Genomic DNA, 459910 nt, shown 5'->3' with positions numbered 1-459910 from the left:
TGCCCGCATCGAGCGGTGGCGGCTCATAGGTTTCCAGCATCGCCTTCCATTTGCGGTTGGCACGCTGGACGATGTCTTGGCTCCCCTCCTCGCTCCATTGCTCGAAGGAATTGTTGTCCGAGAGCGGGAAGTCGTAGAAGGCGGTTTCATAGTTGCGCATGGTATGGGCGCTGCCGAGGAAATGCTTGCCCGGCCCGACCTCGTGAAAGCCGTCGAGGGCGAAGGCGTTGTCGTCGACCGGCATGCCTTGCGCAAAAGTGTGGAAGGCACCGAGTTGGTCCGCGTCGATCACGAATTTCTCATAGGACATCGCCAGGGCGCCTTCGGCCCAGCCGGCCGCATGCAGGATGAAATGGGCACCGGCCAGAAAGGCCGGCCACATCGAATTGGCGCTCTCATAAGCGGCCTGGGCGTCGGGGATCTTGGAGGCGCACAGATTGCCGCCGCAGCGCAGTGGCACGCCGAGCCGGCGCGCCAGCGCGCCGATGCCGAGATAGCCGAGCGCCGGCTCCGGGGTGCCGAAAGTGGGAGCTCCGGATTTCAGCGACATCGAGGACAGGAAATTGCCGAGGATGGCCGGCGCTCCCGGCCGTTCGAGCTGGGTGAGCGCCACGCACATCATGGCCTCGGCAAAGCACTGCGCCAGCGCCCCCGCCGTGGTCACCGGCCCCATGGCTCCCCCGAGGATGAAGGGCACGCACACGGCCGCCTGATTGGCCCTGGCATAGGTGCGGATGACGCGGGATGCCTCGCCGTCCAGCACCAAAGGTGAATTGGTGTTGACGTTGCCGAGGATGACGCAATTGGCGTCGACGAACTCGGCCCCGAACAGCACCCGGCACATCTCGATGGAATCGGCGGCTCGCGGCGCCGTGGTCACCGACCCCATGAACGCTTTGTCCGACAGGGTCATATGCGCCAGCACCATGTCGAAATGCCGCTTGTTGACGGGCACGTCGACCGGCTCGCAAACCGTGCCGCCGGAATGGTGCAGCCAGGGCGTCAGATAGGCCAGCCGCACGAAATTGCCAAAATCCTCCAGCGTGCCGTAGCGCCGGCCGCGATCGGCATCGGAAACGAAGGGCGAGCCATAGGCCGGCGAGAACACCGTATTGGGCCCACCGATCACCACCGAACGCTCGGGATTGCGGGCGTGCTGGACGAAACTCGCCGGGCAGCTCGCCTGGATGATCGAACGGATCAGGCCGCGCGGCGGGCGGATGCGCCAGCCATCGGTGTCGGCACCGGCCAGGCGGAAGAGGTCGACGGCTTCCTGGTCGCCGCGGATCTCGAAGCCGATCTCCTCGAGGATGCGGTCGGCATGCTCCTCGATGCGGACGAGGGCTTCCTCCGACAGGATCTCATAGGGCGGAATCCGGCGCGTGATATAGGCGGGTGCCGCCGGCCCGCTGCGCACCCCGCGCCGTCCCGAACGGGACCGCCTCGTCTCGGCCGCTACTTCCGCCCCCATCGTGCCACTCCTGAGTTGGACAGAGTGATGCTAGCTGGACGAAAATGTCTCAAAGACTGAAACCGGACATTCCCTGTTCTGCAGGCGACAGTTTCTGGCCGTTCAGTGCACGGGGGAGATGATGGTGACGGAATGATCAAGCGAAAGCCGCCGGATGGCGAGTTCCGCCGCCATGACATTGTCGAGCCCGGTCAAGGTCGTTTCGGCCTCGTCGCCCTTCGCCTCATGGCGGATTTCCAGCGTGCCGAAGCCGCGTTCGATGCTCTTGCGCTCGACGCCCAGAATGGCTCTGCCGGAAAGGACTTCCTCGATGCCGCTGCGGATGGAGATCAGCACCAGGCGCCGATCCGTGATCAGCACCACCCGATCCTTGGCGCGCCGGTAGGCGGCCCAGGGCGCGCAGGTGAGGTAAAGCCCGAACAGGAAGGCCGGCACGGCGAGGAGGCTGAACAGGGCCGGCAGGATCAGCGAGCCGCCACTGTGGACAGCCTGCCAGACGGCCACGAGGCAGGCCCAGGCGATCGGCAGGCTGAGAACCGCGAGAAGGACGCCGGCGCCGAGGGTCGGCAAAGCGTTGCGCGCGGCCTCGCGCGGATCCGGCGCAGTGACGTAGACGATCGGCTCGGCGGGCGCCAAAGCCTTCACCGTCGCGCGTCGCGCCGCCTCGCTCAGCGTCAACAAGCCAGACATGGTTCCTTCCGGTCCAATTCACTGTCACCCAATTTGCTTGTCACTTGCGCCGTCTAGCCATAAAAGACCGGGCAACAGGGCCTTATCTCACACGGTTTGAACACAATGGACAAGTTCGTCACGCTCACGGGCGTCGCTGCGCCGCTGGAAATCATGAACGTAGACACGGACATGATCATCCCCAAGCAATATCTCAAGACCATCAAGCGCACGGGCCTCGGCGCGGGACTGTTTTCCGAGATGCGCTTCAACGATGACGGCAGCGAAAATCCGGATTTCGTGTTGAACAAGCCCGCCTATCGCCAGGCCAAGATCCTGGTCGCCGGCGACAATTTCGGCTGCGGTTCCTCGCGTGAGCATGCCCCCTGGGCGCTGCTCGATTTCGGCATACGCTGTGTGATCTCCACCTCCTTCGCCGACATTTTCTACAACAACTGCTTCAATAACGGCATCCTGCCGATCGTCGTCTCCGAGTCCGATCTCGAAAAATTGTTCGACGATGCCCGGCGCGGCGCCAATGCCACGCTGACGGTGGATCTCGAAGCCCAAGAAATCCACGGCCCGGATGGCGGCAGCGTCAAGTTCGACATCGACCCGGCCCGCAAGAACAAGCTACTCAAGGGCCTCGACGACATCGGCGAGACCATGGAGAAGACCCCCTCGATCGCCACCTTCGAGCAGAAGACGGCGGCGTCGCGCCCCTGGATCTGACCTCGCGGCCCTGAAGCCTGTCTCCGCCCCTTCGCGCCCCCCGCGGCGGCGCTGTTCAATTGGGAAAGGACGACACCGAACGAGGCCCGGCAATCTCTTCTCGAAACCGGGAGGGACTGCCGGGCTTTCTCTTGAAAGCGCAAGATGTCTGAAGGTCGGCCGCTTGCGGGCCTCCACAACGCCGTCGGCTTTGCTCGGGGGCTCAGGGCGGGAATGAGGGCTGCATTTCAGCCGCCGCAACCGGGCGGCTGCGCACCTTCATGCACTTGCCATGCCTGGTTGCAAAGCACGCCTGAGACTTGCTTCGATATCGCCAACTCTTGCGCATTACCAGGGGTGACGTTGGGAAATGACCGCTGGAGCATGATTTGCGCCAGCCTTACTGTGCCGAATAATGAAGAATTAACGATGATCAGCTTGTAGTAGGCGCGCGATTCGCATGCTCATTCTGATTCCCGGTTTGGAAGGTCCGTGATGCCCCAATTGTCCCGCCGCCTGTTCATGCTCGGCGCACCGCTCCTTCTCGCCGGCTGCGCCTCTTCGAAGCGCCTGTCAGCCGACTCGATCTTCGACGGCTGGGGCGGCAGCGATTATGACTATGGCGAAATCTATGCGGGCTTCGAGGACAACGGCAATCCGGTCCCGGCGATCGATCTGCGGCGGATCGATTCAGCCTTCCTGCGCCGGGAAGTCTCGGACCCGACCGGCGAGGCGCCGGGTACCGTGGTCGTCGACCCGGCCAATCACTATCTCTACCACGTGCATGAAGGCGGCAACGCTACGCGCTATGGCGTGGGCGTCGGCCGCGAGGGCTTCGCCTGGAACGGCCGCGCGACGATCAAGCGCAAGGCGGTATGGCCGCGCTGGACGCCGCCCTCCGACATGGTGAAGCGCGACAGCGAAGCGGCCAAATGGGCCGGCGGTATGCCCGGCGGACCGGGGAACCCCTTGGGCGCACGGGCTTTGTACCTGTTCCAGGGCGATCGCGATACGCTCTACCGCCTGCACGGCACCATCGACCCCTCCTCGATCGGCAAGTCGATGTCGTCGGGCTGCATCCGTCTGCTCAACCAGGACATCATCCACCTCTACAACAACACCCCCGTCGGCTCCCGCGTGGTGGTGCTGGGCAGCGGCGGCGATGGATATGCCGACGACCAGGAAGCGGCGATGTAATATTGGCGCCTTGCGAACGGAGTGAAGCCGTCCAGCATTGCGCCGAATATATCGATTGCCGGGCCGCTTTGGCGTCCTCGTAACGACGTCCTCGCCAGTCAAACCTATCGCTGACTGACATTACAGCTTCCACGTGACGAAATTTTCATGCGCAACCCTCTTGCGCATGGACCATCGCAGACCCGATTTTCAGGCCATGACGAACGGGTTCCTTCCGATGCATTACGCGCGCACCGCCCTGCTCCTCGCCGGCATGACGGCCCTGTTCATGGTGATCGGGCTCATGCTGGGCGGCAAGGGCGGCATGATGATCGCCCTTCTGGTGGCCGTGGGCACCAACCTGTTCGCCTATTGGCGCTCGGGCGACATGGTGCTGTCGATGTATGGAGCCCGCGAGGTCAGTCCCGCCAGCGAGCCGGGGCTCTACAAGCTCACGGCCGGGCTTGCCCGCAATGCCGGCCTGCCGATGCCCAAGCTCTATCTGATCGACGATCCGCAGCCCAATGCCTTCGCCACCGGGCGCGATCCCGCCAATGCAGCCGTTGCCATCAATACCGGCCTGCTGCAGTCGCTGTCGCGCGACGAGGTCGCGGGCGTGATCGCCCATGAGCTTGCACATATCAAGCATCGCGACACGCTGCTGATGACCGTTACGGCCACGCTGGCCGGCGCCATTTCGATGGTGGCCAATTTCGGCATGTTCTTTTCCGGCAATCGCGAGCGCAATTCGCTCGGCCCAATCGGCAGCATCCTGCTCGCCGTGCTGGCGCCGCTGGCTGCCATGGTGGTGCAGATGGCGATCTCGCGCTCACGCGAATATGAGGCCGACCGCCTGGGCGCCGAGATCAGCGGCAACCCGCTGGCACTCGCCTCGGGCCTGGCGCGCATCCAGAATGCCGCCCATGCCATTCCCAACGAGCAGGCCGAGGCCCATCCCGCCACGGCGCACATGTTCATCATCAATCCGCTGTCGGGACGGCCGATGGACAATCTGTTCTCGACCCATCCCGACACCCAGAACCGCATCGCCGCGCTGGAAGAACAGGCCCGGCGCATGGGCGCGGGACGACAACCGCCCCGTCAGGGCGGTTTCGTCGAGGGCGTCAATCTCGACGACCTCGGCCCTCGCGGCCCGCAAAGCCCGAAAGGCCCGGAGAATCCGAAAGGCCCGTGGGGCTGAGCCGACGTACCAGGAAGCATTGAAAATGCCTCATGGATCCGTCCCGCGGTTTTCGCCGGATCCTTGATCCGGTGCCGGAAATCGCGGGGTGTTCAAGTCTCGGATGCATCGGCATCGTCGAGCCTCGGTATCACTGGATCTTGGCGTAGCTCTCGGCAAAGCCCGTAAGCGGCAACTGCACGCTGACATCGTTGCGCTGCAGGTTCTGGAAGGTCGTCTTGAGCTGCTTGCCCGTCTTCATCCGGGCCAGCAGCCCGGCATCGAGCGGCGTGCCGACATAGCAGCCCGCGCCGTCGCAGGTCTGCAGGGGATAGCTCACCGGCTGGCCGTCATCGACCTGCAGCTTGAGGCCGGCTGGCAGATAAAGCCCGAGCGGCAGGCGCACCAGCACCACGGGAGCGCGGGTGTCGCTGGGAACGCGTACCGAGAAGCCGACCACGAGTTGGCCGGTATTGTTCATCACCGCATTCTCCTCGACCACGCAGTCGAGCGGCCCCTGCCGGGCGTCCGCGGTGCAGCGCGTCACCCAGCCGGGTGCCGCGGGAGCCGGTGCCGTGGAAGGCGCCGCAGCTGCCGCCTTGGGCGCCTCGGGGGCGGCAGGCTTCTTGGCCTGCGCCTGTGCGCTGCCCGCCAAGAGGCAGGCCAGCCCCGCAGCCACCGTCATTTCAACCACACGATGCATCGTCGCCTACCCGTCCTTCGATCTTACCAGCTGTAGCGAAGCCCGCCCGACCCGGTAAGATCGTGCGAGGATTTGGAGAAATTGCCGCTGAACTTGCCGTAAACCGACAGGCCCGAGGCCGAGACCAGGTTCACGCCCGCTTCCACCAGGGCTGAATCCCGCGGCGCCGAAGCGCCGTAGACCACGAAATTATAGCCGGGCGCTGCGGTGAAGCCAGCCTCGACCGAACGCCGGTTCGCGAACTCATGCACCCATGAGGCGCGCAGGAAGGGTTCGAGATAGGTCGTCTCGCCGAAATAGAAGCGGGTATCGATCTGCGCGCCCAGGAAGGATGGGAACGAGTTGATGGTCCGCCCGGCATAATTGAGGGCGAGCCCGCCATTGGTGCCCTGGGCGTGCTCGGTCGAGCCGTCCAGATGCAGGGAAGAGAACTGCAGCGCCGCGAACGGCGTGACGTTCACGCCGGAGAAATTGGCCTTGTAGCCTCCCTCCAGACGCCCGCTGATGGCGCGGCCATCGAAGCTGTTACCGAGCGCGTCATAGGCACCCGCCACCGGATTGACCGGGGCATCCGTGCCCTGGATCATAGCGTAGCGCTGGATGGTGGCGTGCATCACATCGAAGCCGAGCAAGCCGTTGGCGTAGAAATTGCCGTATTTGGCCGCCCCGTACAGCGCGAAATGGCCGGCATCCACCTTGCCGGTGGTGGCGCGCTGCTCCACCCCGAAGCTCGAATGGCCCCCGCCGACCGACAGGCCGATCAGATAGTTGGGATCGAGCTGGTAATCGATGCCCGCCGCTAGGCCCTGGTTGTGGGTCTTCAGATTGCCCGAGCCGACGGCGGTGTTGCCGTCGAAGGAGGAACTGCCGCCATAACCGGTGACCCAGGCACGCCACAGTCGGGTGTCGCAGAAGGAAGCACCCTTCTCGGTCTTGCCGCCGACATCGGCGCTGCAGCCGCCGACGGTCTTGCCGGTGAGATCGACCGCATTGGCGTTGCGCCAGAAATCGGCCTGCTGCATCACAGAGCGCATGAAGGCCCCGCTGTCGGAGAACAGCGTCTGCTGCACGCCGGCCGTGCCTTCGCCGTCGATGGAGTCGTAGGTCTTCTGCAGGGAGGCCAGGTCCGGCTGGAAGAAGATGGCAGCCGCCAGCGGCACGAATTTGGGCGAAGTCTGGTCGGTCTGGATCGCATTGATCGCATTGCCGACGGCATGCCCGTTCCTCGTCAGGCCATCTGCCGAGAAGTCGATCTTGGTGCGCAGGATCGCATCGTAATCGGTGAAGATCAGGCTGTACTTCGCCACCGCCGTGGGGATGGCGTCGATGGTCATGCCGTTGTCGCTGACACCCTTTTCGGTATGCACGATGACATGGTCGCTGGTGCCCGGCGTCGCCTTGCCGGGATTGAGGAGGTTGATCGAGACCTTGCCGGCGAGATCGGCCGCACCCGAGACTTTCACCAGATCGGTGAAGCCGGGATTGCTCAGATCCGGCACGGCCGCCACCAGCGTTGTCGCCGACGACGACGTCGTGCTCCAATTGGCGTTCCGGTCGAGATCGAAGTCCAGCATATAGGTGCCATCGGCCTTCTGGGAGAAATAGCCGGTCTCGTTGGTGGTGAAGACCCGGTTGATGCCGCCGATGGCCATGAAGCCGGAATTGCTGAACAGATGCGCCGCGGTATCGCCGAGCTGGATGGTGTCGCCGGTGACGAACCAGGCGCCGTTCTTGTTGTCGAAACTGTTGAGGCCGGCGCCGAGCTTGACCGAGCCGGTGACCAGGTTGGTGTTGGTCACCGCCTCGTTGCCGGCCGTGCCATAGATGGCGAGGCCATCGATCCAACCGGTCCCGATCAGCTTCCTGTCCTTGTCGAGGGCAAGACCGACGGTCTTGCCGAGGTCGGCGATCAGGCCGGCATTGCTCAGCGTATTGGTCGCGCCGTCGAGGAAGCCGACGCCGGCGCCCATGCCGGTGCCGCCGATGATGGTGCTGTCGGCATTGACGGTGATGGCGATGTTGCCATTGGTCTTGCCCGCGCTCTGGGCCAGGATGGCGAAGGAACCGGAGCCTGCCGTCGTGATGTCCCCGGTCTGGTTGATGGTGACATCGCCCGCCTTGCCGTCGCCGCCAGCGGAGCCGGCAAAGCCGATGCCGACGCTCTTGCCGTCGAGCAGATTGGTCACCACGCCCTGCGCGGTTTCCGGCAAGGCATCGATGAAGGGCTTGGGCACCGTGAGGCCGCCCAGCGAATTGACCACACCGCCGCCACCGCCGATCGACTGGGCGAAGATGCCGTGTGCATTGGTGCCATTGGTCGCGATCAGTTCGGCCGTGTTGGTGACGCTGACGTCACCGCCATTCCCGCCGCCGCCGGCATCCGCGCCCCAGGCGCCGAGCCCGGTCGCAGCGGCAGCATAGCCGCCGCCACCGCCAACCGACTGGGCGAAGATGGCCGTGGAATTCTGGCCGAAGGTCAGCAGCGAACCGGCATTGGTGACCTTGACCGTGCCGCCATCGCTGCCGGCCGCCGCGCCGCGCTCGAAGGAGACGAGGCCGTAGGTTTCGCCGGACGAACCACCGCCACCGCCGACTGATTGGGCCATGATGGCATTGGACTGGTCACCGGTGGTGATGATGCTGACGGTGATCGGCTTGACACTGGGGTCATTGGAAAGCTTGACCTGCTTGCCGCCCGCGGCATTGCTGACGGTCACGTCGCCACCCTTGCCGCCGGCGCCTGACTTGCCGCCGATCGCCACCGCACCGAGGCCGCCGCCGCCGATGCCGCCGCCGCCGCCGACCGACTGGGCGAACAGGCCGTTGGAGAAGTCTCCCTTGGTCTGCACGAAGCCGGCATTGGCGATGCCGACGCTGCCACCATCGCCCGAGGCGCCACCGCTGCCGCCGACCTGCACGAGATTGACGCTGCCGACGAGGCTGCCGATGCCCTGCTTGTCATAGAGGAAGCCGCCACCGGTGCCACCGCCGCCACCAACCGATTGGGCGGTGACGCCATTGGACTCACGGCCCTCCGTGAAGATCTCGCCGGCATTGGCGACCGCAACCGTGCCGCCATTGCCCGCGGCGCCGCCGGCACCGCCGATGGCGAGAGCGCTGAGGGAGCCGCCACCGCCCGTGCCACCGCCGCCACCGACCGACTGGGCAGTGATGCCAGTGGAGAACAGGCCCTTGGTGCCGAGATAGGCGTAATTGTTGACCGTGACGGCACCGCCATTGCCGGCCGCCCCACCATCGCCGCCGATATCGATCAGGCCGGAGCCCGCGCCGCCCTGGCCGCCGCCGCCGCCGATCGACTGGGCGAAGATGGCGCCGGAGGAGATGATGCCGTTGGCCTGGATGGCGCCGACACTGACGTCACCCGACTTGCCGTTGGTCACCGTGACGATGCCGCCATCACCGGCCGAGCCACTGTCGACGCCGAGGAGATTGGCGAGCGCACCGCCGCCGAGGCCGATCGTGCCGGTCAGGCCAGCGACGGCATTGCCGCTGTTGCCGCCACCACCACCAACCGACTGGGCGAAGATGCCCCAGGAATAGATACCCTGGGTCAGGATCTGCCCCTGATTGTCGATCGAGACCGTATTGCCATTGCCGGCCGAGCCGCCATAGCCGCCGACGGCGACCACGTAGTTCTTGGCGATGCCGACGGCACCGAAGGGCATGGCCGCGAGCGTGGCGTAATTGTAGGGACTAGGCACCACGTCCTGCAGGCCGATGATGGCGCTGCCGCCCTGGCCGCCGCCGCCGCCGATCGATTGGGCGAAGATACCGCTGGAGGCATCGCCCTTGGTGACGATCACGCCGTCATTGCCGACGGTGACCGTGCCGGCATCGTTGCCAGTGCCGCCGAAGCCGCCCACCGTCGCCTGGAAGGAGAAGTTGTTCTTAGTCTCCTCTGGCGCCGTGCAGACGACCGGCAGGGTGCAGGCCTTGGTCAGGAGCAGGGCCAGAGAATTGGCCTGGCCGCCATTACCGCCACCGCCGCCGATCGACTGGGCCTGGATGCCATGTGAACCATTGCCATCCGTCTGGATCGAGCCGGATTGGTCGACGGTGACATTGCCGGCGGTATTGCCGTCGCCGCCGAGGCCGCCCACGGAGAAGCTGACATTGATCGTGCGGCCCTGGCTGGCGCCGCCGACGCCGAGCACCCCCGAGAGGCTCGAGCCGCCATTACCGCCGCCGCCACCGATCGACTGGGCGAGGATGCCTTGCGCCGCATCGCCCTGCGTCTGCAGATTGCCGTTGCTGGTGACCTTGACATCGCTGCCGGTACCGCCGCTGCCGCCCTTGCCGCCGACGGCCGCCCCGAAGTTCAGATTGGTGTTTTCGCCGCCGACGCCGAACACGGCCGAGCCCGCAAGCCCGCCATTGCCGCCACCGCCGCCGATCGACTGGGCGAGAATCGCCTGCGAGCCGATGCCCTTAGTGCCGATATCGCCGACATTGCCGATGGTGACGAGGCCAGCACCGGTGCCGGCACCACCAAAGCCGCCCAGCGAGGCGCTGATATTCTTGGAGCTCGTGCCGCCGAAGGCGCCGGTGATCGACATGCCGCCATTGCCGCCGCCGCCGCCGATCGACTGGCCGGCCAGGCCGATCGAATAATCGCCCGCCGTGGTGATCATACCGTTGCGCGTAACGCTGACATTGCCGCCCGTGCCAGCCGCGCCCCCGAAACCACCCACGCTCAGGGCAACATCGACGGCATTCTGGCTGACACCGACCGCACCGGCAAAGCTCATGCCGCCATTGCCGCCGCCACCACCGATCGACTGGGCCAGCACGCCATAGGCATGGTCGCCGAGGGTGGTGATCAGGCCCTTGGAGTCGATGTTGACGGCACCGGCATTGCCGGCAGCGCCGCCAAAGCCGCCGAGCGAAGCGGAAACGCCGGCTTGCGTACTGCCGGAAGCGCCGCCAGTGATGGTCGCCGCGCCACTGAAGCCGCCATCGCCACCACCACCGCCGATCGATTGCGCCAGGACACCGTTGGAGCCGTCACCCTTGGTCAGGATATTGTCGACGCTGGTGACATTGACCGTGCCGGCATGGTTGCCGGTGCCGCCGAAGCCGCCGACGGAGAGGCCGAAGCCGGCGGTCGCGCCCTGGCTGAAGGTCAGCGACAGCGCACCGGAGAAGCCGCCCGAACCGCCGCCGCCGCCGATCGACTGGGCATAGATGGCATTGGAACCATCTCCATCCGTCTCGATGGTGGCGCTGTTGTCGGTCGGCAGGACCTTGCCGATGTTCGACTTGATGGTGACGTCGCCGCCGGTGCTGCCCGAACCGCCGCCGCCACCGACGCTGACCGAGGCACTCCCTCCCGTGCCGGTGCTGACATTCAGGTTGCCGGCGACCGAAAAGCCGCCATTGCCGCCACCGCCACCGATCGACTGGGCCGCAAGGCCGTGGGCGAGAGCCCCCTTGGTGTAAATCAGACCGGTGCTGTCGACCTCGGCCGACCCGGCCTTGGCGCCATCGCCACCGAAGCCGCCGACGGAAACCGCCAGGCTGACATTCTGCTCGCCGACGCCGATGGCACCCGCGACGCTGGCACCGCCATTGCCGCCATTGCCGCCGATCGACTGGGCCAGGATGGCCGTCGAGCCAGCCCCGAGCGTTGCGATATTGCCGATATTGCTGGCCTTGGCGTTGCCGGCCGTGGCACCGCCGCCGCCGAAACCGCCCACCGAAACGCCCAGGGCAACGCCCTCGCCGATGGTCGCGCTGAGGCTGCCGGCAAAACCACCATTGCCGCCGCCGCCCCCGATCGATTGCGCCAGGAGGCCGAGCGACAGGTCACCCTTGGTCTGCATATTGCCGGTATGGCTGACATTGACGCTGCCGGCCTTGCCGCCATCGCCGCCGAAACCGCCGATACTGGCATTCAGGCTGCCGCCCTGCCCGATCTGCAGCGAACCGGCAACCGAGAAGCCACCATTGCCGCCGCTACCACCGATCGACTGGCCGACCACGCCACTGGACAGGATGCCATCGGTCGAGACATCACCGTTGACGGTGACTTCGACCGCATCGGCCTTGGCGCCGTCGCCCCCCGAACCACCGACGCTGGCGCCCAAAGCGACGCCATTGCCGATATTGGCCGAGAGCGTGCCGGCAAAGCCGCCATTGCCGCCGCCGCCGCCGATCGATTGGGCCAGCACACCGGTCGACTGATCGCCTTCGGTCGCGACAGCGCCGGTCTGCAAGACCGTGACCTTGCCGGCCGTACCGCCATTGCCACCGGCGCCGCCGACTGCAACCGCGATGCTCGCGCCGCCCTCGGGCGACACCGTGATGGCGCCCGCGGCGGCAAAGCCGCCATTACCGCCACCGCCACCCAGCGATTGCGCCAGGATGCCGGTGGACGAGGTGCCGAAGGTTGCCACGATGCCCTTGTTGGTCACGCCGACATCGCCTGCCGTCGCGCCGCTGCCGGCAGAACCGCCGACAGCCACGGCCGCGCTGCCACCGCCTTCGGGCGCGAGGGCGATGCTGCCGGACACCGCAAAGCCGCCATTGCCGCCACCGCCACCGATCGATTGGGCCGCGATGCCGGCAGAGAAATTGCCGAATGTGACGATGTCGCCCGTGCTGCCGACGGTAACCGCACCGGCCGTGTTGCCGGAACCGCCCTTGCCGCCGACGGAGGCCGAGAGGGAAACGACGCCCGAACCGGACACGCCGATGCCGAAGCCGCCATTGCCGCCGCCGCCGCCGATCGACTGCGCTGTGATGCCAGCCGAGAGATCGCCGAGCGTGGTGATGTTGCTGGCCTGCTGCGTGCCGTTCTGGACGTTCACCGTGCCGGCCGTACCGCCATCGCCACCGCTGCCGCCGAGCGACAGGGATAGGGCGCCGGCGCCACCGAGAGCCAGCGAGCCGCTGAAGCCGCCATTGCCGCCGCCACCGCCGATCGACTGGGCCAGAATGCCGCCGCCATTGGCGGTGGTAGCCTTGTAGCTGCCGTCGGAGACGCTGCCCGTACCGGCCCCGTTGACGATCTCGCCATTGCTGGTGACGTTGACCGCGGACGCAGTGCCGCCGCTGCCCCCGTTGCGGCCGACGGCGACCGACAGGCCGGCCGATCCGCCCAGGGTCGCAGCGATGCTGGAGCCGCCATTGCCGCCGCCACCGCCGATCGACTGGGCAAGCACACCGGCGGCATTGGTGCCGGTAACCTGGACCGCGCCCTGGTTGGTCAGGCTGACGCCGCCGCCATTGCCGCCATTGCCACCGGTGCCCCCCACGGCAACACCGATGGAAACGCTGGTCGACAGCGAGGCGGAACCCGAGAAACCACCATTGCCGCCGCCGCCGCCGATCGACTGGGCGACGAGGCCGTTGGAAGCCTCGCCCTTGGTGAGGATCGGGCCGGTGCTCTTTACCGTCACGAGGGAGGCATCGGCACCCGCGCCACCGCTACCGCCGATGGCAACGGAAGCAGCCCCGACGCCGCCGACATTGAAGGAACCGGAGAGCCCGAAACCGCCATTGCCACCACCACCGCCGATCGACTGCGCCAGCACGGCGTCGGAACGATCGCCCTCGGTCTGGATCGCGCCATTGCTGGTGACGGAAACCGTGCCGGCATTGTTGCCGGCGCCACCCTTGCCGCCCAGCGACACCGCCGCCGAACCGGAGACGCCGACCAGGGGAACGCTGCCGCTCAAGGTAGCGGCAAAGCCGCCATTACCGCCGCCACCGCCGATCGATTGCGCCAGGATGCCGGCCGAATTGTCGCCCTTGGTCAGGATGTTGTGGTTCTGGTCGACCAGGACGGAAGCGCCGCTGCCGCCGCTGCCACCGCCACCGCCGAGGGAAATTCCGGCGGAAACGCCGCCCGAAAGCGCGAGCGCGCCGGCAAAGCCGCCATTGCCACCGCCGCCGCCGATCGACTGCGCCAGGATGCCGGCCGAATTGTCACCGTCGGTCTCGAGCGTGGCCGTATTGCCCGTCGCGCCCGCCGGCTTATAGGCCTTGACCGTTACGGCGCCGCCATTGCCGCCACCGCCTGCCGTCCCGCCGAGGCCGACATTGACATTGCCGGCGACCGAGAGCTGGCCAGCCACCGTGGAGCCGCCATTGCCGCCGCCGCCGCCCACCGACTGGGCCAGGATGGCCGCCGAATTGTCCTCCTTGGTCAGGAGGTTGCCGGTCGAGGTCACCGATACGGTATCGCCATGCCCCGCTTGCGCACCGCTGCCGCCGAGGCTCACCGACGCACCGACCCCGCTGATCCCCGCGCCGACGGCCAGGCCGCCATTGCCGCCACCGCCGCCGATCGACTGGGCCAGGATGGCGGAAGAGTTCTTGCCGCCGGTTGCGATGTCACCGTTGCTGTCGACGGTGACGCTCTTGCCCGATCCGCCCTTCTCGCCGCTGCCGCCGAGACCGACATTGGCACTGGCAAGGCCGAGGCCAGCCGCAACCGTCACGCCGCCATTGCCGCCGCCGCCGCCCACCGACTGGGCCAGGATGCCACTGGCATTGTCGCCTGCCGTCGTAATCACGGAGAGGTTGGAGACATTGACCGTGCCGGCATCGCCGCCCTTGCCGCCACCGCCGCCGAGCGCGATCGAAGCCTGGACGAGCCCTGCGGAACCAGCCACCGCCAGGCCGCCATTGCCGCCACCGCCACCCACCGATTGGGCGAAGACGCCGGTCGAGCCACTGCCATGCGTCTGGATGCTGCCCTTGGTGTCGACCTGGACATTGCCGGCGCCACCGCCGTCGCCGCCGCTGCCGCCTAACGCAACACTGGCGCTGATCAGCCCGCCATTGGCGCTGATGCCGAAGCCGCCATTGCCGCCGCCGCCGCCCACCGACTGGGCAAAGATACCGGCCGAGCGGTCACCCCAGGTGATGATCGAGGCGCTGCTGGCCTGAGAGGGATCGGCATTGTCACGAAGGACGCTGACATTCGCGCCCGTACCGCCGACACCGCCCTTGCCACCCAAAGCCACCGTGATGCCGGTACCGACGGCCAGGGCATTGCCGCCATTGCCGCCGCCACCACCGACGGACTGGGCAAAAATGGCGGCCGAATCGGTGACAAGGCTCGAATTGTTCTTGGCATTCACGCCCGTTTCGATGAGGCCGGCGCTGGTGACCGTGACGGTACCGCCATTGCCGCCCGAGCCACCCTGGCCGCCCACGGTGAAGAGGCCGCCTGAGGAGCCGCCATTGCCGCCGCCACCACCGACCGATTGCGCGAAAATGCCCTGCGAGAAGGACTGGTAGGTCGTGATCGACCCGCCGGCCGCATTGGTGACGTTGACCGATCCGGCATTGCTGGTGGTCGAGCCCTTGCCGCCGATCGCCACGAGACCGCCGGAGGAACCGCCGTCACCGCCGCCGCCGCCGATCGACTGAGCGAAGATGCCGGTGGAATTGAAGCCCTTGGTGGTGATGCTGCCGCCATTGACCGCGGTGACATTGCCGCCGGCTCCGCCGGCTGCGCCGTCAGCCCCGAGCACGACGAGGCCGCCGCCGCCGGAGCCCGAACCGCCGCCGCCGCCGATCGATTGGGCGAGGATGCCGAAAGAGTGGGTGCCGCTGGTGGTGACATCACCGAAATTGCGTGCATCGACGGTGCCGGCGTCGCCTCCCGTGCCACCCTGGCCACCAATGGCGCCGAGACCACCGGCACTGCCGCTGCTGCCGCCGCTGCCGCCGATGGATTGGGCGAGCAAGCCATGGGAATTGGCACCGTGGGTGACGATGGTCAGGCCTTCCAGCGCCGTGACCGAGGCCGAGCCGCCGCGACCCGCGCCCGATGCATCGCCGCTGGAGGCGACGATGCCGCCGGCGCTGCCGCCAGCACCGCCCCTGCCACCCTGGCTGATAGCCCCCAGACCGCCGGAATTATCGCCATAGGTGGTGATCGTGCCTTCGCCCGCGGTCACGCTCGCCGCGCCCGCGGCGCCGCCCTTGCCGCCCTCGCCGCCGCTGCCGACCACCGTATAGGAGCCGCCGCCATGGCCGCCGCTACCACCGATGGACTGCGCCATCACGCCATAGCCATTGGTGACGGTGATATTGCCCTTGCTGGTCACGGTGGCGCTGCCACCGGCGCCACCGCTGCCGCCGCGCGCGCCGCCGCCACCGAGATAATAGTCACCGCCATCGCCGCCGTCACCGCCCCGGCTGATGGCGATCACCCCAGGCTGTCCCGAGGTCGTCAGCGTCTGGCCCGTGCCGGCATAGTTGAGATTGAGACCGCCGCCCGTGAGGCTGCCGCCACTGGCGCCCGGCTTGATGGTCATCGTGCCGGCATCGCCATTGGTGCCGAGCGAGATGGTGATGGAACCATCGGCATCGTTGGGGGTGATGGCGGCGGGAATATCGACGGAGGTTGTATCGTAACCGCCACCGCTCTTGGGTGTCTGAGTCTGTTTCGTATAGACGTTGCCCGATCCAGCCTTCGGCGTCAGCGTGATGATGGAACCGTCGCTGTAATTTATGACGGCGACGCCCGTGGTCTGGTTGAAACTCTGGCCGGTGACGGTCGGCGCACTGCCGCCGCCCGAACCGCCGCCGCCACCCGATGCCGGCGGCACGAACAGCGCGCCGTCATGGCCGTTGCCGCCATCCCCGCCATTCTGCTGCAGGCGGACCTGCCCGTTCACGGGCCCGCTCAAGGTGTTGACGTTGAGGGTGGTCGGGCCCGCATTCACCTGCACACCCCCGGATAGGTCTCCGGCACAGGTCTGCGTCGAACCACTGGTGGAGCAAGCCGCGAGAGCAGGCGTCGCCGCGCCGATGGCCGCCAGAGAAACGCCTAGCAGGCTGGACTTGAGTGCCCATATCCATCTCGGCGACGCCCCGTGCAAGATCTTGCCCTGCTCGGCAACGCAACTCAGGTCACGACGATAACGCGTCATTCGAAATCCCCACCCACTCAGACATCGGCAGGGATCTACGGCATGCTGATACCGCCTGGCCGCGACGCAGGACGTCGATGCCGGCTGGTGGTTCCAACAAGTTGAGATAACGAACCCCGCCGCGGGGATACTGCCTCCGCCCCCTCACCAGACCCGGCACATCTTACCCCCCGGTAAGGCCGAATCGGCTTAGGCGCGGATTTTTGGTCCCCGCGGACAAAAACTAACCCAACAATCTTTTCCATTCTATACGGCGAATGTCGTATTTTTAGGTTTTTACTTCACATTTCACGCTCAAGTCACGACTATATAAAATTAATCTCTACAATGTATAGATATATACTTACACAGATGGAGGGCCTCTATAAAGTTTTAATATTTAAATTACCTATACATAAATTGAAACAGATTAAAAATAATATGCGAGCAATATGCAACATAAACTAAAGTTAAAACGTATCATTTACTTTGTTTTTTAATTCAAACTAATCAAAAAGCCGATAATGCCGCAAGTATCTGACGCTCATCTCGGCAAACGCACTGAGGGGTATTTTATTACTCCGCGCGACGCTGTACCGAGGCGGCATTCACCCGATCTCAGGCGAGCGTCCTGACCCAATAGGCCACCGCCGGATCCTCGGGCCAGGTCGATGCAAGCGCCTGGAACAAACCTCTGGCCTCTGCCGGTTCGGAGGCCATCCGGTCATAGGCAGCCATATAGGCTTGACGTCGCTCGGATGTCGCGTCATCGGGCCAAGGGCTGAAGATCGCCGTCTGCGCCGCGCGGCCGCGTAGCACGACATTGCCGAGAGGCCGCAGCCGCTCCGGCTCGCCGATGGCCGCCGCCGCACGTGCGCCGAGGCAGACCGTGGTGCCGAACTGCTTGTTGAGGGCTTCCAGCCGCGCCGCCGAGTTCACCGCATCGCCATGGGCGGTGTAATCGAGATGGCCGAGACCACCGACATCGCCCACGATCACCGGCCCGGTATCGAGCCCGATACGGGTGCGCCCGAAGCCGAGGCGCTTGGCATCCTCGCGCTGGCGGAATTCGGTGGTGAAGCGGCCGATCTCGATGGCGCAGTCGAGCGCCGCCCTGGCATGCCCTTCCACATTGAGCGGCGCGTTGAACAGCCCGTGCACGGCATCGCCGACGATCTTGTCGACCATGCCGCCATGGCGGATGACGATGGCACAGACCCCATCAAAATAGGCATCGAGGGCGCCCACCAACGTACGCGGCTCGGCGTTCTCGGACATGGTGGTGAAGCCTTCAATGTCCGAAAACAGGGCCGTGACCTCGCGCAGTTCACCCTCGATCTTCAACTCTTCCGGGGCCGCGGTAAGCCGGCGAACGATCTCGGGCGAGAGGTAGCGCCCGAACTTGCGCTCGATCGCCCCGCGCAGCTTACGGGTATGGGCGAACATCACCACCAGGGCCGAATTGGCGGCGGCGATCGCCGGGATCAGCGGGCCGGCCGGATCGATCAACAGGCGCGTGCTGGCAAACAGGCCGGCACCGAAGCCGATCCAGCTCAGCATCAGCACCGCCAGCACCGAGCTTGCGGCCAAGGGGCCGAGCCACAACGCAGCCGCCAGGGCCACGAGGCCGATGGCGGAGGCGGCGAGCGGCTCGATCAGCCGCGGATTGTGGATGCGCTGCGGGATATCGCCCGACCGCAGGCCCTCGATCGCCTCGGCCTGGACCTGCACGGTCGGTGTCAATGGACCCACCGCAGTGGGAAGAAGTGCGCCCGCCTCCGGAGCGCTGGCACCGATCAGCACGACGCGCCCGGCAAAGCGTTCGGCCGGCACCTTGTCATCAAGCACATCGGCAGCCGAAACGGTCCGCGCGCGCCAATTCGAGGGAGCGGTGAGATGAAGCCGCACGGCAGCCCCCTCACGCAACGGAATGTGCGTGTCTCCCACCGATGCGGAAGTGCCGTCGGGATCGAGCAGGAAGGCGGATGCGTGCTGCGCGCTCCGGAAGACCTCCATGGCAAAACCCGCATAGATCTCGCTACCACCTCGCACGAATACCGGCACATGGCGCACTTTCGTGCCGGTCACAGGCGCGAGGGACAAGGCGCCGATTGCGACGGCTCCATCCACGAGCGCGGTGGATGGCGCAACGACGCCGGCGGCCTTCTGCGACAGGTCCTGCTGCGGCGCCGGAATGATCGGAGGCGGAAAAGGCAGGGCATCCTTGCCGGCCTCGTCAGGCAGCAGGCCAAGAACGACATCTGAACGGGCGATCGCTTCGGCGAGTTGCTTGTTCTCATCGGGCAGGCTGTCGGCCACCGTCGCCAGTTCCGTCCGGCCGGTCGATTTGGCGTAGACCCTCAGCATCGGCCCCGGCGAACGCCGGTCCGGGCCATCCAGCAGGATATCGACGCCGATGACCTGCGCTTGGGCGTCCTGCAATTTGGTGACCAGATCCGTCAGCCCCCCTCCTCGCCGCCAGGGCCAGGCTCCTTTGGCGGCGAGGCTGGGCCTGTCGATGTCAACAACCACGACGCCATCTGCCACCCGCTTGGGCGGGATCACGCTCTCGATGAAGTCGAAGGCTTCTTCGCGCAGGGAGTTGGCGGCCCCGCCGGGATTGTAGACAAGAAAGCAGAGACCGAGGATGAAGGCCGCCAGGCCTGTGGCAATCGCAGGCTTGAAGGCCGGATCAGCCACGCGCACCATCCAGGCCGGCGCCGCCATGCGCCTCCCCGGGCGCCGTCTCGGCCTGAGCCAGTTGGGTGAGCGCGACAACGTGGCAATGCACGATGGCACCGCGCCGCTCGATCGCACCGCGCTCCTCGAAAGCTGCGAGCAGCCGGTTGACCTTGGGACGGCTGGCGCCGACGAAGCTGGCGATGGCACTTTGCGAGATCGTCAGCGGCGCACTGCGGGCACCATCGGCGCGGGTGCGCCCATACCGCTTGACATGCCAGAGCAGGAAGCGCGCCAGGCGGGCCTCGAGCGGATAGAGTGCGATCGATTCGAGCTGATCGGTGGTGTCGCGCAGCCGGGCGCACAACACCTGCAAAATCGGCATCTGCAGCGCCGGACGCGTGGCCAGCAGCCGCACGAAAGAAGCCTGCGCGATGAAGCCTGCCACCACCGGTCCGACCGCGGTGGCGTCAGCCGTGCGCCGGCCGCTGTCCAGCACCGCGATCTCGCCGATCACGTCGCCGGGCGCCGCTTCACGCAGGATCAGCTCGCGTCCCTCGACCGAAACGATGGAAAGCCGGATGGTGCCCTGCAGCACGATCAGCATGCCCTCGCCCGGCGCCCCCCGCGAGAAGATCGATTCGCCGTCGCGAAAACGCTGTTCGACGGCGAGATTTGCGACCGCGTCGATGTCCTCCGGGCTGGCGCCGGCAAACAGGTCAAGGCGGGAAATAGCGTTACGGAGCGGGACGGACATTGACGCAACTATTCCGATCTGGGGCATAAATATGGCGGGTATAATGGCGATGTCGAGCCCGCTCGGCAAATCTGGTTGCTCGGCGTTCTCATAATACCGCCACGACTTCCATAATATCAGCTGGACTTCAACCGTAATGTCCTGATGACAGGCTCGGCAATCTTTGTCACTTTGCCGGCATGTCCGCTTCCGCCACCGCCTCCTCTTCCCTGTCGCGCCTGCTCCTGCGGGCGGGAGGCCGGCTGGCGGACATCATCCTGCCGCCGCGCTGCCTGAGCTGCCGGGAGACCACCGCCAGCCACGCCAATCTGTGCGTGGCCTGCTGGCAGCAATTGTCCCTGATCGAACGCCCTTATTGCGAGAGACTCGGCATTCCCTTCGTCTATGATCACGGCGAGGGCATGGTTTCGGCTCAGGCGATCGCCGACCCGCCCGCCTATGGCCGGGCCAGGGCCGCGGCCCGCTATGATGGCGCCGCCATCGAGCTGGTGCACCGGCTCAAATATGGCGACCGCGTCGAGATCGCGCCTTTCATGGGCCGGCTGATGGTCCAGGCCGGGCAGGATGTGCTCGCCGGCGCCGACATGCTGGTGCCGATACCGCTGCATCGCCTGCGCCTGTGGCGCCGGCGCTTCAACCAGGCCGCCTTGCTGGCGCGCGAGATCAGCACCCGCAGCAGCGTGGCCTATGAGCCCCTGCTGCTCGGCCGTTCCAGGCGCACGGCCCATCAGGTCGGCCTCAGCCGCAAGGAACGGGCCCGCAACGTGCAGGGTGCCTTCACGGTCTCGCCGGGCGCCCGGCCGGCGATAAAGGGCAAGCGCATCGTGCTGATCGACGATGTGCTCACCTCGGGCGCCACGGGCGAGGCGGCGGCGCGCACCTTGCTGCGGGCCGGCGCTGCCACTGTCGACATGCTGGTGTTCGCCCGGGTGGCGACGCCGATCGAGTAACCGAACGGGACTACCTGTCTTGAATCCGATACCGCAATCGCCCCCTCTCGCCTGGCCCGACAGCCGCGAGACCCTGCAGAGTTCCCTGCTCGAAGCCGGCCTCGCTCCAGCGAGTATCGCCCGGCTCGCCGAACAGGCCCGGCCGGCGCTGGTGCTGGAGACCACGCCTTGCGACGAAAGCCAGATTCCGCTCGGCGCCAGCAAGATCGGCGGTCTGCCCGACCTGCCTGACGGCATGGCCTGGCCAGAACGCCCGCCCTATGGCGATGCTGTCGAACGTGCCCAGATCCATCTCACCGAGGCCGATCGTCTGGCCAGCGAGGCCACGCGGCCGGGCTCGTCGCTGACGGCCGAGCACGCCCGCGAGGCCAGTCGCGAGCAGAGCGATCTTGCAGCGGCGGTCACATCGGCCTTTCCCCTGGCTTTCATCGCCCAGCTCGATCTGGCTTCCCTGTCGCTGACCCCCGGTTTTCCCGCGGCACTGCCACATCATGGTCGCCTGCTGCTGTTCTGCGACTATTGGGCGAAGCCGAAATCCTATGACCCCCATGCCGCGGCCGGGCTGCGCCTGATCTGGGACAAGACACCGCTCGAGCGTCTGGAGCGCAAGGCCGAATCCGCCGCCCTGGCGGCTCTGGCGCAGGAGCGATGGAGCAGCCGCTTCAAGCCGGCCGCCGTGGCGGCGCGCCCGGTCGTCACCGCCATCCCGCCGAGCGACAAGGGTTTCGACGCCTTCCCACATGGCGAGGAGGCTTCGACTTTCTGGGACGAGGACAGCGAGGAGATCCGCTACGAGACCTGGCTCGGCCGCTATGGCATGCCGGATAGCAGGGAGGGCGCCAATCACCAGCTCGGCGGCTGGCCGCGCCCCCTGCAGAACGGCATGCAGGCCCAGGCCCAACTGGCCTCGCACGGTATTTTCTGCGGCACGGGCGAAGCCTTTGCCAGCGCCGAGGCTCGCAGGCTGCTGCGCGCGGCGGATCGCTGGCGCCTACTGCTGCAGATCGGCCGGGACGATGCCCTCGGCCTGCTGCCCTCAGGCACACTCTACATCCTCATGCGCGAAAACGACATGCGCATACGCGCCTTCGACCGGGCCTGGATGGTGTTCCAGAAGCAATAAGCAGGAACACAGCCATGCAGGCCGCCGCGCCCCTGCTTGTCGGCCTGCCGCAACTGCTTATAATGCCGATTGATTTTGGCTCCGTGCCTTCCCATCTGTGGGCGAGGTTGTTTGTGGATGGAATGAAGGCAATGCCGCCCGTCGTCGTGTATTCGAAATCCTGGTGTCCCTATTGCAAGGCGGCCAAGGCCCTGCTCACCCGCAGGGGCATTCCCTTCGAGGAGATCGACGTTGACGGCAAGCCTGAACTGCAGGAAGCCATGAGCCTGCGCGCCAATGGGCGCCGTACCGTGCCCCAGATCTTCATCGGGGAGACCCATGTCGGCGGCAGCGACGATCTTCATGATCTCGAAGCAGCCGGTGGCCTCGACAAACTTATCGCCGCCTGAGAGCACCAGAGCAAAGCGCGTTCACGACTGAACGCTTGTATGCTCTAACTCTTTGTTTCGACGCATCTTTGCGATTCTTGGTGATTCCGCCAAATCGCAAAACACTATGGGGAGACGGATCCATGCGTTTCAAAGCCGCCGTTCTGCAGATGCGCTCGGGCTTGGTGCCATCGGACAATGTCGCAACCGTCGCCGTCGCCGCCCGCGAGGCCAAGGCCGCCGGAGCCGAATATCTGCAGACACCCGAGATGACCACCGTGGTCAACCGCGACCGGGCGGCCATGATGGCCGCCATCGGCGACGAGCAGAGCAATCCCGAGCTCGACGCCTTTCGTGCGATCGCACGCGATAACGGCCTGCATCTCCATATCGGCTCCATGGCCGTGCGTGTCGGCGACAAGGCTGCCAACCGCGCCTTCGTCATCGATCCCAAGGGCGAAGTGCTCGCCTCCTACGACAAGATCCATCTGTTCGACGTCGATCTTGCCGGCGGCGAATCCTGGCGTGAATCCAATGCCTATGTCGGTGGCGATCATGCGGTTACGGTCGACCTACCCTTCGCGCGGCTGGGCCTGGGCATCTGCTACGACGTCCGCTTTCCCCAGCTCTTCCGCGCCTATGGCGATGCCAGCGCCGACGTGATCAGCGCACCGGCCTGCTTCACCAAGCAGACGGGCGAAGCCCATTGGCATGTGCTGCAGCGCGCCCGCGCCATCGAAAACGGCGCGTGGATGATCTCCGCCGCCCAGGTCGGCCATCATGACGACGGCCGCGACACCTATGGCCATTCCGTCATCATCGATCCCTGGGGACGCGTGGTCGCCGATGCCGGCGACACGCTCGGGCTTGTTTATGGCGAGATCGACGTGCACGCCGTGGCGGCGACGCGCGGCAAGATCCCCAATCTCAAGAATGCGCGCTCCTTCACGGTGAAGACGGAACCGGCGCTGAGGGCTGCAGAGTGATTCGTTTTTCGCTCGTCTGCGACCAGGGTCACGAGTTCGAAAGCTGGTTTCGCGACAGTGCCGCCTATGACGACCAGGCCGAGCACGGACTGCTGAGCTGTGCCCATTGCGCCTCCACCAAGGTCGGCAAGGCCATTATGGCACCGCAGGTGGCCCGCAAGGACCGCGAAAGCGGGAACCCCGACACCAAAATTCGCGAAAACCTGCCGGCCTTGCCACAGCCGGTGGCTCTGACCTCTCCGGAGGAACAGGCTTTGCGTGCCAAGGTGCGCGAATTGCATGCCATGCTGACGGCGAAATCCGACTATGTCGGCGACAAGTTCGCCGCCGAAGCGCGCAAGATGCATGACGGCGAGAGCGAGCATCGCACCATCCATGGCGAGGCGACCGGCGAAGATGTCCGCAGCCTGCTCGAGGATGGCATCGACATCCTGCCTCTGCCCATGCTGCCGGACGATCGGAACTAGACGCGGATCGCAGCACCGGACCGCTCCCAATCAAGCACGGCAAGCCTTCTCCACACAGTGGGGAAGGCAGGTAGCGCCTCAATCATCGTGGGTCCGGCGTTCCTTGGGTCCGCCGCCCAATCCCGCCTTCCCTATCCGCCCGCTCGGCCCTACAGTCTCCCCAACGAAAAGGGAGGTCGATTGCGCATCCTGCTGGTCGAGGACGCCGAGGATCTGGGCGATGCCATGGTGGCGAGGCTGCGTAGCTCCGGCCATGCCGTGGAATGGCTGCGCGACGGCACGCTCGCCTCCGAGCGCCTGCGCGAGGAAACCTTCGACGCGGTGGTGCTCGACGTGATGCTGCCGGGCCGCGATGGCTTCGCCATCCTGTCCGATCTGCGCCGGGCCGGCCACGGCACCCCGGTGCTGGTGGTCACCGCCCGCTCGGAGGTCGACGACAAGATCAGCCTGCTCGACCTCGGCGCCGACGACTATCTGGTCAAACCCTTCGATCTGCGCGAATTCGAGGCGAGGCTCCGTGCGGTGATGCGGCGGCCGGGCGGCATGCGCGCGAGCACCATCGAGGTCGAGGCCCTGACGATCGACCTCGCGGCGCGCACGGTCGCGATCCAGGGCAAGCCCATCGATTGCGGGCGACGCGAATTCCGCCTGCTCGAAATTCTCGTCGCCAAGCTCGGCCAGGTGGCGCCGAAGGAACGGCTGATGGACCAGGTGTTCAGCCTGGACGACGAGGTCACGGTCAACGCCCTGGAACTGCTGGTCTCGCGGCTACGCCGCAAGCTGCAGGGTGCCGGCATCGAGATCGTGACGATGCGCGGCGCGGGTTATATGGCGCGGCGGCATGACGGTCCCTGATCCCGTCACGCCCGTGACCGTCGCATCCGCACCCGTCTCCCTGGCGACCACCGCGCGCGCAACCGCCTCGATCCGCCGCCGCGTGCTGGCCGCGGCCCTGCTGGTGCTCGCCATCGCCGCGCTCGCCTTCATCGTCTTCATCCATTCGTATGCCCGCCGTGCCGCCGACCAGGCCTATGACCGCCTCCTCACCGCCTCCGCGCTCACCATCGCCGGCGCCGTGCTGGTCGAGGAAGGCCGTGTCACCGTCGAACTGCCTTATGCGGCCCTCGCCATGCTCGGCTCGGGGGGCGACCGCATCTATTACCAGGTCGAGGCTCCCGATGGTGCCCTGGTCACCGGCTATGGCGATCTCGCCGAGGAATTGCCGGCCGTGCGCTCGGCTGAAACCGCCTTCGCCGATTCGCGCTATCACGGCGAACCCGTGCGCGTCGCCAGCATCGGCCGCCTGATCTCGGCCAGCAGCGCCGCCGGCTGGGTGACCATCCGGGTCGCCGAAACCCGCGGGGCACGTACCGCTCTCGCCTCGGAAATCGTCTCGCGGGCGGCGCTGCCGCTGATCGGCATCCTCGTGCTCGCCTTGGCCCTGGTCTGGTTCGGCGTGCAGCGGGCCTTCGCCCCGCTCACCACGGTGGAGGCGGCGCTGCGCGATCGCGCGCCGCAGGATCTTTCCCCTCTCACCGTGCCGGTACCGATAGAAGTCAGCCAACTCGTCGCCGCCCTCAACGATTTCATGCGCCGCCTCGCCAGCGTGATGAACGCGCTGTCGGGCGTGGTCGCCGACGCCGCCCATCAGGTGCGCACCCCCCTCGCCTCCCTGCGCGCCCAGGCCGAAGTGGCGCTGGACGAAAGCGACTACCAGGCCCTGCACGAGCGTGTGTCCAAGATCCATCGCAACGCCGTGCATGCCAGCGAGCTCGTCAGCCAACTCCTGATGGAGGCGACGCTGACCCACCGGCTCGAAAGCCGCGAATCCGCCCTCATCCCCATCGCCGACATCGTCGAGGACGTCGCACGCCGCTTCGATCCGGACGAGACCGGGCGGCTCACCTTGACCGTCGCGCCCGCCCTGGCCGGTGCCCGTCTCATGGGCGACCGCCTCGCCTTGCAGGAAATGCTGCGCAACCTCGCCGGCAATGCCCTGCTCTATGCCCCTGATAGCGTGGTGGAGATCGTGGCTGATACGGCGCCGGGCGAACGCTTGCTCATCATGGTCCGCGACCACGGCCCGGGCATTCCCGATACCGAGAAGGACATCGTGCTCCAGCGCTTTCAGCGAGGGAAGAGCGGTGCCGGCACCGTGGGCTCGGGGCTCGGTCTGCCGATCGCCCGCACCGTGGTGCAGGCCCATGGCGGCAGCCTGTCATTGCACGACCGGCCCGGCGGCGGGCTGGAGGTCCGTCTCGAATTGCCGCTGGTGCCGGTACAGGCGAGAGGGCGCGCCGTCCTCAGACGCGGCATGGCGGCGCTCGCTCTGGCCCTCGGCATCGCCATCGGCAGCGGCTGGAACGACACGGCCCAGGCCGCGGCCAAGCTCTATCCGGCGCCGGTGCCCGGCGGGCCAACACTCTCGATCCTCGGCACCACCGACACGCCGCAGTTCGAATTGCTGATCCACGACTTCCAGGAACTGCGCCCCGACGTCAGCGTGCGCTATGAGGAGACCGACACGCTGCCGCTCTATCAGCGCACCCTGGAGAGCCGGCTGGATATCGATGTCGATCTATTGGTTTCCTCGGCGGCCGATTTGCAGGTCAAGCTCGCCAATGACGGCCACGCCCTTGCCCATGCCTCGCCCTTGCTGCCGGCCCTACCGGCCTGGGCCAGTTGGCGTTCCGAAATCTTCGGCTTCACCTTCGAGCCAATCGTCATCGTCTACAACCGCACCCAGGTGCCCGACGGCCAGGCTCCGCACTCCCATCTGGCTCTCACCGAGCTCCTGGAGAAGGAGACAGAGCGCTTCCGCGGCAAGGTCGCGACCTACGACATCGGCCAGAGCGGGGTCGGCCATCTGCTGGCGGCGCAGGATGCCCAGATCTCCTCGAATTTCTGGCGCCTGACCCGCGCGCTCGGCCGGGCCGATGTCAAGCTCTCCGGCTCCAGCCCGGCCATCCTCGAGGGTATCGCCTCGGGTTCCCTGGCGCTGGGCTACAATGTGCTGGGCTCCTACGCCTACGCACGCCAGCGCTTCGACAAGCGCATCGGCATCATCATTCCCGACGATTACGCCCTCATCCTCACCCGGGTGATGCTGGTGCCGCGCTGGGCCAACCAGCCCGATCTCGGCCGTGCCTTCATCGACTATGTCCTCTCCCCCCGAGGCCAGGCGGTGGTGGCCGGCCAGGCCGCCCTCGGCTCGATCGTGCCCGGCACGCCGGGCGGCTGGACGGCGGAACGCATCAGCGCCGCCTCGCGCGGCGTGCTGCAGCCGATCACGCTCGGCCCGGCCCTGCTGGTGGCGCTCGATCAGGAGCGCAAGGCCCGTTTCCTGGCGACCTGGCGCCAACTCGTCACCGACGGCTCGCGCTGACAGGTCGCTGACAGGAATAGTTGCTATCGTCTCTGCAACCGGACCTTGCAAGGCCCGGAGCGAGACGTGGGACCAGGGGGGACGGCTGCTCATCGAGCGGCCCGTGGGCATATATCCATTCCTCCTTTCCTACCGACACGATCATGACAAGGCGGCTGGCCCGCCAAAGCGTTCTGCGATTTGCCGCCGTGCTTCAAATCGCAAAGACGCGTCGGAAAAAAGCGTTGGAGCAAACAAGCGTTCAGCCATGAACGCGCTTGCTCAAGGAGGAAATGATGAAGAAACTCTTGCTTGCCTGCGCCACCGCGGGCGCCCTGGCTTTTTCCAGCCTCACAGCTCTTGCCCAGACGGCGGGCTATGAGATCATGGCTCCGGCAGCGCCGGGCGGCGGCTGGGACCAGACCGCCCGCACCATGCAGATAGCGCTGCGCACCGAAAAGATCGCCCGCAACGTGCAGGTCAACAATGTCGCCGGCGCCGGCGGCACCATCGGCCTGTCCCAGTTCGTCAACCAGTCCAAGGGCAGCCCCTCCGCACTGATCGTCGGCGGCTACGTCATGGTCGGCGCCATCCTGACCAACAATTCCGCCGTCAGCCTCGCCGACGTCACGCCGATCGCCCGCCTCACCGGCGAGAGCGAAGCCATCGTCGTGCCGGCCTCCTCGCCGATCAAGACGCTGGGTGACCTGGTCGAGGCCCTGAAGAAGGATCCCGGCGCGGTATCCTGGGCCGGCGGCTCGGCCGGCGGCACCGACCACATCACTGCGGGCCTGTTCGCCAAGGCCGTGGGCGTCGATCCCTCCAAGATCAATTATGTCGCCTTCGCCGGCGGCGGCGAAGCCGTCGCGGCCGTGCTCAGCGAGCAGGTGACGGCCGGCATTTCAGGATATGGCGAGTTCGAAAGCCAGATCAAGGGCGGTGCGCTGCGCCTCCTCGCCGTCTCCGGCACCAAGCGCATCGACGGCGTCGATGCCCCCACCTTCAAGGAAGCCGGCGTCGACGTTGCCCTGGAGAATTGGCGCATGGTCGCGGCCGCCCCCGGCATCACGCCCGAGCAGAAGGCCGCCATCACGGCCGATATCGAGAAGATGGTGAAGTCGAAGACCTGGCAGGACACGCTCAAGACCCGCGGCTGGACCGACACCTATCTGTCCGGTGATGCCTTCGACGCCGCGCTGAAGAGCGACATCGCCGCCACCGGCACGGTGCTCAAAGACATCGGCCTGGTCAAATGAGCAGCGCCGGGGGCAAGACGGAGCGCGGGCGTCCGCCCGGCTCCACCGTCGCCGGGCTGGTGATCGCAGCCAGCCTGGTGATATCAGCCGTCGTCATCGGCACGGACGCGGCCATGCTCAACACCAAGGTCGCCAGCGACCCGCTCGGGCCGGCTGCCTTCCCCTACGCCGTCGCGGCGGGATTGCTCGTCCTCGCCGTCGCCACGCTGGTATCGGCCCTGCGCGGCAAGACGCCGGCGCCGGAAGAAAGCCAGGATTTCACGGCGGTCGCCTGGGTGATTGCCGGCCTGCTGGCGCAGATCCTGCTGATCGCGGTCAGTGCCGGCTTCTCGCTGGCCAGCGGTCTGTTGTTCGGGCTGGCCGCCCGCGGCTTCGGCAAGCCGCTCTGGCTGGCCTGCCTGGTCGGCGTGGTGCTGTCCTTCCTGACCTGGCTGGCTTTCTCGCAACTCCTGCAATTGTCACTGCCGCAGGGACCGCTGGAACACGCCGTCTCCGCGCTCCTGAGCAATTGATTCCAGGATCGGCCTCCCGGAGCAAAGCCCGTTTCAACGCGTAGGCGCCATAGCTCCACCTCTCATTGTTCCGGAATTCTTGTTGTTTCGACGTGGCTTTGCGGTTCCCGGCGATCTCGCCGGCTCGCACGACACTTCAGGCTAGGACCCTTCGATGCAGACATTCGGTCATCTGGTCGACGGATTGGCGGTCGCCCTGCAACCGTTCAACCTCATCTGCGCCTTCATCGGCGTCACGCTGGGCACGCTGATCGGCGTGCTGCCCGGCATCGGCCCGGCGCTGACTATCGCCCTGCTGCTGCCAGTGACCTTCCAGCTCGACCCTTCGGGCACCGGCGCGCTCATCATGTTCGCCGGCATCTACTATGGCGGCATGTATGGCGGCTCGACCACCTCGATCCTGCTCAACACGCCGGGCGAGAGCTCCTCGATGGTCACCGCCGTCGAAGGCAACAAGATGGCCAAGGCCGGGCGGGGTGGCCCCGCTCTGGCGACGGCTGCCATCGGCTCCTTCGTCGCCGGCCTGCTGGCGACGCTGGCCTTGGCCTTCATCGCGCCCTGGGTGGTCAAGTTCGCCCTGGCCTTCAAGTTCATCGACAAATTCGCCCTGATGGTGCTCGCTTTCGTCACGGTGTCGGCGGCGTTCGGCAATTCGGCGCTCAGGGGCCTGACCTCGCTGTTCATCGGCCTCGTCATCGGCCTGATCGGCAAGGATATCGTCAGCGGCCAGAACGGGCGCCTGACCATGGGCCTTGCCGATCTGCGCGGCGGCGTCGAGGTCACCATCCTCGCCGTCGCCCTGTTCGCCATCGGCGAGGCGCTGGCGGTGGCGGCCACCCACCAACTCAGCACCGGCACGGTCGAGGCGATCAAAGGCTCGCTCTGGATGAGCAAAGAGGACTGGCGGCGTTCCTGGAAGCCCTGGCTGCGCGGCACCTTGTTCGGCTTTCCGATCGGAGCGATGCCGGCGGGCGGCGCGGAGATCGGCACCTTCCTCTCCTATGCCGCCGAGAAGCGCCTGGCGGAAAAGCCCGAGGAGTTCGGCCATGGCGCCATCGAGGGTGTCGCTGGACCGGAGGCTGCCAACAACGCCTCGGCCGCGGGCACGCTGGTGCCGTTGCTGACGCTCGGCCTGCCGACCTCGGCGACCGCCGCCGTCATGCTCGCCGGCTTCCAACAATTCGGCCTGCAGCCGGGAGCCCAGCTCTTCACTTCCAATCCGGAGCTGGTCTGGGGTCTGATCGCCAGCCTGCTGGTCGCCAATTTCATGCTGCTGGCGCTGAACCTGCCGCTGGTCGGCCTGTGGGTGAAGCTGCTGTCCATCCCGCGCCCCTGGCTCTATGCCGGCATCCTGCTGTTCGCCACGCTCGGCACGCTGGCGTCCAATCCCTCGCCGGCCCAGCTTGCCATGCTGCTCGCCTTCGGCCTGATGGGCTACGGCCTCAGGCTCTACGACTATCCGATCGCGCCCGTGGTGGTGGGGCTGATCCTCGGGCCGCTGGCCGAAGAACAGCTTCGCAAGGCGCTCCAGCTTCATCAGGGTTTCTTCAGTTCGGCACCGGCAGTGATCCTCTTCGGCATCGCGGCCCTCGCTTTGGTCGTTCCCGCCTATATGCGTTGGCGCGGACGCGGCAAGGTCCTCACCCAGCTCGCCGCTTCCGAGGATTGAAATCACGTTCCGGCAGCCATGCCGGAACGTTACTTTTCTTTCATCTCGACTTGCAGTACACCACCCGCACCAGGCCGGGCCCCTCTGGCAGTTCCCAATGCGTTGAGTTCTGGGAACTGTGATGTCGGACTGGAGCAAACAGAGCGGTCCCGGCGCGTCGGCGTCCCCCTAGCGCCCCAGGCTTCCCTCCTGGCTCGAATCGGCACCGCTCTCCCGCACCGGAACGAGAGAGCCCTCCTCCATGCCTGATATTTTTGCCATCCTGTCGGAAGCCGTTTCGGTCTCCTCCATGGTTGCCCTCGGCCAGGTCATCCTGATCGACCTGGTCCTGGCCGGCGACAACGCAATCGTCATCGGCCTAGCCGCCGCCGGCCTTCCCAAGGAACAGCGCACCCGCGCCATCCTGATCGGCATCGCCGCCGCCACCGTGCTGCGCGTGTTCTTTGCCGCCATCACGACCCAGCTTCTCGCCATCGTCGGCCTGCTTCTCGCCGGCGGCATCCTGCTCCTGTGGGTGTGCTGGAAAATGTGGCGCGAACTGCGCACCAGCCACAGCGAGGAGGCTGCCGCCCAGCATGCCCTCGACGGTGAGAACGGCAATGGCGAGACCAATGGCACCCCACGCAAGAGCTTCGCCCAGGCTGCATGGCAGATCGTGATCGCCGACGTCTCGATGTCGCTCGACAACGTGCTGGCCGTTGCCGGCGCGGCGCGCGACCATCTGTGGGTGCTGATCTTCGGCCTGATCGTCTCGATCGCGCTGATGGGCATTGCCGCCAGCCTGATCGCCCGCCTGCTCCATCGTTATCGCTGGATCGCCTATATCGGCCTGATCGCCATCCTCTACGTCGCCGGCGACATGATCTATCGCGGCGTCCAGGAAGTCTGGCCCAAAGTTGCACCCCTGATGCAATAAGACTGGCAAGCACGAACGATCTACGATCGGACGCCAAAGGCCGGCAGCAATGCCGGCTTTTTGTGGCCAATCACGCCCTGGAACCTGGGCGATGATGAGCGCCCCTCATCAGGAAATCAGGCTCCAACCCTCAATTCCCATTCCCGGTTGAGTGTTGGAGCTACTTTCATATCCTATTGAAATATAAAGGATATTGAGAAAAATATCAAAATTGATCTCGGCCTTGAACCGTTTGCGTCCCCATTTCTTCTGAGGTACGTTCCCGAAAGATCGGGACAGGTAGAACCATGGCGCGGGCAACGGTGCACGATCTGGCAAGTGCGGCAGGCGTGAGCCTCGCTACCATCGACCGCGTGCTCAATCGCCGCGGCGGCGTACGGCCGGCGACGATCGAGAAGGTCGAGCAAGCCATGGCCCGGCTAAACTATCGCCGCGACATGGCGGCGGCCATGCTGGCCAAGCAGCAGGAATATCGCTTCGTCTTTCTCGTTCCCGTCGGCGTAAACACCTTCATGCGCAACCTGGCAAACGAGGCCACGCGCTTGTCCGAACTCAACGCCGCCGATCGCATCAACATCCGCATCATCGAGATCCCGCCCTTCGACGATGGCAAGCTCGCCGAAATCCTCAACGGGCTCGACAGCGCCGATACCTCTGGCGTGGCCGTGGTGGCCACCGAAAACGCCCAGGTGCGCCAGGCCATCGACCGCCTGGCCGAGCGCGGCATTCCGGTGGTGACGCTGGTGTCCGACGTGCCGGCCTCGCGTCGCTCCCACTTCGTCGGCATCGACAACAGCGCAGCCGGGCGCACCGCCGGCTCCCTGATGGGCCGTTTCCTGCGCGGCCGCTCGGGACGGATCGCCGTGCTTGCCGGCTCGATGCTGCTGCGCGACCATGTCGAGCGCCATTTCGGCTTCGAGCGCGTGCTGCGCACCGAATATCCCGATCTCGTCACCCTGCCGGTTATCGAAGGCCTCGACAATGGCGCCATCGTCGAGGAGGTGCTCGGCGCCCTGCTCGACCGCCATCCCGACGTCATCGGCCTTTACAGCCTCGGCGGCGGCAATCGCGGTGTGATCGCAGCCTTGAACAAGCGCCATGCCGGCGCTCGCATCTGCGTGATCGCCCATGAACTGACGACCCATTGCCGCGAGGCCCTGATCGACGGCACTTTCGACGCCATCCTCAACCAGGACCCCGGCCATGAAGCGCGCAGCGCCATGCGCGTGCTGCGCGCCCTCACCGACGGCCAGCCCATCGACCAAGGCCAGGAGCGCATCCGCATCGACATCTATCTCAGGGACAACCTGCCCTGAGGCCCGTCACGCCGCTCGCGAAAACACCATCATGAAGTTGACGTCGGTGTCGCGGCTGAGCCGCCATTCGTCCAGCAGCGGATTGTAGATCACGCCGCAGCGGTCGAGTTCGGCCAGACCTTCCGGCGTCACCGCGTCCTCGATCTCCGCCGGCGTGACAAACTTGTTCCAGTCATGCGTGCCACGCGGCACCCAGCCCAGCACCTTCTCCGCTGCGACGATGGCCAGCGCATAGGCCTTCATGGTGCGATTGAGAGTGGCGATGAAGAGGAGGCCTCCGGGCTTCACCAGGCCTGCGCATGTCTTCAGGAAGGCGGTGGGGTCGGTGACATGCTCGACGATCTCCATCGCCAATACCACGTCGAAGCGCTCACCGGCCGCTTCGAGATCCTCCGCCGCCAGGATGCGATAATCGATGGCGAGGCCCGATCGCTCGGCATGGACCCTGGCCATCTCGACATTGGTCGTGGCCATGTCGACGCCGACGACCTCGCCCCCGAGCTTGGCCAGCGGCTCGCTGAGCAGGCCGGCACCGCAGCCGATATCGGCGAGCTTGAGGCCCTCCAGACCGTCCAGGGCGACGGCGGAACGGCCGAAATGCCCGGCGATCTGATCCCGCACATAGCGCAGGCGCACCGGATTCAATCGGTGCAGCGCCCGCATGGTACCGCGCGGATTCCACCAATCGGCCGCCATCGCCTCGAAACGTTCGATCTCCTTGGGATCGACCGAAGAACCCGTGCCTGTTGCGCTCATTGCCTGTTTCCCGGAGTAAAGCGCGTTTGGACGGAAACGCTCGTTTGCTCCAGCTCCTTGTTTCCAAGCCAATCCAATGGATCGGCTAGAGCGTCCTGCGATTCCTACCGATTCCGTCAATTCGCAAGAGGCCGTTATCGCGATGGTGCGGAAACACCTAAATCGAGGCTCCGCGCCTGCCTCTGTGGCCCCGATCTGCCCCTAAGGCAACCTCATTAACAATGCGCCGTTCTCTTTCTCGATATTGTCATCGCAATTTGGCAATTTCCGTCGTGCCTGGACTTTGAGCGGCCTTAATTTCAGCTATGGTCACCAAGGCCGCATCGACCGGGCAAAGCCGGCCTTCCCAGGACGAGGATTTCTCGTCCTGGGAAGGCCGGCACGGTGTTCGGCTGATGTGGAATTTCCGAGCCCGTCGACGGGCGGGTTCGGAAATTCCACAGAGCGCCGCAAGCAAGCGGCGTAGCAAGAAGGGATGAACGAGATGGCGTGGCGCGATGATGAAGCCCGGGCGGCCCTGATCCACAAGGCAGCAAGGAGCCTTCAGCCAGGCAAGACACCCCCCACTTTCGCCGAGGTGCTCTTCGGCCGAACCACCCTCGAAGATCTCGCCACGCATGACGCCGCCTCGCTCGCCTTCCTGGCCGAGCAGGCCTGGGACCATGTGCAGCGCCGCACGCCCGGCCAAGCCGATATCCGCGTCGTCAATCCCGACATGCCCGACGGCCGCGAAATCTCGGTCATCGAGATCCTCAACGACAACATGCCCTTCTTGTTCGATTCCACCATGGCCGAGCTTTCGGAACGGGGAATCGAGGCACAATTGGTTGCCCATCCCATCATCGCGCTGGAGCGCGATGCCCAGGGCAAGCTCCTGCAGTTCTTCGGCGACGCCCTGCCGGAGGGCAGCAAGGGCGTGCGCGAGAGTCTCATCCACATCCATATCGCCCGCATCGATTCGGATGCCGACCGGCAGAACCTGATCGACGGACTGACGCTGGTGTTCAACGACGTCGGGGCCTGCGTGAGAGACTGGCGCGCCATGCGTGACCGGGTGGAGCAGGCGATCGAATCCTTCCGCACCAACCCGCCGCCTCTGCCGGTCGACGAGATCGCCGAGGCAAACCAGCTCCTGCAATGGATCTGCTCCGACAACTTCACCTTCCTGGGCCTGCGCGAATACCGTTTCTCCACCGACAGCGACGCTTCCGACGAGGTCAGCGAGGGCGAAGGCCTCGGCATCCTCAGGGACCCCGAGGTCAAGATCCTGCGCCGCGGCACCGAACTGGTGGTGATGACGCCGGAAATCCGCGAATTCATGCGCGAGCCGACGATCCTGATCGTCACCAAGGCGAATGTGAACAGCCGCGTCCACCGCCGCGTGCGCATGGACTATATCGGCGTCAAGCTCTACACGCCGGACGGACGGGTCGAGGGCGAATTGCGTGTCGTCGGCCTGTTCACCTCGGCGGCCTATACGCGCTCCGTGCGCCAGATCCCCTATGTCCGCCACAAGGTCGCCCAGGTGCTGCAGCGCGCCGGGCTCGACCCGCAAAGCCACTCGGGCAAGGCAATCCTGCATATCCTCGAGGAATATCCGCGCGACGAGCTCGTTCAGGTCGATTCCGAGACGCTCTACAATTTCGCCATGGAGATCCTGCTGCTCTATGAGCGCCCGCGCCTGCGCGCGCTGGTGAGGGCCGACAAATTCGACCGCTTCGTCTCCATCCTCGTTTTCATTCCGCGCGAGAAATACGACACCGACGTGCGCATCGGCATCGGCAATTATCTGGCCAACGCCTATAAGGGCCGCCTTTCCGCGTCCTATGCCGCCTTCCCTGAAGGTCCGTTGGCACGCGTGCACTACATCATCGGCCGCTACGAGGGCGACACGCCCCTCATCGAACGCTCGGCGCTGGAAGCCGGTATCAATGCCATCGCTACCAATTGGGGAGACAAGCTCAAAGCGGCCCTGACCGGCACCACAGACGGCATGCGCGCCCGCTTGCTCGGCAACCGCTATGCCAATGCCTTCACCGGCGGCTATCCCGAGACATTCTCCACCGCCCAGGCGATCGCCGATATCGGCGTGATCGAGAAACTGACGCCCGCCCGTCCCGTGGCGATCCTGGTCTATCGCCTGGAGGAGGACGACACGCCCACGCGCTGCGGCCTCAAGGTCTTCTCGCAGGGCGCGCCAATGTCGCTGTCCTATCGCGTGCCAGTGATCGAGAATCACGGCCTGCGCGTGGTCGACGAGCGTACCTACGAGATCACGCCATCAGCCAAGCCGGCCCCGGCTCCGGTCTGGCTCCACGACATGACGGTGGAGACCAATGACGGCGAGCCGATCCCTCCCGGCATCGACTTCCAGCACCGCCTCGAGGCCTCGATCATGGCGGTGGTCGGCGACTACGCCGAATCCGACGGCTACAACGCCCTGATCCTGCGTACATCGCTGGGCTGGCGCGAGATCTCCGCCATCCGGGCCCTGTCGCGCTATCTGCGCCAGATCCGCGCGCCCTTCAGCCAGGACTATATGTGGGAGACGGCGCGCAAGAACCCGCGGATCACCGCCAGCATCGTCGCCCTGTTCCGCGCTCGCCACGACCCGCGGCTGACGGCCACCGATGCCGAACGCGCCGCACACGAAACCGAGATCGTCGGCGAAATCGAGGAGCAACTGCAGTCTGTCTCCTCGCTCGACGAGGATCGCATCCTGCGTCGCTTCACCAATCTGGTGCAGGCGATCATGCGCACCAATCTCTGGCAGGTCGGCCCTGACGGCCAGCCCCGGCCGGTGATCAGCTTCAAGTTCGAATGCCGCAAGGTCGAGGGCCTGCCCGCTCCCAGGCCCCTTTACGAGATCTTCGTTTATTCGCCGCGGGTGGAGGGCATCCATCTGCGTTTCGGCAAGGTTGCGCGCGGCGGCCTGCGCTGGTCGGACCGCCCCCAGGATTTCCGCACCGAGATCCTCGGGCTGGTCAAGGCACAGCAGGTCAAGAATGCGGTGATCGTGCCTGTCGGCGCCAAGGGCGGCTTCGTGCCCAAGCGCCTGCCGCCGGCGGCCAATCGCGATGCCTGGCTGGCCGAGGGCACGGAAGCCTACCGCATCTTCATCCGCTCGCTGCTCGAACTCACCGACAATCTGGACGGCGACAATATCGTGCCGCCCGACAACACCGTGCGCCATGACGGCGACGACCCCTATCTGGTGGTCGCGGCCGACAAGGGCACCGCCACCTTCTCGGACACGGCCAACGCCATCTCCATCGAGAAGCACCATTGGCTGGGCGACGCCTTCGCTTCGGGCGGCAGCCAGGGCTATGACCACAAGAAGATGGGCATCACCGCCCGCGGCGCCTGGGAGGCCGTGAAGCGGCATTTCCGCGAGCTCGGCACCGATATCCAGGTGGAGCCCTTCACGGCCGTCGGCGTCGGCGACATGTCGGGCGACGTCTTCGGCAACGGCATGCTGCTGTCGCCAGCCACCAAGGTGGTCGCCGCCTTCGACCATCGCGACATCTTCATCGATCCCTCGCCCGATCCGGTCGCCAGCCATGCCGAGCGGCTTCGCATGTTCAATCTGCCGCGCTCGAGCTGGCAGGATTACGACAAGTCGCTGATCTCCAAGGGCGGCGGCGTGTTCTCGCGTTCGCTCAAGGCCATCCCGCTTTCCGCCGAAATGCGCGCTCTGCTGGATCTCGACAAGGCCGAGGCGACGCCCACCGAGGTGATGACGGCGATCCTCAAGGCCCGCGCCGACCTGCTCTGGTTCGGCGGCATCGGCACCTATATCCGCGCTGCCAGCGAGACCGACGACCAGGTCGGCGATCGCGCCAACGATCCCATCCGCATCACCGGCGCCGATGTCAGGGCTCGGGTGATCGGCGAGGGCGCCAATCTTGGCGCCACCCAGCGCGGCCGCATCGAGGCGGCACAGAAGGGCATCAAGCTCAACACCGACGCGATCGACAATTCCGCCGGCGTGAACACCTCGGACGTCGAGGTGAACATCAAGATCGCCCTGGCCCGGCCCGAGCGCGACCAGCGCCTGACGCAGGCCGATCGCAACATCCTGCTCGCTGCCATGACCGACGAGGTCGGCACGCTGGTGCTGCGCAACAACTATCTGCAGACGCTCACGCTTTCGCTCTCCGAACGCAAGGGCGTGACCGAGACCGGCTTCCTCACCCGCCTGATGCAGTCGCTCGAACAGCGCGGCCTGCTCGACCGCGCGGTGGAATTCCTGCCCGACGACGTCGCCATCGCCGAGCGCACCCGCCGCGGCCAGGCGCTGACGCGGCCGGAGCTCGCCGTGCTGCTCGCCTATGCCAAGCTGACGCTCTATGACGACCTGCTCGCCACCAGCGTGCCTGATGACCCCTATCTCGCCCGCGAACTGACGGTCTATTTCCCGCCCGAGATACAGAACAAGTTCCCCGACGCCGTCGAAAACCATCGGCTGCGGCGGGAGATCATCGCCACCAATCTCGCCAATGGCATCATCAATCGCGGCGGTCCCGCCAGCGTGGTGCGTCTGAGCGACGAGACCGATGCCGACGTCACCGCCATCGCCATGGCCTTCGCCGCCGTGGATGAATCCTATGGCCTGCGCTATCTCTACGATGCCATCGATGCCCTGGATAACCGTATCGACGGGCAGCTCCAGCTCAGCCTCTACGCCTTCCTGCAGGATCTCCTGCTCTCGCGCGTGGTGTGGTTCGTGCGCAACGTCGATTTCACGCCGGGGCTGGAAGCCGTAATCGCTCGTTTCGGCGCCGGTGTCTACGAGATCGCCGTCGGGCTCGACAGCTCCCTGCCCGAAGCAATGCAGGCTGCCCGCGTCAAGCGCGCCCGCGAATTGGTCGAGGGCGGCGTGCCCGAGGACCTCGCAGGCCGGATGGCCAATCTCGATCCCCTGGTCTCGGCGCCCGACATCGTCCTGGTGGCGGGCCGCACCGGCCGGGCCATCGGCGAAACCGCAGCCACCTTCTATGCGGCGGAGGCCAATTTCCAGCTCGACCGCATCGTCGCAGCCGCGCGCGCCGTGCCCGCCAACGATTATTTCGAGCGCCTGGCCATCGACCGGGCGATCGAACAGATCGCGGCGGCCGAGCGGCGCCTGGTCGCCGACATGCTGGCGACCGGCCAGTCCGGCCAGGCGGCCACGCAGGCCTGGCTTGAGGCCCATCCGGAAGCTGCACGCATCCGCAAATCGGTGGAAGAAATCGCGGCTGGTGGCCTGACCCTGGCCAAGCTCACCGTGGCCGCCAATATGCTGGGCGATCTCGTCAGGGAGTGACGAAGGCACGGTTTGAGAGCCAGTTGGCACTTGGATATTGCCGACTGCTCTCCACCGAGTTCAGTTCGGGCCTTCCTAGAGCAGCAGGATCACGGAGGTGTTTTTCGGCGCCTCGAGCCTGACGGTCAGCCGGCGCGGTAGAGGGCAACCGTGGCATGTACGCCGCGTGCGACGTGCCGGCTGATATCCTCCAGGTGGCGGCATAGACATGGCCAGACCCGCGCAGAGCCTATTGGAGGACGATGCCGTTTCTGCCCGATCCGGGTTTCGTCTACCGGATCTCGGTCGGCTTGGCTTTCGAGCCGATATCCCTCGGCCCGTCCGCAGCGTCCGGGTAACGCGCGGCGGATGCTTGGATTTGTTTAGGATTCCGCCAAGCGCGGCGCAATGTCATGGCGCCTCAAGACAAACAACGCCAACGCCACCAACGCCACGCAGCCATGAACCCAATAGGCTAAACCATAGCCGCCCAAATCGGTGAGCCAACCGGCAACGACGTTGCTAAGCGAAGCCCCGATGCCCTGCACGGTCATGACGGCAGCAAGACCGACATTGAAGCGGCCGGTACCAGAGAGAATGCGTTCTGCGGCGATGGGCGTGGCAATACCGATCAGGCCGGCCCCCACGCCGTCGAGAAACTGTACGGGAAAGACGAAAGCAAAGGATGGGAAAGTTCCCGCAATCGCACCGCGGACCGGCAAGGCTGCTAAGGCAACGATGAATACGGTGGCCAAGCCGAACCGTCTAATCAGCCAGGGTGCCATCAACGCCATGCCGATCATCGATAGTTGGGAAACACCCGTCGTGATTGCGGTGGTCCTGAAGGGTGTGCCGAGTTGAATGGAGAAAGCCTGGGCAATCAGGCGGCTGATGGGTGCGTTCCCAAAATGAAAGATCATCAACACCAGGCTGAGCAAGATCAGGCCCTTGCTGCTGGCCAGCACTGAAAATCCGGAAGGTGCCTCCGATCCCTCGTGATGCGCCAGCCCGCGCGCGACCTGATGGTCGATCAGCTTCGGATCGATGGCCAGGGTCGCGGCAATCGTGGCAAAGGCGGCAAACAGCATGAGCCCGATGACGCCTTGGAGGCCGAACAGAAGCGTTCCCGCATAAATCGCCGCCAGGGAGGCAACGTTCCCCGTGTGGTTCCAGAACTCGTTTCGGGACACCTGACGGGGAAATCGTTCTTCCCCGACAAGCCCAAGCGTCAGGCCCATGAGCGCGGGGCCAATGATCGCGCCGACGACGGCCGTCGCGGATTGTCCCCCGAAGACCGAAAAGCCATTGGGGGTGGCCAGCGTCCATAGAGCCATCATCGTCACGAGGATAACGGGCAGGATGATCAATGTACGCTTGTAGGCCGATGCATCGACAAGCGCACCGAACAGAGGCGTTGTCATCATTCCCAACACGCCGCCGATCGTCGCGATCACACCGAGCGTGAATGGCTCCCACCCGCGCGTTGCGAGAAATCCGTCGAGAAAGGGCCCCAAGCCATCGCGAGCATCGGCGAGGAAAAAGTTCAAGATCGACAGGGCAATGAGGGAGTGACGAAACTCGGAGGAGGGAGTGGACGTCACGGCGGCTCCTGGAATCAAGTCTTTCAACAACGCGCCGTACAGAGAGCCAGGCGAGGAGACGAGGGGATTGCGCCAGCCCACCTCGTGCTTGGCAAATATAGGATCGGAGAGGCATGCGAAATGCAATTGCTTTCGAACCCGCCTCGAGATGAGGCGCCGCGTTTCGAAGAACGGATATCCCTTCCGTCTCTTTCCTGCCTCACCGACGCGTTCCCTCATCGCGCCAGGTGATGCAGCACGATGCCGCTGGTGGTGGCGACATTGAGGGAGTCGAAGCCACCCCTCATCTCGATGCGGATGGTTCGCAGCCGGCTGAGAACACGTTCGGGCAGGCCCGGCCCTTCCGCGCCGAACAGCACGGCCTGCCGCCCGGCGGGCTCGATGTCAGCGAGGCGCTCCCTGCCGGCGGGGCTGGTGGCCAGCACCTCGAAGCCAGCCGCCAGCAGGGCGTTGCAGAGATCACCGATATCACCCGCCTGGGCGAAGGGCGTGAGCAGCGCCGCACCGGCCGAAACCCGGATGGCCTTGCGATAGAGCGGGTCGCAGGAGGCACCGTCGATCAGCACGCCATCGAGACCGAAAGCAGCGGCATTGCGGAAGATGCCGCCCATGTTGTCATGATTGGCGATGGCGGAAAGACCGACGAACAGGGCCGTCTCCGGCGCCGAAGACAGCAGCGTGTCGACCGCGAGCCCCTCGCCCCTCAATCCTATCGCCAGGATGCCGCGATGCATGGGAAAGCCGGCAATGCTGTCGAGAACAGCACGTGAGGCGATGTAGACGGGGATCCCCGCCGCCACCTGCGCAAGAAGGCCGGCCAGCGGCTCGGCTCGATTCTCCGCGATCAGGATGGATTCGATGGCAAAGCGTCCCAGGGTAAGCGCGGTGTGCAGCACCACTTCACCCTCGATGACGAAACGCCCGCCCCGGCCCTTGAGGTCGCGCTCGCGAATGTCGCGATAGGCCTCGATGCGGGAATCGGAGGGATCGTCGATGGCAAGAAGCATAGGCTGGCATCCGAAGAAACAGTATGGCTGGGACCGGACGGGACGTCCGCCGTCCCAGCCATGGCGTCTTATCCGGATAGACGCATGCGACTGATGAAAAGCAAGGTCGAATGTCCTACATAGCGGGCATGACCACGCCTCTCCTGTTCGACCCCCACGCGCTGGCCCTGCATCGACGCCGCGCCGCGACCGCCCCGGCCGACTTCCTGCTGCGCCATGTCGCCGACGATATGGCCGATCGCCTCGCCGTGGTGCTCAGGCCGTTCGAACAGGCGGCAGAGATCGGCCCGAATTCGCCCGCGCTGGCTCAGGCGCTGCGTCCGCGGCTCGCCGCCAATTGGCAGGAGGTCGCCATCGGAGACGAGGTGCTGCACCTTCCGCCCGAAAGCATCGATCTCGCCCTGTCGGCGCTCGCCCTGCAATTCGTCAACGATCTGCCGGGGATGCTGAGCCAGATCCGGCGCACCCTCCGCCCGGACGGGCTTCTGCTGGCCGCGCTCATCGGCGGCTCCACGCTCAACGAATTAAGGGCCGCCTTTTCGGAAGCCGAACTGGAGACGGAGGGAGGCATCTCGCCCCGCGTCGCCCCCTTTGCCGACGTGCGCGACATGGGCGGCCTCCTGCAGCGCGCGGGCTTCGCGCTTCCTGTCACCGACAGCGAGACACTCACCGTGCGCTACGACAATGCCTTCGCCTTGATGGCCGATCTCAGGGCGATGGGTGCGACCAATATGCTGGCCCAGCGCCGCAAGGCCTTCACCCGCCGCGCCACCATGCTGCGCATGGCGGAGATCTACGGTGAGCGCTTCTCCGATTCGGACGGGCGCATCCGCGCGACCTTCGAGATCATCTGGATCTCCGGCTGGGCGCCTCATGCAGGCCAGCAAAAACCGCTGAAGCCGGGTTCAGCCAAGACCCGCCTCGCCGACGCTCTGGGCGTGAAGGAATTCGGCGAAAAGGACGTCTGAGCATCTTGGCCTCGCGAGATCGAACCTACCTCGCCGGGATCATGTCGATCAGCATCGGGATCAGCGGCTCGTCGGCGGGCGGCATGGGATAGTCGCGCAGCTTCCTCGGCAGCACCCATTTCACCGCCTGGCCCTCGCGTCCATGCGGCGTGCCCTTCCAGCGCCGGCAGATCCACAGCGGCATCAGCAGGGTGAAATCCTCATAGCTATGGCTGGCAAAGGTGAGCGGAGCCAGGCACGGCTCTTCCACCTCGATGCCGAGTTCCTCGTGGAGCTCGCGGATGAGGCTTTCCTCGGGCCGCTCGCCGGGCTCGAGCTTGCCGCCCGGGAACTCCCACAGGCCCGCCAAGGCCTTGCCTTCGGGGCGCTGCGAGATCAGCACGCGCCCGTCGGCATCGACGAGGGCGCAGGCGGCGACGAGCAGAAGGCGCCGAGATACGAGAGGATTGGGCACGGGAGAATTGGTCACGAGCGGTAATCGCCATTGATGGCGACATATTCCTTGGTAAGGTCGCAGGTATAGACCCGGTCACTGGCCTCGCCGAGGCCGATATCGACTCCGATGGTGATCGCCTGCCCCTTCATATAGGCGGAGACCGCTTCCTCGTCATAGGACGGGTCGCGCTCGCCGTCGGCGGCGACGCGGATGTCGCCGAACCAGATGGCGAGCCGGTCGCGATCGGCTTCCTCGCCCGCCTTGCCCACCGCCATCACCACGCGGCCCCAATTGGCGTCTTCACCGGCTACCGCCGTCTTGACCAGGGGTGAATTGGCGATCGACATTCCGATGCGCCTTGCCGCCTGCTTGCTGGTAGCGCCGCGCACTTCGACGGTGACGAATTTGCGTGCGCCCTCGCCGTCCCGCGCCACCTGCTGTGCCAAGTCGAGCAGCACGCCGTCGAGCGCCTTGGCGAAACCAGCCAGGCGCGGGTCTGCGGCATCGGTCACGGGCGCGCCGCCGGCCTTGCCGGTGGCGAACAGCAGGAGCGTGTCGGAGGTGGAGGTGTCGCTGTCAACGGTGACCGCGTTGAAGCTGTCGACGACGCCCTTGGACAGAAGGCCCTGCAGCACGTTCCTGGCGATCGGCGCGTCGGTGAAGACGAAGGAGAGCATGGTTGCCATGTCGGGCGCGATCATGCCGGCGCCCTTGGCGATGCCGTTGATCGTCACCGTGGTGTCGCCGAAATCGACGCTGGCGGTCGCCCCCTTGGGAAAGGTGTCGGTGGTCATGATGGCGCGGCCGGCATCCTCGAAGGCACCGGGCGAGACGCGGTCGGCGGTCTCGACCAGCACGCCCCTGAACTTACCGGCATCGAGCGGTTCGCCGATCACGCCGGTGGAGGCGAGGTAGACTTCGCTCGGCCGGCAGCCAGCCGCCTCGGCGGCGAGTTCTGCCGTGAGCGCCACCGCTTCGGCGCCCTTCTTGCCGGTGAAGGCGTTGGCATTGCCGGAATTGACCACCAGGGCCCGGGCGCTGCCATCCCCGAGCGCGGCGCGGCACCAGTCGACCGGCGCCGAGGGGCATTTGGAGCGGGTGAACACACCGGCGGCCTGCGTGCCCTCGTCCATCAGGACAAGCAGCACGTCGGTGCGGCCCTTATAGCGGATACCGGCTTCGGCCGTGGCCATCCGGACCCCCGCTACCGGCGGAAGGTCGGGAAAACGAGCGGGAGCAAGCGGGGACAGCGGCGCGGCCTTGGCCATGGTGTTCCTCGAAAGAAGGTGTGCCGGTTGTCAGATCGGCATCGATAGAGCTGATGCTGTGATTGGCTCAGCCTTTGTCATTGCCGGGCTTGACCCGGCAATCCAATCCTCTCGAGGCGAAAACGCCGGAAGGGTGGATGCCCGGATCAAGCCCGGGCATGACAAAGGCTGGCGCCTTTTCATTATCGGTCCGGTACCGCAGGACCGACTTACTGAGCCGGAGCAGCCGGGGCCGGCGTGGCCGGAGCGGGAGCTTGCGCTGGGTCATCCGCACCGGGGAGCTGCATGCTCCCGTCCGCGGGATCAGCCGGTGCCGCAGGCGGCTGCACGATCTTGGCGGCGGCGCGCAGCTTGGCGAAGACTTCCTGCTGCGTCTTCTGGGTCAAATAGTCAGTGATCTGCTGCTTGACGCGATCGAGAGCCGGCGGTGCCTGCGGGCGGCGCTCTTCGAGCTTGATGATGTGATAGCCGAACTGGCTCTTCACAGGCTGGGAGACCTCGCCAGGCTTCATGCCGAAGGCGGCCTCGGCGAATTCCTTGACCATGCGGTCCTTGGTGAACCAGCCGAGATCCCCACCCTGCTCGGCCGAGCCCGGATCCTTGGAGACTTCCTTGGCGACCTTGGCAAAATCCTCGCCTGCCTTCAGCCGCGCCTCGACCTTCTTGGCATCGTCCTCGTTCGCCACCAGGATGTGGCGGGCATGCACTTCGTCCTGGGCCGGGATCAGCTTGACCTGCTCGTCATAGGCCTTCTTGATCGCGTCCTCGGTCACGCCTTCCTTGACGGCCTTGGCGACCAGGGCGTCGATCAGGATGCGCTGGCGGTAGAAGGCAAGCTTCTTCTGCACCTCGGCTTCATCAAGCACCTTCTGCTGTTCAGCCGCATTGGCGGCCACGCGCAGATTGATGGCGGCATTGATGATGATCTCCTGACGCTTGGCCGGCGAGAGCTGGGGAGACAGGCTCGGCCCGATCTCCTGCTCCACGGCGTTGAGGTCGTCCTGGGTGATGGGCTGGCCGTCCACGCTGATGGTCGGGGTCGCCTGCGCGGCAGGAGTCGCGGGAGCAGATTGGGCTGCCGGAGCCGGGGCGGCGGCAGGCTTCGCCGCGTCTTCAGCGTAGGAAGGCGCGGCAGCGAAGGCCAGGAAGGCAACGCTGGCGAGCAGGGTCGCGGCTGGACGCGCGCGGCGAAGTGACATCATGGGCAGGTTCCTCGAGAGCGGGGGCTGACCCGGAAACCGTCAGGCTCCGGACGGACGCTGTTTCGGCAACAGGCCCGCATTGCTCCTGATCCCGGGACGAACGCCTTCGCAGCGCTGATAGGACAGGAGAAAAGCAAGGTCAATGTCGCCGAATGGCCAGCGCTTCGCTCGCCTTTTAGGAAGGGCTGTCGTCAAAACTGTGACGGCGGAGCCTCGTATGTCACGAATGCCTCCCCGCGGAGGCATCTTGCCGCATTATTACGGATTTTTCAGCCGAATGTCCGTATCAAGGGGTGTCGTAGACCCTATGGTCGATTGACACCCCAAACCCCAATACTTAAGTGAGTCCGGCTGACGGGCTCTCGAACCACGGCTCGGCATTAGGACCATCGGTTCACAGAATTCATAAGGCAGCCTGATTCCCGCTGTACCGGTTTGCCCCAAGTTTCCGTATCGGGGGCATGCCGTCATGCTGGTGCCATCGCGCACGGCTGATGGAGGCGGGTTGCCTCACACCGAACATCGCCCGGGCGGTGTCCGGCTTCCGTTCCCCGGCTTTCGCGGCCGGGGTTGACACAATGGCCGAAGCCCCCTCTTCGGTCGGGTATCATGCCGCCGCGAGGCGCGAAGATTTGAAGGCCCTCTATGTTCGGCTCGCTCGCCAAGAAATTGTTCGGTTCCTCCAATGACCGTCGGCTGAAAGCCTACAATCCGAAAGTAGCCGCCATTGCGGCGCTCGAACCGGAAATCGCGGCGCTGTCCGACGAAGCCCTGCGCGCCCGCACCGACGAATTCAAGGCTCAACTCGCCGCCGGCAAGACGCTCGACGACATCCTGGTGCCCGCCTTCGCCACCGTGCGCGAGGCGGCCAAGCGCGTGCTCGGCCAGCGACATTTCGACACCCAGCTCATCGGCGGCATGGTGCTGCATGAGGGTGCCATCGCCGAAATGAAGACGGGCGAAGGCAAGACCCTGGTGGCAACCGCCCCGGTCTACCTCAACGCCCTCGCGGGCAAGGGAGTGCATGTCGTTACCGTCAACGACTATCTCGCCAGCCGTGACTCCGAATGGATGGGCCGGGTCTATAATTTCCTGGGCCTGACCACCGGCGTGATCGTACACGGCCTCACCGACGAGGAACGCCACGCGGCCTATGCCTGCGACATCACCTACGGCACCAACAACGAGTTCGGCTTCGACTATCTGCGCGACAACATGAAGTACGACATGGCGCAGATGGTGCAGCGCGGCCATGCCTATGCCATCGTCGACGAAGTCGACTCCATCCTGGTGGACGAGGCCCGCACGCCGCTGATCATCTCCGGCCCGCTGGAGGATCGCCCCGAGCTCTACCAGACCATCGACGCGCTGATGCCTGAGCTCGACAAGGACGACTACGAGCTCGACGAGAAGCAGCGCACCGTCAGCCTCACCGAGAAGGGCAACGAACGCGTCGAGCAGATGCTGACAGGTTCCGGCATGCTGCGCGAGGGCTCGTTGTATGACGCGGCCAACGTCACCATCGTCCATCACGTCAACCAGGCCCTGCGCGCCCACAAGCTGTTCACCCGCGACAAGGACTATATCGTCCGCAACAACGAAGTGGTGATCATCGACGAATTCACCGGCCGCATGATGCCGGGCCGGCGCTATTCGGAAGGCCTGCACCAGGCACTCGAAGCCAAGGAGCGGGTGCAGATCCAGCCCGAGAACCAGACCCTGGCCTCGATCACCTTCCAGAACTATTTCCGCCTCTATGCCAAGCTCGCCGGCATGACCGGCACCGCCGCCACCGAGGCGGACGAGTTCATGGACATCTACAATCTCGAAGTGATCGAGATTCCGACCAACCGGCCGGTGCAGCGCATCGACGACGATGACGAGGTCTACCGGACGGTTGACGAGAAATACAAGGCGATCGTGCGCCTGATCGAGGAATGCCGCCAGCGCGGCCAGCCCCTCCTGGTCGGTACCACCTCGATCGAAAAGTCCGAGACGCTGGCTGCCTATCTCGTCGGGCAAGGCTACAAGCAGCGCGACTTCTCCGATCCGAACGCCTTCGCCTCGCTCTATGATGGCGACCAGGGCACGGCCGAGGAGAAGGTCTTCGCCGTGCTGAACGCCCGCTACCACGAGCAGGAAGCGTTCATCGTCAGCCAGGCCGGCGTGCCCGGCGCCATCACCATCGCCACCAACATGGCCGGCCGCGGCACCGACATCCAGCTCGGCGGCAATGCCGACATGCGCATCAAGGTCGAGCTCGCCGACCTGGCCGAGGGAGCCGAACGCGAAGCGGCGGAGGTGCGGATCAAGGATCAGGTCGCCCGGCTGAAGGAGAAGGCCCTCGCCGCCGGCGGCCTCTACATCATCGGCACCGAGCGCCATGAGAGCCGTCGCATCGACAACCAGTTGCGCGGCCGCTCCGGCCGCCAGGGCGACCCCGGCCATTCGCGCTTCTTCCTGTCACTGCAGGACGATTTGATGCGCATCTTCGGTTCGGAGCGCATGGACGGCATGCTGCAGAAGCTCGGCCTCAAGGAGGACGAGGCGATCGTGCATCCCTGGATCAACCGCGCGCTCGAAAAGGCGCAGCAGAAGGTCGAGGCGCGCAATTTCGACATCCGCAAGAACATCCTGAAATACGACAACGTGCTCAACGATCAGCGCAAGGAGATCTTCGAGCATCGTCGCGAGCTGATGGCGCAGGACTCCGTCGGCGAGACCATCGCCGATTTCCGCCATCTCGTCATCGACGAGCTGGTGCGGGCCCATGTGCCCGAGAACGCCTATCCCGAGCAGTGGGACACCGATGGCCTGCACAAGGCGGTGAACGACGTGCTCAGCCTCGACCTGCCGATCTCCGACTGGGCCAAGGAAGAAGGTATTGCCGACGAGGAGCTGACCCATCGCATCACCGAGGCGGCCGACAAGCATGCCGCCGAGCGGGCCGCCGGCTTCGGCGACGAGGTAACGCGCCAGGTCGAAAAGGCCGTGCTCCTGCAGACCCTCGACAATCTGTGGCGCGACCACATCGTCACGCTCGACCATCTGCGCCAGGTCATCGGCTTCCGTGCGATGGCTCAGCGCGACCCTCTGATCGAGTACAAGTCCGAAGGCTACCAGCTCTTCTCCGATCTGATGAACCGCTGGCGCGAGGACGTTACCCGTACCATGTTCCGCCTGCAGGTGATGCAGCAGCCGGAAGAACCGACCCTGCCGCAGATGTTCGGCCAGCATATCGACCCGCTCACCGGCGAGGACGAGTTCGCCATGGCCGGCTCCGGCTTCCCGCCGGCCCAGCTGAGTTCGCCTTTCCCTGTAGCGGACAGTCCGGCGCAACGCATCGTGGCGCCGGAGGACCGCAACCCCGACGATCCCTCGACCTGGGGCCGAGTCGGCCGTAACGAGGCCTGCCCCTGCGGCTCGGGCAAGAAGTACAAGCACTGCCACGGGCAGCTCGCGTAGGCACGCGTTGAAACCCCTCATCCCCCTGCCGGGACCTTCTCCCGCAAGGGGAGAAGGGATTAAAATCGGATATGTGGAAGCGGTGAAAGCGATCTCCTGGGCATCGGGCCAAGCCGAACGAATTCCCTTCTCCCCTTGCGGGAGAAGGTGGCGGCAGCCGGATGAGGGGATGTTCCCGGGTGCTCAGCCCGCCTCTTCCTCCAGCCTGCCCTCCACCCGCTGGCGCAGCACGGCAAAGAAGCCCGATTGCGCCAGGGTGAAATTCGGCTTGGCGAACGGCTTACCGGCATCGGCCCGCATGCGGGCAAGCAGAGCGAGGGCATCGGCCTGTTTCTGGCTGACGGCGTGGTGCTCCAGCACCGCCTCCATTGTGGCGGCATCGGGAAGCCCCGACAGGGCTACCACATCCGGCCAGGTGCGTTCCTTGAAATGGATGCGCCGCGCCGCGGCCAACAATGCCTCGGAGCTCGCAGCTGGCAGCGCACCAGCCTCGACGGCGACCTCCAGCGTCGCCTCGACATCGACCAAGGCTATGCTGAGCGGCGCATAGCCGAACTCGGCCGGCGCATGCGCCACACCGACATCGGCATCCGCCACCCGTCGCCCGCTCGCATAATCCTCGAAGATACGACCGATGCCGATCATGCCGAAAGCAGCGCATTCGGCGCCCCGCAACGCGCCCATCGAGGCGGCGCCATAGACCGGGATGCCCTCGCTGAGGGCGTAGAGGATCTCCTTGTGCCAGACCGAAGGCGCGTGATCGAACACGCCATCGACCAGGCCGATGGCATCGGCGCCCGTCATCGCCGCCGCCAGCACGTCGCCGCAGCCCGCAGGCGGGCGCACCGTGAAACCAGCGAGCAAAGCGGGATCGATGCCGTGAAGACTGGGGCCAGTGAAGAGGATGGTGGTCATGGACGGACCTTTTTGGCGGCGCCTGAGGATAGGCCGGTTTCCGCCCATCTGGGAATCAGGTCGTTGACGCCGACGGATGCGACCTCCCCCTCCATATGGGCACCCAATCCCGGTGCCAGGATTCTCACCACATGGGCAAGGGGAGAGGGAGAGGGCAGGTCGAACAGAAAGACATCCTCGCACCCGGCCTGCGCCATTGCCTCCAGCGTCAGGCTGAGTCGCTCGGCATCGGAAAGGTCGCTCCGAGCGGGATATCGTCCGGCCAGGAACGACAGCGTCACTGCCTCTTCCCTTGGCAAGGGCACGATGCTGCTCCCGCCGCAATACTGCGATGGGTCCATGTCATCGCGAGCGCCGGCTATGTTGGTCAGGCGCGACTGCACGGCCTCCAGCAGCGCCGCCAGCATGGCCTCCCCAGCGTCAAGACGGCAGGCATAGCCGCCCGACAACCGCTCCCCTGCTCCCTGTTCGTCCAGGACAGGCCTGCTTATCACGGCACCGACGACGGGAAGGTCCACCTTGCCCCTGACACAATAGAAATGAGGAACCAGGCCTGCGGCGGACACCTTGCCGATGGCCTCGTCGAGCCCGGCATGCACGCCGGGCTGCCACAACAACTGCCGTGCGAAGACGCTGGAAAGGCCGAAGAGTTCCACCGATAGTGTGGCATCCCTTTCGATGGCTTCGAAGAGGGCTCGGGTAGCGGCGAACTCGAATGTCCGTCCTGCGGCAAGGCCGGTGGAGGCTACGGTAAAAGCCCGGTAGTCCCAGGGAAATCCCACCCGGGTGTCAAGGCCGATCAGTTCATAGGGCGCATAGATGTCGGTCCCGGATCGCTGATGGATTCCTCGAACCCAGGCGCGTTGGCGCCCAGGATCGAAAAGGGCGTATTTGCAGCGCGACAATTTCTCGAGCGGCACGAGGTTGTGCCCACGTGATACCATCTCCATCGCCGTTGCAAATTCGGAGACCAGCTCCCGCGTCTGCTCGGCAACAGCTCCCTCGATCGACTCCATGATGGCACCGATCCGTGCCTGCTCATGCGTCAGGCCCTTGCCCTGGCTGACCGACAGGGCCCGGGAATTGGGCCGCGTCGCAAACCAGACGGGAATGCCGACGATATCCAGCCCGGTGATGTCACCGCAGCGTGTTATTCGGAAGGGCGCCAGCAAGGACAGGGGAAACAGGGAAGTGCGATCAGCTGTTTTCCCTGGATCCGCTGGGAGCAACTCCCCTCGTTCGAGGGGATGGTGCAGTTGATCGGGCATTACGGACCGGCATCGTCCGACAAGACTGCATTCTGTAGCGCATCACCGTCCGAGCCGATCAACTGCCGCAGCGCCGCCTCGACCGGGGAATAGATGCCCGCATTCGACTGAATGGTCGTCTGTATGCCAGCATGGGGCTGTATGCCGGCCTGGTTGGCGATACCAGCCTGGGACTGCACGCCAGCTTGAGACTGCACGCCAGCTTGGGATTGTACTCCGGCTTGGGATTGTACCCCGGCCTGGGTTTGAACGCCGGCTTGGGTTTGAATGCCTGCCTGGCTCTGGATTCCCGCATGCAACTGGCCGTTGGCATCCGTGAAAATATCGGTTCCGAACGCAAAATCGACTTCAGACAGCCGCACGCCGGCGGCCACGAGAGCCTCGATACCCTGCGCGCTGCTCGGATCGATCCCACTTCCCGATCCGGTCGGCGCACGGCAGTCCGCCATTAACCGCCACAGGGCCGCAACGACTTTCGCATAACCGTCGCTCGACGTAGCCTGGCTATATTTCACAATCTCATCGTGAGTAATCTCGACCACGCGCAACGGACTCATCTTGATGAGTACAATGCCGGCGCCTCGATTTCCGATGACAAACATCCGCTCGGTAGACATATCCCCTCCTGTTCCTTTCCAATAGACAGAGACTCTCGACTGTGATTCAATTCATGGGATTTTATTTCACAATAATCGAGAATCTCTACGCGTTGAAAATACAATGCACGAAGGAATCATTTATATCTTAATATTTGAAATAAAATTTAGACGATTTTTGATATACAAAAATCAATCCAAGCCAGCTATTCTTAATCCTTCAGCGCATAGATTGATATCTTCATTGCGCCGATCGGGCGCGAGACGAGCCATCTCGAGCGCTGTAGCGCCGGGATACATTTCACTCAGCTTTCTTCCATATTGGCGCGCCACGTCCACATTGCCCATGAGGCCGTGACACATCGCCAGAACACGCAACACGGCATCTTCGCTGCTCATGTTCTTGCAAAGTTCGATCCCCGTGGCGAAGTCCCTGCGTCGGATCGCGATGGTGCAGCCGAACCACCAGTAGTAGTCCGGTGGAAACGGGTTGAGCTCCAACGCCCGCTGGAACCGCTCCCATCCGGTGTCGGCAAAGCCGAGATGCGACAAGGCGTCGGCATGGTGGGACAGGAGATCTGCTGAATGCGGATTCAGCGCCTCCGCGACCAGGAATTTCTCGGCCGCAAAGTCGAAATCGCGCTGATAGAGGGCGACGACCGCCGCCATCCAATGGCCCTCGCCGATGCCACCATCAATGGCGAGCGCCGTTTCGGCCTCATGGCGAGCCTGATGCAGGAGATAGGGGTCGTTTCCTCCCAGCATCAGCCATTCGAGCTGCAGAGTCTGAGCGATACGGGCATGGGCCGGCGCAAAAGAGCGATCTTCGGCAATGGCTTGCTTGAACTCCGACCGGGCCCGGCGCAGCTTCGGCAGGTCGCAATTCTTCAGGCGAGTCTGGCCCTCCAGATAATGCCGATAGGCGTTCGGCTTCGGGTCGGCCCTCATCCGGTCGAGTTGATCTCGCTCGATCTCGCTGGCAAGCGTGGACGAGATTTGCCGCGTAATGCGCCTGAAAGTGGAAGGCAGCTTGTCCAGACCGACCGGGTATTCCGCTGCCCAGATGATCTCGTCACCGGGCTGCCGCGTCAATCTCAAGGCCATATGCTCGCCATCCGGGAGTATGAAGCCTGAAATGAGATAGCCGCTCCTCAGCGCTGCCAGCCGCTCTACGTCCGGTGAATCCGCAACCTCGAAACTGCTATGGGGTGCAATCACCGCGAAGGTTCGATGACGCGACAGATCATTGGCCACATCTTCGATAAGGGCACGGTGCAGATAATGGAGCTGATCTCCTGCCAACGCCTTCGGAGGAAACAAGGCAACCCTCGGCAGACCAACCAAGCTGCGCGTTGCCGAAATCTCCCGGCCTGCGTCACCGAGTATCTCGCTGGACCGGTCCGACACCACTTGCAGCCGCGCTCGCGGGGCGTTCGCCAGAATACGGCGCATCGCCGCCACGGTCTCGGCACGTGGTTCGCTGTCCAGTTCCTCCTTCAAAACAGAAACGAGCGCCGCATAAGTACGGTTCACCGCGTCGAAATTGCCGTTTCGTCCATAGGCCTCGATCAGCGCCCGGAAACTTTCCTCACGCTCGGGCTCCAGGGCCAGCATGCGCTCCCCGATGGCATCGATCTCGCGTTCCGGGGCTCGGCCGAAACGGGTCATTTCGAACAAGACATCGGCCGCGAGGCTGAGCACGAGGCGGCGAAAGCGCTCGCGCTCACTGCGGAACCATTGCGCCAGTTCCCCACCACCGGTGTCGATGGTATCGAGCAGGTCCCCTCTTGCCAGCAGGACAGCCCGCACCCGTTCGGCGAGCACGGCGGATTTCTGCAAGGTGAGGATGCTCGCCAGATCGGAGCCCTGCGCGCTGGGACCCGCCACCAGATGGGAACCACTGGTCTCGATCAGGGGCTCATCATAGGGCCAGCACCTGTGAATGCGCACCAATAGCTGCCGCAGATTGGTCAGCGCCTTTTCTTCGGGCGCATCGTCCCAGAGCAAGGCAGCCACGGCCTGGCGGCTCATTCGGCCGCTGCCAGCAAGCAGCAGCATGGTGATGAGAATGTAGCCCTTGGCCGGAAACACCCCCTCGGTCGGCCTGGCCATATGAGGCACGCCAACCAGACGAACGATCATGTCCCGCTCAGCATCCATTCGTCGATTCCCAGTTCCCTTCGCATGGTCGACGGACGAGAACCGCGCCCGCATTCCAACAAGGCCTGGCACTATCGATCCGAACAACGCCGGCTCGCGATCGAGGGAAACTCGCGCGAGCACCGCCAAGTTCGTGAACCGTGGCGACACTGTGTTACAAAATCTATTCAAGTCAATGAATTGGCCGGGAATCGGCGACTCAAGTCACACCGGCGTCACAGCGTCCATCGCGATTTAAAAGTATAAATTTAGTAAATAATATAAAAATCTTTACGTAAACTATAAACTAATTCAGGTAATTCTTTAATTATACATCGTTGTATAAATTAATTTTCAAGATATACAAAAATTATCTGCAAAATAACGAAATAAATACTTTAATATTACAATGATTTGAGGAGTTGTTGCCTGAGGTTTTCTGGAGACATATTGCCAATTTTTCGATGAACTGTAGAAATCCACCATTTTGATGGCATCCGCCAAATTCGGGAACCATTCTACGAAAAACACCCATTTTCTTCTGCAGCCCGGATCACTGTGTCGGCCATAGCACATCGCCCTTACGATCACGCAACCGCTCCGATCAGGTCTTCCAAGCTGATGTCGGACACCCCGTCTTCCACGAAGGTCTTCAACCCAGGCACCAAAGCACGCACGACATGCACGCCTTCGACCGGGCCAGGGAGGTCGAAAAGATAGATTTCCGCATGACCGGCCGTGCCGAGCTTGCCGGCGACGATGTCGAGCTGCGCGGTATGAGGCAGTTCCTCTGCCTTTAACAGGGGGGCCTGGCGATGGCGCGCGGCAAATTCGGCCAGGGAGGGCGCTCGAGGATCCGGCAGCGGCAGCGCACCATCCCGCGTTTCATAGAAATCCGGCTCCAGATCATCACGGGCTCCGGCAATATTGGTGAGCCGCGACTGCACCGCCTCCAGCAATGCCGCCAAGGCGGCGGCCCCGGCATCGAGCCGGCAAGCCTCTCCGCCGGAAAAGCGCTCACCACCACCTTCCTCTTCGAGCACCGGCCGCGTGATCACGGCACTGACCACCGGCAGGCCGATGCGGTTGGACTTGTCGAAGAAGCGCGGCTCCAGCCCGGCGGAGCGCACCCTGTCGACAGCTTCGTCCAGCCCCGGGTGTACGCCGGCGTGCATGCGCAATTGGCGTGACGTGCCTTCGAGATGGCCGAAAGCATCGGACAAGGTGGTCGCATCATGTTCCACCAATTCCAGCAGGGCGGCCAAGGCGGCAAACGCGAAATCCGGTCCGGCGGCAAGTCCCACCGAGCTGATATGGAAGGCATCGCGATCCCAGGGGAGTTCCTCGCGCATGTCGAGCCCGATGAGTTCATAGGGCGCGAAGACAACCTCCCCGCTGCCATGGACAACACCGCGCACCCAGGCGCGCTGCATCCCCTCATCATAGGCATCGGCCCGGAAGCGTGCGAGGCCCTCCAGCGGCACCAGGCGCCGGCCCCGGGCCGTCATCTCCTCCGGCGTGCCGAATTCGGCGATCAAGAGCTTGGTCTGCTCGGCGACAGCCCCCTCCACCGCCTCCATGATGGCGGAGATGCGCGCCTGTTCATGGCTCAATCCCTTGCCCTGGCTGACGGCCACGGAACGGGCATTGGGCCTGGTGGCGGACCAGACGGGAATGCCGATGATGTCGAGATCGGTAAGATCGCTCGCCCGCGTAATGCCGAAGGGGGCAAGAGGAGGGCCCTGGGAATGCATCGCAGGCTTCATGGTTGATGTGGGCATCGATCGTTGTGCTGGCTATTCGACTGCCTTCATCATCAGCTCCGCCATGACCGTCTCGCTCTCGGCCGTCAGCCCCTCGATGACGCTGTTGCGATAGGCTTCCGGTCGGTTCTGGCTGAGTTTCCATTTCCCTTCGATGCGGGTAATGGCGATTTCCAGCCCGATAATACCCTTGATTTGCCCGTTCATGAAGGAGGCAGGCGCACTCTCGGCCTGCCAGGGTTGCGGCCGCCTGGTTTCGACCAGATTGGTCAAAGCGGTGACGTGCTCGCGCAGCCATCTCGGGTTTTCCGTCGTCCTTAGCCGGCCATGCACATGCACCGTGACATAATTCCAGGTCGGCACCGCCTTGCCGCCCTCCACCTTGGCGGTGTACCAGCTCGGCGTGATGTAGTGCATCGGTCCCTGGAAGACCGCCAGCGCTTCATAGGCGGGGTCGTGATCGACGGCCATGTTGTTGTTGCGATTGATATGAGCCCGCAACACCCCCTTACGCCCCTTGTCTGCCACAAGGAACAAGGGAAGATGATTGGCTGCCAGGCGCCCATGCTCATTGGTGACGACCATCGCAAACGGATGATCGCGTATCAAGGCATGGAGCACCTCCGGGCGCTCTTCCCGGAAATATCGAGGATTATACATGGCTAAAGCCTCATATTTCCACAGAGCCGAACCAAAAACGTTATTCCGTAGAATCAGCAAACAAAATCGTCGGAATTTCTATCGTCCAGCAGAACGGCATCTTGAAGATTATGGCCATTCCTTTGCGTGAGATAGCATAGGGCCATTTTTAAGGTGAGGTTTTTACCCCTGACGGCTTCGATTGCCGTCGCCGACATATTCGTACCGAATGCAAATTCCAGATTGGTCAAACTCGCGCCAGCCTCGGCGAGCGAAGCGATACCGACGATATTCTCGGGGTCCAAGCTCGTACCAACGCCATGGGCGGCCTTATGATCCGCTATGACCCGCCAGCACAATGCGGCAACGGCGGCATAGCCGTCACACTTGTTTTCCTTCCCGTAACGGCGGACTTCCTTGTCTGGAATCCTCACGATACGGATGGGACTCATTTTGATAAGGAAGATTCCGACGCCCCTATCGCCAAGAATATATATGTGATCTCGATCTCTCTTTATTCCAGCCATGCCATCCCCTCTCGAACAAGGTTATAGTTTTCAATTTATCTTATTCTAAAGTTAAGAAGAAGCATCTTGCAAACTAGGTTATTCCAGCCACTCTAAGTCCACGAACAATGATATCCTTCATGTTTCCTTTCTTGTCTGGTGTAAGAGTTACAACATCTGATGCGGCTATGCCAGGATACATGTCCTTCAAACGCGCTCCATAGCTCCTGGCGATTTCCTTATTGCCGAGATTGCCATGACATATTGCAAGTATCCTCAAGACGGACTGATCGTTCTCCATTTTGCTGCACATGTCGATCGCTCCATCGAAGTCCTCGCGAAAATAAGCGATCGTGGCTCCGCCCCACCAATAGCGGTCGGGCGGGAACGGGTTGAGCTCGATTGCGCGCTGAAACCTCTGCCAGCCCGCATCCGGATCACCCAGATGCGCCAGGGTATCGCCATGCGATTCCAACAGGTCGGCCGAATTCGGATTGAGTGTTTCAGCCTCCAGGAACTGCTCAGCCGCCTTGTCATAGTCGCGCTGGTGCAGCGCAATCACCGCCGACATCCAATGACCGACGCTGTTGCCTGCATCGATGCTGATTGCCGCTTCGGCTTCGCGACGGGCCTGCATCAAGAGTGAAGGATCGTTCGCTCCCAGCATCAGCCACTCCAGCTGCAGCGCATTGGAGACCGCGCCCCGTGCGGCAGCGAAATCCATATCTGCGGCCGCCGCCTTCTGAAACTCCACTCTCGCGCGCCGCAGACCCGGCAGGTCGCAATTCTTGAACAGGAGATGCCCTTCGAGATAGTGCCGATAGGCAAGCGGCTTGGGATCCGCCCGCAGGCGATCGAGCTGGTCCCGCTCGATTTCACTCGCCAGTGTCTTCGCGATCCGATGCGAAATCATGCGGAAAGCGACGACCAAGTCCTCCAGTCCCACCTGATATTCCGCCGCCCAGATGATCTCGTCGCCGGGATTGCGGGTCAGCCGCAGGGCCATCTTCTGGCTCCCGGGCACCAGAAAGCCGGTGACGAGATAGCCCGAGCGCAGGGCGGCCAGCCTTTCACGGTCCCCGGTATCGGCTACACCGAAACTGCTGTGAGGCGCGGTCACCGCAAAGGTGGCGTGACGCGACAGATCATTGGCGATGTCCTCGATCAGCATGCGATAGAGGGGATGCAGGACTTCGCCCGGCCGCGGCTGCGGCGGAAACAGGGAAACACGCGGCAGGCCCAGTAGATTGCGCAACGCCGGTGGCGGCGGCGCGATCTGGCCGATCGTCCCCAACACCTCGGGTTCGGCAATGACCTGCAGCCGGGGACGAGGCGCGTTTGCCAGGATACGCCGCATCGTGGCCACCGTTTCCGGTCTGGGTTCGATGCCCAGTTCCTTGCGCAACGTCTTTTTCAGATCGTCGAAGACACGGCTGGCCTCCTCGACATCCCCGATCCGCCCATAGGCTTCCATCAGCGCGCGGAAACTTTCCTCCCGCTCCGGCTCCAGCACCAGCATGCGCTCACCGATCTCGTCGATGTCGCTCTTCTTGGCGCGGGCGAACTGTGTCATCTCCATGAGCACGTCGCCGGCCAGTGCCAGGACTTGGCGGCGAAAGCGTTCGCGCTCGCTCCGGAACCATTGCGACAGGTCGGGACCGCCACTATCGAGCGTGTCGAGCAGGTCTCCCCTTACCAGCCGGACGACGGCGACGCGCTCGGCCAGGACCTGAGATTTGCGGCGTGCCATGATCTGGGCGAGGTCGCAGTACCTGACACCAGGCCCGGCCATCAGATTGGAGCCTTCCACTTCGATCAGCGGCTCGTCCAGCGGCCAGAACCTGTTGATGCGGGCCAGCAATTGCCGGAGATTGGTGAGGGCCTTTTCCTCGGGTGCATCGTCCCACAGCAGCGCGGCAATCGTCTGCCGGCTCATCCGCCGACTGCCGCCGAGCAACAATATGGCGATGAGAACATAGCCCTTGCCCGGAAACACGCCCTCCATCGGTTTGGCCACATGCGGCACGCCCACCAGATGAAGAACAATGTCGTCCTCAGAGTCCATCCGACTATCCTCGCCCCGGGAGTCCGGCCCGGCATCCTGTGCATGCCGCCACCACTTGCCAGATCCCCGCCGTTCCCATCACAGATCTCATGGCTCGGGATGAGAACCTTCGGGCCATGCCCGACATATGCGTTGTATATACTACTTGTTCGTCAAACACATCGAAGTCAACAAGCTCAACTTATTTCCGTGTCAGACTTCACGTCCGAGTCACAGAGAAACGGCATCATAAATATCACATCGCATTCGATCAGGAAGTTCATTTGGAAAATGACGACGGACCGCCTCCATCATACGAATCTCCTCAATTACGTGACTAATCTCAAAAATCAAAAGTCAAACTCAAATCACATCTAAAAATAAAACAATCGAACAAAGCTCGAAACAGGAAAATATCGAGCTTCATGCGATGACAATACATTTAAGGAAGGTGACGGTCCGGAACTTCGCGCGCGCGTCAGCCCAGCTGATCTCTTCTTGAATCCAAGCCGTCGGCCAGTTCGTTCCTCAGGAAAGCCCGGCGAGGCGCAGGCCCTGAGCGCAGAACTCAATATCCTCCTGGCGGCGATCCGGCGCCAGCCTGGCGAGGTCCAGGGCGGACATGCCCGGATAAGTATCCATGACACGCCGCCCATAGTGGCGGGCCATTACGGAGTCACCGACGAAGCCATGGCACATCGCCAGCACCCGCATGGCCGATTCGTCATTCTCCATCCGTGCGCACAGCTCGATCGCCTCCTCGAAGCGGCGGCGGCGGATGGCGATGGTTGCGCCGAACCACCAGTAATAGTCCGGCGGGAAAGGATTGAGCTCCAGGGACCGCTGGAAGCGTTCCCAACCCAGTTCCGGCTCGCCAAGGTGGGAAAGCGCATCGGCATGATGAACCAGGAGATCGGCTGAATGCGGATTGAGCGCCTCCGCCTCCATGAATTTCTCAGCGGTATAATCGAAATCATGCTGGTAGAGCGCCACCACGGCCGACATCCAGTGCCCGGTGCCGTGGCCGGGATCGATCGTCATCGCCAGATTGGCTTCCGCGCGGGCCTGGTTGAGCAGGGATGGATCTGTCCCACCCAGCATCAGCCATTCGAGCTGCAAGGTCTGGGCGATGCGGGCACGCGAGGGCGCGAAATCCCCGTCCTCCTCGGTCGCCAGCTTGAACTCGGCACGCGCGCGGCGCAGCCGGGCGAGATCGAAACTGTGCAGCCGGGCCTGGCCTTCGAGATAATGGCAATAGGCAGCCGGCTTGGGATCGGCGCGGGAGCGATCGAGCTGGTCGCGCTCGATCTCGTTGGCAAGGGTGGCGGCGATCTGCCGGGTGATCAGCCGGAAGGAAAGCGCCAGCCGCTCGGGCGAAACCAGATATTCGGCAGCCCAGACGATCTCTTCGTCCGGCTGGCGCGTCAGCCGGAGCGCCATGCGCTCGCTGCCCGGCACCATGAAGCCGGTAATCAGATAGGCGCTGCGCAAGGCGGCCCAACGCCCGGCATCGCCCGCGTCCGCGACACGGAAGCTGCTGTGCGGCGCCAACACGGCGAAGGTACGGTGACGCGACAGATCGTTGGCGACGTCCTCGATCAGGGCCCTATGCAGGGGATCCAGCATGCGGCCCGGTATCGGGCGCGGCGGAAACAGCGCCACACGCGGCAAGCCCGGGAGGCGAGGTGCAGCCGTGCTCGCCAAGACCAGACGCTCGTCGGGCGCATTGCGCGCCTCACCGACCACCTGCACCCGCGGCTGCGGCGCACTGGCGAGGATACGACGCAAAGTGGCGACGGTCTGGGGCCGGGGCTCCGCCCCGAATTCGCGGTGAAGCATGTCGGTCAAGGCGGCATGAACCCGATTCACCGCCGGAATATTGCCGTTCCGGCCATAGGCTTCGATCAGGACGCGATAGCTCTCCTCCCGCTCCGGCTCGAGCGCGAGCATCACCTCGCCGATCAGGTCGATTTCTCGATCGGGCGCGCGACCATAGCGCGTCATCTCCACCAGGACTTCGGTGGCCAAAGCCAACACGACGCGACGGAAGCGTTCACGCTCGCTGCGGAACCATTGCGAAAGTTCGGGACCGCCCGAATCGATGCTATCGAGAAAATCGCCCTTGGCGAGGAGTACGGCCTGCATCTTCTCGGCCAGCACACCCGATTTCGACAGCCGCAGGATCGCGGCAAGATCGCTACGGTCCGCGCCCGGCCCGGCCGCGAGATGGGGGCCGCTGGTTTCCACCAGCGGATCGGCATAGGGCCACATCCGATGGATACGGACGAGAAGCTGACGCAGGTTGGTAAGCGCCTTTTCCTCGGGTGCATCGTCCCAAAGCAGGGCGGCGACAGCCTGGCGGCTCATGCGCAGGTTGCTGGCCAGTAGCAGCATGGCGACAAGCACATAGCCCTTGGCGGGAAACACCCCCTCCCCCGTCACCGTGAGATGGGGAATACCGACCAGGCGAAGGGCTATGAAGGGCTTGTCATCCATCCAGTTCACCACGACCTCGGCGCCTCTCGCGAAGCGCAGCGTTACGAAGTCTCGATGCCGGGGATCATGCGCAAAAGGCCGTACGCAACCGCACGTCAAGATGACGCTGGCGCCAATCTTCCCGTCATCGAGACCCAGGCCGGATGAACTGCCCCAGGCCGACAAAGCTGCCGAGGCCCACGTACATCTGAGTATCGTCAGGGCGAGCCGCGATCATGCCGCGAAACCGCACTGCGAGGCTGAGAATGGGCAACATCGTGTGGCGAGTCAATCAAACGGAGAGAAAAGCCCCTTCGATCGACCAACTCTTACTACCATATTACCTCAAAAGCGATTTGACAGCTTTGTTCTGCCACGCGACGGGCCGACATGTCGGCCCGCCAATGCCGGAGCCATTGGATCGGAGCAGGCCTCAACTGCCTTCCGGCTCGTTCATCGTCGCCGGAATCACTGTCGAGGGCTTGGGCTTCTCACGGAAGAGCATGCGCACGATCAGGCGAATGGTGACGTAGAACACCGGCGTGAGGAAGAGGCCGAGGAAGGTCACTCCACTCATGCCGAAGACGACCGCCGTGCCGATGGCCTGGCGCAGTTCCGAGCCCGGACCGGTGGCGATCATCAGCGGCACGGCGCCGAGGATGAAGGCGAAGGAGGTCATCAGGATCGGCCGCAGGCGCAGCCGGCAGGCCTCGACCACCGCCTGCCAGGGCGTATCGCCATGGTCTTCGCGCTGGCGCGCGAACTCCACGATCAGGATGGCGTTCTTGGCGGCGAGGCCGATCAGCATGACGAAGGAGATCTGCGTCATGATGTTGTTGTCCATCGCCCTGACCCACCACTCGCCGAAGATCGGCAGGCCGCGCGCCATGCCGCCGAGCAGCGCCGCCAGGATGGAAAGTGGCACGATCAGGATGATGGCGAGCGGCAGCGACCAGCTTTCATATTGGGCGGCTAGGAACAGGAAGACGAACAGCACGGCGATGCCGAACACGAAATAGACCGTGTTACCCACCGAGCGCTCCTGGAAGGCGATTTCGGTCCATTCATAGCCGACGCCGGGCGGCAGCGCCTCAGCCGCCGCCTTCTCCATCAGGTCCAGGGCGGTTGAGGAGGACACGCCGGGTATGCTCTCACCGTTGATATAGATGGCCGGATAGAGATTGTGACGCATCACCGTATCGGGGCCGGTGCGCTCCTCGAATGAGACGAGTGAGCCAAGCGGCACAAGCGCGCCGGTGGTGCTGCGCACCTTGAGGCGGACGAGATCTTCCTTGTTGAGGCGGTCGCGGCCCTCGGCCTGGGCATTCACTTGAAAGGCACGACCCAGGCGCGTGAAGTCGTTGACATAGGCCGAACCGACATAGACCTGCATGGCCTCGAAGACGTTGCCGATCGGCACGTTGAGCATGCGCGCCTTGACGCGGTCGACATTGACGAAGAGTTGCGGCCCATTGTTGGATAGCGTCGTGTAGACCTGGGTGAGGCCCGGCGTCTGGTTGGCCTTGCCGATCAGGGCATTGGCCGCCTGCATCAGCGCTTCCGGTCCGACACCGCCGCGATCCTGCACTTGCATCTTAAAGCCCTTGCCCGTGCCGAGGCCCTGAATGGTAGGCGGCTCGATGGCGAAGACGAAACCTTCCTCGATGGCGAAAAGGCGCTTGCGCAGTTCTGCTACGATCGCGGTCGAAGTCTGGCCATGCTCGAGGCGTTCTTCAAACGACTTGTACGGCACGAAGATAGTGGCGGCATTGGACGCCGCCGTGAAGGTCGCTCCGGAGAAGCCGGCAACGCCGATGACATGGCCGACACCGGGAACGTCCTTGGCGATTTGCTGGGCCTTGCGCACAACGGCGTCGGTGCGCTCCAGCGAGGCGCCGTCAGGCAACTGCACCACCACGATGGCGTAGCCCTGATCGGAAGAAGGCACGAAACCTCCCGGTACTTTGGTATAGGTATACCAAGTAGCAACGATAAGGCCGGCATATATGAGCAAGAACAGCGCCTTGTGGCGAGCTGCGAAGCCCACCGTGCCGCCGTAGCCGTGCGACAACTTGTCGAAGCCGCGATTGAAGCCGTTGCCAAGCGCCTTCAGCCAGCGCAGCAGAAAGAAACGGCTCTTGTGATCGGCATCGTGCGGCTTAAGCAGCAGGGCGGCGAGCGCAGGCGACAGGGTCAGTGAGTTGAAGGCCGATATTACGGTGGCGGCCGCGACGGTCACCGCGAACTGTTGGTAAAACAGACCGGATATGCCGGGGATGAAGGCGGTGGGCACGAACACCGCGCACAGCACCAGGGCGATGGCGATCACGGCGCGGCCGACCTCGTCCATGGTGACATGGGCAGCCCGATTGGGCGTCATGCCGTCATGGATGTTACGCTCGACATTCTCCACCACCACGATGGCGTCGTCGACCACGATGCCCACCGCCAGGATCAGGCCGAACAGCGTGAGCATGTTGAGCGAGAAGCCGAGCCCCGCCATCACCGCGAAGGTGCCGATGATCGAGACGGGAATGGCAATGATCGGGATGATCGCCGCCCGCCAGGACTGCAGGAAGACGAAGACGACGATCACCACCAGCACGATCGCCTCGAAGAAAGTCTCGTAGACAGCCTCGATCGAGGCCGAGACGAATTCGGTGGGATTATAGACGATGGAATATTTCAGTCCCGGCGGAAACGCCTTGGCGAGATCGTCCATCTTAGCCTTGACGCGATCGGCGGTGGCCAGCGCGTTGGATCCGGGCCGCTGCAACAGAGCGATGCCCACTGTGGACTGCCCGTCGAGATAGAGATTGGAGCCGTATTGCTTGGCGCCAACCTCGACGCGGGCGACATCCCGCAGCTTCAGCAGGCGGCCGTCCGGTGTCGACTTGATGATCACGTTCCGGAATTGCTCGGCGTCCTGGAAGCGGCCCTGGGTAGTGACCGTGATCTCGCTGGTGGTGTTGTTGGGCGAAGGCTGGGCGCCGAGCGTGCCTCCGGAGACCTGCACGTTCTGTTCGCGCAAGGCCTGCACGACGTCGCCGGCGGTCAGGTCGAAACTGGCCAGGCGGTTCGGATCGAGCCAGACGCGCAGCGAGGGCTCGCGCAGGCCGAAGGCGAAGGTCGAGCCGACGCCGTCGACGCGAGCGAGGATGTCGTTGACGTTGAGGATGGCATAATCGGAGATGCCATAGTCGTTGATAGAATTATCCGGCGAATAGAGCGTGACGATCAGCAGGAAGTCGGAGGAGGACTTGTTGACCGTGATGCCCAGCGCCCGCACCTCGGCCGGGAGGCGCGGCTCGGCAGAGGAGACACGGTTCTGCACCTGCACCTGGGCGATGTCGAGATCGGTGCCCGTAGCGAAGGTGACTGTGATCTGCAGCGAGCCGTCGTTGGTGGCCTGGGATGTCTGGTAGATCATCCCCTCCACGCCGTTGATCGACTGCTCCAGGGGAGCGGCCACCGTTTCGGCGATGGTCTGGGCATTGGCGCCGGGATAGGTGGCGTTGATCACCACGGTCGGTGGGGCGATCTGCGGGAACTGCGCGATCGGCAGTCCGACATAGGAGACGAGCCCGATCACCACCGTGACGATCGAAACGACGGCGGCAAAGATCGGGCGGTCGACGAAGAAATGGCCGAATTTCATGAGTTGCGCTCCCGATCAGTTCGGGTCGGGAACGAGCGTCTCAGGCACGTCCAGCTTGGTGGGTTGCGGCACGACCTCGCCGCCCGGGCGGGCGCGCATCTGGCCATTGATCAGCACCTGGTCCTCGGGCTTGAGGCCCGACTTGATCACGCGGAAGCTGCCGAATTTCGGGCCCAGTTCTACTGGGCGGATATTGGCGATCTTGTCGGTGCCGACCACGATGACATAGCGCCCTTGTGCCGACTGGCCCACCGCCACATCGGGCACGACCAGCGCCTCATAGGGTTCGCCGATGGTGATGCGAACGCGCCCGAACAGGCCGGAGGTGAGGAAGCCGTCGGCATTGGCGATCTTGGCGCGGGCCGTGACGGTGCCGGTCTGGGCGTCGACCTGCGGTGCGAGATAGTCGAGCGTGCCCTTGTGGGAGAAGGTCTTCTCGTCCGACAGGCCGATCTCGGCCGTCAGCGCGGGCTCGGTGCCACCTGCATCCATCTTGTGCTTGGAGGCCCGCTGATAGGCAAGGTAGCTCGCCTCGTCGAAGTCGAAGTAGAAATAGATCGGGTCGACAGCGACGATCGACACCAGCGGCGAGGTCGAGTTGGCTACCACCAGATTGCCGCGCGATACCAGCTGGCGGGCGATCCTGCCCGAGATCGGTGCGGCGATGGTGGCATAGTTGAGGTCGAGCTTGGCCGTTGCGAGGGCCGCGTTGGCCGAATTGATCGAGGCCGCCGCTTCCTGATAGGCCTGGAGGTTGGCCTGGTAGGTGGCATCGGTAACGTTGCCGGTCTTCCTCAACGCCTCGGCGCGCGCCAGATTGGCCTTGGTCAGGTCGATCCTGGTCTGCGTGATCTTCACCTGGGCGGCCGCCTGGTCGACCGCGGCCTGGAACGGGCGCGGATCGATCGAGAACAACACGTCGCCCTCCTTGACGAGGGATCCTTCCACGAAGCTGGACTTGTCGAGATAGCCGGTGACACGCGAGGTGATGTTCACCTGCGGCCAGGCCTGGAAACGACCGGTGAACTCGACCGATTCTGTGATCTTGCGACTGACCGGATTGGCCACCGTCACCGGCATGGCCGGCATTTGCTGGGCGAGCGCGGTGCCCACCCCCTCGAGGGCCGCCAAAGCCAGTACGCCGGCGGCCAGCCGACCTATTTTGCGACGCAACCTCGACATGAACATCCTCGCAAGCAAGCGCCTCAGCCAAACCGCCCGCATGGCTAATGGCCTTGTCGCGGGCACTGGAGCTGGCGTCTGAAAATCCTGCAGGATTTCCCAGCCTGCACCCATCAGGGCAGGTTCGGAGATCCTGTTCAGCGCTCGGCCGGCCGGAATCGGGGCAGAATCGCCGTGTGGGCCTTATAGTATGATAATTCTTACCGCTTTGATCCAATCAAGATCGCCGCCCTGCAACCGTGAGTTGGGACTTGATGCAAATCCGCAACAGGCCCGCCGCTTCTCGCGCCGGTACTTGACGCCGGCGGACCCACATTCCGGCCATTTACAAGCCAAGCGCATCAATCCCTTCCCGAAACGGGCGGGTTTGACCCTGTCCTGGGAGCAGCACCGGGCCTGAGCCAAGCTCGCCCGCAAAAAGGTCAGGGTGTCGTCCCCTCGCGCCCGATGCTCTCATAGCGAAAGCCGTGCCGCTTCATGTCGTCGAGCCGGTAGATGTTGCGCAGGTCGACGATCACCGGCCGCGTGAGCAGGCTTTTGACCCGTTCGAGGTCAAGCGCCCGAAACTCGTCCCATTCGGTGACGATCACGGCAACATCGGCCCCGTCGAGGCAATCATAGGCGCTGGAGCGATAATCGACATCGCTGAGGGTCTTGTGCGCCTCCTCCATCGCCTGGGGATCGTAGGCGCGCACCCGGGCGCCCTTGTCCTGCAGGGCGAGCACGATCGGGATCGAGGGGCTGTCGCGCATGTCGTCGGTGTTCGGCTTGAAGGCGAGGCCGAGCAGGGCCACCGTCTTGCCGGCGATGTTGCCGTCGAGGGCCGCGATGACGCGGCGTGCCATCGCCGCCTTGCGGGCATCGTTGACGCCGACCACCGCTTCGACGATGCGCAAGGGCACGCCATGTTCCTGGCCGGTGCGCAGCAGCGCCAGCGTATCCTTGGGAAAGCACGAGCCACCGAACCCCGGACCCGCATGCAGGAATTTGGAGCCGATGCGGTTGTCGAGGCCGATGCCGCGCGCCACTTCCTGCACATTGGCGCCGGCCTTCTCGCACAGATCGGCGATTTCGTTGATGAAGGTGACCTTGGTCGCCAGGAAGGCGTTGGCGGCATATTTGATCAGTTCGGAGGTGCGTCGGTCTGTGAACAGCAACGGCCCCTGATTGAGATGGAGCGGGCGATAGACCTCGGCCATCGCCTCCTTGGCCCGCTCTTCCTCCGTGCCGACCACGATGCGGTCCGGACGCTTGAAATCCTCGATCGCCGCGCCCTCGCGCAGGAATTCAGGGTTTGACACCACGCTGACATCGGCGTCCTGACGGACTTCGCGGATCAGCCTCTCGACTTCGTCGCCGGTGCCGACCGGTACGGTCGACTTGGTCACCACCACGGTGAAGCCTTCGACCGCCGCCGCGATCTCCCGCACCGCGCCATAGACATAGGACAGATCCGCATGCCCGTCGCCGCGGCGCGAGGGTGTGCCGACAGCCAGGAACACCACGGCGGCATCGCGGACGGCGGGCGCAAGCTCGGTGGTGAAGGACAGGCGCTTCTCACGCACATTGCGGGCCACCAGATCCTCGAGGCCCGGCTCGTAGATCGGCATGCGGCCGGCCAGCAGGCCCTCGATCTTGGCTGGATCCTTGTCGACGCAGGTGACGACATGGCCGAAATCGGCGAGGCAGGCCCCCGTCACCAGGCCGACATAACCCGTACCGATCATTGCAACGCGCATGACATCAATCCTGTTTGGACGACCAATCCGTCAGACGCGTGTCTACAAAAGGCCCGGCGACATGCCAATGACGAAAAAAGAGAGGAACTCCGTTGGAGGGCCCTGCTCAACGCCTCTATGCCCCCAACCGCAGCGACCAGCCCCGGCCGGATGGCCTGAGATCGGCTGTCGCCAACGGGGCGGCATCGATACGCCAGAAAGAACGAGCCTGGGCCCCGAGGGCGTGAACGACCGCGGCGCGCAGCACCGAAGCGTGGGTAACGGCGAGCGTATACCCCTCGAACCGCTTGCCATCGAGCCAGGCGCCGACCCGCGCAATCAGGGTTGCAACACTCTCTCCGCCATGCGGGCAGGCATCCGGATCGGTCAGCCATGCCCGGAGCGCCTCGGGTTCGGCGGCCGCTACCGCGTCCAGGGCAAGCCCTGCCCAGCGGCCATGATCGCATTCGCGCAGGGCTTCATCGACCTCAGGATCATGGCCGAGGGCCTGCGCGGTCTGGCGAGCCCTGAGCGCCGGGCTGCTCAGGATGCGGGCCGGCCTGCCGAAATGCCCTTCCAGCTTCCGCGCCGCAGCCAGCCCTCTTGCATCGAGCGCCTCATCGAGGGGAAAACCCGCTGCGCGCACCGCAGGCGTAGCCCCATGGCACAGCAGGATCAGGCGTGGTGTCATGACGGCAGTTCCCAAGACTTAGAGTGCATGATTCGACCGAACCAATCGGATCATGCTCCCTAAGTTTTTGTTTCAACGCATGGTATCGTCCAAAAAGTCGCGCAACTTATGCTCTAAGTCGCTTCCGGAATATTGACATGTTCGTGACTTGGGCTCTTATGGAAGGGCTTTGCCAAGGGTGGGAAGCCGGTGTGAATCCGGCACGGTCGCGCCACTGTGAACGGCGGCGCTTGGGCGCTGTCCGCAAGTCAGACCTCTTCCAAGGCAGCATGACTCGTAGCGGGACGCGTAATCCCAAGGAGCTTTTCATGACCACCGCAACTCTGGCACCCGTCGCCCAGCAGCCGATCACCATCCCGATCCGCGAGATCTTGCCCTGGGCGCTCTTCACCGTGCTCCTGGCCGTACTCGCCATTTATTTCGTCGGCGCCGAACAAGGTGCGACCTCGCTGATTCCCGGCGTCTACATCCACGAATTCGTGCACGACGCTCGCCATCTGCTCGGCTTCCCCTGCCACTAGGGCGCATAGGCAAACGACATGGTTAGATCGCTTTTGATCCGGGGGATGCTGATCGGCATCCTGGCCGGACTGTTGGCGTCTGGCTTCGCCTGGGTCTTCGGTGAACCACAGGTCGATGCCGCTATCGCCTATGAGGAAAGCCACGCGGTCCCCGCCGCGCCGGCACCATCCGCAACGCCGGCAACCTCCCAGCCGGCCGCAGCACATGAACATGAGGAAGACCCGGTCAGCCGGCCGGTGCAGTCCAGCTATGGCCTCATGACCGGCATGGTCGTCTATGGCGCAGCCCTCGGCGGCATCTTCGCTTTGGTCTTCGCCTTCGCGCAGGGACGGATCGGCACGCTCAGCCCGCGCGCGACAGCAGGGGTGATCGCGCTCGTCGGTTTTGCCGCCATCATGCTGGTACCGCAGATCAAATATCCGGCGACGCCGCCGGCCGTTGGCAATCCCGACACGATCGGCCTGCGGACCGCCTTCTATTTCGGCACGATCCTGCTCTCCCTGGTGACGATGGCGGCCGCCCTGGGCACGGCGAACCGTCTCGCCGCCAGCCTCGGCCGCTGGAACGCCAACCTGGTGGGGGCGGCCGCCTATCTGGTGGTAATGGTGGTCGCCATGCAGATCCTGCCGGCCGTCAACGACATCCCGGCGGATTTCTCGGCCACGGTGCTATGGAAGTTCCGCGTTGCCTCGCTCGGCATCCATGCCGTGCTATGGGCAACGCTCGGGATCGCCTTCGGCGTTGCAGCACAGAAGTTGCTGCAAACCTCCGCCAGCCGCTGAAAAAGGCCAACCGCCCGCGTCAAACGTCGCATTTTTACAACACTAGCCCGGTTTTGGACCTGTTTTCAAAATTTCTTTCATTTCGCACTTGCGAAATGAATGCATCAGGATCACTTTAGGCACGTGGTGGATGCGCGTTTGCGCTCCCCCACTGCCCTCCTTGGGCGTTTCCTCCCTAAGACTTGGGCCGCCATTCGGCGGCCTCTTTCTTTTTCGGGTCAGCAGACCCCATATTTCAAAATCTGCAGCGGCATTCCGCCTCAATTAACCCCAGAGCAAAGCGCGTTCAGGTATGAACGCTTGTTTGCTCTCACTGTTTGGTTCCAAGCCAGTCCTTTGGATTGGCTGGAGCGTCCTTGCGATTTGACATGCTTCACTCAAATTACAAAACGCTCTTGCGTCCAAGCTCATGCTTGCCCATTTGTGTTCACCCTCGCATAGTGTGTCATTATGGATCTGGACTCGCCCTTGTTTGATCGCATCCGGGTGCGCCCAAGGGCCGAAGAGGTCCAGCCGGCGAGCGTACAGCTATGCGAACATGCCGGCTGCCGAAACGCCGGTGAATTTCGCGCGCCCAAGGGGCGCAACCGCGAAGGCCAGTTCTGGCATTTCTGCCTGGGGCACGTTCGCGAATACAACAAGACCTACAATTATTTCGCAGGCCTGCCGGACGACTCGGTGAGCGCCTATCAGCGCGATGCCGCCACAGGCCATCGCCCGACCTGGACGATGGGCGTCAATCCCTGGGCCAAGAAGCGCGGCGAAGGGCCGCAACCTGGCCCGGAGATCCATGACGGCTTCGGCTTCTTCGAGGGCGAGCACGGCTTCGGACGCACGCAGAGTGCGCCGGAACCGGAAAGGCGACGCCTGAAATTGCTGGAACGCAAGGCCCTCGAGGCGCTCGATCTGCCGGAAACGGCCAGCGGCCCCGAGATCAAGGCACGCTACAAAACATTGGTCAAACGCCTCCATCCCGATGCCAATGGCGGGGACAGATCCAGCGAAGATAAATTGCGCGGGATCATCCAGGCCTATAATACGCTGCGTAGCGCTGGGCTCTGCTGAGCGCCCGCACCACCGGCGAGGCTTCCAGGTTTGGAGCGCGTTCCAATCCCGGGGATCCCGCCCGACCTAGAGCAAAGCGCGTTTAGACGGAAACGCCTTTTTGCTCTAACTCTTTGGTTCGACGCGTCTTTGCGATTCTTGGTGATTCCACCAAATCACAAAACGCTATGGAGACGACGCGGAATTTTCCATGCCCGCCTGGCGAGACTGGGAAATTCGGTGGGGCCAGTACCGCCGGCCCGCTGGAACTGATTGTCGGCTGCGCCGTCCTGGCGCCAGCCAAGGAAGGCATAATGACTGACGCAACGACACCGGCCAATCTGCCGGACATCATGGTTTCGGCCAAAAAGCTGTTTGGTTTCGACACGGATCTCGAAGTACCGGCCTATTCCCAGTCCTCCGACCACGTTCCGGACCTCGATATCGATTATCTTTTCGACAAGCCGACGACCCTGGCGATCCTGGCGGGCTTTGCCCATAATCGCCGCGTGATGGTGACGGGCTATCACGGCACCGGCAAGTCGACCCATATCGAGCAGGTCGCCGCCCGGCTCAATTGGCCTTGCGTTCGCATCAACCTCGACAGCCACGTCTCGCGTATCGACCTCGTCGGCAAGGACGCCATCGTTCTCAAAGACGGCAAGCAGGTCACCGAATTCCGCGACGGCATGTTGCCCTGGGCCCTGCAGAACAACATCGCCCTGGTGTTCGACGAATATGATGCCGGCCGCCCCGACGTGATGTTCGTGATCCAGCGCGTGCTGGAAATCTCCGGCAAGCTCACTTTGCTCGACCAGAAGCGCGTGATTCGCCCTCATCCAGCCTTCCGCCTGTTCGCCACCACCAATACGGTGGGCCTCGGCGATACGTCCGGTCTCTATCACGGCACCCAGCAGATCAACCAGGGCCAGATGGACCGCTGGTCGATCGTCACCACGCTGAACTATCTGCCGCATGACAAGGAAGTCGACATCGTGCTGGCCAAGGCCAAGCACTACCAGAAGAGCCCGAACGGCCGCGACATCGTCAACAAGATGGTGCGTGTGGCCGATCTCACCCGCAATGCCTTCATGAATGGAGACCTCTCCACCGTGATGTCGCCGCGTACGGTGCTGACCTGGGCCGAGAACGCCAATATCTTCCACGATATCGGCTTTGCCTTCCGCGTCACCTTCCTCAACAAGTGCGACGAGCTCGAACGCAGCCTCGTAGCCGAGTTCTACCAGCGCGCTTTCGGCGCGGAGCTGGCCGAGAGCTCGGTGAACGTCGCGCTGACGTAACATCGGGTGTGCCGGTCTACCCAGCCCCATCAAGTGATGGAGTTGGACCGGCATTGCAGCGGCGCGGGCAAGAAATGCCGGTCTGAAGACCGGCACACCAACAGCGCTGACGCCCGCGCTCCCAGGATCGACAGGGATCATGACGACAAACCGCAAGCCCGGCGAAAAGCCCAAGGATGTTCCCAACGACGCATTCAAGCGTTCGGTGGCCGGAGCCCTGCGCGCCATAGCCCGCAAGCCGGATCTCGAAGTGACCTTCGCTTCGGAAAAGCCGATGCTGATGGCGGACAAGGCGCGCCTTGCCGAGCCGCCGCGCAAGCTCGACGCCCATGTCGCGGCCATCGTGCGCGGCCAGGCCGATGCGATGGCCCTGCGGCTCGCCTGTCACGATCCGGCCGTCCATCGCCGGCATGCTCCCCAGAACGAGCAGGCGCGCAGCGTGTTCGATGCGGTCGAGCAGGCCCGTTGCGAGGCGATCGGCTCGCGCCGCATGACGGGCGTGGCCAACAACCTCACCGCCATGCTGGAGGACCGCTATTTCCGCGGCGGCAAATATGAGGACATCCGCGCCCGCGAGGAGGCTCCGGTCGAGGATGCCCTCGCTTTGATGGTGCGCGAGAAGCTGACCGGCCTCGCTCCGCCGGAGCCGGCCCGCAAGCTGGTGGATCTGTGGCGCCCGCTCATCGAGGAAAAGGCCGGCAAGGATCTGGCGCGCCTCGACAGCGTGATCGAGAACCAGCGCGCCTTCGCCCGCGCCATGAACGACCTCCTGACCCATATGGGCCTGTCCGAAGAGGCGCAGGCCGACACGGATGACTCCGACGATCGCGACAATGACGCCGAGAGCGAGCAGGAGGGCGAGAACCAGGAGAACCAGGGCGAGGTCCAGGACGATTCCGACTCCATGAAGCTCGAGGAAACCGAGACCGAGGACGAGGATTCCCAGGACGGCGAGACGCAGGATGCCGAGTCGCCCTCCTCCGACATGCCCGACGACACCGAGACCGGCGACGCCGAAGAGGCTGCCCAGCCCTGGCGGCCGCCCGAGCATCGCGACAACGAGCGGCGGGCCAGCGACTATCGCGCCTTCACCACCCGTTTCGACGAGATCGTCGAGGCGCCCGATCTGTGCGACCCCGAGGAGCTCGATCGCCTGCGCGCCTATCTCGACAAGCAGCTTTCCAGCCTGTCGGGCGTGGTGGCACGCCTGGCCAACCGGCTGCAACGCCGCCTGATGGCCCAGCAGAATCGCTCCTGGGATTTCGATCTCGAGGAAGGCATGCTCGACCCGGCGCGACTGTCGCGCGTCATCATCGATCCGACCTCCGCCCTCTCCTTCATGCACGAGCGCGACACCGATTTCCGCGACACGGTGGTCTCGCTGCTGATCGACAATTCCGGCTCGATGCGCGGACGCCCGATCACGGTGGCGGCGACCTGTGCTGACATCCTCGCGCGCACGCTGGAGCGCTGCGGCGTGCGCGTGGAGATTCTCGGCTTCACCACCAGGGCCTGGAAGGGCGGGCAGTCCCGCGAGAGCTGGCTGCAAGCAGGCAAGCCGGCCTCCCCGGGCCGTCTCAACGATCTCCGGCACATCGTCTACAAATCGGCCGATGCGCCCTGGCGCCGCGCCCGCAAGAATCTCGGCCTGATGATGCGCGAGGGCCTGCTCAAGGAGAACATCGACGGTGAGGCGCTCGCCTGGGCCCATCAGCGCCTGCTCGGGCGCTTCGAAAGCCGGCGCATCCTGATGGTGATCTCAGACGGCGCCCCGGTCGACGATTCCACCTTGTCGGTCAACACCGGCAACTATCTGGAGCGCCATTTGCGCTGGGTGATCGAGGATATCGAGACCCGCTCGCCGGTGGAGCTGATCGCCATCGGCATCGGCCATGACGTCACGCGCTACTACAAGCGCGCCGTTACCATCGTCGACGCCGAGGAGCTCGGCGGCGTCATGACCGACAAGCTCGCCGAACTCTTCGAGGAGACCGGGTCGTCGGGCTCGCGCCGAGCGGCGGCGTGAGCTCCGGACAGCAATCCCTCTGGCATCGGGCCCTGTTCGGGCCGATGCCCCTGGCCTATCTCTTGGGCGCGATCTGCGGCGGGCTCTATCTCGTTGCGGTGCTGGCGACGGCCTGGTTCGCGGGCTCGCCCGAAAATCTGGGGCGGATACTCTGGCAGCCATCCCAGGAGATCCTCTACACGCTCGGCACCGGCGGCCAAGTCCCCTTCATGCAGGGGCGACTATGGACACTGTTCACCGCGCCCTACCTGCATGCCAGCCTGCCCCATCTGGCGCTGAACCTGTTCTCGCTGCTGCAGGTCATGCCGATGGTGGAGCGGAGCTATGGGCGGCTGCAGGCCTTCGTGATCTATGCCATCGGTGGAATTGCCGGAGCAGCCGCCTCGGTGCTGTGGGGCGAACCCTCTTCCCTCGGTGCTTCCGGGGCCGTGTTCGGCCTGCTCGGTGCCATCCTATTCTATGGCGCCCGACGCGGCGACGCCTTCGGCCGGGCCCTGATGACCAACGCCGCCTTCTGGGCGGCCCTCAATTTCCTCTATGGGCTGCTCAATCCCGGTATCAGTAATGCCGGCCATTTCGGCGGCTTTCTCGGCGGCCTGGCTGCGGCCATGCTCATCACCCGGCGCATCGGTCCCTTCCAGGAGCCTCGTCGCCTTGCCTTTACGCTGGCGAGCCTCGCTTTCCTGTCTCTGACCTTCGGGCTCGGCAACACAGCCTCGCTGGCCTGGCAATTCGGTACCGATCGCCAGGGGCTGACAACGCGTCGCCTCGACGATCTGCAGGATCGGGCCAACCAGGCGCTCGCCGCTGACCCAAGCAATTTGGATGCCCTTCTCCTGCGTGCCAGTATCCTCGCCCAGCGCGACGACTATGTCGCCGCATTGCGCGATGTCGATATCGCCATCAAGGGCGGGCGCGACAACGCCGCGGTACGGAATCTGAGGGCCTGGTCCCTGTTCAAGCTCGGGCGCGCCGAAGAAGGCCTGCCGGATGCCGATGCCGCTCTCAAGGCCGAACCGAATGACGCCGCCATTCTCGACACCCGCGCCCATATCTACGAAGCCCTGGGCCGGCGCGAAGAGGCGATCGCCGACTATAGGGCCGCCTTGAGCCAGGATCCGACGATAGCCGAAAGCCAGTCCGGCCTGAGACGGCTGACCAGCGAGGATTGAGGGCTCCTCGGCGCCGGGATATGACAATAGCCGCGCATTTTCTCAAACGTCTCATCCTCTAAGCGCTCTTGATCTCGCTGACGGTGGTTAGCGCACGCCGCAAGACCCCCGCATCCCTGAAGAAGGCGGTCCCCTGCGCCGCATCGACCAAGGCGTTCCCGCCAGTAAGTTGGCCCGGCCGCGTTTCCTGAAACGCATTCCGGGCGTAGCTGAACGCGATCGAGGTCGCGCTTGGCGGCGAAACATGCCCCTACCCGTATCTCGATGCATTTGCAGGCATGCGACCACGGGGCCAGAATTTCGATGAAGGCATGGATCATGGTTTGGGCTGTCGCCCTTTGCGCCACGATGATGGCGCAGCAGGCGCCGGCCGCCGATGGCGGTGCCGGCGTCCGCTGGATTGCCGCTCCTTCCAGGGAGCGCGGCACCGATCTCGAGGTAACGGTATGGTATCCTGCGCAGCCTGGCGGTGAGCCTGTCGTGGTCGGTGACGGCGTGTTCTTCACGGGAACGCCCGCACGGCGCAACGCCCCCATCGTGCCGGGGAAGTTTCCGCTGATACTGCTCTCCCATGGGGCCGGCCTGGCCGGCAATGCCCAAGCCCTGAGCTGGATTGCGGCCCCTTTGGCGGAGCAAGGCTTCGTGGTGGCGGCTCCCACCCATCCCGGCAATACCGGGGCGAACAGATCCGCCGCGGAGACGATGAAACTCTGGCTCAGGCCCGCCGATATCAGCGACAGCCTGGATGCGATGGAGGCGGAGCCCTTCTTCAAGGATCATTTGAACACCGACACCATCGGCGTTCTCGGCCTCTCCATGGGCGGCAATACGGCGCTGGCCCTGGCCGGCGCCCGTATCGATCCCAAGCTCCTGGCTGCTTATTGCGACACCGATCGGCTGAATCCGTCCCTCTGCGATTGGGTCCGGCAAAGCGGCGTCGACCTTCACGCCCTGGATCTGCAACCGGCTGGCCGGAATGGTCGGGACAGGCGCATCCGCTTTGCCATGGCGATCGACCCGGCTCCTATCGATGTCTTCGACTTCGCAAGTTTTTCGAGCATCGACATCCCGGTTGCCCTCGTCAATCTCGGCCGGGCCGAAAGCATTCCGCTGACGGCACAGGCCGCAGGGGTCGCAAAAGCCATCCCCGTCTCGACCTATGCGACGATCGCGGATGCCAGCCACTACAGCATGTTCGCGCTGTGCAAGCCGGGCGCGGCACAGATCGCCGAGGCGGAGAATGTGGGGGATCCGATTTGCTCGGACGGCGGGGGCCGGTCACGACAGGCTGTCCACGCCGACTTGATCGAAAGGATGGTGGCCGGATTCAGCCGGGCATTGCGAACCGCCCCCTAGAGCACCGGTCCCGATCACGGAATTGGATGCATCGAGGGCGGAACACTCTAGCCGGCGTTCCGCCCTTCCCTGTCTCGATGCTTATCGGACACCGCCGGAGACGGCCAGCACCTCACCGGTCAGCCAGCCGGATTCGCCCGAGGCCAGGAAGACCGCGACAGGCGCGATGTCGCCGGGCTGGCCGATGCGTCCCAGCGGCGTCTGGGCCACGGTCTGGTTCTCCAGATCGCCGCCGATGAAGCCGGCGGCATGCACGCCCTCCGTCTCCACCATGCCAGGGTTGATCGAATTCACCCTGATCTTCTTGGGGCCGAGTTCCTTGGCCAGCACCCGCGTGATCGAGGTCACCGCCCCCTTGGTGGCGGTGTAGACCGACGTGGCCGGGAAATTGACGTCGGTCGCAACCGAGCCGATATTGATGATGCTGCCGCCTTCGGGGCCGAAATGCTTCTCGGCCTCCTGGCTGGCGAGCAGCAGCCCAAGCACATTGGTGTTGAACTGGCGATGGAACTCGGCTTCCGTCACCTCTTCAAGCGGTGCAAAAGCGTAGACACCGGCATTGTTCACCAGCACGTCGAGCTGGCCATAGGCCTGCCTGGCCTCCGCGAAGATCTTCTTCACCTCCTCCGCCTTGGAGACGTCGCCCTTGACGGCGATCGCCTTGCCGCCCTTGGCGGTGATCTCGGCGACGACCTTCTCGGCTCCGTCCCGGCTCGAGGCATAGTTCACCACGACGGCGGCGCCCTCGGCCGCCAGGCTCTTTGCGATACCCGCGCCGATACCCTTCGAGGCACCGGTCACCACGGCCACCTTACCTGCCAATCTGCTCATTGAATGTCTCTTGGTTCGAATGACGATGTTTCGATATTTAGATAATCATCGAAACGAAACAAGATCGAGGGGATGGGAAATTCTGCTGGACGATTGCCACGGGTCCCTTTCGGTCATCGATGGGCAGGCGTCCGCAGGCTTAAAGGCTGGCCAGCTCGCGCAAATAGGCATCCAGCATCTCGCGCTTGAGCACGAGAGTGGCGAATTTGCCCTCGCGCACGATCTCGATGAGACCGGCGTTCTCGAGTTCCTTCATGTGATGGGAGAAGGTCGCCGGCGTGATCTCATGCTTCTGCAGCATGCAGGCGCAGGCCATCGAGCCGCCCTGCCCGGCGATTTCCTTGAGCATCTGAAAGCGGCGCGGCTCGGCCAGCGCCCTGGCGATCAGGGTGCATTGGCGCTCCGTCAGCGCGACTGGCGCGGTCATGGTCATGATGAAGCCTATATCATGCCTGCCACGACCTCGCGCAATATCACGGTACGCACGGCTTGCGGTAAACGGAGCGCGCCCCCACTTTGCCTTGATTCGGCCTTGTCCTTCCGCTCAACATCACCGATGTCCCTGTCTTCGCTTCCCCTTCCCCTGCGCTTTGCCCTGCGTGAATTGCGCGCCGGTATCCGCGGTTTCGGTATCTTCCTGGCCTGCCTCGCCCTCGGCGTCATGGCGATCGCCGGGGTCGACGCCATCTCCAGCGCCCTGTCAGACGGGCTGCGCAGCCAGGGCCGGGTGATCAATGGCGGAGACATCGAGTTCACCCTGGTGGGCCGCGAAGCCAGTCCCGAGGAACTCGCCTTCATCGGTCAGCAGGGCCGCCTCTCGATCGCGGCGAGTACGCGGGCCATGGCGCGGACGCCGGACGGACAAACCGCCCTGGTCGAGATCAAGGCGGTCGACCAGGCCTATCCCCTGCTCGGCGCGGTCGAGTTCGGCCAGGGCAAGGCGCTGTCATCAACCATCGGAGGCCAGGGCAGCCGGGTCGAGGCAGCCGCGGACGCCGCTTTGTTCGCCCGGCTCGGCCTGCAGCCGGGCGCCGGCGTCACCGTCGGCGATCTGAGCGTCACCCTGGCCGATCGCCTCATCGGCGAGCCAGACAAGATCGCCGGCGGCATTTCCTTCGGGCCACGGCTGATGATCACCCTGGATGCCCTGCGTGAAAGCGGCCTGATCCAGCCGGGATCGCTGATCCGCTGGCGCTATCGCCTTGTCCTGCCCCCGAATGTCTCGCCGGATGCCATCAGGCAGAAGGCCAATGAAGCCTTTCCCCAGGCCGGATGGGAGGTGAGAACCCGTGACGACGCCTCACCGGAACTCCGCCGCGGCATCGAGCGCTTCACCATGTTTATCACCCTCGTCGGGCTGACGGCCCTGCTGGTGGGCGGCGTCGGCGTCGCCAACGCGGTGCGGGCCTTCGTCGAGCGCCAGCGTGACAGCATCGCCACGCTGAAGACGCTGGGAGCCGGCGCCAATCTGGTCACCGGCATCTACCTCACCCAGACCTTGCTCCTGGCCGCCCTCGGCATCGTCATCGGCCTTGCCGCCGGCGCCGCCCTGCCCTTCATCCTGGCCTATGGCTTTGCCGACTATCTGCCACTGCCGATCACGCCGGTGCTCAACCCGGCGGGACTGGCGCTCGCTGCCCTCTATGGCCTGCTCACCGCCCTCGCCTTCTCGCTGCTGCCGCTGGGACGGGCCAGAGACATCTCCGTATCAGCGCTGTTCCGCGATGCCATCGCCCCGACACGGCGCTGGCCCGCCCCGACTGTGCTGATCCCGGCCGGGCTGGCCGTCGCAGCCCTGATCGCCCTGGCCGTATTCTTCGCTGCCGACCGCAGGGTCGCCCTGGTCTATGTCGGCTCCGCGCTCGGCGCCTTCATCCTGCTGCGCGTGGTGGCGAGCCTCCTGATGGCTTTGGCCCGCCGGCTGCCCCGTCCGCACAACACGCCGCTGCGCCTGGCTGTCACCAACATCCACCGCCCCGGTGCAGCCACGCCTTCCGTGGTGCTGTCGCTCGGCCTGGGCCTGTGCCTGCTGGTGGCGCTGACCCTGGTCGACGGCAATATCCGCCACCAGCTCTCCGCCGCCATTCCAGACAAGGCGCCGAGCTTCTTCTTCGTCGACATCCGCCGCACCGATGCGCCCCGCTTCGACGCCTTCCTCAAGCAGGCCGCTCCGCAGGCGACCAGCGAGCGCGTTCCCATGCTGCGCGGGCGTATCGTCAGCGTGAAGGACGTGCCGGCGGAGAAGATCAAGCCGCCGCCGAACATCGCCTGGGTACTGAGCGGCGATCGCGGCGTCACCTTCACCGATGCGGTGCCTCCAGGCTCACGCGTGGTCGAGGGGCAATGGTGGGGTCCCGATTATACCGGTCCGCCCTTGGTCTCCCTGGAGCAGGAGGTCGCGCACGGCCTCGGCCTCGGCGTCGGGGATCCCATCACCGTCAATGTGCTCGGCCGCAACATCACCGCCAAGGTCGGGGCGCTGCGCAAGCTGGAATGGCAGAATTTCGGCATCAATTTCGTGCTGGTCTATTCGCCGAACACCTTCAAGGGCGCACCGGTGACGGATATCGCCACCTTGACCTTCCCCCATGGGGCGGGTGATGCCGTCGAGCTCGGCCTGCTCAAGCAAGTCGCCGATGCCTTCCCGATGGTGACGGCCGTGCGTATCAAGGACGCGCTGCAGAGCTTCGCCGATCTCGCCGGCCAGCTCGCCATGGCGATCCGGGCCGCCGCCGCCATCGCCCTGGTCGCCTCGATCCTGGTGCTGGCCGGGGCTCTGGCCGCTGGGCAGAGCAGCCGGCTCTACGATGCCGTCATCCTCAAGGTGCTCGGCGCCACGCGCGGGCGCATCCTGTTCGCCTTCATTCTCGAATATGGCCTGCTGGGCCTCGCCACCGCCCTGTTCGGCGTGGTTGCCGGCACGGCTTGCGCCTGGCTGATCGTCACCTATCTGATGAATTTCAGCTTCACCTTCCTGGCCGGACCGGCCTTCGGCGCCGCTTTCGGGGCCCTGGCGCTGACCATCCTGTTCGGACTGGCCGGCACCTGGCGCATCCTGCGCCAGAAACCGGCCTCGCACCTGCGCAGCCTCTAGGCTGGAACGGCAGGTGTTTGGAAAAGCAGGCGTTGAGGCTGAAGTTCAGGGAGCGAAGGTCGATCGCCCCAGGGCTGCATGCCGGCAACATTGCAAGCAATTCACTTAACTGTTTCAATCGGAAGCACTACATAGATGGTAGCTTCTGCGGCAAGTGCCGCTTTTGGAGAGACACATGGCTTTCAATGATCCTCGTTTCTCGGCCGGCACCGTCTCCGACGTCCGCGCCGGAGCACCGGCGATCGATCAGGGCCTGCGCGCGTTCATGCTCGCGGTCTACAACCACATGACCCTCGGCGTGGCCATCACCGGCCTGGTGGCGCTCGGCGCCTACATGGCTTCGGGGATCGTGGTCAACGAGGCGGGCAAGATCGTCGAGCTGAACTCGTTCGGGATGTTCCTGTTCAACTCCCCCTTCAAGTGGGTGGTCGCGTTTGCTCCCCTTGGCATGGTGTTCTGGATGAACATGGGAACGGAAGGTCGCTCGGTTCAGACCACGCGCGTTCTGTTCTATGTCTTCTCGGCACTGATGGGTCTGTCGCTGTCGACGATCTTCCTCGTCTACACGCATGGCTCGATCGCCCGCGTCTTCTTCATCTCGGCTGCCAGCTTCGGTGCCCTGAGCCTCTACGGCTACACCACCAAGCGTAATTTGTCGGCCTTCGGCGCCTTCCTGATGATGGGCCTGATCGGCCTGCTGCTCGCCAGCCTGGTCAACCTGTTCTTCCCCTCGGGCATGCTGACCTTCGCGATCAGTGTCGCCGGCGTCGGCATCTTCGCAGGCCTGACTGCCTACGACACCCAGATGCTGAAGTCGCTCTATGTGGACAACGCGCACAGCTTCAGCCGTGACGAGGGCGAGAAGCTCGCCGTCCATGGCGCGCTGACGCTCTATCTCGACTTCATCAACCTCTTCATCATGCTGCTGCGCCTGCTCGGCGACCGCCGCTGATCCCGGAAGAGTTTGGTACCGATTGCGCCGGCCGGGGTCCTCCCCGGCCGGTTTTGTTTTGGCGATCAGAACCGTTGATCGGCCAGATGTGCTGCCGCCGCCCCGAACTCGAGGCCGGCTTCCCGCCATCGCCTGAACCGCCGTCTTTCCGGTTGGCCGATCGGTAGTGGCAGATCCGCTTCACCGACCGCGCCGGCGATGAAATCGGCCGCCAGCATGCCGAAGGCCGTAGCGGGTGCGATGCCACGACCATTATAGCCGCCGATCGCCAGCATGTTCTCGCCGAGCCATTCGATTCGGGGCAAATGGTCCCCTGTCATGCCGATGACGCCCTGCCAGGCCGTCTCCAGCTGGAGAGGCCCGATGTGAGGGAAGACTTTCGCCAGCATCCGCCTCGCCCAAGCCCGATGAATCGGGCCCCCTGGGCCCCTCAGCGCCCCGACCGAGCCCATGATCAGCCGTCCCTCCCGGTCGAGCCGGATGGCGGAGATCAGCCTGCGCGTATCGATCAGGGCCTGTTGCGAGGGCAGTATCGTCCGTCTCTGCTCCGAGCCCAGCGGCACCGTCGCGACATTGAAGAAAGGCAGGCGGAGCTGAGCCTCGCGCTGCGGCGCCTAGGCGCCGATGCTGTAGCTTTCGCCGGCCACCAGTACCCATGATGCGGATACCGAGCCCCGGTCGGTGGCGATACACCAGGCCCGGTCGCGGCGCACCAGCCGCCGCGCAGCACTGGCGGTGAAAATGCGGGCGCCGGCATGGGAGGCGGCGGTGGCCAGCCCCCTCGCATAGGACAGGGGCTGGATGGTTCCGGCCCGTCGGTCTTCCAACGCGCCAGCGAAGCACGGACTGCCCGTGCGGGCTACCGTTTCCAGGGCTGCCAGGCGGTTGATCGTGATGCCGCGAACCGCCCATTGCCGTGCGCGCTCCTCGATCTCGGCCAGGCCTGCGGCTCCGACGGCACAATGCAGCGTGCCGTTGCGCTCGGCCTCGCAGGCGATGCCATGCCGCGCGATCAGATCGAAGACACGGGCCGGAGCTTGTCCCAGGCAGTCGATCAGGCGCTCGCCGTGACTGGGACCGAGACGCCGGACGATCTCGTCTGGCATGACCCATAGCCCCGCATTCACCAGGCCCGAATTCCGCCCGGCTCCTCCGAACCCGATCTGTTCGGCCTCGATCAGGACGACATCCACGCCGATCTCGGCCAATCGCAATGCAGCCGATAGGCCGCCATAGCCGCCGCCGATGATCGCGACCTCCGCCTTCACCGCGTTGGACAGCGAAGGGAACGGGCGGATGGGCGCAGCCGTCGTCTTCCATAGCCCATGCGTATCGGCCATGCAGGTACTCCATCCGGTTCGAAAACGAGATTTGAGGTCTTACTTGTTCGGATGGCTCCACGCGTCAGTTCAATTCAAAATGGGTTGACTTTCGTTGAAATACACCATCAAGACGTTCGATCTTTATTCAAGACCGGAGCCATTCCTAGTCATGGATTTTCAAGGATCCATTCCGTTTCAGAATACGAGTGTTGCACCCTCACCCGCCGCCGGCTTCAGGTTCTGGCGCATTCGGCGATCAGCCAGGCCTTGAACCGGGCGAGCGGTGGATGGAGTCCCCTCTCCGGCGGCCAGACCAGATAATAGCTGTCCTCGCTGGGGCTTGTCCGGTCCAGGGCCGGCACCAACTCGCCGCGGCGCAATTCCTCCTCGATCAGGAAGGTCGGCAGCAGGGCAATGCCGAGACCGGCGGTGGCAGCACTGGCAAGGGTGCCAAACTGGTCGAACATCATGCCGTGGACACCTTCGGCGGGCGCGCCCTCAGCGCTCAGCCATTTTTCCCAAGCGTCCGGGCGTGAGACCAGGATGAGGAGCGGAGCTGCCCGCAGATCCTGCGCCGAGGAGAAGCCGAACCGGGCCAGCAGATCGGGGCTGCAGACCGGCATCACCTCCTCCTTGCGCAAGAAGGCGCATTCGGCCCCCTGCCACTGCGCCTTGCCGAAATGGATGGCCGCATCCAGCGGTTCGGCGCGAAAATCGAACTGGTCGAGGCGAGTGACCAGGTTGAGGATGATCTCGGGATGAGCCTGCCGGAAGGCCGGCAAGCGCGGTGCGAGCCAGCGCATGGCGAACAAGGGCAACACAGCCAGATTGAGCGTGCCGCCATTGGGATTGGCCCGAAAGTTCAGCGAGGCGATGCTGATCCGCCGCAGGGCATCGCGCACTTCGCGCACATAGCTGTCGCCTGCCAGGGTCAGTCGCATCGTCAGCCGCTCTCGCACGAAGAGGTCCCCACCGAGCTGTTCCTCCAGCGCCTTGACGTGCCGGCTGACCGCGCCCTGCGTCAGGTTCAGCTCTCGCGCAGCGGCGGTGACGCTGCCGGTGCGGGCGACCGCATCGAAGGAGGTCAGCAGCGCGATCGACGGCAGCAGGCGGCGGGGAATCATGCATGTATTCCATTTTAGAATAGATTGTTGAGCAATCGGCACTTGGCGACGAGAGTTTTCCAGGCAACGATACCTAATATTCGACATTCAAGAATAGATAAAATTTCAGTATTCGTCACCAAATGAGGAAATGATGATCACCTCCAATGTAGAGATCGGCTCGAATGCCGACGCCTATAGATTTGGCTTCAATGCACTGGCCGAGGCACGCGACATCGTGCGGCGGGTGGTGCAGCCGACACCGCAGATCGAATGGCCCCTGCTCGCCCAGCGCACGGGCGCGCAAGTATGGGTCAAGCACGAGAACCACCTGCCGACCGGCGCCTTCAAGATGCGCGGTGGCCTGGTGCTGGCTCATGCGCTCCTGGCGCGACGCCATGGCCCGGTGCCATCAGGCGTGATCACTGCAACCGTCGGCAATCACGGGCTGAGCCAGGCTTTTGCCGGCCGGCGTGCCGGCCTCCAGGTGACGATCGTGGTGCCCGAGAACAACAATCCGGAGAAGAATGCCGCGATCAAGGCTCTCGGCGCCGAGCTGATCGAAGCCGGCCACGACTTCAGCGCCGCCTATGAGATCGCCCAGGGTCTTGCCCGCGAACGCAGGCTCCATCTGATCGAGCCCTTCCATCCCGATCTCGTCCGCGGCGTCGCCACCTGGGCCTATGAATTCTTCGAGGCCGTGCAGGAGGTCGATACCGTCTATGTGCCGATCGGCCTTGGTTCGGGTATATGCGGCCTGATCCGTACGCGCGACCTCTTCGGCCTGAAGACCAGGATCGTCGGTGTCGTCTCCAGCCATGCCGCGGCCTACGCCCTCTCCTTCGAGGCCGGCAAGGTGGTCAGCACGCAGACGGCGCAGACCATCGCCGATGGCGTAGCGGTTCGCGTTCCCAGGGCCGATGCTCTCGAGATCATCCGCCGCGGCGCCGATCGCATCGTGACGGTGAGCGACGACGAGGTCCGCCTGGCCATGCGGGCCTATCACGAGGATACGCATAATCTGGCCGAAGGCGCTGCCGCGACGCCACTCGCAGCGCTGCTGCAGGAGCGCGCGCGGATGGGAGGACAGCGCGTCGGACTGGTGATGACGGGCGCCAACATCTCCCGTCCGCTGCTCGCGCAAGTGTTGTCGGCGATATGAGCCCGGCCACGACATTCGCCCATTGCAGCACCGCGCCCGAATCTCAAGGCCTTAAGGAGGCTCTCATGTCCGGAACCATCGCCCGCCAGCTCGCAGCAAAGCATATCGAACTGCCCAACGCCGCCGCACCGGTCGCCAATTATACGCCGGTGGTCATCGCCAATGGCACCGCTTTCGTCTCGGGCCAGGTCTGCTCCTGGAACGGTGAATTCAAGTTCATCGGTCGCGTCGGCGGCGATTTCAGCGCCGAGGAAGGCCGGCAGGCCGCGCGAATGGCCGGCCTCAACATCGTTGCCCAGCTCCAGAACGCCCTCGGCGATCTCGACAGGGTCAAGCGCGTGCTGCGCCTCAACGTCTTCGTCAATTCGGCCGAGAGCTTCACAGAGCAACCCAAGGTCGCCAACGGCGCTTCCGATCTGATGGTCGAGGTCTTCGGCGAAGCCGGCCGCCATACCCGCTCCGCGGTGGGCGTGGCGCAACTGCCGCTCGGCGTAGCCGTCGAAGTCGACGCCATGTTCCAGGTCGACTGAGCGGCTTCACCAAGCCTCGCAAAGGATCGAATGAATTCAATAATTTCGTCATTGCGAGCGCAGCGAGGCAATCCGGCCATCGTTGTGCGGCAAACCTGGATTGCTTCGCTGTGCTCGCAATAACCGCTATGGCATTGCGAGCAATTGGGGCACCAGGGCAAAGCACATCGAGCTTCTCCCTCAGTCGAGTTCGCGCAAGGCCCGGCGGATGATCTTTCCCGACGAGGTCAGCGGCACGGAATCGACATAGGCGATCACGCGCGGATATTCGTGGGCGGACAGGCGCTCGCGCACGAAAAGCTGCAGATCGGCGGACATGGCCTCGGACGCCGTGAAGCCTGGCTTGAGCACCACGAAGGCCTTGACGATCTCGGTGCGCAGGCTGTCGGGCATGCCGACCACGGCCGCCATGGCGACAGCGGCATGGCGCATCAGACAGTCCTCGATCTCACCCGGGCCGATGCGATAGCCGGCCGAGGTGATGATGTCGTCGCTGCGCCCGACAAAGTGCACATAGCCGTCAATGTCGCGCCGCGCCTTGTCGCCGGTCATCAGCCAGCCATCGCGGTATTTCGCCGTGGTGGCGGTGGCATTGCCCCAATAGCCCAGGAACATCACCGGATCGGGCGCGCGTATGGCGATCTCGCCGATCTCGTCCGTGGGGCTTTCCTGCCCCTCTTCATCGATCACTGCCACGCGATGGCCTGGCACGGCCTTGCCGATGGCGCCAGGCCGGCTAACGCCCAACTCATGGCAGGAACCGAGCACGAGGTTGCATTCGGTCTGGCCATAGAGCTCGTTAACCGGAAAGCCGAAGGCCGCCTCGGCCCAGGCAAAGGTGCCCGGCCCCAGCGTCTCGCCGGCCGACATTATCGAGCGCAGATGGGTGCGATAGACTTGGCCGGGCTGATGCGCCGCCTGGAGCATGCGCAGGGCCGTGGGCGGCAGGAAGGCATTGCGGACCTTGAAGTCCCAGAGCAGTCCCAGCACCTCGTCCACCGAGAACTTGGCATGAAGGCCAGCCACCACCGGCACGCCCAGAGCCAGACTGGGCAGCAGCACGTTGAGCAGGCCGCCAGCCCAGGCCCAGTCGGCCGGCGTCCACATCACATCGTCGGGCTGGCCGAGGCCGGGATGGGCGAAGCGCAAGCCCGGAATATGGCCTAGCACCACGCGATGCCCATGCAGCGCCCCCTTCGGCTGGCCCGTGGTGCCGGAGGTGTAGATCATCATCGCCGGATCGTCGGGACTGGAGGCGACCGGCGTCAACTCGCCCTTGGCCCCGGCGATCAGACGATGGAAGTCGAGCGCGCCGCCGCCGGCCCCGTCAACGCTGATTACCGTCTCCAGATCCGGTAGCCTGGCCTCGATCTCGCCCAGCTTGGCGAGTCCGCTCTCATCGAGCAGCACGGCCTTGGCGCCGGAATCACGCAGGCGGAAGCTCAGCGCATCCGGGCCGAACAGTACCGCGAGTGGCAGGGAGATGGCACCGAGCTTGGCCACAGCGAGATGAGCGATCACCACCGCCGGCGATTGCGGCAGTAGGATCGCGACGCGGTCGCCTTCGCGGATACCTAGACGCTTCAACGCCAACGCGAAGCGGTCGGAGGCCTCGCGCAAGGCACCATAGCTGATGCGCTCGCTGCCGCCGCCGGGCAGCCGGCGCAGGATGGCCAGCTTGTCGGGATCGCGTTTGGCCCAGACATCGCAGACATCCACGCCGATATTGTAGCGCGCCGGCAGATCCCAGCGGAAGTCGCGCCTGGTATCGTCGTAGTTCTGCTTGTCAGGCCCGCTCATGCCGCACTCAACTCCCGAACAGGCCGCCGAAGAGACCCCCGGAGCTTCTCACACGCGTGGGCCTGCGCACCACGCGCACCACTGGGCCGGCCCCGAAGGCCTGCGCCTCCTCGGGCCTTGAGGGGTCGCCGGCAACCGCCATGGCCCAATAGACCCGCTCGCCAGCCCTGGCAATGGCGATACCGAAGCGGGTGGCACCTGGCATCAATAGATTCTCGTCGTGCTCAGGCGAGTTCTTCCACTGCTTCATGGCGTCGAGATCGGTATAGGTGCCGTAGGAGACGTTCTCACCGATCTTGGAATCGTCGAGCCCGGCCGATTTGACGCGGGTGGAGAAGCTGCCTCCGATCGAATGGGAGAGCTGGTTGGCCGAAGCCATGGCATTGGCCTGGCTCTGGGCGAAGGCCGTCAGGCGCGAATCCAGCGCCACAGCGGTGAGGCCCTTGCTCTGGCGATATCGGGTCAGCCAGTCGCGTGCCTGCGCCGGATTGAAGGATACGGGGCGGCGTTGATAGGAAACGGTTTCGGGCTTTTGCGTGAGGGCGCAACCGCCCAATCCCAAGGCAACACCCAAGACAAGAAAAGTGGCCGCAGCCACCCTCATGCGCGACATCGAGTTCTCCACGGTCAGTATCCCGCCGGAGCCGGCGAGGTTGAAGGCTTGGCAGCGGTGGGCTCTGCGACAGGAGCCTCCGCCTCGGGCTTGTCGCCCTTGAGCTTGGCGGTGAGCGCCGCCTGCAGTTCGGGTTCGAACAGAATGACCCTCTGTGGTGGCGCCGCAGCGCCCTGCCCATGCAGGCGGATGCCCTTGGCCCGGAAATTCTTGAAGATGCGGGCCAGCAGGTCGCTCTTGACCGCAACCTGCGTCTCCATGCTGGCAACCATCACGATGAGTTCGAATTCGAGCCCTACATCCATCGAGGTCATGTAGACCTGGGGCCGCGGCGTCGGCAGGATGCGCGGATCGTCTTCCGGTGCCGCCAGCATGGCCGCCTTCACCGCATCGATGTCGCTGTCATAGAGCACGGTCAGGGCGATGCGCAGCCGGCTCCAGGTATTGCCATAGACCCAGTTCTTCACCGAACCGGTGATCAGGGTCGAATTGGGGATGATCAGCGTGGCGCGGTCATAGGTCTCCAGCGTGGTCGAACGCACGGAGATGCGGCGGACATAGCCTTCCTCACCGGCAGCGGCGATGATGTCGCCGACCCGGATCGGGCGTTCGGCCAGCAGGATCAGGCCGGAAACGAAATTACCGGCAATGCCCTGCAGGCCGAGACCCAGACCGACCGACAAGCCGCCGGCGACGATGCCGATATTCTGCCAGCTCACGCCGACCTCGGACAGACCGGCTGAAATGGCGAGGATGAAGCCGAGATAGCCGATGATGGTGGCGATCGAATTCTGCACGCCCGAATCGAGGGAGGTACGCGGCAACAGCGTATTGCCGAGCCAGCCCTTGATCAGCCGCATCACCGCCCAGATGATGATGAACAGCACGATGCCGCTGATGATCGACGAGGGTGAAATCGTCAGCTCACCGATCTTGAAGCCGAAATAGGCCCGCTGGATCGCCGGCGCCATGTCGGTCGAATAGAGGCCGAAGGGCAGTCCGAGGCTGCCGACGGCGAAGGAGATGATCAAAAAGCGCAGGACACCGGACAGCAGGGTCGCCCCAAACGTGACCTGCTTGGAGGTCACGCCGATGGTGCTCGCCACCGCGCGGCGGCGGTCGACGTCCGAGATCAGCCGCTCGGTCAGGGCCGAATCGACCAAAGTGGTGAGCAGGTAGCTCGCTGCCACCACGCACAGGACCAGCAGCGGGAAGACCGCCGCCGCGACCGCGAGCGTGCTGTAGCCGATGGCAAGGCACACGGCCATCACCACCACGGAGAGCCATCCGATCGGCCTGAGAATGTCGAGCCCTGTCAGGTCTTCGTCAGGCGCCAGCGTGCGCCCGTCCACCACCGTCGGCGGAGCGTTGCGGATGCGGATGAGCAGGGAGACGATAATGGCGAGATAGAAGATAGCCGAAATCGTTTCGCGGGCGATGCTAAGGGAAGGATCGGCGTGGAGAGACCGGATAAGGCCGTCCAGGAGGATGGAGAGGCCGAGCACCACCGCGAGCCAGCCCATGCGCCGCCCGATACGGCGGACGGCCCAGTCGCTCAGGGGCAGCAGGCGCAGTTCGGCATGGCCCTCGGCCAGGACCGCCTGCGCCAGAGCCCATAGGCCAAAGCCGATTGAAGAGGCAGCAATCAGGCGCGAGCCGTAATTGGTGATCACGTCTTCCGGCACCAGCCCTGAAAGATCGAAGGCCAGCACCGCCACGAAGATGCCGACCGGCACCCCGAGCATGATGTGGACGATGCCGAGCACCGCATCGAGCGAGGCGACATAGCGCCGCGAGGCTCGCTTGCTGCGCGGCAGGCGGGCACGCCAGCGCTGGATGCGCAGGCGCAGGAACTGCGTGACGGCATAGCCGATGGCGATGGTCAGCAGGAAAATGGCGATGGTGGTGGAATTGACCTTCGACACCAGATAGTTGCTGTGGCGCGAAAACTCGCGCCCTGCGGTCTCCCCGGCCCTGGGCAGGTTTTCCAGCACCGGAAGCCAGAATTCGCCCGAGAAGGGGCTGTTGCCGCTCTTTAGCAGACGGCCGGTGAGTTGCTCTCGCTGCCGCTCCGTGATCGTATTGGAGAGGTTCGCCGCTCGCGTGGACTGGTCTCCCGCCACCTTGAGCACACCAGTAAGCAGGCTTTGCAGATCCTTTTGTGTACCGCGCGTCTCGGCGATATCGGCACTTTCGGACGGATCGGGCTCTCCCAGTTTCTTGAGCCTGTCCGCGGACTGGTCCCGCATGGGCGTGACCTTTGTCTGCACGTCAGACAGATTGATGATGGCCGTATCCACCGTGCTGCGCAGCTCATCCAGGATCTTCGACGCGTTCTCCTGATCGGTGGGGAGGCTGGTCAGAGCCGCCTCCACCCCATCAAGCGACTTCTGCTCCTTGGCCAGCGCATTGTTGAAGGGGCGGACCGTGATGGTATTGACGATCTGGTCGGCGCGCGAGATCTGCTTTTGCGTCTCGGCGGCGACATCGTTCAGCTTGGCGAGCAGATCGGAGGCCGCCTTGCGGGCCTCGGTCGTGGCCTTGGCCTCGGGCGGATCGACCGGTTTGGGCTGCGGCGGAAAGGCGTCGAGCGCCGCTTTGGCCTTGTCGCGGACCGGAACGATGGTGCCCAGCAAGGCGGCAAGATCGGTGCGCCTCTTGCTGACCGTCTCCCGCAGATCCTGCAGGGATTTCTGCGCCTCATCGCCATTGTCGGTAATGGTGGCGAGCTGGGTGGCGATATCGTCCAGCGACTTCTTGTCGAGGGCCAGCCCCGTCTGGAAACCGGTCAGTGCCTCGGCGTCCTGCGCCCTCGCCGCCATGGGGGCGGCGACAAGCGTGAGGAGCAGGCTGCACAGCAGTAGGAAACGGGAAAGCGAACGAAACATGCCGGGAAACTAGAGTGTTTTGCGCTTTGGTGGAATCACCAAGACGCGCAAAACACGCGTCAAAATGGAGAACCAAAGCAAAATCGCATTTCCATTGAAAACGCCCTGCTCCGGAGGCTGTTACGGCCTGATGGCGGAATTTGCAGGCGGCATTATGGCATAACAGCCTGGTTTGATGCCTAAATCAGCGTGCGGGGGCCCTCTTCTCGAAGACATCGAGGGCAAAGGGGCCGATATTCTCTTCCATCAGGCGCCATCCCAGCCCGGCATAGAAGCTGCGCTTGTCGACCTCGGCGCAGAGATAGGCCTGGCCGAACCCACGGCGGAAGGCGAGTTCCGCCACCGCCGCCACGACGGCGGCACCGTGCCCCTGGCGACGGAATTCCGGCTCGATCCACACGGCGGCAACCCAGGGCGTGAGCGCCGGGCGTTCCTCGAGATCGCTGGCTATCAGCGACGCAGTACCGACGAAATCATTGCCTCGATGTGCCACCAGGCAGGCCGGCAATGTGCCCGTAGCCGTCAGATTCTCGGCAAACAGGCTCGACACGGTTTCGAGAGACTCCCCTTGTTCCTGCCACCAGGCGCGCCAGACCCGGTCGGCGACCACGTCGAGGAAATGGGGCTGGTCACGCAGATCGGAAATCTCGATGGCACTCATAATCAACTCTTCTCAATCAGATCGATGAAACCCGGCTCGTCCAGCACCAGGAAGCGATCATGGTCGAGCGTGCGGAAGCCGTGCCGCCGGTAGAAACGCAGCCCCGCCTCATTGCCGGCATCGAGGTCGAGGCGCATGAAGCGCGCGCCACGCTGGCGGCCGCACCGGGCCGCCTCGGCCAGCAGGCGGATGCCGATATGCTCGTTGCGCCGCAGCGGCGCGACATAGAGGTCGACCACGAAGACACCATTGGCGCCGCGCCAGGTCGAAAAACTGTCCTGGTGCACGAGATAGCCGGCGAGGCCCCCCTCCGGTGGCTCCGCAACGACAATACCGATGCTGGGAATGACCCCGAAAGCCTCGGCACGCAGAATATCACCCGTCGTGCCGACCTTGACCCCGAACAAGGCCGCAAGCTCGCCCACCATCGCCGCGACGGCATCGCAGTCCTCCGGCGTGGCGGGACGGATCCGCATCAGCGCGACCGGATGCCGATGATGGCGCGGGCCTCGTCCGGTGTAGCGATGGCCAGGCCCAGTTCCTCGAGAATGGTGCGGATCTTGGTGACCTGCTGGGCATTGGAGCTGGCGAGCTGACCTTTGCCGATCCACAGATTGTCCTCGAGCCCGACGCGGACATGGCCGCCCATCACTGCCGCCATGGTGCCGAGCGCCATCTGGTTGCGGCCGGCAGCCAGCATCGACCACTCGTAATCATTGCCAAACAGCTTGTCGGCCGTGCGGCGCATGTCGACCACACTGTCGGGATTGGCGCCGATGCCGCCGAGGATGCCGAGCACGGTCTGCACGAACAGCGGCGGCTTCACCAGCTTGCGGTCGAGGAAATGGGCGAGCGTATAGAGGTGGCCGACATCGTAGCATTCGAACTCGAACCGCGTGCCGAGCGGACCCATGGTGGTGAGAATGTGCTCGATATCGGCCAGCGTGTTCTTGAACATGCCGCCGCGCGTCGCCTCCAGGAAGGGCACCTCCCAATCGTGCTTCCACTCGCGCGGCCGGTCCAGCATCGGATAAAGCCCGAAATTCATGGTGCCGAGATTGAGTGAGCACATTTCGGGCTGAAGGCTCGCTGGCCCCTTCAGGCGTTCCTCGATGCTCATGCGGGCCGAGCCGCCGGTGGTGATGTTGACGATGGCGTCAACAGCCTCGCGGATGCGTGGCACGAACTGCTCGAAGACGGTCACATCGGGCGTCGGTGCGCCCGTCTTGGGATCACGCGCATGCAGATGCAGCACCGCAGCTCCAGCTTGCGCCGCCTCGATGGCGGAGGCGGCGATTTCCTCCGGCGTCACCGGCAGATGCGGCGACATCGATGGCGTATGGATCGAGCCGGTGATCGCGCAGGAAATGATGACCTTGTTCGCCATGACAGCCTCTATGCTCCAATGTCCTTGAGGGCCTGGCGCAGCGATATCGCGAAGCGCCCGGCAATTTCACTCAACTCGCCGTCGGTGGCGTTGTAGGGCGGCGCCAGGATCACTGTGTCGCCCCTGATGCCGTCGACATTGCCGCCCGAAGGGTAGCAGATCAGCCCGTTGGCGAACGCACGTGCGCGGATCTTGAGGAACAGCGCCTTGTCCGCCGGGAAGGGCTCCTTGCTGTCGCGGTCGGCAACGATCTCGATGCCGGTGAAGAAGCCGCGGCCCCTGATATCGCCGATCTGGGCAATGCCGTGGAGGGCATCGGCCAGGGTGCGCTTGAATTCCTCGCCCTTCACGGCGACGCGCTGCACCAGCCCGTCACGCTCGACGATGCGCTGCACGGCGACGCCGGCGGCGCAGGCGGCGGTATGGCCGGTGAAGGTATGTCCGGTCTGCGGGCCGCCGTCGACGGCATTGATCGGTCCGGCGACCCTGTCGGAATATACAGCCGCACCAAGCGGCAGATAGCCCCCGCCCAGACCCTTGGCCACCGTCATGATGTCGGGGAGGACACCGTCATGTTCGAGCGCGCGCCAGGTGCCGCAGCGCCCGGCGCCGCACATCACCTCGTCGGCAATCATCAGCACGCCATAGCGGTCGCAGATCTCTCGCACTTTCCTGGCATAGCCCGGCGGCGCCGGCACCACACCGCCGGCAGCGCCCACCACCGGCTCGAACACGAAGGCCGCGACCTTGTCGGGACCGAGTTCCAGGATCTTGTCTTCGAGTTCCTGGGCGCAGGCCGCGCCAACATCCGCCGGCACCACGCCGGCCGGCGGCCGGTAGACATTGGCGGGCGAGAGGCGCGGCACGTCGACGAGCGCGCCCTCGAAGGAAAGGCGGCGTTCGCGGAAGCCCGAGAGCGCCAGCGCCCCCAGCGTGTTGCCATGCCAGGAGCGCTCGCGCGAAACGAAGCGCCGCCGGCTCATTTCGCCCCGCGCCGCGAAGTATTGCAGGGCCAGCTTCAGGGCCGATTCCACCGCCTCCGAACCGCCGGATACGAACACCATATGCCGGAGCGTGCCTCCGCAGAGCCGGCCGACGCGCTCGGTCAACTCCTCCAGCGGATCGGACGTGAAATTGTAGCGATAACCATGGGCGATGCGATCGAGCTGGTCCTTGATCGCCTGGTTGACCTCCTCATTGCCGTGGCCGAGGCAATAGACGGCGGGTCCGCCCGAACCGTCGAGATATTGCTTGCCGTCGACATCGGTAAGCACGAGGCCCTTGCCCCAGGCGATCTTGGGCAAGCCCGCCCCCGCCACCGAGGTCGATTCCGCGACGTCGCCCACCATTCCCGTCTCCATGCCCGAAAAGCCGCGCGCCGATCGTTTTGGCGCCCTGTTTTGTAGGACTTATGGAAGGCGGTGTCAGTGGGCGTCAAGCGCAGCAAAGCCGCAGGGCCTCTTCGGAGCGCGGACTTCCAGTCCGCTCCGGCAGTCCGCTCTTGGCCACGACCAGCTTGCGGAAGAAGAGCGGATGTCGCGATGTGCCTGCATGTCGTTGAGAAGTCCGCGCTCCCAGCGCTACTTGATCTTGCCCTTCAATCCACGCATGGTCCGCTCTTTCGCCGGCTATGGTGGCTTTGGGGCACTTTTCATGAATATCGATATTGCCAAGAGGGTGTACGATCGGACCTGGAAGCTCGACCCGATCGTCCGCAGCCTCCTGGACACGGACTTCTACAAGCTCCTGATGCTGCAGCCCATCCATGCCCGGCATGAGAATGTGCGCACCACCTTCACCGTGATCAACCGCACCAAGTCGATCAACCTCGCCGCGGTGATCGACGAGAAGGAACTGCGTGACCAGCTCGACCACGCCCGCACTTTGCGCTTCGGCAAGCGCGAGCTGATCTGGCTGCGCGGCAACACCTTCTATGGCAAGCAGCAGATCTTCCGGCCCGAATTCCTCGACTGGCTCGCCGATTTCAGTCTGCCGGACTACGATCTGCGCATCGAGAACGGCGATTATGTGCTCGAATTCGACGCACCCTGGAGCCAGGCCACCATGTGGGAAGTGCCGGCGCTCGCCATCATCAACGAGCTGAAATCCAGGGCCGCCACCCGCTCCATGGGCCGCTTCGAGCTCGACATCCTCTATGCCCGCGCCAAGGCCAAGCTGTGGGACAAGATCGAGCGGCTGAAGAAGCTGGAAGGCCTGCGTATCTCCGATTTCGGCACCAGGCGGCGCCATTCCTTCCTGTGGCAGAGCTGGTGCGTGGAGGCGATGAAGGAGGGGCTGGGCAGCGCCTTCGTCGGCACCTCCAACGTGCTGCTCGCCATGAACAACGACCTGGAATCGATCGGCACCAACGCCCATGAGCTGCCCATGGTCTATGCGGCGCTGTGCGAGGAGGACGGCTGCCTGCGCGAGTCGCCCTACAAGGTGCTGGAGATGTGGCGCGATTTCTATGACGGCAATTTGCTGATCGTGCTGCCCGACACCTTCGGCACCGCCGCCTTCCTGGAGCGCGCGCCCGACTGGGTGGCCGACTGGACGGGCATGCGCCCCGATTCCAAGCCGATCCAGGAGGCCGGCGAGGAGATCATCGCCTGGTACAGGGCGCGGGGCCGCGACCCTGCCAAGAAACTGATCATCTTCTCCGACGGCCTCGACATCGATTCCATCGAGACCGCTCATAAGAGCTTCAACGGCCGCATGCGCCCCTCCTACGGCTGGGGCACCAATCTCACCAACGATTTCCGCGGCTGCGGCTCGCATCCCATCCCGCTGCTCGATCCGATCTCGCTGGTGTGCAAGATCACCTCGGTCAACGGCAAGCCGGCGGTGAAGCTCTCCGACAACCTCGCCAAGGCCACGGGCGGCAAGGAGGCGATCGATCGCTATCTCAAGGTCTTCGGCGAGGAAGGGCGCGGGGTGCAGGCGGTAAGCGTCTAGCGCCGCCTGCTGACGCAGCCTTCATTTCGGCAGTTCTGTCGCCACCGCCCGCCGACCCAGCGGCCGCTTCAGCAGCTGCGCCGCAATCACACCGGCGAGCACCAGGCCGCCGCCGACGACGTGGTAGGAGCGGATGGGCTCACCCAGCATGACGATGGCTGCGAGGGCAGTGAACACCGGCAGCAGATTGAGGAAGATGGCACAGCGGCTGGGGCCGAGATGCTCGACCCCGCGGATCCACAAGACCGGCAGCACCACCGAGGCAGCACAGCCGGCATAGGCGATCAGCGGCAGCGTCTCCGTGTTGAGAGCCCTGAGCGGTGCCGGCGTTGCCAAAAGGGCCGGGAACATCACGGCCAGCGAGCACAGCGCCTGCATATAGGTCGATTGCCAGCCCGAGACCGGCAGGTTCCAGCGCTTGAGCAGCACCGAATAGAGCGCGTAGACCAGACCCGCCAGCAGCATCAGCGCATCGCCGGGATGCACGCCATCCCGCACGAGGCCGCCGAGTTCGCCGGCGCTGACCAGATAGACGATGCCAACGATCGAGATGACGCCGCCGCCGACCATGCCGACGGTCGGCCGCTCACCCAGCATCAGCGCGCTGAGCGCCACGGTCAGCAAGGGAGACAGCGCCGTGAACACCGCCATGTTGGTCGCCGTGGTCGAGCCGGCGGCGAGATAGGACAGGCTCTGGAACAGGCACATGGCCAGGAAGCCGAGCACCGCGAATTGACCGAGATGGCGCCAGAGTATCGCCCGGTTGCGCCAGGCCGGCACGCCGACGAAGAGGGTCATCAGGCCGACCGCCAGCACGAGGCGGTAGAACGTGATGGCCTGGGGCCCGATGGCGTGGGCCGACAGCCTGGAGACGATGACGTTGCCGGCCCACAGGACGATGGCGAAGAAGGGATAGAGCAAGGACAGGGGAGTGGCGGAGGAGGGATAGAGCAAGGACAGGGGAGTGGCGGAGGAGGGTTTGGAGGACATGGCATACCCGTGACGTGAACGGGCGGACATTGCCGCTTTTCACCAAGTCCGTCTCACGCTAATCTAACATTGACTATTGCGATTGAGACATGAGTGACGATCGTACCACCCGCCACCTCGCCTTCCACGACACCGAACGCGCAGTCGTGGCGATGGAGATCGACTATCCCGATGGGTCCTCGACTGGATGGCACGCCCATCCGCGCGCGCAGTTGCTCCATGCCATCCAGGGCGTGATGATCATCCGCTCGCAGGCCGGCAGCTGGGTGGTGCCACCCAACCGGGCCGTCTGGCTGGTCGGCGGTATCGAGCATGAAGTGCGCATGTGCGGCGACGTGAAGATCCGCACCGTCTTCATCGATCCCACCATCTCCGCCACCCTGCCCGCCGATAATTGCGTGATCGCCGTCTCCCCCCTCCTGCGCGAGCTGATCGTCGCCGCCGTTGCCATCCCGCTCGGCTATCTTCCGGGCGGCCGCGACGAAAGGCTGATGCAATTGCTGCTCGACGAGCTCAAGCTTCTCGACGTCCTGCCGCTGCATCTACCGATGCCGACGGACGTCCGCCTGCGCAGCATCTGCCGGCACCTGATCGCACACCCCGAAAGCGAGGAGACGGCGCAGGGCTGGGCGCGGCGGCTCGGCATCACGCCCAAGACCGTGCATCGCCTGTTCGCCAGCCAGACCGGGCTCACTTTCGGCCAATGGCGCCAGCAGGCGAGACTGCTCTTCGCCCTGGAGCGCCTGGCTGCCGGCGCCCGCATCATCGATGTTGCCTATGACAGCGGCTATGCCAGCCAGAGCGCTTTCACCGCGATGTTTCGCCGGCATTTCGGCCTGCCGCCCAGCGATTTCTACCGCTGACGCCACCCCCGCAAATGTCCGCCAGGGCTTGCCAAGCCCGTCGCGCTTGCTTCAAACAGGGTCTTCCCGTTTCTCGGATCCTTTTTCATGAAATTTCATAAGCTCGGCCGTACCGGCCAGGACGTTTCCGTGATCTGCCTGGGCACCATGACCTGGGGCGAGCAGAACAGCGAGGCAGATGGCTTCGCCCAGATGGATTATGCCCTCGAACAGGGGGTCAATTTCTTCGATACTGCTGAAATGTATGCGGTTCCGCCGCGGGCCGAGACCGCCGGCTCGACGGAGCGCATCATCGGCAACTGGCTCAAGGCGCGCGGCATGCGCGACAAGGTGATCCTCGCCACCAAGGTTGCCGGCTCGGGCACCTCGATCTGGCTGCGCGACGCCCAGGAGCCGACCCACCTCAATCGCGCCCAGATGACGGAGGCGCTCGACAAGAGCCTCAACCGGCTCCAGACCGACTATATCGATCTCTACCAGCTCCATTGGCCCGAACGCTCGATGCCCTGGGGTTCCAATCCCACCGCCTTCCGTGCCAGCGATCCCGACGAAACAACCACGATCGCCGAACAGCTTGACGTGCTCGACGGCTTCGTGAAGGCAGGCAAGGTTCGCTGGATCGGCCTCTCCAACGAGAGCGCCTGGGGGGCGATGCGCTTCCTCGCGGAAAGCGAGACGCATGGCCTGGCGCGCATGCAGTCAATCCAGAACGCCTATTCGCTGGTCAATCGCACCTTCGAAACCGCCCTGGCCGAGATTGCCATGCGCGAGCAGCTCGGCCTGCTCGCCTATTCCGCCCTGGCCCAGGGCTATCTCACCGGCAAATACCGAGACGGAGCCCTGCCTACCGGTTCGCGCAAGGCCCTTTTCAACCGGCTGCAGCGCTATGAGAAGCCCGGGGCCGACATCGCCGTCGACGCCTATCTCGACCTCGCCCGCGAGCATGGCCTCGATCCGGCGCAGATGGCGCTCGCCTTCGCCAACACCAGGCCCTTCACCACCGCGACCATCATCGGCGCGACCACCATGGTGCAGCTCAGGACGGCCATCGGCTCGATCGACGTCGCCATCCCGGCCGACCTGGAGGCGCGCATCGATGCCATCCACCAGTTGCACATGAACCCAGCCCCGTGAAAGCCGCCGGAGCCCCCCAAGAGAGTCTTGCGACTTGGCGGTCACGCCAGGAACCGCAAAGACGCTCTTGCCAATCCGTTGGATTGGCATGGAACCAAAGAGGGGGAGCAAACAAGCGTTTCCGCCTAGATTCGCTTTGCTCCAAAGGGCCTCATCTCGTTTTCCGCAGAAAAAACCACCGCAGGGAGGGGGCCGCGACGCTTTGCGCTTTCCCCCTGCCGGCAAATCTCATTAGGATTGGGTGTCCGACGATAACCATACGGCGTTAGTGCCATGCCGCGTCTGTTTACCGCTCTGGAAGTCCCTCCCATCATCGGCATGAAGTTGTCGACGCTCCGCGGTGGCCTGCCCGGTGCCCGCTGGATCGACGTCGAGAACTATCACATCACCCTGTCCTTCATCGGCGACATCGATGACAGGCTGGCGCGCGATGTCGCCGAAGCCCTCGACGGCATTCGCCGGCCCATTGTCGACATCGCCGTCGACGGGCTGGATGCCTTCGGCGGCAGCAGGCCGAAATCGGTCTATGCCAGGGTATTGCCCACGCCGCCCTTGATGGAGCTGCAGGCCGTGCAGGAGCGCCTGCTTCGCCGCCTCGGCGTGCCGATCGAGAACCGGCAATATACCCCGCACATCACGCTGGCTCGGCTGCGCAGCGAAGCCACGGCGCGTCTCACCGCCGACTGGCTGGCCTTGCGCGGCGGCGGCCGTCTAAGCTTCACGGCCGAGCGCTTCGTGCTCTACTCCTCGCGCGATTCGGTGGGCGGTGGCCCCTATATCGTCGAAGAGGCCTATGAGTTGCAGCGGCGCGAAGAGGCTGCGCTGCGCTGACATCGTCATTGCTGCCCGCCAAGCCTTGACATGGCCGTCATGGCTATAACGCATCAAGGGAGGCCGACATGCCCCAAGCGAAACTGAACGATGACGAACGCCGCTCCGCGCTGGCCGAGCTTGCCAACTGGGCCGCGACACCGGGCCGCGACGCGATTCGCCGTGTCTTCGTTTTCCGCAATTTCAACGAGGCCTTCGGCTTCATGGCGCGGGCCGCCCTCACCGCCGAAAAGCTCAACCATCATCCCGAATGGTCCAATGTCTACAAGACCGTCGACGTCACACTCTCCACGCATGACGCCGACGGGCTGACCGAACTCGACCTCAAGCTCGCCAGGAACATGGACAAGATCGCCGCGACGATGGGGGTGTGATCCTCGCGGCCAAGCCTGGCTCACAACGAGACCAGACGGCGCTCCATGATGATCGTGCGTTCATCGCCGTGATAACTATCGCGCACGACCTTAAATCCCAGCTTGCTGTAGAATCGTTCAGCCGTCACGGTGGCGGAAACCTGCAATGTTGCAAGACCCGCATGCCGCGCCAAATCTTCGATCCTGCCCATAAGGCGTCGCCCCACGCCCTTGCCCTGAGCATCGGGAGCGACGAACACCGTTCGAATCCACTCTCCCTCCAGGCTCGCAGTCCCGATGATCCGCTCGCCGGCAAGAGCGACAAGGACTTTACGTGTCCGTATCAGCTCTTCCACCCGCGAGGGCGTGAAGCTCTCCTCGACCCTGGCAATGATCTGAGGTGCATAGTCGCGGGCATTGGTTTCTCGTAAAGCCGCGAGGATGATCTCACTGATCGCCGGCGCATCATCGGGGCCGGCACGACGGATATCATGATCGACTGGCATGTCCTCACATTATGACGATGCTTGCCCGGTTCCAAGCCAGTGCCCGGTCGCCTCTCAGGCCGCCTGCCATTTCTGCGCGTATTCGCTGCGCAAGGTGACGAACCAGGGCGGCTGCGCCGGCGACCACCAGACCTTCGCAAGAGCATCGTCGGGATAGGCAGCCCGGAGGAAATCCCGCAGCCTGGCATCGAGCCGGTCGATGGCGCCCCGCGCCGCCGGATTGGCGGAAAAAGCCGTGGCGTAGGCGGCCGAGGCTTCGGGCGTGACGATGAAGCGGGCCCATTCATGGGCCTGCTCGGCATTCCGCGCATTCTTGAGCAGGCCATAGCCCTGCAGCCAGCCAAAGGCCCCTTCCCTGGGTGCCACGAAGCCGACATCGTCGGCATTGAGCACCTGCGCCGTGGTGTCCCAGGTCAGCCCCAGCGTGCAGCCCTTGCTGCGGAAGGCCGCCAGCGCATCGTTTTCGCTGCTCCAGAACTGGCCGATCACGGCCTTGCGCCTGGTCGCCTCGGCCAGTGCGAGGTCCCAGAGCTGGCGCATGGCGGCCTCGTCCTTGTAGCCGTCAAGCCAAGGCCTCGGCAGCTTTCCCTCGGCCTCCAGCACCCGGCCCATCGCAGCCAGCCCGGTCGACGGCCTGATCGCGACCTTGCCGCGATATTTTTCATCGAAAAGCGCGGTGAGGGATGCAGTGCCATAGGTCTGCGGTGCGGCTGGGCGCGCATAGGCCAGGGCCTCCGCGCCCCAGACCACCGGCAGGAAGTAGCGCCGGCCCTTATGCATGGCAGAACCGGTCAGGAACGCCTTGTCATAGAGATCGAGGCTGACATTGCCATCGTTCCAGGGCTGCAGCAGGTCCGCCTGCAGCCATTCCGGCAGGCGGTCGATGGAGGGTTCGACGATGTCGGCGCCCACACCCTGGGCGGCGATGCGCGCCTGCGCCAGCATCGCCTCCTGGTCGGGCTGCTCGCTGAAATTGACGGTAATACCGGTCTTTTCGGTGAATGTGCGGAACAGGGCGCCGAAATCATAACCCGACCAGCCGAGATAGTTCAGCTCCCCGGAGGAGGAGAGCGCCTGGCTGACGATGGCGGGTGAAGCCAGCGCGCCCAGGCCAAGCGCTGCCACCCCGCGCAGGAAGGCGCGTCGTTCGGGCTTTATAAGTTCCCTTCTCCCGTTGGGGGAGAGGGAAAAATGCTCCGGTCGTGGCACTTTCCTCAAACCGGTCTTTCCCCCTATTCGGCCCGGGCCAGCGCCTGCGCAAGGAAGGTGCCGCCGAGTTGCAGGCCCTGATTGTCGATGCCATGGCCGAGCCCACGGCTCATATGGGCTTCGACCGGCACCGAAAGGGCTTTGAGCCCTTCCTGCGAGAACTGCAGCGCGAAGGGCGGAATGACCTGGTCCTGGTCGCCATGCATCAGCAGAACCGGTGGCCTCGCGGTGATCTCCGGCGCCATCACCGTGGGCAACTGCCCTTCCGGACAAACCAGAACGCCGGAATAGCCGACGATGGCCCCCATCGCCTTGGGGCGACGAAGCCCGACATGCAGCGCCATCATGGTGCCCTGGCTGAAACCGACCAAAGCGAGTGCGGTCTCGTCCAGCCCTTCGCGCTCGAGTTCCTCGTCCAGGAAGGCATCGAGCACGGGCCGAGCCTTCTCGACGCCATGCCAGCGCTCATTGGGAATCTGAAAGGTCAGCGGGAACCATTGACGGCCGAAGGGACCTCCCGCACAAGGCTCGGGCGCATGGGGCGATACGAAGGCAGTGTCGGGCAGGAGTTCCTGCCAGGCTCGGCCGATGTCGATCAGATCGTTGCCGTCGGCGCCATAGCCATGCAGGAAGACGACGAGCTGGCGGGCTTTGCCCGATCGGGCGGGCAGGCGGGGTCCGTCGAGCGTCGTCATCCGCGTCTCCTCATTTTGTCTCGCATGCACTGAGCACCGATTCGCGTGACGAAAATGCGTCCCGCGATCAGTCGATCGGTACACCCGACCGATTCTTCATCTTGGCGTAATAGGCAAAGAGCAGGCGGGCGGCAACACCGCGCCAGGGGCGCCAGGCTTCGGCGATCTCTAAAAGGGCGACGGCATTCGGGCGCTCTTCGAGTTCGAGCAGCATGCGCGCGGCTTCCTGCAAGGCGAGGTCGCCCGAGGCAAAGGCATCGCCATGGCCGAGACAGAACATCAGATAGATATCGGCGGTCCAGGGACCGATGCCCTTGACCTTGGTCAACTCCGCGCGGGCAGCATCGGCGCTCAGCGCCGCGAGGGTATCGAGATCGAGCCCGTCCAGCACCGCCTGGCCGAGCGCCCTGAGGGTGCGGATCTTCGGCATCGACAGGCCGCCGGTGCGGAAATCCGCCTCGGGAGCGCTGACCAGCCTCTCAGCCGTGAAGGGATCGAACACCGCCTTGGTGCGTGCCCAGATCGCCCGGGCGCTGGCGACGGAGACCTGCTGGGACACGATGATCCAGGCGAGCGCCTCCAGCCCGCCTTCGTTGCGGCGCAAGGGCGGCTCGCCGCACAGATCGTGAATCGCTGCCAGCCTGGGATCGAGCGCGCGCAGGGCCTCGACGCCGGCAAGGATTTCGGCACGCGAATGGATGATCACGGTCATGCCTCTGTGTTACATCCTGCCCGTGGCAAATCAATCGAACAACCGCCCCGTCCTGCGCTTCGCGCCCAGCCCGACCGGTCATCTCCATCTTGGCCATGCGCTCTCGGCCTTCGAGAACGAGCGCTGGGCTGCGGCAACCGGCGGGCGCCTGCTGCTGCGCATCGAGGACATCGACACCACGCGCTGCCGCCCGGAATTCGTCGCCGCACTGCTAGAGGATCTTGCCTGGCTGGACCTGCCCTTCGAACCATGGCCGAGGCGCCAATCCGAGCACTTTGACCTGTATCGCGAGGCCCTCGACCGTCTTGCCGGAATGGGATTGCTCTACCGCTCCTATGCATCGCGTACGGAGATTGCTGCCGCCATCGACCGGCCGGATCATCCGCGTGATCCCGGGATCACCCGTGATCCCGATGGTACCCCGCTTTATCCCCGCGCCGCACTCGCCGCGGCGGACGACCCAGCCGAACGGGGCCCGACAGAGCCCTTTGCGCTCAGGCTCGACATGACGACGGCCTTGGCCAAGGCCGCGGCCTTGGTACCCCCCCTGTTCTGGCGGGAGCAGGCGTCACCCCAAGAGGCGGGCTTCGAAGCAATTCCAGCCGCACCGGAACGCTGGGGCGACGTGGTGCTGGCGCGCAAGGAATTCCCAGCCAGCTATCATCTGGCCGTGGTGGTCGACGATGCACTGCAGGGCATCACGCATGTCGTGCGCGGCCGGGATCTCTACCATGCCACCGGTCTGCATCGCCTGCTGCAAACCCTGCTCGGCCTGCCGGAACCGATCTACCATCATCACGGCCTGATCCTCGGCCCCGATGGTGAGAAACTGTCGAAATCCGCCCGTTCCACCAGCCTGCGCGTCCTGCGAGCGGATGGCGTTACGCCGGCGCAGATACGGGGAATGGCGGGGATCGTGTGAGGACAGCACTCATTGGCCCTGGCTCTTCCAATCGCAGGCTTCCCTACCCAAATGCGCTTATTTTGTAGGCATGAGCACGCGAAAGGAGGGTCGATCTCCACAGCTCCATCAATTAATGGAGCGAGATCGACCATCTTGGAAACGTAACGCTTGCGAGGAAAGAAGATGCCGATCTGGAGATCGGCACACCGAGCTTCGAGCGCCTTATCCCGCAAAGCCGTAGCAAGTTTCAAAAATACCCGCTCTTTGAAAACGGACATCACGCCTGTTTCGATACGTCCTCGACAGCCAGCCATCCTCCCTCGATACGCACCACCTTGATGCGCGCGCCAGCGCCTGCGTCAGCCCCCTTGACCTGCCACACCGTGTCGCCGACCCTTATTCGCCCCACGCCGTTCACGATCGGCTCGGCCAGGGTGAAACTCTGGCCGATGAGCGCATCGGCCCGGCGATTGAGAAAGGGCTGCTCCTTGTCGGACGCGTCGACCTTGTGGGCGAAATGCCGGCCGATCCAGGCGAAGACCACACCGAGAGCCGCGAACAGCAGGAGCGCCAGCGGCCAGCTCAACGGCCAGAAGAAGCTGATGGCCCCGGTCGCCGCGGCAGCAAGGCCGAGCCAGATCAGGAAAGCGCCGGGCAGCAGCACTTCCAGGCCGATCAGCACGGCGGCCAACACGAACCATCCCCAGACATTGATGGACACAAATTCGTTCATGGGCGGCTCCTAGAGCAAAGTGCGATTTCTCCGAATCGCACTTTGCTCTCGCTCTTTGTTTCGACGCGTCTTTGCGATTCTTGGTGACTCCGTCAAACCGCAAAACGCTATGGTCTCAATCCTGGCCGGTACGCGGCACGCCGGAACCAGGGCGTCTGCCTTGCACCGCGGCCTCCCCGAAGGTTGCCTTGGCGATCTCGCCAATGCCCGCGAGCGAACCGATCAGGGCGGTCGCCTCCATCGGCAGAACGAGCACCTTCTGGTTCGGCGCCGTCGCCATAGCCTGCATCGCCTTCACATATTTATCGGCGATGAAATAGTTGAGCGCAGCGACATTGCCTTGCGCCAGCGCCTCGGACACCACCATGGTGGCGGCGGCCTCGGCCTGGGCCGAACGCTCACGCGCCTCGGCGTCGCGGAAGGCGGCTTCCTTGCGGCCCTCGGCCTCCAGGACCTGGGCCTGCTTCTGGCCCTCGGCTTTGAGGATCTCCGACTGGCGCTGGCCCTCGGCCTCGAGAATGACAGCACGCTTCTCGCGCTCGGCCTTCATCTGGCGCCCCATCGAGGCGATCAGATCGGCCGGCGGTACGATGTCCTTGATCTCGACGCGGGTGATCTTGATGCCCCAGCTCGTCGCGGCGGCGTCAACCACGATGAGCAAGCGGTTGTTGATCTCGTCGCGATGGGAGAGAAGCTGGTCCAGATCCATCGACCCCATGACCGTGCGGATATTGGTCATCAGCAGGTTGAGGATGGCGCTGTTGAGATTGGCGACCTCGTAGGCGGCCTTGGCGGCATCGATCACCTGGAAGAAGGCGACACCATCGACGGCAACGGTGGCGTTGTCCTTGGTGATGATCTCCTGCGTCGGCACATCCAGCACCTGCTCCATCATGTTCATGCGTGCACCGATACGATGAAAGATCGGCGGCACGATGTTGAGGCCAGGCTGAATGGTATAGGCGTAGCGACGAAAACGCTCGACCGTGTAATTATAGCCTTGCGGCACGGTCTTCACCATCTTCATCAGGAAGAACAGCAGCGCAATGGCCAGGACAATGACGGCTGTCGTCGCGGTGAGTGGAATATTGGGCATTGCGGGCTCCAGATCGAGCGAGATTTCATCCTGTCTAGCTGTGGCCGCGAGTGCTGGAAAGCGCTCTCGCAAGCTCCTGCAACCGGAAGATGCGAAAACGCACGAGTGATGCCGCCAGCAACGCCATTGCACTTGCAATACCGCGTGATATTAGGATGTATCGAACGAAACGTTCGGCAAACCGAACGGCTTAGGCGACGTACGATTTGGGCGGTGGGGAAATACAGGCGCATGTCGGAAGGTGAGCAGCTACGGGCGAGCTTCCCGGAACTGGCCCGCAAGCAGGCGGACCAGCCCGATGACAGCCTGGTTATCGATTTCGGCCTGGAACGACCGCTCCGTCTCGACAGCGGCGTCGACTTCGCACCGCTGCGCATCGCCTACACCACGGCGGGCAAGCTGAATGCGGCAAGGTCCAACGCCGTGCTGGTCTGCCATGCGCTGACCGGTGACCAGCATGTCGCCAGCGTCCATCCCGTCACCGGGCGCGCGGGCTGGTGGGATACCTTGGTCGGCCCGGGCAAGCCGATCGACACCGAGCGCTTCTTCGTGATCTGCCCCAATGTGATCGGCAGTTGCATGGGCTCCTCCGGCCCAGCCTCGACCAATCCGGCGACAGGCCGGCCCTATGGCCTCGACTTTCCCGTGGTGACCATCGCCGACATGGTGCGGGCGCAGGCCATGCTGCTCGACCATCTCGGCATCGAGAGCCTGTTCGCGGTGCTCGGCGGCTCGATGGGCGGCATGCTCGTGCTGCAATGGGCCGCTTCCTATCCCGAACGGGTGTTCTCGGCGCTGTGTATCGCCAGCGCCGCCCGCCATACCGCCCAGAACATTGCCTTCAACGAGGTCGGCCGCCAGGCGATCATGGCAGATCCCGACTGGCGCGGCGGCCACTATATCGAGGCCGGCATCCGGCCCGCCAAGGGTCTGGGCGTTGCCCGCATGGCTGCCCACATCACCTATCTCTCCGAGGACGCCCTGCAACGCAAATTCGGCCGCAACCTGCAGGACCGCGCGGCGCGCACCTTCACCTTCGATGCCGACTTCCAGATCGAAAGCTATCTGCGCTACCAGGGCCTGAGCTTCGTCGAGCGCTTCGACGCCAACTCCTATCTCTATGTCACCCGCGCGATGGATTATTTCGACCTCGCCGCCGAGTATGACGGTTCCCTCGCCGCCGCCTTCAGGGGCACGCATACCCGCTTTTGCGTGGCGTCCTTCACCTCCGACTGGCTCTTTCCCACCAGCGCTTCGCGCCAGATCATGCATGCGCTCAACGCGGCCGGCGCCCGCGTCTCCTTCGTCGAGATCGAGACCGACAAAGGCCACGACGCCTTCCTGCTCGACATCCCCGAGTTGTTCGACATGGTGGGCGGCTTCGTCGGCGCCGCGGCCCGCGAGCGAGGCGTGGCATGAACAGGTTCCGCCCGCGCGACACCAGGACGATGACGGCCCAGCGTAGCCCGGCATCAACGCCGGGCACCCGCCTCGATTTCCTGCAGATCCGCGACATGGTGATCCCCGGCGCCCGCGTGCTCGACGTCGGTTGCGGCGACGGCGAATTGCTGTCCCTGCTGGAGGCGACACGCAATGTCGATGGCCGCGGCATCGAGATCAGCCAGCTCGGCGTCAACGCCGCCGTCGGCCGCGGCCTCGCGGTGATCCAGGGCGACGCCGATTCCGACCTGAGCGACTATCCCGACGACAGCTTCGATTATGTGATCCTGTCGCAGACCCTGCAGGCCACCCGCAAGCCGCGCCAAGTGGTGGAGGACATGCTGCGCATCGGTCGGCGTGCCATCGTCTCCTTCCCGAATTTCGGCCATTGGCGCATCCGTCGCCAGATCATGTTCCGCGGCCGCATGCCGGTGACCGACAACCTGCCCTATGCCTGGTACGACACTCCCAACATCCATTTCTGTTCGATCCGCGACTTCGTCGAGATGGCGCGCAGCCTCGATGCGGTGATCGAACGGGCCGAAGCGCTGACGCTGTCGGGCCAGCCGGTCCAGGTCCAGGCGCCATGGTGGTTCTGGAACCTGTTCGGCGAGCAGGCGGTGTTCCTGCTCAGAAGACGGTAGACTGCCGTCCACCGGCAAGCGTCCTGTCATCCCCGGCCAAGTTCCTCGCGAGCACAGTTAGAGAGGACGAGGGTATCGTCACAAGCTTTGCTTGTGACTGGGATCAAGGGGCCAATGAGACGCAGGCTTCTCGCCTCTGGATCCCCTTTCCTCGCTTCGCTTGCCGGGGATGACAGCCCTTTCAATGACGCCGGGAGTCACGCCCCATCGGCGAGACGGCCCGCAGGGCTCGGCAGCAGCACCGGCGTGAATTTCGGCGACACCGCCCGCTTGGCACGCACCGTGATCGGCCGGAACACCTGCTTGGAGGCCTCCACGATGTGCACGCCGGCAAAGGGAGAGGCGAAGCGGGCGGCAAAGCGCTCATAGGCGGGAGCGGAGCGCAGCGCCCAGCCATGGAACATCGGCGGCAGATAGAGCGCTTCCGTCCAGTTCACCGGCGAGAACAGCGCATCGCGCAGCAGGCGGGTCAATTGCGGGCGGGAAAAGGGCCGGCCATTGCCAAAGGGCGTGGCATCGGAGCGCGCCCAGACCCCTCGCCGGTTCGGCGCCACCAGCATCACCGTGCCGCCGGGCGCCAGCACGCGCCAGATCTCACGCAGCGTGTCGAGGGCAGAATCGGCCTCCTCGAGCAGATGTATGGCCAGCACCCGGTCGAGGCAGCCATCCGCCAGGGGCAGTTCGGTCTCCTCGACCAGCGCGGCGGCGAGCGGGCCGTTCTCCGGCCATTCCAGCACGCCCTGCGTCGATGGATTGAACGAGACCACGCGTTCGGCCTCGTCGCGGAACATAGTGAGATAGGGCGCGGCAAAACCGATGCCGGCGACACGCTGGCTGCTGAGATCGCTCCAGCGCGCCCGGATCTTGGTGGCAATCAGGCGGCCGGCCACGATGCCCAGATTGGTGCTGTAGAAGTCGCGGAGATCGACGACATCGAGCGACATTGGAACCAACACCTAGTTACGACAGCGACAATTCGATCTCGCAGGCCGGGACGACGCCATTGCGCGCCAAGCTAATCCGCAAAAACTGGCGAGAACAAGAGAATTGGCCAATCCGAAGAGAGCAGCCCAAACGAAGCAATTCCGTGTCCATCGATCCCCAGCACCGATCAGGGCTGCAATGCGCGCTGAAATCGCTCAGCCGGCAAGCGCAATAGAATGCATGAGCCCTCTCCCATGCCGGGAAAGGGCTCACGGATCAATCGATCAAGAAAACGGCCGAAGCTCAGTTGGTCGCCGTGGCGCCTTGGTCGCCGCCCAGGCCGAGCCAGCGCTTGTAGAAAGGCTGCTCCGTCGGCGGATTGGTGATCGCCGGCGGCAGCTCGGCCATCTGGGCGGCCGGAAGCGCGGCTCCAGCCATCATCGGCTTGCCCGGCGTCAGCGTCTTTGCCTTGCCATGCTTCGGCTTGGTATCGGGCACAGTGCCGGTCTGGATCGGGTCGACATTGATCGCCGCCGCCGGCGAGGCCGGTTGTTCGGCCGGCGCATAGCCGAGCCAGCGCGCATAGAAGGGCTGTCCCTCCGGCGCGGCGGCCGCCACCAATCGGCTTGGCGGAGCGTTGGCAGCGGGAGCAGCCATAGCCACGGCAACCGGCTTCTGCGGCATGGGAGCCGGAAGCTTGTTGCCCATCAGGCGGGCATAGACGGCCTCCTGACGCTTGGCGACGGCCTTCGGATCCGCCACGCCCTTGATCGGCTTGCGGGCCACTGCCGCTTCCGAATAGAGCAGGCTTTCGGCTGCGGCATAGGTCACGCGATGGGCGGCATTCGCGTCTGCTTCCGTGGCCGGCGCGCCCGCATCGTTGAGGGCGACTTCGGTCACGTCGACACGCGAATAGGTGAAGGGACGATCCTTGCCGGGCACAGCCGACTGGTCGACGGCGCGCGCGGCGAACACCGGATTGGAGCCGCCATCCTGGTAGATATAGTTGACGGCCTTGGTGCCGGAGGCAACCAGCGAGGTGATCTTGGCATCGTCGCCGCGCCGCTTCTCGTAAACGGCGGCAGCCACATTCTGGCTGGCGGGCGCGATAGCGCAATCGGTCCCACCATTGCCGTTGAAGACATAGCGGCCCTTGCAGACGTCGACCTTGACCGTCTGCTTGGTGACCTCGAAATTGTCGGTGCCTTCCTTCAGGTTCTGCCAGAAGCCGATATTCGGGTTGCGGCGATTCCTGGCCATGTTCTCGGGCGTCATGCGGAAGGGCAGCGACTGCACCTGGAACGAAGCCTGCCCGCCCTGCAACGCCTCACGCGCCACGGCATAGATCTCGGCCACCTGCTTGTCGGTCATGGCAAAGCAGCCGCGCGAGGAGCAGGAGCCATGCACCATGATGTTGCCGCCGGCCCGGCCGAGCTGGCGATCGAAGTTGTTGGGGTAGCCGATGTCGAAGGACAGATAATATTGCGAATTCGGATTGAGACTGCTCATGCCCACCGCATAGAAGCCTTCGGGCACCTGGCGGTCGCCCTCGCTCTTCTTCGGACCGAGCTGTCCCGACCAGCGGCAGACCGGATAGCTCTTGAGCAGAGCATAACGCCCGCTCGAGGTCTGCTTCCAGAGCTCGAGTTCGGACTCCTTCTTGTAGATGCGCACCAGGATGGGCGCGGAACGCGCCATGCCCTTGGCCTGCATTTCGGCAATCAAGGCCTGCGGCACCGGGCTAGTCGAACGAACACTTGCGCCATTCTGATTGGAACAGGCCGCCGCCAGCAAAAGGACCGGCACGGCCATTGCAATCTTGCGCATCAACTTGAAGTGAGCGGTCATGAACCAGTGAACCCGTGCAAAGTCAGTAATACGGACTAAGGGACATTTACAATCAACGACCGCTCGCCGCAAGCCATGGCCCGGTCGTGGTTACGCAACAGCGTGAACGGAACCTTAACGGCACAATGCCTGATTCCACGCCCCGCCGATAGGGGCCTTCCACCGGAAACTCGGCCGGGACCCTATAGACTTCCTCACGACCAGACAAGCATCGGCAACAACAAAACTTCATTTCGAGCAGGATGCGAGGATACGACATGGAGTCTTTGCCGCCCCGGGTCTGACGGATGCCCCCTCTATACTGCTTGTGATACGGCCTGATCCTGGTCCCGCCCGCTGTCATGGACCTGTCGCACGCGCTGGCTATCCCTAGCGCGAAGCGCGTTCAGGGGGAACGCGCCCTCTTCCAGTTCTTTGTTTCCACGCGTCTTTGCAACTCTCGGCACGCTCGCCAAACCGCAAGACGCTTCAGTGACAAAGTCTGTTCGCATCCGCGAAAGGATTGCCATGCGCACGCTCCTCGCCGCCCTTGCGGTCACCACCATGCTGATCGGTCCCAGCCAGGCCGCGGGCATCTATCCGCTCGACCGCGCCACCATCCTGGCCGGCTCGCCCTTCGACTTCAAGGCCGAGTTCGCCGGCACGGTGAAGCCGGAGGATGTACGCGTCACCGTCAACGGGCAGGACTACAAGGGTGTGTTCGGCAAGGACGTCGAGTTCGTCGCCTCCGAGAAGGGCAAGGACGACAAGGATCTAGGCTCGGCGGTACTGCTGCGCGGCCTGACCCTCGCGGTGCCGGGTAGCTACAAGATCGAGGTCTCGGCCGGCGGGCAGAGCCGCAGCGTGACCTGGGACGTCTTCGGCACCGCCGCCACGCCCAAGGCCAAGAACATCATCTTCCTGCTCGGCGACGGCCTGACGGTCGCCAACCGCACCGGCGCGCGCATCATGTCCAAGGGCATGACCGAGGGCAAGGCCAATGGCCGCCTCGCCATGGACGACCTCGACCACATGGCCTTCATCGGCACCTCGTCGACGGACGCCATCGCCACCGACAGTGCCAACACGATGTCGGCTTACATGACCGGGCACAAGACGGCTGTGAACGCTCTCGGCGTCTATGCCGACCGCACGCCCGCCAGCCTGGACGATCCGCGCGTCGAAACCATCGCCGAAGCGGTGCGCCGCACCTCGAAGAAGTCGATCGGTGTGGTCTCCACCGCCGAGATCGAGGACGCCACCCCGGCTGCCGTGGTTTCCCATACCCGCAAGCGCGCCGACAAGGCCGAGATCGTGGGCATGTTCTACGATGTGAAGCCGGACGTCATCCTGGGCGGCGGCTCGGCCTACTTCCTGCCCAAGTCGACCACCGGCTCCAAGCGCAAGGACGACAAGGACTACATCCAGCTCTTCAAGGACGCCGGCTATGCGCTGGCCACCGACAAGGACAGTCTCGCCGCGGCCTCCGGCACCAATACCGGCAAGATCCTCGGCCTGTTCCACACCGGCAACATGGACGTCGCGCTCGACCGTTTCCTCCTCAAGAAGGGCACGGTCGAGAAGTTCCCGAACCAGCCCGGCCTGGTCGACATGACCAAGGCGGCACTCGACCAGCTTTCCAAGAATCCGGAAGGTTTCTTCCTGATGGTGGAAGGCGCCTCCATCGACAAGATGTCGCATGCGCAGGATGCCGAGCGCTCGCTCTATGAGACCATCGAGTTCGACAAGGCCGTCGGCATCGCCCGCGAATTCGCCAAGACCCATCCCGACACGTTGATCGTCGCCACCGGCGACCATACGCATTCCATGTCGGTGATCGGCACCGTCGACGACAGCAAGCCCGGCACCGACATGCGCGAAAAGGTCGGCATCTATGCCGACGCCGGCTTCACCAATTACGAAGACAAGGACGGCGACGGCTATCCCGACAAGATCGATCCCAGCAAGCGCCTGGCCGTCGTCTACGGAAACTATCCCGATCACTACGAGACCTTCAGCCCGAAGCTTGGTGGCCCCTATGAGCCCGCCATCCAGAACGAGAAGAAGGAATATGTCGCCAATCCGGCCTATAAGGACGTGCCCGGCGCGGTCTTCGTCCAGGGCAACATCCCGCGCAACAATGACAGCACCGCCCATGCCGTCGACGACATCGTGCTGCAGGCCACAGGCCCGGGCGCCGAGGGCTTCAAGGGCTATCTGGAAGAGAGCGATGTCTATCGCGTCCTGGCCGACGCCTTCGCACTCGGCGCTTCCAGCGCCCAGAAAGCCCAGATGCAATAAGGCTTTGCCCGGAAATAAACAGGTCGAATTAGCTCAACCTTTGTCATTGCCGGGCTTGACCCGGCAATCCAGCCCTCCTCCCGGCATTGAAGACGAGGCGGCTGGATGCCCGGGTCAAGCCCGGGCATGACAAAGGAAGCGTTTCAGTTGTTGCCGACAACGCCTAATGATCGGACGACGGCCTCGGGCGGTTGGCCGCCCGAAGGCGATGTTTCCTGGGAGCGCCGACCTCGGCCGGCGTAAGAGCTCACCATGACGTCAATCCCTTTCCTGCCCCGCCGCCACGTCCTCACTTTGCTCGGGCTGTCGCCGCTCCTTCTGGCGCAGCCGGCCCTGGCTACCTCGGCGGCAACGCTCGGCTTTCCCGAACTCTATGGCAAGATCAGCGTGCTGGGCCTGGAGTTCTCGGCCAAGGTCAGGGAGCTCGACGGCAAGGACGTGGTGATGAGCGGCTTCATGGCCCCGCCCCTCAAGGCGGAAGCCACCTTCTTCGTGCTCACCGAAATCCCGATGTCGATCTGCCCCTTCTGCTCCTCCGACTCGGACTGGCCCGACAACATCGTTGTTGTTTATCTCGACGAGAAGCAGACCTTCGTGCAGCCCGGCACCAGGATCGAAGTGTCGGGACGCCTGGAAATGGGGTCCTGGACCGATCCGGAAACCGGCTTTCTCAGCCGTCTGCGCCTGCGCGACGCGCACTATTGGGCGGTCTGAGCCGGTGCTGGCGCTCGATCTCGAAGACATCGCCGTCTCCTTTCCCGGCCTCGCCACACCGGTGCTGCGCATCGGCAGGCTCGTCCTCGCGGCAGGCAGCCAGCTTGCCGTGACCGGCCCATCGGGCTCCGGCAAGAGCACCTTCGTCAACGTCGTCACCGGCCTCGAACGCGTCGGGCAGGGCCGGATACGCTGGGGCGATACCGACATCGCCAAGCTGCCGGAAGGTGCCAGGGACCGCTGGCGCGGCAGCACAATCGGCCTGGTCATGCAGGATTTTCATCTCTTTCCCGGCCTGTCGGCCCTGGAGAACGTGCTGTTGCCGCTGCGCCTGTCCGGGCGGGCCGGCAAGACCGCTATCGAGCGTGGCCGAACCCTGCTCGGACGGGTCGGCCTGCTGAGGCCGGATCAGGCGATCGACGGCATGTCCCGCGGCGAGATGCAACGTGTCGCCCTCGCCAGGGCCCTGCTGCGCCGGCCGGCCGTGCTGGTAGCCGACGAGCCGACCGCGAGCCTCGATGCCGAGAGCGGTGCCGCCGTGGGCGACCTCCTCATCGAGCTCGCCGGCGCGGAAGGCAGCACGCTCATCATCGTCTCGCACGACATCGCACTGACGGGCCGGCTGGCAAGGCGGCTCACGTTCGCTGCCGGCCATATCGTGTCCGACGAGCAGGTAAGGGCACAGGCCGCATGATCCGCTTCGTCCTCGCTGATCTGCGCCGGATCTGGCCGGGAGCGCTGGCCGTGGTGCTGCTGGTGGCTCTGGCGACCGCGCTCGGCGTCGGCGTGGTGCTGCAGGAACGGGCTATGCGCCTTGGCAGCGCCCGGGCAGCCGACAGATTCGATCTGGTCGTCGGCGCCGCCGGCAGCGAGACCCAGCTCGTCCTCTCGTCCGTGTTCCTACAACCCTCGCCCCTGCCGCTAATGCCGGCGGAAACCGTGCGCAAACTCAGCGCCGATCCCCGCGTTGCCTGGGCCGCGCCGATCGGCTTCGGCGATTCCTACCAGGGCCGGCCGATCGTCGGCACCACGACGGCCCTGGTGAACGCTCTATCGGATGGCCTGGCCGAAGGCCGCGCCTTCACTGCCGAGGGCGAGGCAGTGGTCGGCGCCGCAGCCGGGATTCCGCTCGGCACCCGCATCAAGCCCTCGCATGGCATGGCCGAGGAAGGGGGCCATGCCCATACCGAGCTCGCCTATACCGTGGTGGGGCGTCTCAAGCCGAGCCATACGGCCTGGGACAAGGCGGTCTTGGTGCCTGTTCAGGCCGTCTGGCATCTGCATGGGCTCGGTCATGCCGAGGAAGCGGCTGATCACGATGCCCACCCCCAGCACGAGGAAACCAACCCTGAAGAAGCCGGGCATGAGGAGCATGAGCATAAAGGCGCGATCGATGCGACCGCGCCGCTCGACGAGAGCTTCGCCAATACCGTCGCAGGCGTTCCAGCCCTGCTGGTCAAGCCCAAGACCATCGCCGACGCTTACAAGCTGCGCCAGGCCTATCGCGGCGAGGGCACACTCGCCGTCTTTCCGGCCGAAGTGCTGACGCGGCTCTATGCCACGCTCGGCGATGCCCGCACCGTGCTGGTGGCGGTGGCGGCCGGCGCCCAGCTCCTGGTCGCGGCTGCCCTGATCTTCGTGACGGTGATCCATGTCGGCCAGCGCCGGCGCCAGATCGGAGCGCTCCGAGCCCTCGGCACGCCGCGCCATATCGTTCTCGCCATCGTGTGGTCCGAGCTTTTCGTCCTGCTGGCGCTCGGCATCGGGGCTGGCTTCGCGCTCGGCTATCTCGGAGCCCTCTCGATATCGGGCTGGGTGACGAGCTGGAGCGGCATGATCCTGCCGGTGGCGTTCACGCGAGGTGATCTCGGCCTTGCCGCCCTGCTGGCAGGCTTCGCCGCCATCCTCGGCCTCGCACCCGCTTTGCTCGCCTACCGGCAATCGCCTGCAGCGGCCTTGCGAGGGTGAGGTAAGGTTTGCAGAGCACGCCGGCTGGGACCGCGGACTTCGCGTCCGCCCCAAGCACCAGCCTTACAGGCTGCGGCCGATCATCAGATATTTGTCCTGGCGCGCCCGGATCAGGGCTTCGCGGGACTGGTTGAACAAATCGCGCATCGAATTCTGGATGAAATCGCCCGCGGTCTCGATTGCCTTCTCGGGCAAGCGATGCGCGCCGCCGGTCGGCTCGGGAATGATGGCGTCGATCACGCCGAATTTGAGCAGGTCCTGCGCCGTGATCTTCATGTTGTTGGCGGCATCCTGCGCCTTGCTGGCCTCGCGCCAGAGGATGGAGGCCGCGCCTTCCGGCGAGATCACCGAATAGATGGAATGCTCCAGCATCAGGACCCGGCTCGCCGCCGCCACCGCAATGGCGCCACCCGAGCCGCCTTCGCCGATCACCACGGCGACGCTGGGCGAGCCCAGCCCCAGGCAGGCATCGGTCGAGCGGGCGATCGCCTCGGCCTGGCCGCGCTCCTCGGCATCGATGCCCGGATAGGCGCCGGCCGTATCCACGAAGGAGATCACCGGCAACTCGAAGCGATCGGCCAGTTCCATCAGGCGCACGGCCTTGCGATAGCCTTCCGGCCGCGCCATGCCGAAATTATGCCGGATACGGCTTTCGGTATCGGAGCCCTTCTCATGACCGAGGATGCAGACGGCCTCGCCACGGAAGCGCCCGAAGCCGCCGATGATGGCTTCGTCGTCGCCGAACTTGCGGTCGCCGGAAAGCGGCGTGAAATCCTCGATCAGGGCGGCGATATAGTCATTGGCATGCGGGCGCTCGGGATGGCGAGCCACCAGGGTCTTCTGCCAGGGCGTGAGCTGGGCGTAGAGATCCCGCAGCGCCTGGTTCGCCTTGGCCTCGAGCCGCTGGATCTCGTCCCCGATCGCCACTGCGTCACCCGACTCCGCCATCGCGCGCAGTTCCTCGACTTTGGCCTCGAGTTCGGCCACGGGTTTTTCAAAATCGAGATAGCTGCGCATGGGTGTCCAAATGACGACGAAAGGAGCCGGAAACTGGCGTCTCACGCCAGGGAAGTCAAGGAAGGGTTTCGTATATCTCCCCTTCGCACAGACCGTTCACCACTTCATGACGAAAGGGGCGGTCCGGCGAACGGTGCTATTTCTGTCGTCTCTGGCGTTGGGCGCGGGCGAGAACCGGAAGCACCATCCGCGTCGGCAGGACCGACAGGATGGCAACCATCAGCCTGGGGATCATACCCGGCACCACCACGGTACGACGTCCGAAATAGCCCGCAAGGCCGATATGGGCAACATCCTTTGCCGAAAGCGGGCGCGTGACGGCGATGACGCCGGACTTGCCGAAGCCCGCCCGGGCGCCGAACCCGGTCGGCACCGGGCCGGGGCAGAGGGCGCAGACCCTGATGCCGCTCTCACGCTCCTCGAAGGCCAGCGCTCGCGTCAACGACAGCACGAAGGCCTTGCTGGCATAGTAGACGGCAAGGCCCGGCCCCGGCGTGAAACCTGCGACCGAGGCGACGTTGAGCACGCCACCCTCGTTTTCTCGGATCTCGGGCAGGAAGGCGAGCGTCAGCGCCAGGAGCGCCCGGCAATTGAGGTTGACCATGCCGACCTGGCCTGATACCGGCAGATCCGCCATATCGCCCGCCAGGCCGAAGCCGGCATTGTTGACGAGATGCCGTACGCTGAGGTCCTGTTCCCGCAGCACGGTTCTGACGGCCTCGGCCGCATCGGCACGTTCGAGATCCAGCGCCGCGACCGCCACGAAGCGCCCCGTGGCGGCAGCGATCTCGCTCTGGACGCGCAGCAATTGGCCGTGTGTCCGGGCGATCAGCAGGAGATCCTCGCCCTGCTCGGCCAGGGCATGAGCCAATGCTTCGCCTATGCCGCTCGAGGCTCCCGTGACCAGCGCGACCGGACGGCTCACTCGCTGGCTTCCGGCAGGAGCACGTTGTTCTGGGCGGCCACCTTGCTGCGGATCGTGGTGCGCGCCGGCCCCGGCACGTCGAGGGCTTCGGCAACGCGCCAGACGAGATTATCCTCGAATTCGTGCAGGAGGCCGTCGGCGAACACGATCTCCCACATCATCTCGATGATGCGCTGACGGCCCTCGATATTGTAGGCGCGCTTCACCACGCCGGTGAAATCATTGAAATCGAGGGCATCGCGATTGCGCTCTCCTGCTGCCGCCAGCAGAGCGCGGGTCTCGTCCTCGTCGAGCGAAAAGCGCTCCTGCAGCAGCGCGGTCACGCGCGCCTTCTCGGCCGGGCTCTCGACTCCGTCCACATTCATGGCATGGACGAGCAGCCCCGCGGCCGCGACGCGATGATCCGTCTCGTCGAAGACATAGCGCGGCCTGGCCGGCTCGCCCAGCGCGAAACCGCGTATCAGCTTTTGCAAGCGAGCCAACATTGCAACATCCCGACTCAGAACCAAAACCCCGGAGAAGGCGTGTTCACGCGTGAATGCGCCTTGCTCCAACTCTCCGTGTTCCAGCCAATCCAGGTGATTGGCTAAGGCGTCTTTGCGGTTCTTGGCGATTCCGTCAAACGGCAAAGACCGTTTCCTGCGCGGGCTCCAACCACACCCGGCCGGCATTACCTAAAGCAAGGCGCGGTTTCTCCGAAGCGCACTTTGCTCTCACTCCATGTTCCAACGCTTCTTTGCGATTCTGGGTGATTCCGTCAAATCGCAAAACGCCGTAGCAGGCGACAAATAGAACTTGAATTCAATATGCGGAGCCCCTCCGCAAGTTCAACCCATCGGCAATTAAAAAAGCCGGCGGTCCCGCAGGACCGCCGGCTGTTCATGTAAAGCCGATTTGCTTAGCGCCTATTCGCTGGCCGTTTCCGCGCTCGCCTCGGCTGCTTCACCTGCGGCGGCAGCCTTCTTCGAGACCCGGCGCTTGCGCGGACGCGGAGTAGCCGCGGCCTCTGCTTCCACCGGAGCGGCAGTCGGCGCTGCTTCTACCGGTGCCGCGGGAGCGGGGGCTGGTGCCGGAGCAACTGGAGCCACCGCCGGCGTGCCGGTGATGAAGGAGGGCAAGGTGGAAAGGGCGTGATCGTCATGCAGATCCGGTTGGGGCTGATCGACCGGCACCACAGGCGCCGGCTGGAACGTGCCGCGCTCACCCTGCCCACGCTCGTTGAACAGCGGCCCATCACTGGTATTGGCGCGATCCCGGAAGGGACGATCGCCACGATCGCCGAAACGGCGGTCACGCCGGCCATGACGCTGATTGAAGCGCGGTTCGCCGCCGCTTTCGCCTTCGGCAACCGGGCCATTGGCCTGTCCGTCGAACGGACGATCACGCTGACGGTCCTCCCGATAAGGCCGGTCCTCGCGAGGCTGCCGGTCTTCGCGAGGCTGCCTGTCCTCGCGAGGCTGGCGTTCCTCGCGCGGGCTGCGTTCGCCATTGAAGCGGTCATTGCGGTCACGGAAACGGTTTTCACGCTCGCGATAAGGCTGACCGCCTTCGCCACGCTCACCGTAATTGCGGTCGCGTCCCGGCTGCACCAGCCGCGGCTGCTCGTCGAATCCCTGCGGTGCGCCAAACTGATTCGCCGGCGAGCCGAAGCCTTGCGGCATCGAGGGGATCGGCCCCTCGAAATCGGAATCGTCGCCCTCTTCCTCATCCTCGGCACCATGGCCGAAATTCTGGTCGCTGGTGAACTGGGGCTGCGCCGCCGCGATGATGCGGAAATAGTGCTCGGCGTGCTGCAGATAGGATTCGGCCAGGATCGGGTCGCCGGAGGATTGGGCATCGCGCGCCAGCTGAACATATTTTTCAGCGATGTGGGCGGCGGTTCCACGAACCTTCACGTCCGGGCCGTTCGACTCATAGCTCCGGCTCAGCGGGTTCGGACCCTTGCCGCCGCGTGAACGACCACGCATACGCTTTTGCTGTCCCTGCCTCATAGATTGATCTCATTCTCCGCTATAAACTTGCGCAACCCCGCGAGGCGACGGCGAACCTTCGTCATGGCCATTGCATCACATTGGTCAATGCACGGGTCAGGAAAACCATGGTTCCGCCTGCGTCGGGCGCAGCAGCACACTCCGGCAGATCGCCACCTCGGCTCTTGGTACCGGAATAGGCATTTTCACCGTTGGGGCGAACGAGCGCTTCGCTCGATGTTCGACTAAAAGTGCATCTGCACTAGAGCCGGCTCGTACTATCGACGCCAGCCCCGAACGATTTGTGTATCTCTAGATAGTCGCTCGCGCAGCAAAGTCCAAGCCCTTTTTTAAAAGGCCCCGGCGCTTTGTGCAGGAAATATGCAGCTCAATCGAGATTTTGCGGCATATGAGGTTTTTTGGCACCTCGGCTTGTCATTCGCGCGCCGATGGCCCATATACGCGGCGGGAGGTTGGCGGTGGACGCAACACTCGCCAACCGGGTCAGATCCGGAAGGAAGCAGCCCCAACGAGACCGATGCGGGTCTTCGTCCAACCTCCTACCTCATGGAACGGCGGATCGCGGATTGCCCCAGGCAGATTGCGATGGATCGGACCGTGGATCCGATCCATCGCAATCTGCTGGAGTCCAGATGCTTGCAGAATTGACCTGCTTCATTCAGGGATGGAGCAGGTCAATTCTGCTTCGAGGGATTCGGGGGAATTGATGGAAGACGCGAACACGACGCCGCCCGATAACCAGCCCTACCGCGTTCTCGCCCGCAAATACCGCCCGCAGACCTTCGACGACCTGATTGGCCAGGACGCGATGGTGCGTACCCTTTCCAACGCCTTCGAGACGGGCCGCATCCACCAGGCCTATATGCTCACCGGCGTGCGCGGTGTCGGCAAGACCACGACGGCGCGCATCCTGGCACGCGGGCTCAACTACGAGCCGCCGGAAGGCGGCGGCAAGCCGACCATCAACATGCCAGGCCTCGGTCGGCACTGCCAGGCCATCATCGACAGCCGCCACATCGACGTCATGGAACTCGACGCCGCGTCGCATAACGGCATCGAGAATATCCGCGAGATTACCGACGGCGTGCGCTACGCCCCGGTCTCGGCGCGCTTCAAGGTCCTCATCATGGACGAAGTCCATATGGTGACCACCCAGGCCTTCAACGCCTTGCTGAAGACGCTGGAAGAGCCGCCGCCGCATGTGAAATTCATCTTCGCCACCACCGAGATCCGCAAGGTTCCGATCACCATCCTGTCACGCTGCCAGCGCTTCGACCTGCGCCGTGTCGACAGTGGCCTGCTCGCACGCCATCTCGGCATGATCTGCGAGAAGGAAAACGTCTCGATCGACGCGGCAGCGCTGGCGATGATCGCGCGAGCCGCGGAGGGCTCGGTCCGCGATTCCCTTTCCCTCCTCGATCAGGCCATCGCCCATTCCGGGTCAGGAAGTCTTGGTGGCGGCACGATCGACGGCGAGAGCGTGCGCGCCATGCTCGGCCTCGCCGACCGTTCGCGCGTGATCGACCTGTTCGAGGCCGTGATGCGTGGCGACGCCGCCTCCGCCCTCGATGAACTGCGTGCCCAATACGACCAGGGTGCCGATCCGGCGGTGGTGCTGTCGGAACTGGCCGAATTCACCCATTTCGTCACGCGCGTGAAGATCTCGCCTGCCGCGGCCAACGATCCTTCGGCCACCGAGATCGAGAAGGTGCGCGGCTCCGAGCTTGCCCAGACGCTTTCGATCAAGGCGCTGACGCGCCAGTGGCAGATGCTACTCAAGGGTATTCCCGAGACCCAGACCGCCGCCAAGCCGCTCGCTGCCGCCGATATGGTGCTGGCGCGCCTGTGCTATGCGGCCGATCTTCCCTCGCCCGACGACCTCATCCGCCAGCTCGGCGAGAATGGCGGCTCCCTACCGGCACGCGGACCTGCCGCATCGCCGCCTGGGCCCCCACCTGCCACCCCGCGGGCCCAGTTGATCACCGCCGCTACCCAGGCGCAGTTCCAGCCGCAGCCCCAGCATACCCCGATGCCGGGACCGGCCTCGGCCGCGCAGCCGAGCCGCGCGCTCGCCAGCTTTGCCGAGATCGTCAGCCTCGCCATGGAAAAGCGCGACCTGCCGCTGAAGCTCGCTCTGGAGCGCTTCGTGCGCCTGGTCGCCTTTGCCGATGGCCGCCTCGACATCGCCCTCGAACCAGGTTCGCCCCAAGGCCTGGTCAATGACCTCTCGCGCAAATTGTCGGACTGGACCAGCAAGCGCTGGCTGGTGGTGCTGTCCTCGGAAAAGGGCGAGGCGACCCTGCGCGAGCTGGCCGAGGCCCGGCAGGCCGCCGTGCTCTCGGGAATCAGGGCCGATCCCTTCGTGCGCGCCGTGATGGAACGCTTTCCCGGCGCCGAGATCGTCGACATCCGGGACAACGCCCCGGTCGAGACGCAATCCCTGCCGCCAGCGCCCGATGATGGCGGCGATCCCGATGATGCCGACGAGGCCGCATCCTATTCGGCCGACGATATTTGATTGGATTTGGAGAAATTCCCATGAAAGACGTGATGGGCATGATGAAGCAGGTGCAGGCCATGCAGGCCAAGATGCAGACCCTGCAGGCCGAGTTGGAACAGGCCGAGGTCGAAGGCGTGGCCGGCGGTGGCCTCGTCAAGGTGCGCCTCACCGCCAAGGGCGAGATGAAGGGTGTCGACATCGACGCATCGCTCTTGAAGGCTGACGAAAAAGAGATCGTCGAGGACCTCGTCCTCGCCGCCCATAACGACGCACGTGGCAAGGCCGACCGCCTGACGCAGGAAAAGATGGGCTCGATCACGGCCGGCCTGCCCCTGCCGCCCGGCATGAAGCTGCCGTTCTGAGGCGCTTCGATGCGGTTGACGGCGCTTGTCGCCTTCTTGGGATTTGTCGTTACGACGATGGCACAAGCTGGCGACTACGCCGTGGGCCAAATATGGTCCTACCGCACACGCCCTGGCGAGGAGGCCTCGCATGTGATCATCGACAAGATCGAGCGAAACTCCACTTTAGGGCAGATTTATCATGTCACCCTGCGGGGTGTGAGAATGAAGAACCTCAATATGAGCAGCGGATTTCAGGACCTGCTGCCCCATCTGACATTGGCGAAGGAATCGTTGGATAAGAGCGTCACCGCTCTGATCGGCGCCGGTAAAGCAGATCCGGAGTTCCTTGACGGTTATCGCGAGTAGAAGACCGCCTTCGACGCGGGCAAAGTGGGAGTTTGGAAGGCTTCACTGAAGCAGATCGCGGGTACGCTCGAAAAAGCTATAAATCCGTGAGCGATCAATATCGCTCGGTCCGCCCCTCCTCGATCTTCATCAAGGCGAAGAAGAAGGAGGGAACCCATCTCCCTCGCCTTGACACACTTCGAACGTTTAAGCTGCCTTCACCGCAGCCGGCGTGTTGCGGAAGCTGATCGCCAGGCGGTTATAGGTATTCATCAGGCCGATCGCGATGGTGAGGTCAGCCACCTCCTTCTCTGAAAACACCGCCCGCACAGCCTCGAATTCGGCTTCGGGCACGGCGGTCTCGGCGACCCTGGTCACTGTCTCCGCCCAGCGCAGCGCTGCCTTCTCCTGTTGGCTGAACAAGTCGCCGGCCTCGTGCCAGACCGGCACCAGCACCAACTTCTCCTGGGGCAAGCCGTCCTTGGTGAGGTCGCGCGAATGCATGTCGATGCAATAGGCGCAGCCATTGATCAGCGAGATCTTCAGATAGACCAGGTTGACCAGCATCCTGGGCAGGCTCTGGCTGACATAGCCATAGACACCGCCGAGGGCTTTCATGCCGGCGGGAGCGGCGGCGTTGTAGTCGAGGCGCGGGGCCATTTCATTTCTCCTGTTCATAGACGGTGAGGTTGCGGTCGCCGGAATCGGCGACGAAGACGGCAAGGAATGAAGCGGGCCTCGTCTTGCTGGCGTTCTCGCTGATCTGATGGTGGGCACCCGGCTCTTCGAACCAGCCCTCGCCGGCGCGATAGACCTTGACCGGGCCACCATTCACCTGGCTGCGGATCGAGCCCGACAGCACATAGGCCCAGACGAAAGCCGATTTGGAATGGGTGTGCGAGGGCGACTTGCCGCCGGGGGCGTAGCGCACGAGAACGCTGGTCATGGTCTTGCCGGACACATTGGGCAGCGCCTGCTCGAACACCGGCGCCGCGCTGGCCCCACCAGCCTTCGATTGCGGCGAATGGGCCACGGCCGGGGTGGCTGCAAGGGCAATGGCCATACCGAGCAAAAGGGCTCTGGAAATCATCATCTTGGTTCCTGTCTTGCGATGACCGCAACATGGTCCACCTTCGGCTCACAAAAAAGCACCAAGAATTGCATCAAATATTGTACCATCCTGGCATGACCGCCCCCTTCCGGATCAGTATCGATCGCACCGCCCAGGCTCCGCTGGCCGTTCAGATCCATCGGGGCATCGCTGCCGCCATCCGCGACGGCCGGCTGGCCAACGGCGCAAGGTTGCCATCCTGGCGCGATCTGGCGGCGCAGCTCGGCGTCGCCCGCGGCACCGTGCGCGTTGCCTATGAAAAGCTCGCCGACGAACAGTTGATCGCCGGCATGGGAGCCGCCGGTACGCGGGTGATCCACGAGGGAGCTCTGCCGAAAACAACGGCACGCCTGCCGGTAGCCACGCCCCTGCCTACCCTGTTTCCCGATTTCGAGCGCCCGCCCGCCACCTTCCAGATGGGCGTACCGGCGCAGGACGCCTTTCCCTTTTCGCTGTGGTCGCGCATCATGGCGCGCAGCGCCCGCGCTGCTGCCGCGGCGCCGGTGAGCTATCCCGATCCGCGCGGCCATATCGAGCTCCGGCGCGAGATCGCCGCCTATCTCGCCTTGGCCCGCGGCATCCAATGCGAGCCGGACCAGGTCCTGGTGACGTCGGGCTATTCCGGCGCCCTCGGCCTCATCCTGCGCGCCCTCGGGCTCGACGGCCGCAAGGCCTGGCTCGAGGATCCCGCCTTCGTCCTGACCCGCGTCGCCCTCGAGCAGGCCCGGGTGACGATCACGCCGGTTCCGGTCGACCAGGACGGCATCGATGTCGCTGCCGGTCTCAGGCTCGCGCCGGATGCCGCCTTTGCGGTGGTCACCCCGGGCCAGCAGGCGCCTCTCGGCCTCACTTTGTCGCTCGAACGGCGCCTTGCCTTGCTCGATTGGGCCCAGGCCCGCCAGGCCTGGATCGTCGAGGATGACTATCTCAGCGAATTGCAGCTCAGGGGGCGGGCCGCACCTGCCCTTGCCTCGCTCGACCGGCGGGGGCGGGTTCTGCATGCCGGCACCTTCAGCAAGACCATCACCCCAGCACTGCGCCTGGGCTTTCTGGTCGTCCCGCCACAACTGGCGGCCCGTTTCGGTGACGTGGCCGCCGCCCTCGCGCCGGCGCCAGCGGTCTCGATCCAGCGAGCCGTGGCGAGCTTCCTGGCGGAGGGGCATTATCTACGGCATCTGCGCCGGATGAAACGCCTCTACGCCGCCCGGCGCGACGCTCTCGCCTCCTGCCTTACCACGTGCATCGGCTTGGGTATGAAGATACATGCCAATGGAGGTCTCGCCGTCCTGCTCGACCTACCCGATACGATCGACGATGTTGCCGTCTCCCGTCAGGCCCTGCCCTTCGGGATAGCGCCCGTGCCGCTCTCACCCTGGTACAGCGGTGCGCGGCGAGCCGGACTGCTGCTGGGCGTCACCAATGTCGACCCCAGGCGTATCGCCAGTGACTGCGACCGCCTGCTGGCCCTGGTCGCAGCCCATGGCTGAGCAGCCGATGCGCCAAGACGGTTTACATTCGCGGGCACTAGTGCACACTGGAGTATCCGCGCCTTGGAGGCTGCGGGGTAGAATTTGATCGAGCTGGCGCTTTCCACGCGAGATCCAAGCAAGACGACTTGGTTTCTGATCCGGACGGATCAAGAAATACATTTCCTGGAGCAAAGTGCGATCCTCCGAACCGCACATTGCTCCAACTCTTTGTTTCGCCGCATCTTTGCGATTTGAAGTGATCCGGTGAAATCGCAAAATGCTTTAGGGAGGCAGGCTGCACCTTCTCATGGCTTCGTATGTCGATCATATCCGCGAGATCGAAAGCGTCAGCCTGGGCGCGGCAACCATCCGCGACGTCACGGTGGTGCAGAGCTGGCTGCGCTGCATCAACAAGCACCGATTGGATCCGGCCCAGGCCTGCGAGGCCTATATCGTGCCGGATACCCAATTGCGCGAGCATCGCCAGCAATCGGAAGAACTGATCGCGATCGCCCGCTCGGGGCTTGAAAACCTGTTCCGCCAGGTGGCGGGGCAGAACTACGTGCTGCTGCTCTCGGACAGGGCCGGCGTGACCGTGGATTTCTACGGCGACCCGCTGTTCAACAACAATCTGCGCAAGGCCGGCCTCTATATGGGCTCGGAATGGTCGGAATCGCGGGCAGGCACCTGCGCGGTCGGCGCCTGCATCGAGGCCGGCGAGGCCCTGACCATCCATCAGACCGACCATTTCGACAATACCCACACGCCCCTCTCCTGCACCGCCGCCCCGATCTACGATATCCAGGGCGGCCTCTCGGCGGTGCTCGACATTTCCCTGCTCAGCTCGCCGATCAAGAAGGCCAGCCAGAACCTGGCGCTGCATCTCGTCTCGGCCACTGTGCGGCGGATCGAGCTCGCCAACCTGATGGCGCAATCGAGCCGTGAATGGGTGCTGCGCTTCTCGCGTTCCCCGGAATTTCTCGATGTCGACCCCGAAGCCGGCATTGCCATCGACGGCTCCGGCCGCATCATCGGCATGACCAATGGTGGCGCCAAGGTCCTGGCGCGTTCAGGCAATCTCGATTGGCGCGATCCGCAGGCCCTGATCGGCCAGCCCCTGTCGCGCTTCTTCGACATGGACATCGACGACCTGCCCGACCTGACGCGCCAGCATCGCCCGCAGGATCGTCTGGTCTTCGCACGGGACGGCAACGCCCTGTTTGCCCATGCCATCGAACCCGATATCGCCGTGCGTTCGCCGGCAGGGACGCGCCACGACATTCCCGCCTCGCTGCGCAATCTCAGCGGCGGCGACGGCCAGCTCGCCGCCTTGCAGGCCAAGGTCGCCAAGCTCGCCCCCAGGCCGGTCTCGATCCTCATCCAGGGCGAAACCGGCACGGGCAAGGAATACCTGGCCCGCGCCATCCATGAGGCAAGCGGCCGGACCGGCAAGTTCGTAGCCGTGAACTGCGCGGCGATCCCCGAACCGCTGATCGAAAGCGAATTGTTCGGCCATCTGCCGGGGGCCTTCACCGGCGCGGCGCCAAGGGGGCGGATCGGGCTGATCGAGGAGGCCAATGGCGGCACGCTCTTCCTCGACGAGATCGGCGACATGCCGCTGGCGCTCCAGAGCCGGTTCCTGCGGGTCTTGTCGGAGCGGGAGCTGACGCCAGTGGGCGCTTCGCGGTCCAAGCCGCTGGACATCCGGGTGGTCTCCGCCTCCAACCGGCCACTCGAGGCGCTCGCCAGGGATGGCGGCTTTCGCGAGGATCTGCTCTACCGGCTCAATGCCGCGACGCTCGTGGTGCCGGCCTTGCGCGAGCGATCCGACTTCATCTGGCTGCTCGACAAGATCCTTGCCAAGCATCGCGTTAACGGCGAGGCGCTGGCGGTCGCGCCGGCAGCTCTGCTCGCGCTCAAGGCCCATCATTGGCCCGGCAACATCCGCGAGCTCGACAATATCGTCTCGGTCGCTGCCGTCTTGTGCCAGAACGGCGTCATCGAATTGTGCGACCTGCCCGAAGCCCTGCTGAGGCGGGCGCTGCCGCCGAGAACCGAGGAGCCGCACACGCAAAGGTCGGCTCTCGAAGCCGTGCTCGCCAGCTGCAACTGGAACGTGTCGCAGGCAGCACGCAACCTGGGCGTCGATCGTTCCACAGTGCATCGCCAGATGAAACGCCACGGCCTGAGTCAACGCAACTGACCTGTTGCAGCACCCCCGCCACAGGTGTGGCATCTGTTGCGCGCCATGCAACGGTTGCCTACGCCCAAGAGGGCTGAAACCGCCCCAGGCCACGACGTCCCGCCGATTGGCACGGCGATTGCTCTTCCTGCCCAACAACATGCAACACGGGAGGAAGACAAGGATGAAGGCCCTGCGATTTCACGCCGCCAAGGATCTGCGGCTCGAAGAACTGCCCAAGCCGAACCAACCGGCACCGGGACAGGTTCTGATCCGCAATCGCTTCGTCGGCATCTGCGGCACGGATCTGCACGAATACGCCTATGGCCCCATCTTCATCCCGGTCGAACCGCATCCCTTCAGCGGAACCAGCGGCCCGCAGATCCTCGGCCATGAATTCGGCGGGGTGGTCGAGGCGGTCGGCGAGGGGGTCGAAGCGGTGAAGCCGGGCGATCGGGTCTCGGTGCAGCCGTTGATCATGCCGCGTTCGGGCGATTATTTCGCCGATCGCGGCCTCTTCCACCTTAGCCCCCAGCTCGCGCTGGCCGGATTGAGCTGGGTTTCGGGCGGCATGGCCGATTATGCCCTGCTCAACGACTACAATGTGCAGAAGATCCCCGATACGCTCAGCGACGAGGAAGCGGCCCTGGTCGAGCCGAGCGCGGTGGCCGTCTATGCCTGCGACCGCGGTGGCGTCACCGCCGGTTCGAGCGTGCTGGTGACGGGCGCCGGCCCGATCGGCCTGCTCACGCTGCTGGCGGCCCGGGCTGCCGGTGCAGCCCAGCTCTTCGTCTCCGACATCAACGACAAGCGCCTCGCCTTCGCCAAGGCGGCCCTGCCCGATCTCATCACCATCAACCCCAAGCACGACAATCCCGGCGAGGTCGTGCGTGCGCTCAGCGAGGGACAGGTCGGCTGCGACGTGGCGATCGAATGCGTGGGCAACGAGCACGCCCTCAAGGCCTGCCTCGACGCCGTGCGCAAACAGGGCGTGGTGGTCCAGACCGGCCTGCATCCGCACGAGAATCCGCTCGACTGGTTCCAGGTGACCTTCAAGGATGTCGATATTCGCGGTTCCTGGGCCTATCCCACCCATTACTGGCCGCGCGTCATCCGCCTGATCAGTTCCGGCCTGCTGCCGGCGAACAAGGTCGTGACCCGCAAGATCACGCTCGACAAGGCCGTCACCGATGGTTTCGACGCCCTGCTCGATCCGGCCGGCGAACAGCTCAAGATCCTGATCGACCTGGCTCGATAACGCCGGATCGCGACAAGTCCGGTTCGAAAACCAAGCCCGATTCGAAAATAAGGAGTTGGAACAAGCAAGCGTTCGTTCTCTGTCCGAAGCAATAGTCTCGAACAACAAGATAAAACGGAGGAAATTCCATGCTCGATCAAAGTCCGCAGGCCAGGGTGGATATGGTCCTGGCCAAGCTCGAACAGGCGCTCGCCAGCGGCGACATCGAGGCTGCAGTCAACCTGTTCCAGGAAGATTGCTATTGGCGCGACCTGGTGACCTTCACCTGGAACCTGCGCACCCTGGAAGGGCGCGAGGCCATCGGCGAGATGCTGGAGGCACAGTTGGCCGCCATCAAGCCGGGCCATTTCCGCCAGGACGCCAAAGAAGCCGCCAGTGACGGCAATGGCGTGACCGAGGGCTGGTTCGAGTTCGAAACGGAGGCAGCGCGCGGCTATGGCCATATCCGCCTGAAAAATGGCCTGATCTGGACCCTGCTCACCACCATGAGCGAGTTGAAGGGCCATGAGGAACCCAAAGGTTTCCGCCGGCCGATGGGAGCCGAGCACGGCAGCGATCCCACGCGCAAGACCTGGAAGGAGAAGCGTGAATCCGAAGCCACGGAACTCGGTTTCAGCGAACAGCCCTATGTCGTCATCATCGGCGGCGGCCAGGGCGGCATCGCACTCGGCGCCCGGCTGCGGCAGCTCGGCGTGCCGACCATCATCATCGAGAAGAACGAGCGACCGGGCGACAGCTGGCGCAAGCGCTACAAGTCGCTCTGCCTGCACGATCCGGTCTGGTACGACCACCTGCCCTACATCCCCTTTCCCGACAATTGGCCGGTTTTCGCGCCCAAGGACAAGATCGGCGACTGGCTGGAGATGTACACCAAGGTGATGGAGCTGAACTATTGGAGCTCCACCACCTGCAAATCCGCGAGCTTCGACGAGACGGCCAAGGAATGGACCGCGATCGTCGAGCGGGACGGCCGCGAGATCACCTTGAAACCCAAACAGCTCGTGCTGGCCACCGGCATGTCGGGCAAGGCCAACATACCGAAGATCAAGGGCCAGGACGTCTTCAAGGGCGAGCAGCAGCATTCCTCCCGCCACCCCGGCCCGGACGCCTATCGCGGCAAGAAAGTGGTGGTGGTCGGCTCCAACAACTCGGCCCACGACATCTGCGCGGCCCTGTGGGAGGGCGGCGCCGACGTCACCATGCTGCAGCGCTCCTCCACCCATATCGTGAAATCGGACTCGCTGATGGAGATCGGGCTCGGCGACCTCTATTCGGAGCGCGCAGTGGCCGCCGGCATGACCACCCGCAAGGCCGATCTGATCTTCGCCTCGCTGCCCTATCGCATCCTGCACGAGTTCCAGGTGCCGGTGTACGACAAGATCCGCCAGAAGGATGCCGAGTTCTACCAGCGGCTGGAGAAGGCCGGCTTCATGCTCGATTTCGGCGACGACGATTCCGGCCTGTTCATGAAATATCTGCGCCGCGGTTCGGGCTACTACATCGATGTGGGCGCCTGCGACCTGGTGGCGGATGGCCGGATCAAGCTGGTCAGCGGCGTCGGCATCCGCGAATTGAACGAAACCGGCGTCGTGCTGGAGGATGGCCGCGAACTGCCGGCCGATCTCATCGTCTATGCCACCGGCTACGGTTCGATGAACGGCTGGGCCGCCGACCTGATCTCCAAGGAAGTGGCCGACAAGGTCGGCAAATGCTGGGGACTGGGCTCTGATACCACCAAGGATCCCGGGCCCTGGGAAGGCGAGCAGCGCAACATGTGGAAGCCCACGCAGCAGGAAGCTCTATGGTTCCACGGCGGCAATTTGCACCAGTCCCGCCATTACTCGCTCTACCTGTCCCTGCAGCTCAAGGCTCGCAAGGAGGCGATCCCGACACCGGTTTACAAGATCCAGGAACGGCATCATCTGTCCTGAGACGGTGTCGTACTGTCACGATAAGTGATGGAACATCAGGGGCGGCCACAAACCGCCCCTTTCTTTCATAGGGCCTCTACTTTCCCCATCCCTCGCGGGCCGACAGGCTCGACAGAGCGGCCAGCAGATCGGTCTGGGTGACGAGCCCGGCAATGTGCTTGTCGTCGTCGACGATGACCACGGCATGGGCAGTGCCGTCGGTGAGGGCGGGAACGAGTCCGAGCGCGGGGGCTCCCGGCGTGGAGAGAGTGGGCAGGGTCATGACGTCCCCTACCTGCTTCACCGGGCCGGCAAGGTCGCGCAGGCCCACCGTTCCGACCACGCGGTCGTGGAAGTCGATCACCGGCAGGGTGCGGACATTATGCTCCAGCAGGAGCTTGATCGCCGTCTCGGCGCTGGCTTCGGGCTCGATGGTGACGATGTCGCGCGACATGATGTCGGCGCAGGTGAGATCGGCATGGGAGCGCGACAGCGCCCGCTGTTCGACCCGCCGCAGCAGGCGGTCGATATCCTGCCGGTCGATGTCGAAAGTCTCGCCGAGATCGGTCAGCGCCCCCTCGATATCCTCGTCGCGAAAGCCGACCCGCAGAGAGGGTACGGGGTCGCTGGTGCCATGCGTGCTGACCGGGACGGAAGCCGGCACGTGCGGATAAGGGTGGCGGGAGAAGCGGTGGAACAGCCAGCCCAGCGCCACCAGCAACGCCGAGTTGAGGCAAACAGGCACGAGGGCAAAGCCGAAGCCGGCGGCGGCCACTGCGGGGCCCCCGATCACTGCCGTCAGGGCAGCGGCCCCGCCGGGCGGATGCAGGCAGCGCGTCAGCGACATCACCGCGATGGCAAGACCAACCGCCAGACCGATGGCCAGCATCGGCTCATGCACGAACTGGGTGACTGTGATGCCGCACAGTGCCGAGAGCGTATTGCCGCCGATGATCGACCAGGGCTGGGCCAGCGGACTGGCCGGCACGGCAAAAAGCAGCACGGCCGAAGCGCCGACAGGCGCCACGATGAAAGGAAGATGCGGATCGCGGCCAAAGACGAGTGTGCAGACCAGGCCGGTCAAGCCGATGCCCACGATGGCGCCCAGGCTGGCGAACAGCCGGTCGCGCAAGGTAGCCCCGGCCAGGACCGGCGAGAACAGCTTGAAGGGAAGAAGCGCCATGGACCCACCCGGCAGACAAAGAGGGCGCAGTCCGCCCGCCGCGATATATCGCGAAGCGATAGGTGCTTAAAGCTTAGGCAGTCGGCATTCAAGGTACGAAAGGACGCAGTGCCCCTGGGAGCGCGGACATCCTGTCCGCATCTTGGAAACATGGTGCTTGCAGGATGATAAGAGGCGGACAGGATGTCCGCGCTCCCAGGAAGCCATGTACAAAACGACCACTCCCGCACTCTCCCCTCGCGCCTCAGCCGCAAATCACCTATCTGAGCTTCATGGCATCCGTTACCGGCCCTGAAATCGAACGCCTGATCCAGTTGCTCGCCCGCCTGCCCGGGCTCGGGCCGCGTTCGGCACGCCGGGCCGCGCTGACGCTGATCAAGAAGCGCGAGCAGTTGATGGTACCGCTGGCATCGGCTCTGCAAATCGCCTGCGAGCGCGTGGTGGTCTGCTCGAACTGTGGCAATATCGACACCTCCGACCCCTGTACTTTGTGCAGCGATGCCCGGCGGGAGAACACGCTGCTGGTGGTGGTCGAGGATGTTGCCGATCTCTGGGCCCTGGAGCGGGCCGGTGTCGTCAATGCCCGCTACCACGTGCTCGGCGGCACGCTTTCGCCGCTCGACGGCATAGGTCCTGAGGACCTCACCATCGACAGGCTGGTCGCGCGCGTCACTGAGGATGGGGTTTCCGAGGTAATTCTCGCCCTCAACGCCACGGTCGACGGCCAGACCACCGCCCATTACGTCACCGATCTTCTGGCACCCACGGGCGTCAAGGTGACGAAACTGGCGCATGGCGTGCCGGTTGGAGGCGAGCTTGACTATCTCGACGAGGGCACCTTGGCCGCCGCGATCCGCAGCCGGACGCCGTTTTGAGGTAGGAGCGCGGACATCTCAGCGACATGCTTGCATGCCGCGGTGTCCGCTCTTTTCTTACTAGAAATGCAATGTTTCCAAGAGCGGACAGGATGTCCGCGCTCCAAGGAGCCACCATGCCCCAGCTCATCATCACCTATTGGCGCGACATTCCCACCATGGTGGTGGCCAAGCAGGGCCGCACCAGCGCCAAGCGCGAACTGAGCTCCCGCTTCGGCGAGGCCGTCGACATGGCGGCGATGCGTGGCGGCGCCGCCGGCACCGACGATTATCTCTCCGAATTCCATCGCAGCCCCCCGATCGAGTGCGGCGACGACCTCGAAGCGGAAGTTTCGGCGGCGGCGGCCAAGATCGAGGCGGAATACGACAAGGAACGGTTGGCGGCTCTTGCCAAGAATGGCGGCAAGGAAATTTCCTGATCCGTTCAATGCGAGCTCACGAGCCATGCGCACGCCCGCTGCCTTCGAAGCCACCGGAAAGCCACCGCGCGACGCGAAGAAATTCGCCCTGCGCTTCTGGGCCATCCGCCATTCCGCCGCGATGGAGCGGGTCTATGACGGTGTCGAGTGGACACTGGTCAAGCTCTCGCCTCTGTTCACGGCGATCGGCTGGGAGAGGCTGGAAAAGCCGGTGGCCAAGGTCGAGAAGCTCGTCAAGTCGACCCTGTTCGACTGCAAGATGTGTGGCCAATGCGCGCTGTCCTCCACCGGCATGTCCTGCCCGATGAATTGTCCCAAAGGCCTGCGCAATGGGCCCTGCGGCGGTGTGCGGGCCAATGGCAATTGCGAGGTTTATGCCGATATGCCCTGCGTCTGGGTCAAGGCCTATGAGGGCTCGCGCAACATGGCTGCTGGCAGTGCGATCGAGGCGCCGCAGGGGCCGGTCGATCACCGCCTGAAAGGGCAGTCCTCCTGGCTTTCCGTCGCTCGCGAGAAGTCGGGCTACAATGCCAGGATCGCGGCCGAGAAGGCAGCAGCGGCGGCCGCCGCCAAGGCCAAGGCAGCAGCAGCCAAATCCAATGCAACCGCGGCCAGCGGAGGCAAACCATGAGCATCGATAACAGGCTACCGCATCCCGACGATTTCGGGCCTCACCCGGCAGCCCCCCTGCCCGAATTGCCGGGCCACACCTCGCGCGGGCGTCTCGAACGCGTGCTGCGCCGCGGAGAGTTTGCCGTCACGGCCGAGCTCAACCCGCCCGATTCGGCCAATCCCGACGACGTGCTCGAACGGGTGAAGCCGTTCGAGGGTTGGGTCGACGCCGTCAACGCCACCGACGGCTCCGGCGCCAATTGCCACATGTCCTCGGTGGCGATCTGCGCCCTGCTGACCCGTGTCGGCTATTCGCCGGTGTTCCAGATCTCCTGCCGCGACTACAACCGCATCGCTATCCAGGGCAATGTACTGGGCGCCGCCGCGCTCGGCGTATGCAATGTGCTGTGCCTGTCCGGCGACGGCGTGCAGAGCGGCGACCATCCCGAGGCCAAGCCGGTCTTCGACCTCGATTCGACAGCCCTGCTTTCCACCATCCGCACCATGCGCGACGAGCAGCGCTTCTTGTCGGGGCGCAAGATCACCACGCCACCCGCCATGTTCCTGGGCGCGGCGGCCAATCCCTTCGTGCCGCCCTACGATTTCCGCCCGATCAACCTAGCCAAGAAGATCCAGGCCGGGGCGCAATTCATCCAGACCCAATATTGCTTCGACGTGCCGCTGCTCGAGCGTTTCATGGCCCGCATCCGCGACATGGGCCTGCACGAGAAATGCTTCATCATGGTCGGCGTCGGCCCGCTCGCCTCCGCCCGCACCGCCAAATGGATGCGCTCCAACGTGCCCGGCGTGCATGTGCCCGACGAGGTGATCAAGCGCCTGGAAGGTGCGCAGGATCAGAAGGAGGAAGGCAAGCGGCTGTGCATCGACATCATCCAGCAGGTCCGCGAGATCAAGGGCGTCGCCGGCGTGCATGTGATGGCCTATCGGCAGGAAGAATATGTCGCCGAGATCGTGCATGAATCCGGCGTGCTGGCCGGCCGCACGCCCTGGCGCCGCGACATGGCCCCGAGCCCGATGCCGCATGAGGAGATGGTGGGGGCGCAGTAGCACCATTTCAGATTGTACGGGCATCGGTGACATGCTGGCATGTCACCGATGCCCGTTCCTGGAAGCTCAGCGCTTGCAGAAAGGAAGAACGGGCAGGATGCCCGTGCACCCGGGAGAGACTGTTACCCCGCCGCCGCGAACACGCGCAGCCGGTGGCCGTCTGGATCGAGCACCACGAAGGTACGGCCGAAATCGAGATCGACGGGCTTTTGCAATACGCGCACATCGCGCGTTTCGATCCATTTGTCATAGGTCGCATCGACGGCGGCAGCATCCACGGCCTCGAAACCGATCTCGACACCGCCGGCCGGGGCGCTGGGCGCGGGTTCGGCCGTATGCTTGGACCACAGACCCAGCATCAGGCCGGTCGGCAGCGCGAACATGGCGAAGGTGACCTGCTCCTCGACGGGCTCAACGCCCAGCAATTCACGATAGAAGGTAGCGCTGCGCCGCGGGCTGTCGACCATCAGCAGGGCAAAACTGGCTTTGAAGGCGGGATCGGGCATCGTCATGTTCCTCGGTTGCGATGAGGAAAGACTAGCGCCTCGCCCTGCCAGTTTTTGTCAGGAGCATGGAAAAAAGCGGACGGGACGTCCGCCTCTTCCCGTCATGCCGCCACAGCCTCGGCCTGCCCCACCAGTCGCATCAGGCCTTCCCAGGCCCCCGGAGCCGCGCCGATCACCCGGCCGCCGCGGGCGAGGTCACTATGGGCAAGGAAATTCTCGACCTTGCCGCCCGCCTCGCTGATCAGGCACAGGCCCGCCAGGCAGTCCCAGGCGTTCATATGCGGCTCGTAATAGCCGACCAGACGGCCCGCGGCGACATAGGCCAGCATCAGCGCGCCCGACCCGTTGCGGATGAACATGCCGCCCTCGTGCAGGAGGGCATTGAGGAAGCCAGTGATGATCTCGGGCGCCACGCGGTGATTGGCACCCACCCCGAGCACGCCGTCGACCAGGCTTCTCTTGTCGGAAAGCCGCAGGGTGGTGCCGTTCAGGCTGGCACCCTGGCCGAGGGCGGCGGCATAGAGCTCGTCGCGTACGGGCGCATATATCACCCCGACAACCGTTTCGCTGCCGTGGATGACCGCGACCGAGACGCACCAGGACGGCAGGCCGAAGACGAAGGGGCTGGTGCCGTCGACCGGGTCCATCACCCAGCAATAACCTGAGGTGCCTTCGCTCAAGCCATATTCCTCCCCAAGCAGGCTGTCGTCCGGGAAAACCGCATGGATGCGCTCGCGCAGCAGCCTTTCGCTGGCCTTGTCCGCAGCGGAGACCACATCCTGCGCATTGGCCTTGGTCTCGACCGCCAGCGTATCGCGATCGTTGAAGAAGGACAGCGCCAGGAGACCTGCCTCCCGGATGACGTCCCGGGCAAGGTCGAGGCGGGCGGCGATGTCGGCGGTGGCAGGCGATGTCATGGGCAATCCGGTATCAACATTCGAAAATAGGGAGCGGAGCGGAACGGCAGCTCATTCCGGCACCAAGGCGAGGCCCCGGTCATGCAGGTCGACACCGATCGGGCTTCCCGGCTCCAGCATGCGGTCGGTGCCGGAATCGATCAGGAAGATGGGGCCGGCCTTGGTCTCGATCTCATATTCGACATGGTCGCCGAGATAGGCGGCGTGCAATACCTTGCCCGACAGCATTGCCCCCGCGGCCTCGCGCAGAGTCATGGCGTTGGGGCGGATGGCGAGTTTCGCGGGGCCTACGGCCAGGCCCCGCGCCGCCAGCGCATGCCCGCCCTCGCCGACCCGGATCTCGGCCCGGCCGTCGGCCACGCGTGTCACCTCGCAGGGCACCACATTGGCCTCGCCGATGAAATCGGCGATGAAGGCGGAGGCAGGCGCTTCATAAAGCTCGCGCGGCGTACCGGCTTGGGCGATCCGGCCCTGATGCATGACGATCACCGTATCGGAGACGGCCAGCGCCTCCTCCTGGTCATGGGTGACATAGACAGCCGTGAAGCCCAGGCGCTGCTGCAATTCGCGGATCTCGGTGCGGACTCGCCGACGCAGCCGTGCATCGAGATTGGAGAGTGGCTCGTCGAGCAGCAACACCTGCGGCTCGACCACCAGGGCGCGCGCCACGGCGACGCGCTGCTGCTGGCCGCCCGACAATTCGCTCGGCAGGCGCTCGCCATAGCCGGCCAGTCCCACCAGAGCGAGGCCATCGGCCGCCTTCTCGCGCGCCTGCGCCTTGCGCAGGCCTGATGATATCAGGCCGTACGCGACATTATCGGCTACGCTCATATGCGGGAACAAGGCGTAGGACTGGAACACCATCGAGACGTCGCGCTCATTGGCCGGCAGGGCTGTAACATCCTTGCCACCAATGCTGATGCGGCCGGCGCTGGGATGCTCCAGCCCGGCGATCATGCGCAGGGTCGTGGTCTTGCCGCAACCCGAAGGGCCGAGCAGGGTCACCAGCGTTCCCGGTTCGATCGTGAGCGACAGATCGGCGATGGCGGTCACCGCGCCGAAATCCTTGCGGACATTCTGGAAGGTGACCGAGCCCGGCCTGATATCGATACTCATGCCGCCTTCTCCTGAGGCTGGATATTGTCTTGGGGTCTGGTTGCGGATTTGGCCGACAGGCCAGCGACGCGGTCCTCGCGGCGGAGCCTTCGCTCGCCGACCAAGGCCTGGAAGCCGCCGATCACGGCAATCATCACCACGATCAGTACGCTGGAATAGGCGATGGCCACGCCATAGGAGCCATTCTCGACCAAGCCGACGATATAGGCGGTCGCCATGTTGTACTGGGCACTCACCAGGAAGATCACCGCGCTGATCGAGGTGATCGAGCGCACGAAGCTGTAGACCAGGGCGGCGACGATCGCCGGCCGTAGCAGCGGCAGGATCACGCGCCGTGCCGTGGTGAAGGAGTTCGCCCCCAGCGTCAGCGAGGCCTCGTCGAGACTGCGGTCGATCTGGCTCATCGCCGCCACGCCGCCGCGCACGCCCACCGGCATGTTGCGGAAGACGAAGCAGACGATCAGGATCAGCGCCGTTCCCGTCATCTCCACCGGCGGCAGGTTGAAGGCGAAGACATAGGAAACGCCGATGATCGTGCCGGGGATGGCGAAGCTCATCATCAGGGCGAATTCGAACACCGAGCGCCCGGCAAAATTCTGGCGCACGATCAGATAGGCGGTGATGAGGCCGACCACCGCCGTCAGCGGCGCCGAGATCAGGGCGATCTCCATCGTCGTCCAGAACGAGCCCCAGGCGACGCCGCTCCATAGCAACGTGCCCTGGTCGAAGGTCACGGCGAAGGCCCGGGTGTAGTGCTCCAGCGTGAGGCTGTGGTCGAGCCCCCAGGTCTTCACGAAGCCGCCGAACAGGATCATGGCATAGACCACCAGCGTGAAGGCCGACCACACGGAGACCACGCCGATGGAAAGCGCGGCGACACCCCGGCTGAGCCCGGCATGCTGGCCGGAATCGCCCTTGCCGGTAACAGTGGTGAAATTCTTGCCGCCGAGCCAGAGCCGCTGGGCGACGAAGGCGGTGAGGGTGAAGGAGAGCAGAATCAGGGCCAGCACGGCCGCGCGCGCCGGATCCGTCTGCGCGCCAACCACGGCGAAGAAGATCTCGGTGGAGAGCACGCCATGGCTGCCGCCCAGCACCATCGGATTGCCGAAATCGGCCAGGCTCTCGATGAAGCCGACCAGGAAGGCATTGGCGAGACCCGGTCGCATCAGCGGCAGTGACACCGTGACGAAAGTGCGCCAGCGATCGGCCTTGAGTGTCTGGGCTGCCTCCTCCATGGCAGGGCTGACGCCCTGCACCACGCCGATCAGCACCAAAAAGGCGATCGGCGTGAAGGAGAGCACCTGCGCGATCCAGATGCCGGTGAGGCCGTAGAGCCAGCGGCCGGGCGGAATGTCGAAGAGAAAAGCGAGGCCCTGGGTAACCACGCCGGAGCGCCCGAACAGCAGGATCAAGGCGAGGCCTACCACGAAGGGCGGTGTGATGATCGGGAGAATGGTGAGCAGCCGCAGGGCCCGCTTGAAGGGAAAGCGGGTGCGGGTCGCCACCAGGGCGAAAGCGAGGCCCAGCAAGGTCGAGCCGATGCCGGTGGCGATGGCAAGCGTCAAAGTGGACCAGGCGACGCCGCAGCGCCCGCTGCCGGACAGGCAGCGCAGGGTCCAGATCGAGGGATCGGTCAGCGTCTTGAGAAAGCCGGCGGGATCGAAGCCGCCGTCGATGCCTTGAAAGGCGCCGACCAGCACCATGCCGACCGGATAGAACACGAAGGTGGCGACCATGGCGATCAGGATGGTGATCGCCGATACCACGAAGGCGTCGCCGCGCAGCACGCCGCGCTCGGCGAGGCCGAAGCTGAACAGCAGGAGGAACGCGGTCAGCAGCGCGGCCGCACCGGCGCCGAAAGCCTCCTGCCCCGTTCCGAGCGCACCGAACCAGGCCTCGAACACCGGCCAGCGCCAGCCCGAATAGGCGATGGCGAAGCCCTGGAGGACCATGATGGCCGCGCCGGCGAGACCCGAGGCGACCAGCAGCCGAGCGCGGGGCACCGGGTTCGTGGCAAAGCGTGCCCATACCGCCGGCAGCAGCGCCAGCAGGGGCAGGCACAGCCACCCGCGCCCCTGCAGGGCGAGTTGGACCAGACCTGGGCCTGCCTTGGCGCCCAGCGGATAGTCACTGAGCCAGCCGGTCGAAAGCAGGCCTGATTCGAGCCTGTACCAGGGCAGGATCGCCAGGCCGAGAACGGCCAAGGCGAGCACCCAGTCGAGGCGGCGATTGCGCCTGTTCATGGCAGGCCTCTTGGAAATGGTGGAAGGTGGTCGTCATCCCCCGGCCACGACTTGCGATGCAGGTCGCGGCGGCAGCGCCACCGCCGCTGGCGTCGGGACGACGGAGCGATTGCTCCGCTTAAGGAGCGAGCCGAATTCAGTTGGCGTTGGCGCCGATCTCGTGGTCCCAGCGCTCCAGCAAGGCCTTTCGAGTCGCGGGATCGCCGAATTTCTTGAAATCGTAGTCGATCAGCTTGATGTCCTCGAAACGCGGGGCCTGGGGTGGCAGCTCGGCGTTCTTGTTGGAGGGAATCTGGAAGGACTTGGCATCCTTCATCAGCGACTGGATCTCCGGCTTCAGGGCCCAGTCATAGAATTTCTTGGCATTGTCGAGATTACGCGCGCCCTTGATGATGCTCATCGAGCCGATCTCGTAGCCGGTGCCCTCGCAAGGCGCCACCGCCTTGACCGGGAAGCCTTCGGCCGTCATCGTCACCGCGTCATGCATGAAGACGATGCCGACCGTGGTCTCGCCGCGCGCCGCCGCCTTCACCGGGGCCGAGCCTGACTTGGTATATTGCGAGACATTGGCATTGAGCTTGGCGAGATAGTCGAAGGCCTTGTCCTCGCCCATGATCTGCACCAGCGAGGCCAGCGCCGTATAGGCCGTGCCCGAGGAGTTGGGGTTGGCCATCTGGATCTCGCCCTTGTAGGAGGCATCGGCGAGATCGGCCCAGCAGCCCGGCGCCTTCAGCTTCTTCTGGGCGAGGAGATCGGTGTTATAGCCCCAGCCGAGCGCCCCGGCATAGACGCCCACGGTGCGGTAGCCCGACTGCTCGGCCTGGCGCTTGGCCCAGTCCTGCAACTGATCGAGCGCCGGCGACTTGTATTCGAGAGTCAGGCCTTCCTGGGCGGCCTGAAGATGCGGGTCGCCGGTGCCGGCCCACCAGATATCCGTCTTGGGATTGGCGGCCTCGGCCCGGATCTTGGCATAGGTCTCGCCCGAGGACAGGCGCACCATGTTGACGCTGACGCCGCTATCCTTCTCGAACTTGTTCTTCAACAGTTCGCAGACGGCGACATCCGCCGCACAGATCAGGTTGAGTGATCCTTCGGCCTGGGCGGCGGCGGGCAGCAGCGCCGCCATGACCACGGCGGCAGCGAGTGTTTTCTTCATGGGTTTCCTCCGGGCGGCATGCTGTTTTGCTTGTATTGCACACGTGTGCAAAAGCTGCATCAGCGAGATCATGCTGTCAATCAAGAATTCCATGCGAGAATTCACCGAGCAATCCACCCGAACTGGGTAAAACCAACAGCAGCGCTTGCACATGACTGCAAGGGCGTGCAACCTCCCTGTCAATGTTCGACTGGCTCCCGTCATGAAACCAGCCCGCTCCTTCGTCAGCGCCGAGGAAGTCGCCAGGCTGGCCGGCGTCTCCCGTTCCGCCGTGTCCCGCGCCTTCACGCCGGGAGCCAGCGTTTCCGAGGAGACGCGTAAACGCGTGATGGAGGCGGCCCAGAATCTAGGCTACCACGTCAATCATCTCGCCCGCGGCCTGATGCGCCAGCAGAGCGGCATCGTCTGCCTGATCGTCTCCGACGTCGACACGCCCTTCCAGTCGCGCCTCGCCCGGAACCTGATCGGCCGGCTGCAACAGACGGGCAAGGTCGCCATGGTGATCAATTCCTCCGGCTCGCCCGAGGCCGTGGCCGGCGCGGTACGACAGACCCTGAACTACCGGGCCGACGCCACGGTGGTGCTTTCGGGCACGCCGGACAGGGCCATCGCCCGCACCTGCCTCGACCACGGCCAGGAGCTGATCCTGATCAACCGGGACCAGGATTTCGACGAGGCGCACACCATTACGGTCGCCAACAAGGACGCCGCCCATCAGGCCGTGCTGGCCTTCCAGCGCGCCGGCTGCCGGCGCCTGGCCTGCGTCACCTCGCAAGCCGGCACGCCCAGCCTCACCGAACGCGAGCGGGCTTTTCTCGATGCAGCCCGCGAAGCCGGCTTCGAACCGATCCATTGGCGCCAGGGCCGCACCAGCTATGAGGCCGGCGCCGAGGCTGCGCGCGCCTTGTTCACCCGGCAGGTCACGCCCGACGCGGCCTTCTGCATCAACGATCTCATGGCCTGCGGCTTCGTCGATGCCGCGCGCAAGGAGTTCGGCCTGCGTGTGCCTGAGGATCTGTGCGTCATCGGCTTCGACGACATCGAGCAGGCCGGCTGGCGGGCCTATGACCTCACCACCTTCGCCCAACCCATCGACCATATCGCCGACAAGGTCGCCGAACTGGTGCGCGACGGCGGCATGATCAGCCGCTCCGACGGCACGATCGGCCGGGGCACGCGAACCTGCCTCGACGTGCCCTTGATCTGGCGCGGCACGGTACGCATGCCCGACCTGTCGCGGCAAGAAGGCTGAGGCGTTTTGCGATTTGGTGGAATCGCCAAGAATCGCAAAGACGCTCCAGCCAATCCGTAGGATTGGCTGGGAACCAAAGAGTGAGAGCGACAAGCGTTTCCGGCTAAACGCGCTTTGCTCTAGGGTCCCCGCCTCTTTTCACGCATTCAGAAAGCCAGGGGATTATCGGTCAGGGCTGCGCGGTCGGGAGCATCCAGGCGTGGCTCGTCGCAAAAGGCCGCGAACAGATCCTCGATGCCGCGCCGGTCGAGATCACGGCCGATCACCACGATACGGGTGCGCCAGTCAGGGCTCGGCCAGGCATCGAGACGTTCCGGCGGCGCGAACCAATGCTGGACGCCATGCAGGACCACCGGCCGCTCGGGATCGTCGGCAAGCCTCACCAGTGCCTTGAAGCGCAACAGGCCTTCGCCGAAACGTTCGCGCAATTCATCGATGAAGGCAATGAAGCGGGCAGGCATCAGGGTCTTGTCGGTCTCCAGCGTGAAGGAAGCGATCGAAGCGTCGTGGGCTGAAAAGAAGGGGCGCGTGACGACGGCAGATCCCGCGCTTGGAAAGGGCACCTCGAGCAGTGCGGCAGCAGCTTCGGCATCCGGCATGAGGCTGATGGCAGCACGCGGATTGAGAGCCTGCAGCCTTCCCGTGAAGGTCGCGACGTCGCCCGCAAGGTCGGTCTTGCTGACCAGGATGCGGTCCGCCACGGCAAGTTGGGCGACGGCCTCGGCATGCTCGTCGAGCAACGCTTCTCCCCTCAAGGCATCGGCGACCGCGATGACGCCGGCGAGGACATAGCCCACCGCCGCCAGTTGCGGCGCCATCAAGGTCTGCAGCACGGGTGTGGGGTGGGCGAGGCCGGTCGTCTCGATCACCACGCGGGCGAAAGGCGGCAACTCGCCCGATGCGCGCCGCGCCGCGAGATCGGCCAGCGTGTCGAGGAGATCGCCGCGCAGGCTGCAGCACAGGCAGCCTGAGGATAGCAGCACCACGCCATCGCCCGATTTCTCGACCAGCAGGTGGTCGAGCCCGGCCTCGCCATATTCGTTGATCACCACGGCCGTGTCGGCCAAGGCAGGATCCTTCAAAAGGCGATTGAGCAGCGTCGTCTTGCCGGCGCCGAGAAAACCCGTGAGCACGAAGGCGGGGATGCGGGGCGGCGTCATGCCGATACGACCTTTCTGCGGCTTTCCATCAGTACCGACGCCACTACGGCGATGAGCACCAGCGTGCCGCCGCTGACCTGCCGGGCCGTCAGATGCTCGTCGAGCACCTGTGTCGCCAGCAGGATCGAGGCGACGGGCTCGGCGCAGAACACCAGGCCCAGCGCGGCCGGCGGCGTCAACCGGGCCGCCGTCAAATGGCACAGGAAGGCCAGGACGAACAGGCCGATATGCAGGCCGACCGGTACTCCCGCTTCCAATAGCACGGCCGGCGAGGCGAGCCTGCCGCTGGCGAGACAGGCCGCCAACGCGACCGGAATCAGGATCAGCTGCGTCCAGAATCCGGCAACTGCGGGATTGACGCCGCGCGTTGCCCGCGCGGCGCAGAAGAACTGCAGGGCGGCGGCTGCCGCCGCAATCAGGGCCAGCGCCACGCCCCGCCAATCCAGCGCGCCGAAATCGGCGCCGAGCGCGATCACGAGACCAACGAAGGCAAGGGCGAAGATGGCGAGGCGCGCCAGCGTCAATCGCTCGCCGTCCACCAGCGGACTGATGACCAGGATGAGCAGCGGGTAGGTGTAATAGAGGATAGTGGCAATCCCCACCGGGATGAAGGCGACCGAGGAAATGTAACAAAGGCCGACGAAACTGGTGGCGATGCCCAAGCCGAAGACTGGCAGGCGCCAGGGCCGGGCAACGGCCAGCGTGCCACCCTGGCCAAGGCCCAGACCGCCGAGCAGCGCCACAAGCAGAAAGGCCCGGTAGAACACCACAGTCGGCCCACTGGCGCCGGCTTCCGCAGCGAGCTTGGCATAGGGCACGTTGGCGCCATAGCACAGGGCCGCCAGCAGCCCGAGGCTCAATCCGGTCAGGATGGTATTGTTCGACATTGCGAGGCGATCCAGCGGAGGCTCCCGCCAATGCGGGTCGCGGTCAACCTCTAAGGTGGACCGGATCGAAAGCAAGAGCGGTCTCACCCCAATGCGGCCTGCCCAGGCAGAAAACGCTCCGGTTTGTCATAGCCGGGCTTGACCGGCTATCCAGAAGCTGCCCCTATCCCTCGTGATGCACCTTGCGCTTGGGCGGTTTGGGCGGCGTCTTCGGCTTGCTCTCGGCGGCCTTCTTCAGGTTCTTGCGCCCCTTGTTGAGCTTGGGGTCGGTGAGCTGATCGGGCACCGCCAAGGGCTTGCCGGGATCGGCATAACCGGCAGCCGTCACGCCCTTCTTGCCGGCGAGCTTGGTTGCCGGCTTGCCTTTCGCCGGCAGTTCTTTCGCAGGCTTGGGTGGCAGATCGGCGAGAATGGGCGTGTTGGGCAGGCTGTAGACCGGGCGCCGGGGCCCGAGATAGGGACCGACCGCAATCGGCGGCGCCGTCACCCAGCTCGCCAGCAACGGACTGGGCTCAGGCGCGGGTGCAGGCGCTCCGGGGCTGCCGGGCAGTACCTCGGCCGTATCGGCGCTCTCCGCCGCACCCGGACCGCCCTTCCTGGGCGAGCAGGCGATCTCACGAATATCGGCCGGACCTGGATAGGCCGAGGCCGGAAGCTGGGTGGCGAGCGGCGCCTTGCTGAAGAAGCCGCCACCCGAATTGGTGTAATTGGCCTCGAACAGCGCCACGGCCTGGTTGGTACGTACCTTCGGTGTAGGCGCCCCCATGACGACCGTGATCAGCTTGCGACCGTTGCGGGTGGCCGTCGCCACCACATTGAAGCCGGCCGCGCAGATGAAGCCCGTCTTCATGCCATCGGTACCGGGATAGCGGTAGACCAAGGCATTGTGGGTGCGCATGACCCGGTTGCCGGACTGGATGGTCTGGATCTGGAACAGCGAGGCATATTGCGGGAATTGCGTGATGATGGCATCCGCCATCACCGCCATGTCGCGCGCCGAGGTAATCTGGCGCGGATCGGGCAGGCCGTTGGGATTGACCCACTGGCTCTGGGCCATACCCAGCGCCCGCGAATTGGCGTTCATCTCGGCGGCGAAGGCATCCACCGAACCGGACACGCCCTCGGCCAGGGCCACGGCGATGTCATTGGCCGAATGCACAACCAGCATCTTGAGGGCGTCGTCGATGGTAACCATCGTGCCGACCGGATAGCCCATCTTGGAGGGCGCTTGCCTGGCGGCGAGTGGTGAGATCGCGATCGGCGTGCCCAAGTCGACGCGTCCTGCCTTGATGGCCCTGAATACGGTGTAGGCCGTCATCAGCTTGGTGAGGGAGGCCGGATACCAGGGCCTGGTCGCATCCTGCTGCTGCAGCACCCTGCCGCTGGCGGCATCGACGACGATGGTGGGGTTCGCCATGGGATTGGCACGCGCAACGCCTGCCGCGAGTCCGAGGGCCAGGCCGACCACGAGTGTGGTGGCGATTGCGCGATTCGTAATACCCATCAGTTCCTCTTTCGGCTTCAGCGGCGGCGACACATCCACCTCAAGGGGGCATTTTAATGACCACCTGGAGCATTCGCGCGCCTGCATTGGCAGAACGGCCAGTATCGCGGCAAAGCCTTAATGGATCAATGCGGGCGGGAGAGGATTGCAAAACACCCAATTCGAACCGGTAATACGCAGGCGCGGACATCGCAGCATGCGAGAACGTATTTGGTGTCGTCCCACTCGATTAACCGCGAGCTTTGTGATTGCCGGGCTTGACCCGGCAATCCAGACCCGGCCGGGGAGCTGGATGCCCGGGTCAGGCCCGGGCATGACAAAAGCCAGTGCCTTTATCTTTATAAATCAGACAAATGAGTACGCTAGGCGCCTTCACATGCAAGCATGCCGCCGTGACACCCGCGCTCTGGGGGTACCTTCTTGTTTCAGGCGTCCTGGCGCCGGAGCACGGCCTGCAGCACGTCCTTGACGCCGATGGCCCCGACGAAGCGGTTCTCGTCGTCGAACAGAGCGACAGGGGCCGTGTTCGCCTTGTGCATCGCCAGCATCACTGTCTTGAGCGAGGTGCCGGGGCTGGCCCAATAGCAGGGACGCTCTTCTTCGGGCACCGGCTTTTCGCATTCGGAGCAATGCACCCAGGCGCCATGCACACCGTCACGCTCGGCTTCCACGACATGGCCGCCGTCATCGAGACGAAAACGCGTGGTCTGACGGGTGTCGAGCCAGATCCAGCCATCTTCACCGCGATGAAGATCGCGGGCGTCCTGCATCACGTGCCAGGCGGTGAGCACGCTGAGCGGATTCACATTGGCGATGAATTCCTGGACATACTCGTTGGCCGGACGCAGCACGATATCCTCGGGCGGGCCCGACTGCACGATGCGCCCGCTTTCCAGGATGGTGATGGTGTTGCCGATCTTGAGCGCCTCCTCGAGATCGTGACTGACGAAGATGATGGTCTTCTTCAGCTCCTTCTGCAGCTGCAGCAATTCATCCTGCAGCTTGGTGCGGATCAGGGGGTCTAGGGCGGAGAAGGGCTCGTCCATCAAAAGGATCGGCGCCTCGGTGGCGAAGGCGCGGGCAAGGCCCACGCGCTGCTGCATGCCGCCGGACAGCTCATGGGCGAACTTCTTCTCCCATTGCTTGAGATGGACCAGTTCCAACTGCTTGTCGACCTTGGCCTTGCGCTCGGCCTCGGGCACGCCGGCAAGCTCCAGGCCGAAACCGACATTCTCCGCCACGGTGCGCCAGGGCAGGAGGCCGAACTGCTGGAACACCATGGCGACGGAATGCTGGCGGACATGTCGCAGGGTCTGCTCGTTGCAGCTGACCACGTCGACCATCTTGTCGTCGGATTTTACCAGGACCTTGCCGCGCGTGACCTTGTTGAGGCCGTTGACCGCACGCATCAGGGTCGATTTGCCGGAGCCCGACAGGCCCATCAGCACGCTGATCTCGCCTTCCTGCACGGTGAGGTTGCCATCGGCGCAGCCCAGCACCGAACCAGTCTTCTCCAGGATCTCCGCCCGGGTCGAGCCAGCATCGAGCAGCTTGATCGCTTCGGCCTGGCGCGATCCGAAGATGATATCGACATTCTTGAAATCGACGGCGACGCTCATCAGTGCGCTCCCTTCGTACGGCACAGGCGATCCAGCACGATCGCCAGGATAACGATGCAGGCCCCCGCTTCGAAGCCGCGCGGAATGTTGAACTGGCCCATGGCGCGCACGACGTCCACCCCGAGGCCTTCGGCGCCGACCAGGCCGGCAATGACGACCATCGACAGGCTGAGCATGATGCATTGGGTGACGCCGGCCATGATGGTGGGCATGGCATGCGGTAGCTCCACCTTCCACAAGAGCTGGCTCTTGGTGGAACCGAAGGATTCGCCGGCCTCCTTGAGCGCCGTCGGCGTGGAGGTGATGCCGAGATAGGTCAGGCGCACCGGCGCCGGCAGGGCGAAGATCAGCGTGGCGATCAGGCCCGGAGCAAAGCCGAGGCGGAACAGGGCGACCATCGGGATGAGGTAGACCAGGGTAGGCAGGGTCTGCATCATGTCGAGGATGGGATGCAGCACGGCGTAGAGCCTGGGCCGGTGCGCCGCCATTACGCCGAGGGGAATGCCGATGGCCATGGCGATGGCGGCCGACCACAGCACCAGCGAGACCGTCTTCATCGTGTTGGCCCAATAGCCCTGGTTCCAGATGAACAGGCAGCCCAGGAAGACGAACAGGCACAGGCCCCAGGAACGGTGCCGCCACCAAGCAAAGGCGAGGACGAGGAGGATAATGACGATGGGCGGCGGATATGTCAGGAGCACGGATGTGCCGCTGACCGTCTTTTCAATCCCGATACGAAGCGGATCGAACAGCCAGGTCGTGCAGTATTTCTGCAGAAACTCGATGACGAGCTGCATGAACTTGCCGAATGGCAGCTTCGTATCAGTCACCCAATCGAACATTCTTTCCCCCGCGCTATGCCCTGGGACATCGGGCTCCGCCGTGGCCCGACCACGACAGGTTCCGGCCGCCCCCTGCGTCATCATTGCTAGAGCAAAGCGCGTTTAGACGAAAACGCCTGCCTGCTCTAACTCTTTGGTTCGACGCGTCTTTGCGATTCTTGGCATAACCGCCAAAACGCAAAACGCTCCAGGCCAAAGCGCGTTCAAACAGAACCGCACTTTTGCTCCCCCCTGTTCGGGCGCGTCTTTGCGGTTCCCGGCCAGGCCGCCAAATCGCAAAACGCCATTGCCCCATAGAAAGCATGGTTTTGTCGAAGGCCGATCTTGCGTCGGCTCGGCTCGGCGATCCGGCGGGGCATTCCCCGCCGGGCTTTCACTCAGATTTAACTCGGAAGGGATGGCCGGCCTCAGAGGCCGAGGCTCTTCTTTACGGCATCGATGCCGGGCTGGCCGTCGAGGGTGGTCACGCCGGCAAGCCAGGCATCGAGCACACCCGGATTGGCCTTGAGGTATTTCTCGGCAGCAGCCTTACCTTCCATGCCGTCACCGGTGATCATCTGCATCACCTTGTTCTCGAGATCGACGTTGAATTTGAGGTTGGAGACGAACTTGCCGGCGTTGGGACATTCCTCGGCCCAGCCCGCCCGCTCATTGGTATAGACCTTGGCTGCCCCGAAATTCGGGCCGAAGGTCTCGTCGCCGCCGGTCAGATACTGGATCTTGAAATTGACGTTCATCGGATGCGGCGCCCAGCCGAGGAAGACGATGTCCTCGCCGCGAGCGATGGAGCCCTGGACTTGGGCGAGCATGCCCTGTTCGGAGGACTCGACGAGCTGGAACTCCTTCAGGCCGCTCTTGTTGCCGTCGATCAGGCTCTGCACCAACCGGTTGCCATCATTGCCGGGCTCGATGCCGTAGATCTTGCCCTGCAACTGCTCCTTGAACTTGGCGATGTCGCCGAAATCCTTCAGGCCCTTGTCATAGGTCGCCTGCGGCACCGCCAGCGTGTATTTGGCACCTTCCGGCAGATTGGCACCGGTTTCGACCACCGATTTGTCGGCGATATAGGCCTTGCGGTCATTCTCCATGCTCGGCTGCCAATTGCCGAGGAAAACATCGATATCCTTGCTCTTCATCGAAGCATAGGTGACGGGGACGCTGAGGACCGTGGTCGTCGGGGTATAGCCGAGGCCTTCGAGGATGCGGGAGGCGATAGCCGTCGTCGAGGTGATGTCGGTCCAGCCCACATCCGCGAACTTCACCGTCTTGCAGGCTTCCGCATCGCCCGCGAAGGCAGCACCAGTGCCCAGGCCGATGGCCAGCGCGGCGCCCGCAATGATTCTACCAAGTCCCGTCATTTCATTTCTCCCGGAAAACACCGAAGGCCGAATCTGGGTTAACCCAGTTCGTCTTGTCTTTGTTAACCCCTCCCGGCCCCCAAGGGGACCGAACTCTTGCCATGGAAGCCTTCCCCTATGGCAATTCAGCACGAAAGACAGTGCTTGTCCCGTGAATTTACGGCGCTGGATGACACCGACGGCACGAAGCTACCCACCCGCGTCCAAGCCGATTTGCATCGATCCCGCAACGCTATGATATGGGCACTTTATTGATTGAACATATAATCAATTAAATCTGCATCCCGTGGATTTTGAATGCGCGCAAGCGACATTCTGTGTCACACCAGCGCCACTTTTCCGATCCGTGATGCAATGCAATATTCAAGCGATTTGCTTTTTCATTCGGCAGTCGCACAGCTGCCGCTCCCTGCTCGGCCCTCGTGAAGGACTCAATCCATGCTCAAGAACAAAGCTGCCGTCGTCACCGGCTCGACGTCGGGAATCGGCCTCGGCATCGCACGCGCCCTAGCGCGCGAAGGCGCCAACGTCATGCTCAACGGGCTGGGCGACGCCGTCGAGATCGAGAAGACCCGGGCTGGCATCGAGGCCGAGTTCGGCGTCAAGGCCCTGTTCTCGCCGGCCAATCTGATGGAACCGGCCGCGGTGAAAGGCCTGGTCGGCGAGGCCGAGGCCGCCTTCGGCGCGGTCGACATCCTGGTCAACAATGCCGGCATCCAGTTCGTCTCGCCGATCGACGAATTCCCCGACGACAAATGGGAGGCGATCATCCGCCTCAACCTGCTCGCCTCCTTCTACGCCATCAAGGCCGCCTTGCCGGGCATGAAGAAGAAGGGTTGGGGCCGCATCATCAACACCGCCTCGGCCCATTCGCTGGTCGCCTCCCCCTTCAAATCGGCCTATGTCGCTGCCAAGCACGGCATTGCCGGCCTGACCAAGACGGTGGCGCTGGAGGTGGCGCAGCAGAAGATCACCGTCAACGCCATCTCGCCCGGCTATGTCTGGACGCCGCTGGTCGAGGCGCAGATCCCCGACACCATGAAGGCGCGCAACATGACGGCCGAACAGGTCAAGAACGACGTGATGCTGGGAGGCCAGCCGACCAAGGAATTCGTCACCATCGACCAGGTCGCCTCCCTTGCCGTCTATCTGTGCTCGGATGCCGCGGCGAGCATCACCGGCGCCAACCTGTCGATGGACGGCGGCTGGACCGCGGCATGAGCCAGCCTCCCAAGACCTCCACCGCCAAACCCGTCAATCTGGCGCTGCAGGGCGGGGGAGCCCATGGTGCCTTCACCTGGGGCGTGCTCGATGCGTTGCTCGAGGACGGCCGCCTCGAGATCAAGGCCATCACCGGCACCAGCGCCGGGGCCATGAATGCGGTTGTCTTCGCCGAAGGCTATCTCGAAGGCGGGGCGCCGGGCGCCCGCCAGCAACTCGATACCTTCTGGCGCGAGATCAGCCGCAAGGGCCGGCTGTCGCCGCTGCGTCGCCCACTGCTGGAGCGCTTCATGGCCGGCTGGTCGCTGGAAGATTCGCCCGGCATGGCCCTGTTCGAGAATTGGAGCCGGCTGTTCAGCCCCTATGACACCAATCCGCTCAATCTCAATCCGCTGCGCGATTTCATCGCCGAGTTGATCTCCTTCGACAAGCTCAAGGCGAGCGAGGCGATCAAGCTGTTCGTCTCCGCAACCAATGTGCGCAGCGGTCATATCCGCATCTTCGAGAATGCCGAGCTGAACGCCGATGTAGTGATGGCTTCGGCCTGCCTGCCCCAGATCTTCCAGGCCGTCGAGATCGGCGGACAGGCCTATTGGGATGGCGGCTATCTCGGCAACCCGGCCCTGTTCCCGCTGCTCGACGACGGCACGCCCGATGACACCATCCTGGTGCAGATCAACCCGGTGCTGGTGCGGGAGGTGCCGCAGACGGCCGGCGCCATCGCCAATCGTCTCAACGAGATCACCTTCAACGCCTCCCTCGTCGGCGAATTGCGTGCCATCGCCATGATGCAGCGCCGTGCCCGGGGCGCCGACCGTTTCGGCGACATCCGCCTGCATCGCGTCGCGCTGAGCCCGAAGGAAGGGGTGAATGCCACCTCCAAGCTCAACACCGAGTGGGATTTCCTGATCTTTCTGCGCGACCAGGGCCGCAGGGCAGCCAAGAACTTCCTCACCCGACATTTCGATGCCATCGGCACGACGGCGACACTCGATCTCGAAGCCATGCTGGGCTGAGCGGAGGCGACGCCGCCTGCCCGGGACGCAGTCCTGACATGCCGGCCCGCCCCTTGATTTTGGGACGGAGTCCGGCACAATGCCGGCCATTCGCAGGCTTGAACACTGCGACCGAGGAGGCCACGCCCTCCCCCATGATGGGTTTGATGTCCGGGACGGCCCGGGCCCTTTTAAGAGGAGGGCCTGATGGCCTGGGTCTATCTTGTTATCGCCGGCATTTTCGAAGTGGTGTGGGCCTTCTACATGAAACAGTCGGAAGGCTTTTCGAAGCTGGTGCCGACCGTGATCACCTTCGTCACCATGGCCATCAGCTTCGGCCTGCTGTCGATCTCGATGCGCAGCCTGCCACTCGGCACCGCCTATACGATCTGGACCGGTATCGGCGCCGTCGGCGCCTTCATCGTCGGCGTGCTCGTCCTCGGCGAACAGGCCAACGCCATGCGCATCGTCGCCGCTGCCCTGATCGTCACCGGCCTGACCATGATGAAGCTGTCGACACCGGCCTGACTTCTTCTCGGAGCGCGGACATCGCGACATGCTCGCATGTCGCTGTGGAGTCCGCGCTCCATTTCTCTCAGATCAGAACCTGCGTGCCGATCTCCACCACTCGGTTGGAGGGGATGGAGAAATAGTCACTGGCATCGTCGGCGTTGCGGGCAAGGATCATGTAGAGCCTGCGCTGCCAGCGCCACATCAACGGCTGCGCCCCGCCGCGCAAATGCCGGCGCGACAGGAAGAAGGAGGTATCCATGATGTCGAAGGACCAGCCGGCCCTGCGGCTGAGCGCGAGCGCCTTGGGTACATTGGGGCTTTCCATATAGCCGAACTGCACATGCATCTTGGTGAAGGAGGCCGAGATCTCTTCGAGGGTGATGCGGCCGCCACCCGCAACCACCGGTTCCTCCACGGTCTGGATGGTGAGGATCGCCACCTTCTCATGCAGGGCCTTGTAGTGCTTGAGGCTGTGCAGGAGCGCAGTGGGGGCGTAGTCGGGATCGCTGGTCAGGAAGATCGCCGTACCCGGCACGCGGGCGACCGAGCCCTTCTCCAGGCTCTTGACGATGGTCATCAGCGGCACCTCGGTGCGCCGTGTCTTCTCCAGCACCAGCCGGGTGCCGCGCCGCCAGGTGATCATCAGGATCATCAGGGCCGCCGCGATCATCAGCGGCACCCAGCCGCCATCATGCACCTTGAGCAGATTGGCGGAGAGGAAGACGAGATCGATCAACAGGAAGGGCGCGATCACCAGGGCCGCGGCCAAGGCCGACCAGCGCCAGACCTTCCAGATTACCAGGAAGGCCATCATCGCCGTCACCACCATGGTCGTCGTCACGGCGATGCCATAGGCCGACGCCAGGCGCGAGGAACTCTCGAAGGCCAGCACCAGGATCAGCACACCGACCAGCAGGATGCCGTTGACCTGGGCGATATAGATCTGGCCCGACTGGTGCTCGGAGGTATGCGCCACCTTCATGCGCGGCAGGAGGCCGAGCTGGATGGCCTGGCGCGTCAACGAATAGGCCCCGGTGATCACCGCCTGGCTCGCGATGATGGTGGCGATCGTCGCCAGGACCACCATCGGCACCAGGAAGAGCGGGTTCTGCGGCACCAGCATGTAGAAGGGGTTGGCGAGAATTTCCGGAGATGGATTGCTCAGCACCAGCGCGCCCTGGCCGAGATAGTTCAGCGCCAGCGAGGGCAGCACCAGCGTCATCCAGGCCATCTGGATCGGCTTGCGGCCGAAATGCCCGAGATCGGCATAGAGCGCCTCGGCCCCGGTGACCGCCAGGAACACCGCACCAAGCGCCACGAAACCGATATGGCCGTGGCTGAGCATGAATTCCACGGCATGCCAGGGATTGAAGGCTGCGAGGATCACCGGCGCATCCTTGATGTGCCATAGGCCCGCCAGGCCCATCACCACGAACCACAGCGCCATGATCGGCCCGAAGAAGGCGCCGACACGGGCGGTGCCATGGCTTTGCACCGCAAACAGCCCCACGATGATCGCCACGGTAATCGGCACCACGAAGGGATCGAAGGCCGGCGTCACCAGCTTCATGCCCTCCACCGCCGAAAGCACGGACACGGCGGGCGTCAGGATGGCGTCGCCATAGAACATGGCCGCCCCGATGGTGCCGAGCAGCAAGAGTACGGTGCCGGAGCGCCCGAGCGCGCGCTGGGCCAGTGCCATCAGCGTGAGTGTGCCGCCCTCGCCCTTGTTGTCGGCCCTGAGCAGCAGCAGCACATATTTGAGCGTGACGATGACGATGAGCGCCCACAGGATCAGCGAAATCACGCCGAGCACCGCTTCCTGGCTCATCAGCCTGCCGCCCTCGGTCGCCGCATGCAGCGCCTCGCGGAAGGCATAGAGCGGGCTGGTGCCGATATCGCCATAAACGACGCCGATCGAACCGAGCGTCAGCGCCCAGAAGCCATTGCCACGGCTGCTGGCTTCCTCGCCGGTGTCGGCGCTATGCGTAAGCCCCATACGGGCCTCCGTTGGATAATGTCGGAGTTGGGTAGAGTGACGATCAAGAGCGCGAATGCCCTCGTCAGGCAAGCCCATCCGCCGTTTGTGCAGTGCAACAAACGCGCTCTCTTACACTTTCCCGGCTTTGCGGCATAGGGGACCTGCAGCGCCGCATAGCAGATCTGCTTCTTGGCTGCTCAGGCAATACACCGTCCTCGTGAAGGCAGGAAAAGCGCGTGCGCCATGCATCGCCCTGCCTTCAGACCCTGAAGGCTCTCAGATCAGCACCTGCGTACCGATCTCCACCACCCGGTTGGACGGAATGGAGAAATAGTCGCTGGCATCGTCGGCATTGCGGGCGAGAATCATGTAGAGCCGGCGCTGCCAGCGCCACATGCTCGGATGCTTGCCGCCGCGCAAATGCCGGCGCGACAGGAAGAAGGAGGTGGACATGATGTCGAAGGACCAGCCGGCCTTGCGGCACAGCGCCAGGGCCTTGGGCACGTTCGGGCTTTCCATATAGCCGAACTGTACCTTCATCTTGGTGAAGGAAGCCGAGATCTCCTCGATCGAGACCCGCCCGCCCCCCGGCACGATCGGATCGTCCGTGGTCTCGATGGTCAGGATCGCCACCTTCTCGTGCAGCGCCTTGTAATGCTTGAGGCTGTGCAGCATGGCGGTCGGGGCATAGTCGGGATCGCTGGTCAGGAAGATCGCCGTACCCGGCACGCGGGCGACCGAGCCCTTCTCCAGGCTCTTGACGATGGTCATCAGCGGCACTTCGGTGCGCCGCGTCTTCTCCATCACCAGCCGGGTACCGCGTCGCCAGGTCACCATCAGGGTGATCAGCCCAAGGGCGATCAGGATGGGCAGCCAGGCTCCTTCAAACAATTTGAGCAGATTGGCCCCGAGGAAAATCAAATCGATACACAGGAAGGGCACGATGATCGCTGCCGCTGCCCAGGGCTTCCACAGCCAGACCCGCCAGATCACCACGAAGGCGAGAATGGCATCCACCACCATGGTCGTGGTCACGGCGATGCCATAGGCCGAGGCGAGGCGCGAGGAGCTTTCAAAAACCAGCACGAGCAGCACGACGCCGGCGAGCAGGATGCCGTTGACCTGCGCGATGAAGATCTGGCCCGACTGGTGTTCCGACGTATGCGAGATGCGCACGCGGGGCACCAGGCCGAGCTGAACGGCCTGCCGGGTCAACGAAAAGGTGCCGGTGATCACCGCCTGGCTGGCGATGCTGGTGGCGATCGTTGCCAGGATCACCAGCGGCACGACGAAATAGGGCGAGGCCGGCACCAGGCGATAGAACGGGTTCTCGAGCGCACTGAAATCGTTGAGCACCAGCGCGCCCTGGCCGAGATAGTTGAAAGTCAGCGCCGGCAGAACCAGGCTGAGCCACGCTGTCTGGATCGGCTTGCGCCCGAAATGGCCAAGATCGGCATAGAGCGCCTCACCACCGGTGACGGCCAGGAACACGGCTCCCAGCGTGACGAACCCGATATGGCCGTGAGTGAGCAGGAATTCGGCGGCGTAGAAGGGATTGATCGCCGCGATGATGCTGGGATGCTGCAGGAAATTGATGAAGCCGATGACGCCGATCAGCGTGAACCATACAGCCATGATCGGACCGAAAAGGGCGCCGACCCGGGCGGTGCCATGGCTCTGCACCAGGAAGAGGGCGACGATGATCACGAGCGTCAGCGGTACCACGAAGACATCGAAACCAGGCGCCACCAGCTTGAGGCCTTCCACCGCCGACAACACCGAGACGGCCGGGGTGATCATCGCGTCGCCGTAGAACATCGAGGCGCCGACGATGCCGAGCAGCACGATGGGCGCGCCGGTACGGCCGAGGGCACGCTGGGCCAGCGCCATCAGCGTGAGCGTACCGCCCTCGCCCTTGTTGTCGGCGCGCAGCAACAGCAGCACATATTTGAGCGTGACGATGATGATCAGCGCCCACAAAATCAGCGAGATCACACCGAGCACGGCGGTGGAAGTGACGTTCTTGCCGCCATCGGTGGCAGCATGGGCGGCTTCGCGAAAGGCATAGAGGGGACTCGTACCGATATCGCCATAGACGACGCCGATAGAGCCAAGCGTCAACGCCGCAAAGCCGCCGCTATGCTTGTGTTCCGTGGTGTCTTCGCCATTCTCGACGGCGTTCGCGAGCCCCATGCGGGCAACTCCGTTTTGACCTGTTGGGATGGTTTCGATCGGTCGATCGCCACAAATGCGATCTTCGCTCTCCAAAATGCGGCATTCCGGAGCGTTCCACTCCAGAGGCCGCCGATCACATCAGGGTCGAACGGCAAATGGCGACACGCCGATCGAACGCAGGATATCCACCAAGATACGCTATCTGGGGGCTGGGCCTCATACACTCTTCTGACGGACGGGCATAGAGGGCTGCAACCCCTTTGACCAACAACTCCCCAGTCAATCGGTCTGAGACAAGGCGTAACCTACAATCTTCCGGCGTGCATCATCGCGAAGGCGACACATCCTGTGACGGTTTCGGACAAGCCGATTCGATTGCGATCGGCTACCTATCTCTTATGCGACGCCGCGTCGTATTCGGAACAGCTTCTCTCTTAATTTTTCCGCAACCACCGCATTCCACGCAGCTACTGCTAAGAAAGTTATTTTCATTTCCGTGAAAATATGTCTCAACTGAGCAGAACAACCGCCCCAGAGGGAACCAGCATGGCCCAAGACCCGAAAAAGCCACTGAGCGACATTGAAATCGCGCGTCAAGCCAAGATGCAGCGCATCGAGGCGATTGCCGAGAAAGCCGGCATTCCTGACGAAGCCTTCGAGCCCTATGGCAAGCATATCGCCAAGATCGATCTCGACAAGATCCCCGGCCTGCAGGATCGTCCCGACGGCAAGCTGATCCTGGTCACCGCCATCAACCCGACCCCGGCCGGCGAAGGCAAGACCACCACCACTGTCGGCCTCGGCGACGGCCTCGCCCGCATCGGCCGGAAGACCATGATCTGCCTGCGCGAGCCCTCGCTCGGCCCCTGCTTCGGCGTGAAGGGCGGCGCGGCCGGCGGCGGTTATGCCCAGATCGTGCCGATGGAGCAGATCAACCTGCACTTCACCGGCGACTTCCACGCCATCACCTCGGCGCATAATCTGCTGTCGGCGATGATCGACAACCACATTTATTGGGGCAATGCGCTCGGCATCGACACCCGCCGCGTCACCTGGCGCCGCGTGCTCGACATGAACGACCGCTCGCTGCGCGCCATCAACTCCTCGCTCGGCGGCGTTTCCAACGGCTTCCCGCGCGAAGACGGCTTCGACATCACCGTGGCCTCCGAAGTTATGGCCGTGTTCTGCCTCGCCAAGGATCTGGCCGATCTCGAGGCGCGCCTCGGCAAGATGATCATCGGCTATACCCGCGACAAGAAGGCGATCACGGCCGCCGACATCAAGGCCTCCAGCGCCATGACGGTGCTGCTCAAGGACGCGCTGAAGCCCAATCTGGTACAGACGCTGGAAGGCAACCCCGCCTTCGTGCATGGCGGCCCCTTCGCCAATATCGCCCATGGCTGCAACTCGGTGACCGCGACCCGGGCCGGTCTCAAGCTCGCCGACTATGTGGTGACCGAAGCTGGCTTCGGCGCCGATCTCGGTGCCGAAAAGTTCTTCGACATCAAGTGCCGCAAGGCCGGCCTTACCCCGGCTGCCGTGGTGATCGTCGCCACCGTGCGCGCCCTCAAGATGCATGGCGGCGTTCCGAAGGACCAGCTCGGCAAGGAGAATCTGGAAGCCTTGCGCAAGGGTCTGGCCAATCTCGGCCGCCATGTCGAGAACGTGCGCAAATTCGGCGTATCGGCCATCGTCGGCATCAACCACTTCATTGCCGACACGCCGGCCGAGCATGAGCTCATCGCCCAGGTCTGCAAGGAACAGTTCGGCGTCGACGCTGTGGTCTGCAGCCACTGGGCCGAGGGCTCGAAGGGCACCGAGGAGCTCGCGCGCCGCGTGGTGGCGCTGGCCGAGGCACCGCATCCGCTCGACGGCCGCGGCTTCCGCACCCTCTACCCGGACGAGATGCCCCTCTGGGACAAGATGAAGATGATCGCCAAGGAGATCTATCGCGCCTCGGACATCATCGCCGACCAGAAGGTGCGCGACCAGTTCAAGGACATCGAGGCCGCCGGCTTCGGCCATCTGCCGATCTGCGTGGCCAAGACGCAATACTCCTTCTCGACCGATCCGAACCACCGTGGTGCGCCTGTCGATCATGTCGTGCCGATCCGCGAAGTGCGCCTGTCCGCCGGCGCCGGCTTCCTGGTGGTGGTCTGCGGCGAGATCATGACCATGCCAGGCCTGCCACGCGTGCCCTCGGCGGAATTCATCCGCCTCGACACCAAGGGCCAGATCGAAGGCCTGTTCTGAGCCAGCATTTGCCATGCCGGTCGTTTGGTGCGACCGGCATGGCAACTCCGCTCGAGCAACGTTTCCACGTGTGCCCTCAGCCTCCGACACGGGCTTCGTTCAGGCCATGGGCGGCGTCTGGCAGGTCGCATCGATCAGTTGCAAAACAAGAGGTGGCCAAGCGGATGAAAGCATCAGCATCTGCGATGCCTTCCCGTACAGCCATACCCCACCAGCCATGAAAAACCCCGCGGTCCAGTGAACCGCGGGGTTGGTATTTTCAATCGTTGCAGGCGTAAGAACTACCTGGGAAGCTCAAGCTTCCGACTGTGCCAGCATCGTTCGACACAGCGTGGTTCCCGCCTCAATATTCACGATAATACCGGCGGGGACGTTCACGATAACCCCAGCCGCCGTCACCACGCCAACCACCACCACGCCGGTAACCGTAGCCGTAACCGCGGTCACGAACACAGCCATAAGGGGAGCGGTGCATTCCATAGGGGCACAAACGACGAGCTTGCTGGACGAGGCCGTTGTCAGCCTGTGATTGCGCGGCTGGTGCCATCGGCATTGCCGAGGCCAGTTGCGGAGCAAACATCATGCTTCCGGCGGCCAGGCCAGCTGCCATAAACAGCTTCAAGGATAGTTTCATAGCTGCCTCCCTCAATTTCAATATTCAATGTCTAGCAGCATGATCTGAATGCAAGGTGAACAGAGGGGGCTATGCGGGAAACCAGCGCTCTGCTCTCATGCTCTCCTTGCCGATTTCTGATGACGCGCCGGCAATTAATCAGCAGCTGTCGTACTGAGTCGGCAGGGGACGGCCGATCTAAAGACCGACCCACCCGGAGGGCCTAGAGCCGGCCCTTCTTGAAGCCCAGTTCGTAAACCTGCCAGGCGAGCACGGCCAGCATGGCGACTGTGACGATCCAACGGCCGTAGACCGGCAGCAGATGGTCGCTGAGAATCGGCGAAAAGATCTGGAAATAGGCTGCGGCGGGCAGGATGAGCGCCAGCTGCGCCGGCCGCCCCAGATCGTTGTAGCGCTTGGCGCCGACGAAATAGATACAGACCGAGACCAGCACCATCACCACATAGAGCACGTCGATCGCGAACAGCGACAAATAATAGGGGATCGTCATCAGCCTGGTATGTTCGCGCGCGACCTCGTCGACCAGGGCTTCGGCCGCCGCCGGATTGCGCGGCAGGACATGGTTCAGCCCAAAGGCTGCTGCCACGAGCGCAGCCAGGATCAAGGCCAGCACCGCCATGGCACGCCACCAAGTCTGCCTGTTGATGCTACCCTTGTCGTCACGAAACAGGAAACGGGCGCTGTGAGCGCCCAATAGACCAGCCATATCTCCTCCGCAGCCTGCCATCCCGCCGGCTTCTAGAGCAAAGCGCGTTTAAACGGAAACGCTGCTTTACTCTCGCTGTGTGGTTCCAAGCCAATCCAATGGATTGGCCAGAGCGTCTTTGCGGTTCTTGGCGATGCCGCCAAATCGCAAAACACTCTATTCGACCACGCCGACGAAAGGCAGCTGACGATAGGAATGGGCGACATCCATGCCGTAGCCGACCACGAACAGATCGGGGCACTCGAAACCGATGAAATCGGCCTTGATGTTGACGGCGCTCTTGCCTGGCTTGTCGAGCAGCACGCAGCTCAGCACCTGCTTGGCGCCACGCGCGGCGAGCAGGTCCTTGGCGAAAGCCAGGGTGCGGCCCGATTCGAGGATGTCGTCGACCAGGAGGATGTTACGCCCGCGCACGTCGCTTTCGACATCATGCAGAATGTTCACCGTACCGGTCGACACGGTCGCTTCGCGATAGCTCGACAGATGCACGAATTCCACCTCGGGCGCCATGCCCGCTTCGTGCATGGCCCGCAGGAGATCGGCCGCAAACACGAAGGAGCCTTTCAGCACCGCCACCACGAGCAGATTCTCGAGATTGCGTGCCTTGATCTCCTGCACCAGCGACGCATTGCGCTTGGCGATCGTCTCGGCGTCGAACAAAACTTTGATATTACGCGACGTGGCCATCGAACTCCTCATTTCTGCCGGCACCATAACCGCAGGAGGGCATGGGCGACAATGGCGTTGGAGTCCCGCCCACCGGCCACCCACAGGCGCCGGGTCGCAACGGCCCACCGTCATCGGGAGGCGCATGGGATAAGGGGATCTCGCGAAGGTTAAATTCGTTGTCATTTCGTTAACGTTAACACCTCGTTAACGCCCTCCCGGCAGAGTGCAGCCGAGGCGGTCGGGGCCGTCTTGGGGAGATTCTGTCTTGGTTCGGTTCGAGAATGTGGGATTGCGCTACGGGATGGGCCCGGAAGTGCTGCGCGACGTCAGTTTCGACCTGCCCGCCAATTCCTTCCAGTTTCTCACCGGTCCGTCCGGCGCCGGCAAGACCACGCTGCTGCGCCTGCTCTTCCTCACGCTCAAGCCGACCCGCGGCCTCATCCACACCTTCGATCAGGAAGTGACGACCCTCTCCAAGCACGCACTCGCCGAGACGCGGCGGCGTATCGGCATCGTCTTCCAGGATTTCCGCCTGCTCGATCACCTCACCACCTATGAGAACATCGCCCTGCCCCTGCGCGTTCAGGGCCAGGATGAGGCGCGCTACCGGCCCGAAGTGGTCGAATTGCTGCATTGGGTCGGCCTCGGCGAGCGCATGCATGTGCTCCCGCCGGTGCTGTCGGGTGGCGAGAAGCAGCGCGCCGCCATCGCGCGCGCCTTGATCGTGCGCCCCGAACTGCTGCTCGCCGACGAGCCGACGGGCAATGTCGATCCCGCTTTGGCACGTCGCCTGCTGCGCCTGTTCATCGAACTCAACCGTTCCGGCACCTCGGTGGTGATCGCCACCCATGACGAGAGCCTGATGGAGCTCTTCCCCGCTCGCCGCCTGCGCCTCGAGGACGGCCATGTCACGGTGCAGGAGCCGGCGTCATGGTCTTGAACGACAGAGCGCAGCCTGCCGGCCGGCGCGCGGAGACACTGATCCGCCCAGCGGCTCCGATCGTGCCGTCGGGCTCGATCGCCGGGCGCTCTTTGATGGCCGTGGTGGCGATCATGACCTTCCTGGTCGCCCTCACGGCCGGCGGCGTGCTGCTGATCGCGGGCGCCGCCGCCGATTGGGGCTCGCAGATTTCCCGCGAGGTCACCATCCAGGTTCGCCCCGTGGAGGGCCGCGACATCGAAGCCGAGATCGCCAAGGCCGTCGTCGCCGCCCGCGCCACCGAAGGGATCAGCGACGTGCAGGTCTATTCGCGCGAGGAAACCGAGCGCATGCTGGTGCCCTGGCTCGGCGAAGGCCTCGACATGGGCGACCTGCCGATCCCGCGCCTCATCGTGGTGAAGATCACCCCGGGCAGCCTGCCGGACTTCGCCACGCTGAAGAAGACGCTGACCGAGACCGTGGCCGGCGCCAGCCTCGACGATCACCGCTTCTGGATCGCGCGCCTGGCGGCCATGGCCCGGGCCATGGTGCTGGCAGGCCTCGCCATCCTCGTGCTGATGGTCATCGCCACGGCCCTGTCGGTGGTGTTCGCCACCCGCGGCGCCATGGCTGGGAACAAGGACGTGGTGGAGGTGCTGCATTTCGTCGGCGCCCATGACAGCTTCATCGCCAACGAATTCCAGCGCCATTTCCTCTGGCTCGGCCTCAAGGGCGGGCTGATCGGGGGCGGTGGGGCGGCACTGACCTTCCTCGTCGCCCATATGCTCGCCTCCCGCTTCACCGCCACCGCGGCGGGCGACCAGATGGAGGCACTGTTCGGCTCCTTCAACATGGACTGGCGCGGCTATGCCGCCATCGTCGCGGCAGTCGCGCTCATTGCCATCATCACCGGCGTCACCTCGCGCATGACGGTTCACCGTGTGCTGCGAGGACACATATAGGGGTCATCCATGAGCGTCTGGCAGGGCTCCGCGCCTATTCCGCTACACACCCGCGCCGCCGACCCCATTTTTGCCCAAACCATCCGCAAGAATTTTGGCTACGGCAGATTGGCCAGGTTTGACAGACTGGTATGGGCGCGTCCGATGCGGCAGGCCTCGGCGATCACTGGCATGGTTTCCCCAGCCCAGGCGGAGCACCCGCCGAAGCGGCCACGGCGCTGGCTGCGCTGGATCCTGGAGATCACCGGTGCCTGCCTGCTGTTCTTTACCGCGGCCGTGGTGACGGATTTCGCCTATTTCGTCTCCAGCCTGCAGAACCAGACGCCCAACCCTGCCGTGAGGGCCGATGGCATCATCGCTCTCACCGGCGGCGCCGACCGCATCAGCGAGGCTTTCGACCTGCTCAATCAGGGTCGCGCCAAGCGCCTTCTCATCACGGGCGTCAACAAGGCAACCAGCCAGCAGGCCCTGGCCGGGCACACGGCCGGTGGGGTCGAGGTGCTCGACTGCTGCGTGGATATCGACCGCAATGCCCTCAACACCCTCGGCAATGCCCTGGAAACGGCACGCTGGGTGCGCGACAAGCAGTTCAAATCGATCATCGTGGTGACCTCGAACTATCACATGCCGCGTTCGCTCTTGGAACTGCGCCGGGTGCTGCCGGATACCACCCTGATCGCCTATCCCGTGATCTCGCAAAATCTCAAGCTCGATTCCTGGTGGATGGATCCGGTCAGCGTCCGCCTGCTGCTGTCGGAATATGTGAAATATGCGAGCGCCACCTTCCAGCTCCGGATGGAACGGGCCACGGCGGACAAGGTTACGGCGCGAGCCGAATGAGGAGCGTTTCGAAGGAAATATCTTGCGCTCTTCCATGCCAGAAAACCGCTGGTGTCACCGACATTTGAAACAGGGAGGCATGCCATGCGCTTCACCAGAACGGTATGCGTTCGTTTGCTGGCGGCGACTTTTCCGTTGTTCCTCGGTGTCGCGGCACAGGCCCATGCCAAGGAGGGTGCGATCGAGGCAACCGTTACCGGAAACGACCAGCAGGTCGGTTTCCGCGCGGCCGTCATGAAGCAGGCGATCAAGTATAATCTTGCAGGCTCAGCCAAGAACGAAGCCGACGAAATCGTTCACTTTACCCTGCAGGGCGACAAAAAGCGGATCGACGCAGCCCTTGCGACCATTCGAAAAGGCACCAAGAGATCATCCGGAATCAACGTCGCCACAAAGCCTGCGGCGGTGGACCCCGCCCTGAATTCATTCACGATCGTGGATTGGACGTCGTCGAGCCGAAATATCACCAATAAATACACGCTCGTCTTCAAACGACGGACAGACGACACGGTGATTTCAAAAAAGGACGTCAAGGCGGAGTGGCATCAGATACTCGAAAACACCCTCGCCCCCGAGGACAGGCAGAAACTCCGGCCCGATGACTGACGCTTGCAGCACCATGCGTCGACCTGTTGAATAGCTGCCAGTCCAGGCGGAAAATTCGTTGGATCCAGCCAATCCCCGGCGGGCGAAGTGGCGAATTTCGCTCCCTTGCAAATGGCTGCTATGACGGCATCGTCGTCGGCGCTCGATCCGCTATTCGGGCAGTGGCGCTATCTGTCGGACCACGGTGGAAGAAGGAGGCAGGCGCCGACAATTCTGCTATAGCCGCTGCAGCATCCCTCGAATGACCCCACTCCATGCTCGTCCTGCGCTCGCTCCTGTTCAACCTGGCCTTCTATGTCAACATCGTCCTGTGGATGATTCTGGCGCTACCGACTCTACTGATGCCGCGCCCTGCCCTGCTCTGGATCGTGAAGAGCTGGGCGCGGGTGAACATCTTCCTGATGCGCCATATCGCCGGCATCACCTGTGAGATTCGGGGGCGGGAGAATTTGCCGCCCGGGCCGGTTCTGGTCGCGGCCAAGCACCAGTCCACCTGGGACATCTTCGCCATGTTCCTCGTGTGCGACGACCCCTGCTACGTGCTCAAGCGCGAACTGATGTGGCTGCCCATCTTCGGCTGGCTCGCCGCCAAGGCGCAGATGATCGCCGTCAACCGGGGGGCCCGCTCCAAGGCCATGAAGCAGATGAAGGCGGATGGCGAGCGCGAACTCGCCCGAGGCCGCCAGATCGCCATCTTCCCCGAAGGCACCCGCCGCGCGCCCGGCGCCGAGCCAGCTTACAAATATGGCGTGGTCTATCTCTACAGCGAGTTCAACGTGCCCTGCGTCCCCGTGGCGCTCAATTCCGGCCATTTCTGGCCGCGGCGCCAATTCATCCGCCAACCGGGCAGGCTGGTAATGGAGATCCTGCCCGCCATTCCGGCCGGCCTGGACAAGGCCGCCTTCTTCGATCGCCTGGTTGATGATATCGAGACAGCCTCGGACCGGCTCCTGGCTGAAGCCCAGGGCCAAAGCGTTTTGCTATTTGACGAAGTCAGCTAGGGTCGCAAAGACGTTTCTGGCCAACCCGTTGCTTTGGCTTGGAAACAAGGAGCTGAAGCAATTGGGCGTTTCGCCACGGACACCGTTGCTCTAAGCATCGGATCCGATTTCGGCATCGTGTCCGACGCTGTAGGTTATTGTTATCACATCGCTTTCGCCGAAAATCGGCATCCCCTTTTCGGCACGATGCTCCAGGTGAGGCGGAACAAACCCGAATCGCTTGACGCCGCAATGCATGATGTTCTAGATTTGTTCCATGACACAGATCGCGATTCGTTCTCGTTCTCAGCCCGATCACCGCCTGTGTACGACGCTGGCTGCATTGGGCCGCGACGCACCGGCAGCGGCATCACGTTTCCGTCGCTGGGTCGGTATTTCAGGCCGTTCCTATCTGGTCTCGGTCTATCCGATCTCCCAATGCCCCGATTATGTCGATGCCGTCTTGATCGCGGTCGGTGCAGGCGGCGCCTGCGTATGGATCGGCGAGGCCGGTCAGGGTGGCGATGACCTTGCCGCCACGCTCGCGGCCGCCGCCCAGGCCGGCGCCTGCGAAGTTCACGTGCATCTGCTGGCGGGGAATCCGGCAGCACGGGCCGCAGCCATTCGCGATCTCGACGGCCGGCACTGACAAGCCCTCCGTGAATATGGGTTCGGCCTTCGTCGGCTAAAGCAAGACGCTTTAGCCCCCAAACTTCTTTGCCACCAGACCGACGGATTTTCCTGGCGCTGCCGTTCAAGCAGAGTCCCTTCGCGCCGAATGCCCGCGCGATCTGTCCCAGGAGATGCCCATGATCGGCCGTTCGATCCTTGCCTTGATGCTGGCCCTGCCGGCCGCCGCCGCTATGGCACAGACGTCTGAGCCGGCGCCGGCCCAGCCGGCCCAGACACCGGCTCCCCAGGCAACGACATCTCAAGCCCCGGCACAAACCGCGGCACCGGCCAAGGCCGGCCTCAGCCTCGCCGAGTTCCAGGCCCGCCGCGAGAAGGCAATCATGAAGGCCGATACCGACGGCGACGGCAAGATCAGCTCGGCGGAATGGAGCGCCTTCCAAACAAAGCGGAACGCCAAGACCGACCCGGCCAAATCCTTCGCCCGGCTCGACGCCGACAAGGACGGTTTCGTCGACAAGGCCGAGCTCGACGCCTTCTTCGCCAAGCGCTTCGCCAAACTCGATGCCAACAAGGACGGCGCCCTTGCCCGCGATGAAATGCCGGGCCACAAATCGGCTACCAAACCGGCGCAATGATGCGGGACCATGCCCCTCGATGAATCCCGGGAGTGCGCCTGGTTATGGGGTCCGATCCAGACGAGGAGTTGGTGCGCCGGATCGGTTCGGGCGACGATGCTGCCATGCAGGTCCTGGTCTCACGCAAACTGCCGCGGCTGCTCGCCCTGGCCCGCCGTATGCTCGGCGATGCCGCGGAGGCTGAGGATGTCGCGCAGGAGGCCTTCCTGCGGATCTGGCGCAACGCCGTGCGCTGGCGGCCCGGGGCGGCCCGGTTCGACACCTGGATCCACCGTGTCGCGCTCAACCTCTGCTATGATCGCCTGCGCCGTCGCAGGGAATGGACGGGCCTCGATCTGCCCGAACTGGCCGCTCCCCCGGATCACCCCGCGGCGGGCGGCACGGAGGAGGCCAGCGACCATGTGGAGCAAGCCTTGCAGGCCATCGCGCCGCGGCAGCGGGAAGCGATCGTCCTGACCTATTATCAGTCGATGTCCAATATCGAGGCCGCGGCAGCGATGGAAGTCAGCGTCGAGGCGCTGGAGAGCCTGCTCGCCCGCGGACGCCGTTCTCTGCAGTCGATCCTGATCAGGAAGGCCGATCATGACTGAAGCTCCCTTCACGATGAGTGCAGAGCTTTTCGCTGCCCTTGCCGCCGCCTATGGCGCGGTGATCGAAGCATGGCCCGCACCCGAGCGCAGCGCCGGGCGTTCCTTCGCGCAGACCCCGCAGGGGCGGCACATTCTCGCAAGGGCTGGCCGCCTCGACCTGGCATTGCGCAGCATCGAGGGACATGGCTGCATACGCGTCTCGCCCGAAGGACGCAGCAATGCCGCCGTCCTCACGCTCCCGGGATCAGCCGCTGCCAGCCTCCCTCATCGCCTCGCAGCGCCTGTCCGCCGCTCCCGTTCGGATAAGCTGGAAGCCCTCTTGTCGGGGAGCGCTTCCCATGCCTGACAGACTCGTGCCAATGGATGCCGGGCGCTTTGCCGCCCTTGCCGAAAGCCATGGCAGCCACCTGCAGCACTGGCCCGCAGCCGAACGGGCCGCGGCCACGGCTTTTGCATCGAGCCCGGAGGGGGAGGCCATCCTGCAGGCTGCCGCCCAACTCGACAGCATGCTCGATCGTTACGCGGTACCGCCTCCGAGCGCCGATCTCCACGCACGGATCGTGGCGGCCGGGACCGCCGGCCTCGCGCCCCGCCGGCGGGCCTGCCGCTGGTGGCTCGGGCTCGGCCTCGCGGGTGTCGGCCTTGCCGGCGCCCTGGCTGGAACCCTGGCGATCGCCATGCTCGATACACCGACGAGGGCCGAGCATGGCGGGCTGGGGGCGACAATCACGGCCTTCGGCGATGCCGGGCCCGAGGCGGATATCAGCGAAGAAGGATCGTGAACATGGCCGGCTCGCGCATCCCCCTGATCGCCTCGATCGCCCTCAACATCTTCCTGGCCGGGGCGATTGCCGGCGGCATCGTCTGGTTCGAAGCCCGCAGATCCGTGCCGCGCGCCTCGCTGCAGGCCCTTGGCAACCAGTTGCCTACGCTGGAACGCGATGCCTTCTACAAGACCCTGCGCGAGGCACGCCATCAAGCCCGACAGACCATTCTCGACGGACAGCAGGCCCGGCGCGACGCCGCCGCTTTGCTACGGCAGCCGACACTGGATGCCCCGGCCCTGCTCGCGGCCCTGGAGCGCGCCCGCACGGCCGACGCCGCCATGAGGGCCGGGCTGGAACAGCGCATCGTGGAATTTGCGGCCGCGAGTTCGCCCGCCGATCGCGCCATCCTGGCCGAAGGGCTGAGCCGCTATATCCACGCGCCGCCCCCACCGAAGAAACCAGCCCAATAGAGCATTTTCAAGAGAAGCTGGCAGGCTTCTTGGCTAGGAAAATGCGTCGAAACAAAGTGTTGGAGCAAAGTGCAATTTAGGGAAATCGCACTCTGCTCCAGCGACGGATTTCCTTCCGGCCTGCGTTCAAGCTTGCAGGAGGCCGCGCCGGCCTTCCACAAGTAGTATCCGGTGGAGTTCCATCATGAAGCGTATCGTTCAAGTTGCCGCCATCGCCACGCTCGGCCTGCCCGGCCTGGCCGCCGCTACGACTGCCTCGGCCATGCCGCTGGCTGCCTCCGCCCCTGCCGCCGCACCTTTGGTGCAACAGGTGGCCTGGGGCTGCGGTCCGGGCTGGCGCCCCAATATCTGGGGACGCTGCGTGCCCCAATATCCGGTCTACAGCTATGGCTGGAGCCGTCCCGTCTACTATCATGGCTGGGGCGGGGGCTGGCGTCGCCCCTATTACGGACACGCCTGGCATCGCTGGTAGATCCAGCGGAGGGAGGCCGATCGCTTAGAGAGCCGTGCCGAAAACCGGAAGCCGGTTTTCGGCAAAAGCGATGCACCAACAAGGACCTACGGCACCTGCCACTCAGTCGTGAACGTGCTTGCCGTGGTGTCCATGTTCATGGTCGTGCCCGCAGCCGCAAGCTTCGCCATGGCTATGATCGTGATGATGATCATGGTCGTGGCCAGGCTCATGGCCATGATCGTGCTTGCGCCCGTGATCATGCTGATGGCCATGGTCGTGGTGATGGCCATGATCGTGCCCATGGGCGTCGTGGCCGTGATTCCCGCCCTCTGGCTGGAACGGCCCCTCAATCGCCACGACCTTGGCACCGAGCCCTTTCAGGAGGTCAGCGATCTCGGCATCCTGGCGGATGCGCAGCCATTTCGTCCCGATCTCGGTTTCGCGATGGCTGTCGCCGAGATGCCAGGCGAGGCGCATCAGATGCAGGGGGTCGCGCCCCTTGATCTCGAACAGGGGCTCGGCCTCGGCCACGATCTCGATCAGCCGCCCGTCCTCCAGCCGGTAAGCATCCCCGTGGGCGAGCGCCGGCGCCTCGGTGAGATCCACCTGGATGTCGAGGCCGCCCACCGTATGCACCAGGCCCTGTCGCTGGCAGCGGTCCTCGAAGGTCAGCACGACGCTATCGGCAATGGACTGGGCTCCGACCTCAGGGGCGGGCACGAAGGAATGGGCGTGAAGCATGGATGTTTCCTGCAGGGATATTCACTGCCTCATATAGACTGCTTCGTGCCGATATGCAGGCGGGAAATCGTCGTTCAGGCCGCATCGCGCTTCGCCAGGCATTCGCCCTCGCGCAGCACACGCTCCGTCGAAGGCGGATATTTGGCCAGCAGGGCGGTGGGACGGATCGGCCGGCGCACGAGGTCGCCGCCGCAATTGGGGCAGGTGCCGCCGAAAACATCCGCCGCGCAGCCGGCGCAAAAGGTGCACTCGAAGGTGCAGATCATCGCCTCAGGCGCGTCGGGAGGCAGGTCCCTGTCGCAGCATTCGCAATTGGGGCGCAGTTTCAGCATGGGTCACCTCAGGGAACGGCACGAAACAGCATCATCTTGCGCGACCGGGCGATCAAGGCAAGCCCGATCAAGAATCGACACTCGTCCTCTTGAAACCGCTGGAACCCGCACCAAATCAAGGTCTGTGCAGGCCCAGACGGGATGCACATGTCGGCTCCGGCCAGATGGCGGAGCGTTTTCCACGGCTTGTCGCTTCAAAGGAGGATAGCCATGCGTCAGTTTGATTTTTCGCCCCTTTACCGTTCCACCGTTGGTTTCGACCGCCTGTTCTCGGCGCTCGATCAGGTTGCCGGCTTCGATGCTTCGGCCACCACCTATCCGCCTTACAATATCGAGCGCACCTCGGATAACACCTATCGCATCTCTGTCGCCGTCGCCGGCTTCGCAGAGAACGACATCGCCATCGAGGTGAAGGAAAACGCCCTCACCATTCGTGGCGAGAAGTCCGAAGGCAAGGAAGGCAGCAAGGGCGAGGTCCTGCATCAGGGTATTGCCGCCCGCGCTTTCGAGCGCCGCTTCCAGCTCGCCGACTATGTCCAGGTGACCGGCGCCAGCCTCGAGAACGGCCTGCTCCATGTCGACCTTATCAGAGAGATCCCGGAGGCCAAGAAGCCTCGGCTGATCCCGATCAACGGTTCGGCTCCCCGGCAGGTCGAAGCCAAGGCTGCCTAAGCCAATAGGATAGGACGGAAAGTCGAGGGCGCTCCGGGAAACCGGGGCGCCTTTTTGCATGGGCGGCAACCAAGCCACCCGGCGATCGCCTCTTCCCAGGAAGAGATGTCCATAGGCGCTAACTTAGCGGCCAGAGGCGCAGGTAGCGTGGAGGGTCGATCTCCACAGCTCCATCAATTGATGGAGCGAGATCGACCACCTTTGTCCTCTATCTGGCTCGACATTTCCAAGATGGTCGATCTGGAGATCGACCCTCCAATCTGGTGCCACCACCCAAAAGTTAGCGCCTATGGGAAGAGATGCCCGCGATCCCGGAAAAGTCAGCAGCCCGGTGCGATCTGGCGGTAACGGCACCAGCCCGGCGTCAACTGTCCGTTCGAATTGAGAGGATAGGCATAGCGCCCCGGCGTTCGCAGCGCGGGAGGCGGCCGATTGAGCGGCACGATGCGGGGCACCGGCTTGATCTCCACCTTCTGCAGCGGGGCCATCGGCCGCAGGGATGTCCCGGCCGGCAGAGCCGCGCCGCTGCCCCGCAGCGGGACCACGGCGACGATCTTGCCGGTCTGGTCGTCGACGGTCACGCGCACGCGCCGGCGCTTGGCGTCGACAGCGGCTGCGTAATAGAAATTGAGGTCATGCGTTACGCCGCCGACGCCGGAATAGCCGGCCTGCGTCATTGCTCGCATCGCCGCTTTCGGCGTCAGCGTGTCGGCAAGAGCCGGCACGGCCACGGCCAGGGGCACAAGCACCAGAAGGACCCCGACCAGCAGGCGCGGCAGCGCTGTCGTCTTGTTCAAGGCCATCTCCTCGATTCCTGTGCCCATTCCCACCATCTCAACGCCGACCGGGGCTGCCAGGTTCACGACTATCTGGTTCAGGGCTGCCAGGTATTGTTCTTCTCCAAAACCGGCTTTTCGATGATGTCATCGGCCGCCTTGGCCGCGCCGATCACCTCGAAAAGCTGGCGTAGCGCCTCCTGCACGCCCGAACCGGCGATGGAGGACAGCACGATCGGTGTCTTCTTCGCGGCCCGCTTCAGCCGCGCCACCTGTTCCTTGAGCAGTTCGGGTGAGAGCGAATCGGTCTTCGACAGCGCCACGATCTCCGGCTTGGTGGCCAGATCACCGCCATAGGCGGCGAGCTCGTTGCGAATGACCTTGTAGGCCTTGCCGGCATGCTCGCAGGTGCCATCGACCAGATGCAGCAGCACGCGGCAGCGCTCGACATGGCCAAGGAAGCGATCGCCGAGGCCATGCCCCTCATGCGCGCCCTCGATCAGGCCGGGAATGTCGGCGAGCACAAATTCGCGCCCGTCCACCCGAACGACGCCGAGACCGGGATAGAGGGTGGTGAAGGGATAGTCGGCGATCTTGGGCTTGGCGGCGGTCACCGTGGCCAGGAAGGTCGACTTGCCGGCATTGGGCAGGCCGACGAGGCCGGCATCGGCGATCAGCTTCAGGCGCAGCCAGATCGTCTTCTCCTCACCAGGCAGGCCGGGATTGGCCCGGCGCGGCGCCTGGTTGGTCGAGGTCTTGAAATAGGCGTTGCCGAAGCCGCCATTGCCACCCTTGCAGATCAAGGCGCGCTGGCCGACCTCGGTGAAGTCGGCGATCATGGTCTCGCCGTCCTCCTCATAGACCTGGGTGCCGACCGGCACCTTCAGCACCACGTCGGCTGAATTGGCGCCGGTGCGATTGCGCCCCATACCATGGGTGCCGACGCGTGCCTTGAAATGCTGCTGGTAGCGATAGTCGATCAGCGTATTGAGGCCGTCGACGCATTCGGCCACGACCGAGCCGCCCCGCCCGCCATCACCGCCGTCGGGTCCGCCGAACTCGATGAATTTTTCGCGCCGGAAGGATACGGCTCCCGCGCCGCCGTCGCCGGCTTTGACATAGATCTTGGCTTGATCGAGAAACTTCATGGCTCGGCTCTATTTCCAATGGAAGATGGTCAAGCCAGATCCGAAACGAGGTCTCCCGGCCAATTCTCCCGTCGCGCAAGCCGAACGGCCCACGCCCACACTGTCGATGCTGTCACGCTGATGGCGCTGACATAGTGCGTTTGTGGGGAAAAAGCGAGGGATTTCATATCGCCGCCTTCCCTTGCTCCACTCCGGGCAATCGGCCCGCTTCGGATCGGCCTCGATGCCCCTGCTTTCACGCTTGCCATCGCCCAGACGGCAATGATTACCGGAAATACACTTGCAACCAACCCGGCATGTCCCCACATTCCTCACGCGGGCCGGGCCCCTCTGACGTCGCGCTTGATGCGCACGTGATGTCGGACCGCTGAAAAAGGGCCCGCTAGCTGACATCGAAGCGGGCGACTGGAGATTAGGTTGCCGATCATGCGCTTCAACAAGACCCGACTATTCGCCGTTGTGGCCAGCCTGTTTGTGGCGGCGACACTGGTATCGACCGATTTCGCCGAGGCCCGCCGTGGCGGCAGCATCGGCAGCCGCGGCGCGCGCACCTATGATTCCGTGCCGGCCACCCGCACCGCGCCAGACCAGGCCGCCCCGGTCCAGCGTTCGATGACGCCCAATCCCGGTCCGAGCGCGACACAACCCGCCTCACCGCTGGCGCAGGGCGCCGCGCAGCAGCGTCCCGGCCTGTTCGGCGGCGCCGGCGGCCTGATGCGCGGCCTGCTGGTGGGTGGCCTCATCGGCGCGCTGCTGGGCTACGGCTTCGGGGGCCTCGCCGGCATGCTTGGTTTCCTGCTGCAGGCGGCCTTGATCGCCGTGGTCGCCTTCTTCGCGATCTCCTGGTGGCGCTCGCGCCGTACACCGGCAGCGGCGGCGGCAGGCGGCCCGCAAATGTCGCGTGGCTACGACTTCGGCAACCAGGGCCTGGCCAATCAGGGCCTGAACCGCGACGCGCAGCCGACCACGAACGGCCGCACCGGCTTCTTTGGCCTATCGTCTACGGCGGCAGCCAGCCCAGCCCGTGGCGAAGCCATCGAGGCCACTCAGGCCGACCTCGACACCTTCGAGCACCGGCTGACCGAGGTCCAGGATGCCTTCGCCAAGGAGGATCACGCCGCCCTGCGCCGCCTGACGACGCCTGAAATCGTGTCCTACTTCTCCGAGGAGTTGGCCGACAATGCCAAGCGCGGCGTCCGCAACGACGTGCGCGATACGCGCCTGCTCCAGGCCGACATTGCCGAGGCCTGGCGCGAAGGTGACGAGGACTACGTCAGCGCCGCCTTCCGCTACCAGTCGGTCGATGTCCTCAGGGATCGCACCACCGGCGCGATCGTCGAAGGCAAGGACGAGCCCAGCGAAACGACCGAGATCTGGACGTTCGTTCGGCGCAAGGGTGAAGACTGGAAGCTGTCGGCAATTCAGGAAGCCTGAGCGGAAACTAGTTTCTTCAGTGTTCGCCACCCAATTCTGGTCCCTCTCAAAGCGCGAGGGGCCAGAAGCTGTCAAACACTCTCCCTCCTACCTCTGCTTCGTCTCCCAATCCTTCGCCCGGTAGAAGGGCGCGTTGGATGGTGGCAGCAGCGGCTTGCCGAGAATGTGGTCGGATGCCTTCTCGCCGATCATGATCGAGGGAGCGTTGAGGTTGCCGTTGGTGATCAGCGGGATGATGGCTGAGTCGGCGATACGCAGATTCTCGAGGCCTACCACCCGGGTTTCGGGATCCACCACCGTCATCGGATCGGAAGGATCGCCCATCCGGCAGGTGCCGGACGGGTGGAAGGCACTCTCGACATGCTGGGCGATGAAGGCATCGATCGCCTCATCCGAGGTGACGTCGGCACCCGGCGAGATCTCGCGGCCGGCAAAAGGTTCGAACGCCTTTTGCTGGAAGATCTCGCGCGTCAGCCTGACACAGGCCCGCATCTCCGCCCAGTCCTCGGGGTGGCTCATATAGTTGAAGCGGATCAGCGGCGCCTCCCGCACATCGCGCGACTTCAGGCGGATATGGCCGCGGCTCTTGGAGCGCATCGGTCCGACATGGGCCTGAAAACCATGTTCGGTGGCAAGCGAATTGCCGTTATAGCTCACCGCCATCGGCAGGAAATGATACTGGATGTCGGGATAGGAGATACCGGCGCGCGAGCGGATGAAGCCGCAGCTCTCGAAATGATTGGTGGCGCCCAGCCCGTCCTTGCGCAGCAGCCATTGCAGGCCGACCATGCCCTTGGCGATCGGGTTGGTCACCGAATAGAGGGTGATCGGCTGCGTGCTCGCCATCTGGAAATAGAATTCGAGATGGTCCTGCAGGTTCTCGCCGACGCCTGGGAGATCGTTGACGACCTCGATGCCGAAGCCCTTGAGCTCGGCGGCTGGCCCGACGCCCGACGCCTTCAGGAGCTGTGGATCGTTGATCGGCCCGGCTGCCAGGATCACCTCTCGCCGCGCCATCACGCGCTTGAGCTGCGAGCCCTGCCAATATTCGACCCCGACGGCCCGCCTGCCCTCGAACAGGATGCGGCTTGCCAGCGCATGCGTCTCCACCGACAGATTGGGCCGCTTCATCGCCGGCTTGAGATAGGCGTTGGCGGCGGACCAGCGGCGGCCCTTGTGGACAGTCATGTCCATGCGGCCGAAGCCTTCCTGCTGGTAGCCGTTCACATCGGCCGTGGCGGGATAGCCGGCCTCAACGGCGGCATCGATGAAAGCCTGGTAGAGCGGGTTGGCGAGCCGGCCATAGGAAGTCTTGAGCGGGCCATCGGCGCCGCGATATTCGTCGCCGCCTTCCTCGCGACCCTCCGCCCGGCGGAAATAGGGCAGCACCCCCGCATAGTTCCAGCCGCGCGCGCCCGCCTCCTGCCAGGCCTCGTAGTCCATGGCATGGCCGCGGATATAGACCATGCCGTTGATCGAGGAGGATCCACCCAGCACCTTGCCGCGCGGTGTATGGAGGCTGCGGCCGCCGAGCGCGGGCTCGGGCTCGGCATGATAGCGCCAATCATAGCGCGGCGAGTTCATCGGGATGGAAAGGGCGCTCGGCATCTGGATGAACACCGAGCCGTCCTTGCCGCCGAATTCCAGAACCTTGACGCGATGCGTGCCGTCCTCCGTCAGGCGGCTCGCCATCACGCAACCCGCCGAACCGGCGCCCACGATCACATAGTCGAATGTTTCGGTCATGGTTTTCCGGGTGCGCGGACGTCCCGTCCGCCTCTTCCCGCCCTTCGAATGTCGCGTTTCCAAGAGCGGACATCCCCCCATGACTTCATGGGGCTGCGATGTCCGCGCTTCCAGACCTCAGTACGGTGCGTCGATATCTCCGAGGGCGACGTAGACGCTCTTGATCTGGGTGTAGTGCTCGACAGCGGCGCGCGAATTCTCGCGCCCGAGGCCGGACAGCTTGACCCCGCCGAAAGGCAGCTCGATCGGCGTGACGTTGTACTGGTTGATCCAGCAGGTGCCGGCCTCGAGATTAGCGATGACGCGATGGCCACGCGAAAGGTCGTTGGTGAACACGCCGGCCGCCAGGCCATATTCGGTATCGTTGGCGCGGGCCACCACCTCGTCCTCGTCGTCGAAGCTCAGCACCGTCATCACCGGCCCGAAGATCTCCTCGCGCACGATGGCCATGTCGTCCTGGCAGCCGTCGAAGATGGTGGGGGCAACGAAGGCGCCCTTGGCGAGCGCGCCGGTGGTGACGCGATAGCCCCCGGTGAGCAGCTTGGCACCTTCCGCCTTACCCTTCTCGACATAGGACATCACCTTTTCCAGATGCTCCTGGTTGACGAGAGCGCCGACATGGGTGTTGGGATCGAGGGGATCGCCGATCACCATCTTTTCAACCCTTGCTTTGAGCTTGGCGAGGAAGGCGTCCTTGACCTTGCTATGCACGAACACTCGTGTGCCGTTCGAACAGACCTCGCCGGCCGAATAGAAATTGCCGAGCAGCGCGCCGGAGACGGCATTGTCGAGTTTGGCGTCCTCGAACACGATCAAGGGCGACTTACCGCCGAGCTCGAGCGTGACATGCTTCAGCGTCTTGGCGGCATTGGCCATGATGATGCGGCCGGTGCCGGCCTCGCCCGTCAGCGAAATCTTCTTGATCGAAGGGTGGGCGACCAGCGCCTTGCCGACGCGGGCATCGCCTTGAACCACGTTGAAGACCCCGTCCGGCAGACCGGCCTCCTTGAAGGCTTCGGCGAGGTAGGGCGCGGTCAGCGGCGTCACCTCGGACGGCTTGAAGATCATGGCATTGCCACAGGCAAGCGCCGGAGCCGATTTCCAGCAGGCGATCTGAAGGGGATAGTTCCAGGCGCCGATGCCGGCGACAACACCAAGCGGCTCGCGCCTGGTATAGCCGAAGGCGGCGGGGCCGAGGTCGACATGCTCGCCGGTGAGGGTGGCGGCGATGCCGGCGAAATATTCCAGGCAGTCGGCGCCCGATAGTACGTCGACGGCGATGGTCTCCTGGATCGGCTTGCCGGTATCGCGCGTCTCGATCTCGGCCAGGGCCGCGTTCTTCTCGCGCAGGATGTCGGCGGTGCGCTTGAGGATGCGGCCGCGCTCGGCGCCCGTCATGCGCGACCACACCTTGAAGCCGGCCTTGGCGGCCTCGACCGCCCGCTCGATGTCGGCATCACCGGCCTGTTCCACCTCAGCGATGGTCTCGCCGGTAGCCGGATCGACCGAAGCAAAGGTCTCGCCCGAGGTCGCGTCGACGAAGACGCCGCCGATATGGTTCTTCACAACGCCGTAGCGCATTCTTCAAACTCCCCGCCTGGAATGGCCGCCGCTTGATCGGCGCCGTTTCCGCTTTTCGATATGAACTCAACTTCCAAATGCGAGCCGGCGCCCCTGCGTCCGGCCAAGGCCTCAGCGCGAGATCGCCGCCCAAGACCTCAACGACTGAGGCCGAGCAGCATGAACTGACTGTCGACGAAGCCGGTCGCCACACTTCTGGCCATCCGGCCATCAGGATCATTGGCGAGGGTGGCACGCAGCCACAGCCCGTCGATCATCGCCGAGATGGTTTCGGCAAGCGCCCGGGCGGGTTCCGGCCTCAGGACGGGATGCAGCGCATGGGCGAGATTGCCGGCAATGCGGCGATGATAGGCGCGCTGCACCCGGGCAAAGCGCGGCGAATGCGGCACCTGCCCCCAGAAAGCCAACCAGACCGTACCGATGCGCCGCTCGAACTGGCTGACACCGAGCATAGTCTCGATCACCGCCTGGACGCGAGCCCGCGGCGTGGTGGCGTCGCGCAGGCGGGCCGCCGCCCCTCGCGACAACTGCCGGGCGAGATGGCGCAGGGTCGCTTCCAGCAGCCCGTCCTTGTCCCCGAAATAGAAGGAGACCAGGCCGGTGGAGACGTCAGCGCGGCGGGCGATCTCGGCGATCGTCGTGGCATTGAAGCCGAGTTCGGCGATCGCCTCGATGGTGGCGTCGATCAACTGCCGACGCCGAACGTCTCCGGCGTCGACGCGGCGCAGACGTATCGGACGTTCATTGGACGAGGTGAGCTGAGCGGCCATGACCTCTACAATATTTTGAACGTTCAATCAGTCAAGTGCGGATCGCATTCCCGCAACGATTCTTGGCGGCGAGGAGAACTGGAGGAAGCCCAGCCGATCCCCTTTCCATTTTCCTGCAAAGTCGGGCATGCTGGCTTGCGATCAGCCCGAACGTTTGCGACTTGCCGGGACCACCCGGAATCGCAAAAACACGTCGAAACAAGGAGTTAGAGCGAACAGGCATTCAGTCATGAACGCGTTTTGCTCTAGAGAATCAGGCGGGAGGAACAACCGGATGCGCGACAAGTCGACCGAAGGCCAGCTCGTACCAGGGCTTAATGTCATCGAGACGACAGAGACGGACAACATCCTGCGCTGGGACGGCCATATGGTCTATGTCGAGCACAAGGTCTTCCATAACGGGCAGGTGGTCCACGAGCGCTACAAACGCCGTGTCACGACCGAAGTCGCCAAGGCCTTGCTGACCACGATCCAGCTGAACGGTTGATCGGAGCACGAACCTCACGGCGAGACCGCGTCATGTCGCGCTGCCGTGTCCAAAAGAAAAAGCGCGCCGAAGCGCGCTTTTCAGAAGAAATAAGTGAACGTACTCAGCTCAGGGCCTTCTGCAATTCCTTGATCTGGCCGAGCTTGAGATCGGCCAAGGCCTTGGCGGCGTCGTCGACAGCCGCCTGGACCGCTGCCTCGGCTGCTGCAATTTCCAAGCTGACCTTGTCTGGGGTCATTTCCTCGATCGGAACGGCTTGTTCGGCCAGGATCGTGAGCCCCTGCGGATTGACGTCCGCAAAACCACCCCGCACGAACAGATGACGGGACGAGCCGCCCGCGGTTTCCTTGACCACAATGATGCCGGGCCGGATGGTCGACATCACCGGAGCGTGCTGGGACAGCACCTCGAAATCGCCTTCGCTGCCCGGCACGACGACGGATTCGACAGGGCCGGAGAACAGCAGCTTCTCAGGCGTGACGAGTTCGAATTGGAAGCTGGCCATCGATGCGGTCCTTGATTTCCAGAAGAGGGGCGCCTGACGGCGCCCCAGTCAGCATTGTTACGCAGCCTCGGCGGCCAGGCGCTTGCCCTTCTCGACGGCCTGCTCGATGGTGCCGACCATGTAGAAGGCGGCTTCCGGCAGATAGTCGTACTGGCCTTCGGCAATGCCCTTGAAGCCCTTGACGGTATCCTCGATGGCAACCTGCACGCCGTCCGAACCGGTGAACACCTTGGCGACGTCGAAGGGCTGCGACAGGAAGCGCTCGATCTTGCGGGCGCGCGCCACGGTCAGCTTGTCCTCTTCAGACAGTTCGTCCATGCCCAGAATGGCGATGATGTCCTGCAGGGCCTTGTAGCGCTGGAGGATCTGCTGCACCTGGCGGGCGACAGCGTAATGCTCTTCACCGACCACGGCCGGGGTGAGCATGCGCGAGGTCGAGTCGAGCGGATCGACGGCCGGGTAGATGCCCTTTTCGGCGATCGAGCGCGACAGCACGGTCGTCGCGTCAAGATGGGCGAAGGAGGTGGCGGGTGCCGGGTCGGTCAAGTCGTCGGCCGGCACGTAGATGGCCTGCACCGAGGTGATCGAGCCCTTGGTGGTGGTGGTGATGCGCTCTTGCAGCGCGCCCATGTCGGTGGCGAGCGTCGGCTGATAGCCCACGGCCGAAGGAATACGGCCGAGAAGCGCGGACACCTCGGAACCAGCCTGGGTGAAGCGGAAGATGTTGTCCACGAAGAACAGCACGTCCTGGCCCTGGTCACGGAAATGCTCGGCGACGGTGAGCCCGGTCAGAGCGACGCGAGCGCGGGCGCCCGGCGGCTCGTTCATCTGGCCGAACACCAGGGCGCACTTCGACTTGACCGACGAATTGGCGTCATGCGGATCGGCATTGACGCCCGATTCGATGAACTCGTGATAGAGGTCGTTGCCCTCGCGGGTACGCTCGCCGACACCGGCGAACACTGAGTAGCCGCCATGGGTCTTGGCGATGTTGTTGATCAATTCCTGAATGAGCACGGTCTTGCCGACGCCGGCGCCGCCGAACAGGCCGATCTTGCCGCCCTTGGCGTAGGGGGCGAGCAGGTCGACCACCTTGATGCCGGTGACGAGGATCTGGGCTTCGGTGGACTGCTCGGCATAGCTCGGAGCAGGCGCATGGATCGGGCGCACGCCCTCGCCATTGACCGGGCCGGCTTCATCGATCGGCTCGCCGATGACGTTCATGATGCGGCCGAGCGTGGCCTCGCCCACCGGCACCGCGATCGGCTTGCCGGTATCGGTGACGGGCTGGCCGCGCACCAGGCCTTCAGAAATGTCCATGGCGATGCAGCGGACCGTGGATTCGCCCAGATGCTGGGCGACTTCCAGCACCAGACGCTGGCCGTTGTTGGTGGTTTCGAGGGCGTTCAGGATCTCGGGCAGATGGCCGTCGAACTGTACGTCGACAACGGCGCCGATGACCTGCGAAACGCGTCCGGTCGGGTTGGCCATGGGTTTCTCCAAAGTCTCTTGTCTGTTTGACAAATTCTTGTCTGTTTGAGAGCTGCGATCAGACGACGGTCAACGTGACGGGCACGTTGTTCCGAGTCGCCCGGGAATAGGGGCAGATCTGGTGAGCTTCCTCGACCAGCGCTTTGACCTTGTCGAGGTCGGCGCCGGGGACATGCACCTTCATCTCCACCGAGAGGGCGAAGCTGATATCGTCCTTGGCCAGCGTCACCTGGCAGGTGATCTTGGCGGTGGCGCCGTCAATGCCATGCTTGCGGCCAAGCGCCACGATGGCCTGGCCATAGCAGGCCGAATAGCCCAGCGCAAAGAGCTGCTCGGGGTTGTGGCCTTCGCCATTGCCGCCGAGTTCCTTCGGAAAGGCCATCGCCAATGCCAGGCCGCCATTGTCGAGGATCGCGCGGCCCTCGCGGCCACCCTTGGTCGAGGCAGAAGTTGCGTAAGACATCACGATACCCCTATGGCTGACCTCAGAGCGCTTCCGCACCCGAGATGATTTCGATCAGTTCCTTGGTGATCATCGCCTGGCGCGTGCGGTTGTAGGTGATCGTCTGCTTCTTGATCATCTCACCGGCATTGCGCGTGGCGTTGTCCATGGCGCTCATCTGCGACCCGTAGAAGGACGCATTGTTCTCGAGCAGAGCACGCAGCACCTGCACTGAGATGTTGCGGGGCAGGAGGTCGGCGAGGATGGCGCCCTCATCCGGCTCATACTCATAGGCGATCTTCTGCGTGCCTTCCTTGACGGCCGGCACTTCGGCCGGGATCAGGCGCTTGGCGGTCGGGATCTGCGAGATCACCGACTTGAAGGTCGAGTAGAACAAGGTGCAGACGTCGAAGCCGCCCTCTGCATAGAGCTTGCGGACCTTCGCACCGACCTGATCGGCGTGCTCGAAGCCGAGCTGGCGCACGGAGCGGAAGTCCACGAGCTCGATGATGTGCTTCTCGAGCTGACGCTTGAGCACATCGTAGCCCTTGCGCCCGACGCAGATGATCTTGACGGTCTTGCCTTGGCCGAGCAGGGCCAAGGCGTGCTCGCGGGCCAGACGGGCGATCGAAGTGTTGAACGCCCCGCACAGGCCACGCTCGCCGGTGCAGACCACCAGCAGATGGGTCTGATCCTTGCCGTTGCCCGCCAACAGCGGCGGGGCCTGGCGTGGATCGGCGATCGAGCCGGCGAGATTGGCGAGCACACCGTCGATGCGTTCGGCATAGGGGCGCGCAGCCTCGGCCGCCGACTGGGCGCGGCGCAACTTGGCGGCCGCGACCATCTGCATGGCCTTGGTGATCTTCTGCGTCGCCTTGACCGAGGCAATACGGTTTCTGAGGTCCTTAAGCGATGCCATCGCTTCGCCTTCCTATCGAGAGCGAGAGCGTTTTTCGATCTGACCGGATCGGAAAGACGCGTCTATCTCCTTGAAATTCTGAGTATTATTCGATTATGTCGATCGAATAATACTCTCGCGATCAGCCGAAGGTCTTGGCGAACGCCTCGACCTGGTCCTTGAGCTTGGCGGCGACATCGTCGCTGAGATCGCTGGAAGTGCGAATCGCCTCGAGGATCGAGCCCTCGGCACGCAGCTTGGCGAGCAGGCCCGTTTCGAAGGACCGCACCTTGCCGACTTCGATCTTGTCGAGATAGCCGTTGACGCCGGCATAGATCACCACGACCTGCTCTTCCATCTTCAGCGGGGAGAACTGGCCCTGCTTCAGGAGCTCGGTCAGGCGGGCGCCGCGAGCGAGCAGGCGCTGCGTCGAGGCGTCCAGATCGGAACCGAACTGGGCGAAGGCCGCCATTTCGCGATACTGGGCGAGCTCACCCTTGATCTTGCCGGCGACCTTCTTCATCGCCTTGGTCTGGGCGGACGAACCGACGCGCGAAACCGACAGGCCGACGTTCACCGCGGGGCGAATGCCCTGGTAGAACAGGTCGGTCTCCAGGAAGATCTGGCCGTCGGTGATCGAGATCACGTTGGTCGGAATGTAGGCCGACACGTCGTTGGCCTGGGTTTCGATGATCGGCAGCGCCGTGAGCGAACCGAGACCGGCATCCTTGCCCATCTTGGCGGCGCGTTCGAGCAGGCGGGAGTGGAGATAGAACACGTCGCCCGGATAGGCTTCGCGGCCCGGCGGGCGGCGCAGCAGCAGCGACATCTGGCGGTAGGCGACGGCCTGCTTGGACAGATCGTCATAAACGATCACGGCATGCATGCCGTTGTCGCGGAAATATTCGCCCATAGCGCAGCCGGCGAACGGTGCCAGGAACTGCATCGGGGCCGGGTCGGACGCGGTGGCGGCGATGATGATCGAATAGTCGAGCGCGCCGTTCTCTTCCAGTACCTTCACGAACTGTGCGACGGTGGAACGCTTCTGGCCGACGGCGACATAGACGCAGTAGAGCTTCTTGGTCTCGTCGTCGCCCTGGTTGAGCGGCTTCTGGTTGAGGATGGTGTCGAGCGCCACGGCGGTCTTGCCGGTCTGGCGGTCGCCGATGATCAGCTCGCGCTGGCCACGGCCGATCGGGATCAGGGCATCGATGGCCTTGAGGCCGGTCGCCATCGGCTCGTTCACCGACTTGCGCGGAATGATGCCGGGTGCCTTGACGTCGACGCGGGCGCGCTGCTCGGCGACGATCGGGCCCTTGCCGTCGATCGGATTGCCGAGGGCGTCGACCACACGGCCGAGCAGGCCCTTGCCGACCGGGACGTCGACGATGGCGCCGGTCCGCTTGACGGTGTCGCCTTCCGAGATGCCACGGTCGGAACCGAACAGCACGATACCGACATTGTCGGCTTCGAGGTTCAGCGCCATGCCGCGCACGCCGCCGGGGAACTCGACCATCTCACCGGCCTGAACGTTGTCGAGACCATAGACGCGGGCAATACCGTCACCGACGGAGAGAACCTGACCGACTTCGGAAACTTCGGCTTCCTGGCCGAAATTCTTGATCTGGTCCTTCAGAATGGCGGAAATTTCTGCGGCGCGGATGTCCATCAGCCGACCTCTTTCATGGCGATCTTGATCGATTGGAGTTTGGTCTTGAGCGAGGCGTCGATCATGCGGCTACCGATCTTGACGATCAGACCACCGATCAGGCTCGGGTCGACCTTGACGTTGAGGGAGACGTCCTTGCCGGTCGCGCTCTTGAGCGAGTCCTTGAGAACGTTGAGATTGTCGTCGGAAAGCGGCTGGGCCGCCGTGACTTCGGCTGTGGCCTGCCCACGCGCCTTGGCGACCAGCACGGTGAAGGCCTGGATCATCTGGCCAACCGCGAACAGACGGCGGTTATGGGCGGCAAGCTTGATGAAATTGGCAGCAAGACCACCGATTCCAGCGCGCTCGAGCAACGCCGTGATCGCCTTGGTCTGCTCTTCGGAGGAAAAGACGGGGCTGCGGACGAGGCGCTTGAGATCAGCGCTTTCCTCGACGAGGCCATTGAAACGGCCGAGATCGGCTACAACGGAATCGATGGCGTTCTGCTCGCTGGCGAGCTCGAACAAGGCATTGGCATAGCGGCCTGCCATGCCGGATACGATCGGTTCTTCCCCTGCCACCGCGTGTCTCTCTGCTGAAACCACTTCGGGAGAACAGCAGTCCAGCCGGGTTTCCCCGCACCTGACCGCCCAACCCCTTGGCGGATATGTTGAATTTCCTCACGGCTGCAGGAAGGAGCTGGCTCCGGCCCCGCAACACGAGCGCTCACCTAACACACAGGCTTGGCCGACGCAACATGAGGGAAACACCCAAAACGTCGCGAAAAAATGCCAATCCTCCAGCAGAACCCGCCCCGTTTGTCACCGTTCTCGAATGAGAGCGGCAAGCGCGCCTTCCACCATCCCGAATAGGAGGTAGGATTCGGCTGCATATGCGCGAACTGCGTACCGTGTTTCAGTGCACGATAAAGTTTCGGGCCCGCCCCCGGCACCCGTACTCAAGACAAACAAAAGGGCCGGCAATCAGCCGGCCCGGACGAGATGCCGCGCGGAAGACCGCGCAGGCTCTCAGGCGTCGGACTTCTGGGTCAGGATCTGGCGACCGCGATACATGCCGGTCTTCAGATCGACATGGTGCGGACGGCGCAGTTCGCCCGAATCCTTGTCCTCGACATAGGTCGGGGCCTTGAGGGCATCAGCGGAACGGCGGAAGCCGCGCTTCATGCGGGAGGTTTTTCGCTTCGGAACAGCCATTGGGGTATCTTCTTCGTGGCGTGCGGATGCCGTGACAGTCACGACAGGCCGATGACAAAATCGATTGAAGGCGCAGCCTATACAGGAAGAGAACTCAGGAAGAAAGAGGCTGGAGCGAGATTCTTTCGCACTCAAAACCCAGCGGCTGGGATCTCGATACCTTATTTCACGCAATCGAAATAGCCGGAAGAGTTGCGGGCGCGATTGACGATCAGGCCGGCAAGGTTGCGCAGGCGCCTAGTCGGCGCGCCGGCGCTGCGGCGGATCGGATTGGGCAGCACCACGGCGAGTTGCGCCGCCTCTCGGGCATTGAGCCTGGAGGCCGGTTTCTTGAAATAATGCTGGGCCGCCGCCTCGATGCCATAGATGCCGTCCCCCCATTCGGCCACGTTGAGATAGACCTCCAGCACCCGCTTCTTCGACCAGACCAGATCAGTCCACACGGCCAGCGGCACCTCCAGCGGCTTGCGGGCGAAAGCCGGCAGCGGCCACAGATAGAGGTTCTTCACGGTCTGCATGGCGATGGTGGAGGCTCCGCGTGAAGGCCCCTTCTCCCCGCCCCGTTCCAGGACATCGGCGATCGCGCCGAAATCGACGCCCCAATGGCGGCAGAACTGGCCATCCTCGGAAGCCATCACCGAAAACCGGGCAACCGGGGCGATATTCTCGATCGGCGTCCAGCGCCGGTCTACGGATTGGCCGGTGAGGTAGCGCCCCAGCATGGGCAGCGACATCGGCGGCACCACCGTGTAGAGGATGGTGAGCACCACAGGCAGGGCAGCGAGCACGATGGCGACTTTGACAAGGCGCCGCCATAGCGTGCGCGAACTTTTCCTGACCGGCATCGCAACCCCAAGTTCCGGCCTGTCTCCGGGCGCTGCCGCGTCAGCCATCACCCCTGCCCGATCTCCTGAAACAAAGCGCGTTCCTGACGGAAACGCGCTTTGTTTTAGCATTTTGTTTCGACGCGTCTTCGTGATTCTCGCCGATAGCGTCAAATTGCAAGACGCTTTGGTTTCGATCTTTTCTTAACCCAAAGAGTCTTCCAGCGCATCCGGCTCGTAAGAAAGAGTTAATATCCTGACGCAAGGGATCGAGGTCCGAAGGTCCGCGCTGGGCAAGAGAACGGGTCACCTCCATATTAAGATTCACTGCTTCGCCAGGCCCCATCGACCATGCATCCCAATATCACCTTCACCCAGTTGCGCTGTTTCGTCGCCGCGGCAGAAACCGGGGGTTTCACCGCCGCCGCCCAGCGCATCCATCTCACCCAATCGGCCGTGAGCCAGGCCATCGCCGGGCTGGAGGATGCCCTCGGCGCCAAGCTGCTGACCCGTACGCGCGTGGGCGTCAAGCTCACGGACCTCGGCGAGGCCGCACTCGTGGAAGCGCAAGCCCTGCTGGCGGGCGCCCAGCGCCTGGCGACCATCGCCCAGGCCAGCGACAAGCTGGCCGGCACGACGCTGCGTATCGGCTCGGTACAGAGCGCCGCTGCCAAATTGCTGCCTGGCTGGCTCAAGCCGTTCCGGGCGCTCTATCCACGGGCCGGCATCACCCTGCACCTGGGCACCGACGAGGAGGTGAACGACTGGGTGCTTGCCGACGCCGTCGATGTCGGCATCAGCGGCGAGCCCCACCCCGAACTCGACAGCGCCATCGTCGCCAATGACGATTTCGTGCTGATCCTGCCCGCTGCCCATCCCCTGGCCAAGAACGCTTCGATCGGCCTGGAAGCGATCGACGGCGAGCGCGCCATCTTTTCCGGCGGCGGCGGCAACCGCCAGTTCGAAGAGGCCCTGCTGGCGGCCGGCAGCAGGCCGAATGTGCTGTTCCTGGCCCGCGACAACGCCACCATCTTCGGCATGGTGCGCGAGGGCATCGGCCTCACAGTCATGCCCGACCTCACACTGCCGGACGATACCAGCGGCCTTGCCGTGCGCCGGCTGACGCCGCCGCTGCGCCGCGACCTTCACGCTTCCGTCCGTAAGCAAGGCCTCAGCCCCGTCGGCCAAGCCTTCCTGGAACTGCTGCGGATCGGGAAGTAAGCACGGTTCAGTTCGAGGGCGCGGGCACCAGCCCGTATCGCCGCATGATCGCGCCCATCTGGGCGAGATCGGGCGCGTCGGCGGCCAGCAGCGCCGCCACCTCGCGAAAATAGTCGATGCCAAGCACGCCGGGCGTCAGTACGACGAGACAGCTCGCAGGGCCCTCCCCGTCATTGCGGAAAGCATGGACAATGCCGCGCGGAATGAAGAGCGTCTGCCGTGCCGCAAGAGTAACCTCGCGGTCGTCGACCCGAAAGGTCATCGCGCCCTCCAGGCCATAGACCGTTTCGTCCCAGCTCTCATGATAATGGGCGACCGGCATGCGTGCGCAGGGTTGGACGGTCATCTCGAACATGGCGAGGCTGCCCTGCGTATCCGCCTTGCTGTGCAGGAAGCGGAGTTCGAGGCCTTTGATGCTGATGATCTCCGACATGGTGCGATCCCCCAGCCGCCTGCTCCGGGAGCAGAGCCTGGTGACGACCGGCCTGCAGCTTGCTCCCCAATCCTCTCCTTCACAAGCACGGCTTTCCGCTTCCCGGCACGATCCTCATGCGTCCTCGCCCGCGGCCTCCAGCAGCCAGGCCAGGAAGAGCTCGGCGCCCCGGCGGATGGGCGGCCGGGCGCGTACCCAATAGTTGCCGAGCTGCAGCCCGTCCTGCAAGCCGACGATGGTGAGCAAGCCATTGCGCAGTTCCCGCTCGATCAGGCGCGGCGAAGCCAGCGTCATGCCAAGCCCCGCGCTCGCCGCCTCCCAGGCCGCATCGTCGATCTCGAACCGGCTGGCCATGCGCACATCGCGCCAGTCGACGCCATTGACCTCGGCCCAGCGGCGCCAGTCCCAGTCGTCCTGCGTCGCCGAGATCAGAGCCCCAGAGGCCGCCAGCGCCGCGGCGTCGGCATCGCGATAGCGTGCCGCCACATCCGGCGCAGCCACCACGACGCAGATATCATCGAACAGGATCGTCCCCCCTTGAGCGGGGCCTTCGGCGCGCGAATAGCCGATCACGAGATCGATGTCGTCATGATCAGCCATTGCTGAGACCGGTGTTTCCAGCCGGACGCGGATGGAGGGATGGGCCTGGCGGAAGCTACCGAGGCGCGGAATCAGCCAGCGCAGGGCCAACGACACCGAGGCGCGCACCAGGACCTCGTTGGCATCCCGCTGCAGGGCCGAGGCCGCCGCTGCGATGATGTCGAGCGCCGGCGCGGTAGCCGCCGCGAAACGCGCGCCCTCCGCCGTCAGCTCGATGGCATTGTTGCTGCGTGCGAACAGGCGCACGCCGAGCCCTTCCTCCAGATGACGGACCTGATGGCTGACGGCGCTGGCTGTCACGCCCAATTCCTCACCCGCCGCCTTCAGGCTGCCGAGGCGGGCGGCTGCCTCGAAGACGCGCACGGCATTGAGAGACGGAAGGCGACGAGGCGTTTGCATTAGATTTTCTCATGCAACGATCAAAAAATGCGTTTGTTTGCGGGTATGAAATCTGTGACGCATCAAGCATGACGATTGCAGCAAAATCAACGCCGCTGGCGGGAACGACCGGCATGAGCGCCAATGCCAGGGGCGCCCTGTGGCTCCTGGTCGGCACCGCCTTGTTCACCCTGATCTTCGCCTCGGGGCGCTTCGCCGGCCCGCTTCTCGCCATCCCCCAGATCCTGCTGCTGCGCTACGCCAGCGGCTTCGTGACTGTGCTCATCGTGGCCAGGGCCGGCGGGCAACCTTTCATCGCCCTGCACAGCCCGCGGCCCGACCAACATTTTCTGCGCGCCTGCTTCGGTTGTTTCGGCGGCCTGTCTGCGATCTATGCCGCCGCCCATATGCCGGTCGCCGCCGCCAGCGCCATCGGCCTGCTCGAAGGCATCTTCGTAGTTGCCCTCGCCATGGTCATGCTTGGCGAGGCGGTAGGCTGGCGCCACTGGCTCGCCGGTCTCATCTGTGGCCTCGGCGCGCTCGCGGTGGTACTCGGCCAGCACGCGGCGGCCGCTCCCTTCGGCGACGTCAGCATTCCCGCTGCGATGGCCCTGCTCGGCGCCGTACTGATGGCCTTCGAGATCATTTATGTGAAACGGCTAACCAAGGGCGACACGCCGCTCTCCATGCTGGCCCATGTGAACCTCTTCAGCTTCCTCTTGATGCTGGTACCGGCCTGGCTGAGCTGGAAGAGCGTCGGCCCGGGCCCGATCCTGGCCTGCCTGATGCTCGGCCCCGTTGCGATCCTCGCCCAATATTGCAACATCCGGGGCTATCGGCTTGCCGACATCGCCGTGGCCGGGCCGATCGGCTATAGCTGGATCGTGTTCGCCGCGCTGCTCGGCCTCCTCGCCTTCGGCGAGGTTCCTGATCTCAAGGCCGGCATCGGCTGCCTGCTGATTCTCGCCGGAGGCTATTGGTTGACCAGGCTGCCCGCGACCAGCGGGGGCTGAGAGGCGAATTCACCCTCCGGTCTGGGTGATCACCATCTCCAACATTTGCGAAGCCTTGGTGCGGTAGCGCTCGCGATGGCGCAGCATGCGGAAAGCGCGAGGCGGCATGTCGAAGGCGATTCGCACCAGCCGTCCCGCCTGCAGGTCGGGCGCCGCCACCAGTTCGGACATCACCGTCGCGAAGGGGCCCGAGCGCACGGCCGAACGCACGGCCTCGTTGGAGGGCAGCACCAGGGCAATCTCGAGCGCGGCGGGATCGACGCCCCGCCCCCGTAACGCCTCCTCGAAGACCGATCGCGTGCCTGAGCCCTCCTCGCGCATGATCCAGCGCGCGGTGGCAATGTCGTAGGGCCGCACTGTGCGCCCATCGGCCCAGGGATGGCCCGGCGCCACCACCACGATCAGCCGGTCATGCGCCACCGTCTGCACCGACAGGGCCGGCTCATCGACGGCACCTTCGATGAAGCCGATCTCCGCCACCCCTTCCAGCACGGCCTGGGTGACGCTCTGGGTATTACCGATTTCCAACCTCAGATCGACACGCGGATGGACATCGTGGTAGCGCGCCAGGAAAGGCGCGACCCAATAGCTCGCGATGGTCTGGCTGGCATGCACGACAAGCGAGCCGCGTGCGCCGCTGCCGAGCTCGGACAGAGCGAGCTCCGCTGCCTTGGCGGATGCGAGCGTCGCCCGCGCCGTCGGCAGGAATTCCCGCCCGCCGGGCGTCATCTCGATGCGGCGGCCGACACGATGAAACAGTGCCGCGCCATAGCGATCCTCCAGAACGCGGATGGCAGAACTCACGGCCGATGGCGTCAGATGGAGTTCGCCTGCGGCCTGCGTCAGATGCTCACGCTCCGCCACGGCCACGAAAATCCTCAACTGTTCCAAAGTCATGGCAGCGTCGCCTTGCCATCGCCGGGCTTGCCCTCCACCAGACAAATTGTCCGGTGTCGATCCAGTCTGGATGCCCGGGTCAGGCCAGGACATGACAAATCCCAACCGTTAGCGTCGCCGAAGAAGACCCAAATTTCAGTCATCTGCCTACGCACAATCCAATCATTCGATTCAATCGAATAATTTCTACACTATTTTGAAATGGATTGAACAGACCCAATAAGGCAGAACAAACCTGTGAATTGCAGGTGGATCATGAGCAGCAAGGTCGGCAGCCGATTGGGCGATATGACGGGAATTCGCGGGATTCTTCCCGGCGCGGGCCTGTGCATCGTCGTCACCGCCCTCGCCATGGGGGCCGAACTCGTCGAAGCCAGCCTGTTCGGCAAGGCCTGGCTGGAGGCTCTGGTCCTTGCCATCCTGATCGGCGCCCTGATCCGCACCTTCGCCCAGCCTGAGGCCCGTTTCGACCGCGGTATCACCTTCGGTGCCAAGACGCTGCTGGAGGTCGCCGTTGTGCTGCTCGGCGCTTCCGTCAGCGCCGCCGCCATCGCCGATGCCGGCCTCGGCTTGATGGCTGGCATCGCCGGCGTCGTCATGGTGTCGATCATGCTGAGCTTCGGCATTGGTCGCGCCCTCGGCTTGCCGCACAACATGGCCCTGCTGGTCGCCTGCGGCAATTCGATCTGCGGCAACTCGGCCATCGCCGCCACCGCGCCCGTGATCGGCGCCAACGGCAAGGATGTCGCCGCCTCGATCGCCTTCACCGCCGTGCTCGGTGTGGTCGCCGTAATCGGCCTGCCGCTCCTGGTGCCTGCCCTCGATCTCACCCCGGGCCAGTATGGCGTGTTCGCCGGACTGACCGTCTATGCCGTGCCGCAGGTCCTTGCCGCCACCGCGCCCGTCGCCGCTCTCAGCGTGCAGATCGGCACCCTGGTCAAACTCGCCCGCGTACTGATGCTTGGCCCGGTCATCGTGGTTCTCGCTTTGATCAGCGAAAGCCAGCGCAAGGCCGCCCCGACCGAGGCCGGCACGGCTAGCCGCGCACGTCCCCGCCTCGGCCAGATCGTGCCCTGGTTCATCATCGGCTTCCTGGCCATGATGGCGCTGCGTTCCTTTGGCCTCCTGCCTCAGGCCTCGCTTCAGCCGATCTCATCGGCAGCCAATACGCTCACCATCATCTCGATGGCCGCGCTCGGTCTCACCGTCGACATCCGCGCCGTCGCCAAGGCCGGCCCGCGGGTGACCTCGACGGTGATTCTCTCCCTGCTCGCTTTGGGCGTGATCAGCTACGCGCTGATCGTGCTGCTCAAGGTCGCCTGATCCTTGAGAAAAAGTGCGATTTCTCTGAATCGCACTTTTTCTCTAACTCCCTGTTCCGCCCCGTTTTCTTAATCGAAAAGTCTATCAACTTTTCTGGAAGACGCTTTAGTTTTCAGCAAGGCGCGCGCCTCGTCCCAATTCCCCGTCGCCAGCGAATGCGGCGAGGCGCCATTTTCGGGCGAGAGCCACCGCAGTGGCAGGGCACCCGGCCGCAGCACGATCTGCTTTGGCCGAAAGCGCAGCAATTGCTGGGCGCCTTCAAAGGCCGCGATCTCCGGTCCCTCCAGGATCACCTCGCCGTCTCCCGTGAGCTGAAGCAGGTCTCCCGTCTCGAAATCGACGAAGGTGAATCCGCAACGCGTATCCACCAGGATATTGCCCAGCGTATTGAAAAACAGGTTGCCGGCGAAATCCGGCATCAGCAGGCTGCCATCGGCCTGCACTGCCACGAAGCCGGGCCTACCGCCGCGATGGGAGACATCGACCTGCCGATGCCCGTTCTCACGCTCGACCGAGGAGGCGATGAAGAGTGTCTCTGCCTCGGCGATCAGGGTAGCCGCCCGGCCCTCGAGGCGGTCGAGGATCTGGACCGGTATCGTGGAAGCGGTGGCCGGATCGCGTGTGAAGTTGAAGTCGCGCAAGCGAATATAGCGCGGACAATTGCCGAAGCTCTCCCCGACAACCACCTCGAAGCTAGCCGGATCGCTGCGACGCACCGTGCCGTTCAGCCGGTTGCGACGCCTGGTGTGCAGTTCGATGCCGAGCAGGCCGATCGCAGCACCATCCTCCAGGCCTGAGGCCGCAGGGTCGGCGGGATCAACCGCAGCCGCGACATGCAGCGTGTGAGGCTCGGGAGAATTGAGAAAGCCCGGCTGGCCGGCGAGGATCGTTGCCCAAATATCGCCGGCGCGATCGGCGGTGCCGACGACGATGAAGGGAAGCAGCGGGTAGAAATCACGGTGTTGCTCGATCAGATAGTCACGCAGGACGCGTCGGCCCACCGCATCCATGCGCTCGGCCGCTCCCGCCCGCAGCTGCAGGGCGAGTTCGCCTTCGTGCCACGGCGAATCCGTGAACATGGCCACATTGCCATCCATGACATTTGCCCTCCGATAGGATGAAAGCTCTAGGCCGCCAGCCCGACCGCCGTCTTCTGGAACGGCACGAAGCCCGGCAGGGCCTCGACCCGTCGCAACCAGGCGCCAATCTGCGCATAGGAAGACAGATCGACATTCCCCTCCGGTGCGGAGGCGATATAGCTGTAGAGTGCCACATCGGCAGCGGTCGGGCGATCGAGAACGATCCAGTCGTGCCCGATCAATTCCTGGTCAATCAACTTGAGAATGGCGTGAGCCGCCGCCAATGTCTGCTCGACATCGTATTTGGCACCGAAAACCGTGATCAGGCGAGCGGCCGCCGGGCCCATGCGAAGCTGGCCGGCTGCGACCGAGAACCAGCGCTGCACGGCGGCCGCAGCGACCGGTTGGGTCGGCAGCCAGTTCTCCAGGCCGAGCTTGCGGGCGACATAGACGATGATGGCGAGCGAATCCGGCACGATCACGCCGCCATCGTCGAGAACCGGCACCTGGCCCAGCGTATTGAGCTTGAGGAAATCCGGCGTCTTGTGCTGGCCGGTCTTGAGGTCCACGTCGACCAGTTCATGCGGCACGCCCACCAGCGACAAAAACAGGTGAGCGCGATGGGAGTGACCCGACAGGGGAAAATGATAGAGCTTCATGGATGATCTCCTCGCCGATACCGGCACTGTCCGAGGATCTTCATCATTTCGATGTAGATAGAGAATATTGATTGATTGAAAGGCATCATTCCAGATACTGGAATAATTGGAATTTGGGGGCATCATGGATCGCTGGCAGGCCATGCGGGTCTTCGTGAAGGTGTCCGAGAGCGGCGGTTTCGCCGAGGCCGCCCGCCGTTTGTTCATGAGCCCGCCCGCGGTCACCCGGGCCGTCGCCTTTCTCGAAGATGCCATTGGCGCCCAGTTGCTGGTGCGCACCACCCGATCGCTCAAGCTCACCGAAACGGGCGAGCGCTATCTGCATGACTGCCAGCGCATCCTGGCCGATCTCGCCGATGCCGAGGCGGCTGCCGCCGGTTCCTATACCACGCCGACGGGCACGCTGATCGTCACCGCGCCCGTGATGTTCGGTCAGCTCCATATCCTGCCCGTGGTGATGGACTATCTCGGCCAGCATCCGGTCGTGAGTGCGCAAACCCTATTCCTCGACCGCATCACCAACCTTGTGGAGGAGGGCATGGATGTCGCCATCCGCATCAGCCACTTGCCGGATTCGGAGCTGACCGCGATCCGGGTCGGCAGCATGCGGCGGGTGGTCTGCGCCTCTCCCGCCTATCTCGCCGAACATGGCGAGCCGCGCAGTCCCGCCGACCTTGCCGGCCACAGCGTCATCGCCAGGATCGGCGCCTGGCCGCGGCTGGAATGGCGCTTCGGCCGTGAGGAGAAGACCCATGTCGGCATCCAGCCACGGCTGATGTGCAATCTCAACGAATTGGGGATCTCGGCGGCCATCTCCGGCTGGGGGCTGGTGCGCGTCTTTGCTTACCAGGTCGACACGGCCCTGCGCGAAGGCACGCTCCGCACCGTGCTCACGGAATTCGAGGAGGCACCGGTGCCTGTTCATATCGTCCATGCCGGTGGCCGGGCTCCCTCCGCCAAGGTGCGCTCCTTCGTCGATTTCGCCGTGGAACGCCTGCGGGCAAACCCGATCTTCGGAGACCTTGCGCAAAGCCGCCTGTCTTCCTAGATTGGCGCGGTATCGTTTCAACCGAGAGTTCGCAGCAATGGATCTGAACCTGAACGCAACGCCGCTTTGCCTTGTGTCAGGGATCATCCATTCTCATGCCTTCTTCGATCACGCTTTCCAATCTCTCCTGGTCCACGCCTGACGGGCGCGCGCTGCTCTCTGGGCTCGATCTGAGCTTCGGCCCCGAACGTGCCGGCCTCGTCGGCCGCAACGGTGTCGGCAAGACGACCCTGCTCAAGCTGATAGCGGGGGAGTTCCCGCCCCGCTCCGGCCGCATCGTCGTGCATGGCAGCCTGGGACGGCTACGCCAGGCCGTCCAGCTCGGGCCGGACGAGACCGTCGCCGACCTGTTCGGCGTTACGCAAGCGCTCGCCTTGCTTGCTCGGGCGGAAGTCGGCCTCGCCTCCGCCGAAGATCTCGTCACCGCCGACTGGACCCTGGAGGCCCGTCTCGCCACGGCCTTCGCCCGGGTCGGCTTGCCTGTGGATACCGACACGCCGCTGACGACATTGTCGGGTGGGCAGCGCACCCGGGTTGGCCTGGCGGCACTGGTCTTCGCCGAGCCGGACTTCCTGCTGCTGGACGAGCCGACCAACAATCTCGACCGCGAGGGCCGGAAGGCCGTCATCGACCTCCTCGCCGGCTGGCGCGGCGGCGCGGTGGTGGTCAGCCACGACCGCGAATTGCTCGAGGCCATGGATGCCATCGTCGAGCTGACCTCGCTCGGCGCCAGCGTCTATGGCGGCAATTGGAGCCAATACCGGGCACGCAAGACCCTGGAACTGGCGGCCGCCCGCCATGATGTGGGCGAGGCCGAGAAGCGGCTTGATGAAGCCGAGCGCAAGGCTCAAATCGCCGCAGAACGCAAAGCGCGTAAGGACAGCGCAGGCCGCAAGGCACGAGCCAGGGGTGACGCGCCCCTGCTGCTGCTCGACGCGAAGAAGGAGCGCAGCGAAAAGAGTGGAGGCGCGGGAGCCCGTCTGGCCGAACGGCAGCAGCGAGCGGCCAGCGATACGCTCGCCAAGGCGCGCAAGCGTCTCGAAATCCTGCAACCCTTGTCGGTGAAGCTCGCGTCCACGGGCCTACCCGCCGACAAGGTGGTCCTGCGCCTCGATGCGCTGCGTTTTGGCTACGAGCCGCTTCGACCGGTCCTGGACGGCCTCTCCTTCACCCTCGCCGGACCGCAGCGCGTCGCCCTGACCGGCGCGAATGGCAGCGGCAAGACGACGGCGCTCGGCCTGATCACCGGGCGACTGCAACCCCAGGCCGGCCATGTCTGGGTCCTGCCCGGCTTCGCGCTGCTCGACCAGGAGGTGAGCCTGCTCGACCCGAGGGAGACGATCCGCGACAATTTCAAGCGCCTCAACCCGCAATCGGACGAGAATGCCTGCCGTTCCGCCCTGGCCCGTTTCATGTTCCGGGCAGACGCGGCCCTGCAGAGTGTCGGCAGCCTCAGCGGCGGCCAGATGCTGCGGGCCGGGCTCGCCTGCGTTCTGGGCGGAGAAAGGCCGCCGCCATTGCTGATCCTGGACGAACCCACCAACCATCTCGACATCGAGGCTATCGAAGCGGTGGAGGCGGGACTACGCGCCTATGATGGCGCCCTGCTGGTGGTCAGCCACGACGAGAGCTTCCTCGACGCCATCGACATCTCGCACAGGCTGGAGCTGTTGCCGGCGACTTGACCCCGCTGCAACCCTGGCCGTAATGTGGGCTATCGCTATGGGGATGGAGTCCCCCAAACCGCCGCAAGGCTGATGACTCCTACCAGGTGCTTCGCGCCGGTAGGAGGTTGTCCCTGTCTCCCGCTTTCGTCGAAGTGCCGCTGCAATCTCTCTGGAGGTATGCCATGCGCCCTTCGCGACCGGGACGGCCGATACCCTTTCCCATCCTCCGCGTCTGGCTGATTTTGGCTGCTCTCGGCCTGATCGGACTTGCCATCGCCTGGCGTCTGGGGCTGATTCCTCCATGAGCCTTAAAGCACTGCCGGGATTTCGGATTGGTGGCGGCTTGAGCCCTGCCTATCCTGACTGGACAACCCATTCGCATCCGCGGCCTTCATCTCTTCCCACTTGTCTTCGGAGCATCCATGTCACCCGTGCTCGCCAACACCATCATGATCGCCATCGGCGGAGCCATCGGCTCCGTGGGGCGCTATTGGATCGGCTTGTGGATGGCGCCCTATAGCGAAAACCTGCCCTGGGCGACCATCCTCATCAATATCGCCGGCTCCTTTGCCATCACCTTCTTCGGCACGCTGACCCTTGCCAATGGCCGAGCACCCCTGCCGGATCTGTGGCGGCTGTTCTTCATGGTCGGCATCTGCGGCGGCTTCACCACCTTCTCGTCCTTCAGCCTGCAGACCTTCGAACTCCTGCACATGAACATGCCCCTGCGCGCCCTGATCAATGTCGGGGTGTCCGTGGTGCTCTGCGTCGCCGCCTCGGCGCTCGGCTTCTATGGCGCGACGACGATCAACGGCACGCAGCAGGTGGCACAGGTGCAGGTCGACGAGGAGGCGTCCTGACCTCGGATCTCATGCCGGGTGTCATTGCCAACGCCCCTTGGCCAACGAGTCCTGGCATCAATTGCCGATCTCGATGTTGGAGACGTCGAAATCCTGATGGTGGGCAATGGTGGCGGCGCCGATGGCGCATTCCATCTCGCCCAGGGTCGAAAGACGGATCTGCGGCTTCGTCATCCCCGGCACGATGCCGGCACCGACGGCTTGCGACAGCCGGTCGAGGCGAGCCGCGAGCACAGGACGCATGGCGCCGCCGAGTACGATCGTCGATGGATTGAAGATGTTGGCGAGCGAGGTAAGACCGATGATGAGATGGCTGGCGAGTTCGTCCATGGCCGCTCCGGCACCGCCGTCGCCGGCGTGGGCGGCGGCCGCCACCATCGCCGGCAAGGCGGAAAGAGAATCGACGCCGAAGCCCTGCCCCGGCCGATAGAAGCGATCGAGCGCAGCGATGTTGACGAAGCTCTCCAGGCAGCCCTCCTGCCCGCAGGAGCAGCGTGGCCCCGCTTCGCGGATGCGGATATGGCCGAACTCGTTGCCGGTGCCCTCAGCCCCACGGACGAGGCGCCCGTTGACGATGGCCGCCCCGCCGCACCCGGCTCCGAGCTTGAGATAGACGATGGCGTCGGCCTGCAGCCCAGGCTGGGTATAGACTTCGCCGAAGGCGGCGGCATGGGCATTGTTCTCGACGAAAACAGGCGCACTGAGCGCCTTCTCGGCCAATGCCTTCAGATTGAGGTCCTTCCAGCCCAGCATGGGCAGATGCACGACATAGCCGTCCGAACGCACCAGGCCGGGCACGGTGATGCCAATCGAGCGCAGCGGCTGCGTCAGGCCGCGGGCATAAGTGGCGATGGCATCAACAGCCGCGTCCGGGCCGACAGGATGAGCCAGGCGCGCCGTGCGGCTGTCGACCACCCCGAGCGCCAGATCGATCAGGGCGAAGCGCACCACACCGACGCCGATCTCGGCCCCGAGAAAGTAGCCACCGCTCGGATTGAGGGCGATGTCGACGCCCGGCCGGCCGACATCCCGGCGCGCGCTCTCCTCACGGGAGGCCCGCCGCTCGACCAGGAGGGAGCTGGCCGTGAGGTTCTCGACCAGGTTGGTGATGGTAGCGGGGGTCAGGCCGAGGCGGCGGGCAAGTTCGGCCCGGGGCATCGCCCCCTGCAGGCGCAATTGGGTGAGGATGCGCCGCTCGTTCACATAACGCGCGAAGGTCTGGTCAGCCATGATGTCGCCTCTGCCCGAATCTCTGGAATGGCTTTGCGATTCGGCCGAATCACCTGGATACACAAAGACGCACCGATACAGACAGTTAGAGCAAAAAGAGGATATTCGCTGAAACACGCCTTGTCCCAAGGCCGTCGAGTTAAGCGTCTTCGAGTTTGCACGGCCTTTGTCATTGCCGGGCTTGATCCTGCGATCCCAGGAAGAGGCGTCTTCCCGGCTTCGCTCCCGGTTATTTGAGTGGCTTCTGGATCTGCACCGAACAACTCATCCGGTGGGGAGCAAACCCGGCTATGACAAATCGGAGCGCTTTCTACCTCAAGTCAACGGCAATGTTAGCAGCAAAGGCCTTGCACATCCTATTTGTTTAGATAATAAACAAATTATAGAAACCCGCAGGAATCCCGCCATGCCGAAGAAGGAAGATCGCCGCCTCAAGGTCGGTGTGCTGGGCTGCGGCCCGATCGCGCAGGCCGCGCATTTCGAAAGCTGCACCAAGGCGCGCAATGCCGATCTCTACGCCATCTGCGACATCGCGCCCGACCTGCTGGAGCGCATGTCCTGGACACACAAGCCCGAGAAGACCTTTTCGGACTACGCCGCCATGCTGGCCGATCCCGAGCTCGATGCGGTTATCGTGGCGACCTCGGACGCCTTCCACGTGCCGGCCTCGATCGCCGCTCTGGAAGCGGGCAAGCACGTGCTCAGCGAAAAGCCCGTCGGCATCGGCATCGAGGAAGTGGAGACCTTGCGCACCGCCGTGGCAGCCAGCGGCAAGGTGCTGCAAGTCGGCCATATGAAGCGCTTCGATGCCGGGCTCGAAGCTGCCAAGGCCTTCATCGACACGGAAATGGGTGAGATGCTGGCCCTCAAGGCCTGGTATTGCGATTCAACCCATCGCTACCCGATGACGGATGCCGTGCAGCCGCTGATCGTCACCAGCAGGCAGGCGCGCAGGCCGGCCGGCGACCCCAAGGCCGACCTCCAGCGCTATTACATGCTTGCCCATGGCAGCCATCTCGTCGACACCGCCCGCTATTTCGGCGGGGAGATCGTCGAGGTCGAGGCCCGCTTCTCCGAGCGCTTCGGCGCGCGCTGCTGGTTCGTCGACCTCGCTTTCGCCAATGGCACGCTCGGCCATCTCGACCTCACCGTGGCCGTGCGCATGGACTGGCACGAGGGCTTCCAGATCTATGGCGAGCATGGCAGCGTGCTCGGCAAGACCTATAACCCCTGGTACTACAAGAGCAGCGACGTCGACATCTTCCGCGAAAAGGACGGCGCCACCACGCGCGTCCTCGGCGCGGACGGCCATTTCTACCGTCGCCAGCTCGAGGGCTTCGCCGACGTCATCCTCAAGGGCGCGCCGATGCGCGGCGCCGACATCCAGGATGGCGTCGCTTCGGTACGGGCGATGATCGCCATCGCCCAATCCGTCCGTGAGGGCCGCGCCGTGTGGCTCGATGACGTCAAGGGAGAGCTGTGATGCGGCTCGGCATCTTTGCCAAGACCTTCCCCGGCAGCGAACCGGGAACGGTGATGGCGGCCGCCCGCGCGGCAGGCTACGGCGCGGCGCAATACAACATGGCCTGTTCGGGCCTGCCCTCTATGCCCGCGGCCATCCCCGACGGTGTCGCTGAGGCGGTGCGTGCTGCCGCCCTCGACCAGAATCTCGACGTCGCGGCCGTCTCCGCCACCTACAACATGATCCATCCCAATCCGGCACTGCGCTGGCGCGGCCATGACAGCCTTGAAATCATCGCCGGCGCGGCCCACGCCATGGGCACCCGCCTCCTGACGCTCTGCACCGGCACGCGCGATCCGGACGACCAGTGGCGCGGCCATCCCGACAACGCCTCGCCGGAAGCCTGGCGCGACCTCGCCGCCAGCCTGGAGACGGCACTCGACATCGCCGAACGACACGATGTCGATCTCGGAATCGAGCCGGAATTGGCCAATGTCATCGATTCGGCCGCCAAGGCGCGAGCGATCATCGACGAGATGGCGAGCCCCCGGCTGAAGATCATCCTCGACCCGGCCAATCTCTTCGAGGTCGCTTCGCTCGCCGAGCAGCAGCGCCTGGTCTCCGAAGCCATCGACCTCCTGGCCGACCGCATCGTCATGGCCCATGCCAAGGACAGGGATGCCGCCGGCGGTTTCACCACGGCCGGCAAGGGCGTGCTCGACTATGACCATTATCTCGTTGGACTGGCTCGGATCGGTTTCGGCGGCCCTTTGGTCACCCACGGACTTGCTGCCGGGGAGGCGGCAGAAGTCGCCGCATTCCTCGGCCGGAAGCTGGCGGAGGTAGCATGACAACAAGCGCCGAACACCGCGCGAGATCTCCATCTCCCCTTGCGCGACCTGGCACTTCCCATGGAAGAGCCTCGGGTGCCGGCAAGCGGATGGGGGGCTCGGCCAGCGTAGTGCCCTCCCTCATCCGGCACTTCGTGCCACCTTCTCCCGTATGGGGAGAAGGAAAGCCGCACCGCGGAGCAGCTGACATGAGCGTCTTCCCGCGCCATGGCCTCAGCCTCGCCGTGCATGATCGCGGCAGCGGCCTTCCGGTGATCTTCCAGCACGGCCTGTGCGGGGATGCCGGCCAACCGGCCGAAGTCTTTCCCTTCGATCTGCCGGCCCGCTGCCTCACGCTCGAATGCCGCGGCCATGGCGGCTCCGAGGCCGGCGACAGCGAGTGTTTTTCGCTTCAGACCTTCGCCGACGACCTGGCGAGCTGGCTCGACAATCTCGCGCTCGGCCCCGTCGTCCTCGGGGGCATTTCGATGGGCGCGGCAATCGCGCTGCGTCTTGCCATTGTCAGGCCGGACCTGGTGCGGGCGCTGGTGCTGGCGCGCCCAGCCTGGATTGCCGAAGCGGGTCCCGCCAACATGGAGCCCAATGCCCTGGTCGGCGCGCTGCTCGCCGGTTATGGCCCCGCGGAAGCGCGGGCCCGGTTCGAGGCTTCCGGTACGGCGCGCGATCTTGCCGCCGCTGCTCCGGACAATCTCGCCTCGCTGCGCGGCTTCTTCTCGCGGGAGCCCCAAGCCGTCACCGCGGCGCTGCTCGCCCGCATTTCGGCGGACGGACCCGGCGTCTCCCGCGCCGATATCGCTGCCCTGAGGATTCCGACGCTCCTCATCGGCACCGAGGCCGACGCCATCCACCCTCTCGGCCATGCCGAGACACTCGCCGCCCTCATTCCCGGCGCCCGGCTCGCCCGCATCACCCCCAAGGCGCTGGACAAGCCGCGCTACGTCCAGGATTTCCGCGCTGCTCTGGCACAATTCCTATCGGAGAACCCCGCATGAAACCCGCTTCCGGCTGGCTCCAGGCCCTGCCCGCCGACCGCCTGCTCGCCGAATTTTCGCTGTGGTCCGCCGATCTCGGCCGTCTCGCCGACGATATCGCCCGGGTCGAGCCGCATGTCGACATCTTCCATGTCGATGTCGCCGACGGCCATTTCTCGCCGGCCCTGCTCTATTTTCCGGACCTGACTGCGGCCGTGCGCAAGGTGACCGCCAAGCCCATTCACGTCCATCTGATGACGACGGACGATATCCTTCTCGACCAGATCGACCAGTTCGCCGAAGCCGGCGCCGATCTGATCAGCATCCATGCCGAGAACGCCAATGCCGATGCCGCCCTCGCCCGCATCCGCGATCTCGGCCTTGCCACCGGCATTGTGCTGCAGCTCCACACGCCGGTGGCGGCGGCGGAGCCCTTCCTCGACCGCCTGGACATGCTGACCCTGCTCGGCACCCTGATCGGCATCAAGGGCGTTGGCCTCGACGATTCGGCCCTGGCGCGCCTGCGCGAAGCCCGCAAGCTGATCGCCCAGAAGGCCGTGCACCGCATCATCCTCGCCTCCGATGGTGGCAATCGCGAGCACACCGTGCCCAATCTGCGTCTTGCCGGCGCCGAAACCATCGTGATGGGGTCGCTGGCCTTCGGCGCACCGGATCTGGCCGCCCGAATCGCCTGGGTCCACGGCCTGCAGCGGGAGTCCTGACCGTGTATCGGCGCGCCATCGGCATCGACCTTGGCGGCACGCAGGTGCGCGCCGCCCTCGTTGACGATACCGGCACCGTGCTGCGGCGCGCCGCCACCCGCACGGATGTAGCCGGCGGTCCAGCCGCCGTGATGGTGCAATTCCGCAGCCTTATCGAAGAAGTGACTGACGACAAGAGCCTCGGCTCGCTCTCCGGTATCGGCGTCTGCGCCCCCGGGCCGCTCGACAGCCTCACCGGCACCTTCATCCATGTCCCGACCTTGCCCGGCTGGGAAGATTTTCCCCTGCGCGACCAGCTTGCCGCCACCCTGGGCCGGCCGGTGGTGGTGGAAGGCGATGCCATCGCCGCCTGCTACGGCGAGTGGCGCTTCGGCGCCGGCCGCGGGCTCGACCACCTCCTCTATGTCACCGTCTCCACCGGCATCGGCGGCGGCGTGGTCAGCGACGGCCGCCTGCTGCATGGCAGGCGTGGCATGACGGCCCATGTCGGCCATTTCCGCCTGGCCAAGGATGGCCCGCGCTGCAGTTGCGGCGCCGTCGGCTGCTTCGAGGCCTTCGCGGCCGGTACGGCGCTCGATCGGCGGGCACGCGAGGCGGCTGTCGCCCATCCCGGCAGCCTGCTCGCTCGCGTGCCGGCACCGGCCGCCGGCAGCGTGGTCGAAGCCGCCCGCCAGGGCGATGCGACCGCCCTCGCGCTCCTCGACGAGGAAGCCGCTTTCCTCGGCGAGGGCTTCGCCAGCCTCATCCATCTCTACAGCCCCGAAAAAGTGGTGATGGGCGGCGGCGTCGCGCATGGCTTCGACCTGATGACGGAGAAGATCCACCAAATCATCCGGACCACCGCCTTGCCCTCCTTCCGCGACGTGCCGGTGGTGAAGGCCACCCTCGGCGACAATGCCGGCCTGGTCGGAGCGGCCGCACTGGTGATGTTCGACGAACGGGCGCGTTGATCATTCGCCGGCCTTGACGCGGGAAGAATACTGCCCCGCATAGACAGTGCCCCTTTCCTGGGAGCGCCAGCATCCCGCTGGCTCTTGGAGGCGCGACCTCTGCAGGAGGAAAGGGCCAGCAGGATGCTGGCGGTCCCAGAAAGCAATTCAGAACTTTCCGTGTAGCTCGGCGTCTTCGGAACCGGGAATAACGCCCGACTCACGCCTCCAGTCGAACAATTCGCCTGCAGATCCGGCATGGGGGATTGGCGATGGCACAGGACGGCGGAATCGAAGACCGCACGGTGGACCGCAATACGCCGGCGCTGGCCCTGTCGGGCGGCGGCTTTCGCGCCACGCTCTATCATTGTGGCGCCCTGATCCGGCTCAACCAGCTTGGCCTGCTCGCCAGGATCAGCCGCATCTCCAGCGTGTCGGGCGGCTCGATCACCTCGGGCATGCTGGCGGCCGCCTGGAAGCAGCTGAAATTCCAGAACGGCATCGCCACCGATCTCGACGCCAAGGTGATCGCACCGCTGCGCGAATTCTGCACCCGCTCGGTCGATACCAAAGCAGTGGGGTTTGGAGCGTTCCTGCCCGGCAAGAGCATCGGGGATGTTCTCGCGGACACCTATGACGATCTCTTCGAGGGCATCAGCCTGCAGGATCTGCCGGACAGCCCGCAATTCGTCTTCAACGCCACCAATCTGCAGACCGGCCGGCTCGTGCGCCTGCAAAAGGTCAGGCTGGCCGATTATGCCGTCGGCATCATCCCCAAACCCGACATCCGGCTCGCGGTGGCCGTCGCCGCCTCGAGCGCCTTTCCGCCCGTGCTTTCGCCGGTGGAGATCAAGGTCGATCCCGCACGCTGGGTGAACGCCACCGGCACGAGCCATTTCGGCGACCCCGACTACAACCGCAGGCTTTCCCTGACCGATGGCGGCGCCTATGACAATCTCGGCCTGGAGACGGTGGACGATTTCGCCACGGTGATCGTCAGCGATGCCGGCGCCCCCTTCGGCACCGAGGAATCCGCTCACGCCTTCTGGCCCCAGCAGGCCCTGCGCGCCCTCGACATCGCCACCGACCAGGCACGTGGCCTGCGCAAGCGCCTGCTCTTCGCCGAAGCCAAGGCGGCCGGGCGCGTGGTCGCCTTCAGCGCCATCGACAGCGTTGCCTCGAAATATCCGGCGCCACAGGTGCTCAAGCCCGATCCCGCTACCGTCGCGCGGCTGGCCCAAATGCGCACCCGCCTCAATCCCTTCGACGAAGAGGAGCAGAGCCGGCTCATCAATTGGGGCTGGCTGATGATGGACGTTGCCCTGCGCAGCTATGTCACGCCGACCGAGCCGGCACCGACTGCCTATCCCCTACCCGGCTTCCCGGTCTAGCGCCATGATGCTGCCCGGCGATCATCCTGACAGAGGCTCCGGACTGGTCTACCGCGACGACACGCTGGCGGCCGGTCCCGCCACCCATGCACTGATCATCGGGGTCGGCGCCTACCAGTCGCCGCGTTTCAAGAAGCCGCTGACCTCCACCACCGTTTCGGCTCGCGTCCTGGCGGATTGGTTTGTCGGCGAGGCGCCGGGCTTTCGCAACGAGGCTTGCCCGCTCGGCAGCCTCGCCATCCTGCTTTCCGAGCCGGCCACCACGGCGCAGCCCCAGGCGACCTATGCCGACGGGCCGGTGCCGCGCGCGACCTTCGCTCTGGCGCGCGAAGCCGTGCGCGCCTGGGTCCGGCGCATCAACAGCCACAAGGACAATCTCGCCATCCTCTATGTCGCGAGCCATGGCGAGAGCCTGCTCTCCCGCACCGCCTTCCTCTTCGAAGATTACGGGATGGACGAACTCGACCGGACCGCCGGCATGTCGGAGGTCGAGCAGTTCATGTCCGCGCTGGAGAACGCCAAGGCTGTCTCCCAGCTTCTGCTGTTCGATTGCTGCCGCTCGGCAACGGACCTCTCTCTGCCCTGGAACGAGCCCTTCGGCAGCAAGCTGATTGCCCTGACCCGTGAGAACAGGGGACATGACGAGCCGAGCAAGCAATGGGTGATCGCCGCCACCGCACTCGGAGAAACCGCAGGAGGGCGCGTCAACAACACCACCTTGTTTGCCGACGCGCTGCTCAGCGCTCTCGGCGGCGTCGCCGGCGACCCGGCCGACGAGGACTGGCCGGTGCGTCCCGGCCCGATGGTGGACAGCATCAGCCGGCTGCTCGAGCTGCACCGCCAGCCGGATGAGAAGCCGCAGACGCCCGGCGGGCGCATCGCCGGTACCTTCGAGATCACCTTCGCCGGCGAGCAGGCGGAAATCCCGGTCTATATCTCGATGGCCCAGCCCGAAAATTGGCCCGAGAGCGATTTCATCGTCACCGCCACCCCCGGCGGCGAAACGGCCTTCGAGGGCGCAGCGGGAAGGGCCCCCTTCCAGCTCCTGAAATACCCGGAAGCCACCGCCATCAATGTCTCCGTCCGCCGTTTCGGCGCAGATATCGGGGGGGCCAAGGGCAAGGCCCGGGCACCTGCCGTCTTCCTGGAAGTCAAGCGCAGCGCCACACCGACCACGGCGGTGGTGGAAAAACTCGATCCCGGGCGCAGCTTCGGCCCCGCCGCGCAGCTTCTCATCGGCCTTTCCGGGCCCGTGGCGATCGCTGCCGGTGCCGTTGCCGAGATTGTCAGGGCTGATGATCCGAAGAAGAACCCCAAGCAGGTCATCGTCGCCATCGGCGGCGCCACGCCGGTGGATGTCCGGCCTGGCGAGCATGTCGTCACGTTGCGCACGCCCGACGGCCGGGTGGAGGTCCAGAACGTCACGGTGGCCAAGGACGAGGTGCTGGAAGTGCGCTTCGCCATGCCGGCTTCGCCGCATGAATGGCTGGGAACGGCGACCGCAACCGGTGCCGTGCCGCCCCCTTCTCCTCCCGCCCCGGCGCCGGGCTTGGAAAGCCTGCGGCCCCGTCCGCCGGCGGATATCAACCTTCAGGCTCCGCCCCATTGGCAGGCCGACTTTCCTCTGCCCGCCCCTCCGGCTGTGATACCGGTGGTCGCCACCATCGCCGGCCATGTCGATTGTGCACTCGGCCTGCATGCCCTTGCCGATCCGCACCTCACCGCAGCGATAGAGAACGATGACGGACGGTTCGTGCAGCTCGGCCTGGCCGATGCCGAGGCCCACCGCTTCGCGCCCTTCGAAAAGGGCGCCCATGATCGTCCGGTGTTCGTGGCGATCGAGACCGGCCCTCGCCGCGAGCTCGCCGTGGTGCCAAGCATTGCAGGGCGGTGGAACCCCTACGTCCTCATCGACAGGCTGGCGCCACGCGAAAGAAGCGCGGCCACCATCATCGCCGAAAACCCCGTCTGGAGCGGCCTGATCGGTTTCCTGGCGGCGCGCGACGTCGAGGCCGGCAGCCGCCTCCTGGCCGGCGGGCTGCAGCAGGCCGTGATCGATGCGATGCAGGACAAGCTCGCCGATCCGATCGCAGCGCTGGCAGCGGCGCTGATTGCCGTTTCGGCCTCCTCGCCGGACCTCGAACGGCGCTGGGATCCCTGGCTCGCCAATCTCGCCAACTGGTTTCCGCTCATCCCCGACGGGCCCATCATTCTCGGCCGCCGTCTGCTGATGCGGGCACGCAGTGCCGGGCAGTTCGAGCAGGCCAAGACCCATCTGCTGGAAGGCTTTTCGCGTGGCGCCCCGCTCTATTCGTTGTCGGCGGACTGGCTGGCCCGCGGGCTCGAAAGCCTGCCGGACGAAAAGGTGCTCGAAGCCCCGCGCCGCACAGCCCGCGCCTTCGCCAACCGCGTCGATTCCGCCCAGACCTTCACCGTGATCCGCCTCGGCGATTGAGGAGTACGCCATGCCGGTTTTCAAGCTCGCCATGCATCCGGCCTCCGAGGGCGACGCGCTGATGTTGAGTTGGGGCGAGGAGGGCACGCTTCACCGCGCTTTGATCGATCTCGGGCGCACCAAGAATTATCGGGCGCTGAAGCCGCTGCTGCAGGCGATCGGCAGCTTTGAGCTCTTCGCCATCAGTCATATCGATGCCGACCACATCGAAGGAGCGGTGCCACTGTTCGGGGAGACGACACTTCCCTTCACGGCCTGCAATGTCTGGTTCAACGCCTACGCCCAGCTCGTCGACGCCAGGGAGCGGCTCCGCGACTTGGAGACGCTTGGCGTCGACCAGGCCGAAAAAGTTACGATCGGCATCGAGGCCAGCGACTGGCCGTGGAACAGCCAATTCGCTTCCCGCATCGTCTCCACGGGCAGCCCGGAGGCGGCAGCACCCTTGCCGTTCGCCGGCGGACTGAAACTCACCCTGCTTTCCCCCACGGACCACCAGCTCACCAGGCTGCTGCCAACCTGGGCGAGCGCACTGGCCGAGGCCCATCTGCGCAAGGAAGACAAGGATCCGGTAGAGCAGGCCGAGGTCGAAGGGCGCGAGATACTCGGCGGCCTCAATGTCGAGGTGCTGGCTGCGCGCCAATACAGTGGCGACAGCACCAGGCCCAATGGCACCAGCATCGCCTTTATCGCAGAGTTCGACCAAAGGCGCGTGTTGATGGCAGCGGACTCCCATGCCGACGTCATCGAGGCTGCCCTCGAGCGGCTCGGCCATAGCGCGGCCAATCCGTTGAAGCTCGACTGCCTGAAAGTCTCCCATCACGGCAGCAAGGCCAATACCTCGCCGGCGCTGCTCAGCCTGATCGACTGTACCCGTTTTGCCTTCTCGACCGACGGCAGCCGCCATGATCATCCGGATGCGGAAACCATCGCCCGCATCCTTACGCACGATCCCGAACGCCAGAAGACGCTGATCTTCAATTTTCGTCAGCCCAATACGGAGCAATGGGATGATGAGGAATTGAAGACACGCTGGCATTATGATTGCGTCTTCCCCGCAGCGGGCAAGGAAGGCATCGAGTTCGAGTTGTAAGGTAAAGGGCCATCGCGAACTATCTCACAGCTCCGTGAACGCCGGCGAGCCATCCTGCCTCGCCTGAAGCCTGGACTTCGGACCCCGGCCGATTCACAATCGACCCAATCCATCGAACAGCACGATTAGTCGGCTCGCGTCGTCTTTCAGATGGCGCCGTGTCCGAAACCATTTTTCAGCAAGGAGTTTCATCCATGGATTACATCAAGCTCGGCTCGACGGGCCTTGAAGTGTCGCGCCTGTGCCTTGGCTGCATGACCTATGGCGTTCCCGATCGCGGCAACCACGCCTGGACCCTGCCCGAGGACCAGAGCCGCCCCCTGATCCGCCAGGCCATCGAGGCCGGCATCAACTTTCTCGACACCGCCAATTCCTATTCGGACGGCACCTCCGAGGAAATCGTCGGCCGAGCCATCAAGGAATTTTCACGGCGCGAGGACATCGTGCTGGCGACCAAGGTCTTCTTCCGCCAGCGTCCCGGCCCCAATGGCGCTGGCCTGTCGCGCCGCGCCATCCTTGCGGAGATCGACAACAGCCTCCGGCGCCTCGGCACGGACTATGTCGATCTCTACCAGATCCATCGCTGGGATGAACAGACCCCGATCGAGGAAACGCTGGAGGCCCTGCATGATGTGGTGAAGGCCGGCAAGGCCCGCTATATCGGCGCCTCCTCCATGCATGCCTGGCAGTTCACCAAGGCGCTCTACACCTCCCGCCTCCATGGCTGGACCGAATTCGTCAGCATGCAGGACCATCTCAACCTGCTCTATCGGGAAGAGGAGCGCGAGATGCTACCGCTGTGCCGCGACCAGGGCATTGCCGTGCTGCCCTGGAGCCCGCTCGCCCGCGGCCGGCTGACGCGAGACTGGAACGAAAGCAGCGAGCGCCAGGAAAGCGACAATGTCGGCACGGCGCTCTACGACGCCACGCAGGAAGCCGACCGCAAGGTCATCGAGGCGGTGGCCGCCATCGCCAAGGCGCGCGGCGTGCCGCGGGCACAGGTGGCCCTCGCCTGGGTGGCGCAGAAAAGCGGCGTGACGACCCCGATCGTCGGCGCCTCCAAGCCGCATCACCTTACCGACGCCATCGCGGCTCTGGGCCTGACCCTGACGGCCGAGGAGATCGCGGCGCTCGAAGCCCCCTATGTTCCACATGGGATCGCCGGTTTTCAGTAGGGCGGAAGGTTGCGCTTCGCCGGTAAGACCATAGATGAAAGACGCAGTCCTGGCGGCTGCATCCCTTCCCTCCGACGATCCGTGCCCTCAGGGATCGGATCGCCGTTTTCCTTCATCGCTTTTTTCTTTCGCAGATTTCAGGAAAGATCCCCCATGAGTCCGACCATCCGTTTCAATGACGGCAAGGAAATCCCGCAGCTCGGCTTCGGCGTCTGGCAGGTGCCGAACGAGGGCGCGAATGCCGCGGTGACGGCGGCGATCGAGGCGGGCTACCGCTCGATCGACACCGCCGCCATCTACGGCAATGAAGAGGGCGTGGGTGATGCGCTCGCCGCCTCCAGCGTTCCCGTCAAGGACATCTATGTCACCACCAAGCTGTGGAACGGCGATCAGGGCTATGACACGGCCCTGCGCGCCTTCGAAGCCAGCCTGAAGAAATTGCGTCTGGAGAAGATCGACCTCTATCTCATCCATTGGCCGGTGCCCTCGCGCGATCTCTATGTCGAGAGCTGGAAGGCCCTGATCAAGCTGCGCGAGGAGGGCCTTGTCGCCTCCATCGGCGTCTCCAACTTCCAGATCGCCCATCTCGAGCGCCTGAAGGCGGAAACCGGCGTGGTCCCCGCGATCAACCAGGTCGAGCTGCATCCGCGCTTCCAGCAGAAGGCGCTACGCGCTTATCACGCCAAGGAAGGCATCGCCACGGAGGCCTGGAGCCCGCTCGGCCAGGGCACGCTGCTGAGCGATCCGGCGCTGACGGCCATCGGCAGGAAATACGGCAAGAGCGCCGCCCAGGTGATCCTGCGCTGGCATCTCGACATCGGCAACGTCGTCATCCCCAAATCGGTGACGCCGGCCCGCATCGTCGAGAACTTCCAGGTCTTCGACTTCAAGCTGGCGCCGGAAGACATTGCCGCCATCGAGAAGCTAGACGATGCCAAGGGCAAGATCGGCCCGGATCCCGACAGCTTCTCAATGGTGTAAGGCCAGGCAGGACCTGACGCCACCGGCCCTCTCCACGAAGTGGGGAAGGTTGGTGGCGCCCGCCTTAAAACGGCAATGAAACCGGTTCACTTCGAGGGAAGCTTCCCCCTACTTGAAGAACTGGTTCTCCGGCCGCGGCAGGCCGAGATTTTCGCGCAGCGTCCGCCCCTCATAATCGCGCCGGAACAGGCCGCGCTCCTGCAGCACCGGCACGACCTTGTCGACGAAATCGTCGAGGCCGCCGGGCAGATAGGGGAACATCACGTTGAAGCCGTCCGAACCTTCGCTATCGAGCCATTCCGCCATTTCATCGGCAATGCTGCCGGGGGTGCCGACGAAGGCCAGGCCGGCATAGCCACCGAGGCGCTGGGCAAGCTGACGCACCGTAAGACCTTCGCTTTCGGCCAACTGCAGCACCCGCTCGCGGCCGCTCTTGCTGGCATTGGTCTCGGGAATGGGGGGCAGCCTGCCATCGGGATCGAAGCCCGAGACATCGTAGCCAAGGGCGATGGAGAGCGAGGCGACGGCGCTGTCGTAATGCACCAGGCTGTCGAGCCAGGCGCGCTTGGCCCTGGCCTCTTCCACGCTGTCGCCGACCACCACGAAGGCGGCCGGCAGGATCTTCATATGGTCCCTGTCGCGGCCGAGCTTTGCCATCCGGCCCTTGACGTCGGCATAGAAGCGACGCCCCTCGGCCAGATTGGGCGGCGCGGTGAACACCGCCTCAGCCGTCTCGGCCGCGAGCTGGCGGCCCGGCTCCGATGAACCCGCCTGCACGATCACGGGCCAGCCCTGCACCGGGCGGGCGATGTTCAGCGGCCCGCGCACGGACAGATGCTCGCCCTTGTGGCCGAGCACATGCAGGCGGGCAGGATCGAAATAGATGCCGCTTTCCGCGTCGCGGCTGAAGGCATCGTCGGCCCAACTGTCCCAGAGCCCGGTCACCACATCGTAGAATTCGCGTGCCCGGTGGTAGCGCTCGTCATGTTCGACATGCTCGTCGAGGCCGAAATTCAGGGCCGCGTCGGGATTGGAGGTGGTGACGATATTCCAGCCTGCCCGGCCGCCGCTGAGATGATCGAGCGAGGCAAAGCGCCGCGCGACATGGTAGGGGGCATCGAAAGTGGTGGAGGCCGTGGCCACCAGGCCGATATGTTCGGTGACGGCGGCTAGCGCCGACAACAGGGTGAAGGGCTCGAACGAGGTCACTGTATGGCTGCGCTTGAGCGCCTCCACCGGCATGTTGAGCACGGCGAGATGATCGGCCATGAAAAAGGCATCGAAGCGGGCGCTTTCGAGCCGCTGGGCCAGGTGCTTGAGATGGGCGAAGTTGAAATTGGCATCGGGCCAGGCGCCGGGATAGCGCCAGGCTCCGGTATGAATGCTTGCCGGGCGCATGAAGGCGCCGAGCCGCAATTGGCGGGCCATGAATATCTCCCATGAAACGGCAGGCCGGGTTCGGGCAACCCGGTCGAGCACTTCACTCAGAATATAGAGTGTGTATGGTTTTGATGTCTGCCAAGGCCTTGCGCGAACAAAAGGAAATACTCTTCCCCATTGCCCGGACGGGATGCCCGAATCCTTCATCTCGGACTATGCTCGGCACCGCAAAGATATCCATTCCGGGAGGACGAGAAATGAGCTTCGAGGGTAGTTGCCATTGCGGCGCCGTCTCCTTCAAAGCCGAGGCCGACGCGCCGAGCAGCGCGGTGAGCTGCAATTGCTCCTATTGCCGCCGAAAGGGCTCGCTCCTGGCCTTCCTGCCGGTAGAAGCGGTGACCATCTCCGCCGACCCGGCTAGGCTCAGGACCTACCAGTTCAACAAGCACCGTATCGAACATCAGTTCTGCGAGACCTGCGGCACGCAGGCCTTTGCCAAGGCAACACGGCCCGACGGAGTTGCCATGGTGGCGATCAATCTGCGCTGCGTGCCGGCCATCGATCTTGATGCGCTCGAGATTCAAAAATTCGACGGGGCGAGCAAGTAGGGGGCAGTTGCATTCCGGCTTCGGATTCGAAATTTCGTCATTGCGAACGACGTAAAGCAATCCGGAGGCCCATAAACGAAGAGCCCGACGGCACTGGATCGCTTCCCTTCATTCGCATGACGGCTCGAAAGCCATCAGCTGTTTCGACCGGGCAGCCGAATCGTCGCCGCTCAGTTCCCGGGAGGCCGCCATAATTCGCTGCCCCCGCGCTCGGTACTCCGCAGCATGTCGAGGGCAACGCCAAGCTGGACGTCGTCGGCGGGGTTCGGCGGCACATAGAAGGACGAGCCGCTCTCATCCTTCGCACCGGTGCCCTTGAGGTGGCCTGTCAGGCCAGCTTCGCCCGGCGTGGCATGGCCGAGACCGGCACCGGTCGGGTCCGGCTGCTGCACGGCGATGTCGGGCTCGATGCCCTGCGCCTGGATCGAGCGGCCGAGGGGCGTGTAATAGCGCGCCGTGGTCAGCACCAGGGCGCTGTCGTCGGGCAGGCGCGTCACCGTCTGGATCGAGCCCTTGCCAAAGGAGCGTGTGCCCACAATGGTGGCGCGCTTGAAATCCTGCAAGGCCCCGGCGACGATCTCGGCTGCCGAGGCGGTGCCGCCATTGATCAGCACCACCAGCGGCACGCCGCCGGTGATGTCCTCGCCATGAGCAACATAGACCTTGGACTGGTCGGGCTCGCGCCCACGGATCGACAGCAGCACTCCTTTGCCGATGAAGGCTGCCGACACCATGATCGCCTGATCGAGCAAACCGCCGGGATTGTTGCGCAAGTCGAGAACGATGCCCTTCAAGGCGCCAGGCCGGAAGGCGGTCGGCAGGCGCTCGGCGATCCGCTTCAGGCTATCGGGCGTCTGTTCGTTGAATTCCCCGATGCGGATATAGCCGACATCCTCGCCCATCACCTCGAAGCGTACGCTCTCGGCCCGGATGATCTCGCGCATGAGCGTATAGGACAGTGGTCTGGCATTGCCGCGCCGCCGAACGGTCAGGGTGGCGGAACTGCCTACCGGCCCTTCCATGCGCTGCAGCACCGTGGCCAGGCCTAGCCCTCGTAAGCCACCACCATCCAGCGTAAGGATGATGTCTCCCGCCTGCAGGCCTGCCATGGCTGCCGGTGTGGCCGGCAGGACATGCTCCACTTTGACCAGTCCGCCCTGTATTTCGACTTCAAGGCCGAGCCCAACCTGCTTGCCGGCAAGCTCCTGCTGCATGTCGGACATGGCTTTGGGATCGACATAGCGCGAATGAGGGTCGAGCTTCGACATCATGCCGCCGATCGCGCCCTGGATCAGCACATCCGGCGCGGGCTTGTCGACATAGGTGGCAAGCACTCGCTGATAGATCGCAATGAAACGACCGAGCTCGTAAAGTTGCTCGCGACTATCATTGTCCGGGTTTTCAGGGTCGGGCTGCTGTTGAGCCCCGGCCGGATTTGCAATCAAACCAAGAAGAAGAACAATTATCGCAAGTGGACGCATGCGCATAGCGGCCTCCACTCTTCCAATGATTTCGAGTTAGATGGTGATGCGCCATCCGAATGTCAGTACCGGCGCCTAAAAATAGCTGCTGCGACACCAGTGCATTGGTCCTCGTACGAATTTTCCGGCATAGAGACGGCCATGGCAGCCAGCATCAATATGAGTGAGCCTGATGGCATCGCGGTCAGCGAGGCGATGATCGAGCGCCTGGTCCACACTTTCTATGGCAGGGTGCGGCAGGACGAGTTGATCGGGCCGATCTTCAACGCGAAAGTCGCTGATTGGGACGACCATCTCGCCAAGCTCTGTGCCTTCTGGTCATCCGTCATCTTGCGTAGCGGGCGCTATGACGGCCGCCCGCTCCGTCCCCATCTGATGCTGCCGCTGGAAGGTCGCCATTTCGATCGCTGGCTCGATCTGTTCGAGCACACCGCTCTCGAGGTGCTGCCTCGCAATGCCGCCCTGCTCTTCATCGACCGCGCCCGCCGCATCGCCGACAGCTTCGAAATGTCGATCGGCACCCAGCGCGGCGAGATCCGGCCGCCGCGGCACCAGGCGAGAAAGTTGCCGGCGTAACGGCTGCGGTTTTTCTTTACCGCTCCCCGCCACTACGGCGATCCTTGGAAAAGCAGCACGATTGGGAATGGCAGGGCCAGTGGCCCGGGCCAAAAATCCCCGATAGCGCAGATATCGATTTTGCGGCATAGCAGGCGCAACCGAAAGAACCGTCCATGCCTGCCAAATTGCTCGCTACCCTGATCGGCCTGATCGCCATCCTGCTCTGGTCCGTGCTGGCGCTGACCACGGCGCTCACCTACCGCATCCCGTCCTTCCAACTGCTGGGGCTGACCTTTGCGGTGGCGACGCTGATGGGCGCAGCCTCCTGGCCGTTCCGGCCTGGCGCTACCGCGGCTCTACGCCAGCCCTGGCCGGTCTGGGCGCTCGGCGTCGGCGGCCTGTTCGGTTATCACGCCGTCTATTTCGAGGCCCTCAAGCGGGCCCCGCCGGCCGAAGCCAGCCTGATCGCCTATCTCTGGCCGCTCCTGATCGTGCTGTTCTCCGCCATGCTGCCCGGCGAGCGCCTGCGCTGGTATCACGTCGCCGGCGCCATGCTCGGCTTTGTCGGGGTACTGGCGCTCGCCCTCGCCAAAGGAGTGTCGGGCTTCGAGATGGCCAATGCGCCCGGCTATGCGCTGGCGCTAGCCTGCGCCTTCATCTGGTCGGGATATTCGGTTTTGTCGCGCCGCTTCAAGGCGGTGCCAACGGATGCGGTGGTGGGCTTTTGCGGGGTGACCTGCGTGCTGGCCCTGATCTGCCACGGCCTGTTCGAAACCACGGTGTGGCCCGATGCCAAGGAGTGGCTTGCCATCATCGGCCTCGGCCTCGGACCGGTGGGCCTGGCTTTCTATGCCTGGGATCGCGGGGTCAAGCACGGCGACATCCGCCTGCTCGGCGTCGCCTCCTACGCCACGCCTGTCCTGTCGACGCTAATCCTGGTCGCCGTTGGCATCGCTTCACCGAGCCTGGCCCTGGCGCTCGCCGTGCTGCTCATCGTCGGCGGGGCGCTCATCGCGTCGCGCGACCAGCTCTTTCCTGGAGCAAAGCGCGTTCAGGCGTGAACGCTTGTTTGCCCTAGCTTTTTTGCTTCCACGCGTCTTTGCGATTCTTGCCTCATCGGCAAGTCGCAAAACGCTATGGCCGCAAGCTCGTGGATGAGGCCTGACGTTCTTCAGCTCGCCGGCCTGCCGAGAAAACGCTCGATGATGGCGCTCGAAAGCCGTTTCGGGCGTTTGGTCGCCACATCCAGGCAGCACCAGCTCGACTTCACCTCGGCCAGCACTTCCTCGCCGCGCTTGATGATGATGCCGTAAAAGGCCCTGGCGCCGTGCACCTTTTCGAGAATGACGGTGGCAATCACATCGTCATCGAGGAAGGCCGGCTTGCGATAGGTGATCTCGTGACGGAGCGCCACCCAGGCATGCTTCTTCAACGCCTCGGCAGGCGCCAGGCGTTCCCAGTGACTGATGATCGCCGCCTGCACCCATTTCAGATAGCTGGCATTGTTGACATGGCCCATGAAGTCGATATCCGAGCGATCGATACCGACGGTATAATCATAGGGCATGACGTTCCGAAACATTGCTTCTGCGCCTCCGCGCCAAAAACAGCATATGGGGACGCCACCTCCGAAATGCAGCCCCCAATACCGTGTCAATGCCATTGAAGCAGCATAGCTTGGCACAAGCATGGCACGGCGCCAATCCGTCCAATGGATCTACGCTGAACAGGGTGGTCCGGCGAAAGTCCCGCCCGCGCGTCAGGCGCCGAGGCGGGCGAAGGCCTGCGCCATGCGCAGATAGACCGGGCGCTTGTGCGGGGTCACCAGTTCGGGCAGCCGCGCCAGCCTCTCCCAGCGCCAGCCGAAAAATTCCTGCGGCTCGCCGGTCGGCAGGTTGACGACGTCGATCTCGCTGTCCGTACCCTCGAAGCGCAAGGCGGCCCAGCGCTGCTTCTGGCCGCGAAAGGGTGACAGTTTGTGCGGTGGCCCGTCATAGGGTGGGAAGTCGTAGGGCCACCATTCCTCCGTCACCGCCAGCACCGAGGCGGTACGGACATTGGTCTCTTCCCAGAGCTCGCGCTTGGCCGCCGCGACGATATCTTCGCCCTCGTCGATGCCGCCCTGCGGGCATTGCCATTCGAAGCCCGGCACGATCAGCTCCGGCCCGGACGTCTCGGCCCGGCCGACCAGCACCAGCCCCTCGGCATTGAGCAGGGCGATACCGACATTGGGGCGATAGGGTCTGGTTTCACCCATCACGCCACCAGATGGCGGAAAGCCGCCACCACCTCATCGTACACGCCGCGCTTGAACGGCACGATCAGGCCGGGCAAGGCAGCAAGATCCTCCCAGCGCCAATCTTCGAACTCGGCCTTGTGTTGGCCGCCGGCCGGCCTGAGCACGTCGATCTCGCTGTCGGGGCCGGTGAAGCGAAAGGCGAACCATTTCTGGGTCTGACCACGATAGCGGCCCGTCCAGCCCCCGCCGACCGCTTCGGCAGGCAGATCGTAGGAGTACCAATCGGGCGCTTCGGCCAGAAAGGCGATCGAACGCACATTGGTCTCTTCATGGAGTTCGCGGATCGCCGCCTCACGGGGATCCTCGCCCTCGTCGATACCGCCCTGCGGCATCTGCCATTCGAAGCTGCCCGGCGCGCTGCCGGTACGCGGCTTGCGGCGGCCGACGAAGACCTTGCCTTGCGCATTGAAGAGCGCCGCGCCGGCACAGCGGCGGTAGGGAAGCTTGGGACGATCGGTCATTGTGGCCTTGGAACGTGTCGGCGGTTATGGTTTGGAGGCGGCCTCGATCGCGGGCAGCAGCCTGGACTTCAGGCTGTCCTCGCTCAGCGGGCCGACAATCTTGTCGACGATCTCGCCCTTGGCATTGACCACGAAGGTCTCCGGCACGCCATAGACGCCCCAATCGATGGCGGAACGGCCGTTGACGTCGACGCCCACGGCCGCATAGGGATTGCCGAAGGTACCGAGATAGCGGCGCGCATTGTCGGGATCGTCCTTGTAATTGATTGCGACCAGACGCGCCTTGTCGAGGCCCGCAAGCTTCATCAGCACCGGATGTTCGTCCCGGCAAGGGCCGCACCAGGATGCGAAGATGTTGACCACGCTCACGCCGCCCGATTTCAGATCGCCGGTGGCAAGCCCCGGAAGCGTCTTGCCGTCCCGCGCGAGTTCGGCGAGCGGCGGCAAACTCATCTCAGGCACGGGTTTGCCGATCAGAGTGGAGGGCAAGGCCGAGGGATCGCCGCCCGAGCGGAGCTGGTAGAAGAACAGGCCGGCAAGCGCCGCGAACACGATCAAGGGCAGGAACACCAGCGCGCGGCGGCGCGGTGCCGGCGGCAGGGCGTGGCTTTCGGTCATGGCGTCTGCCCGCTTTGATTGGCGTCCCGACGCGAACGGCGGCGCAGGCCCTGGGATTCCAGCTCGGCCAGGGTCTTGTGCTGTGCCTTGTGATCGAGCATCACCCAGGCGATCAGCGCCACGATCACGATCGCCGCCAGGCCATAGGCCCAGGCGATGAAAGCCCAGTGCGGACCAAGGTCCATGCCGAACACCACCATGTCAGACCTCCACCGGAACGGAGGCGGTCATGGCCGGGGTGACGCCGGCCGCCGCCATCAGGCGCATGGTGCGGATACGCCGGCGCAGGATTTCGTTGCGCATCGCCATCAGATGCAGCGTGGCGAAGAGCAGGGTGAAGGCGATCGCCATGTCGAGCAGCGGCCACAGCATCATCCACGAATAGATGGTGGAACCGCCGATGCGGAACACCGACGCACCCTGGTGCAGGGTGTTCCACCAGTCCACCGAGAATTTGATGATCGGAATGTTGACGGCGCCGACCAGTACCAGCACGGCCGAGATCCGCGCCGCCCTGCTGGGATCCTCGATGGAGTGCCACAGCGCCATCAGCGCCAGATACATCAGGAACAGCACGAGTACCGAGGTCAGGCGCGCATCCCAGACCCACCAGGTGCCCCACATCGGCTGCCCCCAGAGCGAACCGGTGATCAGGCACAGCAGGGTGAAGGCAGCGCCGATCGGCATGGCGGCCTTCATCGCCACCTCGGCAAGGGGATGACGCCAGACCAGCACACCGAGTGCCGAAAGCGACATCGCGCCCCAGCCGGCCATGGCGAGCCAGGCACAGGGCACGTGAATATACATGATCTTCACCGTGGCGCCCTGCTGGTAGTCGTCGGGCGCAACGGCCGCCCCGTAGAGACCAGCGGCGAACAACAGCACCGTCGCTCCTGCCAGCCAGGGCAGGAGACGGCCGGCAAGGCCCATGAACAGGGTGGGATTGGCGTATTTCCACATGCGATTGTTTTACCTGCGCGCGCGCAGGGAGACAATCTCGCAGGGAACACAAAAATGGGAGGCCAGGCGGAAGGACCTCCCCAATCCATGAGGAAGTCCCTCCGGCTGCACGGGCATCTTGCCCGTCTTTTTGGAAGCACCGCGTCTGCTCACCGGGGAAGAACGGCATAGCAACAAGCAAGCATATCGCCGGGATGCCAGTACACCCGGAAAACTCGCGCTTACTTGGTCGTGTAGCCGCCATTGACGAGGATGGTCTGCCCGGTCATCCACCAGCCGTCGGAGACGAGGAAGCGGATATAGGGCACGATGTCCTCGATGTCGGTGAGGCCGGTCTTGGAGAATTTCGACAGGGCGCCGGCGCTCTTGTGATAGGCGACGGCATCCGCGCCCTCGGCCGGATAGAAGAAGGACGTGTCCATAGGGCCGGGGCCGATGGCGGTCACCGAGATGCCGCGCTCGCCGAACTCCTTGGAAGCAGCTCTCGTGAAATGCTCCACCGGCGCCTTGGTGCCGGCATAGGCGGCATAGAACGGCGTGAAGGCGCCGAGCAGCGAGGTGACGAGCGTGCAGATCTTGCCGTTGTCGTTGAGGTGCTTGCCGGCTTCCTTGAGGAAGAAGAAGGCGGTTTTCGAGTTGACCGCGGTCATCTCGTCATACTCGGCCTCGGAGATCTCGACGAAAGGCTTCTTGAGCACCTTGCCCACGGTGTTGACGGCAATGTCGGGACGGCCGACGGCCGCGATCGTGTCGGCAAACAGCTTCTCGACCGCGCCGGCCGAGGTGAGGTCGCCCTGGAAGGCGACGCCCTTGGCACCGGCCGCGTTGATGGCAGCAACGGTTTCATCGGCCGCCGCCTTGGTGGCAGCGCTGTTGTAGTGAACAGCCACCGCCTTGGCGCCCTGCGCCGCCAGATCGCGCGCCAGAAGGCCGCCCAGATTCTTGGCGCCTCCGGCAATCAACGCCACTTTTCCCTTGATGCTGTGATCGGCCATGCTGGATCTTCCTGTTTGTGAAGGGGGAGGCTAATGGAAGGTCAGCTTATCGTCTTGAATTTCGATATAAAGCTGCCCATTCGAACATGACATGTTAAGATCTCGTACCAATCTGGTATCAGGCCGTGGACCGCATCGACCTCTTCCGTATCTTCGTTCGCGTCGTCGATAGTTCGAGTTTCACGCGCGCCGCCAACACGCTGGGGCTGCCGCGCCCCTCGGTCTCGGCAGCCATCAAGGATCTGGAAGCCCGCATGGGCGCGCGCCTGCTGCATCGGACCACCCGCAAGGTCGCCCCCACGCAGGATGGACTGGCCCTCTATGAGCGTTGCCTGCGCCTGCTCTCCGATTTCGAAGAGACCGAAGGTCTGTTCCGGCAGGCTGCCGTCGGCCCGGCGGGGCGCCTGCGTGTCGACCTGCCCGGGCGCATCGGCCGGTTGATCGTGGCTCCGGCCTTGGCCGAGTTCCTCGATCTCTATCCCGAGATCGACGTCGATCTCGGGGTGACCGACCGCACCGTCGACTTGGTCGAGGACAGCCTCGACTGTGTGCTGCGGGTCGGCCCTCTCAGCGATTCAGGGCTGATCGCCCGCACCATCGGCGAATTGCCTCTCATCAATGTTGCCAGCCCTGCCTATCTCGCGCGTCATGGCGTGCCCCGCAGCCCCGAAGATCTCGACGAGCACCTGGCCGTCAACTATGCCTCGCCCACCACGGGGCGGGTCGAGCCCTGGGAATGGTTGGCTCAAGGCGCGGTCCAGACGCGTTTGGTGCGCAGCCGCGTCGTCGTCAACGGCGCGGAAGCCTATATCGCCTGCTGCCTGGCGGGTTTCGGCCTGATCCAGATACCGGCCTATGACGTGAAGCGCCATATGGCGGCAGGTGAGCTCGTCGAGGTCATGCCCAACCACCGCGCTGCCTCCATGCCGATGACGCTGCTCTTTCCGCATCGCCGGCATTTCTCGCGCCGTGTGCAGTTGTTCGCAGACTGGCTTGAAGCCCTGCTCCGGCGCGAAGTGCTGATGCCGTAGAGCCCGTTATTCCAGTCCGAAGCGTAGGGCCCAGGCCGCTGCCACCGTGCCGAGCACGATGGAAAACAGCGTCATGGCCGATAGCAGCAGGAAGGGCGGCAGGAAGGGCATCGGGCCGGTGATCGCGGCGGTGGCGGCGGCCACCCCGAAGATCAGCACGGGGATGGTGAGCGGCAGGATCAGGATAGAGATCAGCATGCCGCCACGCCTGAGCGCGACGGTCAACGCCGCGCCGATGGCACCGAGAAAGGTGAGGGCCGGCGTGCCCACCAGCAAGGTCAGCGTCACGGCCGCAAGGCCCTTGCCAGGCAGATTGACGAACAGGCCGAGCAGCGGCGTCGCGATGACCAGCGGCAGGCCGGTCGTCACCCAATGCGCCAGCGCCTTTACCGCTACGGCCAGTTCCAAGGGGGGCCCGCCGAGATGGATGAGGTCGAGCGACCCGTCGTCGAGATCGGCCTGGAACAGGCGATCGAGGCCGAGCAGCGTCGCCAGCAGGGCCCCGAGCCAGAGCACAGCCGGGCCGATACGTGTGAGCAGATTGAGGTCGGGACCGACACCGAAGGGAATGACCGTCACCACCGCAAGGAAGAAGATGACGCCGACCGGCGCGCCACCGCCGGCCCTGACAGCCAGCCGCAATTCCCGCACGAACAGGGCCCCGAGCGCACTCATGCCGTACCGATCGCCAGCGTCCGGCTCGGTGCGAGACCGAGATCGCCATGGGTCGCGGCCAGGATCAGCCCGCCGCCCTGGAGATGCTCGCCCATCACCTCGGCAAGACGGGCCTGGGTGGTGCTATCGAGCGCCGATGTCGGCTCGTCCAAAAGCCAGACCGGCCGCCGCGACACCAGGAGCCGGCACAGAGAGAGCCGGCGCTTCTGTCCGGCCGAGAGATAGGCTGCGGGCAGGTCGATGAGATGCTCGATGGCTAGGATATCGAGGGCATCCTCGATCGAGCGATCGGCATCGCCGTAATAAGCGCGCCAGAAGCCCAAATTCTCGCGCACGCTCAGGGAGGGCTTCAGGGCATCGGCATGGCCGCAATAATGCATGTGCTCGGCGGGCGTCTTCTCGGCACCGCCGCCATCCAGGCGTATCCGCCCGTCCCGGTGCGGCACCAGGCCGGCGATCACCCTGAGCAAGCTGGATTTGCCGGCCCCGTTGCGGCCCGTTACCGCAACGAGGTCGCCGGCACCGGCGGAAAAGCCGACCCCTTCGAACACGAGCCGCCCGCCCCGCTCGCAGGCGAGGTTCTCGATCGTCAGGCGCAGGGGCGAGGCATTGCTCACACGACGCCGATGTTCAGGAGGTCGAGCATATGGACGACACCCACGGGCCGTCCGCCTTCCACGGCGAACAGCACGGCGATGCGCCTGGAGTCCATCACCTCCATGGCTTCGCTGACCAGGGCATCGGGGCGGATGACCTTGGGTGTACGTGTCATGATGTCGTCGACCCGCCGAGTCATCAAATCGTCGCTCATATGGCGCCGGAGGTCGCCATCCGTGGCGATACCGATCAGCGCGCCGGACGCATCGACGACGCCGACGCTGCCGACTCCCTTCTTCGACATCACCAGGATGGCCTCCGACATCAGCGTACCCTCGGCGACCAGCGGCACCGCGTCGCCGGTACGCATGACGTCGCGCACGAATTTGAGCGAAGCGCCGAGCTTGCCACCGGGATGGAAGACACGGAAATCTGCGGCGGTGAAGCCGCGTGTTTCCAGCATGGCCATGGCCAGGGCGTCGCCGAGCGCCAAGATCATCAGGGAAGACGTCGTCGGCGCCTGGCCGTTCGGGCAGGCTTCCTTGGCCTGGGGCAGGACCAGCGGCAGGTCCGCCGCCTTGGCCAAGGTGGAACTCGCCACCGAGGTCACCGCGATCAAGGGTACGTTGAAGCGGGTGGCATAGTCGATGATGTCGCCGAGCTCGCGCGTCTCGCCCGACCAGGACAGGGCGATGACGGCATCATCAGCCGTGATCATGCCGAGATCGCCATGGCTGGCCTCGCTCGGATGCACGAAGAAAGCGGGCGTGCCTGTAGAGGCGAAGGTGGCGGCGATCTTCTTGCCGATATGGCCCGATTTGCCCATGCCGGTAATGATGACCCGGCCCTTGAGGCGGGCGACGAGATCGATGCAAGCGCCGAATATGGGGCCGAGATCGCCTTCGATTGCCTGCGCCAATGCTTCCAAGCCGACGCGTTCAGTTGCGATGGTGCGCAGGGCCGATTGCTGCGCCGCCTTCACCATGCCATCACCTTGCTTCAAACCTGCCTCGTCACGATTTGTTTCGCGGCGGTATTTATCACAGAATCAGTAAAGAGAATCAGGATTCGGGAACGCTTTCATGCCCTGCACGCCTTCTAACGTCATCGCGCGCACGATGCGGCTCGGGTCCGTTCTGGGCCTCATGATTCTCGGCCTCGCGCTTCCCGGTCTGGCCTCACCCGCCCGCGCCGACGGCTATCTGACCTTCGTTACCGCGTTGTGGCCACGGGCCGAGAAGGTCGGCATTTCCCGCGAGACCTTCGATGCCGCCTTCGCCGGGCTCGGCGTCGATCCCAAGGTGATCTCGCTGGCCGGCACCCAGCCCGAATTCAACCAAACCATCCGCGCCTATGTCGATGCCCGCCTGAGCGCCGACCGCATCGCCCAGGGCAAGGCGATGGCGCAGCGCTGGAAATCATGGCTCGACAAGGCCGAGGAACGCTATGGCGTCGATCGCTACGTCATTCTCGCCATCTGGTCGCTGGAGAGCAATTACGGCGCCTCGCCCGGCAATTCCGACATCATCCGCTCGCTCACCACGCTGGCCTGCTGCACGGCCAAACGGCCCGAACTCTTCCGCAACGAATTGATCGATGCCCTCAAGATCCTGCAGGAGCACGACATCACGCCGCGCGGCATGACCGGTTCCTGGGCAGGGGCGCTGGGCCAGGTGCAGTTCATGCCCTCCAGCTTTCTGAAATATGCCGTCGACATGGATGGCGACAACAAGCGCGACATCTGGAACGAAGAACCCGACGTCATCGGTTCGATCGCCAACTATCTCAAGCTGCACGACTGGGATGCCGGCAAGCGCTGGGGCCATGAGGTGAAGCTGCCGGCGAAATTCGATTTCACCGCCATCAATGCTCATGATGGCGGCCCGGTCGGGGCCTGGGCCAAGCTCGGCGTCGCCAGGGTCGACGGCAAGCCGTTGCTGGACACCGGCAAGGCTGAAACCGACAAGGCTGAAACCGACAAGGCCTGGCTATTCCTGCCAGCCGGTGCCAAGGGACCGGCCTTCCTGATCTTCCAGAACTATTGGGCGATCAAGACCTACAACATCTCCGATTCCTACACGCTCTCTGTCGGGTTGCTCGCCGACCGTATCCGCGGCATCCCCTCGCTGCAGGGCCGCTGGCCGTCGCAGGAAACCACGCTCAACCGCGCACAGATCACGGCGATGCAGAAGAAGCTGAAGGCGCTCGGCTATCCCATCGAGACGATCGACGGCAAGATCGGCCCGGCAGCGCGGGCGGCTCTGCGCACCTGGCAGGCCAAGGCAGGGCTGGTGGCCGACGGCTATCCGACCCCGGCAGTGCTGCAGAAACTGAGCGCGACGCCCTGATGCGTGATAATCTTTCCGGCTAGGGCGTGTCATTCCTGCGAAATCGGAGACCGGCCTTGAAGCAGCGCCTCCTCCTGATCGTCCTGTTCGTGCTCGCTTCTGTCATCCTGTCGCAGCGGCATGTCATGGCGCGCGACAGCGGGGGCGACACGCCGGGGCAGGCCCTGCGTCAATATCAGGAGATGCAGAACAAGGTGCGCCAGCAGAACGCCCGGCCGGCGCCCGTACGGCGCACCAAGGTCCGGGCTTCGCCCTTCGCCCTGCCCAAACCCGCCAAGGTGGCGCCGGCACCAGCCGTGCCGCCTTCCTCCTTCGTGCATGTCATCGGCGATTCGATGGCGGATCAGCTCGCCGCCGGATTGACGGACGTCCTGGACGATCGGCCCGACATCGCCATCATCCGCAATGTCAAAGCCGATAGCGGCCTGGTGCGCAACGACTTTTACGACTGGAACAAGGGCATCGCCGATCTGCTCGCCGCCAATGCCCAGATCGATGCCGTGGTGATCCTGATCGGCTCCAACGACCGCCAGACCATCCGGGATGACGGCACCCGCTTCGAGCCGCAATCAGAGGAATGGGAAGCCGCTTATCGCAAGCGCATCGACGCCCTGATCGCGCCTCTGAAAGCCCGCGGCGTCAAGATCTTCTGGGTCGGCTTGCCGCCGATGCGCAGCGACGTGCTCAGCGCTGCCATGGTGCGGTTCAACAGCCTCTATCGCAGCCAGGTAACGGCGGCGGGCGGCCTCTATGTCGACATCTGGGACGGTTTCGTCAATTCGGACGGATCCTATGCCGCCAGCGGCACCGGGCTCGACGGCCAGCCGGCCCGCCTGCGCAAGGCCGATGGCGTACACTTCTCCGATGAAGGCGCCAAGCTGGCGGCGCATTTCCTCGAAAGCGATCTGAGGCGCCTGCTCGGCGAGGCGCCGCCGGCACCGATGGTAGCAACCGCCCCAGTCGCTGAACCCACCCCCGATACGCCCGGGGACTCTCCGGCCGAAAAGCCCGAATACGGGCCCGTCCTGCCGCTCGACGCCTATGAAACCGCGCCCGGCGGCCAGTTGCTCGGTGGCGGGGCGCCCAAGCCAGGCGGTGCCGACCCCAGTGTCGCCAGAGTGCTCGGACAGGGCGAAAGCCTGCCTTCCCGTGAGGGCCGCGCCGACGATTTCCGCTGGCCGGCGCAGGCAGTGCCTTAAAGGGAATGCGGACATCCCGGCGGCATGCAGGCATGTCGCGATGTCCGCGCCCTACTCATCGCCGCGCGGTGTCGAGCGCCATGCGGGCGGCGAGGCCCATCAGCACCGTGCCCATCAGCCAGCGCTGCACCGTCGTCCACAGCGGCCGGTCCGCCAGGAAGGCGGAGATAGTGCCCGCCATCACCACGAAGCAGGCATTGAAGAAGGCACTGACCAGGATCTGGATCAGGCCGAGCTGCAGGGTCTGGCCGAGCACAGGGCCGGAATGATCCACGAATTGCGGCAGCAGCGAAAGATAGAGTGCGGCGACCTTGGGATTGAGCAGGCTGGTGAACAGGCCCATGCCATAGAGCCGCCGCACCGAATCGGGTTTGAGCGTGCGAATCTCGAAGGGTGAACGTCCGCCGGGCTTGAGCGCCTGCCAGGCCATCCAGGCGAGATAGGCAGCGCCGGCGATACGCAGGGCATCATAGGCATAGGGCACCGCGAACAGCAGCGCGGTGATGCCGAAGGCCGCCAGCAGCATATAGATCACGAAGCCGGTGACGACACCGGTGAGCGAGATCAACCCCGCCAGACGGCCCTGGCAGATCGAGCGCGAGACCAGATAGGCCATGTTGGGGCCGGGTGTCAGCACCATGCCGACGGCAATGGCGGTGAAGGCGAGGACGGTCGTGAGGGAGAGCATGGGGGGGCCTCGGTTTTCCCTTCCTACGTGCCTTACGCCCATCCGTACAAGCATCCACGCGCATTCATCATCACTTTGAATGGACACGTCAAAATCCGTGATGGCAGGAATGGTGCGGCGATCGTCTCAGCCCCGTCTCTCGATGGAACGAGACCGGCGTGAAAGGTGGCGCGTGAATATCGGTCTGAAGACCGGCACACCGAAAAAGGCGGGCCCGAAGGCCCAATGCAGTTCGCTGAAGGAGGAAACGCTCCGATTTGTCATAGCCGGACTTGACCCGGCTATCCAGAAATCGCGCGAAAGCGCTGGATTGCCGGGTCAAGCTCGACAATGACGAAGATCGTGCAAACTCGAAGACGCTTAAGTGAACGGCATTGGGCCCGAAGACCCGGTCCCTCAGCGCGGCAGCGTCGTCGCGCCCATCAGCGCCTCGTCGATGGCACGGGCGGCCTGACGGCCTTCGCGGATGGCCCAGACCACCAATGACTGGCCGCGCCGCATGTCACCGGCGGCGTAGACCTTGTCCATCGAGGTGCGGTAGTCCCGATCGGTAGCGGCGATATTGCCCCGCTTGTCGAGCTCGACACCCGACTGGTCGATCATGCCGGCCTTGATCGGTCCGGTGAAGCCGAGGGCGATGAAAACCATATCGGCGCGCAACACGGTTTCCGTGCCCTCGATCGGCCGGCGCTTCTCGTCGGCACGGGCGATCTTGACACCGGTGACCCGGCCATTCTTGCCGACGATACCGAGCGTCACCGCCTGGAATTCGCGCTCGGCACCCTCGGCCTGCGAGGAGGAGGTGCGCATCTTGGTCGGCCAATAGGGCCAGATCGCCAGCTTGTCTTCCTTCTCGGGCGGACGGGGCCGGATGTCGAGCTGAGTCACCGAGATGGCGCCCTGGCGGAAGGAGGTGCCGACACAGTCCGACGCGGTGTCGCCGCCACCGATCACCACGACATGCTTGCCGGTGGTCAGCAGCGGTTCTTCCTTGGAGATGTCCTCGCCACCGACGCGGCGGTTGCTCTGCACCAGATACGGCATGGCGAAATGGACGCCCTCGAGCTCGGCGCCCGGCAGGGTCGGATCGCGCGGGGTCTCGGCGCCACCAGCCATCAGCACGGCATCGTGGCCGGCCTTGAGGTCGGCGAAGCTCATGGTCACACCGATATTGACGCCATAGTGAAAGGTAACGCCCTCGGCCTCCATCTGGCGCACGCGACGCTCGATATGGTGCTTCTCCATCTTGAAGTCCGGGATGCCGTAGCGCAGCAGGCCGCCGGCGGCGGGCTCGCGCTCATAGACATGCACCTCGTGGCCTGCGCGGGCAAGCTGCTGTGCACCTGCCAGACCCGCCGGGCCGGAGCCAACGACGGCCACCTTCTTGCCGGTCTTCACCTTGGCGATCTCGGGCTGGATCCAGCCCATGGCCCAGGCCTTGTCGGCGATCGACTGCTCGATCGTCTTGATGGTAACCGGCACATCCTCGAGGTTGAGCGTGCAGGCTTCCTCGCAGGGCGCCGGACAGATGCGGCCGGTGAATTCCGGGAAGTTGTTGGTGGTGTGCAGGTTGCGCGCCGCCTCCTCCCAGTCGTCGTGATAGACGAGGTCGTTCCAGTCCGGGATCTGGTTGTTGACCGGACAGCCCGTCGGGCCATGGCAATAGGGCACGCCGCAATCCATGCAGCGCGCCGCCTGCTTGGCGACATCCTTGTCGTCGAGCGGAAGGGTGAATTCGCGGTAGTGGCGGATGCGGTCGGCGGCCGGAATATACTTCTGGTCCTGCCGATCGATCTCGAGAAATCCTGTTGCCTTGCCCATACTAAGTCCTCCGGTCGAACCGGATGCGCGCCGCGCTATCCGGGGCCGTTGTCAAAAGATCCATGTCGCGGACTTCGGTATCCGCGACGATGCCGAAATCACTCCGCCGCCATCATGGTGCGGGCTTTTTCCATCTCGCGCAGGGCGCGGCGATATTCGACCGGCATCACCTTGACGAAGCGGGTGCGATAGGTCGCCCAATCGTCCAGCATGGCCTTGGCAAGCGTCGAGCCCGTATAATGCAGGTGGTTCTCGATCATCTTGCGCAGGCGCTCCTCGTCATAGCGGCCCATGTCGCCGGAGACGTCGATGCGGCCCTTGAACTCGAGGTCACCGCCATGATGGTGCAGGCGCTCCATCAAATCCTCTTCCTCTTCCACCGGTTCGAGATCGACCATGGAGAGGTTGCAGCGTTTGGCGAAGCTCTGGTCCTCGTCATAGACATAGGCGACACCGCCCGACATGCCGGCCGCGAAGTTGCGGCCCGTCTGGCCGAGCACGACCACCACGCCGCCGGTCATGTATTCGCAGCCATGGTCGCCGGTGCCCTCGACCACCGCCGCGGCGCCCGAATTGCGCACCGCGAAGCGCTCGCCCGCCACACCGCGGAAATAGCACTCGCCGGAAATAGCGCCGTAGAGCACGGTGTTGCCGATGATGATCGACTTCTCCGGCACGGCCTGGGTCTCGGGGCTCGGCTTGATGATGATGCGGCCGCCGGAAAGGCCCTTGCCGACATAGTCGTTGGCCTGGCCCACCAGCGTCAGGTCGATGCCCGCCGCCAGGAAGGAGCCGAAGCTCTGGCCGGCCGTGCCTGACAGATTCACCTTGATGGTGCCGTCGGGCAGGCCTTCATAGCCGTAGCGCAGGGCGACTTCGCCCGAGAGCATGGCACCGGCCGTGCGATCGACATTGGTGATCTTGCCCTCGATGGTGACCTCGCGGCCATAGTCGAGCGCCGGTGCCGCCTCGGCGATGAAACCGCGGTCGAGCACGGTATCGATCGGGTGCTTCTGCTTCTCCTCGTGGCGGATGCCGACATTGGCCGGCACGTCCACCTTGTGGAAGAGCTTGGTGAAATCGAGTCCCTTGGCCTTCCAGTGCTCGATGGCATCCTGCTTGTCGAGCAGGTCGGAGCGGCCGATCAGCTCGTCGAGCTTGCGGAAGCCGAGCTCGGCCATCAGCTCGCGCACTTCCTCGGCGACGAAGAAGAAGTAGTTGATGATGTGCTCGGGCGTGCCCTTGAAGCGCTTGCGCAGCACGGGGTCCTGCGTCGCCACGCCCACCGGGCAGGTATTGAGGTGGCACTTGCGCATCATGATGCAGCCGGCCGCGATCAGGGGCGCGGTGGAGAAGCCGAATTCGTCCGCCCCGAGCAGCGCGCCGATGACGACGTCGCGGCCGGTCTTGAGCCCGCCATCGACCTGCAGGCGCACGCGCGAACGCAGGCGGTTGAGTACCAGCGTCTGCTGGGTCTCGGCCAGGCCGGTTTCCCAGGGACTGCCGGCATGCTTGATCGAGGTCAGCGGCGAAGCGCCGGTGCCCCCTTCGAAGCCGGAGATGGTGATATGGTCGGCGCGGGCCTTGGCGACGCCGGCGGCGACGGTGCCGACACCGACTTCCGAAACCAGCTTGACCGAGACATCCGCCGCCGGGTTGACGTTCTTCAAATCGAAGATCAGCTGCGCCAGATCCTCGATCGAATAGATGTCGTGATGCGGCGGCGGCGAGATCAGGCCGACGCCCGGGGTCGAGTGGCGCACCTTGGCGATGACGGCATCGACCTTGTGCCCGGGCAGCTGGCCGCCCTCGCCGGGCTTGGCGCCCTGCGCGACCTTGATCTGCATCATGTCGGCATTGACCAGATATTCGGCGGTGACGCCGAAGCGGCCCGAGGCGACCTGCTTGATGGCCGAGCGCTTGGAGCGCCCGTCCGGCAGGGTCTTGAAGCGCTCGGCTTCCTCGCCGCCTTCGCCGGTGTTGGACTTGCCGCCGATGGCGTTCATGGCGATGGCCAGCGATTCATGGGCCTCGCGCGAGATCGAGCCGAAGGACATCGCGCCGGTAGCGAAGCGCTTTACCAATTCGCTCGCGGGCTCGACCTCGGCCAGGGGCACCGAGGCCATGCCGCGCTCACCAGCCGTCTTGATGCGGAACAGGCCACGGATGGTCTGGAGCTGGCCGTTCTGCAGGTTCACCGTATCGGCAAAGTCGCGATAGCGGTCCTGCGCATTGTTGCGCACGGCATGCTGCAGCGTGGCGACGCTGTCCGGTGTCCAGACATGGTCCTCGCCGCGGATACGGTAGGCATATTCACCGCCGACATCGAGCGCGTTGCGAAAGATCGGCGCGTCCGAGAAGGCGTCCTTGTGGCGTGACACGGCCTCGGCAGCGACCTCGTTGAGGCCGACGCCCTCGATCATGGTGGCGGTGCCGAAGAAGAACTCGTCGACGAAGGCCGAAGAGAGGCCGATGGCGTCGAAGATCTGTGCGCCGCAATAGGACTGGTAGGTCGAGATGCCCATCTTGGACATCACCTTCAGCACGCCCTTGCCGATCGACTTGATGTAGCGCTTGACCACCTCATATTCGTCGACTTCCTCGGGGAATTCGAGCTGGGCATGAAGCGTGGCCAGCGTCTCGAAGGCGAGATAGGGGTTGATCGCCTCGGCGCCATAACCGGCAAGGCAGCAGAAATGATGGATCTCGCGTGCCTCGCCGGTCTCCACCACCAGGCCTGCCGCCGTGCGCAGCCCCTTGCGGATGAGGTGATGATGCACCGCCGCCGTCGCCAGCAGCGCCGGGATCGGGATGCGGTCCGGGCCGGTCTGGCGGTCGGACAGGATGATGATGTTGTAGCCGCCATGCACCGCCGCCTCGGCGCGCTCGCATAGCCGCTCGAGTGAACCGCGCATGCCGTCCGCGCCCTGGATGGCCGGATAGGTCATGTCGAGCGTCTTGGTGTCGAAACGCTCCTCGACATGGCCGATGCAGCGGATCTTCTCCAGATCCTCATTGGTGAGGATGGGCTGGCGCACTTCCAGGCGCTTCTTGCGGGACGTGCCCTCGAGGTCGAGGATGTTCGGGCGCGGTCCGATGAACGACACCAGGCTCATCACCAGTTCCTCGCGGATCGGGTCGATCGGCGGGTTGGTGACCTGGGCGAAGTTCTGCTTGAAATAGGTGTAGAGCAGCTTCGACTTGTCGGAGAGCGCCGAGATCGGCGTATCCGTGCCCATCGAGCCGACGGCCTCCTGGCCGGTGGTCGCCATCGGCGGCAGCAGCAGCTTGATGTCTTCCTGGGTGTAGCCGAAGACCTGCTGGCGATCGAGCAGCGACACGTCGGTGCGCGAGGCGCGCGCTTCCACCGGGCGCAGATCCTCCAGCACGATCTGGGTGCGCTTGAGCCAGTCGCGATAGGGATTGGCAGTGGCGAGCGAGGCCTTCATCTCGTCGTCGGAGACGATGCGTCCTTCCTCCAGGTCGATCAGCAGCATCTTGCCGGGCTGCAGGCGCCACTTCTCGACGATGTCGGCCTCGGGAATCGGCAGCACGCCGAATTCGGAGGCGAGCACGACAAGCCCATCCTTGGTGACGAGATAGCGGGCGGGCCTGAGGCCGTTGCGGTCGAGCGTAGCGCCAATCTGGCGGCCATCGGTGAAGACCACGGCGGCCGGCCCATCCCAGGGCTCCATCAGCGCGGCGTGGTATTCGTAGAAGGCGCGCCGGTCCTCGGACATCAGCGGATTGCCCGCCCAGGCCTCGGGGATCAGCATCATCATGGCGTGGGCGAGCGAATAGCCGCCCTGCACCAGGAATTCGAGCGCATTGTCGAAGCAGGCCGTGTCGGACTGGCCTTCATAGGAGATCGGCCAGAGCTTGGAGATGTCGTTGCCGAACAGCTCGGAATCGACCGAGGCCTGGCGCGCCGCCATCCAGTTCACATTGCCGCGCAGTGTGTTGATCTCGCCGTTGTGCGCGACCATGCGGTAGGGGTGGGCCAGCGTCCAGCTCGGGAAAGTATTGGTCGAGAAGCGCTGATGCACCAGGGCGATGGCGCTCTGGAAGCGCTCGTCGGTGAGGTCCTTGAAATAGTCGCCGAGCTGGGTGGCGAGCAGCATGCCCTTATAGGTGATGGTGCGGCTGGACACCGAGACCGGATAGAAGCCTGCCGTCACCGGCCGGCGCTCCACATCGTTATAGATGACGTTGGAGATCACCTTGCGGATGATGAACAGCCGGCGCTCGAACTCGTCCTGATCGGGCGTGGCGGCCGAACGGCCGATGAAGGCCTGCATGTGGATCGGTTCGGTCGGCAGCACGCTTTCGCCCAGGCCCGAATTGTCCACGGGCACGGCGCGCCAGCCGAGGAACACTTCGCCTTCCTCGGCCACGATCTTCTCGACCACGCGCATGGCATGCACGCGGCCTTCCTCGTTGCGCGGCAGGAAGAAGAAGCCGACGGCATAATCGCCCGGCGCCGGCAACTCGAAGCCCAGCGTGGCGCATTCGGCGGCGAAGAAGTCGTGCGGGATCTGCACGAGCATGCCGCAGCCGTCACCCGCCTTCGGATCGGCGCCGACGGCGCCGCGATGGTCGAGATTGTGCAGGATCTGCAGCGCCTGCGCGATGATCTTGTGGCTCTTGCGGTTCTTCATATCGGCGATGAAGCCGACGCCGCAGGCATCCTTCTCATTGGCGGGATTGTAGAGGCCCTGGGCTTCGGGCAGGCCAGGATCGCGCAGCACCAGGCTGCGCGTATCCAGGTCAGGCGTTCGGCGGTCTTTCGTCACGGTGGCATTCGTTTTCGTCGCAGCGTCGATCGCCGCCGCCGAAACCGTCTGCTGTCCGTGTTGGAAGATCGCGCTCATCGCCTGTTTCCTCTTCGCCTCAGTCACCTGTTGGATATCAAGTCCCGGGCGGTTCTACCGCATCCGTTCCTTCGACACCTGTCAACGCTCACCACCGGACGCAGTCCGATGAACCGCAGGAGGGAGCCAGATGCATTGATCTCGCCCTGCCCCGCTTCCCAGCTTCACACACTCGCCCGCTCATCGCCTGCCCTTGCAAGGGTCGGGCCGCGACTATGCCGCCGGATTGTGAAAGCTGTCACTCAATTGTGCACCGCTCCGCGCTGAAACGCGAGAGCGGCGTTCTTGCCATACGGCCAAGCCGGGCCTGTGGGCCATCTTCGGCTGGTCCGCGGGCCGCAGACCCGAAGGCAGCGGCATCCACAATGGGACAGCATAGCTGTCCTAATATGGAGGGCTGACATTGCATGATTCCAAGCTGGGGACAAGCACATAAAAGCGGCAGCGCGACTTTTTCTTGCGCGGGACCCCAGCACGGTAGCAAGAAACGAGATGTGATCACATCACGGAGAGACAGAGTGTTCTGAAAAATCGCCATTATGGCGAGATCTTGTCAAGCGATGCGAAAGTGCTTCGCACCCAGCGAGGCATGAAAACGATCTCGCCCGCCCTATCCCCGCAACCCCAGCACCCTTCTCACGATGATCGGCAAGGCGATCGCCGCCACCAGCAAGACGCCGAGGATAACGGCGATGACGATGCCGGGAACGTTGATCAACGTCAGGCCGAAGGTGGTGAGGCCGAGCACGAAGACCGCGATTACCACGCCCGGCATGGTGCCCGAGCCGCCGGCGATCGAGATGCCGCCCAGCACCACCATGGTCACCACTTCGAGCTCCCAGCCCAGCGCAATGTTGGGCCGGGTCGAGCCGATGCGGGCGGTGAGCAGGGCCGAAGCGAGCCCGGACAGAAGCCCCGTCAGCACGAAGATGAGGAAGCGGATGCGATTGACCGGAATGCCCGAAAAACGTGCCGCCACCGGGTTGTTGCCGATGGCATAGAGCATACGCCCCCACACGGTGAAATGCAGCGCGACCGTGAAAAGCACGGCCAGGACCAGGAACAGGATGAAGGCTAGATAAAGCGGCGGCTCCTGGATGATGTAGAGCTGGGCGAGGTTGGTGTATTCCTCCGGATAGGTGGTAATCGCCTGGTCGCCCAGCACGACCTGGGCAATGCCGCGATAGAGCGACATGGTGCCGATGGTAACCACGATCGACGGCAGGCCGAAGCCGGTGACCAGCCAGCCATTGAAGGCGCCGCAGACGATGCCGACACCCAGGCCGATGGCGATCAGCATAGCAGGCCCATAGCCCGCCTGCGCGCCATAGCCGATAGCGAGCGAGGCCAGAGCCACGATGGCGGCGACGGACAGGTCGATCTCCCGGGTGAGGATCAGCAGCGCCATGCCGAGCGCGATGATCGCCTTCTCCGAGAAATTCTGGGTCATGTCGGAGAGGTTGTAGAGATCGAGGAAATAGGGCGAACCCAGTGCGTTGACCACGATCACCGCCGCCAGCAGCAGGCAGAGGATGGTCTCCCAGCGCAGCAGGCGGTCCGCCAGCGTCCGGGGCGCGCGGTCGAGCACCTGATAGCGGGCCGTGTCCGTCATCAGCGGGCTCCTTCTCTGGCGGCGGCGCGGCGGCGCGCCTCGGGCAGGATCAGCTTGCCGCCCTTGTGCTCGGCGCGGGCGTTGACCACCACGGCCGCCAGGATGACCGCGCCCGAGATCGCCATCTGCCAGAAAGGCGAGACGTTGATCACCGGCAGGGCGTTGACTACCACGCCCAGGAACAGCGCCCCAAGCAAAGCGCCGCTGACCGAGCCGATACCGCCGCCGATCGAGACGCCGCCGATCACGCAGGCCGCGATCACGCTGAGCTCATAGCCGAGCGCGATTTCCGTATAGGCGATGCCGAAGCGCGCCACCCACAGATAGCCGCACAAGCCTGAGATTGCGCCGGAAAGCGTGAAGACCAGCAATTGCTGGCGGGCAAGATCGATGCCGCAATAGCGCGCCGCCACCGGATTGCCGCCCACCGCATAGAGCCCTCGGCCGATGGTGGTGCGCCCGAGAAAGAGAGCCATCGCCACCGCCACCGCGATGGCGAACCAGACCAGGCTCGAAAGGCCGAGGAAGGTGGCGTGCGGAAAGTTCAGGAAGGCCGGCGTCATCTTGTCGGAGCTGATCCACTTGCCCCCCGAGACGATGAAGACGAGGCCGCGATAGATGGCGAGCGTGCCCAGCGTCACAACGATGGGGGGAATGCCGACGAAGGCGATGAACACGCCGTTGACGAAGCCGAAAAATGTGCCGACGGCGATGGCGATCAGAATGATCAGGCCGATCGGCAGGTCGGGCGCCGCGATCGAGGCGAGAGCGGCGACCATGCCGCTGAGCGCCAGATTGGCCGCTACCGAGAGGTCGATGCCACGAATGAGGATCACCGTCATCTGGGCGAGCGCCAGCATGGCGAGGATGGCGGTATCCTTGAGCACGCCCATCAGGCTGTCGGCCCCGAGGAAGACCGGCGCCCTTATGCCGATGGCAAGGACCATGCCTGCAACGATGAGGGCGAGGATGATCTCGCGGCCATAGCGGCGCCACAGGGCCTTCATGCCAAGCCTTCCTGTCATGTCTGGCCTCCCGTGGCGGCCGTGACGATGGCGGCGGCGTCCATCTCGGCCCGTGCGAACTCCTTCACGATGCGGCCCTCGTGCATCACCAGGATGCGATCGGACATGCCCATCACCTCCGGCAGTTCGGAGGAGATCAGCACCACGGCGAGGCCTTCGGCCGCCAGGTCCACCATGAAGTCGTGTACAGCGGCCTTGGAGCCGACGTCGATGCCCTTGGTCGGCTCGTCCAGGACGATGACCTTGGGATTGGTGGCAAGCCATTTGGCGATCACCACCTTCTGCTGGTTGCCGCCGGACAGCTCCTGCAGCTTCTGGTCCCAAGAGGCGGCCTTCACCGCGAGCCTGGTGCCGAAGCGGCGGGTATCGGCGATCTCCGAGCGCAGGCTGAGAAAGCCGAGGCGGGCGTGACGCATCAGGCTGGCCAATGTGGTGTTCTCGCGCACGCCGAACGGCAGCACGGCGCCCTGGCTCTGGCGGTCCTCCGGCACATAGGCGATGCCGGCGGCGATGGCATCGGCGGGGCTTTTGATGGCACGGGCCTTGCCACGCACGAGGATCTCGCCCTTGTCGGGCCGGGAGAGCCCGAACACCGCCTGCATGGCCTCGGACCGGCCGGCGCCGACCAGCCCGTAGAGGCCGAGGATCTCGCCTTGGCGCAAGGTGAAGGAGATGTCGGCGAATTCGCTCTCATTGGCGAGGCCCCTGACCTCGAGCGCGACGTCGCCGATCGGCACCTCGCGCTTGGGAAAGACCTGGTCGATCGAGCGTCCGACCATCAGGCGGACGAGTTCGGCGGAGGTAGCCTCGCTGATCGCGCCATCGCCGACATATTCGCCGTCCCGCAAGCAGAGCCAGCGATCGGCGACACGGAAAATTTCCTCGAATTTGTGGCTGATGAACAGGACCGCCCGTCCCTCGGCCTTGAGCTGGTCGATGATGCGGAAGAGATCGTCGATCTCGCGGGCCGAGAGTGCCGCCGTCGGCTCGTCCATGATGACGATGCGCGCCTCGTGCGACAAGGCGCGGGCGATCTCGACCAGATGCTTCTGGGCCACGCTCAGGGCTTTCAGCGGCTCGCCCGGATCGATATCGGCATCGAGACGCTTGAGCAGTTCGCGCGTCCGCGCATGCACAGTTCCCCAGTCCACCAGCCCGCCGGCACCCTTCGGCATATGCCCCATGAAGACGTTCTCGGCGACCGAGAGTTCGTCGAACATGATGGTTTCCTGGTGGATCGCGGTGATGCCGGCCGCCCAGGCATCGCGCGGGCTCGAAAAGCGCACGGCCTGCCCGCCGACCCGGATCTCGCCCTCATCCGGCGTGTAGATGCCGGTAAGGATCTTCACGATGGTGGACTTGCCGGCCCCATTCTCCCCGAGCAGCGCCGTGACTTCACCGGGATGAAGGGCGAGACGCACATCATGCAGCGCCCGCACGCCGGGAAAACGCTTGGAGATGCCGGAAAGGGAGAGCAGGGGGGTGGAGGTCATAGGGATCCGCGCCGGGAGCGAGCCTTCTCCACGAAGTGGGGAAGGTGTCAGTGCGAAGCACTGACGGATGGAGTGTGGCGGGCAGCGCGCCGAGCTTAACGAGATGGCACCACGGTCACGCAAGTCTCCGAGAGAACATCGCGCTGCCCGCCACACCCCACCCGACCCGACTTCGTCGGGTCACCCTCCCCGGCTCCGCTGGAGAGGGCCAGTCGCACCGCTCTGGGCACGGTGGAATGAGCCGCCGCTGTCTTCCTCAGAAGATCTTGGCGAATTTCTCGACATTCGCCTTGTCGAAGGTGAAGGGTTCGCCCATCACCGCCTCGCCGTCCTCGCCGATCTTGGTCTCGCCCATGCGGCCCATTTTCACGGTTGAGCCGGGCTTGGCGTCCTCGCCGCCGATGATGCCGGCCAGGATCTGCGTGGCCGAATAGCCGTAATCGACCGGATTCCAGATCGCGAACGAGTCGCAGGCACCCTTGAGCACGGCATCCTTCATTTCCGAAGGCAGGCCGAGGCCGGTGATGAAGACCTTGCCGGCAAGGCCGCCGTCGATGATCGCCTTGGCGCCGGCGCGGATGCCGATGGTGGTGGGCGAGATCACGCCCTTGAGATTGGGATGCGTCTTCACCAGGCCCTGCATCTCGCGATAGGACTTGTCGTCCTGGTCATCGCCATAGACGGTATCCACCAGCTTGAGCTTGGCGTATTCGGGCTTCTCCCACTCCTTCTTCATCGCCGCGATCCAGGAGTTCTGGTTCGTCATGGTCGAAGCGGCGGAAAGGATGGCAACCTCGCCCTCGCCCTTGAGGGTCTTGGAAATCATCTGCACCTGCTTGGCCCCGATCATATCGGTGGAGGAAGCGTTGAGGTGCATGATGCGCCCGCCCTTGGCGATGGCGCTGTCGAAGGAGATCACCTTGATGCCGCGCTGCGCCGCCTTCTTGCCGACCGGTACCAGCGCATTGGCGTCATTGGCGGAGACGATGATGCCGTCGACCTTCTGGGCGATCAGGGCATCGATCACCGCGATCTGGTCCTCAGCCGTCGCCTTGGTGGGGGCGGTGTAGATGATCTCGATGCCGCCGAGTTCCTTGGCCGCCTGCTGGGCGCCGTCGCGGCAGGCATCGAAATAGGAATTGCCGAGATTCTTGACCACCAGGGCGATGCGCTTGTTGGCGGCGAAAGCCGGCGTGACCGCGCCGAGCGGCAGGGCGCTCGCCAGCAGCGAACCACCCAGGATCTTCAAGGCGCTGCGACGAGATTGATCGTCGAACATGTCGTTCCCTCCACATTGCCAGCCGGCTCTTGCCGGTCTGTCTGCCTGCGGGCGGCTTAACGGCCGGACTTGGCCACCGACTCTCCCGCGCAGAGGCGCCATTCATGCCCGCCTCGCCGGCGAATGCAAGAGTCGGCTGTAATTTGTCTGATTAATTTTGGCAGGACAGTGACCGCCCTGCTCGAGCCCTGCGCGCGAATGTCTTGATGACCGTGATGCCAGTCGCTACGACAGCCGAAGCCCTCCCTCTCCCGTCACATTGCTCGTGGAACCTATGACTTCCCTTCCTTCCTTTGCGGCCTGGACCGTCTGCGGCATCGACGAACTCGATCAGTTCAGCGGCTCCGGCATCAGCCATGTGCTTTCGATCGTGGACCCGCACTGGCCCGAGCTAAGTGCCTTCGGTACCTACGGCGTACATCAGCGCACCATTCTGCAATTCGACGACATCATCGATCCACTCGCCGGCAAGGTCATGCCGGCACGCGAGCACATGGCCGAAATTCTGCGCTTTGCCCGCGACGAGGCCGGCGCCCTCCTCATTCCCGAACGCCTGCTGGTGCATTGCCATATGGGCGTTTCGCGCTCGACCGCAGCCATGGCCTCGCTGATCGCCCGCTCCGATCCGAGCCTGTCGGGGGATGAGATCTTCGCCCGCCTGCGCACGATTCGCCCGCAAGCCTGGCCCAATTCCGTGCTGATCGGTTTTGCCGACGAGCTTCTCGGCCGGGGCGGACGCCTCACGCAGGCTCTTCGCCGGCATTATGCCTTCCAGATACAGCACCGCCCCGACATGGCCGATTGGATGGTCAGGCTTGGGCGTGGGCGCGAGGTCGAGATGGCCGCCTGAGGCTGGCGGCGCCTTGCGGCTCGCATCACGCCGCTGACGGAAGCGCCGCCCGCCATTCGGCTCTGTAGCGCAGCAAGGCCCCGGCGTCGGCATAGGCCGTTGCCGGTTTTGCCGGCTCCCGCGCCGGCATGTCGGGCCAGGTGGCGAGAAGGGAGGTACCGTAGGCGGTGCCGGAACTGTCGAGGCTGGGCAGCACCGCCTGCCCCGGGCGCAGTGCCGCGAGCAGGCCGCAATAGACGGGATTGGCGGCAAAGCTGCCCTCGATCAGCAAGGGCCCGCGGTCAGCACCGAGCGCCTCCAGCAGATAATCGGTCAGGAGCACGCAATAGAGGCTGGCGAGCGCCGCCCGCATGCCCTCGCCGGCCGGCAGCGTGCCCCGGATCGCGCCGGGATGACCCGGAAAAGGGCCGCCATTGGGTACGAAACTCGGTAGCGCCAACACGCCCGCCGCCATCACGGCCGCGGCATCGGCAAGCGAGCAGGACGCGGACGCGCCATCGAGGATCACGGCATATTCCCGCCCGCCCATGAATTTGGCCGCCGGCACCGGCCGGGCCTCGACATCGGCATAGGCCTGCATGTCCCTGGTCGCGTCGAGCCGGCCGGGATCGGCTCCCAGCGCCATGATCACCGCCCAGGTACCGGAGGAAACCAAGGTAAAGGGCGGCTCGAAGGTGATCAGATGCGGCAGGATCGAGCCGTTGGAATCATGGATGCCGGCACGCACCCGCACCGTGTCGGGCAGGCCGGTTTCGGCCTGAATCTCGGGTCGCAGCGGGCCGAGCACGGCATAGGCCGCGATCGGCGGCGGAAACAGCGCCTCCCAGCCACGGCTGACAACCAGCGAGGACAGGCGCCTTTCACGGACGGCCCATAGGTCGGAATGGCCGCCGATACCGGTGACCTCGTTGCGGGCGATCCCGGTAAGGCGCCAGGTGAAATATTGCGGATAGGGCACGATGTGCCTGACGCGCGCGAATTCTTCGGGATGACGCAATTGCTGGTAGAAGATCTGCTTGCCCGAATTGAGCCCCGCCGACATCCGCGGCGACAGGGTCTCGGCAAAAGGCGGCCGGAACGACGCATACTCGGCCTCGACCTCGCCGACGTCCTCGAACTCGTAATCCATCACCGGCAGGGCCAGATCGCCTTCGCCGATCAGGGCCATGGCGGCGCCATGGGTGGTGACGGCGATATCCGCGATGGCGTGTTCGGCACCGGACTTGCGCAGCCCTTCCATCAGGAACCGCCAGATCGTCTCGACATCGGCATGTGGATAAGGCGGGCCGGCCAATGGCCGGTTCGGCATCGAGGCCTGCCAGAGGCTGGTGGCGCCGTCGAACAGGACCAGCTTCACATTGGTCTTGCCCACATCGAGCACGGCGGTGACGGACATGGTCGGCTCGCTAAGCTCTATGCGATTTGACGGGATCGGCAGGCATCGCAAAACGCGTCGAAACAAGGAGTTGGAGCAGGTGTCGATCGCTCAATACAGATCAGCGTATTTGTCGAAATTCTTGGCGTCGACCACGAAGGGGCGCAGCGTGGCGACGCTGTTCTCGCCGAGGGAGATCTGGCCGAGGCGGCCGGCGGTAAGCATGCTGCCCGTGCCTGGCGCCATGGTGTTCCTGGCCAGCGCCGCGGCAATCTGCATGGCGGCATAACCGATATCCACCGGATTGGCCGTGGCGAAGCATTCCACGGCCTTTGCCGACATCGCGGCCTTCAGCGTGGCCGGGCGGCCGAAGCCGGTGACGAAGACCTTGCCGGCAAGGCCCCTGTCGGTGACGCATTGCGCCGCGCCCACCAAGGCTGCCGGGCTGAAGACCAGCAGGCCCTTGAGATTGGGACGCTGCCTCAGCACGAAGTCCGCGGCGGCATAGCCGGCCTTTTCGTCATCATTGCCATAGAGCGTGTCGGCGAGTTTGAGCTTGCCATAGGCCGGCTTGAGCCATTGCTGCATGGTCTCAGAAACCAGCCCCTGCCCGTCCGCGCCATTGCGCCCGCCGGCCAGGATGGCGATGTCGCCACCATCCTTGGCGTCATCGGCCAGCATCGCCAAGAAGCTTTCCGCCTTGCCGCGATTGCTGACGGGATCGACATGGGCCATGCGCGAATTCGCCGGCAGGGCTTGCTCGAAGGAGACCACCTTGATGCCGCGGATCATGGCGCGCTTGCACAGCGGCGCCAGCAGGCCGGCATCAACAGGGCTGATCAGGATGGCATCCACCTTCTGCTTCACGAAGCCGTTGATGAACAGGGCCTGCTCGCGCACCTGGCGCTTTTCCGGCGCGGCGACGGCCATGTCGAGATTGCCGATCTGCGTCGCGGCCTCCTGGGCCCCATCGGCGCAGGCCTTGTAGAAGGGATCATCCTTGACGGGCACGATCACTCCGATCCGCAGCCTCCCCTCGGCCGCCGGCAACACCGGCGTCGGATCCGGCTTGGGCTTTGGCTTGGGATTGGGCGCCGAAAAAGCGGTCGATGACATGCCGGCCAACCCCAGGCCCCCCAGCAGCGTGACGATCTGGCGGCGGCTGAAGGTGTCGGTCATGGGAACTCCGTCCGGGAATGCTGCGAAAACGGCAAAATACGCCACAGGCCCGATCGAACGGCCGGGCCGGCAACGAGAGCGACCGAATCACGGCCGCGCTTATCTCATCACATGCCATGATCTTTGCAATCACGGCGTTACCGCGGGCTCGGTCTGAGGCGATTCCGGGATCGTCTCCTCACGCCATCAGTTCGCGGGCCTGGCGCCCGGCCGCCTGCAGCACCTCATAGACCTTGAACTTCTTCTCGTGGAACGCACGGATCTCGCTTTGGCCGGGCGCATAGGTGGCTCCCAAAGCGGACATGCCGCTCATCGCCTCGGCCAGCGCGGGATAGGCCTTGCCGGCGACGGCGCCGAGCATCGCCGCGCCGAGCAGGACGGGTTCGGGCGTCTCGGCCACCGCAACCTCGATGCCGGTGGCATCGGCGATGATCTGGCGGACCAACGGGCTCTGGGCCGCGCCGCCCGAGATGATGATCTGCTGGAGCACGATGCCCTTGGCCGCCATCGCCTCGACGATCTGCCGCGCGCCATAGGCCAGGCCGCAGAGCCCCGCGACATAAAGCCTGACCAGGCTGTCGAGATCATCTTCGAGATCCAGCCCCGCGATCACCGCGCGGGCATCCGGATCGGCGTGGGGAGCACGATTGCCGAGGAACTCGGGCACGACGTGGATGCTGCGTGCCAAAGTCGCGTCGCCGGCGAGATTGGCCTGCGCCTCCAGCCAGGCCAGCAGCGGACGCCCGGCGGTGTCGGCCCGCTCCACGGCCTGGGCATAGGCCGGATGCAAGGTGAGGAGATGGTCGAGTGCCGCACCGGCGGCCGACTGCCCGCCCTCGTTCAGCCAGAGGCCCGGCACCATCGCCGAGAAATAGGGCCCCCAGACGCCCGGCACGAAGGCGGCCTCGCGCGTACTTGCCATAGTGCAGGCCGAGGTGCCGAACACATAGGCGAGGCGCCCCGTCACATCGGCGCCCTCGCCGTCCTTGCCGGCCGCGCCGACGGTGCCGATGCCGCCGGCATGGGCATCGATCAGGGAAGCGCCGACGGGAATGCCCGCCGTCAGGCCGAGATCGGCGGCGGCTGCCTCGGTCAGGCCGGAACCGAGCGGTGTACCGACATCCACGATGGTGTCGCCGATGCGGGCAAAACCTTCGTCGGCGAGTGCACCCAGGCCGATCTTGTGGAAATAACCGGCATCCCAGCGCTTCTCATGCGCCAGATAGGTCCATTTGCAGGTGACGGTGCAGACCGAGCGCGACAGCGATCCGGTGGCGCGCCAGCTCAAATAATCGGGCAGATCGAAGAAATAACCGGCCGCCGCGAAGACCTCCGGCTTGTGTTCCCTCAGCCAGAGCAGCTTGGGCGTCTCCATTTCGGGCGAGATCACGCCACCGACATAGCGCAGCACCTCTTCGCCGGTCTCGTTGATGCGCCGGGTCTGGTCGAGCGACCGATGGTCCATCCAGACGATGACGTTGCGATTGGGATCGTCGGAGGGGCCGACGGAAAGCGGCTCGCTTTGCTTGCCCACCACCACCAGCGAACAGGTCGCGTCGAAGCCGATGCCGGCGATGGCGCCTGGCTCGACCGCGGCCTCGGCCAGCGCGCCCTTCACCGCCACACAGACCGATTGCCAGATGTTCTCGGAGGACTGTTCGACGATATCGCCAGCCTCGTGCCAGATGGTGATCGCCTGTTTGGCCGAACCGAGCAGCTTGCCCTTGGCGTCGAACACGCCTGCCCGCGCCGAACCCGTGCCCACATCGACCCCGATGAAATATTGATCGCCCATGTCGCGGCTCGCTCCCGGATGTCCTGCAGCCTTTTGGCTGCTCTGAGCATTCAGCTTAAAGGGGTGCCCCGGCTTGGCAACCTCGATTGGCGGGCACGGCTGATACGAATTTCACCCAGCGCCATTGCTTTTCGGTCGGAACACAAGCGGATTGCGCGCGCGACACCGTGCAAACGGCAAGCATTGGGATCGAACAGGCAAGGGCATAGGCCCGGAACGGCTCGCCATAGGCGACTGCCTTTTTTGACTAACGAAGAGCGTCCCCGCCGCACCGCCGGCGTTTTGCAACTGCCGCTACGCCGAACTGCGGCGCACCACTTCAAAACCGATATCGACGATCCGCACGGGAACCGTCTCTTTGCGTATGCGCGCTAGTACCAATTCGCCAGCGCGCGTCCCAATGTCACGCCCGGCGATGCGTATCGTGGTGAGATCAAGGCCACTTGGCTGAGCGATCGCGAAATCGCCAAAGCCGGCGACGGCGAGCGCTCGCGGTGTCTCGATGCCACGCCGCTGCGCGGCCAGCAGCACACCAGCAGCAATGGCATCGAGCGAGCAAAACACGGCATCGGTATCGGGAAAACGGGCAAGCAACTCATCGAGGAGCACCGGACCGCTTTCCATGCCGGTGACCACAGCGGCAACGGCAATTTCGCGTGGCGCTATGCCCAGAGCCGCCAATGCGCTGCGATAGCCCTCGCGCCGCTGCAGGCCGCGCTGATCATTCTCGTCACCAGGACCGATGAAACCGATGCGCCGATAGCCATAGCCATGCAGCGCCATCGTCATCGCGCGACCAGCAGCCGGATTGTCGAAGCCGACCGCCATGTCGACCGGCTCGGCCGGCAGTTCCCAAGTCTCCACGACGGGCACGCCGGCTGTGCTCAGCAAGCGGCGGGCGCGGGGGGTATGCAGTGTACCGGTCAACACGACTCCATCGGGACGACGGCCGAGGATCGCGCGCAGCAAACGCTCCTCGTCGGCCGCCGAATAATCCGACGAGCCGAGCAGAATGGAAAAGCCTGCTGCTTCGACGCAGCGCGTGAGGCCCGCAATGGTCTGTGAGAAAATCGCGTTCTCGAACGTCGAGACCACCGCGGCGATCAACCCACTACGCCGTGCGGCAAGACTGCCGGCCAGGAGATCTGGCACATAGTCCAGTTCGGCCATCGCCGCTTCGATACGGGCACGTGTTGTCGCCGCGACAAGCTCAGGCGTGCGTATAGCGCGCGACACGGTCATCTGCGAAACGCCAGCGCGTTCCGCCACATCATCCATGCGGAGCCTGCGTTCTGTTTTGGGGTGTGGTTTGGGGTCTGCCATGCGCCTTTTTTCAAATTATTCGCTTCGGCGCATCACGGCGCAAGAGACCGACCCCGCCTCGTATTATTTTTCCTCTCACAACTCAACGCGCTTGACTCAAGATTATGTTACCGCAAACATGTTTGCGCAATCATGTTTGCGCAAACAGGCACTATCCGTTCGAGGAAGAAACGCCGTGCCGCAAGGAGGAAAAATGCTCAGTGAAGCCCAAATCCAGGCCTATCACGACGATGGCTACATTCTTGTCGAGGATGTTGTTACGGGCGGGGAGCTCGAAGAACTGCGACGTCTGACCTATGAGAAGATCGATCAATCGCGGGCCGTCTCGGTGAGCGATGAGGTGTTCGACCTCGACGATGGGCACTCAAAAGACAATCCGAAGTTGACGCGCATCAAGATGCCGCACATTCAGATGCCCGCGTTCTGGGACATATTGAAATCCAGCAAATTCCGCTCGGTTCTGGAAGCCCTTCTTGGTCCGGCCGTGCGCTTGCAGACCTCGAAGCTCAATACGAAAGCACCAGGCGGCGGGGCCGCCGTCGAATGGCACCAAGACTGGGCGTTCTATCCGCACACCAATGATGACGTGCTGGCAATCGGCCTCATGCTTGAGGACGTCAGGGAAGAAAGCGGTCCATTGCTCGTCATACCGGGCACGCACAAGGGCCCGATACTCAGTCACTTCGTCAACGGCGTATTCGCCGGCGCAATCGATCCGAGCGATCCGCTGTTCGAGAAGGACAAGATCGTCACGCTGACCGGCAAAGCCGGTTCGATGACGGTACATCATTGCCGTACATTGCATGGGTCCGCGCCGAACGTGTCTGATCGGGCGCGCCTCATCTGTTTCTATGAGATGTGCGCGGCCGATGCCTGGCCACTCGCGGGTGGCGCCGGCGCCTTCCTCAACATGAACCAGCGCCAAGTCTATGACGCAGTGCAAAGCCGGATCATCTTCGGCGAGCAGACGATGCGTCCGCGTCTGAAAGACGTACCTGTACTCCTGCCGTTGCCGCCGGCGCCGGACGCGTCGTCGATCTTCAAGACTCAGAAGAGCGCGGGCGCGGTCAGCGCCTTCGCCAAGGCAGGTCAGAAGGACGAGCGCGCAGCATAGCCGTGCCGTGCCCCTGTGCGTAAAGCGCAGCCGGCGCCCAACGAGGCGCCGGTCATTCGATACAAAACAAATGCCTCCGGGGAGGATTCTCTATGCCAAAAGCTGCGGCGGAAATGCATCCGCGCAAGGTCATCGTCGCGTCCTGCGTCGGCTCTGCACTCGAATGGTACGACTTCTTCATCTATGCGACGGCCGCCGGTCTCGTGTTCGGCAAGCTATTTTTCGCCGATTTCGGTGGTAAGGGCACGCTGATCGCCCTCGCAACGTTCGGCGTCGGCTTCATCGCCCGCCCTTTCGGCGGCTTGTTCTTCGGTTATCTTGGCGACCGCATCGGCCGCAAGCCGGTGCTGCTGATCACCTTGATGATAGTCGGCATCGGCACAGTCTTCATCGGCCTGTTACCGACTTACGAACAGATCGGCATCTGGGCGCCAATCCTTCTCGTCACGATGCGACTGATGCAAGGTTTCGGTGCAGGTGCCGAATATACGGGCGCCGTGATCCTGCTCGCCGAGTATGCGCCAATCGGCAAACGCGGCTTCTGGTGCTCCTTTGCGCCCGCCGGAGTCGGCCTTGGAATGATGTTGGCATCGAGCGCGTTCTGGCTCGTCTCGCAACTGCCGCAAGAGCAATTCATGGATTGGGGCTGGCGCCTGCCATTCCTGGCCAGCATCGTTATCGTCGCGTTCGGCTTGTTCGTGCGCTACCGTATCGATGAAACACCGGTGTTCGAGAAGATAGCCGCCGAGCCGGAAAAGAAGTCGAAAAACCCTATCATCGAGTCGCTGACGAAGCAGCCGCGCAACTTCTTCGTCGTTCTCGGCGCGCGTCTTGCCGAGAACGGCTTTGGCTATCTATTCCCGGTATTCGGCCTTAGCTACGCGGTGAACACGCTCGAATTCCCCAAGGATCAATCATTGCTGGTGTTGATGACCAGTTATGTCGTGCAGATAGCTTGTGTGATCGGCTTTGCGGCACTGTCAGATCGCATCGGCCGACGGCCCATCTACATTGCTGGCGCGTTGTTTGGGTGTCTCATCGCGTTTCCATTTTTCTGGCTGCTGGAGTCGAAATCGTTCCTGGCTTCTATCGCCGCGTTCTGGCTGGCGCAGATAGCGGTTGGTATGATGTTCGGCGTACAGGCTGCATATTTCTCCGAACTCTTCGGACCGGCACGCCGCTTCTCGGGCTTCGCCTTCGCGCGCGAACTCGGGTCGCTTCTCGCCGGCGGCCCGGCACCCGCATTGGCGACGTTGATGGTGTCGTGGGCTTCAGGCTCGTCTTGGCCGGTAGCGCTTTATTCTATCTTCCTCGGCCTCTGCACGGCCTATGCCGTATGGATGGGTCCGGAAACCTATCGGGACGACATCGCAGTCGATCAGCTTGAGAGCGACGCCACAACTCTGCGGGCGCGGGCACAAGTCGCGTAGCGAGGAATAGGAACGAGAAGAATAACAAAAACCGAGTTCGCAAGCGCGAACTCGGCATCGCGAGCCTCGTTGCGATCGAGCACGCGAAGCGGCTCGTTTGGCAACCTCGATCAGCGGACCGAACTGATAGGAATTTCGCCAGAAGACTTGTCGTCAACCTGCCACACGAACCACCTCGACCTCGACGCCATTCTCCTCCAGCATGTCGCGGGCAGCGGGCGGAATGCCGTCATCGGTGATCAGCCGGCGGATACGCGACAGCGGCGCGACGGCCATCGAGCCGCGCGGCTCGAATTTCGAGGAATCCACCAGGACGACGAGATCGGCCGCACGATTGAGCAGCTTGGCTTCGGCCCGTGCGATCAGCGGATCGCTCTCGATCAGGCCGAGCGGACCGATGGAGGCCGCGCTCATGAACATTTTCGACGCCGTGTAATGCTGGATCGAATCCTCGTCGAAGGGCGAGAGGATCAGGCTCTGATCGCGATAGATCTCGCCACCCGGCAGGATGATGCGATTATCGCTCTCCTGCATCAACGCCGCGGCGATCGGGAAGGAGTTGGTCAGGATCTGCAGGCGCGAGGCCCGCAGGAACTCCACCATGTGGAAGGTGGTCGAGCCGCCATTGATGATGATGGACTCCCCGTCCCGGCACAGCGCCGCCGCGCGCTCGGCGATCGCTCTCTTCCGCTCGGCGTTGAGGGCCTGGCTGCCCCCCGAACGCCGGGCCTCGAGCTTGGCGCCTTCCGGCGAGGCCAGGGCGCGGACGCCGCCATGCATGCGCTGCACCATGCCTTGCGCGGCCAGATGGGTGAGATCGCGGCGAATGGTTGCGGGTGAGGCCCTGGTGACGGCGGCAAGCTCGCGCGCCGAGATCACCGAGCGCTCCCCAACCAGCCTGACGATGGCCTGCCAGCGTTCCTGTTCGTGCATGCCTCCTCCATTCGCTCACAAACTCGCTCATTCGCTCATACATGTCAACGAAACGCATAGTTTGTTGCATTGAACGACAAAATATGCGCATTAAGTGAGCGAGAATGATTGACCGTGAGCGAGAGCGTTCATAAGGTCCGGGAATAATGACACAGGAAACGCATGCCATGGCCTCCGCACGACTCGCAGATCTCTGGGACGACGCCGTCGCCAGTTCCCTCGATGAACCAGGCAAGCTGCTCTATCGCTCCAACCTGCTGGGCTCGGACCTGCGCATCACCAATTTCGGCGGCGGCAACACCTCAGCCAAGGTGACGGCAACCGATCCGCTGACGCGCCAGGACGTCACCGTGCTCTGGGTCAAGGGCTCTGGCGGGGACATCGGCTCGATGAAGCTCGATGGTTTCTCCACCCTCTATCTCGACAAGCTCGAAGCCCTGAAGGGTCTCTATCGTGGCCTCGCGCATGAGGATGAGATGGTCGGCTATCTGCCGCATTGCACCTTCGACCTCAATCCGCGCGCCGCCTCCATCGACACGCCCCTGCATGCCTTCGTGCCGAAGATCCATGTCGATCACGTCCATCCCGACGCGGTGATCGCCATCGCCGCCTCGCAGAACGCCGAAAAATTGACGCAGGAGATTTTCGGTGGCGAGATCGGCTTCCTGCCCTGGCAGCGCCCGGGCTTCGATCTCGGTCTCAAGCTTTCCAAGCTGGCCACCGAGAACCCCCATCTCACCGGTGTGGTGCTCGGCGGGCATGGCCTGTTCACCTGGCATGACGATGCCAAGACCTGCTACCAGCTCACTTTGCGCATCATCCAGAAGGCGGCCGACTGGGTGGAAGCCAAGGCGCGCAAGCCCACCTTCGAGGGCGGCAAGGTCACGTCCCTGCCCGCCGCCGAGCGCGCTGCCATCGCCACCCGCCTGATGCCCGCCATTCGCGGCAAGATCGGCAAGGCTCAGGCCAAGGCCGGCCATTTCACCGACGCGCCCGAGGTGCTGGAATTCGTCAATTCTAACGCGCTCGACAAGCTCGCTCCGCTCGGCACCTCCTGCCCCGACCATTTCCTGCGCACCAAGATCCGCCCGCTGGTGATCCCGTTCGCCGGTGACGTTGAGGCCGCCATCGCCTCCCTCGATGGCCTGATCGAGGCCTATCGGGCCGATTACGCCGCCTATTACGAGCGTTGCAAGCATGCCGATTCGCCGGCCATGCGTGATCCCAATGCCGTGATCTATCTGGTGCCGGGCGTGGGCATGCTCTCCTTCGCCGCCGACAAGGCGACGGCTCGCATCGCCGCCGAATTCTACGTCAACGCCATCAATGTGATGCGCGGCGCCAGCGGCGTCGACCTCTATGTCGGCCTGCCCGAGCAGGAAGCCTTCAACATCGAATACTGGTTGCTGGAGGAAGCCAAGCTCCAGCGCATGCCCAAGCCCAAAGGTCTGGCCGGGCGCACCGCCCTCGTCACCGGCGGTGCCGGCGGCATCGGCCGGGCGATTGCCGCCCGCCTGATGCAGGAAGGCGCCAATGCCGTGCTGGCCGATATCGACCAGGCCTCGCTCGACGCGGCCGTCGCCGATTTCGGCAAGCTGTTCGGCAAGGACAGGGTGCGCGGCATCGCGATGGACGTCACCGACGAGGCGAGCGTGATCGCTGCCTTCGAGGAAACCGCGCGAAGCTATGGCGGCATCGACATCGTGGTCAACAATGCCGGCATTTCCTCCGCCGCTTCGGTCGAGGACACCACGCTGGAACTGTGGAACCGCAATATCTCCATCCTCGCCACCGGCTATTTCCTGGTGGCGCGCGAGGGCTATCGCCTGATGAAGAACGAGGGCAATGGCGGCTCCCTGGTCTTCATCGCTTCCAAGAACGGCGTCTCGGCCTCGGCCGGCGCCTCGGCCTATTGCACCGCCAAGGCCGCGGAAATCCATCTCGCCCGCTGCATGGCTCTGGAGGGGGCGCCGCACGGCATCCGTGTCAACGTCGTCAATCCCGACGCCGTGCTGCGCGGTTCCAAGATCTGGCAGGGCGAGTGGCGCCAGCAGCGCGCGGCCTCCAACAAGATCGGCGAGGACGACCTGGAGGAGTTCTATCGCAAGCGCTCTTTGCTGCAGCGCTCGGTCTATCCCGAGGACATTGCCGAGGCCGTCTACTTCTTCGCCTCCGACCTTTCGGCCAAGTCCACCGGTAATTTCCTCAATGTCGATGCCGGCAATGTGGTGAGTTTCACGCGCTGATCCCCCTCGATGGCTTCGAAGAGGGGCAAGGCTTCCGACAAGGGATTGTGCGACCAGCGACAGCGGGCTAAGCGGAAGGGGTCTGTTCCGCCTGCGGGAACGGCCTCCCGCAGCGCTCAAGCAGATCACCGCTTTCCATGGCCCGGATCGCCTTCCACGCCCCGCTCAAGCCCCCCGATCACCCGATGCCCTCGGGCGACCGGGAAACCGCGCGCCTCTTCCTGGCCGCACTGAGAGGCGCCGGCTTCGAGGTCGATATCGCCTCGACACTGCGGACGGCCGATCCGGTCGGCGGGCGGGATTTTTTCGGGCAAGCGCAGGCGGAAGTGAGCCGCCTGCTTACTCTTTATCGCGAGCAGCCGCAGGAACGGCCCGCGCTGTGGTTCACCTATCACGTCTATTACAAGGCGCCGGACCTCGTCGGCCCGGCGATCACGCGATCCCTCGGCATTCCCTATGTGATCGCCGAGGGATCGCGGGCGCCCAAGCGCGCGAGCGGCGCTTGGGCGGACGGGCACGCCCAGGCGGAGGCCGCCCTCGACGCAGCCTCGCTCATTCTCATCCTCAATCCGAACGACCGGGCCATGCTCGAGGCGGCAAGACCTGATGGCCAGGTTCTGGTCGACCTGCCGCCCTTCATCGATGCCGCCGCCTGGCCGTCGCTGGCGCGAAGCCGGCCAGAACCCGGCCCCTGCCGCCTTCTCACCGTCGCCATGATGCGCGAACGCGACAAGCTGACTTCCTATGGCATTCTGGCCATGGCCCTGGCCGAACTCGACGCCGATCTCGACTGGCGTCTCGACATCGTCGGCGATGGCCCCGCCCGAGCCAAGGTCGAGGCACTCTTCGCCCCCTTCGGCAAACGCATCACCCCCCATGGCCGCATCGACGATCGCGCCAGGCTCGCCTCACTCTATGCACAGGCCGATCTGCTGGCCTGGCCGGCGGTGAACGAGGCCTTCGGCATGGTCTTCCTGGAAGCAGCCCTGCAGGGTTGCCCCGCGGTCGCCGGCAAGTTCGGCGGCGTGGGCTCGGTGGTGCTGGACGGGCAGACCGGCCTGCTGACCAGGCCCGGCGATGCCGCCGATTTCGGTCACTCCCTCGCCAGGCTGATGCGCGACACCGCCCTGCAGCAGCGTTTCGCCGGCCAGGCCTTCGCCTTTGCCCGGCACGAGCGCTCGCTCGCCTCCGCCTCTCGCTGCTTGCGCGAGGCCTTGCTGCCCCTGATCCAACCGGAAAAGCCCACCGCATGAGCCGCTCCGTCCTCATCCTCGTCACCCATCTCCTCGGCGTCGGCCATCTCGCTCGCGCGGCGGCCCTGGCGCGCGGGTTGGTCTCGGCCGGCCATCGCGTCACCCTGATCAGCGGTGGCCGGCCCGCTCCCCTGATCCGGGTCGAGGGGGCGACCTTCGTACAATTGCCGCCCGTGCATTGCATCGGCGTCGACTTCCGCACCCTGCTCGGCCCGGATGGCCGGGAGATTGGGGACGACATCCGCCAGGCCCGCATCGAGGCCATCCTGGCGGCGCTGGAATCTGCCGAGCCCGACGTGGTCGTCACCGAAACCTATCCCTTCGGCCGGCGCCAACTCGCCGCGGAATTCCGCGCCTTGATCGAGGCGGCGCGCAATCGGGCCAGACCGATCGCCATCCTCGCCTCCATCCGCGACATCCTCAACCCGCCGGCCAAGCCGACCCGGGTGGAGGAGACGGAGGCCGTCCTCGCCCGCTTCTATGACGGCGTTCTCGTGCATGGCGACGCCGTAGTCACGCCGCTTTCAGCCTCCTGGCCCACCAGCCCGGGGCTGGAGCGCATCCTGACCTATACCGGCTACATCGCCGACACGGCCGCGCCGGTCCAGGCCCTCCCCTCCGGCGAAATCCTGGTCTCGGGCGGCGGCAGTGCCGCCAGCCTGCCGCTCTATCGCGCCGCCATCGAAGCCGCGGCGCTTGCCGATCCGCCGGCGTGTTGGCGCCTGCTGGTCGGGCACGGCGTCGCCGCTGATGATTTCGAGGCACTGGCGGCCAGCGCCGGTCCCCGGGTCATCATCGAGCGTGCCAGGCCGGATTTTCCTTTCCTGCTGGCGGGCGCAGCCGCCTCGGTGAGCCAGGCGGGCTACAACACCATGATCGATCTCGCCCGCGCGGGCGTGCCGGCGGTGGTGGTGCCTTTCGAGCAGGGCAAGGAAGCCGAGCAGCGCCTGCGTGCCGAGCGTTTCCACGCTCTCGGCCTCGCCCGCATCGTCGGTGAAGCAGATCTTTCCGGCCCGTCTCTGGGGGCAGCCGTCAAGGCCGCCCTGGCGCGCACTCCTCGCGGCGAAGCGCCCGTCCTTGCCCTCGACGGTATTGCCGGGAGCGTGCGAGGAGTGGAAGAAGCGGCGCAGCGGGCCGAAAACCTGGCCCAGGCCTGGACCCGCCTCGACCAGGCCCTCGCCACCCGCCGCGAAGTCCGCCTGTGGTGGCGAGACGACGATGCCGTATCAGCCACGCCGGCGCTCGACCGCCTGCTTGCCCTCGCGCATCGCCACGGCCTGCCACTTTCACTGGCCGTCATTCCCGCCGCCGCTTCACCAAGCCTCATCGAGGCGGTTGCCGAAGAACGGGACGTCGACGCCCAGGCAGTCGACATTCTCGTGCACGGCTATGCCCATGCCAATCATGCTCCACCCGGTGCCAAGAAACAGGAGCTCGGCCATCGTCCTGCCGCCGAGGTGCTGGCGGAACTCGGCCAGGGCCTCTCGACATTGCGCTCCAGCTTCGGTGCGCGCTGCCTGCCCATCCTGGTGCCGCCCTGGAACCGCATTGATCCGACGCTGATCGATGGCCTCGCGGCTCTCGGCTTTCGCGGCCTGTCCGTTGCCGGCCCGCGGCCAGCCGCCGAGCTGCATGATCTTACCGTCGTCAATATTCACGTCGATCCGATCGCCTGGAAACAAGGCGGCGGCCTGCTCGATCCTTTTCTGGTATTGTCGCAATTCATCCGTGCCCTTGAACATGACGAACCCTTGGGCATACTCACGCATCACCTCGTACACGATGCCTGGATTTGGAATTTTCTGGATAGGTTGTTCGGTCAGTTCAAGAATCACGCGAATATACGTTTCCTGCCAGCGCACGCGTTATTTGCGTGAAGCGCTGGATCGAAAAACGATACACACGCCAGATAGCAGTAGCGCTCGATTGCGCGTGGGAATAGTCTGGCAAGCGACAAGCACCGGAAAACGGGCATCGGAGAGACTGCGGAGCGGGGATGATCAACCAGCCGTTGCTGAGCGTGCGCGAGCTCAGCGTAGATTTCCAGGGCGACACCGGCCTGGTTCACGCGGTGAAGAACGTGTCTTTCGACGTCTTCGAAGGACAGACGCTGGCGGTGGTTGGCGAGTCCGGATCCGGCAAGTCGGTGACGGCGCAGGCCATCATGGGCCTGCTTTCCAAGACGGCGCGGATCACAGGCGGCAGCTGCCTGTTCCGCGATCCCGCCACCGGCACGACGACGGATCTCGTCAAGCTCAATCCCAACGGACCGGAGATGCGCGCCATTCGGGGCGGGCGCATCGCCATGATCTTCCAGGAGCCGATGACTTCGCTGTCGCCGGTACATACCATCGGCGACCAGGTCACCGAGGCGCTGATCGTGCATACGGGCTGTTCCCGGCGCGAGGCGAATGAGCGGGCGCTCGATCTCTTCGCCAAGATCCATTTCCGCAATCCCCAGCGCATGCTCACCACCTATCCCTTCGAACTGTCGGGCGGCATGCGCCAGCGCGCCATGATCGCCATGGCCCTGATCTGCCGGCCGGCCCTGCTGGTCGCGGACGAGCCGACCACGGCGCTCGACGTCACCACCCAGGCGCAGATCCTCGCCCTCATCAAGGAAATCCAGGACGCCAAGAGCGCCGTGAACCAGAGCATGGCGGTGATCTTCATCACCCACGACCTCGGCGTGGTCGCCAACATGGCCGACGAGGTCGTGGTGATGTATCGCGGCGAGGTGATGGAACTGGGCGGCCGCGACGCCATCTTCCAGGATCCCCGACATGACTATCTCAAGGCCCTGATGCGGGCCGTGCCTCATTTCAACATGAAGCCGGGCGAAAGGCTGAAGCCCTTGCGGGAAATCGCCGTGCCGCCGCGTGGAGCCGCGGCGCCTGCACCGGCAGGCGCCGGCCCGGTCCTCCAGGTCGAAAACGTCTCCAAGAGCTTCACGATGCGCGCGGGCATGTGGTCGGGCCGCAGCGAGACGATCCAGGCGCTGAACAACGTCTCACTTTCGCTCGAACGGGGCACCACGCTGGGTCTCGTCGGTGAATCGGGTTCGGGCAAGACCACCCTGTCACGCATGATCATGCGCGCACCCGGCAGCGCACCGGACAGCGGCGAAGTCCGCTTCGACGACGGCAGCGGCCCGCGCGACGTCTTCGCGCTGGACGGCGAGGCGCTCAAGACCTATCGCCGCTCGGTCCAGTTCGTGTTCCAGGACCCGTTCTCCAGCCTCAATCCGCGCATGACGGTGTTCGACATCCTGTCGGAACCCCTGCGGATCCACAGCATCGGCACCTCCGACGAACGTCATGAGCGGGTCAAGGCCCTGCTCGAACTGGTCGGGCTCGAGCCGCAATATATGCGCCGTTACCCGCATTCCTTCTCGGGCGGCCAGCGCCAGCGCATCGGTCTTGCCCGGGCACTGGCTCTGGAGCCCCAGGTGATCCTCTGCGACGAGCCCACCTCGGCCCTCGACGTCTCGGTCCAGGCTCAGATCCTCAATTTGCTCAAGGACCTGCAGGCGGTACTCGGCGTGTCCTACCTCTTCGTCTCCCACAATCTCGCCGTGGTCGAATACATGGCCCGCGACATCGCCGTGATGTGCCGCGGCCATATCGTGGAGCAGGCGCCGCGCGAGGTGCTGTTCCGCTCGCCCCAGCATCCCTATACCAAGGCCTTGCTGCAGGCCATTCCGGACGTCGACCTCGCCAGCCCGCTCGATTTCGCCAAGCTGAAGACCGGCGGCGCCTCCCAGCCCGAGCGCTGGCCCGCCCCCTTCGCCATCCTTCCGGACGCACCGCCGCCCATCATGGTGGAGGTGGAGCCCCGCCATTTCGTCCGCCTCGGCGCCAGCGCAGCCGACCAGCGCAGGGGGGAAGCGGCGTGAACACCGGCTTCACCGTCCTCAAGAGCGTCGCCGCGGCATTGGCCCTCGGTTTCTTCCTGGCCGGCCCGGCCATCGCGGATCCGCCGCCGGCTCCGGCCGAGCCGCCTTCCCTGGTGGCCAAGATCGCCGACGGCAGCTTGCCCCCGCTGCTCGATCGCCTGCCGAAGGTGCCGCTGGTGGCCGACATGCTCGCCCGCAATCGCAGCCTCGGCGACTATGGCGGCGAGATCCGCACGCTGGCGTCCAAGGCCCGGGATCTGCGCTACATCAACGTCATCGGCTATACCCGCCTGGTTGGCTATGACGAGCATCTCAACCTGGAGCCAGATGTCCTGCAGGCCGTCGCCAGCGAGGACGACAAGGCTTTCACCTTCACCTTGCGCGAAGGCCATCGCTGGTCTGATGGTGCCCCCTTCACCACCGAGGATTTCCGCTTCTATTGGGAAGATGTCGCCCTCAATTCGAAGCTCAATCCAACCGGCCCGCCCGCCTTCATGCTGGTCGACGGCGAAAAGCCGAAGGTCGAGGTGCTCGACGCCACTCATATCCGCTACAGCTGGTCCAAGCCCAATCCGGGATTCCTGCCCTCGCTGGCGGGACCGCGACCGATCTGGATCTATTCGCCGGCTCACTATCTCAAGCAGTTCCACAAGAAATATGGGGATGCGGACAAGCTCGCCAAGATGGCAGCGGACCGGCAGATGATGTCCTGGGCTGCGCTCTACAACAAGCTCGATGATCCCTATGAGAACTCGAACCCGGACATGCCGACGCTCGATCCCTGGCATGTGGTGACCAAGGCGCCGTCCCAGCAATATGTGTTCGAGCGCAATCCCTATTTTCACCGCATTGATCCCCGCGGACGGCAGCTTCCCTATATCGACCGCATCGTGGTCTCGATCTCGTCCGCGGGCCTGTTCGCCGCCAAGGCGAATGCGGGAGAGGTCGATCTGCTGGCCTGGGGGCTGAGTACCAGCGACATTCCCACGCTCAAGGAAGGCGAGGCCAGCCACGCCTATCGCACGCTGGCCTGGCCGATCGCGCGCGGCTCCGCCTTCGCCCTGTTTCCCAACCTCACCTGCAACGACCCGGTCTGGCGTGCCGTGCTGCGGGATGTCCGCTTCCGCCGGGCCCTGTCGCTGGCCATCGACCGCCACACGCTCAACAATTCGCTGTGGTTCCGGCTCGGCATCGAGGGCAACAACACGGTGATGCCGGAAAGCGCCCTCTACAGCGAGGACGACCGCAAGCGCTGGGCCACCTACGATCCCGCGCTCGCCAAGAAGCTGCTGGATGAAGCCGGCCTCAATAAGCGCAATGCCGCCGGCTTCCGCCTCCTGCCCGACGGCCGGGAGGCGGAGTTGATCGTCGAGGTCGCCGGCAACGCCCGCGACGTTGCCGACGCGCTCGAGATCACCAGCGAGTTCTGGCAGGATGTCGGCCTCAAGGTGGTGGTGAAGGCCGAGGACAGCAACGACCTGAACAAGCGCTCCTTTTCAGGCCTTACGCTGGTGACGGCGAGCGAAGGCCTCGAGAACGCCATTCCAACCGCACTGATGCCGCCCAGCGGTCTGGCACCCCTGCGCCAGGATAATTACTCCTGGCCCAAATGGGGCCAATATGCCGAAACCGGTGGCATGGCTGGCGAAAAGCCCGACATGCCCGAAGCGATCGAGCTGATGTCCTTGTGGGAGCAGTGGATGAATGCGACCACGCTGAACGCCCAGGCGGCAATCTGGCGGGAAATGCTCTCCCTCCATGCCGACCAGCAGTTCAGCATCGGCACCGTGCAGGGAGCGCTCAAGCCCATCATCGTCAACAAGGCCATCCGCAACATCCCGAAGAAGGCAGTGTTTTCCTGGGAGCCGACGGCCCTGATCGGTGTCTATCGCGTCGACGAATTCTACTACGACAACATCGTGGTGACGGGGAATGCGCCATGATGCGCTATGTGCTGCGCCGCTTCGCCACCATGGTGGTGACGCTGCTCTTGATTTCGCTTTTGATCTTCATCGTGATCAAGCTGCCGCCGGGCGACTTCCTGACCAACAAGATCAACGAACTCAGGGCCCAGGGCGAGGCTGCCAGCGTCGCCAAGGCGGAGGCGATGCGGGCGCAATACGGCCTCGACAAGCCGCTGCTCCACCAATACGCCACCTGGCTCGGCGTGTTGCCCGGTCCCAACGGCTTCAAGGGCCTGCTGCAGGGCTATTGGGGCTGGTCGTTCGAATATGAGCAACCCGTTAAGGCGGTGGTCGGCGATGCCCTGTTGCTGACCGTCCTGCTCAACCTGGCGGTGATCGTCTTCATCCATCTCGTCGCCATTCCGATCGCCATCTACTCGGCCACCCGTCGCAATTCAATCGGTGCCCATGTGGTGACGTTCCTGGGCTATATCGGCCTGGCGACGCCCAGCTTCCTGCTTGCCCTCGCGCTGTTGTTCTATCTCAACCGCTGGTTCGGCATCTCGATCGGCGGCATGTTCGGGCCCGATTATGCCGACGCGCCCTGGTCGCTGGGCAAGCTCGGCTCCTTCCTCAGCCACATGATCGTGCCGGTGGTGGTGATCGGCCTCGCCGGCACCGCGGGCATGATCCGGCGGCTGCGCGCCAACCTGCTCGACGAGCTTTCCAAGCAATATACGGTCACCGCCAAGGCCAAGGGGCTGCCGCCGGGCCGGGCCCTGCTCAAATACCCCTTCCGCATCGCGCTCAATCCCTTCGTGGCCGATATCGGCAATCTCCTGCCCAGCATCGTCTCGGGCTCGGCCATCGTTTCCATCGTGCTGAGCCTGCCGACCATTGGCCCTATCCTGGTTCAGGCCCTGCGCATCCAGGACCAGTATCTGGCCGGCTTCATCCTGCTCTTCGTTGCCTTCCTCACCGTGGTCGGCATGTTCATCGCTGATCTCGCTCTGGCGGTGCTCGATCCGCGCATCCGTATCGGCACCGGCAAATAGGACTGTAATGACCGAGTCGCGATCGCCCCATTACGTCAACCCCGCTCCCTTCGACCCCTATGTCGCCAAGAAGATGACGGCGGAGGAGGAGCGGTTTTATCGCGCCTCCTCCGCCACGCTGATCTGGTGGAAATTCCGACGCAATCGGCCGGCCCTGTTCGCCGGCATCTTCCTGGCGCTGGTCTATCTGTCGCTGCCTTTCGTGGAGGTCATCGCCCCCTATTCCTTGAACCAGCGCAATGCCGACTATCTCTATACGCCCCCACAGAGCGTGCATCTGTTTCACGACGGGCAGTTCGTCGGTCCTTTCGTCTATCCCGTGAATTTCGCCATCCGAGACATCGAGAGTTCGCAATTTCCCGGCATCTACCAGGTCGACAAGACCAAGCCCCAGACGCTGCGCTTTTTCTGTCGCGGCGAGCGCTACAAGATGTGGGGCCTGTTCGAGGCCAACTTCCATCTGGTCTGTCCACCCGAAAACGGTACCGCCTTCCTGCTCGGGACCGACCGGCTCGGCCGGGACATGCTGTCGCGCATCGTCTATGGCGCCCGCATCTCGCTCACCGTGGGCCTGATCGGCATCGCGGTCTCCTTCACGATCGGCCTGACGCTGGGCGGGCTTGCCGGCTATGTCGGCGGCATCATCGATGCCCTGGTGATGCGCCTGATCGAAGTGCTGCGCTCGCTGCCGGAACTGCCGCTCTGGCTGGCGCTGTCGGCGGCCCTGCCGGCCAATTGGAGCCCGGTGATCATCTTTCTCGGCATCACCATCATTCTCGGCCTGCTCGACTGGCCGGGCCTGGCATTGGCGGTGCGCTCGAAGGTGAAATCGCTGCGAAACGAGGATTTCGTGCATGCCGCCGAGATGATGGGGGCCTCGCGCGCCCGCATCATCGGCCGCCACCTCCTGCCCAATTTCATGAGCCATTTGATCGCGAGCGCCACCCTGTCGATCCCGGCAATGATCCTGGGCGAAACGGCGCTGTCCTTCCTCGGCCTCGGCCTGCGCCCGCCTGTGGTGAGCTGGGGCGTCCTGCTCAACTCCGCCCAGAACCTGGGCGCCATCAACCTCTATCCCTGGCTGCTGATCCCGATGATCCCGGTGATGCTGGTCGTGCTCGCCTTCAACTTCTTCGGCGACGGCCTCAGGGATGCGGCCGACCCCTATCATTGAGTAATATGCCGATGAAATATGATCGCTCCCGGCTAGAGGAGGATTTTCGAGCTAAAGCACGTTTGAAGTTTGTCTTTTTCTGGGGGCATCAGCCCGCCAAGGACGGCCGGATCACCACGTCCTGCTTCAGCCAGTGGTGGCCTGCCCCCTTCGACGTGGCTGGGGTTCGCTATCCCACCACCGAGCATTGGATGATGGCCGGGAAGGCCCGCCTATTCGGAGATGAACAAAGTTTATCGGCGATACTCGTGGCCGCCAGCCCGAAGCAGGCAAAGCAACTCGGCCGCGAGGTGAAAGGCTTTGAGTCCTCGCAGTGGGATGCTCAAAAATACCGTATCGTGACGGAGGGCAGTATCCATAAATTCGATCAGAATCCGGCGCTCCGGAAATTTCTCCTGTCGACCGGCGATGCCGTTCTGGTCGAGGCAAGTCCCGTCGACAGGGTGTGGGGCATCGGCCTCGCAGGTGATGATGAGCGGGCGGCCAATCCACTACTCTGGCGCGGAGAGAATCTGCTCGGATTCGCACTCATGCAGGCGCGAGACCACCTTCGCGGTTGAACGGCCGCAGCGCAATCGGCTCCGCTCGGCCTCCATTCCGGCTTGACTGTAGCTCTCATCCGTGGAGATCACATGGCCGCCTACACCTTCAGCATCATCGGAGTGCTCGCACTGTGTCTGGTGTCCGTCGTCTTGGCCATCAATTCGGGATACTCCAAAGGCCGGGCCGGAGCGCTCTCCGGCCCGGTACTGCCGGCCGACGACGAGAACCTGCTCTACCGCATTGACCGTGTGCATCTGAACTCGGTCGAGGCTCTGGCCCCGTTCATCGTACCGGCCGCGCTGGCGATGATGGTGGGCGTCAGGCCGGCCTTGCTCGCGGTTTTGGTATGGCTCTATGTCGCGATCCGACTGGCCCATGTGGCAATCTACTACGCGGCGGCAATGCAGCGAAAGGTGGCAGTTTGCGAACCATTCTCTATGTTTCGGGCGCGTTGGTTACCGTGATCCTTATCGCTGTGACTGGATGGGCCGCCATCGCCTGAGGAACCGATGCCGGGCCAATCCCGGCCTCAAGTTCCGGACAACCTCAAACCGCTTCCCAGGCCGGAAAAGGATCGCTGAGATGGCGATAAGCTTTCGGGTCGAAGCGACGCCCGCCCGCAGGCCGCACCAGGCAATCGTCCAGCGCCTTGCGGATCGCCGGCTCGTCGAGGCCAGTGCCGATGAAGACCAGTTCCTGCCGCCTGTCACCCCATACGTCGTCCCAATTGCGTTCGAGGATGCGCCACCAGTCGGGATGATCCGGCCAATGCCGCCGCGGGATGGCCGCCCACCAATGCCCCATCGCGCTCACGCGGGCGATGGCGCCCGCCAGCGAGAACTCGCCCACCCAGTCGGGCCGAGTCGCCAACCAGAAATGGCCCTTGGCCCGGATCAACCCTGGCCAGATCCGTTCGACGAAAGCATTGAACTTGGCGGGATCGAAGGGCTGCCGCGCGCGGTAGACGAAACTCTGGATGCCATATTCCTCGGTCTCCGGCACATGATCGGCGAAGCCGTAGAGTTCCTTGTACCAGAGGGGGTGGCGCTGCGCCTTCTCCTCGTCGAAGAGGCCGGTATCGAGCACCGCTTCCAGCCCGACCCTGCCGAAATCCGTCTCGACGATGCGCGCATCGGCATTCAGGGCCTGCACGACCTTGCGCACCAGCGCGAGATGATCGGCCGATACTTGCGAGGCCTTGTTGATCACCACGACATCGGCGAACTCGATCTGCTCGACCAGCAGATCGACGATAGTACGCTCGTCCGCGGCGCCCGCGGTTTCGCCGCGATCGCGCAGGAAGTCGTTGGAGCCATAATCGGCCAGCAGGTTCGCCGCATCGACGACCGTGACCATGGTGTCGAGGTGCGCGACGTCCGACAGGCTCACGCCCGCCCCGTCCCGGAAGGAGAAGGTACTTGCAACCGGAAGCGGCTCGGCGATGCCGGTGCCCTCGATCAGGAGATAGTCGAAACGGCCTTCCTCGCTCAGGCGCCGGACCTCGGAAAGAAGGTCGTCGCGCAAGGTGCAGCAGATGCAGCCATTGGTCATCTCCACCAGTTTCTCGTCGGTTCGCGACAGGCCACTGCCGCCGTCACGCACGAGATCGGCATCGATATTGACCTCGCTCATGTCGTTGACGATCACCGCGACCCGCCGGCCCTCCCGGTTGTTGAGGACATGGTTCAGCAGGGTCGTCTTACCCGCCCCCAGGAACCCCGACAGCACGGTGACCGGCAGCCTCTTGTCTTCGATCTCCATAACGACTCCATAAGTAATGTTATAACATAACATTACTTATGGCTTTCCCGCTTGGCAAGCAGCTTGGCGGCGAAGAGGGGCAGCCCTCGGAGCGACCTGAAAACACCGCACGCCCGGAGGGTTCGGCTCCGAAGAACTTGCCTCAAAAATCGTGGAAAGCCGAGAAAAATTCGATTTTGTCATGCCCGTGCGTCGTCCCGCGCATCCAGGGAACCATAACTCGCTGAGTTTTTGGCTCCTGGATCACCGAGACAAAGTCCGGTGATGACAAAGGTTGAGGTTTCCGTGAGTCTTCTGTCAGGCTCTGAAGACCGGGCTCCGATTGCCCGCTTGCCTTCCGTCCCGCCCTGGCTGATATGCAGGACATGCAGTCTCCCCTTGCCGCCGCCCTCCTCGCCCGCATCCAAGCAAGACAGGCCGTGATCGGTATCATTGGCCTGGGCTATGTCGGCCTGCCGCTCGCCATCGCCATTGCCGACGCCGGCTTCAAGGTGCTGGGTTTCGATATCGACTTGAGGCGTGTGGCCGCCCTCAACGAGGGCGATGGGCTGATCAAGCACATCTCCAACGAGCCGATCCGCGAGGCCATCGCCAAGGGCCTTTTCGAGGCCACCGCCGATTTCGCCCGGCTCGACGAGCCGGATGCCATCCTGATCTGCGTGCCGACGCCGCTGACACGCCAGCGCGAGCCCGACATGTCCTATGTCGCCAACTCGACTGCTTCGATCGCGCAGAAGCTCCGGCGCGGCCAGCTCGTCATCCTGGAGTCCTCGACCTGGCCCGGCACCACCGAGGAATTGATGAAGCCCGTGCTGGAGGCTGATGGCCTGGTCTCCGGCCAGGACTTCTTCCTCGCCTTTTCGCCCGAGCGCGAGGATCCGGGCAATCCCGTTTATGGCACCCAGAACATTCCCAAGGTCGTCGGCGGCGACGGCGCCGATGCGCTCGCCTTGGCCAAGGCCCTCTACGATGCCTTCGTGAGCGCCACCGTGCCGGTCTCCTCGCCGGCGGCGGCGGAGGCGGTCAAGCTCACCGAGAACATCTTCCGCTCGGTGAACATCGCCCTCGTCAACGAATTGAAGGTGATCTACGACGCCATGGGCCTCGACGTCTGGGAGATCATCGAGGCCGCCAAGACCAAGCCCTTCGGCTACATGCCCTTCTATCCCGGCCCGGGGCTCGGAGGGCACTGCATCCCGATCGACCCCTTCTATCTGACCTGGAAGGCGCGGGAGTTCGATATTGCCACGCGTTTCATCGAGCTCGCCGGCCAGATCAACACGGCCATGCCCCGCCATGTCGTCGACCGCCTGGCGGAAGCCCTCGACAAGCGCTTCAGACGCGGCCTCAACGGCGCCCGCATCCTGCTGATCGGCATCGCCTACAAGAAGAATGTCGACGACACCCGAGAGAGCGCCTCGTTCAAGCTGATCGAGATCCTGGAGGAGCGTGGTGCCGCGACCGATTTCCACGATCCCCATGCGCAGGTGATTCCGAAAACGCGCGAGCATGCCGCCCTCACCGGGCGCCGCTCGGTGGTGCTGACGGCCGAGACGCTCGCCGGTTACGATGCCGTGCTGATCGCCACCGACCATGACGGCATCGACTACGGCTTGGTCGCCAGCGCCGCGCGGCTGGTGGTCGACACCCGCAACGCCTGCGCCAAGGCCGGCGCGGACATGGCGAAGGTGGTCAAGGCGTGATGGGAGCGCGGACTTCTCGGCTCCGGGTTCTGACTTGCCTGCTAGAACGCTCGACATGCGGTGTGCCGATCTCCAGACCGGCATTCTTGGAAACGTTGCGTTTGTCGGTAGGGAAGATGCCGATCTAGAGATCGGCACACCAATTTCACGCTCCCGGGCATCAATGCCCGATCATCCATTTGTGGCGAGTCGAAGGACCCTTCTTGCCGACCTTACAGATTCCGCAGCCGCAGCCGGCAAGGTGGGCCTTCTTCACCACCTTCGGCTCGGTGCCGCTCTTTTCGGAACGGGCGAGGGCACGGCGCAGCTTGCCGTTCATCAGGCTGAGCTGCGGGGACGCGACGTCCCGTTCGCTGAGCTCGCTGCAGCCCGGGCAGGCGCAGGCCTCGGTTGCGTCCGCCATCGCCACCCATTCGTCGAAGGGCCCGCAATCATCGCAGACATAATTGTAGAGCGGCATGGTTGTCTCCCAGGACAAGACGCTTTTGGCATCAAAACAGAAGATACCGCGGGGCGTACCCCGCGGCAGGTTCACAGCTTGCCTTCCAGCAGCAGCAGCCCGGGGATCCAGCCGGTAACGATGCCGGAGGCCACGGTCGCCAGCCCCGTCACCTTGAGGATCGGGCGCTTGAGCGCCAGCAGCAGGAAATACATGAACCAGAGCACGGCCCAGATCGCCCAATTCAGGCCGAGCCAGGTATCGGTGACGGTGTGCGCCGAAGTCAGCCCCTGAAAGGCGATGGGCACCACGGTTACAGCCACGAACAGGCTGAACCAGCCCAGCCCGCGCCCATCGACCGTCACCACCCGGTTATAGGCGACCCACAGATAGGTGGTGGTGAACAACAGCGTCAGGGCAGCGGCCTTGATCGAGGCGGCATCGGCCTGGGCGCCGAAGGCCGAAGACAGGGCGACGCACAAAGTGACGAACCCGGAGACCACGTTGATGACGACGATCTCCTTGTCGTCGATCTTCCCGAGCAGCCACAGCCCGTTCAGGAACAGGACGGCTCCGACATAGAGCAATGCAAATCCAAGCAGCATGATCGCCTTTCCTCCACACGCAACGCTTCGACCGGAGATGCATTCCGGTCGAAGCGCGGGTTTCATGATGTGTGCGAGGGGGTGATCAGCTCGTCTTGGCGACGTCTGGGCCCGACACCTTCTTGGTCGGTCCCGAGGCGTTCGGATTGATGTCGAAGTCGAAGATGGCGGTTGGAATGGCCAGCGTGGCGCAGACATTGGGAATGTCGACGATGCCGGCGATGCGCCCCTCCACCGGCGCCGTGCCCAGGATCATGTAGGCCTGCTCGCCCGAATAGCCGAATTTCTTGAGATATTCGATGGCGTTGAGGCAGGCACGCCGATAGGCGACATGGGCGTCGAGGTAATATTGCTCGCCCGTATGCTCGTCGACCGAGATGCCCTCGAAGATGAGATAATCGTCGAAATGCGGGTCGATCGGGCTCGGCTTGAAGATCGGGTTGGTGATGGCGTATTTGGCCATGCCGCCCTTGATCACATCGACGCTGATATCGATCCAGCCGGCCATCTCGATGGCGCCGCAGAAGGTGATTTCGCCATCGCCCTGGGAGAAGTGGATGTCCCCCATCGAAAGGCCGCCGCCCTTCACATAAACGGGGAAATAGACCTTGGAGCCGCGCGACAGATTCTTGATGTCGCAATTGCCGCCATGCTCGCGCGGCGGCACGGTGCGCCAGGCTTCCGCCGCGGCCTTGCGGGCGGCATCCCCCGACATCTGGCCCATCAGGGCCGTGTCGCCATAGGGCAGGGCCGCGAGCGGCGGCACACGCTCGGGATCGGTCGCCACCAGTTCCGCCTCGCGCCGGTTGGCCTCGGCCAGCAGCTTATGATCGGGCAGGCAGCCGATCAGGCCGGGATGGATGAGGCCGGGATAGCGCACGCCGGGGATATGGCGCGAGGTGGTGTAGATGCCCTGGAAGTCCCAGATGGACTTGGAGGCATGGGGATAATGCTCGGTGAGGAAGCCGCCGCCATTCTCCTTGGCGAACAGGCCGTTGAAGCCCCATTCCGAATCGGGCAGGGCGCCGATGTCGAGAATGTCGACGACCAGAAGGTCGCCGGGCTCAGCGCCTTCGACGCCGAAGGGGCCGGAAAGATAGTGCACGCGGGTGAGGTCGACGTCCCGGATGTCGTTGGCGCTGTTGTTGTTGCCGATCTGGCCGCCGGTCCAGTCATAGCATTCGACGCGGAAAACGGCGCCGGGCTTGAAGGTTTCGACCATCGGGATGTCGGGATGCCAGCGATTATGGGTCTTGATCGCCTGGTCCTCGGGAGCTTTTTTCAGATCGACGGAGAATACGGTCTTGGGCATCGGTTCCTCCTCCTGGGGCCGGCCTGCGGGGTACTCCGGGCCGAACCGTCACGATGTTCTGTGCCCGCGCCACAAGGGGGCAGCCGGGCCGTTCGTGCAGGGGAAGCCTAGGAGCGCCCTGTAACCACCATGAATCGTCCGACCACGGTTTGTGTAATTTTTTGTAACCGGGAAAGACGAAGGTAAGCGCCGAATTGACCGTCCCTTGGCCATACCCCCCGGTTTTTCAGCGGAATTGGCACAAGAACCCCGGCCTGGGCCCTATACGCTACCGCCATGTCCCGCTGCCCGTCTCGACCACAGGCGGCATTGCGACTATCCTGCCGCCATGCCAGCCGCCGACGCCAAGCCTCGCATCCTCGTGGTCGATGACGATCATCGGCTGTGCCGCTTTCTGGAGAAATTCCTGGCGAGCGAGGGCTATGCCACCGCCAGCGCCAATGAGGGGCGGGCCATGCGCCGTGCCATGGCGGACGAAAGCTTCGACCTGGTGATTCTCGACCTCACCTTCCCCGCCGGGGAAGACGGGTTGAGCCTGGCGCGCACGCTGCGCAGCCAATACGACCTGCCGGTGATCATGCTCTCCGGCAAGAGCAGCACCATCGACAAGGTGGTCTGCCTGGAACTGGGCGCCGACGACTACATCACCAAGCCCTTCGAGCCGCGCGAATTGCTGGCCCGCATCCGCACCGTGCTGCGCCGCTTCACCCGACGCATAAACCTGCCCGAAACGGTGGAGCACAGCGCCTCCCCCGCCATCCGCTTCGCCGGGTGGCAGCTCGATCCCTCGCGCTACGAACTCTGCTCGCCGCAGGGCGAACGCGTGCGCCTGACCAGCCAGGAATTCCAGATCCTGTCCGCCCTGGTCGAGCGGCGCGGGCGTATCCTCTCGCGCGACCAGATCCTCGACATCGTCGCCAATCGCAACTGGACGCCCTATGACCGCAGCATCGACGTGCTGATCGGCAAGATTCGCCGCAAGCTGCGCGACGATGTGCGCGACGCCCAATACATCAAGACCATCCGCGGCGTCGGCTACATGTTCGCAGCCGAAGCGCGGGAGTAGGCGCGTAAGCACCCCTCATCCCCCGCCTGCCAGCCGCGCCTGTGGCAGATAGAGGTTGATCGTGGTGCCCTCGCCCGGCGTGCTGACGATGCCGAGGCGCCCGCCGGCCTGGCGCACGAAGGCATCGACCATCGCAAGGCCTAGGCCGTTGCCTTCCCCGGATGGCTTGGTGCTGAACAAAGGTTCGAGGGCCCGGCGCCGGACCGCCAGCGGCATGCCCTGGCCGGTATCGGTCACCGACAGCAGAACATAGGCACCCGGCAGCAGGCCAGAGGCCACGCGCGCGTCTTCGGCCGCCACCAGGATATTACTGGCTGCAAAGGTAAGGCGCCCGCCTTCGGGCATGGCATCGCGGGCATTGAGGGCAAGATTGAGCAGGCTCGATTCGAGCTGGCCGGTGGGGATCTCGACCGGATGGAGATCGGGCGCGACCTCGAGGACAACCGCCACCTTGTCGCCCAGCGTGCGATTGAGGACGCGCATCAAGGGCGGCAATTCCGTGCCGAGAGCGACGACCGCCGTTTCCTCGATGCGCCTCGCCCCGAAGCTCAGCAGGCGCGACGCCAGCTCCGAGCCGGACCGCGCGGCATCCAGGGCATCGGCAACGAGTTCGTGCAGCTCCGGCTGGCCGTTGAGCCGCTCCTGCAGCCAGCGCAGATTGGAATAGAGCACGGCCAGGATGTTATTGAAGTCGTGGGCGATGCCGCTGGCGAGCTGCCCCATCGCCTCCAGGCGCTGGGTCTGGCGCAGACGTTCGGCAATCCGGCTCTTCTCCTCCACCAGGCGGATGCGTTCGAAGCAGCGATCGAGCAACGCCAGCAATTCCTCGGTGTAGAAGGGCTTGGAGAGGTAGTCATAGGCGCCCGCCTTGAGAGCCTCCACCGCCGTCTCGATCGAGGCATAGGCCGTGACCATCACGCAGACGAGATCGGGATTGCGCTGGCGCAGCGCGCGGACGAGATCGACTCCATCGCCGATGCCGAGGCGGACGTCGACCAGCGCCACGGCGATACGTTCGCGAGCAAGCATGTCCAGGGTCGCCGCCGGATCATGCGCGATCGGGGTATGATAGCCTTCCAGGCTCAGCAGGCCGGCAAGGCTGGAAGCGAAATCGACATCGTCGTCGACGATCAGCACGCAGCGCGTATCCGCCTCTTCGCCACCGGAGGAAGCCCCCGACGCGCCGATGATGTCGGCGGGCAGTTCACTGTCCTCGTCCTTCATGGCCGGGTCGCCGGAATGCAGGGCAGGACCAGCGATATCAGCGTGCCCTCGCCGGCCTCGCTCTCGACCCTGACTTCGCCGCCATGCTGTTCGAGGATACGCTTGACCAGCGGCATGCCGAGCCCGACGCCGAAGGCCTTGGTGCTGAACAAGGGCTCGAAGATACGAACAGCTACCTCCGGGGACATGCCGCTGCCCTTGTCGGCGATACCAAGCACCACCCGATCCCCTTCCCGGCGCGTCGCGATGGTGATGGCGCCCTCGTCCTCCACCTTGCCCTCGCAGGCCTGCACCGCATTGACGAGCACATTGGAAAAAGCCTGGCGCAGCCGCTCGGCATCCGCCGGCACGGCGCAATCGGCCTCGAGATCGAGGGTGATCAGAGCGCGGGTGGCCGCATCCTGCTCGCCGGCCTGCTGGCGGACCCAGGCGTCGATGGCGACGGGCGCGAGCACCAGCGGCCGCTTGCGCGAGAAATCGAGAAGGTCCTCGATGATGCGCACGCAACGCCAGGCATTGCGCTGCAGACGTTGCAGTTCGCCCATCACCGGCTCGCTGGCGTCGCGCAGCGAACGCCTGAGCACATCCGCCGAGGTCACCAGCGTACCGAGCGGGTTGCGCAATTCATGGCTCACCGTGGCCGTCATCTGGCCGATCGCGGCCAGGCGCTCATTGCTCGCCAGCTCCTGTTGAGCCTGGTGCAGGCGCTCCAGCGAAGCGACCAGGTCACGCTCGGCAAGCTCGCGGCTTTCGTGCGAGAGTACGATCCACCAGGCGCCGATGCCGAGCAGGGGGAGGAGGGCCAGGAAGACCCGGAGCAGCAGGGCGCCGCTGTCGAGATGCGGCTCCTCGGCGCCGGGTTCGATCAGGCGGTAGGTGAGCAGGAACACCGCGGCGGTAACGATGGTCAGCGCGAACCCCACCCCCCCGACCTTGAGCAGGCGCTGGCCCATATGCGGGGCGATCTTGCCGATCAGCGTGCGCCCGAAATAGCGCGAGCGCGAATCCTCCAACACGCCGCCGGGCGATTTGCAGACATCGTGGCAATGCGAATCCAGGCTGCAGCACAGCGAGCAGATCGGCCGATCGTAGAAGGTGCAATGCACCATGTCCGGGCGCTCGTAGTCGAGCCCGCAGATCTCGCATTTGACGATAGCCTGCCGGCGAGCAGCCACTTCCTCCCGCGGACGTGCGAGATAATAACGCCCCCCAGTCGCCACACCGATGAGTACTGCGCTGGTAAGGGCGGTGAAGAAGGCGATCGGCGCCGCATAGGCTTCCGCCAATGCTCCGAAGCTGCCGACAAAGCAGAGCACGGCGACGATGGAGGCGAGCGCCATAGAGCCGCAGCCGACCGGGTTGAAATTGTGGAGATAGGCCCGTTTGAACTCGGTGAAGGGCGGGCTGACCTTGAGCGGCTTGAGGATGGCGAGGTCAGCGAAGATCGAGCCGATCCAGGCCGAGGCGATGATGGAATAGACGGCCAGCACCAGCGCCAGGGTCTGGAAGATGCCGAGCAGCATCAGCAGGAGCGAGATCAGGATGTTGAAGACCAGCCAGACCACCCGTCCGGGATGGTAGTGGGTGACTCGCGAAAAGAAGTTCGACCAGGCGAGCGAGCCGGCATAGGCGTTGGTGACGTTGATCTTGACCTGCGAGATCAGCACGAACACCACGGCGACCGCCAGCACCACGGCGCTATCGGCGCTCACATACTCATAGGCCTTGATATACATGTGAACGGGCTCGAGCGCGGTCACCTGCGACAGGCCCGAGCTGACCACCAGCACGGCCAGGAAGCTGCCGCACAGGATCTTGAAGCCGCCGACCACGATCCAGCCTGGCCCCGCCGCGATCACCGCCGTCCACCAACGCCAGCGATTTTCTTCCGTCTTGTCCGGCAGGAAGCGCAGGAAGTCGACCTGCTCGCCGATCTGGATCGACAAGGCACCAAGCACGCCGATGGCAGAACCGAAGGCGAGGAGGTTGAAGCCCCCGCCGCCTGCCGCGCTGCCAGCGAAGGCGACCCATTCACCGAGCGTGCCGGGATGGCCGATGGCGACATAGACGAAGGGAAGCAGGTGCAGGACGATCCAGACGGGCTGGGTGATCATCTGCAGCTTCGAGATCATGGTGACGCCCATGAAGGTGATCGGGATGATCACCAGCGAGGAGATGATGTAGCCCAGCACCAGCGGCACATTGGCGAAGAGCTTCAGCGCCTGCGCCATGATCGCCCCTTCGAGGGCGAAGAAAATGAAGGTGAAGGTAGCGTAGATCAGCGAGGTGATGGTCGAGCCGATATAGCCGAAGCCAGCCCCACGGGTGAGCAGGTCCATGTCGATGTTGTAGCGGCTCGAATAATAGGCGATCGGCAGGCTGGTCACGAACACGAACAGGCAGGTGACCAGGATGGCCGGAAAGGCGTTGGCGAAACCATAGCTGAGCGTGATGGTGCCGCCGATCGCCTCCAGCGCCAGGAAGGAGATGCCGCCAAGCGCCGTATTGGCGATGACAAAAGGGGACCAGCGCCGGAAGGACCTAGCCGCATAGCGCAGCGAATAGTCCTCCAGGGTCTCGTTGGCGATCCAGGAATGGTAGGATCGCAAGGCGGGCAGGCGCGGAATGTCCACTAGCCACCTCGCCCGATAGGACGCATGCGCCTCAGGCAAACCTCGACTGGCATCCAATCCCCTCCCGGTCCGGACACCGCCATCCTATCGCGGTTCCAGGCCTGATACGGTCCGCAAATCCCGGTGTGACCCCGATTGAAGCGGCCGAATCTTCTTCGCTCCGACAGCGTTGCCCCTTGGCGGCGGCATTGTGGTCCGCCCCTATCGAGACTGCAAGCCAACGCTCCGCATCTTCGATCTTGACGGAATCCGTTAGGATCTCTATAAATGAGTATGTACTCACTCAAATGAAACCGAACCGTGGCCCGTCCTCTCAGCGAAGCAAAGCGCCAGGCGATCCTGGTATCCGCCACCAGGCTGGTGGCGGCCATGGGGATCGGTGCACCGACGGCGAAGATCGCCCAGGGCGCGGAGATCGCCGAGGGCACGCTGTTCAAATATTTCGCCAATAAGGACGAGTTGCTCAACCAGCTCTATCTCACCCTCAAGACCGAACTCGGCGGGTCCATCATGCAGGGCTTCGCCCCCGATGCCAGCATAAGGGAGCGTGCCTGGCACATCTGGAGCCACTGGATCGACTGGGGCGCGAAATATCCGGTGAAACGCAAGGCCATGCGCCAACTCGGCGTATCCGAGCGCATCACACCGGCCAGCAGGCAGGCAGGCCACGCAGCCTTTCGTGACGTCAGCGCTGCTTTCGAACAGGCCCACGCGCTGGGCCCGCTCCGGGATCAGCCGATGGCTTTCCTGAGCGCCGCGTTTGAGGCGCTCGCAGAGACGACCCTGGAATTCACCGCGCGGGATCCGGATGGGCGGGAAGCCTACAAGCAGGCCGGCTTCCAGATCTTCTGGGGCGGCCTGGGCAGCTAAGGCGACCTTAGTCACAGAACTCTTTTACACGTTAAATGAGTGAGCACACACTCTTTATTCACCGAAACGGGAAGTGAACCATGTCTAAGATCTGGCTGATCACGGGTGCCGGCCGCGGGCTGGGGCGTTCGATCCTCGAAGCGGCGCTGGCCGCAGGCAATAAGGTGGTGGCGACGGCGCGCGATCCGGAGCGCCTTGCCGATCTCAGGGAACGTTATGGCGACAGGTTGCTCAATCCAGCGCTCGACGTCACCAATCCGGCCCATGCCCATCGCGCCGTCATGGTCGCTGAAGCGGCCTATGGCGGCCTCGACGTGCTGGTCAACACGGCCGGCTACGCTCATCCGACGCCCCTCGCGCAGGCCGGCGACGAGGGTCTCGCTGCCCGAAGCGAGACCAATTTCCTCGGCACGGTCAATCTGATCCGGGCCGCCCTGCCGGTGATGCGCAACCAGCGGGCCGGCCATATCATCAATATCTCCTCCCTCGGTGGACGCGTCGCCACACCCGGCTTTACCGCGGCTCTGGCCCGAGACGTCGGGCCCTTCGGTGTCAAGGTTACCGCCTTGCAGCCGGACGCCCCCGACGAGATTGCCCGGCTGGTGGTGGAGCTTTCCGGCCGCCAGGAGTCGCCGCGCCGCCTCATGCTCGGTGGCGGAGTGTTTCAGGCCTTCCGCCAGCCCGAAACCGTCCGGCGGAGCACGGCAGCCGAATGGGCCCCCTCGGCGCGCCGACCGGTTTCGCCCGCGCCCAATTCCCAGCTTTGCTGAGGGCTTGACAATCATGAGCACAACCAACGGGTCTTGGACCACGCGCGACGTGCCGCCCCAGCAGGGCCGGCGTGTGCTGATTACCGGCGCGACCGGCGGCCTCGGCTACGAGACGGCCCTGGCCTTGGCGCAGGCGGGCGCCGAGGTCCTGCTGACCGGCCGCAATCCGGCCAAGGGGCAGCAGGCGCTCGTGCGTATCCGCGCTCGATGCCCCACCGCCATCATCCGTTACGCCGACCTCGACCTCGCGGATCTCGGTGCGGTTGCCGCCTTTGCCGATCGCCTGGACGATGAGCAGGAGGGGCTGGATCTCCTCGTCAACAATGCCGGCGTGATGACACCACCCGTCCGGCACGAGACCCGGGATGGTTTCGAGCTGCAATTCGGTACCAATTATCTCAGCCATTTCGCTCTTACGGGCCGGCTGTTGCCCCTGCTGCGCCGGGGCAGGGCCCCTCGCATCGTCAATCTCAGCAGTGGGGCACACCGGCTGCTGGCGGATATCCACTTCGACGATCTGCAATGGCGTACAAGCTACAAGCCCTGGCGGGCCTACGCCCAGTCCAAGCTCGCCATGATCCTCTTCGCCTTCGAGTTGCAGCGGCGTAGCGACGCCTTCGGCTGGGGCCTGATCAGCAATGCCGCCCACCCCGGCTATGCCGTCACGGATCTGCAGAGCAGCGGTCCGCGCCTCGGCCGTAACAGGCCCCATCCAATGGCGTGGCTGACCCGGCTGATGCAACCGCTGATGTCCCAAACTGCCGCCGAAGGCGCGCTGCCGACGCTGTTCGCGGCGACATCGCCCGAGGCCAGGCCATCAGGCTATTACGGCCCACAGAACATGTTCGAACTCAAGGGGCCGGTCGGGGACGCCAGGATCGGCGACAAGGCCCGCGACCCGACCCTAGCAGCCCGACTCTGGACCATTTCCGAAGAACTGACAGGTGTGACATGGCCGAACCATCAGCCGAGCTTCGTTTGACCGATCCGGGCACGTCCTGTGCCGATTTCTCCCGTTTCTTCCGCGCCTGGGTGACGAACCCGCTGCGCGTGGCCGCCGTAGCCCCCTCCAGCGACGCGCTAGCCCGAGTGATGACCCGCGAGATCTCACCGGCACACGGCCCCGTGCTGGAACTCGGGCCCGGCACCGGCGTGTTCACCCGCGCCTTGCTGGCGCGCGGCGTCGCCGAAAGCGACCTGACGCTGATCGAGTTCGGCACCGATTTCGCCCACATGCTGGGAAACCGCTTTCCGCGGGCTCGAGTCGTATCGATGGACGCCGCTCATCTCGCCCGGCATGCGCTGTTCCAGGGCAGCCCCGTCGGCGCCGTGGTCAGCGGCCTGCCGCTGCTTTCGATGCCGCCGGACAAGGTGGCGGACATCGTATCAGGCGCTTTCCATTATCTGCGTCCGGACGGGGCCTTCTACCAGTTCACCTATGGGCCGCGCTGCCCCGTTCCCCGCGCCGTCCTCGCAGAGCTCGGCCTGCAGGCCGAGCGCATCGGCGGCGCCTTCTGGAACCTGCCGCCCGCCTCCGTCTACCGGATCACGAGGGCAAGGCGCTTTTGAGCAGAATGCTGCAGAGGCGGTGTCTGAAGAGCCGACCCCTCAGGCGACGGCCGGCTGCCCGCCCGGAAACACCTGTGTTCCCGGGAATGCCTGTGATCCCGGGATTACCACCGTCTGCAGGCCGTCGGCGAAAGAGATACCGGCGGCCTTGAGAGCGGTCTCGATGCGCTTGAAGGCCTCGGCCCGAACATCGAACTGCTTGCCCGGTGCGGTCTGGAACTTGCAACGGAAGATCTTGATGCCGGGATCGATGCGATAGAGCTTGGCTTTCAGCGGCTCGCGTATCAGCGGGCCGATATCGGGGTCGGCCTGCATGCCCTCGCCCACCTTCTTGATGATCTTGCGGACCTGTTCGGAATCCACGGCCACGGGCAATGGCAGGTTGAACTTCTCGATCACCCAGTCGCGGGAATTATTGCGCACCGTGCCGAGCGAGCCATAGGGCACGAAATGCAAGGGGCCGTTGTGGTGGCGCAGCGCCACGGTACGCAAGGTGATGCGCTCCACCGTGCCCTTGGTGCTCGAGCCACTCTCGATATATTCGCCGATGCGGAAGACGTCCTCGACCAGGTAGAAGATGCCGGCGATGATGTCGCGCACCAGCGCCTGGGCCCCGAAACCGACGGCGAGGCCGAGCACGCCGGCTCCGGCCAGCAGCGGCGTGATCTCGATGCCCAGGGTCCACAGGGCGGAGAGCACCAGAAGCACCAGCAGGACGATGGCGCTGGTCATGCGCAGCAGCGGCAGCAGGGTGCGCAGGCGCGCATTGGGGCCGGGCTCCGCATGGGGATCGAAAGGCCCGATGGCGCGCAGGCGCCGGTCGATCAATTCGCGGATGGCGACCCAGCCGACATTGATGACGAGCGCCAGGCCGGCGACACCGAGCAGATGCAGCACGAAGCGCATCAGCGGGCTGTCGCCCCCCGCCATGTTGCGCATCGGCGCATCCAGGGCGATGAGGGCGGCGCCGATGCCGAGCAGCACCACGACATAACGCGACATGGACAGCACGATGTTCGGGATGAGGCCGGCGCCGATCGTGCTGCCGTCGGGCGTCATCTCCTCGGGCCAGTAGAAGAACACCCAGCGCCGCAGCCACGCCTGCACCGCCGCGACGATGACCAGGATCGCCAACAGCGTCGCGAGTGGGCTGCCCGCCGCGAGCCAGACGCCGTAAATGCCGAGGATCAGCGCGGCGGCGAGGAAGCCATAGGGAAAGCGCGGCAGGCGGCCACTCGCCCTGGCGGCGGCCCGTCCCCATCTCAGCCCCGTCAGAACGGCGACCAGCACGATGAGCGTGATCAGGGTGGCTGATATCACCCGGACGGCCGAGGCCGCGTGGGGCGCGCCAGCGACATATTCCAGGAGTTCGGGCAGGAGATGGCTGAGGGCGAGCAGGAAGGCCATGCCGACAAAGCCGGCCACGAAGCGCTGCGCATGGGCGGGATCGATGTCCCCGAGCCGCAATTGCGGATGGCCGGGCGCGGCGATGACGTCAGCCACGAGCCAGGCCAGGCGCACGAACACGATGAGCAGGATCGAGGCGATCACGAAGCCGTCGAAGCCGGCCGGCCAGTCGAAATAGGCGGCGGCGCCGACGATGGCCACCACGAACAGCACCAGGCCGAAAGCACGCAAGGCGAGGCGCCGCATGGCGAGACTGAATGCCTCCCGGCGGCTCGTGAGGGCGGCCGCCTCCAGCGCGATCACCGCCGGCGTGGCATAGGTCCAATAGAGCCATTCGGCCCCCGCCCCGACGATGACCAGGATGAGGCCATAGGTCAGCGTGACGATGCCGTTGCCGGTCGGCATCGCGGTGGAGACTTCCGAGACAAGGCGCGCGAACTCGCCGGGCGCCAGAGCCAGGCTGCTGGCGATGCCCGAGAGGCGATGCTTGGCGGCCTGCAGCAAAGTGGCCACGAAGGCCGAAAGCTGCCCCTGCTGGACCGTCTGGTCCTGGATCAGCGCGGCAGTGCCGAGGGTTTCCGCCCGCGCCCGCTGCAGGGTCAGGCCGGCGGCCGAAGCGCATGCCAGGAAGGCGACGATGCTGCGTTTGCTCATGGCACGGCCTGCGATGGCAAGGTCTGCGATATGGCTCCGCCGGCCGAAGCTGCCGCCCAGCCGGCGGGATCGCGCGCCGCGGTGACGTCGGCATAGGCCGGGTGCATGCGGCTGATCGAAACGGACTCGCCCAGCAATCGGGCCTGGCAGGCCAGGCGCTGGCTGGCGCCCGCCTTGATGCGTGCCAGCGTCGCCCGTTCGTCGGCACCGATCAGCGATAGATTGGCCGTCCCCTCGTCCACGGCGACCAGGCAGGTTCCGCACCGGCCCCGGCCGCCGCAGACATGGGCATGGGGAATGCCGCTGGACAGGCTGATCTCGAGCAGGGAAAGGCCGGGCCGCCCCTGGCCGAGAAGATCGCCGTCATAGTGCACGCTGACCACCTGCTGCCGATTCCCCAGCACGCGCCTCACCATCACGCCGCAGGCCAGCAACACCAGGGCGACATAGGCCAGCAGGGTCGTGTTGCGGATGGCGCCGATCTCAGCCTCGGCATGACCGAAACGCGCCATACTGGCGGCGATCGCTGCCTGCCATTCGGGCTCGGCGGCAAGCCTGGCCATGGCATCCTTGCCGCCCTGTACAAAGCCGAGCAGGGCGGCCACGGGCAGGATGAAGAACAGCGGCGTCAGGATCAGGCCGAGGCGCCGCCAGATCGGCTTGAGCACCAGCCAGGTATAGAGCCCTACCGCGCCATGCACCCAGACCACCACCACGGCGAGCACCTGCAGCAGCGCATTGGCGGGCGCGAAATGCCAATAGGCTGCCAGCACCAGGCCGAAATCGGGTTTGAACCCGGCGTCGATCAGGCCGAACACCTGCGCGAACAGGATATGATTGATCAAAAGGGGGGTGGCGAACAGGCCCAGAACGATCTGCAGCCAGTCCGTGCGCGACAAAGCCAGGCTCCGTCGTCCGGCAATCGCCATGAGGCCGAGAACGCCATGCACCAGGGCCGCGGCCGACAGCAGCACCAGGCCCGGCATGGTGCGCCAGGGCAGTTGCAGAAACGGCTTGGCCTGTTCCATGGCCTCGATGGACATCAGGCCGAGGGCAGCGTTGACGAGATGCATCGTCACGAAGACGAGCAGCACCAGTCCGGCGAGGAGCCGCAGCCGACGCTGGAGCGAGCGCATACGCTGGGAAAGGGGAAGCGCCGACAAGGGACCCGCCTGCCGCTTGAGTTCATTGCCGCCATCATCCTACGAAATTCGTAAGATTCAATGATCCCGGTAGCGGACGAAGACGCTCGTGCTTCCAGGCGTCCCTACACGGTGCGCCGATAGAGGAAATAGCGCCCGGCCGGCACGTCGGCCGGCGGATCGAGATGCTGGAGCGCGGAATGCCGCAATGGCAGGCCGCTGGCGACGACGCCGCCGGGCTGCAGCAGGTCGGCGGCCAAAGGCGGCAGCCAGCGCATCGTCTCGGCGTCGACTTCGGCATAATTGGTTTCGATATCGGCATGCACCAGCGCCGCGCCAATGCCGGTGAAGCGGGCAGCGGTCTCGCGGATTTCGCCGAGCACGAGATCGTCCTCAGGCGGCACCGAGCTCTTATGCGCACCGAGGGCTCGGTCGAAGGCGATGATACGGTGGCCTGGCAGTCTCTCGCGCAGATGATCGAAGGTCCGCCCATTGCCGAGCCCAAGTTCGAGCACCGGGCCGGGCAGCCCGTCGATCAGGCCGCAGACATGGTCGAGCACGTCGCGCTGGGCGCTGACCCGGCGGATGAAACTGTCGAGGCGACTCACGAACCCTGCTCCGCCAGGGTCGGTGCCGATACCACGGCCGCGCCTTGTCCAGCCAGCACCGCGTCGAACTTGCCGGCGAGCGCCGCAATGCCGGTCTCGAAAGAGAAGACTTCGCGCACCCGCCGATAAGCGCCGGCTCCCAGGCGATGGCGCAAGACGGGATCTTCGGCCAGGGAACGCAACCCTTCGGCGAGGGCTGCCGGATCGCTCGGCGGCACCAGCAGCCCTTCCTCGCCCTCGCGCACGAATTCCGGCACGCCGGCAAAACGCGTGGAGAGGATCGGCAGAGCCTGGGTCGCCGCCTCCATGATCACATTGGGCAGTCCGTCGCGGTCGCCGCCCTCGCCTTCCTTGCAGGGCAGCACGAACAGATCGGCCATGCGCAGGGCCTCGATCACATCGCTTTGCGCCAGCGCCCCCCGCCAGGTGATTCGGTTGGACAGGCCAAGGCTCTCGGCCTGGGCCTGCAGCGCCTTGCGCAGCTCGCCGCCGCCAATATGGGTGAGGCGCCAATGGAGGCTCGGAGGCAACCGCGCCAGTGCCGCGAGCAGATCGTCGAACCCCTTCTTGGCCACCGCGCGCCCGACCGTGACGATCTCCACCGGCGCCTCGGCGCTGCTGCCGTCGCGGGATGGGCGCACGGCCGGCGGCAGCGGGAAGCGGCCGAGATCGAGGCCGTGATAGAGCAGGCTGACACGCTCGGGATCCCCAGCCGGCGCCAGTCGCTGCAAGGCCTCGACGCCACCACGCGTGCAGGTGACACCCCATAGGCTGTCGGCGATCTTTTCGCGCTTCTCCCAATCGGTGGTGGTCCAGATGTCCTTGGCATGCGCCGAGAAGCTGAAGGTCCGCCCGGTGAGCAAGGCGGCGTAGCGCGCCACCGAGGCCGGCGTGTGCAGGAAATGCACATGGATATGGCTGACAGCCGGATCAAGCTCGCGCGCCATCACCAGGGCCTGGCCGAGGCGGCGGCCCCGGCTCGCGCTGAAATCGCGCCTGAGATCGCGCGCGAACAGCCCCATCAGCTTGAAGAGCCTGGGACGCTTGAGGGCGCTGACCGCCCCCGCCAGCACCCGCAGCGGGGCCTGGTGCAGATATTCGGGCAGGTAGACCGGCCGGGCCTTGATCTGCCGGTTCAGCATGTGCACGGCCCCGTCCGTCGGCTGGCGCAGCGACCAGATCTCGAAGGCGAAGCCCGCCTGCTCCAGCGCCAGGACCTCCTGGGCGATGAAGGTCTCTGACAGGCGGGGATAGCCCTTGACGACGATGGCAATGGGAGTGCGGGTTGATGACATCAAGATCCGGTCACGGAAAAGCTTTGTTGGTAACTGCTCGCTTTAGCAGGGACTTTTCTCGAGCGCCCGGGAAATGGTCAGGTTCCGGCAACGCGCCCCAGCGGGACCGCGCCTGACCTGGCCTCGAACCAGGGTGTCGCCAATTGCTCGATGCGGTCGAGGCCATCGAGCAGATGGGGCAGGAATGCCTTGGACGGCAAGGGCTGGTCATGCAGGTTGCGGATGGCCTGCGCCATCTCCAGCGGATCGCGGCGGGCGCCGGGATTGAGGTTGTTGCCGTCCAGCATGGAGACGAGCCCGAGGCGGGTGGCGTGCTCGGCGCGGATCGTCTGCTCGCGCCGGGGCGTGGTGCGCGGCACGATCAATGCCCGTTTGTCGAGCGAGAGGATCTCGCAGAAGGTGTTGTAGCCGCCCATCGAGACGATGCCCTGGGCCTTCACCATCAGATGCTCGATCTTGGCGTCGAAGGTGATGGCATCGACGTTGGGCAGGCGGGCAATGCGTTCCATGAAGGGGCCACGGCGGTCGCGGGCGACGAACGGCCCGAACACCAGCAGAGCGGGGGTCGGAATGCCGGGATCACGCTCATAGGCCGACAGCACCCAGTCGACCAGTTCATGCCCGTCGCCGCCACCGCCGGTGGTGACCAGCACGAAGGGGCCCTTGGTCAGCTTGGGATAGCGGATCAATTGCGGCTGAGGCGGCAGTTCGCGGCGCAGGAAACCGGTATAGACGATGCGCCGACGGACATGCTCGGGCAGGTCAAGCCCGGCCAGCGGTTCGTAGATCTCGCGCAGGCCGTAGACCCAGACGTCGTCGTAATAGCGCGCCAGCGCATCGACGGCGCCCTTGCGCTCCCATTCCGGCGCCAGCACCGAAGGGTCGTCCATCACGTCGCGCACACCGAGTACGATACGGGCCCCGGCCCGGTGCAGTTCCTCGAGCGCCGGCAGCAATTCGCCGCGGAAACCGGTCGGCTCCTTGTCGACGATCACCAGGTCCGGCTTCAATGCGCGGGCTGTCTGCAGGATGATGCCCTCGCGCATCGCCACCGCTTCGTCGAGCGACAGGTTGAGGCTGAGGGTGGTGTAGTTGCCATCGGCATGCTTGACCACGCCAGGCACGCGCACATAGTCGACCCCGTCGCCGAATTCGAAGCTGCCGATCACCGGGGAGCCGGAGATGATGACGATCGAGGCGTCGGGGTGGCGTTCGACCAGGCGGTTGGCGATGGCGCGCGAGCGCCTGAGATGGCCAAGGCCAAAAGTATCATGGCTGTAGATCATCACGCGCGGGCCGCCGGAGCTGCGTTGCGCGCGACGGGATATTCCCGGCCCGGGCTGATGCAACATGACGACTAGCCCCCCGAGCCTTTGCTGGATGCTCTACGCATTAATACCCAATTCGATCCTGATCGACGCCGTATAGCGGCTCGCGCCAAACAGCGCGGCCAGCCAAGCAGCACCGCCACCATCCGATACCACTTCGAGTTCATCATAAACATACCGCGTCGCAGCGACAACGGGCAGATGGCGGCATTCTCAGTGCAATGAACGCCCACCTGCACCTGCCAACCCTGGCAGCCACGACACGCGAATACGAACGCTAAACATGATTATGTAACAAGCTTTTGTCAGCTAACATGGCAGCCTCGTTGACGGATGCCCTGCAAGCTCCTACTTCCACGACACTGGAAAACAGGTGTCACCCGTTGGACCCTAGCCTCTTTCGATATGTCTGGCGGCACTCGCGCGGCGAGCAGATCTTCCTGCTGCTGGTGATTCTTGTGTCCCTGCCCTTCTATTGGATATCGCTGGAAGTCCCCAAGCACATCGTCAACCAGGCGATTCAGAACGGCGCCTTCGAAGGCGGCAACAAGACGGCGCGCCTGTTCGAGATGTCGCTCTCGCTGCCCGATTTCCTCGGCGGCGCCACCTGGCGGATCTTCGACGGCCTCGAGCTCACGCGGATACCTTTCCTGTTCGCGCTCAGCCTGTGGTTCCTGGTGCTGGTGCTGATCAACGGCGCCTTCAAATATGTCATCAACATCCGCAAGGGCATATTGGGCGAGCGCATGCTCAGGCGCCTGCGCTTCGATCTGTTCTCGATCCTGATGCGCTTCCGGCCCGAGGACATCGCTCCCCTGAAGCCGGCCGAGGTGGCCGGGATGATCAAGGACGAAGTCGACCCGATCGGCGGCTTCATCGGCGATGCCTTCATCCAGCCGATCTTCCTGATCACACAGGCCGGCACCGCTTTGCTCTTCATCCTGATGCAGAGCCCGAGCCTGGGCCTGGCCGCCCTCGTCGTGGTGCTGGCCCAGGCGATCATCATCCCGATCCTGCGGCGCGAGCAGATCCGCCTCGGCCGCGAACGCCAGCTGGCGTCGCGCCAACTCGCGGGGCGAATCGGCGAGGCGATCGAGACGGCCCCCGCCCTCCACACCTTCGGCGCCACGCGCTATGTCGAGGCCGAGATCGGCGACCGGCTGGGTGGCCTCTACACGATCCGCGCCAACCTGTTCCGCCGCAAATTCGCGGTCAAGTTCCTCAACAACCTCCTGGCCCAGCTCACGCCCTTCATCTTCTACGCCGTGGGCGGGTACTTTGCCGTGATCGGCACGGTGAGCATCGGCTCCCTCATTGCCGTGATCAATGCCTACAAGGATCTTCCTGCGCCGATCAACGACCTCATCACCTGGGACCAGCAGCGCCAGGACGTGCAGGTGAAATATGAGCAGGTCGCCGCCCAGTTCTCGCCCGAGCGCCTGCTGCCGCCGGCCAATGGCAAGACCGCGGCGATTCCCCCCGCCGACACGCCGATCCAGCTTACCTCGGTTAGCGTGCAGGATGCCCGTGGCGTCTCGCTGCTCGACCGTCTCTCCCTCACGCTGGAAAGGCCTGGTCACATCGGCCTGGTCGGGCCGGCCGGCTCCGGCCGGGACATCATGGCCCGCATCGTCGGCCGCCAGTTCCTGGCCTATCAGGGCAGCGTGAAGATCGGCGAAACCGAAATTTCAGCGTTCTCCGACCTCGAACTCAGCCAGATCCTGTCCTTCGTCGGCCCGGATGCCCTGCTCTCGCCCGGCTCCATCCGCGACAACATCCTGTTCGCCGCCCAGCGCCGGCCGCCCGCCCTCGGCGACATCTCGGTGCTCGTGTCCGACAACGTACAATACAAGACCTTCCTCGAAGCACGCCGGTCCGGCAATCCGCTGATCTCAGCCGATGCCGACTGGACGGACTACCAGGCGCTGGGCGTGGCCGGGCCGCAGGAGGTCGACGACGCGATTCGCAGGGCGCTCGACGCCGCCGGCGCCTTCGCGGACATCAACCGCTTCGGCGTGCGCGGCCGCTTCGACGACAGCCATAGCGACGCTTTCCTCGAGCGATTCGTGCGGGCACGCCAGGTCGTGCGCGAGCGCCTCGCGAGCAAGGGCATGTCCCATCTGGTCGATCCCTTCGACCCCCAGCTCTACAACGCCGGCGCCTCTGTCGGCGAAAACCTGCTCTTCGGCGTGCCCAAGGGCAAGAAGCTGCATATGGACACCCTGCAGCGCAATAATTTCATGCGCTCCATCCTCGAGGCCGAGGCCCTGCTCGAGCCCCTGATCGATTTCGGCCTGCGCGTGGCGGAGATGGCCGTGGAGACTTTCGCCGGTCTGCCGCCCGAACATCCCGTGTTCGAGCGCTATTCGGCGATTCGCCCCGAGGACCTGCCGCGCTTCCAGGAGATCGTGGATTCCGTGCACGCACGCGGCACCACGAGGGCGCTCTCATCCTCGGCGCGCACGCGGTTGCTCGGCGCGGGCCTTGCCTATATCGAGCCGCGCCATCGCCTGGGTCTGGTCACCGAGGCTTTCATGGCGCGCGTGCTGCGCGCTCGCCACAGCTTCCGTACCCACCTGCCCTCCCATTACAGCGGTGAGATCGAGTTCTACGATCCCGCCAGCTACATGCGCGCCGCCCCGGTGGGAGACAACATCCTGTTCGGGCGCATCAGCTATGGCATCGCCAATGCTCCCGAGCGCGTCTACGCGCTGGCGCGCGCCGTCGTCGAGGAACTCGGCCTCGACAAGGACATCTTCGCCCTCGGACTGAATTTCGAAGTCGGCAAGAATGGCTGGCAGTTGCAGCCGGCGCAGCGCGCCCGCATCGCCATCGCCCGGGCCCTGGTCGCCAATCCCCAGATTCTGGTGATGGAGAACGCGCTTTTGGCCTTTTCCAGCACGGAAGCCGAGGAGCTTCTCCATAGCGTGCGCAGCGCCATGCAGGGGCGCACCTTGATTGCAACCCTGCCGAGCAGCGGCCAGGCAGAGGGATTCGACCGGATCATCGAGTTCGAGGGATCAAGAATCGTCACTCGCGATATTGTTACTCTTGCGCAGAGTGCCTAAATGATGCTTGGATTGCAGCTGGATTTTGCCTCGATTGCTCAACGAGGGGTTGTTTGGGTTGAGCGGGGAGAGGGACCTTGGATCTCGATCTGGAAGTCAAGACCATCAGGAACGCGGCGATCTTCACGGGTATAGATCCGTGCAAGATGCGGCTGCTTGCCTGCATGAGCGAGCAGTTGACCTTCGAGAAGGGCGACTATCTCTTCAAGGTGGGAGAGATTCCTGACGCTGCCTATGTCATCCTCAAGGGCGAAGTCGAAGTTCTTGCCCAGAACGGCGAGAGCCTCATCACTGTCGGCACCGAAGGCCCGGGCAGCATGATCGGCGAAGTCGCGGTGCTTTGCGACGCACGCCGTTTCACCTCGGCGCGGGCTCATACCGAGATTTCGGTCATGCGCATCAACAAGGACTGCCTGCTGCGCATGATGCAGGACAATCCGCAATTCTCGATGTCGATCGCCAAGGAACTGGCGCGCCGCGTCATGCAGATCGCCACGCAGGACGCCCACGTCCTAACGCATTGAAGCGCCTGACGCATTGAGGCGCCTGACGGGTGCGCTTCAACCAGCCGCTGCAGCTTTGCGGCGGCCACATCTTGCTTGGCGAATTTACCTACAATTACTTGCATTGTGAAGGCTTGGCAGGCAGGACTCGGGGGCAGATGGCGCCATGCCATCCCCTGGAGCGAGGTGCGTTTCAAACGCAGTTTCGTTCCGATTCCGTTTCGACGCGTCTTTGCGATTCCGGATGACTCCATCGGATCGAGGGACGCCTAAGGAACCGCCATGTCCCTTGCGCTCGATCGCCTTCGTGCCGAAACTCCCGGTGTCGCCAATCGCATCCATCTCAACAATGCTGGCGCAGCCCTGATGCCGGCGCCAGTGGTCGATGCGATGACCTCCTATCTCAGGCGCGAAGCCGAGATCGGCGGTTATGAGGCCGCCGAAGAATCGGCAGCCCGTCTCGACAGTGTCTATGACAGCCTGGCCCGCCTCGTCGGCGGCGCCCGCGACGAGATCGCCTTGACGGAGAATGCCACCGTCGCCTGGCAGATGGCGTTCTATGCTCTCCCTTTCCGGCCCGGCGACCGCATTCTCACCACCACGGCCGAGTATGGCGCCAACTACATCGCCTTCCTGCAGGTCGCCAAGCGAACCGGTGCGGTGATCGAGGTCATTCCCGACGATGCCGACGGCGTGCTCGACCCCGCCGCGCTCGAGGCCATGATCGACGACAGGGTCCGCCTGATCGCCATCAACTGGATCCCGACCAATGGCGGACTGGTCAACCCAGCCGCCGCCGTGGGCGCCGTGGCCCGGCGCCATGGCATTGCCTATCTTCTCGATGCCTGCCAGGCGGTCGGACAGATGCCTGTCGACGTCGAGGCGCTCGGCTGCGACATGCTGTCCGCGACCGGCCGCAAATTCCTGCGCGGGCCGCGCGGCACCGGCTTCCTCTATGTGCGCCGCAAGCTCTGCCTCACGCTCGAGCCGCCCATGATCGATCATTTCGGCGCAACCTGGGTCGACAAGGATCATTATCGCTTGCGCGACGATGCCAGGCGCTTCGAGAGTTGGGAGAACAATTACGCTGCGCGGCTCGGGCTGGGCGTCGCCACCGATTACGCCCTCGCCGTCGGCATCGAGGCGATTCGCGAACGCTGCCTGGCGCTGTCACAGCGGCTGCGGGAGGGCTTGCGGTCGCTCCCGCGCCTGCGCATCTTCGATCTCGGCCCGCACCCGGCGGCCATCGTCACCTTCGCGGTCGATGGCCTGGAGGCGGAGGAGGTCCGCCGCCGCGCGACCGAAGCCGGCATCAATCTCAGCATATCCAGGCCGGGCAGCACTCTGCTCGATGCGCTCGCCCGCCATCTGCCGACATTGGTGCGCGCCTCCCCGCACTATTACAACAGCGAGGAAGAGATCGACGCCCTGCTCGCGCTGCTGCAGAAAATGCACTAGTGGCAGGCTGGCGCCCAGGCATTCAAGCCTGAATGCTCGAGGGCGTCACCGCGGATCGCAAACACGCTCCAGCCGATCCGTTGGATTGGCTCGGAAACAAAGAGCTAGAGTAAAATCGCGTTTTCGCTAAAACGAGCTTTGCCTCAGTGACGCAGGGGCCACCCCTTTGACCGACTGCCGCATCCCGGCACTCATCTTCACGAGTTCGACCGCATGAGCGACACCGAGAGCGCACCCGGGCAAATCGAATGGCGATTGCCGCGGGAGCGCGAGTTGCGGCTTTGGGCCGGGGTCGTGCTGTTCGCCTTCGTGACCACCCACCTGCTCAACCACGCCCTCGGCGTGTTCGGCGTAGCGACCATGGAGGCCGTGCAGCGCTGGCGCATCTGGGCCTGGCAGTCCTATGGCGGCACCGCGCTCCTCTACGGAGCGTTGTTGACCCATGCCGCGCTCGCGCTCAAGCGGCTGACCACGCGGCGCATCTCGCGCATGCCGCTCGAGGAGCTGGTGCAGATCGCCCTCGGCCTGGCCATTCCCTATTTCCTGATCTCCCATGTGCTGGGCACGCGTGTCACCTCGCTCTATGGCTACAGCGAAAGCTATGGCGAGGTGCTGGCGCGAATCTGGCAGGGCGGACCGGTCAAGCAGATCCTGCTGCTGCTCTGCGCCTGGACCCATGGCTGCATCGGCATCGGCCAGGTGTTGCGCAGCCGCTCCTTCTATGCGCGCTGGCGGGACCTGCTGATCCTGGGCATGGGCATGCTGCCCACCCTGGCGCTGGCGGGCTTCTTCTCCGCCAGCCGAGAACTCGAGGCCGCCGGCCGCGCGCCTTCACCGATCGCCGCCGATCACACCATGGCCCTGCTCGTTGCCGGGCAATGGCTGCTGCTCAGCCTTGCCGCCGTGATCGCCTTCGTTGCCTTCGTGATGATTCTCCGGGTCGTACTGCGGCTGCGTTCCGGCACGGTCGCCATCCGCTATGTCGGCCATGGCACCTTCAAGATCCCGCGCGGCACCACCGTGCTCGAAGCCAGCCGCGCCAATGCCATCCCCCACCCCGCCCAATGCGGCGGACGCGGGCGCTGCTCGACCTGCCGGGTGGCGGTCACCTCCGACGCAAGTGCCCTGCCGGCTCCGAGCAAGGCCGAGCGCACCATGCTGGAGCGCATCTCGGCACCCGCCAATGTGCGCCTCGCCTGTCAGCTTCGCCCCGACCACGACATCTCCGTGCAGATCCTGCTGCCGATCGTGCCGACAGGCATGCGCGGGCGCAGCGGCGATGATCTCTATCGCTGGGGCGCCGAACGCGAGATCACCGCGCTCTTCGTCGACATCCGCGCCTTCAATGCGATGACGAGGTTACAGATTCCCTACGACATCGTGCTGTTGATGAACCGCTTCGTGCAGGAAATGACCCAGGCCGCCGAAGCCCATGGCGGCCGCGTCGATGCCTTTGCTGCCGACGGGCTGATCGCGGTCTTCGGCCTTGGCGACGAGCCCTCCCGCGGCGCAGCCGATGCCATCCGGGCGGCCAGGGGCATGCTCAAGAGCGTGGAAGGCCTCAACACCGAATTCGGAGCCGCGCTCTCGATCCCGCTGCGGGTGGGCATCGGCATCCATTCCGGCCCTGCCATCATCGCCCGTGTCGGCGACAGCGAACGCGGCATGCGCCTGGTCGCGCTCGGCGACACCGTCACCATTGCTGGCCGGCTGGAAGCCGCCACCAAGGATTATTTGACCGACTGCCTGATCTCCGAGGAAGCGATGCAGCGCTCCGGCATGTCGCTGCGCCGCCAGAATGGCAAGCATCTGCATATCGTCGGCCGGGACAAGCCGATCACGCTCTACACGCTGGATGAAACGCCCGTACCGGCGGAGTGAGAAGCAAAGATCCTGCAACGACGCATTCCGGCGGGCCGCGCCGTGCCGGCCCTCAGCGAAGGCCTTCCCGAATTGCCGCGGGAAGCGGCGCATCGAGCGGAGCGGGCTTGGACGGCGCTGCCGATGGCGAGGATCCAGTACGGCTCTGAAGGGTGCTTTCCCGGCATCCGGCACGGCGCGTCATGCCGGGACCACCATCACTCGAATTTGAGCGCCGCCTGTCGCACTCCTGCCAAATCTGCGCTACACACGGGCTCAAGCCACCGGCCTTGACCCGGTGTGCCGGATGGAGAAGACCGTGCTTGATCTGACTGCGATTGGAACCAAGTCCGCCGCCCCCAAGCTGCTGCACCGCATGCGCGACAAGGTGACGGACCAGATCCAGAAATCGCCCCTGGCGCGCAAGGCGTTCACCTACGCCGCCAGCCATATTCCGCTCAGCTATTTCAAGAAATTGCCGACGATCATCGTCGTCGACGTCACCAATTCTTGCAATCTGCGCTGCCCCGTCTGCCCGGTCACTTTCGCCATGACGCGGCCACGCGGCCTGATGAAGATGGAAATATTCCGGCAGATCGTCGACGATTTCGTCGACGAGAAGGAAAAGCCGGCGATGTATTTCAACTTCTCCGGCGAGCCGACCATGAACAAGGCGCTGCCCGAGATGATCGCCTACGCCAACGAGCGCGGGCACGATACCTTCGTCTCGACCAACGCCACCAAGCTCTCCTCCGAGTTGATCGAGAAGATGCTCCAGGCCGGGCTTGGCCGCATCAACCTGTGCATTGACGGCTTCGACGCCGAGGCGCAGGAATCCTATCGCGTCGGCTCGAAATTCGAGCAGGTGAAAGCCAATATCGAGAACTTCCTCGCCATCAAGCAGCGCCTCGGCATCACCAAGACGGTGACCGTGCTGCAGACGCTGCTGACCTCCTATTCGGAAAAGCAGATCGACGCGATGGTGGAGTGGGCCGACAATATCGGCTTCGACCAGGTGCGCTTCAAGACCTTCAGCCTGGGTTCCTATACCGACGACGACCAGCAGACGAAATACGGCCACCTCGTGCCGAAGAACCACGATCTGCAGCGCCACCAGAACGAGAAGATCAGCCTGCTCTGCGACGTGCCGCTCTATCAGACCGTGGTGTTCTGGGAAGGCGATCTCGGCCTGTGCTGCATCGACTATGACCGCATGATCAAGCTGCCCAATGTCGACAAGGTCGGCTTCAAGCAGGCCTATCTGTCGGACGAAGCCGCCAAGGCTCGGCGCCACGGTTACACCAAGCAGTTCGATATCTGCCAGAGCTGCTCCTATTCCAACGCCGACAATATGGGCTTCAAGATCAAGCTCAATAAATTGCGCCGGCAGAAGGCAGCCGAGCTGCAGAGCAAAGCGGCGTGAACGCCCGGTTGCGTACCGTTGCCCGCACGCGTTTTAGCGTCGCCGACGACAAGGACGGCTTCTGGGACAAGGCCGAGAGCGGCACCTGGGAGCCGGAAACACTGGCGAGTGTGCACGCGCTCGCCGGCCCTGATACGCTGCTCATCGATATCGGCGGCTGGATCGGACCGATCACCCTGACAGCCGCTGCGCTCGGCGCCGATGTCCTCGCCTTCGAGCCCGACCCCCGCGCCTTCGAGCTCATCAGCGCCAATGTCGCCGCCAATCCGACGCTGTCATCGCGCATCCGCCTCCACAATGCCGCGGTGTCGCCGACGCCGGGGCGCGTCAGGCTGGGGTCGCCCAGGAAACCCGGCGACAGCATGGGTAGCATCCTGGCCGCAGACAGCGGCGTCGCGCTGTGGGAGGCGGAGGCCATTCTACCTGCCGACATCGCGGCCATGGCGGGGGATGCCGAGCGCATCGTCCTCAAAATGGATGTGGAAGGGGCCGAATATCAGCTCTTGCCGTACCTCGCGCCTCTCCTCGGCCCGCGCACCGTCGCGGCCCTGATCGCTTTCCATCCACGCTTGCTCGCCAAGGCCGGCCGTTCGCCGGTGCAGATCGAGGCTCTGACGGCGACGGCCCAGTCGGCACTCGCAGCCTATGAGCTGCGCAGCCTGGATTGCGAGGACATGCCCATATCGCGACAGGCGAATTCCACCGTCCTGCTGACGCGAAAGTAGCAGATTGCCGTTACGGGGCCATTGACCGCCCCTTCGCCCTGTGTCGTGAATTGTCCGTCCTTCGGTCAGGCAAGCAAGGCCCTGCGCCTGCCCGTCGGCGGCTGGAGCAAAACGCGTTCAGGCTTGGACGTCGGTTCGCTCTCACTCTTTGTTTCCAGCCAATCCAACGGGATTGGCTATAGCGTCTTGCGATTCCTGGCTCATGCCGGCAAGCCGCAAGACGTTTTGGAGGACGTTTGCCTTGAAACTGCCTGGCGGCTTGCGTTGGCTCTTCCTGGTTTTCGCCCTGGCAAGCTGGCCTTGCTGGGCGCAGGGAACGTCCTCTCCCTCGGTTCCTGCCGCTCCCGTCATGAGCCAGCAGCAGATGGATACGATGGTGGAAGCCATCAGCCAGTCCGTCATGAAGAAATTGCAGGCCCAGGGCACACAACCCGTTCCGCCCGGCCCTGACGGCAGCGGCATGCAGATGGCGAGTGCCCAGCAGACCGAGATGTTCATGCATGTCGGCGGCCTCGTCACCGGCCTGCCGGCTCTTTGGGCCGAATTCGGCAAATTGATCACCAGGCTCGATGCTGATTTCAACAACGGCAGGGGCCTCGGCCGCTATTTTCTGCTGCTGATCGGCGCGCTGGCGGCAGCCCTTGCGGCAGAATGGGTAGTCCGGCTGCTGCTGACCCCACTGCGGCGCCGCCTGGTGATCCGGATGCATGGGCTTCATGGCATAAGGGCCCTGCTCGGCCTCGGGGCCTTGGAATTGCCTCCCCTGATCGCGCTCTGGGTCGTCGGAAACGCCAGCGAGGCGGCCCGCTTCATGGGCGACCTGCCACAGACCCGCTTCTCCATCGCCATGCTCAAGACCATGCTGATCTGGCGTATGCTCCAGGCGGTGTTCCGCTTCACCCTGCAGCCACGCCTGGCCGAGGCCCGCCTGCCCGATCTCGGGGATGCCGATGCGCGGGCAATCTATCGTGGCGCTTCGTTTGCAATTCTGCTGCTCTTGTTCAACACCGTGCTGGCTGACGTGCTGCGTGCATTGCAATCCCCGCCTTTGGCGGTGGGAACCGCCCAGCTCTATGGGGCCGTGATCATGATGCTGGGCATGGTGGCCGTCTGTATCCGCCTCAACGGCCCGATCGGCCGCTGGTTCATCGGCGTCGCCAATCCCGCCCATGCCAGCCCGGTCAAGACCACGATCGCCAAGCACTGGTTCCTTGGAGCCATGCTGCTGTTTGCCTTGTTCGTCACCGCCGATATCTATGCGGCCGTGGCGGGCCAGACGCGCATCTCCGGCGCCCTGATGCTGACGCTGGCGATTCTGGTAGCACTGCTGGTGGTCGAATCACTGGTGCACCGTATCCGCATCATGCTTCAGCATCAGACCGACGGCGTCCGCCTGATCCATCCAAGGGGCGCGGAAGCGCTGGCGCGCTGCGCCCGTTTCGGCGTCCTGATCCTGGCGATCGGCGCCCTGGGCCGAACCTGGGCCGTCGATGTCAGCGGCGTAATGGCCGGCGACGATTTCAACAGGGTGGCGCGCAGCCTCTTCTCGGCCGGTCTGACGGCCTTTGCCGCCTATTGCACCTGGGAACTGGTGCGCTACATCACCGACCGCTATTCCTCTGGCCGCAGCGGCTCTCCAATCCAGCCGGGCGCGAGCGACACCGAGGACGAAGCTCCGGTTTCCACCGCCTCGCGCGTCGCCACCATGATGCCGGTCTTCCGCATCGGCCTGGCCATCGCGATCTCCATCCTGGCCGTGCTGACCGTCCTGTCTCAGCTCGGCGTCAATGTCACGCCGCTGATCGCCGGTGCTTCGATTTTCGGCCTTGCCATCTCCTTCGGATCGCAAACCCTGGTGAAGGACGTGGTGTCGGGTGTGTTCTTCCTCATCGACGATGCCTTCCGGGTCGGTGAATATATCGATGTCGGCAAGGCCAAGGGCACCGTCGAGGGCTTCACCCTGCGCTCCCTGCGCCTGCGCCACCAGAACGGGCCGGTGCACACCATCCCCTACGGCCAGCTCGGCCAGGTCACCAATTACAGCCGCGACTGGGCGACCATCAAATTTCCGCTGCGCTTCGCACGCGAGACCGATCTGGAAAAGTTGCGCAAGGCGGTCAAGAAGATCGGCCAGGACATGCTCGAGGATCCCGAGATGAAGGAGGAGTTCCTCACCCCGCTGAAGATGCAGGGCGTGTTCGACATCACCGACAACGCCATCGTCGTCCGCTTCAAATTCACGGTCAAACCGAACAAGCCGACCTTCATCCAGCGCGAGGCGCTCAAGCGTCTGGTCCGCATCCTGCCCGAACAGGGCATCGAGTTCTCCACCGGCACCGTGGCGGTGCGCACGCTCGACGGTGAGGGCCGTGCCTCGCTCGGCGCCGCCGTCGCCGCCAATGCGGCCTTGGCCTTGCCTCCCGCCGCAGCCGGATAGGCCAGTTAGGATAGGGGCGTCGGCGCTACCAAATCCTTCCCCAAATGCGCGTCAGGGTGTAGCAGACACATACCCGATTTGTGCCGGCGGATTGTCACGATGACCTTTCTACCCGATCTCCATACGCTCGCCCTCTATTCGATCGCCTGTGTGTTCCTGTTCATCACGCCCGGTCCCGACATGAGCCTATGGCTGGCCAAGACCATTTCCGGCGGCCGGCGCGGCGGTACCGCCGCTATGCTGGGTACGCAGGTCGGCTGCCTGTTCCATACTTTCTTTGCCGCGGTCGGCCTGTCGGCCGTGCTGGCGGCCTCGGCCACCGCCTTCACCGTGCTGAAGATCGTCGGCGCGCTCTATCTGCTCTGGCTTGCCTATGGCGCGATCCGCTCCGGCTCTGCCCTGAACATTCGCGACGAGACCAAGCAGGAGGCAGGATTCTGGGCCACTTTCACGGTCGGGCTCGGCATCAACCTCACCAACCCCAAAGTAGTGCTGTTCTTCCTGACCTTCCTGCCGCAATTCGTCGACGCCACCGACCCGCATGCCTCCCAGAAACTTTTCTTCCTGGGACTCTATTTCATTGCCATCAATCTGCCGTTTGCGTTTCTATTGATTCTCGGGGCTGAGAAGGTGGTGTCGTGGCTGAAGGCGCGCCCACGCGTACTGCGCGGCATCGACTTCACCTTCGCCGGGGTCTTCGGGCTGTTCGCCTTCAAGATCCTGACCACTCAGACCCGCTGAACACGCCTTGCTCTGAGGAGTTGTTGCTTGCCGTCGTTTCTGCGCCGGACCTTACTGGGCCTGGCAACCATCGTCGCCCTGATCGGATCGGCCGTCGCGGCCGAAGCTGCCTGCGAGGACGTGACCTCGAAGGGGCGCAGCTACATCGTGTGCCGCTTCGATCTGTCGAACGACAGCCTGGCCCTTTATTGGCGCGGCGCCGACGGCACGCCGCTCGGCAGTCCGAACCGGCTCGCCCAGGAACTGGGCGCCCAGGGCAAGAAGCTGATCTTCGCCATGAATGCCGGCATGTATGACAAGGCGCTCGGCCCCGTCGGCCTCTATGTCGAGAATGGCCGCATCCTGCACAACGCCAACACCCGCAACGGCTTTGGCAATTTCCATCTCAAGCCCAATGGCGTGTTCTATTTCGGCGACGGCAAGGCCGGCGTGATGGAGACGAGCCGGTTTCTGAAAGCCCGCATCAATGCCCGCTTCGCCACGCAATCCGGCCCTATGCTGGTGATCGACGGCCAGATCCATCCCAAGATCCAGCCGGACGGTCCCTCCGAGAAGATCCGCAATGGCGTCGGCGTGCGCGACGGCAAGATCGTGATCTTCGCCATCTCCGCCGAGCCGGTGAGCTTCCACGATTTCGCCGAACTGTTCCGTGACGGACTGGGCACCCAAAACGCCCTCTTCCTCGATGGCTCGATCTCCACCCTCTACGCACCCCCGATGCCGGCCATCGGCGGCTGGACCACGCTGGGACCGATGGTGGGCGTGACGGAAGGGCCGTGATGGCGGCAGAATCCACCAAGACAGTACTGGATTTCCTGGGCTTTCTCGCCGTTGCTCATCGGAGCTTCATTAAAGCCTGAATGAGGCAAGTAAGAAACAAAGCCTCCACAATCTCCAGATCTCGGTCGTGCCATCCGACAAAGGGCCCGACGACTACGCGACTGACGGCAAAGTTCTGCTCCTTTAAAAGTTCTGCTCCTTTATCTGAACGCAGATATCAAGACGCCGATCCATTCCAGACGACAGGCCCTCTGTATGCAGTTCCTCATGCGTCACACGATGGGACAATGGCAGGGTCAAGCCGAGATTGGCTGGTCCAGCAATCAGGTCGGCTGGGAGGTCTTTGATTCGCGCGAATTTCAAGTGCCATCGATCGACGAGTTCATCGAAAACGCACCGGATCAACTAAACTGGCTGGGAAAGCGATTCATTGAGGAGATCGCCAAACTACCTAATTAGGCTGTTAGTTTTTACACTCTTTTCCAGACGGGCATTTTTGACTACATCAGCGTCAAATCGACGTCACACTCTAGGAAAAGCCATGGCTCCCCGCACGCTCTATGACAAGATCTGGGACGATCACGTCGTCGAAACTTCCGCCGACGGGACGAGCCTGCTCTATATCGACCGTCACCTCGTGCATGAGGTGACCAGCCCGCAGGCCTTCGAGGGCCTGCGCGTCTCGGGCCGCCAGGTGCACTCGCCCCAGCGCACCCTGGCCGTCGTCGACCACAACGTGCCGACCTCCGACCGCTCCAAGGGCATCGACGACCCCGAAAGCGCCATGCAGGTCTCGACGCTCGCCCAGAACGCCAAGGATTTCGGCGTCGAATATTATTCCGAGCTCGACAAGCGCCAGGGCATCGTCCACATCGTCGGCCCCGAGCAAGGGTTCACCCTGCCTGGCACCACGATCGTGTGCGGCGACAGCCACACCTCCACGCATGGCGCCTTCGGGGCGCTGGCGCACGGCATCGGCACCTCCGAGGTCGAGCATGTGCTCGCCACGCAGACGCTGATCCAGCGGAAAGCCAAGAATATGCGGGTCACCGTCGACGGCAAGCTGCCGGACGGCGTGACCGCCAAGGACATCATCCTGGCCATCATCGGCGAGATCGGCACGGCAGGTGGTACCGGGCATGTGCTGGAATATGCCGGCGACGCCATCCGTGCCCTTTCGATGGAGGGCCGCATGACCATCTGCAACATGTCGATCGAAGGTGGCGCCCGCGCCGGCCTGATCGCGCCGGACGAGAAGACCTTTGCCTATCTCGTGGATCGCCCCAAGGCGCCGAAGGGCGAAGCCTGGGAGCGGGCTTTGGCCTATTGGAGAACGCTCTATACCGAGGAAGGCGCACATTTCGACCGCGAGGTGAAACTCGACGCCGCCGCGCTGCCGCCGATCGTCACCTGGGGCACCAGCCCGGAGGACGTTGCCTCGATCACCGGCAATGTGCCACGCATCGAGGATGCCGCCAACGAACACAAGAAGGCGTCGATCCAACGCGCTTTGGCTTATATGGGCTTGAAGGGTGGTGAGCGCATCCAGGACCTGAAGCTCGATCGCGTCTTCATCGGCTCGTGCACCAATGGCCGCATCGAGGATCTGCGCGCCGTCGCCGGCATCGTCGAAGGTCATCAGGTCAACGCCAATGTCAACGCCATGATCGTGCCGGGTTCCGGCCTGGTGAAGATGCAGGCCGAAGCCGAGGGCCTCGACAAGATCTTCCGGGCCGCCGGCTTCGACTGGCGCGAGCCCGGCTGCTCGATGTGCCTGGCCATGAATGCCGACAAGCTCGCTCCCGGCGAGCGCTGCGCCTCGACGTCGAACCGCAACTTCGAGGGGCGCCAGGGCTACAAGGGACGGACCCACCTGGTCTCGCCGCAGATGGCTGCTGCTGCCGCCATCGCCGGCCATTTCGTCGACATCCGCGAATGGGAAAAGATCGCGGCCAACGCGTAGTCATCTCCCCTCTCCCGAGTCGGGAGAGGGGCTAGAGCGTTTTGCGATTAGACGGGAGCACCTGGAATCGCAAAGACGCGTGGGAAACATGAGACTAGAGAAAAGGGCGTTTTTGCTAAAACGCGCTTTGCTCTAGGGGTGAGAGTCTTTTGAGGGCACCATGCATGTTTTCCCCCTCGACCCCTAGCCCCTCTCCCCGCCAGGGAGAGGGGAATGCGGTTGTGATGCCTCCACTCTCGCCTGCCGATGCCCGCCGCCTGCCCGCCTTCGCCCCGGGGATGACCATCGGGCTGTTCGGCGGCAGCTTCAATCCGCCTCATGAAGGCCATCGCCATGCCAGCCTGGTGGCGCTGACGCGGCTCGGGCTGGACCGGGTCTGGTGGCTGGTGACGCCCGGCAACCCCCTCAAGGACAATCGGGCCCTGCCCTCGCTCGAACTCAGGGTGGCGGCCGCACGCCGGCTCGCAGACCACCCTCGCATCGAAGTGACCGGCATCGAGGCCGATATTCATACCCGCTACACTTACGACACCATCGCCTGGCTGCAGCGCCGCTGCCCGGGCGTGACCTTCGTGTGGATCATGGGCGCCGACAATCTCGCCGGCTTCCATCGCTGGCAGCAATGGCAGGCCATCGCTTCGCGGGTGGCCATTGCCGTGGTGGCCCGCCCCGGCGCCACCACCAAGGGTCCGCTTGCCAAGGCGGCCCGTGTACTCGCCGCTTATCGCGTCCCCGAATATCAGGCCGCGACGCTGAAATATCGCCGGGCGCCCGCCTGGATCTTCCTGCACGCGCCGCTCGATGCCAATTCCTCCACCGCCTTGCGGGCCAATGGCCAGGGCTTGCCCATAAGGTAAAAATTAACCACTTATTAACTATGTCGGAGCAGGCTTAATTCTATTGGCGTCATTGAATCGACGCGATGGCTTGCTAATATTGTGGAGCGAGTGGAATTCGCGGAGGTCCGCGAATCAATGAGCAAGAGGGTGTGCCCCTGACCACGTTGGTGAGACGCGAAGCGGACGTGATTCCGCTTCATCCCGTGAGCCGAGCGATCCGCCCGGACGTTGAAGCTACGGTTCGCCTGATCCTCAACTGCCTTGATGACATGAAGGCTGAGGAGATTGTGGAAATCGATCTGCGCGGCAAGAGTGCAATCGCCGACGTCATGATCATCGCGACAGGTCGGGTCGCCCGACATGTCGGCGCGATCAGCGATCGCATCGCCAAGGATCTAAAGGAAAACGGACACGGCAATCCCCGCATCGAAGGCGTCCCGGTCTGCGACTGGGTGCTGCTCGATACCGGGGACGTCATTGTGCACGTGTTCCGCCCCGAGGTCCGCGCCTTCTACAATCTCGAGAAGATGTGGTCGTCAGGCCGCCCGAACGAGCTGCTTCCGAGCTAAAGCATTTTCCAGAAAAGTCGATAGACTTTTCGATTGAGAAAATGCGTCAAAACAAGGAGTTAGAGCAAAGCGCGATTCGAAGAAATCGCACCCTTGCTCTAAAGTGAGCATGCGCCTGATGATCTGCGCCGTCGGCCGGCTCAAAGCCGGCCCGGAACGCGATCTCGTGGCCCGCTATGCCGAGCGGCTGAGCGCCAGCGGCCGCAGCCTGGCTCTCGGCCCGCTGGACATCATCGAAATCGACGAAAGCCGTGCCCGGCGGCCCGAGGACCGCAAGGTCGAGGAAGCCGACAAGCTGCTCGCCGCGGCTGGCACGGCCACCATCATTGCCCTGGATGAAACAGGCAACTCCCCCGGCAGCGAGGCCTTCGCCGCGCGGATTGCCGGCTTGCGCGACGGCGGCACCCAATCACTTGCCTTCCTGATCGGCGGCGCCGACGGCCATGGCGACGCAATCCGGTCGCGTGCGATCCTGTCGCTGTCCTTCGGCAAGATGACCTGGCCCCATCAGATCGTGCGCATCCTCCTGGCCGAACAGCTTTACCGCGCCGCCACCATCATCGCCGGCCATCCCTATCACCGGGTGTGATACCCATCCGCCTTGACCTGGCTCTGCCCGGGACGATCTGTCTTCGCTCTGTCGGTATTTTCGAGACGTGGCGTGAAGACATTTAGGCGCGGGCTTTGGCCCAAAAGCTGCGCAGGTCGCGCTGCCCTCCTCCATCAAGCCTCAACCTCTCCCGCATATCATCAGCCGCTTTCGGCGATCTGCCTGCCCGAATAAATAATGCAAGGTACCTTGCATTAAAAGGTACCTTGCATTATTCTCCCCCCTTGAAGAGTAGGGAGGCCATGACCGATTCCATCGACATCCAGCTCAAGAAGGGCGCGCTCGAACTCTGCGTCCTGGCTCTGCTGCACCGGCGTGAAAGCTATGCCTATGAGATCGCCAGCACGCTCTCCGAGCGTGTCGGCATGGGCGAAGGCACCATCTACCCGCTGATGCGCCGGCTGCAGACCGAGGGGCTGGTCAGTACAAGGCTGGAGGAATCGGCCAGCGGCCCCCCACGTAAATATTACCGTCTGACGCCGGCCGGCCAGGCCAACTATGTGGCCCGTCAGCGCGAATGGCGTGACTTCGTCACCGCCGTCGACCGGCTTATGGAAGGCATGCCATGACTCGCCAGGACTTCTCTCGCCAGGAATTCCTCGACGCCTTGAAGGCCGGTCTCGACGGGCTGACGGCAGCGGAGATCGACGAGGTCTTGGCTGACTACGCCGCCTATTTCACCGATGCGCAGGAGGCCGGGCGTAGCGAGGACAGTGTCGTGCAGATGCTTGGCGATCCTGCCCAGCTTGCCCGGGCACTCAAGGCGGAAAGCGGCCTGCGCCAATTGCAGGCGCGGCCGAGCCCATCCACCATACTGGGCGCGATCGCCGCGCTCACGGGCCTCGCCATGCTCGATCTCTTCGTGCTGCTGCCCGTCCTGTCGATCCTCCTGGTGGTCTTCCTTGCCCTCGGCCTGGTTGCCCTCGCCTTGGCGCTCGGCGGATCGGCGATCGTGCTTCACTCGACCTTCATGTGGGATGGCGCGCCCCTGCTCACCCATCTCGGGCGGGCCCTGGTCGGCTTCGGTTTCATCGCCCTGGCGGTGTGTCTGAGCTGCCTCTTCCTGCTCGGCCTCAATGCCGGGCTGAGGGCGATGGCTGCACATGCCCGGCGCTACACCCGCTTGCTCACTTCCTCACCACGCTCCGGCGCTGCATCGTGACAATGCTCGCGCCGAGCAGGCGCCATGGGAGGCACCATGCCCTCGAAACTTGGAAAACTGGCGGCCTTCTCCTTCGTGATCGCCCTGGTCTGCCTGTTCCTCGGCACCAGCCTTGCCGGGCCGAACGACGGCTCGCCCTGGCGAGGCTGGCGCTGGACCACGCTGACGGGATGGGGAGCCTGCCCGGCCCTGCCGCAAAGCGGCGACGGCAAGGCTGGTTCGGTCACCCTGCCCTGGGACAATGATGGCTCGCTGACCATCGCCGTGCCGGCAAGCGTGAGCTATGCCCCCGGCCCACAATCCAGCGCCGTGATCAGCGGTGACCCCACCCTGATCGGCCATGTCCGCCTCTCGGCGGGACGCCTCGCCCTGGACGATGACTGCGATATCCCGTTCGGCGCCGTTACCGTCCGGCTGACGGGCGGCCCGGTCAAGGACTGGACGGTGAACGGATCCGGTGAGCTCCACCTTGCGGCAATCGCGCAGGATCGGCTCGCGCTTCGCCTCCACGGCAGTGCGCAGGCGACCGGCGAGGGTACGGTGGAACAATTGAACCTGCGTATCTCCGGTTCCGGCAGTGCGGATCTGGCCAAGCTGGACGCCAAGGCGGCCGAGATCCGCATCAGCGGCAGCGGTGAAGCCGGTATTGCCGCCAGCGAGAGTGCCGACGTCACCCTTTCCGGCAGCGGCCGCGTCACGCTACGCGGCAAGCCCAGACTCACGACGCAGATCCATGGCAGCGGCCGGATCGAGGAAGTTCCCTAAAGCGTTTTGCGATTAGGCGGAATCACGGCCAAGCAAGGAGCTGGAGCAAAGAAGCGGCTTCGCCAAAACGCGCTTTGCTCTAGCGGTCACGACTAAAGGCTCCGGCCCCCCTCCCGTCACCTTTGGTGGCGTTGGAGATGGCTGTCCCTTCGTTTCCCTCGTTCACGGATAAGCCCCTGGAGCTCCGGGCCGATTCCGATCGAACTCTCGCTATTCCCATTTCTCCATCACACTTTGCAAGGAGGCACCCATGCGCCCCCATAGCCTTTCCGTTGCCTTGGCGATCATTCTGACCGGCATGACCACCGCCGGGCTATCGGGCTCGGCGGCGGCTCAATCGACCTGCGGCACGCCCGGCAAGGGCACTTCCGGCAAGGGGACGTCCGATTGGCCGATCGTCGCGCCTGAAGATGTCGGCCTCGATCCGCAAAACCTGTGCACGCTCGCCCAGAAACTCGACGCGGCGAAGGAGGACAATATCCATGCCGTGCTGATCGCCCGGCACGGCAAATTGGTATTCGAACGCTATTTCACTGGCTCCGATTCCCACTGGGGCCAGCCGGCCAAGGAGGTTGCCTTCGGGCCGGACGTTCCGCACGATCTGCGCTCGATCAGCAAAAGCGTGGTATCGCTCTTGTTCGGCATCGCCCTGGACAAGGGCTGGATCGGCTCGGTCGACCAGCCGGTACTGGCGGTGCTGCCGGTCTATGCCGATCTGGCAACGCCGGAAAAACGCGGCATCACACTGCGCCATCTCCTCACCATGTCGCCGGGCTTGGCCTGGAACGAGCAACTCGCTTATGACAATCCCGCCAACAGCGAAAGTCGCATGGACATGGCCAAGGACCCCTGTCGCTATGCACTGGAGCAGCCCGTGGCCCATGATCCCGGCCTGGTGTGGACCTATAGCGGCGGCACCACCGGCCTGCTTGCCTGCGTCCTGCAGCAGGCTACCGGCAAGCCCTTGGATGAGCTGGCACGCGAGAATCTGTTCGAGCCGATGGGCATCACCAAGGTGGAATGGGCGCGCTATCCCCAGAACGGCGGCCCGGTGGCGGCCTCGGGCCTGCGCCTGCTGCCCGCCGACACGCTGAAATTCGGCCAGCTGGTGCTCGACAAGGGGGCGTGGAAGGGCCGACAGATCGTGTCGGCCAAGTGGATCGAGATGGCGACGGCGCCGCAGATCAACGCCCCCGGCGCCATGTTCTACGGCTTCCAGTTCTGGCTCGGGCGCTCCTTGGTCGACCACCGCTCCGTCGATTGGATCGCCGGCTTCGGCTATGGCGGGCAGCGCCTGTTCGTCGTGCCCTCGCTCGACCTCACCGTGATGGTGCACGCGGGGCGGTATGGCGGCCAGGACGAGGGCGGGTTCGCAGCCGCCATCCTCAACCGCTATGTGCTGCCGGCCGCCAAACCATAAGCGGCTAGGAGCAGTGGGTAGGAGGGAGTGTCAGGGCCCGATTGCCGCCTTGATCAGCGCCTTCGCATCCTCGCTGGCCCACTCGGCCGGGCCGGCCATGGCGCCGATGCGGCAACCCTGCTTGTCGATCAGCACCGAGGTCGGCAGGCCCTGGCCGAGGCCTTCATTGCGCAGGCTCTGCAGGATGCCGGTCGAAGGATCGGCGTAGCGGTGCAGCTTGTCGATCTTGGTCTCGTTCAGGAAGGCGTCGACCCGCTCGGGCCCCTGCGTGTCGATATTGACGGCCACCACCTCGAAGTCCTGGCCACCCAGATCCGCCTGCAACTGGTTGAGCGCCGGCATCTCCTTGCGGCAGGGCACGCACCAGGTCGCCCACAGATTGAGCAGCACGGTCTTGCCCTTGAAATCGGCCAGGGTCGTCTTGCTGCCGTCCGCCCTCTGGAAGCTGATCGGCACCAGCGGTTGAGGCGCCTTGGAGACGGCGAGAGCCGCCACCTCCCCGTTGGCGAGCGGGTCGACACGGGCCGCAATTGCCGCGGAAGCGGGGCAGGATGCGCTTTCCTGATTGCCCGAGCCGCCGTTTGTCCCGTATACCGCGCCGACACCCGCCACGGCTCCCGCCAGGATTGCCGCGCCGATCAACCAGCGCCGGTTCGACCCTCGTGGTGGCTGACTCTCGGAATGTTCCTGCCGACTATTCTCGTTCACTGAAAGCCTATCCAGATGAGCAACAAAATGTGGGGCGGCCGGTTCCAGTCGGGACCGGACGCGATCATGGAAGAGATCAACGCCTCGATCGACTTTGACAAGCGCTTGTGGGCCCAGGACATCCGCGGCTCTCTGGCGCATCTCGCCATGCTGGAAAAGCAAGGGATCGTTGCCGCCGCCGATGCCAAGGCCATCGCGGACGGTCTAGAGGTGGTCCGCGGCGAAATCGAGAGCGGCTCGTTCACTTTTTCGCGCGCGCTCGAAGACATCCATATGAATGTCGAGTCGCGGTTGGCGGCGATTGCCGGACCGGCGGCCGGACGCCTGCACACCGCCCGCTCGCGCAACGACCAGGTCGCCACCGATTTCAAGCTGTGGGTGCGCGACACTATCGACGATCTCGACGCTCAGCTGAAAGATTTGATGACGGCACTCGCCGAAAGGGCTTTCGCCTTCTCCGGTGCGGTGATGCCGGGCTTCACGCATCTGCAATCGGCCCAGCCGGTCACCTTCGGCCACCATCTGCTCGCCTATGTCGAAATGCTCGGCCGCGACCGCGGCCGCTTCGCCGATGCGCGCCGGCGCCTCAACGAATGCCCGCTCGGCGCTGCGGCGCTGGCCGGCACCTCCTTCCCGATCGACCGGGACGCCACGGCCAGGGCGCTCGGCTTCGACCGCCCCACCGCCAATTCGCTCGATTCGGTCTCCGATCGCGACTTCGTGCTGGAGGCGCTCGCCGCCGCTTCGATCACCGCCATGCACCTCTCCCGCTTCGCCGAGGAGATCGTAATCTGGACGACGCCACAATTTGCCTTCGTGGCGCTGTCGGACAAGTTCACCACCGGCTCGTCCATCATGCCGCAGAAGCGCAATCCCGACGCGGCCGAATTGGTCCGCGGCAAGGCCGGCCGGGTCATCGGGGCGCTGGTCGGTCTGCTCACCATGATGAAGGGCCTGCCGCTCGCCTATGGCAAGGACATGCAGGAGGACAAGGAGCCCGCCTTCGATGCGCTGCAGACGCTGTCGCTCTGCACGGCGGCCATGGCCGGCATGGTCAGGGACATGGTGCCCGACCTCAAGCGCATGAAGGCGGCCGCCGGCTCGGGCTATGCCACCGCCACCGATCTCGCCGACTGGCTGGTGCGCGAGCTCAATCTGCCCTTCCGCGAGGCCCATCACGTCACTGGCCGCCTGGTCGGCCTCGCCGCCGATGCCAAGCTGCCTTTGGAGAAGCTCTCTCTGGCTGAGATGCAATCGGTTGAGCCACGCATCCATCAGGGGCTTTTCGCCGTGCTCGGCGTGGAAAAATCGGTCCGCAGCCGGACCTCCTATGGCGGGACGGCGCCGGCAAATGTCAAGGCCCAGGCCAGGAAGTGGCTGAAAGCGCTGGCGAAATAATCGAAGCACGGACATCGCAACATGCCCACACGTTGCTGAGATGTCCGCGCTCTCAAATCAAAATTCGTGCTACACAGCGTCAAACACTGGAGTTCCCCATGGCTGGTAATGCGTTCCGCATCGCGCTCGCTTTGACGTTGGTCACGACTCTCGGCCTCGCCGGTTGCGGCCGCAAGGGCAAGCTCGAGCCACCACCCGAGCAGCATGTCTCGGACGGCAAGGGCGGCGGCTACAACAAAAAGAAGGATCCGGGCTATGTGAAGCCGGATCGCAAGCTGCCCATGGATTTCCTGTTGAACTGATTTCGAACCGAACCGGCCATGCATCACTTCACCTATCGCGACGGCGTGCTTCATGCCGAAGATGTCGCACTGCCGGCGATTGCCGCGGCGGTCGGCACGCCTTTCTACTGCTATTCGGCTGCTACGCTGCGCCGGCACTACAAGGTGTTCGCCGGTGCCTTTGCCGACGTGCCCTCGCTTGTCTGCTTTGCGGTGAAGGCCAATTCGAATCTTGCCGTGCTGCGCCTGCTCGCCAAGCTCGGCGCCGGCATGGACGTGGTCTCCGAGGGGGAGTTGCGCCGCGCCCGCGTCGCCGGCGTGCCTGCCAGCAAGATCATGTTCTCGGGCGTCGGCAAGCTCGTGCGCGAAATCGACTATGCGCTCGATGAAGACATTCTGTGCTTCAACGTCGAATCGGAACCGGAACTGGAGCTGCTGTCGCAGCGTGCCAGCGCCAAGGGCGTGATGGCCCGGGTGTCGCTGCGCATCAATCCGGATGTCGACGCCAAGACCCACAAGAAGATCTCCACCGGCAAGTCCGAGAATAAGTTTGGCATCCCGATCGCCCAGGCCCGCGCCCTCTATGCCCGCGCGGCCAAGCTGCCGGGCATCGCGGTCACCGGCGTCGACATGCATATCGGCAGCCAGATCACCGAGCTCGAGCCCTATGACGCCTCGATCGAGCGTCTGGTCGGCCTAGTCAGAGACCTCAGAGCCGACGGCCATGTCATCGACCATATCGATTTCGGCGGCGGCCTCGGCATTCCCTATCGCGACGACAACGAGCCGCCGCCTCACCCCGACGACTATGCCGCGGTGGTCAAGCGCTATGCCAAAGATCTCGGCGCCACGTTGGTGTTCGAACCCGGCCGCCTGATCGCCGGCAATGCCGGCATCCTTGTGAGCGAAGTCGCCTTTGTGAAGGAAGGCGAGGGCAAGACCTTCGTCATCGTCGACGCCGGTATGAACGACCTGATCCGCCCCACGCTCTATGAAGCCTATCACGCGATCTGGCCGATCAAGGAACGCCCGCTCGGCGGCGCAATGGTGACGGCCGACGTCGTCGGCCCCGTCTGCGAGACTGGTGATTATCTCGCGCTCGACCGCGACATCCCGGCGGTGGCACGCGGCGACCTGGTGGCGGTGATGTCTGCTGGCGCCTATGGCGCCGTGCAGTCAGGCACCTATAACACCCGCCCGCTCATCCCGGAAGTTCTGGTGGACGGCGACAAGTTCGCGGTGATCCGGCCTCGGCCGAGCTATGACGAACTGCTCGGGCTCGACAAGGTACCGGACTGGCTGTGATCCCGGGAACAGCCTCTGTTCTAGGGAACAACTTCTTTTCCGGGGAACAGAGGGTGTTCCCGGGAACAGCGCCTTCTCCAACCCTGCCGTAGAGCCGTCATTCCATCTGGAACTCCGAGGACCCATGCGCAGTTTCCTTGCCATTGCCCTTCCCCTTCTCGCCAGCGTGGCCTTGGCCACCCCCGCCTTGGCGGACGCCTATAGCTGGCAGCTCCGTCAGTCACCGGAATCTGTGGTGGTGGCCTATGAGGTGCCCGACACCGACGACCAGCCGCTTGCCTTCTTCTGCACGCCGGACAGCAAGGCCTTCTCGATCAATTATCTGCCGGGCGCCGACCGCATCCGCAAAGGCTGGCAGGGCGTGGTCAGCTTCAGTTCCGAGGGTGGGCAGGTCGACGTGACCATGCAGGCCGTCGAGGATGAATTGAACGGCCCATCGCTCGAGGCCAAGCCCGACTTCGATCCCGATTGGAGCGCCGTTCTCGGCAAGGGCCGCACCCTCAAGATCGGCTTCCTCGGCAAGAGCGAAAAGATCAAGCTGACAGGCGCTTCCAGGGGCGCCGCTGCCTTGGCCAAGGCTTGCAGTCGATAGAGCATCTTTCAGCAGGATCGCTCGGGCCACCGCAGCCCCTTACCCTCTCCCCATAAGAGCGGGGAGAGGGTAAGGGTAAGGGTAAGGGTGAGGGGCTACGCCACCCCGGCAAATCACTGTCGGCCTTTTCCCGGAATTGCGCCCGTAAGCAGCCTTTTGCTCCGCGCCTGCTCGGTGCTCAGCGAGCGACGGCGAAGCATTTGGCCAGCCTCGCCGCGACGGGATCATAGGTTGCCGCCTCCTTGGCCGGATAGGTCAGGCGGAAGGCACGGATGGTCTCGACTGCACCCTTGGCATCCTTCTCGAACAGGACCTTGGCGTAGAAAGTCTCGCCGCCCTTCCGGCCTGAGACCACCACCCCGTTCTTGGTGGCGCTGCGATAGGTGACCTTGCCGTCACCGGCGACACCGGCAACGATTGTGCCGATGTCTTCCTCGGCGGCATTGTAGGAGCCCCAGACCCGCAGGCTGGCGCCGGAGCGGCCGGTGAAGACACGCCCATCGCCATTGTCGGCCTCGGGCTCCGCTGTCATCAGATCGGCAGGGTAACAGATGCGATAGCCAAAACGGGCATTGGCATAATCGTTCCAGTCCTCAGCCGCTGCCGGCCCGGTGGGAACGGCCAGGCACAGAAGCGGGGCGAGCACGGCGCAGGAACGGATCAGGCGGCGCATCGGCCTCTCCTTGTCGATGAAACATGCCATTGCTACGGCGATGATCCGCGCAATGCCAATCATGTCCTTACCAGATTGCTGGTATGAGGTTGCCCGACCTGGGCTGGCTGTTCCGCGAGGAACGCACCAGCAGCACAGCCATTGCCGGGATTGGCCCGGCAATCCAGCCTCCACAGGTGACGAGCTGTGCTCTGGATGCCCGGGTCGAGCCGGGCATGACAAAGGTCGGCGCTCAGTGCCGGCGCCGGCGCCGTGCCTCCTCACCGCCGCCCACCTTGGGCGGGGCGACCAGCGGGCCGATCTCGGCGATCACCTTGGCCGCATCCGGGCGCTCGGCCCGGGTATGGGCATCGATGGCCTGGCGCATGGCGGCAAGATGGGCCGGCGAGGTGCCGCAGCAGCCGCCGATGATGCGTGCACCCGCATCGATGGCCAGACGTGCATAATTGGCCATCAGCTCCGGCGTGCCGGAATAATGGATATGGTCGCCGTGGAACTGCGGAATGCCGGCATTGGCCTTGGCGATGACAACCACTTCGGGATTGGCTTCGGTCATCGACAGTACCGAGACCAGGAGGTCGGAAGCCCCGACGCCGCAATTGGCACCCACCGCGACAGGATTGGGATCGACGCCGCCGGCAACCTCGGGCATGGCCGATGGCGGGATGCCCATCATGGTCTTGCCGGCCGTGTCGAAGCTCGCCGTCACCGTATAGGGCATGCCGGCCTTGACCGCCGCCTTGGCGGCGGCCCGCATCTCTTCGGCAGCCGACATCGTCTCGATCCAGATCACGTCGGCGCCGCCTTCCTTGAGGCCCTCGATCTGCTCGAGGAAGACCTCGACGGCTTCGTCCTCGGTCAGCGGCCCGAGCGGCTGGAAGAGATCGCCCGTCGGGCCGACGGAACCGGCCACCACTACCGGGCGGCCGGCGCCATCAGCGACCTCTCGGGCCGTGCGGGCGGCCGCGGCATTGAGCTCCTTCACGCGTCCATCGAGCTTGTGCAGCGCCAGGCGACGGCGATTGCCGCCGAAGGAATTGGTGAGGATGATGTCGGCCCCGGCATCGACGAAGGACTGGTGCAGCGCGTGGATGCGGTCGGGATGGTCGAGGTTCCACATCTCCGGCGGATCGCCCGACATCAGGCCCATCTCGAACAGATTGGTCCCGGTGGCCCCATCCGCGAGCAGCACGGGCTTTTGAGCCAGAAGTTCGGTCAGGCGCATGGCGTGTCCTTCATGAAGAAACCATGCTTCCACATAGGCTTTTGCGGGAACGATTCAAGCACGAATGTCCGGGGGCGGCTTCGCCCCCAAAACAGCAACGCCGGGACAAGCCCGGCGTTGCATAAGCATGGGATGGGCTGAAAAGCCTGTCAGTTCGGCACGCCCGCCTTCGGATCCGGCGGGAAATAGGCGCTCTTCTGCGCACCATGCAGCAGGTCGATCGCCTTGTTGAGCTGGGTATCGTCCTTCTCGTTGGCGGGCACATAGGCCGAGGAGCCGCCTTCCTCCGTCTTGTTGTCGGCATCCGGATTGGCCAGATGGCCCTTGAGACCGGATTCGCCCTTGGTCTGGTCCTTGCCCTTGAGGTCGTCGGGCACGTTCTCCTGAACCACGATCTCCGGTTCGATGCCCTTGGCCTGGATCGAGCGACCGGACGGGGTGTAGTAGCGCGCCGTGGTGAGGCGCAGCGCACCATTGCCCTGCAGCGGAATGATGGTCTGCACCGAGCCCTTGCCGAAGGAGCGCGTGCCCAGGATGGTGGCGCGCTTGTGGTCCTGCAGGGCGCCGGCGACGATCTCCGATGCCGAAGCCGAGCCGCCATTGACCAGCACGATCACCGGCTTGCCGCCTGTCAGGTCGCCGTTGCGGGCGGAATAACGCTGCACGTCGTCGGCCTGGCGGCCACGCGTGGAAACGATCTCGCCACGTTCGAGGAAGGCATCCGACACCTGGATCGCCTGGTCGAGCAGGCCGCCCGGATTGTTACGCAGGTCGATGACAAAACCCTTGAGCTTGTCCGGGCCGATTTCCTTGCTCAGCTTGTCGATGTTCTTCTTCAGACCATCGAAAGTCTGCTCGTTGAACTGGGTGATCCGGATATAGCCGATGTCATCGCCCAGCTTCTTGGCTTTGACCGACTGCACCTTGATGATGTCGCGCACCACCTTGATGTCAATAGGCTCGCCCTTGTTGCGCAGGATCTTCAGGATGATCGGCGTGTTGACGGCGCCGCGCATCTTGTCGACGGCCTGCTGCAGCGTCATGCCCTGCGTCGCTTCGCCGTCGATGGCGGTGATCAGGTCGCCGGAGAGGACGCCAGCCTTGGACGCCGGCGAATCATCGATCGGCGACACCACCTTGATGGCCCCGTCCTCCTGGGTCACCTCGATGCCGAGACCACCGAACTCGCCCTTGGTCTGCACCTGCATGTCCTGGAAGCTCTTGGCATCCATGTAGCTCGAATGCGGATCGAGCGAGGTCAGCATGCCGTTGATGGCCGCTTCCACCAGCTTGCCGTCCTCGGGCTGCTCGACATAGTCCGAACGCACGCGCTCGAACACGTCGCCGAACAGGTTGAGCTGCTTGTAGGTGTCGGTGACGGCGGCATTGGCACCGCCCATCAGCAGCAGGTGGGGTTGCGTCACCGCGATCGTCGCGATCGCGCCCATGGCCACGCCGCAGAATAGAATGGGAAGCTTGCGAATCATCCGCGTGCCTTCTCGCCTTGATTGGCCCACCACGGGGTGGGGTCTATGGAAACACCGTCTTTCCTGAACTCTATATATAGGGCGGGTTGACCGGCACTTGAAGCACCGCCAAACGCCGCAGCCGTCGCCTGTATTCCCAAGCCCGCCTGAGACCCCGGATCGACGTTCGATCCCGAAGACGGACCTGAACCCATGGCGGCAACCGGCTCGCCCGTCAAGACAAACTGGCCCAGCCCCACATTGATCTTGTCCATGCCGGCCATCACGACATGATACCCGCCACCGGCATTGATGATCAAGAGTTGGCCGTAGGAGCGGAACTTGCCGGCGAAAACGACCCAGCCGTCGCAGGGCGCGGTGACGCTGGCGCCGGACGTCGCCGTCAGGGTCATGCCCTTGGCGGCGCCGCCATTGCCGTCATCGGCGCCGAAGCCGCGCAGCATCGCGCCGGTCACCGGCAAGCGTAACAGACCCTTGGCCTGGTCGAAGGGCATTGCGGGGGTCAGGCGGCTCGGATCCTGCAGGGCGGCGAGCGAAGGCCGGGTCTGGCCAGCCGCCGCGTCGGCGGTGTCGGCGGCGCGCCTGGCCGGCGCCACCTCGCGCTCCATGCGGGCGATCAAATCCTTGAGATTGGCGGCTTCCTGCGCCAAGGCGGTAGCATGGGCCTGTTCGCTGGTGAGGGTGTTCTGCTCCTGCGCCAGCACCTTCTGGCGCTCCTCGACCAGAAGCTGGGTGCGGGTGCGCTGCTCGGCGAGGGTGATAAGCGCCTGCTTGAGCGTGTCGCGTTCGATGGTGATCTTGCCCCGCACCCGGGCCAATTCCTTGAGATCGGCCACCAGGGCCAACATTTCCTGGCGCATTTCCGGCAGCACCGCCCCCAGCAGCATCGCCGTGCGCACCGCCTCCAGCGCGTCGTCCGGGCTGACCAGCAGGGCCGGCGGTGGATTGCGCCCCATGCGCTGGAGCGAGGCCAGCACCTCGATCAGCAGGCCGCGCTTGGAATCGAGGGAGACGCGAATATTGTCCTCATTGCTGTCGAGCGAAGCCAGCCGCGCCTCGGCACCCAGCACCTTGGCTTCGGTCTCATGCGTCTGATCACCGGTTTCGACCAATTGCTGGCGCAGCTTCTCGCTGTCGCTCCCGATCGCCTGGATCTCCTTGCGCAGGCGCGCCAGCGTCTCGTCGGACAGCTTGATCTCGCCCTGGATGCGCGCGAGGTCCTGGCGTTTGGCGGCAGCCTCGTCGGCGGCGGACGGGGCCGGGGCGGGCACCGCCTGCTCAGCCCGGGCGGGCAGCACTGCAACGCACAGCAACGCAAACAGCGCCCCGGCGATCATGGCCGGGCTCTTGGTCGAGTTTGCGCTGGTCTCGTTCATTCAGGATAAATGCGGCCAATATGGTTAACGAAGTTTCAATCGTTAACGATTCGTCATTGTTGTCGAGAGACACTGGCGCCGTATCCCGCCTTTTCTGGGGCAGGATGAGGTTTCCAACGGGAAGTTGATCGCCGCCCTCTGGAGCAAAGCGCGTTTAGGCGTAAACGCTTCTTTTCTCTAACTCTTTGTTTCGACGCGTCTTTGCGATTTGAACTGATGCCGTCAAATCGCAAAACGCTGCGGCGCCGGTGGATTTCCCGCCGCATGCCCGCTAAGGAAACTTCGAAGAGTTAAGTGAATTGCCTTGAATCCGTCATTTTCAGCCACGACTAGCGGTGCAAGTCGTGGTGACAGCGTCGCCGGAGGTGGCGGCAAGTGACGACGGGATCACTTGTTCTCCGGCCTCTTCCCAGGGGGCACGATCCCGCCGCGAGCATGCCGGAATCCCACCCCCGTCATGCTCTCATATCCTGCAACGCCCCGGACTGCCCGGCACCGCCCCATGGACGGATCCGGACTGCCTGCTCAGGGAAAACCATGCTGCGCCGCTTCTATGACTGGATGATCCGCATTTCGGAAAGTCCACGGGCCGTCTGGGCCCTCGGCATCGTTTCCTTTGCCGAAAGTTCCTTCTTCCCGTTTCCGCCCGACGTCATGCTGGTGCCGATGGCGGTCGCCCAACCGAAGAAGGCCTGGTTCTACGCCGCCGTCTGCACTGTCACCTCCGTCCTGGGCGGGGTGCTCGGCTATCTGATCGGCTGGCTGCTCTACGACACGGTCGGGTCCTGGCTGATCAGCGCCTATGGCTACCAGCACGGCGTCGAGCAGTTCCGCTGCCTCTATGCCCAATATGGCAGCTGGATCATCCTGATCAAAGGCCTGACGCCGATCCCCTACAAGATCGTGACCATCACCTCGGGCTTTGCCGGCTACAGCCTTTTCTGGTTCGTCCTGCTGTCGCTGCTCACGCGCGGCGCCCGCTTCTTCATCCTGGCCGGCTTCCTCAACTTCTTCGGCGAGCGCATCCGCGCCTTCATCGAAAAGCACCTGGCGCTGGTGGCGATCGCTTTCGTGGTGGTGCTGGTGGGCGGGTTCTTCGTCGTCGAATATCTGATGCCATCGGGTAGTACCGCAACATGCCAGTAAATCTCAGTTCCCGCTCCGCGCTTGCGGCCGGATTGATCGGCCTCGTCGTCATCGCCAGCGCCCTGGTGCTGCAGCACGGCTTCGGCTATGCGCCCTGCCCGCTCTGCCTAGAGCAGCGCTGGCCCTATTATGTCGGCGTGCCCATCGCCTTCATTCTCGCTTTCATCGGCGACAGGCTGTCGGCGAAAGTGATGGTGGTGGCCTTGCTGCTGCTGGCGGCCCTGTTCGCCTATGGCTGCGGCCTCGGCATCTACCAGGCGGGGGCGGAGTGGAACTATTGGCTCGGCCCCGCCAATTGCGCCGCCGGCAATATCGGTTCCAACCCGGCCAATGTCGGCGGGCTCCTCGATGCGATCGACACTTCCACCGTGGTATCCTGCACCAATCCAAGCCTGCGTATCGCCGGCCTCTCGCTGGCCGGCTGGAATGCCATCGTCATGGCCGTGATGGTGCTGATCACGCTGAAGGGCGCCGCAAGCGCCGCCAAGTCGCACTGAAAGCGCGGCCAGAGCCCATCCGCGTTCGGATTGGCTCAAGTCTTGTCATTGCCGGGCTTGACCCGGCAATCCAGCCTCTCTTTCTAGTTACGAGGCCCCTCTGGATGCGCCGGGTCAAGCCTGGGCATGACAAAAATCTACGTTTTCACCTTATAGGTCAGATAGTTAAGAGCGCTCCACACCAGCGCTCCACATCGGCCCACCTTCAGATCACGTTGAGCTCGAAGACCGGCCTGTTCTCGATCACGCGCCGATAGTCGAACACCGACAGGTCCAGCGTCTGGAAGCGGCCCGTCGTGATCAGTTCGGCGACGGCGCGCCCGGCGGCCGGAGCCTGCTGCAGGCCGTGGCCGGAAAAGCCGTTGAGAAAGAAGAAGTTCGGCATGGCCGGATGCGGGCCAATCACAGCATTCTGGTCGAGCGTGTTGTATTCGTAATGCCCCGCCCAGGCCCGTATGAGCTTGAGCTCCTCCAGCGCCGGGACCTGGGTGGCCAGGGCTGGCCAGACGGCTTCCTCGAACAGGCTGTAATCGACCTCGAAATCGCCGTCGGCCCGCTTCTCGCCGCGTTCGTCCTCGGCACCGCCGCAGATATAGACGTCGCCTTCCGGCCGGATATAGATGCCGCCTGGCTCGACCAGCAGCGGCATGCGCGGCAACTCGGTCCTGCAGCGCACCACGAAGACGGAGCGCTTGCGCGGCTCGACTGGCAGGCCGAGCCCGGCCAGGGCGGCAACGTCGCCACCCTGCGGCCCCGCCGCGTTGACGAGCGTGCCGCAGGCGATGCGCCCGCCCGATTTCAGCCTGACCGCCTCGGCCTTGCCGTCCCGGTGATCGATGCCGACCAACTCGTCCTTCACATAGACGGCGCCGGCATCCCGCGCCGCCTTGCGGAAGAGATCGAGCAGGGAATGGGCGTCGAACCAGCCCTCCCCCCGGCGGCCATAGGCACCGGCAGCGATGCCCTCGACATTGAGCCAGGGAAATTCATGGCTGAGAGCCTGCGGATCGAGCAGCTCGATCGCCGTGCCCTCGGCCTGCTGGACCTGCCAGTTCTGCTCGAGGATCGCCTTACCGCCCTCGCTAGCCAGCAGGAGGTAGCCGCCCTCATGGAAACCGATGTCGGCGCTCGGGCCGAAGCGCTCCTTGAGATTGCGCATGATCTCCAGGCCGAACAGGCTCATGCGGATGTTCTCGGGCGTGGAGAATTGCTGCCGGATCGAGGCGGCCGACAGGGTGGTCGAGGAATGGGCATAGGTCGGATCGCGCTCGATCACCGTGACGGAGCCGGCGAAACCCAGTTCGACCTTGAGGAAATAGGCGGTGGCTGAGCCCATGGCGGCGCCGCCGACGATGACGATGTCTGAAGAAGAAGAAGGGATCACAAGAAGCTCGCTGGCGGAAGGGCGATTGCGCCCAGGGGTTGCCCTTTCTATGATCGCAGGTACGGGATGCGCAATATCCTCGGGTGCGCGGACGTCTCGGCCGCATCTTCCTTTCCTGCGGATGGGCCGTGTCCAGGATGCGGATCGTCCGACACTCTCTTGAGTGTCGCAGGACGTCCGCGCACCCGGGAATGCCTTCGCAAGATCATGGGAGAGTTTTCGTGAACCAATGGCGGCCGCAGCCTGCAGGCGACCTGCCCGACGGACTGATTCTGTTCGACGGGGTCTGCGTCCTGTGTTCGGGCATGGTGGCCTTCGTCATTCCCCGGGATGCCCTCAGCCGTTTCCGATTCGTCGCCATTCAAAGTGAAGCGGGCGCCGTGCTCGCCGATCGTTTCGGCATCCGGGCGGATGATCCCGAGGCTATCGCCGTGATCAGCGACGGCATCGCCTATTTCAAGGCGGATGCGGCCATCGCCATCGGCCGGGGCCTGCCGGGCTGGCGCTGGGCGGTCGTGCTGAAGGCCGTACCCCGCCCCGTGCGGGATTTCCTCTATGACCGCATTGCCCGCAACCGCTACCGCCTGTTCGGCAAGCGCGAGAGCTGTCTGATGCCGACGCCCGAGGTCCGCGCCCGTTTCATCGCTACCCTGCCCGATCTTGCGAGCGCGGCATGATCGACGCCAACATCATCGTCCGGCGCGCCGGCTTCACGCTCGAATCGGCCTTTACCTCGGATGGCGGCATCACCGCCTTGTTCGGCCGTTCGGGCTCGGGCAAGACGACGCTCCTCAATGCCATGGCCGGGCTGATCCGGCCCGACAGTGGGCATATACGCCTCGATGGGCAGACGCTGTTCGAAGCCTCCTCCCGTACCTTCCTCGCCCCGCATCGGCGCCGGATCGGCCTGGTCTTCCAGGATGCCCAGCTTTTCCCGCATCTCACCGCCAGGCAGAACCTCCTTTATGGCCGCTTCTTCAACCGTCGATCGCTCGACGTCGCCGGCCCGAAGCTCGAATTCGACGCGGTGGTCGGCGTGCTCGGCATCGAAAAGCTGTTGGGCCGCCGGCCGAACGCGCTTTCGGGCGGCGAGAAACAGCGCGTGGCCATCGGCCGCGCCTTGCTGGCCTCTCCTCGCCTGCTGCTGATGGACGAACCACTCGCCGCGCTCGACGCGCCGCGCAAGCTCGAAATCCTGCCCTTGATCGAGCGCGTGCGCGACGAGATGAAGGTGCCGATTCTCTATGTCTCGCATGCGGTGGAGGAGGTAGCGCGCCTCGCCGCCCGTGTCGTGGTCCTGGAGGCCGGCCAGGTCAGCCGCATCGGCACGCCGCAGGACGTGCTGGTACCGGCATCCGGCCCGCTCTCCAATCAGCGCTTCGAGACGGTCTCGCTGCTGGAAGCACGCGTGCGCGGCTATGACCAGCATTACGGCCTCTCGACCCTGGATCACCCGGCTGGCCCGATCAGCATTCCCGGCCGCGCCGGCCCGCCCGGGACCAAGGTGCGCGTGGTGGTGCGAGGCTCCGACGTCTCCATCGCCATGAAACGCCCGGGCAGCGTGTCGATCCGCACCATGCTGGGGGCGCAAGTGCAGGCGATCGATGCCGATGACGGCCCAGTCGCCCGCGTCGACCTCATACTCACCGGCGGCGACAAGCTTTCCGCCTTCATCACCCGCAACGCCGTGGATGAGCTTGGCCTGGGCCAGGGCGATAGCGTCCTGGCCATGATCAAGGCGGCCTCGATCGACGCGCGGTGGGAGGGCTAGCGCCCCTTCTTCACCTCGTCCAGCCAGCGCTGGGCCGCTTCGTGATGGCGCGGCAGTATGGCGCCGGAGACCATGCGGATGGCGGCATAGAGGATGGCGGCATCGTCGGTGAAGCCGAGGCCGACGATGAAATCGGGGACGATGTCGAAAGGCAGCACGAAATAGGCGAGCGCAGCCGCCAGCGTCGCCCGCACCTTGAAGGGCGTGTCACGGTCGAGCACTGCGTAATAGGCGGCCAGGAGATCGGAAGCGAAGGGTATATGGGCGAGCGTCAGCTTCAGCTTGGGCAGGAAATTGGCCCTGAGCTGTTCCTTGCGCCGCTCGAAACGACGGCCGGCATCGTCATACATACGGGACTGTGTGACCATGGTACCCTCCTCAACGCGAGACCATGTGGCCCCGCTTACGGCGGTTTCAAGCATCGCATGCCCAGACATCGTGAAAATATTTCGATCTGCATGGCTGCTCTGCGCCCAAAATCCGCCAGGATCTCGGGATTCGCGTTCTAATCCATTGCACTGAGCCCGCCGACAGGATATCGCATCGCAGCAAGATTATAACGGGTCGAAACTGGAGGTCCTTCCGATGGCCGATCCTAACGCGTCCGCCGGCAAGCCTGGCCTGGCTGATTCGCGTCCCTTGTCGCCGCATCTGCAGATCTATCGCTGGCCGATCACCATGACGATGTCGATCCTGCACCGCGTGACCGGCGGGGCTCTCTATGTCGGTACCTTGCTGCTCGCCTGGTGGCTTTTGGCTGCGGCGACCAGCCCGTCGGCCTTCGCCTGGATACAGTGGTTCATCGGCAGTCCGCTCGGCCTCCTCATCCTGTTCGGTTATACCTGGGCTCTGATGCATCACATGCTCGGCGGCATCCGGCATTTCATTTGGGACTTCGGGCATGGCCTCGGGCCGGGCGAACGCAACGTCTATGCCTGGGCCAATGTGATTGGATCGGTGGCGCTCACGGTGCTGATCTGGATCGTCGGCCTGCTGGCCTTCAGCGGCGCCAACTGAGGACCCGACATGAGCAAGAGCCTCAAGACTCCTCTCGGCCGCGTGCGCGGCCTCGGTTCGGCCAGGTCCGGTACTCATCATTTCTGGCTGCAGCGCCTGACCGGCGCCGCCATGGTGCCGCTCACCATCGCTTTCGTGCTGACGGTGATCTGCCTTGCCGGCGCCAGCCAGGCCACGGCGATCGCCACCTTGTCCTCGCCCCTCGTCGCCATCCTGCTGTTCCTGTTCATCATCGCCGGTATCGTCCATATGCGGGCCGGCATGCAGGTGATCATCGAGGACTATGTCGAGACGGAAAGCCTGAAGATCCTGGCAGTACTCGCCAACACCTTCTTCTCGCTCCTGGTAGGGGCTGCTTGCCTCTACGCGCTGCTGAAATTGAATTTCGGGATGTAAGCCATGGCCGAAGGCACCGTTACCACCCCCTCCGCCCTGGGCACTGCCTATCCCATCACCGATCACACCTATGACGTCGTGGTTGTGGGCGCCGGTGGCGCGGGCTTGCGCGCCGTGGTCGGCTGTTCCGAAGCGGGGCTGCGCACCGCCTGCATCACCAAGGTCTTCCCGACGCGCTCCCACACCGTGGCCGCACAGGGCGGCATCGCCGCCTCGCTCGGCAATATGGGTCGCGACGACTGGCGCTTCCACATGTACGACACCGTCAAGGGCTCGGACTGGCTCGGCGATCAGGACGCCATCGAATATCTGGTGCGCAACGCGCCCGCCGCCGTCTACGAGCTCGAGCATTGGGGCGTGCCCTTCTCGCGCACCGAGGACGGCCGCATCTACCAGCGCCCCTTCGGCGGTATGACCACCGATTTCGGCAAGGGCATCGCCCAGCGCACCTGCGCCGCCGCCGATCGCACCGGCCACGCCATGCTGCACACGCTCTACGGCGCGGCGCTCAAGCACCAGGCCGAGTTCTTCGTCGAATATTTCGCCATCGACCTGATCATGGATGAGGATGGCCAGTGCCGCGGCATCGTGGCCCTGAAGATGGACGACGGCACCATCCATCGCTTCCGCGCCCATCGCACCATCCTGGCGACAGGGGGCTATGGCCGCGCCTATTTCACCGCGACCTCGGCCCATACCTGCACCGGCGACGGCAACGCCATGGTGCTCAGGGCCGGCCTGCCGCTGCAGGACATGGAATTCGTGCAGTTCCATCCCACCGGCATTTATGGCGCCGGCTGCCTGATCACCGAAGGCGCCCGTGGCGAGGGCGGCTACCTCACAAATTCGGAAGGCGAGCGCTTCATGGAGCGCTATGCCCCCTCGGTGAAGGACCTTGCCCCGCGTGACATGGTCTCGCGCGCCATGACTATGGAAATCCGCGAAGGCCGGGGCGTCGGCAAGCGCAAGGATCACATTTTCCTGCATCTCGACCATCTCGATCCCAAGATCCTGGCCGAACGCCTGCCGGGCATCTCCGAATCGGCCCGCATCTTCGCCGGCGTCGATCTCACCAAGGAGCCGATCCCTGTGCTGCCGACGGTGCATTACAACATGGGCGGCATCCCCACCAATTATCACGGCGAAGTGTTCACCAAGAAAGGCAACAACCCGGATGCGATCGTCCCCGGCCTGATGGCCCTGGGTGAAGCAGCCTGCGTCTCCGTGCACGGCGCCAACCGCCTCGGCTCCAACTCGCTGATCGACCTCGTGGTGTTCGGCCGCGCGGCGGGCTTGCGTTGCGCTGAAATGATCAAGCCCGGCGAGAAGCATGCCGACCTGCCGGCCGATTCGGCCGAGAAGGCGCTCTCACGCCTCGATCGCCTGCGCTACGCCAAGGGATCGACGCCCACCGCCGAACTCCGCCTTTCCATGCAGCATGTGATGCAGAGCGACTGCGCCGTCTACCGCACGAGCGCCTCGCTCGCCGAAGGCAAGCAGAAGATCCATCAGGTCTGGGGCAGTGCCGATGACGTGCGCGTCACCGACCGCTCGCTGATCTGGAACTCGGACCTGATCGAAACCCTGGAATTCGACAATCTGATCAGCCAGGCCGTGGTCACCATGGACGGCGCGGAGAATCGCAAGGAAAGCCGCGGCGCCCACGCCCATGAGGATTTCCCCAACCGCGACGATCAGAACTGGATGAAGCACACGCTGGCCTGGGCCGACACCGAGAAGAAGTCCGTCACGATCGATTACCGGCCGGTGCACACCTACACCATGTCGAACGACGTCCAGTATATCGAGCCGAAGGCACGCGTATACTGATGCGATGGCTCTTCGCGATAGGCCTACTTGCGCTTTCTGTCTCGGAGCTACGAGCTGAAGTACGACATAGTGGCCTCGTCGGGTGTTGGCAGCCTAAGCAACAAAATGATCGCTACTTTCGTTCTGCATGCTTTTATCCCAGTGGAGATTTGGAGATAAGCCTGACCCTGACAACGGAGGGTTTTGGAGATTGCGCTCGATATCAGTTGAAGACACCCGACGTCATGCATGGATCAAATCTAACGCCTGGTGAGGCATTCTACGGAATTTCTAAACATGGATTTAGATTTAGAGGCATATCGAATCCAAAGAAATTTCAATGCAACGTAAGAAATCGCGATGGCATGCTTTCTTTGACAGGAAGTAGGTGCCCATTCATCACGCAATGGGTGCCCACTAAATTCAAACTGCGAGACCCAGACTCTATTTGTAGGTCTGAGGCGAGCAGCAATTGAAGTTGCTGTTGATGTGATTTGCAAACCGGCTGATGCTCTGCCTCGGCCAATGGTTAAAAAGACTAGACGTTTGTTAGGTTCAAGTTTGAGCTGCCAGACGCGGAGAGGCTAGCATGGTCCAACTCACACTTCCCAAGAACTCCCGCATCGTCAGCGGCAAGGTCTGGCCGAAGCCGGAGAGCCAGAAGAATCTGCGCGAGTTCAAGATCTACCGCTACGATCCGGACGGTGAGTCGAACCCGCGCACCGATACCTATTTCGTCGATCTCGACGATTGCGGCCCGATGGTGCTGGACGCCATCATCTGGATCAAGAACACCATCGATCCGACGCTGACCTTCCGCCGCTCCTGCCGCGAAGGCATCTGCGGCTCCTGCGCCATGAACATCGACGGCGCCAACACGCTGGCCTGCACCAAGGCGATGGATGACATCAGGGGCGTGATCAAGATCTATCCGCTGCCGCATATGCCGGTGGTGAAGGATCTGGTGCCCGATCTCACTCGTTTCTATGCCCAGCACGCCTCGGTCGAGCCCTGGCTGATGACCGACACGCCGATGCCGGAAAAGGAATGGCGGCAGTCGCATGGTGACCGCGAGAAGCTCGACGGCCTCTATGAATGCATCCTGTGCGCCTGCTGCTCCACCTCCTGCCCGAGCTACTGGTGGAACGGCGACCGCTATCTCGGCCCCGCCGCCCTGCTGCAGGCCTATCGCTGGCTGATCGACAGCCGCGACGAGCGCACCGGCGACCGGCTGGATGAGCTGGAGGACCCCTTCAAGCTCTATCGCTGCCACACCATCATGAACTGCGCCCAGACCTGCCCCAAGGGTCTGAATCCGGCCAAGGCGATCGCCGAGATCAAGAAGATGATGGTGGCAAGGCAGGTGTGAGGGTGGGGGTGCAAGCGCCCTTCACCAAGGCAGCCCCACCCGCGCCAGGATTGTATCCTGCACAATCTGCGGCGTTTTCAGGATTTCGGCATTCCAGAAACGCACGATGGTGAAGCCTTGTGCTTCCAGCCAGCGATCTCGCTCCTGATCATGCGTGCTTTCGGCATGTTGCGAACCATCGGCCTCGACGATCAGCCTGCATTCGAAACAGACGAAATCGACGATGTATTTTCCGATTGGCACCTGCCGGCGAAACTTCAGGTGGGATAACCGGCGACCACGCAATAACCGCCAAAGCCTGGCTTCCGCGTCGGTCGATTCAGCTCGCATTGAACGGGCGAAGCCACGTTGGTCCTGCTTCACGATCGAGGCTCGTTAAAAAAAGGGGTAGCGAATTATTCCCCTCATCCCCCTGCCGGGACCTTCTCCCGCATGGGGAGAAGGGATTTCATCAAATTCGCGACGCGGCTACCGCACCGGGCCAGTGACGTCCACGTCTTCCACCGGAGGCTGCTTGCCGAGTTCATTGCGGTCGAGCCGGGGCGAGGCCGCTGCTGGAACGGTGGCGGGCGCGTGGAGCGTGAGTTTGGGCAGTTCGAGATTGCTGTCGACGCGGCCAATCGGAGCGGCCGACGACGTCATCGTCGACAGGGCAACCAGCACTGCAACGGCGCTCGGGGCAGCCATGGATTCTCTCCGGGACGTGTGACGTTCAGGCCACACCTTGGCGAAATTGATTTAAGCAAACCTTAAGATCATCGAGCCTATCAAAGATTCGACACAGAACCAGCTCAACAGGGCAGTGTAGCCTCGCGGTCCAATTTCCCCTACGGCACGCGAGATTGTTTGCCCGATTTATCGCATGCGGCGTTGCGCTTCTTGCTGTCGCCGTGCGCCTCGATCTGTTATGGGCAGTACCTGATAACTCTGACTGGGACCGGATGGACCGATGAGATTTTCCGCGCTGGCAATTCTACCTTGTGCCCTGCTGCTGGCGTCCTGCGCGTCGTCATCCCGCCTTGGCGACGCCTTCGATTTCGGCAGTTCGCGCCGCCCCCCGCCCGATGCCGGTCGCCCCGTGCCGGCGCCAGAGCCGCTGATGGCGGCACCGACGGAGGACGTGACCTCCCAGCCCCTGCCGCCCGCCGGCGGCGAGGCGACGCCGGGCGGCACGGCCGCTGCCCCCTCCACCTCGCTCGCGCCGCCGAGCAACCAGGTCGCGGCCCTGCCGACCACACCGCGGGCGCCGTCCACCGGCGGCATCTCCGGGAGTTGGAAGATTTCCGATGCGGCGCGCGGCAGTTGCAACATCTCGCTGACGCGCCAGGCCCTGCTCGACGTCTACCGGGCCTCTCCGTCCGGCTGCCAGGCCGGATCGCTCGCCAAGGTCAATGCCTGGCAGCAGCGTGGCCAGGAGATCGATCTGCTCGAGCCGGGCGGCCGCACCGCCGTGCGTCTGTTCCCGACGGGCGACGGCGCCTATGAGGGCGCGGCCACGCTGTCGGGCGCCAAGATCCGGATGACCCGGTAGAGGGCGGCTTCCGACGGGAATATCGTGAGGGCAGGCTTCGGCCTGCCCTTTGTTTTTCTAAATCGATGAACAGAAAACAACAGACGGCCGATGCGATGGGCCCGCCAGGCTCATCCCTGTGCGGGCGCCCGGCCATAGGGATGGATCAGCGTGTCGTGCTCGGTGACGAAATAACGCCGGGCCACGTCCCAATAGCCGTTATAGACCAGACCGCCATTCTCACGAATCACCCGCTCGCGGTTGGCGCGATACCAGGCCGGGATTTCGTACCAGGGCATCATCGGATTGTCGTGATGCACGACATGCAGGTTGTTGTAGAGGAAGAGCAGGCCTAGCACCGGCGCGTTCTCGACGATGGCCGTGCGCTCCTCCACGTCGTTCTCCGCGCGGTGCTCGGCGAAGGAACGCACCAGCATCAGCGCCGTGCCGGGGTAGACGATCGCCACAAAATACACGAGCGGATTGAGATCGCACACCAGCACGAGCCAGGCCAGCACCACCAGGAGTTGCAGGGCGTGGCTGGTCCAGATGCGGCGATGCATCGGCTCATTGCGCCACACGGCACGGGCTTCGCGGAACAGGAAGGTCGACATTGCCCGCGCCGGCCCGATGATCATCCGGCCAAGGAAGGTGGCGTTGGCGCGGATCGTCCAGGCATGGAAGCGGCCAAGGCGATCCCATTGCTCCTGTGTCCAGTAGTGCGATTCCGGATCGTCGAGCGGGTCGGTCAGCCGTTCGTCGCGGTGATGCAGCAGGTGACTGATGCGATAGGATTCATAGGGCAGCCATAAGAGCAGCGGCCAGCAGCCGATCCAGCGATTGAGCGTCCGGTTCGAGGTCGGATGCCCGTGGATGATTTCATGCTGGAGGGAGGCATGCCAGGCGACCGTCCAGGCTCCGAGCGGAATCCAGAGCCAGAGCGGAATCGCGGCATGAAAATAGGTCAATACCCCCCAAAAGCTATAGATTAAAGCCGCAAGAGCGACGGTCGGCCACTCGACCGCCTTCCGTCTCCGCCGCGCCTGAATCTCAGCCTTATGCATTCAAATCACTCCATAATTACAGTGATGATGCGGCGAAAGCCTAAATCACACAAGGATTGTGTTGTCGCATAACATTGACATTTGTAGTTTAATAATCTCCTATGTAGATTATTTCATCATTCGGTGATAATTATAAACAACCAGGGCAGAAATGGCACACCCTACCGCGGCTCAGAGCTTTCGCGACCGGCTCGAACGGGTCATTGGCCAGACCGGCCTGAACCAGGCGGGCTTCGCCCGCCATGTCGGCATCGATCGCTCCACCCTGTCGCAATTGCTGTCGGCGGAGAATGACCGCCTGCCGCGGGCCGAGACCTTGGCGGCTATCGCCAAGGGCTGCCGCATCTCGATCGACTGGCTGCTCGGCCTCAGCCAGCGCGAGCAGATCGGCGCCGAGCTGGTGGAAGCGGTGCTGACCATCGAGACCCAGGCCCATGCCCCCTTCAACGAGCGCTTCCTGCGCTGGCATGCCGAGGCGGCGGGCCGCAAATTGCGCACCGTGCCGATGAGCTTTCCCGACTTCCTGAAGACGGACGAGGTCATGCAGTTCGAATATGCGGTGGCGCTCGGCCCAGATTCGAACCCGGCCCTGGCCGAGCGGCGGCGGTTGACCATCGCCGCCATCCGCGATGGCGGCGAGATGGAGGCCTGCGTCTCCGTCCAGGCGCTGGAGGTCTTCGTCCGAGGCCAGGCCCAGTGGGAGGGCTTCGATAGCGCCGCCCGGAAAGCCCAGCTCAACACCATGGCCAGCCTGGTGGACGAACTCTATCCGACGCTGCGGCTCAATCTGTACGATCTTAGGCACACCTATTCGGCGCCCTTCACCATCTTCGGCAATTCCCGCGCCGCGGTCTATCTAGGACCGACCTACCTTGTCCTCAATGCCAGCGAACATATCCGCCTGCTGACACGCCGCTTCGATGACATCGTGCGCACCGCCACCGTGCAACCCCATGTCGCGGCCGCCTATCTGCGCGATCTCGGCGCCTCTCTCGACTGAGCAGGATTGGCACGGCGCGCGACCGGAACGCTCCAGCTCCACGCCTTGATGCGGCGCAGTTCAACAGGAAAGTCCTGATTTGTCGGAGCTTGGCTTGTTCCGGCAGTAACAAGGCACACGCAAACTCGGATGAAGTTTAGGTGCGCCGTTCTCCACGCAAGATGAACGCCACGTGAACGAGCGCTTGCATCGTTGTTCACACAGTTCCGGTTATGGTGCCCGCAGATCTGGTCTGGAGAAGCTTCATGCCCTGCCGAACCCTTATCGGGGTGATTGCCGGTCTGGCCCTCCTGACCCTGGGCTTTCAGACCGATGTGAATGCCGCCTTCGCGCAAAACTCGTTGAATAATTACGCCCAGACGCCGCAGGAGGCACCGACGCTGGGAGCCAATCGAGGTCTTCCGCAGGCACCGAACGAGGTCGGCCGAGGGCCGGACGAGGCAGGGAATCCACGCCTGCTGCCGCCGCGCGCCATCATTTCCAGCCTGGCCGGTCGGGGATACCGCAACGTCGTCATCAAACGCGTGCGGGGCGACAGCTATATCGCCGAAGCGGAGGGCTCGGAGGGCGGGCGCGTCCTCATCGTCATCGACGGCCATACCACCGAAATTACGGGACTGCGGCAATTGGGCTGGGCCCGGCCTCCCCGCCAATGGGACAATGACAGCTGGGTCCCGCCGCGTCCCTGGAGTGGTCCACGCTGGTAGGCTCGAGCCGAAACTCGATAGCTCGGCGTGCTCCGGAGCAGTCCGGCAGCCCGCCTGCGCTCCCGGCGCGGGCGGGCTCGTTATTTGACGCTGCCACCACAAAAGATGCTGGCGCAAATTACGGTCTCTGCGAGCCGCAATTCTCTCCAATTTTCGTTTCGATGCATTTTCTTGATCGAAAAGTCTGCCGACTTTTCTGGAAAATGCGTTAAGGAGCAGGTCATGCTCCAGCCCACCAGCGCGATGCGCCTTCACGGCAGCCCCGAGAATCCCTGTCCCGATGGCGCCATACTCGAAGCGCTCACCACCCGGGACGGGATCAGCCTGCGCACGGTGCGCTGGCCTTCGCTGTCGCCACATCCCAAGGGAACCGTCTGCCTGTTTCAGGGACGGTCGGAGTTCATCGAGAAATATTTCGAGGTGATCCGCGAATTGCGGGCCCGGGGCTTTGCCGTGGCAACCCTGGACTGGCGGGGGCAAGGCGGATCCGACCGCCTGCTGCGCGACGGGCGCCTAGGCCATATCGACGATTTCGCCGACTTCGGGCCAGATCTCGACGCCTTCATGCGCAAGATCGCACTGCCCGAATGCCCCGGCCCGTTCTACGCGCTGGCTCACTCGATGGGGGGCGCCATCCTGTTCGCCAATATGCCGCCCGGCTCGATCTGGTTCGACCGCCTCGTCGTCACCGCGCCCATGATCGAAATTGGCCGCAAGCCCCCGGGTGCCCGCTGGCTTGCACGTTTCCTGGGCGGGATCGGCCTGGGACGGCTGATCGTGCCGGGCTGGTCGCCCCGCCCGGTCGGGCTCAAGCCTTTTGACGGCAATCCGGTGACCTCGGACAAGGCTCGCTATGAACGCGCCGCCCAAATCGCCCGCGACGCCCCTGAGCTTGCCATCGGCGGGCCGACGATCGGCTGGGTGCGCGCCGCTTTCCGAGTAATGGACCGGCTCGCCGACCCGCGTTTCGGGGCGGATTGGCGGATCCCTACCCTGATCATGCTAGCGGGCGACGACCATGTCGTCTCCTCGCCGGCAGCCCAGCATTTCGCCTCCAAGCTCTACGCCACCCGGACGTTGACCCTGCCCGGCTCGCGCCACGAGATCACCCAGGAGCGCGACGCCATCCGCGAAGCCTTCTGGGCCGCCTTCGACGCCTTCATTCCGGGCACTCAGGTGTGAGTCCTGGGAGCGCGGACACCTGCCCGCTCCTCTCCTGACCGCCAATGCGGACATCGCCCCATGACTTCATGGGGCTGTGATGTCCGCTCTGCGGGGCCGTCAGCCGGCCTGCAACAGGGAGAGCGCCGCCGCATGCACGCGAGCATCGCCCGCCGCGACGATCCGTCCGCCCGCCTGGGCAGGACCGCCGTCCCAGGTGGTGATGACGCCGCCGGCGCCTTCCACGATCGGGATCAGGGCCGTGATGTCATAGGGCTGCAGATTGGCCTCGATCACCAGATCGACCAGGCCCATCGCCAGCATGGCATAGGCGTAGCAATCGCCGCCATAGCGCGAGAGCTTCACCTTCTCTTCCACCACCGAGAACAACGCCCGATCAGGCTCGGCCATCAGGCGGGGACTGGTGGTGTAGAGCACGGCGTCGGCGAGGCCCGCGCAGGAGCGGGTGCGCATGGTGCGCTCGCCGCCCGGGCCGCGATATCGAGCCGAGCCGCCATCGCCCGAAAAGCGCTCACGCGTGAAGGGCTGATGCATCATGCCGTAGCAGGGCTGGCCGTTGCGCAGCAGGCCGATCAGCGTGCCCCAGCCGACCATGCCGGAGATGAAGGATTTGGTGCCGTCGATCGGATCGAGCACCCAGACGAACTCGGCATCGAGGCGCTCGGAGCCATATTCCTCACCCATCACGCCATGGCTGGGAAACATCGCCCGGATCTTCTGGCGAATCACCGCCTCGGCGCCACGGTCCGCCTCGGTGACGGGATCGAAACTGCCACCGCCGGACTTGTCTTCCGCCGCCAGGGCCGAACGGAAGAAAGGCAGGATCGTGGTGCCCGAAACATTGGCGAGTTCATCCACGAAGGCTTCGAAATCCACCGGTGCCATCTTTTTCTCCGCGCGGCCAGAGCGCTTGCTTGCGCCGGACTCCCTTAGAGTGTTTTGCGGCCTGGCGGAATCGCCGGGACTTGCAAAGGCACGTCAATGGGGAGCCGGAGCAAAGAGCGTTTCGATCTGAATGGGCCTTGCTCTAGAGCAGAACGTCGCCGGAGAAAACCGGTTTTTACAGCATCGGGCCCGATTTCGGAATCGTGTCCGATGCTGTAAGGTCTTGCTATCGCATCGTTTTTCCGAAAACCGGCACCCACTTTTCGAACGATACTCCAAAGCGTTTTGCGATTTGACGGAATCACCGAAAATCGCAAAGACGCGTCGAAACAAAGAGCTGGAGCAAAGCGCGTTTCCGTCCAGACGCGCTTTGCTCCAGAAATGAAAACCCCGCCTCTCGGCGGGGTTCCGGGGCCTCGCTGCCGACCGCTGATGCAGGCCGGTGCGAGGACGCTACCGTGAAATTCTGTTAGCGGCAGACGCGCACACGCTCGACGTGATAGCCGTAGTCGTACTGGTTCGGCACGCGCTGGCGCTCGAACCAGCAGCGGGGCTGCACATAGACCGGAGCGGGCTCTTCATAGTAGCCCTCGTCATAGTAGCGATCACGATTGGTCAGCGCGCCGCCTAGGAGCAGGCCGCCAACAAGACCGGCCGCCGCACCGCCGGCAAAGGCGCCGCCACGACCGTAGCGAGCTTCGGCGGTGCCGGTCGTCGCCATCGAGGCACCGGCAACAGTGGCAACAACCAGGGCCGATGCGAGAATTTTCTTCAACATAATCAGTTCCTCACGTGGGGCGCTCCAGAAGCGCCACCAGCGGTAGCTGCTTTGTGCCCTTGAACCTATGGGATGCATTTTAGGGGGTACAAGCTGAATGGACTATGAACGCTTCCGTCAGCTTTCGGACGGGTTTTGCGGGTCCAGCATGATGATGTCGACGGCCTGTCCCAGGCGTTCGCGGGCGATCTCTACCACATGGCGATGATGCGTAAACAGGATCTTCTGCAGCCCCGAGCCCTTGGCCGCCAACACCTGCAGCGCGGCGGCGACGCGCTCCTCATCGAAGGTCATCACCAAATCGTCGCCGATGAAGGGGGGCACCTCGCGCCGCCCCGCCATGGCTTCGAGATGGGCAAGGCGAAGCGACAGATAGAGTTGGTCCCGCGTGCCCTCGCTCAAGCCACCGATATCGGTGGTCCCGCCATCGGGCCGACGGGCGGCCAGGCGCAGCCTGTCGGCCTCGTCATAGAGCGTGGCGATACCGGAGAACCCGCCGGCGGTGATGGTAGCGAACAGGCCGCCGGCCCGCGCGATCAGCGGTCCCTGTTCGGAGCGTAGCTGGCGCTCCAGCCCCGCCTCCAGCAGCAGGGAGGCCGTCTTCAGCACCAGATAGTCGCGGGTGATGCGGGCAAGGTCGGTGCGCGCGTCCTCCCGTGCCTGGGCCGCGCCGGCCGCGCCGGCTTCCCGCTCGATCGCCTCGCGCCGCCGCCGCAATTCCCCGAGGGCGAGGGCCGCCTGCTTGTCCGCTTCGATCAGGCCGTTGAGTTCGGCCTGCACGGCTTCGCTCTCGCCCGCGGCCTCGTCGATACCGATCTCGGCCGCTTCATGCCGCAACACTGCCTCCTCCAGGCCGTCGCCCTGTCCGCCCAGTTCGGCCCGCGCAGCGGCAAGCTCACGGCGGAGGCCGGCACGCAAGGCGAGGTCGGCGGCTAGCGCGGCAAGCGCCGCCGTCTCGCAGCCGGCCGTAGCGGCCAAGCCGGCCAAGGCATCGTCATGGCTACGCTGGGCCGCCTCGGCCTTGGTCAGCGCATCGCGATAGCGATCCAGGCTCTCCCGTGCAGTGCGACGACGGATCGCCGCGTCACGGGCCGCCGTCAGAGCCGTCATCAGGCCAAGAGCCGTCTCCGCCGGATCGCCGCTCGCCTCGGAGGGAAGCTTGTCGACCAGGCCCGCGGCGTGTTGCGCGAAGGTGGTCCGATCGTCGAGAATACTGGCGATCCGGTGATCGAGGCTGCCGAACTGGGCAAGCTTGCCCTGGACGGCGATCCAGAGTTCGCTCGCCTTGGCGGCCTCCTGGGGGCTCGCCTCGGGCGCCAGGCCGAGAACGGCGAGTGCGGCGGTCCAATCCGACTGGGTGGCGGCCCGCGCCGCCTCGGCCGCTTCCTGTGATTTTTCCGCCCGGGCCAGCTCGGCCTGGTTTGCTGCGAGCTGGTCGGCGAGTGAGCGGGCCTCGCGAGCCCCGAGTTCGAGTGCGGCGAGACCGTCCTCGATCAGCCGAACCAGGCTGGGCAGGCTCTGCGCCCGTGCGCCCGCAATGCCGATTTCGGCGGCGAGAGCCTCGAGCCCTGGCCGCTCTCCGGCCAGACGCCGCCGGCCCCGCTCGATCCTGAGTTCGAACTCCTGCAGTGCCTGGCGTTCCTCGCGCAGCCTTGCGAGCTCGGCCAGAAAGCGACGCATCACCGCCGGCGCCTCCGTCTTGCAGCCGAGCGACGCGAACAGCGCCTGCCAGGCCTGCCCCACCTTCTCGCTTTCCTGCAAACGCGCCGCGATCCCCGCCTCAGCCCGCGCAAGGGCCGCGGCATCCCTGGCTCGCGTCCGGCGCGCCACTTCACGGCGAGCCAGATGCTCGGCCTGTGCCAGCCTGCGGTCAGCGAGTTGATCCACGGCGCCGACGATCTTGCGATAGGCCTTCGCCACAGCCTGCGAGGGCTCGGCGATTACAGCGTCGAACAAGGCATCGCGTTCCGACCGTTCGCGAGCCAGCAGGGCATCGTCGATCAGCCCGTCCTCGCCCCTGGTTTCGGCCAGGAGAGCGTCGGCTTCCGCGAGGGCTTCCCGCAGCCGCCTGACTTCGGTTTCCTGCTCGCGGGCTGTGCTCTCCAGCGCCGCCAACGCCTGCTCGGCCTGGGTAATCTCTGCCTCGGACGGCTCGCGCCAGGCCCAGAGCCTGGGCTCATCAGCCACCGCCGGCGACAGCCGCGCCAGCCTGTCCTGCTGCAGCGCCCGGCGACGGGCCAATTCGCCTTCCTGCTCTTCGAGGGCGCCGGCTTCCGCCAGGGCCGGCTGCATGGCCTTCAGGCGTTGGCGCAGGGGGCCGGGATCGGAGCCCGCCCGGACGGAGGCCGTCTTGCGTTTCAGCCCGTCGATCGCTTCGCGCGCCCGCTCGGCGGCGCGCCGGCTTTCGCCGCCTTCGCGCTCGATCTCGCGCCGGCGCTCGGCCAGCACTCGGATGCGTTCGAGGGCGAGATCGTCCGGGCTCAACGCCGAGAGGGCAGCCCGGTCCTTCTGGCCGAGCCGCCGGGCCAGGTCGTCGAGGTCATCAGCGATTTCCCGCGCTTCCGCCTCCCGGCGTGGCAGGTCCTGCATCGCCTTGGCCAGGGCGGCGCGCTCCTCATTGAGGGCCGTAATCGCCTCTCCCGCCGCCAGCAAATCATCATCGACGGCGATCGCGGCCAGGGCCCGCTCGGTATCACCAACCTCGCGCGCCAGGCGGGCCATGGCCTCGCGTCCGTTCTCGGCCCGGACCAGCGCCGCCTCGATCTCGGCGGCGAAGCCGTCGGGCAGATCCGGCCGGGTATCGAGAGCAGCCAGGGCCGCCTCGGCCTTGCCGATGCGGGCGAGCAAGGGGGCGACACGGCGGACGCGGTCGATACGGGCACGCCGGATTCCGGCCTGGCGCAATTGCTCGGCCAGGGTGCGGGCTCGCGCCTCACCGGCTTCGATCTCACCTTCGAGACTGCGCACGTCGTCGGCCCGCAGAGACTGCTCGCTCAGCGCCCGGCGGGCCTGATCGTAGCGCTCCTGCGCCTCATAGAAGGCACGCTTGTTCGACTTGCGGGCTCCGAACAGCCCATCCGCCTCACCCTCCAGCCCGGCGCGAACCGAAACCAGGGTCTTCAGGCCGGAGGCCGCTGCAAACAGGCTTTCGCCCACCTCGCCCTCGGCCGCCAGCATCTGGCGGGCGCCCTCGCGCAGGCCGGCTTGGTCGAGCCCGAAGGCAGCCAGGAAGACCTCCCGCGAAATGCCGCTCAACAGCTGTTCGAGCAACCCGTCGTCGAGCGGCGTGTCCTCGGCATCGGTGAGGGAATTCTTCAGCCGCTTGCGTCGCCAAAACCGCAAGGGTTCGCCATCAGCCCGTTGCAGCTCGGCGCCGACCTTCAAATCCTCGTAACGATGCCTGAAATTGGCGGGGCTGCGCGGCTCGAAACCATAGAGCAGGTCGGTGATCGCCGACAGGGCCGAACTCTTGCCCGCCTCGTTCGGGCCATAGACGATGTGCAGATCGGCATCGGGACGAAAATCGAGACGCGTCCCGGTAAAGGGACCATAGCGATCGAGATCGAGGCGGGTGAGCTTCATGCCGCCTCTCCGGCACCGGCCTTGCCGCCCCGGCGCAGGCGCGCCAAGGCGACGGCGCGTGCCTCTTCCACCAGAGCCGTCCCGATCTCCTCGCCGCGCACGGCCTGGCGCACCTCGTCCGGCAATTTGGCCAGGATCTCCTCGACGACACCGGCAAAAGCCTCAGCGAAATCCGACTCGGCTTCGAGCCCGGCCAACAGGCCTTGCGGATCGGCAAAGCCGACAGTCTCGTCCATCGCGATCTGCGGCATCGTAGTCGAGAGTTCGATGCGCTCGATATAGAGGCGCTCGCTAACCCGATCGGCGGCGGCCTGGATCTCGGCTCGCAAATGCTGGCTGTCGGCGGCAAGTCCGTCATGAACAGGCGTTTCACCCGTCAGCGTCAGGCGCAGCGCCAGCGGGCGTTCGCCCGCTGCGGTAATTTCCTCCCGCAGGGCGGGCTCGACCCGTGCCAGCACCTCGGCGAGCGTCGTCGCCTCGTCGATCGCGATGCGGCGATGGCCCCAGCGCGCCTTGTCGAGCACCAGGGGGATGAGCGAAGCGACGGCGCCATCCTCGACCTCCACCAGCATGGCGCCTTTCGGCCCGCTTTCCCGCACATGACGGCCCTGGAGATTGCCGGGGAAGACGATAGGGGGATCGGTGGCGACGATTTCGGCCGCATGGATATGACCGAGGGCCCAATAGTCGTAGTTGCGAGCCTTGAGATCGGCGAGGCTGCAGGGCGCATAGGAGGCGTGGCCGGCTCGGCCGTCGAGCGAGGTATGCAGAAGGCCGAGATTGAACCAGCCAGGCCGCGCAGGTGGAAAATCGCGCACGATATTATCGCTCAAGGAGCGCTCCGCGAAGCTGCGCCCATGCAGCGCGACTCTTAGCTCGGGCAGCTCCATGGTTTCGGCCTTGCGGGTGCTGAAGGAATGCACCAGGGGCGGCAACGTCACCTTGCGCGAGATCTGGCTTTCCGCGTCGTGATTGCCCTGGATCAAGTAGGTGGGAATGCCGGCCCGCGACAGACGCGCGAGCTGGCCGGCAAAGAACAGGCCGGTGTGGTAATCGCGCCAGTCGCCGTCATAGACGTCCCCCGAGATCACCAGAAAGGCCGCCTTGCGGGCCAGCACGTCGTCGATCAAGGCTTCGAACGCCTCGCGCGTCGCCCGAGCGAACAGTACCGCCAGCTCGGGCTGGCGAGCCGTCAAGCCATGCATGGGGCTGTCGAGATGCAGATCGGCGGCGTGGACGAAGCGAAAGCGCATGAGCGCTTGTAGGATCGTTTCAGCCGCTTTGTCGAGGCAGCCCGCCTGGGCCCTCAGGCACCCTCAGTCGAACAGCGGGCCGAGATAGTCCTTCTTGCTGAGCTCAACGCCATTGGCACGCAAGATGGCGTAGGCCGTGGAGGCGTGGAAATAGAAGTTCGGCAGGGCATAGAAGTTGAGATAATCGTCCGGCTTCAGGTCGCGCTGTGTGCCGGCGATCTTCAGGCTGATCGTGCGCCCGCCGCCGGCCTCGACATCGGCCTGGGGAACGGAGCGGATGAATTCCAGCGTCCTTGCGATGCGCGAACGCAATTCGGCGAAGTCCTTCTCGTCATCGTTGAATTTCGGCGCCTCGACGCCGGAAAGCCGCGCCACGCACAACTTGGCGAAATCGCAGCTCGTGCTGACCTGCCGCGAAAGCGGCAGCATGTCGGCGGTGAGCCTGAGCCCGCACATCACCGCGGGATCGACCTTCTTGGCTTCGGCAAAGGCTGCCGCCTTGTCGAGAACCCCCGAGATAGCCCCCAGAGCGTGCACGAAAACCGGCACGGTGGCCTGGTAATATGAGAGCGACATGATTTCCTCCGCATCCGTCCAAAGCGTTTTGCGATTTGTTGGAATCACCAGGAATCGCAAAGACGCGTCGAAACAAAGAGTTGGAGCAAAGAAGCGTCTACGCCTAGACGTGCTTTGCTCTGGGTGTGGCCGGCCCCTTGTACTCGGCCGAGCCCGCCAAAGCTATGGTCCTTCGACCTCACGCCCCGAAGATCGACCAGCCCATGCGGCGAGTGAGGGCCTCCAGGGCGATGCGGCCGAGATGGGAATTGCCGTTGGCGTCGAGGCCTGGCGCCCAGACCGCGATCGAAGCCTTGCCGGGGGCCACGGCGAGGATGCCGCCGCCCACCCCGCTCTTGCCGGGCAGGCCGACGCGATAAGCAAATTCGCCCGAGCCATCATAATGGCCACAGGTCAGCATGATCGCATTGATGCGGTGGGCACGCTCGGCCTGGACCACACGGTGGCCGGTGGAGGGATTGCGGCCCTGCCAGGCGAGGAATCGCCCCGCCATCGCCAGTTGCCGGCAGGACATCGCGATGGCGCAATGATGGAAATAGACACCGAGCGTGTAGTCGACCGGATTGTCGAGCACGCCGAAGGATTTCATATAGTTCGCCAGGGCGGCGTTGCGGAAGCCTGTGCGCTGTTCGGAGGCGGCCACCGCCTCGTCGATGGCGATCGAGGGATCGTCGGCGAGGAAGCGCATGAAATGCAGGATCTCGCCCAGGGCCTCGCGCGGCTGGTGGCCTGAGAGGATCAAATCGGTGACGGCGATGGCGCCGGCATTGATGAAGGGGTTGCGCGGAATGCCCCTCTCGTTCTCGAGTTGCACGATCGAGTTGAAGGCGCTGCCGGATGGCTCGCGTCCCACCCGGCGCCATAGCCGATCGCCGGCCTTGCCGAGGGCGAGGGTCAGGGTGAAGACCTTGGAGATGCTCTGGATCGAGAAAGCCATATCACCATCGCCGCCGACATGCGCATTGCCGTCGGCATCGATGACGGCAATGCCGAAATGTTTGGGGTCGACGCGGGCAAGCTCAGGAATATAGGTCGCCACCTCGCCCCGGTCGCTGTAACAGGCCATCTCCTCGGCGATTTCGGTGACGATCTCATCAAGCTGGGGCAAGGCGGGTCTCGGGTTTCGATGGCGGTATCCTCCCTTACCGCAAATCGGCAGCGGTTTGGAAAGAGGTGACCTTTTTTGGTGGGGTGGTGTTTCATCCCTCATCCCCCTGCCGGTACCTTCTCCCGCAGAGGGAGAAGGGTTTTTTGTGGGAGAGATCGAGTTTGACTGAGCAGTTCCATGGTGCATCATACCGAGCCCGAATAGATCCCTTCTCCCCTTTCGGGAGAAAGTGGCGGCAGCCGGATGAGGGGTGAAACGCCGCCTTTCCTTGACTCCTGCGCCCGTATCCCCTATGTCCCGCATCGTTCTTACACAGTAAGACGCTCTTCCTGCCGACCATCCCGAGAGGATGGAGGCCAACGCCCGTCAGCGCGATGCGCCCACGGGCGTGTTTTGCGTTGTGCGTCTTGCCTTGAAAGACGATGGCTCCGATATCAGCATCGAAGCCAAACAGGAAAAGACGAATGTTCGATGGTCTCTCCGCACGTCTGTCCGACGTGCTCGACAAGCTCACCCGGCGTGGCGCCCTTACCGAGGCGGATGTCGGCGAAGCCATGCGCGAGATCCGCCGTGCGCTGATCGAGGCGGACGTCGCGCTCGACGTCGTGCGCTCCTTCATCGACAAGGTCCGCGCCCGGGCCGTCGGCGCCGAGGTGCTGAAGTCGGTGACTCCGGGACAGATGGTCGTCAAGATCGTCAACGACGTGCTGATCGAGACCCTCGGCGGCGACGGCCAGGCCATCGACCTGCAGGCTGTACCGCCGGTGCCGATCCTGATGGTCGGCCTGCAAGGCTCCGGCAAAACCACCACCACCGCCAAGATCGCCAAGCGCCTGACCGACCGGTTCGGCAAGAAGGTGCTGCTGGCCTCGCTCGATACCCGCCGTCCCGCCGCCATGGAGCAGCTTGCCGTGCTCGGCAAGCAGGTCGGCGTCGCCGTGCTGCCGATCGTCGCGGGCCAGTCCGCCGTGCAGATCGCCAAGCGCGCCATGGATGCCGCCCGCTTCGGCGGCTATGACGTCGTCATGCTCGACACCGCCGGCCGCACCACGGTCGACGAGGCCCTGATGGCCGAGGCCGCCGAGGTCAAGGCCGCCACCGACCCGCATGAAGTGCTGCTGGTCGCCGATGCCCTCACCGGCCAGGATGCCGTCAACACCGCGCGCGCCTTCGACGAACGCCTCGGCATTACCGGCATCGTGCTGACGCGCCTCGATGGTGATGGCCGCGGCGGCGCCGCCCTCTCGATGCGTGCCGTCACCGGCAAGCCGATCAAGCTGGTCGGCACCGGCGAAAAGGTCGACGCACTCGACGACTTCCATCCCGCCCGCATCGCCAACCGCATCCTGGGCATGGGCGACATCGTCTCGCTGGTCGAGAAGGCCGCCGAGACGATCGACGCCGAAAAGGCCGCCAAGATCGCTGCCAAGATGCAGAAGGGTGCCTTCGATCTGGAGGATCTGCGCGACCAGCTGATCCAGATGGAGAAGATCGGCGGCATGTCCGGCGTGCTCGGCCTCCTGCCCGGCATGGGCAAGATCAAGGATCAGCTCGCCGGCGCCAATCTCGACGAGAAGGTGTTCAAGCGCCAGCGCGCCATCATCGACTCGATGACCCCCGAGGAGCGTCGCAAGCCGGAAATCCTCAAAGCCTCGCGCAAGCGTCGCATCGCCGCCGGCTCCGGCACCTCGCCCGAACAGATCAACCGCCTCCTGAAGATGCATATGCAGATGGCGGACATGATGAAGAAGATGGGCGGCGCCAAGAAGGGCGCGCTGGGCAAGATGGCCTCGATGTTCGGCCTGGGTGGCGGCATGCCGCAATTGCCGCCCGGCGCCATGGATGCCATCGCCAAGGGCCAGATGCCGCCGGGCATGCCCTCGGAAATGCCGAAACTGCCGCCCCAGATGCCGAATTTCGGTCCCGGTGGCCCCAAATTGCCAGGCTTCCCCGGGCTTGGCGGACCAAAATTGCCGGGCGGCCTGCCGCCGGGCTTCCCCTTCGGCGGCAAAAAGAAATAGCTGCCCGAAACCCCTTGAAGACCATCCTGCCCTTTAAGACCATCCCTACCCTTTAAGACACTTGCAAACGGAGTAACCCATGTCCCTCAAGATCCGTCTCGCCCGCCGCGGCGCCAAGAAGCGCCCGTTCTACGCGGTCGTCGTTGCCGATTCGCGCTCCCCGCGCGATGGCCGCTTCATCGAGAAGCTCGGCACCTATGACCCGATGATCGCCAAGGATTCGGGCAAGTCGCGCTGGACCGTCGATCTGGAGTCCGCCAAGGCCTGGATCGCCAAGGGCGCCCAGCCGACCGACCGCGTGCTGCGTCACTTCGCCGATGCCGGCCTGCTGGCCCGCGAAGCCCGCAACAACCCGGTCAAGGCCGTTCCCGGCAAGAAGGCGCAGGAACGCGTCGCCGAGAAGGCCAAGAAGGCCGAAGCTGCTGCAGCTGAAGCTGCCGAGTAAGCTCGACTAAGCAAGGACGAAGCGCGATTCCAGCGCACACAATTTGTGTGCGCGACCTCCCCCGAAGCTGGGGAAGGTGGGCTTGCGCAGCAAGCTCGGAAGGGGTGCAGCCAGAATAGAGCACATGGAACGGGACTTTGGGTCTGCGGTTCTCGTGCTCTATTCTGGCTGCACCCCCTCCGTCACGACTTCGTCGCGACACCTCCTCCAGCTTCGAGGGGAGGCTCCCGTGCCCTTTATCACAAGGTCCCCATGCCCCCTGCCTCGCAAAACCTCGTTGTCCTCGGCGTTTTCGGCGCAGCCCATGGCCTCAAGGGCGAGATCCGGCTGAAATCCTATACCGAGGAGCCGCTGGCCATCGCCAATTACGCGCCGCTCCTCACCAAATCAGGGCGCCAGATCAAGCTGGCCAGCCTGCGCCAGGCCAAGGATGTGCTGATCGCCCGGGTTGAAGGCGTCGGCGACCGCACCGCTGCCGAACAACTCGTCAATCTTCAGCTTTTCGTCGAGCGCGCCGTGCTGGGCACCCCCGAGGACGAAGACGAATTCTTCCACGCCGACCTTATCGGCCTTGTTGCGCGCGGCGAGGACGGCAGCAGGATCGGCACGGTCACAGGCCTGTTCGATTTCGGCGCCGGCGACATCATCGAGGTGACCCCCGATGGCGCCAAAGGGGCGCAAGGCAGCGCCAAGGGGGCGCCAGACAGCGCCAAAGGAGCGCTTGGAGGAGCCAAGCCCCTGCTGCTGTCCTTCACCAAGGCCGTCGTACCCGAGGTCGACATCAAGGCCGGACATATTGTCGTCGTGCTGCCTGAGGAAACTGGCGCGGCCGATGAGGCCGAGGAGACAGGTGACGATGAGCGCTGATTCTATTTCCACCGGCAGCCTGCAAGGCGATTTCAGGCATTTGGCCGGCACGCCGGTCGCCGGCCTGATCTTCGACATGGACGGCACGCTGGTCGACAACATGCATGTGCACAATGATGCCTGGGAAACCTGGCATCAGCGCCATGGCCTGCCCTTCGATCGCGAGCGCTTCTTCCGCGACACCGCCGGCCGCGCCAATCGCGAAGTGGTTGGGATGGTCAAGCCCGACGCGAGCGAGCACGAGCTCGACACGCTGGGGCTGGAAAAGGAAGCAATCTACCGCGAGATCTATCGCAACCAGATGGTACCGATGCCAGGCTTGGCGGCTTTGATATCAGCCTGCGAGGCTCGCGGGCAGAAGATGTCGGTCGCCACCGCGGCCACGCCCGAAAATGCCGCTCTGGTGCTCGACGGCCTCGATTTGCGCCGCCATTTCGTCACCGTGGTCTCCCCTTCCATGGGCTATCGCGGCAAGCCCCATCCCGACCTCTTCCTTGCCGCCGCCGAGGCGATGGGCCTGGCACCCAGCCAATGCGTGGTGTTCGAGGACGCACCGCTCGGCATCGAGGCCGCCCGCAATGCCGGCATGCGCGCCGTGGGCGTGAAGACCATGCTCGACGATGCGGCGCTGGACGGCCCGAACACCGTGTTTTCGATCAAGGACTTCACGGATGAGAGGCTGAAGGGCCTCTTGGGTTTCTGAGCATTCGTCCCGTGTGGCGTGCCTCGATCCTCACCCTCTATCCGGAGATGTTCCCCGGGCCGCTCGGCGTCTCGCTGTCGGGCGAAGCCCTGGCCAGCGGCACCTGGGCGCTGGAAACACGTAATATCCGCGATTTCGGCCAGGGCCGCCATCGCTCGGTCGACGACACGCCGGCCGGCGGCGGCCCGGGCATGGTCATCCGCGCCGACGTGCTGGCTGACGCCATCGATGCTCTCGGCGATGACGGTCGCCCGCGCCTGTTGATGTCGCCGCGCGGCCTGCCGCTGCAACAAGCCCATGTGCGGGCGCTGGCGGCGGGAGATGGCGCCGTGATCGTGTGCGGGCGCTTCGAAGGTGTCGACCAGCGCGTGATCGAGGCGCGGGGCCTCACCGAGGTTTCGATCGGCGACTATGTGCTGTCGGGCGGCGAGCTCGGCGCCATGGTGCTGATCGATGCCTGCGTCAGGCTGCTGCCCGGTGTGATGGGCGGCGCCACATCCGGCGACGAGGAGAGCTTCGAGAACGGCCTGCTCGAATACCCGCATTACACCAGGCCCGCCCTCTTCGAGGATCGCGAAATCCCGGACATCCTGCGCTCGGGTCACCACAAGAACATCGCGGCCTGGCGCCGGGGCGAGGCGGAGGCACTGACACGCGCACGCCGGCCGGACCTGTGGGCGGCCTATGAGGCGCGACAGCCGCCGCCGAAAAAGAGGAAATAGATGCGCCGCCCCTGTGACGTCCTCGGTCCCAGGGGTGACATCTCTTCACCGAATTCGGTGGACTCGCCTTCCGTAATGGCGTATTGGCACGCCTCCACTTAAAGCAAGAGCAAGATGCGTCCTTCGGGTACGCGCGGAGATATGATCATGAACCTGATTCAGACTATCGAGCAGGAAGAAGTTGCCCGCCTGTCGGCTGGCAAGGACATTCCTGAATTTCAGCCCGGCGACACGGTGATCGTGAACGTCAAGGTGAAGGAAGGCGAGCGCTCCCGCGTTCAGGCCTATGAAGGCGTCTGCATCGCCCGCAATGGCGGCGGCCTGCAGGAGAGCTTCACCGTCCGCAAGATTTCCTATGGCGAAGGTGTCGAGCGCGTGTTCCCGCTCTACTCGCCGATGATCGATTCCATCAAGCTGGTCCGCCGCGGCAAGGTCCGTCGCGCTAAGCTGTATTACCTGCGCGATCGCCGCGGCAAGTCTGCCCGCATCGCCGAGCGCGTCGACCACAAGAAGTAAGTTCGACGCATCTGACGGATTTCGACGCCGGCCTGGCAACGGGCCGGCGTTTTTGTTTGTGCAAGGCGGCCCGGACGCATCCTGCCGAAAGTTGGACCGTGTTTGCGAGCGTGGCGAAGCAATCCAGACGTTCAAACATATCACTCGCGGCCTCTGGATTGCTTCGCTACGCCCGCAATGCTCCTCAGCCGACCGATGCACTGCTATCCCTTTTTCTTCGACCACCACAGATCCGGGATGCCGCGGTCGTAGATCACGCCGGGATCGCCGTGCTCGAACTCGTCCCAATAGGCCAGCCAGTGGTTCGGGCGGGTCCACATCGGCACCCAATAATAGCCCGAGCGCAGCACGCGATCGAAAGCGCGGCACGCCGCGACGAGCGCGCCCCGGCCGTCGGCGGCGACGATGGCATCGATCAGCGCGTCGATTGCCGGATCGGCAATGCCGGAAATGTTGGTCGAGCCAGGGATGCCGGCCGTCCGGCTGGCGAAGGGCCCACGCATGTCTTCGCCCGGGGTCAGGCCGAAGGACGTGCGGCGGGAAATGATGTCATAGTCGAACGCATCGGTACGGCGCTGATATTGCGAGGAATCGACGGCGCGGAAACTCGCCGCGATGCCGAGCCGGCCCAGATTCTGGATGAAGGGGGCCGTGACCTTGTAGAGGAAGTCGCTCTCCTCCAGGAACTCGATGGTGAAGGCTTCGCCCTTGGCGTTCTTGAGAACGCGGTTGTCGAGGGTCCAACCGGCGTCCGCGAGGAGCCCCAGCGCCGTTCGCAGATTGGCCCGATCGAAGCCGGTCCCGTCCGAGACCGGCGGCAGCAGGGCTTCGCCGAAGACGGCATCGGGCACCTTGCCGCGATGAGGCTCCAGCAGGGCGAGTTCATCCGGCCCGGGCTTGCCTTCGGCCTTCAGTGGCGAATTTTCGAAGATCGAGGCCGTGCGCCGGTAGGACGCGTACATCACGTTTCGGTTCACCCATTCGAAATCGAAGACGAAACCGAGAGCCTTACGCACGCGAGGATCGGAAAACTTGGCGCGCCGCGTGTTGAAGTGCCAGCCCTGGGCGCCCGAGGGCGTGTGGTCGGGCACCGTTTCACGCCGGATGCGGCCGTCGCGCACAGGCGGAATATCATAGCCCTTGGCCCAGTTCTCGGAGCTCGGCTCCTCGCGGAAGCGGAAATTGCCGGCACCGAACGCAATGAAGGCCACCGAAGGATCGCGGTAATATTGCCAGGTCAGGCGATCGAAATTGTTGGTGCCGATCTGGGTCGGCAACCTCTCGCCCCACCAGTTCGGCACGCGTTCATAGCTGATCGCATCGCCTACATTGACCTTGCCCACCTTGTAGGGCCCGCTGCCGAGCGGTGCTTCCAGCGTGGACTTGACGAAATCGCGCTTGGACCACCAGGCTTTCGAAAAGATCGGCAGGGCGGCGACGATCAGGGGAAGCGAGCGCCCGCGCCCGGGCAGCAGCGTGACGCGCACGATGTCGGGGGTCTCGGCCACCGCCTCCTTGAAGAAGTGCAGCGGTTCGGCGATGAAGGGATGCCCCTTCTCCTTCAACGTGTTGAACGACCAGGCGCAGTCTTCCGCCGTCAGAGCGGAGCCGTCGTGGAAACTGAGCCCGGGGCGCAGGCGGAAGCGATAGGTCTGCCTGTCGGACGAGACGGCGACCGCTTCGGCCGCGTAGCCGTACATCGCATCCGGCTCGTCCACGGCCCGCGCCATCAGCGAGGCGAAGGTAAGGTCCATCCCCACCGCGCCCGTGCCCTTGAGGACGTAGATGTGCAGGCTGTCGAAGGTGTTGAAGGACTGGTTGTAGCCGGTCTGGTAGACCAGTTGCGAGAAGGCGCCGCCCTTGGGAGCATCCGCGCGCACATAGTCGAATTTCTTGAAATCAGGTCCGTATTTGAGATCGCCGAAGGTCGACAGGCCATGGCTCTCGACCTCCTGTCCCCGCGCGCCCACCGGCAGGAGCGCACAGGCTGCGCCGAGGAAGCCGGTCTTCAGGAGCATGCGGCGATCGAGTTCGGCCATGAGCGGGGGTCCTTCGAACGGGGGCAACGGGTTCGCGCAACGAGCAGAATCTGCCATGCCGCATCTCATTTGGCGGGTTGCTCTTCAACCGTGCCGATCTTGGCCGCCCTGGCCTCGTCATACCACCAGATATCGGGGAAGCCGCCCATATAGCCCAGTGCGGGCAAAGTTGCCGGTTGACCGAAGCGATCCCAACGCAAGGTGCGGTCCACACTCGAATAGAACATTGGCACCACATAATTATGGGCCAGCATCACGCGATCGAGTGCCTTGACAACTGCGACCTGCTCGTCGCGGTCCTTGGCATAGATGACGCGCTCAATCAGGGCGTCCACGCCGGCGTCCTTGACGCCGAGCTCATTGCGCGAAGTCGGCCGGTCGGCGGCGGCCGAGCCCCAGAAGTCGCGCAATTCGTTGCCGGGCGAATTGCTCTGCGATTGCAGATAGATGATCATGTCGAAGTCGCGGTTGAGCACGCGCGTCTGATATTGTGAATCGTCGACCGTCCGCAGCACCAGCTCGATCCCCAGCCGCTTGAGGCCCTGCTGATAGGGCAGCACCGTTCGCACGATTCCCTCCCCCTGCAGCAGCAGTTCGACCTTCATCACCTCTCCACTCGTGACATTGGTGAGCTTGCCGTCGCGGATCTCCCAACCCGCATCCTTCAGCAAGGCAAAGGCCTTGCGCAGATTGGCGCGCACCGCCTCATCGCTGCCACTGACGGGATTGGCATAGGGCGTGGTGAACACGGCCGGCGGCACCATGTCCTTGATCCCCTGGAGCAAAGCGAGTTCCTGCCCTTCGGGCAGGCCCTTGGAGGCGATATCGAGGCCAAAGAAATAGGTATTCACCCGCTCCAACAGGCCGAAAGACATGGTGCGGTTCTGGGTCTCGAAATCATAGGCCAGATTGAAGGCTTGGCGCACGCGCGCGTCCTGGAACTTGGCGCGGCGCAGATTGAAGCCAAAGGCCTGCATGATTCCACTCGTCGCACGGCGGAATTCCTGCTTGACGATCCGCCCCTCCTTCACGGCTGGAATGTTGTATTGTTGCACCCAGGCTGAGGCGCTGTTCTCGGAGCGGAAATCGAGGGAGCCGGTCTTGAAAAGTTCCGGCAATTTCGTGGCATTGGCATAATAATCGTAACGGATCTCATCGAAATTATACATGCCTCTGGCCGTCGGGAGGCCGGCGCCCCACCAGTCCTTCACACGTTCATAGGTAATTGAACGGCCGGCCTCGAACGCCTTGACACGATAGGGTCCGGAGCCGAGCGGAGGCTCTAAGCTGGTAGCCGCGATATTGCGCGGCTTGCCGTCCGGCCCCTTGGCCAGCCACCAATGCTTGGGCTGGACGATCAGCTGACCGACGATCAGCGGCAGTTCCCGGTTGCCCTTGCTCGAAAAACCGAAGGTCACCTCGTTGGGGCCGCTGACCTCGGCCTTGGCGACGTCGTGGTAATAGCGCTCCTGCTGGATATTGTTGGCCTTGAGGGTCTCGAAGGACCAGACCACGTCCTCCGGCGTCACCGGCTGGCCGTCCTGCCAGCGCGCCTTCGGGTTGAGGCGGAACGACACCCAGGACATGTCGTCGGGATAGCGCAGGGCCTCCGCCAGTTCGCCGTAATAGGTGTTGGGCTCGTCCTGCGCCGGGGTCATCAGGTTCTGGTAAACCCGGGCGAGCCCCGGCTCGACGATGCCCCTTACTCCCGCAAGCGTCACGTTGAAGCTATCGAAGGCCACCGGCGAGGCCATGCGCAACCTGCCGCCTTTTGGCGCATCGGGATTGACATAGTCGAAATGATCAAAGGCCTGGCTGTGCTTGGGTGTGCTGAGCGGCGAAAAGCCGATGCGCCAGGGTAATGTCGTGCTCGCCGTCGCCCCGGCAGGCGCTTCCGCCGGTTTGGCGGCCTCCTCCGCCGAAGCCTGCCAGGGCGCGAAGACAGCCAGGCTCATGAGGACGGCAAAGGCGGCCGAGGCGAGAGGGGAACGGACGGGGTGCATGGGATCTCCGTTGGTTTCCCTCGCCATGGGCAGGGAGACGGGGGCGGCCGGGGCGACGCCCCTCGATTGCAGCACGGCTTGCGGGCAGCGCCCGCCAGCCCGCGAGGATTAGGAGCCAATGCGGCGGAAATGCAGCTGATTCGGCAAGATGACATCGTGTTCACCTCGAGCAAAGCACGTTCACAGCTGGGCAGTCGTTTTGCTCCAGCTCCCCGTTTCCCAACCGATCCAGCGGATTGCCTGGGGCCTTTGCGCTTCCCGGCGATTGCACCAAATCGCGAAGCGTTTCCGCAGGAAAGCGCGTGCCAACGCGCCCGGCCGGGCTTATTCTGATCGGGCAGTCCTTGCGCCGGACGGCTGCGCCGGTTTTCGACGCCGAGCGGTACGGGCCGGCAAGAGGAACGATCCGGAGGCACCGCCATGCTGGGAGACAAGCTCGCCGTCGCCACTTTGCCCGTGCGCGATCTCGCCACGGCCCGGCGTTTCTACGAGGAGCTGGTGGGGCTGGAGATCGCCTTCGAGCATGCCGGCAGCGCCATCGCCTACAAGGCCGGCCCATCGATCGTGCTGGTCTACGCCTCGGCCAATGCCGGCACCAACCACGCCACCGCCGTGACCTGGGTGGTGGGGGACGACATGATCAGCCTGGTCGAGGCGCTCAAGGCCAAGGGCGTCGCCTTCGAGCATTACGAGATCCCGGGCACCACGCTCGACGGCGACATCCACCGCACCGGCGACCTCGAACTCGCCTGGTTCCGGGATCCCGACGGCAACATCCATGGGCTGGCAAGCGGGTGATCCCGGCTGCGCGGGCGTCGCGCCCGTTCTTTCTTCTCAGCATGCTCGGCGCTTCCAAGAACGGGCGCGACGCCCGTGCACCCGGAAAAAGCCCGCAATCGCGGATTGACGCCGCCCCATCCCTCGCTATAGTGCCGCCCGCGTTGCCCCTATGGCGGAACTGGTAGACGCGTCCGACTCAAAATCGGATTCCGCAAGGAGTGCTGGTTCGATTCCGGCTAGGGGCACCACTTCCACTTCATGCTGACGGGTGTGCCGCTGCGATCAGTTGCGCGCGCCGCAATCCTCGCCCTTCCCTCCCGCTCCCGCCCGTGACACTCTCCTGGTCCAATCACACTAGGGAGTGCCCGCCATGTCCTCGTCCCCCGCCATCATCGTCACCGGCGCCGCCGGCAATCTCGGGGCTGCGGTGGTGCGCGAGCTTGCCGAGGGCAGCGCCCCGCTGGTCCTGATGGAACGCTCGGCGGACAAGCTCGAGGCGCTGGTCGCCTCGCTGCCCTCGGACACCCAGGTGCTGTCGATCGCCGGGACGGACATGACCTCGCAGGAGGCTTGCGAAGCGGCGGTGGCCAAGGCCGTCGAGCGGTTCGGGGCGGTGGGCGGGCTGGCCAACACGGTGGGCGGCTTCGCTATGGCGCCGGTCGCCAAGGCCCTTGCGCAATGGGATGCGATGCTCACCGGCAATGCCCGCACGGCGCTCGCCATCAGCGCCGCGGTGCTGCCGGCGATGCAGACGGCGCGCCAGGGCCGCATCGTGCATGTGGCGGCGCTGGCCGGGCAGAAGGCGTCGGCGGGGATGGCCGCCTATGCCGCCTCCAAGGCGGCGCTGCTGCGGCTGACGGAGGCCATTGCCGAGGAATATCGCAAGGACGGCATCACCGCCAATTGCGTGCTGCCCGGGGTGATCGACACGCCGCCGAACCGTGCGGCCATGCCCAAGGCCGATACCAGCACCTGGGTGGCACCGGAAGCGATCGCACGATTGATCGCCTTCCTGCTCTCGCCGGAGGGCGGTGTGGTCACCGGCGGGGCGATTCCGGCGACCGGCGTGCCGGCGATGTGAGACCCGTATGGGTGTTGCCTGGGAGCGCGGACCTCACAGTGGCATGCTTGCATGTTGCGATGTCCGCTCTTCTTTTCGCAAGCTCGGCGCTTCCAAGAGCGGACAGGATGTCCGCGCTCCCAGGAGTCGCTGGATGTCGCCATCGGGCAATTGCCCGGCAATCTTCCAGCGCTATAGTTCCCCCCAAAATCCTGCCGGAGGAGGAACCGCATGCTGAACCCTTTCATCCGTCTCACCAAGGTGGGCGTGCTCGCTCTGCCCCTGGCCCTCGGCCTCGCGATGGGCGCCGCGGCGCCCGCCAGCGCCAAGGGCTGCGAGGATCTGGCGGCCGGGCGCTGCAAGGTGAAGCTGCCCGGCGGCATCACCATGGCCTATGTCGAGACCGGGCCGAAGGACGGGCCGGCGGTACTCCTCATCCACGGCCTCACCGACAATATCCGCTCCTGGTCGACGACGATGGCGGCGCTGCACAAGCGCGACCCCGGCCTGCACATCCTTGCCATGGACCTGCGCGGCCACGGCCAGACCTCGATGCCACCCCGCACCGCTTGTTCGCTCGCGCCGGAAAAGTGCTTCCGGACCAGCGATTTCGCCGGCGACATCGTCGCCTTCATGAAGGCCAAGAAGATCGCCAAGGCGACGCTGGCCGGTCATTCGCTCGGCAGTTTCGTCACCCAGGAAGTCGCCCTGGAGCACCCCGAGTTGGTCGAGCGCGCCGTGCTGGTGGCGAGCTCCACCAAGGGCGTCGACAATGTCGCCCTGCGCGACTACGTGCTCAAGGAGCCGGTGGAGGGCTCCTGGAAGAAGGCCCTGGAGGCCAAGGGCTGGAAATATCCCGCCGGCTTCTACATGCTCACCCCGCTGAAGGCCGATCCCAAGGCCGAGGACTGGATCGCCAAGAACTGGGTGGTCGATCCGGCGGCCGATCCCGCTTTCCTCAAGCCCTATGTGCCGGAGACCGCCAATGTCCGGCTCGGCACCTGGATCGGCGCCAGCAAGGCGCTGCTGGCCACCGACAACACCGAACGGCTGAAAAGCTTCTCCGTACCCGTGCTGGTGCTCTGGGCGACGCAGGACAGCATCTTCCTGGAGGCCGACCAGGCCTGGCTGAAGCAATCCCTCGGCGAAGCAGCCAAGGCCAAGGGCATCCCCGCCTACTGGAAGCGCTATGGCGTGATTCCCCTGCCGGCTTCCGGGGCGCAGGTCAGCGATATCGGCCATAATGTGCAATGGGGGGCGCCGGATGCCGTCGCCGCCGACATCGAGGCCTTCATCAAGACGGGCGCACCCACCAGCGATCTCCTGCACAGCGACAAGCCGCCGGCGCTCGACCACATCGTCACCGAGCCGGGCAAGGCGGAGGTGATCAAGCTCGGCCAGCCGGCCACGGGGAATTGATGCGATAACGATTGGGGCCGGTCTTAATGGCGGCCCTTTCAAGGGCTCTCGAACAATCGAGACATGCTGGGATCGGGCGGCGTGACCCCTCATCCGGCGCTTCGCGCCACCCAAGGCACTTCCAAAGGAAGTGCCGGGTCCCGCAAGGGGAGAAGGCAAATGGCGAGCGCTACACCTTCGAAAATAAATCCCCTTCTCCCCTTGCGGGTGTCGTCAACTCCCTTGAGTTGACTAGAGGTGCCGGCAGGCGGATGAGGGGTCGCACCACTCTACCGGGACTTGCAGACCGACACCTTGAAATGGGCCGGCCTGGAGACCAGTTCTCGCTTTCACTTTAAGGCTTGTTAAGTACGGCAATTCACTTTATGACTTGTTAAGTGAATCTGCCGAGGCCCTGATGAAGCGCGCCGACGATCACAATGCCGACAGCGGTGCCGCGCCCAATCTGGAAGCGCGGCGCTCCAGCGTCCTGGGCCAGCGCGTCAAGGCCTTCCGCACCGCGCGCCGGCTGACCCTGCGCGAGCTCGGCGACCTCACCGGCACCACCGCCAGCTTCCTCTCTCAGCTCGAGCGTGGCCTTTCCGGCGCCAATACCTCCACGCTGATGGGGATCGCCAACGCCCTCGGCATCAATGTCGCCGACCTCTTCGACGAGGGTGAGGCTTTGCCGCACAAGGTCGTCTCCCGCTCCGAACGTCCGGCCCTGCCGGCCAGCGGCGGCTGCCACAAGACCTTGCTGTCCCGGCGCCCGCTCCGTGACCTCGAAGTCTATTCCGGCGAGTTCGACGTCGGCGGCTCCACCGGCGACCTGCCCTATACCCATGGCAATTCCCACGAGATGTTCCTGGTGCTGCGCGGGCGCCTGCAACTGACGCTCGGCCAGGAGAGCTTCATCCTCGAGGCGGGTGACAGCATCGAATATTCGTCCTCGACGCCGCACAAGACGGCGAACATCGGCGACACGCCGGCCGAGGTGGTGTGGATCATCTCCCCGCCGACCAGCGGCGCCGCCGATCTCGACCAATATGTGATCCGGAAATCGCTCGCATCCGGGTCGCCACAACAAACAAGCGAGTCTCCAGAGGGATAATGGGATGACAACTGCAACGGCATTTGCCCGACTATCTTGCGCCAAAGCGATTTGTGCCGGCCTGGCCGGCGCCGCCTTCACTCTGCTGGCGGCATCGGGCGTGCAGGCCCAGAGCGCACCGCCGGCCGGCACCATCGGGGAGGGCTCGCTGAAGGACAAGACGCTGACTTTCGTCTCCTATGGCGGCATCTACCAGGACGGCCAGAACGCGGCGCTGAAGGAATTCGCCGAAAAGTCCGGCGTCAAGCTCCTGAACGACGGGCCGACCGAGCTCGCCAAGCTCCAGGCCCAGATCGAATCGGGCAACGTCACCTGGGACGTCGTCGACACCGGCGATCTCGCGCCCTTCGCCTATTGCGGCAAGTACTTCCAGAAGCTCGACTTCACCAAGATCGACGTCTCGCACATTCCGCCCGGCCAGGTCGGTCCCTGCAGCGTGCCGGCCATGAATTACGGCATCGTGCTGATGTACAAGACCGACAAGTTCAAGGACCATCCGCCCAAGAACTGGAAGGACTTCTTCGACACCAAGAATTTCCCGGGCACGCGCGGCATCGACGGCAGCGGCGACCCGCCGGTCGGCCTGCTCGAGCAGGCGCTGCTGGCCGACGGCCATCCCGTGGACAAGATGACGCCCGAGGATATCGACAAGTCCATCGCCCGGATCAAGGCCCTCGGGCCCGATACCGTGTTCTGGAAAACCGGCGCCGAATCCCAGCAGCTCGCCGAGTCCGGCGAGATCGACATGCTGCTGATGTGGACGGGACGCGCCATGACCGCCGTCAAGAACGGCGCCAAATACACCCCCGTCTGGCAGGACTGGCTGGTGGTCAAGGACCAGCTCGCCATCCCGGTCGGGGTCAAGGATCCCGCCGCCGCCCATGCGCTGATCAACGCCTATCTCGGCAAGAGCGCGCAGGAGGCCCTGACCCAGAAGACCTCCTATTCCCCGGTCAACAACGAGGCCAAGCCCGAGGTCGACGCGCAGGTGCAGGCCTTCCTCACCAACACGCCCGAACGCGTCAAGCAGGGCTATGGCTTCAACACGGCCTTCTGGACCGAGAATTTCCAGGCCCTGAACGAGAAATGGGGCTCGCTGCTGGCAGGCAATTGAGCGAAGGGATCTTTAAACCCTGCCCAGAGAAGCGCGACCAGCCTTCCCCACGAAGCTGGGGAAGGTGCCCAAACGGAGTTTGGGCGGATGGGGTGTGGCGGGCAGCGCAGCGTCATTTGAAGGTCTGCATACCCGTGGTGCAATCTTGTTTTGCTTGGGGTGCTGCCCGCCCCACCCTTCCCGACCTCGCTTCGCGAGGCAGCGCACACAACTTGTATGCGCGCCCTTCCTTGTAGGCATACCCAGCCAAAGCGGAGCTTTTGCGCGTGACTGACACAATGCAATCCTCCATGGCCATCGCCCGGCAACGCAGGTTGAGGCCGCTTTCTGCCTATCCGTCGTTGCTGACGGTCCCGGCGGTGCTGCTGCTGATCCTCGCCATGGGCTATCCCTTGCTGACGGTGGTGGTGCGCAGCTTTGCCGAGCCGAGCTGGGGCCTGCAGAACTATGTCTGGTTCTTTTCCACCCCGGCGAACCTGACCGTGCTGGCGCGCACCTTCTCCATTGCCGCCTGGGTCACCCTGGTCTGCGTGGTCGCGGCCTATCCCTATGCCTATCTGATGACGGCGGTCGGGCCGAGATGGCGGCTGGTGCTCATTCTGTGCGTGCTGGTGCCCTTCTGGGTCAGCGGCGTGGTGCGCACGCTCGCCTGGGTCGTGCTGCTGCAGGATTCCGGCGTGATCAACACGGCCCTACAGGCGCTCGGCCTCGACGGCATCAAGCTGATCCGCACCCCGCTCGGCGTCGTCATCGGCATGGCGCAGGTGCTGCTGCCCTTCATGATCCTGCCGCTCTATTCGGTGATGCGCAGCATCGACCTGCGCCTGATCCAGGCGGCGCGCAGCCTCGGTGCCAACCCGGTCCGTGCCTTCTGGCAGATCTACCTGCCCTTGTCGCTGCCCGGTGTCTTCGCCGGCGCCATCATCGTCTTCATCCTGTCGCTCGGCTTCTACATCACCCCGGCTTTGCTGGGCGGGCCGCGCAGCACCATGCTCTCCACTTTGGTGCAGAACCAGGTGTTGAGCCTGCTGGCCTGGGGCCGTGGCGGGGCGATGGGCGTGATCCTGCTGGTGGCGACCTTCCTGCTGCTCGCCATCGCCGCGCCTTTGATGCGCCAGCGCCACAAGCAGGCCTCGAGGAGCTGACGATGAAACCGCTGCGTCTCTTCCTCGCTTTGTTCTGCCTCTTGATCGCGCTCTGGCTGGTGTTGCCGACTTTGGTGATCATTCCAATGTCGTTCAACCAGAACAAGTCGCTGGCCTTCCCGCCATCGGGCTTCTCCTGGCAGTGGTACGAGAACTTCCTCACCAATCCGGACTGGTCGTCCAGCTTCTTCAATTCGCTACGCATCGCCACCATCGTCGCCATCATCGCCACGCTGATCGGCACGCTCGCCGCCCTCGGCCTCAGCCGCATGAAGCATGCAGGGGGAGGCATCCTGCGCGCGCTGCTGATCACGCCGATGGTGGTGCCGGGCGTGGTGCTGGCGGTGGGGATCTATTCGGTCTACCTCACCTACAAGCTGGTCGGCACGGATCTCGGCTTCGTCATCGCCCATACCATGCTGGCGATTCCCTTCGTGCTGATCGCCGTCTCGGCCAGTCTCGAAATGTTCGACGTCAGGCTCGAAAAGGCGGCAGCCAGCCTCGGCGCCAACCGTTTCACCACCTTCCGCACCATCACGCTGCCGCTGATCGCGCCCGGCATCCTGTCGGGCCTGCTCTTTGCCTTCGTGACCTCCTTCGACGAGATCATCGTCGCGCTGTTCATCACCAATCCCTATCTGAAGACGCTGCCGGTGCAGATCTTCACCTCCATCACCCGCGACGCCGACCCCACGGTCGCCGCGGTGGGAACCATCGTCTTCCTTGCCACGACATTGCTGATCGCCGCCGGCCTTCTCCTCGGCGCGCGATCGAAGAGGAGCTGAGATGTCCAACGCCGCAGCCGCCATCGCTACTCCTGCCGGCTCCCCTCAGGGCGCGGCCGGCGCCGCCATCGATATTCGCAATGCCAGCAAGCATTATGGCAACTTCACTGCGCTCGACGATGTCAGCCTCCATATCGAGCCCGGCGAGTTCATGACGCTGCTCGGCCCCAGCGGCTCGGGCAAGACGACCACGCTCAATGTGGTGGCAGGCTTCACCGAGCTCTCCAGCGGCACGCTCGCCGTCGGCGGCGAGGACATCAGCGGCCTGCCGGCGCACAAGCGCAATATCGGCGTGGTCTTCCAGCATTACGCCCTGTTCCCGCACATGACAGTCGGCAAGAACGTCGCCTATCCCCTCGCCTTGCGCGGCATTCCCAAGGGCGAACGCGACGCTCGCGTCCGCCACGCCCTCGACATGGTCAAGATGGCCGATTTCGCCCACCGCTATCCCAGCGAACTTTCCGGCGGCCAGCAGCAGCGCGTGGCGCTGGCCCGCGCCATCGTGTTCGACCCGCCGCTATTGCTGATGGACGAGCCGCTCGGTGCGCTCGACAAGAAGCTGCGCGAATGGCTGCAGCTTGAGATCAAGCGCATCCATCGCGAACTCGGCACCACCTTCGTCTACGTCACTCACGACCAGGAAGAAGCCCTGGTGCTGTCGGACCGCATCGCCGTGTTCAACCATGGACGCATCGAGCAGGTCGGCACCGGGCGCGAACTCTATGACGAGCCGGCCACCCTGTTCGTCGGCAAGTTCATCGGCGAATCCACCACCTTGCGCGGGGCCGTGGAAACCTCCGGCAACGAGACCTGCCTCACCATTGCCGGGCAGAAGGTGGTCTCGCAGGAAAGGCTCGCGGATGGCCGGCAGCCGGTGATGCTGCTGCGGCCGGAGAAACTCTCGCTCGCGCCGGCGGCCACCGGTGCGCGCGACGGCCGCAACAGCCTTTCCGGCCAGGTCAGCGAAGCGATCTATCTCGGCTCCAGCTCCAAATACCAGGTAGTGCTGGCCGATGGCTCGGTCGCGATCGTGCGCGCCCCGCTGGAAAGTCGGCCCTTTGTCATCGGCGAGGCGGTCGACCTTTGCTGGGCGAGCGGTGATGCCAAGCTGCTGGCCGACGACGAGCGCGCCGACCTGACCCTGACTTAAACGAACAGCGCCAACCTTTACCCTCGCCATCAAGGGGGTAAGCGTCACCTCCGCACCGCCATATTGCATCTCTTTTACGCGAGCCCCCCATCATGGACGTCAAAGTCAACGGCAACATTTCGTTCTGGTATGCCGATATCGGCGGCGTGCCCGGTTATCGCCCGGCGCTGCCGGGCGACCGCAGCGCCGATGTCTGCATCGTCGGCGGCGGCTTCACCGGGCTGTGGACGTCCTACTATTTGAAGAAGGCCAATCCCGAGCTCAACATCATCGTGGTCGAGAAGGAATTCGCCGGTTTCGGCGCCTCCGGGCGCAATGGCGGCTGGCTCTCGGGGGGCTTTGGCTGGTCGCGCGAGAAATATCTGAAGACGTCCTCGCGTGGCGCGGTCGTCGACATGGAAGCGGCGATGCACGGCTCGGTGAACGAGGTGATCGCCGTCACCGAGCGTGAGGGCATCGACGCCGATGTCCGCCGCAACGACACGCTGACGGTGGCGGTCAACCAAGCCCAGCTCGGCCGCATCCGCCAGTCCTACGAGTATGAGAAGGGCTGGAGCGTCCCCGATGCGCGCATCAGCCTGATCGGCCGCGATGAGATGCGCAAGCGCATCGAGATCCACAATGTCGAAGGCGCCCTGGTGCATCACGACACCGCCCGCGTGCAGCCGGCCAAGCTGGTGCGGGGCCTCGCCGCCGTGGTCGAGCGCCTGGGCGTCTCCATTTACGAGCAGACCGAGGTCGTCGGTATCGAGAAGGGGGCGGTGACCACCAAGCGCGGCACCGTGCGTGCGCCGATCATCATCAGGGCGACGGAGGGTTTCACCGCCGGCATTCCCGGCTTCGAGCGCCTGTGGATCCCGATGAACAGCGCCATCCTGATGACCGAGCCCCTCAGCGAGGAGCAATGGAGCCGGATCGGCTGGAACGGCTACGAGCTCCTGGGCGATGCCACCCATGGCTATTGCTATGCCCAGCGTACCCGTGAAGGCCGCATCGCCATGGGCGGGCGCGGCGTGCCCTATCGCTACGGCTCGGCCACCGACGTGCGCGGGCAGACGCAGGATCAGACCATCGCGCAGCTCTACGCCATCCTGATGCGGCATCTGCCCCAGACCAAGGGCCTCAAGATGGAGCATGCCTGGTGCGGCGTGCTCGGCGTGCCGCGCGACTGGTGCACCACCGTCGGCCTCGATCGCAAGAACGGCATCGGCTGGGCCGGCGGCTATGTCGGCCTCGGCGTCTCCACCTCCAATTTGTCCGGCCGCACGCTGGCCGACCTGATCCTGGAGCGTGACACCCCGCTGACCCGGCTGCCCTGGGTCAACCGCTCCGTGCGGGAATGGGAGCCGGAACCCTTCCGCTGGCTCGGCATCCACTCGATGTACCAGCTCTATCACATGGCCGACCGGCGCGAGTCGGCAGGCCTCAAGCAGACCTCGCGCCTCGCGACCTTCGCCAACAAGATCACCGGGCGCTGACAAGCCCGGGTTTCATTTGCTTCAACGCGCCTCGATTGGAATGACCATGATCGACAGCCGGACTTTCGCCGATCTCACCTCCCTCGACCTCGGTCCCTTCGGACCCAAGCCCACCACCCTCAGCGAAGGGCAGGTCGAAGCGGCAAAAACCCTGTGGAAGTCCGAGGACGGCCTGATGGAAGTCGGCGTATGGGAATGCACGCCGGGCCGCTTCACCGCCTCGCGCGAGCGCAATTCGGAAACCTGCCATATCGTGTCGGGGCGGGTATCGCTGCATGACGCGGGCGGCCAGACCCGCGAGGTGCGGGCCGGCGAGGCCCTGGTCCTGCCCAAGGGCTGGAAGGGCGAGTGGACCATCCACGAGACCACCCGCAAGCTCTACATCATGCATTACGACGCGGCGTGAACGCGTTTGTGGCGCCGCTCGGCCAGGATGGCGTTGATCTCCGCCCCGAGCAGGAACGCCAGCGCCACCAGCCACAGGAAGAACAACGCCGCGAAGACGCTGCCCAGGCCCGCGTAGAGCTTGGAGTAGGCGGCAAAGTCGCTGATATAGATGCTGAAGGCGTAGCCGCCGGCGAGCCAGAGCCCCATGGTGATCAGCACGCCTGGCCAGATCACGCCGAGCGAAGGGCGGCTCGCCACCAGGAACAGATGTACCAGGATGATGGCACCGCCGAGCACCGCCGTGGTGATGCCATAGCGGGCGATCTCGATCAGCGCCTGCAGCGGTGCCAGCACCGGCGTGAAGCTGACCGCCGCCTGCCATATCACTGGCCACAGCACCACCAGCAGAGCGAGAGTGACCAGGGCGAGCGAGGCCAGCAACACGAAGAACAGGCTCTGCAGCCGGCACCACCAGAAGGACCGCATCTCGACCAGGCCATAGGCCCGATTGATGCCGACGCGGATGGCCTCGACGCCATTGCTGGCCAGCACCACCGCCACGATGGCACTGACGGTGAGCAGGCCGGGGCGCGCCGTGCCCAGTACCCTGGTGACCTCGCGGGCGATCGGCTCGGAAACTTCATGCGGCCAGGTTTCGAACAGCAGTCGCACGATCTCGTTCTGCAGGTCGGCGGTGCCGAGCACGCCGGCCAGGGACGCCACGAAGATCAGGAAGGGAAACATCGCCGTGAGCAGGGACAGCGCCATATGGCTCGCCAGCGCGTAATCGTCATGCTCGGTGACCCGTTGCGTGAGATCGGAAATGAATTTGTACGCCCACATGGGGCAATCATGCCATTCCATTCGAAGATTTACCAGGAAAGGCCACGAAACATCCCGAGAAAACGCTAATCGCACTATGCTCAGGCGTTTTGTGATTTAATTGCCTTACGTCAACTCGCCATGTCGCTCCAGCCAATCGGTAGGATTGGCTTGGAACCAAGGAGCGAGCGCCCACAAGCGTTCACAGCTGAATGCGCTTTGCTCTGGAGGACACGGGCGAAATCGCTCGATATCACACCCCTTCACGAATCGCGGAGGTGCCGCCTTCTCACCACTGTGTTACTCGCCCGTTCATCTTCGATGGGCTATGGCTTGCGGGTGTTTCTCACCGGAGCAAGGCACTTTTCAGCAAGAATGCGCCCTGCCCGCACTCCCTGTTTCAACCCGTCTTTGCGATTCTCGGCAGTTCGGCCAGATTGCAAGGCGCTTTAGGCCTGGACGAGATCGATGCGGCGAAACCTGGTTGCAGCGCTGTTGTTGCTGGCCGCGAGCGGCCCGGCGATGGCGCAGCCGCGGGCCGTGGTGGAGCTGTTCACCAGCCAGGGCTGCTCCTCATGCCCGCCGGCCGACAAGATGATGGGTGAACTCTCCCGTGATCCCAGCGTCATCGCACTGTCCCTACCGGTCGATTACTGGGACTATGTCGGCTGGAAGGACACGCTGGCCGACAACACCTTCACCCGCCGCCAGCGCGCCTATTCGGAGGCACGCGGCGACAGGGCCGTCTATACCCCGCAGATCGTGGTGGATGGCGTGCAGCACGCTGTCGGTTCCAATGGCGAGGAAGTTCGCCGGGCCATCGAGATGGCCGCCACCCATCCCAGCGTCCTCAGCGTTCCCGTCGCCATTTCCGGCAAGAACGGCGCCTACAGCATCTCGCTGGGCAAAAGCGTCCACAAGGGCGAGGTCTGGGTGGTGCCCATCGAGACGAGCGCGGAAGTCAAGATCGAGCGCGGCGAGAATACCGGCAAGACGGTGACCTATTCCAATGTCGTGCGCTGCTTCCGCAAAGTCGCCGATTATGATGGCAGTGTCGCCACGGTAACGCTGAAGCCGGACGTGACCAGCGCCCCGGGGGCCGACAGTTTCGCCGTGTTGGTACAGGCCAATGCTGCCGGCAGGCCGGGAGCCATTCTCGGTGCTGCCCTGCACAAGCCGTGACCCTCTGTTTTTGATTCCCATCCAGCCCAAGGCGTTTCCCAGAAAAGTTGATGGACTTTTCGATTGAGAAAACCCGTGAAAACAAAAAGTTGGAGAAAAAGTGCGATTCAGAGAAATCGCATTTTGCTCGCGGCGCTTTTCTCCTGCGACAATCCTCCCTATCTTCCGGTCTCCCACGCATCGTGGCGGCCGAGTCGTACAGGTGTGCGCCGGCCATTGCCCCGAATCCGCACCGACGCCCCCGCCTGACGAGCTTCAAATGATTGACCAGAACGATATTCGCGCCGCCTATCAGCGCGTCGCCTCCCATATTCGCCGCACGCCACTTCTCGACACCCAGGCGGGAACCTTCGGCCTCGACCATGGCGTACAGCTCAAGCTCGAATTCCTGCAGCATGCCGGCTCGTTCAAGCCGCGCGGCGCCTTCAACAACCTGCTGTCGCGCGACGTGCCGGCGGCCGGGGTCGCCGCTGCCTCGGGCGGCAATCACGGCATCGCGGTTGCTCACGCCGCCCGTGCTCTCGGCCACAAGGCCCGCATCTTCGTCCCGGTGATCTCCAGCCCGGCCAAGATCGCGGCGATCCGCGCCCGCGGGGCCGATCTCGATATTGGCGGCGAGCGCTATGCCGATGCTCTCGCCGCCTGCGAACGCTATATCGCCGAGACCGGCGCGCTCTCGGTGCACGCCTTCGATGCCTGGGAGACCATTGCCGGCCAGGGTACGCTCGGGCTGGAATGGGAGGAACAGGCGGGTGGGGCGCTCGATACCGTCCTGGTCGCCACCGGCGGCGGTGGCCTGATCGCGGGTATCGCGGCCTGGTTCGCCGGCAGGGTCAAGGTCGTCTCGGTGGAGCCGGAAGGCTCGCAATGCCTCAAGGCGGCGCTGGAGGCCGGCGGCCCTGTCGATGTCGGCGTGGAGAGCGTGGCAGCGGATTCGCTCGGCGCCCGCAATTGCGGCGCCAAGGTCTATGCCGTCGCCAGCCGCCATGTCGGCGAGGCCATCACCGTGCCGGACAGTGCCATCGTGGAAGCGCAGAAGCGCGCCTGGGCCGATGCCCGCCTCGCCCTCGAACCCGGCGGCGCCACCGCCCTGGCGGCCCTGGTCGGCGGCGCCTACCGCCCGGCACCGGGCGAGCGCGTCGGCGTGCTCGTCTGCGGCGCCAATGTGGACCTTGCGACCATCGGCTGAGGCCTATGCCTCAGTTGCGCTGGCGCCGGTAGTGCAGGATGACGGCGCCGGTGTCGAGCGGGCGGTTCTCGATCAGCTCCAACCCGAGCTTGGGCAGGCCTGGCTCGAACAGGCGCTTGCCATCCCCGAAGATCACCGGCGTCACCATCAGGCGATATTCGTCGACGAGATCGAGGCTGATGAGGCTGTTGGCGACGCCGGCGCCGCCGAAGCAATAGATGTCCTTGTCTCCGAGGCTCGATTTCAGCCTCCCGATCGCGGCGGCGAGATCCGCTCCCGCCAGGGCGGCGTTCCAGCCGGGAGCGCCGGACAAAGTGGAGGAGACCACCGTCTTGGGCAGGCGGTTCATCACCGCGGCATGGGGAATACCGGCGGCGGGGCTGGCGGGATCGGTCTCGGCCGGCGCCCAGAATTCCTTGTTGAACAGGAAATTGGTGCGGCCATAGACGAGATGGCCGGCCCGCTCCAGGGCATGGCCGGACCAATGGGTTTCCAAATCACCCGACCACGCCGGCGGCACAAAGCCGTTCGGGCCCTCGATATAACCATCCAGACTCGTGAACATCGCCAGGACCAGTTTGGTCATCGTCATTCCTCCCAGGAATACCAGTTGTTATATGCAATCAGTTGCCTTCTAGCTCAACTACTCCTATTTTGCAAGCGGTCAAGCCATTTTACGATGGATGGTATCACCCGAAATCGTAAAGGCTCTTCCGCCAATCCGTTGGATCGGGTTGGAAACAAGAAGTTGGAGCGAACGGGCGTTCAGCCGCGAGTGCGCTCTGCTTCAAGCAGAGTTTCCCAGTGAGGCGCTTGAATGGGGCTCGCCGGGAAACTCTGAACTATTTGATATCTTGCAGGTTCCTCTTGATTGCGCCCTGGGCTCGATCAAGAGGCCCCTGCTTGGGAGTGCGATGATGAATACGGCCTACCGGTCGGGATGCCCGATCAATCTGACGCTGGAAATGCTGGGCGACCGCTGGAGCCTGATCGTCATTCGCGATGTGATGTTCGGCAACCGGCGGCATTATCGCGAACTCCTGACCCAGTCGGAGGAAAAGATCGCCTCCAACATCCTGGCCGACCGGTTGAAACGTCTTGTCGAAAGCGGCCTGCTCAGCCGTCGAGACGACCCCAGCCACAAGCAGAAGGCGATCTACAGCCTGACGGAGCCGTCCATCCAGTTGGTGCCACTGCTGGCGCAGATGGGCGCCTGGGGCCGCCGGCACACGCCGGCTTCACGTCGTCTGTCGATCCGCGCGCAATTGCTGGAGGAAGGCGGCCCGCCACTGTGGGAGGCGTTCATGGAGGAATTGCGGGCCCTGCATCTGGGCACGCCCGTGCCAGCCCGCTCGGTCCTGGCCGAATTGCAGGCAGCCTATCTGGCTGTGATGGCGCAGGAGGAGGGCGCGTCGGGTCCCGTCAAGGCTTGACCGGATCGACGTCCCGCTCGGGGTCGGCAAAGCCGATCAGATCCTGCGGCTTCAGCCGGTACTGGCGGGAGTAGCGGTCGGGCGCGTCGAGGATCTCAGGCGTGTGCCCCTCCTCGACCTCGGCTATCCAGGCGAGCAGGCGGGCCTTCAAATCGTCCGATATGCCGCGGAAGGCCGTCATGCCGACGAGGTTCACCATCTCATAGGGGTCGTTTTCGAGGTCGTAGAGATAGCTTTCGCGATAGACGTCCGAGCGGGGAGCTCCCTGGTCGTAGTCGGAGGTCACGCCATATTTCCAGCGCTGCGTACGCAGGGCCCGCCCTGTCTCCGTCTCGCTGATCTGGACGAGGATATCCTGCCGCCAGGGCTGCCGGGCATCCCGGATGACCGGCATGATCGACCGGCCCGCCATCGCGGCGGGTATGTCGAGGCCGGCGGCATCGAGCAGGGTCGGGGCAACGTCGATGGTGCTGAACAGGGCCCGGACCTGTCCGCCCGACATGAAGCCCGGCCCGGTGATCATGCTCGGCACGCGGATCGCGCTCTCATGGCAGGAGCGTTTATACTCGCTGTTGCGCGTCTTGAAATGGCAGGCATGGTCGGAGGTGAACATCACGATGGTGTCGTCGAGCATGTCCAGGCTCTTCAGGGCATCGATGAGCCGACCGAAAGCCTCGTCGAGGCGTTTCACCATGCCGTAATAACCACTCAGGTGCCAGGCGCTGCTGCCCTGGAGGCCGACGAGATCCGGCGGCGTCCACTGGCTGGCAGCCATGGCCTCCCGGTAGCCGTCGGGCGGGGGATAGTCGTCGACATGGTTCTGGTGATGCGGCTCCAGGAACGAGACGAACAGGAAGAAGGGCTTGTCCTGATGGTCGTCGCAATAGCGGATGGCGGCATCGGTCAGGGCATCGATCCGGTATCCCGGCAGTTTGCGGCGGCGGTCTTCGGTATCGAACAGCACCGCATCATAGGCATCGGACACGAATTCCAAAAGATTGGCCGCGAGCCAGTTCTGGTAGCCGCCACGCTCATGCTTGGGCACGGGATCGGTGTCGCCCAGATGCCACTTGCCGATATAGGCGGTGTCATAACCGTTGCGAGCAAATTCCCTGGCGATGGTGACGGCGTCGTCAGGCAGGGGAATGCCGTTGCGGAACACGCCGGTCTGCGTGGCGAAGCGCCCAGTTTGCATCGAGGAGCGCGCCGGCCCGCACAGCGGCTGGCTGGTAAAGGAATTGTAGAGATGCGTCCCCGCCCGGGCGAGCCGGTCGAAATGGGGGGTGAGGCCCATCGGATTGCCGTGCACGCCCGTGGTATCGTGGCGTTGCTGGTCCGTGAAGAAGACCACGACATTCGGCTTTTTCATCTAGGTCCCGCTCCAATTCGTCCGCTTTCGCCCTCGAAGAGTGAAGAAGGCGAGCACCGTCTGGATGGTTTAGCGACTCGATTCAGACCCGAAAAATGATATTAACTCACCCCCACCATAACCTGACGGAATATCGCGACTACCCGCAGGCCCCGTTCACGCCAGTGTCCCCTGCTCGCCCACCAGTTGCTCAAGCAGGTCGAGCGAGCGGGTGAGGATCGGAAACTCGCTGGTCGAACGACGAAAGCAGGCGCCCGAGGCAAAGCGCCAGAACGGGTCTTCGAACAGGAGCTTTTTCAGGCCGGCAGCTTTGGCCATCGCCTCGACCTGCACCGGCGCCAAGGTGAAGTAGGAGGTGCCGCTGATGATCCGGAAGCTTGCCGCCAGGGTCTCCACCTCCATGACGATCTCGGGCGAGCGCAGGCGCCTGTCGCGGAAATAGGTCTTCAGGCGTTCGACCACGGTGCCGTCGCGCTTGTAGACGATCCAGCGGCGATCACTGAGGTCTCGGGCGGCCACGCTGTCCGACTGAGCCAGCGGGTCGTCGCCGCAGCAATAGACGCACATCTCGACATTGAACAATTGCCGGGTCTCGATGCCCTCCGGCGGTTCGCCGCGCAGGATGCCGAGCAGCAGGTCCACGCGCCCCTCCAGCAATTGCGGAAAGGTCGTATCGGCGAGGTTGTAGTCGAGGGTGAACCGTGTCTGCGGAAATTCCAGACTCAGCCTTTTCACCAGGTCCGGAGCGATCGCCATCTGATAGGACATGCCCGCCGCGATGGTGAACATCTCGACGCTGCCCTTGCCGAGCGCCCTGATCTCCTCGCGGGCGTGACGATGATGGGTTTCGATCGCCCGCGCGCGCTCGAGCAGTTTGCGGCCGGCGACTGTGAGTTCCATGCCGCGCGTGGTGCGGTGGAAGATCTGGCTGCCGAATTCGAGTTCCAGCCGGCGAATGGTCTTGGTGAGGGCCGGTTGCGACAGGCCGATCTTTTCGGCTGCCGCCGTGAGATTGCCCTCCCGCGCCACCGCGAGGAAAGCCTTGAGATTGCGATCCATGCCATTCCCAAAAGTTATGGATAGATGCACTCAATATCATTTTCCAAGCTTGGCGGCAGTACCTATCGTGCAATCCGGAGCGGGGCCAATTCCGGTTATGGGCGGAGCCTGGCGGCAGACTCCCGGCCGAGCGGTCGGAGTATCGGACAAGGGAGAACTCGAATGAGCCATCGGCATGCCAATCCCGCGATCCTCGCCGCCCTGTGCATGTCGATATCAGCCACAGGCGTGGCGAAGGCCGAGGCCCCCTTCGCGGAGGTTGGCAAACAGGTGCCGATCACGGTTCTGATCAATGCCTCGCCCTGGTACAAGGGCTTTGAAAAGGCCGTCGAACTGTACGAGGACCAGACTGGTAACGTGGTCAATCTCGAGGTTACGCCGTTTGACGGCATGCTGGAAAAGGCTCGCTCGGCCGTGCGCAACGGTGGCACCAGCCCGCTCGATCTGGTGAACATGAACGGCCTTTCGGCGGTGGAGTTCTATGAAGGCGGCTTTCTCACGCCGTTCACGGATATCGATCCCGATTTCAAATGGCCGAAGGAAGCCTACACCTATGGCGACAGCAATTGCTGGGACGCCGGAAAGCGATATCCTGATTGCAGCACGGGCAAGGTGATGGGCTTTTCGCCCAACGGCAATGTCCAGCTCTATTACTACCGCAGCGACGTCTTCAAGGAGAAGGGCCTCAAGCCGCCGGCAACCTTCGACGAGGTGCTCGCCGACTGCAAGCTGCTGCACAATCCGCCGGCCGCCTACGGCTATTTGCAGCGCGGCGAGAAGGGCAATGGCATCTTCTATGACTGGATGGCCTATATGCTCAGCTATGGCGCCAAGGCCGAAGCCGATCCCGCCCATGGCGACTACACGGTGACGATCAACAGCCCGCAGGCCAAGCTGGCACTCGACAAGTTCATCGAGATCAGCCGCAATTGCGGCCCCGCCAATTACGCGAGCCTGGGCCAGGGCGACGTCATCCAGCTCATGCAAACAGGCAAGGGCATGCAGGGACATGCCGTGGTCGCAGCCTTCCCCAATTTCGACGATCCGCGCAAATCCGCCGTTACAGGCCAGATCGATGCGGCCGTCCTGCCCAAGGCGAACGCCGAAGCGGAACCCGGCATCGCCATCGGCAACCTCATTCTGGGAGTGCCCGCCAATGCCTCGGAAGCCGGCAGGAAGGGCGCGGTGGCCTTCGCCAAATGGTTCCTGACCTATGAGGCGCAATATGCCTATGCCGAGGCGGGCGGCATTCCGGTGCGCAGCGACGTGCTCTCCTCCGACCTCAGGAACCGGCCGGAATTTCGCTGGATGCCGGCCTATCAGGATTCGCTGAAATATGGCCGACAAGTCTTCTTCTATGCGGAAGGCACGACCATCAGCAACAATGTCGGCCTGCGCATCAACCAGGCTCTGGTCGGGGAAATGAGTTCGGCCGCCGCCCTCAACCAGATCGCCCGGGACATGAAAGCCCTCTTCGAGAAGAACGGCCGCAAGACCGGCATGCTGCCACCCTTGCCGGAATGACCCCGACAATCGCACAGGGAACGGGAGGAAGCCGGTTGCCGTGACAACGGTGCCGCCATTCTGAAAGGGGAAAGTGTGTCCGATTTCGTCGACCGCCACCTCGCCTGGTTCATGCTGGGACCGGCCATGCTGGTCCTGCTGGCCCTGACGATCTATCCCGTGCTCAACCTGATGGCGATGGCGTTTGCCGACATCCGCTTCGAACAGGCGCGGGAAATCTGGACCTTCCGGCCTCTGGATAATCTGCGCCAACTCGCTGGAGATGAAGTCTTCCGGCGAGCCCTGCTCAACACCGTCGTCTTTGCCGTGGCGGCCGTCTGCCTGGAAATGCTGATCGGGCTGGCACTGGCCATCCTGGTCTCGTCGCTAAGCGGCCTGAAGGGGCTGGTGCGAACGGTGCTCATCCTGCCCGTCCTGATGCCGCCCGTGGCCATCGGCTCGATGTGGAAGCTGATGTACAATCTCGACTTCGGCGTGCTGAACCAGGCCGTAACCGCCATTGGCCTGCAGCCGATCAACTGGCTTGGATCGAGCTCCCTCGCTTTGATCTCGGTGATCATCGTCGACGTCTGGCATTGGACGCCCTTCGTCTTCCTCATCCTGTTCGCCTCGGTCGAGGGCATTTCGAAGGATATCGTCGATGCCGCCAGGCTGGATGGCGCGGGCAATTGGGACATCGTCACCCGGATCATCGTGCCCTTGATCTGGCCGCCACTGCTGGTGGCCGCGCTGTTTCGCATCATCATGGCCTTCAAGGTGTTCGACCAGGTGTTCCTGCTCACCTCGGGCGGCCCCGGCAATGCCACCGAGGTGGTGAGCCTCCATCTCTACAAGGTCTATTTCCAGGAGAACCAACTCGGCTACGGCTCGATGCTGTCGCTGGCGATCATCCTGGCGCTGCTCTGCTTCATCTGGATCAGCCGGCGTGCCGGAAAAGCCATGGAAGCGCGCTGATGCTGGAGCTTCGCGGCAACTCCCGCGCCATCGGCTACGGCCTGATCGCCCTTGGCGTCTTCATCACGATCGCCCCCTTCCTGTGGATCGCACTGCAGTCGCTGAAGAACGAGATCGATATTCTGCGTGGAAGCTGGCTGTTCGCACCGAACGGGTTCAACTACGCCGACGTGCTCTATTCGCGGCGCTCGGACTTTCCCGCCAACATCCTCAACAGCCTCATCGTCGCCGCGACCTCCACGGTCTCAGTGCTGGTGATCGGCACGCTGGCCGCCTATGCGCTGACCCGGCTGACCGTGAAGCCCTGGATCTCCAGATTGTTCCTGGGCTGGACGCTGATCTTCAACATGCTGCCGACGCTGACCCTGGTCGGGCCCTGGTACCTGATCTTCCGCCAAGTCGGGCTGGCAGGCTCGCTGACGGCCCTGGTGCTGACCCACATCACCCTCAATCTGCCGATGACGATCTGGATGATGATGGCCTATTTCCGGGAATTGCCGCAGGAGCTCGAGGACGCTGCTCGCGTGGACGGCTGCCGGCAGATCGACGCCTTCTGGCGGATCCTGCTGCCGCTGACGACGCCCGGCCTGATCGCGGCGGGCGTGCTGGCTTTCGTGTTTTCGTGGAACGAATTCTCGGTGGCGCTGACACTGACCGATCGATCGACGGCGACGGTACCGGTCGCCGTCGCCCGCTTCGCCCAGCAGTTCGAGGTGCAATATGGCCAGATGGCCGCCGCCTCGGTGCTGTCGACCATCCCTGCCGTAGTGTTGATGTTCTTCGGCCAACGCTTCGTGGTGCAGGGGCTGACCATGGGCGCCGTGAAATGACGGCGCCCAGCGCAGGCTGTCCGGCATTGGGGGCGAACGACCGCGCTCGCCGTCCAACCCACGCAAAGGGCAGCCTCAGCCCTTGTTGCTCGCCTTGTAGCGTTCGATGGCTGCGAGGATCATCGCCTCCGCTTCCTTGGCGTCGCCCCAGCCCTCGACCTTGACCCACTTGTTCTTCTCGAGATCCTTGTAGTGCTCGAAGAAGTGCTCGATCTGCTTGAGGGTGATCTCCGGCAGGTCGGTATAGTTGTGCACCTTCTCGTAGCGGCGGGTCAGCCGCGACACGGGCACGGCGATGATCTTCTCGTCGCCGCCGGATTCGTCGCTCATCTTCAGGACACCGACAGGACGCACCGCGATCACGGCGCCGGGGATGATGCCGCGCTGGTTGGCAATCAAGACGTCGATGGGATCGCCATCATCGGACAGCGTGTGCGGAACGAAGCCGTAATTGCCGGGGTAGCGCATCGGCGTGTAGAGGAAGCGATCGACCACGAGCGCGCCGGAATCCTTGTCCATCTCATACTTGATGGGCTCGCCGCCGACGGGAACTTCGACGATGACATTCACCTCATGCGGCGGATTGCGTCCGGTCGAGATCGCTTCGATACGCATCGTAGATCACATCCTGTAAGGCAGGTTCTGGCGCAGGATGCCTCCAGACCCCGATCAGACTGCAGCCTTATGCGGAACGCGGATGCGTTTCAACCCGAAGATCACAAGAATATGATGCCGGTTTCACGGGAAACACTGACGGAAGCCCCTTCCGTCACGGCAGTGTCACAACGGAAGCTGCCGCGGCAGCATCCCTCTATGCTTCGAAAACATGGGCCGGCCCCGCCACGCTCAGGCGCACGCGCGTGCCGGTCGGCGGCAGATCGAGGCCGGTGCCGGTGATGCGAAGCCGATTGCCATCGGCCAGTTGCACCGTCACGGCCCGCAGAGCACCGCCGAATTCCACGTCCACCACGCTTGCAAAACAGCCCTGCGCGGCCTCGTCCGTGCTCGGCGTGAACTTGACCTGCTCGGGGCGCAGCATCAACTCGACATCGCCGCGCCGGCCATGCGTGCCGGCAGCGAGCCGGCCGAGCACGCAATCGACCCAGCCGACCCCGGCCTCCCCCTTCAGCAGGATAGCCTCGCCCAGAAACAGCGCCGTCTCGCGATCGCACGGCCGGCGGTAGAGATCGTGAGGTGCACCGGCCTGCACCAGCCGGCCCTCGCGCAGCACGGCGACCTGGTCGGCGAAGGACAGCGCCTCGGTCTGGTCGTGGGTGACGAGGATGGTGGTGACGCCGGCCTCCTGCAGCAGGGCTGCCACCGCCTTGCGGGTCGCCTCGCGCAGGCCGGTATCGAGGGCGGAGAAGGGCTCATCCAGCAGCATCAGCTTGGGCTGGCGCGCCAGTGCCCGAGCCAGGGCCACGCGCTGCTGCTGCCCGCCGGAAAGCTGGTGCGGCCGGCGCTCCAGCAGGCGCGGATCTAGATCGACGGTGCGCATCAAGGCGCGGATACGCTCGTCCCGATCCCTGGCACCCCGTTCCAGGCCGAAACCGATATTGTCGGCGATGGTGAGGTGGGGAAACAGCGCCCCGTCCTGGGTGACGAAGCCGATGCCGCGGCGATGGGCGGGCACGATGGCGGGGCCATCCGCCAGGACGGTACCGTTCAGGGCGATGCGGCCGGCATCCGGCCCCTCGAAACCGGCGATCAGGCGGAGCAGCGTGGTCTTGCCGGATCCGGAGGGGCCGACGATGGCGGTGCGGCTGCCGGACGCAACCTCCAAGCTAACGCCATCGAGCGCCACCATGGCTCCATAGCGCTTGCCGGCCTTGTCTATACTCAGGAAACTCATTGGCCGATCGATCGCCTGGACTGATAGTGAAGCAGGAGGGTGAGAGGCAGCGACAGCAGCACCATCAGGAGCGCGAAGGGCGCCGCCGCCACATAGTCGATGTCGTTGGTCAGCGACCAGAACCGCGTCGACAGGGTGACCGTGCCGTTGGGGGCCAGCATCAGGGTCGCCGTCAGCTCCGTGGTGATGCCGAGGGCGACCAGCGCCATGCTTGCAGCGACGCCCGGGGCCGACAGGCGCATGGTCACCTGCCAGATCGCCTTGAGAGGCGGGCGCCCCAGTGCCATCGCGGCCCGTTCGAGCTCGATGGGTGCCTGCGCCAGGCTGGCCCGCAGCCCGACCACGGCCCGTGGCAGGAACATCAGGCCATAGGCCAGCAGCAAGGTCGTCATGGTCTGATAGAGCGGCAGGGCGACCCGCACGGTGATCGTCACCAGCGCCAACGCCACCACCACGCCCGGGAGTGAGCCGACATAATAGTGGCAGGCTTCCAGCACCTTCTGCAGGTGGCCGGGCGCGCGCACCGACAGCCAGGCCATCGGCAGGGCAGCCAGCGTCGTCGCGGCCCCGCCGAGCAAGGCGAGGCCGAGGGTCTGGCCGAGGGCTTGGCCGATGTCGCCGGACGCCCAGGCCGCCGCGCCGCCGATAGTGAGCCAGCGCGAGAGCGTCAGCAGCGGCACGCCAAGCGAGAGGAGTGCGAGGCCGAGCGGCAGCGCCAGCCAGAGCAGGGTACCGCGCCCGAGCCGGGCGCGCGCTGCCGGGCGCGCAGCACCGGAGCCGACGCGGGCATAGCGCTCCTGGCCACGCAGACGGCTTTCCAGCCCCAGCAACACGAGGCAGGCGAGCACCAGCACGCCGGCGAGCATGTTGGCGGCCGGGCCGTTATAGGCCGACTGGAACTGGTCGACGATCGCGGTCGAAAAGGTGTCGAACTCGATCATGGCATAGAGGCCGTATTCGGCGAGGAGATGCAGGCCGACCAGCAGCGAACCGCCGCAGATCGCCAGCCGCAATTGCGGCAGGATCACCCGGAAGAACACGCGCGAGGGCGACTGGCCCAGGCTCGCCGCCACGTCCTCGAGTGCCGGGTCGAGCCGCCGCATCTGGGCGGCCACCGGCAGATAGAGGAAGGGCAGATAGGCCATGATCGAGACGAGGACACCGCTCCACAGGCCGCGCATGCCCGGCACCAGGCTGATCCAGGCATAGGAATGCACGAAGGCCGGCACGCCGAGCGGCGCCACCGCGAGCCAGGACCAGATGCGCGCCCCCGGCAGGTCGCTGCGCTCGGTCAACCAGGCGAGAGCCACCGCCAGCACGATGGCGATGGGGATGGTGACGGCCTCGAGCAGGACGGTATTGACCAGCAATTCGCCGACGCGCGGGCGCACCACCAGTTCATAGACGGTCTGCCAACCGGTCTGAAGAGTGATGAAGATCACGAAGCCGAGCGGCAGCAAGGCGAGCAGGGACACCAGTACCGCAGCCATGGCGACCGCATTGCGCCCGGTGAAGCCGGGTGAAGATACGCGCAAACTGCCGATTTCGGGCTGAGGTGACGTCGATGACACGAGGTGTCCTGAAAAGCGAAGGCCTCCGGCGCAGAGCCGGAGGCGCGATGATGTCAGGTTTATGTCGGCAGCGCCATATCGGCGCGGCGCGGTGTGCGGTCGCTCAGAGCAGGCCGGCCGCCGTCATCAGGTCGCTGACCTTCTTGCTGTTGAGCTGGGCCGGGTCGATCTTGGGAGCATTCAGATCGGCCAGCGGCACCAGCTTGGCATTGGAAGCGGCATCCTTGCCGACCGCATATTCGAAGGAATTGCCGGTCTTCAGGATTTCCTGACCGCCCTTGCCGGCAACCCACTTCACGAAGGCCTCGGCTTCCTTCTTGTGCTTGCTGGAAGCGAGCACGCCACCACCCGAGATGCTGACGAAAGCGCCCGGATCCTGGTTGCGGAAGTAATGCAGCGCAACGTTCTTGGAGTTCTCGCCGGTCTTGGCCTGGTCGCCGAACCAGTAGTACTGGTAGATGATCGCGCCTTCGACCTCACCGTCATTCACACCCTTCATGGCGATGCCGTTCTTCTTGAACGGCTTGACGTTGGCCTTCATGCCCTTCAGCCAGGTCGCCGTGGCTTCCTCGCCCTTCAGGGCCAGCAGCGCGCTGACGATGGCCTGGAAGTCGGCGCCGGCCGGCGCCGCGCCCCATCGGCCCTTCCAGGCCGGATCGGCCAGATCGAGCAGGGACTTCGGCAGCTTGTCCTCGGTCAGCTTGGTCTTGTTGTAGGCGAACACCGTGGTGCGCGCGGCGATGCCGATCCAGCGACCATGCGAGGGCTTGAAGGCCTCGGGCACCTCGCCCAGCGTCTCGGCCGATAGCGGCGCGAACAGCTTGGCGTTGTCGACCAGCACCATGGCCGGCGAATTCTCGGTGAGGAAGACATCGGCGGGCGATTTGTCGCCTTCCTGCACCAGCTGATTGCCGAGTTCGGTGTCTCCGCCATTGCGGAGCGTCACCTTGATGCCGGTTTCCTTGGTGAAGGCCTCGGCCCAGGCCTTGGTCAGGCTTTCATGCTGCGCATTATAGACCGTGATGCCCGCATCCTCGGCCTGGGCGCCCAGGGGAGCAGCGAACAAAACAGCGGCAAGGGCGACGGCCCCCGCGAGGGCTGCACGGCGATGCGGCAGGAAAACTCTCATCAGAACCTCTATCGGTTGGCTTCAGCCAAGGGATTGATTGAACACCCGATCTCTAGGCTCACCGAGAAGTTCCCGTCAAACACTTTAGATTAGAATTAGAATTATTAAAAACTAGATATTCATACCATTTATTATAGAAATGGTATCGGTCATCTGAGGAATCTCGAAAGGAGGACTTGCGCCTCTACACGTCCGCAGAACTATACGCTGGATTTTTTATCGACCGCCATGATGATACCGAGGATTACAAATGCGTAACCGGCACCTCGGGCTACCTGATGCCTCGCTCGCACATCCCTGGGCGGTCGTGCCTTCCGGCAATGAAGAAAGTCGACCGCCATCGAATTGATGACCGCGCTCGGAAAGGTGATGGGAAACAAGAGGGTCATCGACCGATCGAACCGCCGGCAAAAATGCAAACCAGCCCAGGCCTCGTTCAGGCGGCCCAGCCGAAGGCGATCTTCTGCAACTTAACGTCGCCGAAGCGCTCCACCATGCTGTCGACGGACTGGCCGCCGAGACGCCGGTAGAAATCGCAGGCCCGCACATTGTCGGCCAGCGCCCAGACCACCATGCCCTTGACGTCATGGCCGTTGAGATCGCGGCGCACCGCGTTGAACAGCCGCTTGCCCAGGCCGATGCCCTGATATTCCGGACGCAGGTAAAGCTCGAAGATCTCACCCTGATAGGGCAGGCCGACGGCCCGGTTGCGGCCATAGGTGGCATAGCCGGCGATTACGCCGCCAAAGGCCATCACCACGATGCGGGTCTTGCGATCGATGGCATAGCGCCACCATTTGGCACCACGCCGCTCGACCAGGCGCTCGAGCTCACGGCCGGGAATGACACCACGATAGGCGTAACGCCAAGCGACGTCATGCACATCGGCGATGGCATGGGCGTCGTCCGGGCGAGCCAGACGGATTTCGATGGCGTCGGTCCTCATGGCAGAAAGATAAGCGGGCCTGGCCGGTTCCTGCAAGTGAATTGCTCGTAGGAATGCGGCCGCCGGCGCAATGCGCGTCGGAGCGGCGACGCTGTTTCGCTTCAGCGCCTTGTTTGGACAGGTGTTTGCGATTCCCAGTGGTTTCACCGGGTCGCCAGGCGCCATGGCGTCGCGCCCGCACAAATCTGTTGCAAGCCAGACGCCCAGCCTGTTGAAAGGCCTGGAAAGGACCCGGCATGACTTCTCACCTAGCAAGCGCTCTTCCCGTTCCGGCGGATCATCCCGTCGGGGTCGGCGGAAGGATCGGTGTTCTCCTGGTCAATCTCGGCACCCCGGACGCGCCGACCTACTGGCCGATGCGGCGCTACCTTAAGGAATTCCTGTCCGACCGGCGGGTCATCGAGGTCTCGCGCCTGCTGTGGTGGCCGCTGCTCAACGGCATCATCCTGACGACGCGGCCCGGCAAGAGCGGCGCCAAATATGCCTCGATCTGGGACAAAACTGAGAACGCCTCGCCGCTCCTCGTGATCACACAGCGCCAGACCGAAAAGCTGGCCGAGACCTTCGCCGCCGATTCCCGCCTGACGGTGGATTTTGCCATGCGCTACGGCAATCCCTCCATCGCCTCGCGCATCGACGCCCTGCGCGCCAAGGGCTGCGACCGCATCCTGATCGTGCCGCTCTACCCCCAATATGCGGCGGCAACCAGCGCCACGGTGTGCGACAAGGCCTTCGAACATCTGATGACCCTGCGCTGGCAGCCGGCCGTGCGCATCGCGCCGCAATGGCATGACGACCCCGTCTATATCGAGGCCCTGGCCAGCTCCGTGCGCCAGAATCTCGCCAAGCTCGACTTCGAACCGGAGGTGCTGCTGGCCTCCTTCCACGGTGTGCCCAAGACCTATCTGATCCAGGGCGACCCCTATTACTGCTTTGCCATGAAGACGGGGCGGCTCCTGCGCGAGGCGCTCGGCTATGACGAGGCCCGTTTCAAGATCACCTTCCAGTCCCGCTTCGGCAAGGAGGAGTGGCTCAAGCCCTATACGGACGAGACCGTGGAAGGGCTGGCCAAATCCGGCGTGAAGCGCCTCGCCATCGTGGCGCCTGGCTTCGTGGCCGACTGCCTGGAAACGCTGGAAGAGCTCGGCGAGGAGAACAAGGAGATCTTCCAGCACAATGGCGGCGAGCACTTCGCCTATCTGCCCTGCCTCAACGACAGCCCCGAGGGCCAGCGCGTGCTGGAACATGTGGTCACGCGCGAATTGCAGGGCTGGGTCTGACGGGAAAATAGTCGCCCATACTGCCCTTCCTGGGATCGCAGGCATTTCAGCGACATGCTTGCATGTCGCGATTGCCCGCTCTTCCTATCCACCTGAAGAAGCGCTTCCAAGGGCAGGCAGGATACCCATAGGCGCTAACTTTGTGTGGTGGCACCAGATTGGAGGGTCGATCTCCAGGTCGACCATCTTGGAAATGGCGAGCGAGATAGAGGACAAAGGTGGTCGATCTCGCTCCATCAATTGATGGAGCTGTGGAGATCGACCCTCCACGCTACCTGCGCCTCTGGCCGCTAAGTTAGCGCCTATGGGTAGGACGCCTGCGATCCCAGGGAGAGTCGCCCCAATGCGGGCTGGTACTACTTCAAGATGGTAGCCGCCCGGTCGAGTGCCGGGCCGAACCCCTTGAGCGAAACCGTGAAGACGAGCGGCTTCACGCTGTCGTCGACCGACTTGGCCGTGAGCTTGAGCTGCTTGCCGGCCTTGAGCGCCGTGATGGTGTTGGCATCGAGTGCCAGGGGCACCAGGCAGCCCGCGGGGATGCAGGTCTTGTAGTTCAGCGGCTTGCCGCTGATCCCGGCATCCAGGGCGAGAGACACGCCGGCATCGAATTGCAGGCCGAACGGCATCACGAGATTGCCGGTGGTACCGCCATCCGCCGTGGGGTTCAGCTCGACCGCCAGCACGCGCTGGCCGGTCTTGGTATCGCTCTGGACCTGCTGAACCGCGCATTGCTTGGCATTGTTGACGACATTGCAGAGCACGCGCCAGTCCTCATAGCTCTCCTGGATGGAGGAGGCCCCGCCGGGCAGCGGCGATTTGGCAGGCGCTGCATCCTGGGCCTGGGCGGCACTTACCAGAAGGGCAAAAGCGAGACTAAGGCTGGTCTTCAGCATCGATTCCTCACGGCAGAAAGGCGTCATGCCCGGATGAGGGCAATGGCCGCAGCCATGACACGAATATCGCCTTCTGGCGATAGGGCCCTGCCGAAAAACCCGATGCTTTCGACACTTGATATGCCGTTACGGTAGGATGGCACGCCCCAACCTCCCAAGGTCGGCCCTTTCTCCTTGACTTGCCGCGGCTTCGCGATCCAACTGACCGGGGGAAAGATCCGGGGCATCTTGCACGAGAGGTGACGACCATGGACATCGACAAGGCCATTGCATTGGTTTCCGCGGCCGGTATCGAACTCACCGATCGACGCCGCAACGACAGCGATGACGGCTGGTCCCTCAGCTTCTCCAACGGCGCAGCGCTGGAAGTCCGGGACAATGGCGAAGTCTCCGCCTCCGGCAAGGGCGCCGAGGCGGTCACGGGCCTGCTGGGTCTGCCGGGCCAGTCCGCGGGAAGCTGAACCGCATGAAGCGCAGGCCAGAGGGCCGTCGCTTCGATCCGATACTCACTTTGCCGGCTCATAGCCGTCGGTGAGCGTGCCTAGGAAGACCACGACATCGTCGATCTCCGCCGGTGTCAGCGCCGGTTCGTCGCCGGCCTTGCGGTCGAAGGGCGGGTCGGTGTTGATGTTCGCCTTTGCCGCTTCGGGCAAATCGTCATATTTGTCGATGCTGCCGTCGGCCTTGCGCGGATACCAGCGTTCCGGATGGGTTTCCCGCTCGACATAGAAGCGCACGGCATCGCGCAGGGAATGCATGGTGCCGTTGTGGAAGAAGGTCTTGCGCAGGGCAATGTTGCGCAGGGTCGGCGTACGGAACAGGCCGCAATAATCCTCGCGCTTCAGAAAGTCGGTGCGCAGCGGCCCGCACAGGCCGAGATCGTGATAGGCCGGATCCTTGTTGGCGGGAATGTCGGGGTTGCGCGGCACGGCCAGCGCGATCTGGCCGTAATCGGTGAATTGCGGCGGCGTGCCGTCATTGCCGCGCTGGCTGATATGGCAGGAGGCGCAATTGCCCTTGTCCGCCGCGTTGAACAGGTCCAGTCCCCGAGCCTCCTGGGGCGTAAGCTCGGCCTTGCCGGCCAGAACTGCGTCATATTTGCTCGAATAGGGATAGAAGGTCCGGTAGTCCTGCTGGAACACTTCGAGCGCCTTGAGGGCGGTCTTGTAGACGAGGGCGGGATCGCCGGCCGCCTTCGGCCCGGCAATGGCGGCGATGGCCTTGCCATGCCCAGCGGCGAGCACGCGGCGGGCCACCTCGGCTCCATCCCGGTTGCCCATCTCGAAATCCGAGAGCAGCGGAATCCTGGCCTGATCCGCGCCGCGGTCGACACGCCCGTCCCAGGTCAGGCCTCCCGTGGGGCCGTTGTCGACGCTCTCGTCGGCCTCATCCTCGGAATCGTAGAAATGTTCGGTGAAGGGCGGCACCACCTGCAGATATTTCAAGGAGGGCACGGCACGCACACCGGACCGATGCATGTCGCCGCCGCCGAGCTGCACCGCGCGATCGTTTACCGGCCCGAAGGCATGGGCGGGATCGTGACAGGAGGAACAGGCAAGCTTGCCCGACCCCGACAGGGAGGGATCGAAGAAGAGGGAGCGGCCGAGGGCGCCGAGGGCCTGCGCCTGCTGGCGTACTTGCGCGCGCGACATCGCACGGGACACGTCTTGGCCGGCCTGGACCGAGGTCATCGCCAGCAACGGCAGGGCGAGCCCCAGGGCTCCGCCCAACCGCCTCACACGCCTGTTGCAAAGAAAGCTTATGGCTGCATTCCTTCATTGCGATCGGGGGTGGCTTCCGCCGCCAGCCCGGATAAGATGAGGGGCTGAGGGGAACGATAGCAACAAGCAAATCGATGCAGGAGACCCAGATGCGCATGAAACCTGCGGCGGTCGTGTACGCGTTGAGCCTTTCCATCGCGGCGTTCGGGCCGGCGCTGGCTGCCGAAAGCGCTTCAGGCCAGAAAGCCAAGCCTGCGCCCGGAACGTCCGAGGATCTGAAGCTGATCGACACCGTGGTGGTGATCTATGCGGAAAACCGCAGCTTCGACAATCTTTATGGCAGCTTTCCGGGCGCCAACGGCGTGGCGAAAGCACCCGCAAGCGCGCGCATCCAGCGTGATCGCGACGGCAAGCCCTTCCGCCAGTTGCCACCGATCTGGGAAGGTCTGACCGCCAAGGGCGTGACACCGCCGGTCACCCAGGCCGAGACCGAGCACCTGCCCAACCTCCCCTTCCATGCGGATGACTCCAAGGGTTTCAACCTCAGCTACGGCACGATTACGCGTGACCTCTGGCACCGCTATTACCAGAACCAGATGCAGATCAATGGCGGGCGCAATGACAGATTTGTCGCCTATGCCGATTCCGGCGCCTTGGTAATGAGCCTGTGGGACGGCTCGAAAACGGCGATGTGGCAGGTCGCCCAGAAATATGTCCTGGCCGACAATTTCTTCATGGGCGGCTTCGGTGGTTCGTTCTTCAATCATCAATGGCTGGTCTGCGCCTGCGCGCCCTATTACCCCAATGCCGACACCAGCCCCGCCAAGCCCTCGATCGCGGTGGTCGAGCCCGATGGGGTGACGCTCAAGCCCGCCGCCAACTCGCCGAAATCGGCGATGGACGGCATCCCGAAATATGCCGGCGACGGCAATCTCACGCCTGATTTCTATGCCGTGAACACCATGCAGCCGCCCTATCAGCCGAGCGGCAACGACCCAGTGAAGGGCGGCGACAAGGCGCTGGCCGATCCTGCCAAGCCGACGACGCTGCCGCCCCAGACCGAACCGACCATCGGCGATCTTCTCAGTCTCAAGCATGTGACCTGGGCCTGGTATAGCGGGGCCTGGCAGGACGTGCTCGACCACGGCAACAAGACGCCGATCCCGAACTTCCAGTATCACCATCAGCCGCTGAATTATTACGCCAGCTTCGCACCGGGCACTGCGGCCCGGGCCGAGCATCTGCGCGACGGCGGCCTGGCGGGTGTGGAATTCATCAAGGCGATCGACGCCGGCAAGCTGCCGCAGGTCTCCTTCTACAAGCCGCAGGGCGACCTCAACGAGCATTCGGGCTATGCCGACATCCAGGCCGGCGACGCCCATATCGCCGATGTGATCGCCCATCTCGAGAAGAGCCCGCAATGGCCGCATATGCTGGTCGTCGTCACCTATGACGAGAATGGCGGCCTGTGGGATCACGTCGCCCCGCCCAAGGGCGATCGCTGGGGTCCCGGCTCGCGCATCCCGGCCATCATCGTCTCGCCCTATGCGCGCCGCGGCATTGTCGACCACACCCCGATGGACACCACCTCGATCCTGCGCTTCATCACGCGCCGCTTCGAGCTGCCGACCCTGCACGGCATCACCGTGCGCGACTCGGCGATGGCCGCCCGCAAGCAGAAGCTGCTCGGCGACCTGACCAGCGCGCTGGTGTTGAAGGATAAGTGAGGCGGACCGCGACAAGCCTTCTCCCCTTGCGGGAGAAGGTGGCATTGCGGAGCAATGACGGATGAGGGGTGTTATCCCCCATCCAAGTCGAGTTTCATCCCTCATCCGCCATTTCGGGGCACCTTCTCCCGCGAGGGGAGAAGGGGACAACGTTATATTTTGAAGGCTTGAACTCAGTGAGCCGGGCGTTATTGGCGGCATTCGCCAATAAAGTTCCCCCTACCCCACCAGCTTCAAGAACCTTTCGACTTCCTCGCTCTTCGTCGCGAAGGAGGTGACCAGGCGCACCAAGTCCGCATCGGCGGCGGGCCGCCTGTCAGCCTGTAGGCCGTGAACAGGCCATTCATAGAGGCGGGCACCGGCCTGCCTCAATTGGGCGATCACGGTCTTCGGCAGGACGGCGAAGACTTCGTTGGCCTGCGTCTCATAGCCGAGTTGATGACCCGCCGCGACGAGGCCCTGCGACAAAGCCGCCGCCATGCCATTGGCGTGGCGAGCGAGATCGAGCCAGTGATCGTTCTCCAGCATGGCCAGGAACTGCGCGGCGATCGGCCAGGCCTTGGAGACGACATGACCGCTGCGCTTGCGCAGCCATTCGATCTCGGCCGCCTTCTCCGGCTCGAACAGCACGACAGCCTCGGCCATCAGAGCGCCATTCTTGGTGAGGCCGAAGGCCAGGGCATCGACACCCGCCTTCCAGGTGATGTCGGCGGGGCTGATGCCATCGGCCTTCTTGAGGAAGGCGAAGGCATTGGCGAAGCGCGCGCCATCCATATGCACCTTGAGGCCCCGTGCCCGGGCGATCTCGGTCAGGGCGGTGATCTCGCCCCGGCGATAGACCGTGCCGCTTTCCGTTGCCTGGGTGATCGACAGCACGGCCGGCTTGGGGATGGCAGAGCCGGAGCCCGAGCCCCGTGCCAGTGTGGCCTCCAACCCGGCCGGGGTCAGCTTGCCGCCGGCGCCGGCGATCGGCACCAAGCGCGCGCCCTGGGTGAAGAACTCAGGCGCACCGGCCTCGTCGCCGACGATATGCGCCTCTTCATAGGCATAGACAGCGCCATAAGGCGGGCTGAGGGCACTCAGGGCCAGAGAATTGGCGGCGCTGCCGGTGGCAGCGAAGAGCACGCCGACCTCGCGGCCGAACAGATCGGCGAGGCGTGCCTTCAATTCACGGGTAAGATCATCCTGCCCATAGGCAGGGGCGATACCATCGGCGCCGCGGGCAAGCGCCTCGATGATCCTGGGGCTGGCTCCAGCCCAATTGTCGCTGGCGAAATTCATGCCTTGAAGTAGAGCGCTCCAGGCCTGATGCGCAAGGGGGAAGAGGCAAGCTTTCCGGTGCGACGTGTCAGCGCTCCCAACCCTTGCCGCGCGGCCAGGGCAGCAGGACGAAGCTGGCGATGCCGGCGGCCAACAGGACGATGATCACCACAAAGACGGGCGTGAAAGGATCGGCATCCTGGGCCGCCGCGAAGGATCCCACCAGTCCCGTCAGCCATTGCATCACGGCGACGCCGAGGAAGATGGCGGTGTTGAACACGGCGAAGGCCCGGCCGGCGACCTCCTCGACATAGGCGGCGCGGACATCGGCATATTGCAGGATGAAATGGCCGGTCATGAATCCGAGCAGGACCACCGCGATGACATCGACGAGGCTCGACGACTGCCCGGCCAAGGCCGCAAAAGCGACAATGCAAAGGGCCGCGCTGGCGACGATCCAGTAGCGCCGGCCGCGATTGCCGGGCTTGAGCAGGCCGAAAACGGGTGGACCGAGCAGGGCTGCGACCGAGGTCGCCAGCATGATGTGCCCGCTGACGACGAGGCCGAAGCCGTGCCGGTCCATCAGCATCGGCACGGCCCACAGACCGCGTAAGGTGAGGAAGGCGGCATAGGAGACACCGCCGAGCAGCAGGATGCCGAGCGTATGCCTCTGCGCGAGAAGGGGACCTATCTCGGCAAAGGCGGCGAGCAGCCCCGGACGTTTGCGCTCACGACCGGGTTCGACCCTCTCGTCCGAAACCAGCAGGACATTCGCGGCCAGGACGATCGCCGACAGGATCGCCAGCACCAGGAAGCCAGCCCGCCAGGACCAGGTTTCGACCACGAAGGCGAGCGGTGTGCCGGTGATCAGCATGCCGATGCCGCTGAAGCTCAGCACCAGGCCGGAGAGCCGCGCAAATTGCGAGGCTGGATAGCGGTTGGTGACGAAGACGATGGCGCCGAGGAAAGCCGGCGCGCAGCCGATGCCGATCAGCACCTGGCTGGCGACGAGCACGGGCAGGTTCGGCGCGAACACGGACAGGAAGGAGCCGGCGCAGGCCAGCAGGAATGCCGCGCTGACGGTACGGCGCGGACCGAAAAGGTCGAGCGCGACGCCGATGGGAATCTGCGCCACCGCGAAGGACAAATGAAAGGCGCCGGCGAACAGCCCGATCTCTTGGGTGGAGGCGCCAAACTCCCGCTGCAACTCGCTGGCGAACAGGGTTGCGACCGTACGAAAGGCCTGGCTCATGGCCGCCACCGCGGAGAGGGCCGCGAGCATCGCCCAGAGCGGAATTGCGGCTTGTGCCCTGGCGTGGGGAACGGATCGCTGTTGGTCTTTCGGCACGGCTTTGCGAGCTTCGGTCAGCATGGCGCCCTCCTCGCATCGGCTTCATCAGGAATTTATAACCATCATGATGGTTATAGCATCGACCTCCTTGCCTTGACCGTCAACCCCTATGGGGGTTAGAAATACCCAGCAGCCGTCAGCGTTGATCGAAAACCCGGCGGGTAGCCCCAGAGGCCAGAGGGAGGGAGCGAGTTTGCTGATTGCTCCGGTGCGCGCCGATCTCTGCATCGACTATGCCAATACCCGCTCCTGGCGGGGCCGGGAAAAGCCCGTCGAGCGGTTGAACGGCATGGCGGACTTGCTGGCCTGGACGGCGCGGCAGGGTGACGAGGTACCTCGGCTGGCCGAACAGGCGACGCATTGGTCGAAGGCGCATCCCACGGCGGCGGACCGGCTCTTCGACGAAGCCATCAGGCTTCGGGAGACGCTCTACCGCAGCCTCGCAGCGGTTGCGCAGAACCGGGGGGTGGAGGAGCAGGACTTCCTGGACCTGGCGCAGGCGATCGCACAGGCCCCGCCACGAAACTGTCTGGTCCGCTCGCAACAAGGCTATGCCTGGACCATCGGCGCCTTTGAACCAGCCGCCGCTTATCTGATCGCCCCGGTGCTATGGTCGGCCGGCGATCTCATTCCCGCCGCCGAGCGTTACCGCATCCGGCGCTGCGCCAATCCCGAATGCCGCTTCCTGTTCCTCGACGAAAGCAAGAGCGGTACCCGCCGCTGGTGCGACATGGCCACCTGCGGCAATCGCGCCAAGGCCAGCCGGCATTATGCCAAGGTCAGGCAAAGCGACATCGGCGCATAGGCAACGCCGCCTCACCTCAGGCGAACGCGACCTTGCGGCCGGTCCAGCGGGCGATCAGGGCGTCGAGGGAGAAGAAGCCGCCGCCGAACTTGGCGAGATAGAGGGCGCAGACCATCCAGGGCAGGTGCTCGTTGTAATGGTCGGGATAGACGAAGAGCTGGATCACCAGCGCCATGCCGAACAGGCCGAGGCCGCCGAGCCGCGTCGCCAGCCCGATAAGGACCAGCACGGAGAACACGCTCTCGCCCAGCAGGGCCAGATGGGCGGCGAGCTCCGGCGGCAGCAGCGGGAGCTTGTATTCTTCCTGGAAGAGATAGACGGCGCTGTCCGACAGGGAGAACAGCGTGCCGTCAGCCACCTTGGTGCGCGCCGACCACCAGAACACCCGGAACAGGGCGATACGGGCGATCAGGGCGATCAGCCAATGCGGGATCAGCGTGAAGAGGTGGATCAGGCGATCCGCCAATCCCGGTGCTGCCGGGCCGGGGGATGCGAATGTCGTGCGGGTCATGGCAACACTCTCCGGCAGGTTCAGATCTCGAAGCGGCGGGCGATGCCGGCCGCAACCAGCCCCGCAATGGCGGCGGCTAGGTCGAAATCAGGGGTTTCGGCGAAAGCAGCCTCTGCCGCCGCCTCCAAGGGGTGCCGGGCCAGCAGGGTGGCCAGGAAGGCATGGCCGCCCGGCGGCAGGATCTGCACCTCGACATCGAGGCGGGGACGGGTCACCAGCACGTCTTCGCCGGACCAATCCGCGATCTCCCGCGCCTCGCCGCCGGCATTCATCTGCCAGATCGTCGCCACCGGGAAGGCCGAACGCAGGAGACGCGCCGCCGGATGGATCTCGACCCGCACTTCGTGCAGCCGTGCAGGATCGAGGCCGCTGAGGGCGGCCGGCGAGGCAGGCTCGGCATCGGCGGCGTGATAGGCCTGGGCCCGGGCAATCTCCAGGCGCATCACGTCGGGCAGATAGGCGACCGCCCGCGCCGGCTCGAAGGCTTCGGTAAAGGCCGGCAGATGATCGCCGTAATCGAGAAGCAGCGGCGAGCGCGGCGGATGCTCGCGCGCAAAGCGGATGGCGAGGGCCCGGAAGAAGTCGGCGCCGACGATGGCGATCGAGGCCGGAAAGCGGCTCTCCAGTGCCGCGGCGAGGCTAAGCGCGACATTGTCACGATAGACGGCGAAGCGCCGGTGCGGCGCCACGCCATTATGGGCGGCGAGCCCCTGTGGCAGCGCGGCGGCCGGGTCGAGCACGGCCTGCCGGAACGAGGATTGCATCTTGGCGAGCATCAGGCGGCCCTCGCTCGCATGACCCGTGCCATCGCGGCCTCGGCAAGCGCCGCCTCGCGGGCCAGCACCGGCCAGTCCGGCACGTCATTGTCCCATTCGATCAAGGTCGGCAGCCGCCCGGTCCGGGCGATGACGCGTTCATAGAGCGCCCAGACCGGGTCGGCCACCGGCCGGTCATGGGCATCGATCAAGAGCGGCGCGCCGGCATCGTCGACCGTCTCGGCATGGCCGGCAAGATGGATCTCGCCGACGAGATCGAGCGGGAAGCGATCGAGATAGGCCTCGGGCGAGGTCGCGTGATTGGTGGCGGAGACGAAAACATTGTTGATGTCGAGCAAGAGGCCGCAGCCGGTACGCCGGGCGATCCCGGCCAGGAAGTCGGTCTCCTCGATGGTGCTCTCCTCGAACAGGAGATAGGTCGAGGGATTCTCCAGAAGCATGCGCCGCCCCAGCGTCTCCTGCACCTCGTCGACATGGTCGGAGATACGCTGCAATGTTTCGGTGGTATAGGGCACCGGCAGGAGATCGTTGAGGAAGACCTCCTCATGGCTCGACCAGGCCAGGTGCTCCGAAAAGCTCGCTGGGCGATAGCGCTGTTCCAGCAGCTTCAGGCGGGCAAGATGATCCTTGTCGAGCGGCCGCGCCGCGCCGATCGACAGGCCGACGCCGTGCAGCGACAGTGAGTAGTTCTCGCAGATGGCCCGAAGCTGGGCATGCGGCGGGCCGCCCGCCCCCATGTAGTTTTCGGCATGAACCTCGAAGAAGCCGATGTCGGGCCGGGTCGCGAGAATGGTCTTGACATGCTCTGGCTTGAGCCCGGCGCCGGCGCGCAATGGCAGGGTCTTGCTGGTTGCTTTGCTCATGGCGTTCTCCGAGATGGGGAGGGCGCGGGAGCCATCGCCGTGAGGCGACGAGAGCCCCCGCGAGCTCGATATCAGCTCTTGACGGGCGTCAGCGAGCCCATGCCCGTCGGGGTCTTCATGGTGACGCAGCTGCCCTTGGGCACCAGCTTGAAGGACTGGCCGTCATAGTCGATCGTCGACGTGCCTGCACAGGAATGGGCACCGGCCGCGCAGTCGTTCTGGCCCTTGAGGGCGACGCCGTAGCACTTCTCCTTGGAATCGTCGGCCCTGGCGGGAGCCGACAGCAAAGCGGCGGCGCTGGCGACGGCGCCGGCGAGAGCGAAGGCGGTGCTGGCCTTGGTGAACACGGACATGGGAGTTTCCTTCTGTTGCTGGATGGCGGAAACGGCCTGTCGCCGCTCCGCATGAACAGGACTATGACCCGCTCCGGCAGCGGAGCCAAATCAAGTGAGCGTGCCGAAAACCACACTTTTTGCGCTAAAACATGTGATTCCAGCCGCTGTAACGATATTCGTCGCCACAGCGTAAGTTGTTACCTCGTCGTTCCGAAGATGAGGATCAGGGTATGATCCGCGCGCCCCGGGAAGGACCTGCCCCATCGATCCGACATTGACAGTGACACCTCTTGCTCCGATATAGCCAGCGTTCCCGACAGCCCGCCTCTCCTCAAAGGAGGATCAGACATGGCCGCCCTCTCCGATCTCGCCGAAAAGCCGCACCAGGCCGGCGCCGTCCGTACCGTCTTCATCGACGGCGAAGCCGGCACCACGGGCCTCGGCATCCGCGAGCGATTGGCGTCGGTGGCCGGTGTCTCCCTGCGTAGCATCGCGCCCGAACTGCGCAAGGACGTCGCGGCGAAGAAGGCACTGCTGGCGGAAGTCGACCTCGTGGTGCTCTGCCTGCCCGACGCCGCCGCCAAGGAAACGGTGGCGCTGATCGGCGAGCTCGGCGGCCATAAGCCCACGGTGCTGGACGCCTCGACCGCCCATCGCGTCGCGCCCGGCTGGGTCTATGGCTTTGCCGAACTGGCGCCGGACCAGGCCGCCAGGATCGCAAGCGCCAGCCATGTCGCCAATCCCGGCTGCTACCCCACCGGGGCGATCGCCCTCCTGCGGCCGCTGGTCGATGCCGGCGTGATTCCGCAGGACTATCCCGTCACCGTCAATGCGGTGAGCGGCTATTCCGGCGGCGGCAAGTCGATGATCGAGGCCTATGAGGCCGGTACCGCGCCGTCCTTCGAACTCTATGGCCTGACACTCGAGCATAAGCATGTGCCGGAACTGCAGGCCTATACCGGCCTGACGCGCCGGCCGATCTTCGTGCCTTCCGTCGGCAATTTCCGCCAGGGCATGCTGGTCTCGGTGCCGCTGCATCTCGACACGCTGCCGGGCAAGCCGAAGGCAGCGGACCTGCATGCGATCCTTCGCGACTATTATGCCGGTGCCAAGCTGCTGAGCGTGGAGCCGCTGGACGGTGCCGGCAAGATCGAGGCGGAAGCGCTCAACGACACCGATCGGCTGGAGCTTCGCGTCTTCCCGAACGAAGCCCATCGCCAGGCGGTGCTGGTGGCGCGGCTGGACAATCTCGGCAAGGGCGCTTCCGGCGCGGCCGTGCAGAACATCCAGCTGATGCTGGGCGTCTGAGTACGCCTGCAGTCGGACCGGGCTTCTCGCGCTAGGGCCAGGAGTCCGCATAGCACTCGGCCAGGCCGAATAAAGCCGGATAATCCCTCCCCGGTTTCGGGGAAGGCGGCCTCGCGAAGCGAGGTCGAGTGGGGGCAAGTGGCACGACCTGCCATTCTATTGCCCTCGAAGCGCTCCTCCCCCCTTCCGTCACTGCTCCGCAGCGACGACAGGAACATCTTCACTTTCGAAGATGTTCCGGACTTCCCCGAAACCGGGGAAGGATCACCCACGCTTCGTTCTCGAAGCATCGGATGTGTATCTGCCCCTGTTCGCGGGGGAGCATGGCGGTCTCATCGCACGATGCGAGGCATACCGCTCACCCGACCAAAACCTGATCCAGCCAGGCCAGCAGTTCCGCTTCGTCGAAGCCTGCCGCGGTGTCGATATCGAACAGCGGACCGCGCCTGAGCGGTTCGGCGCGCTGCGCCAATGCCACCAGTTCGGGCAGGAAGGCCTCGCCGGGATGGCCGGGATGGCGGGATGACAGGCGCGAGCGATAGCGTTCCACCAGGATGTCCGGTGGGGCATGGCACCAGATCTCCGCCGTGAGGCCGATCCCCGCCCGGGCAAGATAATCTTCCAGCACCTCGCGGGGCTGGAAGCCGAACCAGGCGTCCACCACGAAGGTCATGCCATCGGGTGCTTCGCCGACGATCGACCAGATCGCCTGCGAGCTCGCCCGGCCGAGCTTGCGGTTATAGTCGCGATCGCCCACGCCAAGATGGTCGAAGAACGGCTCCTTTACCGTATCGAGGCCGAGAATGGCCCAGCCGCGCGCATCGGCGACGAAGCGGGCGATGGAACTCTTGCCGCTGGCGGGAACGCCGTTGACCAGAACCGCCTTCTTCATGCGCAAGGCCTTCTTCATGGACCTGCTTCCCGCCTGCCGGCCAGGGCCGCCCCGATCACGCCGGCATCGTCACCCAACGTCGCGGCGGCAACCGGGCATTGATACCAGGCCGACAAGGCCGGCACGGTCTGCAGGGCAACCTCAGCGGCCTTGCCGAGCCCGCCGCCGAGCAGGACCAGCGCCGGATCGAAGGCCGCCACCAGGCTGTCGATGGCGGCGCGCAGCGGCTCGGCCCAGGCCCTGATGACGGCCTCCGCCTGCCTGTCCCCATCGAGGCGAAGGCCAAGCAACTGGCCGGCCGTGATGTCCGCCGGCAGGCCGGCTTCGCGGATATGCCGCCCCAGCGCCGTGCCGGAACTAGTGGTCTCCACGCAGCCGCGCCGGCCGCAGGCACAGGGCAGGCCGCCGACATCGACGGTGACATGGCCGAACTGGCCGGCGCTGCGCCGGCCGCGCAACACCCTGCCCTCCAGCGCCACGGCGCCGCCGATACCGGTTCCGATCGTCAGCATCGCCACATTGGCGCTTCCCCGCGCCGCGCCGACAGCCATTTCGCCGACCAGCGCCATGTTGCAGTCATTGTCGACGAAGATCCGCTTGCCGGTACGTTCGGCCAGCACGGACGCGAGCGGCACGCTCGACAGATCGACATAGCCGCCCGAGAGAACCTCGCCGCGCAGCGCATCCACCCGGCCGGGCACGCCGATGCCGATACTGCCCACGGCGGGACTGTCGAGGCGGTCGATCATCTCGGCCAGCCTGTCGACGAGGGCCAGGGGTTCCGCCACGGTGCGCTCGGCGAGCCGTTGCAGGATCTCGCCTCCCGCCGCCACCCGCGCGGCCCTCAGATTGGTGCCGCCGATATCGATGCCGATCGTCTCGGGCTCAACCTCGGACTTGCTTGGCATGACCGGCCTCTCAGGCGGCTTGCGCCTTGACGAAATGTCGCTCGATCACCGCCTGGATCTCGCGCAGGCGTGGCACCGCGACGTTGCGCAGCCTGTCGGCCTGCACCGCGCGGTCGAGCGAGATGCAATCCTTCCACAGCGCCCGGCCGGCAATCACGCCCGAAGCGCCGTTGCGCATCGCGGTCTCGACCTGGCCGAGGAAGGTCGCATGGTCGACGCCGGCCGACAGCACGGCCCAGGGCACGCCACCGGCAAGGCGGGAAACCGCGGCGCAGGCCTCCGCATGGCCGGGAAATGGCAGCTTCAATACTTTCGAACCGAGATCGAGGCAGATGCGGGTGCCCTCCACCACCAGTTCCGGGATCTTGGCCGCATAATCCTCGCGGCTTTCGTCGGGCAGGTCATAGGTGAGGAACTCCACCACCAGCAGCAGGTCCTCGCGGGCGAAATCCTCGATGCAGCGGCGCAGGATCTCGATGTTGTGGGCGTTGGCCTCGGGCCTGTCAGCCCGCAGATAGACCATGATCTTGCCGCCGGTGCCGCCGAGCTCGCGTACGCGGCGGGCATCGATGCCGGGCACCAGGCGCGAGAGGCGATAGCCTTCCGGCGAGCGGTCGAAGCCGGACGCGTCGAGCCCGATCAGCAGCGCCACGTCCCGCGCCAGCACACCATCGTCCACCACCTTGGGCACGGCGCAGAGAGGATCGAGCAGTACGCAGGACGCCTCGTTGGCGAGATGGCGCACGATGTCGGCCTTGGTCTCGCCGAGCATCGCATCGCTGATCGCCGCCTGGTCGGCCGGGTCGCTCGCCAGGATGGTGCGCATGCCGCCGCGCTGGTCGCAGGCGATCACCATCATGGCGCCATTGCCGCCGCAGATCTGCCGGTAGCCGCGATATTCCGCCGTCGTCATCGCCGCCATGGCGTTCTTCTCCCTTTGCCTCGGCAGCTTCCATCGCGGCCGTTGCTTGTTTCCTGTCGAGCGGGTAGCGATCTTGCGATGGCAGGCCGAGAGACCGGTCAGCGATGTTCTTCCCTCTCTGTCATCATCGATGTAACATATTTCTGAAAGGAATTGCAAACTGTCGGACAGCCTGACCAGCGACGCCTCGGCCACCCGCAAGACGCTGCACATGGTGGCGCGCCTTCACTATGAGTCCGACCTGTCGCAGGTCGAGATCGCCCGGCGCCTCGGCCTGTCGACGGCGACCATCTCGCGGCTGCTCCGCCGCGCGCGGGATGAAGGCATCGTCCGCATCGAGATCCGAGATTTCACCGCTCCCGAGGACCTGACCCGCGAGCTCGTCGAGGCCTTAGGCCTGCATAGGGCGGCGCTGGTGGAGACCAGCGAGGTCGGATTGCTGGCGTCGCTGGCCCAGCCCATCGGCGCGCTGCTGAAGGAAGCCGGGCTGAAGGACGGCTCGGTGCTCGCCATCGGCTGGGGCCGCGCCATCCGCGAGGTGATCCGCGCCGGGCTGCCCAGCATACCGGGCGTGATCACGGTGCCCGCGACCGGCGGCATGCAGCAGCCGGCCCCCCATTTCCAGATCAGCGAATTCGTGCGGCTGGCGGCCGAGCAACTCGGCGGCACGCCCCAATTCATCCACGCGCCCTATCTGCCGTCGCAGGAATATCGCGACGCCTTCGTCAACGATCCCACCATCCGCGACCAGATCGCGCTGTGGGACCGCATCGATGCCGCCCTGGTGGGTGTCGGCCTGCCGCATGGGGTCGATCCGGTGCACGCCGGCGCCGCCACTTCGAGCGAACGCGCTTTGGTGCAGGCGGCTGGCGACGTGATCCGGCATTATTTCGACGAGGAGGGCAATCTGGTGCCCTGGGACGGCGACGAGCGCCTGATCGCGGTGTCGCCGGAGCAATTGCGGGCCGTCCCTCTCGTCATCGGCGTGGCCGTTTCCCCCGCCAAGGCGAAGTCGATCATCGGCGCCGTACGGGCAAGGCTGATCAACGCCGTCGTGACCGATACCGCGACGGCCGAAGCCATGCTTGCTCTGCTGCGGGGATAACCGCTCGAAAAGCCAGCGCCACGCCTTTCCTTCCCCCGCCATGGAGGCCGGGGCCCTTGCGGTCGGGCTCAAGCTGAATCAGGATGGAAGCATGACCTCCCGTCCAAGCCGCACCGCCTCTCGCCACAACCCGCCCAGGGTTCTCATCCTGACCCCTATCAAGGACGCTGCCGATCTAGCGGAAACCTACCTGCAGAACCTCGAACGCCTGACCTATCCGAGCAAGGCGCTTTCGCTCGGCTTTCTGGAGAGCGACAGCCGCGATGGCACGCAGGAAGCTTTCCGGGCCATCGCCGACAAGCTCTCCAGGCGATTCAGGCGAACCGGCTTCTGGATAAAGGATTTCGCCTTCCACATTCCCGACAACGTCCCCCGTTGGGCGCCCGACATCCAGACCCAGCGGCGCGCCGTGCTTGCCCGCAGCCGCAACCACCTGCTCTTCAATGCCCTCGCGGACGAGGACTGGGTGCTGTGGCTGGATGTCGACGTGGTCGAATTTCCCGCCGACCTGATCGAGACGCTGCTGTCCTACGACAGGGACATCCTTCAGCCCCATTGCGTACTGCGCTATGGCGGCCCGACCTTCGACAAGAATGGCTGGCGCGACCACGGCCAATATTATCTGGAGCATCTGCGAGAGGAGGGTGAGATCGTTCCGCTCGATGCGGTCGGCGGCACCGTGCTGCTGGTGAGGGCCGATATCCATCGCGACGGCCTGATCTTTCCGCCCTTCTATTACGGCGAGCGCAATCCACTGGCGCGTGGCACCAAGGCCTATATCGAAACCTCCAGCTTCGGAGAGATCGAAACCGAGGGATTGGGCATGATGGCCGCCGATATGGGCCTGACCTGCTGGGGCCTGCCACATCTTGAGGTCCGCCACCGCAACAAATAGGCGGTGACTCTTTCTGGGAGCCGGCTTTCAGCCGGCTCTTGGAAACGCACCGTCGGTTGGAGAGAAAGAGCCGGCTAAAAGCCAGCGGTCCCAGGAAGGTTACTTCACATATTCCCGCGCGGCCTGCTCGAGTTGGCCATGTAAATAGTCGGTGAAGGAACGCCAGACCTCGACGTGGAAATCGCTCGCACCCTTGCGCCACAGCACGATCTCCGCCTTGGCGTAGAGCGTGCGCGTGGCGGTGCCGACGGGAAAGGCCTTGGGGTCGAGATCCAGCATGACGCCGGCATTCAGCACATCGGCGGCCAGCGAACCCGAGACCAGGACGCCGATATTGCGGTGGCTGACATCCACCAGCGAATGGGGCTCCTGGACGGCGGCCTCGATGGCGGCATAGGCCTCGGCCTCGCCATTCTCCGGCGCAAGCAGCAGCCACTCGTCCGGGCCGAGCTTGAAGGCGGTGCGCGTGCCGTCGGTGGTGGCGGTGTTGATTGCAGTCGGCAGGGCCAGTCCGAAGGCCTGGCCGGCCGCGGCCGCAGCGCTGTCCGGTCCGCGCAGCACCAGACGGGCGCCGCGTGGCGCCGCCTCGATGGTGAGGCGGCTGCGGGCGGTGATCGGCGCGATGCCGTCGAGCGGATCGCGGCGGGTTGCAGTATCAGCCATTGAGCCGCGCTCCTTCCTTGTCGATGAAGATAGGGTCGACCACCGTCACGGCGATCGAGCCGCCGGGCATCGGCACATAGACCGTCTCGCCATAGCGCGAACGGCCACGCTCGAGATTGGCGAGGGCGATGGAGCGGCCGAGATTGGCACTCCAATAGGCCGAGGTGACATGGCCAAGGGCATGCTCGCCGAGGGCGGGCTGCGCCACCTCGGTGATCTGGGCGCCCTCTTCCAGCACCACGCCGGGATCGACGGTGGCGAGTCCGACGAACTGCTTGCGGTTGGGATCCTGCAAATCAGGCCGCATCAGGCCGCGCTTGCCGACAAAGTCCGCCTTGGCCTTGCCCACGGCCCAGCCGACGCCAGCTTCGTCCGGGGTCAGCGTGCCGTCGGTGTCCTGGCCGACGATGATGTAGCCCTTCTCGGCGCGCAGCACATGCATCGCCTCGGTGCCATAGGCGCAGCCATCATATTTGACGACCTCGGCATGGATGGCCTGCCACACCGCACGGCCATAGGCCGCCGGCACGTTCACCTCGAAGCCAGCCTCGCCGGTGAAGCTCATGCGGAACAGCCGGGTGGGCACGCCGCAGATGCGGCCCTCCTTCACCGACATGTGCGGCATGCCGTCCTTGGAGATGTCAATACCCTCGACCAGGGGCGCCAGCACGTCGCGGGCATGCGGACCCTGCACGGCGATGACGGCCCATTGCTCGGTGGTGGAGGTGAACCAGACCTTGAGATCGGTCCACTCGGTCTGGAGATAGTCCTCCATATGCGAAAGCACGCGAGGCGCCCCGCCCGTGGTGGTGGTGACATGGAAGCGGTCCGGAGCCATGCGGCCGACCACGCCGTCGTCATAGACGAAGCCGTCGTCGCGGGTCATGATGCCGTAGCGCAGGCGGCCCGGCTCCAGCTTCATGAACGGGTTGACATAGATGCGGTGCATGAACTCCGCCGCATCCGGGCCGACGACCTCGATCTTGCCAAGCGTGGTCGCGTCGAACATGCCGACCTTGTCGCGCACCGTCTTGCACTCGCGATTGACCGCGTCATGCATGCTCTCGCCGGCCCGAGGATAGTACCAGGCGCGCTTCCACAGGCCGACATCCTCGAACACCGCGCCCAATTCGACCTCGGCCTCGTGCATCGGGGTCTTACGCACGGGATCGAACAAGTCACCGCGCGCCGTGCCGGCGAACAGGCCGAAGCTGGTCGGGGTATAGGGCGGGCGGAAAGTTGTCAGGCCGACCTGCGGCACCTTCTTGTCAATAGCCTTGGCGGCGATCGCCAGCGCATTGATGTTGGAGGTCTTGCCCTGGTCGGTCGCCATGCCCGTGGTGGTGTAGCGCTTGACATGCTCGATCGAGCGAAAGCCCTCGCGCGTCGCCAGCTTGATGTCCTTGGCGGTGACATCGTGCTGGAAGTCGACGAAGGCCTTGACCTTGGCGGCATTGCGGTCATGCGGCAAGGCGCCGGTGTAGAACCCTGCGGGAGAGGTCTCGCCATCGACGTCGAAGGTCTTGAGCGCGCCCCTGTCGAAACCGGCATCGCGCCCGGCCTCGTGGCCGGCGGCAAAGCCGTCATTGATCACCGCGCCGAAGTCGAACACGCCGCGGCAGGCGCCGGCCGAGCGCTCCTCGTCGCGGGCAAAGCCCGGCACGAAGATCTGCTTGGCTTCGTCATAACGCAGCTTGCCGCGCGACTGCGAGAACAGGTGCACCGTCGGCGTCCAGCCGCCCGACATCAGCACAAGATCGCAGGAGACGGTCTCACGATCACTGACGCTGACGCCATCCGTGGCGACCCGGCCAAGCCTGACCGCATTGACACGCAAGCGCCCGCTGGTACCCATCATCGTCGCGCCGAGGTTGACGCGAATGCCGGCCTCCCGGGCAGCACCGACCAGCGCACCGCCGTCAGGCCTAATGTCAGCGATCACGGCGATCTCGACGCCGGCGGCCTTGAGGTCGAGCGCGGCCTGATAGGCAGTGTCGCAGGCGGTGAACACCACCGCGCGGTTGCCCGGCTTGACGCCGTAGCGGTTGACATAGGTGCGGGCCGCATCGGCCAGCATGATGCCCGGACGGTCGTTCTCCGGGAACACCAGGGGACGCTCGATCGCACCGGCGGCGATGACGACCTGCTTGGCGCGCACCTGCCAGAGCCGTTCGCGCGGCGTGCGGGCTTCCGGCTGGGCCACATGGTCGGTCAGCCTTTCGGCCAGCGCGACGAAATTGTCCGAATACCAGCCGAAGGCGGTGGTGCGCGGCATCAGCCTGACACGATCGTTGAGGGCCAGCGACATGATGATGTCGGTGGCCCAGTCGCGCGCCGCCCGGCCTTCGATGGTGGCCGTGGTTTCCGTCAGCAGCGAGCCGCCGAGTTCGGCTTGCTCGTCGACCAGGATCACAGAGGCGCCGGTCTCGGCCGCGGCGATGGTGGCCGCCAGGCCCGCCGGGCCGGAGCCCACCACCAGCACGTCGCAATGGGCATAGCGGTTGAGGTAGCGGTCGGGATCGGCCACCTTGGGCGCCTCGCCGAAGCCGGCGGCAGCGCGGATTCTGGGCTCGTAGACCTTCTTCCAGAAGCTCTGCGGCCACATGAAGGTCTTGTAGTAGAAGCCCGAGGCCAGGAAGGGCGACATCGCGTCGTTGACGGCGCCGGCATCGAATTTCAGCGAAGGCCAGCGATTCTGGCTTGTCGCGACGAGGCCTTCATAGAGCTCGACCTGCGTGGCGCGCAGATTGGGCGTGGTGCGTCCGGCATCCCGGATCACCGTCACCATCGCATTCGCCTCTTCCGAACCTGATGACATGATGCCGCGCGGCCGGTGATATTTGAAGGAGCGGCCGATCAGGTGCACGCCATTGGCGAGCAAAGCGGAGGCGAGCGTATCGCCACGCACGCCCTGATAGGCGATGCCGTCGAAGGTGAAGTTGATCGGCTTGGCGCGATCGATGCGGCCACCGGCCGCCGTACGGAGAGAGGCGGTCACGCGCGCGCCTCCTTATTGGAGGGCGTGGCGGCGGCAAGCTCGGCGGCGAGCGCCGCCAGATCGGGCTTGGGCTCGCCCTGCTTGTAGGTCTTCACGAACTTGTCGGTCACGGTATGGCGCACGGCGTTGAAGAAGCGTGCGCAGCCATGCACATGGCGCCAGCGCTCGGCGATCAGCCCCTTGGGATTGGAGCGTGTGTAGAGGAAGCTTTCCCAGACCTCGTCCGTCGGATTGTCGGCGAAGGCGGGGCGGGCAATATGCGCCTCGCCCATGTTGCGGAACTCCAGTTCCGGGCGATCCTGTTCGCAATAAGGGCAGCGAATGAGCAGCATGACGGTCCTCAGTGCGCGACGGCGGCGGCGGCCGCTTCGTCGATCAGGCGTCCGGTGCGGAAGCGATCGAGAGTGAAGGGAGCGGCGATCGGATGGGGTTCGCCCGTCGCCACCGTATGGGCGAAGACGTGGCCCGAGCCCGGCGTCGCCTTGAAGCCGCCCGTGCCCCAGCCGCAATTGACGAACAGGCCAGGTACCGGGGTCTTGGAGAGGATGGGCGAGCGATCGGGCGTGACGTCGACGATACCGCCCCAGTTGCGCATCATGCGGGTGCGGCGCACCACCGGGAAAAGCTCGCAGATCGCGTCCAGCGTGTGGGCCGCGATGTGCAGGCCGCCCGTCTGCGAATAGGAGACATATTGGTCGGTGCCGGCACCGATGACGAGGTCGCCCTTGTCCGATTGCGACATATACGCATGCACGGTGTTCGACATCACCACGCAGGGCATGATCGGCTTCAACGGCTCCGACACCAACGCCTGTAGAGGATAGCTTTCCAGCGGCATGCGCACGCCGGCCATGTCCATGACCACCGAGGTGTTGCCAGCGGCGACGACGCCGAGCTTCTTGGTCCGGATCGTGCCCCTGGAGGTCTCCACCCCGGAGACGGCGCCCGAGGCATCGCGCAGGATGCCGGTAACCTCGCAGTTCTGGATGATGTCGACGCCCAGCGCATCGGCGGCGCGGGCATAGCCCCAAGCCACCGCGTCGTGGCGAGCGACACCGCCGCGCCTTTGCAGGGCGGCGCCCATGATCGGATAGCGGATGTCCTTGGAGATGTTGAGGATCGGACAGAATTCCTTCGCCTCTTCCGGCGTCAGCCATTCATTGTCGATGCCCGCCAGGCGATTGGCATGGATATGGCGCTTGAAGACCTGGATGTCGTGCACATTGTGCGCCAGCATCATCACGCCGCGGGCCGAATACATCACGTTGTAGTTCAGCACCTGGGACAGGTTCTGCCACAGCTTCATCGCGTGGTCGTAGAGCTTGCCGCTCTCCTCCCACAGATAGTTGGAGCGGATGATGGTGGTGTTGCGGCCGGTATTGCCGCCGCCCAGCCAGCCCTTTTCGAGCACGGCGATATTGGTCATGCCATGCTCGGCAGCCATGTAATAGGCGGTGGCGAGGCCATGCCCGCCGGCGCCGATGATGATGGCGTCGTAGCTGGCCTTCGGTTCGGGCGAGCGCCATTGCTCGGGCCAGTCCTGATGACCACGCAGCGCATTGCGCGCCAGGGAAAAGACAGAAAACCGCACGTGTTGCCGCCCGTTGGATGGAGTCTTGAATGGGGCGACTATCATCACCCCGGCCGGGGCCAGTCTAGCACGGAAGCGACGCGCCTTTTGTCGCATTGGAAGAAATTGCACAAAAGGCGCTATCTTCCATGCCCCGTAAAGGACGCATTTGGGATAGTATTTGACCATTGGGTCGCATCCGAATATCTCATACTTGTCAATTTGCGACATTAAACGCGACATATGGTCGGCCCCACATCAGAATTCTTCAAAAAATGTCGCAATATCGTCTCGGTTCGTCGTTTCGAAGAACGCGGTACAAACCGCCCCGCAACCGACGCTTTTGACCACAATGGGCGCGTAGATGCCCGATGCCATCATGAGGGCGAGCGCTCCGTCTGGTGCGCTTTCCCGCCTCCGTCACGCTTAGTACCGCCGGCCCCCCGGCGGAGGTCCCAGGGAGAATCGCGTATGAATATCCGGCCGGATATCGGCGCCACGCATACCGTCGGCCTTCTGCTCACCCCCAACTTCTCGATGATCGCTTTCGCGGCGGCTGTGGAGGTCCTGCGCCTGACGAATTACGTCACCGGCGCCAAGGCCTTCGCCTGGCGGCTCTATTCGCCTGACGGCCAGCCGATCGAGGCGTCGAACGGGGTGGCATTGGCGGTCGACGGTTCCTATGCCGATGTCGGGCCGATGCCGGAGATCATCGTGTGCTCCGGCATGGACGTGCAGAAATACGATCACGGCTCGCTGATCGCCAAGCTACGCAAGCTCGCCTTCTACGGCGTCTCGATCGGCGCCGTGTGCACGGGCACCTATATCCTTGCCAAGGCCGGTCTGCTCGACGGCCATCGCTGCGCCATCCATTGGGAAAACTACGACAGCTTCCGCGAGGAGTTTCCTGAGATCGATGCCACGCAGGAACTGTTCGAGATTGACCGCAATCGCTTCACCTGCGCGGGCGGCACCGCCTCGATCGACATGATGCTGGCGCTGATCACCGCCAAGAAAGGTGCTGTCATCAGCGCCCTCGTCACCGACGAGCTCATCCATCATCGCATGCGCGATTCCCACGAGCGCCAGCGCATGGAACTGCGCGCGCGTTTGGGCGTCTCCCATCCCAAGCTCCTCGCCGTGATCGGCGAGATGGACAAGCGCCTGGAACGTCCGGTGTCCTGCGCCCAACTCGCCCGGACCGTGCGCCTGTCGCCACGCCAGCTCGAACGGCTGTTCCAGCGCTATCTCGATACCACGCCGACCCGCTACTATCTCGAAATGCGCCTCAACCGCGCCCGCCAACTTCTGCGCCAGACCTCGATGCCGATCCTTTCGGTGGGCCTGGCCTGCGGCTTCGTCTCCGCCTCGCACTTCTCCAAATGCTATTCCGAGCATTTCGACCGCACGCCGTCCGAGGAGCGCAAGGGCATGCGGGTGGAACGCAACGTGGCGACCGCCATCGCCTGACCGCGCGCATGCAAAGCCGAATGGTTCCGATCGTCAGGCTCGCTATCGCCACGGCAATGCTGGTGGCGATGCCGGCTGCCGCGATTGCCATGGCTGAGGACTCCGATGGACCGACGGCCATGCTCAAGGTTGGCGGCAAGGCCGGCCCCCTGAGTTGCTGGTCCAGGCCCATCCCCTGCCGGACGGCATCCGGCGACCCGGATTACTGTTCCAAGCCCGCTCCTTGTCCTGCAGGGACCAGGACCATTCAGCTCGAAGGCGGGGAGGGCAAGCCGGCGATCTACGCCGGCGTCGCGCCGCCCCCCATCGCCGCGGCAGATGGAAACCATGAGGTAATGCGGCACGCGGTCGGCCGGGCCTGGAAGGCCGGACGATGCCTTGTCGTGTTCGGTCGCTTTACGCGCAGTGGTGCCGTTGCCGCACCACTCCTATCGGTCGAACGCGTTGTCGGTCCCTGCAGCAGTCCGCAACGCTAATGGAGGCACGCTTTTCCTGGAAAGGCTGCGACGCCGCCGTCAGTTCCCACCCAGCAACCCGGCCGCGATATTGATCGCCAGGGCCAGGATGGTGGCGTTGAAGAAGAACGAGAACACCGCATGGGCGGCGACGATGCGGCGCATCGGCCGCGAACGCAGATTGGTGTCCGACGTCGCCGAGGAAGCCCCGATCGCTACGGAAAAATAGACGAAATCCCAATAATCCGGCGGTTCGGGGTCACCGCCGAAATCCAGGCTCGGTTTACCCGGCCGGCCGCCGTCATTGTAATAGATATGAGCGTAATGGATGGCGAAGATGGTATGGATGAAGAACCAGGAACAGACGATGGTCGCCACCATCAGCGGCAATGACAGGCTATCGCTGTCAGCCTGGTTCTTGGTTGCCTGAAGCTCGAAGATCACCCCGGCAAAGCTGGTGGCGGCGGCCAGCATCGACAGGATCAGAATGATCACGGCACCTTCGTCAAGGGAATCAGCCCGGTGGCTGAAGCGATCCGGTGGCAGGCGCGACAGCTTGTAGCTGACGATGACGACGAAAATCGCGGTGGCCAGGCACCACCCTGCCAACAGGCGTTCGAGCCAGGGCAGGCCCGGTATGACGAGACCAAGAGCCATGCCAGCGACGAGGCTCCAGAGCAGGACCGGCCTGGCGGTCAGCGGACGCAGGAAATGCCTCACCTCAGTGGTCTCGCTCGCCGTCTCGCGTGGAGCCCCACTTGGAATCTCACTTGCGCCTGTCCGCCGTGAAGCGGGCGGCGGCGCGCAGGATATCCGCCTCGGCACCAAAACCGGCAAGGGCGCCGAGGGCATCGCCGGTAAGACGCTCGAGCTCGGCCCGTGCCTTGTCCACGCCCCACAGGCTGACCAATGTCGCCTTGCCGCGGTCAGCATCCTTGCCGGTGGCCTTGCCAAGCTCCGCGCTCGAGGCCTCGATGTCGAGAATGTCGTCGGCGATCTGGAAGGCGGCGCCCAGAGCGCGTCCATAGGACAGTAGGGTCTGATAAACCGGCGCATCGGCACGCCCGATGACCGCACCCATCTCCACCGCGCACGACAGGATCGCGCCCGTTTTCATCGCCTGGAGCTGGGCGATGGCCTGCGCCGAGAGCTCGGTTGTTCCTTCGAAACGCCCTTCCGCCTCGAGGTCCAGCATCTGGCCACCGGCCATGCCCGCACCGCCGGCGGCCTTGGCCAGCAGGCGCACCAGTTCGGCCCGCATGCCCGCATCGGTGCCGGTCGCGGCATCAGCAAGGGTTTCGAAAGCCAGGGTCTGCAGCGCATCCCCGGCCAGGATGGCGGTGGCCTCGTCATAGGCAAGATGCAGCGTCGGCTTGCCACGCCGCAACGCGTCGTCATCCATCGCCGGCAGATCGTCATGAGCGAGGCTATAGACATGCACAAGCTCGATCGCCGCACCCGCACGCAGAGCGGTAGTCTGATCGCCCTTCAGGAGGCGAGCCGTTTCGACCACCAGGAAGGGGCGCAGCCGCTTGCCACCGCCCAGAACCGCATAGCGCATCGCGCCCAGCAGCCGTGCCGGCACCGGCGGCGTGGTGGCGACGTCGAAGATCGCCACCAGCACATCTTCGATCTCACTGGCGACGGAGGCGAGGCGGTGATGGAAATCGATGGTCATGGATTGCTCATAGGAACTTTCCTCTCCTAGAGCAAAGCGCGTTTAGATGGAAACGCTTGTTTGCTCTAACTCCTTGGTTCCAAGCCAATCCAATGAATTGGCTAGAGCGTCTTTGCGATTCTTGGCAATTCCGTCAAATCGCAAAACGCTTTAGCCCGGGAAAGGATGCCGCAAGATTATCGGCAAGCAGCTTCTGACGGCTGCGATGATGGAACGCGAAACGGGTCGCCGCGTTCCATCGATCGTCTCACATCCCACTGGAGAGTTGCGCTGCCCTGCCTCAGGCCAGGTACTGCCCGCCATTGATGCTGAGCGTCGAACCGGTGATATAGCCGGCATCGTCGGAGGCCAGGAACACCACGGCGCGGGCGATTTCGTCAGGCTGACCCAGCCGACCTGTCGGAATCAGCGGCAGAATGCGCGTTTCCAGCACTTTGGGATCGATCGCCTGCACCATCTCGGTGCCGATATAGCCGGGCGCGATCACATTGGCGGTGATGCCCTTGGCCGCGCCTTCCAGGGCCAGTGCCTTGACGAAGCCGATGTCGCCGGCCTTGGCTGCGGAATAATTGACCTGCCCCGCCTGCCCCTTCTGGCCGTTGATCGAGGAGATCACGACCACCCGGCCAAAACCGCGATTGCGCATGCCTTCGATGACCGGGCGGGTCATGTTGAACAGGCTGTCGAGATTGGTGCGGATGACGGCGGACCACTGGTCCTTGCTCATCTTGTGAAAGAAGCCGTCGCGGGTAATGCCGGCATTGTTGACCAGGATGTCGACCGGACCGAGATCCTTCTCCACCTGTGCCACGCCGGCAGCACAGGCATCGAAATCACCGACGTCCCACTTGTAGGTTGCAATGCCGGTTTCGGCCTTGAACTTGGCCGCTGCCTCGTCATTGCCGGCATAACTGGCGGCAACCGTGTGGCCGGCTGCCTTGAGCGCCCTGGAGATGGCCGCGCCGATGCCACGCGTTCCGCCGGTGACGATTGCAACTCTGGTCATGGTGCCTCCTTGGTAACGATGGTGTTCTTCATTGGACTAAGGCGTTTTGCGATTTTAGGGAGTCACGAACCGGCCTTCGCCCCTAAGGACCTGCCCGACGCGTACCTCCCCTCCCCTGCACGGGAAGGGGCCGAGGTCGAGGGCATCCCCCGTTCCTCCAACGGAGAAAGCCCTTGTTTCCAGCGTCTCGGCGATCCGATGAATTCTCCAGATCGCAAAACGCTTCGGCATCGCCGTGAACCGATCAGCGCTCGACGGTCAGGGCGATGCCCATGCCGCCGCCGATGCACAGCGTGGCGATGCCCTTCTTGCCGCCACGGCGAGCAAGCTCATGCAGCAGCGTGACCAGCACGCGGGCGCCGGAGGCACCGATCGGATGGCCGATGGCGATGGCGCCGCCATTGACGTTCACGATGGCGGGATCCCAGCCCATGTCCTTGTTGACGGCCAGGGCCTGCGCCGCAAAGGCTTCGTTGGCCTCGACCAGGTCGAGATCCTTGACGCTCCAGCCCGCCTTTTCGAGCGCCTTGCGCGAGGCTGGGATCGGCCCGGTGCCCATGATGGCGGGATCGACGCCAGCGGTAGCCCAGGAAGCGATGCGGGCGAGCGGGGTGAGGCCGCGACGCTCGGCATCCTTGGCGCTCATCAGCACCACGGCGGCCGCGCCGTCATTGAGGCCGGAGGCGTTGCCGGCAGTCACCGTGCCATCCTTGCTGAAGGCCGGGCGCAGCTTGGCCATGCCGTCGAGCGTGGCACCGTGGCGGGGATATTCGTCGGTATCCACGATGACGTCGCCCTTGCGGCCGGGAATCGTGATCGCGACGATCTCATCCTTGAAGCGCCCCGCGTTCTGGGCGGCCTCGGCCTTGTTCTGGGAGGCGACGGCGAAAGCGTCCTGTTCCTCGCGGGTGAGTTGCCAGCGTGCCGCGATATTCTCGGCGGTCGTGCCCATATGATAGCCCTGGAAAGCGTCGAGCAGGCCGTCCTTGAGCATGGAATCCAGGAACTTCACGTCACCCATCTTGGCGCCGGCGCGCAGATGCGCGACATGCGGCGCCAGCGACATCGATTCCTGGCCGCCAGCCACGATGACCGAGGCATCGCCATTGGCGATCTGCTGCAGGCCGAGGCCGACCGCGCGCAGACCCGAGCCGCAGAGTTGGTTGAGGCCGAAAGCGGTCTTCTCCTGGGGCACGCCAGCCGCCATCGCCGCCTGTCGAGCCGGATTCTGGCCGCCGCCCGCGCTCAGCACCTGGCCGAGGATGACTTCGTCGACCTCGCCGGCCTCTACCTTGGCACGGGCCAACGCTTCCTTGACGGCCGCCGCACCGAGCGTGTGAGCCGGTGTTGCCGCGAAGGCGCCGTTGAAGGAGCCGACCGGTGTGCGTGCGGCGCTGACGATGACGACATCACTCATGGCAATTTCACTCCTCTAATGTTCCGTTTTGCAGCGGCCCGATGGACCAACTCTTTCCGAAGCAGAATTTACCTGCTTCATCCCCGCTGGGATGAAGCAGGTAAATTCTGCAAATCTCCCAAGTCCTGGAGATTGCGCCTGCAAATTAAGGTTGAGCGGATCTGTGATCCGCTCAATCGTAATTTGCCTGGGCATATGGGACGCTTGGCGCGCCGCCGTCAATGCGCCAGGTGAGTTTACCGCGCTTGCACAAAGATGTTTTCGCGACCGCGAAAAGAGCCTAGATTTGTCAGACCGTGGGGGTGATCATCCCTCCAGGAGAGGGGTTCCGGAACGGGATACCGCCCCCGGGCCGGAGGCCGTCACGGGAATACCGGGGTGGTTCGGAATTTCCAGGCTTGCCCAGGCGGGCCGGTTCGGAAATTCTGCGTGATCGATTTCGAGGCAAACTCTCCGGCATCGCCGTCACGGGCCTGCCCGGGGGGATTTGTCCAGGCAGATTGAGTTTGATCGGGTCTCGGAACCGACCAAACTCAATCTGCAGGATCGGAAACATTTGCAGAGTTCGCACGCTTCCCCCACAGATGGGGCAAGCATGTGAATTGTGCAAGGCAGGGACGAGCGTAAGGGGCAGTAGGATGGCGAAAGCTAAAGAGCCGACCACGATCAAGAAATACGCCAATCGGCGCCTCTACAACACGGGTACCTCGACCTATGTCACGCTCGAAGATCTCGGCACCATGGTCAAGGCCGGCGAGGATTTCGTGGTCCACGACGCCAAGACCAATGAGGACATCACCCGCCAGGTCCTCACCCAGATCATCTTCGAGCAGGAGAACAAGGGCCAGAACCTGCTGCCGATCACCTTCCTGCGCCAGTTGATCCGCTTCTATGGCGACAGCATGCAGGCGCTGGTGCCGAGCTTCCTCGAATTCTCCATCGACAATCTCACGCGCGACCAGCAGAAGCTGCGCGAGCAGATGACGCAGCATCTTACCAGCGGCTGGGGCCAGGCGCCCTGGGTCAATGGCGGTTTCGGCGCGCTCGAGGAACAGGCCCGCAACAATATGGTGGCCTTCCAGCGCGCCTTCCGCCTGTTCTCGCCTTTCACGCAGCAGGCCGGCGGCGAAGACGCGAAGGAGCCGGCCGCGACCGCGACCTCCAAGAGCAGCGACGATCTCGACACGCTGAAGAAGGAACTGGCGGAGATGAAGTCGCGCCTCGACCGCATCAGCGACGAGAAGAAGTAGGGCAATACTTCCCTTCTCTCCTTATGAGAGAAGGAAGGCCGTGCCTCAGGTTCCGGTCAGCGCCATTGGCGCTTGGCGGCCAGCATCGCGCAGGCGCGGCAATTCCAGCCGGAGCGTGCCCGCCACCGTCCCCATCAGGCGGCTACAACCCCAGTTCAGGAGCTGGCGTGCGATGACCTCGTCATCCACCCATTCGGCCGCCATGTCGAAGCCATGCCGCGCGCCGGCCTCGATCAGGCTGCGCAGTGCGAAACGGCCCTGCGCGACCTGATCGGCCATTTCGACCAGCACGCCGTTGAGCGTCACCTGGCCGACTTCGAGAGCCTGGAGTTCGGCGAAATCGAGATGGCCGCCGCCGAAGCCGCCAATGCCGAGTCGCGCGCCGGAGGCGCGGATCGCCCGGCAATAGCGACCATTATTGTCGAGATCGGCCTTGGCCAGCGCCTCGTCGAGTTCGATGGTCAAACGCTGGAAGCTGTCGCCCGGTCCCCGGCGCGGATCGACGACGACCGGCAGGGGCAGGATCAATTCGACGCCGGGATGGCGGTCGAGCACCACGCCGGCAAGGTCCACCAGCCGCAAGGCGAGTCGGCGAGCGAGCGCACGGTCGCAGGCCGGGGTCAACCAAGCCGGTTGCAAAGACGCCGGTTGCAATGTGGTGAACGCCGCCGCCTCGGCATTGCCAGGCAGCCGGATGAAGGCGCGGGCCCGGAATGACTGCCGTCCTGCCGGCTGGGCCGCCAGCACCGGCTCGAAACCGAGGAAGATGCGGTCTTCGTTGAGTGCCAGCGCCAAGCGTTGCGCCGCATTCGCCGAAGCGACCTGATGGTCGCCTTCCGCGAAGATCGCGATACCGCCCGGTGTCTCGCGCTCGCAGCGGTCGAGGGCCTGCTGGGCCGCGTGCAAGGCCGTGCCGGCGGTCTCCGTCGCGGGCGCGATATGGACGGCCCCGATCGACACCGTCGGCTGGATCGCGCCCTCTTCCGCCTCGACGGTCACGCGCTCGACCACCTGCTGGAAGCGTTCGGCCGCCGCCCGCACGTCCCCGGCCTGGCAACCGGGCAACATCAAAGCGAATTTGCCGTCCGCAATGCTGGTAAGGCTGTCGCCGATGCGCAGCACGCTGCGCAAGCCGCGCATCACCTGGGCGCAGACGCGATCCGCCACCACCGCGCCGAAGGCACCGTGAATGGCACCGAGCCGGTCGACGGTCGCCAGGAACAACCCGGCCTGCCGGCCCTCGGCACAGGCGTTGGCCAGGGCGGTGGCGAAAAAGCGGTCGTGAATGCCGATCACCGCCTGGGCTGATGCCGCCGCCTCGTCTTCCGGGCATTCAGCCACGACACGCACCAGGCCGCGCGCGACCACGGGGCGCCCGTCCGGCCCGGCGAACCAGCGCCCACGATCCTCGATCCAGCGTTTCCGGCCGGCCGCATGCGGACGATAGCTGTAGCGCAGGCAGTAGGGCGCGCCCTCTCCCGTTCCCCCATGCGGGCTCTGGAGGATGGCTTCGTGCCGGCCGCCGGGCCGGTCGAGATCGATCAGGAGGGCAAAAGCCTTGCCGTCGGCAATGTCGGCGGCGGCACGCACGCCCAGCACGGCGGACGCTCCGGCTCCCCAGGCGAGGCGGTCGGTCTCCAGGCACCATTCGTAACTGGCCTGGCCAAGGGCGCCGAGAAGGGTCTGGGGCGCGAGAAGAACCTGGGGATCGAGGGTCGGCTGATCGACACAAGTGCCGGAAACCGGCACGGCACTATCATACATGCTTCGCGTCCTGCGCCCACTGCATCGGGCGTGAAAGGGGAAGCAAGATCAATGCCATTGAATGATTAATAGGTCGGAAAGAGGGAGCTGGGGAGGGCAGACTTCTAGCCTATAGGTGCCTAGGTCGAGCAAACAGGTGCGAATACGGAGGGTCGATCCCCCCAGCTCCATCAAGGGAGGAAGCGAGATCGACCATCTGGGAAACGTCATGTGCAATGGCAGGCGAAAATGGTCGATCTCCAGATCGCCCCTCCATGCTGCCCGCGTTTCGACTCGCAAAGCTAGCGCCTGTGGGCCTCCAGGACCCTATACGCTGCCGGCCACCATGGCGCGGATCACCACGCGCAGCAACCGGGCAAGACGCTGGTCGAGCTCGAGCCGATTGGCGTCGCGATCAGCTGCGATCGCCGCCGGATCGATGAAGCGGTGCAGGGCGTCACCAAGAAAGGCGATCAACCTCTCGTTCGAGCGGGCGCGAAAGAGTTCGATGGAACGCCCTTCGTCGACGACACGCTCGATCAGGCTGCGGATGCGGCGGCGATGCTTGCGCACCACCGCGCGGTTCTCGCCGATCGCCGACAGCCAGGCTGCATAGAGATTGGGCTCCTGGTCGAGGCGCTCGCGATAAAGCCGCGCCAGCAACAGCATCATGCGCTCCAACTTGTCGTCGGCCGGGTCGGGGGCGTCGGCGACCACGGCGAGCTGGGTCTCCACCGCCTTGTGCCAATCGGCGGTAACGGCATCGATCAGCGCGTCCTTGGAGGCGAAATAGCGATAGACGGCGGCATGGCTGACCTGAGCCTCGCGCGCGACCGACACCACCGAGGTCCGCTCAAGCCCGTGCTTGCGGACATGATCGGTGGCGATGTCCAAAAGGCGCGCGCCGGTCGGTTCGCTCTTGCCGCCCATGCCTACCTCCGATGCAGCTTCCTCTTGATCGCGCCCATGGCACGAACAAGAGGAAGCTGCAAGATATCAAACATTTGCAGAGTTTCCCGGCAAAGCTCCCGGCGAGGCCTCGCCGGGAAACTCTGCTTGCCGGCTCAGCCGTCCACCAGTGAGGTCTTGGGCGGCGCCCGATGCGGCTGGGCCAGATAGACCTCCGAACGCATCTCGATCAGGCGCGAGATCGTGCGTTGGAATTCGAAGGCCTCGCGCCCCTCCTGATAGGGATAGAGCCCGGTCGGCTCCGCCGCCGCGGAAGCCACGAGCTTGGCACCGCGATCATAGAGGCAGTCGATCAACAAAATGAAGCGCTTGGCCTCGTTGCGCTGCTCCTGCCTGAGCACCGGGATGTCGTCGACCAGCAGCGTGTGGAAATGTTCGGCAAGGGCCAGATAGTCGGCCGAGCCCAAAGGCTGGCCGCAGAGTTCGGCAAAGGAAAAACGGGCGACGCCCATGGCGGCCTGCGGCACTTTCAAGGCCCGGCCCTTGACCGTCAACACCAGCGGCAGGCCCTCTTTCCGCCCGGTGAGGCGCTCGAAGGCTGCATCCATCCCGGCGCGAACGTCCGGCCCGCCACCGACGAGATAGGTCTCCCCGCCGGAGAGCTTCTCGAGACGATAATCCGTACGCGCCTCCAGCTTCACCACCTCCATATGCTGCTGGAGCAGCGCGATGAAGGGCAGGAACAGGGCGCGGTTCAGGCCATCCTCATAGAGCCGGTCGGGCACCACGTTGGAGGTGGCAACCACCACCACCCCATGCGCGAACAACTGGGTAAAGAGGCGCCCGAGGATCATGGCGTCGGCGATGTCGGTGACGGAGAATTCGTCGAAGCACAGGAGCCTGGCTTCCCTGGCCAGCACCTCGGCAACCGGGCCGATCGGATCATCGCCCTTGACCCGCCCGGCCCGGATCTCGTTGCGATAGTGGAAGATGCGCTCATGCACATCGTTCATGAAGGCATTGAAATGCACGCGGCGATGGCTGACGCCAGCTGGTACGGCTTCGTGGAACAGGTCCATCAGCATGGTCTTGCCGCGCCCGACCTCGCCCCAGATATAGAGGCCCTTCGGACCCGGCCTGGGCTTGGCCCGCCCGAACAGCCAGCCGAGGGCACCAGGCTTGCGCGCCGCCGACATCTCGCCCAGCTCGTCCAGAACGATCTGCAGGCGGGCGAGGACGGCCTCCTGGGCCGCGTCGCGTTCGAGCCCGCCGGCGGCGACGAGGGCAAGGTAGCGATCGAGCAGGGAAATCGGGGCGGGTGCGTGCAAGGAAATGTCCCGTATCGTCAGTTTCGATCAGGTGCGCGCCGGCGGGGCGTGTGGCACCATCTCATAAGGCGGCTTCCATCCCGGCATGGCCGCGATGCGGGCCCGCCAGGCCAGGATGTTGGAATAAGCCTGGAATGGCAGGCCCGTCTCCTCTTCGAAGAAGACATAGCCGGCCAGGGACAGGTCGGCGATGGTCAGACGATCTGCAACCAGGAAATCCCGGCCGGCCAGATGCTTGTCGACGATGGCAAAGGCACTCTTGGCCCGCCCGCGCAGGAATTCGGTGACCGGGCTCTCGCCGCTCCTCTGCAGGCCTACGATGAAGCGAAGGGTGGCGTAATAGCTGGTGAACTTGTGATTGTCGAACAGGATCCAGCGCAGGATCTCGCGCCGTTCATCGGCAGTGTCGGCTCCGAACCGGCCGGTCTGCTCGGCGAGATAATCGAGAATCACGCCGGACTGGCTCAGCACCTTGCCGTCATGCAGCAGCACCGGCGCTTCGCCCATATCGTTGACCGTGCGAAAATTGTCGGTCCGCGTCTCGCCATTGAAGAAATCGACCGGGAGGCGCTCCCACGGCGTGCCGGTCAGGGCCAGCATCAGCGCCACCTTGTAGCAATTGCCTGATTCACCGAAGGCGTAAAGCTTGTAGTCGGCCATGCGGATCTCCTCATCGCGGCCAAGTCATAGACAATAGAGCCGCAATGGCATAGGCCTGCCGGCACAGTTCTGGTGCGACGAAGCGGCAACATGGCTCGCAACCATGTTGACATCCCCGCCCCTCGTCGCTAGAACCCCGCATCTTTCGAATTTGGGAGCTCCTGCGTCTTCTCGCGTGCTCCAATAGAGGCACGAGTACCATGAAGATCCGCAATTCGCTCAAGTCGCTGCGTACGCGCCATCGCGACAATCAGCTGGTCCGCCGCAAGGGCCGCGTCTACATCATCAACAAGACCCAGAAGCGCTACAAGGCCCGCCAGGGCTGATTTGGCGCCGAATTATCGGGTCTGCCGCGTTTGAACCCGGCCGCAGCGATGCGGTCGGGTTTTTGTCTTTGAATCCGCCACAATCTCGCGCCACTATCCAAGCATGAGGATCGCGATTCTGGCCCTGATCGGCATGCTTGCCGTACCCGTCGCCGCCCTGGCCGAGACCCGGCCGGCCGGCGATCCCGAACTCGACCGCCTGTATGAGCGCCTTGCCAAGGCCGAGTCGGAGAAGGAAGCCGACAATATCGCGGTCGCCATCGAACGTGTGGAGCTACGCTCGGGCAGCGACACCACCGACCTCTTGATGGACCGGGCGCTGACGGCGATCAAAGCTTCGAATACCGACAAGGCCATCAAGATCCTGAATGCCGTCATCCATCTCAGGCCCGGTTACGCCGAGGCATGGAACCGGCGCGCCACCGCCTATTACCTGAAAAAGGACTATGTGCGCTCGATCGCCGACGTCGCCGAGACGCTGCGGCGTAATCCGCGCGAATATGGCGCCTGGAACGGCCTGGCCATGATGCTGGTCGACATGGGCGACAAGAAGAACGCCTATGAGGCGCTCAAACACGCTCTGGCGATCAATCCTCATATGGCCGGCGCCCGCAAGATGATGGACGAGCTCAAGCCCGAGGTCGAAGGGCGCGATATCTAAGATTGGGGAATCGCAGATGGGAGGGTCGATCTCCTCAGCTCCATCATTTGATGGAGCGGGATCGACCACTTTGGAAAGCCGAGCGAGATAGAGGACTAGGACGGTCGATTGGAAGATCGACCCTCCCACCCGCTCCTGCCTGCGGCCCCAGGAAAGGCCGCAGCGCGCGGGGACTTTCGAGCCGGTTGCAAAACGGCTAGAAGCATATTTTTCCACCGGCTCCAGCACGCCAAAGGCCGCGATTGACCCTCTTTCTGCTCTTCATCGGCATTCTCCTTCTTGCGCATGGGCTCGGAGCCATCCAGGCCACCAATGTCATCGCCGCCCGCATCGCCGAAGAAAATCCGCCCGAAGGCATCTTCGTGCCCGTACCTGGCGGACGGCTGCACCTGATCGATCTCGGTGCCGGTCACGGCGGCGAAAAGCTGCCTGTGCTGCTGTTGCATGGCGCCACCTCCAATGCCCGCGACATCGTCTATGGCATCGGCGAGGATCTGGCGCGCCAGCGCCGCGTGATCGCCGTGGACCGGCCGGGGCATGGCTGGAGCGGCCGGCCGAACGGGCGCGGCGACGCTACCACCGCGGCGCAAGCCAAGCTGGTCATGGCAGCCCTGGATGGCCACGGCATCGACCGTTTCATCGTCGTCGGCCATTCCCTGGCCGGGTCGCTCGCCACGCTGCTGGCCGTCGAACACAGGGATCGGGTCGCCGGTCTGGTGGTGCTGGCCGGGGCCACCCATCCCTGGCCGGGCGGCATCGCCTGGTACTACCGCCTCGCCGCCCTGCCCGTGCTGGGGCGGCTCTTCGTGCACACCGTGATGACCCCGGTCGGAAGCTGGAGCCTGAGGAAATCGGTCGAGGACTCCTTCCGGCCTGGCGAGGCGCCGGCCGACTATGTGCGCAAGGCCAGCGCGGCCCTGGTGCTGCGGCCAGACGAGTTCCGCTGGAACGGGCAGGACGTCGCCACTCTCAAAGCCTGTCTGACGAGCCAGTCTCCTCGCTATCACGAGATCACTGCCGCCACCGCCATCGTCGCCGATCCCGCTGATCACGTGGTGTCGACAAGCATCCATGCCGAGACGCTGCACCGGCAGGTGCAGGGGTCTCGGCTGGTCCTGGTGCCCGGCGCCGGCCATCAGATCCACTACACAGCCAGGCAGGTGGTGCTGGAGGAGATCAACCGCCTCGCCCAGGTTGCCGACGACCGTGGCTCGGCGCGGCAGGCCGCACAGTAGTTAGCCAACTATTTTGAAGTGGGTTCGGTGTGGCGTTTTTGCGCAAGTATGGGCGCCCGCAAACTTGACTCGCCGGGTGTCCGCCCTCTTTTGCGAGCTTTCACCCCGAATTCCAGGGTTCACGCCATAAACGCAAAATATTAGCCGGCAACCATATTGCCGGCTAATATGTCTACGGCATTGTCGTAACAGGAACCGTCAGACCGCCTCGCCACCGTCGGCGCCGATCACGGCGATGCGCACCATGTTGGTCGCGCCCGGCGTGCCGAAGGGAATGCCCGCCATGATCAGCACGCGCTGGCCGGTCTGCGCGAAGCCGTCTTGCGAGGCATGGCGGCAAGCACGATCGACCATGTCGCTGATGTCGCGGGCGTCGTCGGTGAGCACGGCATGCACGCCCCAGACCAAGGCGAGCCGGCGCGCCGTGCCGACATTGGGCGTGAGCGCCAGCAAGGGCTTCTCCGCGCGTTCGCGGGCGATGCGGATGCCGGTCGAGCCCGAGGCCGTCCAGGCGATCAGGGCGGCGAGGTCGAGCGTTTCAGAGATGGTGCGCGCGGCCGCCGCAATGGCGTCGGCACCGGTCTGCTCGGGCTCACTGCGCTGGGCGTTGATGATGGTGCGGTGCAGGGCGTCGCGCTCCACTTCCTCGGCGATGCGGTTCATCGTCGCCACCGCCTCGCGCGGGAATTCGCCGGCGGCACTCTCGGCCGAGAGCATGACCGCATCCGCCCCTTCATAGACCGCCGTGGCGACGTCCGAGACTTCGGCGCGCGTCGGCACCGGCGAGGTGATCATCGATTCCAGCATCTGGGTCGCCACCACGACCGGCTTGCCGAGCTTGCGCGCGCCGCGCACGATCCGCTTTTGCAGGCCGGGCACCCTTTCGAGCGGCAGTTCGACACCGAGGTCGCCGCGCGCCACCATCAGAGAGTCGGAAGCAGCGAAAATCTCGTCGAGACGCAGGATCGCCTGCGGCTTTTCGATCTTCGACATCACCAGCGCACGGCCTTGGATGATCTCGCGCGCTTCCAGAACATCCTCGGGACGCTGCACGAAGGAGAGAGCGACGATGTCGACGCCCGCACCGAGTCCGGCCTCCAGGTCGGCATGATCCTTCGGCGTCATCGCCGAGACGGCGATCTCGGTATCGGGGAGCGAAACGCCCTTGCGGTTCGACATCTTGCCGCCGACGATGACCTCGGTGACAGCGCGATCGCCGGTCGCCTCAGTGGTCTTCAGCCGCACCTTGCCATCATCGAGCAGTAGCGTATGGCCGGGCCGCAGGGCCGACAGGATTTCCGGATGAGGCAAATAGACCCGGCTGGCATCGCCCGGCGTCGGATCGGAATCGAGGGTAAAGCTGGCCCCATTGGCCAGTTTCACCGCACCGCCGACAAACTCGCCGATCCGCAGCTTGGGGCCCTGGAGATCGAGCAGGATGCCGATCGGCCGGCCGCATTCCTTCTCGACATCGCGGATCAGGCCGACCATTTCGCGCATGCGGTCATGCGAGGTGTGGCTCATATTGATGCGGAACAAATCCGCACCGGCGCGGAACAAATGGGCGATCATCTCCCGCGACGAAGAGGCAGGTCCCAAGGTGGCGAGAATTTTTACTTTTCGCTGGCGTCGCATACGACCGTTTCTTTCTTATCTTGGTATTTTGCGCGGATCTTGGCGCGCTGGCACAGCGCATCCGCAAGGATGAGATGGCACTCTAGTCCGATTTTCGCACCAGTTAAGTGACATATATGCCACGCTGGCCCGCTAATTCGCGGAGGGTGCCGAGGCCGGTCGTTCAGGGGGCAAAGGCGGAGCGGGCGTGGTTGGCGTGCCTTCCGCAAGGGGAGGTGCCTCCGTCCCGGACTGCGGGGCGACCGTATCCTGCGGCGGCTTATCCGGCTCGGGTTTGTCCGGAGCGGGCGGGCTTGGGGCGGGCTGGTTCGGCGGCTGCGTGCCTTCGCCGGAGGGCTGGGCCGGCGCAGCGGGCGCCGGTGCTGCGGGAACGGGTGCATCTTGCGGCGTCAATGGCGATGGCGTCGCAGGCGAGACCACCGGCGGCGTGGTCACGACCGGCGGATTGGCTGGCGTGGGCGCCGCACCGGAGGCTGGCGGAACCGCGGGTGCTGGCGCATTGGGCGCCGAAGGCCCCTGGGCTGGGGGCGTGTCGGACGGGGCGTTCGACTTGGGCTTTGCCCCATTCTGGGCCTGCTCGGAAAGCTGGACCGTCCAGGCTTTCTGCTCGCTGGTGTCGATCTCGAAATAGCCGGTGCGGTTATAGCCGCGCGCCAGGCAGTTCTCGAAACCGCGAATGGTGAATTCCTTGTCACGCGAGCACATGAAGGCGTTGCCGCTCCATTCCCCGCCCTGGTCGTAGTCGACCGCATAGACATAGTAGAATCGTGCCGCCAGCGGGCCCTTCAGGATGGACTCGCAGCTGCGCGCCGCGACATTCCACCAGCCCTCGGTGAGCCAGCCCTGCTTGTCGCGATAGCCGACGGCGACGCCCACCCGGCTCGAGGTGTTGTTGCACAGGCGAAAATCGGCCTTGGCCGGGCTGGCGGCGAGCAGCGGCGCCACGCAGATCACGGTCGCGGCGAGCGGGAGGCGAAGAGAGGAAGAGATCATCCGGAACGATTCGACCTTGAGGGCCTTCTTGATACCGTTTCGTTCGGGCGCAAGGAAGGCAGCAAAGCGTTTTGCGATTTAACAAAATCGCCAGGAATCACAAAGGCGCGTCGAAACAAGGCACCAGAGCAAAGCGCGTTCAGGTCCGAACGCGCTTTGCTCTGGAGGGTGTAAACCCCGATTGTCTTTACCGATATCCTCAACCTTTCACCCTTGTCTCAGGCCGGCCGCGGACGCGAGACCCAGATGCCGGTGATGATGACCAGGCCGCCGAGCCCCTGCAGAAGCGAGACCGGTTCGTCCAGGATCACCCAGCCAAGCGCTGCGGCGGCCACCGCCTCCAGGAAGATCACCAGCGAGGAGAACACCACCGGCAGCGAGCCGAGCGCGACCGACAGCAGGCCCTGTCCGCCGGCATGGCTGACCCAGGCCAGGGCGATCAGCACGAGCCAGCCCGTCGCTCCGGCCGGCAGGAAGCGCTGGCCCAGACTCTGGGTCGCCCATAGCGCTGCCACGGCCAGGATCGCCACCGTCACCACCGACATGTAGAAGGTGAGCCGCGCGGCGCGGTGGCGCAGCCTTGCTTTCTCCACCGCCAGGAAATAGGCGCCGAAGAAGATTCCCGTCACCCCGGCAAAGCCGTCGCCGACGAGATGGCCCGGAGCAAAGCCGAGAGACTGGGCGACCAGCGCTAGCCCGCCCAGCAGGCACAGGCCGAGGCCGATCAGGGCGGCGCGGCTTGACTTGCGCCGGTAGACCAGCCATCCCAGGATCACCACCCACAGGGGCGCCATGGTGGCGAAGAAAGTGGCATTGGCTACCGTGGTATTGGTAATGGCGAGGTGCCAGAAGAAGAGGTCGCCGGCAAAAAACACGCCGGTGGCGATCACCGGCAAGGAGAAGGCCGGGCCGGCGTCGGGCGTATCAGCCTTGCTTTCTTCCAGGCGCATCCAGGCATAGAGCACCGGCAGCGCCAGCAGCACCCGGTAGAAGGCGCTGGCGAAGGGTCCGACATCCGTCAGCCGCACCAGGATCGGCGAGATGCCCATCGCCATGGCACCGGCGATCAGCGCGGCGAAAGCAGGCCAGAAGGCGCTTGGCGCCGGTGCCGCGGATTGGGCTGCAGAGCTCATCGGAAATGGTTCCTGGCAGGTCATTCGAACAAAGCGCGGTTTCTTCGAATGGTGGTTTTTCTAACTCTTTGTTTTGACGCTATTTTTAATAGAAAAGTCCATCGACTTTTCTGTAAAACGCTTTCGTGCGCCTGCATTGCGAAAGTCCGAAGCGGGACGTCGCATTGGCTGTGGCGCCGGCCTCCGCTCGTCTTTATGCTGCCCGCTTCGATACCACAATGTCAGTATCCCCCTTGCAGTCCGATTTCTCACCTATCGAAAGGCTGGATGGCCAGCCCGACTCCGGTCTCATCCTGCTGTGCGACCACGCCTCCAACGCCCTGCCCGCCGAATATGGCACGTTGGGGCTGCCGCCGGCCCAGCTCGAGCGCCATATCGGCTACGACATCGGGGCGCGGGCTGTTACGCTCGCCTTGTCAGCGCGACTTCGGGCTCCTGCCTTGCTCACACGCTTCTCGCGCCTGCTGATCGACCCCAATCGTGGCGCGGATGATCCCACTTTGGTGATGCGCCTGTCCGATGGCGCGCTGATACCTGGCAATGCCCGTGCCGACCACGCCGAGATCGCCCAGCGGATCGAACGCTTCCACCGCCCCTATCATCGGGCGATCGGCGAACTCGTGAACGAGAAGCTCGCCAGCGGCATCGTACCGGTGCTGTTTTCGGTGCATTCCTTCACGCCGGTCTGGCGCGGCGTGCCGCGTCCCTGGCACGTCACCCTGCTCTGGGACAAGGATCCGCGCATCATCCGGCCGATGATCGAGGCCTTCAAGCGCGACACGGCCCTGGTCGTGGGCGACAACGAGCCCTATGATGGCGCCCTGGAAGGCGATACGCTTTATCAGCACGCCACGCTGCGCGGCCTGCCCCATGCCTTGATCGAATTGCGCCAGGACCTGATCGGCACCCAGGAAGGAGCGCAGGATTGGGCCGACCGTATCGCCCGCGCCCTGTCGCCCCTGATCATCGATCCCGCCGTCCGGCGCATCGAACATTGGGGATCGCGCACCGGGACCCAGGCCCAGTCCTCGCATCGATGAAGGCGAATGCCGAAACAGATACGCCTTCCGCAACACAGGTGAGCAAATCCCTAACCTTTATCGGAAACCCTAGAGGCTGTTTTCGAAGCGCCTTTGCGATTCCCGGCAGTTCCGCCAAATCGCAAGACGCTCTGGGACTTGACCCGACTCGGCTTTATCAGCCACATCCGCCCCCAAATTTGTCTCAGGAGTAAGCAATGACGGACGCAACCTCGGTCGCCGCCGACCAGCTCAAGTCGATCATCGAGCGCATCGAGCGCCTCGAAGAGGACAAGAAGGCGATCGCCGACGACATCAAGGAAGTCTATGGCGAGGCCAAGGCCAACGGCTTCGACGCCGCCATCCTGCGCAAGATCGTGTCGCTGCGCAAAAAGCCAGCGGCCGAGCGCGCCGAGGAAGATGCCATCCTGGAGCTCTACCTCCAGGCCCTCGGCATGGAGTAAGGATTCGTCCGTCAACAAACGGATCGATTTGGCTCGACTTTTGTCATTGCCGGACTTGACCCGGCAATCCAGCTCGCTTCCTGGCCTCGAAGATGGGGCCGCTGGATGCCCGGGTCGAGCCCTGGCATGATAAAGGCGGCGCAGCCGTCATTTCCGGACAATGGCTAAAGCCAAGCTGCTTGGTGATCAGGCGGGTATCGGCGGGATGTACCCTGGCGATGCCCGCTGATCGGCGACCTCAATTGTTGCGCGTCGTCACCCAATATCGAGGCCCGGGGCCAAGGCGGCCGGCGCGGTCGTCCGGATTGGCGAGCTGGCAGAATTCCAGCGACAGGCAGCCGCAGCTGATGCAGCGCGTAAGACCGCTCTTCAGCCGCTGCAATTCGGCAATCCTGGCATCGATCCGCTCGGTCCAGGGCTGGGATAATTGTGCCCAATCCTCTCCCCCCGGCACGTGATCGGTGGGCAGCCGGGCGAGCTCCTCCCCGATCTCCTCCAATGACATGCCCAGACGCTGGGCGAAGACGATGAAAGCGATGCGCCGCAGCGTCGAACGCGCAAAGCGCCGATGCCCGGAACCGGCGCGTTCGGACCGGATCAGGCCGCGCTCTTCGTAATAGCGCAGAGCCGACGCCGCGACGCCCGATCGGCGTGAAATCTGATTGATGGTCAGGGTCGGATCCATACCGCCATCAAAGCACATTTATCCCTTGATCTCAAGTTCACTTGAACTTGTATAAGGACTCATCCTTTGCATGGAGGCTGAGTTCGATGACAATTCGAGCGACCGATCGACACATTGAGCTATCGGAAACCCCAAAGTGTTCCGGCTTTCTGCGCATTGAGCTGGAAGACCATGGGAGGCCGACATGAGCCGGGCCGCGCTCCGCCTCGGCCTGATCTATGGCAGCAGCCGTCGCGGCCGCTTCTGCGATATCATGGGCCAATGGGTGCAGCTGCGGCTCGCCCAATCATGGATGTTCGACATCGACCTCGTCGATCCCCAGCAGATCGACCTTGCGGCACTGCTGCATCAAGAGGATTGCCCAACGAGACAGGCGTTGCGCCGCCGGCTGGCCGACGCCGATTGCTTCATCCTGGTAACGCCGGAATATAATCATGGCTATACGGCAGCCACCAAGCTGATCATCGATGCGGCCAGTCGCGAATGGGCGGAAAAGCCGGTCGCCTTCGTCTCCTATGGCGGCATTTCCGGGGGGCTACGGGCGGTCGAGCAATTGAGGCTGGTCTTCGCCGAGCTGCATGCGATCGCCCTACGCGATAGCGTGAGCCTGGCCAATGCCTGGCGGGCGACCGATGCCGATGGCCGCCTTGTGCCCGGCTCCGGGACGAGTCAGGCCATGAATGTCCTGATCGGCCAATTGCACCGCTGGGCGCGCACGATCAGGCAAGTCCGGCAGGTGGATACCGCCATGGCCTAGACGCAAACCCAGTGAACTTCAGCCGTGCCGGAACGACCCGGTGCCGGCCTGCCGCAATTGCAGCCCGTTCAGGGCGAGCCAGCGCTCGACCTCGAGGGCCGTGACCTGCCCGATGCCGCGTTCGGCAAGCAATTCGTCCCAGGAATAGGCCGTTGCGATCATGGTCAGGTTGCGAGCGCGCTGCGCCAGCGTGCGCCCGCCCTTGTGGGCATGGCGCCCTTGCAAGAGCTGATCCAGAGCCCGCCGCCTCAAGCGCATGGCCATGTCCTCCTTTCCAAGAGTCTCATTGCTTCGACGCGCCGTTGCGATTTGAAGCGGTCTATTCAAACCACACGGCGCTTTGGCGCCCGGCCGCCGTCAGCCATGCAGGCGCGGAAAGCCGTGACGCTCGGCCAGCAGTTCGAGAATGCGCTGGGTCGGCTTGACGAAGGCAGCGTCGCCGAAGTGCTCCGCATCGTCGGGAACCGGTCCCTCCCGCAGGACCAGCGCTGGCAGGGACTGGTTGGCCTCGCCCAGTTCGGCGATCACCGCCCGGCGCGGCCGGACGAAGGGTACGCGCTCGATGTCGAGATGTCCGGCCAGTTCGGGAAAGCTCGCCAGCACACCTTCGATCTGGTTGCTGTGCGGGCAGACGAAGCGTTGACCCGGATGGCTGGGATCCTCGAATCCGGGTTCAAACAGAAACAACTTGTCGCGGCTGCGGCTCATGCCTGGTCTCCTGTCAGTTCGTGTCGGCGCGCACGGGCGCCGGGCGCTTCTCGACGCGATCGTAGAACACGTCGCCATAGGGGCTCTGGAAATAGCCGGTGACGCCCTTGGCGAGCACGATCTGGTCGCTGTCCTGCAGGATCACGACATAGGGTGAGCTTTTCTGGATCTTGCGCTGCAACTCCTCATAGAGGGCGATGCGCCTGGCCGGATCCTGCTCCTTGACGGCCGCGGCCGTCTCGTCGCTGAGCTCGGGGATGACCCAGCCGGCCTGCTTGGCGACGGTGTTGCGCTTGTTGTCGCGATTGACGGCGAAGGCGCCGGCATTGGAATGCGGGTCGAAATAATCCGGGCCCCAATAGCGCAGGGTCACCTCATATTGCCCGGAGCGTGCCTTGGCGAAGATCTCGCTGCTCACACCCGGCTGGATGTCGAGCGTGAGGCCGGCCTGGCCGAAGCTCTGCTGCAGGGATTGGGCGATTGTGAGAAAGAGCGGCTCGTTGAAGACCGGAAAACTGATCCTCGTCGGGCCGATGCCGGCATCGGCCAGGATCTTCTTGGCCTTCTCGACATCAAGCTTGTAAGGGGTATCGCCCAAGGCGCCCGGGAATCCGGCGGGCAGGAAAGCCTGGTGCACGCGATACTGCCCGCGCAGCAGGTTCTTGGCGATGCCCTCATAGTCGACGAGATAGCGCGCTGCCTTCCAGAAGGCCGGATTGCCGAGGGTTGGATTGGCCTTGGTGTTGATCAGGAGATATTCGAGCCGCGCCGAAGGCGTTGCATAAATGCTGACTTGGCTCTTGTCCCTGAGCGTCTCGACCTGGTCGATGCCGAGGCCACGGGCGATGTCGACATCACCCTGCTCCACCAGCAGGCGGCGGGCCGCTGGATCCGGGACATTGCGGAAGATGAGCCCCTGCAGTTTGGGTGCGCCGCCAGGCGAAGCTGGGTTGGCGTCCAGCACCAGCGCCTCATGCGCGGTATAGGAGTTGATCTTGAAGGCGCCGCTGCCGGCCGAATGTGATTTGAGCCAGCCATTGCCGAAGTCGCCATTGCTGGCTTGCGGCGCGAGTACCGCTTCGTCGAGAACCGAGGCGACGTTGGCGGTGAGGATGGCAAGCACGAAGGATGGAGCGACATCAGCTTGCCAGGTCAACTTGACCTTGCCGTCATCGACCTTGCTGATGGCAGCTTCGACATTGTCGGCGGTCCAGCCGAGTTCGTTCAGGATAAAGGCGGGTGCCTTGTTGAGCTTCACGGCGCGGCTGAGGGAGAAGATCACGTCTTCCGGCCGGACGGGATTGCCGGAGGCGAATTTGGCGTCCCTGGCCAAGGTAAAGGTCAGGCTCTTGCCATCGCTGCCCGCTTCCCAGCTCGACGCCAACGCCGGCTTGATGCTGGCGCTGGCATCGCGATCGGCTTGTACCAGGCGCTGATAGAGGGCGTTGGCCACCTGCCCCGTCGTCGACTCGAAGGCCTCGGCCGGGTCGAAGCTGGTGACGTCGTCGATGGATTGCGCCACCACGGCGATTCCCGGTGGCGTTTCCGCCCATGCCGCAGGCGCCTGCAGGGCGAGAGCGAGGGCCGTAAAGCCGAAAAGTCCGATCTTGCTTCGCATGCCACTTGCTCCGAATTCAAAGGAAAGGATGCGTCTTTCGAGCGATATGGCTGAATAATGACAGGGAACAGAGCTTGGTCAAGATTATTATATAAAAATTATGGACTAAGTGTATTTATGAATTAAGCTCGCCTTCCGGACACTCCTGCAACGAGGCAAGCGATGACGACACCGGCTTCCCCATCCCTGGTTACGGCGGACTGGCTTCTCGAAAATCTGGACAATCCCAAGGTGCGGATCTTCGAGGTCAGCGTCGATCCGACCGTCTATGAGCGCGGCCATATCCCCGGAGCAGTCAATCTCGACTGGCATCGGGACCTGGTCGACACCGTCAACCGCGATATCGCCTCGCGCGAGAAGCTGCAGGACACCCTGCGCAAGGCCGGTGTGGGGGACGACACCACCGTGATCGTCTATGGCGACAACAACAATTGGTTCGCCGCCTGGGGCGTATGGGTGCTTGACGTCTATGGCTTCGGCGAGCGCGCCAAGCTGGTGGACGGCGGGCGCAAGCTCTGGGAAGCCCGCGGCCTCGCCCTCACCGCCGACGTGCCTGATTTTTCAGCCTCCGCGCTCACTTTGCCGGACCGCAACGAAGCCCTGCGCGCCCGGCTTCCCGACGTGCTCGGCTTTGCCCAGGGCAAGGTCGACGGACAGCTGGTCGACATCCGCTCGCCCGACGAATATGCCGGCAAGATCTTCGCCCCCGAAGGCGTGAAGGAACTCGCGATCCGGGCCGGCCACGTACCGGGCGCCGAGAACGTGCCCTGGGCCACCATCGTCAACGAGGACGGCACCTACAAGCCCGTCGAGGAGATCCGCGGCATCTATGCCGCCAAGGGCATCGACGGAACCAGGCCGATCATCACTTATTGCCGCATCGGCGAGCGCTCGAGCCATAGCTGGTTCGCCCTCAAGCGCATCCTCGGCTATGACGCCCGCAACTATGACGGCTCCTGGACCGAATATGGAAATGCCGTCGGCGTTCCCGTCGACAATCCGTCGGGCACGATCTGGCTGGGCAAATAGGTTTTTGGAGCGCGGACTGGAAGTCCGCGCTCCAAGGATCAGCGATAGCCCCGCCCGCTCTGGATCTTTCTCAGCGCCGCCACCAGCGCATCGACATCGTCATACGTATTGTAGAAGGCCAGCGACGGCCGCACCGTGCTTTCCAGGCCAAAGCGGCGCAGGATCGGCTGGGCACAGTGATGGCCGGCGCGCACCGCGATGCCCTCGCGATCGAGCGCCACGCCGACATCCTGGGTCCGGCAGCCATCCAGCACGAAGGAGAGCACGCTCGCCTTTTCCTTGGCGGTGCCGATCAGCTTGAGGCCGGGCAAGCTAAGCATATGCTCGGTGGCGTAGACCAGGAGCTCATGCTCATAGCGGCCGATCACATCCATGCCGATCGTCTCGACATAGTCGAGCGCCGCGCCGAGCCCTACCGCGTCGGCGATGTTGCCGGTGCCGGCCTCGAAGCGCTCGGGCGGGCCGTGATAGATCGTTTTCTCGAAGGTGACGTCGGCGATCATGTTGCCGCCGCCCTGCCAGGGTGGCAGATGGGCGAGCACATCGGGCTTGCCGTGCACCACGCCGATGCCGGTAGGACCGAACACCTTGTGCCCGGAGAACACGAAGAAATCGGCATCGAGCGCCTGCACGTCGGTGCGCATATGCGAGACCGACTGGGCACCGTCGACAACGACCGTGGCGCCGTGGCGCTTGGCGATGGCGACCATCTCCCGCGTCGGCGTCACCGTGCCGAGCGCATTGGAGACCTGGGTGATCGAGACGATGCGCGTACGCGGATTGATGAGCTTCTCATATTCCTCGAGGATCACCTGCCCTGTGTCGTCGACCGGCGCGACACGCAGCTTGGCGCCCTTCTCGGCGGCGAGCATCTGCCAGGGCACGATATTGGCGTGGTGCTCCAGCCAGGTGACCAGGATCTCGTCGCCTTCCCCGACATGGCGGCGTCCGAAGGCCTGCGCGATCAGGTTGATGCCCTCGGTGGTGCCGCGCACGAAGATGATGTCGCGGGTCGAGCCGGCATTGAGGAAGCGCCGCACTTTTTCGCGCGCGCCCTCATAGGCGTCGGTTGCCCGCGCCGCCAGCGCATGGGCCGCGCGATGGATGTTGGAATTCTCATGCTCGTAGAAATGGCTGAGGCGGTCGATCACCGCCTGCGGCTTCTGAGTGGTTGCCGCATTGTCGAGCCAGATCAACGGCTTGCCATGCACCTGCGTCTGCAGGATCGGGAAGTCGCGCTTGACCGATTGCGCATCGAAGGGGCGGCCTGACTGGGCGAGATCCGGCACCGCATCGGGACGCAGTTCCAGGGAAATCGCACTGAAATCAGGAAGGCGTGGGGCAGCCGGAACGGCGGGCGAACCCACCTGCGGCGCAACCGACGGAATTTGCGGACTAGGTGGCGCCACCGGAACGGCTGGCGGGGTGGCGAGAGGCGGCGCAGGCGGTTGCGAGGGAGCGAGGGATTGTCCGTCGCGCAGGAAATAATAGCCGTCCTCGGACGGCTGGGCGATCGAGCCGGGAACGGAGGCCGTGGACGGAGCCTGCAAAGGTGCGGCGGCGGCCACGTCGGGACGCAGCAGCGATAGAAACTCGGCAAGACCCGGCGGCAGGACGGAGAAGTCGACCTGGGTCGGCACACTGGGCACGAAGGGACCGGCCGAGCCACCGGGCTGCGGCACGTCCGAGGGGACTGCCGACGCACCCGATAGCGGCTGCGGAGCGGTGGCAGGCGCGATCGGGATGGTCGGTGTCGGCACGATCGAGGGAATGGTCACGGGCGGCAGGTCCGGCGGGCCGACAGGCGGGCGTGCCGGCACCTGTGGGGCGACGCTGGTGGTGATGGAAGGCGCCGGCGCCAGCGTCGGGCTCGGCGGGACCGCCGGCACGGTTGGCGCCAGCGGCACGGTGCCTTGGCCGGGGGGCGCCTGGAACAGGGCATTGGCGAGATCTGCCAGCACCGTCGGATCCGGCCAGGTCGGGCTTGAGGTAAGGCCTGATGTCATCGAGCGGGAGCTCCTTAAAAAGGGCGGTCGTCATGGCGGGGAATGGCTCCTATCCCTGCCCAGAGAAGCGCGGCTTGCCTTCCCCACGAAGCTGGGGAAGGTGCCCAAACGAAGTTTGGGCGGATGGGGTGCGGCGGGCAGCGCGGTGTACTTGACGAGATGGCACCACGGTCGCGCGAGCTTCGGAGATGGCGTCACGCCGCCCTCCACACCCCTCCCGACCCGACTTCGTCGGGCCACCCTCCCCACTTCGTGGAGAGGGCCGATCGCACCATACTCAGTATGGTCGAGATAAAGGCTCGCCTGTCGGCATCAGCCCCGATCAGACATATTTGTCGGGATAGTCGTGATATTTGCCCACCTCGACGCCTTCCAGCACGGCCAGGGCATCATGGGTGAGGATGGCCGAGGAGCAGTAGAGCGAGATCAGGTAGGAGGCGATGGCCTTGCGGTTGATGCCCATGAAGCGCACCGACAAGCTGGGCTGCACCTCGCCGGGCACGCCGGGCTGGAACAGGCCGATGACGCCCTGCTTCTTCTCGCCGGTGCGCAGCAGCAGGATGTTGCTCTTGCCCTTGGCGTCGACCTCCAGCTTGTCGCTCGGCACCAGCGGCAGGCCACGCCAGGTCAGGAAGGGCGTGCCGAACAAGGTAACGGTCGGCGGCGGCACGCCGCGGCGGGTGCATTCGCGGCCGAAGGCGGCGATGGCGCGCGGATGGGCCAGGAAGAAGGAAGGTTCCTTCCAGACTTTGGTGATCAGCTCGTCCAGATCGTCGGGCGTGGGAGCGCCGGTACGGGTCTTGATGCGCTGGCTGGCCTGCGCATTGGGCAGGAGCCCATATTCCTTGTTGTTGACCAGCTCGTTCTCCTGCTTCTCCTTCACCTTCTCGATGAGGAGCCGCAGCTGTTCCTGGATCTGGTCGTAGGGATGGCTGTAGAGATCGGAGACGCGGGTCTGCACGTCGAGCACCGTGGTGACGGCATTCAACGAATATTCGCGCGGCGCCTCCTCATAGTCGACGAAGGTCTCCGGCAGGTCCGGATCCTGGTCGCGGCGGGGCGAGCACTCGACTTCGGCGCTGATGTCACCCTGGTCTTCCTTGACCCGGTTGAGGCGATAGATGCCGGCTTCCACCGGTGTCCAGGGCAGGAAGGAAACCAGCCAGCGCGGCGTGATGCCGGACCACTGGGCCCTGGTCTTGGTGGCATTGGCAAGCTGTCTTGCCGCCGCTTCGTTCAATGTTCGGCGAACGGCGGGTTCATCGGCCATACGGTGCTCCTTGTCTGGTTCATGGCGCGGAAGAAGATCTGGATTTGCCCTGTATCGAGGCCGGCAAGGCTCCGGACAAATGGGCTAACAACCGACGTGTCACGTGGCTTTGGCAAACCCCGCGAGCAACGCGTGAAATAGGCTCGAACCTCGCCATTTCAGGCCCGTTCCCCGGCCGCGGTGTCGGCGAGCGGGGCTGGCGCCGTCGGCGCAACTGAGTAGGGACGCTGGGCGTCCCGGTAGAAGTCGAGAGCCTTGTCGATGAGGCTGGCCGAACGGTGGAAGCGGTCGGACAGGATCAGGATGGTCTGGTCGCGGGTGAAACCGTCTTCGCGTATGGCGTCGAAGGCTTCGCCGATATCGAGCCATTGCGCCGGCGGCCGCCGGTTGCGGCGGTCACGGTCGGGCTTGGCGGGATCGAGCAGTTCGGCGATCAGGCTGAGGAATTGCGGCGAGGCATAGGCTTCGCGCAGCCACGCGCCCGCCTGCTGCTTGGCGGCGATGATGCGGCCCTGCTCGATCAGCCTGCGCAGATAGGCCGTACGGGGGCAATAGCGCGCCTTAGCCACGGCCGGCCTCTGTCGCTGGCGCAAGACCGGCTGGCCCAGTATCGGGACGGAAACGGATCGCGGGCAACGACGGGGCAAAGGCAGGTCTCATGAGGCGTTCCGTGTGGCGAGTTCGATCTTGAGAACACAGCTTCGATTGAAATTTACAATTTGTCTATAGAAATAGTAGATAATTAAATTTAGAACGACGGGGGCGATGCATGGCGGAGCATCTCCGCCGGTTTTCCCGACCCCTGCCGCCGAGAAGAGGCCGTGCCATGAACGAGATCGCACAGCATGCCATCGCCTTGCAGGAAGAGGCATCGACCGCCACGCGGCCGCCCACGCCGGGCTGGAATCTCGATGCCCTGGTGGCGCAACTCAGGCTCTCTCGTGAGATCACCCACAATATCCGCCATCAGGGCCGCATCCGCCGCACGCCTTCGCGCGAGACGGTGACGACCATTCTCGATGGGCTGAAGGCCGCCCTCTTTCCCAGCCATTACGGCCAGTCGGAAATCGGTGCCGGCAATATCGATTATTTCGTCGGCTCGACACTCGACAATGCCCTGATCCTGCTCACCGAACAGGTGCGCCGCAGCCTTGCCTTCACGCGCGACGATTCCGTGCCGGAGAACAGCCTGCGCGAGCAGGCCCTGGCGATCACCAGCACTTTCGCCGGCCGGTTGCCCGCCATTCGGGGTGTGCTGGTCAGCGACCTCACCGCTGCCTTCCGCGGCGATCCCGCCGCGACGAATTTCCCCGAGATCCTGCTTGGCTATCCCGGCATGACGGCGATCATCTATCATCGTCTCGCCCATGCCCTGCATGGCCTGGACGCCACGTTCCTGGCCCGGCTGATCTCCGACATCGCCCATTCGAAGACAGGGATCGACATCCATCCCGGCGCCGAGATCGGCGGCAGTTTCTTCATCGACCACGGCACCGGCGTGGTTGTTGGCGAAACCGCCGTCATCGGCGAGCGCGTGCGCCTCTACCAGGCCGTGACGCTGGGAGCCCGCCATTTTCCCACCGACGAGAACGGTGCGCTCGTCAAGGGCAGCCCCCGCCATCCTATCGTCGAGGACGACGTCGTCATCTATGCCGGCGCCACCGTACTCGGCCGCATCACCATCGGCCGCGGCTCGGCCATCGGCGGCAATGTCTGGCTGACCCGCAGCGTCCCGCCCGGCAGCCAGATCACCCAAGCCCATGCCCGCAGCAACGGACAGGTCGACTAGACCAAGCTCGCAGGCTTTCGCATTGCCTCCTGCTATGTGCGGGAAGGCTTGTAATTTTTAATTATATAAAGTCTATAGATTTAATTGACATAACTTCAAAAGCCACTGATGCTGGCAATCGGCCGGTGCGGGCCGTCCGCGCCGACGACGCGGGGAAGACCATGAGCAGCGTGACGACTGAGGGCGCCCAAGCCGCGCCCCTCGAAGGCAGGGGCTCCCTTGCCAGCAACCGCCTTTCACTACCGGAAGTGATCGCCCAGTCGATCGGCACGGTCGCTCCCTCCGGCACGCCGGCTCTGGTCATTCCCGTGGTTTTCGGGGTAGCCGGCAACGGGACATGGCTCGCTTATCTGTTCGCCACTATCGCCCTGCTGTTCGTTTCCTGGAACATCAACCAGTTCGCCCGCCGCACCGCCAATCCCGGTGCACTCTATGTCTTCGCCGGCCAGGGCCTCGGTGGTTTCTGGGGCGTCGTCGCAGGCTGGTCGCTGCTGATCGCTTATCTCTTTACCGCGGCGGCCGTGATCGGCGGCGCGGTTAACTCCCTGCTCGTACTCGCCCACACCTTCGGTATTCAGGAGGCTGATCGGGCCCTCACCCTCGTCGTCAGCCTCCTGGTCATCGTCGCCGCGTGGTGGTTCGCCTATCGCGACATCCGTCTGTCGACGAGGACAACCCTGATCATCGAACTGGCCACCGTCGCACTGATCCTGGTCGTGGTGCTGGGTTCGATCTTCTGGGTCGGACCCGCCGTAGACAACGCGCAATTCACACTGGAAGGCGTCGGTGCCGACCAGTTGCGCCTCGGCCTGGTGCTGGCCTTCTTCAGCTTCGTCGGCTTCGAGAGCGCCACGACATTGGGGGCGGAAGCCCGCGACCCCTATCGCGCCATTCCGCGCGCCGTGATCGTCAGCGTGGTGGCGATCGGGCTGCTCTTCATCGTCAGCGCCTATGGCCTGACCGGCGCCTTCCACGCTCTGCCGGTGACACTGGACAAGGCCGAAGCCCCTCTGACGACCGCGGCCCAGGGCATTCACCTGGGCTGGGTCGGCAGCCTGATCGATCTCGGCGTGGCGCTGAGCTTCTTTGCCTGCACCCTGGGCAGCCTGAATGCCGGCGCCCGCGTGCTCTATGCCCTTTCCGGGCATGGCCTATTCCATGGCTCGGCCGGCAATGCCCACAAAGTCAATGCCACCCCGCATGTCGCGGTCACCATCCTGGCGGTGGTTGCCATCGCCCTCTCGCTGGCCCTCACGCAGTCGGGCTACGGCCTTCTCGATGCCTTCGGCCTGCTCGGCAGCGTTGCCACTTTCGGCTTCCTGTTCGCCTATATTCTGGCCGCGGCCGGCGTGCCCTTCTTTCTCAGCCGTATCGGCGAGTTCAGGCCTTGGCACGGGCTGGTGAGCCTCATCACCATTGTCTTGCTGCTGATCCCGCTGGCCGGCAGCGTCTATCCCATTCCGGCCTGGCCCTTCTCGATCCTGCCCTACATCTTCCTCGGCCTGCTGGCGCTTGGCGTGATCTGGTTCCTCGTCCTGCGCGTCGCACGCCCCGCGTCCCTGGCCGCGCTCGAACAGGATCTCCTCTCCACCGGCAACCGCACGGAGCCGTGATGATACAGATTTCCGCGCCGACCGCTCCCCTCCCGGGTGTTCGAAATCGCTCTGTCGAACTGCCCAACGGCTTGCGTCACCATTTCGTCGAGGTGGGGAGCGATGGCCCTCCGCTCGTGCTGCTGCACGGCTACACCGACAGCTGGCGCAGTTTCGAACCCCTCTTCGCCCGGCTTGGCCAGCAATTTCGCCTGTTGGTCTTGGACCAGCGCGGGCATGGCGGCTCGGATGCCGCCGAGCAATACGCCATTGCCGACTTCGCAGGCGATGCCATCGACTTCATCGAGGCGGTGGTGGGAGGGCCGGTCCATCTTGCCGGCCATTCGCTTGGCAGCATCGTCGCCCAACGCGTGGCAGCCCGCCGGACCGACCTTGTTCACAGCCTGGTGCTGATCGGCGCCGCGCCCGACGCGGCGGGCCATGCAGGCCTTCTCGAACTGCGCACCGAATTGGCTGGCCTGTCGTCGACCATCCCGCGCGATTTCATCGAGGCTTTCCAGAAAGGCACCACCTTCGCGCAGCTCTCCGACCCACAGCTTGCCATTTTCGTCGAGGAAAGCCTCAAGCTGGCGCCCGAGACCTGGCGCAAGGTTCTTGACGGCCTCGTCGACGAACGCGCACCGCCACGACAGACTCTCAACTTGCCAGCCCTGGCACTTTGGGGGGCGCAGGACAGCGTGTTCGACGAGGGCACGCAGATCCGCCTCGCCCGTCATATTCCCGATCTCACCGCGATCCATTATCCTGCCATCGGCCATGCGCCGCATTGGGAAAGTCCAGCGCGGGCGGCTCAGGACATCGCCAATTTTCTCGCCGCCGTCGAAGAGGAAACCGTCGCAGCCAAGAAGGACGACCGTCATCATGCCTAAGGACGCTCAGGGACTCGAGATCACCGGCTCGCCGGCCTCGGTACAGGCTTTCGATCAGGCCGTCAGCGACTACTATGCCTGGAAGGGTGACCCTGTCGCCGTGCTGCAGGAGGCAGTCGACCGCGACCCGGCCTTCACCCTGGGGCACAGCGCGATCGCTTCCTTGCTGGTGCTCAATGGCCTGCGCGGCGATCATCCCGCCGTGACTGCGGCGCTGTCGGCGGCCCAGGCTTCGATCGGCGGTGCCGGTACCCGCGAAAACCGCCATCTCCAGGCGGCGCAGGCCTGGGCATCAGGCCAGATCGTTGTCGCCACCAATATCTGGGAAGACATCCTCATCGACCATCCCGTCGACGCCCTGGCGCTGCGATTTGCCCATGACAGCTATTTCTATCTCGGCCATTCGCTCAGCATTCGCGATTCCGTCGCGCGGGTGCTGCCGGCCTGGGATCCGCAGGGCGCCAATTACGGCTATGTCCTCGGCCAATACGCCTTCGGCCTGGAAGAGGCCGGGGAGCTGCGCCACGCCGAAGAGGTCGGCCGCGCCGCCATCGCCCGCAATGCCGAGGATGGCTGGGCCGTGCACGCCGTGGCCCATGTGCTGGAAACCGAAAGCCGCCAGGCCGAAGGCATCGAGTTCCTCAAGGCCTCGCGCCCGGCCTGGAGCAAGGCCTACGCCCTCTCCATCCACAATGGCTGGCACCTCGCCCTCTATCTCATCGAGGAAGGCCGCTTCGCCGAGGTTCTGAGCGACTATGACCGTTTCGTCGCGCCGAGGTTGACGGGCGAATCCCTGCTCGACCTCGTCGACGCCTCCGCCCTCCTCTGGCGCCTGGAACTCGCTGGTGCCGATGTCGGTGGGCGCTGGGCTCCCCTCGCCGAAAGCTGGCTCGGCCATGTCGACGAGCATGTGCTGGTGTTCAACGACCTCCATCTCGCTCTTGCCGTGTCGAGGGCTGATAATGCCGAGGGGGTGCAGCGTCTGCGCCGTTCGCTCGACGCCTATGCCCGCGACGGGATCGGCGACAACAGGGATATCACGGTCGATGTCGGCCGCCGCCTCGTCGACGGCGTCCTCGCCTTTGCCGAAGGCGACTATGCAAGGAGCATCGAGCTGATCCTGCCGGTGCGCTACAAGGTCATCCGCATCGGCGGCAGCCATGCCCAGCGCGATCTGGTGACGCAGACCCTGATCGCCGCTGCCGAACGCTCTGGGCGGACCAATCTGGCCAGGGCGCTGCTGGCAGAGCGCCTCGCGGTTCGCCCGACGGAGCGCACCAGGCAGGCCTATGCACGGGCCGGCGGCGTGACGGCGGGGCACGCCTGATCGATCTTGCGCTCGCTATTCTGCTGCGCTCGGCCGCTCCACGCCGGGCGCCGTCTCCAGCGGCCACCAGGTAGAGCCGAGATAGCGCTCGCCCGTATCGGGCAGGATGGCGACGATGACCTTGCCGGCGTTCTCCGCCCGGGCCGCCAATTGGGTGGCAGCCCAGAGCACGGCGCCTGAGGAAGTGCCGGCGAAGATGCCTTCTTCCGCCACCAGCTCCAGCGCCGTCCGGCGCGCCTGCGCCGTATTCAGCGCGATGATCTCGTCGGCGATCCCGGTATCGAAATTCTTCGGCAACTGCTCGGCCGGCACCTCGCTCACCTTGTGCACGCCATCGATCTCGTCAGGATAGGGGTTCTCCTCCGTCGGAATGGATCCTTCGGCCGGCTCGGCGATCACCACCTTCAGGCTGGGTTTCTTCGATTTGAGGAAGCGCCCGGCGCCGGCCGTGGTGCCGCCGGTGCCGACCCCGCCGACAAGAATGTCGACGCTGCCGGCCGTATCGCGCCAGATCTCCGGACCCGTCGTCTCGAAATGGGCCCGCGGATTGGCGGGATTGGCGAGCTGGTCGGCGAAGAAGGCCGAGGGATTTTCCTCGCGGATGCGCTGCGTGATCTTGTCGATCGCCTCCGGGTCGAGAAAGAACTCGTTCTTCACCGTGACGAGCTCCGCCCCGTAGAGGCGCAAGAGCTTGACCTTGTCCTGGCTGATATTGTCGCTGACATAGAACTTGGCCCGATAGCCCCGCGAGGCCGCCACCGCGGCCAGGCCGATGCCGGTATTGCCGCTGGTCACGTCGACGATGAGATCGCCGCGATGCAACCGGCCGGCCGCCTCGGCCTCCGCGATGATGGCCCAGGCCGCGCGGTCCTTGATGCTGCCGGCGGGATTGAAGAACTCGATCTTGGCGACGATCCGCCCGAACAGATTGCGGTTGCGGGCATAATTGTGCAGTTCGAGCAGCGGCGTGTTGCCGATCAGATCGGTGAGATTGTCGTGAATATGGCCAGGCTTTGCCACGGCGGCGCGGAGATTGCCGGAATTCATGTCATGTCTCGACTGTCTTGGTGAGGGCTGCTTCGGAGCGCGGACTTCTCAGCGACAGGTTCGCCTGTCGCGATATCCGCATCGTCCTTTCACAAATGCCGCGCACGGGCTGAAAAAGAAGCGGACTGGAAGTCCGCGCTCCCAGCGCCCCAGCCAAGTTCGGGCGCAATGCGCTGGATGAAATCGGTGAGGATCTGCTCGTAGTCGTGCTGCCCGAAGGCATAGGGAAGCTCCAGCCTGAATTCGCCGACCCCGGCGAGCACCGGATCGGCGATGAGGCGCTCCAGGATCTGATCGGAGGAGCCCACGAGATCGGCAGCATAGAGCGTGCGCCGGGGACCATTGGGCGCGAGCGTGCGGGCATGCCGGCTCGCGGCATAGTCGGCATAGCGCTGCCGCGTCACCCGATCGGCACTGTCATAGGGCACGATGACACGGCCGAGGGCGATGCGGGGCCGGGCCGAAGCCGCGCGATAGGTTTCGAGCTGGCGCACCTGCACCTCGAAGAAATCGTCGGTGCCCTCGCCCGTAGTGACGTTGCCCATCAGCAGGTTGAAACCGCTGCGGCCGGCCCATTCGGCCGAACGCAACGAGCCGCCGCCGTACCAGAGGCGTTCGACCAGTCCCTTGGCATAGGGCTGCAGGCCGGGCCGGATGCGACCGCCGGGAATGTCGATCAGGCTGTCGGGCGCGCCGAGATAGCTGCCGCGGAGATTATCGGCCAGCCGTTGCACCCTCGCATGGGAGAAGTCATGGCTGCGCCAGTCGCCGTCGAAAACCAGCGGCGCCAGCAATTCGGCATGCGGCGGCGTGCCGGCGCTGAGGCCGACATTGAGCCGCCCGCGCGAGAGCACGTCGACGGTGGCAAGATCCTCGGCCAGGCGATAGGGGCTCTCATAGCCGATCGGGATCACCGCGGTGCCGAGCTGGATGTGGTGGGTGCGCTGGCTCGCCGCCGCCAGGAAGACCGCCGCAGCGGAGACGCCCGGTTCGAGATGGCGCTGGCGCACCCAGGCGCTGTCATAGCCGAGGCTTTCGCCGAGCTCGAACAGCTGCAGCGTGCGCTCCAGGCCGCCCGCCGGATCATCGTCCGGATAGCTCCCCGGCGAGAGGAAGCCGACATGGCTGACGAGGGGAGAAGGCATGGGCATCCTTTCGGAAAGAGGCGCGCCGATCCTTCCCCGACTTCGGGGAAGGTGTCGCTGCGCAGCAGCGACGGAAGGGGGAGAGTGGTGCGCACCCGTCAGACTTGGGCGGCTTGGCATCACTCTCCCCCACCCGACCCTTCGGGCCACCCTCCCCGAAGTCGGGGAGGGATTGTCGCGCAACAAGCCTAAGGTTGGCGTCTACACATGGTGGCAATGGTCATGACCGCCCTCAGCTCTTCGGCAGGCCCTGGGGGTTGGTCTCGGCCTTCTCGATCGCCTCGGCGCTCAGGTTCCAGCGGGCGAGCGTCTTGGCATATTTGCCGTCCTTGATCAGGCCGTTGACAGCGATCGTCACGGCATCGGCGAGACCGCTGCCCTTGCGGGTGGTGACGGCGATATCGGCTGTGATCGGCCAGCCGCCCGAAATGGTGCCGACTAGCTTGGTCTTGCCCGTCTGCGCCGACTGGAAGGCCTGGGTGGCGTTCACGCTGAAGGTGATGTCGGCGCGGCCGGATTGCAGCGCCAGCGTCTTCACCGCATCGTCGTCGTAATACTGCACCTCGATCGGCTTGAGGCCGGCGGCCTGATTCTGCTTGTCCCAAGCCAGCAGGATCTTCTCCTGGTTGGTACCGGCATCGGTGATCACCTTCAGGCCGGCAATGTCCTTGGGCTCCTTCACCGAGGCGATCGGGCTGTCCGACTTGACATAGAGGCCGAGAATGTCACGCCGATAGGTGGAGAAATCGAACTTCTCCTTGCGCTCCTCGGTCACCGTGACGTTGGTGATCACGGCATCATATTTACCCGAGGAGAGGCCGAGCGGCCAATCCGCCCAGGTCACCGTCTCCAGCACCAATTCCTTGCCGAGGCTGTCGGCCACCAATTGCGCAAGATCCGGGTCGAAGCCGACGGGCGTCTTGGAATCGGTGGCATAGGTCACGATCGGCGGCAGGCCGGGATTGACCGCCACGGTGAATTTGCCATCCCGCACGAATTTGGCATCCTTGGCGATCGCCTTGATCGCCTCCTCGTTCTTGTCGGCACGCAGGCGGCCGGGTTGCTCCGGGCTGAGATCGAATTCGCCGGCGAAAGCGGCAAAGCTGAGGCCGAGGGCCAGGGCGGCCGCAAGGGCGCCGGCGGCGATAGAGGCGGAACGGGTCGTCATGGAGTCTCCTGATCGGGCTTGAGAGGAAGGGTCGCGCCGGCGGCTCCCCGCGCGCCGACATGGACGTCGAAAAAGCTTGGGCGTTCACAGAACCTTGGCGAGGAATTCGCCCAGGCGGGAATGGGCGGGCGCATTGAAAAGCAAGGCGGGCGGGCCAGATTCGAGGACGCGGCCGTTCTCCATGAACACCACGGTATCGGCCACTTCCCGGGCGAAGCCGACTTCATGGGTGACGATCACCATGGTGGTGCCGGAGGTGGCGAGTTCCTTGATCACTTCAAGCACTTCGCCGACCAGTTCGGGATCGAGGGCGGATGTCGGCTCGTCGAACAGGATGACCTTGGGCTTGAGCGCCAGGGCCCTGGCAATGGCAACGCGCTGCTGCTGGCCGCCGGAAAGCTGGCGGGGATAGGCATCCGCCTTGTCGGCGAGGCCGATGCGGCTGAGGAGGTCGCGGGCCTGTTCAAGGGCCACGGCGCGCGGCACCTTCTGCACCGAGACCGGCGCCTCGATGATGTTTTCGAGCACGGTGAGATGCGGGAACAGGTTGAAGTTCTGGAACACCATGCCGATCGAGGCACGGCGGCGGCGGATCGCTCCTTCCTTCAGCTCGTAGAGCACATTGCCGCGGCGCTCATAGCCGATCAGCTCACCATCGATGGCGATGAAGCCTTCGCTCGCACGTTCGAGATGATTGATGGCGCGCAGCAAGGTGGACTTGCCGGCGCCGGAGGGGCCCAGGATCGCGGTGACCTCGCCGGGCCGGACGGTGAGACTGACATTGTCCAATACGGTATGGCTGCCGTAGCGCTTGGACAGGCCATGAATCTCGATCAAGCCTTCCTGCCGGGTCGGGCGCAGCGCCGAAACCAGAGGCTTGCGAACGGCAGGCGCTGACGGCTGCGCTATCGGAGCTGATTTGATTTGGCGGCTATTATCGCGTCCTGTGATGCGTTCCAGCAAGGACGCGGGGGCAGTGCGCAAAGCGCCCCTGGCATAATGGCGCTCGATCCTCAGCTGAATGAGCGAGAGCACGCTCATGATGATGAGGTACCAGACCGTTGCCACCATCAGGAGCGGAATGACCTCGAGATTGCGCCGGTAGATGACCTGCACGGTGTAGAACAATTCCGGCAGCGCCAGTACGTAGACCATGGAGGTCGACTTGGCCAAGCCGATGATCTCGTTGAAGCCGCTCGGCAGGATGGCACGCATGGCCTGGGGCAACACGATGCCGAGGGCATGCCGGCTTCGCGACAGGCCGAGCGCAGCCGCGGCCTCGTGCTGGCCCTGGTCGACCGACAGGATGCCGCCCCGGATGATCTCGGCCGAGAAGGCCGCCTGGTTGAGGCTGAGGCCGATCAGCGCGACCGAGAAGGGGCTGAGAACCTCCACCAGATTATACTGGGCGAACAGGATACCGGTGAAGGGAATGCCGATATCCAGCGTGGTGTAGAGATAGCCGAGATTGTTGAGGATCAGCAGCAATACGATCAGCGGGACCGAGCGCAGCAGCCAGATATAGCCCCAGGATATCCCGGCAAGCAGCGGCGATTTGGAGACCCGCGCAAAGGCGAGCGTACCGCCGAGCAGGAAGCCGAAGATGGAGGCCAGCACGGTGAGCAGCACCGTGCGGGCGAGCCCGACCAGCACCGGCTCGGAGACGAAATACTGCGCGAAGACGTCCCAGCCCCATTTCGGATTGGCCAGGATCGAATAGAGGGTCACCCCGAGGATGAGGACGGCTACCACCGTGCCGACCGCGCGCCAGGGATGCCGGGCCGGCACCACGCGATAACGCGAATAGTCGGACGCATTGCTCGCCTGGGGCCCGGCAAGTACGCCGTCGAAATCCGTGGTGGAGGCCATCCCGCGCTTCCTTCGTTCTTGATTCAGTTAGTCCATAGAAAAAGTAGATTAAATGGCGAAGTAAGGCCGACCAAGCGACCCTGTCAGCCTGCCTTGCGGCCAGCCTGACCCTGTTCCGGCGCCGCTTGGCGCGCGGCTCGGACAGCGCTGAGCGCGACCAACCGGTCGTCTGCTGCCGACGCACCACCTGCGACCGACCGCTCGACTTCGGAGGCGAGATGGGAGATGTCCTTCTCGAAGGGCAGCGAGCCGTAGGTTTCGGGATCCTTGGTGACGTCGAACAGAGCGGTATAGCCGGTCGAGAGATAGAGGCCCGCGGCTTCCGGCTGGCGAAAGCCGGTGGTGAGGTAGATGCGACTATAGCCCTGGCGTGCGGCCTGTGACTCGAGCTCGACCAACACCTTGCGGGCAAGGCCCTGGCGGCGCAGGTCGACATGGGTCCACACGCGCTTGAATTCCGCCGTGTGCTCGTCATAACGCTTGAAGGCGCCGCCGGCGATAGCCACGCCATCACGCAGCAGCAGCACGAAATTGCCATGGGGCGGTGCGAAGAGCTCGGCGGGATAGCGGCTCATTTCCGCCGAGCCCGGTTCGCCCCAATAATTGCCATAGCGCGATTGATATTCGAAGGTGAGCGCCTCGACCAGGGGACGTGCCTGTTCGTCGAGCGGGGTCGTATAGAAGAAGATATCTGTCATTTTGCCGGCTCACTATTATCGGAAAGATAATCCTGGACCAGCGCGACCCAGTAGCGCGCCGCATCCACGAGAATGGCATCGTTGAAATCATAATGGGGGTTGTGCAGGTCGGCGCTATCGCCATTGCCGATGAAGAGGTAGCTGCCCAGCCGCTCCTTGAGCATGAAGGCGAAATCCTCGCTCGCGGTGATCGGCCGGAAGTCCTGGCGAATGCGTTCTTCTCCGAAATGGCGGGCCGCTACCTGCCGAGCGAAGTCCGTCTCCCCGGCATGATTGACCAGCACGGGATAGCCGCGTGGATAATGGACCTCGGCGCGCGCGCCGAAGGAAGCGGCATGGCTCTGCGCGAGTTCGATGATGCGTTGGCGCACGTTCTCGCGCACAGTGTCATCGAAGGTGCGAATGGTGAGCTGCAAGTCGACGCTGTCGGGGATGACGTTGGGCGCGATGCCGCCATGGATCGAACCGACGGTGACGACCACCGCCTCGAGCGGGTCGACATTGCGCGAGACCACCGTCTGCAGCGCCAGCACCAGGGAGGCACTGGCCACCACCGGATCGACCGCCTGCTGCGGCTTGGCGCCATGGCCGCCCTTGCCGATGATGCGGATGATGGCAAGGTCCACCGAGGCCATGGCCGGGCCCGCCAGGAAGCCGAACTCGCCAGCGGGTACGCCGGGCCAATTGTGCAGCCCGAACACGGCATCGACCGGGAAGCGCTCGAACAGCCCGTCCTTGATCATCGAGCGGGCGCCGCCACCATTCTCTTCGGCCGGCTGGAAGATCACCCTGAGCGTGCCGGAAAAGGCGCGCGTCGTGGCGAGGTGCTTGGCAGCCGCCAGCAGGATCGAGGTGTGGCCGTCATGGCCGCAGGCATGCATCACCCCCGGTACCGTGCTGGCATAGGGCAGCCCGGTGGCCTCGGTGATCGGCAGGGCGTCCATATCGGCCCGGATGCCGACGGTCCTGCTGCCTCGGCCGCTTTTCAGCGTACCGACCACCCCGGTGCCGCCGACATTGCGCGCCACCTCATAGCCCCAGGATTCGAGGTAACCGGCGACCAGGGCGCTGGTCTTTTCTTCCTTATAGGCGAGCTCCGGCTGAGTATGCAGCTTTCGACGCAGGGCAACGAATTCCTCGCCCAGCGTCGCGATGGCCTGGAGTGCAATCGCCTCTGCCGTGGCCGAGGGCGGGGGAAACTGCGCCGTCATCAGGCCGCCTCCTCGCCGGCATCCGGCCCGGCTGCGACCGCATAGCGGCTTTCACGGTAGGGCAGGCCGAGATGGTCCCTGAGCGTCGTGCCGAACTGGGCCGGGCGGTGATGGCCGCGCGCCTCCAGGATCGGCAGGACATGCGTCTCGAAATCGTCGAGTCCGGCTGTCAGCACATGGAAGCCGAGCACGAAGCCGTCGGCGGCGCCTCCCTCCGCCCAATGGATCAACTCGTCGGCGATCGCCTCGGGCGTGCCGATGAAGCTGGTGCGCGGGGTCGCGACATCGAGCGCGATCTCGCGCAAGGTGAGCTTCTTCTCCCGTGCAACGCGCTTGATACGATCGGTATGGGCCCGGAAATTATTGGCGCCGATATCGCCGAGCTCCGGAAAGGGCTCATCGAGCGGATAGGCGGTGAAATCGTGATGGTCGAAGAAGCGCCCGAGATAGAGCAGCGCCTCGTGATCCGTTACCAGCGCGCGGATCTCCTGATATTTGCGCTCCGCCTCCTCTTCACTCGATCCCACGATCGGGGCGACGCCCGGAAACACCTTGAGATGATCGGCCGAGCGACCATGAGCCAGCGCGCTCTGCTTGAGCTTGCGCGACAGCTCGCGATTGTCCTCGAAGGATTCGGAACCGGCGAACACCGCGTCGGCATGGCGGCCGGCCAGCTTGATACCGTCATCCGAGGCACCGGCCTGGAACAGCACGGGCTGGCCCTGCGGCGAGCGGCTGAGGTTGAGCGGCCCTTCGGCGGCATGGAAGCGGCCCTTGAAATCGAGCCGGTGCATCTTGGCGAAATCGGCATATTGGCCGGTCTCGCGATTGCGCGGGAAGGCATCGTCGTCCCAGCTATCCCACAGCCCCTTGACCACCTCGATATGCTCGCCGGCAATCTCGTAGCGAAGGGCATGTTCGGGGTGCTTGTCGCGATTATAGTTGCGGGCCGAGCCTTCCAGCGGCGAGGTCACCGCGTTCCAGCCGGCACGGCCGCCGCTGATCACGTCGATCGAGCCGAACTGCCGGGCCACGGTGAAGGGATCGGAATAGGAGGTCGAGAGCGTGCCGACCAGGCCGATGCTGGAGGTCGAGGCTGCCAGCGCCGAAAGCAGGGCGATCGGCTCGAAGCGGTTGAGGAAATGCGGAATGGAGACCTCGTTGATATAGAGGCCGTCGGCGATGAAGACGAAGGCGATGCCGGCCTTTTCGGCCTGGCGCGCGGAGCGGACATAATGCTCGAAATTGATGCTGGCATCGGCCGGCACGCTCGGATGCTTCCAGGCGTTCATATGGCCGCCCGGGCCCTGCAGCATCACACCGAAGGGAATGCGTTTCCTGCTCAAATCTCTCTCCTCAAATGCTAAGCGGTCAGGCGGGAATGACTTGGCGTAGCGCCGGCTGCTGCGCGGCCGGGGACCGGCGGGCGGTGACACCGTGTTCCGTGACACCGTGTGCTTGGGCAAGCTGCTCGACCAGGGCCAGCCTCGCCGCGCCCTTCACGGCCGGCTCGACGATGAATTCCTCGATGCCGTGGCGCTCATGCAGGCGATCGAGTGCCGCCAGTACGTCGGCCGCCGTACCGGCGAGGACGCTCGGCACCTTGCGCTCGACGCGATATTCGCTGGCACCGGCCTGGCGGGCATAATCCTCCGCCTGCGCCTCGCTGCCGACGGTGACGCTCTGGGCACCTGGAACATGCACCTTGAAGAGCTGCAATCCGGCGGCCTGGCGCGCTGCCTCGGCGGCACTGTCGGCGACGATGGCAGCCACCGCCACCAGAGGTGGTCGCCCGGCCTTGCTGCGATAGGCGGCGACGGCATCGGCAAGCAGCACATCGTCGCCATTGAGGTGGCGGGCGAACACGAACTGCCAGCCCCTGGTGGCCGCAAGTTCGGCGCTTTCCACACTCGCTCCCAGCAGGAAACGCTCGGGCGTCACGGGTGGCCGCGGCGTCGCGCTCAGGCCGGCTAGCGTCTCGCCGGCCGCAACCGGCCCGTCGAGGAAGCGGCCGAGATCGTCGAGCTGCTCGGCAAAGCCCGGCTTGCGGGCGGGGTCATGGGCTCCCTGCAACGCGCGCGTCGCCAGCGGCAACCCGCCCGGCGCCTTGCCGATGCCGAGATCGACCCGTCCCGGCGCCAGCGAAGCGAGGAGATTGAAGACCTCCGCCACCTTGTAGGCGCTGTAATGCTGCAGCATCACCCCACCCGACCCGATGCGGATTCGGGCCGTGTTGGCCAGCAGGAAGGCGATCAGCACTTCGGGGGCGGAGCTGGCGAGTTCGGGGGCGTTGTGGTGTTCGGCAACCCAGAAACGGTGGTAGCCAAGCCGCTCCGCCGCCTGGGCCAGGGCAATGGTGCGCTTGAGGGCGTCAGGGGCCTCATCACCGGAAGCAAGGGGACTCTTGTCGAGCAAACTCAGCCTGTAGCGCGTCATGCCTGGTCTCGTCTTCGCTGCGGCACGCACAGCGCCGCTTGATGGGAGCTAGGCACATTAGACTACTATTTCTATATATTAAATATGAATCTTTGACGGTGATCGAATAATGTAGGAGTGGAGGTTCGCTCCTCATCCCGCTGCCGCCACCTTCTCCCCTTGCGGGATCAAGCCAAGCTCATCTCCTTCCTCAGCCAGTAGCGAAGCAGCCGCGAATTTGCTCAGATAGCGGGACAGGCTCGCGCCGGGAGCGGCCTGGGGGAAGACGGCACAATGGTCAGCGATGTCGCCATCATCGGCGCTGGGGTCGTGGGATGCGCGATCGCCCGCCGCTTTGCGCTGGAGGGGCTCGCCGTCACCCTGATCGAGGCCGGTGGCGATATCCTCTCCGGCGCCAGCAAGGCCAACAGCGCCATATTGCATACGGGTTTCGATGCCCCGCCCGGCAGCCTGGAGCTCGCCTGCATCCGCGCCGGCCATGCCGAATATCTCGAGATCCACGAGGCCATGGGGTTGCCGCTGCTGCGCAGCAGCGCCCTCGTCGTCGCCTGGAACGAGGCCGAGGAAGCCGGCCTGGAGGGTATCCGCGTCAAGGCGCTGGAGAACGGCATCGACAATGTCGCGCTGATCGGCCGCGCGGAGCTGCGCGCCAGGGAGCCGAGCCTGTCCGAAGCAGCACGATCAGCCCTCTTCGTGCCGGATGAAGCGCTCATCGATCCCTGGAGCCCCTTTCTCGCCTATGTCGAGCAGGCCATGGCGCATGGCGCCACCGTCCTGCGCGGCACTCGTGTCACCGGCGGCCAGTTCGATGGCCAGGTCTGGCGCCTCGAAACCACGGCCGGGCCTGTCGTGGCCTGCGGCGTGATCAATTGCGCCGGCAACCATGGCGATGAGATCGACCACGCGCTCCTCGGCCACTGCGCCTTCGAGATCCGCCCGCGCAAGGGCCAGTTCGTGGTCTTCGACAAGGCGGCCTACAAGCTGGCTTCAGCCATCATCCTGCCGGTGCCCAATGAGCGCACCAAGGGGGTTGTGGTCACGCGCACGGTCTTCGGCAACCTGCTCGTCGGTCCAACCGCGGAAGAACAGCAGGACCGGGACCGGGCCGATGTCGATCACGACGCGCTCGAAGCCCTGATCCGCCGGGGCGTCGAGATCCTGCCGGCTCTGGCCGACATGCCGGTGACCGCCTGCTATGCCGGGCTGCGGCCAGCCACCGAGCGCAAGGACTATCGCATCGACGCCTATCCCGAACGCAACTGGATCAGCGTCGGCGGCATTCGCTCGACCGGCCTGTCCGCCTCACTCGGCATTGCCCGCCATGTGCTGCGCCTCCACTTCGAGGCCGGCGGGAGGACCGCACCGGTCGAGGCATCCCCGCCCGGGCCGGTTCCCAATCTGGCCGAGCACCTGCCGCGCGACTATGACCGGCCGGATTATGAGGAAATCATCTGTCACTGCGAACTGGTGACCAGGCGCGAGATCGAGACCGCTCTGTCCCGCCCGCTGGCCGCCGGCGATTTCGGCGGTCTGAAACGCCGCACGCGTTGCGCCATGGGGCGCTGCCAGGGCTTCAACTGCAGTGCCAGGCTGGCCAGCCTGACCCAGGGCCGTTTCGCCATGCCTCTCGACAGCGGAGCAGCGCGATGAGTGCGGCCAAGGTCATGGCTCCGGATGTTCTCGTCGTCGGCGGCGGCCCTGCCGGCCTGTCGGCCGCGACAGCGTTGAAGGAACTCGGCATCGGCAAGGTCGTGCTGCTCGAGCGCGACACGGTCGTGGGCGGCATTCCCCGCCATTGCGGCCACTCGCCCTTCGGCATGCGCGAATTCCACCGCATTCTCTCGGGCACAGGCTATGCCGCCCGGCTTGAAGCCCGGGCTAGGGAACGCGGCGTCGAGATCCTCACCCGGCATAGCGTGCTCTCGGTCCAGGACGGCGTTGTGAAGGCGGTGTCACCCGACGGCCCCGTCGACTACAGGCCGAGGCGCATCCTGCTGGCCACCGGCACGCGCGAGGCCTCGCGTGCCGCACGGCTGGTGTCGGGCGAGCGCCCGCTCGGCATTCTCAACACGGCAGCCCTGCAGGCCTATGTGCATCTGGAGAAGCTCGCGCCCTTCCGTCGGCCCGTGATCGTCGGTACCGAACTGGTGGCGATGTCAGCCATCCTCACCTGCCTGTCGGGCGGCATCCGCCCGGCCGCCGTGATCGAGCCAAACGCCTATCCGACGGCCCGCTTTCCCTTCTGGCTGCTGCCGCGCCTGCTCGGCATTCCCGTGCACTACCGCACCGAAATCGGCACCATCGCCGGCAAGGGCCGGGTACAGGAGGTGATTGCACGCTCGGAAGCGGGAAACCGCAGCATCGACTGCGACGGGGTGTTGTTCACCGGTGCCTTCACGCCGGAATCGGCCCTGGCGCGCCTCGGCGGCCTGGCGATCGACCAGGGCAGCGGCGGCCCGATCGTCGATGCCTTTGGCCGTACCCGCGCGCCCACAATATTCGCCGCCGGCAATCTGCTCCGGCCCGTGGAGACCGCCGGCTGGTGCTGGGCGGAGGCACGGCGCATCGCCGGCAGCATCGCCCGAGACCTTGAGGGCGGGCTGCCGCCGCGCCAGGCCGCCATTCCCATCCGTACCGGCGCGGGCATCAAGCTGGTGATGCCCCAAGAAATCGACGTCAAGGAAATCGACGTCAAGGAAATCGACAGGGCGACGCTGCCGCGGGCCCTTCCCGCACTGCAACTGCGTCTCAGCGAGAGATTGAAGGGGACCTTGGCGCTGACGGCCGGCGACACCGTGCTATGGTCCCGTTCGATCTCGTCGGGGCCCGAACGGCGTGTCCTGGTGCCGCTCGAGCACCTCGTCATCCCGCCCGCCGCAACCGAACTCACCCTTGAGCTACGCCATGGCAGAGGCATCTCGCCATGAGGCTGCTATGCCAAACGCCGTTTTGGTAAAACCGTACTTATATTCTAGATATTGTCGGAAGCGTGCTTGCGATTCCCCGCTGGCTTTCTCGGATCGCAAGCCGCGATAGGAGCAGTTCTCGATGGCAAACATCGTTGCGATCGACCAGGGTACCACCTCCACCCGCTCTCTCGTGGTGGGTGAGGACGGCGCCGTCGCCATCGTCAAGGCGATCCGGCATGGCCAGCATCATCCCAATCCAGGTTGGGTCGAGCATGATCCGGAGGAATTGCTGGCCAATATCCGGATCTGCCTGGAGACCGCCGGCCCGGCAGCAGCAATCGGCCTTTCCAACCAGGGAGAAAGTTGCCTGGCCTGGGACGCTGAATCGGGCAAGCCTCTTTCTCCCGTGATCGTCTGGCAGGACGGCCGTACGGCAGACATGGCCGAAAAGTTGCGGGCGGCCGGCAAGGCCGCGACCGTGCTGGAGCGGGCCGGCTTGCCGCTCGATTCTTATTTCTCCGCCACCAAGTTCCGCTGGATGCTCGACAACCTGCCCGATGTCGCCAAGGCGCGTGCCGCGGGACGGCTGCGCCTGGGCACCACCGATGCCTTCTTCCTGCAGCGCCTGACGGGTGAGTTCGCCACCGACGCGACTACGGCTTCCCGCACCTCCTTGATGAATCTGGCAACGGGGGCCTGGGACGAGGAACTCTGCGCGCTGTTCGGCGTGCCCCTCGACAGCCTGCCGCCGATCCGGCCGACCGTCGCGGCCTTCGGGCAGACGCCAACCGGGCCGATCACCGCCTCTCTGGTCGACCAGCAGGCCGCGCTCTACGGCCATCGCTGCCGCCGCGCTGGCGACCTCAAGATCACTTTCGGCACCGGTGCCTTCTGCCTGGCCGTCACCTCGACAATCCCCAAGGCACCCGCACTGACCGGCGGCCTCTTGCCGACGGTGGCCTGGCATATCGGCGATCGCCTGACCTACGCCCTCGATGGCGGCGTCTATGATGTCGGCTCGAGTATCGAATGGGCGATCAAAACAGGTATCGCCGGCAGCGTTGCCGATTTCCACGAATTCCGGCGGCCACCGGCGATCGAACGCGGGCTCGTCTTCGTGCCTGCCTTTTCAGGCCTGGCCTGTCCGCATTGGGATCGCTCGGCCGCCCCGCTCATCATCGGCCTGACGCCGGCCTCCGATTTCGAGGATCTGCGCCAGGCCCTGTTGGAAGGCATTGCGCTGCTGACCTGCGATATCCTGGCAGCAATGGAGGCCGAAGTAGAGACCGGCGATGTGATCGCCATCGATGGCGGATTGTCGCGCAGCCCCTATTTCTGCCAGTTCCTGGCCGACAGCGCCGGCAAAGCCGTCGCCTTGTCCGATTTCGACGAAACCACGGCCCTTGGCACAGCCCAGCTCGCGGCCCTCGGCATTGGTGTGGAAATACCGGCCGTCTCGGCTTCGAACCGGAAGTTCTACGAGCCCAAGGACGCCCCCCGCGCGCGCTGGCGCGAGAGCTTCCGCACAGCCGTCGGGCGCACGTCGGGCTGGCGCTGAGAGGTCGAAGCGCAGCGAAAGCGTTCACACGGCCGATTGAACACCCAGCAGGCCGAGAGTACCCAGATCCCGGCGCAGGGCTTCGGGGTCACTGAAGCGGATCGCCTTGAAACCGAGGTGTGAGGCCGTTGCGATATTCTCAGCATTGTCGTCGATGAAGACGCAAGCGCTGGCCGGCAAGCCGGCTTCCCGCAGGAAAAGCTCGAAAATCGCCGGATCCGGCTTGGCCAGTTTTCTCTCGCCCGAGACGATCAGCACCTCGAAATGCGTAAGAAAAGCGTAGCGCTCGGCCGCGATCGGAAAGGTTTCGGACGACCAGTTCGAGATCGCATGCAGGGCCACATCCTGCCGGCGCAATTCCTCCAGGATGGCGACCGTCCCTTCGATGGCGCCCCCAAGCATCTCGGACCAACGCGTGTGGAAGGCCGAGATCAGCTCGCCATGATGGGGAAACTGAGCTGAGAGCTCGGCCACCCCTTCGGCGAAGGGCTTGCCGGCGTCGAACTGGCCGTTCCACGCCGGCGTGCAGACCTCGGCCAGGAAGCGGCGGGCGCGCTCTTCATCCGGCAGGAGCCGGCGGTAGAGATAGAGAGGGTTCCAGTCGATCAGCACGCCGCCGAGATCGAATACCACCGCCTTGATTGGATTTGCCATAGCCTTCCCCTATTGCTCGCTCTCGCGCCTATCTGCATGTTTATGCGTTTTTACGCAACTTCATGCGCGAATGCAATGCCGCGCCACGCACGCCCTTGCGGCACGATGCCTAATATCGCGCCTTGCTTCGTCAGTACTCTCGCCCGAAATTGCGGGAATGAACGATGCGCCCCTGCATGTCCTGCTGATCGACGACAATGCCATGAGGGCTTCGGTCATCGAGGAAGGCCTGCGCGAGGCGGGGCACGATCGCGTCACCATCATTAATGACATGCGACATTTGCTGCGGCAGGTCGTCGACGCCGATCCCGACGTCATCTTCATCGATCTGGAGAACCCCAATCGCGACGTCCTGGAGCAGATGTTCCAGGTCTCCCGCAGCGTGCATCGCCCGGTGGTGATGTTCGTGGACCAGTCCGACAAGGCCGCCACCGAGGCGGCCATCGATGCCGGCGTCTCGGCCTATGTAGTCGATGGCTTGCGCAAGGAACGCGTCCGGCCGATCCTCGACATGGCCATCAGCCGCTTCAACGCCTTCCATCGCCTGCGCGAGGAACTCGACCGTACGCGCCAGGCCCTGGAGGATCGCAAGACCATCGACAAGGCGAAAGGCATTCTCATGAAGCGGCGGGGCATCAGCGAGGAGGAGGCCTATGCCCTGCTGCGCAAGACCGCGATGAATGAAAGCCGGCGTGTGGCCGAGGTGGCGCGCAGCCTCGTCACCGCCGCCAAGCTTCTGGACAGATAGGCTGATGATGAGCGGTCACGGCGCGGACAGCGAAGAAATCCGGGAGCATGGGCGATGAGCAACAAGGGCAGGGACGGCATCGCGGATCTGACGCTCGGCTTCATCCCGCTCGTCGACGCCGCGCCCCTGGTCGTCGCCAAGGAAAAAGGGTTCGCCGCAGCTGAGGGCCTCGAACTCAAGCTGGCGCGCGAGACGTCCTGGGCCAATATCCGCGATCGCGTCATGCTCGGCCATTTCGACGCCGCCCATATGCTTGGGCCGATGCCAATCGCCTCCACGCTCGGCCTGGGGCATGTCGAGGTGCCGATGATCGCCCCCTTCTCGCTGGGCCTCGGCGGCAACGCCATCACGCTCGCGCCGACGCTCTTCGCCCGGATGGAAGAAGAGGGTGCAGATCTTGACGCCGGCCCGGCCACCATCGGCGCCGCGCTTGCCAAGGTCGTCGCCAAACGGCCGGCGGCGGGACAGGCGCCCCTTACCCTCGCCGTCGTCCATCCCTTTTCGGGGCATAATTACGAGCTGCGCTATTGGCTGGCCGCCGCCGGCATCGATCCCGACAGGGATATCCGGCTGGTGGTGCTGCCGCCGCCCTTCATGGTCGACGCCATGCGGGAAGGCCAGATCGACGGCTTCTGCGTGGGCGAGCCCTGGAACTCGCTGGCGGTCGAGGCCGGGGTCGGCGTGATCGCGGTGACCAAATCCACCTTGTGGCGCCAAGGCCCCGAGAAGGTGCTCGGCTTGCGTGCCGATTTCGCCGAACGCACTCCCGATCGGCTCGCCGCACTGCTGCGTGCGTTGCATGGCGCGGCCCGCTGGGCTGGTGATGCCGGTAATCGCAGCGAGTTGGCCCATATCCTCGCCGCGCCTGACTATCTCGACCGGCCACCCGAGATCATCGGGCAGGCGCTCAGCGGCGTGCTGGTGCGCCGCCGGCACGAGGCCGCGGCTGAGATTCCCGACTTCCTGGTCTTCCACGACCACGCTGCCAACTTCCCCTGGGCGAGCCATGCCCTCTGGTTCTATTCGCAGATGGTGCGCTGGGGCCAGGTGGATTACAGCACCGCCTTGGCCCAGCGGGTCGGCCAGGTCTATCGCCCGGACCTCTATCGCGCCGCCCTCGCCGGTACTGGCATCGACCTGCCCCGCGCCAGTGCCAAGGTCGAGGGTGCCTTGCGGCAGGCGACACCGGTCGCCTCGCGCCACGGCACCATGGTGCTCGGCCCTGACGGCTTCTTCGACGGCAGGCTGTTCGATCCCGACGACATCGAAGGTTATCTGCGCTCATTTAGAGTGTCAGCCTCCGGCTGAAATGCCGGCAGGCAAATTGTCAGCACAGCTCCATCACCTGATGGAGCTGTGAGGCTGACACTCCATCGTCGTTTCCTGCCTCGCGCCAAAAATATCGGCAAAACCATGCTGCGGCGCACAATATTTGATCTTGCCTAAAAAAGCAGCCTGCTTCTAAACTGCACACAGTGAGAGACGCAGGTCTCTTTCCGCAGCAGGGTCAATGACGGCCCGATAAGCGGCTTTCCTTGAAGATTTTGGGCCGAAAAGCCCGGCGCTCAGTGACGGGCGCAAAACGGCAACGCCGCCGAACCATCCCTGCCGCCCTTTGTCGGCGGGGATGGTTCGGCGGCTTTTTGTTTTGGCGACTTCAGCACGCGGAACACGACGATGCAGACGCGAGACTTCCTCAAGGCCGGGCATTGGCCCACCCTTTTCGCCGCCTTCTTCTATTTCGACATGAGCTTCATGGTCTGGGTGATCCTCGGCCCCCTCGCCGTGCAGATTGCCGGCGACCTTCATCTCGACGCTGCCCAGAAAGGGCTGATGGTGGCCCTGCCCGTGCTTGCCGGCGCCTTCCTGCGCGTGGTGAACGGCTTCCTGGTCGATTATCTCCGGCCCAAGCTGACGGGTATCCTGGCGCAGATCGTGGTGATCGCCGGCCTCCTTGGCTTCTGGGCCGTGGGCATCGGCTCCTACAGCCAGTTGCTGTTGCTCGGCCTCATCCTGGGCATGGCCGGCGCATCCTTCGCGGTGGCGCTGCCGCTCGCCTCGCGCTGGTATCCCCCGCATTATCAGGGCGTCGCCTTGGGCATCGCGGGTGCCGGCAATTCCGGCACCGTGTTCGCCGCCTTGTTCGCGCCTTTGCTCGCCACCATGGTGGGCTGGACCAATGTCATCGGCCTTGCCGCCATTCCGCTGGTTGTCGCCCTTATCGTCTATCTCCTCTGCGCCAAGGACAGCCCCAACCAGCCGCCTGCCAAGTCGCTCGGCGAATATGCCAGGATCCTGCGCCAGCCCGACGCCTGGTGGTTCATGTTCTATTATGCCGTCACCTTCGGCGGCTTTTCGGGCCTCGCCTCCTCGCTCGGCTTCTATTTCAACACCCAATACGGGCTCGACGCCGTCACGGCGGGCTATTGCACGGCGGCCTGCGTGTTCGCCGGCTCACTGTTCCGTCCCATTGGCGGCGCCATCGCCGATCGCTTCGGCGGCATCCGTGTCCTCAGCGTTCTCTATGCCGCAGCAGCCATTGCGCTGATCCTGGCCAGTTTCGGCTTCGCCCAACTCTGGCTCGGCCTCGGCATCCTCGTCGTCGCCATGCTCGCCCTGGGCATGGGCAACGGCGCGGTGTTCCAGCTCGTGCCGCAGCGCTTCCAGGCCGAGATGGGCGTGATGACCGGGCTGGTCGGCATGACGGGCGGTGTCGGCGGCTTCTACCTCGCCTCGAGCCTCGGCCTCTCCAAGCAGTTCACCGGCACCTACCAGGCCGGCTTCCTGATCTTCGCCTTGCTGGCGGTGCTGGCCTTGGCCGCCCTCACCCGGGTCAAGCGCCGCTGGCGCACGACCTGGACCCTCGAGGGCGGCACCGCCACCGCCAGAATCTGAAATGGCCGGAATCCGAAATAGCCGGAATCTGCAATGGTTTGGATCTGAGGATCGAGACATGACCGAGAAGCTCCTGATCATCGGCAACGGCATGGCCAGCGTCAGGCTGTGCGAGGAAATCGCTGCCCACGCGCCGGGACGGTTCGAGACCACCGTCGTGGGCGCCGAGCCGCGGCCGGGCTACAACCGCGTGCTGCTCTCGGCCCTGCTCGCCGGTGATATCGGCCGGGACGGCATCACGCTGCGGGACGAGGCCTGGTATGACGCACAGGGCATTCGTCTCGTTACCGGGCAGACCGTTACCGGCCTCGATCCGGCCGCCCGCACCGCCCATCTCGCCAATGGCGCCGCCCTATCCTTCGACCGGGTCGTGCTGGCGACCGGCTCTTCCGCCATCCTCCTGCCCGTTCCCGGGATGGCTCTGCCGGGCGTGACCACGTTCCGCGACCTCGCCGACCTGCCCGCCTTGCAGGAAGCCGCTCGCCTCAACCGACGCATCGCCGTGATCGGCGGCGGGCTGCTGGGCATCGAGGCGGCCTATGGCCTGGCCAAGGGCGGCGCCAAGGTCACCCTGGTCCATGTCATGGAGCGCCTGATGGAACGCCAGCTCGACCGACGGACGGCGGCCTTCCTCAAGCGGGCGGTGGAGCACAAGGGCATCCGCATCCTGCTCAATGCCCAGACCCAGGAGGTCGCAGGCGAGGACAGGGCCGAGGCCCTCATCTTCGCCGACGGTTCCCGCCTGCCCGTCGACATGGTGGTGGTCGCCGTGGGCGTGCGCCCCAATACTGGCCTCGCCAAGACTGCCGACCTGCCGGTTGGACGCGGCATCCAGGTGGATGACGGCCTTGCCACCGTGGTGCCCTTCATCCACGCCATCGGCGAATGCGCCGAACATCGCGGCCAGGTCTACGGCCTCGTCGAGCCGGCCTATGAGCAGGCACGCGTGCTGGCGCGTCGCTGGGGCGGCGACACCGGGGCAGCCTATGAAGGCACCGCTTTGTCGACCAACCTCAAAGTCTCCGGCATTCCGGTCTTCTCGGCCGGTGACTTCCTCGGCGAGGGTCATGACGACATCCTGCTGGAGGATCGTGGCGCCGGGCTATGCAAGCGCCTGGTCCTCAAGGATAACCGCCTCATCGGTGCCGCCATGGTCGGCGAGGCCGAGGACGCCGTCTGGTACAAGGATCTGATCCGACGGGGCAGCGACATCTCCGCCATTCGCGAGAGCCTGATCTTCGGCCGCGCCTTCTGCGAAACCGCCCCTTCGTGGGTTCTGAGGGAGGCCGCATGATGGGCAGCGATTTCACCTCCGACCAGAAGCGCTATCTCGAAGGCTTCGTCTCGGGCATGCAGGCCGTCGGCAGTGCCAAGGCTGCGCCCGCTGCGACGGCACCGATCCCCATGGGCCCGGACGCCACGCACCTTCAGGCGCAGGATGCCGTGACCGCCGGTGGCGGCAAGCTCGTCGACCAGGAGAAATGGAAGCGGGCCGAACATCCCTTCGATGCCTATCCACGCCTGAAGGCGCAGGCCAGGGACGGCGCCTTTCCCAAGCCCGAAGACAATTTCCGCTGGCGCTATTTCGGCCTGTTCTATGTAGCGCCCGCGCAGTCGAGCTATATGGTCCGCCTGCGCATTCCCAATGGTATCCTCACTCATTGGCAGTTCGCCGGCATGGCCGATGTCGCCGAGCGCATGGGCGGGGGCTATGCCCATGTCACCACACGGGCCAATCTGCAGATCCGCGAGGTGATGCCGGACAATGCACCGCGCGTGGTCGAAGCCATCCAGGATCTCGGCCTGTGCTCGCGCGGCTCGGGAGCCGACAATATCCGCAACGTCACGGGTTCGGCCACCGCCGGCATCGATCCGCAGGAACTGGCCGACACCAGACCGCTCGCCCGCGAATGGCACTATCACATCCTCAATGACCGCTCGCTCTATGGCCTGCCGCGCAAGTTCAACGTCGCCTTTGACGGCGGCGGGCGCATCGCCACGCTGGAGGAGACCAACGATATCGGCTTCCAGGCCGCGCGCATCGGCGGCGAGACCTGGTTCCGCCTCGTGCTCGGCGGCATCACCGGCCATCGCGACCTCGCCCGGCCCACCGGCGTGTTCTGCAAGGCGGAGGAATGCTGCGCCATCGCCGATGCCATCGTGCGAGTGTTCACCGACAAGGGCGACCGCACCAACCGCACCAAGGCGCGCATGAAATATGTCCTCGATGCCATCGGCTTCGAGGCCTATCTCGAGGCGGTGGAAGCCAAGCTCGGCCGCAAGCTCACCCGCCTGTCCGAGGACGGGGTCGAGCCCCGCCCCGCCTTCGACCGCCTGGCTCATATCGGCGTGCACCCCCAGAGTCAGCCAGGCCTGAACTGGATCGGCGTCACCCTGGCCGTTGGCCGAATGGACGCCAGCCAGATGCGCGGCCTCGCCGCCATCGCCCGCGATTTCGGGGATGGCGACATCCGCCTCACTGTCTGGCAGAACCTGCTGATCTCCGGCGTTCCTGACGCGAAGGTGGCGGAGGCCAAGGCGGCGATCGAGGCGCTCGGCCTCGACTGGAAGGCGAGCTCCCTGCGCGCCGGCCTAGTGGCCTGCACCGGCGCCACCGGCTGCAAATTCGCCGCCGCCCATACCAAGGAGCACGCCCTGGAGATCGCCGAGTATGTCGATGCGCGTTTGGCGCTCGACGTGCCGGTGAACGTCCACCTCACTGGCTGCCACCATTCCTGCGCCCAGCATTATATCGGCGACATCGGCCTGATCGGCGCCAAGGTGACGCTCAACCAGGAGGGCGACCAGGCCGAGGGCTATTCGATCGTGGTTGGCGGCGGCTATGGCGACCAGCCGCGGATCGGCCGCGAACTTTGGAAGGAGATCCGGGCCGAGGATTGCCCCGTGAAGGTCGAAGGCCTGCTGCGCCTCTATCTCGAGCATCGCGAGGGCCCCACGGAAAGCTTCCAGGCCTTCACTATCAGGCACGAGCCGGAAGCCTTGCGCGGCCTGGTCGACGGCAGGGAGCTTGCAGGCGCATGAACATGATCGCCGTCCCGCCCCAGCGTTCACTCATTCCCGAAGGAGCGCCCTTCAGCCCGGAGCAAAGAGCCTGGCTCGACGGATTCTTTGGTGCTGTCCTCGCCGCCCAGGGCGGCATGGCCCCTGCGGATCTGCCGCCCCTCGACAAGGCTGGGCTCGATCAGGCCGCAGGCCCTGCCCTGGCCGACAATGACGAGGCGCCCTGGCACGATCCAAGCATGGGCATAGACGAGCGCCTCGCCTTGGCCAAGGACAGGCCGCTGGCACCGCGCCTGATGGCGGCGATGGCGCAGCAGGATTGCGGTCAATGCGGCTACAACTGCGCCGACTATGCCAATGCGCTCTTCCTGCGCAAGGAGGAGCGCCTCACCTTGTGTGCGCCGGGCGGCAAGGAGACTGCCCGCATGCTCAAGGCCCTGGCGCAGGAGATCGGGCAGGACGGCACCGCTTCGACCACAAGCCCCGACGCGAAGGTCGATGTCGATGCGACCGAGGCCGGCCATCCCCCTGCCGCCGGCCTGCCCGGCCGCTCGCGCGACAATCCGGTTGCCGCACGCTTTCTCTCGCGGCGTCGGCTCAACGGCGAAAAATCCGCCAAGACCACCTGGCATGTCGAGTTCGACCTATCCGGCAGCGGGCTCGACTATATCGCAGGCGATAGTTTCGGCGTGATTCCGAAGAACAAGGCAGGCCTGGCCGACCAGATCATCGCCCTGCTCGGAGCCCGGCCCGAAGCCCTGATCGAGGGCAAGAGCCTGCGCGACAGGCTGATCGAGGATGTCTCGCTCGGCACGCCGCCCGACAGCCTGTTTCAGCTCCTGTCCTATCTCAGCACCGGCGACCTGCGCCGCAAGGCCCGGACGCTGGCCAATGGCGAGGATCCGGACGGGGACGCGGCATCTCTCGACGTGCTCGCCGTGCTCTACAAGTTCCAGGGCATCCGCCCCGGGGCCGAGGCCTTCCTCGAGGCCCTCGATCCCTTGCAGCCGCGGCTCTATTCGATTTCCTCCTCGCATAAGGCCAATCCGGGCCGGATCTCGCTCACCGTCGATACGGTGCGCTATCGCATCGGCGCGCGCGACAGGCTGGGCGTTGCCTCCACCTTTCTGGGCGAGCGCATCGCCGAGGGCGAGGAACTCAGGGTCTATGTACAGAAGGCCCACGGCTTTCGACTGCCCGAGAACGGCGAGACGCCGGTGATCATGGTCGGACCGGGCACCGGGGTCGCTCCGTTCCGCGCCTTCCTGCAGGAACGCAAGGCCGAGGGCGCCAGCGGGCGCAACTGGCTATTCTTCGGCCACCAGCATCGCGACCATGATTTCTTCTATGAGGAGGAATTCGCTGCCATGCGCGAGAGCGGCCTGCTCACGCGCCTCTCCCTCGCCTGGTCGCGCGATGCCGAGGGCAAGTTCTACGTGCAGGACCGCATGCGCGAGGTCGGTGCCGATCTCTGGCGCTGGCTGGCCGAGGGCGCGCATTTCTATGTCTGCGGCGACGCCAAGCGCATGGCGCGCGACGTCGAACGCGCCCTCGTCGACATCGTGGCGCAATGGGGCGCCCGCTCGACCGAGGAGGCGGCAAGTTTCGTCAACGGCCTGAAGAAGGCCGGCCGCTACCAGGCCGATGTTTATTGAAGGGGTGGCGCGATGAAACAGGCGGAGCGCGCCTTCTTGTCCCGGCCCCGGAGACTCCGCCCATGAACGTCTCCATGCCCACCCCCGATCCCTCGATGATCGAACCCGTCCAGGCCCCCGTGCGCACCACCTGCGCCTATTGCGGGGTCGGCTGCGGGGTCGTCGCCACCGCCGACGGCAAGGGTGGTGCCGCCATCGCCGGGGATGTCGCCCATCCCGCCAGCCAGGGCCGGCTCTGCGTCAAGGGTGCCGCACTCGGCGAGACGCTGGCCACCGGGCATCGCCTCGTCCATCCCACCATCCATGGCGTTCGCACCACCTGGAACCGCGCCCTCTATGCCGTCGCCAGGGGGTTCAGGGAAACCATCGAGCGCCATGGTCCCGATGCGGTAGCTCTTTATCTCTCCGGCCAATTGTTGACCGAAGACTATTACGTCGCCAACAAGTTGATGAAGGGCTTCATCGGCTCGGCCAATGTCGATACCAATTCGCGCCTGTGCATGGCCTCCACGGTCGCCGGCCATCGCCGCGCCTTCGGCGCCGACATCGTGCCGGGCTGCTATGAGGATCTCGACGAGGCCGATCTCGTCGTGCTGACCGGTTCCAACACAGCCTGGTGCCATCCCGTGCTCTGGCAGCGCATCGAACAGGCGAAGAAGAAGCGCGGCACCCGCATCGTGGTCATCGACCCCCGGCGGACTGTCACAGCCGACAGCGCCGATCTGCATCTTGCCGTCGCACCGGGCATGGACAGCGTGCTGTTCGCCCGCCTGCTGGTGGAGATCGCCGAGAGGGGCGCCATCGACGAAAATTATGTCATCCGCCACACAGACGGGATCGAAGCCGTCCTCGGCAACGCGCGCGAGATCGCCCCGAGCCGGACGCAAGCCGCCCTCCGTTGCGGCCTGACGGAGCAGGACCTCGCCACCTTCCTCGACTGGTGGATCGAGACGCCGCGCGTCGTCACCTGCTTCAGCCAGGGGGTCAACCAGTCGGCCCAGGGCACCGACAAGGTGAACGCCATCCTCAATGCCCATCTCGCAGTTGGCCGTATCGGCAGGCCCGGCTGCGGCCCTTTCTCGCTCACCGGCCAGCCCAATGCCATGGGTGGGCGTGAGGTTGGCGGCCTCGCCAACCAGCTTGCCGCCCATATGGGCTTTTCGCCGACCGAGGTGGATCGCGTCGGCCGCTTCTGGGGCGCCCCGCACATGGCCGAGAAGGAAGGCTGCAAGGCGGTCTCGATGTTCGAAGCGATCGAGCGCGGCGAGATCCGCGCGGTATGGGTGCTCTGCACCAATCCAGCCGCCAGCCTGCCGCGCGCCAACGCCATGCGAACAGCCCTGCGCAAGCTCGATTTCCTCGCCGTCTCGGAGATCAGCGCCCATGTCGACGGCCTCACCGATGCCGCGACCGTGGTGCTGCCATCGGCTGCCTGGGGCGAAAAGAACGGCACCGTCACCAATTCGGAGCGGCGTATCTCGCGCCAGCGCCCCTTCCTTGCGCCTCCCGGCGAGGCGCAGCCCGACTGGTGGCAGATCTGCGAGGTCGCCAAGAGACTCGGCCATGCCGAAGCCTTCGATTACACCTCGCCCGCGGCGATCTTCCGCGAGCATGCCGCGCTGTCCGCCTTCGAGAATGACGGCACGCGTCTGTTCGATATCGGTGGCCTCGCCGAACTCGCCGACGAAGCCTATGACGCCCTGGAGCCCGTGCAGTGGCCGCTGCCATCGGGCCGGGACACCGGCACGCCGCGCCTGTTCGCTGAAGGCGGCTTCGCGCATGCCGATGCCCGCGCCCGCCTCGTCCCACTAGCTCCGCCGGCGCTGTCGGCCGAGCCAAGCGTCGAGCATCCGCTCCTGCTCAATACCGGCCGGGTGCGTGACCACTGGCACACCATGACCCGCACCGGGCTCAGCCCGCGCCTGGCCCAGCATCGCAATGCCCCCTTCGTGGAAGTGCATCCCGCCGATGCCGAGCGTTTCGGCCTGCTAGACGGCGCCTTCGCCGTCGTGAGCACCGGCGAGGGCCAAGTCGAACTGCGGGTGGTGGTCACCGACAGCCAGCAACCCGGTTCGATCTTCGCGCCGATCCACTGGACCGACGCCAGCGCCGCCCGCGCCCGCGTCGGCTCCCTCGTGCATGCCCATACCGATCCCATCTCCGGCCAGCCCGATTCAAAGACGGTGCCGGCCGCAATCCGGCACTGGATGATGCAGGCGGAAGGCTTCATCGCCTCGCGCCACCGCCTGCCCATGCCGGCCTGGCTCAGCCATGCCCGCATGACCGTCGCTCATGGCGAGATCGTCCATTTCGCCAGCCCGCGCGCGCCGGGGCCTCTGCACGATCTTCTGTCGAACTGGCTCAATCTGTGGGCCAGCCCACTGCACCAGCGCAATCCCGCCGCCGATCTCTACCGCTCGGCCTCGATCGTGGATCACCGCCTCGAGATCCTGCTCTCGACCGGCCCACATCGGGATGAGGAGGGCGCAGCCTGGGCCACGGACCTGCTGGCCCGGGAGCGGATCGACGCCGCCACGCGCCGTTTCATTCTCGCGGGCCGCGCACCCAATCCGGGTATCCGCCCCAGCCGACAGGTCTGCGCCTGTTTCGGCATCGACCAGGCCCGTATCGAGGCGGCCGCACGCAGCGGCGCCTGCAGCATCGAGGCGATCGGCACGGCCTTGAAGGCAGGCACGAATTGCGGTTCCTGCCGGCCGGAGATTGGCAAAATCCTGGAAGGCTGCCGTCAGCCGGCCTGAACAAGCCTCACTCTCCCTTGGCGATCCAGCGCGCTGCTTTTTCGGCGATCATCAGGGTCGGCGAGTTGGTGTTGCCGCTGGTGATCGCCGGCATCACGCCGGCGTCGACCACACGCAGGCCGTCAACGCCACGCACGCGCAGATGGCTGTCGACCACAGCCTCGGGATCCCCGTCCCTGCCCATCCTGGTGGTGCCGACGGGATGGAAGATGGTGCTGGCGATATCGCCGGCCAGCCTTGCGAGTTCCTCGTCGGTCTGGAATTCGACGCCCGGCTTCCATTCGACCGGCTTGTAGGGGGCCAGCGCCGGCTGGCTCACGACATGGCGGACATGGCGCAGGCTGTCGGCGGCGACCTTGCGGTCCTCCTCCGTCGAGAGATAGCCAGGGGCGATAGCCGGCGCATCGCCCGCCCGGTTGGAGCGGATCCGGATGCTGCCGCGGCTGGTCGGATTGAGATTGCACACGCTCGCCGTGAAGGCTGGAAAATCGTGCAGGGGCTCGCCGAAGGCGTTCAGGCTGAGCGGCTGCACATGATATTGCAAATTGGCATGCGGCCGGCCGGGATCGGAACGGCTGAAGGCGCCGAGTTGGGAGGGCGCCATGCTCATCGGCCCGCTGCGGCGTAGCATATATTCGAGCCCGATGCCCATCTTGCCGGTCAGGCTGCTCGCCAGCGTGTTGAGCGTACGGGCACCCTCGATCTTGAACACGGCCCGGATCTGCAGATGGTCCTGCAGGTTCTCGCCCACGCCCGGCAAATCGTGCACGACCTCGACGCCATGGGATTGCAGCAGGCCGGCCGGGCCGATTCCGGATAGCTGCAGGATCTGCGGCGAGCCGACCGCGCCGGCCGAGAGGATGACCTCGCGCTTGGCCTGGATTTCGACGAGTTCGCCGCCACGCCGCAGGATCACGCCGGTACAGCGGCGGCGGCCGTCGTCACCAGTCCCGAAGGCGAGGCGCTCGACCTGAGCCTGAGTCCACACCGTGAGATTGGAACGCCCGCGCGCCGGTCGCAGGAAGGCCTTGGCGGTGTTCCAGCGCCAGCCGGCCTTCTGGTTGACCTCGAAATAGCCGACACCTTCATTGTCGCCGCTGTTGAAGTCCTCGGTGCGGGGCACACCGGCCTGCACCGCCGCCTCGGCGAAGGCATCGAGGATGTCCCAGCGCAGGCGCTGCTTTTCGATGCGCCACTCGCCACCATGGCCGTGCATGTCGGAAAAGCGGCTATTGTCGCCGGTGGCGGGATCGGCGCCGCCATCGAGGCGATGGTGATTCTCATGCGCCTTGAAGTCGGGCAGGCTGTTGGCCCAGTTCCAAGCCTCGTCCCCGGTCGCGGCGGCCCAGCCGTCATAGTCGCGCGCCTGGCCGCGCATATAGATCATGCCGTTGATGGAAGAGCAGCCACCCAGGGTCTTGCCGCGTGGATAGCGCAGCGCCCGCCCGTTCAGGCCGGGCTCGGCCTCGGTCTGATAGAGCCAATCGGTGCGCGGATTGCCGATACAATAAAGATAGCCGACCGGGATATGAATCCAGGGATAGTTGTCGGGCCGCCCAGCTTCCAGCAGCAGCACCTGCCGGCTTGGATTGCTGGAAAGCCGATTGGCCAGCAGGCACCCGGCCGTTCCCGCCCCCACCACAATGAAGTCGAACGGACCCGCCAGGGAGCCGGACTGGTCAGCCTTGCCGCGCGACATGCTTCCCCCTCGATATTCGCGCTACCAGTCATAACCGGGCTTGTTGCCGCTCTTCAAACGGAAATGAGCGGAGCTGACATGATGCCGCGACTGGGATCGGAGTGAAGCCCCGCCGGCTACCGCGACGAAAACCGGCAGGGCCACACCCGTACAAACCCCTTTGAGGGGAAAGGGGTTTGCGCACTTTGCGTGTCGATCGGATCCGGAGCTATCTCCGGCGGAACAGCACCGGTCAGACGCCTTTCTCGATCGCCTCGTTCAGGTCCTGATATTCCTCGCAGCCGGTGCCGCAGAGTGTCTTGATGGTATCGAGCTGCTGCTTGGCCAGATCGAGTCGACCCTTGATCACATAGGCCTCGCCCAGATATTCGCGGACCTGCGCATATTGGGGATCGGCCGCCACCGATTTGAGATAATAGCCGATGCCTTCGTCGGTCCGGCCGAGCTTGCGCGTGGCATAACCTCTGTAGTTGAGGGCCTTGGCGGTGTTGGGATCCTCGAGCAGGTCCAGCACCTGCAGCGATTCGTCGTAGCGGTCGGCCTTGGCCAGCACCCAGGCATAATTGGCCAGGTCATCGTCGGGCAGCGCCTCGGACTTCAGCTTGAGGCAGGCCTTCTTGCGGACACTCCACACCTGCCCCCGCGGGCAGGTGGTCATGTCGGTGATCGGCTTGCCATTGGTTGCGCCGCCGCTTCCCCCGCCGGCTCCCCCACCGCCGCTACTACCCCCTCCGCCCCCACTGCTGCCACCGCCTCCCCCGCCCCCGGCGGCGAGGGCCACACCCGCGACCAGCAGAAAGGCGGTCGAAAGGGCGGTGACCGCGAGGCGGCGAGTCGAAGCTTGGACTAAGGACATGATGTCTCTCCCTTGTGCATGGATGCCGGGAAAACACCTGGACTGGGATATTATTCGCTGCCGTGCAGCCTTCGGGAGAACCGGCGGCAAGCCTGGCATTCTTCTGCTTTCCGCACGCCGTCCCTCCTTGACGATTTGGTCGTTACTTTCCTTGACTCTGCGCCTCACGCCTGTATAAGCCACGCCAGCGCGCGGCCTTTGGGCCGCGTGCCTTTTTTCGTGGCCACCTATTCCGCAAGACCAGGTGGCAGATATCAACGACTGGAAAAGCCGGCCGCTGCGGGGACTTTGCTCAGGCAAGGACCCGATCCGTCGAGTTTCCCTTTGCGGAAGCCAGACGGGCGAAAGCCGGGTCCGAACGAGGAAAAAACATGTTCGCGGTCATCAAGACGGGCGGTAAGCAATACCGCGTCAATCAGAATGACGTTCTCCGGGTCGAGAAGCTCGACGCCAAGGTTGGAGAAGTCATCGTATTCCCCGAAATCCTGGCCGTTGGCGGCGACGCCGGCCTGACTTTCGGTACCCCCACGGTTGCCGGTGCTTCGGTTGCCGCCGAGGTTGTCGAGCATGATCGTGATGACAAGGTCATCGCTTTCAAGAAGCGCCGCCGGCAGAATTCGAAGCGCAAGCGCGGCCATCGCCAGCATCAGACCGTGGTGCGGATCTCCGAGATCCTCACCGGCGGTGCCAAGCCTTCCAAGGCTGCGGCCAAGCCCGCCAAGGCTGCCAAGGAAGAGGCTCCGGTCACTGCCGCCGCCGTTCCGACCGGTGGCCTCGATGCCTCCAACCTCTCGCTGATCTCGGGCATCGGCCCGACCATCGAGAAGAAGCTGCGCGCCGCTGGCATCAACAGCTGGAACGACATTGCCGCCTGGACCGATGCCGACATCGCCAAGTGGGATGAAGAGCTCTCGCTACGCGGCCGCGCCGCCCGCGAGGAGTGGGTCATTCAGGCCAAGGAACTCCTGGACGGCAAGCCGCCGCGCGCCAAGGTCGACCAGGCCGAGCAGGCTTCCGGCAAGGACCTCTAAGCCGGTTTCAGAGCGTTGGGGTCGACAACCGCCCGGCTTTCGGGCATTGTCGCCCCTGATTGATGGTTTTCACCGCCGTGTCACAGCACCGGCGTAGATAGAATTTCGAGGAGTTATCGCCATGGCTCACAAAAAAGCAGGCGGTTCGTCGCGCAACGGTCGTGATTCGGCCGGTCGTCGCTTGGGTGTGAAGAAGTTCGGTTCGGAAGCCGTCGTTGCTGGCAACATCATCGTGCGCCAGCGCGGCACGAAATGGCATCCGGGCGTCAATGTCGGCATGGGCAAGGACCATACGCTTTTTGCTCTTACCGACGGCCGAGTCGACTTCCGCACCCGAGCCAACGGCCGAATTTACGTCAACGTCGCCACGACCAAAGTAGCAGCAGAATAATCCCGGCGGGACCTCAGCTCCGCCGGCTCCACTGGACCGGCGGACCTGAAATGACCCTATTTGGGACTCCAGGTTGACGCAGGGGCGGTGGAGAAATCCTTCCGCCCTTTTTCTTGCCAGGAGCCCATCATGTCCCCCTTCAAATCTCTCCCGGCCGTTTCCATTCCCTCGATCGAGATCGAGACCCTGCGTCTCGTGCTGCGCAAGCCGCATCTGGGCGACGTGCCCCGCATGGCACGCCTCGCCAATGATTCGGCCGTGGCATTGATGACCGGGCGCCTGCCCTTCCCCTATGGCGAAAGCGACGCTGCGGATTTCGTGCGTTATCAGGACGAGGCTCGCATCGCGGGCAAGGAACTCGCCTTCGCCATCGAGTGCCGGGAGACCGGCGCCTTCCTCGGCTGCATCGGTCTGCGCTTTCCCAAGCGCGAGATCGCGGAGATCGGCTACTGGCTGGGCCAGCCTCATTGGGGCCAGGGCCTTGCCACGGAGGCGGCGCGCGCCCTGATCGATCATGGCTTTTCGACCCTGCCGCTTACCTCGATCACCGGCGAATGCCGGGTGATCAATGAGGCGTCGCGCCGGGTGATGGAAAAGTGCGGGCTGCGCTATGTCAATTCGGGCCTGCAGCATGCGCCGGCCCGTGGCGGCGCTCTGCCGATCGATCGCTTCAGCCTGGTTCGCCCCGATTGGGTAAGCTTCAAGGCTTGGGTGCCGGCCGTGGTCCGCGAGGCACAGCCGCCGCTGGCGGAGCTGACTCCATAGAGGCCTCGGCAATCACGGAGGCTTCCGCCTGGGCGATGCGCAGCGTACTCCAGCTGCCTGGCTCGGATGGCGCCTGCCTCGCATTGACGAGGTTCGTGCCCAGACCGTTGGTGAGGGTCACCTGGCCGCCCTTGGTGGCGACGGTGACCACGCCATGCTCGACGAAGACACCGAAGACGCCATCGCTGGGGCCGGCGAAAAATTTGGTACCGCGAGCGGCGATCAGGCCGAACGGGGTCGTGACGTTGAGCGGCCCCGACGGTTGATTGTCGGGCCGGTCGAACAGCATGGCACCGCGCTCCAGCACCAGTTCGCCGCCCCGGTCCACCAGGAACTTGTCGATGCGCACCCGCGTGCGCTCGCCCAGGGACAGGCGTGTGGCATCCCCGAGCCGGGCCCCCAGCCGGGCTCCTTCCCCGGTTGCCAGCATGTCATCGATGAAAACCGGCTCGCCGACCTGCAGGGCGCGTTTCTCGCCCCGCAGCTGCCCGGTGGTCTGCCCTGTGGCCGTCAGCACCGTGCCGACCTCGACGATCTGCATCGCCGAGGCCAAACCCGGCCGCAATCCGGCGAGGGCGAGACCGGCGAGCACGGAACGGCGGTGAATCAGCATGACGACGCTTCCTTGTCCCTATCCGTCCACCATCGGAGCCGGATCAGCCTCGAAACAGAATCCTTGTCTCATGCCATAAGCCAAGGATTCTGTCTGGGCCGTGACAAGTAGCACGCAGCGAAAAACAAACCCATTTTGAGATTTCATGGACTCGTCAGGAATCGCAAGGAACTCCTTCGCCTGAACGCGCTTTGCTCTAGTAGCCGCTACGCTCGCAAACACGCTGGCGTCGCTTGACATAACGTCCATAGTAATCGTCGTAGACGCGCACGACGCGATAATAGCAGCGGGGACGATATTGCCGGCGATAGCCGCCGCCGTTATCGTCCTGGTTGTAACCACCGCCGCCGTTATAACCCCCGCCGCCATATCCATCGTCATACTGGGCGGCGGCCGGCAGCGGCGCCAGAGCGGCCGCGCCCAGCGCGGCACCCAGCAGCAGGTAACGAAGCTTCAGGCCGAAAATCGTCATCGCAGTTCTCCTCGCTCGAACACGATTCCGAAAAGCAGGGCCCGGTAAGCTGTGCGGGCAGGCTTTCGGATGATGATTGCTCAAAAGCGCTGCCTGCCGGGAGGAGAAATCACACGAAACCATTCCGGCCATGCCGCTGGGCATGGCCGCTGCCTTCTTCCCCCCGGACGGGAAACGGATCACAGGATCCGCCCCAGCGACGCTAACCGGTCCCCTTGCTCCGTAAAGAGCAGACGAGCCCGATCAAGCCATCATCACCCCGCCACTCTAACCCGTCTGTTCCCGCTGAAACAGATCAACTTTTGCGGGAGTTGACCTTTCTTCTCCACCGTCATCGGCAGGGAATCGTCAGGGCGACACGCCCGGCCCTTCGGCCTGGCCCCGGGTCTTCCAGAGCGAGAAGACGATGCCGCCGGCGATGATCGCAACGGTGACGATCAGGGCGAGAGCCGGATCGACTTTGCCGACAAGATGGCTCCAATAGATCTTGCCGCCGATGAAGACGAGCACGAGGGCAAGCGCGTATTTGAGGTAGTGGAAACGATCGATCATCGCCGCCAGCGCGAAATAGAGCGCCCTCAGGCCGAGAATGGCCATGATGTTGGCGGTGTAGACGATGAAAGTATCGGTGGTGATGGCCAGAATGGCCGGTACCGAGTCCACGGCGAAGACGATGTCGGCGACGTTGATGACGATCAGGGCCAGCAACAACGGCGTGGCATGCAGCAAAGTCCTGCCTGTGGCATGGTCCGGCTGGCGCACCACGAAGCGGTTGCCATGCAGGTCCTCGCTGATGCGCATATGACGACGCAGGAAGCGAACCAACCAGTTTTCCTTGAACTCGGCATGATCGTCCGAGGCGACCAGCATGCGCAGACCCGTCAGGATCAAGAAGGCCGCGAAGATATAGAGCACCCAGCCATAGCTCTGCACGATGCTGGCACCGGCCGCGATCATGATGCCGCGCAGCACCACGGCCGCCAAGATACCCCACACCAGGGCGCGGTACTGAAAGGCCGGCGGCACCGCGAAGTAGCGGAAGATCAGGGCGATGACGAAGACATTGTCGATCGAGAGCGATTTCTCGATGAAATAGCCGGTGAAATAGTCGAGCGCCGGGCTGGTGCCATCCGGCCTGGTATCCATGCCCCACCAGATGGCGCCGCCGAAGGCGATCGCGATGGCGATATAGATGGCCGACAGCTTGAAGCTGTCGGCAACGCTCAGCACCTTGTCGTCACGGTTGAGCACGCCGAGATCGAAGGCGAGCAACAGCGCCACGAAGGCGAGAAAGGCCAGCCACATCCAGACGGGCTGGCCGGCAAAATCAGAAAATGCGAAATCGAGCATAACGCCGGACCCTTTTGCTTCGAAAACAATCGAAGCCGGCTCCGACATCACGGCATGCTTTGCGCAAACCGTCAGAGGGGCCCGGTAACCGGCGCCTCTGCATCGCCGAAACGGGGGCCTGCCGTCAAGGGGAGGTCACATTAAGCTTTGCTCATCTGGAGCAAAGCGGGTCGTGGCCGCACGACGCTCCGGACAATGAAAAAGGCCGGAGCGCGAGGCCCCGGCCCGAAAAGTCAGTCATGCAACCTTGCCTTAGTGGGCGGTCGTCATTTTCTTTTCGATTTCGCGCTTCAGGCGCAGGGCCGGCGCGGTAAGTTCGTTGCTGGAAGCCTTGATCAGCCAGGCATCAAGGCCGCCATTGTGCTCGACAGTGCGCAGGCCGGCCGCCGAGACGCGCAGGCGCACGGAGCGACCGAGCACGTCGGAGATCAGCGTGACATTGTGCAGGTTCGGCAGGAACTTGCGCTTGGTCTTGACGTTCGAATGGCTCACTTTGTGGCCAGACTGAACGCCCTTGTCGGTCAGCGCGCAACGGCGGGACATGGGTCTATCCTTCTCAATTCGGAACGGCGCCGCTGCAGCGGGGCCAGGGCAGTTTCCGAGGAACCTGCCGGTGTTAAGAGGGTCCGGCAATTCTGCCTTGCTTGCGCGGACAGAATCGCTTGGGCAAAAAGAAAACCGCCACCCCAAGTTGGGGGCGGAGCCTCCCGCCAAAATTTGTGTGGGTTGCTATAGTCGGGAGCTTGTGCCGCGTCAAGAGTTTCGCTCTAAACTCGCGTCGCATGCGTGAGGGGGCTTGCCTTCCGCTTTGCTTGCCTGTATCAGGGCGGCGCGTCCGCAAGGATCGCCTTCTGAAAACCGTTGGCGCCGCTTTAGCTCAGCCGGTAGAGCACATCATTCGTAATGATGGGGTCAGGTGTTCGAGTCACCTAAGCGGCACCACGTTTTCTCAGCCTCACAGTACTGGCTTCTGCCGTCAAGGGCCGACGTTCAATTCCACATTTCGGGATAATAAGCCGGGCAGATACAATGCCGGCTGGCACGTGGCGGATCGATCAGCCGGCCTGCCAGCTGCGTGAGCAGCGCCTCCACCCGCTCGGCTGAACGGACGGACGCTTCCGAGACCTCATAAGGACGGTCGGTGTCGCTCAGGCTGATTTCCAGCCGATTCGCTTGCGCATGGACATAGGCGGGCTGCCCAGCCAATTCGACCAAACCGGGCTGCCGGATGCGATGGCTTCCCGGCACGAGGGGAGCGAACTTGCCGAATTCCTCGGCCGTGTAGGCAACGCCCGGCACCGGTTGGGGAGAGTCGGGCGCGGCGACGTCCAGGGCGATCCCCAGGGTGGCGCAGACATCCACCGGATCGGCCTCTGTCTCCACCGCGATCGCGACCAGCAACTGGTCTCCATCGTTGGCATGGCCGCCAACGGCCCGGCAGAACCGGAAATAGCGCAGCCTGCCTGCCCATTGCATGATCTGCTGCCGGTCATGGCGTTCGAACAGATAGAGGTTCCAACGATCGTCGCTCATGCGCGTGCAGGTCCCCTCACAAAATCCTCCGCAGAGCTTCTCGGTAGTGCTCCTTCGTGGCCAATATCGAAAAGCTCTGCAAGCATTCAAGATCCTGCAGCTTCCACCTGCTCATGCAATGGGTGCGCTCAGGAGGAAGCTGCCTGGTGCCGCCGTTCCCAGCCATATTGGCCGCCAGCACATTGGCCGGCCCCGACAGGCGGCAGAACGGATGGAGCGCCATGGCGTTGCGGTTGAGCACAATCTGGTCTCTGCCATCCAAAGACTCCAGGGACGAGATCATGGTTCTGGCTGACGGTTCCATCGAAGGATCCACTCCCATCCGGGCATCTGGCTCCTGCCCTTCGGGAAAAATGGCTTGCCCGGATCAGCAAAGCCACAGCATGATCACAATTGCTTTGAAAGACCTACCTAAAGACAAGATCAATCAGGGGGAAACATATGAGTAACACCGCGGCCGTGGCAGTGGCAGATCCGCATGATACCCGCCGGCGGGTGATGGCGATTGTCGGCTCATCTTCTGGAAATCTTGTCGAGTGGTTTGATTTCTACGCCTACGCGTTTACGGCACTCTACTTTTCGAGTGCCTTCTTCGGCTTCATCAAGGATGCCGAGCCGACCACGCAGCTCCTCTATTCCTCGGCAGTCTTCGCCATTGGCTTCCTCATGCGGCCGATCGGTGGCTGGCTTTTCGGCTGGATTGCAGACCGCTATGGCCGCAAGAACTCGATGATGATCTCGGTCCTCATGATGTGTGCCGGATCACTGGCGATCGCGATACTGCCGACTTACGCCACGGTAGGTATCCTGGCACCGATCCTTCTCCTTCTCTGCCGGATGGTTCAGGGCCTCTCCGTGGGAGGCGAATACGGGACTTCGGCGACCTATATGAGCGAGGTCGCGCTCGCGGGGCGGCGCGGCTTCTTCGGCTCTTTCCAGTATGTGACGCTGATCGGCGGCCAACTCCTCGCCTCGGCCGTCATCGTTATCCTCGAACTCGCGCTGAGTGACGAAGAAATGCGGGCATGGGGCTGGCGGATTCCGTTCGTGGTCGGGGCTTGTGCCGCAGTCGTTGCCTTCTACCTGCGGCGCTCCCTGCACGAGACCTCGTCGGCGGAGACACGCGCCCGCAAGGAAGCCGGCT

Annotated in this window: 402 protein-coding genes, 2 tRNA genes, 1 other RNA gene, 2 pseudogenes and 2 riboswitches (2 of these 409 only partly in view); of the genes and pseudogenes, 206 read left to right on the top strand and 201 right to left on the bottom strand. The window is 64.5% G+C overall.

What is annotated here, in order from left to right; genetic code table 11:
• Positions 1-1471, bottom strand: partial view of a trimethylamine methyltransferase family protein gene (locus ACR9ZN_RS26000; protein ID WP_454812064.1) — the 5' portion only. The gene continues 65 nt to the left of window position 1, outside the view; only the first 1471 of its 1536 coding nucleotides appear in the window; it begins with the start codon at positions 1469-1471; the stop codon falls past the left edge of the window.
• Positions 1472-1573: 102 nt separating this feature from the next.
• The gene (locus tag ACR9ZN_RS25995; RefSeq protein WP_434959301.1) at positions 1574-2161 is read right to left on the bottom strand and encodes a hypothetical protein; all 588 of its coding nucleotides are present in this window, start codon (positions 2159-2161) and stop codon (positions 1574-1576) included.
• Positions 2162-2266: 105 nt separating this feature from the next.
• Here ACR9ZN_RS25995 and leuD point away from each other — a divergent pair, with 105 nt between their 5' ends.
• From leuD to htpX, 3 genes are all read left to right on the top strand, one after another.
• A complete protein-coding gene (gene leuD, locus ACR9ZN_RS25990) occupies positions 2267-2872 on the top strand; it encodes a 3-isopropylmalate dehydratase small subunit (RefSeq protein WP_434959300.1) in 606 nt (201 codons plus the stop codon).
• A 474-nt stretch (positions 2873-3346) separates the two neighbouring features.
• Positions 3347-4048: a L,D-transpeptidase gene (locus ACR9ZN_RS25985; protein WP_434959299.1), complete on the top strand. Its 702-nt coding sequence runs from the start codon at positions 3347-3349 to the stop codon at positions 4046-4048.
• Between the two features lie 217 nt (positions 4049-4265).
• Complete coding sequence (gene htpX / locus ACR9ZN_RS25980) at positions 4266-5228, top strand: zinc metalloprotease HtpX (RefSeq protein ID WP_434959756.1); 963 nt, start codon at positions 4266-4268, stop codon at positions 5226-5228.
• A gap of 130 nt (positions 5229-5358) precedes the next feature.
• Here htpX and ACR9ZN_RS25975 read toward each other — a convergent pair whose 3' ends face one another.
• The 4 genes from ACR9ZN_RS25975 to ACR9ZN_RS25960 form a co-directional block, all read right to left on the bottom strand.
• On the bottom strand, positions 5359-5910 hold the full coding sequence (locus tag ACR9ZN_RS25975; protein WP_481273538.1) for an invasion associated locus B family protein: 552 nt from the start codon (positions 5908-5910) through the stop codon (positions 5359-5361).
• Between the two features lie 23 nt (positions 5911-5933).
• Positions 5934-16823: a hypothetical protein gene (locus ACR9ZN_RS25970; RefSeq protein ID WP_481273537.1), complete on the bottom strand. Its 10890-nt coding sequence runs from the start codon at positions 16821-16823 to the stop codon at positions 5934-5936.
• 597 nt (positions 16824-17420) lie between these two features.
• Positions 17421-19529, bottom strand: coding sequence for a CHASE2 domain-containing protein (locus ACR9ZN_RS25965; RefSeq protein WP_481273536.1), 2109 nt, complete (start codon positions 19527-19529; stop codon positions 17421-17423).
• Complete coding sequence (locus ACR9ZN_RS25960; protein WP_454812056.1) at positions 19495-20238, bottom strand: Crp/Fnr family transcriptional regulator; 744 nt, start codon at positions 20236-20238, stop codon at positions 19495-19497. The genes ACR9ZN_RS25965 and ACR9ZN_RS25960 overlap by 35 nt, the downstream gene beginning before the upstream one ends.
• A 179-nt stretch (positions 20239-20417) precedes the next feature.
• Between ACR9ZN_RS25960 and ACR9ZN_RS25955 the strand changes: the two genes are divergently transcribed.
• The 12 genes from ACR9ZN_RS25955 (at position 20418) to ACR9ZN_RS25900 (ending at position 33165) form a co-directional block, all read left to right on the top strand.
• Positions 20418-21188, top strand: a complete 771-nt coding sequence (locus ACR9ZN_RS25955; protein WP_434959294.1) for a ComF family protein — start codon at positions 20418-20420, stop codon at positions 21186-21188.
• Between the two features lie 19 nt (positions 21189-21207).
• Positions 21208-22311, top strand: coding sequence for a DUF1963 domain-containing protein (locus tag ACR9ZN_RS25950; RefSeq protein ID WP_481273535.1), 1104 nt, complete (start codon positions 21208-21210; stop codon positions 22309-22311).
• A gap of 131 nt (positions 22312-22442) precedes the next feature.
• Complete coding sequence (grxC, locus tag ACR9ZN_RS25945) at positions 22443-22700, top strand: glutaredoxin 3 (protein ID WP_434959292.1); 258 nt, start codon at positions 22443-22445, stop codon at positions 22698-22700.
• A 122-nt stretch (positions 22701-22822) separates the two neighbouring features.
• Positions 22823-23665, top strand: coding sequence for a carbon-nitrogen hydrolase family protein (locus ACR9ZN_RS25940; RefSeq protein WP_481273534.1), 843 nt, complete (start codon positions 22823-22825; stop codon positions 23663-23665).
• Complete coding sequence (locus ACR9ZN_RS25935) at positions 23662-24132, top strand: DUF1178 family protein (RefSeq protein ID WP_434959291.1); 471 nt, start codon at positions 23662-23664, stop codon at positions 24130-24132. Before ACR9ZN_RS25940 ends, ACR9ZN_RS25935 begins: the two co-directional genes overlap by 4 nt.
• Positions 24133-24312: 180 nt before the next feature.
• The gene (locus ACR9ZN_RS25930) at positions 24313-24987 is read left to right on the top strand and encodes a response regulator transcription factor (RefSeq protein ID WP_481273533.1); all 675 of its coding nucleotides are present in this window, start codon (positions 24313-24315) and stop codon (positions 24985-24987) included.
• On the top strand, positions 24974-27517 hold the full coding sequence (locus tag ACR9ZN_RS25925) for a sensor histidine kinase (RefSeq protein WP_481273532.1): 2544 nt from the start codon (positions 24974-24976) through the stop codon (positions 27515-27517). The genes ACR9ZN_RS25930 and ACR9ZN_RS25925 overlap by 14 nt, the downstream gene beginning before the upstream one ends.
• A gap of 275 nt (positions 27518-27792) precedes the next feature.
• Positions 27793-28752, top strand: a complete 960-nt coding sequence (locus tag ACR9ZN_RS25920) for a Bug family tripartite tricarboxylate transporter substrate binding protein (RefSeq protein ID WP_441772919.1) — start codon at positions 27793-27795, stop codon at positions 28750-28752.
• Positions 28749-29264 carry a tripartite tricarboxylate transporter TctB family protein gene (locus tag ACR9ZN_RS25915; protein ID WP_481273531.1) on the top strand — a complete coding sequence of 172 codons (516 nt, stop codon included), beginning with the start codon at positions 28749-28751 and terminating at the stop codon, positions 29262-29264. The genes ACR9ZN_RS25920 and ACR9ZN_RS25915 overlap by 4 nt, the downstream gene beginning before the upstream one ends.
• A 154-nt stretch (positions 29265-29418) precedes the next feature.
• Positions 29419-30933 (top strand): tripartite tricarboxylate transporter permease, encoded by a 1515-nt coding sequence (locus ACR9ZN_RS25910; RefSeq protein WP_434959287.1) that lies wholly within the window; start codon positions 29419-29421, stop codon positions 30931-30933.
• Between the two features lie 241 nt (positions 30934-31174).
• Complete coding sequence (locus tag ACR9ZN_RS25905) at positions 31175-31849, top strand: TerC family protein (protein WP_434959286.1); 675 nt, start codon at positions 31175-31177, stop codon at positions 31847-31849.
• A gap of 287 nt (positions 31850-32136) precedes the next feature.
• Positions 32137-33165 carry a LacI family DNA-binding transcriptional regulator gene (locus ACR9ZN_RS25900; protein ID WP_441772922.1) on the top strand — a complete coding sequence of 343 codons (1029 nt, stop codon included), beginning with the start codon at positions 32137-32139 and terminating at the stop codon, positions 33163-33165.
• Between the two features lie 6 nt (positions 33166-33171).
• Here the strand turns inward: ACR9ZN_RS25900 and ubiG are convergent, their stop codons facing one another.
• Complete coding sequence (gene ubiG / locus ACR9ZN_RS25895) at positions 33172-33921, bottom strand: bifunctional 2-polyprenyl-6-hydroxyphenol methylase/3-demethylubiquinol 3-O-methyltransferase UbiG (protein WP_481273530.1); 750 nt, start codon at positions 33919-33921, stop codon at positions 33172-33174.
• A 484-nt stretch (positions 33922-34405) separates the two neighbouring features.
• Between ubiG and ACR9ZN_RS25890 the strand changes: the two genes are divergently transcribed.
• On the top strand, positions 34406-39226 hold the full coding sequence (locus ACR9ZN_RS25890; RefSeq protein WP_454812048.1) for an NAD-glutamate dehydrogenase: 4821 nt from the start codon (positions 34406-34408) through the stop codon (positions 39224-39226).
• A 362-nt stretch (positions 39227-39588) separates the two neighbouring features.
• Here the strand turns inward: ACR9ZN_RS25890 and ACR9ZN_RS25885 are convergent, their stop codons facing one another.
• Positions 39589-40806, bottom strand: coding sequence for an MFS transporter (locus tag ACR9ZN_RS25885; RefSeq protein ID WP_481273529.1), 1218 nt, complete (start codon positions 40804-40806; stop codon positions 39589-39591).
• A gap of 215 nt (positions 40807-41021) precedes the next feature.
• Positions 41022-41813 carry a TrmH family RNA methyltransferase gene (locus tag ACR9ZN_RS25880; protein ID WP_454812044.1) on the bottom strand — a complete coding sequence of 264 codons (792 nt, stop codon included), beginning with the start codon at positions 41811-41813 and terminating at the stop codon, positions 41022-41024.
• Positions 41814-41923: 110 nt separating this feature from the next.
• Between ACR9ZN_RS25880 and ACR9ZN_RS25875 the strand changes: the two genes are divergently transcribed.
• Entirely contained in the window at positions 41924-42781 is an 858-nt protein-coding gene (locus ACR9ZN_RS25875) for a methyltransferase domain-containing protein (RefSeq protein ID WP_454812042.1), read from the top strand.
• A gap of 25 nt (positions 42782-42806) precedes the next feature.
• On the opposite strand, the gene mutT is transcribed toward ACR9ZN_RS25875, so the two are convergent.
• The 3 genes from mutT to ACR9ZN_RS25860 all read right to left on the bottom strand — a co-directional run bounded on the left by mutT (position 42807) and on the right by ACR9ZN_RS25860 (position 45687).
• The gene (gene mutT / locus ACR9ZN_RS25870) at positions 42807-43250 is read right to left on the bottom strand and encodes an 8-oxo-dGTP diphosphatase MutT (RefSeq protein ID WP_454812041.1); all 444 of its coding nucleotides are present in this window, start codon (positions 43248-43250) and stop codon (positions 42807-42809) included.
• Positions 43247-44485 (bottom strand): bifunctional glutamate N-acetyltransferase/amino-acid acetyltransferase ArgJ, encoded by a 1239-nt coding sequence (gene argJ, locus ACR9ZN_RS25865; protein ID WP_454812040.1) that lies wholly within the window; start codon positions 44483-44485, stop codon positions 43247-43249. Before argJ ends, mutT begins: the two co-directional genes overlap by 4 nt.
• A 209-nt stretch (positions 44486-44694) precedes the next feature.
• Complete coding sequence (locus ACR9ZN_RS25860; RefSeq protein WP_481273528.1) at positions 44695-45687, bottom strand: peptidylprolyl isomerase; 993 nt, start codon at positions 45685-45687, stop codon at positions 44695-44697.
• A 645-nt stretch (positions 45688-46332) separates the two neighbouring features.
• Between ACR9ZN_RS25860 and secA the strand changes: the two genes are divergently transcribed.
• Positions 46333-49152 carry a preprotein translocase subunit SecA gene (gene secA, locus ACR9ZN_RS25855; RefSeq protein WP_481273527.1) on the top strand — a complete coding sequence of 940 codons (2820 nt, stop codon included), beginning with the start codon at positions 46333-46335 and terminating at the stop codon, positions 49150-49152.
• A 183-nt stretch (positions 49153-49335) separates the two neighbouring features.
• Here the strand turns inward: secA and ACR9ZN_RS25850 are convergent, their stop codons facing one another.
• The 13 genes from ACR9ZN_RS25850 to ACR9ZN_RS25790 all read right to left on the bottom strand — a co-directional run bounded on the left by ACR9ZN_RS25850 (position 49336) and on the right by ACR9ZN_RS25790 (position 68746).
• Positions 49336-50067, bottom strand: a complete 732-nt coding sequence (locus ACR9ZN_RS25850; protein ID WP_481273526.1) for a TfuA-like protein — start codon at positions 50065-50067, stop codon at positions 49336-49338.
• Positions 50064-51335, bottom strand: coding sequence for a YcaO-like family protein (locus ACR9ZN_RS25845; protein WP_481273525.1), 1272 nt, complete (start codon positions 51333-51335; stop codon positions 50064-50066). Before ACR9ZN_RS25845 ends, ACR9ZN_RS25850 begins: the two co-directional genes overlap by 4 nt.
• Positions 51335-51952: a hypothetical protein gene (locus tag ACR9ZN_RS25840; RefSeq protein WP_454812032.1), complete on the bottom strand. Its 618-nt coding sequence runs from the start codon at positions 51950-51952 to the stop codon at positions 51335-51337. Before ACR9ZN_RS25840 ends, ACR9ZN_RS25845 begins: the two co-directional genes overlap by 1 nt.
• A gap of 171 nt (positions 51953-52123) precedes the next feature.
• Positions 52124-54091, bottom strand: a complete 1968-nt coding sequence (locus ACR9ZN_RS25835; RefSeq protein ID WP_454812031.1) for a BTAD domain-containing putative transcriptional regulator — start codon at positions 54089-54091, stop codon at positions 52124-52126.
• 566 nt (positions 54092-54657) lie between these two features.
• Positions 54658-55824, bottom strand: coding sequence for a YcaO-like family protein (locus tag ACR9ZN_RS25830; RefSeq protein WP_454812029.1), 1167 nt, complete (start codon positions 55822-55824; stop codon positions 54658-54660).
• Positions 55825-55866: 42 nt separating this feature from the next.
• The gene (locus ACR9ZN_RS25825) at positions 55867-56493 is read right to left on the bottom strand and encodes an FMN-binding negative transcriptional regulator (protein ID WP_454812027.1); all 627 of its coding nucleotides are present in this window, start codon (positions 56491-56493) and stop codon (positions 55867-55869) included.
• A gap of 53 nt (positions 56494-56546) precedes the next feature.
• Complete coding sequence (locus ACR9ZN_RS25820; protein WP_454812025.1) at positions 56547-56999, bottom strand: hypothetical protein; 453 nt, start codon at positions 56997-56999, stop codon at positions 56547-56549.
• A gap of 73 nt (positions 57000-57072) precedes the next feature.
• Positions 57073-59043, bottom strand: coding sequence for a BTAD domain-containing putative transcriptional regulator (locus ACR9ZN_RS25815; protein ID WP_454812023.1), 1971 nt, complete (start codon positions 59041-59043; stop codon positions 57073-57075).
• Positions 59044-59550: 507 nt separating this feature from the next.
• Positions 59551-61518, bottom strand: a complete 1968-nt coding sequence (locus ACR9ZN_RS25810) for a BTAD domain-containing putative transcriptional regulator (RefSeq protein ID WP_434959267.1) — start codon at positions 61516-61518, stop codon at positions 59551-59553.
• 412 nt (positions 61519-61930) lie between these two features.
• Positions 61931-65155, bottom strand: coding sequence for an efflux RND transporter permease subunit (locus ACR9ZN_RS25805; protein ID WP_481273524.1), 3225 nt, complete (start codon positions 65153-65155; stop codon positions 61931-61933).
• A 15-nt stretch (positions 65156-65170) separates the two neighbouring features.
• Positions 65171-66337, bottom strand: a complete 1167-nt coding sequence (locus ACR9ZN_RS25800) for an efflux RND transporter periplasmic adaptor subunit (RefSeq protein ID WP_481273523.1) — start codon at positions 66335-66337, stop codon at positions 65171-65173.
• 422 nt (positions 66338-66759) lie between these two features.
• Positions 66760-68076 carry a UDP-glucose dehydrogenase family protein gene (locus ACR9ZN_RS25795; RefSeq protein WP_454812017.1) on the bottom strand — a complete coding sequence of 439 codons (1317 nt, stop codon included), beginning with the start codon at positions 68074-68076 and terminating at the stop codon, positions 66760-66762.
• 115 nt (positions 68077-68191) lie between these two features.
• On the bottom strand, positions 68192-68746 hold the full coding sequence (locus tag ACR9ZN_RS25790) for a histidine phosphatase family protein (protein WP_481273522.1): 555 nt from the start codon (positions 68744-68746) through the stop codon (positions 68192-68194).
• A 132-nt stretch (positions 68747-68878) separates the two neighbouring features.
• Positions 68879-69024, top strand: a riboswitch (cobalamin riboswitch).
• A 30-nt stretch (positions 69025-69054) separates the two neighbouring features.
• On the opposite strand from ACR9ZN_RS25790, the gene ACR9ZN_RS25785 reads away from it, so the two are divergent.
• The 7 genes from ACR9ZN_RS25785 to ACR9ZN_RS25755 all read left to right on the top strand — a co-directional run bounded on the left by ACR9ZN_RS25785 (position 69055) and on the right by ACR9ZN_RS25755 (position 76949).
• Positions 69055-69267: a CbtB domain-containing protein gene (locus ACR9ZN_RS25785; protein ID WP_481273521.1), complete on the top strand. Its 213-nt coding sequence runs from the start codon at positions 69055-69057 to the stop codon at positions 69265-69267.
• Positions 69268-69285: 18 nt separating this feature from the next.
• Positions 69286-70050 carry a CbtA family protein gene (locus ACR9ZN_RS25780; protein ID WP_481273520.1) on the top strand — a complete coding sequence of 255 codons (765 nt, stop codon included), beginning with the start codon at positions 69286-69288 and terminating at the stop codon, positions 70048-70050.
• Between the two features lie 468 nt (positions 70051-70518).
• Positions 70519-71115, top strand: a complete 597-nt coding sequence (locus tag ACR9ZN_RS25775; protein WP_434959261.1) for a J domain-containing protein — start codon at positions 70519-70521, stop codon at positions 71113-71115.
• A 293-nt stretch (positions 71116-71408) separates the two neighbouring features.
• A complete protein-coding gene (gene cobS, locus ACR9ZN_RS25770; RefSeq protein WP_481273519.1) occupies positions 71409-72395 on the top strand; it encodes a cobaltochelatase subunit CobS in 987 nt (328 codons plus the stop codon).
• 136 nt (positions 72396-72531) lie between these two features.
• Complete coding sequence (gene cobT / locus ACR9ZN_RS25765) at positions 72532-74421, top strand: cobaltochelatase subunit CobT (RefSeq protein ID WP_434959754.1); 1890 nt, start codon at positions 72532-72534, stop codon at positions 74419-74421.
• On the top strand, positions 74418-75593 hold the full coding sequence (locus ACR9ZN_RS25760; RefSeq protein WP_481273518.1) for a rhomboid family intramembrane serine protease: 1176 nt from the start codon (positions 74418-74420) through the stop codon (positions 75591-75593). Before cobT ends, ACR9ZN_RS25760 begins: the two co-directional genes overlap by 4 nt.
• A gap of 303 nt (positions 75594-75896) precedes the next feature.
• Entirely contained in the window at positions 75897-76949 is a 1053-nt protein-coding gene (locus ACR9ZN_RS25755) for an alpha/beta hydrolase family protein (RefSeq protein ID WP_481273517.1), read from the top strand.
• Between the two features lie 81 nt (positions 76950-77030).
• Here the strand turns inward: ACR9ZN_RS25755 and ACR9ZN_RS25750 are convergent, their stop codons facing one another.
• Together ACR9ZN_RS25750 and ACR9ZN_RS25745 are read right to left on the bottom strand one after the other, a co-directional pair.
• Positions 77031-77780: an SDR family NAD(P)-dependent oxidoreductase gene (locus tag ACR9ZN_RS25750; protein WP_434959258.1), complete on the bottom strand. Its 750-nt coding sequence runs from the start codon at positions 77778-77780 to the stop codon at positions 77031-77033.
• Positions 77781-77919: 139 nt separating this feature from the next.
• A complete protein-coding gene (locus tag ACR9ZN_RS25745; protein WP_434959257.1) occupies positions 77920-78213 on the bottom strand; it encodes an ArsR/SmtB family transcription factor in 294 nt (97 codons plus the stop codon).
• Positions 78214-78336: 123 nt separating this feature from the next.
• On the opposite strand from ACR9ZN_RS25745, the gene ACR9ZN_RS25740 reads away from it, so the two are divergent.
• Together ACR9ZN_RS25740 and ACR9ZN_RS25735 are read left to right on the top strand one after the other, a co-directional pair.
• Positions 78337-80874, top strand: a complete 2538-nt coding sequence (locus ACR9ZN_RS25740; RefSeq protein ID WP_454812009.1) for an ABC transporter permease — start codon at positions 78337-78339, stop codon at positions 80872-80874.
• A gap of 175 nt (positions 80875-81049) precedes the next feature.
• On the top strand, positions 81050-81826 hold the full coding sequence (locus tag ACR9ZN_RS25735) for a Bax inhibitor-1/YccA family protein (RefSeq protein WP_441772944.1): 777 nt from the start codon (positions 81050-81052) through the stop codon (positions 81824-81826).
• A gap of 65 nt (positions 81827-81891) precedes the next feature.
• Here the strand turns inward: ACR9ZN_RS25735 and ACR9ZN_RS25730 are convergent.
• Positions 81892-83166, bottom strand: a pseudogene (locus ACR9ZN_RS25730) (NAD(P)/FAD-dependent oxidoreductase).
• A gap of 215 nt (positions 83167-83381) precedes the next feature.
• Positions 83382-84272, bottom strand: a complete 891-nt coding sequence (locus ACR9ZN_RS25725; protein WP_434959253.1) for a LysR family transcriptional regulator — start codon at positions 84270-84272, stop codon at positions 83382-83384.
• Positions 84273-84402: 130 nt separating this feature from the next.
• Between ACR9ZN_RS25725 and ACR9ZN_RS25720 the strand changes: the two genes are divergently transcribed.
• Positions 84403-85413 carry a threonine dehydratase gene (locus tag ACR9ZN_RS25720; protein WP_481273516.1) on the top strand — a complete coding sequence of 337 codons (1011 nt, stop codon included), beginning with the start codon at positions 84403-84405 and terminating at the stop codon, positions 85411-85413.
• Between the two features lie 65 nt (positions 85414-85478).
• On the top strand, positions 85479-85943 hold the full coding sequence (locus tag ACR9ZN_RS25715; protein ID WP_434959251.1) for a RidA family protein: 465 nt from the start codon (positions 85479-85481) through the stop codon (positions 85941-85943).
• Between the two features lie 180 nt (positions 85944-86123).
• Here the strand turns inward: ACR9ZN_RS25715 and ACR9ZN_RS25710 are convergent, their stop codons facing one another.
• The 7 genes from ACR9ZN_RS25710 to ACR9ZN_RS25680 form a co-directional block, all read right to left on the bottom strand.
• Positions 86124-87743, bottom strand: a complete 1620-nt coding sequence (locus tag ACR9ZN_RS25710) for an AMP-binding protein (protein WP_481273515.1) — start codon at positions 87741-87743, stop codon at positions 86124-86126.
• Between the two features lie 7 nt (positions 87744-87750).
• Positions 87751-88356, bottom strand: coding sequence for a CAP domain-containing protein (locus tag ACR9ZN_RS25705; protein WP_434959249.1), 606 nt, complete (start codon positions 88354-88356; stop codon positions 87751-87753).
• 14 nt (positions 88357-88370) lie between these two features.
• Complete coding sequence (locus tag ACR9ZN_RS25700; protein ID WP_481273514.1) at positions 88371-91244, bottom strand: DUF3772 domain-containing protein; 2874 nt, start codon at positions 91242-91244, stop codon at positions 88371-88373.
• Positions 91245-91428: 184 nt separating this feature from the next.
• Complete coding sequence (locus ACR9ZN_RS25695; RefSeq protein WP_454811995.1) at positions 91429-91905, bottom strand: GNAT family N-acetyltransferase; 477 nt, start codon at positions 91903-91905, stop codon at positions 91429-91431.
• 2 nt (positions 91906-91907) lie between these two features.
• On the bottom strand, positions 91908-92381 hold the full coding sequence (locus tag ACR9ZN_RS25690; RefSeq protein WP_481273513.1) for an N-acetyltransferase family protein: 474 nt from the start codon (positions 92379-92381) through the stop codon (positions 91908-91910).
• Positions 92381-93292 carry a 3,5-dioxohexanoate:acetyl-CoA acetone transferase gene (gene kce / locus ACR9ZN_RS25685; protein WP_441772951.1) on the bottom strand — a complete coding sequence of 304 codons (912 nt, stop codon included), beginning with the start codon at positions 93290-93292 and terminating at the stop codon, positions 92381-92383. The genes ACR9ZN_RS25690 and kce overlap by 1 nt, the downstream gene beginning before the upstream one ends.
• 8 nt (positions 93293-93300) lie before the next feature.
• A complete protein-coding gene (locus ACR9ZN_RS25680) occupies positions 93301-94641 on the bottom strand; it encodes an aspartate aminotransferase family protein (RefSeq protein ID WP_481273512.1) in 1341 nt (446 codons plus the stop codon).
• Positions 94642-94945: 304 nt separating this feature from the next.
• Here ACR9ZN_RS25680 and ACR9ZN_RS25675 point away from each other — a divergent pair, with 304 nt between their 5' ends.
• Positions 94946-96247, top strand: a complete 1302-nt coding sequence (locus tag ACR9ZN_RS25675) for a nicotinate phosphoribosyltransferase (RefSeq protein WP_481273511.1) — start codon at positions 94946-94948, stop codon at positions 96245-96247.
• A gap of 21 nt (positions 96248-96268) precedes the next feature.
• On the opposite strand, the gene ACR9ZN_RS25670 is transcribed toward ACR9ZN_RS25675, so the two are convergent.
• A complete protein-coding gene (locus tag ACR9ZN_RS25670) occupies positions 96269-97237 on the bottom strand; it encodes a DMT family transporter (protein WP_481273510.1) in 969 nt (322 codons plus the stop codon).
• 89 nt (positions 97238-97326) lie between these two features.
• Here ACR9ZN_RS25670 and ACR9ZN_RS25665 point away from each other — a divergent pair, with 89 nt between their 5' ends.
• The 4 genes from ACR9ZN_RS25665 (at position 97327) to ACR9ZN_RS25650 (ending at position 100439) form a co-directional block, all read left to right on the top strand.
• A complete protein-coding gene (locus ACR9ZN_RS25665) occupies positions 97327-98100 on the top strand; it encodes an AraC family transcriptional regulator (RefSeq protein ID WP_481273509.1) in 774 nt (257 codons plus the stop codon).
• Between the two features lie 87 nt (positions 98101-98187).
• Positions 98188-99234, top strand: coding sequence for an aldo/keto reductase (locus ACR9ZN_RS25660; protein WP_481273508.1), 1047 nt, complete (start codon positions 98188-98190; stop codon positions 99232-99234).
• Between the two features lie 273 nt (positions 99235-99507).
• Positions 99508-100065, top strand: coding sequence for an RNA 2',3'-cyclic phosphodiesterase (gene thpR, locus ACR9ZN_RS25655; RefSeq protein WP_481273507.1), 558 nt, complete (start codon positions 99508-99510; stop codon positions 100063-100065).
• A 68-nt stretch (positions 100066-100133) separates the two neighbouring features.
• Positions 100134-100439, top strand: coding sequence for a 4a-hydroxytetrahydrobiopterin dehydratase (locus ACR9ZN_RS25650; RefSeq protein WP_434959238.1), 306 nt, complete (start codon positions 100134-100136; stop codon positions 100437-100439).
• 20 nt (positions 100440-100459) lie between these two features.
• Here ACR9ZN_RS25650 and ACR9ZN_RS25645 read toward each other — a convergent pair whose 3' ends face one another.
• The 4 genes from ACR9ZN_RS25645 to ACR9ZN_RS25630 all read right to left on the bottom strand — a co-directional run bounded on the left by ACR9ZN_RS25645 (position 100460) and on the right by ACR9ZN_RS25630 (position 103540).
• Positions 100460-100924 carry an N-acetyltransferase family protein gene (locus ACR9ZN_RS25645; protein ID WP_481273506.1) on the bottom strand — a complete coding sequence of 155 codons (465 nt, stop codon included), beginning with the start codon at positions 100922-100924 and terminating at the stop codon, positions 100460-100462.
• Between the two features lie 54 nt (positions 100925-100978).
• Entirely contained in the window at positions 100979-102049 is a 1071-nt protein-coding gene (locus ACR9ZN_RS25640) for an extracellular solute-binding protein (RefSeq protein ID WP_481273505.1), read from the bottom strand.
• 107 nt (positions 102050-102156) lie between these two features.
• Positions 102157-102828, bottom strand: a complete 672-nt coding sequence (locus ACR9ZN_RS25635; protein WP_441772957.1) for an alpha/beta hydrolase — start codon at positions 102826-102828, stop codon at positions 102157-102159.
• 67 nt (positions 102829-102895) lie between these two features.
• Complete coding sequence (locus tag ACR9ZN_RS25630) at positions 102896-103540, bottom strand: DNA-3-methyladenine glycosylase family protein (RefSeq protein ID WP_481273504.1); 645 nt, start codon at positions 103538-103540, stop codon at positions 102896-102898.
• Between ACR9ZN_RS25630 and gluQRS the strand changes: the two genes are divergently transcribed.
• Positions 103539-104462: a tRNA glutamyl-Q(34) synthetase GluQRS gene (gluQRS, locus tag ACR9ZN_RS25625; protein ID WP_481273503.1), complete on the top strand. Its 924-nt coding sequence runs from the start codon at positions 103539-103541 to the stop codon at positions 104460-104462. The two genes, ACR9ZN_RS25630 and gluQRS, sit on opposite strands and share 2 nt — an antisense overlap.
• A 259-nt stretch (positions 104463-104721) precedes the next feature.
• Here the strand turns inward: gluQRS and ACR9ZN_RS25620 are convergent, their stop codons facing one another.
• Both ACR9ZN_RS25620 and ACR9ZN_RS25615 read right to left on the bottom strand, forming a co-directional pair.
• Positions 104722-105177: an NfeD family protein gene (locus ACR9ZN_RS25620; protein WP_441772959.1), complete on the bottom strand. Its 456-nt coding sequence runs from the start codon at positions 105175-105177 to the stop codon at positions 104722-104724.
• Positions 105178-105292: 115 nt separating this feature from the next.
• Positions 105293-106204 (bottom strand): SPFH domain-containing protein, encoded by a 912-nt coding sequence (locus ACR9ZN_RS25615; RefSeq protein WP_434959753.1) that lies wholly within the window; start codon positions 106202-106204, stop codon positions 105293-105295.
• A gap of 300 nt (positions 106205-106504) precedes the next feature.
• Between ACR9ZN_RS25615 and metX the strand changes: the two genes are divergently transcribed.
• Together metX and metW are read left to right on the top strand one after the other, a co-directional pair.
• Positions 106505-107692, top strand: a complete 1188-nt coding sequence (gene metX / locus ACR9ZN_RS25610) for a homoserine O-acetyltransferase MetX (RefSeq protein ID WP_454811978.1) — start codon at positions 106505-106507, stop codon at positions 107690-107692.
• Entirely contained in the window at positions 107689-108357 is a 669-nt protein-coding gene (gene metW / locus ACR9ZN_RS25605; RefSeq protein ID WP_441772961.1) for a methionine biosynthesis protein MetW, read from the top strand. Before metX ends, metW begins: the two co-directional genes overlap by 4 nt.
• A 197-nt stretch (positions 108358-108554) precedes the next feature.
• Here the strand turns inward: metW and ACR9ZN_RS25600 are convergent, their stop codons facing one another.
• A complete protein-coding gene (locus ACR9ZN_RS25600; RefSeq protein WP_434959229.1) occupies positions 108555-109301 on the bottom strand; it encodes a methyltransferase domain-containing protein in 747 nt (248 codons plus the stop codon).
• 283 nt (positions 109302-109584) lie between these two features.
• The gene (locus ACR9ZN_RS25595; protein ID WP_481273502.1) at positions 109585-111129 is read right to left on the bottom strand and encodes a L,D-transpeptidase family protein; all 1545 of its coding nucleotides are present in this window, start codon (positions 111127-111129) and stop codon (positions 109585-109587) included.
• A gap of 507 nt (positions 111130-111636) precedes the next feature.
• Here ACR9ZN_RS25595 and ACR9ZN_RS25590 point away from each other — a divergent pair.
• The 4 genes from ACR9ZN_RS25590 (at position 111637) to ACR9ZN_RS25575 (ending at position 116091) form a co-directional block, all read left to right on the top strand.
• Positions 111637-113409: an alkaline phosphatase gene (locus ACR9ZN_RS25590; protein WP_434959227.1), complete on the top strand. Its 1773-nt coding sequence runs from the start codon at positions 111637-111639 to the stop codon at positions 113407-113409.
• 252 nt (positions 113410-113661) lie between these two features.
• Positions 113662-114123, top strand: a complete 462-nt coding sequence (locus ACR9ZN_RS25585; protein WP_454811974.1) for a hypothetical protein — start codon at positions 113662-113664, stop codon at positions 114121-114123.
• Positions 114124-114127: 4 nt separating this feature from the next.
• Positions 114128-114817 carry an ABC transporter ATP-binding protein gene (locus ACR9ZN_RS25580; protein WP_454811973.1) on the top strand — a complete coding sequence of 230 codons (690 nt, stop codon included), beginning with the start codon at positions 114128-114130 and terminating at the stop codon, positions 114815-114817.
• On the top strand, positions 114814-116091 hold the full coding sequence (locus ACR9ZN_RS25575; RefSeq protein WP_454811972.1) for an ABC transporter permease: 1278 nt from the start codon (positions 114814-114816) through the stop codon (positions 116089-116091). The genes ACR9ZN_RS25580 and ACR9ZN_RS25575 overlap by 4 nt, the downstream gene beginning before the upstream one ends.
• A 63-nt stretch (positions 116092-116154) precedes the next feature.
• Here ACR9ZN_RS25575 and ACR9ZN_RS25570 read toward each other — a convergent pair whose 3' ends face one another.
• From ACR9ZN_RS25570 to ACR9ZN_RS25555, 4 genes are all read right to left on the bottom strand, one after another.
• Entirely contained in the window at positions 116155-117108 is a 954-nt protein-coding gene (locus ACR9ZN_RS25570) for an acetyl-CoA carboxylase carboxyltransferase subunit alpha (RefSeq protein ID WP_441772965.1), read from the bottom strand.
• A 136-nt stretch (positions 117109-117244) separates the two neighbouring features.
• The gene (locus ACR9ZN_RS25565; protein WP_481273501.1) at positions 117245-118033 is read right to left on the bottom strand and encodes an SDR family NAD(P)-dependent oxidoreductase; all 789 of its coding nucleotides are present in this window, start codon (positions 118031-118033) and stop codon (positions 117245-117247) included.
• Positions 118030-118518, bottom strand: a complete 489-nt coding sequence (locus tag ACR9ZN_RS25560) for a tellurite resistance TerB family protein (protein WP_441772966.1) — start codon at positions 118516-118518, stop codon at positions 118030-118032. The genes ACR9ZN_RS25565 and ACR9ZN_RS25560 overlap by 4 nt, the downstream gene beginning before the upstream one ends.
• A 420-nt stretch (positions 118519-118938) precedes the next feature.
• Positions 118939-120000, bottom strand: coding sequence for a DUF4167 domain-containing protein (locus ACR9ZN_RS25555; protein ID WP_434959220.1), 1062 nt, complete (start codon positions 119998-120000; stop codon positions 118939-118941).
• A gap of 470 nt (positions 120001-120470) precedes the next feature.
• On the opposite strand from ACR9ZN_RS25555, the gene ffs reads away from it, so the two are divergent.
• The 4 genes from ffs (at position 120471) to ACR9ZN_RS25535 (ending at position 123234) form a co-directional block, all read left to right on the top strand.
• Positions 120471-120568: signal recognition particle sRNA small type (gene ffs / locus ACR9ZN_RS25550), an RNA gene on the top strand.
• A gap of 162 nt (positions 120569-120730) precedes the next feature.
• Positions 120731-122542, top strand: coding sequence for a DNA polymerase III subunit gamma/tau (locus ACR9ZN_RS25545; protein WP_481273500.1), 1812 nt, complete (start codon positions 120731-120733; stop codon positions 122540-122542).
• 20 nt (positions 122543-122562) lie between these two features.
• Positions 122563-122886: a YbaB/EbfC family nucleoid-associated protein gene (locus ACR9ZN_RS25540; protein WP_149252613.1), complete on the top strand. Its 324-nt coding sequence runs from the start codon at positions 122563-122565 to the stop codon at positions 122884-122886.
• A 9-nt stretch (positions 122887-122895) separates the two neighbouring features.
• Positions 122896-123234, top strand: coding sequence for a hypothetical protein (locus ACR9ZN_RS25535; RefSeq protein ID WP_481273499.1), 339 nt, complete (start codon positions 122896-122898; stop codon positions 123232-123234).
• A 186-nt stretch (positions 123235-123420) separates the two neighbouring features.
• Here the strand turns inward: ACR9ZN_RS25535 and ACR9ZN_RS25530 are convergent, their stop codons facing one another.
• Positions 123421-123873 carry a carboxymuconolactone decarboxylase family protein gene (locus tag ACR9ZN_RS25530; RefSeq protein ID WP_454811965.1) on the bottom strand — a complete coding sequence of 151 codons (453 nt, stop codon included), beginning with the start codon at positions 123871-123873 and terminating at the stop codon, positions 123421-123423.
• A gap of 1 nt (position 123874) precedes the next feature.
• Positions 123875-124303 (bottom strand): cupin domain-containing protein, encoded by a 429-nt coding sequence (locus tag ACR9ZN_RS25525; protein WP_481274394.1) that lies wholly within the window; start codon positions 124301-124303, stop codon positions 123875-123877.
• A 95-nt stretch (positions 124304-124398) separates the two neighbouring features.
• On the opposite strand from ACR9ZN_RS25525, the gene pdxR reads away from it, so the two are divergent.
• The 4 genes from pdxR (at position 124399) to ACR9ZN_RS25505 (ending at position 131164) form a co-directional block, all read left to right on the top strand.
• Positions 124399-125811, top strand: coding sequence for a MocR-like pyridoxine biosynthesis transcription factor PdxR (gene pdxR / locus ACR9ZN_RS25520; protein WP_481273498.1), 1413 nt, complete (start codon positions 124399-124401; stop codon positions 125809-125811).
• A gap of 289 nt (positions 125812-126100) precedes the next feature.
• Positions 126101-127996, top strand: coding sequence for a sigma-54-dependent Fis family transcriptional regulator (locus ACR9ZN_RS25515; RefSeq protein WP_481273497.1), 1896 nt, complete (start codon positions 126101-126103; stop codon positions 127994-127996).
• A 163-nt stretch (positions 127997-128159) separates the two neighbouring features.
• The gene (locus ACR9ZN_RS25510; protein ID WP_481273496.1) at positions 128160-129233 is read left to right on the top strand and encodes a 2,3-butanediol dehydrogenase; all 1074 of its coding nucleotides are present in this window, start codon (positions 128160-128162) and stop codon (positions 129231-129233) included.
• Positions 129234-129361: 128 nt separating this feature from the next.
• Positions 129362-131164, top strand: coding sequence for an NAD(P)-binding domain-containing protein (locus tag ACR9ZN_RS25505; RefSeq protein ID WP_481273495.1), 1803 nt, complete (start codon positions 129362-129364; stop codon positions 131162-131164).
• A 76-nt stretch (positions 131165-131240) separates the two neighbouring features.
• Here the strand turns inward: ACR9ZN_RS25505 and ACR9ZN_RS25500 are convergent, their stop codons facing one another.
• Positions 131241-132326, bottom strand: a complete 1086-nt coding sequence (locus tag ACR9ZN_RS25500; protein WP_454811959.1) for an HPP family protein — start codon at positions 132324-132326, stop codon at positions 131241-131243.
• A 272-nt stretch (positions 132327-132598) separates the two neighbouring features.
• Here ACR9ZN_RS25500 and recR point away from each other — a divergent pair, with 272 nt between their 5' ends.
• From recR to ACR9ZN_RS25480, 4 genes are all read left to right on the top strand, one after another.
• Entirely contained in the window at positions 132599-133201 is a 603-nt protein-coding gene (gene recR, locus ACR9ZN_RS25495) for a recombination mediator RecR (RefSeq protein ID WP_481273494.1), read from the top strand.
• A 116-nt stretch (positions 133202-133317) separates the two neighbouring features.
• Entirely contained in the window at positions 133318-133620 is a 303-nt protein-coding gene (locus ACR9ZN_RS25490) for a virulence factor (RefSeq protein ID WP_454811957.1), read from the top strand.
• 25 nt (positions 133621-133645) lie between these two features.
• Positions 133646-134251 carry a methylenetetrahydrofolate reductase C-terminal domain-containing protein gene (locus tag ACR9ZN_RS25485; protein WP_434959208.1) on the top strand — a complete coding sequence of 202 codons (606 nt, stop codon included), beginning with the start codon at positions 133646-133648 and terminating at the stop codon, positions 134249-134251.
• Entirely contained in the window at positions 134248-135300 is a 1053-nt protein-coding gene (locus ACR9ZN_RS25480) for a methylenetetrahydrofolate reductase (RefSeq protein ID WP_434959207.1), read from the top strand. The genes ACR9ZN_RS25485 and ACR9ZN_RS25480 overlap by 4 nt, the downstream gene beginning before the upstream one ends.
• Before the next feature lie 122 nt (positions 135301-135422).
• On the opposite strand, the gene ACR9ZN_RS25475 is transcribed toward ACR9ZN_RS25480, so the two are convergent.
• From ACR9ZN_RS25475 to ACR9ZN_RS25455, 5 genes are all read right to left on the bottom strand, one after another.
• Positions 135423-135806, bottom strand: coding sequence for a VOC family protein (locus ACR9ZN_RS25475; protein WP_481273493.1), 384 nt, complete (start codon positions 135804-135806; stop codon positions 135423-135425).
• A 101-nt stretch (positions 135807-135907) separates the two neighbouring features.
• Positions 135908-136723: an inositol monophosphatase family protein gene (locus ACR9ZN_RS25470; RefSeq protein WP_434959205.1), complete on the bottom strand. Its 816-nt coding sequence runs from the start codon at positions 136721-136723 to the stop codon at positions 135908-135910.
• 51 nt (positions 136724-136774) lie between these two features.
• On the bottom strand, positions 136775-137839 hold the full coding sequence (locus tag ACR9ZN_RS25465; protein ID WP_434959204.1) for an ABC transporter ATP-binding protein: 1065 nt from the start codon (positions 137837-137839) through the stop codon (positions 136775-136777).
• Positions 137836-140082, bottom strand: coding sequence for an ABC transporter permease (locus ACR9ZN_RS25460; RefSeq protein ID WP_454811949.1), 2247 nt, complete (start codon positions 140080-140082; stop codon positions 137836-137838). The genes ACR9ZN_RS25465 and ACR9ZN_RS25460 overlap by 4 nt, the downstream gene beginning before the upstream one ends.
• A gap of 136 nt (positions 140083-140218) precedes the next feature.
• Positions 140219-141238, bottom strand: coding sequence for an ABC transporter substrate-binding protein (locus tag ACR9ZN_RS25455; protein ID WP_481273492.1), 1020 nt, complete (start codon positions 141236-141238; stop codon positions 140219-140221).
• A 202-nt stretch (positions 141239-141440) separates the two neighbouring features.
• Here ACR9ZN_RS25455 and ACR9ZN_RS25450 point away from each other — a divergent pair, with 202 nt between their 5' ends.
• The gene (locus ACR9ZN_RS25450; RefSeq protein WP_454811946.1) at positions 141441-142490 is read left to right on the top strand and encodes a LacI family DNA-binding transcriptional regulator; all 1050 of its coding nucleotides are present in this window, start codon (positions 141441-141443) and stop codon (positions 142488-142490) included.
• 146 nt (positions 142491-142636) lie between these two features.
• On the opposite strand, the gene ACR9ZN_RS25445 is transcribed toward ACR9ZN_RS25450, so the two are convergent.
• The 6 genes from ACR9ZN_RS25445 to ACR9ZN_RS25420 form a co-directional block, all read right to left on the bottom strand.
• Positions 142637-143650, bottom strand: coding sequence for a CobW family GTP-binding protein (locus ACR9ZN_RS25445; protein WP_481273491.1), 1014 nt, complete (start codon positions 143648-143650; stop codon positions 142637-142639).
• Positions 143647-144537 carry a DMT family transporter gene (locus ACR9ZN_RS25440; RefSeq protein WP_441774304.1) on the bottom strand — a complete coding sequence of 297 codons (891 nt, stop codon included), beginning with the start codon at positions 144535-144537 and terminating at the stop codon, positions 143647-143649. The genes ACR9ZN_RS25445 and ACR9ZN_RS25440 overlap by 4 nt, the downstream gene beginning before the upstream one ends.
• A gap of 163 nt (positions 144538-144700) precedes the next feature.
• Complete coding sequence (locus tag ACR9ZN_RS25435; protein ID WP_434959198.1) at positions 144701-146041, bottom strand: D-alanyl-D-alanine carboxypeptidase family protein; 1341 nt, start codon at positions 146039-146041, stop codon at positions 144701-144703.
• 425 nt (positions 146042-146466) lie between these two features.
• Positions 146467-147660: a choline ABC transporter ATP-binding protein gene (gene choV / locus ACR9ZN_RS25430; RefSeq protein WP_434959197.1), complete on the bottom strand. Its 1194-nt coding sequence runs from the start codon at positions 147658-147660 to the stop codon at positions 146467-146469.
• Positions 147660-148490 carry a choline ABC transporter permease subunit gene (choW, locus tag ACR9ZN_RS25425; protein ID WP_441774305.1) on the bottom strand — a complete coding sequence of 277 codons (831 nt, stop codon included), beginning with the start codon at positions 148488-148490 and terminating at the stop codon, positions 147660-147662. The genes choV and choW overlap by 1 nt, the downstream gene beginning before the upstream one ends.
• 419 nt (positions 148491-148909) lie before the next feature.
• On the bottom strand, positions 148910-149860 hold the full coding sequence (locus ACR9ZN_RS25420) for a choline ABC transporter substrate-binding protein (protein WP_434959195.1): 951 nt from the start codon (positions 149858-149860) through the stop codon (positions 148910-148912).
• 438 nt (positions 149861-150298) lie between these two features.
• Between ACR9ZN_RS25420 and ACR9ZN_RS25415 the strand changes: the two genes are divergently transcribed.
• From ACR9ZN_RS25415 to sugE, 3 genes are all read left to right on the top strand, one after another.
• Positions 150299-151081 (top strand): 3-hydroxybutyrate dehydrogenase, encoded by a 783-nt coding sequence (locus ACR9ZN_RS25415; protein ID WP_454811941.1) that lies wholly within the window; start codon positions 150299-150301, stop codon positions 151079-151081.
• Positions 151078-152097 (top strand): patatin-like phospholipase family protein, encoded by a 1020-nt coding sequence (locus ACR9ZN_RS25410; RefSeq protein WP_481273490.1) that lies wholly within the window; start codon positions 151078-151080, stop codon positions 152095-152097. Before ACR9ZN_RS25415 ends, ACR9ZN_RS25410 begins: the two co-directional genes overlap by 4 nt.
• A 186-nt stretch (positions 152098-152283) precedes the next feature.
• Complete coding sequence (gene sugE, locus ACR9ZN_RS25405; protein ID WP_434959192.1) at positions 152284-152604, top strand: quaternary ammonium compound efflux SMR transporter SugE; 321 nt, start codon at positions 152284-152286, stop codon at positions 152602-152604.
• 67 nt (positions 152605-152671) lie between these two features.
• Here sugE and ACR9ZN_RS25400 read toward each other — a convergent pair whose 3' ends face one another.
• Complete coding sequence (locus ACR9ZN_RS25400) at positions 152672-154588, bottom strand: potassium transporter Kup (protein ID WP_434959191.1); 1917 nt, start codon at positions 154586-154588, stop codon at positions 152672-152674.
• 258 nt (positions 154589-154846) lie between these two features.
• Positions 154847-156763, bottom strand: a complete 1917-nt coding sequence (locus ACR9ZN_RS25395; RefSeq protein ID WP_434959190.1) for a potassium transporter Kup — start codon at positions 156761-156763, stop codon at positions 154847-154849.
• A gap of 528 nt (positions 156764-157291) precedes the next feature.
• On the opposite strand from ACR9ZN_RS25395, the gene ACR9ZN_RS25390 reads away from it, so the two are divergent.
• Entirely contained in the window at positions 157292-158998 is a 1707-nt protein-coding gene (locus ACR9ZN_RS25390; RefSeq protein WP_434959189.1) for a formate--tetrahydrofolate ligase, read from the top strand.
• A gap of 343 nt (positions 158999-159341) precedes the next feature.
• On the opposite strand, the gene ACR9ZN_RS25385 is transcribed toward ACR9ZN_RS25390, so the two are convergent.
• The 3 genes from ACR9ZN_RS25385 to hpt form a co-directional block, all read right to left on the bottom strand.
• Complete coding sequence (locus ACR9ZN_RS25385; protein WP_434959188.1) at positions 159342-159632, bottom strand: hypothetical protein; 291 nt, start codon at positions 159630-159632, stop codon at positions 159342-159344.
• Positions 159633-159834: 202 nt separating this feature from the next.
• Entirely contained in the window at positions 159835-160338 is a 504-nt protein-coding gene (locus tag ACR9ZN_RS25380; protein ID WP_434959187.1) for a hypothetical protein, read from the bottom strand.
• Positions 160339-160494: 156 nt separating this feature from the next.
• Complete coding sequence (gene hpt, locus ACR9ZN_RS25375; protein ID WP_434959186.1) at positions 160495-161025, bottom strand: hypoxanthine phosphoribosyltransferase; 531 nt, start codon at positions 161023-161025, stop codon at positions 160495-160497.
• Between the two features lie 247 nt (positions 161026-161272).
• Between hpt and ftsE the strand changes: the two genes are divergently transcribed.
• The 12 genes from ftsE (at position 161273) to ACR9ZN_RS25315 (ending at position 168881) form a co-directional block, all read left to right on the top strand.
• Positions 161273-161947: a cell division ATP-binding protein FtsE gene (gene ftsE, locus ACR9ZN_RS25370; protein WP_434959185.1), complete on the top strand. Its 675-nt coding sequence runs from the start codon at positions 161273-161275 to the stop codon at positions 161945-161947.
• Positions 161938-162888, top strand: a complete 951-nt coding sequence (locus ACR9ZN_RS25365; RefSeq protein ID WP_441774309.1) for a cell division protein FtsX — start codon at positions 161938-161940, stop codon at positions 162886-162888. Before ftsE ends, ACR9ZN_RS25365 begins: the two co-directional genes overlap by 10 nt.
• 144 nt (positions 162889-163032) lie before the next feature.
• A complete protein-coding gene (locus ACR9ZN_RS25360) occupies positions 163033-163728 on the top strand; it encodes a YdcF family protein (RefSeq protein WP_481273489.1) in 696 nt (231 codons plus the stop codon).
• Positions 163729-163812: 84 nt separating this feature from the next.
• Positions 163813-164334, top strand: a complete 522-nt coding sequence (locus ACR9ZN_RS25355) for an acylphosphatase (protein WP_454811934.1) — start codon at positions 163813-163815, stop codon at positions 164332-164334.
• Positions 164335-164588: 254 nt separating this feature from the next.
• On the top strand, positions 164589-165335 hold the full coding sequence (locus ACR9ZN_RS25350) for a lysophospholipid acyltransferase family protein (protein WP_454811932.1): 747 nt from the start codon (positions 164589-164591) through the stop codon (positions 165333-165335).
• A gap of 256 nt (positions 165336-165591) precedes the next feature.
• Positions 165592-165963, top strand: coding sequence for a hypothetical protein (locus ACR9ZN_RS25345; protein WP_441774312.1), 372 nt, complete (start codon positions 165592-165594; stop codon positions 165961-165963).
• Positions 165964-166123: 160 nt separating this feature from the next.
• A complete protein-coding gene (locus ACR9ZN_RS25340) occupies positions 166124-166582 on the top strand; it encodes an EF-hand domain-containing protein (protein WP_481273488.1) in 459 nt (152 codons plus the stop codon).
• A 44-nt stretch (positions 166583-166626) separates the two neighbouring features.
• Complete coding sequence (locus tag ACR9ZN_RS25335; RefSeq protein ID WP_481273487.1) at positions 166627-167172, top strand: RNA polymerase sigma factor; 546 nt, start codon at positions 166627-166629, stop codon at positions 167170-167172.
• Positions 167165-167518 (top strand): hypothetical protein, encoded by a 354-nt coding sequence (locus ACR9ZN_RS25330; protein WP_454811925.1) that lies wholly within the window; start codon positions 167165-167167, stop codon positions 167516-167518. The genes ACR9ZN_RS25335 and ACR9ZN_RS25330 overlap by 8 nt, the downstream gene beginning before the upstream one ends.
• A complete protein-coding gene (locus ACR9ZN_RS25325; RefSeq protein ID WP_481273486.1) occupies positions 167511-167954 on the top strand; it encodes a hypothetical protein in 444 nt (147 codons plus the stop codon). Before ACR9ZN_RS25330 ends, ACR9ZN_RS25325 begins: the two co-directional genes overlap by 8 nt.
• Positions 167955-167956: 2 nt before the next feature.
• A complete protein-coding gene (locus tag ACR9ZN_RS25320; protein WP_481273485.1) occupies positions 167957-168409 on the top strand; it encodes a periplasmic heavy metal sensor in 453 nt (150 codons plus the stop codon).
• Positions 168410-168593: 184 nt separating this feature from the next.
• Positions 168594-168881, top strand: a complete 288-nt coding sequence (locus tag ACR9ZN_RS25315; protein ID WP_434959174.1) for a GCG_CRPN prefix-to-repeats domain-containing protein — start codon at positions 168594-168596, stop codon at positions 168879-168881.
• Between the two features lie 102 nt (positions 168882-168983).
• On the opposite strand, the gene ACR9ZN_RS25310 is transcribed toward ACR9ZN_RS25315, so the two are convergent.
• Both ACR9ZN_RS25310 and ACR9ZN_RS25305 read right to left on the bottom strand, forming a co-directional pair.
• Complete coding sequence (locus tag ACR9ZN_RS25310) at positions 168984-169604, bottom strand: urease accessory protein UreE (protein WP_481273484.1); 621 nt, start codon at positions 169602-169604, stop codon at positions 168984-168986.
• Between the two features lie 74 nt (positions 169605-169678).
• A complete protein-coding gene (locus tag ACR9ZN_RS25305) occupies positions 169679-169936 on the bottom strand; it encodes a DUF1272 domain-containing protein (RefSeq protein WP_441774316.1) in 258 nt (85 codons plus the stop codon).
• A 210-nt stretch (positions 169937-170146) separates the two neighbouring features.
• Here ACR9ZN_RS25305 and ACR9ZN_RS25300 point away from each other — a divergent pair, with 210 nt between their 5' ends.
• Complete coding sequence (locus tag ACR9ZN_RS25300) at positions 170147-170608, top strand: Hsp20 family protein (protein WP_434959171.1); 462 nt, start codon at positions 170147-170149, stop codon at positions 170606-170608.
• Positions 170609-170928: 320 nt separating this feature from the next.
• Here ACR9ZN_RS25300 and ACR9ZN_RS25295 read toward each other — a convergent pair whose 3' ends face one another.
• On the bottom strand, positions 170929-171405 hold the full coding sequence (locus ACR9ZN_RS25295) for a hypothetical protein (RefSeq protein ID WP_454811918.1): 477 nt from the start codon (positions 171403-171405) through the stop codon (positions 170929-170931).
• Positions 171406-171482: 77 nt separating this feature from the next.
• Positions 171483-172532, bottom strand: a complete 1050-nt coding sequence (obgE, locus tag ACR9ZN_RS25290) for a GTPase ObgE (RefSeq protein WP_149252659.1) — start codon at positions 172530-172532, stop codon at positions 171483-171485.
• A gap of 426 nt (positions 172533-172958) precedes the next feature.
• Between obgE and ACR9ZN_RS25285 the strand changes: the two genes are divergently transcribed.
• Positions 172959-173966: a Tim44 domain-containing protein gene (locus ACR9ZN_RS25285; RefSeq protein WP_481274393.1), complete on the top strand. Its 1008-nt coding sequence runs from the start codon at positions 172959-172961 to the stop codon at positions 173964-173966.
• 87 nt (positions 173967-174053) lie between these two features.
• On the opposite strand, the gene betA is transcribed toward ACR9ZN_RS25285, so the two are convergent.
• The 3 genes from betA to betI form a co-directional block, all read right to left on the bottom strand.
• Positions 174054-175712 carry a choline dehydrogenase gene (gene betA / locus ACR9ZN_RS25280; RefSeq protein WP_481273483.1) on the bottom strand — a complete coding sequence of 553 codons (1659 nt, stop codon included), beginning with the start codon at positions 175710-175712 and terminating at the stop codon, positions 174054-174056.
• 117 nt (positions 175713-175829) lie between these two features.
• A complete protein-coding gene (gene betB / locus ACR9ZN_RS25275; RefSeq protein ID WP_481273482.1) occupies positions 175830-177293 on the bottom strand; it encodes a betaine-aldehyde dehydrogenase in 1464 nt (487 codons plus the stop codon).
• Between the two features lie 137 nt (positions 177294-177430).
• Positions 177431-178063, bottom strand: a complete 633-nt coding sequence (gene betI, locus ACR9ZN_RS25270; protein ID WP_441774320.1) for a transcriptional regulator BetI — start codon at positions 178061-178063, stop codon at positions 177431-177433.
• Positions 178064-178337: 274 nt separating this feature from the next.
• On the opposite strand from betI, the gene ACR9ZN_RS25265 reads away from it, so the two are divergent.
• A complete protein-coding gene (locus ACR9ZN_RS25265; protein WP_311934624.1) occupies positions 178338-178550 on the top strand; it encodes a hypothetical protein in 213 nt (70 codons plus the stop codon).
• Between the two features lie 103 nt (positions 178551-178653).
• On the opposite strand, the gene ACR9ZN_RS25260 is transcribed toward ACR9ZN_RS25265, so the two are convergent.
• From ACR9ZN_RS25260 to mtgA, 8 genes are all read right to left on the bottom strand, one after another.
• On the bottom strand, positions 178654-179055 hold the full coding sequence (locus tag ACR9ZN_RS25260; RefSeq protein ID WP_434959165.1) for a F0F1 ATP synthase subunit epsilon: 402 nt from the start codon (positions 179053-179055) through the stop codon (positions 178654-178656).
• Between the two features lie 57 nt (positions 179056-179112).
• Positions 179113-180546 (bottom strand): F0F1 ATP synthase subunit beta, encoded by a 1434-nt coding sequence (gene atpD, locus ACR9ZN_RS25255; protein ID WP_434959164.1) that lies wholly within the window; start codon positions 180544-180546, stop codon positions 179113-179115.
• A 58-nt stretch (positions 180547-180604) separates the two neighbouring features.
• Positions 180605-181009, bottom strand: a complete 405-nt coding sequence (locus ACR9ZN_RS25250; RefSeq protein ID WP_434959163.1) for an organic hydroperoxide resistance protein — start codon at positions 181007-181009, stop codon at positions 180605-180607.
• A 22-nt stretch (positions 181010-181031) separates the two neighbouring features.
• The gene (locus ACR9ZN_RS25245) at positions 181032-181907 is read right to left on the bottom strand and encodes a F0F1 ATP synthase subunit gamma (RefSeq protein ID WP_434959162.1); all 876 of its coding nucleotides are present in this window, start codon (positions 181905-181907) and stop codon (positions 181032-181034) included.
• A 121-nt stretch (positions 181908-182028) separates the two neighbouring features.
• Positions 182029-183555: a F0F1 ATP synthase subunit alpha gene (gene atpA / locus ACR9ZN_RS25240; RefSeq protein WP_434959161.1), complete on the bottom strand. Its 1527-nt coding sequence runs from the start codon at positions 183553-183555 to the stop codon at positions 182029-182031.
• A complete protein-coding gene (locus ACR9ZN_RS25235; protein ID WP_434959160.1) occupies positions 183555-184115 on the bottom strand; it encodes a F0F1 ATP synthase subunit delta in 561 nt (186 codons plus the stop codon). Before ACR9ZN_RS25235 ends, atpA begins: the two co-directional genes overlap by 1 nt.
• 447 nt (positions 184116-184562) lie before the next feature.
• On the bottom strand, positions 184563-184748 hold the full coding sequence (rpmF, locus tag ACR9ZN_RS25230) for a 50S ribosomal protein L32 (RefSeq protein ID WP_068294749.1): 186 nt from the start codon (positions 184746-184748) through the stop codon (positions 184563-184565).
• A 161-nt stretch (positions 184749-184909) separates the two neighbouring features.
• Positions 184910-185641 (bottom strand): monofunctional biosynthetic peptidoglycan transglycosylase, encoded by a 732-nt coding sequence (mtgA, locus tag ACR9ZN_RS25225; protein ID WP_434959159.1) that lies wholly within the window; start codon positions 185639-185641, stop codon positions 184910-184912.
• 282 nt (positions 185642-185923) lie between these two features.
• On the opposite strand from mtgA, the gene ACR9ZN_RS25220 reads away from it, so the two are divergent.
• Positions 185924-186793 (top strand): LysR family transcriptional regulator, encoded by an 870-nt coding sequence (locus tag ACR9ZN_RS25220; RefSeq protein ID WP_481273481.1) that lies wholly within the window; start codon positions 185924-185926, stop codon positions 186791-186793.
• Between the two features lie 7 nt (positions 186794-186800).
• Here ACR9ZN_RS25220 and ACR9ZN_RS25215 read toward each other — a convergent pair whose 3' ends face one another.
• Positions 186801-187226 carry a cupin domain-containing protein gene (locus ACR9ZN_RS25215; protein ID WP_481273480.1) on the bottom strand — a complete coding sequence of 142 codons (426 nt, stop codon included), beginning with the start codon at positions 187224-187226 and terminating at the stop codon, positions 186801-186803.
• 114 nt (positions 187227-187340) lie between these two features.
• Entirely contained in the window at positions 187341-188225 is an 885-nt protein-coding gene (locus ACR9ZN_RS25210; RefSeq protein WP_454811902.1) for a LysR substrate-binding domain-containing protein, read from the bottom strand.
• Between the two features lie 68 nt (positions 188226-188293).
• Here ACR9ZN_RS25210 and ACR9ZN_RS25205 point away from each other — a divergent pair, with 68 nt between their 5' ends.
• Positions 188294-189217: a DMT family transporter gene (locus ACR9ZN_RS25205; protein ID WP_481273479.1), complete on the top strand. Its 924-nt coding sequence runs from the start codon at positions 188294-188296 to the stop codon at positions 189215-189217.
• A gap of 9 nt (positions 189218-189226) precedes the next feature.
• Here ACR9ZN_RS25205 and ACR9ZN_RS25200 read toward each other — a convergent pair whose 3' ends face one another.
• Positions 189227-190114, bottom strand: a complete 888-nt coding sequence (locus tag ACR9ZN_RS25200) for a LysR family transcriptional regulator (protein WP_434959154.1) — start codon at positions 190112-190114, stop codon at positions 189227-189229.
• Between the two features lie 255 nt (positions 190115-190369).
• Between ACR9ZN_RS25200 and ACR9ZN_RS25195 the strand changes: the two genes are divergently transcribed.
• The gene (locus ACR9ZN_RS25195; protein WP_481273478.1) at positions 190370-191437 is read left to right on the top strand and encodes a YeiH family protein; all 1068 of its coding nucleotides are present in this window, start codon (positions 190370-190372) and stop codon (positions 191435-191437) included.
• Between the two features lie 68 nt (positions 191438-191505).
• Here ACR9ZN_RS25195 and ACR9ZN_RS25190 read toward each other — a convergent pair whose 3' ends face one another.
• Both ACR9ZN_RS25190 and ACR9ZN_RS25185 read right to left on the bottom strand, forming a co-directional pair.
• Positions 191506-192534 carry a flavin-nucleotide-binding protein gene (locus tag ACR9ZN_RS25190; protein WP_481273477.1) on the bottom strand — a complete coding sequence of 343 codons (1029 nt, stop codon included), beginning with the start codon at positions 192532-192534 and terminating at the stop codon, positions 191506-191508.
• Between the two features lie 29 nt (positions 192535-192563).
• The gene (locus ACR9ZN_RS25185) at positions 192564-193175 is read right to left on the bottom strand and encodes a glutathione S-transferase family protein (RefSeq protein WP_481273476.1); all 612 of its coding nucleotides are present in this window, start codon (positions 193173-193175) and stop codon (positions 192564-192566) included.
• Between the two features lie 124 nt (positions 193176-193299).
• Here ACR9ZN_RS25185 and ACR9ZN_RS25180 point away from each other — a divergent pair, with 124 nt between their 5' ends.
• The 3 genes from ACR9ZN_RS25180 (at position 193300) to crcB (ending at position 196750) form a co-directional block, all read left to right on the top strand.
• Complete coding sequence (locus ACR9ZN_RS25180; protein ID WP_481273475.1) at positions 193300-194223, top strand: LysR family transcriptional regulator; 924 nt, start codon at positions 193300-193302, stop codon at positions 194221-194223.
• A gap of 95 nt (positions 194224-194318) precedes the next feature.
• Positions 194319-195908, top strand: coding sequence for an ABC-F family ATP-binding cassette domain-containing protein (locus tag ACR9ZN_RS25175; RefSeq protein ID WP_481273474.1), 1590 nt, complete (start codon positions 194319-194321; stop codon positions 195906-195908).
• Between the two features lie 30 nt (positions 195909-195938).
• A riboswitch (Fluoride riboswitch) is annotated at positions 195939-195997 on the top strand.
• 315 nt (positions 195998-196312) lie between these two features.
• Entirely contained in the window at positions 196313-196750 is a 438-nt protein-coding gene (gene crcB / locus ACR9ZN_RS25170) for a fluoride efflux transporter CrcB (protein WP_454811892.1), read from the top strand.
• 57 nt (positions 196751-196807) lie between these two features.
• Here crcB and ACR9ZN_RS25165 read toward each other — a convergent pair whose 3' ends face one another.
• Positions 196808-197980: an ROK family protein gene (locus ACR9ZN_RS25165; protein ID WP_454811890.1), complete on the bottom strand. Its 1173-nt coding sequence runs from the start codon at positions 197978-197980 to the stop codon at positions 196808-196810.
• A gap of 406 nt (positions 197981-198386) precedes the next feature.
• On the opposite strand from ACR9ZN_RS25165, the gene ACR9ZN_RS25160 reads away from it, so the two are divergent.
• From ACR9ZN_RS25160 to ACR9ZN_RS25115, 10 genes are all read left to right on the top strand, one after another.
• Complete coding sequence (locus ACR9ZN_RS25160; protein ID WP_481273473.1) at positions 198387-199463, top strand: Gfo/Idh/MocA family protein; 1077 nt, start codon at positions 198387-198389, stop codon at positions 199461-199463.
• Complete coding sequence (locus ACR9ZN_RS25155; protein WP_481273472.1) at positions 199463-200293, top strand: sugar phosphate isomerase/epimerase family protein; 831 nt, start codon at positions 199463-199465, stop codon at positions 200291-200293. Before ACR9ZN_RS25160 ends, ACR9ZN_RS25155 begins: the two co-directional genes overlap by 1 nt.
• 188 nt (positions 200294-200481) lie before the next feature.
• Positions 200482-201285 (top strand): alpha/beta fold hydrolase, encoded by an 804-nt coding sequence (locus tag ACR9ZN_RS25150; RefSeq protein WP_454811884.1) that lies wholly within the window; start codon positions 200482-200484, stop codon positions 201283-201285.
• Entirely contained in the window at positions 201282-201986 is a 705-nt protein-coding gene (locus ACR9ZN_RS25145; protein WP_454811882.1) for a ribulose-phosphate 3-epimerase, read from the top strand. Before ACR9ZN_RS25150 ends, ACR9ZN_RS25145 begins: the two co-directional genes overlap by 4 nt.
• Before the next feature lie 2 nt (positions 201987-201988).
• The gene (locus ACR9ZN_RS25140) at positions 201989-202936 is read left to right on the top strand and encodes an ROK family protein (RefSeq protein WP_454811880.1); all 948 of its coding nucleotides are present in this window, start codon (positions 201989-201991) and stop codon (positions 202934-202936) included.
• Between the two features lie 251 nt (positions 202937-203187).
• On the top strand, positions 203188-204306 hold the full coding sequence (locus tag ACR9ZN_RS25135) for a patatin-like phospholipase family protein (protein ID WP_481273471.1): 1119 nt from the start codon (positions 203188-203190) through the stop codon (positions 204304-204306).
• A 4-nt stretch (positions 204307-204310) separates the two neighbouring features.
• Complete coding sequence (locus ACR9ZN_RS25130) at positions 204311-206761, top strand: caspase family protein (protein WP_454811876.1); 2451 nt, start codon at positions 204311-204313, stop codon at positions 206759-206761.
• Between the two features lie 10 nt (positions 206762-206771).
• On the top strand, positions 206772-207851 hold the full coding sequence (locus ACR9ZN_RS25125; protein WP_454811874.1) for a ComEC/Rec2 family competence protein: 1080 nt from the start codon (positions 206772-206774) through the stop codon (positions 207849-207851).
• Positions 207852-208045: 194 nt separating this feature from the next.
• A complete protein-coding gene (locus ACR9ZN_RS25120; RefSeq protein ID WP_441774337.1) occupies positions 208046-209026 on the top strand; it encodes an aldo/keto reductase in 981 nt (326 codons plus the stop codon).
• Between the two features lie 153 nt (positions 209027-209179).
• Complete coding sequence (locus tag ACR9ZN_RS25115; RefSeq protein ID WP_434959136.1) at positions 209180-210007, top strand: aldo/keto reductase; 828 nt, start codon at positions 209180-209182, stop codon at positions 210005-210007.
• A 108-nt stretch (positions 210008-210115) separates the two neighbouring features.
• On the opposite strand, the gene ACR9ZN_RS25110 is transcribed toward ACR9ZN_RS25115, so the two are convergent.
• Positions 210116-211435 (bottom strand): LLM class flavin-dependent oxidoreductase, encoded by a 1320-nt coding sequence (locus ACR9ZN_RS25110; RefSeq protein WP_481273470.1) that lies wholly within the window; start codon positions 211433-211435, stop codon positions 210116-210118.
• Between the two features lie 209 nt (positions 211436-211644).
• On the opposite strand from ACR9ZN_RS25110, the gene ACR9ZN_RS25105 reads away from it, so the two are divergent.
• Positions 211645-211995: a GFA family protein gene (locus tag ACR9ZN_RS25105; RefSeq protein WP_441774338.1), complete on the top strand. Its 351-nt coding sequence runs from the start codon at positions 211645-211647 to the stop codon at positions 211993-211995.
• Between the two features lie 170 nt (positions 211996-212165).
• Here ACR9ZN_RS25105 and ACR9ZN_RS25100 read toward each other — a convergent pair whose 3' ends face one another.
• A complete protein-coding gene (locus ACR9ZN_RS25100; protein WP_481273469.1) occupies positions 212166-213482 on the bottom strand; it encodes a S41 family peptidase in 1317 nt (438 codons plus the stop codon).
• 135 nt (positions 213483-213617) lie between these two features.
• On the opposite strand from ACR9ZN_RS25100, the gene ACR9ZN_RS25095 reads away from it, so the two are divergent.
• Complete coding sequence (locus ACR9ZN_RS25095; RefSeq protein ID WP_481273468.1) at positions 213618-214052, top strand: group III truncated hemoglobin; 435 nt, start codon at positions 213618-213620, stop codon at positions 214050-214052.
• A 155-nt stretch (positions 214053-214207) separates the two neighbouring features.
• Positions 214208-215095 (top strand): aromatic amino acid exporter YddG, encoded by an 888-nt coding sequence (gene yddG / locus ACR9ZN_RS25090; RefSeq protein ID WP_454811867.1) that lies wholly within the window; start codon positions 214208-214210, stop codon positions 215093-215095.
• 110 nt (positions 215096-215205) lie between these two features.
• On the opposite strand, the gene ACR9ZN_RS25085 is transcribed toward yddG, so the two are convergent.
• The 7 genes from ACR9ZN_RS25085 to ACR9ZN_RS25055 all read right to left on the bottom strand — a co-directional run bounded on the left by ACR9ZN_RS25085 (position 215206) and on the right by ACR9ZN_RS25055 (position 219367).
• Complete coding sequence (locus ACR9ZN_RS25085) at positions 215206-215616, bottom strand: acyl-CoA thioesterase (RefSeq protein ID WP_481273467.1); 411 nt, start codon at positions 215614-215616, stop codon at positions 215206-215208.
• A 177-nt stretch (positions 215617-215793) separates the two neighbouring features.
• Positions 215794-216291, bottom strand: coding sequence for an RNA pyrophosphohydrolase (locus ACR9ZN_RS25080; RefSeq protein WP_441774341.1), 498 nt, complete (start codon positions 216289-216291; stop codon positions 215794-215796).
• Positions 216291-216794, bottom strand: coding sequence for an RNA pyrophosphohydrolase (locus ACR9ZN_RS25075; RefSeq protein ID WP_454811863.1), 504 nt, complete (start codon positions 216792-216794; stop codon positions 216291-216293). Before ACR9ZN_RS25075 ends, ACR9ZN_RS25080 begins: the two co-directional genes overlap by 1 nt.
• Positions 216795-216818: 24 nt before the next feature.
• Positions 216819-217412 (bottom strand): DsbE family thiol:disulfide interchange protein, encoded by a 594-nt coding sequence (locus tag ACR9ZN_RS25070; RefSeq protein ID WP_434959128.1) that lies wholly within the window; start codon positions 217410-217412, stop codon positions 216819-216821.
• Positions 217409-217612 (bottom strand): heme exporter protein CcmD, encoded by a 204-nt coding sequence (gene ccmD, locus ACR9ZN_RS25065; RefSeq protein WP_434959127.1) that lies wholly within the window; start codon positions 217610-217612, stop codon positions 217409-217411. The genes ACR9ZN_RS25070 and ccmD overlap by 4 nt, the downstream gene beginning before the upstream one ends.
• Before the next feature lies 1 nt (position 217613).
• Positions 217614-218372, bottom strand: coding sequence for a heme ABC transporter permease (locus ACR9ZN_RS25060; RefSeq protein ID WP_434959126.1), 759 nt, complete (start codon positions 218370-218372; stop codon positions 217614-217616).
• A 221-nt stretch (positions 218373-218593) separates the two neighbouring features.
• Positions 218594-219367, bottom strand: a complete 774-nt coding sequence (locus tag ACR9ZN_RS25055; RefSeq protein ID WP_454811859.1) for an SDR family oxidoreductase — start codon at positions 219365-219367, stop codon at positions 218594-218596.
• A 125-nt stretch (positions 219368-219492) separates the two neighbouring features.
• Here ACR9ZN_RS25055 and ACR9ZN_RS25050 point away from each other — a divergent pair, with 125 nt between their 5' ends.
• The gene (locus ACR9ZN_RS25050) at positions 219493-220398 is read left to right on the top strand and encodes a LysR family transcriptional regulator (protein WP_481273466.1); all 906 of its coding nucleotides are present in this window, start codon (positions 219493-219495) and stop codon (positions 220396-220398) included.
• Between the two features lie 6 nt (positions 220399-220404).
• Here ACR9ZN_RS25050 and ccmB read toward each other — a convergent pair whose 3' ends face one another.
• The 3 genes from ccmB to ACR9ZN_RS25035 are packed head-to-tail and all read right to left on the bottom strand — an operon-like array spanning position 220405 to position 222655.
• The gene (gene ccmB, locus ACR9ZN_RS25045; protein ID WP_434959123.1) at positions 220405-221073 is read right to left on the bottom strand and encodes a heme exporter protein CcmB; all 669 of its coding nucleotides are present in this window, start codon (positions 221071-221073) and stop codon (positions 220405-220407) included.
• Positions 221070-221672: a heme ABC exporter ATP-binding protein CcmA gene (ccmA, locus tag ACR9ZN_RS25040; RefSeq protein WP_454816643.1), complete on the bottom strand. Its 603-nt coding sequence runs from the start codon at positions 221670-221672 to the stop codon at positions 221070-221072. Before ccmA ends, ccmB begins: the two co-directional genes overlap by 4 nt.
• 14 nt (positions 221673-221686) lie before the next feature.
• Positions 221687-222655, bottom strand: coding sequence for a KpsF/GutQ family sugar-phosphate isomerase (locus tag ACR9ZN_RS25035; RefSeq protein ID WP_434959748.1), 969 nt, complete (start codon positions 222653-222655; stop codon positions 221687-221689).
• A gap of 97 nt (positions 222656-222752) precedes the next feature.
• On the opposite strand from ACR9ZN_RS25035, the gene ACR9ZN_RS25030 reads away from it, so the two are divergent.
• Positions 222753-224018 carry a lytic murein transglycosylase gene (locus ACR9ZN_RS25030; RefSeq protein ID WP_481273465.1) on the top strand — a complete coding sequence of 422 codons (1266 nt, stop codon included), beginning with the start codon at positions 222753-222755 and terminating at the stop codon, positions 224016-224018.
• A gap of 56 nt (positions 224019-224074) precedes the next feature.
• Positions 224075-225217 carry an SGNH/GDSL hydrolase family protein gene (locus ACR9ZN_RS25025; RefSeq protein WP_481273464.1) on the top strand — a complete coding sequence of 381 codons (1143 nt, stop codon included), beginning with the start codon at positions 224075-224077 and terminating at the stop codon, positions 225215-225217.
• Positions 225218-225272: 55 nt separating this feature from the next.
• Here the strand turns inward: ACR9ZN_RS25025 and ACR9ZN_RS25020 are convergent, their stop codons facing one another.
• From ACR9ZN_RS25020 to rhaS, 7 genes are all read right to left on the bottom strand, one after another.
• A complete protein-coding gene (locus ACR9ZN_RS25020) occupies positions 225273-225905 on the bottom strand; it encodes a LysE family translocator (RefSeq protein ID WP_434959120.1) in 633 nt (210 codons plus the stop codon).
• Positions 225906-226301: 396 nt separating this feature from the next.
• Complete coding sequence (locus ACR9ZN_RS25015; protein ID WP_434959119.1) at positions 226302-227726, bottom strand: glutamate synthase subunit beta; 1425 nt, start codon at positions 227724-227726, stop codon at positions 226302-226304.
• 98 nt (positions 227727-227824) lie between these two features.
• A complete protein-coding gene (gene gltB / locus ACR9ZN_RS25010) occupies positions 227825-232597 on the bottom strand; it encodes a glutamate synthase large subunit (RefSeq protein ID WP_441774197.1) in 4773 nt (1590 codons plus the stop codon).
• A gap of 610 nt (positions 232598-233207) precedes the next feature.
• Positions 233208-234209 carry an ABC transporter permease gene (locus tag ACR9ZN_RS25005; protein ID WP_434959117.1) on the bottom strand — a complete coding sequence of 334 codons (1002 nt, stop codon included), beginning with the start codon at positions 234207-234209 and terminating at the stop codon, positions 233208-233210.
• Positions 234209-235234 (bottom strand): ABC transporter permease, encoded by a 1026-nt coding sequence (locus ACR9ZN_RS25000; protein WP_481273463.1) that lies wholly within the window; start codon positions 235232-235234, stop codon positions 234209-234211. Before ACR9ZN_RS25000 ends, ACR9ZN_RS25005 begins: the two co-directional genes overlap by 1 nt.
• Positions 235231-236727 (bottom strand): sugar ABC transporter ATP-binding protein, encoded by a 1497-nt coding sequence (locus tag ACR9ZN_RS24995; protein WP_454811846.1) that lies wholly within the window; start codon positions 236725-236727, stop codon positions 235231-235233. The genes ACR9ZN_RS25000 and ACR9ZN_RS24995 overlap by 4 nt, the downstream gene beginning before the upstream one ends.
• A gap of 256 nt (positions 236728-236983) precedes the next feature.
• Positions 236984-237976, bottom strand: coding sequence for a rhamnose ABC transporter substrate-binding protein (rhaS, locus tag ACR9ZN_RS24990; RefSeq protein ID WP_394311249.1), 993 nt, complete (start codon positions 237974-237976; stop codon positions 236984-236986).
• Between the two features lie 304 nt (positions 237977-238280).
• Here rhaS and ACR9ZN_RS24985 point away from each other — a divergent pair, with 304 nt between their 5' ends.
• On the top strand, positions 238281-238856 hold the full coding sequence (locus ACR9ZN_RS24985) for a tyrosine phosphatase family protein (protein WP_454811844.1): 576 nt from the start codon (positions 238281-238283) through the stop codon (positions 238854-238856).
• A 25-nt stretch (positions 238857-238881) separates the two neighbouring features.
• Here the strand turns inward: ACR9ZN_RS24985 and ACR9ZN_RS24980 are convergent, their stop codons facing one another.
• From ACR9ZN_RS24980 to ACR9ZN_RS24965, 4 genes are all read right to left on the bottom strand, one after another.
• Positions 238882-240252, bottom strand: a complete 1371-nt coding sequence (locus ACR9ZN_RS24980) for an FGGY-family carbohydrate kinase (protein ID WP_481273462.1) — start codon at positions 240250-240252, stop codon at positions 238882-238884.
• Between the two features lie 90 nt (positions 240253-240342).
• Positions 240343-241410, bottom strand: a complete 1068-nt coding sequence (locus ACR9ZN_RS24975; protein WP_441774201.1) for a substrate-binding domain-containing protein — start codon at positions 241408-241410, stop codon at positions 240343-240345.
• Positions 241411-241588: 178 nt separating this feature from the next.
• Entirely contained in the window at positions 241589-243205 is a 1617-nt protein-coding gene (locus tag ACR9ZN_RS24970) for an FGGY-family carbohydrate kinase (protein WP_434959111.1), read from the bottom strand.
• Between the two features lie 294 nt (positions 243206-243499).
• Positions 243500-244483 (bottom strand): LacI family DNA-binding transcriptional regulator, encoded by a 984-nt coding sequence (locus tag ACR9ZN_RS24965; protein WP_481273461.1) that lies wholly within the window; start codon positions 244481-244483, stop codon positions 243500-243502.
• Between the two features lie 238 nt (positions 244484-244721).
• On the opposite strand from ACR9ZN_RS24965, the gene ACR9ZN_RS24960 reads away from it, so the two are divergent.
• The gene (locus tag ACR9ZN_RS24960; protein WP_434959109.1) at positions 244722-245642 is read left to right on the top strand and encodes a phytanoyl-CoA dioxygenase family protein; all 921 of its coding nucleotides are present in this window, start codon (positions 244722-244724) and stop codon (positions 245640-245642) included.
• Between the two features lie 92 nt (positions 245643-245734).
• On the top strand, positions 245735-247072 hold the full coding sequence (locus tag ACR9ZN_RS24955; RefSeq protein WP_481273460.1) for an MFS transporter: 1338 nt from the start codon (positions 245735-245737) through the stop codon (positions 247070-247072).
• 153 nt (positions 247073-247225) lie between these two features.
• On the opposite strand, the gene ACR9ZN_RS24950 is transcribed toward ACR9ZN_RS24955, so the two are convergent.
• Positions 247226-248005 (bottom strand): DeoR/GlpR family DNA-binding transcription regulator, encoded by a 780-nt coding sequence (locus tag ACR9ZN_RS24950; protein WP_441774206.1) that lies wholly within the window; start codon positions 248003-248005, stop codon positions 247226-247228.
• 167 nt (positions 248006-248172) lie between these two features.
• On the opposite strand from ACR9ZN_RS24950, the gene ACR9ZN_RS24945 reads away from it, so the two are divergent.
• The 9 genes from ACR9ZN_RS24945 to ACR9ZN_RS24905 all read left to right on the top strand — a co-directional run bounded on the left by ACR9ZN_RS24945 (position 248173) and on the right by ACR9ZN_RS24905 (position 260539).
• Complete coding sequence (locus ACR9ZN_RS24945; protein WP_481273459.1) at positions 248173-250251, top strand: bifunctional rhamnulose-1-phosphate aldolase/short-chain dehydrogenase; 2079 nt, start codon at positions 248173-248175, stop codon at positions 250249-250251.
• A 137-nt stretch (positions 250252-250388) separates the two neighbouring features.
• Positions 250389-251504 carry a glycosyltransferase family 4 protein gene (locus tag ACR9ZN_RS24940; RefSeq protein ID WP_481273458.1) on the top strand — a complete coding sequence of 372 codons (1116 nt, stop codon included), beginning with the start codon at positions 250389-250391 and terminating at the stop codon, positions 251502-251504.
• Entirely contained in the window at positions 251501-253381 is a 1881-nt protein-coding gene (locus tag ACR9ZN_RS24935; protein WP_481273457.1) for a glycosyltransferase, read from the top strand. Before ACR9ZN_RS24940 ends, ACR9ZN_RS24935 begins: the two co-directional genes overlap by 4 nt.
• Positions 253382-253500: 119 nt before the next feature.
• Positions 253501-255399 (top strand): ABC transporter ATP-binding protein, encoded by a 1899-nt coding sequence (locus ACR9ZN_RS24930; protein ID WP_434959103.1) that lies wholly within the window; start codon positions 253501-253503, stop codon positions 255397-255399.
• Positions 255396-257342 (top strand): ABC transporter substrate-binding protein, encoded by a 1947-nt coding sequence (locus ACR9ZN_RS24925; RefSeq protein ID WP_454811831.1) that lies wholly within the window; start codon positions 255396-255398, stop codon positions 257340-257342. Before ACR9ZN_RS24930 ends, ACR9ZN_RS24925 begins: the two co-directional genes overlap by 4 nt.
• Positions 257339-258358, top strand: coding sequence for an ABC transporter permease (locus tag ACR9ZN_RS24920; protein WP_434959101.1), 1020 nt, complete (start codon positions 257339-257341; stop codon positions 258356-258358). The genes ACR9ZN_RS24925 and ACR9ZN_RS24920 overlap by 4 nt, the downstream gene beginning before the upstream one ends.
• Positions 258359-258365: 7 nt before the next feature.
• Complete coding sequence (locus tag ACR9ZN_RS24915; RefSeq protein WP_454811828.1) at positions 258366-259532, top strand: ABC transporter permease; 1167 nt, start codon at positions 258366-258368, stop codon at positions 259530-259532.
• An 11-nt stretch (positions 259533-259543) separates the two neighbouring features.
• A complete protein-coding gene (locus tag ACR9ZN_RS24910; protein WP_481273456.1) occupies positions 259544-260092 on the top strand; it encodes an NADAR family protein in 549 nt (182 codons plus the stop codon).
• Positions 260093-260164: 72 nt separating this feature from the next.
• Positions 260165-260539: an MAPEG family protein gene (locus tag ACR9ZN_RS24905; protein ID WP_481273455.1), complete on the top strand. Its 375-nt coding sequence runs from the start codon at positions 260165-260167 to the stop codon at positions 260537-260539.
• Positions 260540-260621: 82 nt separating this feature from the next.
• Here the strand turns inward: ACR9ZN_RS24905 and zigA are convergent, their stop codons facing one another.
• Positions 260622-261836 (bottom strand): zinc metallochaperone GTPase ZigA, encoded by a 1215-nt coding sequence (gene zigA, locus ACR9ZN_RS24900; RefSeq protein ID WP_481273454.1) that lies wholly within the window; start codon positions 261834-261836, stop codon positions 260622-260624.
• Positions 261837-262192: 356 nt separating this feature from the next.
• Between zigA and ACR9ZN_RS24895 the strand changes: the two genes are divergently transcribed.
• Positions 262193-263539, top strand: coding sequence for a nucleotide sugar dehydrogenase (locus ACR9ZN_RS24895; protein WP_454811821.1), 1347 nt, complete (start codon positions 262193-262195; stop codon positions 263537-263539).
• 160 nt (positions 263540-263699) lie between these two features.
• Here the strand turns inward: ACR9ZN_RS24895 and ACR9ZN_RS24890 are convergent, their stop codons facing one another.
• From ACR9ZN_RS24890 to fmdA, 3 genes are all read right to left on the bottom strand, one after another.
• Positions 263700-263999, bottom strand: a complete 300-nt coding sequence (locus tag ACR9ZN_RS24890; RefSeq protein WP_454811819.1) for an FmdB family zinc ribbon protein — start codon at positions 263997-263999, stop codon at positions 263700-263702.
• A gap of 71 nt (positions 264000-264070) precedes the next feature.
• Complete coding sequence (locus ACR9ZN_RS24885) at positions 264071-264583, bottom strand: AmiS/UreI family transporter (protein ID WP_454811817.1); 513 nt, start codon at positions 264581-264583, stop codon at positions 264071-264073.
• Positions 264584-264668: 85 nt separating this feature from the next.
• Entirely contained in the window at positions 264669-265895 is a 1227-nt protein-coding gene (gene fmdA / locus ACR9ZN_RS24880) for a formamidase (RefSeq protein WP_441774217.1), read from the bottom strand.
• Positions 265896-266223: 328 nt separating this feature from the next.
• Between fmdA and ACR9ZN_RS24875 the strand changes: the two genes are divergently transcribed.
• Positions 266224-266961 carry a response regulator gene (locus ACR9ZN_RS24875; protein ID WP_454811815.1) on the top strand — a complete coding sequence of 246 codons (738 nt, stop codon included), beginning with the start codon at positions 266224-266226 and terminating at the stop codon, positions 266959-266961.
• A 15-nt stretch (positions 266962-266976) separates the two neighbouring features.
• Here ACR9ZN_RS24875 and ACR9ZN_RS24870 read toward each other — a convergent pair whose 3' ends face one another.
• Positions 266977-268185, bottom strand: coding sequence for a response regulator (locus tag ACR9ZN_RS24870; RefSeq protein ID WP_481273453.1), 1209 nt, complete (start codon positions 268183-268185; stop codon positions 266977-266979).
• Positions 268182-270818: an ATP-binding protein gene (locus tag ACR9ZN_RS24865; protein WP_481273452.1), complete on the bottom strand. Its 2637-nt coding sequence runs from the start codon at positions 270816-270818 to the stop codon at positions 268182-268184. The genes ACR9ZN_RS24870 and ACR9ZN_RS24865 overlap by 4 nt, the downstream gene beginning before the upstream one ends.
• 300 nt (positions 270819-271118) lie before the next feature.
• On the opposite strand from ACR9ZN_RS24865, the gene ACR9ZN_RS24860 reads away from it, so the two are divergent.
• The 4 genes from ACR9ZN_RS24860 (at position 271119) to ACR9ZN_RS24845 (ending at position 274027) form a co-directional block, all read left to right on the top strand.
• On the top strand, positions 271119-271688 hold the full coding sequence (locus tag ACR9ZN_RS24860; protein WP_434959090.1) for a TetR/AcrR family transcriptional regulator: 570 nt from the start codon (positions 271119-271121) through the stop codon (positions 271686-271688).
• Between the two features lie 80 nt (positions 271689-271768).
• Positions 271769-272458 (top strand): SDR family NAD(P)-dependent oxidoreductase, encoded by a 690-nt coding sequence (locus ACR9ZN_RS24855; protein WP_481273451.1) that lies wholly within the window; start codon positions 271769-271771, stop codon positions 272456-272458.
• A gap of 13 nt (positions 272459-272471) precedes the next feature.
• A complete protein-coding gene (locus ACR9ZN_RS24850) occupies positions 272472-273440 on the top strand; it encodes an SDR family oxidoreductase (protein WP_481273450.1) in 969 nt (322 codons plus the stop codon).
• A complete protein-coding gene (locus ACR9ZN_RS24845; protein WP_481273449.1) occupies positions 273410-274027 on the top strand; it encodes a class I SAM-dependent methyltransferase in 618 nt (205 codons plus the stop codon). Before ACR9ZN_RS24850 ends, ACR9ZN_RS24845 begins: the two co-directional genes overlap by 31 nt.
• 39 nt (positions 274028-274066) lie before the next feature.
• Here ACR9ZN_RS24845 and ACR9ZN_RS24840 read toward each other — a convergent pair whose 3' ends face one another.
• The 5 genes from ACR9ZN_RS24840 to ACR9ZN_RS24820 all read right to left on the bottom strand — a co-directional run bounded on the left by ACR9ZN_RS24840 (position 274067) and on the right by ACR9ZN_RS24820 (position 280485).
• Positions 274067-276088, bottom strand: a complete 2022-nt coding sequence (locus ACR9ZN_RS24840) for a mechanosensitive ion channel domain-containing protein (protein ID WP_481273448.1) — start codon at positions 276086-276088, stop codon at positions 274067-274069.
• Positions 276085-277251, bottom strand: coding sequence for a 2Fe-2S iron-sulfur cluster-binding protein (locus ACR9ZN_RS24835; RefSeq protein ID WP_481273447.1), 1167 nt, complete (start codon positions 277249-277251; stop codon positions 276085-276087). The genes ACR9ZN_RS24840 and ACR9ZN_RS24835 overlap by 4 nt, the downstream gene beginning before the upstream one ends.
• Before the next feature lie 104 nt (positions 277252-277355).
• The gene (locus ACR9ZN_RS24830; RefSeq protein WP_481273446.1) at positions 277356-277838 is read right to left on the bottom strand and encodes a class I SAM-dependent methyltransferase; all 483 of its coding nucleotides are present in this window, start codon (positions 277836-277838) and stop codon (positions 277356-277358) included.
• Complete coding sequence (locus ACR9ZN_RS24825) at positions 277835-279133, bottom strand: glycosyltransferase family 4 protein (RefSeq protein WP_481273445.1); 1299 nt, start codon at positions 279131-279133, stop codon at positions 277835-277837. The genes ACR9ZN_RS24830 and ACR9ZN_RS24825 overlap by 4 nt, the downstream gene beginning before the upstream one ends.
• Positions 279134-279210: 77 nt before the next feature.
• Positions 279211-280485 (bottom strand): glycosyltransferase family protein, encoded by a 1275-nt coding sequence (locus tag ACR9ZN_RS24820; protein ID WP_481273444.1) that lies wholly within the window; start codon positions 280483-280485, stop codon positions 279211-279213.
• A 359-nt stretch (positions 280486-280844) separates the two neighbouring features.
• On the opposite strand from ACR9ZN_RS24820, the gene ACR9ZN_RS24815 reads away from it, so the two are divergent.
• The 18 genes from ACR9ZN_RS24815 (at position 280845) to ACR9ZN_RS24730 (ending at position 300784) form a co-directional block, all read left to right on the top strand.
• The gene (locus ACR9ZN_RS24815; protein WP_481273443.1) at positions 280845-283529 is read left to right on the top strand and encodes an ABC transporter transmembrane domain-containing protein; all 2685 of its coding nucleotides are present in this window, start codon (positions 280845-280847) and stop codon (positions 283527-283529) included.
• A gap of 77 nt (positions 283530-283606) precedes the next feature.
• Positions 283607-284053, top strand: coding sequence for a cyclic nucleotide-binding domain-containing protein (locus ACR9ZN_RS24810; RefSeq protein WP_434959080.1), 447 nt, complete (start codon positions 283607-283609; stop codon positions 284051-284053).
• A gap of 261 nt (positions 284054-284314) precedes the next feature.
• Positions 284315-285490: an aminotransferase class V-fold PLP-dependent enzyme gene (locus tag ACR9ZN_RS24805; RefSeq protein ID WP_454811798.1), complete on the top strand. Its 1176-nt coding sequence runs from the start codon at positions 284315-284317 to the stop codon at positions 285488-285490.
• Positions 285491-285703: 213 nt separating this feature from the next.
• Positions 285704-287371 carry an adenylate/guanylate cyclase domain-containing protein gene (locus ACR9ZN_RS24800; protein ID WP_454811796.1) on the top strand — a complete coding sequence of 556 codons (1668 nt, stop codon included), beginning with the start codon at positions 285704-285706 and terminating at the stop codon, positions 287369-287371.
• Positions 287372-287669: 298 nt separating this feature from the next.
• On the top strand, positions 287670-288773 hold the full coding sequence (locus tag ACR9ZN_RS24795; protein ID WP_434959077.1) for a radical SAM/SPASM domain-containing protein: 1104 nt from the start codon (positions 287670-287672) through the stop codon (positions 288771-288773).
• Positions 288770-289498, top strand: coding sequence for an FkbM family methyltransferase (locus tag ACR9ZN_RS24790; RefSeq protein WP_481273442.1), 729 nt, complete (start codon positions 288770-288772; stop codon positions 289496-289498). Before ACR9ZN_RS24795 ends, ACR9ZN_RS24790 begins: the two co-directional genes overlap by 4 nt.
• Before the next feature lie 241 nt (positions 289499-289739).
• Complete coding sequence (locus tag ACR9ZN_RS24785; protein ID WP_481273441.1) at positions 289740-291935, top strand: mechanosensitive ion channel family protein; 2196 nt, start codon at positions 289740-289742, stop codon at positions 291933-291935.
• Positions 291936-292034: 99 nt separating this feature from the next.
• Positions 292035-292676 carry a LysE family translocator gene (locus ACR9ZN_RS24780; RefSeq protein WP_434959074.1) on the top strand — a complete coding sequence of 214 codons (642 nt, stop codon included), beginning with the start codon at positions 292035-292037 and terminating at the stop codon, positions 292674-292676.
• Positions 292677-292703: 27 nt separating this feature from the next.
• The gene (locus tag ACR9ZN_RS24775) at positions 292704-293456 is read left to right on the top strand and encodes a phosphodiester glycosidase family protein (protein WP_434959073.1); all 753 of its coding nucleotides are present in this window, start codon (positions 292704-292706) and stop codon (positions 293454-293456) included.
• Between the two features lie 267 nt (positions 293457-293723).
• A complete protein-coding gene (locus ACR9ZN_RS24770) occupies positions 293724-293915 on the top strand; it encodes a hypothetical protein (protein ID WP_454811789.1) in 192 nt (63 codons plus the stop codon).
• Between the two features lie 82 nt (positions 293916-293997).
• Entirely contained in the window at positions 293998-295419 is a 1422-nt protein-coding gene (gene leuC, locus ACR9ZN_RS24765) for a 3-isopropylmalate dehydratase large subunit (RefSeq protein ID WP_441774231.1), read from the top strand.
• Between the two features lie 224 nt (positions 295420-295643).
• A complete protein-coding gene (locus ACR9ZN_RS24760) occupies positions 295644-296276 on the top strand; it encodes a nicotinate-nucleotide adenylyltransferase (RefSeq protein WP_441774232.1) in 633 nt (210 codons plus the stop codon).
• Positions 296277-296422: 146 nt separating this feature from the next.
• The gene (rsfS, locus tag ACR9ZN_RS24755; protein ID WP_454816639.1) at positions 296423-296827 is read left to right on the top strand and encodes a ribosome silencing factor; all 405 of its coding nucleotides are present in this window, start codon (positions 296423-296425) and stop codon (positions 296825-296827) included.
• A gap of 109 nt (positions 296828-296936) precedes the next feature.
• Positions 296937-297416, top strand: coding sequence for a 23S rRNA (pseudouridine(1915)-N(3))-methyltransferase RlmH (gene rlmH, locus ACR9ZN_RS24750; protein ID WP_454811787.1), 480 nt, complete (start codon positions 296937-296939; stop codon positions 297414-297416).
• 263 nt (positions 297417-297679) lie between these two features.
• Positions 297680-298006 carry a PadR family transcriptional regulator gene (locus ACR9ZN_RS24745; RefSeq protein ID WP_434959067.1) on the top strand — a complete coding sequence of 109 codons (327 nt, stop codon included), beginning with the start codon at positions 297680-297682 and terminating at the stop codon, positions 298004-298006.
• Complete coding sequence (locus tag ACR9ZN_RS24740; protein ID WP_481273440.1) at positions 298003-298599, top strand: DUF1700 domain-containing protein; 597 nt, start codon at positions 298003-298005, stop codon at positions 298597-298599. The genes ACR9ZN_RS24745 and ACR9ZN_RS24740 overlap by 4 nt, the downstream gene beginning before the upstream one ends.
• A gap of 36 nt (positions 298600-298635) precedes the next feature.
• The gene (locus ACR9ZN_RS24735) at positions 298636-299364 is read left to right on the top strand and encodes a GIN domain-containing protein (RefSeq protein WP_454811783.1); all 729 of its coding nucleotides are present in this window, start codon (positions 298636-298638) and stop codon (positions 299362-299364) included.
• A gap of 250 nt (positions 299365-299614) precedes the next feature.
• Positions 299615-300784, top strand: coding sequence for a serine hydrolase domain-containing protein (locus ACR9ZN_RS24730; protein WP_454811781.1), 1170 nt, complete (start codon positions 299615-299617; stop codon positions 300782-300784).
• 30 nt (positions 300785-300814) lie between these two features.
• Here the strand turns inward: ACR9ZN_RS24730 and tlpA are convergent, their stop codons facing one another.
• The gene (gene tlpA, locus ACR9ZN_RS24725; RefSeq protein ID WP_481273439.1) at positions 300815-301492 is read right to left on the bottom strand and encodes a thiol:disulfide interchange protein TlpA; all 678 of its coding nucleotides are present in this window, start codon (positions 301490-301492) and stop codon (positions 300815-300817) included.
• Positions 301493-301507: 15 nt separating this feature from the next.
• Between tlpA and argH the strand changes: the two genes are divergently transcribed.
• The 4 genes from argH to ACR9ZN_RS24705 all read left to right on the top strand — a co-directional run bounded on the left by argH (position 301508) and on the right by ACR9ZN_RS24705 (position 305068).
• Positions 301508-302890, top strand: coding sequence for an argininosuccinate lyase (gene argH, locus ACR9ZN_RS24720; protein ID WP_454811779.1), 1383 nt, complete (start codon positions 301508-301510; stop codon positions 302888-302890).
• A gap of 98 nt (positions 302891-302988) precedes the next feature.
• Positions 302989-303192 (top strand): LPS translocon maturation chaperone LptM, encoded by a 204-nt coding sequence (gene lptM, locus ACR9ZN_RS24715; RefSeq protein WP_434959061.1) that lies wholly within the window; start codon positions 302989-302991, stop codon positions 303190-303192.
• Positions 303193-303210: 18 nt separating this feature from the next.
• Positions 303211-304476: a diaminopimelate decarboxylase gene (gene lysA, locus ACR9ZN_RS24710; RefSeq protein ID WP_481273438.1), complete on the top strand. Its 1266-nt coding sequence runs from the start codon at positions 303211-303213 to the stop codon at positions 304474-304476.
• Positions 304477-304600: 124 nt separating this feature from the next.
• Positions 304601-305068: a hypothetical protein gene (locus ACR9ZN_RS24705; protein WP_481273437.1), complete on the top strand. Its 468-nt coding sequence runs from the start codon at positions 304601-304603 to the stop codon at positions 305066-305068.
• A 178-nt stretch (positions 305069-305246) separates the two neighbouring features.
• On the opposite strand, the gene ACR9ZN_RS24700 is transcribed toward ACR9ZN_RS24705, so the two are convergent.
• The 4 genes from ACR9ZN_RS24700 to ACR9ZN_RS24685 form a co-directional block, all read right to left on the bottom strand.
• Positions 305247-305741, bottom strand: a complete 495-nt coding sequence (locus ACR9ZN_RS24700; protein ID WP_454811773.1) for a hypothetical protein — start codon at positions 305739-305741, stop codon at positions 305247-305249.
• A 232-nt stretch (positions 305742-305973) separates the two neighbouring features.
• On the bottom strand, positions 305974-306966 hold the full coding sequence (gene bmt, locus ACR9ZN_RS24695) for a betaine--homocysteine S-methyltransferase (RefSeq protein WP_434959057.1): 993 nt from the start codon (positions 306964-306966) through the stop codon (positions 305974-305976).
• A gap of 149 nt (positions 306967-307115) precedes the next feature.
• Positions 307116-308453: a S41 family peptidase gene (locus ACR9ZN_RS24690; protein ID WP_454811771.1), complete on the bottom strand. Its 1338-nt coding sequence runs from the start codon at positions 308451-308453 to the stop codon at positions 307116-307118.
• Entirely contained in the window at positions 308450-309829 is a 1380-nt protein-coding gene (locus ACR9ZN_RS24685; protein ID WP_481273436.1) for a murein hydrolase activator EnvC family protein, read from the bottom strand. The genes ACR9ZN_RS24690 and ACR9ZN_RS24685 overlap by 4 nt, the downstream gene beginning before the upstream one ends.
• A 537-nt stretch (positions 309830-310366) precedes the next feature.
• Here ACR9ZN_RS24685 and ACR9ZN_RS24680 point away from each other — a divergent pair.
• Positions 310367-310975: a YqaA family protein gene (locus ACR9ZN_RS24680; protein ID WP_434959055.1), complete on the top strand. Its 609-nt coding sequence runs from the start codon at positions 310367-310369 to the stop codon at positions 310973-310975.
• Positions 310966-311472 (top strand): disulfide bond formation protein B, encoded by a 507-nt coding sequence (locus tag ACR9ZN_RS24675; protein WP_454811766.1) that lies wholly within the window; start codon positions 310966-310968, stop codon positions 311470-311472. The genes ACR9ZN_RS24680 and ACR9ZN_RS24675 overlap by 10 nt, the downstream gene beginning before the upstream one ends.
• Before the next feature lie 205 nt (positions 311473-311677).
• Here ACR9ZN_RS24675 and ACR9ZN_RS24670 read toward each other — a convergent pair whose 3' ends face one another.
• Positions 311678-312856 carry an NAD(P)/FAD-dependent oxidoreductase gene (locus ACR9ZN_RS24670; protein WP_481273435.1) on the bottom strand — a complete coding sequence of 393 codons (1179 nt, stop codon included), beginning with the start codon at positions 312854-312856 and terminating at the stop codon, positions 311678-311680.
• A gap of 221 nt (positions 312857-313077) precedes the next feature.
• On the opposite strand from ACR9ZN_RS24670, the gene ACR9ZN_RS24665 reads away from it, so the two are divergent.
• Both ACR9ZN_RS24665 and modC read left to right on the top strand, forming a co-directional pair.
• The gene (locus ACR9ZN_RS24665; RefSeq protein WP_454811763.1) at positions 313078-313533 is read left to right on the top strand and encodes a thiol-disulfide oxidoreductase DCC family protein; all 456 of its coding nucleotides are present in this window, start codon (positions 313078-313080) and stop codon (positions 313531-313533) included.
• Positions 313530-314627: a molybdenum ABC transporter ATP-binding protein gene (gene modC, locus ACR9ZN_RS24660; protein ID WP_454811761.1), complete on the top strand. Its 1098-nt coding sequence runs from the start codon at positions 313530-313532 to the stop codon at positions 314625-314627. Before ACR9ZN_RS24665 ends, modC begins: the two co-directional genes overlap by 4 nt.
• Here modC and ACR9ZN_RS24655 read toward each other — a convergent pair.
• Positions 314624-314995 carry a YkvA family protein gene (locus ACR9ZN_RS24655; RefSeq protein ID WP_481273434.1) on the bottom strand — a complete coding sequence of 124 codons (372 nt, stop codon included), beginning with the start codon at positions 314993-314995 and terminating at the stop codon, positions 314624-314626. The two genes, modC and ACR9ZN_RS24655, sit on opposite strands and share 4 nt — an antisense overlap.
• 217 nt (positions 314996-315212) lie before the next feature.
• On the opposite strand from ACR9ZN_RS24655, the gene sdhC reads away from it, so the two are divergent.
• The 4 genes from sdhC to ACR9ZN_RS24635 all read left to right on the top strand — a co-directional run bounded on the left by sdhC (position 315213) and on the right by ACR9ZN_RS24635 (position 319218).
• The gene (gene sdhC / locus ACR9ZN_RS24650) at positions 315213-315644 is read left to right on the top strand and encodes a succinate dehydrogenase, cytochrome b556 subunit (RefSeq protein WP_454811757.1); all 432 of its coding nucleotides are present in this window, start codon (positions 315213-315215) and stop codon (positions 315642-315644) included.
• A gap of 9 nt (positions 315645-315653) precedes the next feature.
• Positions 315654-316040 (top strand): succinate dehydrogenase, hydrophobic membrane anchor protein, encoded by a 387-nt coding sequence (gene sdhD / locus ACR9ZN_RS24645; RefSeq protein ID WP_434959048.1) that lies wholly within the window; start codon positions 315654-315656, stop codon positions 316038-316040.
• Between the two features lie 3 nt (positions 316041-316043).
• Positions 316044-317870: a succinate dehydrogenase flavoprotein subunit gene (gene sdhA / locus ACR9ZN_RS24640; RefSeq protein ID WP_454811755.1), complete on the top strand. Its 1827-nt coding sequence runs from the start codon at positions 316044-316046 to the stop codon at positions 317868-317870.
• A 568-nt stretch (positions 317871-318438) separates the two neighbouring features.
• On the top strand, positions 318439-319218 hold the full coding sequence (locus tag ACR9ZN_RS24635) for a succinate dehydrogenase iron-sulfur subunit (protein WP_454811753.1): 780 nt from the start codon (positions 318439-318441) through the stop codon (positions 319216-319218).
• Between the two features lie 21 nt (positions 319219-319239).
• Here the strand turns inward: ACR9ZN_RS24635 and ACR9ZN_RS24630 are convergent, their stop codons facing one another.
• The gene (locus ACR9ZN_RS24630; RefSeq protein WP_481273433.1) at positions 319240-319581 is read right to left on the bottom strand and encodes an endonuclease domain-containing protein; all 342 of its coding nucleotides are present in this window, start codon (positions 319579-319581) and stop codon (positions 319240-319242) included.
• Between the two features lie 105 nt (positions 319582-319686).
• Complete coding sequence (locus ACR9ZN_RS24625) at positions 319687-319905, bottom strand: hypothetical protein (protein ID WP_149252780.1); 219 nt, start codon at positions 319903-319905, stop codon at positions 319687-319689.
• Positions 319906-320167: 262 nt separating this feature from the next.
• Here ACR9ZN_RS24625 and ACR9ZN_RS24620 point away from each other — a divergent pair, with 262 nt between their 5' ends.
• Positions 320168-320749 carry an AprI/Inh family metalloprotease inhibitor gene (locus ACR9ZN_RS24620; RefSeq protein WP_434959044.1) on the top strand — a complete coding sequence of 194 codons (582 nt, stop codon included), beginning with the start codon at positions 320168-320170 and terminating at the stop codon, positions 320747-320749.
• 110 nt (positions 320750-320859) lie between these two features.
• Here ACR9ZN_RS24620 and ACR9ZN_RS24615 read toward each other — a convergent pair whose 3' ends face one another.
• Complete coding sequence (locus ACR9ZN_RS24615) at positions 320860-321696, bottom strand: fatty acid desaturase (RefSeq protein ID WP_481273432.1); 837 nt, start codon at positions 321694-321696, stop codon at positions 320860-320862.
• A gap of 247 nt (positions 321697-321943) precedes the next feature.
• On the opposite strand from ACR9ZN_RS24615, the gene ACR9ZN_RS24610 reads away from it, so the two are divergent.
• The 3 genes from ACR9ZN_RS24610 to ACR9ZN_RS24600 all read left to right on the top strand — a co-directional run bounded on the left by ACR9ZN_RS24610 (position 321944) and on the right by ACR9ZN_RS24600 (position 324681).
• The gene (locus ACR9ZN_RS24610) at positions 321944-322792 is read left to right on the top strand and encodes a helix-turn-helix domain-containing protein (RefSeq protein WP_481273431.1); all 849 of its coding nucleotides are present in this window, start codon (positions 321944-321946) and stop codon (positions 322790-322792) included.
• A gap of 245 nt (positions 322793-323037) precedes the next feature.
• Positions 323038-323499 (top strand): hypothetical protein, encoded by a 462-nt coding sequence (locus ACR9ZN_RS24605; RefSeq protein ID WP_481273430.1) that lies wholly within the window; start codon positions 323038-323040, stop codon positions 323497-323499.
• Positions 323500-323721: 222 nt separating this feature from the next.
• A complete protein-coding gene (locus tag ACR9ZN_RS24600; RefSeq protein WP_454811747.1) occupies positions 323722-324681 on the top strand; it encodes an alpha/beta fold hydrolase in 960 nt (319 codons plus the stop codon).
• A 99-nt stretch (positions 324682-324780) separates the two neighbouring features.
• On the opposite strand, the gene hisN is transcribed toward ACR9ZN_RS24600, so the two are convergent.
• The 6 genes from hisN to ACR9ZN_RS24570 all read right to left on the bottom strand — a co-directional run bounded on the left by hisN (position 324781) and on the right by ACR9ZN_RS24570 (position 332863).
• Entirely contained in the window at positions 324781-325566 is a 786-nt protein-coding gene (gene hisN, locus ACR9ZN_RS24595; protein WP_434959039.1) for a histidinol-phosphatase, read from the bottom strand.
• 469 nt (positions 325567-326035) lie between these two features.
• Positions 326036-326344, bottom strand: a complete 309-nt coding sequence (locus tag ACR9ZN_RS24590) for a hypothetical protein (RefSeq protein ID WP_434959038.1) — start codon at positions 326342-326344, stop codon at positions 326036-326038.
• Between the two features lie 117 nt (positions 326345-326461).
• Complete coding sequence (locus ACR9ZN_RS24585) at positions 326462-329926, bottom strand: ATP-binding protein (protein WP_481273429.1); 3465 nt, start codon at positions 329924-329926, stop codon at positions 326462-326464.
• Positions 329923-331179 (bottom strand): metallophosphoesterase family protein, encoded by a 1257-nt coding sequence (locus ACR9ZN_RS24580; RefSeq protein WP_454811740.1) that lies wholly within the window; start codon positions 331177-331179, stop codon positions 329923-329925. Before ACR9ZN_RS24580 ends, ACR9ZN_RS24585 begins: the two co-directional genes overlap by 4 nt.
• Positions 331180-331242: 63 nt before the next feature.
• On the bottom strand, positions 331243-331755 hold the full coding sequence (locus ACR9ZN_RS24575) for a DUF1993 domain-containing protein (protein WP_454811738.1): 513 nt from the start codon (positions 331753-331755) through the stop codon (positions 331243-331245).
• A gap of 178 nt (positions 331756-331933) precedes the next feature.
• The gene (locus ACR9ZN_RS24570; protein WP_454811737.1) at positions 331934-332863 is read right to left on the bottom strand and encodes a glutaminase; all 930 of its coding nucleotides are present in this window, start codon (positions 332861-332863) and stop codon (positions 331934-331936) included.
• 464 nt (positions 332864-333327) lie between these two features.
• On the opposite strand from ACR9ZN_RS24570, the gene ffh reads away from it, so the two are divergent.
• The 6 genes from ffh to rplS all read left to right on the top strand — a co-directional run bounded on the left by ffh (position 333328) and on the right by rplS (position 338137).
• Entirely contained in the window at positions 333328-334884 is a 1557-nt protein-coding gene (gene ffh, locus ACR9ZN_RS24565; protein ID WP_481273428.1) for a signal recognition particle protein, read from the top strand.
• 79 nt (positions 334885-334963) lie between these two features.
• Positions 334964-335329 (top strand): 30S ribosomal protein S16, encoded by a 366-nt coding sequence (rpsP, locus tag ACR9ZN_RS24560; RefSeq protein WP_434959032.1) that lies wholly within the window; start codon positions 334964-334966, stop codon positions 335327-335329.
• A gap of 252 nt (positions 335330-335581) precedes the next feature.
• A complete protein-coding gene (gene rimM, locus ACR9ZN_RS24555; RefSeq protein ID WP_441772124.1) occupies positions 335582-336196 on the top strand; it encodes a ribosome maturation factor RimM in 615 nt (204 codons plus the stop codon).
• Positions 336186-336899, top strand: coding sequence for an HAD family hydrolase (locus ACR9ZN_RS24550; RefSeq protein ID WP_481273427.1), 714 nt, complete (start codon positions 336186-336188; stop codon positions 336897-336899). The genes rimM and ACR9ZN_RS24550 overlap by 11 nt, the downstream gene beginning before the upstream one ends.
• An 11-nt stretch (positions 336900-336910) precedes the next feature.
• Positions 336911-337621: a tRNA (guanosine(37)-N1)-methyltransferase TrmD gene (gene trmD, locus ACR9ZN_RS24545; RefSeq protein WP_454811731.1), complete on the top strand. Its 711-nt coding sequence runs from the start codon at positions 336911-336913 to the stop codon at positions 337619-337621.
• A gap of 147 nt (positions 337622-337768) precedes the next feature.
• Positions 337769-338137 (top strand): 50S ribosomal protein L19, encoded by a 369-nt coding sequence (gene rplS / locus ACR9ZN_RS24540; RefSeq protein WP_434959028.1) that lies wholly within the window; start codon positions 337769-337771, stop codon positions 338135-338137.
• Positions 338138-338340: 203 nt separating this feature from the next.
• Here rplS and ACR9ZN_RS24535 read toward each other — a convergent pair whose 3' ends face one another.
• Both ACR9ZN_RS24535 and ACR9ZN_RS24530 read right to left on the bottom strand, forming a co-directional pair.
• Positions 338341-340176 (bottom strand): extracellular solute-binding protein, encoded by a 1836-nt coding sequence (locus ACR9ZN_RS24535; RefSeq protein ID WP_481273426.1) that lies wholly within the window; start codon positions 340174-340176, stop codon positions 338341-338343.
• Between the two features lie 65 nt (positions 340177-340241).
• Positions 340242-342179, bottom strand: a complete 1938-nt coding sequence (locus ACR9ZN_RS24530) for an extracellular solute-binding protein (RefSeq protein WP_481273425.1) — start codon at positions 342177-342179, stop codon at positions 340242-340244.
• A gap of 420 nt (positions 342180-342599) precedes the next feature.
• Between ACR9ZN_RS24530 and ACR9ZN_RS24525 the strand changes: the two genes are divergently transcribed.
• From ACR9ZN_RS24525 to ACR9ZN_RS24475, 11 genes are all read left to right on the top strand, one after another.
• Complete coding sequence (locus ACR9ZN_RS24525) at positions 342600-342977, top strand: VOC family protein (protein ID WP_454811725.1); 378 nt, start codon at positions 342600-342602, stop codon at positions 342975-342977.
• A gap of 145 nt (positions 342978-343122) precedes the next feature.
• A tRNA-Leu gene (locus tag ACR9ZN_RS24520) sits at positions 343123-343207 on the top strand.
• Positions 343208-343329: 122 nt separating this feature from the next.
• Positions 343330-344040: an SDR family NAD(P)-dependent oxidoreductase gene (locus tag ACR9ZN_RS24515; RefSeq protein ID WP_481273424.1), complete on the top strand. Its 711-nt coding sequence runs from the start codon at positions 343330-343332 to the stop codon at positions 344038-344040.
• 210 nt (positions 344041-344250) lie between these two features.
• A complete protein-coding gene (locus ACR9ZN_RS24510; protein ID WP_481273423.1) occupies positions 344251-345438 on the top strand; it encodes an alpha/beta fold hydrolase in 1188 nt (395 codons plus the stop codon).
• 397 nt (positions 345439-345835) lie between these two features.
• Positions 345836-346528: a helix-turn-helix domain-containing protein gene (locus tag ACR9ZN_RS24505; protein WP_434959022.1), complete on the top strand. Its 693-nt coding sequence runs from the start codon at positions 345836-345838 to the stop codon at positions 346526-346528.
• 4 nt (positions 346529-346532) lie between these two features.
• On the top strand, positions 346533-347642 hold the full coding sequence (locus ACR9ZN_RS24500) for an extracellular solute-binding protein (RefSeq protein ID WP_434959021.1): 1110 nt from the start codon (positions 346533-346535) through the stop codon (positions 347640-347642).
• A 290-nt stretch (positions 347643-347932) separates the two neighbouring features.
• The gene (locus ACR9ZN_RS24495) at positions 347933-348787 is read left to right on the top strand and encodes an ABC transporter permease (protein ID WP_454816637.1); all 855 of its coding nucleotides are present in this window, start codon (positions 347933-347935) and stop codon (positions 348785-348787) included.
• A complete protein-coding gene (locus ACR9ZN_RS24490; RefSeq protein ID WP_454816635.1) occupies positions 348784-349572 on the top strand; it encodes an ABC transporter permease in 789 nt (262 codons plus the stop codon). Before ACR9ZN_RS24495 ends, ACR9ZN_RS24490 begins: the two co-directional genes overlap by 4 nt.
• A 1-nt stretch (position 349573) precedes the next feature.
• Positions 349574-350722, top strand: a complete 1149-nt coding sequence (locus tag ACR9ZN_RS24485) for an ABC transporter ATP-binding protein (protein ID WP_454811718.1) — start codon at positions 349574-349576, stop codon at positions 350720-350722.
• A gap of 92 nt (positions 350723-350814) precedes the next feature.
• The gene (locus ACR9ZN_RS24480) at positions 350815-352200 is read left to right on the top strand and encodes an NAD(P)/FAD-dependent oxidoreductase (RefSeq protein WP_481273422.1); all 1386 of its coding nucleotides are present in this window, start codon (positions 350815-350817) and stop codon (positions 352198-352200) included.
• Positions 352201-352246: 46 nt separating this feature from the next.
• Positions 352247-352606, top strand: a complete 360-nt coding sequence (locus ACR9ZN_RS24475; RefSeq protein WP_322432494.1) for a cupin domain-containing protein — start codon at positions 352247-352249, stop codon at positions 352604-352606.
• On the opposite strand, the gene ACR9ZN_RS24470 is transcribed toward ACR9ZN_RS24475, so the two are convergent.
• A complete protein-coding gene (locus ACR9ZN_RS24470) occupies positions 352591-353430 on the bottom strand; it encodes a YihY/virulence factor BrkB family protein (protein ID WP_454811714.1) in 840 nt (279 codons plus the stop codon). The two genes, ACR9ZN_RS24475 and ACR9ZN_RS24470, sit on opposite strands and share 16 nt — an antisense overlap.
• Positions 353431-353877: 447 nt before the next feature.
• On the opposite strand from ACR9ZN_RS24470, the gene ACR9ZN_RS24465 reads away from it, so the two are divergent.
• Both ACR9ZN_RS24465 and ACR9ZN_RS24460 read left to right on the top strand, forming a co-directional pair.
• Complete coding sequence (locus ACR9ZN_RS24465; RefSeq protein WP_434959017.1) at positions 353878-354591, top strand: DUF1223 domain-containing protein; 714 nt, start codon at positions 353878-353880, stop codon at positions 354589-354591.
• 259 nt (positions 354592-354850) lie between these two features.
• Entirely contained in the window at positions 354851-355780 is a 930-nt protein-coding gene (locus ACR9ZN_RS24460; RefSeq protein ID WP_454811710.1) for a threonine/serine dehydratase, read from the top strand.
• A gap of 10 nt (positions 355781-355790) precedes the next feature.
• Here the strand turns inward: ACR9ZN_RS24460 and ACR9ZN_RS24455 are convergent, their stop codons facing one another.
• Positions 355791-356366 (bottom strand): dihydrofolate reductase family protein, encoded by a 576-nt coding sequence (locus ACR9ZN_RS24455; RefSeq protein WP_454811708.1) that lies wholly within the window; start codon positions 356364-356366, stop codon positions 355791-355793.
• A gap of 331 nt (positions 356367-356697) precedes the next feature.
• On the opposite strand from ACR9ZN_RS24455, the gene ACR9ZN_RS24450 reads away from it, so the two are divergent.
• Positions 356698-357213, top strand: a complete 516-nt coding sequence (locus ACR9ZN_RS24450) for a winged helix-turn-helix transcriptional regulator (RefSeq protein ID WP_454816633.1) — start codon at positions 356698-356700, stop codon at positions 357211-357213.
• On the opposite strand, the gene ACR9ZN_RS24445 is transcribed toward ACR9ZN_RS24450, so the two are convergent.
• Both ACR9ZN_RS24445 and ACR9ZN_RS24440 read right to left on the bottom strand, forming a co-directional pair.
• The gene (locus ACR9ZN_RS24445) at positions 357203-358582 is read right to left on the bottom strand and encodes a sulfatase family protein (protein ID WP_454811706.1); all 1380 of its coding nucleotides are present in this window, start codon (positions 358580-358582) and stop codon (positions 357203-357205) included. The genes ACR9ZN_RS24450 and ACR9ZN_RS24445 overlap by 11 nt on opposite strands.
• A gap of 156 nt (positions 358583-358738) precedes the next feature.
• A complete protein-coding gene (locus ACR9ZN_RS24440) occupies positions 358739-359641 on the bottom strand; it encodes a LysR family transcriptional regulator (RefSeq protein ID WP_454811704.1) in 903 nt (300 codons plus the stop codon).
• 162 nt (positions 359642-359803) lie between these two features.
• Between ACR9ZN_RS24440 and ACR9ZN_RS24435 the strand changes: the two genes are divergently transcribed.
• The 3 genes from ACR9ZN_RS24435 (at position 359804) to ACR9ZN_RS24425 (ending at position 362949) form a co-directional block, all read left to right on the top strand.
• Positions 359804-361165: an ABC transporter substrate-binding protein gene (locus ACR9ZN_RS24435; protein WP_454811702.1), complete on the top strand. Its 1362-nt coding sequence runs from the start codon at positions 359804-359806 to the stop codon at positions 361163-361165.
• A 75-nt stretch (positions 361166-361240) separates the two neighbouring features.
• Positions 361241-362119 carry a carbohydrate ABC transporter permease gene (locus ACR9ZN_RS24430; protein WP_434959011.1) on the top strand — a complete coding sequence of 293 codons (879 nt, stop codon included), beginning with the start codon at positions 361241-361243 and terminating at the stop codon, positions 362117-362119.
• On the top strand, positions 362119-362949 hold the full coding sequence (locus ACR9ZN_RS24425) for a carbohydrate ABC transporter permease (RefSeq protein ID WP_441772135.1): 831 nt from the start codon (positions 362119-362121) through the stop codon (positions 362947-362949). The genes ACR9ZN_RS24430 and ACR9ZN_RS24425 overlap by 1 nt, the downstream gene beginning before the upstream one ends.
• Before the next feature lie 75 nt (positions 362950-363024).
• On the opposite strand, the gene ppa is transcribed toward ACR9ZN_RS24425, so the two are convergent.
• From ppa to ACR9ZN_RS24400, 5 genes are all read right to left on the bottom strand, one after another.
• Complete coding sequence (gene ppa, locus ACR9ZN_RS24420; RefSeq protein ID WP_434959009.1) at positions 363025-363564, bottom strand: inorganic diphosphatase; 540 nt, start codon at positions 363562-363564, stop codon at positions 363025-363027.
• Between the two features lie 196 nt (positions 363565-363760).
• Positions 363761-364801: an ABC transporter ATP-binding protein gene (locus ACR9ZN_RS24415; RefSeq protein ID WP_481273417.1), complete on the bottom strand. Its 1041-nt coding sequence runs from the start codon at positions 364799-364801 to the stop codon at positions 363761-363763.
• On the bottom strand, positions 364798-366291 hold the full coding sequence (locus ACR9ZN_RS24410) for an ABC transporter permease (RefSeq protein ID WP_481274392.1): 1494 nt from the start codon (positions 366289-366291) through the stop codon (positions 364798-364800). Before ACR9ZN_RS24410 ends, ACR9ZN_RS24415 begins: the two co-directional genes overlap by 4 nt.
• A gap of 184 nt (positions 366292-366475) precedes the next feature.
• On the bottom strand, positions 366476-367501 hold the full coding sequence (locus tag ACR9ZN_RS24405) for an iron ABC transporter substrate-binding protein (protein ID WP_481273415.1): 1026 nt from the start codon (positions 367499-367501) through the stop codon (positions 366476-366478).
• 436 nt (positions 367502-367937) lie between these two features.
• Positions 367938-368447, bottom strand: a complete 510-nt coding sequence (locus ACR9ZN_RS24400; protein ID WP_434959006.1) for a GNAT family N-acetyltransferase — start codon at positions 368445-368447, stop codon at positions 367938-367940.
• 236 nt (positions 368448-368683) lie between these two features.
• Here ACR9ZN_RS24400 and hemH point away from each other — a divergent pair, with 236 nt between their 5' ends.
• A complete protein-coding gene (gene hemH, locus ACR9ZN_RS24395) occupies positions 368684-369727 on the top strand; it encodes a ferrochelatase (RefSeq protein ID WP_481273413.1) in 1044 nt (347 codons plus the stop codon).
• A 356-nt stretch (positions 369728-370083) separates the two neighbouring features.
• On the opposite strand, the gene ACR9ZN_RS24390 is transcribed toward hemH, so the two are convergent.
• Positions 370084-370620, bottom strand: a complete 537-nt coding sequence (locus tag ACR9ZN_RS24390; protein ID WP_434959004.1) for an invasion associated locus B family protein — start codon at positions 370618-370620, stop codon at positions 370084-370086.
• Between the two features lie 248 nt (positions 370621-370868).
• Here ACR9ZN_RS24390 and ACR9ZN_RS24385 point away from each other — a divergent pair, with 248 nt between their 5' ends.
• Complete coding sequence (locus tag ACR9ZN_RS24385; protein ID WP_454811694.1) at positions 370869-371081, top strand: hypothetical protein; 213 nt, start codon at positions 370869-370871, stop codon at positions 371079-371081.
• A 45-nt stretch (positions 371082-371126) separates the two neighbouring features.
• Here the strand turns inward: ACR9ZN_RS24385 and ACR9ZN_RS24380 are convergent, their stop codons facing one another.
• The gene (locus tag ACR9ZN_RS24380) at positions 371127-372311 is read right to left on the bottom strand and encodes a cytochrome-c peroxidase (protein WP_481274391.1); all 1185 of its coding nucleotides are present in this window, start codon (positions 372309-372311) and stop codon (positions 371127-371129) included.
• Positions 372312-372496: 185 nt separating this feature from the next.
• On the opposite strand from ACR9ZN_RS24380, the gene ACR9ZN_RS24375 reads away from it, so the two are divergent.
• The gene (locus ACR9ZN_RS24375; protein ID WP_454816629.1) at positions 372497-374068 is read left to right on the top strand and encodes an acid phosphatase; all 1572 of its coding nucleotides are present in this window, start codon (positions 372497-372499) and stop codon (positions 374066-374068) included.
• A 219-nt stretch (positions 374069-374287) separates the two neighbouring features.
• Here ACR9ZN_RS24375 and ACR9ZN_RS24370 read toward each other — a convergent pair whose 3' ends face one another.
• Together ACR9ZN_RS24370 and ACR9ZN_RS24365 are read right to left on the bottom strand one after the other, a co-directional pair.
• Positions 374288-375349 carry a threonine aldolase family protein gene (locus ACR9ZN_RS24370; protein ID WP_481273410.1) on the bottom strand — a complete coding sequence of 354 codons (1062 nt, stop codon included), beginning with the start codon at positions 375347-375349 and terminating at the stop codon, positions 374288-374290.
• A 67-nt stretch (positions 375350-375416) separates the two neighbouring features.
• Entirely contained in the window at positions 375417-376700 is a 1284-nt protein-coding gene (locus ACR9ZN_RS24365; protein ID WP_481273408.1) for an MFS transporter, read from the bottom strand.
• Between the two features lie 172 nt (positions 376701-376872).
• Between ACR9ZN_RS24365 and ACR9ZN_RS24360 the strand changes: the two genes are divergently transcribed.
• Entirely contained in the window at positions 376873-377484 is a 612-nt protein-coding gene (locus ACR9ZN_RS24360) for a CGNR zinc finger domain-containing protein (RefSeq protein WP_481273406.1), read from the top strand.
• Between the two features lie 16 nt (positions 377485-377500).
• On the opposite strand, the gene ACR9ZN_RS24355 is transcribed toward ACR9ZN_RS24360, so the two are convergent.
• The 4 genes from ACR9ZN_RS24355 to ACR9ZN_RS24340 form a co-directional block, all read right to left on the bottom strand.
• Entirely contained in the window at positions 377501-377995 is a 495-nt protein-coding gene (locus ACR9ZN_RS24355; protein WP_434958999.1) for a DoxX family protein, read from the bottom strand.
• A 20-nt stretch (positions 377996-378015) separates the two neighbouring features.
• Positions 378016-378771 (bottom strand): HvfC/BufC family peptide modification chaperone, encoded by a 756-nt coding sequence (locus tag ACR9ZN_RS24350; protein WP_481273404.1) that lies wholly within the window; start codon positions 378769-378771, stop codon positions 378016-378018.
• The gene (gene bufB / locus ACR9ZN_RS24345) at positions 378771-379634 is read right to left on the bottom strand and encodes an MNIO family bufferin maturase (protein WP_454811683.1); all 864 of its coding nucleotides are present in this window, start codon (positions 379632-379634) and stop codon (positions 378771-378773) included. The genes ACR9ZN_RS24350 and bufB overlap by 1 nt, the downstream gene beginning before the upstream one ends.
• Positions 379635-379705: 71 nt before the next feature.
• On the bottom strand, positions 379706-379987 hold the full coding sequence (locus ACR9ZN_RS24340) for a BufA1 family periplasmic bufferin-type metallophore (protein ID WP_149252839.1): 282 nt from the start codon (positions 379985-379987) through the stop codon (positions 379706-379708).
• Positions 379988-380317: 330 nt separating this feature from the next.
• Here ACR9ZN_RS24340 and argC point away from each other — a divergent pair, with 330 nt between their 5' ends.
• Positions 380318-381277 carry an N-acetyl-gamma-glutamyl-phosphate reductase gene (argC, locus tag ACR9ZN_RS24335; RefSeq protein WP_481273401.1) on the top strand — a complete coding sequence of 320 codons (960 nt, stop codon included), beginning with the start codon at positions 380318-380320 and terminating at the stop codon, positions 381275-381277.
• 358 nt (positions 381278-381635) lie between these two features.
• Here the strand turns inward: argC and ACR9ZN_RS24330 are convergent, their stop codons facing one another.
• The 3 genes from ACR9ZN_RS24330 to ACR9ZN_RS24320 are packed head-to-tail and all read right to left on the bottom strand — an operon-like array spanning position 381636 to position 383999.
• The gene (locus ACR9ZN_RS24330; protein WP_481273399.1) at positions 381636-382187 is read right to left on the bottom strand and encodes a P-loop nucleotide/nucleoside kinase family protein; all 552 of its coding nucleotides are present in this window, start codon (positions 382185-382187) and stop codon (positions 381636-381638) included.
• Positions 382184-383077 (bottom strand): ROK family protein, encoded by an 894-nt coding sequence (locus tag ACR9ZN_RS24325; RefSeq protein ID WP_481273397.1) that lies wholly within the window; start codon positions 383075-383077, stop codon positions 382184-382186. The genes ACR9ZN_RS24330 and ACR9ZN_RS24325 overlap by 4 nt, the downstream gene beginning before the upstream one ends.
• Before the next feature lie 10 nt (positions 383078-383087).
• On the bottom strand, positions 383088-383999 hold the full coding sequence (locus ACR9ZN_RS24320) for a tagatose-bisphosphate aldolase (protein ID WP_454811676.1): 912 nt from the start codon (positions 383997-383999) through the stop codon (positions 383088-383090).
• 211 nt (positions 384000-384210) lie between these two features.
• Here ACR9ZN_RS24320 and ACR9ZN_RS24315 point away from each other — a divergent pair, with 211 nt between their 5' ends.
• A complete protein-coding gene (locus tag ACR9ZN_RS24315; RefSeq protein ID WP_434958992.1) occupies positions 384211-385104 on the top strand; it encodes a sugar-binding transcriptional regulator in 894 nt (297 codons plus the stop codon).
• A 91-nt stretch (positions 385105-385195) separates the two neighbouring features.
• Positions 385196-385999 carry a glycosyltransferase family protein gene (locus tag ACR9ZN_RS24310; RefSeq protein ID WP_481273395.1) on the top strand — a complete coding sequence of 268 codons (804 nt, stop codon included), beginning with the start codon at positions 385196-385198 and terminating at the stop codon, positions 385997-385999.
• Positions 386000-386098: 99 nt separating this feature from the next.
• Here the strand turns inward: ACR9ZN_RS24310 and ACR9ZN_RS24305 are convergent, their stop codons facing one another.
• Genes ACR9ZN_RS24305 through ACR9ZN_RS24290 form a run of 4 tightly spaced genes read right to left on the bottom strand, consistent with a single transcriptional unit; the run spans position 386099 to position 391296 of the window.
• Positions 386099-386662 (bottom strand): sarcosine oxidase subunit gamma, encoded by a 564-nt coding sequence (locus ACR9ZN_RS24305; RefSeq protein WP_434958990.1) that lies wholly within the window; start codon positions 386660-386662, stop codon positions 386099-386101.
• Positions 386655-389660 (bottom strand): sarcosine oxidase subunit alpha family protein, encoded by a 3006-nt coding sequence (locus ACR9ZN_RS24300; protein WP_481273392.1) that lies wholly within the window; start codon positions 389658-389660, stop codon positions 386655-386657. The genes ACR9ZN_RS24305 and ACR9ZN_RS24300 overlap by 8 nt, the downstream gene beginning before the upstream one ends.
• Positions 389657-389992 carry a sarcosine oxidase subunit delta gene (locus ACR9ZN_RS24295; RefSeq protein ID WP_454811670.1) on the bottom strand — a complete coding sequence of 112 codons (336 nt, stop codon included), beginning with the start codon at positions 389990-389992 and terminating at the stop codon, positions 389657-389659. Before ACR9ZN_RS24295 ends, ACR9ZN_RS24300 begins: the two co-directional genes overlap by 4 nt.
• An 8-nt stretch (positions 389993-390000) precedes the next feature.
• A complete protein-coding gene (locus tag ACR9ZN_RS24290; protein ID WP_454811668.1) occupies positions 390001-391296 on the bottom strand; it encodes a sarcosine oxidase subunit beta family protein in 1296 nt (431 codons plus the stop codon).
• A gap of 405 nt (positions 391297-391701) precedes the next feature.
• Between ACR9ZN_RS24290 and ACR9ZN_RS24285 the strand changes: the two genes are divergently transcribed.
• Together ACR9ZN_RS24285 and ACR9ZN_RS24280 are read left to right on the top strand one after the other, a co-directional pair.
• Entirely contained in the window at positions 391702-392700 is a 999-nt protein-coding gene (locus ACR9ZN_RS24285; RefSeq protein WP_434958987.1) for a GlxA family transcriptional regulator, read from the top strand.
• 20 nt (positions 392701-392720) lie between these two features.
• Complete coding sequence (locus ACR9ZN_RS24280; protein ID WP_481273390.1) at positions 392721-393176, top strand: hypothetical protein; 456 nt, start codon at positions 392721-392723, stop codon at positions 393174-393176.
• Between the two features lie 39 nt (positions 393177-393215).
• Here the strand turns inward: ACR9ZN_RS24280 and ACR9ZN_RS24275 are convergent, their stop codons facing one another.
• The 4 genes from ACR9ZN_RS24275 to ACR9ZN_RS24260 form a co-directional block, all read right to left on the bottom strand.
• Entirely contained in the window at positions 393216-393875 is a 660-nt protein-coding gene (locus tag ACR9ZN_RS24275; protein ID WP_454811666.1) for a DUF1345 domain-containing protein, read from the bottom strand.
• 46 nt (positions 393876-393921) lie between these two features.
• A complete protein-coding gene (locus ACR9ZN_RS24270) occupies positions 393922-394833 on the bottom strand; it encodes a polyprenyl synthetase family protein (RefSeq protein ID WP_481273388.1) in 912 nt (303 codons plus the stop codon).
• 280 nt (positions 394834-395113) lie between these two features.
• A complete protein-coding gene (gene phbB, locus ACR9ZN_RS24265; RefSeq protein ID WP_441772151.1) occupies positions 395114-395839 on the bottom strand; it encodes an acetoacetyl-CoA reductase in 726 nt (241 codons plus the stop codon).
• A 244-nt stretch (positions 395840-396083) separates the two neighbouring features.
• Positions 396084-397256: an acetyl-CoA C-acetyltransferase gene (locus ACR9ZN_RS24260; RefSeq protein WP_434958982.1), complete on the bottom strand. Its 1173-nt coding sequence runs from the start codon at positions 397254-397256 to the stop codon at positions 396084-396086.
• A gap of 638 nt (positions 397257-397894) precedes the next feature.
• On the opposite strand from ACR9ZN_RS24260, the gene phaR reads away from it, so the two are divergent.
• Positions 397895-398506: a polyhydroxyalkanoate synthesis repressor PhaR gene (gene phaR / locus ACR9ZN_RS24255; RefSeq protein ID WP_434958981.1), complete on the top strand. Its 612-nt coding sequence runs from the start codon at positions 397895-397897 to the stop codon at positions 398504-398506.
• 45 nt (positions 398507-398551) lie between these two features.
• Here the strand turns inward: phaR and ACR9ZN_RS24250 are convergent, their stop codons facing one another.
• The 4 genes from ACR9ZN_RS24250 to ACR9ZN_RS24235 all read right to left on the bottom strand — a co-directional run bounded on the left by ACR9ZN_RS24250 (position 398552) and on the right by ACR9ZN_RS24235 (position 403146).
• Positions 398552-400270 carry a bifunctional diguanylate cyclase/phosphodiesterase gene (locus tag ACR9ZN_RS24250; protein WP_454811664.1) on the bottom strand — a complete coding sequence of 573 codons (1719 nt, stop codon included), beginning with the start codon at positions 400268-400270 and terminating at the stop codon, positions 398552-398554.
• A 306-nt stretch (positions 400271-400576) separates the two neighbouring features.
• Entirely contained in the window at positions 400577-401179 is a 603-nt protein-coding gene (locus ACR9ZN_RS24245; protein ID WP_322432528.1) for a TetR/AcrR family transcriptional regulator, read from the bottom strand.
• Between the two features lie 134 nt (positions 401180-401313).
• Positions 401314-402492, bottom strand: coding sequence for a cell division protein ZapE (gene zapE, locus ACR9ZN_RS24240; RefSeq protein WP_454816627.1), 1179 nt, complete (start codon positions 402490-402492; stop codon positions 401314-401316).
• A 21-nt stretch (positions 402493-402513) separates the two neighbouring features.
• The gene (locus ACR9ZN_RS24235; protein ID WP_481273384.1) at positions 402514-403146 is read right to left on the bottom strand and encodes a glutathione S-transferase family protein; all 633 of its coding nucleotides are present in this window, start codon (positions 403144-403146) and stop codon (positions 402514-402516) included.
• Positions 403147-403346: 200 nt separating this feature from the next.
• On the opposite strand from ACR9ZN_RS24235, the gene ykgO reads away from it, so the two are divergent.
• The 3 genes from ykgO (at position 403347) to ACR9ZN_RS24220 (ending at position 405368) form a co-directional block, all read left to right on the top strand.
• Positions 403347-403472, top strand: a complete 126-nt coding sequence (ykgO, locus tag ACR9ZN_RS24230) for a type B 50S ribosomal protein L36 (protein WP_068283257.1) — start codon at positions 403347-403349, stop codon at positions 403470-403472.
• A gap of 103 nt (positions 403473-403575) precedes the next feature.
• Positions 403576-404133: a tetratricopeptide repeat protein gene (locus ACR9ZN_RS24225; RefSeq protein WP_434958978.1), complete on the top strand. Its 558-nt coding sequence runs from the start codon at positions 403576-403578 to the stop codon at positions 404131-404133.
• Positions 404134-404375: 242 nt separating this feature from the next.
• A complete protein-coding gene (locus tag ACR9ZN_RS24220) occupies positions 404376-405368 on the top strand; it encodes an alpha/beta fold hydrolase (protein ID WP_481273382.1) in 993 nt (330 codons plus the stop codon).
• A 198-nt stretch (positions 405369-405566) separates the two neighbouring features.
• Here the strand turns inward: ACR9ZN_RS24220 and pyk are convergent, their stop codons facing one another.
• From pyk to ACR9ZN_RS24205, 3 genes and pseudogenes are all read right to left on the bottom strand, one after another.
• Positions 405567-407003: a pyruvate kinase gene (gene pyk, locus ACR9ZN_RS24215; RefSeq protein ID WP_434958976.1), complete on the bottom strand. Its 1437-nt coding sequence runs from the start codon at positions 407001-407003 to the stop codon at positions 405567-405569.
• Positions 407004-407441: 438 nt separating this feature from the next.
• A pseudogene (locus ACR9ZN_RS24210) lies at positions 407442-407996 on the bottom strand (DUF1036 domain-containing protein); the annotation flags it as partial.
• Between the two features lie 218 nt (positions 407997-408214).
• A complete protein-coding gene (locus ACR9ZN_RS24205; RefSeq protein ID WP_481273380.1) occupies positions 408215-409129 on the bottom strand; it encodes a DMT family transporter in 915 nt (304 codons plus the stop codon).
• Between the two features lie 218 nt (positions 409130-409347).
• On the opposite strand from ACR9ZN_RS24205, the gene ACR9ZN_RS24200 reads away from it, so the two are divergent.
• Complete coding sequence (locus tag ACR9ZN_RS24200; RefSeq protein WP_481273378.1) at positions 409348-410169, top strand: N-formylglutamate amidohydrolase; 822 nt, start codon at positions 409348-409350, stop codon at positions 410167-410169.
• 197 nt (positions 410170-410366) lie between these two features.
• A complete protein-coding gene (locus ACR9ZN_RS24195; protein ID WP_149252861.1) occupies positions 410367-410612 on the top strand; it encodes a DUF2312 domain-containing protein in 246 nt (81 codons plus the stop codon).
• A 238-nt stretch (positions 410613-410850) separates the two neighbouring features.
• Here the strand turns inward: ACR9ZN_RS24195 and soxR are convergent, their stop codons facing one another.
• The gene (gene soxR, locus ACR9ZN_RS24190) at positions 410851-411297 is read right to left on the bottom strand and encodes a redox-sensitive transcriptional activator SoxR (protein ID WP_434958973.1); all 447 of its coding nucleotides are present in this window, start codon (positions 411295-411297) and stop codon (positions 410851-410853) included.
• Between the two features lie 184 nt (positions 411298-411481).
• Between soxR and ACR9ZN_RS24185 the strand changes: the two genes are divergently transcribed.
• Entirely contained in the window at positions 411482-412054 is a 573-nt protein-coding gene (locus tag ACR9ZN_RS24185) for an NADPH-dependent FMN reductase (protein WP_481273375.1), read from the top strand.
• An 18-nt stretch (positions 412055-412072) separates the two neighbouring features.
• On the opposite strand, the gene ACR9ZN_RS24180 is transcribed toward ACR9ZN_RS24185, so the two are convergent.
• The 3 genes from ACR9ZN_RS24180 to ACR9ZN_RS24170 form a co-directional block, all read right to left on the bottom strand.
• On the bottom strand, positions 412073-412318 hold the full coding sequence (locus ACR9ZN_RS24180) for a hypothetical protein (RefSeq protein ID WP_481273373.1): 246 nt from the start codon (positions 412316-412318) through the stop codon (positions 412073-412075).
• A gap of 93 nt (positions 412319-412411) precedes the next feature.
• A complete protein-coding gene (locus tag ACR9ZN_RS24175) occupies positions 412412-412762 on the bottom strand; it encodes a DUF3088 domain-containing protein (protein ID WP_481273371.1) in 351 nt (116 codons plus the stop codon).
• Between the two features lie 13 nt (positions 412763-412775).
• On the bottom strand, positions 412776-414380 hold the full coding sequence (locus ACR9ZN_RS24170; RefSeq protein WP_434958969.1) for an ABC transporter substrate-binding protein: 1605 nt from the start codon (positions 414378-414380) through the stop codon (positions 412776-412778).
• A gap of 162 nt (positions 414381-414542) precedes the next feature.
• On the opposite strand from ACR9ZN_RS24170, the gene ACR9ZN_RS24165 reads away from it, so the two are divergent.
• Positions 414543-415409: a sulfurtransferase gene (locus tag ACR9ZN_RS24165; RefSeq protein ID WP_454811648.1), complete on the top strand. Its 867-nt coding sequence runs from the start codon at positions 414543-414545 to the stop codon at positions 415407-415409.
• Positions 415410-415447: 38 nt separating this feature from the next.
• Here ACR9ZN_RS24165 and ACR9ZN_RS24160 read toward each other — a convergent pair whose 3' ends face one another.
• The 3 genes from ACR9ZN_RS24160 to ACR9ZN_RS24150 all read right to left on the bottom strand — a co-directional run bounded on the left by ACR9ZN_RS24160 (position 415448) and on the right by ACR9ZN_RS24150 (position 419254).
• Positions 415448-417415 (bottom strand): family 2A encapsulin nanocompartment cargo protein cysteine desulfurase, encoded by a 1968-nt coding sequence (locus ACR9ZN_RS24160; protein ID WP_454811646.1) that lies wholly within the window; start codon positions 417413-417415, stop codon positions 415448-415450.
• Between the two features lie 322 nt (positions 417416-417737).
• The gene (locus tag ACR9ZN_RS24155; RefSeq protein WP_434958966.1) at positions 417738-418685 is read right to left on the bottom strand and encodes a family 2A encapsulin nanocompartment shell protein; all 948 of its coding nucleotides are present in this window, start codon (positions 418683-418685) and stop codon (positions 417738-417740) included.
• Positions 418686-418843: 158 nt separating this feature from the next.
• Complete coding sequence (locus ACR9ZN_RS24150) at positions 418844-419254, bottom strand: hypothetical protein (protein ID WP_481273367.1); 411 nt, start codon at positions 419252-419254, stop codon at positions 418844-418846.
• A gap of 257 nt (positions 419255-419511) precedes the next feature.
• Here ACR9ZN_RS24150 and epsC point away from each other — a divergent pair, with 257 nt between their 5' ends.
• The 4 genes from epsC (at position 419512) to ACR9ZN_RS24130 (ending at position 424283) form a co-directional block, all read left to right on the top strand.
• Positions 419512-420474, top strand: coding sequence for a serine O-acetyltransferase EpsC (gene epsC, locus ACR9ZN_RS24145; RefSeq protein ID WP_434958964.1), 963 nt, complete (start codon positions 419512-419514; stop codon positions 420472-420474).
• Between the two features lie 161 nt (positions 420475-420635).
• A complete protein-coding gene (locus ACR9ZN_RS24140) occupies positions 420636-422087 on the top strand; it encodes an APC family permease (protein ID WP_454811643.1) in 1452 nt (483 codons plus the stop codon).
• Entirely contained in the window at positions 422087-422956 is an 870-nt protein-coding gene (locus tag ACR9ZN_RS24135) for an alpha/beta fold hydrolase (RefSeq protein WP_481273364.1), read from the top strand. The genes ACR9ZN_RS24140 and ACR9ZN_RS24135 overlap by 1 nt, the downstream gene beginning before the upstream one ends.
• Complete coding sequence (locus ACR9ZN_RS24130) at positions 422949-424283, top strand: tetratricopeptide repeat protein (RefSeq protein ID WP_481273362.1); 1335 nt, start codon at positions 422949-422951, stop codon at positions 424281-424283. Before ACR9ZN_RS24135 ends, ACR9ZN_RS24130 begins: the two co-directional genes overlap by 8 nt.
• Positions 424284-424298: 15 nt before the next feature.
• On the opposite strand, the gene ACR9ZN_RS24125 is transcribed toward ACR9ZN_RS24130, so the two are convergent.
• The 8 genes from ACR9ZN_RS24125 to ACR9ZN_RS24090 form a co-directional block, all read right to left on the bottom strand.
• A complete protein-coding gene (locus tag ACR9ZN_RS24125; protein ID WP_454811640.1) occupies positions 424299-425330 on the bottom strand; it encodes a PLP-dependent cysteine synthase family protein in 1032 nt (343 codons plus the stop codon).
• An 89-nt stretch (positions 425331-425419) separates the two neighbouring features.
• Positions 425420-426481: an LLM class flavin-dependent oxidoreductase gene (locus ACR9ZN_RS24120; RefSeq protein ID WP_481273360.1), complete on the bottom strand. Its 1062-nt coding sequence runs from the start codon at positions 426479-426481 to the stop codon at positions 425420-425422.
• A 226-nt stretch (positions 426482-426707) separates the two neighbouring features.
• Positions 426708-427643: an ABC transporter substrate-binding protein gene (locus ACR9ZN_RS24115; RefSeq protein WP_481273358.1), complete on the bottom strand. Its 936-nt coding sequence runs from the start codon at positions 427641-427643 to the stop codon at positions 426708-426710.
• An 84-nt stretch (positions 427644-427727) separates the two neighbouring features.
• Complete coding sequence (locus ACR9ZN_RS24110; protein WP_481273356.1) at positions 427728-429512, bottom strand: amino acid ABC transporter permease/ATP-binding protein; 1785 nt, start codon at positions 429510-429512, stop codon at positions 427728-427730.
• 83 nt (positions 429513-429595) lie between these two features.
• Positions 429596-430210: a GNAT family N-acetyltransferase gene (locus ACR9ZN_RS24105; RefSeq protein ID WP_441772166.1), complete on the bottom strand. Its 615-nt coding sequence runs from the start codon at positions 430208-430210 to the stop codon at positions 429596-429598.
• Positions 430207-431421: a M20 aminoacylase family protein gene (locus ACR9ZN_RS24100; RefSeq protein ID WP_481273354.1), complete on the bottom strand. Its 1215-nt coding sequence runs from the start codon at positions 431419-431421 to the stop codon at positions 430207-430209. The genes ACR9ZN_RS24105 and ACR9ZN_RS24100 overlap by 4 nt, the downstream gene beginning before the upstream one ends.
• On the bottom strand, positions 431421-432737 hold the full coding sequence (locus ACR9ZN_RS24095) for an LLM class flavin-dependent oxidoreductase (RefSeq protein ID WP_481274390.1): 1317 nt from the start codon (positions 432735-432737) through the stop codon (positions 431421-431423). The genes ACR9ZN_RS24100 and ACR9ZN_RS24095 overlap by 1 nt, the downstream gene beginning before the upstream one ends.
• A 55-nt stretch (positions 432738-432792) precedes the next feature.
• Positions 432793-433857, bottom strand: a complete 1065-nt coding sequence (locus ACR9ZN_RS24090) for an MsnO8 family LLM class oxidoreductase (RefSeq protein ID WP_481273352.1) — start codon at positions 433855-433857, stop codon at positions 432793-432795.
• 273 nt (positions 433858-434130) lie between these two features.
• Here ACR9ZN_RS24090 and ACR9ZN_RS24085 point away from each other — a divergent pair, with 273 nt between their 5' ends.
• From ACR9ZN_RS24085 to ACR9ZN_RS24075, 3 genes are all read left to right on the top strand, one after another.
• On the top strand, positions 434131-435507 hold the full coding sequence (locus tag ACR9ZN_RS24085) for an FAD-dependent oxidoreductase (RefSeq protein WP_481273351.1): 1377 nt from the start codon (positions 434131-434133) through the stop codon (positions 435505-435507).
• Positions 435504-436784: an NAD(P)/FAD-dependent oxidoreductase gene (locus ACR9ZN_RS24080; protein ID WP_481273349.1), complete on the top strand. Its 1281-nt coding sequence runs from the start codon at positions 435504-435506 to the stop codon at positions 436782-436784. The genes ACR9ZN_RS24085 and ACR9ZN_RS24080 overlap by 4 nt, the downstream gene beginning before the upstream one ends.
• Positions 436785-436905: 121 nt before the next feature.
• Positions 436906-438324, top strand: a complete 1419-nt coding sequence (locus ACR9ZN_RS24075) for an FGGY family carbohydrate kinase (RefSeq protein WP_481273347.1) — start codon at positions 436906-436908, stop codon at positions 438322-438324.
• Positions 438325-438348: 24 nt separating this feature from the next.
• Here ACR9ZN_RS24075 and ACR9ZN_RS24070 read toward each other — a convergent pair whose 3' ends face one another.
• Complete coding sequence (locus ACR9ZN_RS24070) at positions 438349-438978, bottom strand: HAD family hydrolase (protein WP_481273346.1); 630 nt, start codon at positions 438976-438978, stop codon at positions 438349-438351.
• A 157-nt stretch (positions 438979-439135) separates the two neighbouring features.
• Here ACR9ZN_RS24070 and ACR9ZN_RS24065 point away from each other — a divergent pair, with 157 nt between their 5' ends.
• From ACR9ZN_RS24065 to ACR9ZN_RS24035, 7 genes are all read left to right on the top strand, one after another.
• Positions 439136-439726, top strand: a complete 591-nt coding sequence (locus tag ACR9ZN_RS24065) for an ANTAR domain-containing response regulator (RefSeq protein ID WP_454811629.1) — start codon at positions 439136-439138, stop codon at positions 439724-439726.
• A 54-nt stretch (positions 439727-439780) separates the two neighbouring features.
• Positions 439781-441034: a CmpA/NrtA family ABC transporter substrate-binding protein gene (locus tag ACR9ZN_RS24060; RefSeq protein ID WP_454811627.1), complete on the top strand. Its 1254-nt coding sequence runs from the start codon at positions 439781-439783 to the stop codon at positions 441032-441034.
• A gap of 369 nt (positions 441035-441403) precedes the next feature.
• Positions 441404-442621, top strand: a complete 1218-nt coding sequence (locus ACR9ZN_RS24055; RefSeq protein WP_454811625.1) for a nitrate/nitrite transporter — start codon at positions 441404-441406, stop codon at positions 442619-442621.
• 58 nt (positions 442622-442679) lie between these two features.
• Positions 442680-443915, top strand: a complete 1236-nt coding sequence (locus ACR9ZN_RS24050) for an NAD(P)/FAD-dependent oxidoreductase (RefSeq protein ID WP_454811623.1) — start codon at positions 442680-442682, stop codon at positions 443913-443915.
• The gene (locus ACR9ZN_RS24045) at positions 443915-445663 is read left to right on the top strand and encodes a NirA family protein (RefSeq protein WP_481274389.1); all 1749 of its coding nucleotides are present in this window, start codon (positions 443915-443917) and stop codon (positions 445661-445663) included. The genes ACR9ZN_RS24050 and ACR9ZN_RS24045 overlap by 1 nt, the downstream gene beginning before the upstream one ends.
• Positions 445660-447297, top strand: coding sequence for a sulfite reductase subunit alpha (locus ACR9ZN_RS24040; RefSeq protein WP_454811621.1), 1638 nt, complete (start codon positions 445660-445662; stop codon positions 447295-447297). The genes ACR9ZN_RS24045 and ACR9ZN_RS24040 overlap by 4 nt, the downstream gene beginning before the upstream one ends.
• A 62-nt stretch (positions 447298-447359) precedes the next feature.
• The gene (locus tag ACR9ZN_RS24035; RefSeq protein WP_481273345.1) at positions 447360-450056 is read left to right on the top strand and encodes a nitrate reductase; all 2697 of its coding nucleotides are present in this window, start codon (positions 447360-447362) and stop codon (positions 450054-450056) included.
• A 7-nt stretch (positions 450057-450063) separates the two neighbouring features.
• On the opposite strand, the gene ACR9ZN_RS24030 is transcribed toward ACR9ZN_RS24035, so the two are convergent.
• Both ACR9ZN_RS24030 and ACR9ZN_RS24025 read right to left on the bottom strand, forming a co-directional pair.
• Positions 450064-451755: a GMC family oxidoreductase gene (locus ACR9ZN_RS24030; protein WP_481273343.1), complete on the bottom strand. Its 1692-nt coding sequence runs from the start codon at positions 451753-451755 to the stop codon at positions 450064-450066.
• Positions 451756-451987: 232 nt separating this feature from the next.
• The gene (locus ACR9ZN_RS24025) at positions 451988-452611 is read right to left on the bottom strand and encodes a tetratricopeptide repeat protein (protein ID WP_441772178.1); all 624 of its coding nucleotides are present in this window, start codon (positions 452609-452611) and stop codon (positions 451988-451990) included.
• A gap of 371 nt (positions 452612-452982) precedes the next feature.
• Between ACR9ZN_RS24025 and rplU the strand changes: the two genes are divergently transcribed.
• The 3 genes from rplU to ACR9ZN_RS24010 all read left to right on the top strand — a co-directional run bounded on the left by rplU (position 452983) and on the right by ACR9ZN_RS24010 (position 454798).
• Positions 452983-453642, top strand: a complete 660-nt coding sequence (rplU, locus tag ACR9ZN_RS24020; RefSeq protein WP_434958941.1) for a 50S ribosomal protein L21 — start codon at positions 452983-452985, stop codon at positions 453640-453642.
• Between the two features lie 121 nt (positions 453643-453763).
• Positions 453764-454033 carry a 50S ribosomal protein L27 gene (gene rpmA, locus ACR9ZN_RS24015; protein ID WP_068283371.1) on the top strand — a complete coding sequence of 90 codons (270 nt, stop codon included), beginning with the start codon at positions 453764-453766 and terminating at the stop codon, positions 454031-454033.
• A gap of 129 nt (positions 454034-454162) precedes the next feature.
• Positions 454163-454798, top strand: coding sequence for a GNAT family N-acetyltransferase (locus tag ACR9ZN_RS24010; protein WP_441772180.1), 636 nt, complete (start codon positions 454163-454165; stop codon positions 454796-454798).
• On the opposite strand, the gene ACR9ZN_RS24005 is transcribed toward ACR9ZN_RS24010, so the two are convergent.
• The 4 genes from ACR9ZN_RS24005 to rpmB all read right to left on the bottom strand — a co-directional run bounded on the left by ACR9ZN_RS24005 (position 454734) and on the right by rpmB (position 457776).
• A complete protein-coding gene (locus ACR9ZN_RS24005) occupies positions 454734-455411 on the bottom strand; it encodes a FecR family protein (protein ID WP_481273342.1) in 678 nt (225 codons plus the stop codon). The two genes, ACR9ZN_RS24010 and ACR9ZN_RS24005, sit on opposite strands and share 65 nt — an antisense overlap.
• Before the next feature lie 196 nt (positions 455412-455607).
• Positions 455608-455883: a hypothetical protein gene (locus ACR9ZN_RS24000; protein WP_434958938.1), complete on the bottom strand. Its 276-nt coding sequence runs from the start codon at positions 455881-455883 to the stop codon at positions 455608-455610.
• 348 nt (positions 455884-456231) lie between these two features.
• Positions 456232-457233 (bottom strand): TerC family protein, encoded by a 1002-nt coding sequence (locus ACR9ZN_RS23995; RefSeq protein WP_481273341.1) that lies wholly within the window; start codon positions 457231-457233, stop codon positions 456232-456234.
• A 252-nt stretch (positions 457234-457485) separates the two neighbouring features.
• Positions 457486-457776 (bottom strand): 50S ribosomal protein L28, encoded by a 291-nt coding sequence (gene rpmB / locus ACR9ZN_RS23990; protein WP_434958936.1) that lies wholly within the window; start codon positions 457774-457776, stop codon positions 457486-457488.
• A 323-nt stretch (positions 457777-458099) separates the two neighbouring features.
• On the opposite strand from rpmB, the gene ACR9ZN_RS23985 reads away from it, so the two are divergent.
• Positions 458100-458175, top strand: a tRNA-Thr gene (locus ACR9ZN_RS23985).
• Positions 458176-458223: 48 nt separating this feature from the next.
• On the opposite strand, the gene ACR9ZN_RS23980 is transcribed toward ACR9ZN_RS23985, so the two are convergent.
• The gene (locus ACR9ZN_RS23980; protein WP_481273340.1) at positions 458224-458766 is read right to left on the bottom strand and encodes a hypothetical protein; all 543 of its coding nucleotides are present in this window, start codon (positions 458764-458766) and stop codon (positions 458224-458226) included.
• 16 nt (positions 458767-458782) lie between these two features.
• On the bottom strand, positions 458783-459070 hold the full coding sequence (locus tag ACR9ZN_RS23975; RefSeq protein WP_454811609.1) for a hypothetical protein: 288 nt from the start codon (positions 459068-459070) through the stop codon (positions 458783-458785).
• A 137-nt stretch (positions 459071-459207) separates the two neighbouring features.
• On the opposite strand from ACR9ZN_RS23975, the gene ACR9ZN_RS23970 reads away from it, so the two are divergent.
• On the top strand, positions 459208-459910 hold the 5' portion of the coding sequence (locus ACR9ZN_RS23970; RefSeq protein WP_434958933.1) for an MFS family transporter. Its footprint extends 617 nt past the window's final position; 703 of the gene's 1320 nt are visible here — the first part of the coding sequence; the start codon lies at positions 459208-459210; its stop codon lies off the right edge, out of view.

The organism is Labrys sp. HAY1-8F, assembly GCF_056754975.1.
Note: the sequence above shows the minus strand (reverse complement) of the source record. Positions and strands in the feature narration are given on the sequence as shown.

Excerpts from the sequence above, each read along its gene's own strand:
- ACR9ZN_RS25995 (WP_434959301.1), bottom strand. The coding sequence starts at position 2,161 with ATGTCTGGCTTGTTGACGCTGAGCGAGGCGGCGCGACGCGCGACGGTG.
- leuD (WP_434959300.1), top strand. The coding sequence starts at position 2,267 with ATGGACAAGTTCGTCACGCTCACGGGCGTCGCTGCGCCGCTGGAAATC.
- ACR9ZN_RS25985 (WP_434959299.1), top strand. The coding sequence starts at position 3,347 with ATGCCCCAATTGTCCCGCCGCCTGTTCATGCTCGGCGCACCGCTCCTT.
- htpX (WP_434959756.1), top strand. The coding sequence starts at position 4,266 with ATGCATTACGCGCGCACCGCCCTGCTCCTCGCCGGCATGACGGCCCTG.
- ACR9ZN_RS25975 (WP_481273538.1), bottom strand. The coding sequence starts at position 5,910 with ATGCATCGTGTGGTTGAAATGACGGTGGCTGCGGGGCTGGCCTGCCTC.
- ACR9ZN_RS25970 (WP_481273537.1), bottom strand. The coding sequence starts at position 16,823 with ATGACGCGTTATCGTCGTGACCTGAGTTGCGTTGCCGAGCAGGGCAAG.
- ACR9ZN_RS25965 (WP_481273536.1), bottom strand. The coding sequence starts at position 19,529 with ATGGCGGCGCCGGCCTGGATGGTGCGCGTGGCTGATCCGGCCTTCAAG.
- ACR9ZN_RS25960 (WP_454812056.1), bottom strand. The coding sequence starts at position 20,238 with ATGTCCGTCCCGCTCCGTAACGCTATTTCCCGCCTTGACCTGTTTGCC.
- ACR9ZN_RS25955 (WP_434959294.1), top strand. The coding sequence starts at position 20,418 with ATGTCCGCTTCCGCCACCGCCTCCTCTTCCCTGTCGCGCCTGCTCCTG.
- grxC (WP_434959292.1), top strand. The coding sequence starts at position 22,443 with ATGCCGCCCGTCGTCGTGTATTCGAAATCCTGGTGTCCCTATTGCAAG.
- ACR9ZN_RS25940 (WP_481273534.1), top strand. The coding sequence starts at position 22,823 with ATGCGTTTCAAAGCCGCCGTTCTGCAGATGCGCTCGGGCTTGGTGCCA.
- ACR9ZN_RS25925 (WP_481273532.1), top strand. The coding sequence starts at position 24,974 with ATGACGGTCCCTGATCCCGTCACGCCCGTGACCGTCGCATCCGCACCC.
- ACR9ZN_RS25920 (WP_441772919.1), top strand. The coding sequence starts at position 27,793 with ATGAAGAAACTCTTGCTTGCCTGCGCCACCGCGGGCGCCCTGGCTTTT.
- ACR9ZN_RS25915 (WP_481273531.1), top strand. The coding sequence starts at position 28,749 with ATGAGCAGCGCCGGGGGCAAGACGGAGCGCGGGCGTCCGCCCGGCTCC.
- ACR9ZN_RS25910 (WP_434959287.1), top strand. The coding sequence starts at position 29,419 with ATGCAGACATTCGGTCATCTGGTCGACGGATTGGCGGTCGCCCTGCAA.
- ACR9ZN_RS25905 (WP_434959286.1), top strand. The coding sequence starts at position 31,175 with ATGCCTGATATTTTTGCCATCCTGTCGGAAGCCGTTTCGGTCTCCTCC.
- ACR9ZN_RS25900 (WP_441772922.1), top strand. The coding sequence starts at position 32,137 with ATGGCGCGGGCAACGGTGCACGATCTGGCAAGTGCGGCAGGCGTGAGC.
- ubiG (WP_481273530.1), bottom strand. The coding sequence starts at position 33,921 with ATGAGCGCAACAGGCACGGGTTCTTCGGTCGATCCCAAGGAGATCGAA.
- ACR9ZN_RS25890 (WP_454812048.1), top strand. The coding sequence starts at position 34,406 with ATGGCGTGGCGCGATGATGAAGCCCGGGCGGCCCTGATCCACAAGGCA.
- ACR9ZN_RS25880 (WP_454812044.1), bottom strand. The coding sequence starts at position 41,813 with ATGCTTCTTGCCATCGACGATCCCTCCGATTCCCGCATCGAGGCCTAT.
- ACR9ZN_RS25875 (WP_454812042.1), top strand. The coding sequence starts at position 41,924 with ATGTCCTACATAGCGGGCATGACCACGCCTCTCCTGTTCGACCCCCAC.
- argJ (WP_454812040.1), bottom strand. The coding sequence starts at position 44,485 with ATGGCCAAGGCCGCGCCGCTGTCCCCGCTTGCTCCCGCTCGTTTTCCC.
- ACR9ZN_RS25860 (WP_481273528.1), bottom strand. The coding sequence starts at position 45,687 with ATGATGTCACTTCGCCGCGCGCGTCCAGCCGCGACCCTGCTCGCCAGC.
- secA (WP_481273527.1), top strand. The coding sequence starts at position 46,333 with ATGTTCGGCTCGCTCGCCAAGAAATTGTTCGGTTCCTCCAATGACCGT.
- ACR9ZN_RS25850 (WP_481273526.1), bottom strand. The coding sequence starts at position 50,067 with ATGACCACCATCCTCTTCACTGGCCCCAGTCTTCACGGCATCGATCCC.
- ACR9ZN_RS25845 (WP_481273525.1), bottom strand. The coding sequence starts at position 51,335 with ATGCCCGATCAACTGCACCATCCCCTCGAACGAGGGGAGTTGCTCCCA.
- ACR9ZN_RS25840 (WP_454812032.1), bottom strand. The coding sequence starts at position 51,952 with ATGTCTACCGAGCGGATGTTTGTCATCGGAAATCGAGGCGCCGGCATT.
- ACR9ZN_RS25835 (WP_454812031.1), bottom strand. The coding sequence starts at position 54,091 with ATGGATGCTGAGCGGGACATGATCGTTCGTCTGGTTGGCGTGCCTCAT.
- ACR9ZN_RS25830 (WP_454812029.1), bottom strand. The coding sequence starts at position 55,824 with ATGCATTCCCAGGGCCCTCCTCTTGCCCCCTTCGGCATTACGCGGGCG.
- ACR9ZN_RS25825 (WP_454812027.1), bottom strand. The coding sequence starts at position 56,493 with ATGTATAATCCTCGATATTTCCGGGAAGAGCGCCCGGAGGTGCTCCAT.
- ACR9ZN_RS25820 (WP_454812025.1), bottom strand. The coding sequence starts at position 56,999 with ATGGCTGGAATAAAGAGAGATCGAGATCACATATATATTCTTGGCGAT.
- ACR9ZN_RS25815 (WP_454812023.1), bottom strand. The coding sequence starts at position 59,043 with ATGGACTCTGAGGACGACATTGTTCTTCATCTGGTGGGCGTGCCGCAT.
- ACR9ZN_RS25810 (WP_434959267.1), bottom strand. The coding sequence starts at position 61,518 with ATGGATGACAAGCCCTTCATAGCCCTTCGCCTGGTCGGTATTCCCCAT.
- ACR9ZN_RS25805 (WP_481273524.1), bottom strand. The coding sequence starts at position 65,155 with ATGAAATTCGGCCATTTCTTCGTCGACCGCCCGATCTTTGCCGCCGTC.
- ACR9ZN_RS25800 (WP_481273523.1), bottom strand. The coding sequence starts at position 66,337 with ATGTCGAGGTTGCGTCGCAAAATAGGTCGGCTGGCCGCCGGCGTACTG.
- ACR9ZN_RS25795 (WP_454812017.1), bottom strand. The coding sequence starts at position 68,076 with ATGCGCGTTGCAATGATCGGTACGGGTTATGTCGGCCTGGTGACGGGG.
- ACR9ZN_RS25790 (WP_481273522.1), bottom strand. The coding sequence starts at position 68,746 with ATGACACCACGCCTGATCCTGCTGTGCCATGGGGCTACGCCTGCGGTG.
- ACR9ZN_RS25785 (WP_481273521.1), top strand. The coding sequence starts at position 69,055 with ATGACCACCGCAACTCTGGCACCCGTCGCCCAGCAGCCGATCACCATC.
- ACR9ZN_RS25780 (WP_481273520.1), top strand. The coding sequence starts at position 69,286 with ATGGTTAGATCGCTTTTGATCCGGGGGATGCTGATCGGCATCCTGGCC.
- cobS (WP_481273519.1), top strand. The coding sequence starts at position 71,409 with ATGACTGACGCAACGACACCGGCCAATCTGCCGGACATCATGGTTTCG.
- ACR9ZN_RS25755 (WP_481273517.1), top strand. The coding sequence starts at position 75,897 with ATGAAGGCATGGATCATGGTTTGGGCTGTCGCCCTTTGCGCCACGATG.
- ACR9ZN_RS25750 (WP_434959258.1), bottom strand. The coding sequence starts at position 77,780 with ATGAGCAGATTGGCAGGTAAGGTGGCCGTGGTGACCGGTGCCTCGAAG.
- ACR9ZN_RS25745 (WP_434959257.1), bottom strand. The coding sequence starts at position 78,213 with ATGACCATGACCGCGCCAGTCGCGCTGACGGAGCGCCAATGCACCCTG.
- ACR9ZN_RS25740 (WP_454812009.1), top strand. The coding sequence starts at position 78,337 with ATGTCCCTGTCTTCGCTTCCCCTTCCCCTGCGCTTTGCCCTGCGTGAA.
- ACR9ZN_RS25735 (WP_441772944.1), top strand. The coding sequence starts at position 81,050 with ATGGCTTTCAATGATCCTCGTTTCTCGGCCGGCACCGTCTCCGACGTC.
- ACR9ZN_RS25725 (WP_434959253.1), bottom strand. The coding sequence starts at position 84,272 with ATGATTCCCCGCCGCCTGCTGCCGTCGATCGCGCTGCTGACCTCCTTC.
- ACR9ZN_RS25720 (WP_481273516.1), top strand. The coding sequence starts at position 84,403 with ATGATGATCACCTCCAATGTAGAGATCGGCTCGAATGCCGACGCCTAT.
- ACR9ZN_RS25715 (WP_434959251.1), top strand. The coding sequence starts at position 85,479 with ATGTCCGGAACCATCGCCCGCCAGCTCGCAGCAAAGCATATCGAACTG.
- ACR9ZN_RS25710 (WP_481273515.1), bottom strand. The coding sequence starts at position 87,743 with ATGAGCGGGCCTGACAAGCAGAACTACGACGATACCAGGCGCGACTTC.
- ACR9ZN_RS25705 (WP_434959249.1), bottom strand. The coding sequence starts at position 88,356 with ATGTCGCGCATGAGGGTGGCTGCGGCCACTTTTCTTGTCTTGGGTGTT.
- ACR9ZN_RS25700 (WP_481273514.1), bottom strand. The coding sequence starts at position 91,244 with ATGTTTCGTTCGCTTTCCCGTTTCCTACTGCTGTGCAGCCTGCTCCTC.
- ACR9ZN_RS25695 (WP_454811995.1), bottom strand. The coding sequence starts at position 91,905 with ATGAGTGCCATCGAGATTTCCGATCTGCGTGACCAGCCCCATTTCCTC.
- ACR9ZN_RS25690 (WP_481273513.1), bottom strand. The coding sequence starts at position 92,381 with ATGCGGATCCGTCCCGCCACGCCGGAGGACTGCGATGCCGTCGCGGCG.
- kce (WP_441772951.1), bottom strand. The coding sequence starts at position 93,292 with ATGGCGAACAAGGTCATCATTTCCTGCGCGATCACCGGCTCGATCCAT.
- ACR9ZN_RS25680 (WP_481273512.1), bottom strand. The coding sequence starts at position 94,641 with ATGGTGGGCGACGTCGCGGAATCGACCTCGGTGGCGGGGGCGGGCTTG.
- ACR9ZN_RS25675 (WP_481273511.1), top strand. The coding sequence starts at position 94,946 with ATGAATATCGATATTGCCAAGAGGGTGTACGATCGGACCTGGAAGCTC.
- ACR9ZN_RS25670 (WP_481273510.1), bottom strand. The coding sequence starts at position 97,237 with ATGTCCTCCAAACCCTCCTCCGCCACTCCCCTGTCCTTGCTCTATCCC.
- ACR9ZN_RS25665 (WP_481273509.1), top strand. The coding sequence starts at position 97,327 with ATGAGTGACGATCGTACCACCCGCCACCTCGCCTTCCACGACACCGAA.
- ACR9ZN_RS25660 (WP_481273508.1), top strand. The coding sequence starts at position 98,188 with ATGAAATTTCATAAGCTCGGCCGTACCGGCCAGGACGTTTCCGTGATC.
- thpR (WP_481273507.1), top strand. The coding sequence starts at position 99,508 with ATGCCGCGTCTGTTTACCGCTCTGGAAGTCCCTCCCATCATCGGCATG.
- ACR9ZN_RS25650 (WP_434959238.1), top strand. The coding sequence starts at position 100,134 with ATGCCCCAAGCGAAACTGAACGATGACGAACGCCGCTCCGCGCTGGCC.
- ACR9ZN_RS25645 (WP_481273506.1), bottom strand. The coding sequence starts at position 100,924 with ATGCCAGTCGATCATGATATCCGTCGTGCCGGCCCCGATGATGCGCCG.
- ACR9ZN_RS25635 (WP_441772957.1), bottom strand. The coding sequence starts at position 102,828 with ATGACGACGCTCGACGGACCCCGCCTGCCCGCCCGATCGGGCAAAGCC.
- gluQRS (WP_481273503.1), top strand. The coding sequence starts at position 103,539 with ATGCCTCTGTGTTACATCCTGCCCGTGGCAAATCAATCGAACAACCGC.
- ACR9ZN_RS25630 (WP_481273504.1), bottom strand. The coding sequence starts at position 103,540 with ATGACCGTGATCATCCATTCGCGTGCCGAAATCCTTGCCGGCGTCGAG.
- ACR9ZN_RS25620 (WP_441772959.1), bottom strand. The coding sequence starts at position 105,177 with ATGAACGAATTTGTGTCCATCAATGTCTGGGGATGGTTCGTGTTGGCC.
- ACR9ZN_RS25615 (WP_434959753.1), bottom strand. The coding sequence starts at position 106,204 with ATGAAGATGGTGAAGACCGTGCCGCAAGGCTATAATTACACGGTCGAG.
- metX (WP_454811978.1), top strand. The coding sequence starts at position 106,505 with ATGTCGGAAGGTGAGCAGCTACGGGCGAGCTTCCCGGAACTGGCCCGC.
- metW (WP_441772961.1), top strand. The coding sequence starts at position 107,689 with ATGAACAGGTTCCGCCCGCGCGACACCAGGACGATGACGGCCCAGCGT.
- ACR9ZN_RS25600 (WP_434959229.1), bottom strand. The coding sequence starts at position 109,301 with ATGTCGCTCGATGTCGTCGATCTCCGCGACTTCTACAGCACCAATCTG.
- ACR9ZN_RS25595 (WP_481273502.1), bottom strand. The coding sequence starts at position 111,129 with ATGACCGCTCACTTCAAGTTGATGCGCAAGATTGCAATGGCCGTGCCG.
- ACR9ZN_RS25590 (WP_434959227.1), top strand. The coding sequence starts at position 111,637 with ATGCGCACGCTCCTCGCCGCCCTTGCGGTCACCACCATGCTGATCGGT.
- ACR9ZN_RS25585 (WP_454811974.1), top strand. The coding sequence starts at position 113,662 with ATGACGTCAATCCCTTTCCTGCCCCGCCGCCACGTCCTCACTTTGCTC.
- ACR9ZN_RS25575 (WP_454811972.1), top strand. The coding sequence starts at position 114,814 with ATGATCCGCTTCGTCCTCGCTGATCTGCGCCGGATCTGGCCGGGAGCG.
- ACR9ZN_RS25570 (WP_441772965.1), bottom strand. The coding sequence starts at position 117,108 with ATGCGCAGCTATCTCGATTTTGAAAAACCCGTGGCCGAACTCGAGGCC.
- ACR9ZN_RS25560 (WP_441772966.1), bottom strand. The coding sequence starts at position 118,518 with ATGTTGGCTCGCTTGCAAAAGCTGATACGCGGTTTCGCGCTGGGCGAG.
- ACR9ZN_RS25555 (WP_434959220.1), bottom strand. The coding sequence starts at position 120,000 with ATGCGTGGTCGTTCACGCGGCGGCAAGGGTCCGAACCCGCTGAGCCGG.
- ACR9ZN_RS25545 (WP_481273500.1), top strand. The coding sequence starts at position 120,731 with ATGGAAGACGCGAACACGACGCCGCCCGATAACCAGCCCTACCGCGTT.
- ACR9ZN_RS25540 (WP_149252613.1), top strand. The coding sequence starts at position 122,563 with ATGAAAGACGTGATGGGCATGATGAAGCAGGTGCAGGCCATGCAGGCC.
- ACR9ZN_RS25535 (WP_481273499.1), top strand. The coding sequence starts at position 122,896 with ATGCGGTTGACGGCGCTTGTCGCCTTCTTGGGATTTGTCGTTACGACG.
- ACR9ZN_RS25530 (WP_454811965.1), bottom strand. The coding sequence starts at position 123,873 with ATGGCCCCGCGCCTCGACTACAACGCCGCCGCTCCCGCCGGCATGAAA.
- ACR9ZN_RS25525 (WP_481274394.1), bottom strand. The coding sequence starts at position 124,303 with ATGATTTCCAGAGCCCTTTTGCTCGGTATGGCCATTGCCCTTGCAGCC.
- pdxR (WP_481273498.1), top strand. The coding sequence starts at position 124,399 with ATGACCGCCCCCTTCCGGATCAGTATCGATCGCACCGCCCAGGCTCCG.
- ACR9ZN_RS25515 (WP_481273497.1), top strand. The coding sequence starts at position 126,101 with ATGGCTTCGTATGTCGATCATATCCGCGAGATCGAAAGCGTCAGCCTG.
- ACR9ZN_RS25510 (WP_481273496.1), top strand. The coding sequence starts at position 128,160 with ATGAAGGCCCTGCGATTTCACGCCGCCAAGGATCTGCGGCTCGAAGAA.
- ACR9ZN_RS25505 (WP_481273495.1), top strand. The coding sequence starts at position 129,362 with ATGCTCGATCAAAGTCCGCAGGCCAGGGTGGATATGGTCCTGGCCAAG.
- ACR9ZN_RS25500 (WP_454811959.1), bottom strand. The coding sequence starts at position 132,326 with ATGGCGCTTCTTCCCTTCAAGCTGTTCTCGCCGGTCCTGGCCGGGGCT.
- recR (WP_481273494.1), top strand. The coding sequence starts at position 132,599 with ATGGCATCCGTTACCGGCCCTGAAATCGAACGCCTGATCCAGTTGCTC.
- ACR9ZN_RS25490 (WP_454811957.1), top strand. The coding sequence starts at position 133,318 with ATGCCCCAGCTCATCATCACCTATTGGCGCGACATTCCCACCATGGTG.
- ACR9ZN_RS25485 (WP_434959208.1), top strand. The coding sequence starts at position 133,646 with ATGCGCACGCCCGCTGCCTTCGAAGCCACCGGAAAGCCACCGCGCGAC.
- ACR9ZN_RS25480 (WP_434959207.1), top strand. The coding sequence starts at position 134,248 with ATGAGCATCGATAACAGGCTACCGCATCCCGACGATTTCGGGCCTCAC.
- ACR9ZN_RS25475 (WP_481273493.1), bottom strand. The coding sequence starts at position 135,806 with ATGCCCGATCCCGCCTTCAAAGCCAGTTTTGCCCTGCTGATGGTCGAC.
- ACR9ZN_RS25470 (WP_434959205.1), bottom strand. The coding sequence starts at position 136,723 with ATGACATCGCCTGCCACCGCCGACATCGCCGCCCGCCTCGACCTTGCC.
- ACR9ZN_RS25465 (WP_434959204.1), bottom strand. The coding sequence starts at position 137,839 with ATGAGTATCGATATCAGGCCGGGCTCGGTCACCTTCCAGAATGTCCGC.
- ACR9ZN_RS25460 (WP_454811949.1), bottom strand. The coding sequence starts at position 140,082 with ATGAACAGGCGCAATCGCCGCCTCGACTGGGTGCTCGCCTTGGCCGTT.
- ACR9ZN_RS25455 (WP_481273492.1), bottom strand. The coding sequence starts at position 141,238 with ATGAAGAAAACACTCGCTGCCGCCGTGGTCATGGCGGCGCTGCTGCCC.
- ACR9ZN_RS25450 (WP_454811946.1), top strand. The coding sequence starts at position 141,441 with ATGAAACCAGCCCGCTCCTTCGTCAGCGCCGAGGAAGTCGCCAGGCTG.
- ACR9ZN_RS25445 (WP_481273491.1), bottom strand. The coding sequence starts at position 143,650 with ATGACGCCGCCCCGCATCCCCGCCTTCGTGCTCACGGGTTTTCTCGGC.
- ACR9ZN_RS25440 (WP_441774304.1), bottom strand. The coding sequence starts at position 144,537 with ATGTCGAACAATACCATCCTGACCGGATTGAGCCTCGGGCTGCTGGCG.
- ACR9ZN_RS25435 (WP_434959198.1), bottom strand. The coding sequence starts at position 146,041 with ATGGGTATTACGAATCGCGCAATCGCCACCACACTCGTGGTCGGCCTG.
- choV (WP_434959197.1), bottom strand. The coding sequence starts at position 147,660 with ATGAGCGTCGCCGTCGATTTCAAGAATGTCGATATCATCTTCGGATCG.
- ACR9ZN_RS25420 (WP_434959195.1), bottom strand. The coding sequence starts at position 149,860 with ATGACGGGACTTGGTAGAATCATTGCGGGCGCCGCGCTGGCCATCGGC.
- ACR9ZN_RS25415 (WP_454811941.1), top strand. The coding sequence starts at position 150,299 with ATGCTCAAGAACAAAGCTGCCGTCGTCACCGGCTCGACGTCGGGAATC.
- ACR9ZN_RS25410 (WP_481273490.1), top strand. The coding sequence starts at position 151,078 with ATGAGCCAGCCTCCCAAGACCTCCACCGCCAAACCCGTCAATCTGGCG.
- sugE (WP_434959192.1), top strand. The coding sequence starts at position 152,284 with ATGGCCTGGGTCTATCTTGTTATCGCCGGCATTTTCGAAGTGGTGTGG.
- ACR9ZN_RS25400 (WP_434959191.1), bottom strand. The coding sequence starts at position 154,588 with ATGGGGCTTACGCATAGCGCCGACACCGGCGAGGAAGCCAGCAGCCGT.
- ACR9ZN_RS25395 (WP_434959190.1), bottom strand. The coding sequence starts at position 156,763 with ATGGGGCTCGCGAACGCCGTCGAGAATGGCGAAGACACCACGGAACAC.
- ACR9ZN_RS25390 (WP_434959189.1), top strand. The coding sequence starts at position 157,292 with ATGGCCCAAGACCCGAAAAAGCCACTGAGCGACATTGAAATCGCGCGT.
- ACR9ZN_RS25385 (WP_434959188.1), bottom strand. The coding sequence starts at position 159,632 with ATGAAACTATCCTTGAAGCTGTTTATGGCAGCTGGCCTGGCCGCCGGA.
- ACR9ZN_RS25380 (WP_434959187.1), bottom strand. The coding sequence starts at position 160,338 with ATGGCTGGTCTATTGGGCGCTCACAGCGCCCGTTTCCTGTTTCGTGAC.
- hpt (WP_434959186.1), bottom strand. The coding sequence starts at position 161,025 with ATGGCCACGTCGCGTAATATCAAAGTTTTGTTCGACGCCGAGACGATC.
- ACR9ZN_RS25365 (WP_441774309.1), top strand. The coding sequence starts at position 161,938 with ATGGTCTTGAACGACAGAGCGCAGCCTGCCGGCCGGCGCGCGGAGACA.
- ACR9ZN_RS25360 (WP_481273489.1), top strand. The coding sequence starts at position 163,033 with ATGCGGCAGGCCTCGGCGATCACTGGCATGGTTTCCCCAGCCCAGGCG.
- ACR9ZN_RS25355 (WP_454811934.1), top strand. The coding sequence starts at position 163,813 with ATGCGCTTCACCAGAACGGTATGCGTTCGTTTGCTGGCGGCGACTTTT.
- ACR9ZN_RS25350 (WP_454811932.1), top strand. The coding sequence starts at position 164,589 with ATGCTCGTCCTGCGCTCGCTCCTGTTCAACCTGGCCTTCTATGTCAAC.
- ACR9ZN_RS25345 (WP_441774312.1), top strand. The coding sequence starts at position 165,592 with ATGACACAGATCGCGATTCGTTCTCGTTCTCAGCCCGATCACCGCCTG.
- ACR9ZN_RS25340 (WP_481273488.1), top strand. The coding sequence starts at position 166,124 with ATGATCGGCCGTTCGATCCTTGCCTTGATGCTGGCCCTGCCGGCCGCC.
- ACR9ZN_RS25335 (WP_481273487.1), top strand. The coding sequence starts at position 166,627 with ATGGGGTCCGATCCAGACGAGGAGTTGGTGCGCCGGATCGGTTCGGGC.
- ACR9ZN_RS25330 (WP_454811925.1), top strand. The coding sequence starts at position 167,165 with ATGACTGAAGCTCCCTTCACGATGAGTGCAGAGCTTTTCGCTGCCCTT.
- ACR9ZN_RS25325 (WP_481273486.1), top strand. The coding sequence starts at position 167,511 with ATGCCTGACAGACTCGTGCCAATGGATGCCGGGCGCTTTGCCGCCCTT.
- ACR9ZN_RS25320 (WP_481273485.1), top strand. The coding sequence starts at position 167,957 with ATGGCCGGCTCGCGCATCCCCCTGATCGCCTCGATCGCCCTCAACATC.
- ACR9ZN_RS25315 (WP_434959174.1), top strand. The coding sequence starts at position 168,594 with ATGAAGCGTATCGTTCAAGTTGCCGCCATCGCCACGCTCGGCCTGCCC.
- ACR9ZN_RS25310 (WP_481273484.1), bottom strand. The coding sequence starts at position 169,604 with ATGCTTCACGCCCATTCCTTCGTGCCCGCCCCTGAGGTCGGAGCCCAG.
- ACR9ZN_RS25305 (WP_441774316.1), bottom strand. The coding sequence starts at position 169,936 with ATGCTGAAACTGCGCCCCAATTGCGAATGCTGCGACAGGGACCTGCCT.
- ACR9ZN_RS25300 (WP_434959171.1), top strand. The coding sequence starts at position 170,147 with ATGCGTCAGTTTGATTTTTCGCCCCTTTACCGTTCCACCGTTGGTTTC.
- obgE (WP_149252659.1), bottom strand. The coding sequence starts at position 172,532 with ATGAAGTTTCTCGATCAAGCCAAGATCTATGTCAAAGCCGGCGACGGC.
- ACR9ZN_RS25285 (WP_481274393.1), top strand. The coding sequence starts at position 172,959 with ATGCGCTTCAACAAGACCCGACTATTCGCCGTTGTGGCCAGCCTGTTT.
- betA (WP_481273483.1), bottom strand. The coding sequence starts at position 175,712 with ATGACCGAAACATTCGACTATGTGATCGTGGGCGCCGGTTCGGCGGGT.
- betB (WP_481273482.1), bottom strand. The coding sequence starts at position 177,293 with ATGCGCTACGGCGTTGTGAAGAACCATATCGGCGGCGTCTTCGTCGAC.
- betI (WP_441774320.1), bottom strand. The coding sequence starts at position 178,063 with ATGGCCGCTCAGCTCACCTCGTCCAATGAACGTCCGATACGTCTGCGC.
- ACR9ZN_RS25265 (WP_311934624.1), top strand. The coding sequence starts at position 178,338 with ATGCGCGACAAGTCGACCGAAGGCCAGCTCGTACCAGGGCTTAATGTC.
- ACR9ZN_RS25260 (WP_434959165.1), bottom strand. The coding sequence starts at position 179,055 with ATGGCCAGCTTCCAATTCGAACTCGTCACGCCTGAGAAGCTGCTGTTC.
- atpD (WP_434959164.1), bottom strand. The coding sequence starts at position 180,546 with ATGGCCAACCCGACCGGACGCGTTTCGCAGGTCATCGGCGCCGTTGTC.
- ACR9ZN_RS25250 (WP_434959163.1), bottom strand. The coding sequence starts at position 181,009 with ATGTCTTACGCAACTTCTGCCTCGACCAAGGGTGGCCGCGAGGGCCGC.
- ACR9ZN_RS25245 (WP_434959162.1), bottom strand. The coding sequence starts at position 181,907 with ATGGCATCGCTTAAGGACCTCAGAAACCGTATTGCCTCGGTCAAGGCG.
- atpA (WP_434959161.1), bottom strand. The coding sequence starts at position 183,555 with ATGGACATCCGCGCCGCAGAAATTTCCGCCATTCTGAAGGACCAGATC.
- rpmF (WP_068294749.1), bottom strand. The coding sequence starts at position 184,748 with ATGGCTGTTCCGAAGCGAAAAACCTCCCGCATGAAGCGCGGCTTCCGC.
- mtgA (WP_434959159.1), bottom strand. The coding sequence starts at position 185,641 with ATGGCTGACGCGGCAGCGCCCGGAGACAGGCCGGAACTTGGGGTTGCG.
- ACR9ZN_RS25220 (WP_481273481.1), top strand. The coding sequence starts at position 185,924 with ATGCATCCCAATATCACCTTCACCCAGTTGCGCTGTTTCGTCGCCGCG.
- ACR9ZN_RS25215 (WP_481273480.1), bottom strand. The coding sequence starts at position 187,226 with ATGTCGGAGATCATCAGCATCAAAGGCCTCGAACTCCGCTTCCTGCAC.
- ACR9ZN_RS25210 (WP_454811902.1), bottom strand. The coding sequence starts at position 188,225 with ATGCAAACGCCTCGTCGCCTTCCGTCTCTCAATGCCGTGCGCGTCTTC.
- ACR9ZN_RS25205 (WP_481273479.1), top strand. The coding sequence starts at position 188,294 with ATGACGATTGCAGCAAAATCAACGCCGCTGGCGGGAACGACCGGCATG.
- ACR9ZN_RS25200 (WP_434959154.1), bottom strand. The coding sequence starts at position 190,114 with ATGACTTTGGAACAGTTGAGGATTTTCGTGGCCGTGGCGGAGCGTGAG.
- ACR9ZN_RS25195 (WP_481273478.1), top strand. The coding sequence starts at position 190,370 with ATGAGCAGCAAGGTCGGCAGCCGATTGGGCGATATGACGGGAATTCGC.
- ACR9ZN_RS25190 (WP_481273477.1), bottom strand. The coding sequence starts at position 192,534 with ATGGATGGCAATGTGGCCATGTTCACGGATTCGCCGTGGCACGAAGGC.
- ACR9ZN_RS25185 (WP_481273476.1), bottom strand. The coding sequence starts at position 193,175 with ATGAAGCTCTATCATTTTCCCCTGTCGGGTCACTCCCATCGCGCTCAC.
- ACR9ZN_RS25180 (WP_481273475.1), top strand. The coding sequence starts at position 193,300 with ATGGATCGCTGGCAGGCCATGCGGGTCTTCGTGAAGGTGTCCGAGAGC.
- ACR9ZN_RS25175 (WP_481273474.1), top strand. The coding sequence starts at position 194,319 with ATGCCTTCTTCGATCACGCTTTCCAATCTCTCCTGGTCCACGCCTGAC.
- crcB (WP_454811892.1), top strand. The coding sequence starts at position 196,313 with ATGTCACCCGTGCTCGCCAACACCATCATGATCGCCATCGGCGGAGCC.
- ACR9ZN_RS25165 (WP_454811890.1), bottom strand. The coding sequence starts at position 197,980 with ATGGCTGACCAGACCTTCGCGCGTTATGTGAACGAGCGGCGCATCCTC.
- ACR9ZN_RS25160 (WP_481273473.1), top strand. The coding sequence starts at position 198,387 with ATGCCGAAGAAGGAAGATCGCCGCCTCAAGGTCGGTGTGCTGGGCTGC.
- ACR9ZN_RS25155 (WP_481273472.1), top strand. The coding sequence starts at position 199,463 with ATGCGGCTCGGCATCTTTGCCAAGACCTTCCCCGGCAGCGAACCGGGA.
- ACR9ZN_RS25150 (WP_454811884.1), top strand. The coding sequence starts at position 200,482 with ATGAGCGTCTTCCCGCGCCATGGCCTCAGCCTCGCCGTGCATGATCGC.
- ACR9ZN_RS25145 (WP_454811882.1), top strand. The coding sequence starts at position 201,282 with ATGAAACCCGCTTCCGGCTGGCTCCAGGCCCTGCCCGCCGACCGCCTG.
- ACR9ZN_RS25135 (WP_481273471.1), top strand. The coding sequence starts at position 203,188 with ATGGCACAGGACGGCGGAATCGAAGACCGCACGGTGGACCGCAATACG.
- ACR9ZN_RS25130 (WP_454811876.1), top strand. The coding sequence starts at position 204,311 with ATGATGCTGCCCGGCGATCATCCTGACAGAGGCTCCGGACTGGTCTAC.
- ACR9ZN_RS25125 (WP_454811874.1), top strand. The coding sequence starts at position 206,772 with ATGCCGGTTTTCAAGCTCGCCATGCATCCGGCCTCCGAGGGCGACGCG.
- ACR9ZN_RS25120 (WP_441774337.1), top strand. The coding sequence starts at position 208,046 with ATGGATTACATCAAGCTCGGCTCGACGGGCCTTGAAGTGTCGCGCCTG.
- ACR9ZN_RS25115 (WP_434959136.1), top strand. The coding sequence starts at position 209,180 with ATGAGTCCGACCATCCGTTTCAATGACGGCAAGGAAATCCCGCAGCTC.
- ACR9ZN_RS25110 (WP_481273470.1), bottom strand. The coding sequence starts at position 211,435 with ATGGCCCGCCAATTGCGGCTCGGCGCCTTCATGCGCCCGGCAAGCATT.
- ACR9ZN_RS25105 (WP_441774338.1), top strand. The coding sequence starts at position 211,645 with ATGAGCTTCGAGGGTAGTTGCCATTGCGGCGCCGTCTCCTTCAAAGCC.
- ACR9ZN_RS25100 (WP_481273469.1), bottom strand. The coding sequence starts at position 213,482 with ATGCGCATGCGTCCACTTGCGATAATTGTTCTTCTTCTTGGTTTGATT.
- ACR9ZN_RS25095 (WP_481273468.1), top strand. The coding sequence starts at position 213,618 with ATGGCAGCCAGCATCAATATGAGTGAGCCTGATGGCATCGCGGTCAGC.
- yddG (WP_454811867.1), top strand. The coding sequence starts at position 214,208 with ATGCCTGCCAAATTGCTCGCTACCCTGATCGGCCTGATCGCCATCCTG.
- ACR9ZN_RS25085 (WP_481273467.1), bottom strand. The coding sequence starts at position 215,616 with ATGTTTCGGAACGTCATGCCCTATGATTATACCGTCGGTATCGATCGC.
- ACR9ZN_RS25080 (WP_441774341.1), bottom strand. The coding sequence starts at position 216,291 with ATGGGTGAAACCAGACCCTATCGCCCCAATGTCGGTATCGCCCTGCTC.
- ACR9ZN_RS25075 (WP_454811863.1), bottom strand. The coding sequence starts at position 216,794 with ATGACCGATCGTCCCAAGCTTCCCTACCGCCGCTGTGCCGGCGCGGCG.
- ACR9ZN_RS25070 (WP_434959128.1), bottom strand. The coding sequence starts at position 217,412 with ATGACCGAAAGCCACGCCCTGCCGCCGGCACCGCGCCGCCGCGCGCTG.
- ccmD (WP_434959127.1), bottom strand. The coding sequence starts at position 217,612 with ATGGTGGTGTTCGGCATGGACCTTGGTCCGCACTGGGCTTTCATCGCC.
- ACR9ZN_RS25060 (WP_434959126.1), bottom strand. The coding sequence starts at position 218,372 with ATGTGGAAATACGCCAATCCCACCCTGTTCATGGGCCTTGCCGGCCGT.
- ACR9ZN_RS25055 (WP_454811859.1), bottom strand. The coding sequence starts at position 219,367 with ATGGCCGATCACAGCATCAAGGGAAAAGTGGCGTTGATTGCCGGAGGC.
- ccmB (WP_434959123.1), bottom strand. The coding sequence starts at position 221,073 with ATGAGTGCGCTCGGGGCCCTGTTCGTGCGGGAATTGCGGCTGGCTGTC.
- ACR9ZN_RS25035 (WP_434959748.1), bottom strand. The coding sequence starts at position 222,655 with ATGGTGAAGGCGGCGCAGCAATCGGCCCTGCGCACCATCGCAACTGAA.
- ACR9ZN_RS25030 (WP_481273465.1), top strand. The coding sequence starts at position 222,753 with ATGCCCTGCACGCCTTCTAACGTCATCGCGCGCACGATGCGGCTCGGG.
- ACR9ZN_RS25020 (WP_434959120.1), bottom strand. The coding sequence starts at position 225,905 with ATGCTCTCCCTCACGACCGTCCTCGCCTTCACCGCCATTGCCGTCGGC.
- ACR9ZN_RS25015 (WP_434959119.1), bottom strand. The coding sequence starts at position 227,726 with ATGGGCAAGGCAACAGGATTTCTCGAGATCGATCGGCAGGACCAGAAG.
- gltB (WP_441774197.1), bottom strand. The coding sequence starts at position 232,597 with ATGAGCGCGATCTTCCAACACGGACAGCAGACGGTTTCGGCGGCGGCG.
- ACR9ZN_RS25005 (WP_434959117.1), bottom strand. The coding sequence starts at position 234,209 with ATGACGGACACGGCCCGCTATCAGGTGCTCGACCGCGCGCCCCGGACG.
- ACR9ZN_RS25000 (WP_481273463.1), bottom strand. The coding sequence starts at position 235,234 with ATGACAGGAAGGCTTGGCATGAAGGCCCTGTGGCGCCGCTATGGCCGC.
- ACR9ZN_RS24995 (WP_454811846.1), bottom strand. The coding sequence starts at position 236,727 with ATGACCTCCACCCCCCTGCTCTCCCTTTCCGGCATCTCCAAGCGTTTT.
- ACR9ZN_RS24985 (WP_454811844.1), top strand. The coding sequence starts at position 238,281 with ATGACTTCCCTTCCTTCCTTTGCGGCCTGGACCGTCTGCGGCATCGAC.
- ACR9ZN_RS24980 (WP_481273462.1), bottom strand. The coding sequence starts at position 240,252 with ATGTCCGTCACCGCCGTGCTCGATGTGGGCAAGACCAATGTGAAGCTG.
- ACR9ZN_RS24975 (WP_441774201.1), bottom strand. The coding sequence starts at position 241,410 with ATGACCGACACCTTCAGCCGCCGCCAGATCGTCACGCTGCTGGGGGGC.
- ACR9ZN_RS24970 (WP_434959111.1), bottom strand. The coding sequence starts at position 243,205 with ATGGGCGATCAATATTTCATCGGGGTCGATGTGGGCACGGGTTCGGCG.
- ACR9ZN_RS24965 (WP_481273461.1), bottom strand. The coding sequence starts at position 244,483 with ATGGATGATGTGGCGGAACGCGCTGGCGTTTCGCAGATGACCGTGTCG.
- ACR9ZN_RS24960 (WP_434959109.1), top strand. The coding sequence starts at position 244,722 with ATGCTCAGTGAAGCCCAAATCCAGGCCTATCACGACGATGGCTACATT.
- ACR9ZN_RS24955 (WP_481273460.1), top strand. The coding sequence starts at position 245,735 with ATGCCAAAAGCTGCGGCGGAAATGCATCCGCGCAAGGTCATCGTCGCG.
- ACR9ZN_RS24950 (WP_441774206.1), bottom strand. The coding sequence starts at position 248,005 with ATGCACGAACAGGAACGCTGGCAGGCCATCGTCAGGCTGGTTGGGGAG.
- ACR9ZN_RS24945 (WP_481273459.1), top strand. The coding sequence starts at position 248,173 with ATGGCCTCCGCACGACTCGCAGATCTCTGGGACGACGCCGTCGCCAGT.
- ACR9ZN_RS24940 (WP_481273458.1), top strand. The coding sequence starts at position 250,389 with ATGGCCCGGATCGCCTTCCACGCCCCGCTCAAGCCCCCCGATCACCCG.
- ACR9ZN_RS24935 (WP_481273457.1), top strand. The coding sequence starts at position 251,501 with ATGAGCCGCTCCGTCCTCATCCTCGTCACCCATCTCCTCGGCGTCGGC.
- ACR9ZN_RS24930 (WP_434959103.1), top strand. The coding sequence starts at position 253,501 with ATGATCAACCAGCCGTTGCTGAGCGTGCGCGAGCTCAGCGTAGATTTC.
- ACR9ZN_RS24920 (WP_434959101.1), top strand. The coding sequence starts at position 257,339 with ATGATGCGCTATGTGCTGCGCCGCTTCGCCACCATGGTGGTGACGCTG.
- ACR9ZN_RS24915 (WP_454811828.1), top strand. The coding sequence starts at position 258,366 with ATGACCGAGTCGCGATCGCCCCATTACGTCAACCCCGCTCCCTTCGAC.
- ACR9ZN_RS24910 (WP_481273456.1), top strand. The coding sequence starts at position 259,544 with ATGAAATATGATCGCTCCCGGCTAGAGGAGGATTTTCGAGCTAAAGCA.
- ACR9ZN_RS24905 (WP_481273455.1), top strand. The coding sequence starts at position 260,165 with ATGGCCGCCTACACCTTCAGCATCATCGGAGTGCTCGCACTGTGTCTG.
- zigA (WP_481273454.1), bottom strand. The coding sequence starts at position 261,836 with ATGGAGATCGAAGACAAGAGGCTGCCGGTCACCGTGCTGTCGGGGTTC.
- ACR9ZN_RS24895 (WP_454811821.1), top strand. The coding sequence starts at position 262,193 with ATGCAGGACATGCAGTCTCCCCTTGCCGCCGCCCTCCTCGCCCGCATC.
- ACR9ZN_RS24890 (WP_454811819.1), bottom strand. The coding sequence starts at position 263,999 with ATGCCGCTCTACAATTATGTCTGCGATGATTGCGGGCCCTTCGACGAA.
- ACR9ZN_RS24885 (WP_454811817.1), bottom strand. The coding sequence starts at position 264,583 with ATGCTGCTTGGATTTGCATTGCTCTATGTCGGAGCCGTCCTGTTCCTG.
- fmdA (WP_441774217.1), bottom strand. The coding sequence starts at position 265,895 with ATGCCCAAGACCGTATTCTCCGTCGATCTGAAAAAAGCTCCCGAGGAC.
- ACR9ZN_RS24875 (WP_454811815.1), top strand. The coding sequence starts at position 266,224 with ATGCCAGCCGCCGACGCCAAGCCTCGCATCCTCGTGGTCGATGACGAT.
- ACR9ZN_RS24870 (WP_481273453.1), bottom strand. The coding sequence starts at position 268,185 with ATGAAGGACGAGGACAGTGAACTGCCCGCCGACATCATCGGCGCGTCG.
- ACR9ZN_RS24855 (WP_481273451.1), top strand. The coding sequence starts at position 271,769 with ATGTCTAAGATCTGGCTGATCACGGGTGCCGGCCGCGGGCTGGGGCGT.
- ACR9ZN_RS24850 (WP_481273450.1), top strand. The coding sequence starts at position 272,472 with ATGAGCACAACCAACGGGTCTTGGACCACGCGCGACGTGCCGCCCCAG.
- ACR9ZN_RS24845 (WP_481273449.1), top strand. The coding sequence starts at position 273,410 with ATGGCCGAACCATCAGCCGAGCTTCGTTTGACCGATCCGGGCACGTCC.
- ACR9ZN_RS24840 (WP_481273448.1), bottom strand. The coding sequence starts at position 276,088 with ATGAGCAAACGCAGCATCGTCGCCTTCCTGGCATGCGCTTCGGCCGCC.
- ACR9ZN_RS24825 (WP_481273445.1), bottom strand. The coding sequence starts at position 279,133 with ATGTCATCAACCCGCACTCCCATTGCCATCGTCGTCAAGGGCTATCCC.
- ACR9ZN_RS24820 (WP_481273444.1), bottom strand. The coding sequence starts at position 280,485 with ATGTTGCATCAGCCCGGGCCGGGAATATCCCGTCGCGCGCAACGCAGC.
- ACR9ZN_RS24805 (WP_454811798.1), top strand. The coding sequence starts at position 284,315 with ATGTCCCTTGCGCTCGATCGCCTTCGTGCCGAAACTCCCGGTGTCGCC.
- ACR9ZN_RS24800 (WP_454811796.1), top strand. The coding sequence starts at position 285,704 with ATGAGCGACACCGAGAGCGCACCCGGGCAAATCGAATGGCGATTGCCG.
- ACR9ZN_RS24780 (WP_434959074.1), top strand. The coding sequence starts at position 292,035 with ATGACCTTTCTACCCGATCTCCATACGCTCGCCCTCTATTCGATCGCC.
- ACR9ZN_RS24770 (WP_454811789.1), top strand. The coding sequence starts at position 293,724 with ATGCGTCACACGATGGGACAATGGCAGGGTCAAGCCGAGATTGGCTGG.
- leuC (WP_441774231.1), top strand. The coding sequence starts at position 293,998 with ATGGCTCCCCGCACGCTCTATGACAAGATCTGGGACGATCACGTCGTC.
- ACR9ZN_RS24760 (WP_441774232.1), top strand. The coding sequence starts at position 295,644 with ATGCCTCCACTCTCGCCTGCCGATGCCCGCCGCCTGCCCGCCTTCGCC.
- rlmH (WP_454811787.1), top strand. The coding sequence starts at position 296,937 with ATGCGCCTGATGATCTGCGCCGTCGGCCGGCTCAAAGCCGGCCCGGAA.
- ACR9ZN_RS24745 (WP_434959067.1), top strand. The coding sequence starts at position 297,680 with ATGACCGATTCCATCGACATCCAGCTCAAGAAGGGCGCGCTCGAACTC.
- ACR9ZN_RS24740 (WP_481273440.1), top strand. The coding sequence starts at position 298,003 with ATGACTCGCCAGGACTTCTCTCGCCAGGAATTCCTCGACGCCTTGAAG.
- ACR9ZN_RS24735 (WP_454811783.1), top strand. The coding sequence starts at position 298,636 with ATGCCCTCGAAACTTGGAAAACTGGCGGCCTTCTCCTTCGTGATCGCC.
- ACR9ZN_RS24730 (WP_454811781.1), top strand. The coding sequence starts at position 299,615 with ATGCGCCCCCATAGCCTTTCCGTTGCCTTGGCGATCATTCTGACCGGC.
- argH (WP_454811779.1), top strand. The coding sequence starts at position 301,508 with ATGAGCAACAAAATGTGGGGCGGCCGGTTCCAGTCGGGACCGGACGCG.
- lptM (WP_434959061.1), top strand. The coding sequence starts at position 302,989 with ATGGCTGGTAATGCGTTCCGCATCGCGCTCGCTTTGACGTTGGTCACG.
- lysA (WP_481273438.1), top strand. The coding sequence starts at position 303,211 with ATGCATCACTTCACCTATCGCGACGGCGTGCTTCATGCCGAAGATGTC.
- ACR9ZN_RS24705 (WP_481273437.1), top strand. The coding sequence starts at position 304,601 with ATGCGCAGTTTCCTTGCCATTGCCCTTCCCCTTCTCGCCAGCGTGGCC.
- ACR9ZN_RS24700 (WP_454811773.1), bottom strand. The coding sequence starts at position 305,741 with ATGCGCCGCCTGATCCGTTCCTGCGCCGTGCTCGCCCCGCTTCTGTGC.
- bmt (WP_434959057.1), bottom strand. The coding sequence starts at position 306,966 with ATGCGCCTGACCGAACTTCTGGCTCAAAAGCCCGTGCTGCTCGCGGAT.
- ACR9ZN_RS24690 (WP_454811771.1), bottom strand. The coding sequence starts at position 308,453 with ATGATTCGCAAGCTTCCCATTCTATTCTGCGGCGTGGCCATGGGCGCG.
- ACR9ZN_RS24685 (WP_481273436.1), bottom strand. The coding sequence starts at position 309,829 with ATGAACGAGACCAGCGCAAACTCGACCAAGAGCCCGGCCATGATCGCC.
- ACR9ZN_RS24680 (WP_434959055.1), top strand. The coding sequence starts at position 310,367 with ATGCTGCGCCGCTTCTATGACTGGATGATCCGCATTTCGGAAAGTCCA.
- ACR9ZN_RS24675 (WP_454811766.1), top strand. The coding sequence starts at position 310,966 with ATGCCAGTAAATCTCAGTTCCCGCTCCGCGCTTGCGGCCGGATTGATC.
- modC (WP_454811761.1), top strand. The coding sequence starts at position 313,530 with ATGATCGACGCCAACATCATCGTCCGGCGCGCCGGCTTCACGCTCGAA.
- ACR9ZN_RS24655 (WP_481273434.1), bottom strand. The coding sequence starts at position 314,995 with ATGGTCACACAGTCCCGTATGTATGACGATGCCGGCCGTCGTTTCGAG.
- sdhC (WP_454811757.1), top strand. The coding sequence starts at position 315,213 with ATGGCCGATCCTAACGCGTCCGCCGGCAAGCCTGGCCTGGCTGATTCG.
- sdhD (WP_434959048.1), top strand. The coding sequence starts at position 315,654 with ATGAGCAAGAGCCTCAAGACTCCTCTCGGCCGCGTGCGCGGCCTCGGT.
- sdhA (WP_454811755.1), top strand. The coding sequence starts at position 316,044 with ATGGCCGAAGGCACCGTTACCACCCCCTCCGCCCTGGGCACTGCCTAT.
- ACR9ZN_RS24635 (WP_454811753.1), top strand. The coding sequence starts at position 318,439 with ATGGTCCAACTCACACTTCCCAAGAACTCCCGCATCGTCAGCGGCAAG.
- ACR9ZN_RS24625 (WP_149252780.1), bottom strand. The coding sequence starts at position 319,905 with ATGGCTGCCCCGAGCGCCGTTGCAGTGCTGGTTGCCCTGTCGACGATG.
- ACR9ZN_RS24620 (WP_434959044.1), top strand. The coding sequence starts at position 320,168 with ATGAGATTTTCCGCGCTGGCAATTCTACCTTGTGCCCTGCTGCTGGCG.
- ACR9ZN_RS24610 (WP_481273431.1), top strand. The coding sequence starts at position 321,944 with ATGGCACACCCTACCGCGGCTCAGAGCTTTCGCGACCGGCTCGAACGG.
- ACR9ZN_RS24605 (WP_481273430.1), top strand. The coding sequence starts at position 323,038 with ATGCCCTGCCGAACCCTTATCGGGGTGATTGCCGGTCTGGCCCTCCTG.
- ACR9ZN_RS24600 (WP_454811747.1), top strand. The coding sequence starts at position 323,722 with ATGCTCCAGCCCACCAGCGCGATGCGCCTTCACGGCAGCCCCGAGAAT.
- hisN (WP_434959039.1), bottom strand. The coding sequence starts at position 325,566 with ATGGCACCGGTGGATTTCGAAGCCTTCGTGGATGAACTCGCCAATGTT.
- ACR9ZN_RS24590 (WP_434959038.1), bottom strand. The coding sequence starts at position 326,344 with ATGTTGAAGAAAATTCTCGCATCGGCCCTGGTTGTTGCCACTGTTGCC.
- ACR9ZN_RS24585 (WP_481273429.1), bottom strand. The coding sequence starts at position 329,926 with ATGAAGCTCACCCGCCTCGATCTCGATCGCTATGGTCCCTTTACCGGG.
- ACR9ZN_RS24580 (WP_454811740.1), bottom strand. The coding sequence starts at position 331,179 with ATGCGCTTTCGCTTCGTCCACGCCGCCGATCTGCATCTCGACAGCCCC.
- ACR9ZN_RS24575 (WP_454811738.1), bottom strand. The coding sequence starts at position 331,755 with ATGTCGCTCTCATATTACCAGGCCACCGTGCCGGTTTTCGTGCACGCT.
- ffh (WP_481273428.1), top strand. The coding sequence starts at position 333,328 with ATGTTCGATGGTCTCTCCGCACGTCTGTCCGACGTGCTCGACAAGCTC.
- rpsP (WP_434959032.1), top strand. The coding sequence starts at position 334,964 with ATGTCCCTCAAGATCCGTCTCGCCCGCCGCGGCGCCAAGAAGCGCCCG.
- rimM (WP_441772124.1), top strand. The coding sequence starts at position 335,582 with ATGCCCCCTGCCTCGCAAAACCTCGTTGTCCTCGGCGTTTTCGGCGCA.
- ACR9ZN_RS24550 (WP_481273427.1), top strand. The coding sequence starts at position 336,186 with ATGAGCGCTGATTCTATTTCCACCGGCAGCCTGCAAGGCGATTTCAGG.
- rplS (WP_434959028.1), top strand. The coding sequence starts at position 337,769 with ATGAACCTGATTCAGACTATCGAGCAGGAAGAAGTTGCCCGCCTGTCG.
- ACR9ZN_RS24535 (WP_481273426.1), bottom strand. The coding sequence starts at position 340,176 with ATGGCCGAACTCGATCGCCGCATGCTCCTGAAGACCGGCTTCCTCGGC.
- ACR9ZN_RS24530 (WP_481273425.1), bottom strand. The coding sequence starts at position 342,179 with ATGCACCCCGTCCGTTCCCCTCTCGCCTCGGCCGCCTTTGCCGTCCTC.
- ACR9ZN_RS24525 (WP_454811725.1), top strand. The coding sequence starts at position 342,600 with ATGCTGGGAGACAAGCTCGCCGTCGCCACTTTGCCCGTGCGCGATCTC.
- ACR9ZN_RS24515 (WP_481273424.1), top strand. The coding sequence starts at position 343,330 with ATGTCCTCGTCCCCCGCCATCATCGTCACCGGCGCCGCCGGCAATCTC.
- ACR9ZN_RS24510 (WP_481273423.1), top strand. The coding sequence starts at position 344,251 with ATGCTGAACCCTTTCATCCGTCTCACCAAGGTGGGCGTGCTCGCTCTG.
- ACR9ZN_RS24505 (WP_434959022.1), top strand. The coding sequence starts at position 345,836 with ATGAAGCGCGCCGACGATCACAATGCCGACAGCGGTGCCGCGCCCAAT.
- ACR9ZN_RS24500 (WP_434959021.1), top strand. The coding sequence starts at position 346,533 with ATGACAACTGCAACGGCATTTGCCCGACTATCTTGCGCCAAAGCGATT.
- ACR9ZN_RS24495 (WP_454816637.1), top strand. The coding sequence starts at position 347,933 with ATGGCCATCGCCCGGCAACGCAGGTTGAGGCCGCTTTCTGCCTATCCG.
- ACR9ZN_RS24485 (WP_454811718.1), top strand. The coding sequence starts at position 349,574 with ATGTCCAACGCCGCAGCCGCCATCGCTACTCCTGCCGGCTCCCCTCAG.
- ACR9ZN_RS24480 (WP_481273422.1), top strand. The coding sequence starts at position 350,815 with ATGGACGTCAAAGTCAACGGCAACATTTCGTTCTGGTATGCCGATATC.
- ACR9ZN_RS24475 (WP_322432494.1), top strand. The coding sequence starts at position 352,247 with ATGATCGACAGCCGGACTTTCGCCGATCTCACCTCCCTCGACCTCGGT.
- ACR9ZN_RS24470 (WP_454811714.1), bottom strand. The coding sequence starts at position 353,430 with ATGTGGGCGTACAAATTCATTTCCGATCTCACGCAACGGGTCACCGAG.
- ACR9ZN_RS24465 (WP_434959017.1), top strand. The coding sequence starts at position 353,878 with ATGCGGCGAAACCTGGTTGCAGCGCTGTTGTTGCTGGCCGCGAGCGGC.
- ACR9ZN_RS24460 (WP_454811710.1), top strand. The coding sequence starts at position 354,851 with ATGATTGACCAGAACGATATTCGCGCCGCCTATCAGCGCGTCGCCTCC.
- ACR9ZN_RS24455 (WP_454811708.1), bottom strand. The coding sequence starts at position 356,366 with ATGACCAAACTGGTCCTGGCGATGTTCACGAGTCTGGATGGTTATATC.
- ACR9ZN_RS24450 (WP_454816633.1), top strand. The coding sequence starts at position 356,698 with ATGAATACGGCCTACCGGTCGGGATGCCCGATCAATCTGACGCTGGAA.
- ACR9ZN_RS24445 (WP_454811706.1), bottom strand. The coding sequence starts at position 358,582 with ATGAAAAAGCCGAATGTCGTGGTCTTCTTCACGGACCAGCAACGCCAC.
- ACR9ZN_RS24440 (WP_454811704.1), bottom strand. The coding sequence starts at position 359,641 with ATGGATCGCAATCTCAAGGCTTTCCTCGCGGTGGCGCGGGAGGGCAAT.
- ACR9ZN_RS24435 (WP_454811702.1), top strand. The coding sequence starts at position 359,804 with ATGAGCCATCGGCATGCCAATCCCGCGATCCTCGCCGCCCTGTGCATG.
- ACR9ZN_RS24425 (WP_441772135.1), top strand. The coding sequence starts at position 362,119 with ATGCTGGAGCTTCGCGGCAACTCCCGCGCCATCGGCTACGGCCTGATC.
- ppa (WP_434959009.1), bottom strand. The coding sequence starts at position 363,564 with ATGCGTATCGAAGCGATCTCGACCGGACGCAATCCGCCGCATGAGGTG.
- ACR9ZN_RS24415 (WP_481273417.1), bottom strand. The coding sequence starts at position 364,801 with ATGAGTTTCCTGAGTATAGACAAGGCCGGCAAGCGCTATGGAGCCATG.
- ACR9ZN_RS24410 (WP_481274392.1), bottom strand. The coding sequence starts at position 366,291 with ATGGCTGCGGTACTGGTGTCCCTGCTCGCCTTGCTGCCGCTCGGCTTC.
- ACR9ZN_RS24405 (WP_481273415.1), bottom strand. The coding sequence starts at position 367,501 with ATGAGAGTTTTCCTGCCGCATCGCCGTGCAGCCCTCGCGGGGGCCGTC.
- ACR9ZN_RS24400 (WP_434959006.1), bottom strand. The coding sequence starts at position 368,447 with ATGAGGACCGACGCCATCGAAATCCGTCTGGCTCGCCCGGACGACGCC.
- hemH (WP_481273413.1), top strand. The coding sequence starts at position 368,684 with ATGACTTCTCACCTAGCAAGCGCTCTTCCCGTTCCGGCGGATCATCCC.
- ACR9ZN_RS24390 (WP_434959004.1), bottom strand. The coding sequence starts at position 370,620 with ATGCTGAAGACCAGCCTTAGTCTCGCTTTTGCCCTTCTGGTAAGTGCC.
- ACR9ZN_RS24385 (WP_454811694.1), top strand. The coding sequence starts at position 370,869 with ATGGACATCGACAAGGCCATTGCATTGGTTTCCGCGGCCGGTATCGAA.
- ACR9ZN_RS24380 (WP_481274391.1), bottom strand. The coding sequence starts at position 372,311 with ATGACCTCGGTCCAGGCCGGCCAAGACGTGTCCCGTGCGATGTCGCGC.
- ACR9ZN_RS24375 (WP_454816629.1), top strand. The coding sequence starts at position 372,497 with ATGAAACCTGCGGCGGTCGTGTACGCGTTGAGCCTTTCCATCGCGGCG.
- ACR9ZN_RS24370 (WP_481273410.1), bottom strand. The coding sequence starts at position 375,349 with ATGAATTTCGCCAGCGACAATTGGGCTGGAGCCAGCCCCAGGATCATC.
- ACR9ZN_RS24365 (WP_481273408.1), bottom strand. The coding sequence starts at position 376,700 with ATGCTGACCGAAGCTCGCAAAGCCGTGCCGAAAGACCAACAGCGATCC.
- ACR9ZN_RS24355 (WP_434958999.1), bottom strand. The coding sequence starts at position 377,995 with ATGACCCGCACGACATTCGCATCCCCCGGCCCGGCAGCACCGGGATTG.
- ACR9ZN_RS24350 (WP_481273404.1), bottom strand. The coding sequence starts at position 378,771 with ATGCTCGCCAAGATGCAATCCTCGTTCCGGCAGGCCGTGCTCGACCCG.
- bufB (WP_454811683.1), bottom strand. The coding sequence starts at position 379,634 with ATGAGCAAAGCAACCAGCAAGACCCTGCCATTGCGCGCCGGCGCCGGG.
- ACR9ZN_RS24340 (WP_149252839.1), bottom strand. The coding sequence starts at position 379,987 with ATGTCCGTGTTCACCAAGGCCAGCACCGCCTTCGCTCTCGCCGGCGCC.
- argC (WP_481273401.1), top strand. The coding sequence starts at position 380,318 with ATGGCCGCCCTCTCCGATCTCGCCGAAAAGCCGCACCAGGCCGGCGCC.
- ACR9ZN_RS24330 (WP_481273399.1), bottom strand. The coding sequence starts at position 382,187 with ATGAAGAAGGCCTTGCGCATGAAGAAGGCGGTTCTGGTCAACGGCGTT.
- ACR9ZN_RS24325 (WP_481273397.1), bottom strand. The coding sequence starts at position 383,077 with ATGCCAAGCAAGTCCGAGGTTGAGCCCGAGACGATCGGCATCGATATC.
- ACR9ZN_RS24320 (WP_454811676.1), bottom strand. The coding sequence starts at position 383,999 with ATGGCGGCGATGACGACGGCGGAATATCGCGGCTACCGGCAGATCTGC.
- ACR9ZN_RS24315 (WP_434958992.1), top strand. The coding sequence starts at position 384,211 with ATGGTGGCGCGCCTTCACTATGAGTCCGACCTGTCGCAGGTCGAGATC.
- ACR9ZN_RS24310 (WP_481273395.1), top strand. The coding sequence starts at position 385,196 with ATGACCTCCCGTCCAAGCCGCACCGCCTCTCGCCACAACCCGCCCAGG.
- ACR9ZN_RS24305 (WP_434958990.1), bottom strand. The coding sequence starts at position 386,662 with ATGGCTGATACTGCAACCCGCCGCGATCCGCTCGACGGCATCGCGCCG.
- ACR9ZN_RS24295 (WP_454811670.1), bottom strand. The coding sequence starts at position 389,992 with ATGCTGCTCATTCGCTGCCCTTATTGCGAACAGGATCGCCCGGAACTG.
- ACR9ZN_RS24290 (WP_454811668.1), bottom strand. The coding sequence starts at position 391,296 with ATGATAGTCGCCCCATTCAAGACTCCATCCAACGGGCGGCAACACGTG.
- ACR9ZN_RS24285 (WP_434958987.1), top strand. The coding sequence starts at position 391,702 with ATGAATATCCGGCCGGATATCGGCGCCACGCATACCGTCGGCCTTCTG.
- ACR9ZN_RS24280 (WP_481273390.1), top strand. The coding sequence starts at position 392,721 with ATGGTTCCGATCGTCAGGCTCGCTATCGCCACGGCAATGCTGGTGGCG.
- ACR9ZN_RS24270 (WP_481273388.1), bottom strand. The coding sequence starts at position 394,833 with ATGACCATCGATTTCCATCACCGCCTCGCCTCCGTCGCCAGTGAGATC.
- phbB (WP_441772151.1), bottom strand. The coding sequence starts at position 395,839 with ATGACCAGAGTTGCAATCGTCACCGGCGGAACGCGTGGCATCGGCGCG.
- ACR9ZN_RS24260 (WP_434958982.1), bottom strand. The coding sequence starts at position 397,256 with ATGAGTGATGTCGTCATCGTCAGCGCCGCACGCACACCGGTCGGCTCC.
- phaR (WP_434958981.1), top strand. The coding sequence starts at position 397,895 with ATGGCGAAAGCTAAAGAGCCGACCACGATCAAGAAATACGCCAATCGG.
- ACR9ZN_RS24250 (WP_454811664.1), bottom strand. The coding sequence starts at position 400,270 with ATGTATGATAGTGCCGTGCCGGTTTCCGGCACTTGTGTCGATCAGCCG.
- ACR9ZN_RS24245 (WP_322432528.1), bottom strand. The coding sequence starts at position 401,179 with ATGGGCGGCAAGAGCGAACCGACCGGCGCGCGCCTTTTGGACATCGCC.
- ACR9ZN_RS24235 (WP_481273384.1), bottom strand. The coding sequence starts at position 403,146 with ATGGCCGACTACAAGCTTTACGCCTTCGGTGAATCAGGCAATTGCTAC.
- ykgO (WP_068283257.1), top strand. The coding sequence starts at position 403,347 with ATGAAGATCCGCAATTCGCTCAAGTCGCTGCGTACGCGCCATCGCGAC.
- ACR9ZN_RS24225 (WP_434958978.1), top strand. The coding sequence starts at position 403,576 with ATGAGGATCGCGATTCTGGCCCTGATCGGCATGCTTGCCGTACCCGTC.
- pyk (WP_434958976.1), bottom strand. The coding sequence starts at position 407,003 with ATGCGACGCCAGCGAAAAGTAAAAATTCTCGCCACCTTGGGACCTGCC.
- ACR9ZN_RS24205 (WP_481273380.1), bottom strand. The coding sequence starts at position 409,129 with ATGAGCTCTGCAGCCCAATCCGCGGCACCGGCGCCAAGCGCCTTCTGG.
- ACR9ZN_RS24200 (WP_481273378.1), top strand. The coding sequence starts at position 409,348 with ATGTCAGTATCCCCCTTGCAGTCCGATTTCTCACCTATCGAAAGGCTG.
- ACR9ZN_RS24195 (WP_149252861.1), top strand. The coding sequence starts at position 410,367 with ATGACGGACGCAACCTCGGTCGCCGCCGACCAGCTCAAGTCGATCATC.
- soxR (WP_434958973.1), bottom strand. The coding sequence starts at position 411,297 with ATGGATCCGACCCTGACCATCAATCAGATTTCACGCCGATCGGGCGTC.
- ACR9ZN_RS24185 (WP_481273375.1), top strand. The coding sequence starts at position 411,482 with ATGAGCCGGGCCGCGCTCCGCCTCGGCCTGATCTATGGCAGCAGCCGT.
- ACR9ZN_RS24180 (WP_481273373.1), bottom strand. The coding sequence starts at position 412,318 with ATGGCCATGCGCTTGAGGCGGCGGGCTCTGGATCAGCTCTTGCAAGGG.
- ACR9ZN_RS24175 (WP_481273371.1), bottom strand. The coding sequence starts at position 412,762 with ATGAGCCGCAGCCGCGACAAGTTGTTTCTGTTTGAACCCGGATTCGAG.
- ACR9ZN_RS24170 (WP_434958969.1), bottom strand. The coding sequence starts at position 414,380 with ATGCGAAGCAAGATCGGACTTTTCGGCTTTACGGCCCTCGCTCTCGCC.
- ACR9ZN_RS24165 (WP_454811648.1), top strand. The coding sequence starts at position 414,543 with ATGACGACACCGGCTTCCCCATCCCTGGTTACGGCGGACTGGCTTCTC.
- ACR9ZN_RS24160 (WP_454811646.1), bottom strand. The coding sequence starts at position 417,415 with ATGACATCAGGCCTTACCTCAAGCCCGACCTGGCCGGATCCGACGGTG.
- ACR9ZN_RS24155 (WP_434958966.1), bottom strand. The coding sequence starts at position 418,685 with ATGGCCGATGAACCCGCCGTTCGCCGAACATTGAACGAAGCGGCGGCA.
- epsC (WP_434958964.1), top strand. The coding sequence starts at position 419,512 with ATGAACGAGATCGCACAGCATGCCATCGCCTTGCAGGAAGAGGCATCG.
- ACR9ZN_RS24140 (WP_454811643.1), top strand. The coding sequence starts at position 420,636 with ATGAGCAGCGTGACGACTGAGGGCGCCCAAGCCGCGCCCCTCGAAGGC.
- ACR9ZN_RS24135 (WP_481273364.1), top strand. The coding sequence starts at position 422,087 with ATGATACAGATTTCCGCGCCGACCGCTCCCCTCCCGGGTGTTCGAAAT.
- ACR9ZN_RS24130 (WP_481273362.1), top strand. The coding sequence starts at position 422,949 with ATGCCTAAGGACGCTCAGGGACTCGAGATCACCGGCTCGCCGGCCTCG.
- ACR9ZN_RS24125 (WP_454811640.1), bottom strand. The coding sequence starts at position 425,330 with ATGAATTCCGGCAATCTCCGCGCCGCCGTGGCAAAGCCTGGCCATATT.
- ACR9ZN_RS24120 (WP_481273360.1), bottom strand. The coding sequence starts at position 426,481 with ATGCCCATGCCTTCTCCCCTCGTCAGCCATGTCGGCTTCCTCTCGCCG.
- ACR9ZN_RS24115 (WP_481273358.1), bottom strand. The coding sequence starts at position 427,643 with ATGACGACCCGTTCCGCCTCTATCGCCGCCGGCGCCCTTGCGGCCGCC.
- ACR9ZN_RS24110 (WP_481273356.1), bottom strand. The coding sequence starts at position 429,512 with ATGGCCTCCACCACGGATTTCGACGGCGTACTTGCCGGGCCCCAGGCG.
- ACR9ZN_RS24105 (WP_441772166.1), bottom strand. The coding sequence starts at position 430,210 with ATGACAGATATCTTCTTCTATACGACCCCGCTCGACGAACAGGCACGT.
- ACR9ZN_RS24100 (WP_481273354.1), bottom strand. The coding sequence starts at position 431,421 with ATGACGGCGCAGTTTCCCCCGCCCTCGGCCACGGCAGAGGCGATTGCA.
- ACR9ZN_RS24095 (WP_481274390.1), bottom strand. The coding sequence starts at position 432,737 with ATGCTGCAGGGCCCGGGCGGCCATATGAACGCCTGGAAGCATCCGAGC.
- ACR9ZN_RS24090 (WP_481273352.1), bottom strand. The coding sequence starts at position 433,857 with ATGACGCGCTACAGGCTGAGTTTGCTCGACAAGAGTCCCCTTGCTTCC.
- ACR9ZN_RS24085 (WP_481273351.1), top strand. The coding sequence starts at position 434,131 with ATGGTCAGCGATGTCGCCATCATCGGCGCTGGGGTCGTGGGATGCGCG.
- ACR9ZN_RS24080 (WP_481273349.1), top strand. The coding sequence starts at position 435,504 with ATGAGTGCGGCCAAGGTCATGGCTCCGGATGTTCTCGTCGTCGGCGGC.
- ACR9ZN_RS24075 (WP_481273347.1), top strand. The coding sequence starts at position 436,906 with ATGGCAAACATCGTTGCGATCGACCAGGGTACCACCTCCACCCGCTCT.
- ACR9ZN_RS24070 (WP_481273346.1), bottom strand. The coding sequence starts at position 438,978 with ATGGCAAATCCAATCAAGGCGGTGGTATTCGATCTCGGCGGCGTGCTG.
- ACR9ZN_RS24065 (WP_454811629.1), top strand. The coding sequence starts at position 439,136 with ATGAACGATGCGCCCCTGCATGTCCTGCTGATCGACGACAATGCCATG.
- ACR9ZN_RS24060 (WP_454811627.1), top strand. The coding sequence starts at position 439,781 with ATGAGCAACAAGGGCAGGGACGGCATCGCGGATCTGACGCTCGGCTTC.
- ACR9ZN_RS24055 (WP_454811625.1), top strand. The coding sequence starts at position 441,404 with ATGCAGACGCGAGACTTCCTCAAGGCCGGGCATTGGCCCACCCTTTTC.
- ACR9ZN_RS24050 (WP_454811623.1), top strand. The coding sequence starts at position 442,680 with ATGACCGAGAAGCTCCTGATCATCGGCAACGGCATGGCCAGCGTCAGG.
- ACR9ZN_RS24045 (WP_481274389.1), top strand. The coding sequence starts at position 443,915 with ATGGGCAGCGATTTCACCTCCGACCAGAAGCGCTATCTCGAAGGCTTC.
- ACR9ZN_RS24040 (WP_454811621.1), top strand. The coding sequence starts at position 445,660 with ATGAACATGATCGCCGTCCCGCCCCAGCGTTCACTCATTCCCGAAGGA.
- ACR9ZN_RS24035 (WP_481273345.1), top strand. The coding sequence starts at position 447,360 with ATGAACGTCTCCATGCCCACCCCCGATCCCTCGATGATCGAACCCGTC.
- ACR9ZN_RS24030 (WP_481273343.1), bottom strand. The coding sequence starts at position 451,755 with ATGTCGCGCGGCAAGGCTGACCAGTCCGGCTCCCTGGCGGGTCCGTTC.
- ACR9ZN_RS24025 (WP_441772178.1), bottom strand. The coding sequence starts at position 452,611 with ATGTCCTTAGTCCAAGCTTCGACTCGCCGCCTCGCGGTCACCGCCCTT.
- rplU (WP_434958941.1), top strand. The coding sequence starts at position 452,983 with ATGTTCGCGGTCATCAAGACGGGCGGTAAGCAATACCGCGTCAATCAG.
- rpmA (WP_068283371.1), top strand. The coding sequence starts at position 453,764 with ATGGCTCACAAAAAAGCAGGCGGTTCGTCGCGCAACGGTCGTGATTCG.
- ACR9ZN_RS24010 (WP_441772180.1), top strand. The coding sequence starts at position 454,163 with ATGTCCCCCTTCAAATCTCTCCCGGCCGTTTCCATTCCCTCGATCGAG.
- ACR9ZN_RS24005 (WP_481273342.1), bottom strand. The coding sequence starts at position 455,411 with ATGCTGATTCACCGCCGTTCCGTGCTCGCCGGTCTCGCCCTCGCCGGA.
- ACR9ZN_RS24000 (WP_434958938.1), bottom strand. The coding sequence starts at position 455,883 with ATGACGATTTTCGGCCTGAAGCTTCGTTACCTGCTGCTGGGTGCCGCG.
- ACR9ZN_RS23995 (WP_481273341.1), bottom strand. The coding sequence starts at position 457,233 with ATGCTCGATTTCGCATTTTCTGATTTTGCCGGCCAGCCCGTCTGGATG.
- rpmB (WP_434958936.1), bottom strand. The coding sequence starts at position 457,776 with ATGTCCCGCCGTTGCGCGCTGACCGACAAGGGCGTTCAGTCTGGCCAC.
- ACR9ZN_RS23980 (WP_481273340.1), bottom strand. The coding sequence starts at position 458,766 with ATGAGCGACGATCGTTGGAACCTCTATCTGTTCGAACGCCATGACCGG.
- ACR9ZN_RS23975 (WP_454811609.1), bottom strand. The coding sequence starts at position 459,070 with ATGGAACCGTCAGCCAGAACCATGATCTCGTCCCTGGAGTCTTTGGAT.